Genomic DNA, 461373 nt, shown 5'->3' on the forward strand with positions numbered 1-461373 from the left:
ACGCTGGATACGAAGGCCGTCAACAATTACGCCGCTCAGGCTCATGACGCGACGGTGGTCGGCTTCCTGATGAACATCATTCCGGACACGATCGTCGGCGCCTTCGCCAAGGGGGACATCCTCCAGGTGCTGTTCTTCTCGGTCGTCTTCGGTATCGCACTCGGCGCTGTCGGCGAACGCGGCCGCCCTGTACAGGACTTCCTGCAGGCACTGACCACGCCGATCTTCCGCATGGTCGCCCTGTTGATGAAGTTCGCGCCCATCGGTGCTTTCGGCGCCATGGCTTTCACCATCGGCAAATACGGCATCGGCACGATCGCCAACCTGGCCTTCCTGATCGGCACCTTCTACGCTACATCGCTGCTGTTCGTGCTCGTCGTTCTCGGCGCCGTCGCGCGCTACAACGGCTTCTCGATCCTGGCGCTGATCCGCTACATCAAGGAAGAATTGCTGCTCGTTCTCGGCACCTCGTCGTCGGAAGCAGCACTTCCCGGCCTGATGAACAAGATGGAACGCGCAGGCTGCAAGCGCTCGGTCGTCGGTCTCGTTATCCCGACAGGCTATTCCTTCAACCTCGATGGCACCAACATCTACATGACCCTGGCGGCGCTGTTCATCGCGCAGGCGACCGATACTTCGCTCTCGCTCACTGACCAGATCTTGCTGCTGCTCGTGGCCATGCTGAGCTCCAAGGGGGCTGCCGGTATCACCGGTGCCGGCTTCATCACGCTGGCCGCTACCCTTGCCGTCGTGCCGTCGGTTCCGATCGCCGGCATGGCGCTCATCCTCGGCATCGATCGCTTCATGTCGGAATGCCGCGCCCTGACGAATTTCGTCGGCAATGCCGTTGCGACTATCGTCGTCGCCCGCTGGGAAAACGAACTCGACCAGACTAAGTTTGCCGCCGCCATGGCTGGGCGATTGACCAGTGACGTCGATCCGCCGGCGTTGCAGGCAGCGGAATAACGACGCTATCGGCATCTCTGGAAAATGCGAACGGCCTCCCTTCATGGGAGGCCGTTTTCAGTTTCTGGACCCTGAATTAAACCGGAACATCGGCCGCCAACAGACGTTTTCCATTGACACTGCAGGCCGTGCCAAACGGACGTGATGGTGCTGAAGAACATGGAGATTTTTCCGTTTTCTCTCCATGGCCAACGAAATGGCAGGCGAGCTTCCAATCCATCCGGTCTGCAGCCCGCACTTTCATCGATGGAGAACAGCATGGACGAGAGCTTCAAGCTTTGTCGGCCGGTTCCGATCGCAACAGTTGGCAATCGCGATGCCGGTCACATCACGAGCGTGGTGTCATCGCCGGTACGAGCAACGACCACGCCATCAACTTCACCTAAGTCTGAAGCCAAGCATCGATCGCTTGGACGGTTCCTGCTGCTGGCGGCTGCGCTAACAGTTGCAATGCCGGGACTCATGTCCGCGCAACAGCTCAAGATGCCGAACAGCGAACGCTGCCGGGCTCCCGACGCCAATAGCCAGACCCAAGGTGAAAACCAAACCGCATTGGCTGATCCTCAGGATAACGACGATAAACTTTCGGATTGCGGCGGTGTGCTGAAGCCGCCTGTGACTGGAGACAGCGCTATGGAAAAGCCTGCGCCGCGTGGCGGCAAGACGCCGGTTATTCCGCCTAGCGAGGTCCCGGGCCAGCAGGAACAGCAGACGCCGGAAGCCAAATAATCCGTTTTGGGAACTCTACGGCTTGGGTTCCGGTTGCTCGATGGTCTTCTGAGCGACAGTCGAATCCTGGTTCTTTCCGGTCACGAACGGCTTGATGACGAGGATGCTGAGGATCGAGGCGACCATCAATCCGATAATGATGATCAACAGTGCGCGCATGCTTGCCTACGCTTTCTATCGCGGCCTACGAACACAAAGATTGCTGTCGTGACCGCTGATGCCGCTTACCTGCCGCGAATGGGTCTCGACGCGTCGCTTGGCCTCGTCGTTTTCGACGGATCCTTCGATGAGAACGCGGCCATTGTTGACGGTGACGAAGACGCCGGAGATATCCAGCAGCGGGTCTTCGCTCAGTTTCCTATGGATTTCTGCACGGATCTCCGCATCCGGCCGCCACTGCGATTCGGACGCCTTGAACGGGTTTTTCTCAGGCTTTGTCGACGACGCATATGTCTTGGGCTGACGTCGCATGACGCTTTCCCTTCGTTGGGTTCATGAAATGCAACATGAAAAACGCCATAAGGTTCCATCTCGCAGCCCCGGGCCGCCTATCGACTCCTGAGGACCTCGTGCAGCAAAAAGCCAGCGAGGCCGCCGATTGCCAGCATGGTAACATTGCGCATCGTGCGGTGCTCTCGTGGCTGCGAGGCTCTGACCGCCTCCGCAATCCGGCCGGCGGCAGCATCCAGGGCTTGCTTGCGTTGCCTGTCACAATCCGGCGTATCTGCCGACCGAAAGTCGTCCGTGCCCGGCTCCGCGTAGGTGAAGTTCACTTCCAGCCCCTCCATATCAGGCGCAAGGGCATCGATGTCTCCGGAGCCGCCGGCAGCCTGATCGAGCGCCTGCTGGGTGCGGATATCGGCGTCAGCGGAGGGGGTGGCGTTGGTTTCCATCTCTCTCATTTTGGCCATGGCATCCTCCTTTTGTTCGAAGGGCAAACCATCGCCAGTCAAGAATGTTCCCCGTGAGCATTCTTGTGCATTTCATGGTCATGTAGTCGTCGTCGTCATCTCGAAAGAGACTACTTTGTAGCGCTCTTCGACATCAGCCAGCAGTTTTGGCGCGCCGCCGCTGATACCCCCATGCTTCCATCGCACCTGATAGGCGGCATGAGCCGCGCCGTCGGCCTCATTTATCGATTTGCCGACAAAGCAGAAGGAATATCCGAGTGGAGCGAAGGCCGTTTCGATCTTTGCAATATCGGCGCTGTCGGCAAGCTCGATCACCACGCGCGCCTTTTGCTTATGCGATATCAGCTCATCGAACCATTTAAAGAGTGTGAGCACGATGAAGGCCACCATAGCTCCGGCGGACCCGACCACAAGTTGCCCGCCGCCAATGCACAGGCCGATTGCCGTCATGATCCAAAGCGTTGCCGCTGTTGTCACGCCTGTTACCAGATCGCCGCGCTTGAGGATGGCACCACCGCCGATAAAGCCGACGCCCGTCAGCACGCCGAGCGGAAAACGCAGTATGTCCATGGAGACGAATGATTGGAATGTTTTGCCCGTCATGGGGAGCAGCAAATTGGCCTGAATCATGGTCAGGCATGCCGCCAATCCGACCAGGATCGTCGTCCGAAATCCGGCGGCGTGCCCACCTGCCTCGCGATTGAGGCCAATCAGCCCGCCGGCAGCGACGACCAATAGGACGCGCATCGCGATATCCATCCAAGTGGGATTCAAAGGCATGAGCTCGATCATCGTACTCGGCATCGCACCCTCCTGACGTTCGTGGCCGGCTTGAATGCCGGAACAAAGCTGAAAGGATTTCGTTCCGCCTTCAAGGAGATGAAAGGGCTCGCCGCGATTCCGGGCCTATGAAACCTCAGGAGAATGCATATGACCATGACTGCAAAAGAGATCGTCTCCGTTCTTGGACCAGTCGATGAGACTCTGATGGCCGATATCTCCGCGACCGGCGCAACTCTGGGCGAGCTTGCGGAGGCTTGGGCCTGGGTCAACAATGACGAGGCTCTGATCGGCGAGGGCAGGACTCTGCCGAGCGGCAAGGTAGCCACGCTTGTCGATCTGCTTTCTGCCGATGAGGACGACGAATTCGCGATGTAATTTCGATTATCCGCGCTGTGGACGGGAACAGATCGGCGCTTCGCCTGTTGTTGTAGCGGGCTCTCAGCGGAGGGCACCGCGACCAGTGGGGTGCCGGGCGCCGCCCGATCTAAGGTCGCCGGAGAGATTGTCCTGTGCCTAAAGGCCGGACGAAGCGTCCGCTCATGGAGGAACCAATGAAAGTTCGAGACGCCATGACGCACGACGTGCGCATTACCAATCCTGACGAAACGATCCTGCAGGCTGCACGGACGATGGCGGATCTCGACGCCGGTGTCCTGCCTGTCGGCGACCATGACCGCCTAGTCGGCATGATCACCGATCGCGATATCGCCATTCGCGGCATCGCCAATGGCAAGGGGCCGGACGCGAAGGTCCGCGATGTGATGACATCGGAAGTCAAATATTGCTTCGATGATCAGGAGATCGACGAGGTCTGCCGGAACATGGGCAACATCAAGGTCCGTCGCTTGCCGGTGCTGGATCACAGCAAACGGCTGGTCGGTATCCTCTCGCTCGGCGATATCGCCCTGTCGCAAAGCAACGGTAGTGCCGGCCAAGCGCTGAGCGGCATTTCCCGCCATGGTGGCGAGCATAGCCAGACGGCGTGAACGGCGGCTTGTGCGGGAGTGGAGACAGCCGGCCATGCACGGGCGTCTTCATATGGTGGAAAAACAGATCGCCGGGCGCGGCATTCGCGACCCGGCGCTGCTGAATGCCATGCGCCTGATTCCACGGGAAAACTTCGTCGAAAAGGGCTTCGAGATGTTTGCTTATAACGACTGTCCGCTGCCGATCGGCAAGGGGCAGACGATCTCTCAGCCCTACATGGTTGCGCTGATGATCGAGGCAGCCGAAGTCAAGTCCAGCGACACGGTTCTCGAAATCGGCGCGGGGCTTGGCTATGCGACCGCTATCCTCAGCCGCATGGCGGCTCATGTGTTTGCCGTGGAGCGCCATGCCTCGCTTGCGGCCGGAGCGACCGAACGACTACAGCGTCTTGGCTATGACAATATCGATTTGCGTTGCGGAGACGGTTCAAAGGGGTGGCCGAAGGCCGCCCCCTTCGACGCCATCCTTGTTTCAGCCGCCGCGCCGGAGGTGCCCCAGGCCCTGAAAGAACAATTGACCGTAGGCGGCCGGCTGGTCATCCCCGTAGGGCCGGAAGAGAGCAGGCAGACGCTTCTGAAAATTGTGCGGAAAGGCCCGGATAATTTTACCACCCAAAATCTCGGCGCCGTGATTTTCGTGCCGCTGATCAGCGAGCATGGCGGAACTGAAGACTATAATTGATCACATTGCTTTTGCCGCAAAGCACGCACCCCCATCTTGGCATTCGTTTATCTTGCAAACGCGTGCAAATGCCGCATGACCTTACGGCACCCATCAACAGCTTTCTTCATAAAACTGTCACGACATCGGCTCACAGGATGATGCACGCAATTGCAAAACCGAGCAAAGCCGCATGCCGGCTGGAGAGAAGCGTGTCGCAGAAAGTGTTCGTGAGCGCACAAGAAGTCGCGGACTGCGCGGGGGTGTCCCGCTCGGCCGTTTCGCGCACGTTCACGCCAGGGGCGAGCGTATCGCCGGAGACGCGTCGGAAAGTGCTCGAGGCCGCCGACGCACTCGGCTATCACGTCAATCATCTCGCCCGCGGGCTGATGCGCAACGAAAGCGGTATCGTCTGCCTGATCGTGTCCGACATGGCCACCCCACATCGCTCCGGCCTGATCAAGGCGCTGACGCAGGAACTGCAGCACAGCGGCAAGATTGCCATGCTCGTCAACACCGATCTGCTGGACGGCAGTGTCGACCTGGCGCTGCGCCAGGCGATCCGCTACCGCGCCGATGCCTCGATCATCATCTCTGGGATGCCCGATAAGTCGATCACGCAGCTCTGTCTGAAGAGTGGCCAGCGATTGGTGTTGATCAATCGCGATGACGAGCAGGACGGGCCCTTGCGGATCAATCTCGACGACGAAGAGGCTGCTGCCCGCGTCGTTACCGCCTTCCTTCGTGCCGGCTGCCGCAGGCTCGCCTTTGCCAATTCGGAGGCCGGCACACCAAGCCTCATGGCAAGGGAGCACGGCTTCGTCGCTGCGGCCAGGGCGCATGGTCTGGAGGTCGTCGTCGAGCGCTACGGGTGGACAAGCTATGAGAGCGGCAGGGTCCTTGCGCAGAGGCTCCTAACCCTTCACGAGCGCCCGGATGCCGTCTTCTGCGCGACCGATCTGCTTGCCTGCGGCTTCATAGATGCCGCCCGCCACCAGTTTCGCATTTCCGTTCCCGACCAGCTCTGCGTCGCCGGTTTCGACGATATCGAGCAGGCCTCCTGGGCATCCTACCAACTGACGACCTTTGCTCAGCCGCTTGCCACGATGGCGCGGGAGGCGGTCGCGTGGCTGGAGAGCAAGGAGGCGGCGAAGCCTGAAGGACGGGTACATGCCATCCGTCTTCATGCCGATCTCGTGTGGCGCAACTCGATCAGGGGTGGCTGACGACATGGCACCTTTGACCTCAGGGCAGACAAAATCCTCGAGAGGAACGGACAGATTTCTTTCCGATCTCGCCTCCCATGCGGATGAGCTGTTTAACGGCCCCGTATATGAGCAATGTGCTGCGATCTGTTACCGGAGAAATGAGGAGCTTGGTATATCGGAAGTGCTTCTCGTCACCAGCCGTGAAAGCGGGCGCTGGGTTATTCCGAAGGGCTGGCCGATAAAAGGGAAAAAGCCGCATGAGGTGGCCGCGATCGAGGCTTTCGAGGAAGCCGGCGTTCGCGGCAAGATCAAGAAGAAACCTTTCGGCTATTTCACCTATCTGAAGCAGCTCGCCGACGGCAACCGCGTTCCCTGCATTGTGCAACTGCATTTGCTCGAAGTCGAAAAAATCTACGAGGATTTTCCGGAAAGAGGCCAACGCCGCAACGCATGGGTCTCCTTCATCGAGGCTGCGAACCGCGTGCGCGAACCGGAACTCAAGGGCCTTCTTCTGGTGGCTGACCGAAAGCTTAGGCGGGCGAAAGCAAAGAGATAGCGTTCGCCACGTCCGTCCTCAGCCAATCTCCGTTCGCCCGCTCATCACCAGCCGCAGCGGAATGCGCGTCGCAGCTACCGCCGGCAATGCGCCGCCGACGGCGCCGATGATCAAGGACAGCCAAACGGCCTTCGTTACCAGGGCGGGAGACAGGACCAGTTGAAACCCGATCTGCGTATGATCGGCGCTCATCGTTGAGGCGGTCCAGCCGTTGAGGACGGCATAAGAAAAGCCGACGCCGATGAGGCATCCGAAGCAGGTCAGGATCATTGCCTCGATCCAAGTGCCGGCAAAGGCAGCCCGCCGGCTGAAGCCGATTGTGCGGACGGTGGCAATCTCGGTGCTGCGATCCGACACGGAGCTGAACATGGTCGTCATCGCACCGACCACCGCGCCCGCGGCCATGATCACCGCCAGCGGCCAGCCGAGAAGGAGGATCAGCTTCGACGTGCGTTCTGCGAGCGCTGCGAAATAATCCTGTTCCGACCGCAGAGTTAGCCCGATCTGCAGCGTATCTGCCGCCATGGATTGTAGTGCCGGCAAGGCTTCCTGCGCGGTGAGCTTGATCCTGACGCTCTCAACCAGATTGGGCCGGTTGAACAACGTCTGCACCACGCCGATATCCGCCAGCATTTCGGATTCGAAGACGGAGCCGCCGGCGTCGAAAATACCGACGACGGTCCATTTCGATGTGCCGAGCGTGAGCCGTTCGCCAAGCGCCAATCCCTTGTAGTCAAGGCTCAGCCGACGCCCGACGATGATCTCGCTGGCGCCGGGATTAAACATACGGCCATCAACGATCCTGACATTCGGGCGCAGGCTGAGCCCGAACGGACCGATGCCGCGCAAGGAGAGTGTTGAAAGCAACCCGCCGGTCTTCTGCGGCACATCCACCGGGACGACCATTTCCGGCGACATCACTGAAGCTCCTATGGCATCGGTCGCGATACCGGCAGCGCCGTCGAGATAATGAAGCTGGGACGGTTCGATCCGGCTGCCGAGCTCCGTCGCCGCCCCTTTTCCCAGAGCAATGACGATATCCTTGGAGCCAGCTTGCAGCAGGGAAGTCCGAAAGCCGTTCGACATCGCCAGGAAGCCGAGCAGAACCGCAACGACCATCGCAACGGAAAAGACCAGGGAAAGGGAAATCCATATCCGGCGGCGAAGCGATTTCAGATTGGATATGGTCAAGGCCATGGATTGATTGATGATTGTGCTCATCGTCTCATCTTTCTCTTAAAGCGGCGTTGGGCGGCACTCGAATGGCATTGAAGGCTGGCGCGACACCCGTTGCGAGCGCCAGCAGGACGGCGAGGCCGGTTGCTTCGAGAATGATCGCGGGGGTGAGCACGAGATCCGGCACGATCGTGCGCAGCGGCTCGCGCAGAAACATGACAGCCGTAAAGGCAAAACCGAGGCCGAAGCTCAGGCCTACCGCAAACAGGGCGAAGGTCTCAGCCAGAATATTGCCGAGGATGAAGCGCCGCGAAAAGCCGAGGACCTTCAGCACGCCGATCTCCCGTGTTCGTTCGCGGATGGCGAAGAACATGGTGTTGGCGACGATCATCAGGATGGTCACGAACGCCACGCCGATCACCAGACGCACGATGGTCGCGATATCGGCAAACTGTGCGATAAAGGCCCGCATGAACTCGGCTTCCGTCCTCGTCCGTGTCTCGTAAGCGGAGTTGGCAAAGAGGGTGTCGACGGCTTTGATGACGTCGTCGGCGCGGACACCGTTCTTCGGCACGATGCCGAAGCTGCTGACGGTGTCGCGGTCGGTACCGCGCTCGGAATTGACGTAGTCATACCGCGCCACCACGAAATGAGTGTCGGCGGATTGCTTACCATCCAATATGCCGACGATTTCGAAATCGAAGTCCGAACTGCCGTCCGGCTTGAAGAAGCTGGAGGTATTCAGCGTGATCTTCTGCCCGAGCACCCAACCCTCTTGTGTTGCGATGCTCCGTCCGGCGATCGCGCCGTTCCGGATTTGGGCGAAGCGGCTGAGAGCATCGGCGGGGATATCGTATTGATCGCCGATGAAGCCGGCGAAGGTGCCGGGCTCCGCCGCCGTCAGGCCCAGAAAACTCGCCGGTGTCCGGTAGGTCGCGCGGCTGCGCGCCATGTAGGTTGCCGCAGCGACATCGGGCAGGGCCAGGATCTTGTCGTAATAGCTGATCGGGAGAGGAAGCGTGTCGCCAACCTTGTTGGTCACGATCAGACGCTCCGAATCTACCTCACCACCTAGGAAGCCGTGTTCGAAACTCGTCAGGATGAGGTGGATGAAGAAGGCGATGGCGATGCTGGCGATCAGCAGGGCGCTGCGCATCGGTTTGCGTGCCATGGTCCGGCGAATGAGAGTGAAGCGGCTCATGATGATCACACAGCCTCGCGTTCGACAAAGTAGCCTTTGTCCAGGCGCAGAACACGTCTGGCGGAGCGCGCCGCCGCATCGTCATGGGTGACCATGACGATGGTCTTGCCGAGCTCCGAGTTGAGAATGCGCAGCATGGCGAGCACGTCTTCAGCGGACTCGCGATCGAGATCGCCGGTCGGCTCGTCGCAAAGCAGCAGTTTCGGATCGCTTGCCAGCGCCCTGGCGATCCCCACCCGCTGCTGTTGGCCGCCTGAAAGCTCCGACGGTAGATGCTTGCGCCTGTCGGTGAGGCCGACGAGGGAGAGGATCGTCTCGACCCGCTCGCGACGCTGGCGTCCGGTCAGACTCGTCAGCAGCAGCGGAAGCTCGATATTCTGCTCCGCCGTCAGCATCGGCATCAGATTATAGAACTGAAATACGAAGCCGATATTGGCGCCTCGCCACTTTGTCAGGGCGCTTTCGTTCATTCGGCTGATGCGCGCATGGCCGAAATTGATGTCGCCGGCATCGGGGCGATCGATACCGCCGATGAGGTTCAGAAGCGTGGATTTGCCTGAGCCGGAAGGGCCGACGATCGCCACGAAATCGCCTCCTCGGATCGTCATGGTCAAATCCGAAAAGATCGTCACGGTGTTCTTTCCGATACGGTAGTCCTTGCGCACATTGTTGATCGAAATGCTGCCGTCTTCCGGCGTCGATGCGCTCTCATCCATCTCAAAATCCTCTTTCGTCCAAGTTTGTTTGAAGGTCCGGAGCGTCCAAAGTGACCTTTGCGGCCATGTTGGGCAGCACCCGGGAGGGTGGCGTCAGGAATTCCAGCCGAGCGGTCACGGTGCCCTTCTGCAGCGAGGCCGCTGGTACGATGGTCCGCACCCGCATTTTGAATGGCCGGTCTGGAAAGGCGTCGAGAATGGCCACCGCCGTCTGGCCGGGCTGTATCCGTGCGGCATTGGACTGCGCGATGTCGGCATCGACGGTCAGGGAGTTCGGGTCGAGAAGGATTGCGATCCCGTCTCGCGGTCCGCCGCCATCCGTTCCCGAGGCAACCATATCGCCGAGGCCAACCAGCCGTGTGACGACCACCCCGTCGAAAGGCGCGACAATCTGATGGAGCGACAGGGTTCTTTCCTGCTTCTCCACCTGCAGTCGCGCGGTCTCGGCTGCCTGCCGCGCAGAGTCGAGATCGCTGGTCAATTGCACGACCGCCAGGCTATCGGCATCGAGGCTGCTGGTCGCGACGACACCGCGCTCGAGAAGGAGCTTAGTGCGTTCGAGGGTTTTGCGGGCCTGCTCCAGCGAAACCTCGACGCGGCGTGCCGCTGCGACGGCGGCAGCGGCCTGGGATTTGGCAATCCTCAGCTCAATCTCATCCGTCGTCTTATCCAGACGGGCAATGACCTGTCCCGCCAGAAAATGATCGCCGACATCCAGCGGCAGGTCGACCACTCTGCCGCCTATCTCCGGCCGCAGGGTGATCATCCGCCCGGCAACGACATAGCCGGACCCGACAATCGTTTGGGGCAGGGGTTTTGCAGTTTGCTCCTGGGCGGTGGGAGCTTTGCTTTGTGAGGACGTTTCGGTCCCTTTTGCCGGCTCGGTGACAATTCTCGTCGCGAAAGGTTTCCAAGGCGCATCGGATGGCACGGGGGTGAAATAGACGGCCGCGAATGTTGCGGCCGTGCCTGCCAGTATCATACCGAGCATCCCTAATCGGCCGGTGGGGCGTGAGGCGCGGGGAGGCGGCTCAACGCGCTCGATCGATAGCGACCGAAGCCGAGTTGCGATATTCGCGTCAGAATTCATGAGGGGGTCTCCAGACGTTTATGGCGTCACTCTCCGCCGCTAAAGCGTCTGGGGCGACCTCGATCATGATTCAGCACGTCTCAAATCGCGATCTGGATCGCCGGGAGCCGCGAGTCAGGCCATAGTGGCCGCAAATAGGGTTGCCCCGGGGAAGGGTCTCATGCTGTTCGTGCCGCTGCCGTTCGTCGTCGCCTTCATGCTTCTTCTGCTGTTTCTGACAGTGGTGCGGCGTGATGACGAGCTGGCGGCAAACCGCCCTTTCCTCGTCCTGCTTCTGGCTTGTGCCTTGCAGTCGGTTTTCGTTGGGCTGCGCTGGGGCTATGGCTTGCAGCAGGTCGGCCATCTGACGCTCGCCTTGGCAACGATCATGCCGCCCCTTGTTTATGCCGGTGTTCGCAGGTTGGGTGCGGACAGCCGCCGCCGCTGGCCCGCTCTTTTGATATTCTATGGCTTTCCTGCTGTTGTCATCGCCTTGCTGGTCGTCGTCTGGCCGGAGGCTATCGATATCGCCATGATCCTGATTTACGTGGCCTACGCCCTCGCACTGCTCTGGCTCGTCCGGTCCGGTCCCGACGTGCTGCGCCTTGCGCCCTTCGAAGCGGCGCAGCCGGCCCATCGCGCGCTCGTCTTTGCCGCTGGCGCATTGTGTTTCTCAGCAATCGTCGACGCACTGGTACTGTTCGATTTCGAATCGACCCGTGGCGCGCATGCCGGCATGATTATCAGCATCGCCAATCTTCTCGGCCTCTTCATGCTCGGCACTGCGGCAGCCGCGGCCAGCCGCAACTCCACGCCCACCGAAAGCTTGGAGGCCGCGCCTCCATATGACCTCGCCGAAGACAAGGATACGATCGCCAAAATCCATGAGCTGATGCAGGAGAAAAAGCTCTACCGCGACGCCAATCTCAATCTTGAGCGTCTGGCCCGTAAGGCAGGGATACCGTCGCGGCGCATTTCGGCCGCCATCAACCGGAGCATGGCCAAGAACGTCTCGCAATATGTCAACGATTATCGCATCGCCGAGGCATGCCGCCTGCTGGCCGAAACCGAGCGATCGGTAACCGAGATCATGCTGGAAGCCGGTTTCCTGACGAAATCGAATTTCAACCGCGAATTCCGCCGTGTCACCGACATGACGCCTGTCGGCTGGCGCGAGAAGTGCGCCTATTCCGCAGGTCCGGCTTAGCGCCCAAGCTGGTCTCATCGGTGCCTCCAAAGCTGTGTCCATCACCGCGGATAAGCAACTATCCATTGCGGAGGGCCGATCTCTGCTACTATGCGATCGGCCAACAAAACGCCGAAGAATTGTCAAAAAAGTATCAGTCTTGCGTCGATGGCGTAGTAGCGGCCATGGATATCCGCGCGTAAAGTCCCATTGTCGGAAAAGAAACAATGGCCTCTGGGAGGAGGTGCCGGCGGGGAATAAGCCCAGCCGAGTGCAGGCAGGAGGACGACATGAATCCAGATTTGGAAGTGGTCGCGATCGGCAGCGCCGAGTCCTTCAAGGCATGGGAACATGGCTATCCCTATCGCACGGTCCGCTGGCACTTCCATCCCGAATATGAAATCCACCATGTCGTCGCAACGACGGGGCAATATTTCGTGGGCGATTTCATCGGGGAATTCGAGCCGGGAAATCTCGTGCTCACAGGGCCGAACCTGCCGCACAACTGGGTGAGCGATGTACCTCCGGGCACATGCCTGCCACTGCGCTGCCGGGTCCTTCAGTTCTCCGAATCCTTTTTTGCTGACGCAAACAGGGTTTTTCCCGAGCTTTCCGGATGTATCGACATTCTGGAGATGAGCCGCCGTGGCGTGCTGTTTGCGCCGGAAACGGCAGCGGTTGTCGGGCCGATCCTCGGTGAATTGGTCGAAGCGAAGGGAATTCGTCGCATCGAACTTTTCATGAATGTGCTCAATGCATTGAGCAGCGCCCAGAATGCCAGCACTCTCGCCAGCACGCGTTATCATCCCGATCCTTCTGGATTCATGTCGGCCGGGGTCAACCATGCGTTGGCCTATATCAACACGCATCTGACGGAGCCGTTCAGCGAAGCTGATCTTGCCGAGTTGACCGGCCAGAGCCCGAGTTCGTTTTCCCGCAGCTTCCGCCGGCATACCGGCATGGCGCTCGTTCAATACGTCAATCGGCTGCGGATCAACTTCGCCTGCCACCTGCTGATGAGCAAAGCCGAAATGTCGATAACCGACATCTGCTTTGCCGCGGGTTTCAACAATATCTCGAACTTCAATCGTCGTTTTCTGGATCAGAAGGGCATGGCGCCCTCGCGCTTCAGAACATTGCTGGCGCAGAACGTAAGAGCGGTGGAGGCCGCGTAAAACAAGGAGGACCGGGAGGAGAGACCAGACAATCGGGGCAAGGAGGACCGGGTCATGCGAATGACCCGAAGGGGAACCTTTGCCCGGAAATCAGCTCATAAGCATCGCGCTCAAGACATGAGCCGAGGCTTCATCGACACAACTATCATTTGGAGCGGAGGAATTCCAATGACCCAATTCGCATTGAAACTTGCAGGCGTTGCAACACTCGCCATCGGTCTTCTGAGCGGCACGTCCGCATTTGCCCAGTCCGCGAAAGTGACGGACGCGACGGTCGCTTTCCTGATGCCCGATCAGAGCTCGACGCGCTACGAGGAGCATGACTATCCGGGTTTCCAGGCAGAGATGAAGAAGCTCTGCGCCGGCTGCAAGGTCATCTATCAGAATGCAAACGGCGACGCTTCGCGTCAACAGCAGCAGTTCAACTCCGCGATTTCTCAGGGCGCGAAGGCAATCGTGCTCGATCCGGTCGACTCGACGGCGGCAGCGTCTCTCGTCAAGATGGCGCAGAGCCAGGGCGTAAAGGTCATTGCCTATGACCGTCCGATCCCATCGGCGGTGGCCGACTATTATGTTTCCTTCAACAACGAGGAAATCGGCAAGATGATCGCCAAATCGCTGGTCGATCATCTGAAGGCGAAAAACGTGAAAGCTGGTGATGGCGGCCTTCTGGAAATCAACGGTTCGCCGACCGATGCGGCGGCAGGCCTGATCAAGAAGGGCATCCATGCCGGTCTTGCTGAAGGCGGCTATCCGGTGCTTGCCGAGTTCGACACCCCGGAATGGGCGCCGCCGAAGGCACAGCAATGGGCAAGCGGCCAGATCACCCGCTTCGGCAAGAAGATCCTGGGTGTTGTCGCAGCCAATGACGGCACCGGCGGCGCGGCTGTTGCCGCTTTCAAGGCCGCCGGCGTCGATCCCGTGCCGCCGGTTACCGGCAATGACGCGACGATCGCAGGCCTGCAGCTCATCATCGCCGGCGACCAGTACAACACGATCTCCAAGCCGAGCGAGATCGTTGCCGCGGCAGCGGCGAATGTCGCAATTCAGTTGCTGTCGGGCGAAACGCCGAAGGCCGATACGAAACTCTTCGACACGCCGACGCAACTCTTCGTGCCTGCACTCGTTACCGCGGAGAACCTGAAGTCAGAGATCATCGACAAGCAGGTCAACGACAAGCCGATCCAGACTGCGGAGCAGCTCTGCGGAGATCGCTATGCGGAAGGCTGCAAGAAGCTCGGTATCGCGAAGTGATCATATCCTCCCGCCAATTCCTCCGGCCGCTTACGGGCGGCCGGAGGACCGGGAACTCATCCTGTTCCGTTCATATAGAAAGGCTCGCGACATATGACTGACGCTTCCGACCAGACAGCCGCGGCAGGCGAGTTGGTGCTCAGCCTGCGAGGCATCTCCAAACATTTCGGCGCGGTGTCGGCGCTGACCGATATCGATCTGGATGTGCATGCGGGCGAAGTCGTCGCTCTCGTGGGCGACAACGGTGCCGGCAAGTCGACGCTCGTCAAGATTCTCGCCGGCGTCCACCAGCCGAGTGCCGGCACGATCACCTTTCGCGGTTCCAAGGTGACGCTGAGCGACCCCAGCACCGCCCTGCATCTGGGCATTGCCACCGTCTTCCAGGATCTGGCGCTCTGTGAAAATCTGGATGTCGTCGCCAATATCTTCCTCGGGCGGGAACTCAGTCCGCTGCGACTGGACGAGACCGCGATGGAGGTCCGTGCCTGGACGCTGCTGAACGAACTTTCGGCCCGCATCCCAAGTGTCCGTATTCCGATCGCATCGCTCTCCGGCGGGCAACGCCAGACGGTGGCGATCGCCCGTTCGCTGCTTCTGGAGCCGAAACTCATCCTGCTCGATGAGCCGACGGCAGCCCTCGGGGTCGCCCAGACGGCCGAGGTTCTGAACCTCATCGAGCGCGTCCGCGATCGAGGCCTGGGGGTGGTCATGATCAGCCACAACATGGAAGACGTTCGGGCCGTGGCGGATCGCATCGTCGTGTTGCGGCTCGGCCGGAACAACGGAATTTTCTACCCTGACGCATCGAACCAGGAACTGGTCAGCGCGATTACCGGCGCCACGGAAAATGCCGTTTCGCGCCGCGCCGGCCGCCGTCAGGCACAGCGGCAAATAGGGCAGGAGGGTCAGATATGACCAGCGACATCAAACAGGCGGGAACGCTCCTCGACCGCAGCGATATTCGTGTCAAACACGAAGCAGGTCTTAGTGGCACGATCCGCGCGTCGATCGACAAGGTGCGCTCGGGCGATCTCGGCTCGCTGCCGGTGGTCGTTGGTCTCATCATCATCTGGACTGTCTTCGGCACCCTCAATCCGACGTTCCTTTCGAGCAACAACCTTGCGAACCTCCTGTTCGATGCATCGACGGTCGGCGTCATCTCGCTCGGAATTGTCTGCGTTTTGATGGTGGGGGAGATCGATCTATCTGTCGGCTCGATCAGCGGCTTTGCTTCCGCCATGGTCGGCATGCTCTGGGTCAACGAGGGCTGGCCGGTAGCTATTGCCGTTATCGCCGCACTTCTCGTCGGTGGGTTAATCGGTTCGCTCTATGCCCTGCTTTTCAATCGCCTGGGAATGCCGAGCTTCGTTTCGACCTTGGCGGGCCTGCTAGCGGTGCTCGGCATGCAGCTCTACCTGCTTGGCGCCACGGGTTCGATCAACCTGCCCTATGGGTCGGCGATCGTGAACTTCGGCCAGCTCATGGTCATCCCGCGTCCGCTCGCTTATGTCTTCGCGTTGCTTCCCGGCATCGTGATGCTGGTTTCGGGTTATCGTGCGGCTCTGCGCCGCCGCGAGGCCAATCTCTCCTCTCGTTCCATCGGCGGCCTAGTGGTGCGTGCTGTCGCGATCACCGTCGCGCTCGAATTCGTCGCCTTCTACCTCAATCAGGACCGTGGCATCCCGTGGATGTTCGCGCTCTTCGTAGCGCTCGCCATCATCATGAATTATGCGCTGACGCGGACCCAATGGGGCCGATCAATGGCGGCTGTCGGCGGCAATCGTGAGGCGGCGCGGCGCGCGGGCATCAATGTCCGGTTCATCTATACGAGCGCCTTCGTTCTCTGCGCGATGTTTGCGGCGCTCGGCGGCGTGCTCGCGGCGGCGCGGCTGGCTTCGGCAAGCCAGCAGGCCGGTACGGGCGATGTCAACCTGAATGCGATCGCCGCTGCCGTCATCGGCGGAACGAGCCTCTTCGGCGGCCGCGGTAGCGCATATTCGGCGCTGCTCGGCATCATCGTCATCCAGTCGATCGCAAGCGGGCTGACGATGCTCGATCTGTCCTCGGCCCTTCGCTACATGATCACCGGTGCTGTCCTCGCCATTGCCGTCATCGTCGACTCGCTGGCGCGCCGGTCGAGAGTCTCCCACGGCCGGGCCTGATACAACGACCAAGGTAAGGATTGATATGAGACAGGAACTTTCTGGAAAGGTCGCGGCGATCACCGGGGCAGCCTCGGGGATCGGCCTTGAATGCGCTAAATCGCTATTGCAAGAGGGCGTCAGCGTTGCCCTCGTCGACAGGGCCGAGGAGTCCCTGAAGAACATATGTTCCGAGCTTGGTCCGGAGGCTTTTCCTCTGGTCATCGACCTCACCAATCCCGCCAGCGTCGCGACCATGATGCCGCAGATATTGGAGAGGTTCGGAAAGCTCGATATCTTTCATGCCAATGCCGGCTCCTATATCGGCGGCGAGGTGGTCGATGGGGATCCCGACGCCTGGGACCGGATGCTGAACCTGAACGTCAACGCGGCCTTCAGATCGGTCCAGGCAGTATTGCCGCACATGGTCGAAAGGAAAACCGGCGATATCATCATGACCAGTTCCATCGCCGGCCTGGTTCCCGTCGTCTGGGAGCCGATCTATACGGCCTCCAAGCATGCGGTGCAGGCCTTCGTTCATACAGTGCGAAGGCAAGTCGCCAAACATGGTATTCGTGTGGGTGCAGTTGCTCCCGGCCCGGTGGTGACGGCCCTGATCAGCGACTGGCCGAAAGCAAAGCTTGATGAAACGATCGCGGCGGGCGGACTGATGGAAGCGACGGAGGTGGCAGAGGCGGTGTTGTTCATGCTGTCCAGGCCGCGCAATGTCACGATCCGCGATCTCGTCATCCTTCCGAACAGCACGGACCTCTGAAGATGACGCAATATTTTGTCGGTGTCGACGTCGGTACAGGCAGCGCCCGGGCGGGTGTCTTCGCGGAGAACGGCAATCTCCTAGCTTCGGCAAAACGCCCGATCAAGATCTGGCATGAGGCCGGCGGCATTGTCGAGCAATCCAGCGAACAGATATGGCGAGCGGTTTGCGACAGCGTCAAGGAAGCCGTCGCCTCGGCCGGAATCCAGGCCACGGCCGTCGCCGGGCTGGGTTTCGACGCGACCTGCTCTCTCGTCGTCGTCAAGGCTGACGGCGTGCCGGTTGCCGTCGGGCCGTCTGGCGATCCGGATCGCAACATCATCGTCTGGATGGACCATCGCGCCGCCGGCGAAGCGGCCGAAATCAACAGCGGCAATCACGGGGTTCTTCGTTACGTTGGAGGCACTATCTCGCCGGAGATGGAAACCCCGAAGCTTCTCTGGCTGAAGCGCAATCTGCCGCAATCCTTTGCCGCTGCCGATCACTTCTTCGACCTCGCGGACTATCTGACCTGGCGTGCGACGGGCTCGCTCAGCCGATCGGTCTGCACCGTTACCTGTAAGTGGACCTATCTTGCCCATGAGAAGCGTTGGGATGCGGACTATTTCAAGGCTATCGGCCTGGCAGAGCTGGCAGCCGAAGGCTTTTCGAGACTCGGTACGGATATCGTCGAGCCTGGCGCGGCGCTGGCAAGCGGGCTGACAGAGATCGCAGCCTTGGATCTAGGATTGCCGATCGGAACCTCCGTCGGAGCGGCGCTGATCGATGCCCATGCGGGCGGCGTCGGCACGCTCGGAGGGGACGGCGCAGATGGCCAATCGAAAGTGCAAAACAGACTTGCCTATGTCTTCGGCACATCGGCCTGCTCGATGGCTTCGAGCGACAATCCCGTCTTTGTCGGGGGCGTATGGGGACCATATTACTCGGCAATGATACCGGGGCTCTGGCTGACCGAAGGCGGCCAGTCGGCAGCGGGAGCGGCGATCGACCATCTGGTTACGATGCATCCCGCATCTGCCGAGGCGCGCGCCAAGGCGGAAATGGAAAGCCTTTCGCTGGTTGCGTGGCTTGACCGTCAAGCGACCGAATTGTGCCCTGACCTGACGCGTGCCGTCGAGCTTGCAAAGTCTGTCCATGTGGTTCCGGAATTCCTCGGAAACCGGTCACCCCATGCCGATCCCGATGCCCGCGCGGTGATCGCGGGCGTTGGACTTGAGGTCGAAATCGCCGACCTGATTTCGCTCTATGTCGCCGGTCTCTGCGGTATCGGCTATGGCCTCAGGCAGCTTTTGGAGACGCTGTCAAAAGACGGCATCGACATTGGTACGATCGTTGCGAGCGGCGGCGCCGCGCAAAGCAATCTCGTGCGGCAGCTTCTGGCCGATACGACGAACACCCCGGTGGCGATCGCCAATACCGAGGAGCCGGTATTGCTTGGCGCGGCGATGCTGGGAGCCGTTTCCGCCGGACGCTATGTTTCGCTGCTGGAGGCGATGAAAGCAATGTCGAGCCTCTCGACAGTCTTCTCGCCTGCAGGCGGCACGATCGAGACGCTACACAGGAACCGTTATCGGGCTTTCGAGCTGTTGCAGTCGGCAGACCGGCAAATTCGTGGATTCGCCGCAGCGGGCGGATGAGCAGTGTCACTTGCATACTGCGGATATTCGCGGTGATTTTAATTACGCAAAAAGTTCGCTCAGCTCCGTCCGCGCGACATCGCGGAGCCTTTCTGCCTCGCTCATGTCGATCGAGCGGTACGGCCAGCGCAGGCGCGTGCCGACGGGTCCCCAGTTGCCGATGGCGCAGAGAAGCTTGTCGAGCGCTGCGTTCGAATAGCCTAATCGCTGGCGATAGGGGACGATGTGGGTTTCCATGAACTTGCAAATTCGGCGCTCCAAAGCGAGTGCGGCATGGATGTCGTCCTGCATGGATGCGGTCCACATCTGCGCGCCTCGGGGGCTTAGACAGGCGACATTGGAAAAGGATCCCGCCGCAATACCCTCCATAATACCGGTTGCAAGATGATGGCCGGGGACAAAGAGTGAGAGTTCCGAAAGGTGCTGGCGCGCGTCCGCGTACCATTGCTTGTCGCCATCAGCCACCTTGGCGCCGATGACGCCTGGTACCGCAGCGCAGATCCTGCCCAGTTCTTCCGGCGTCAGGACACGCTTGGCATGTGGTGGGTTATAGAGGATCAGCGGAATGCCGCTTCCGACATCGACAGCCCGGTTCAAAAAATCGATCGCTTCCCGATCCGTTACAGGCCACCAGTCGGGCAGGATAACTTGAATCGCCAGCGGTTTCAGGAGCGCCGAACGCCGAACCCGTTCCAGCATGATGCGAGCATCCGGTTGGCAAGCGCCGATGACGAAGTTCATGCCGGCCGCAGCGCATCGTTCGGCCAACATCGATTGAATGCGGTCGAATTCGTCTTCGGTCTGGCTGTGGAATTCCCCCGCCGTACCATTCGAATAGATGCCGTCGACACCGGCCGCGATCAGGATATCGATTTCCTCGCCGAGCTTTGCGAATTCGATGTCATCATCCACCCCGATCGGCAGAAGAAGGGTCGCCCAATTGCCGGCGATGGTATGCCGCCTTTTTGCCGTCATTGATTGCCCCTCAATTCAAATCGTCGCGAATGCAGGCCTTGAAATGACCCGGCGCGACCTCTCTCAGCTCCGGTATCGTCTTCCCGCAGGCGTCCAATGCGTGCGGACAGCGGGTGCGGAAGACACAGCCGGAGGGTGGATTGGCCGGGCTCGGTATATCACCTCTGAGGATCTGGCGGTCGCGGCGGAGATTGGGATTGGTCGAGGGAATCGCGGAGAGCAGCGCACGCGTATAGGGATGCTGTGGGTTGGCGTAGAGATCGGCACTCGGCGCGATTTCCATGATGCGGCCGAGATAGAGGACGATCACCCGATCGCAGACATATTCGACGACGGCCAGATCATGCGAAATGAAGAGCATGGTCAGGCCGAGGCGCGTCTGCAATTCGCGCAGCAGATTGATGATCTGCGCCTGAATAGAGACATCAAGTGCCGAGACCGGCTCGTCGGCCACGATGAATTCCGGCGACAGGGTCAAGGCGCGGGCGATGCCGATGCGCTGGCGCTGGCCGCCTGAAAATTCATGTGCATAGCGATTGATCGCATCGCCAGGCAGGTCGACCTGGGCGAGGGCGGAATGCGCCCGCTCGAGCCGTTCCTTGCCGGTTCCGATGCGCTGGATATTCAGCCCTTCCGTCAGGATTTCGCCGATCGTCATGCGCGGCGAGAGGCTGGCGAAGGGGTCCTGAAAAATATATTGCATGCGCGGCCGCGTGCGTCTTAGAGCGGAGGCGGAAAGCGTGGTCAGTTCCACGCCATCGAAGCGGACGCTGCCTGCCGAGGGTTCTACGAGGCGCAGCACCGAACGTCCGATCGTGGTTTTTCCGCTGCCGGATTCGCCAACAAGCCCGACGACCTCGCCTTTGGCGATATCGAAGGAGATATTCTGAAGAACATTCAGCTTCGTGCCTCGGGACGTATAGTGTTTCCCGAGATCGCGAACCGAGAGCAAAGGCTCGCTCATCTAGATCTCCTGCCATCTTATGCAGCGGCTGCGGTGCCCCGGACCGACCTCTTCGAGCGCCGGCACGGCGGCGCGGCAGGCATCGATCGCGTATTTGCAGCGCGGGGAAAATGCGCAGCCGGCCGGCATGTTCATCAGGCTGGGGACCACACCCGGAATGGCGGCGAGCTTCTCACCGGCCTGTTTCATCCGCGCCGCATCGCCAAGACGCGGCATGGAGGCGAGAAGGCCCATTGTATAGGGGTGGCGCGGATTGCCAAAGACCTTGCCGACCGGCCCCTCTTCGACGATCCGGCCCGCATACATGACCGCAACGCGATGGGCGATCTCCGCAACAACGCCGAGATTGTGCGTGATAAACAGCATGGCCATGCCGCGTTCGCGTTGCAGCCTCAGGAGCAGATCGAGAATTTGCGCCTGGATCGTCACATCGAGCGCCGTTGTCGGTTCATCGGCAATCAGCAATGTCGGATCACACGCCAGCGCCATGGCGATCGTCACCCTCTGCCGCATGCCGCCAGAGAGTTCATGCGGATATTGGCCGGCGCGTCGCTTCGCATCCGGAATACCGACGCTGTCGAGGAGTTGCACGGCCGCATTCATCGCGGCTTTCCGACCCGCGCCGCGATGAATGCGGATCGGTTCCGATATCTGGTCGCCGATCGTGAAGACGGGATTAAGGCTCGACATCGGCTCCTGAAACACCATGCCAATATCATCGCCCCTGATCCTGCGCATATCCTCATCGTCAAGAGAGACCAGATTGCGGACCGCGCCATTCTTGCGCTTCAGGTGGATAGTGCCCGCGGCGATCCTGCCGATGTTGCGCGTGAGCAAACGCATGACGGAAAGGCTGGTCACCGATTTGCCAGAGCCGGATTCGCCGACGAGCGCCAGGGTCTTACCGGCTGCAACGGTCAGATCGATATCGTTGACGGCCGTGATCTCGCTGCCGCGGATACGGAAGATCGTTCGCAGCCCCCTGATATCGAGAACGGGATCGGCGGCCGGCTCCATTACGCGCCTCAGTTCAGCAGACCGGTTGCGCGCAGGATTTCATCGATCCGTGCGGTTTCAGCCTCGTTCAGCGCTGCGCGTGGCCGCGGCATGATGGCGGTATCGATGATGCCGAGGCTGCGCATGGCGGCTTTGAAAGCGCCTATACCGGATGCACCGCCGCTAACGCGGCCCTGGGCGACCCAAACGATTTCGAAGAGACGGCAAAGGCGCTCCTGCTCTTTTCGAGCGGCGGCCCAATCGCCGCGCTGTGCGGCGTCCCACAGGCGCACATAGCCATGCGGGTCGACGTTGGCGATGCCCGGAACGACACCGTGAGCGCCCATCAGCAAGGCATTGTCGACGACGATCTCGGAGCCGGTCATCAGGAAGACATCCTCGTGGTCGGCGAGATCGAGCAGCGCATAGCGGAAATTGCCGTCGTCGCCGCTTGAATCCTTGAGGCCGATGATGGTGCCTTCCTTGGCGAGCGTCACGACAGTCTGCCGCTGCAGCTTCACATGAACACAGACGGGAATGTCGTAGGCGACCAGCGGGACGTCCACCGCATCCCTGATATAGCGGAAATGATCGAGGATCTCGGATTGGCTGGTGACCGTATAGAACGGTGCCGTGACCACCACCGCGTCGGCGCCCGCGGCCTTCGCTATTTTCGAATGGGCGATAACGCGATCCGTCGTCGGATCGATGGCGCCGACGATGAGCGGCACGCGGCCGTTCACCACCTTTGCCGAATGCTCGATGATCTCACGCCGCCTCTTTTCGTCGTGAAAGACGACTTCGCTTGTCGAGCCGAGCACGAAGACGCCGTGGCAGCCGGCATCGATCAGATGTTCAAGAACCCGCGTATAGGACGGATAGTCGACAGTGAAATCCGGATTGAGCGGCGTTACGACAGGGGGGACGACACCCTTGAATTTGGTCATGTTTGCTTTCTTTCGGTTGTCAGTTCAGTTCGGCACGGGGATCGAAGGCGTCTCTGAGGCCATCGCCGATGAAGTTGATTGCGAGCACAGCAAGGATCAGCGCTCCGCCAGGGAAGAGCCATTGCCAGGGATATTGTTCGAGCACGGCGGTCGACCGGGCGGCGTTCAGCATGTTGCCCCAGCTTGCCGCAGGCGGGGCAATGCCGAGACCGAGGAAGGACAGACCCGCCTCCAGCAGGATGGCATTGGCGATCTGCAGCGTTGCGTAGACGACGAGGATGTCGATCGCGTTCGGCAGGCCATGGCGAAAAAGCAGGTGTCCAATGCCGGCGCCCATACCGCGCGAGGCCATGACGAAATCGCGCTCGCGCAGTTCCAGAAGCCGCGAGCGGACCATGCGCGCAAGAAGCGGCCAGGAGAGCAGCGAGATGACCAGCACCGTCGGCCAGATGCCAGTGCCGGCGATCGAGGCGAGCACCAGCAGGAAGATGACAGGCGGCAGGGTCATCACCAGATCGACGAAGCGCATGGAGACGGCATCAGCCCACCGGCCGGCGAGTGCCGAGACGGCGCCGAAGAGGAAGCCGATGATCGCGGAAAGGGCGGTCGATGCGGCGGCAACGAGCAGCGAAATCCGCCCGCCTTCCAGAACACGCGCAAACACGTCGCGGCCGACTCCATCGGTTCCGAACCAGTGCGTTGCCGTCGGGCCGCTGTTCATGGCCAGCAGATCGATATCGTTCGGCTGAAACTTCCACCACAGCGGATAGGAGAGGATCAGCAGCAACATTGGAATAGCGACGCAAATGCCGGCGACGGCGGCGTGGTTCAATAGAAAGCGTTCGAATGCGCGAGCGAGCGGCCCGGGGCTGCGGCGGGACGTGGAGCGAGCAAACATCGTCAGCCCACCTTGATGCGCGGATCGACAACCGCGTAGGTGATATCGGTCAGAAGATTAACGACGATGACGCAGATGCCGATGACGAGCGTCGCGCCCATGATGACGGGGTAGTCTCGCGTCTCCACTGCATTGACGAGAAGCAGGCCCATGCCCGGCCAGTTAAAGACGCTCTCGATGAAGATGGCGCCGCCGATCGCAAGCCCGATGGTCGAGCCGATGAGGGTTACGATGGGAAGGAGGGCATTGCGCAGCGCATGCTTGGTGATGACCCAGAACTCCTTCACTCCCTTGGCGCGAGCCGTGCGCACGTAATCCTGATTGAGGACTTCGAGCAGCGAAGCGCGCATATAACGCGTGATCAATGCGGCCTGCGCGATGGACAGCAGCGCGGCGGGCAGGATCAGGTGATGAATAAGATCACCGATCGAAAATTCCTCGCCAGGCGTCAGCATGCCGCCGGAGGGCATCCAATGCAGGCGAACGGAGAAGACATAGAGGCCAATGAGGGCGCTGAGGAACGCAGGGCTGGAAATACCGGCAAGCGCGAACACCGAGAAGGACAGGTCGGCGAGCGAATTGCGGCGGACGGCGCTGAAAACGCCCACGGCAATGCCGGCAATAACGGCGATCACAAGCGCCGAACCCATGAGAAGCACCGTCGGTCCGATCCGTGACAGCACAAGACCGAGAACCGGCTGGTCGAGACGTTTGATCGAATAGCCGAGATTGCCCGTCAGCGCGTTCTGCAGCCATCCAAGGTATTGCAGCGGCAAGGGCTGGTCGAGCCCCAAACTCCTGCGCAGGTTCGCAAGGTCGGTCGGCGACATCGGGACATTCGGATCGATATAAGCATCGATCGGATCGCCGGGCGTCAGACGCAAGAGGAGGAAGATCAGCATGCTCAGGGCGATGAGCATGCCAGCCCCTATGGCCAGGCGTCGAAGGCTGTATCGAAGCATTGTAAATCCTGTCAGGATGGCCGAGGCCGCCCTCAAGGCTTTGGAAGGAAACGCCTTATTCGGCGATCGACCATTTCTGCGGATTGGCCTGATAAGGCCCGCCGCCAGGCGCCGGCGTCCAGACGAAATCCTTCACCTTGGACGAGACGATGCCATAGCGCTTTGCCACCCAGAGCGTTGCCCAGGGCAAGTTCGTATTCATGACCTTGCAGACGTCCTGATAGCGGCCGTCGCGTTTGGAACCGTCGGTCTCGGTCAGTGCGGCGTTGAGCGCGGCGCTCAGATCCGGCATGCGCGCTCGAACGACATTCGCTCCGGCTGGCGGAATCTGGCTTTCGTTCAGCCCGACATTGATGCTTCCGGCATCCGGTCCGTTCTGAAGTCCGGCGTAGACCATTTGGAACTGCGCGACATCCGGTTTCGCGTTGAGCACGATGCTGTTGTAAGTCGGCGCATCGACGGCGCGTGGGACGACATTGATGCCGACTTGGGCGAGCATCGCTTGGACAGCAGCCAGAACATTGGTCGCGAGCGGCGTTGTGTAATAGGTCAGCAGCGTGATCGGCTTGCTACCGTTGATCTGATCCCATCCCGCTTCCGTCAGCAACTGTTTGGCTTTTGCCGGGTCGTAGGCATAGTCGTCGACGCCTTTTGGTATCAGTTGCTCGGCAACATAGGCGCAATTGGCAGGCTTGGCCGCGCCGCCATAGAGGCTCTTGATGATGGCATCGCGATTGATCGCGTACATCACCGCCTTGCGGACGCGCGGATCCTTCCAGATGGGGGAATCGTGGTTGAAGCCGAGATAGTTGACGACGAAAGAATCGCCTTCGATGACCCTGAAATTCTTATCGTCCTTGAAAGTCGGCACGTCGTTGGAATCGACGTAAGTGAACTGGATTTCACCGGATCTCAGAGCCGCGATCGCCGCAGCCGGATTGGCGAAATAGCGGTTGATGATGCGTTCGAGCGCAGGCTTGCCGCCGCGGTATTCGGTGTTGGCGGCGAGCTCGACATATTGATCGGATACGTATTTCGTGAACTTGAAAGGTCCAGTGCCGATCGGCGTGGTGGACCACCATGTACTCTTGGCCAACTGATCGGCCGGTATCGCGGACAGGGCATGTTGCGGCAGCATCATGACCTTGGTCATGGTATCGAGAAAGCTGCCGGTCGGCGCGCTCAGCTTGACCACAACCGTGTGCTCGTCCGGCGTTTCGACGGATGAAATGCTTTGCAGCCGGGCGGCGAGTACCGAACCGGTCTTGGCGTTCATGGCGAGGCCGATGGTGAACTTGGCGTCCTTGGCCGTAAATGCCTGGCCGTCATGCCATTTGGCGTCCGTCAGCTTGAACGTGTAGGTCTTCTGATCCGGGCTCACCTCGTAGGAGCTAGCGAGTTCGCCGACGACTTTCTGCAGCTTCTCGTCATAGGCGACGAGCGGTTCGTAATAGATGCTGAGCCAGGTGAATCCCGCCGTTGCGGCAAGAGGATTGAAGTTGCCTTGGAAGCCGCCCGGGCCGACATCGAAGCCGCCGGAAAGGGTCGCGGCCCGCGCCTGGCCGACAAGGGCCGGAATTGCGGTCGTCGACAGCATGGCTGCAAGGGCGATGACGGATAGTCTATATGCTCTCCTCATGTGTTCCTCCCACATTTGAACTTGTCTTGTTGTTGGCAATCACCCGGGCAATGCCTTCGTAGTGCCGATCCAGGCGTCTGCGCGCCTCCTTCAGATCCTTTGCTTCCACTGCATCCACGATCGCGGCATGATCGCGCCAGGTCGCCATCGGATCGACGTTCTCCAGGTTCACGAAATCCGAAGCCTTGTAGAAAGCGAGCCAGAAGACATCGATCAGCCGCACGAGCGTTTCATTGTGCTGGCAGCGAAAGAGCAGCCGATGAAAGAGCTGATCGTCTTCGGCAAAGGTCTCTCCGCGCTCGGCATGGACGCGCATCCTGTTGACCGTGCTGCGCAGTTCGGCGATGTCTTCCTCGCCGATCATCTCGATGGTCTTGCTAATCAATCCCACTTCCAGCGTGCGGCGGATTTCGAGGACCTCCTCGATTTGCCGCAGCGCGCCACCGAGGCCATAGGCGAGATTGTCGAGCAACGGTTCAAAGGAAAAAGCCTTCACGAAGATGCCAACACCGCGCCGCGTCTCCAGCACACCGAGCGATTCCAGCGCCTTAATCCCCTCCCGCAGCGAATTCCGGCTGACGCCGAGCTGCGTCGCGAGCTCTCCTTCGGCCGGCAGAAGCGTGCCGGGCGCTAACCCGTTTTCATCGATATAGGCGCGCAAACTCTCCTGCACGGAAACATGCAGCAGGGGTGCGCGGGTCAGGGGCTTCATCGATTTCAAGGCCATCGTTGGTTCTTCCGCGCATATTCGTAATGGAGATGAAGCTTACATATCCACTTGTAGGATATCTGTCAAATGGCGGCCTACCGATTGATGCCGAGTGGCCAACTTGATCGCCCGCCACACTTGAAATGCCCCTCCGCTTCCGGCAAACAGCCGCAAGAACGAGGACGAGGAAATGAGGCACATCTATTTAGTCGGCATCGGAACGGGTAATCCCGAGCACCTGACAGTGCAGGCGATCAATGCGCTGAATAAGGTGGATGTCATTTTCATCCCCAGCAAAGGGGCGGCCAAGGCCGAGCTTGCCGATGTGCGGAAAGACATCTGCCAGCGCTATGTGACGAACGAGGCTGTCCGCTTCGTCGACTATGCCGTGCCGGTACGCCAGACGGCGGACCGCAGCTACGTGCAAAGCGTCGATGACTGGCACGCCCAGATTTCGTCGACCTACGAAGCGCTGTTCCAGGATCATATGGCGGAACACGCAAGCGCTGCCTTCCTGGTCTGGGGCGATCCCAGTCTCTACGACAGCACGATCCGCATCATCGAGCGGGTCAAGGCACGGGACCGTGTTGCCCTGGGCTATAGCGTCATACCCGGAATCACCAGCATCCAGGCTTTGACGGCAAGCCATCGCATTCCGCTCAATCTTGTCGGAAAGCCGGTGCAGATCACGACTGGGCGCCGACTGGCCGAGAGCTTTCCGGGTATGGTCGAGACAGCCGTCGTCATGCTCGACGGCGAGCTGGCTTTCAGCAAGATCGATGATCCCGATGCCTATATTTATTGGGGCGCCTACCTTGGCACCGAGGATGAAATCACCATTGCAGGCCGCCTTGCCGATGTGTCTGACCGTATCGTGGCGACCCGGTCGGAAGCGCGTGCGAAGCATGGGTGGATCATGGATATCTATCTGCTGCGAAAAGGCTCAGATTTCGACGATCAGGCATGAGGCACTGTGCCGCCGCCAAATTGTTTGCCCGCCGATGAGGATTATGTAAGGACATGCTCTTCGGGAAGGATGGTCCTATGGCGAAGGCCGACTTGATGGAAGAGCGCGATATTTCCTTGCGGAAGGATATCGATGCCATTGCCTGTGTTCCGGGCGCGTCGTCGATGGCCCGCGGCGCCTGCCCGTCGCTCAGTGCCCCGATGATGACTGGTGACGGACTGCTCGTGCGGCTGCGTCCGACGAAGCCGGGCCTGACGATCGGGCAATTCCGGACGCTTGCCCAGGCGGCGGAGAGACATGGCAACGGATTGATGGAAATCACGGCGCGCGGCAATCTTCAACTGCGCGGCATGACTACCGAAAGCATGAGCGGACTTGCCGCGGATATCGAACGAGCCGACATCGTCCCGGAAACCGGCGTCACGATTGAGATCCCGCCGTTCAGCGGACTGGACCCACTGGAGATCGCCGATGCCAGGGAGCTAGCCAGCCGGCTTCGTCAACAGATCGCCGCCCTCGATCCTAAGCCGATACTGGCACCCAAGCTGGCCATTATCATCGATGCCGGCGGGCGGCTGAGCCTCGATACGATCACCGCGGATATTCGGTTGAAGGCGGCGAGAACCGCCAATGGTTCGACGGCATGGGTTCTCGCAATCGGCGGTACGGCAAAAACGGCGAAGGTTCTTGCATCTTTGTCCACCGAACAATCCATATCGGCTGTCATCAAGCTACTGAAAACGCTGGCGTTTCTCGGACCGAGCGCACGCGGCCGCGATCTGGATGTAAACAGCCTGCGCATAGAGTATCAGTCGCCGGTAGCCAGCGTACTCGGCACAGCCGACCCGCATGTTTCACCAATCGGCATCCATTCTCTCGGCGGCGATCGTCTCGCGCTCGGCCTGCGCCCATCCTTCGGGCAGATCCATGCGAGAGACATTCTCCGCTTTCTCGCCATCGCCGAGGCCGCTGGAGCAAGCGAAATCCGCACTGCGCCGGAGCACGCCATGGTGGTGCTGGGGCTGGGGCTCGAGGCGGCAAAGGCCGTTCAGTCGGCCGCAGCCGATTGCGGTTTTCGGACGCGTGCCGATGATCCGTCAAATCACCTGGAAGTCTGCGCCGGAGCAGGGGCTTGCGCTTCCGCTTTCTACGCGACGAAATCCGCGGCGGCGGATCTTCTGGACCTAGCCCCCGAACTGCTCGACGGCTCGCTCTCGGTGCATCTGTCCGGCTGCCGCAAAGGCTGTGCCCATCCGGGCAATAGTGCAGTCACCATTGTCGGTGCGCCAATGGGCTATGGGGTTGTCGTAAATGGGTCCGCATCGAGCGAGCCTGTGGCCTACATCGGGAAAGAAGAGTTAAAATCCGCTCTGGCAGAGATGAACAGGCTGGTGCGGAATAACAAAGTTGCTGGCGAATCGGCGGAGGAGTGTCTTACACGGCTCGGCACCGACGCGATCATTACAGCGCTACGACAGGGGTAGGAATGCCGGACTATGATTATATCCGCGATGGGAACGCGATCTACGAGCGCTCCTTCGCGATCATCCGCAGCGAGGCCGATCTGTCGCGCTTTTCGGAAGCTGAGGCCGACGTTGCGGTACGCATGATCCATGCCTGCGGCCTCGTCGAAGCCTCGGAACACTTCGTCTTCTCTCCCGATTTCGTTGCGACTGCCCGCGCGGCGCTTGCCAACGGCGCGCCGATCTTCTGCGATGCCGAAATGGTCGCCCATGGTGTCACGCGCGCACGCCTGCCGGCGGCCAATGAGGTGATTTGCACACTGCATGATCCCCGCACGTCGGAACTGGCGAAGACGACCGGCAACACCCGCTCGGCAGCCGCGATGCATCTCTGGGGCGATCGTCTGGCAGGCGCTGTCGTCGCCATCGGCAATGCGCCGACGGCGTTGTTCCATCTCCTCGAAATGCTGCGCGACGGAGCGCCGAAGCCGGCCGCTATCATCGGCATGCCCGTCGGATTCGTTGGCGCTGCTGAATCCAAGGACGCGTTGGCGGAAAATTCCTATGGCGTTCCCTATGCCATCGTTCGTGGCCGTCTTGGCGGCAGCGCCATCACCGCCGCCGCGATCAACGCATTGGCGAGGTCTGGCCTATGAGCGCGCAGTCTACTGGCCGGCTGATCGGCGTTGGCACCGGGCCTGGCGATCCGGAATTGCTGACGGTCAAGGCAGTCAAAGCCCTGGAGAAAGCCGAGGTCGTCGCTTATTTCGCCAAGCAGGGTAAAAATGGCAATGGTCGCGGCGTCGTTGGGGATGTGCTCAGAACCGACGTGACGCTGCTGCCGCTCTACTATCCCGTGACGACGGAAATCGACAAGAACGAGGCGGAATACAAGAGACAGATCACCGATTTCTACGATGCCTCCGCCGAGATGGTCGCTGCCTACCTAAAGGATGGCAAGACGGTAGCCGTGCTCAGCGAAGGCGATCCGCTGTTCTACGGTTCCTATATGCATCTGCATGTGCGGCTTGCCGACCGCTATCCGACAGAAGTCATTCCTGGCGTAACGGCGATGTCCGGCTGCTGGTCGCTGGCTGGCATGCCGATGGTGCAGGGGGATGATGTTCTTTCCGTGCTCCCGGGCACTATGGCGGAAGCCGAACTTGCCCGCCGGCTCGCCGACACCCAGGCGGCGGTGATCATGAAGGTCGGCCGCAACTTGCCGAAAATCCGCCGTGCCCTTGAAGCTGCAGGACGCCTTGACGAGGCAATCTATGTCGAGCGCGGAACGATGGCGAATGGCGCGGTCACACCCCTCACGAAGAGGGGGGATGCGGAAGCTCCCTATTTCTCGCTGATCCTTATTCCCGGTTGGAAAGACAAGCCATGAGCGGCCGTCTCTATGTCATCGGCACCGGTCCCGGCAATCCGGCGCAGATGACGCCGGAAGCGCTGGCGGCTGTGGCCGACTCGGCGGAATTTTTCGGTTATGGCCCGTATCTCGATCGCCTGTCGCTACGACCTGATCAGCTTCGCCACGCCTCCGACAACCGCGAGGAGCTGGATCGCGCCAAGACGGCGCTGGAGCGTGCGGTCGCCGGCGCCAATGTCTGCGTCGTTTCGGGTGGCGATCCCGGCGTTTTTGCCATGGCGGCAGCAGTCTGCGAGGCGATCGACAATGGACCGAGCGAATGGCGGGATGTCGATCTCGTCGTCGTGCCGGGTATCACCGCCATGCTCGCCGTCGCGGCTCGCATTGGGGCGCCCTTGGGGCACGATTTCTGCGCCATCTCGCTATCAGACAATCTAAAGCCCTGGAATATAATAGAAAATAGACTGCGCCTGGTTGCGGAAGCAGGGCTTGTGATCGCCCTCTACAATCCCATCAGCAAAGCACGCCCCTGGCAGCTCGGCAAAGCCTTCGACATCTTGCGTGAGGTTCTGCCTGCCGACGTTCCTGTCATTTTCGGCCGCGCTGCGGGCCGGCCGGATGAACGCATGACAGTTGCAAGGTTGGCGGATGCGCAAGCGTCGAGCGCTGATATGGCGACCTGCGTCATCATCGGTTCGGCCGAGACTCGTGTCATTGCCCGAGAGACAAAACCCGATCTGGTTTATACGCCACGCTTCATCAAGGACGGGGCAAGATGATCGATATGGTGCAGCGCCGCCTCGACAGTCTCGACCGCCAGCATATCGGCAACGGGTGCGCGCTCGATCATGATCACTTCGATGCCGAGTTGCCGCGCCGCCTCGATCTTCGCGTAGGTCGCACTGCCGCCGCTGTTCTTCGTCACGATCACGTCGATACGATGGTGCCGCAACATGACCAGCTCGTCCGCCAGCCGGAACGGACCCTTGGAATGGATATAGGTGACGTTGGGCGCTGTCAGCGGCGGCTCGACCGGATCGACGCTGCGCACCCAATAATGATGGATGGGCGCGGCATTAGCGTAATGCGCCTCCTGTCGGCCGATCGCCAGGAAGACGTGACGAGGGGTCGGACCAAGCGCAGCAATTGCCTTCGAAACAGTTTGCACCGAGCGCCAACGATCGCCCTCGACGGGCAGCCAGGCCGGCCTGCGAAGTGCGAAGGCGGAGATGCCGCTCAGGGTAGCCGCTTCCGCGGCATTGGCGGAAATGCGGGCGGCGAAGGGATGGGTCGCGTCTATCAGCAGATCGATCGCCTCATCCACCAAATAGCGGGAAAGACCCTGAGCACCGCCGAACCCGCCGCTGCGCACGGGAACCGGCTGCGGAGCCGGATCGACGGTTCTGCCGGCCAGCGACAACACGACATCGAGATCAGCGCGCGCCGCCAGCGCCTCCGCCAATTGACGGGCTTCCGTCGTGCCGCCCAAGATCAGAATGCGGGTCTTGCCCATGTCTGAGATGCCTTCCACTCAACGCTGGCTCACTCTTATCGGCATCGGCGAGGACGGTCCAGCCGGGCTTGGCGACGATGCGAAACGTCTGATTGCTGCGGCGCCCGTCGTCTTCGGCGGCACGCGGCATATCGAACTGATGCAGGCGCTGATCAAGGGCGAAGCGCGGAGCTGGCTGAGCCCCTTCGAGAAATCCGTTGAAGCCGTGCTGGCGCGACGCGGAATGCCGACCGTCGTTCTTGCCTCCGGCGATCCCTTCTTCTATGGCGCCGGCGCCACGCTCTCGCGGCATGTTCCGGCATCTGAGATGACCGTCATTCCGGCACCCTCTTCCTTCAGCCTTGCCGCCTCGCGCCTCGGCTGGCCTTTGCAGGACGTGACCGTTCTTTCCCTGCATGGCCGGCCGCTCGACCTCATCCGCCCGCATCTCCATCCCGGCCGCAAGATCCTGGCCCTGACGTCGGATGGTGAAGGTCCCGCCGATCTGGCGCGTCTGTTGCAGGAAAGCGGATTTGGCCAATCGACGCTGACAGTTCTCGAAGCTCTGGGTGGACCCGATGAGCGGGTTTCGACGCGGCGGGCGGCGGATTTCACGCTTTCCGGCATCAATGATTTGAACCTTTGTGGTATCGAAGTTGCGGCAGTTGATGGCGCTCGCATCCTGCCGTTCAGCGCCGGACTGGATGACAGCCTGTTCGAACATGATGGCCAGATCACCAAACGGGAAATCCGGGCAATAACCTCGTCGGCGCTGGCGCCGCGCCACGGCGAGTTGTTGTGGGATATTGGCGCTGGCTCCGGTTCCATCGGCATTGAATGGATGCTGGCGCATCCTTCGATGCGCGCCGTCGCGGTCGAATCTTCCAGCGAACGCGCTGCTCGCATTCGCCGTAATGCGGCAAGCTTCGGCGTTCCGGGGCTTACCATCATCGAAGGACAGGCGCCGCAAGCGCTTGCCGGTCTGCCGGCACCGGATGCGATCTTCATCGGCGGGGGCGGCAGTGAAGCCGGCGTCATGGATGCGGCCATTGCCGGATTGAAAAGGGGAGGGCGGCTGGTCGCCAACGCGGTGACCACCGAGATGGAGGCTGTCCTGCTTGCCGAACACGCCCGTCGCGGCGGCTCGCTGATCCGTATCGATATCGCCCGCGCCGCACCCGTTGGCGCCATGACCGGCTGGCGGCCGGCCATGCCGGTGACGCAATGGTCCTGGGTCAAACCATAAAAATGAAAAACGAGGTAGCGGAATGACGGTGCATTTCATCGGAGCGGGGCCCGGAGCTGCGGACCTGATCACCGTGCGTGGGAGGGATCTGATCGGCAAGTGCCCGGTCTGTCTCTATGCAGGCTCGATCGTCTCGCCGGAACTCCTGCAATATTGCCCGCCCGGCGCCCGTATCATCGATACGGCGCCGATGTCGCTCGATGAGATCGAGGCCGAATATCTAAAGGCTGCCGCGTCCGGCGAGGATGTCGCCCGCCTGCATTCGGGTGACCTCTCCGTGTGGAGCGCCGTCGCCGAGCAGATCCGCCGTCTGGAAAGGCACGGCATCCCTTATACACTGACCCCCGGCGTTCCCGCTTTCGCAGCGGCGGCGTCTGCGCTCGGGCGCGAGCTGACCATACCTGCCGTCGCACAAAGCCTTGTCCTGACACGCGTTTCCGGCCGCGCTTCGCCGATGCCGAACAATGAAACACTGGAAAAATTCGGCGCCACGGGCGCGACGCTCGCCATCCATCTGGCAATCCACGCACTCGGGCAGGTGGTCGAGGAACTGACGCCGCTTTATGGCGCGGATTGCCCGGTTGCTATCGTTGTTAAAGCCTCCTGGCCGGACGAACGCGTCCTTCGCGGCACGCTAGGCACGATCGAGGCACAGGTGGCGGCAGAACCGATCGAACGTACGGCGCTGATTTTCGTCGGCCCATCGCTGGCCGCCAGCGATTTCCGCGAAAGCTCGCTCTATGAGCCCGCCTATCAGCGCCGCTTCCGAGGCAGGGAATAACGGCGGCTTCGGGAATTTGTATATCATTCCGTCAGAGTATGGCTTGCATAATCGTCGGCTGCACTTGCGCAATTGACCAACGAGACCCAGTGGTCTCGTTGGTCAAGCTGCCATCAAACGTGTGCGGCCAGATATGCCATGCTTTCCTTCAAAGCTTCGACGGGTTCCTTCAGCGCATGCACATCCGGCGCAAAGGGCTCGAAGGAGAAGGGGCCGGCATAGCCGGCGGACAATAGCGCCCGCATTTGTCCGACATTGTCGAGACGATCGCTGGCATCGACCAGAACGCGATGCGGATCGCGCATATCGGCAACCGAGACGGCGGAATCGCTGACGCCGGAAATATGAACCAATCCGGTGAGATTGGGGAAAGTTGCTGCTTCGCCAGCGAGATGATGATGGAAGGTGTCGTGAACAAGACGGAAGATCGATTGCGCGCCGAGCTTTTCGATCGCAGCGGCGGCTTCGGTCTTCGAGCGCAATGAGCAGATCTCGAAGCCAAGCGGTTCCACCAGGCCAATGATCCCGGCGGCATCCAGCATCGGCTTCAGCGCCGTCAACGCCGTTTCGAGGTTCTGCCTGCGCGCCTCGGGCTCCCTGCCGCTACCGTCATTGACGGGAACGAGCACCAGCGCTTTTGCGCCGCAATCCCGCGCATAGCCGATGAGTTCCGCCGCTTCCGTGGCGCGCGCCTCGTTCCACTCGTTGAAACGCTGCAGCGCGTTGATCGAGATGATCGTCAGTCCATGACGCGCCGCGAGTTCCTTGACCGCTGCTGCCGGCGTTCCGTCCAGGATAGCATTGCCGGCCAAATCATTGCGGATTTCGACGCTATCGATGCCGAGTGTTTTCGCCCCGGAAAAGAACGATTCCAGGCTGAGGGACGGCGCACACATATGATTGAGCGCGAAACGAATGGAACTCATGGCAGGCATTCCTCCTCTTGGTCGCCGGCCCAACAGGACGTCGATCAGCCGTGCGTATTCCGCAAATGACTATCGACAATCACGCGGCCGATCCACAGGCAAGCACCGGCTTCTTCCATCATCCATGATAGAAATATTCTGCCCGATGATGGGATTCCATCACATTCGCTAGATATTTTCCGAGACGAAAATATCGAAGGGCAGGAAGGACTGCCCCGGCATTGCCGCTTCGCCGCGTTCGATGGCGCCGATCATCAAATCGATGAGCTCCTTGCAGAGTGAAGGGAGAGGGGTGCCGATGACCATGGTGACGACATCGTCGGCGAGTGCCGCCTTCGATTCCGGTGTCAGCTCGTTGACGACGACGATCAGCTTGCCGGCAAGCCCCTCCTCGTGAATGGCGGAAATCGCGCCTTCCATGCCGCCGCCACAGACGTAAAAGCCGATGAGATCGGGATGTTTTTGCAGCAGGTTGAGCGTTGCCTCATGGGTGATTTCCGCCGTGTCCAGATTGATCAGCGTATCCAGCACCTCGAAATCCGGGGCGTTCTCGCGAAAATAGGAGCGAAAGCCAATCTCGCGCAGTTCATGGCCGTGAAAGCGATGGCTTCCGACGAAGCAGGCGACCTTGCCTGGATGGCGAGCAGATCGGGCAATCGTCCAGGCGGCGGTGCGCCCGACCTTGCGGTTATCGACGCCAACATAGGTTTCGCGAACGCCTGTCGCGAAATCGGAGAGCAGCGAAAAGACCGGGATGCCTTTTTCCTTCAGCTCCTCTATTGCCGTCGTCACTGCAGGATAATCCGGCGCAACCAGGGCGATCGCCTGGCTCCGCGCTGCCATGGATTTCAGCTTCTCGACAATTGCCGTCGGGGTCGATGCGGCGACGAAATCGATATGTGCATGGACGCGCGCGGTTGCGAGTGCCTGTGCCGCCGCGCCGATCTCCTTGGCAAACGACTGGTAGAAGGGCTGGGACGGTTTTTGCAGCAAGAACCCCAATCGATATTGGGGCAGATCCTCAAAGACACGCTGCCGCAGCAAACCCACGGCATGGTAGCCGATCGATTGCGCCGCCTCATAGACGCGCTTAGCCGTCTCCTCCCGGACGCGATGGCGTCCGTTCAGCACGCGGTCGATGGTTGCGACGCTGACGCCGGAAGCCTTAGCAAGATCAGCGATGGTTGGTCTGCGCATGGATGGTCCTGAGGTATTCCATCATGAATGAGATGGGCGGTTGATGGAATATGATAGATTCCATCATCGTTGCATTGAGGCAAGCAAAAACTCGACCTATCATCCCAGTCATCAGGTGCGGCGCTGGTTTGCGACGCGGGAGGCAGGAATGAGCGAGACAGGAAAGCGTGATTACAGCCTGCTTGGCCCAAGCGGCCGGCAGGCGGTCGAAGCCGGACTGGCGGCGGCGGAGTGGTATCATACCGAGATTGCCCGCAAGGAGATGAAGGCGCTGATGCAGCGCTCCGATGACGCCGCCATCCGCGACACGATCATCTGGCTCGGCAGCATGGCGATCCTCGCCGGCCTCGGCATCTTTTTCTGGGGCTCCTGGCTTTGTGTGCCCTTCTTCCTGGCTTACGGCGTGCTTTACGGCTCGGCCTCTGATAGCCGCTGGCACGAATGCGGCCATGGCACGGCGTTCAAGACCCGCTGGATGAATGATGCGGTCTATGAGATCGCCTGCTTCATGATCATGCGCAATCCGGTGACCTGGCGCTGGAGCCATACCCGCCATCACACCGACACCGTCATCGTCGGCCGCGATCCGGAGATCGCCGTCATGCGGCCGCCGGATCTCGTGCGCCTGGTCCTGAACTTCTTCGGCATCGTCGATGTCTTCTATGCGATGCTCGACATGGTCCGCAATGCCTTCGGCATCATCAGCGCCACGGAGAAAACCTTCATTCCCGAGATGGAGCAGCCGAAGGCGATCCGCATCGCCCGCATCTGGAGCCTCATCTATATCGCCACCATCGCCGCCGCTATTGCCATGGGCTCGCTCTTGCCGCTGGTGCTGATCGGCCTGCCGCGGCTCTACGGCGCCTGGCATCATGTGCTGACCGGCCTGTTGCAGCATGGTGGGCTTGCCGACAATGTCATCGACCACCGGCTGAACAGCCGGACGGTGCTGATGAACCCGGTAAGCCGCTTCATCTATTGGAACATGAACTATCATGTCGAACACCACATGTTCCCGATGGTGCCCTATCATGCGCTGCCGAAGCTGCATGCGATGATCAAACACGATCTGCCGCGGCCCAATCCGTCGATCTGGTCGGGGTACCGCGAGATGATCCCGGCCTTCCTGCGGCAGTTGCGCAACGAGGATTATTTCCTGAAGCGCGACCTGCCGCCGACGGCGAGGCCCTATCGCGAGGAATTCCACACCGGGCTGGCCGAAGCGGCACAATAACCGCAGGCAACAACCGCAGCCAGAACGGCATATACAACGGCACATACAGGGAGGCAGGAATGAGCGGCAACTGGATTAAGGTCTGCGCGGCGGATGCGATCGACGAGGAGGACGTCATGCGCTTCGACCATGGCGGCAAGACCTTCGCGATCTATCGCAGTCCGGAAGACGACTATTTTGCCACCGACGGCCTGTGCACGCACGAGCAGGTCCATCTTGCCGACGGGTTGGTGATGGACAACATCATCGAATGTCCCAAGCACAACGGCCGCTTCGACTACCGCACCGGCGAGGCCAAGGGCGCCCCCGTCTGCGTCAACCTCAAAACCTATCCCGTCAAGGTCGAAAACGGTGCCGTTTTTATTGCGCTATAAGGGGAAAGCCATGCTGCATTTCGTCATTATCGGGGCTGGAGAGTGCGGCGCCCGCGCCGCCTTTGCGCTCAGGGAAAAGGGCTTTAACGGTGACATCACACTGATCGGCGCCGAGCCGGTTGCGCCCTATGAACGTCCGCCACTGTCGAAGGAGGGACTTGTCCTCGCGCATGAGCCGAAATTCGTGGCCACCTTGGAACGCTATGCCGACCAGCGCATCGACCTTCGGCTCGCCACGCATGCGACCGACATCGATCCGATCGGCAAGGTGGTCACACTCTCGGACGGAGAGCAACTTAGCTACGACAAACTGCTGCTGGCGACCGGTGCATCTGCGCGCAGCTTTCCCGGCATTGTGGGAACCGGCGAGCGCATTCGCATGCTCCGCACCCATGCCGATGCCACGGGGCTGCGGCCGGCGCTTCTCCCCGGCCGCCATATCGCCATCATCGGCGGCGGTTTTATCGGTCTCGAGCTGGCGGCGACGGCGCGCAAGCTTGGCGCCGATGTCACCGTGATCGAAGGCCTGCCGCGCGTCCTGAAGCGGGGCGTGCCGGAAGCGGTTGCCGAGGTGATAACGCAACGTCATCGGGACGAAGGCGTCGATATCCGCTGCGGCGAGACCACTGCGGCAGTGGAGGAAGGTGCGACCGGTGCGATTGTTCGCTTGGGCGACGGCCAGGAACTCTCCGCCGATCTCGTGCTCATCGGCATCGGTGCTCAACCGAATGTCGCGCTCGCCGAGAAAGCGGGTCTTGCGGTCGACAACGGCATTGCCGTCAACGAGCGGCTGGAAACCTCTGCTGCGGATATCTACGCCGCAGGCGATTGCTGCTCCTTTCCGCTGGCACTTTATGGCGGGCGACGGGTTCGCCTGGAATCCTGGCGCAACGCACAGGAACAGGGAACTTTGGCTGCGGCCAATTTGCTGGGCGCGGGGGACAGCATCTCGGCCGTGCCGTGGTTCTGGTCCGATCAATATGATCTGACGCTGCAAATTGCCGGCCTTGCCGATGGCGCGACGACGATGCTGAGGCGTGACCTTGGCGAAGGAGCCTTCATCCTCTTCCATCTCGATGAGACCGGCCGGCTGCTGGCGGCCAGCGGCATCGGTCGCGGCAATGCCGTCGCCCGCGATATTCGTCTCGCCGAAATGCTGATTGCCGCCCGCGCTCATCCCGATCCGGAAGCGCTGACGGCGAGCCATGTCAAACTCAAATCACTTCTTGCCGCATGAAGAGCCCTTACCCCAGGAGTTTCCAATGAAGAAACATAATCGTGCAACGGTCGCCGACCTGCTGGCGCTCAAAGGACAGCGGCAGCTCACCATGTTGCGCGTCACCTCGCTGGAGGAAGCTGAAGCGGCGGAAAAGGCGGGGATTGATATGCTTTCCGTACCGCCGGCGCTGCTTGGCCCCGTATTCCGCGAGGCTGCTCCGAGCCCCTTTGCCGTTCCTGGCCTCGAATATGGCGATTACGTCTCGGCGGAAGAGTACATGCGGGAGGCGTTCAGGGCGCTGAAGGCCGGTGGCGACGCCGTTTATTGCGCCGCCGGGCTGCAAACGATTCGGCGGATGCGCGAAGAGGGCATTCCGGTCTGCGGCCATGTCGGCCTCATTCCGTCTAAGGCGACCTGGACGGGTGGCTTTCGCGCCGTCGGCAAGACCGCGGCAAGCGCTTTCGAGATCTGGCGCCAAACCAAGGCACTGGAAGAGGCGGGCGCCTTTGCGGCGGAGATTGAAGTCGTGCCTGGCGATGTCGCTTCCGCGATCAGCGCGAACACATCGATGCTGATGATTTCCATGGGTGCCGGAAGCGGATGCGATGCCCAATATCTCTTTGCCGACGATGTGCTGGGCAGTAATCGCGGTCATAGGCCGCGTCACGCCAAGGTGTATCGCGATTTTGCGGCCGAATATGACAGGCTGCAGAATGAACGCACCGCCGCTTTCAAGGAATTTGCCGAGGACGTTCGCTCGGGCGCCTATCCGGCAAAAGGGCATCTCGTCGCAATCGACGAAGGGGAGCTACAGGCGTTTCTCCGGCTGCTTTCCCAAGGCGGTCGATAACGCCACAGGTGGCGTTTCATGATTTTTTCCAATCGGACGACATAAGATGAAAAATTTCGTACTGACCGTATCCTGCAAATCGACGCGCGGGATCGTTGCGGCGATAGCGAATTATCTGGCCGACCAGGGCTGCAATATCGTCGACTCCAGCCAGTTCGACGATCTCGATACCGGCAAGTTCTTCATGCGGGTCTCCTTCATCTCCGAGGAAGGCGTCAAGCAGGAGGCATTGGTCGAAGGTTTCAAGCCGGTCGCCGAGAAATTCGAGATGGATGCCGAGATCTATGATGCCCAGAAGCGCATGAAGGTGCTCTTGATGGTGTCGCGCTTCGGCCATTGCCTCAACGACCTGCTCTATCGCTGGAAGATCGGCGCGCTGCCGATCGACATCGTCGGCGTCGTCTCCAACCATTTCGACTACCAGAAGGTGGTCGTCAACCACGACATCCCCTTCCACCACATCAAGGTGACGAAGGACAACAAGCCGCAGGCCGAAGCGCAACTGCTGGACCTCGTCGAGCAGACCGGCACCGAACTCATCGTGCTGGCCCGCTACATGCAGGTGCTGTCGGACGCCATGTGCAAGAAGATGTCGGGCAAGATCATCAACATCCACCATTCCTTCCTGCCGAGCTTCAAGGGCGCCAACCCGTACAAGCAGGCCTATGAGCGCGGCGTGAAGCTGATCGGGGCGACGGCACATTACGTCACCGGCGATCTCGACGAAGGTCCGATCATCGAGCAGGACACGGCCCGCATCACGCATGCGCAGTCGGCGGAAGACTATGTCTCGATCGGCCGCGATGTCGAAAGCCAGGTGCTGGCGCGGGCCATCCATGCCCACATCCACTACCGCACCTTCCTCAACGGCAACCGCACCATCGTCTTCCCGGCAAGCCCCGGAAGCTATGCTTCGGAGCGGATGGGGTAGGCGATGGCTGACATCATCGATGGCAAGCAGGTGGCTGCTTCGGTAATTGATGCGGTGAAGACGGCGACCGCAGCATTGGAAAAAGAGACGGGTGTGAAGACCGGCCTTGCCGTCGTCATCGTCGGCGATGATCCGGCCAGCCACACCTATGTCGGCGCCAAGGGCCGCATGGCCAAGGAATGCGGCTTTACCTCCATCCAGCACACGCTGCCGGCCGAGACGACGCAGGACGAGCTGGCAAAGCTTGTCCAGTCCCTCAACGGGGATGCCGCCATTCACGGCATCCTGGTGCAACTGCCGCTGCCGAAGCATCTGAATGCCGAAGCGATCATCCAGTCGATCCGGCCGGACAAGGATGTCGATGGCCTGCATGTGGTCAATGCCGGCAAGCTGGCGACCGGCGATCTTGCCACCGGGCTGATCTCCTGCACGCCGGCCGGCGCCATGCTGCTGGTGCGCCGCATCCATGGCGAGGACCTGTCGGGTCTGAATGCCGTCGTCATCGGCCGCTCGAACCTGTTCGGCAAGCCGATGGCGCAATTGCTGCTCAATGCCAATGCGACGGTGACGACGGCCCATTCCCGCACCAAGGACCTGCCGGCGGTTGCCCGCAGTGCCGATATTCTGGTGGCGGCGGCCGGCCGGCCGGAAATGGTGAAGGCGGATTGGGTGAAGCCGGGAGCGACGGTGATTGATGTCGGCATCAACCGCATCGCCGCACCGGAACGCGGCGAGGGCAAGAGCCGGCTGGTCGGCGATGTCGCCTTTGCCGAGGCGGCGGAAGTGGCCGCCGCCATCACCCCGGTTCCGGGCGGCGTCGGGCCGATGACCATCGCCATGCTGATGGCCAATACGGTGATCGCCGCCCATCGTGCCGCCGGCAAGCCGGCGCCGCGGTTCTGAGATCACACCACCTAAATCATATCAATCGGCCGGCGCCACGCCGGTCGAGGCACGCACGATCAGCTCGGTTTTCCAAAGCTCCTGCTCGGGAAATGTCTCGAGCTGCTTGATCTCGCCGATCAGCCGCTCGGCGATCGTTTTTCACAATGGTGCAGACAGAATGCGACAGACGCCGAATCACGCGTCTGGATCGTTCTGCGACGATTTGAAATTCATAAACGCCGACACCAAATGCCGTTGAATAAAATGTGCTACCCGCCGCGGCACCTGACGACCCAGGTGGCAGCGTGAAGCTGATAGTTGCATATTGGTCACAGCGCCCGAAGCTTGTAGTAAGGGGACCTTCATATAATTGACAAACATACCGTTGGTTTGTAAACAAAGCTCAGGACATGAATATGTCTTGCGGTCGAAGCATCGGCCGCATCGGTAGGGTATTTCAGGGCCGTGTCGCGGGGCTGATTGGGCGGAACAAGAGGGACTCAAGCCAGCATCAAGCAGGGCAATCGCAGATCTGTTCGATCGCGTTGATGCGAGGTCAATTCTGCATGGGGTTGGTAGTGAACCTCCATGCGTGCGGAATCTCTGAAATGCATATTGCAACCAGGAGTTTAAAATGAATTTGAAAAGCCTTCTGATCAGCTCTGCTGCTTCGCTCGCAGCAGTTTCCGGGGCCCATGCCGCGGACGCTATTGTCGCTGCCGAGCCGGAGCCTCTTCAGTACGTTCGCATTTGCGACGCTTATGGTGCTGGCTACTTCTTCATTCCGGGTACCGAGACTTGCTTGAAGATCGGCGGCCAAGTTCGTACCGAAGGTGAATGGTACGATGCCTACAGCCCGACGAACAAGACCGGAACGTTGTGGCACACCCGCGCCGAGCTGAGCCTCGACACCGCAACCGACACCGAATACGGCCCTCTGAAGACCAACACGGTTCTCCGTTGGGACTGGAGTGAAGGCAATTCGACAAGCACCAAGCTGCTGTTTGCCAATATCAGCCTCGGCGGATTCACTGTCGGTAAGGCAGACTCCCAGTACAACTCGTACATCGGTTACGCCGGCGACGTCATCAACGACGACGTGATCTACGACGGCCCGTATGAACTCAACCAGTTGACCTACAACTATGACGCCGGCAACGGCTTCACGGCTGTGATCTCGGTCGAAGATAGCTACTCCAGCGGCTCGGATGCATCCTATGGAGCGAGCTGGTGGGGTGACGACAAGGCGGATCACTACGCTCCTGACGTCGTTGCCGGTGCTGGGTTCAAGTCTGGCATCTGGGGTGTCAAGGTCGTCGGCGGTTACGATTCGATCGTCGAAGAAGGTGCCGTCAAGGCTCGCGTCGACGCCGATTTCGGCGCTTTCTCTGCCTTCTTGATGGGTGGTTGGAACACGGACGGCGACAAGCTGAACAAGTACGCCGGTACGAACCTGGATCGTTCCGCTTGCCCGGCAGGCCGTCCTGATCTTTGCGGCTGGGGTGACTGGGCTGTCTGGGGCGGCGTTGGCGTTCCGATCAACGACAAGCTGAAGTGGAACCTGCAGCTCGCTTACACCGACTCCAAGATCTTCGCCGCTACGACGAACATCAAGTGGAACCCGGTTAAGAACCTGCTGATCGAACCCGAAGTCTCCTACACCGATTGGGATTCGGTCAATCAGGACCAGTGGGCTGGTATCCTGCGCTTCCAGCGTAGCTTCTAATCTGAAATTATCCGGCCCCCCTTGCCGGGTAAGAGAAGCCTGCGGTTTCCAATCCTGCGGGCTTCTCACACTGATCGGTTGACCTCCGATCAAATACGGAAAGGGTTCGGCTTTCCCTGCCGAACCCTTTTCACTGGGCGCTCCGCTGTCGCCTACCTAATGCGTCGGAAACCATGTGGTCAGGATCATTTTGATAAGAGCTTGCCCACAGGGAACCAATTCAAAATCGCCTTTATCGAGAGCCCATTCGGCGACCAATCCTCCAATGACCGCAGTCAAAGCGGAAGCGGCGGTATCTGCTGACCATGGCGGAGGCAACGGCTTGTCGGCATCCATGGAGTGGAAAATTCTCGCAAAGTGCTCCTGCATATCATGCCGGAATGAGTCCGTGCTGTCCGCCGCGTCATCACAAAATGCCATGTCGAGATACATGATGACTTTCAGTAGCCCACGTTTGCGCGGCTCCTGCTGAATCTCTGCGAATGTCGCCGAAATCGTGTCTATGAGCAGCTCAAGCGGATTGGGCGGATGTCCTTCGGCAATTCGCTCCGCAAGTTCCTGGAAGGGCTGCTGCGCCTTGTCGCGGATCGAAAACAAGAGACCTTGCTTGTTCTTGAAATGCCAATGAACTGCGCCGCGGGTAACACCGGCCGCCGAGGCTATTTCGTCCAGCGTGACATTTTCATAGCCATTGTCGAGAAACAGCGCCTCCGCCGAGCGTAATATCTCACGTCTGGTTTCAGCCGCTTCCTCCTTTGTGCGTCTCATTCATTCCCCTCCAATTTCCGCGCCGCGCCCCTTCAGCTCTGTCACAATAGTCATAACGTCGATTATTGTGCTTACAACACCGTTACCTTGCGCGATGTTTTCCCCGGTTATTCTACGGCTGTTGCGGCGCGCGGTCACCGACGACCGCGAAGGCGGCTGTCGTTCGAGCAAAGCCGCTCCTTCTTGGGGCGGCAAGCCCGGCTACCTGGCGGATTTCTGCGTGCTGCCGGTATATGTCCGGCTAATGTCGGTAAAGCCGCTCGATGATTCAAAATCAAACATTCTTTGGGTTACCAGAGCGGCCGCGCCGCGGGCCCAAGAATTATCTTCCCAGTCCGGAAGCAGGGGAGGTGCTGTCCTGAAGGTCCTGGCGGCCAGGGCTTCCCGAAGTGGTCCAAGAAAATGTTCGCCAAGCGAGACGGCTTCGCCGCCGGCAACGATGACTTCCGGATCCGTGACGTTGACGAGATTGGCGAGCGCCGTTCCTATGCTCTTGCCGGAATGTTCGACAAGCGCGACTGCCGTCGGATCGCCGGCAGCCAAAGCGCTGCGCAGTTCAGGAAGGCCTCGATCCTGGCCATGTCCGGTTGCCTCGCGCCAACGTCGCAAGATCGACGCTTCGGAATGATATGCCATGAGACAGCCGCGTTTGCCGCATTCGCATATCCGGCCATTTTCTTCATAAAGCGTATGCCCGAACTTGCCGGCCGCACCATTTGCGCCGCGATAGAGCTTTCCTTCGATGACGAGCGCGCAGCTTATGCCGACGCCGACAGCGAGAACGGCCATATTGCGATGCTGTCTCCCCAAGCCAAAAAGTTGCTGGGCGATGGCATAGGCGTTGGTGTCGTCTTCCAGCCAGACCGGCACGTTGGCACGATTCGCCACGAGCGAGGCGAGGGGAATATTGTCCCAATTGAAGCGATGACTGCGGACGCATGCGGTCTGTTCATCATTGATAACGCCGGGCATGGAGATGCCGATCCCTGCAAGCTTGGCATGCGGTCGTCCGGCGAGCTTGACCATTTCGGGAACAGTGCTGGCCAGCAGGTCGGCAACGTAGTCCGGCTGGTGACCGGCAAGGGGGATCCGCATGGCCGCCACGGGATTGGTCGCAAGGTCTGTTGCGACGCATTCCACGGAATCCACCATCAACTTGAACCCGACCACGAGCCCGTGCTCATAATTGATCTGTACCGGGATCGGGCGCCTGCCGGTGAGGCCGGTTACGGCTTGGCCTTCGACAACGATGCCTTCCTCGCACAAGTCGCCGACAACGAACGTCACAGCCGCAGGGCTTAGCCCTGTGACTGTGGCGATATCGGCGCGGCTTCTCGGTCCCTCTCTCCGCAGGAGATTGAGGATCAGGCGTCGATTTAGCGCCCTTGCAGTGCTCTGGTCGCCTTTTAGCTTCAACTTCCGTTCCTTAATTTTGTAAATTAATTATTGCAAAGCTCCCGCAATCTATGCATAAGTTCACCCGCCGATCAACTCCGGAAGCGGTTTCCGCCCTGAGAATAGCGACAAATCGGCGCGTTGAATGCCTGGCTTGCATCCCGAGGAGGAGGGGCTCGCCAGGACGTGTTGATGGATCAACTGGGAGGAATTCAATGGTGCATTCAAAACAAATCTTTCCGTCCACCCGCCGCAATTTCCTGAAGGGCGCAGGCGCAATATCAGCGGCCGCTTTGGCGGGCGGCCTATCGGCACCCGCAATTGCCCAGGCGCAGAAGGTCACGGTGATCTCGGCGGAGAACAATGCGGAGGCGCTTGCAGCGCTGAAGAAAATCGCCGAGGCCTTCGGAAAGGAAGCCGGGGTCAGCGTCGTCATCAACAACATGGATCACGAGGCCCATAAGACGGCCATTCGCAACTACCTTGTTGCAGGGGCGCCCGACATTTGCACGTGGTTTTCGGGCAATCGCATGCGAGCTTTCGTAAAGCGCGGCCTGTTCGACGATATTTCCGATCTGTTCGAGAAGGAAAAATACAAGGATGTGCTCGGTGCGACGACGGGAACGATCACGGTCGATGGCAAGCAATATGGCCTGCCGACCGGCGGCACCCTTTGGGGGATGTTCTACCGTAAGGATGTCTTCGATCAGCATGGCCTGACTGTGCCGACGACGGCCGAGGAATTTGTGGCTTACGGCGACAAGTGCAAGGCCGCCGGTCTCACGCCGATCGCCATGGGAACCAAGGAGCTTTGGCCGGCTGCCGGCTGGTTCGATCAAATGAACCTGCGCATCAATGGCCTCGACAAGCATATGGCGCTGATGAACGGCGAGATGAGCTATCTCGATCCATCCCTGAAGCCGGTTTTCGATCAATGGGAAGGGATGATCAACAAGGAGTTCTTCACCGCCAATCATACATCGTTCGGCTGGCAGGAGGCCGCAGCGCTGCTTGCCCAGAAGAAGGCCGGCATGATGAATCTCGGCGCCTTTTTGAAGTCCGCCTTCACCGCCGAGGATCTGCCGCAACTGTCCTATGCCACTTTCCCGGTTCTGGACCCGAAGGTCGGTCACTTCGAAGAATTCTCGGTCAATTCGATCCATATTCCCGCAAACGCGAAGAACAAGCAGGGCGCTCGCGAATTCCTTGCCTATTTCTATAAACCGGAAAATCTCGCGGCCTATCTGGAGCCCGGCGGAAACGTACCACCGCGCAACGATCTTCCGCCCAGCAAGGACCCACTCGTCAACGTGGCGGTAGAGACCTTGAAGAAGCTGCAGGGAGCTTCTCAGTATTACGATCGCGACAGCGACCCCGATATGGCCCAGGCCGGCCTTGTCGGCTTCCAGGAGTTCATGGCGAAGCCCGATCGGCGCGACTCTATTCTTCAGCGCCTCGAAGGTACCCGCAAGCGCATCTACAAACTCTAGTTCTCCTCCCGGCGGCCGGGGAGCGGAAGCGCGCTTCCGCTCCCTCATAACTCCAATGAGGCTCTGGATATGTTGATGATTTGGCGCCGCCAGCGTTGGTGGCTCACCCCCACTTTGCTTATTGCCCCCGCGATCCTGCTCTTTTTCACGGTGATCCTGCTGTCGGCCGTGCGGAGCGTCTGGATCAGTTTTCATGAGTGGGACGGCTTCGGCCCGATGAACTGGATCGGTTTCGGGAACTACGTCGAACTCTACAATGATCCGCAATTTTACGTTTCGCTGAAGAACAATCTCATCTGGCTGATCATGTTCATGGCCGCGCCGCCGCTCGGGCTAGCCATAGCATTGCTGGTCAATCAGAAAATAAGGGGCATGCGCTTCCTGAAGTCACTGTTCTTCATCCCGCTGGTGCTGGCTTCAGTCACAGTCGGGGTCGTGTTCACATGGGTCTATACGCCGGAGTTCGGACTTCTTGCCCTGATCTTCAAGGCATTTGGCACGACCGCCCCAGCCGTTCTTTCAGACGAGCATTTCGTGACGTTTGCGATCGTCATCGCAGCACTTTGGCCGCAGGTCACGTTCTGCATGGTTCTCTATCTCGCGGGGCTGAACAATCTGAGCGAGGAGCTCATAGGTGCTGGCCGCGTGGACGGGGCGAGGGGATGGAACATGCTTTGGCACATCGTCCTGCCTCAACTGACGCAGGTGACCTTCATCGCCATCGCGGTGACGGTGGTCGGCGCGCTTCGATCCTTTGACATGATCTCCGTCATGACGGCCGGCGGCCCGTTCGGATCGTCTTCCGTGCTGGCCTATCAGATGTACGAGCAATCGATCTTCTCCTATCGCTTCGGCTATGGAGCGGCGATCGCATCCGTTCTCTTCGTGATCATGGCCGCATTCATCGCCTGGTACCTGTCACGCATCATTCGCACAGAAGAGAGAGGTGGCTGATGTATCCTCGCCCTATTCCGGAAACAGCCATCTGGCAGCGACGGTTTTATGTGCTGGCGGTGCTGCTTGTTCTCCTGCTTTGGCTCTGCCCTCTGTTTGCGATCATCCTGACGTCGTTCCGTTCGACGACCGATGTCATGAGTGGCAATCTGTGGGGGTGGCCGACCGAGCTTGGTCTGATCGACAATTATACCGCGGTCTTCACCCAGACCCCGATGGCCCAGTATTTCCTGAACAGCCTAACGATTACCATTCCTTCGGTAATCGGCGTCCTGGTTCTGAGCACGCTCGCGGGCTTTGTTCTCTCCCGCTACCGCTTTCCGGGCAATATGCTGATCTTTGCGCTCTTCGTCGGCGGCAATTTCCTGCCGCACCAGATCATGATGATCCCCGTGCGCGATCTTATGGTGCGGCTGAATCTGATCGATACGACGGCGGCGCTGATCATCTTCCACGTTGCCTTCCAGACAGGATTTGCGACGCTTTTCATGCGGAATTTCATCGCGGCCTTGCCCGATGAACTCTTTCAGGCTGCCCGCGCTGAAGGCGCGACACCTTTCCAGACGCTGATACATGTTGCCGTGCCGCTAGTCCGGCCGGCTCTCGCGGCGTTGGCCATTCTGATCTTTACGTTCATCTGGAACGACTACTTCTGGGCGGTGGTGCTGACGGTCAGCGACTCCGTGAAGCCCGTGACTGCCGGTCTGGCCAATCTGCGCGGGGAATGGGTTTCGGCATGGAACCTCATCTCGGCAGGCACGATCGTCGTCGCGGTGCCGCCTGTCGTCATGTTCTTCCTCATGCAGCGCCATTTCATCGCCGGTCTGACCATGGGGGCCGTCAAAGGATGAGCGAGACGGCATTTCCTTTCCCAGAACTCAAGAACCCAACAGCAGAGAGCCAGGAAACATGACCAGCCTCGAACTGCGACAGATCAACAAGAACTATGGTGCATACCATGCATTGCGCGGGATCGACCTTGCCGTCGAGCAGGGCGAGTTCATCGTCATGGTCGGACCTTCCGGTTGCGGCAAGTCGACCCTCCTCAAGACGATCGCCGGTCTGGAAGGGATTTCGTCCGGCCAGATCCTGATCAATGGCCGCGACGTCAGCAAGGAAGAGCCGGGGGATCGTGGCATCGCCATGGTTTTCCAGTCCTATGCCCTTTACCCGCATATGACCGTGGCGGAGAACATGGGCTTTGGCCTGCGCATGGCCAAGCGGCCGAAGCCAGAAATCGATGCCGCCGTCGCGCGCGCCGCGAAGATCCTGCGCATCACCGATCAGCTTGAGAAGCGGCCCAAGCAATTATCCGGCGGCCAGCGGCAGCGCGTTGCCATCGGCCGTGCCATTACCCGTTCTCCGGACGTGTTCCTCTTCGATGAACCACTCTCGAATCTCGACGCGGCGCTGAGGACGCAGATGCGCGTCGAATTGAGCAGTCTGCATACGGAACTCGGCGCGACCATGGTCTACGTAACCCACGATCAGGTGGAGGCCATGACCATGGCGAGCCGGATCGTGGTGTTGAACCAGGGTGTGATTGAACAGGTAGGCTCACCGCTGGAGCTCTACAGAAATCCCGAAAATCTCTTCGTGGCGGGTTTTCTTGGAGCCCCGAGAATGAACTTCCTTGCCGTGACCGTGGACGAAGTCTCCGGCCGACAGGTCCGGGTTTCGGCTCCCGGCATCGTCCCATTGACCGTCGAATTGTCCGATGGAGTGGCGCTGCAAAAGGGCGCCGATCTGACGCTGGGTGTCCGGCCGGAAAACATATCGATCGTCACGGACGTCGCGCATGGTGGCGCGATCGAAGGGCAGGTGCAACTGGTTGAGCACCTCGGTCGCGAGACCATCCTCTATGTCGATGCCGGCAGCCTGCGTACCATCGCCTCGGAAAGCGGCACCGGAAATATCACCGTCCAGCTTAGCTATGTCGCGCCGTTCACATCTGGCCAGGCTGTGGCTCTGAAGCTCGACGCCAGGGAGCTTTATCTCTTCTCATCGAACGGCGGACGCACGATCAGCGCTCGCAAAACCATCATCGACAAATGAATTCGGGAAATAAGACCGTGTCTGACAAGAACATTGCTGCGACGCCATCCGCTTGGAATACCGTTAAGACCGACCGCTTTCTCGTCGGTGCCCCCCATTACCCCGAGCATGTCGACGAAAGCTACTGGGAGCGCGATGCCGAGCGCATGGCGAAGGCGGGCTTCAATGTGGTGAGAATGGCGGAATTCGCCTGGCATATCCTCGAGCCCAGGCTTGGCACCTTTGATTTCGATCTGTTCGACCGCGCCATAACCATGCTCGGGCGATACGGGATCGATACCATCATGTGCACGCCGACGGCCACGCCGCCGCGCTGGCTGACCGTTGCCCATCCGGAGATCCTGCGCGTGGATGGCAAAGGCCGTCCGATGAGCCATGGATCGCGTCAGCATTGCGATACGGCAAGCCCTGTGTTCCGCGAACACAGCCGGCGCATCACCAAGGCGATGGCCGAACACTATCGGGACAATCGGTATGTTGTCGGCTGGCAGACCGACAATGAGCTAAACACGAGCATGCCGGAGAGCTATTCAAAGGCGACATTGAGCGAATTTCAAATCTTTCTCGCCGAGAAGTACGGCGATATCGGCAAGCTGAACGCTGCATGGGGCGGTGACTTCTGGGCAACTGCCTATGACAGTTTTGACCAGGTCGTGCTTCCGATCGAATTCGGCCCGACCTTCCCCAGTCCCGGCCATGTGCAGGATTACCACCGCTTCCTCGCATTTGCGACCGCACGGTTTCAGCACGATCAGGTCGAGATTCTGCGGGCCACGAACCCGTCGTGGTTCGTCTTCCACAATCTCGGAGGCTTGCGGGATATCGACTTCCGCGGTCAGTTCACCACGGATCTCGATTTCGTCGGCTACGACATCTATCCGATGCTCTACGATGAGTTTCAGCGCATCGGAAATCACGCAAAGGTTCAGGCACTGCACCTGGATATATGCCGCGGCTTTTCGGGGAACTACATCGTGCCGGAGCAACAGTCCGGCTTCGGCAGCCAGCCGGGCTTCTGCACGCTGACGCCAGAGCCGGGCGAGCTTCGGCGCATGGCCATGTCATCGGTCGCGCATGGTGCTGACGGGCTGATGTTCTTCCGCTGGCGTCCGGCCCATTTCGGCGCCGAGATCTACTGGATGGGCATCATCGACCACGACGACGTCGGCCGCCATCGCTATGACGAAGCCAAGCAGTTTGCGACCGAAATGACGGCGCTGAAGGACAAGATCCTTGGCACCTACGTGCGTATGGATGTGGGCATTGCCGGTTCGGATTTCGACAATCAGGAAGCCCATAAGACCTACTCGATCGGACTGCCAAGCCCGCAAGACGATGCGGTTCTGCTGCACCAGTATTGTTACGATCGCGGCATCGCTTGCGGCTTCATCCATCCTGAGGATGATCTGTCGAAGCTGAAGCTGTTCTATGTTCCACATTGGGTGATGTGGAAGGATGAATGGACCGAAAAACTCAAAGCGTTTGCGGAGCAGGGCGGCACAGTCGTTATCGGCGCACGCACCGGAACGCGGAATGAGGACAATCACGTCATCCGGCAGACGGCCCCGGGCACGTCTCTTTCCAACCTCACCGGCGTACGGGTCGAAGACTTCGGTCGTCTCGCTGCGCCGGGCGCCAACGGACTGTTCGACGTGATGGAGCGATCCGGGGGCCTGGTGGTGCCGCCAAACAAGCCCGCTGAATCCCATCGCAGGACGCGCCGTTTCAAGATCGGCAACCAGGAACTGCCCGCCGGACACTTCTACGAAAACCTCTTGGTCGACCCGGATGTCGAGGTCGTCTCCGCCTGGTCCAATCGCTATGCGGACGGTCTGCCCATGGCGACGTCGCGCAAGGTTGGCAAAGGTCAGGTCGTCTATGTCGGCACCTATCTCACGCCCGAGCTGACGGCTGCACTGGCCGAACGGCTGTTCCCGGCGGCAGGTGTGCAGCCGCTGGTGGACGATCTTCCTGATGGCGTCGAGGTCACCATGCGCATGAATGACGAGCGCAGGCTGCTGTTCATCCAGAACTACACCGATCAGCCCGCTAGCCTCACCGCCGTGGCGCCCGGCAAGAACCTTCTCGATAATGGAAAGGCTGTCGCCGGCGGGCTCGATCTGGATGGCTATGACTGCGCCATCATTGAATTGGAGCGCTGAGCCCATTTGCAGGACCCGGCCGGACCGCCGCCGATTTTTTGCCGACACACAGCAATCGGTTGGCGGTCGTGTCGAGGCAATCGGCGCGCGCTTCGTGCGCCGAGCGAGATCAGCGCGTCAGGTTCTCAATCGGAACTCGCAAATGAATTCGAAGCCCTTCCGGCCTCCATTCCCGTGTGATCGATCCGTTGAGCGAACCTTCGACGGTCACCCGCTCAAGTTGGGATCCGAAGCCTGAGCTCGGCCCAGGCGCTGTAACAGCCGGGCCGCCGGTTTCAGTCCAGATGAGGCTGAGCTCGCCGTCCGTCGCTAGGTCGATTCTGATTTGTCCCTCCGGGAGGGAAAGCGCCCCGTATTTGATCGCGTTGGTGGCGAATTCATGTAACAGCAATGCCAAGGATGTCAGCGCGGAGCCCCCAACCGGCGCATCCGATCCATGAATCTGTATCCTCTGCCGGTCATCCTCCCGATGAACGGCAAGAACCGCGTCAAAGAGGGAAAAGAGAGTCGTCGACGATCGAGCGGCTACATCTCCGGAAAGATCCGGCAATGTCAGATCATGAGCGCGAGCCAAGGAGACGATCCGTTTGCGCAGATTGTCGGCGAGATCCTGCGCACTCGTGGCCGAACGCTGGCTCATCGTGATCAATGCATTGGTGATTGCGAACAGATTCTTGATGCGATGGTTCATCTCCCGCAGCAGCAGCGTCTGGCGTTCGTGTTCACGTTTGCGCTCGGAAATGTCCCGCGCGATTTTCGACGCTCCGATGATCGAGCCGTCCTGATTGCGGATCGGCGACACGGTGAGGGAGACATCGACCAGGCTGCCACCCTTGCGTCGGCGCACCGTCTCATAGTGATCGACCCGTTCGCCTCGGCGGATTCGGCCGATGATCGTTGTTTCCTCGTGAAGTCGCTCATCCGGGATCAGAATGGTAATCGGCTGGCCGATCATTTCTGCCGCCGTAAATCCGAACAGGCGTTCGGCGCCCCGGTTCCAGCTTGTGATGATGCCGCCAAGGGTCTTGCTGATGATCGCGTCATCGGAATTTTCAACGATGGCGACCAGCCAGGCATCCGCCGAAGGTGCCTGCGGTCCAAATTGCTGGGTGAGATTCTCGCTCAAGCTTCTACTCGGAGTAGGTTCGTCTTCGTTCGCTGCCCCCTCGGAATCTGATGCTGACACGGAGACCAAAGAAACCGTTTCGTCAGCCGCCATCGCCTTTCCTTTCCCCATCATCATCTCCCGGACGGTAGAGGTCGCATGGGACCCACCCTATCCACACGCCAAGGTAGCCACAACCAATATTGTCGCCGCTCTATGGTCCAACGCCGCTGTTGCCGTGTCCTGATATCGAGGCTGCGTGTATTCGGCGCGTCACCTGCGATCGGCCGCTGATTATACCCCTTCGGCAATCGCAGTCACGTGATTGGCGGAGCGATGGGAAGAGCTTTGGGAACAACCGGTTTCCGCAGATGTTCGATACATGCTCCAACCGCATGCTCGGATCGCCAAATGTCCTGTTCAGGGACGCGGACCATGCCGGCTCTCGCCGCTTCGAACTATGATATCGATGGCGGGAGTGCATCGAGGACGCCCAGAATGACGACTGTCGGCAGAGGTGCATAGGATCTGAGTTTGGTCATGCCATCCGTTCCGACCAATACCATTTCGAATTCGTCGTTTTCCGGACCTTGCAGATCGCGGCGTATATCGTCGGCATTGAGTTCGTACGGTTCCTCGAAGAGCTGAAAGACTCCGCCGCCGGCGACCCTCAGCACGGTCACGTTACGATCGGTCAGGTTCTTTTCATGATGTAGAAGCTCCTCCTCCTGCCTGATCGGCCGGTCGTCGTTGGAGTCCTCGAAGATCACGAGGACATTGCACCTGTTCCGAAACGATGCGAGGCTGGGACAGGGATCATCTAATTTGCCACCCGCCCCGGCGAATTCTCTGAACAGAGACCTGAGCATCGGAAATTCTCCTTGTGGAAGTGCAGCCCAGTGTTGCTGGGTGAAAATCAAGCCATGAGGCGTCAGGAATATAAATCCATCAGCAGCTCGTCTTGTTCCCGCCAGTTCGTCTCTTGGATCGTGCCCGGCCTCGGTCACTTCATGCCTCACAAAAAATCTGTCCCTGAAGGTTGAGGCTGCCTCGCATGCGCGCAACGCGCCGCTCGGCGTCGGCTATGTCATATGCCCAAAAGCTGACGCTGAAGATCCTGCCGTCGAACTCATAGTCGGCGAGGAAGCAAAACATATGCAGCCCGAAGTCGTCGACGGTGCGAAACTCGGCCTCCGGATTGCTCTCCTCCCGCCAAGCCTTCGAAAACTTGATAACGGTCATCACCGAAACTCCTGTTCTATTCGGTCTATTCGACCAAACCCGTCAGGGGGGCGTTTGTTGCCTATAGAAGCGGCAGGCATAGGGCCCGCGACTTCGGTTGTATGGATCGCAATCAAAATGCCGAGGGGCGGGAACAATGGCGGGCTTGCCAGCTTAGACCGGGTAGTCACGACAAAGAGGAGGCTGAGATGAGCGCATCTCAAACGACGACGGAACACGACAAAATCCGTAATTGGGTGAAAGCCAGGAATGGCCGCCCAGCCCGGGTCAAAGGTGCGAAGAAGGGCGGAATTTTGCGGATTGATTTCGGCAGGCCTGAAGAGACGCTCGAAGAGATTTCCTGGGAGGAGTTTTTCCGGATCTTCGACGAGAACGAACTCGCCTTTCTCTACCAGGAGAAGACGGAAAGCGGCGACAAAAGCTGGTTCACGAAATTCATCAGCCGCCATTGATAGGCGAGGTGGAATGGATTTTGTCTGGGGAAGGGAGCCGGCACTTACACATAAGGCGCGTATTGGTCGCCGCAGCCTCGGCTGCGGCGGATAATAATGATTGGGAGGATTTGTTCGGCTTATTGCGACGCAACTCTCGCAAAAGCGGAATGTTCCCACGGCCGCGCGGAAATATGATTGATGCCATTAAGATTGGAACTTCGCGCAGAAACGCTCCTCCGGAATTGCAGGGGAACAATGAGAACGCGCAGGGGTTCGACTATGAAGCCGATATTCGACGCGGCCGCAGATCTTTGCCGCAATGAGCAGGTGAAGAAAGCCTGTCGAAAGAACGGCTATCCCCAACAGTAAAAGGAGAATGTCATGGCTTTGACATTGATCAGCAAAGCGTTTGTGCAGGATCAGCCGATCCCCCGGAAATATGCGCGAGCGGGCGAGAACCTTTTTCCGCCGCTTGCCTGGAGCGGCGCTCCAAATGGAACCAGGAGTTTCGCTCTGATCGTCGAAGATCCGGACGCTCCGAGCGGCACCTTTCACCACTGCGGCATCGCCAACATCCCGGCGCAATGGACCGATCTCACCGAAAGCGCCGATACGGCGCCGGATCGGGCGACGCGGTTCTACAGGAATGATTTCGGCAATGCTCGCTACGACGGCCCGCAACCGCCGCCCGGCGATCGTCCTCATCACTACATTTTTCGTCTTGTCGCCCTCGACGTCCCGAGGCTTTCGATTCCCGATGCTGCCGGCATAGGTGCGATGTGGGCTGAGGCGAAGAAGCATGTGCTCGCGGAAGCGAGCGTCACAGGCACGTACCAGACGCAATAGCCCAAAGGAGACGACAATGCATTTGGATAGCAAGATGCAGCAATGTGTCGAAAACTGCCTGCGCTGCTACAGCGTTTGTTTGTCCACGGCGATGAACCATTGCCTGGAAGCCGGTGGCGAGCATACCGAGCCGCAGCATTTCAGGTTGATGATGGCTTGTGCGGAGATATGCCGCACGTCGGCACATTTCATGCTGATCGCTTCAAGGCACCATCCGCATGTTTGCCGCGAATGCGCGGAGATCTGCGGCGAATGTGCTGCCGATTGTGAACGGATCGGCGATATGGCGGAGTGTGCTGACGCCTGCCGTAAGTGCGCCGAGACCTGCCGGCAGATGGCGGGCACGTAAGATCGCGGCTTCGCCGGAACACAGGTAAGGCAAAAATGAATGACGATAAGAAGACAGACCAGAAGCGAGCGGAACCTCTGACATTCGCGGCTCAGGATGTCCGGCAGGGCGAGATCATTCTGAAGCGCCGTTGGCAGCGTCTGGTTTTCATCGGTGGCCTGGTGGCCGTGGTTCTCGTCATCCTGCTGCGATTTGCCGGGTGAGGAGAAAGGTAATGGCGCGTGCAGGGAAGAAAGACTTCGCACGCGGAGCGCAGGGCAAAGGCGGTGCCTCAGGCGCGCGCTTGCCGTGCTTTCTAATGCGCCATGCGTTCATTTGAACGTGTAAAAGATCGCTTTAGTCTCTTGAATCTCAAGCGCCTTATCCGTTTTCAGATGATCCGAAGACGGGATGCTCTGCTGCCGGAGGACTATTAATCGAAGGAGGTCCACGATGCCTGCAAAATCGAAGTCTCAACAGAAGGCCGCCGGTGCGGCCCTCGCTGCCAAACGCGGCGAAAAGAAAAAGAGCGAATTGAAAGGCGCTTCCAAGAGCATGGTCGATTCCATGAGCGAGAAGGAACTTCACGACATGGCGTCCACCAAGCGGAAGGGAAAGCCGGAGCACGCCTCAAAGTCCTGAGCCGGATAACGCAGCTCAAGGGCGCGCTGCGGTGAAGCCTTATTGGTTCGCAAGAAAATAGACGACAAGCTGGTCACCGACGGATGTTTCCAAGAAGTGATGGCTGACGCCATGATGACCGTATATTGCTTACCGCCGACTTGGTGCCGCCCCCCTGCAGTCACTCCAGCTCTTCCAGCCAGCGCAGCACCGCCACCTCGTCTTCATCCAGCCATTTCAGAATGCTGGAATTCTTCCTCACTTTCGTCTCGGCGATTTTCGCCAGGCTGCCATTCTCGAAACCGTCGAACACGCCTGGATGTATGTAGGATCCGCGGCAGACGGCGCGCGTGTTCACAAGCTTCCCTGCCACTGCATCGATGATTTCGTTGATCTGCCTTGCCCGCACTGCGGCGCTGCTGCCGGGTTCGATGATCGCCAGTGCCGAAGCTGCCATCCGCGTGGCGCCCCAGATCCGGAATTGCCGTGAGCTGAAGTTGCCAGCCGCGGCCTCGCGAATATAGGCATTGACGTCTTGCGAGCGGATCGGGTGGAGAACACCGTTCTCATCGACATATTGGAACAGATGCTGGCCCGGCAGTTCCTGCAGCATGCGTATGGCGCGTATGATGCGGCGGTCGGTGTAGCTCAATCGCCATTCCTTGCCGGATTTGCCCTTGAAGCGAAACTGCAGGCGCGATCCAACCAGTTTGACATGCCTGCTGCGCAAGGTGGTCAGCCCATAGGAGCCATTTTCCATCGCATAGGCCTCGTTGCCGATGCGGATGAAAAGCTTGTCCATCAGCCAGACGACGGTGGCGAGCGCCTTCGCCAATCCGGGCTTCCTGCGGCGGAGATCGATATCGATCCGTTTGCGGATATCAGGCAATGCCCGAGCGAACTCCACCAGTTGCGCGAATTTTTCCCGATCGCGATCCGCAATCCAATTCGGATGATAACGATATTGTTTCCGCCCCCTGGCATCGCGGCCGACGGCTTGCAAATGCGATCTCGGATCGGGCGAAATAATGACGTCGGTATAGGCGGGAGGAATGACGAGTGCGGCAAAGCGCTGGAGTTCCGCCTCATCGTTGATCCGGTTTCCCCGCTGATCGTAATAGAGAAAGCCTTTTTTGCCCTTCCTGCGGGTAATCCCGCTATCCAACGCCGCGAGGTAAACGACTTCAGATTCGTCTCCCATTGTTGATGGGGCTTTCGAACCGGTTGCCTCGGGTGGGGTAGGGCCAGCAGCGATCGGCAATTGCCCTGATGCTAGCGCGGCTCCGGCGCATGCTGCGCCGGTATCGACGGCACTTGGTTCCTGTCCCAATTGCAGGCCGCTCTCAGTCATCGCCTTTTTGCTTCAGCGCATCGGAGACCTTCCGCTTGCGTGGATGATTGACGTTCTCGTCATTGGCGTCACGCGTTGCTTCCCCGCCATCCTTGGCAGGAAGGTAACCTGCGGGCTTGGAGCCTGCCGGGCCTTCCCATCTCGGGGACTGGTCGGTCGTTCCCGGCGCGCCGTCACGTGGTTGCTGATGTTTCATCGCTGGTCTCCTATGGAACTGGCGTTCCGGCATTTCGCCGGTCTCACCGCCGGGAGGTGAGCAGCGCTCTTCGATCCCGCCATGGTGAATGTAACCCACGGCCGGAACACATTGTTCCATCGACGATGAAGGAGAGCGTGCGGCGGTAACCCGCCCTATCTCGGATCGCGCCGCCTACGGCGCTCCATTGACCTCCACAATATTCAAATCAGGATCGCGAAGGTAGAGCTGCGGGAAATCAGCATGGCCGGTGCGAAAGATCAGCAGGCACTTTGGATCGCCTTGAGGCAGGTCCTCTCGAAAGCCGAGGGTTTTCAGCCGTTCGACAACACCCTCGAAGTCATCCGTACGAAAGGCGAAATGCCAATCATTGCGGTCGATCGCGGGATTCTTGCGAAACGTGCCTTCGGGATTGACGATGAGATGGATCTGCAGGCTGCCACAGGCAAGCCAAGCTCCATCCACCGGAAAATTCGGCCGCGGAATTTGAACAAGCTCGAACACCTTGCAATAGAAAGGCAGCGACTTTTCCAGATCGGTGGTGACGATCGATACATGATGCAAGGCAAGCAGAGACATCACTCTTCCTCCTCAACCAAGTCGCGATGACCATAACAGCGGGGGCACTTAAAGTGTAGCCGTCTTGCGAAATCGGAGCGGCCTAACGTCGGCCATGGGGCCAAGCATATCTGGTGAGTGGCCTCTCCGATGCTCGACTGAATCGGGATATTAAGACGACAGGCCCCAGGCGACTGTCCAAGGGCCGATTTGAGCGCTGGCAATATTGCCCGATGTAAAGAGCGTCTGTGCATCGGCAGGGATTGTGGCGGCAACGGCCTGGTCCGACAAATTGGCAATAAGACCGAGCTTTGCCTGGCCCAGTCGCCAGGTGACGCGCACCAGTGAGCCGCTTTTGTCGTGGACGGCCGAGTGACCTTGGGCGTGTGGGAGAAGTGGCACGATCTTTTCGCGCCGGAGCGTTATCAGCCGCTCGTAATAGGCGTTGAGTGCCTTGTCCTGCTCCGCCTCGTCCCAACGCAGCTTTGCGCTGCGAAAAGTGGCCTCTGAGGTCGGATCGGGCGCATCCTCTGCATCGAAGCCAGGTAGGCGTGATAGTTCCTCCTTTCGGCCGAGCCTCACCTTGCTATTCAGTTCCTCGTCGAAATCGCAAAAGAAGGGAAAAGGTGTGATGGCACCCCATTCCTCGCCCATGAACAGCATCGGGATTTGCGGTGAGAGCAGATAGACGGCCGCGATTGCTTTTATGGCTTCAATCGAATGGGAAGTGACCATACGGTCGCCCATGGCCCTGTTGCCGATCTGGTCGTGGTTCTGCATGAAGGAAATAAAGGCCGTTGGCGGCAGACCGGCGCTGGGCGATCCTCGGGATCGCCCTCGATACCCCATGTGTTCCCCTTGAAATACGAAGCCCTCGGCAAGCGCCCGGCCTATGTGCGATCGATAATCGACATAGTCGCGGTAGTAGCCGAAGGTCTCGCCGGTCGCTGCCACGTGGAGGGCATGGTGGATATCGTCGTTCCATTGGGCCGTGAAGTGAGACGGCTTGCCATGAGGATCGCGAGCCAAAAGACCTGAATTGTTGTCCTCATTCTCAAGGATGAGATGGATGTGGCGATCGGGGAGCGCCTGTCTGACGCTGTCGGCCAGCTCGTTCAGGACATGCGGATCGCTGTCGTCCTTGATTGCATGAACGGCATCGAGCCGCAGACCATCCATGCGAAACACGCTTAACCAGTAGATGGCGTTCTGGATGACAAAATCGCGTACGAAGCGGCTGCCCTCGCCATCATAGTTGAGACCATTGCCCCAGGGGCTTTTGTGCCGGTTGCTGAAGATCGGTGCGTAAGTGGACAGGTAATTTCCGTCCGGGCCGAAGTGGTTATAGACGACGTCCAGGAAAACGCAGATGCCACGCTCATGTGCTGCGTGGACAAGCATTTTCAGATCTTCGGGACGACCATAGCTGCTGTCCGGCGCATAGGGCAGGACGCCGTCATAGCCCCAGCCATATCGCCCCGAAAAATCACTGAGCGGCATGAGCTGGATCGCCGTGATGCCGAGCCGTTGCAGATGATCGAGCTTCTCGATGGCGGACAGGAAGGTGCCGGTTTCCGTAAACGCTCCGACATGCAGTTCGTAGATGACGATTTCCTCCCAAGGCCGGCCTTTCCAACGCTCCATGCGCCACTCGAACGTCTGATCGATTAGTTCGCTTGGGCCATGAACATCGTTTGGCTGGAAACGCGATGCCGGATCCGGCACTTCCAGACCGTCGGAGAGCACGAACTTGTAAAGATCTCCCGGGCGTGCCTGCGATACATCAGCGATATGCCATCCGTCCTGCTGCCGGCGCATCTCCCATTCCCCGTCCTGCTCGATCCTGACCTTCACACGGTCCTGCAGCGGTGCCCAGAGGCGGAACGTGACGGAATGCGCCTTGATATCAGGCCCGAATGTGAAGCTGTTTTGCATGTCCTCTCCGCCCGTGTCGTCGCTTTGAATTCTGCACGTCGTCCAACGCATCCTGTCGGCGAGTGTTCCTCAGCCGGAACAGATCTTGTTTGGCTCCGTTGATAAAAGCCATTCTTATGTAGGGGAAAGCTATGCGTGCTCCGACCTCCACCTACCGCCTGCAATGTCGCGGCGACGTCACTTTCGACCGGGCGTGCGAGCTTGTTCCTTATCTGCAAGACCTCGGCATCAGCCACCTCTACCTCTCGCCAATCTTCACGGCTACGAAAGGGTCGACGCATGGCTACGACATCACCGATCCAAACGGGATCGACCCGGCGATAGGCGGTCGCAAGGGGTTCGACATGCTGACGGCAAGTTTGCAAAGAGCCGGACTCGGCCTCATCGTCGATATCGTTCCGAACCATATGGCTGCCTCGCTCGAAAACGGCTGGTGGCGCGACGTGCTACGACATGGGCCGAAAAGCATTTATGCCGGCCATTTCGACATCGATTGGAGCGAGAAGTTGACATTGCCGTGGCTTGGTAAGCCTCTTGAAGAAGCCCTCGCGGCCGGCGAGCTTCAGCTCCGTTACGATCCCACCGTAGGTCCTTTGCAATTGGCTCATTTCGACAATTGCTTTCCGCTCTCCGAAGGCAGCGCCCAATTTATGATGGCGCAGACAGGCGGGGATACCGAGCGATTGCAGGCTTTCTCACGGGATGCCGCGAAAATGAAAGAGCTGATCCAAAAGCAGCACTGGCAATTGCTCTTTTGGAAAGATGCCGCACGGCACCTCAACTACCGCCGCTTCTTCGAGGTTGCGGGACTGGTCGGCATAAGGGTGGAAGACGAGCGAGTCTTTGAAGACACGCATCGGCTGACGATAGAACTGGTCCGGTCCGGTCAAGTACAGGGTTTGCGCATCGATCATATCGACGGGCTTGCGGATCCGAAAACCTATCTTGAACGCTTGCGGCGGGCGGTCGGTGCCGACACGTTCATCGTGGTTGAGAAAATCCTTGGCCGCGGCGAGAACCTGCCGACGGGCTGGCCCGTGTCGGGCACCACCGGATACGAATTCATCTCCGCCATGGCGGACCTCTTCGTTGCAGACGAGGGCTTACAAAAAATCGAGGCAGCATACGCGACCGTCGACAATGAGCATTCCGACTTTGCCACTGGTTTGCGCAACGCGAAGCTGCTGATGGTCGAGCGCAATTTCGCCGGCGAGATGGCGCGCCTGACCAGGTTGGGCAAGTCGATTTTTCCTAGAGTCAGCGGAGCGGAAGTGTTGTCGGCGCTTCGGGAGCTGTTGGTCGCCTTTCCGGTCTATCGTACTTATGGTTACCGGGGAGCTCTGTCTGCGGCGGATGATGCGGTCCTTTGTATGGCGATAGAAAAGGCGCGAGCCAGATTGCCAGCGGTGGACGCTTTGGACGCGATCGGCAGCCTGTTGCGCGGAGAAAACGCGGATGACCGGGTTGTGGAGTTTCGAGCCAGATTTCAGCAACTCAGCGGTCCGGTCATGGCAAAGGCCGTCGAAGATACGCTGTTTTATCGGTACAATCGCCTGATCGCGATGAATGAGGTCGGTGGCGAACCCGCAAAGCCGCCGCGTGGCGTTGCCGCCTTTCACCAAGCGATGGCGGATCGACTTCAGCGCCAGCCGTATGGGCTTTCCGCGACGTCGACGCATGACACGAAACGCGGAGAAGACGCGCGTGCGCGTCTCTACAGCCTTTCACTGCATCCTGACGTCTGGATCGACGGTGTCGCGCGGTGGCGCGCGTTGAATGCAACCTTTCGCACCGATCTTGCGGACGGGCCGGCGCCGGAGCCCAATATCGAATGGATGTTGTATCAGACACTGGCAGGAATCTGGCCTGACGATATCGGGCAAAGCGATACGGATGAGCTGAAAGACCGGTTTTCGGCCTTTGTGTTGAAGGCGATACGCGAGGCGAAGTTGCGAACGGATTGGATGGAGGAAAAGCCCGAATATGAAAAGGCAGTTTTGGATTACACCGCCGCTTTGCTTTCGCCTCAAAACCACGATTTCCTGAGCGACTTCAGAAAGACACTGCAACCATTTATTAAGCTTGGTTATTTGAACGGCCTGTCTCAGTTGCTGATCAAGCTCACCGCCCCTGGCATCCCCGATATCTACCAGGGGGCTGAGGGTCTCGATTTCAGTATGGTCGACCCGGATAACCGAAGGCCAATCGATTATCGTGCAGCCGGCGCGGTGCAAGTCCTATCTCCCTTCGAAAAGCCGTGGGCCACATCCCTGAAACGGCAGATCATCCGAAGCGTCTTGCGCCATCGCAACAATCATCCTCAACTCTTTCTCGAGGGTAGCTATCATCCCCTTGAGGTCAAGGGACAGCGGTCGGACAACCTCGTCGCTTTTGCCCGAGTTCATCACCAGGAGGCGGCAATCACGATCGTCCCGAGGCTGGTGGATGCTGCCGGTACCGGAGCTGATTTCTGGGAGAACACGGCGGTGTCGATACCGCCGCGACTTGGCGGGCAAATGCGTGACCTGCTGACTGGTCAGTTACTGGTTGCGGGCAATATTTCCGCGGCGCAATTGTTTGAGGAACTTCCCGTCTCCTTCCTTGTCACATCCAACTAACTATTTTGTCGGCCAATCCACAGCCGTCGGTGTGCCGGAACAAAACGTGTCGTTGCGGGGTTTGTGGGTGCATCAAAGAAGAGGCCTGCATGACACAAGACGGAAAGCGATATTCGATCGAGCCAGGCGATTTCACGCGTCTCGGAGCAAATTACGACGGGCAGGGCGTCAACTTCGGGCTCTTCAGCGCCTATGCGGAAAAGGTGGAACTCTGTCTCTTCGATGAGACCGGAACTCGGGAGATCGAGCGGATTGTTTTGCCGGAATTCACCAATGAGATCTGGCATGGCTATATTCCGGACCTGAAACCCGGCGGTCTATACGGTTACCGTGTTCATGGGCCGTTTGATCCGGATGGGGGTCATCGCTTCAACCCGAACAAGCTGCTGATCGACCCCTACGCCCGCGAATTGGTGGGCAATGTCGAATGGTCGCAAGCGCAATTCGGCTACATTCTGGACGACGAGCTGAAAGATCTGTCTTTCGACGAGACGGATAGTGCGCCCTTCATGCCGAAGTGCCGCGTCATCGATCTCAATGGCAGAGATAAAACTCCCTACCCAAAGCCGTCCGTTCCATGGTCGCAAACGATTTTCTATGAATCTCACGTCAAGGGATTGACGATGCTGCATCCGGCAATTCCAGGGGAACTGCGCGGCACGTTTGACGGGCTCGGCCAGAAAGCGATCGTCGACTATGTCAAAAGCCTTGGCGTCACCTCGATCGAGCTGCTTCCGATCCACTCATTTCCGGATGACGGTCATCTGCTCGACAATGGCGTCAGCAACTACTGGGGCTACAATACGCTCGCCTTCTTTGCACCGGCTTCGCGCTACTACGGTCCGAAAGGCTTCGCGGGCTTCCGTGAAATGGTGCGCGCCTTCCATGACGGCGGCATCGAGGTAATCCTGGACGTCGTCTACAATCATACGGCCGAAGGCAACGAGCTTGGCCCGACCCTCTCGTTCAAAGGCATCGACAATTTTTCATATTATCGCACTCTGCCCGACACGCCACGCTACTACATCAACGACACGGGCACCGGTAACACCATCAATACGTCTCACCCACGCGTACTGCAGATGGTGACGGACTCGCTTCGCTATTGGGCTGAGGAGATGGAGGTTGATGGCTTCCGCTTCGATCTCGGCACAATTCTCGGCCGGGAACCGCAAGGCTTCGACCAGCGCAGCGGCTTTTTTGATGCGGTTGGCCAAGATCCGGTGCTCTCCAAAATCAAGCTTGTAGGCGAGCCGTGGGATATCGGCCCCGGCGGGTATCATGTGGGCGGCTTTCCGCCGGGCTGGGCAGAATGGAACGACAAATATCGCGATACGATCCGCGACTACTGGAACGGCACCCCGGGCACGACGAGAGATTTCGCCGCGCGCATCCTCGGCTCGGGCGACGTCTATGATCTGCGCGGGCGCCGACCATGGGCGAGCGTCAACTTCTTTGCGGCCCACGACGGCTTTACCCTCAACGATCTCGTCTCTTACAACGACAAGCACAACGAGGCCAATGGCGAGGACAACGAGGACGGCCACAACGACAACCGCAGTTTCAACTACGGTGCCGAAGGGCCAACGGAAGACGAGGGCATCAACACGACGCGAGATCGTCAGAAGCGGAATTTCATGGCGACCTTGTTCCTGTCGCATGGGACGCCGATGTTGCTCGCCGGCGACGAGTTCGGCCGCAGCCAGATGGGCAACAATAACGGCTATTGCCAGGATAACGAGCTTAGCTGGCTACATTGGGAGGTACCCTATGAGAGTGCCGAAGCCCTGCGCACCTTCACCAAACGTCTGATAGTTTTACGACAGGATCATTCGATCTTCAGGCGGGAGAATTGGCGCGATGGCTTGATCGTCATCTGGCTCAATCCCGGCGGTGGCGAGCATGCCGAAGAACATTGGGAAGATGAGGCAAGCACGACCATCGGACTGCGTCTGTCACGCAAGCACCCCTTCGAGGAAGGGTGGGACGACGTGCTGCTCCTGTTCAATCCTCAGGATGAAAATGTCGACTTCAGCCTGCCCGATGACAAAAGCTGGGTTTTGGAACTCACCACATCGGATCCGATGGCGAGGGGCGTAGAAGCAATCGCCGAGCAAAGCCTGCAGCTCGAAGCCCGAAGCTTAGCGGTTCTGCGGCCGATCTGAATTGGCGCATTCGAGGCGGCGGCCATGCTTGCCATATTCCGGCATGCGCGAGCTTCCAGCGTTGCCGTCCACTATGGATGTCATACCACCCACGGATCGACCAGCTCAATCCCAAAGCCTTCGAAATCTCTTATGTTGCGCGTTGCAAGGGTAAGATCATGGGCAATCGCCGTGGCAGCGATCAGGCCGTCCATGGACGACAGGCCGCGGCCGTTCCGCTTTGCGAGGCCCATCAGATCGCCCCAGGCCACGGCAACCGGTTCGTTCACAGGGAGGACACGATGCTCGAAGCGTTGCGGCAGGTCCTGGGCAAGCCATTCAGTCAGCGCGTCGCGCTTCCGCCCGCTATCCATCAATGCAACCCCGCGCCGGATCTCCGCGATCGATACGACACTGATGAAGGAGCGATCCTCGTCGAGACCATCTAGCCATTTCAAAACATGCGCATCAGGGCGCGGTCTTGTCACCTCAGACAGGACATTGGTGTCTAGCAGCAGTCTCACAGCGAAAGATCACGCGGGTCGTCGCGCTGACGTTCGAGGTCCAGATCGGCGCCGCGCAGGGGTGACCCCATCAGAAATTCTGCAAGCGTGCCTTTGCGCGCAGTCTTCCGATGCCACTCTTCGGCAGAGACGACGACGACACTTGGCTTGCCGTTTCGCGTAATTGTCTGCGGCGCGGATTGCGCGCATTCGATGACCTCGGAAAGTTTCGCCTTTGCGCTGGCGACAGTCCAATTTTGCTCGCTTGGTGTTGGTCGCATTGCTCGTTTCTTTCTGACCATTGTGACTATAATGACTATATAAGACCAGGATCGTCGAGTGGCAAGCGGCCAGACATTTTGACCGCAACATCATCGAATGTTTCACTGCCGCTCAGGTGAAGGATTTCCCGATCGTATCGGCAACGTGAGCGCCGCGACTGCCCATGGGAAGGGCGGGGCCGATGGTTGTGTCAACCGCCGTCTGGTGCTCCAGTTCCGCGTTGACTTCCGCCCCGACCAGCAAGATCACCACGGACAGCCAGATCCAGATCAGAAAGCCGATCAGAGCGCCAAGCGTGCCATAGGTGGCATCGTAGTTGGCAAAGTTCTTGAGGTAGATAGAGAACAGCAGGGACATGGCGATCCAGCCGGCGGTCGCCAGTGCGGCTCCCCAGGTGAGCCATCGCACCTTCGCCGGTTCCCGGCTTGGACCGAACCGGTAGATTGCCGTCACTGCAATAATCATGAGAACCAACAGAATTGGCCAGCGCAGGATCAGCACGAGGTTCTCCTTCCACTGGTCGAGCCAAAGCAAAGACAGAGCCAGCAGCATGATGGCGACCGATCCAATGACCAATATGGCCGCCAATATTGCACATAGCGTAAAACAGAGCGCGATGAGATTGAGGCGGACTAGCCCGCGCTTTTCGGCTTCTTCATAAGCAACATTCATCGCATCGAAGAGCGCCAATGTTCCACTATGCGTGCTCCACAAGGCGACCCCCAAACCGAGAAACAACGCCACGCTCAGCGTCTCGCTCCGCCGCTCGACGAGATCCTTCAGCCGCTCGGCGATCATATCAAAGGAGCCGGGGGGAAGGAGAAGGGCAAGTGAACGGAGATGATCACTGATGCTCGCGGGATCGGCAACGAAGCCATAGAGCGAAACGAGTGCTGCAAGTGCGGGAAAGAGCGCAAGCAGAAGATAAAAGGTCACGCCTGCGGCAACGAGCGTAATGCGATCGTCGCTGACCTCGTGGATGACGCGCCAGAACACATCACGCAAGCCGCGGGCCGGTATTTGCTCCGGAACGGCTGCAAATCGCCCGAGCTCCTGATGGAGCGCGTGGTCTCCAGCCTTGGCAGGCCCGGCTTCGATATGTTCTCGCTTCACGAATGCACGAGCCACGAGCAAGGCGAGGATCGCAATACTAGTTGTTTGAAATAGGGAAGCCGTACTTTGTGGACGACCATGGCGGACACGCTTTCTCATCAGGTTACTCCATCAGACAGCCCATCGCTTTGCGGTAACGCTTAACCTGACGAAAAGATGCGCCGGACGCCGTGCGGAACGACGCGCGGTACCCGCGGGCCATCCGGATGCTATTTTTCAGCTTCGATAACGACGATCGATCTGTCAGCGGCGTCGATCAGTGAATTGGCAATTCCTCCGTAGGAAAGCCTTTTGCCCGCTTGCCTGCTGACGCCCAGCACTATCAGATTTGCGCGGCGGCGCCTGGCGTTTCGTAATATAGCCAGCTCCGGCGATGTCCCTCGTTCAACGGTTTTCTGAATGTCGAGGCCATAATTTGCCGCGATTTCGTCGACCCGTTTGAAGGCTTCTTCATGAAGATCGCTCATATCGCTGAGGCGGGGCCGCCGAAGGAGTTGCTGCGGATCGGTGACGTATACGACGGCGATTTCACAACCGGCAGCTTTTGCGATTGCCGAAGCGAATTCGACGGCGCGGGTGGAGCGCTCCGTCCCTGAGACTGGAACGAGGATGCGGAGTCTACTATCCTCTTCGGGTAGCCGCCCTCTGCTGAAGGTAATTGCCACAGTTCCCTGAAACGAGGACGTCATCTTTGTAAAACGCTCGTCCAGCCCCCCGGCGTCGGCGATGGCTGGTTCGGCCCCGATTATCATCAGGTCGTGTCCTTGCTCAGCGCTTTCGGAAAGTGCTTGCTCCAGATCGCCGCCTTTCTTTCTGCCGGTGACGTGGACGTCCGAGGGTGTGGCAGAATCGGCATCGGATTGCGCCACCGATTTCGTTGCGGTTGCCTTGACGCGATCTACAAATGTTGCGACGCCGTCTGCGTCCGACCGCTGCTCGCTCGTCTCACTCTTTGCCTCGTCGTCAATACGCAGCACAGTCACCGGCATCTGCCTGATCGCGGCCAGGAACCCTGAGATTCTAGAGGCCAGGTTGCCATTTTTAGACAGATCGACCGCCAGCAATATGCGTTCAAATTTGCCGAGGTAGCTCGCCTTTTCGAACTCCTCGCTCTCCAGCCGGTTCTGCTCCTCTGCCCGAACCGGCAACCGCGCAAGCGCCCATCGCAAAGTCGGCGGCATGAGCATTGTTGTGACGACGGCCATTGCTACAATGATGGAAAACAACCGCTGATCCAGGACGCCGACGGAAAGTCCGATGGAAGCAACGATCACCTCGGTAGAACCCCTCGCGTTCATGCCGCAGCCGAGCGCAATAGCTTCCGAATTCGAGAAACCGCCAAAACGGCCACCGAGAAATGCGCCACCGAACTTTCCTATGCTGGCGATGACGATCAAGCCGCTTGCCAGCCACAGGATTGCCGGATCCCGAAGGACCGTTAGATCTGTCTGAAGCCCGGTGAGACCAAAGAACACCGGCATAAACAGAGCCGTCGTCAGCGCTCGAAGCTGTGTGTCTATTTGACGTGTCAGGATGGGCGACTGTCCGACGAGGATGCCTGCCACAAACGCGCCCAAGACCGTATGAACGCCAATTAAATCGGTGATGATCGCCATGACGCCCATGATCGCGACAATGGCACTGAGGACGGGAAGGTCGCTTTTGAAGCGGTCGTTCGTCCAACGGATTATCTCGAAGACGACACGTCGTCCAATCGTAAAACTCACTCCCATGAACAGAAGCGTGCCGATCACGCTCTTTGCGAGCGTCGGCAGCTCAACTCCTCCTTTTTCCGCAAGGGAGAAGGTAACCGAGATGATGACCCAGCCAACCGTGTCGTCGATGATGGCGGAGGCAACGATCAACTGACCGATATTTCTCCTCATGAAGTCCATCTCGCGAACGACGGAGGCGACGATTTTCACCGACGAGATGGAAAGCGCCGTGCCCAGGAACAGCGAGGCCACAAGTCTTTTCTCGGGGTCGGGAAGCAAGCCCGCCGGAAGGAATTCGCCAAGCGCAAAACCCGCCGCGAAGGGGACGACGATGCCCGTGAACGAGACACCTAATGCCGCGCGCCGCATTCGTCGCGCCAAGCCGAGGTCGGTCTCCATTCCCGCCAACAGAAGTAGAAAAAGTATGCCTAGCTGCGCCACCGAGTTGATCATGCTTTTTTGCGCATCGTCGGCGGGAAACACTATGGTCTGAAAATCAGGCAGGATCGCGCCGAGAACGGACGGACCAAGCAATACCCCACCGATGATTTGGCCCATGATCGATGGTTGCCCGATGCGCACCATAAGTTCCCCGAGCAATCGCCCGACGATAACCAGGATAACAATTTGAATAAGGAAAAGTCCTTCGGAGGGCACGGCGGTATGGCCTCCATTCGCGGCGAAAGCCGATGTCGCAATGCCTGCATAAAGTAGCAGGCCGATCAAAATCGGACCTGAGTATCGCTTTCCGAGGTTCATTGATCTCATGAGGGCCTTGCTCACCGCCGAGAATCTGACGCGAACGAGTGTCGATAGTGAAGGGGCTAGCAGGCGGGGTATTTAGCTCGCTTGACGAAGCGCTCAGATGTCGTTTCGACTGGGAAACCTCTCAATGAATTCAACGTCTTGCGCCGATGTCCTGCTCATTTGTGGCTTGCTATATCTGATCGCCATGGGCTCTTTCTTGTTCAAGAGGCATGCTGGCGAGTTAACGCGGCCCTCAAGATGGAGTTCCTTCGATTGCGCCGCTCCAGACCGACGCCGCTTAAGAGGTCCTGACATCAAAGGGCCACCGAAGACTTTGGCGGCTTGCTCGCCGGCCTCTCCGTGACCTCAATTCGCCCATCATTGGATCCGGCTCCCTTGGCTTCGCAGTGGCCGAATACCTGCCTTTGCTACGCGGTTGCTGGATGAATTTGCCTGACGCATCGGACTTCACTCTCGGGAAGATGGCTTCCCGGCGGCTTGCACTTTCATAATTGTATTCTTACTAAACACTCATTGTGTACAACAAGTACACAATTATTGACACGAGCGGCTAGGCGTGCAATGATCCCCTCATCAGGAAAGAGAAGCGGAGTTTTCCCATGGCGAAGACCGTTAAGAGCAGCCTCTATGAGGACTTGAAGCGCCAGATCCTGACGATGGAGCTGGATCCCGATGCCGATCTTGATGAGGTGAGCCTCAGCGTGCGCTACGGCCTTTCGCGCACCCCGGTTCGCGACATCTTCCGGCGGCTTGCGGGGGAGGGCTATATCGATATTCGCGAGAACCGCGGGGCCCGGGTCATTCCGATGAACCACGCGACGCTCAGGAACTTCTTCCTGGTTGCGCCGATGATTTACGCGGCGATCGGCCGCCTCGCGGTACAGAACTTCAAGCCGGCCCAGCTTGCCGATCTGAAGGAGACGCAGGAGCGTTTTCGCCAGGCCAGCGTGGACATGGACGCGTTTACGATGGTTCTCGAGAACAATCGTTTCCACGAAATCTTCGGCGAGATGTCGGCCAACGTCTATCTGCAGCCGAGCCTCGGCCGGCTCCTGATCGACCATGCGCGCATCGGGCACACCTTCTTCCGTCCGAGAAATCAGGACATGCGGCGCCGCCTGCAGGTGGCGGTCGAGCACCATGACAGCTTCATCGAGGCCTTGAGCGCTCACGACGAAGACGCCGTCGTCGACCTGGTCTTCGAGCATTGGGAACTGTCCCGCGAGAACATGGAAATGTTCATCGCGCCACAAGGACTTAAGTCGGACGCCATGATCGGCGGTCCGAGCGTGCAATCATTGGAGAAACTGCCGTGAAGTTTGAAGGTATCTACACGCCTGCGATCACGCCGCTGAGCTCGGACGGGCAGATCGACCGGGCCGGGTTTGCTGCGGTCCTGGAATCCCTGATCGATGCCGGCGTGCATGGCATCATCGTCGGCGGATCGACGGGCGAATATTATGCCCAGAGCAGCCAGGAGCGTTTCGAGCTCGGCGCCTATGCCAAGGAGGTGATCGGCAACCGGTTGCCGCTGATCATCGGCACCGGCGCGACGCGGACCGAAGATTCGGTCGAATATGCCAAGGCGGCGAAGGACATCGGCGCCGATGCGATCCTGGTGTCGTCGCCTCCTTATGCCCTGCCGACCGAGCGCGAAAACGCCGTTCATGCGCTGACCGTCGACCGCGCCGCCAACCTGCCGATCATGCTCTACAACTATCCCGCCCGCATGGGTGTGATGATGGGCGAGGAGTATTTCTCCCGCGTCGGCAAATCCAAGAACGTGGTGGCGATCAAGGAAAGCTCCGGCGACATGGGCAACCTGCATCGGCTCGCCCGGAAGTTCCCTCATATCGCGCTGTCCTGCGGCTGGGATGACCAGGCGCTCGAATTCTTCGCCTGGGGCGCCAGGAGCTGGGTCTGCGCCGGCTCCAACTTCCTGCCGCGCGAACACGTGGCGCTCTACGAGGCCTGCGTGCTCGAAAAGAACTTCGACAAGGGCCGGGCGATCATGGCGGCGATGCTGCCGCTGATGGATTTCCTTGAGACCGGCAAGTTCGTGCAGTCGATCAAGCATGGCTGCGAGATCATCGGCCTGAAAGCCGGTCCGGTCCGCGCGCCGCTGCGCGGACTGAACTCCGAAGAGAAAAGAACCCTTGAGACCGTTGTGTCCACCTTGAAGCGCACGGTCGCCCAGATCACCTCGGGAGCCAATCATGCATGAACCCTTGACCGCAGCCGAATACAAGGCAATCGCCGCCGGCCTTCAGTTCCCGACCAATGCCTTCATCGATGGCAGCTTCCGTCCGGCCAATTCCGGCAAGACGTTCAAGACGACGAACCCGGCGACCGGCGAACTTCTGGCGGACGTTGCCGCCTGTGACGCAAGCGATGTCGATTACGCCGTCCTCAAGGCAAGAGAGGCGTTCGAGGATGGCCGCTGGCGGCAACTGTCGCCTGGCGAGCGCAAGGCGACGCTGATCAAGTTCGCCAAGCTGCTGGAAGACAACCGCCATGAACTGGCGGTGATGGAAAGCCTCGACAGCGGCAAGCCGGTTCGCGAATGCCAGACCGTCGACGTGCCCGATACCATCCACACCCTTCGCTGGCACGCCGAGGCAATCGACAAGCTCTATGACAACACCAATCCGGTCGGCCCGAATGCGCTGGCGATGGTGGTGCGCGAGCCGATCGGTGTCGTCGGCTGCGTCCTGCCCTGGAACTTCCCGCTTTTGATGCTCGCCTGGAAGATCGGCCCGGCATTGGCGGCCGGTTGCTCGGTCGTCGTCAAGCCGGCGCAGGAGACGACGCTGACGACGCTGCGGGTTGCCGAACTTGCGCATGAAGCCGGCATCCCGGCCGGTGTCTTCAATGTCGTCACCGGCAGCGGCCGGGAGGTCGGCGAGCCGCTCGGCCTGCACATGGATGTCGACATGGTGGCCTTCACCGGCTCGACGCCGACCGGCCGGCGCTTCCTGCATTATTCCGCCGATTCCAACCTGAAGAAGGTCGTGCTCGAATGCGGCGGCAAGAACCCGGCCGTGGTGCTGGAGGATGCAGAGGATCTCGATCTCGTCGCCGAGCAGGTGGTGAATGGCGCCTTCTGGAACATGGGCGAAAACTGCAGCGCCAGTTCCCGCCTCATCGTCCATGCCAAGATCAAGGACGAGCTCTTGAAGCGCATCGGTGCCTATATGCGCGAGTGGAAGACGGGCGATCCGCTCGATCCGGAAAACCGCGTCGGTGCTCTCGTCAGCAAGAACCACTATGAGAAGGTCACCTCCTTCCTCGACGACGTCAAAAGCGAGAAGCTGACGATCGCCCATGGCGGCGAAACACATGGCGGCATCTTCGTCGAGCCGACGGTGGTCGACGGCGTCACCTCCTCCAGCCGGCTGTTCAAGGAAGAAATCTTCGGGCCGATCCTGTCGGTGACGACCTTCAACACGCTGGCCGAGGCGGTCGCCCTTGCCAACGACACCAATTATGGCCTGACGGCATCGGTCTATACCGGCAGCCTGAAGCATGCGATCCGCCTGTCGCGCGACATCCGGGCCGGCCTCGTCACGGTCAACTGCTTCGGCGAAGGCGACGCGACGACCCCGTTCGGCGGCTACAAGGAATCCGGCTTCGGCGGCCGCGACAAGTCGATCTTCGCACACGACAACTATTGCGAACTCAAGACCATCTGGATCGACATCTCCGATCGCTCCGTCGACGAGACCATCCGATGACCCGGCATGTGATCAAGCGCCTACCGATTGATACCGGCGTTTCGGGATGGGAGGCGATTAGCGAACGCGCCTATCCCGTGACGGCGCTTGACCACGACATTACTGCGGACTGGCTGATCATCGGCGCAGGATTCGCCGGGCTATCCGCGGCCCGGCGCCTCTCGCAATCGCGGCCGCAGGACAAGATCGTCATTCTTGAGGCTCGTGAACTCGCAAAAGGACCGGCCGGACGAAATTCCGGCTTCATGATCGATGTGCCGCATAATCTCTCGTCCGGCGAGTACTCGGTTGCCGACGAGCAGTCCACCAAGGACGAGATCAGACAGAACCGCTTGGCAATCGCGTTCGCCGCGGATGTTGCGGCCGAGTATGGCCTGTCCAAGGAAACATTCGATCCATCGGGCAAGACGAACGCCGCTGCGTCGGACAGGGGGCTGGGGCTCAACGAGAATTACAGAAAGTCCCTCGAGAAGATCGGCGAAGGTTATCGCGTTCTCGATGCCGATCAGATGCGGGAAATGACCGGCTCGCACTATTATCGAGGAGGGCTCTATACCCCAGGGGCCGTGCTGATCCAGCCGGCGGAATATATCCGCGGCTTGGCGCGCGGACTGCGATCAAAAATCGATCTTTACGAGCATTCACCGGTGCTGGAGCTTTCGCGCGAAGGCAGGTTCTGGAAGGCCAAGTCAAACCGCGGATCCGTGTCTGCGCCGAAGGTCATTCTGGGTGTGAACGGCCACATCGAAAGCTTCGGCCACTTTCGCCGCCGCTTGATGCACATCTTTACCTACGCATCGATGACAACCGCCTTCTCACAGAACGAATATGGCGGTGTTACCGGAGCGGACCGCTGGGCGCTTCTGCCCGCAGATCCCATGGGCGCGACCGTACGCAAGATCACCACAAACGGCCTGTCCCGTATCGTCATAAGGACGAGGTTCACATACGATCCAAGCCTCCAGGTGTCGGATAGGCGTGTCGCCGGCATAGCTGCCGAGCAGCGCCGGTCATTCGATGCCCGTTTCCCCGGACTGAAAGGCTTGCCCCTGGAATATAGCTGGGCCGGTGCGCTGTGCCTCAGCCGGAACCATGTGCCAGCATTTGGTGAGGTCGAAGAAGGGCTCTTTTCTGCCTGCTGCGAAAATGGCCTCGGCACCGTCAAGAGCACACTCGCGGGGATGATGGCTGCCGATCTGGCGACAGGGGCGGGTAGCCCTGAACTCGAACAATACAGAAATCAACCGGAGCCGAGCAAGTTGCCGCCCGAGCCGATCGCGTGGCTCGGCGTGAACTCGGTCATCCGGCTGCAGGAGTTGCGTGCAGGCCGCGAGGGATGATCCCTCGCCGCGCAATAATGAGGATCGAGCCAAGCGCAGATCTTCAGAAGAATGGGAACGAGAACTAGGAGTAAAAACAATGAAGGCTTTGTGGAAGGCGCTTTGCGCCGCTGCGATGATCGGAATGAGCATGTTTCCTGCTCATGCTGAAGAAAAGACCATCACCATCGGCACCATGTCCTGGGAGGATCTGACCCCTATCACGGGCATCACCAAAAAGGTCCTCGAAGATTCGGGCTATACGGTCAAGGTTCTGCCCTTTTCGGAATGGGGTATCGCCTACGCTGCCTTGAGCAAGGGTGACATTCAGATCCTTGCATCTCAGACCGATTATGTTGCTCAGGACTATTGGGACAAGAACAAGAACCGTCTGGAGAAAATCTCGCCGGTTTCCCACGGCCTTTACCAAGCCATCGCCGTCCCCAACTACGTTCCGATCGACTCTACGGACCAGCTGAACGACAATGCCGACAAGTTCGGCGGCAAGATCGTCGGCATCGAGCCGGGCTCGGGCCTGATGCGTGACGCGGCCAATGCCGTCAAAGAATACGGTCTTAAGCTGCAACTCGTGGAAGGCAGCACGGCAGCTATGACCGCTGCTCTGAAATCGGCCATTGATCGCAAGGAATGGATTGCCGTTACGATCTGGGAACCGTCTTGGATGATGCAGAAGTATCCGGTCAAGTTCCTCAAGGATCCGAAGGGCGTGTTCCCGCCTCCGCAGAGCTACTACTGGATCGGCAAGAAGGGTTTTTCGGCTGACAATCCACATGCTCGCGAAGTCATCGCCAGCGTCTATGTTCCGCTTGCTGATATCACGGCGATGAACGGCGCCGTCAGCGATGGCAAGACCATGGATCAGGCCGTCCAGGATTGGATCGGGGCCCATGCCGACCTGATCAAGCGCTGGGAAAACATCAAGAAAAACTAATCGTATCCTGGCCGTCCGGCTCGCCGGGCGGCCATCCTGAAGCCCAACGAGAGAAGCCAGCACCAATTGGCTCAAAGGGGATCGCTATGAAAACAAATGTCGATACCAATGAAGTTCTGATTGACTGCCAATCCGTCTGGAAAGTCTTCGGAGACAAGTCCGCCGCCGCGATGAAGTCCATCGGAGAGCGCGGTCTCGGGAAAAAGCAGGTCCTGCAGGAGTTCAACTGTGTCGTCGGCGTGTCCGATGCGAGCATCGAGGTTCGGCGCGGCGAAATCTTCTGCATCATGGGCCTGTCGGGCAGCGGTAAGTCGACGCTGATCCGTCTCCTCAACAAGCTGATCACGCCCAGCGCCGGAAAGGTTCTGGTCAAGGGACGCGACCTAGCCGCCTTATCTCCCGTCGATCTGCGGCAGATGCGCGCCCGGCATATCGGAATGGTCTTTCAGAGCGTCGCACTCTTGCCGCACAAGACGGTCCTGGAGAATGCGGCCTTCGGCCTCGAGGTGCAGGGAATTCCAAAGTCCGAGCGAAACGAGACGGCACGCGCGGCCTTGGAGAAGGTCGGCCTTGCTGATTGGACGAACCGCTATCCTCAGGAACTTTCCGGCGGCATGCAGCAACGCGTCGGCCTTGCTCGCGCGCTAGCTGCCGATCCGGAAATCATTCTCATGGACGAGCCGTTCAGCGCGCTGGATCCTCTGATCCGGCGGCAGCTTCAGGACGAATTCCGGCAGCTTACCAAAGCTCTCGGGAAGTCCGCTGTCTTCATTACCCACGATCTCGACGAGGCCATCCGGATCGGCGACCGCATCGCAATCATGAAGGATGGCGTGATCATCCAGACCGGCACCGCCGAGGAGATCATCCTCAATCCCGCTGACGACTACGTCGCAGAATTCGTTGCCGGGATATCGCGCCTTCATCTGATCAAGGCGCATTCCGTCATGCGCAGCGTCGCCGAGTTCCAGCAGAGTCAGCCGAATTCCGACATTTCTTCGTTGGCACGCACGACACCGGACGCCGATATCGACGAGCTCATCACATTGACGATGCAGTCGAACCGCGACGCCATTGCTGTCGTGGACAATGGTCAGGTGATCGGCGTCGTCACACCGCGAAGCTTGTTGATGGGCGTCAAGGGAACGTCCACCAGCAATCTCGCCGCGGCGTGACACCTAACTGGAGTTCAGCGACATGGAAAGTTCAGGCTTTACCGATGTTTTTGACGAATGGACGGACTCCGCCCTCGGCTGGGTGAGCGACAATGGCGAGTCCCTTTTCGACAATGTTCGATGGGTTCTCGAAGGGCTCTACGGTGCAATCCTATGGCTTCTCGAGCTCCCACCATTCTATGTGGTTGCTCTTGTCGTCGCCCTTATCGGCTGGCGGCTGGTCAATATCTGGTTTGCCGTGCTCAGCGGCGTTGCGCTTGCCCTCTGCTTTTCCATGGGGCTTTGGCCGGAAACGATGAGCACTCTGGCTCTGGTGCTCACCGCGACCGTACTCGCGCTAGCGCTTGGAATTCCGATCGGCATCGCCGCCGGGTTCTTCACCGCGCTGGATCGCTTCATGGAGCCCGGCCTCGATTTGATCCAGACGCTTCCGCCATATATCTACCTGCTGCCGGCGATCGCGCTGCTCGGCTACGGGCCGGCGACGGCGCTGATCGCCACGATCGTAGTTGCGATGCCGCCGGCCATCAGACTGACGTCGCTGGGTATCCGGATGACGCCGAAGGAGTTCATCGAACTCGGCGAGGCGAGCGGCATCAGGCCGAGCCAGATGTTCTTCAAGATCCGCTTGCCGTTTGCTCTTCCGAGCATCATGGCCGGTATCAACCAGAGCCTTATGATGGCATTCGGGATGGTCGTCATCGCGGGTATCGTCGGCTCCGGCGGGCTGGGGGAGACGATCTACGGTGCGATCCGCACGCTCGATATCGCAACATCCATTAACGGTGCGATTGCCATCGTGGTTCTGACGATGGTGATTGACCGGATCACCCAGAGCGCCGCAAGCTTCGGTACGGGGAGGAAGCCATGAGCCCTTCGATCCTGCAGTTTTCACCAGGCGCCTTCCTTGCCCCGGCGGTCGACTGGCTGAACACCAACCTTCATCCGCTGTTCGCGGCGATCAGCACTATCATCGAGGCAGTCCTTTCAGGGATCGAGGCGGCTCTGCTCTTCGTGCCGTCCTATGCGCTGATCGCGATCGTTGTCGTTCTGGCATTTGTGGCCGTGGGGCTCCGCGCCGCGATCCTGTCGGGCCTTTGCCTTGGGTTTTGCCTTCTCGTCGGACTCTGGACGGCGTCCATGCAGACCGTTGCCTTGGTGACAGTCGCCGTCCTGATATCCGTTCTCATCGCGTTTCCGATCGGTGTTCTCTGCTCCCGCTATAAGGCCCTGCAAGCGACGGTGCGACCGATACTGGACGTGATGCAGACCGTTCCGCCGTGGGTCTACCTCATTCCGGCCGTGATGATCTTCAGCCTTGGGCGGGTGCCGGCAATCATAGCCACCATTGTCTATGGCATTCCGCCGATGCTCCGGTTGACCACGCTCGCATTCAACCAGGTGCCGAGGGAGTTCAAGGAGCTCGGCAGTGCCATCGGTGCGCATCCCCGTGCCATCCTTTGGAAGATTGAAATTCCTTTGGCAAAGCGGACCCTTCTGGTCGGCCTCAATCAGTGCATTCTTCTCTCTCTGGCGATGGTGGTCTTGGCCGGTCTGGTCGGCGCAGGTGGCCTCGGCGCGGAGGTCACGCGCGGTCTGACACGCATGGAGATGGGTCTGGGTCTCAGGGCTGGTTTGGCAATCGTGGCGGTCGCGCTGCTCCTCGACAGGCTGTCCCGCGGTCTGCTGGACCGTGACAAGCTTCCAGTGTCGAAATGACATCAAGGACACCCACGATGAGAAACAGCTTTTTCTGCATCGATGCGCACACCTGCGGAAATCCCGTGCGGCTGGTCGCAGGCGGCGGTCCGCTTCTGCCGCACGCACCGATGGGCGAGCGGCGAGAGATATTTCTTCGGGATCATGATTGGGTTCGCAAGGCGCTGATGTTCGAGCCGAGGGGGCACGACATCATGTCCGGCGCGATCATATATCCGGCCTACCGCGATGATTGCGACATAGCGGTCCTGTTCATCGAGGTCAGCGGTTGCCTGCCGATGTGCGGGGCAGGCACCATCGGGCTTGTTACCGCTGCGATCGAGGAAGGTCTGGTTCAGCCGCGCGAGCCCGGGAAGCTCTCGATAGAAACCCCCGCTGGAAGGGTGGATGTCACGTTCGAGACGAGCGGAGATCATGTCGATTCCGTCCGGCTCTTCAATGTGCCGAGTTATCTCCACGCAGCGGATGTTGAGGTGAATGTGCCTGGCATGGGACGTCTGCGTGTCGATATTGCCTATGGCGGCAACTACTACGCGGTGGTGGAGCCGCAAGAAAACTGGAGCGGTCTCGACGGCATGACTGCGGCCGATATCGTCGGTTGCAGTCAGAAGCTCAGGACCGCTCTCGCCGGCATATGTGATCCGATCCATCCGGATGATGCCCGCATTCGTGGCGTTCACCATGCGATATGGTGCGATCGTCCGGTCAACGATGCCTCCGATGGCCGTTGCGCGGTGTTTTATGGTGAAAAGGCCATCGATCGGTCGCCGGGCGGCACCGGCACATCAGCGCGGATGGCGCAATTGCATGCAAAGGGACGTCTGGCTGTCGGATCGACATACCGTCATGAAAGCTTGATCGGAACCATCTTCGAAGGCCGGCTCGAAGCCGAGGTTAGTATCGGAGCTTATAAAGGCATCCTTCCGAGCATCGGAGGCTGGGCACGCGTCATCGGCCACAACACGATTTTTGTCGATGAACGCGATCCACTCGCGCACGGCTTCCAGATCCGATAAAATAGGTCTTTGCGGTCTTTGGAAGCGGCAGGGAGATAAAGAGATGCTTGAGAAATATCGGCCGGAAGATGACGTCGTCACGTCCGCCAGCCGTCTCAAGGTGGGGTTCATCTTGGCGCGGTCGTTCACTTTGTCCGCCTTCGCGCTCTTCGTGGATACGTTGCGGCTTGCAAGCGACAAACAGGATCGTTCCGGAAGGGTTCTTGCGGACTGGCAGGTGATTGGAAGCACGAGGCACCTCATAGCCTCGAGCTGTGGCGTCCAGGTCGCTCCGACGTCGGATCTCGTTGATCCCTCGCGGTTCGACTACATCGCGGTCGTCGGCGGCCTTCTGACCGTCGAAAACCCCGTCGACCAGGAGACAATTGCATATCTCAAGCAGGCGGACGCCAAGAAGGTGCCACTGATCGGCGTGTGCACCGGGTCATTCATTCTTGCTGCGGCGGGCCTCATGAAACGGCACGAATCCTGTGTAAGCTGGCTGCATTACGAGAAGTTTCGAGAGCGCTTCCCCGAGCTCAAGGTCCGCTCCGACCGACTGTTCAATCTCGATCGCCAGCGAGGATCGTGCGCAGGCGGCAGCAGCGCCGCCGACTTGGCGGCATTGCTGGTCAGGAAATACATCAGCCGTGACGCGGAGCGAAATGCGCTGGAGGTCCTGCAGATCGAGAAGGCCCGAACCACCGCGGACATCCAGCCCCGTCGTCCGCTGTACGAAGACTATGACGATGCCCGCGTGAAGGCGGCAATGATCGCAATGGAACAGTTCGTCGATGGCAGCCTGCCGATTCCGAAGTTGGCTGCCAAGGTTGGACTGTCACGGCGGCAACTGGAGAGAATTTTCATCGAAAAGACGGGAATGTCTCCTGCCAAGGCATACAACCGGGTTCGCATGGAGCGGGCGAAGTCGATTCTTGCCCGGTCGAAGGCGCCTCTCATCGAGATCGCGCTGGATGTCGGATTTGAAAACACGTCGCAGTTCACGAGGACATTCAAGCGCACATTTGGGCAGACGCCGTCGCAACATCGCGCGGCGGTTTTGAGCGCCCGCTCCGTTTGATTGATACGATCACGGACTTAATGCGGTACCTATGAGGAGACTTCGCTGAACCACCGCGACGCGGCCTCAGCAGCCTGCTCAAGGTTAGGGGCAGCGTCAGCCGCCCAGGCGACGACGCCGTCCGGGCGCACGAGCACAGCGCTTAACCCCAGCCGATCCCTGACATCACTTGCGATATAAGTTATCCGCCCACGCCAGCGGCTTGCAAGCGCGCGCAGGGGAGAGCGCAGGTCAAAGTCCAGCAGGATGCCTTGCCCCTTCCTGAGAAGTTCTCCGAGCGTTGTCCCGTCGGTCAACTCGAAATCGGGTACGCTGCGGCCGATCAGCGGGTGGAGGCTTGCAAGGTCGTAGCGGAGTGAAACGCCCCACACCCGCTCGGCGAAGTATGTCGCGCCGTCGTGCGTGTCGATGAGGTCGCGGATGATGGCTTCGAGCGCGCGCGAACTCTGGGTCGGCCGCATGAGCGCGACCTGGGCGCGCGACCAGTCGAGGACCTGAGCTCCGACTGGATGCCGTTCACGCCAGTAGCTGTCAAGCAGATCGGTCGGGGCATCGCCGCGGATGATGGCAGCAAGTTTCCAGCCAAGGTTCATCGCGTCGCCAAGCCCGAGATTGAGCCCTTGGCCACCCAATGGCGAGTGGATGTGCGCGGCGTCGCCGGCGAGCAGCACTCGTCCTTTTCGATAGGTGGTCGCTTGATAGGCGCGGTCCGTCCAGGTCGTAGCGAGCCCGAGGGCCGTCACTGTGACCTCGGCGCCGGAGACACGGCGCAATACCGCCTGCACATGGTCAAGCGTGATCGGCTGGGTTCGATGGAAAGCGCCACCGTCGAAATCGACCATCGCGATCGTTCCTGGCGGCGCGTAGTTATACATGCCCGTTGGCGTGTAGGTACGGCCCGGTCGAAGCTTGTCCGGATCAGCCAACTCGACTTCGGCCGAATAGCCGGTGAACTCGGGATCCGTACCGACAAAGTCGAAGCCGCCAGCTTTGCGCACAGTGCTGCGGCCGCCATCACATCCAACAAGCCAGCGTCCGAGGATGGTCTCGCCGCCGGCGCGGACGGTCACGTCTTCGTCCACTTGATCGAACGTCTCGACGCCGAAGCCGCGCCGGATCTCGACACCCATCGCGCCGGCCCGAGCGGCGAGGACATTTTCGAGCGACTCCGTGTCCACCATCATGCTGGTCCCGGCAGGGCTCAGCAGACGATATGGCCACTGCGATGTGTCGATGTTGTCATAGTAGAACTGGATGCCGGCGAAATGGCCGGCCGGCCGGCGCGGCTGTTGCATCCAGTGGGCGGCTGATCGCGTTGCGCCCAAGATATCGTTCTCGCGCTGCGCCGCGACGACGGCGTCCAAAAGGCCGCGACGGTGGAAGCCTTCGATGATGGGGGCCGAAAGGCCGCGCATGCCGAACGGCAGGCGCTTCAAGGGGGAGCGTGGATCCTCGGCCTGCTCCAGCACCAGCACTGAAAGATCGAACAACCGCAACTCGCAGGCGAGGAACAAGCCGACAGGGCCGGCTCCGGCAATCACAACATCATAGGGGATCGGGTGGTGGCTGGGCATGAAGTACTCCTGTGTCGATGTTCGACCGGAGCGTTCCTCGATTTTGAGTACCACACGGACGAACGATTGGGCGCCCGGGCGGCGTCCGATGTTCGTCGTGGGGATCTCGTGCACGAAGCCAAAGACCAGAGCTTTCGTTACCGAAAGGACTTGGGCTTACCAGACCAAGTCTGCCTTTTCCGACGTCGGCTGTATAACGGATTGGCGACTGGGCTGCAACGGGAGCTTGGCTTCTCTTCATGAACAGGCGCGGCAAAGCCGAAAGGACAGTGCGGAAGAGCGCTCGTAATGGACGCGATCCGTCAAATCCTGAAGCGAAAATAGGCTTCCAGGTCAAAACGTGATAGTTTTACGACAGCCTTTGAACGGTGCCGACCTATATCCCGACCCATAACAACAACCGAGGATACACCGATGCATAAGCTGCTCATCTCCACCGCGATTGCCAGTATCGTTGGATTCAGTGCGGCGTCGGCCGCGGATGTTGTAACCCAGGCGCCGGAAGCGCCTGTCGTCGAAACTCCGGCAGGTTTCACTTGGGCGGGTGCATATGCCGGTATTCGCGGCGGCGGCAATTGGGTCAATGGAGATTTCAGCATTCCCGGCGCACGCGCGTCTGAAGATCTGAGCGGCGGCCTCGTCGGTGGCTTCATCGGCTACAATTGGCAATTTGAGAATAATGTTGTGCTCGGCCTCGAAGGCGACCTCAATTATAACTGGAACAAAGATACTATCGCACCCGGCATCGATGTTGGGACGGACATTGATGGTTCGGTCCGCGCCCGCCTCGGCTATGCTTTCGATCGCGCTCTGATCTATGCGACAGGCGGCTGGGAAGCGACGCGTGGGTTTGTCGACACGGGCAGCAAAGACACCAAAACCTTCAACGGCTGGACGGTTGGCGCCGGCGTTGATTATGCCTTCACCAATCGGGTCTTCGGACGCTTGGAATACCGCTACACCGACTTCGGCGATAAGGATATCAACGGCGTGAACGTCGATCTGAAGCAGAACGCCGTTGTCGTCGGTATCGGCGTGAAATTCTGGTGATTGCTTCAGCAGATAACGTCAGGCGCCTCGCAAGTCACCGCGGCCGCATCGGAAGACGATCCTCAGCCTTATGGCAGCGGGACGTCAGCACGGTCTCTAGGCTGACGAGGAAGCCATGCTGGCGCGAGCTCCGCTGGCTCATTGGATCTTCTGAAGCGCGCTCCCCTTATGCGCTGCAATATGGGCGGTCTTGTCGCTCTTGATTTCGTACTGCGGATCGTCGGCCGAAGCGCGATGCGTATGGCCTTTATAATCGAAATCGCGGGTGTGAATTTTGGTGATCGTGCCGCTGACATGGCCCGCTTCGGAGTTCCAGCTCACATGATCGCCAACTTTGAATGTTTTTCCCACGGCGCTTTGCTTCCGTACCGGACTCTCTTACGCCATTAACGCGAGCTCATGCTCTTTGTTCATTCAGCGCGAAAGCACTGGCGGCCGCTAAAGAGCGTGAACCGTGAACTGCAGATAGGCGGCAAGGCTGGCGGCCGAAAGTCCCACAATGATGACGGGATGGGCGAGGCCCTTGCTGATGGTCGCAAGGGCCAGGCCGAGCAGAACGATCATTCCCCCTAGCAGCAACCCTTTGTCGGCAACGGACAGTGCGAGGGCGGACAGGCAGACGGCCGCGGCGACCATCGTTACCGGCATCTGGTTTTGAAGAGGCTCGCTTCGGCTTGTGAAGGTGAGCAGGAACCTGTTCCAGCTCAGCCCGAGAGAAATGCTTAGAAGCAAGGAGGGGAGAACATGCCACATGAAATATCGTCTCTTCTGATGTCGATCATAGAGAAGCAATCCATGTGCCAAAGGTGAGAAACTGCGATTTCGCAAGGGCAAGTCGGGACGCCGACAAGGTTGGCTGCCTGTTTGGAAGTCGATTTGCCGTTCTCTTCGGCATTCAAGTTGGACATTGCGGCTAAGGCCTGAGAGCTCAGCGGTATCGCAACTCGGTTTGCGTGACGACCACATCCATGGGAATGTCGTGAGCAAGGGGATGAATGGTGGCGATCTTCTGGGACTCGAAGCCGACGCCGATGGTAAAGGGCTTGCGGTCGAAACTAGCCAGTGTTCTGTCGAAAAAGCCGCCGCCATAACCAAGCCGGAAGCATTCAGCATCGAAGCCGACGAGGGGCGCTATGACGATGTCCGGAACGGCTTGCGCACCTTCCTCAGGCACCGGGATATTCCAAACGCCACGTTCAAGCCGGTCACCCATTTTCCACGACCGGAATATCAATGGTTCGGCTTTGGCGACGACCACGGGCAGCAGGCAAATGGCGCCACGGGCAGTCAAGGCGGCCATCCATCCTCGGAGATCGGGTTCTCCGAGGAACGGCCAAAACAGGCTTATGTGTTTACCGGAGACCTTAGTGACAATCCGGTCAAGATGGCTCGCGATGGCGCGCGTATAGTCCTTGCGCTGCGCCACCGGTAAGGCCTTGCGCTCATCGATCAACTTCTGCCGTTCCGGCTTTCGCCAGGCAAAGACCTCTGAGTCCGTGGCAAAGGCGGGCGAAATACCACTATAGGCGGGATCGACTTCGTGCAGCATACACGCAGGCGACGCGTATTCATGGGTTTCCTCGTCCATCTCCGATCGATCTGATTTTGTCATCCGCTCTTTGAATCTCTCCCGCTTGACGGTTCGAGGCGAAAACCCGCTTGAGCAGCGGCAATGATTTTTATATAGGGAACGATATGGTAATTTAATTCCTGAATCGAGATCTTTTTGGACCTTTCATCGATCGAGATATTCCTCGCCGTCGCTTGCGACCGCAGCGTGACCAAGGCGGCCAAAGCCGTCGGCCGCGCGCCGTCGAATGTGACGACCCGAATTCAGCAGTTGGAGGATGATCTCGGCGTCCTGCTCTTCAGCCGCGACGGCAAAAAGATGACTTTGACGCGAGAAGGCGAGACATTTCTGGTCTATGCCAATCGCCTCGCCGCCTTGGCGCTGGAAGCGAGACAGGCCGTCAGGCCCCTGCAGCCTTCCGGCACGCTGCGTGTCGGAACGATGGAAAGCACGGCGGCAAGCCGGTTGCCGGCAGCGCTGACCCAATTCAACCGGATGTGGCCCGATGTGTCGCTTCATCTGACATTGGGTGCATCGCGCGATCTCACCCGGGACGTTCTTGGTGACGTATTGGACTGTGCGCTGATCGCCCGCCCGCCGAAAACGATGCTTGACGAAGATGCGGATTTTGATGCCGAGCTTGAGAGCCTTGAAGTAGAACCTGTCTTTGTCGAGGATCTATTGCTCGTATTGCCGTCCGGGCATCCGCCCATTCAATCCGCCGCCGACTTGCGGGTCGGATCGCTTGCTGCTCTCGAACCTGGATGCACCTATCGAAGGATTGCCGAAAGCTGGGCGCGAAAATCGAGTGGCTTGCAGACGAGAGAGCTTGGCTCCTACCACGCGATCCTGGCAAGCGTGGCAACCGGGAGCGCGGCAGGTGTCATGCCGAAATCGGTTCTCGATCTCATGCACTGGCCGACGAGTTCCCCAACTCATCAACTGGGAGCCATCGACACGATCCTCATCTATCGCAGGAATGATCGGCCAACCGCCTTCAAAGCGTTTCACGAAGTCCTCAGCGCGGCCAAGAGCCGGGATCCGCGGCTGGTAACAAACTAAACGGCGCCTCCACCCACTCACAAACAATCTTTCCTAAACTGGTTTCATCATGCAGCATCCAGACTCCCCCAAGGTGGGGCCGAGCCGTTTCCGCTTGTTTTCGCCAATCCTCGCTGGGGCAACCCTGCATGAACGATTGATGGCTTGCCTTGGGGCCTTGATCGGTATCGGCCTTACCGGCGTCATCAGCGGCTATCTCTTCGGGCAAGGACCCCATCTACCGCTCATCGTCGCACCGATGGGCGCATCGGCGGTGCTTCTTTTCGCGGTCCCGTCCAGTCCGCTTGCCCAGCCCTGGTCGATTATCGGCGGCAACACCATTTCCGCCATGATGGGCATCATTGCAGGCTATTTCATTCATGATCCGATTATCGCAATCGGGGTCGGCGTCTCACTTGCGATCGGCGCGATGTCTTTCACCCGATGCCTCCATCCACCCGGCGGCGCGGCAGCTCTGACCGCCGTTCTCGGCGGCCCGGTCGTTGCAAGTTGGGGTTTCTTCTTTCCGTTCATCCCCGTGGCCCTGAATTCCTGCATACTGGTCGGCCTCGGCCTGCTGTTTCACAGGTTTTCCAAGCGCAACTATCCGCATGTTGTCGCAATGCCGGCGGAGAACACCCATCAGACGCGTGACCTGCCGTCGGTCCTGCGTGTAGGCTTCCGCGAAGAAGACGTCGATGCCGCTCTGGCCGCGCTCGATGAGACCTTCGATATCGATCGGGCCGATCTTAGCCGCCTGCTGCGGCAAGTCGAATTGCAGGCAGCGGTGCGGTCGCACGGCAACATAAGCTGCGCCGACATCATGTCACGCGACGTCATCGCCATCAGCGAGGGCACCGAGCCGGATCATGCCCGGCATCTTCTGTTGAAGCACAACATCCGCACACTGCCGGTAAAGGATCGGGAAGGCCGCTTGATCGGTACGATTGGCCTGCGTGAATTGTCTGACAGCATCGATAGCATCGCGGGCGCGATATCGAAGCCGGCCGTGGCGGACGCAGCCGATCTTGCACTATCGCTGTTGCCTGTTCTGACCGACGGGCGCACGCATGCGGTGATTATCGTGGACACCGACCGCCGTGTCCTTGGCCTGATATCGCAGACGGATCTTCTGAGTGCCATGGCGCGGCTTTTGTCAAACAACAACGCGGCGGCGCTGGCCGACGCTTGAGGCACGTCATGGCTGCCAATGCCTCTGGGTATAGCCGTCACATTTATGTCCAAGCGATCAGCCAATAACGAAACGTGAGGGCAATATCATTGCTCAGCGCCGTCACTAACTGTGCGCTGCAGCAAAAAAGATATGAAATGCATTGCGCTGCGCAAGACGGGCGCTTGACCATTTCGATTTCGGCGCCATTTGAGCCCCAGCCTTCGATTTCGTGACCTTGCACGGCTGCTTCGGCGGGAACCAGATGGAGTTGTAACATCGCTAATGAATCGGATGAAAGCTTGAGGTCGCCGCCTTCCTGGGAAACGGGAAGCGCGATTCTCGAGTCGGACGAGATCGTCTTCGAACACTTGAGCGAGAACCGATCCGGCGCGGCGCTGAAAGGGGCGTTCTGGTCGGCGTTGGATACGCTGATACCGACGGCGCTGAACAGCCTCGTTTTCATTGTCACGTCGAGATATCTGCTGCCGCAGGACTTTGGTCTTGTGGCGCTTGCCTTCAGCATCGTGAGCTTTGCCGCCGGCCTTGGGCCGACCGCGTTCGGCGAAGCGTTGATCCAGCAGAAGACCATTCGCCAAAGCCACCTCGATACCGTGTTCTGGCTGTCGTTCGCGTCGGCGGCGATCCTTTACCTCGTGCTTTTCGCGGGATCCTCCTACATTGCCCATGCCCTGGGGCATGACGAAATCGTCGGCTTGCTGATGATTATCGGCTTGAAGATTTTCTTCGACATGATGATCATCGTTCCCAATGCCCTTATCGGCCGCACGATGTCCTTTCATCTCGCCGCCGTCCGCACGGCGATCGCCACGGTCGTATCGGGCCTCGTATGCCTGGCCTTGATTTTCGCCGGCTTCGGCCTCTGGGCACTGGCGATCGCGCAGATCGCCGCACCTGCCGCCGGATGCATAGCCGCCTTCTGGGGCGCGGGATGGCTGCCGGGTGTGCGGATCAAGTGGAGCAGTCTTCGCGAGCTCCTGCATTACGGCGTCTTTGCGTCCGGCAATCGCTTCCTCCAGTCCATGAGCCTCGATCAGCTCATCATAGGCACGCTCGTCAGTCCGGCCGCGCTCGGCATCTATAATTTCGCCCGGCGGCTTTTCGAAATGATCAACAATGTCGTTGCCGGCGGCCTGACCTCGGTCACGCACGTTCTCCTGTCGTCGCTGCAGCATGATCAGAATAAGGTCCGTGAGGCATTCCTCATGGCAACGTTTGGCTGCTCGCTGGTGTCATTTCCGGCCTTCATGGGTCTTGCCGCCGTGGCCGACGACGCCATTCCGTTGATCTTCGGGCAACACTGGGCGGCTGCGATCTGGCCGGTGCGGTTTTTCTGCGTCATCGGATTGATGAGCGGCATCGGCGTTGTCCAGGCATCCTTGATTACCAGCCAGGGCAAGTCGGACTGGTGGTTCTACTACCAGCTCGTGCGAAACATCGTCACGATCATCACCGTGCTGCTGCTTTACCCATATGGCGTGACCACCATCGTCTTCGCGCTGATGCTCGAAGTGCTGCTTCTTTGGCCGGTAACGCTCTGGATGGTTTCGCGCTTGATTGCACTCAGCGTCGGAGCTTATTTCGCCCAGTTCGTTAGGCCGATAGCTGCCTATGTCGGAATGCTTGCCGCCGTGCTCGGCGCTTCGGCATTGCTGCAGGACTGGAGCCCGGCCTCGCGCCTGGCGATCGAAATATCCGTCGGCGCGATCGTCTATACGAGCCTGATCTTCATCCTTTGCCGGGAGAGAGCTCTTTTCCTGGCAAAGACAATGCTCCGGCGGCGCTAACTTTCGTTCGGCTCAGCGGCCGAGCATCGAAATCGATTGTTTATTCCAATGTCCCTGTCGGATGCAGGGCCGATGCGATCGCAAAAGAGGGAATTATGTCACTCGTTACGTTCATCATTCCGGTTCGACACCAGGACAATGCCAAGGATTGGCCGGCGCTGAAAGAACGGTTGTCCCAAACCGTGGCGTCGATTGCCGGTCAATCGAACCCCGATTGGAGCGCCGTTATCGTCGCGAATGAGGGTGCGGACCTTCCCGATCTGCCGCCGCAATTTTCAGTCGAACGCGTTACGTTTCCCCCGAACCAGCTCCACGATTTGGATAGCGCGGATAGAGAAAGGGTCTACGACGCGTTCCGCCTGGACAAGGGCCGCCGCGTGCTGAGCGGTATGCTTTCAGCCCGGGATTCGCGGTTTTTCATGATCGTAGACGATGACGATTTCGTCAGCGCCAATATCGTCAGCTACGTTGCGCAGCACCCGGATACGAACGGCTGGAAGATCGACAAGGGCTACCTCTGGAACGAAGGCGGCCGGTTGATCATGCATTACGATGATTTCGCGAATTACTGCGGCACATCGTTGATCGTGCAATCGCGTCTCTACGACCTTCCGGCGACACTTGAGGTTGCCGATATCGACTATGTGAAGTCGATGCTGGGCAGTCATGTGCGTATCGCAAACATATTGGCCGAGCGCGGCACGCCCCTCGAGGCGCTGCCGTTTCGCGGCGCCATTTACCGGGTTGGGCATAGCGGTGCGCACAGCAAGTCCGCCAGTCTGCTGTCGACCTATTTTTTCAATACCCGCGCGCTTCGGCGCCCTCGCCAACTTCTTCGCAATCTCACGCGGGTTCGTCCGCTCGATCGCGGCCTGCGCAACGAATTTTTCGGTGCTGCCAGCGCCAACAACGTGAAATGGTGATCAGTTGTGAAAGCATCCGATAGTTCAGCGACGGGAGAAGACCTTAGGTCGATCCCTGTTCCACCGCAGGGACGCTCGCTTCAGGCGGGTCGGACAAGCCATCGATATGCATCGCTCGACGCGATGCGGGGGCTCGCGGCATTTGCGGTCGTTGTCTATCACCTTCAACGACCTTATGCGCCTTTGGCCTATGTCGCGGTCGACTTCTTTTTCGTTCTGAGCGGCTTCGTCATTGCAAGGGCATATAGCGAAAAGCTCGCCAGCGGTATGCCGCTGGCGGCCTTTATGAAAGCCCGCTACGCGCGCCTCTATCCGTTGTTCATACTCGGAACCTTCTATGGACTGGTGCAATTGCTGGCCCATTGGAATTGGTCGACCGACAGTGTCGGCGATTTGCTCGCAAGCTTGATTTCGACCGCATTCATGCTGCCGTCTCCGAGCTTTCTGACGAGATCCGCAACGGATTTGTGGCCGTTATACCCTTTGAACGGGCCTGCGTGGTCGCTGTTCTGGGAGCTGCTCGTCAATCTGGTATTTGCCCTGATGCTTTTCAGGATGAGAACGAAATATCTAGCTATTGTCGCGGCGGCATCACTTGGCTGTCTGCTCGCATCCGTCGCCTTGCACCGCTCCCTCGACCTTGGCTGGGAATGGCGATCGGTCGACGGTGGACTGGCTCGCGTGTTTTTCTCCTTCGTCGTCGGCATGATCATATTCAGGCTTCAGAAAGACAGGCGGCCCGTCACCACCTATTTTGCGCTCCTGCCGATCTCCTTGATTTTCGCTCTGCTGTTTCTGCCGACCTATTCGCTGAAATTCGCCCTGTTCTTCTGCATCGTCATCTCGCCGCTTATCGTCCTTGCCGGCACATATCTGGAAATTCCCGAGAGGATTCAGCCGATTGGCATATTTCTCGGCTATCTCTCCTATCCGATCTATATGTGTCACAGGGGCTTTACCGAAATATATGAGCACTTCGTCCACAGCGATCACATGTCGCCGTGGATCTACATCGGAGGCTTTTTGATGCTGATTTCGGTGATATCGCTTTTGTCGGCCCAGCTTGTCTCCATCGTGCCGAGATTTGCGTTTTCCGCAAAGGTGCGAACGCCGTAGACGCCAAAGCGTTTGATCGGAGGCGGGAACGATTCTCCCGCCGGTGGTCGTTCTCCATTTTGGTTTGATATATGAGCGTGTATATCTGCGGAAGGGGTGAAGCAATGTTCGTCGAGCGCGCGCAAAATGGGGATTTTATTGTCGATTCTTCGGAAATCGCCGCTCGGTTTGGTCTCTCGCTTGCAGAATTTCGCCGCTACATGCAGCGCGGCTCCGTCACCTCTTCCGTGGAGGTGGGCACGGAAGATCACGCGGGAACGAAACGCCTTTCCTTGCGACTAGGCAACCGCATGTGGCGCGCGATTCTCGATGACGAGAACAGGGTGAAGCACGAGGAAATGACATTTCTCGGCAGGCAGCATGCGACACCCAAATCCTGATACGACCCCTTCTACTGCGATGGTATCGAGGAATCCCTTTTCCCCGCGTGTATTGTGCGCAGCGCTGTAATCACCCGGTCAGCCATATCGGCGCAGCGGGCGCCATCGAAAGGAAAGAGGGCGGAAAATGCCCCGGAAAATTGCTTTTCTATCGAAAGCCGCATCATCTTGCGGGCACGGTGCAGCCGGGTCTTGGTGGTCTCCGGCTTGATGTTGAGGAGGAACGCCGTTTCCTCCGTGCTGAAGCCTTCCACGTCGCGCAGAATGAAGACGGTGCGGAACTCTGAGGGCAGGGCATCCACCGCATGTTCCAGCAGACGCCTCGTCTGATTTCGCGCCAATTCAGCCTCGGGATCGGCTGGCGCGAGCGAGGAGGGGAAGTGCAACAAACCGCCGCCTGACGCCTTGTTCTGCATGTCGATCTCCTCAAGCCCGGTAAAGTCGCGTCGTCGCTGCATGCGGGCAAGCGCTTCGTTGAGCGCAATCCTCGTCAGCCAGGTTGATAATGTTGAACTGCCGCGGAATGTCGCCAGATTGATGAACGCTTGCATATAGGTTGCCTGGACAACATCCTCCGCTTCAGCGTCGTTGCCGACGATGGCGCGCGCCGTTCGAAACAAGCGCTGGTTGTTGCGCTGGACAATGATCCGGATGGCATCCTCATCGCCAGCCTTGGCGCGAGCGATGAGTTCGGCTTCCGAATAGGTGGAAGGATCCGGCCGTTGTCGCTTGGCTGCGGCGGAGACGGCAGTCATCGTGGCTCCTCTCTCTCCCTACGGCTGCACATTCAGTTCCCCGATCATCATCGGATGAAAGCGGCAGTAAAATTTCACGTCGCCGGTGCGTTCGATGGTCATTTTCTTTTGCGACTTGGCCGGCAGGTCGATGTCGAAGCTGGCATCGCGCGCGGTGGCCGTGTGGCGGAATATATCATCGTTACGCCAGACGATCACGTCGCCGACATGCAACGTGGCCGGCGGCAGGCCGAATTTCATATTCGCAATGGCGATTTGATATTCGGCCGACTTCGTCTCCGTGCTGACCGTCATGAGCAGCAACCCCACGACAATCACCGATAGACGCTTTGTATTCATCGCGCCCATCGCCGGTTCATTTCATCGTCGCGGCAAGATGTTCCGCATGCGTTTGATGTTCCTTGAAGAGTGTAAGGCCGGTCTCCAACAGTGACTTGAGTTCGGCATTCTTTGCCGATGGGATCAGTTGCTTGGAAAGCGCGTCGTTGACCGCCTTGTGATAGGCCACTTCATTGTCGATATAGGCCTTGTCGAAGGCCTTGCCGTCCAACTTGCCGAGCTTGGCCAGTTCCTTGCTGGCTTGGGCACTCAGCGACTTGCTGACGTCATTGTCCTCAGGCGTGACCTTGAGTTTCTTGACCAGCGCCAGCGCCTGCTCGTTAACGGATTTGTGGTCGCGCTCCATAGTCTTGGCGAATTCGACCACCTCCGGATTCTTGCTTTTTTTCACCGCCTGCTCGGCAGCCGTGACGTCGATCTGTCCGGCGGTGTAGGCGATATGGGCGATTTGTGGATCGGAGATTTTCGCATCTGCGGCGATTGCTGCGGTGCTGGCGAAGCCGACCAGGAATGTCGCGGTCAGAATGTGCTTGAACATGATTTGTCTCCCGTTCGTTGTTAATCCGGAGCGGACATTGGACACAGTGCCGTCCTTCGTCCGTTGGTCTCGTGTCGGAACTAGCCATTGGATAGAGTTGAGAGAAAAAGGTTCCCAAAAAAATCGCGGACTTTTTGGGGTCAGGTGATTTTTGGGCGAAGGAGCGCTTTGGTTCTTCTTCGTGGAAGAATTTTCGGTCTGAATGATAGAATTCTATCATTCGAATATTTCCCAAGTAGGAGGCCTCAAAAGGAAAAATGTCTGATCCGCTGCTCATTGGGCGCAGCCGCTCTCCATCACGCTCTAGCAAGATCAGCGATGGTTGGTCTGCGCATGGATGGTCCTGAGGTATTCCATCATGAATGAGATGGGCGGTTGATGGAATATGATAGATTCCATCATCGTTGCATTGAGGCAAGCAAAAACTCGACCTATCATCCCAGTCATCAGGTGCGGCGCTGGTTTGCGACGCGGGAGGCAGGAATGAGCGAGACAGGAAAGCGTGATTACAGCCTGCTTGGCCCAAGCGGCCGGCAGGCGGTCGAAGCCGGACTGGCGGCGGCGGAGTGGTATCATACCGAGATTGCCCGCAAGGAGATGAAGGCGCTGATGCAGCGCTCCGATGACGCCGCCATCCGCGACACGATCATCTGGCTCGGCAGCATGGCGATCCTCGCCGGCCTCGGCATCTTTTTCTGGGGCTCCTGGCTTTGTGTGCCCTTCTTCCTGGCTTACGGCGTGCTTTACGGCTCGGCCTCTGATAGCCGCTGGCACGAATGCGGCCATGGCACGGCGTTCAAGACCCGCTGGATGAATGATGCGGTCTATGAGATCGCCTGCTTCATGATCATGCGCAATCCGGTGACCTGGCGCTGGAGCCATACCCGCCATCACACCGACACCGTCATCGTCGGCCGCGATCCGGAGATCGCCGTCATGCGGCCGCCGGATCTCGTGCGCCTGGTCCTGAACTTCTTCGGCATCGTCGATGTCTTCTATGCGATGCTCGACATGGTCCGCAATGCCTTCGGCATCATCAGCGCCACGGAGAAAACCTTCATTCCCGAGATGGAGCAGCCGAAGGCGATCCGCATCGCCCGCATCTGGAGCCTCATCTATATCGCCACCATCGCCGCCGCTATTGCCATGGGCTCGCTCCTGCCGCTGGTGCTGATCGGCCTGCCGAGGCTCTACGGCGCCTGGCATCATGTGCTGACCGGCCTGTTGCAGCATGGCGGGCTTGCCGACAATGTCATCGACCACCGGCTGAACAGCCGCACGGTGCTGATGAACCCGGTAAGCCGCTTCATCTATTGGAACATGAACTATCATGTCGAACACCACATGTTCCCGATGGTGCCCTATCATGCGCTGCCGAAGCTGCATGCGATGATCAAACACGATCTGCCGCGGCCCAATCCGTCGATCTGGTCGGGCTACCGCGAGATGATCCCGGCCTTCCTGCGGCAGTTGCGCAACGAGGATTATTTCCTGAAGCGCGACCTGCCGCCGACGGCGAGGCCCTATCGCGAGGAATTCCACAACGGGCTGGCCGAAGCGGCACAATAACCGACTGACAATGTGAAAACAGGGAGGCAGGAATGAGCGGCAACTGGATTAAGGTCTGCGCGGCGGATGCGATCGACGAGGAGGACGTCATGCGCTTCGACCATGGCGGCAAGACCTTCGCGATCTATCGCAGTCCGGAAGACGACTATTTTGCCACCGACGGCCTGTGCACGCACGAGCAGGTCCATCTTGCCGACGGGCTGGTGATGGACAACATCATCGAATGTCCCAAGCACAACGGCCGCTTCGACTACCGCACCGGCGAGGCCAAGGGCGCCCCCGTCTGCGTCAACCTCAAAACCTATCCCGTCAAGGTCGACACCGTTTTTATTGATATCTGAGGGGCAGGCGATATTCGACTTGGGCTATCCGCATTCACATGACCATCGGTCCTTGACGAATGGTATCGAGCTATAAATCTCTCCCCATCCAATTCTTATGGGGGACACGATGAAAATTCTCGGCATATCGGGCAGCCTTCGCAAGGGCTCATTCAACACGGCACTGCTGCACGCCGCTGTCGCGCTCGCGCCGCCGGGCGTTGAACTCATCGCCGGGACGATCCATGGCATTCCGCTTTATGACGCCGATGTCGAGGCCGAAGGTATTCCGGAAAAGGTGAGCGAGCTCAAGGAGCTGGCCGCAGCCTCCGACGGCCTGATCCTGTTCACGCCGGAATACAACAATTCGCTTCCCGGCGTTTTCAAGAACGCGATCGACTGGATGAGCAGGCCGCCCAGCGATATTCCCCGCGTCTTCCGGGCAAAACCCGTCGCCGTTCTCGGCGCCTCGCCCGGCAATTTCGGCACGATCCTTAGCCAGACTGCCTGGCTGCCCGTTCTGCGCACGCTCGGCGCCAATCCCTGGTTCGGCGGTCGGCTGATGGTGTCTCGCGCCGGCAGCGTGTTCGATGCGGAAGGTCAAATCGTCGACGAGAAAGTGAAGCAGAACCTCGCCGCCTTCGTCGAGGGTTTCGCCGCCTTTGTCGAAAGCACGCAAAAAAGCTGATCGACACATTTCGTGTAGTAAGGCAGATGCGGGAGCCTATGATCGAAGGATCGAATGGCCTATTGTGATCGGCAGCGTCGGTTTGGCCGGCGCTTCCGGGGCCGCATACCATCCTTCCTTCGAGCCGAAATGAAATCCAATACTGCCGGTTATGTCTTCACGCTGTTGGCGATCAGCATATTCGCCATACAGGACGGCATCTCAAAACATCTGGTGAGTGCCTATCCGCCGCTCTTCGTGGCGATGATCCGCTACTGGGCCTTCATGCTTTTTGCCGTGGCGTTGGCATCGCGCTCACCCGGCGGATTGCGTGTCGCCATCCGCACCAAACGGCCGCGCCTGCAGATCACCCGAGGGCTGCTGCTAGCCGCGCAGATCGTGGTCGCCATCTCGTCCTTCGTCATCGTCGGCCTTGCCCGTTCGCAGGCGATCTTCTCGTCCGGACCATTGATTGTCGCGTTATTGTCCGTGCCGATCCTTGGCGAAAGGGTCGGTTGGCGGCGCTGGCTGGCAATCTGCATCGGCTTCGTCGGCGTGCTGCTGATCCTGAAGCCGGAAAGCGGCTTTTTCGACATTCGTTTCCTGCTGCCGCTTGCCGGTGCCCTGTTGTTTTCGCTGTATGTCGTTCTCACCCGCTATGTCAGCCGGGACGATTCCGCGATGACGAGTTTTCTTTACACCGGCGTCGTCGGCGCCGTTGCCATGAGCTGCATCGGACCGTTCTTCTGGGCACCGGTTGTGCCGTATGACTGGGCTTTCCTGGGTGTGCTCTGCCTCACGGGCATGTCGAGCCACTATTTTCTCATTCGCGCCTATGACCTTCTCGACGCGGTGGTGATCCAGCCGCTCACTTATCTGCAGCTCGTCTTCTCGGCGATCATCGCCGTCTCGATCTTCGGCGAGACGCTCAATGTCTATACTGTGATAGGAGCCATCATCGTCGTGGCTGCGGGCATCTTCACGATTTGGCGCGAACACGTCCTGGCACGCGCCGGTGCCAGGACGTTGAAAGCGTAGGGGAGAGCGGTTCAGCGTTTTACGGAATCGCCTTCCCGCTCTATCACTTTGTTTTTACGCATTCCGGACCGAAAACCGGTTCGCACTTTTCCTGGATTGCTCTAGGCGTCGATTTCTGCCTTCGGTTGTTCCTCGGTGTAGTAGCTGGTGTATTTCTGCCGGTAGCGCTCCGTGCCGCCGAAGTCGCTGTAGCGCGACAGTTCCGACATATCCGTCTTGTTGAGGATGACGCCGAGAACACGCGAATTGATCTGCGGCTCCTGTTCCAGCAAATCCCTGACGAGATTGGTCGGCGTCGCACCCCACTCGGCAACAAAGAGGAAAGCGTCCACCTGCGGCGCGAACGCCTTGGCGTCGATGACCGGGCCTAGCGGCGCAAGGTCGACGACGATGTAGTCGAACATCTTCCGCGCGCTTTCCATCAGGTTCAGCATGCCCTGAGAAGACAGGAGCTCGCTGGTATGCAGCAGATGATCGCGTAGAACCACCGGCAGAATAGCAAGCTTGGTGCGTGGATCGACCCTGACGGCACTTGCCCAGGGAATTTCGCCGAGAGCCGCCTCGATGAGGCCGGTCTGCGGCGGTGATTTCAGCATCCGGCTCAAACCGGGATTGCGCAAGTCGGCATCGATCAGCAGCGTGCGTTTGCCGCTGCTCGCGAGCAGCGCGGCAAAATTGGCGGCCGTCGTCGACTTGCCTTCGCCGGGCAATGCCGAGACAACGCCGATCACGCGGTCAGCCCGTCCTTGCAGCATGACATCGCTGGCAAGCTTGGCGTTGCGCAGGGTTTCGGCGAATATCGAGCGCGGGGCCTCGACCGAGACACGCATGATCCGTTCGAAAGCGACACCGGTCTCGGCATCCTCGGCCGTTGCCGGCCCGACTTTGAGCCTGCGACCCTTCTTTTTCTTCTTGTCGAATGTCTGTTGGCCGAGCAGCGGCAAATAGCCCAGGAATTTAAGGCCGAGCGCTGCGCGCACATCGGCTTCGACCCGGAAGTACCGGTCGCGGAATTCCTGCAGCGCGGCAAAGGCACCGCCGGCCATCAAGCCGAGCACGATCGAAAGTGCCAGGACGAGCGTCTTTTTCGGGCTTGACGGCGCGGATGGCACACCGGCGGCGGAGATGACGCGGGCCTTGGCGATCGGGAAGGAGCGTTGCTGCGATGCCTCCTCATAACGGCTGAGATAGGATTCGTAGAGCGTCTTCAGCGCTGTCGCTTTCTGGTTCAGCGCATTCAATTGCACGAGGGATTTATTGGCCTCGGAGTTCTTGCCGACCACGCCTTCGATGCTGTTGCGCAGCGACACCGCACGCGATTGTGCTACGTCGAATTCATTCTTGTAGCTCGCCGTCAGTTGCTGCAGTTCCTGGTAAATCTGCCGCGTGATGTCTTCGCGCTCCGCCTTCAGCGCCACGGCCTGGGGATGACTGGCGCCGAAATTCTGCGTCACGTCCTGCTCGCGCTTCTGCACATTGAGATAACGCGTCTTCAGATCCTGCAATACGCTATTGTCGGTCTGACTGGACGAGATCGTCGCGTTTTTCACCGCATTGTCCGGTCCCTGATCGATGATCGATTTGTATTGATAATAGCGCGCCGAGGCGCTGGCAGTATCGGCCTGAGCGATGATCAATTGCTTGTTGAGATCGGAAATCTGCTGTTCCGACATCAGTTCGCCGCCGGTCGAGGTCAGACCGTTCTCGGCCTTATATTTTTCGACATCGAGCGAAGCCTGTTGCGAACGCTCGCGCAGGTCGTTCAGCCGCTCCTGCAGCCAGACGGATGCCCGCTCGGTTGCATCGAAATTGGCGTTGAGCTGATCCGTCAGATAGGCGTCGGCATAGGCCGCAGTGACCTTGGCGGCCAATTGCTGATCGGTCGAGCCGAAGGATACGGAGACGACGGAACTGCGGGTGACGCGCTCCACCTTGAGAGCGTCCTGCAATGTCGCGGCGATTTGCTGACGTTGCGCCTCGCGCGCCTCTTCGGCAGTTAGCGGCGGCTTCGCCGGTTTAAAGGCGCTGGCAATCAGCTTCACGCCGGATTTGATCAGCGCTACCGGCGACTGCGGCGGATTGAGGATCGCGTCATTGTTGACGAGGCCTGCCGCATCGACGACGCGCAAGGCCATCTCGTTGGATTTCAGGATTTCGACAGCGCTGGCGATCTCCATATCGGCCTGCTGGCTGCTGGCCTGCGGCGGCTGGTCCTCCGCATATTTGGTCATGGTTTCGTCGAGCAATATCTGTGTCGCTGACGTATAGGTCGAAGGTGCGGTCAGCAGATAAGCGACCGCCAGTGCGACGAAGATGACCACACCGGCGAGGATGGTGCGGATGCGACGGGTGATGACCGCCATCAGCCGGTCTAGGTCAATGAAACCATCCTGCTCCTCCTTTGGAAGAGCGCTGTGGAAGGTGAAATTCTTCTGATGCATGGCGACCACCTTGTCGGAGAAGCCTAAATGAATAGCGGCAATGGCCTGCGGCCATCGAGGCCGCAGGCGAAAGTGTGAAGCGGCTTAAGCTGCGGTCATCTGCGCTTCGTGCGAGAGAACCAAGCTTCGGATCGAGTCGTAAACGAGACCGCCGATGTCCGCGCGTGCCAGCGCGAAGGCGACGTTCGCCTCGATAAAGCCTTGCTTCGATCCGCAATCGAAAGTCCGTCCGCTATAAGCCTGGGCATGGAAGTCCTGTGTTTGAGACAGGCGCAGCATGCCGTCGGTTAGCTGGATCTCGTTGCCAGCGCCGCGTTCCTGCCGCGCCAGGATGTCGAAGATCTCAGGCTGGAGAATATAGCGCCCATTGAGGTAAAAGTTAGAAGGCGCCTCCGACGGATGCGGTTTCTCAACCATTTTGGTCACACCGAAGCCGTGGCGAACCGGCGCTCCACGGCCGATAATGCCGTATTTCGAGGTCTCTTCCGGCGCACATTCCTCGACCGCGACGATATTGCCGCCGACTTCGTCATAGAGTTCCATCAGCCCGGCCATGCAGCCGCGCAGGCCATGGCAGACCATATCGGGCAGCAGCAGCGCAAACGGCTCATTGCCGATCAGGTCCCGAGCGCACCATACGGCATGGCCGAGGCCGAGCGGCGCCTGCTGGCGGGTAAAGCTGACCGAGCCGGCCCGCGGCAGAAGACGCTCCAGTTCGGAAACCTGCTTTGTCTTGCCCGCTCTATGCAGCGAGGAGATCAGCTCCGGCGTATCGTCGAAATGATCCTCGATTGCCGATTTGTTGCGGCTGGTGACGAAGACGATGTGCTCTATGCCGGCCTCGATGGCCTCGTCGACGGCATATTGCACCACCGGACGATCGACAATTGTCAACATTTCCTTGGGCATCGCCTTGGTGGCCGGCAGGAAACGGGTTCCGTTGCCAGCAACTGGGATGATTGCTTTTCTCACACGATGCTTAGGGTCCATAGCTCTATCCTTTGTTAGAGTGAGGGCCTGCGCCCAAACTGGGGAGGGAGGGGGAGATCGGGGACGCCGACGCGACTTCGCCGCCGCCCTGCAGGACGGTTGTCTCGCCGTTGCCCCGAAGAAGGGCGGCAAGACGACGAAGACGGGCCGCGATCGGCATGCGCAAATGACGAACCGCGCCCGGATTGCAGCAGGCAATTTTCAGCGCGTTCGGTAAGGAACCGTCCTTGATGCTGTCGACAAGCATTAGGAAGGATAGTGTTTCTTTCAGGTTGCGCGTCCGTCGCCGTTGGGCGGCCAGAGCGGCGGCACCGAAAGGATGTGTAGAGAAAAACTTCTGGTCGGCGGCAATCATCGCCTCGACATCTTGCCGCTTCAGCACGCGCGAGATCGAACCTTCGCGAATGTAATAGAGATAACCGGCCGTCGGTTCGACAGCGCAGACGCCGCCTTTAGCCAATGCGGAGGCGAGAAAAATATAGTCCTCGCCGATCCTGAGGGCCTCGTCGAAGCGCAGGTGGTGCTTCTCGAGAAAGGCGCGCTCGAAGACGGGCTTCATGTAGCCGAAATTATGCTCGGAGCGGAAAATCATGTTCGACATGATGAATTTCTGCAGCGTCAGAACCGGCAGACGCGCGAGTACGGCTTCCGGAAACATCGTGCCCGCCGCCTCATCCGCTCCCCTGATAACATCGAGATTGTCGACGACGATCTGGGCCTCGGCCTTTTCGGCCCGTGCAATCAGCCGTGCCATGCGGTCCGGGCGTAGCGCATCGTCGGAATCAAGCACGGCAACCCAACGGCCGCGAGCGGCGTCAAGGCCGGCATTGCGTGCCGCGGCGGGACCGCCGTTACGGGGCATGGCAACGAGCCGAACGCGCGGATCGGGGTGGTTGCCGGCAATCGTCGGGGTATTGTCGCTGGAACAATCGTCGACGACGATCACCTCCATGCTGACGGCACCCTGCGCCAACGCGCTGTCAATGGCGCGCTCCAGGGTGTCCTCGGCGTTGTAGGCTGCGACGACGAAACTGACATCAGGGATGAAATCCGTCATTGCGGTGCTTTCTCCAAATTTCCGTATTGTTCGATTTCGCGGACACCGAACAGGCCGCTGACGACGCCTGCGTGCATGATACCGCGCAGGCCGTAGCGGTGGCGCTGCACGGGAAAAGCGGCGAGAAGCGCGGCGACGGCAAAGCAATAGCCGGATTTGGCGCCGGCCATCGCAATTGCCTTCCACCGGCCAAGGCCGGCCGACGTCTCCAGCAGCATCCGCCCATGCGTCTGCCCCATACGGAACCGCCGCTTCGTGAGCCAGGCAACCGTCGCCCGCCCGTTCGGCACGGGTTCGTAGACCATGGCGTCCTCTGCAAAGGCGATCTTTCCGCCCGCCCTGTGCATGTGGGCGAAATATTCCGTATCCTCGCCACCGCTGCGCCCCAGCGCGATGTTGAAGCGGCGGCCGGCAAGCGACGGCGCGTTGCGCCGCAGCAGGACATTGCAGGTATAGCCCGTGCGGATATCGCCGGAGACCCAGACCGGCAATGTCGAATGGAAATCGCCGCGCCGCATCCAGCCCGGCGCACCGTTCGGATAGACGGCGCTGACGGGGCCGAGCACCGCGTCGGCTCCGGTGGTATCCGCGGTCACCAGTAATTCAGCCAGCCAATCCTCTGATGCGGTCTCGTCGTCGTCGATGAAGGCCACGAAATCGCCGGTCGCATGCTCGAGGCAGGCGTTGCGGGCGATCGAAATGTTCGAAGCGGGGCAATGCACATAGGCAATCTCGAAAGGCACCGCCGAACGCATGGCTTCGACGCGGTCGCGCGCACTTGGCATCACGTCATTGTCGGCAACGATGATACGGACAGTAACGTCCACAGGAACGGTCAAGACCGCCAGCGACAACAGCGTCTGGTCCAGTTCGGCGCGGCGATAGGTGCAGACAGCGATATCGATCCTCACGGATCGGCGCTCCGGGTTCCGCGTCATGACACCACCTTGCGTGCACGGAAGCTGAAGACTTCCATCCAGAAACCCATCGACCAGGCAAAATGCATGACCATGGCCGAGACGGCGGCGAGAGGTCCGTACGGATTGCGCTCGCCGAGCGCGATCCAGAAGCCATAGGCTACGCATGCAAAAGCCCAAAGGCTGATGGGAACGACCGCAATCCAACTGAGGATCGCCAGAAACGCGCCGACGAAGATCGGCACCACGGCCAGCGGCAGCATCTGGCGGACGCTCGGCATGCTGCGATGCTTGAGGATATTGCGCGCACGGCCGCGGCCATAGCCGAGATACTGTCGGAAAAGCGTCGGAACGCTGGAGCGCGGATAATAGGTCATTGCCGTCTTGTCGGTGAGCCAGATGCGATAACCGGCCTTCCGTAGGCGATAGTCGAGCTCGGCATCCTCATTGTGGCTGAAGGCTTCGTCATAGCCGCCGACGGCGCGGAAGGCAGAGATGCGCATCAGCGCATGGTGACCGTGATCGGCCCAATGCCCCTTGGCGCCTTCGCGGTGCTTGGAGCCGCCATTGCCGAGCTTGGAATTCTGCGCCACCGCCGTCGCCTTCTGGAAAGCGCTAAAGCCCATGGTACGCATGGCGACGACAACCGAATCCGCCCCAGTCGCCTGCGCCTCCTGCGCGAGGATCTGGCAGTAGTCGCTGGGATAATCGCCATGGGCGTCGATGCGAATGAAATAGTCGTAGTCGCGGCCAAAGGTTTCGATGGCGAGATTGATCGCAGCACTTTGCAGCCGCTTCGGGTTGTCGAGCAGGAGAATGCGCGGATCGGTCGCGGCGATCTCCTTGACGATGTCGCGCGTTCTATCCGTGCTACCACCATCGGCAACCACGATCCGGGCATCAAGTTCGTCCAGAGCACTACCGAGCTTGGCAATCAGCGGCTCGATATGCTTCTCCTCATTGAGGCAGGGAATAACGATTAAGCAACGCATATCCATAGGAATTCCGGTCTTCATTGCAATCCACCTCTATTGCGATGCATTTGTGGGAGGGCTTTTAATTCGGCGGTTTGGCCACTGGCGCGGGTAAGGGAGGCCAGCCGCTGCACCAATCCTTGGCATTCGGCGCGGTCGGTCATCCATTGCCTGCGGTCCTGCGCGGCCAAGGCGTTGAAAGCGGCGAGGTAGCGCTCCTTATTTATGTCGCCCAGGAGGGCGACAAGGTGCGCAGCATCCGCCTTTTCGAGCGTCAGCCCAATTTTTCGGTTTGCCAGGAACCGTGCGGTTTCAGTGCCATTGAAGGCGATCGGCACGGCGCCATGCAGGCCGCCTTCATAGAGACGGTTCGGCAATAGCCAACTGGAATTCAGTCCTTCTTCGAAGAAGTCGATAGCCCAGGAGAATTGCACCTCGCCATAGATCGCCGCGAGATCCTCGGGATTTTTGTATGGGCCACCGAAGCGCATGAAGGGCGCATCGCGCACGAAGCCATCGAAATCACTGAACTCGGAATAGGCCGGCCGGCCACGCAAGACGATCTCGAAGCGGCCTTCCATCTGACGTGAAAATTCAGCAAGCATTTCCAGTGATTTGCGACACCGAAGCGCACCGAACCAGCCGATCTTCCAGGGCTCGTTGGCGGCTGGCAATCGCGGCGCAACGGTAATTTCAGCCCCGATACCCTCGATCGCCAGGACTTTGTTCTCGAGAAGGAGGATCGGCAGGTCGAGGCCCGAGCGAGAGCGGAAATAATGCTCGACAAAGGCCGGCGAACTGGTCAGCAGCAGCGCCGCATCCGCGCCGAAATGGCGCTCGATGCCACGAAGGGCGCCGCCAAAGACGTCCTTGCGCAGCAGCAGCCGGTGAATATCGAGGCACTCGTAGACAACGGGCATATCGCCGCCGAAGATCGACTTGGCGCGATTGGCCACGGCCAGCATTTCAAGATTGCGGCCGATGATCACGTCTGGCTTTTCAATCGAACGCAGCAATCCGCGCAGTTGCAGAGCAGACTTGGCAACGGCAGCGATACGCTGTGCGAACTGCGCATCACGCGTCCGCCCGAGTTCGATCGGTTCGACACCGTGCACGGCAGCCAACGCGTTGTCATCGCGCCGAAAGCCTGCCAGCGTTACTTTCGCCCCACCCGCCTGCAGCATCAGCACCCGCCTGCGGACGGCGGGATCGGCGAGATCGTGGACGAAATAGAGAATATGCAGCATGAAAACTTCCGCTCTCGTACCCGGCCGGATGCCAGGCGCCTCGTTTCGTTCGTGTTGCACCACGTTCATTGCTCCGGCTGCGAAATCCGCTTCGCAGCCGGAATGTTTCAGTTGATCTTGCAGGCGACCGATTCCGGGAACTGGCACTTATCGCCCGCTGCCGTGAAGGCAACGCGATCGATCTGCATGGTCGCCGGCCCACCGCCATAGGCGAACTTGCCCATCCAGCCGCTCAACGTGTCTGTGCCCCAAAGGCTGAAGAAGATCTTCTGCGCATGCGTTGGGATCTTCGACGGATCGGTTACCTCCTGGACGAGCTTGCCGTTCAGGTAGTAGCGGAGCCGATCCTTTTCCCAGACGAAGGCGTAATCGTTGAAGCCTTGATCGGCGCCGCCGGCGACCGGGACGAGTTTCTCATTGCCGCCTTTGGCGCCAATATATTGATTGACCTGAACCTGTCCGAGGTTCTTGCCGAGCACTTCGAAATCGATCTCGTCGTGCGGTTTCTTGTCGGTCGGACCTATATAGGTGAAGAAAGCCGAATTAAGGCCGGAGCCGGTCGCGGTGCGATAACGCGCCTCATAGGTGCCGTAGCCATAGGTCTTGGTCGTCTGGATCTCGCCGCAGGCATAGTCCCGTTGGCCGGTCTTGGCCTGCGTGAATTGAAGCTGCAGCATGCCGCCCTCGACACTGACCTCCTTCTTGGACCAGGTGCAGTTCTGGTGCGGGCCGTTGTTCCAGCCATCCGAAACGAACCACCGGCCGCTGTCGATCCGGTCGAAATTGTCGACGAAAGACTTGCCGTTCGGCTGATCCTCCTGCGCGGAAACTGCGCAAGGGATGAGACCGACGCTCAAGACTGCGAATGCAACAAGGTTAAGTCCCCGGGAATGGAAGATCGGTTTCGTCATGTGTCACCTTTACTCGGAGGTTGCCCGCCGGCCATCGGCCAGGGCTTCGACACGCGGCCGCATGCGGCTGCCGGTCAGTAGATTGTAGAAAGAGGGCAGGGCGTTGCGCGCCATGCCGTTGGTCAAAGGCAGCACCGTCAGGGTGATGGCGGCGGCCAGCAGGTAGAAGACGGGATAGAGATCCACGCCGGTTCGGTTCCACAGAATCCAGAGGCTCAACAGCAGCGGGTGATGGGCGCAGAAGATCCAGAAGCTCAAGCCGCCGGTTTCCGCCAATTGCTGACCAACCTTGCTCTTGATCAGGATTGCCGACAGCGCCCAGAAGCCTGGAATACCGGCGAGCACCATCATATCCCGGCTGAATTCCAGCCACACTGGCGGTTCCGGCGCGGTCAAATAAGCCACTGTCGCCCACAAAATCGCGAGTGCGAGAAAGGCTGCGCCGATGGGGGCCGCGTATCGGTCGATGATGGTTAGATCGATGCGATAAAGGCTGAGATAGATGCCGAAACTGAAGCTGAAGAGGATGGAGTTCCTGAGCACGATGCCAAGCGGTACCGGCAACGCCGCAAGCATCAGCAGAAATACCAGCGTCGGCAGCGGGTAGTGGCGGATCAGCATCGCCAGCAACGGCGAGAGCAGGATGCAAACGAAGAGATCGCGCAGAAAATAGAGGGGCAAATCAATCGGCGCGCCTTCGGTGGCAAACAGAAGTGTAGCGAGGGTGCGCGGGCTGGCATTCGTCAGATCCGGCAGATAGCCATCGCCGATACCGCTGGCCTGCAGGATCAGCACAAAAAGAAAAAAGGCGCTGTTCCATAGCAGAAATGGCAGGAGAACGGTCCTTGTCTTGCGGCGGACGGTCTTGCCGTAGTCCAGCGAGGCCGCGCCGTGGCGGAAAAGCAGATAGCCGGAAATGGCGCTCAAGCAGGGAACGCCCACGCGAAACAGGCTGTCGCGCAGGAAGACCCGAAGCCAATCAAAGAGGCCATAGGCGCCGTTGAATGGGCTGGAATCCGTATCAAACGGGATATGTACAAATACGATGCCCGAGATGAGCACGATGCGCATGAGATTGATCCGCGAAGACACGTTGGCAGTCACATTCACGATAGCTGTCACCCCTTTTTCGGACCGCTCCCCCCTTGCAGCCGTTTCAACCAGAGCAGACTAGAGCCCGCAGACGTAAGCTAGGGCGATCTGGCGAAAGGAAATATGGCACTGCAGCAAAAAACCGGGATATATGGCCTCGCAGACGTGTCCTGGCGCGATGAAAGAGATGAAGAAACATCTAATTCAATCGGATTAATACCTATGGAAGTGGTTGGTTTAAAACGATTTTAAGAGTGGTATAATGTTAACGCGATAGCGTGGAATTACACGCTGCGGCAGCACCAAATTTTTTTCCACCGGCCGAGGATTTTTTTTGCATTGCCGCAGATCGCACGATCAATCGTGATCAAAATAGGGCGATGATGCAAGCTTATTGAGAAAATGCGAATAAGATCACTCACTTATGGGTTGCGATTTCGTTTTCGACCTTCTGCTTGAGCCGACGAAGGTTACGATGTCGACGATGGCAAATGCTCTCGTTCTCGATAAAACGCACTCTCCGTCATTGTTCGGAACAGATCGGGCACTAACTGTTGAGGCCACGGCGACATCCTGTCTTTCGGGACCGGCTGAAAATTCAGCGATGGAGAGTGTCGAAAAGCGCATGGCGGTCCCTGTGAAAAGGGGCCACAAACTCTTTATTGAAAACCGTAAAGGCTTGAAAATGGCGTCGATCACGATTGTTATCCCCTTCTATCAGAGGCAGACAGGCATTTTGCAGCGTGCATTGACATCGATATCCAAGCAGGTGTTTCAGGATTTCGATATCCTCATTGTCGACGATGAATCGCCGCTTCCGGCAGAAAACGAGCTTCAGGCGCTTAGCGAAAAAGAGCGGGCGCGAATTACGGTTATCCGTCAGGCCAATGCGGGACCGGGTGGCGCACGCAATACCGGCCTCGACAACGTGCCGGCTTCAAGCCGTTTTGTCGCCTTCCTGGATTCCGACGACGAATGGGCGCCGCAACATCTCAGCAACGCCTTCGAGGCCCTGACGCGGTACGATGCTGATTGTTATTGGGACTCGATCCATGGCGGCGAGGAATTCTCCTACCATTTCAGCATGGCGGAACTGGCAAAATCAGTGAATGCCACCCGTCTCTCCCAAACGCCGTCGCTTATCGAAGTTCCTGATATCGCCAGCGTCATGCTGAAAGATTGGAGCTTTCTGCATCTCTCCTGCATGGTGATCGGCCGACCACTGTTCGAGAAAATCCGTTTCGAGGCCGCATTGCGGCTGGCGGCAGAGGATGTGTTGTTCTTCTGCGACTGCATCCTTGCGGCCAAACGCGTGTTGTTGTGTGAAGATACCGGCGCGCTGCGTGGCGAAGGCATGAATATCTTTCACAGCATTGATAATGATTCACCGCAATTCCTCCGGCAGCAATTCAACACCTGGACCGCGCTTAATACGCTGGAACAGCGGTTCTTGCGCCGGCCGCAGGATATAGCGGCCATTCGCGCCTATAAAAACCGCGCCCGCAAACAGGCGCTGTGGAGCCAGGCGCGGCAGTTGCGGCGCAAGCGTTTGCCGCAACTTGGGCTACTGGCGCAATGGGCGTGGAAAGACCCGGCAATATTGCAGAGTGCGGTGCAGCTTGCCGCGGGCAAGTTGGCGCCCTAGTTTTCGCACCTGCAGCAAAGCTGTCCATACCTGTTACTGAAGAGCCAACGTATGTTCAGCTATTATCTAAATCACCAAGGAGACCTGCATGAAGCCGTTCCACTGGGAATCCACCCATGGTAATTTCGGTGACGATCTCAATCTCTGGCTCTGGGATTTCCTGCTTCCCGGCCTGCGCGACGTTCATAAAGAAACACTGCTGGTCGGTGTCGGAACCGTACTCAACACCCTGATCCTGCCGCTCGACGGCCACAAGCTCGTGATTGGCAGCGGCTTCGGCTACGGCTCGCTTCCCGACATGAGCGACAGGACCAAGTGGGATATCCGCAGCGTTCGCGGCCCGCTGACGGCGGAAAAGGTAGGCCTTCCGCAGGACATGGGCGTCATCGATCCGGCCGTGATGGTGACCGAAATGCCGGAATTCAAAAACCTGCCGAAAAGTAATCGCCGCACCTTCGTCCCGCATTGGGAGTCGGCGGCAGCGGGCCTATGGCCGGAGATCTGCAAGACCGTCGGCCTCTCCTATCTCGACCCCCGCGGCGAGGCAAAGGCGGTGATCCGCGAGATCGCGACCTCCGAGCTGATTGTCGCCGAGTCCATGCATGGCGCGATCCTGGCCGATGCCTTCCGGGTACCGTGGATCGCCGTCAGTACGTCACGGGCGATCAATAGCTTCAAGTGGAACGACTGGGCTCGCTCGCTCGGCGTCACCTATGCGCCAAAACACATTCCGGTTTCCACCCGCGCGGAAGCGATTGCCAAGGGTGCCCGGTTCTGGGGCGTCGGTTTCGAACGGGACGAGCACGCCACAGAAGAGCTGGAGAAGCACCGGCATGGGGGAACGGTGGTCCTTGCCGATCCCGAACAGACCCGCCTCAGAGTGATGGCGAAGCAGGCACTTGCTGTGCCCTCGGCGCTCGCGCTTTGGCAGGCCAGCAAGGCGAAGCCGCAATTGAGCGCCGACTCCGCCCTTGCCAGCCGAAAGCAACGCCTCTTCGACGTTATCGAAGGCGTGCGCCGCGACTACTTCTGATAGCGAGAAGCATTATTCAGGAGCGGCCTGCAGCAGATAGCGCAGGCCGTTCGTTCCCGAATGCGCGATCGGCACCCCGCCGCCCTTCCGGAAACGTTCCGTTTTGTCGGCAAGAATGCCGCCGGCAATGGCCGGAATGGCGGTGGGCTTGCCCAATGCGTAAGAGGCGGCCGCTGCCAGGCCCGATTGTCCCTTGATATCGAGAAAGCGCCGCAGCTCATAGCGGCTGCGAACATGCTGCTCATGGCGGCGGATGGCGGCTGCGTCGGCCGGGGAAAGCCCGCCGGCTGACAGGATCGCCCGATCGGCTTGGTAAAGCCGATGCAGATCCTCGGTGCGATGCTGGCCGCTCAGGGAGTTGCTGCGCACCACTGCGCCATAGCCGCAGCTATGGATGACCTTGTAGCGTGCAGCCTTTGCAAGCGCCCGTACATAGAGATCGTAGTCCTCACCGAGACGCAGGGCTTCGTTGTAGCGCAGGCCATGAGCATCCAAAAACGATCGGCGCATCAACGGCTTCAGGAAGCCGATCTCGCCGCGCCGGACGCCGCGCTTGGAAATGTTGCCTTCGACAAAGGCGACAAGATCGAGAAAACGCGGCTTCGGATCGAAATGATCGAGCATTGTAATCGCATCGGGAACCGTATCGGCATTGACGAAAGCGATGTTGTCAGCGACGAAATCCCAATCGTCGCTTGCGAGCAACGGCTTGAACCGCCCTGGAAAAAAGAAATCATCGGCATCGAGGATGCTGATCAGGGGAGCGCGCGAAACCTCGATCGCATGGTTGCGTGCTGCCGCTGGGCCGCGATTTTTCTCGAATTCATGGATGATCAGACGCCCGCTGCCGTCGTCAGCGAGGCCGGCGGAGGCGGCGGTGCCATCTATCGAGCCATCGTCGATAACAACGACTTCTGCCACTTCGGGCTCGCGAAGTGCAGAAGCGACGGCAAGGCCAATGGTGTCGCTGGCATTCTTCGCGGCAATAATTACACAGACATTGTTTTCGGCACTGTCAGTCACATCAGCCTCCATTATTCCGCGGGAGACTTAGGACGACATCAGCCATAGGCAAGCACGTCACCGTCAAAAGATGCGCTGGCGGCGACCTCAGGGGTTGAAGCGTTCGGAGCGATTGAGATTTGAAGCGTGTAGGCCGGTGACCTTTTCGTCATCACGCAACGATGTGGCAGCCGTGTTTTGACGCAGCAATGCCTGTCGCGCAGTCCGCTCCTTCCATACGAGGAAGAGGATGCCAATAAAGTAACCGATCTGCAGTAGCACGGCGCAAATTACCGTTTCGACCAACGTGGTCGAAAAAGAATGCGTCAGGAAGTAGGTCGCGATGGCAAATACCGCCAGGGCGCCGAGCATGCTGATGAAAACGCGTGGCGCATACATGGCGTTACCTCGCGCACACAGTCATCAGGAAAAGAGCGATCAAGGCCTTGCCTCCCTTAATAAGACCCACAAGCCAAATATATTTAATGAATCTTTTAGATTCAACTAAATGACTGCGGTCCGTTTACGATTTTGAACGAATACGACTTTAGCGCATCACCTGTTAAAACTACTCCTCCATAATACGTGCAATTGCAGCCCATATGTTTTCTCTTTCTCCATATTTCTTATTAAAGTTGTCCAGTTTGTAAATATATACAATTTTAATGACCTTAGTGATCGGACGCGGCCGAGCCAGAATTTAATCAATTCAATCAACTTTTATTACAAAGTTCGGCCGTCGCGACCGGCAATATGTGCGCCGCAATATGGTGTTGCAACGCAATATTTTCGGTGAAAAATCAAGATTGCGCATGAACGCTCAAGAGTGAGCAAAGCCTATTCCAACAAGACCGGATGAACAAATCCGCGCTATAGCCGTTAACATTCTCTCCCATCGCCATCCGTAACGTAAGATGCGCATTTTTTAGCCGTCTATACAATACATTCTTTAGTATAAATATTATATAAGGAATGTCTAAACTTAAGAAATCTAATGCATCGGGGGTAAAACCCGACCCCGATTCCGCGTTGCCACAAAAATTTGGCTTAAAAAATCATAATCGCCACCTACACTCCTCACTGCATAGCCCTAACTAGGCGACCGAGACATTTCCGACCAATTCGCCAACATGAATGGAGTCATCTCTATGAAGTCTGCGACGAGATCGGCCACATCGGCTTTTTTCAGCGCTCCGGAACGTGACGTCTTTCCGCCAACAGGTGGATTCTTGAAGAGGACGTTCGACGTCACCACTGCATTAACGGCGCTGATTTTCATCAGCCCCATCTTCCTTATGCTTATGCTCCTGGTAAAGCTTTCGGATCGGGGTCCCGTTTTTTACGGACATCGCCGCATCGGACACAACGGCAAGACCTTCCGTTGCCTGAAGTTCCGTACCATGGTCGTCGATGGCGACAAGGTTCTGAAGGCCTATCTGCAGGCCAATCCCAGAGCAATGGAAGAATGGCGTGCAACACGCAAACTGCAGGACGACCCCCGCGTCACCCTTGTCGGCGCGGTGCTTCGCAAACTCAGCCTCGACGAGCTGCCGCAGCTTATCAATATCATTCGCGGTGAAATGAGCGTCGTCGGCCCGCGTCCTGTCGTCGAAGACGAACTGGAGCTCTACGAACACGCAGCGATCTACTACCTCCAATCCCGCCCGGGCCTGACAGGCCTCTGGCAGGTGAGCGGTCGTAACGACGTGTCCTATGCCAGCCGTGTTGCCTTCGACACCCACTACGTCAAGAACTGGTCTCTGAGCAGCGACGTGGTCATCATCGCCAAAACCATTCCCGCGGTCTGCCTATCGCGTGGCAGCTACTGATGGCGAACGCAGATACCGCAGGGAAGCGCCTGCGGTTTTCCCGCAAGTGCGGGCTGCATCCAATAACAGGAAAGATCCTGCATGATTGAAATTCAGTCTCCTGGTAAGTCCGTTGGCACGGCTACACCTTTTCGTTGCACAGCTCTTATGCTTCTCAGCCTCTGCATGCTGTCGGGTAATGCCAGTGCCGATAATCTTCCCGGATATCACCTGGGAGTCATGGACAAGCTGCACATTCGTGTTGCCGAATGGCAGACGGCGGAGGGCTCGGTCCGCGATTGGTCGATGATATCGGGTGATTACACCGTCGGCCCCTCCGGCTCGGTTTCCATCCCCTTCATCGGTGATATGCCGGCCAGCGGCAAGACGACGGACGAAATCGCCGAAGCGATCGGCGTCGGGCTGCAAAAACAATTCGGCCTGCGCGATCGCCCCTCGGCTTCCGTAGAGCTTTCGCAGTTCCGGCCCATCTATCTCACCGGCGAGGTTCAGAATCCGGGCCAATATCCTTTCGTGCCCAACCTCACTGTCCTTAAGGCGGTCAGTCTTGGCGGCGGCCTGCACCGCGCTGATGCCGGCCAGCGCTTTGCCCGGGACTACATCAATGCCAAGGGCGATGCCGTCGTCCTCATGGCCGAGCGTGGACGCCTGTTGATCCGCAAGGCGCGTCTGCTGGCAGAAGTCGCCGGCAAAGATCAGATCGATGTTCCGCCGGAGCTGCAGAAATTACCACAATCGGCCGACCTGCTCGCCAGCGAAGAAGCTCTCATGAAAACACGCGGCGAGCGCATGAAGACGCAGTTGCAGGCGCTGGCTGATTTGAAGGTGCTGCTGCAAAGCGAAGTCGAGGCGCTGGGGAAGAAGACCGATACGCTAAGCCGCCAGCTTGACCTGGCCAAGGCGGACCGCGACAAGGTCGAAAGTCTGGCCGAAAGAGGGTTGGAACTTGCCTCCCGCAGGATTTCGGCCGAACAGCGCGCCTCCGACGTGGAGACCAACCTGCTGGATACCGACACGGCATCGCTGAATGCCAAGCAGAGCATCAGCAAGGCCGACCAGGATGAAAATACGCTGCGCAACGACTGGCAAAATTCGCTCGCGCAGGATTTGCAGGACACCGATACCCAATTGGAAACACTGCAACTCAAGCTCTCCACCAGCCAGGCATTGATGCAGGAAGCGGTCGCGCAATCGGCCGATGCCAGCAATCTCGATGCCAACGGGCATAGCGTCAATATCGTCTATGCCATCGTGCGGGATGATAACGGGCAGCCGAAGGAAATTCCGGCTGATGAGAACACCCAGGTCCTGCCTGGCGACCTCATCAAGGTTAGCGCCGGTCTTGCCATGCGTTAAGGAGGGTCGATGCAGATCGCGAAATCGACCTTTATTCGTCCAGGGAGCAACGCCACCTACGGTATGGTGGCGGTTGCGCTCTCTTTCTTCGTCTTCGCTTATTCCTCCCGCTTCGGGCAGGCCTCCATTCTTGCCTATTATGGCCTTTGGTTTCCGCTGGTCCTGATCGGCTATCGCAGCACGCTCGGCAACTATCAAAAGCAGCTCTGGCTCTTCGCCTTCGGCGTGTTTACCTGCCTGTCGATCTTCTGGTCTGCCGTGCCATCCATTACGGCACGCGCTGCGATCCAGTACATGACGCACATCATCTGCGCATTGATCGCCATGCGCACGCTGGATATTCGCACTCTCACACGCGGCGGGATTGCCGGCGTGGGCCTCGTGCTGCTCTATTCGATCCTCTTCGGCTATTACGCCTATGACCCGCTCGACGGCACCTACAGCTTCGTCGGCGCCTTCGACTCGAAGAACCAGCTCGGCTTCTACGCCTCGCTCGGCATTTATTTCGCCTTCGCCGCCGTCTTCATCCTCGGCGAGCGCCGCATCTGGCTGCTGGGCGGTGGCATTGCCGGCCTGCTGTCCGCCTATTGCCTGCTCGCCTCGCAATCGGCGACCTCGGTTTTGACCACAGGCTTGGTCGTCGTGCTCAGTATCGGCATGCGGGGCATCCTGTTCCTGTCGCCTCGGCAGCGGAAGAGGCTCTTTGTCGTTTTGGCCGTAACCGGTTTGGCGGTCGCTGTAGCCGGTGTCAATTTCGGTGGCGTTGACCTCGTCCTCGGTGCCTTCGGCAAGGACTCGACGCTGACGGGTCGCACCTATTTGTGGCAACAGGGCATCGAAGCAATCTGGCAGCATCCCTTCTTCGGCGTCGGCTACCAAGCCTATTGGGTACAGGGCTTTTCAGAGCCGGAGCGCTTGTGGGACGAATTCTACATCGCCTCTCGCGCTGGCTTCCATTTCCACAACACCTTCATCGAAACGACCGTAGAGACCGGCCTGATCGGCGTCTGCCTGCTCATCGCGATCCTGCTCACCGCCGTCATCGGCCATATCAAGCGGTTCCTGAGCGACATCAGAAATGATGAATCCTATGTTCTGCTCGGCGTTGCGACGCTGCTTCTGATCCGCGCCTTCGTCGAGATCGACATTCTCAATCCATACCATGTCGGCTCATTCCTGTTTTACTTCACCGCGGGCAAGCTGACGATGAAGACGCGGGCGCCGAAGGCCGCCCCGCTCATTCCCGACGATCGGATGGAGTTTACGCCATCGATGAATTGGGAGCCGCGGATCAGCAGATGAAGACCCTCTACGGCATTCAATATCTGCGCGGCTTTGCCGCTCTCGCCGTGGTCCTGTTCCACGCCGCAGAGCGCACCGGCAGCCATTTCCGCATTGGAGCGGCTGGCGTCGACGTCTTTTTCGTCATCAGCGGTTTCATCATGTGGACGATGAGCGAGCGCCGGCCGGTGACGCCATTGCGTTTCCTGCTCGATCGCTTGCAGCGCATCGCCCCGTCTTACTGGATCGTCACCAGCATCATGATCGCGGGTGGGCTTGCCGGCCTGTTTCCGAATATGAAGCTGACGGCCGGGCATGTCTTAGGCTCGCTGTTCTTCATCCCCGTGCGCTCGCCGAGCAATGGAGAGATCTGGCCGGTTCTCGTGCAGGGATGGACGTTGAATTTCGAGATGTTCTTCTACGTCATCTTCGCCGCGACCTTGCTGTTGCCGCGCCGTCTGCAGCTTGCCAGCATGGCCGCCATCTTCCTCGCCATCTTCCTCGCCGGCAACATTTTCAATCCGCAATCCTCCCTGTTTATCACCTATACGCAGCCAATCATCCTGGAGTTCGTCGCCGGTGCAGTCCTTGGGCGGCTGTGGCTAGCGGGGAGAACACCCGGCGCCGGCCTTGGCCTTGCCTTGGCGATCGCCGCCTTGTCGGGTTTTGCCGCCATCGAGCTTATCGGCCTCGACTTCAATGAAGTGACCTGCGCACCGCTCGCCGTGGCGCTCGTGCTTGGCGTGGTATCGCTAGAGAGAAGCGGTAAGCTGCCAAATATTCCGCTGCTCACCTATCTCGGCAACAGCTCCTATTCGATCTATCTCTGGCACACGCTGGCGATCTCGGTGGTCATCAAAATGGTTGCGTCCACGCAGATGCCCTACGACGTCGCGACGTTCCTCGGCGTCATCTCGGGTACCTTACTCGGCATCTGCGCCTACGAAGCGGTCGAAAAGCCGCTCCGCAACCTGTTGAGGAACTTGAGCTGGCAAAGGTCACGCCCATCGCCGGCGTGACATCATCAAGCCTTGGTTGCGATCTGATGCCGGATGTCATTCGCTGGCGGTGCAGATCCTTAGATGTCGCGGGGCCGAAGAGGCTGCAGCCCATCCGTTGCTCGCCCGGGTGAGGCCAGTCATTGTTCCTTCGGAACGGTCGGTCATACGATGCCATGCAAATCGGCGAGCCATTTCGGCCCGCCGACATCATCATTCGATTTCGATGGTCCCTAGAGACGCCGCCGCCGCAACTGATCGAAATAGACGATCACGATAATCAGCACGCCGGTGATGATGCGCTGCCAGAAGGAATTCAGGTTCAGCAGGTTGGCGCCGTTGTTGATGGTGGCGAGGATGAAGGCGCCGATCAGTGGGCCGTAGACGGAGCCGACGGCGCCGAAAAGGCTGGTGCCGCCGATGACCGAAGAGGCGATTGCCTGCAATTCCCAGCCATCCGCCTGCGTCGCATTGCCGATGGCGATGCGCGAGGCGAGCAGGACACCGACGAAAGCGGCGCAGGTGCCTGACAGAATATAGGCGAGGTAGATCATCCAGGTGACGTTGACGCCGGAGAGACGCGCGGCTTCGCGGTTCGAACCGACGGCGAAGAGATAGCGGCCCCAGCGGCTGAGATGCAGGAAGATGAAAGCCGGTATCGCCACGAGGATCACCATCCAGAACAGGCTCGGAATCCCCAAGAAATCCGCGACGGCGAAATTGGTGAAATCGTCGTTGACGATATTGATCGTCGAGCCGTTGGTGATGAGCAGGCCGATGCCGCGCAGGGACGTCAATGTCGCCAGCGTGATGATGAACGGCGGCAGGCCCATGCGCACGATGCCGAAGGCGTGGAATGCGCCGATCAGCACGCCGAAAGCCAGCGTAATGAGAATGGCGGCGGAAACCGGAAATCCGGCCTGCAGCAGCCAGGCGATGATAACGGTGCAGAAGCCGACAATGGCGCCGACGGATAGGTCGATGCCCGCCGTGATGATGACGAAGGTCTGGCCGAGGGCCAGGATCGCCGTCATCGAGCCCTGACGCATCAGGTTGGTGATGTTGAGCGGCGTCCAGAATTTGTCTGTCCAAAAGCCCAGGACGACCCAAAGAGCAAGTAGAAGAAGGATCAGCGTCAAGCTGAAGAGGATATTCATCTTGCGCCGCGGTGCGACGGTGGGGCCTTCTGTAGTATTTGCGGCCATTGTTGTTCTCCCTCTTTCTATCCTTATCTTATGTGTCGTTCAGACGCCGATTGCCTCGCCGAGGACTTCCTCATGCGTGGCAGCGTGAAAATCATGGCTGGCGACGAGCTGGCCGCGGCGGAAGACGTGGAGCTGGTCGGCGAGCTCGTAGACTTCCGGTAGGTAGGACGAGATGACGATGATGCCCGCGCCACCCCGCAAGAGCTTGGCGAACAACCGGTAGATCTCCGCCTTGGTGCCGACATCGACGCCCACGGTCGGCTCATCGAAAATGAAGAGCTTGGCGCCGTGGCTGAGCCACTTGCCAATGACGACCTTCTGCTGGTTGCCGCCGGACATGGCCGAAACGAGAACCCGCCGGCTCGGCGTCTTGATGCTGAGATCGCGTATCTGCCGATCGGCATTGGCCGCTTCGCTGCTATTGTTGATGATTGGCCCCTGGCTCAGTCGCTTAAACACCGGCAGGTTGATGTTGAGTCCGATCGGCAGGTTGAGGCAAAGCCCCTGATCGCGGCGGCTTTCCGGCGCGAGCGCAATGCCGAGGTCCATGGCATCCCGCTCGCTGCGAATATCGACCTTCCGGCCCTGCCAGTAGATCTCGCCCGCAGACAGTGGCTGACGGCCGTAAAGCCCAAGCGCGAATTCGCTGCGGCCGGCGCCGATCAAGCCATAGAGCCCGACGATCTCGCCGGCCCGGACGCTCAGGGAGACATTTTCAAAGCCGGGGCCGGAGAGACCGCGGGTTTCCAGGATGGTCTCGCCGATCGGAATCTCTTCCTTATGATAGATCTGCTCGATCGAGCGGTTGATCATCAGCTTGATCAATTCGTCCTCGTTGGTCTCGCCGACCGCGCGCGTGCCGACATGGGTGCCGTCACGCAGGACCGAGACACGGTCTGCCAATTCGAAGACCTCTTCCATGCGGTGGCTGATATAGACAATGGTGACGCCCTCGGCCTGCAGGCGGCGGATCAGCTTGAAGAGCTGCGCGGATTCTTTTCGGGTGAGGTAAGCCGTCGGCTCGTCGAAGATCAGGAATTGGGTACCGCGCATTGCGGCGCGGGCGGTGGCTACGAGCTGCTGCTGGCCGATGGTGAGCGAGCTTAGCAGCGCGGCTGCCGGCAGGCCAAAGCCAAGATCGTCAAGCACGGTCTGCGCCAGCTTCTCCATCTGCTTCTTGCGCATCAGCCCCAAGCGATTGACCTCGTCGCCGAGAAAAAGATTGGCCGCGACGGTCAGATGGGGGCAGAGCACCACCTCCTGATGCACGGCATTGATGCCGCGGGCGATCGCCTCGTTCGGATTGGAAAGTCCGACCGGATGACCGCACCAGAATATTTCACCCGCCGTCCTGGTGATGACACCGGTCAGGAGTTTGATAAGTGTCGACTTGCCGGCGCCGTTTTCACCGACGATGGCGTGGATTTCGCCCGCCAGAAAGGTGATCGTCGCGGGCTTCAGCGCCTCGACATAGCCATAGCGCTTCTGCAGCCCCCTGAGTTCGAGGATGGGCGAACCCGCCGGAACGCGGTTTGCTTCCGTCCGGATATTGTCATCGTGTCGATGACTGATCTCTTCGAGGTTCGTCATGGCTCTCCTCCCTTAACCGATCACTCGCTCCGTTCGTCTCCGCAAACGAAGCTGGAATGAAAACAGGCCGCGCCCGGCCTCCCAGGCGCGGCCCTCAGCTCGTTACTTGACCTTCGGATTGATCAGGGCGTCGATCTTTGGATCGCTCATATTCGCCTTGGTCACGAGGTTTGCGCCGGTGTCGACATTAGCCTCGACCTTTTCCTTCTTGGAGGCGGCGAGCGCCGTCTTGATACCGTCATAACCCATGCGATAGGGGTCCTGGACGACGAGGCCGGCGAGAACGCCGGACTTCAGGAAGCCGACCGTCTTGTCGTCATTGTCGAAGCCGATGACCTTGATCTTGTCGCCGAGCTTGTTTTCGGCAATCGCTTGGCCGACGCCCTGCGCCATGATCAGGTTCGAGGCGAAGACGCCGACAAGCTTCGGATTGGCCGTGATCAGGTCGGTCATGATGTTGAGGCCGGTCGTGGCCTGACCGTCGGCATATTTATCGGCGACGACCTTCAGGCCAGGATACTTGCTCTTGATCTCGTCCAGAAAGCCCTGGCGGCGCTGATCGAGTGAGCCGACACCCGGCAAGCTGGTGATGATGGCGACTTCGCCTTCTTCCTTGCCGGTCATACCCTTGATCGCTGCGGCAAGACCGTCAGCGGCGATGCGTCCGCCGGCCGTATTGTCGGTGGTCAGGAAGGATACGAAGGCTTTGGAATCGGCCGCCGAGTCGATACCGACCACTGGCACGGACTTCGCGGCCTCATCCACCGGCTTGCCGAGTGCTTTGCGTTCGGTTGGCGCGATCACGACGGCGGCCGGTTTGCCGGCAACGGCGTTTTCGAGAATGCTGATCTGACCGTTGATGTCGGATTCCGACTGGGCGCCGAGTTCCGGCACCTTGACGCCAAGATCCTTGCCCGCCTGGCGAGCGCCGGCAAGAACGATCTGCCAGTAGAAGGATGTCGTATCCTTGACGATGATCGGGATGGTCACATCGGCCGCAAAGGATTGCACCGGCATGGCGACGGCAATGATCGCCGCGCCGGCAAGACCGGCAAAAGTGCGGCGGGACAGAAGGGATTTGGCGATGTTCATTGATTTCTCCTCTCAACGCGCTCTGCTCCTGCACACCGGCCGTTGAACGCTTGCGGCTCGGTATCGTGAGCCCTGACGGGCTCACGCATCGCGGAGATGTTTGTTGCGCAATCCTCATATTTTTCGGGACCACGCGGTACCATCCACGCCAAAACAGGCTTTCCTCCTCCTCGGAGCCGCCTCTCGCGGCGGCCCGATAGCTCCTTATTCTTTTTCAAACCCGGACAGCTTCGTCTCCCAAGGGTGGCGCGACCAGGGTCAATCCTTCGAATTCCGCATAGAGGCTGGCCGGAAGCTCAGGCTCCACGAGCTGCATATTGCGGATGAGACTTTCCGGTTTCGCTGTGCCGATCAGCACCGAAGCCACGGACGGATGGCGAAGCGGAAACTGGATTGCCGGTGCGGCAAGCGGCAGGCCATGGCGCTGGGCGATATCTTCCATCGCCTTGACCTGGGCCAAAACGTCCGTTGTCGCCGGAAGATAATCGAAATGCGCGCCGGGCACGGGGCCGGTCGCAAGAATGCCGGAATTGAAGACGCCGCCAACCACAAGCGACGTGCCTTTCCTCTCGCAGAGCGGCAGCAGCTCAGCCACCGCCGAACGGTCGAGTAGGGTATAGCGGCCAGCGAGCAGGATACAGTCGATGTCCGCCTCACGCATGACGTCGAGGCAGATCGGTACCTCATTGACGCCGAGGCCATAAGCCTTGATCGCGCCCGAGGACTTCAGCTCCTCCAATGCCTTCAGCCCAGAGCCCAGGAGCTGGCCGAGGTGATGTTCATTCAGCGCCTTGCCGTGGGTGTAGCCGCCAATATCGTGGACGTAGAGAATGTCGATGCGGTTGAGGCCGAGGCGGGCATAGCTGAAGTCGACCGACCGCATGATACCGTCATAGGAATAATCGTAATCCGCATCGAAGGGCAGGGGGTCGACATAGCCATAGTTCGGCACCTTGTCGCTCGCAACCGGCCGCATCAGCCGTCCGACCTTGGTCGAAAGGACATAGCTGTCTTCCGGCTGGTCGCGCAGGAAATCGCCGACGCGGCGTTCACCGAGACCGAAGCCGTACCAAGGCGCAACATCGAAATAGCGGATACCGCTATCCCACGCCGCCTGCAGGGTGTTCATGGCCTGGTCACGTGGGCAGGTGCGGTAAAGACCGCCGAGCGCTGCGGCCCCGAAACTGAATTCGGTGACCTCAAGGCTTGTCCTGCCGATTCTTCTCCTCTTCATCACCTCTCCCTTGTGATGGCATGCATTACCTATTTAAAGCGTCGCTCCGAGGTGCCAGGGAACGAACTCGTTGTCGCCATAGCCGAAGGTTTCGCTTTTCGTCTTCTTGCCCGACGCAATCTCGATGATCAGTTCGAAGATCTCGCGGCCTTTGCCCGATATCGTCGCCTCGCCAGTGGCTATGGTACCGCAATCGATATCCATGTCCTCTTCCATAGATCGGTAAAGCGCCGAATTGCTCGACAGCTTGAACGAAGGCGCTGGGCGAGAGCCAAAACAACTGCCGCGACCTGTCGTGAAGGCGATCATATTCGCTCCGCCTGCCACCTGGCCGGTTGCCGAAACTGGATCATAACCGGGCGTGTCCATAAAGACGAGCCCGTGGTCCGTTACCCGTTCGGCGTAGCTGTAGACGGCGGTTAGCGGCGAGCGCCCGCCTTTGGCGACAGCGCCGAGCGACTTTTCCAGAATTGTCGTAAGCCCGCCGCGCTTGTTGCCGGGTGAGGGGTTGTTGTCGAGCGAGGCGCCGTGCATGGCGACATATTTTTCCCACCAGTCGATTTTCGCATCGAGTTTGGCGGCGACCGCGTCGCTGACCGCGCGGCTGCGCAGTAAATGCTCCGCACCGTAGATTTCCGAGGTCTCCGACAGGATTGCCGTGCCGCCCGCAGCCGCCAGCAAATCGGCCGCGGCACCCAGCGCCGGATTGGCGGTGATGCCAGAGAAACCATCGGAGCCGCCGCATTGCAGGCCGACGATGATCTCGCTGATCGAGATGGGCTCGCGGCGAGCCTGACCGACTTCCTCAGCGATCTCCTTCAGGACACCCATGGCAAGCGCCACGGCGCGGCGCGAGCCGCCGGCATCCTGAATGTTGAAATGCCGCTTGCTGGCGCCAGCGCCGCTCTGGCCATAAAGCGTGAGCTGGTTGACCTCGCAGCCGAGGCCGATCATCAGCACGCCGCCGAAATTCACATGACGGGTGTAGCCGGCAAGCGTGCGATGCAGCGTCTGCATGCCGTCGCCGGTCGAACTCATGCCACAACCCTGGTCGTGGACGATCGGCACGAAACCATCGATGCCGTCATAATGGGGCAGGAGTGTCCGGTTTGCCTCTTCTGAAATGGCGCGGCAAACCGTTGTGGAACAGTTCACGCTGGCAATGATGCCGATATAGTTGCGCGTTGCCGCCCGGCCGTCGGCACGGCGAAAGCCCATGAACGTCCGAGCCTTGTCGGCCTCAGTTGCTGCTTCCGGCGCCGCATTGGCGGTCGCCGCAAGGCGATCATTTTCGAAGTGCAGGTTATGGCTATGGACATGATCGCCAGCCTTGACCTCGGCCGTCGTGCGGCCAATTGCCTGGCCGTATTTCACGACGGGCATGCCGATGGCGATGTCTTGAATGGCGAACTTATGGCCGGGATCGATCTTGTCGCGTGTCAAAATCCCATTGGCGACCGTAGCGCCAGCCGCAATCGCCGCCGTCGCCACCGCAACATTGTCGCCTTCCGACAGAAGGATCCAAGGTTGGCTGTTCAATGTCCTCTCCCTGAACAATCTTGTTTTTCGGCATTGGCTTGGGGACCATTGCCGATTGATTTTGTTTTTTATCTACAATAAACATTTTGGTGTCAACGAGGAAATCGCTCACCAACCTGGGAGGAGGTCGGGCGCGACAGGAGAGGACACAATCGCGGCGCATCCGGCGGCATTCCCGAATTTGACTGCCACTCGAGCATGGGTCTGACATCGTCGTCGACGTGGGGCCGCCGACTATAAAAGAGGGGGAAAATGGCGAGACAAAACACGCTCTTCAAGGATGCGTATAATCGCTATGTCGCCGGACTGAAGCTGGACGCCGCCTTGCCGACCGAGCCTGAAATCGCTGCCGAGCTTGGTATTAGCCGCAGCACGGCGCGCGCCATTCTGCTGCGTCTAAGTGACGCTGGCATCATCCGCTGGAACAAGCGGCAAAAAACCGTGCTGCGTCAGCCGACCGAAGCCGATTTCTTTCCGGAAGAAGAGACCAATTCGCTGCACGACATCATCGAACGCAGCTTCATGCTGCGCATCCTCTCCGACGAAGCGCAGCCCGGAATGCAGATCAACGAATTGGAACTGGCGCGCGAAATCGGCACGGGAACGTCTGTCGTGCGCGAATTCCTCATCCGCTTCAGCCGCTTCGGTCTGATCGAAAAGCGGCCGAACAGTCATTGGATCTTGAAGGGGTTTACCAGCGAATTCGCTCTGGAGCTTGCCGAGGTGCGCGAAATGTTCGAGCTGCATTCGGCTGCCGAGTTCGGGCGCCTGCCGGCAGGGCATCCGGCCTGGGCCGCTCTGGCGGCCATCAAGCAGGAACACTATGACTTGCAAGAGGATTTCGAGGCGCGTTATCGCGATTTCTCGCAGCTCGACGAGCGCTTTCACCTTCTCATCCATCGCGCCTCGAACAACCGCTTCATCGCCGATTTCTACGACGCGATCGCCATCGTTTTTCACTATCACTATCAGTGGAACAAGGCCTTCGCCCGAGAGCGCAATGCGCGCGCCATCACCGAACATCTCGATTATATCGAGGCGTTGCAATCCCGCGATCCGGAGCGGATCGACAGGGCTTGCCGTACCCATCTTGCCTCGGCGCGACAGACGCTGCTGCAATCCATTCCGCAGAATGCAAGCGAGGCTGCAGGTTCAAGCGTTCCGAATATTCGAGGTTAAAAAGTATTTCGCCAGCGCCGCGTTTAAACGGCACCGGCGAAGCTTGTTGGCACGAAGCTGATACTATCTCACGAATTCCCTGATCTTGTAGGCGACTTCCGTCCGGTTCGTCGCATTCAGTTTCTTCATGATATTGCGGATATGTACTTTGACCGTGCTTTCGCAAAGGTCCATTTCATAGGCGATGATCTTGTTGGCCTTGCCGCGCCGAAGAGCTTCGGCGACGACGACTTCACGCGGCGTAAACAGACTGTCGGCGCAGCGTGTTCCGCTGGTTACAGAGGCGATGACCTCCTTGGCAGCGAGAATGCTGCTGGCCGGCACGAACACGCCGCCTGCACGGGCGAGCGCTACGGCTTCGGCGGCGACATTGATTCCGACGCTGGTCGGGATGTAACCGCGAGCGCCGCATTCCAGCGCTTTGAGAAGTTGCGCAAGTTCGTCGCTCTCAGCCCCGACAATAACGGGGCTTGCCTTGAACCTCTCCGCAAGGGCGGAGATCTTATCGCAGACGTCTGCATCCGAAACCTTGCGTCCGCCGATCATGAAAAGAATTGCGGACGGTTCGCTCTGCATACGGCGCTTCTGCCATTCCTCGAATGATCCGACGGTGACGATATTCATGCTTTCGTCATATTCCGTCAGGCTCCGGGACAGGCATTCCCTGTCCAAAGCTCGGGCATCGATTAGGAGAAGATAGTCCTCGCATTCGTCGGTGCTTACCGCGCCTGCCGCGGTGAAAGCCCGCAATGAATCCGACGCGCGGACTGAAATAAGACGGGTTGCTGTTTCTGTCCCAAATTTCTCATTCGCTAAAGACTGCCTGTCCATGGCCGTTACTCCTTACTCCACACTTGGCCTCTATTCTTCAGAATCCATATGAGTAGGTATTATTTCAAAGTAACTGAATAGATATACCGAACCAAACCGATAAATTTCGTGTTGACTCATAGCATTCCTCCTGTCCTTGAAATGTAACTTACCTGATCACAAGAAGGATAATCGCTGATTCTATTTAGTCGGACATTAACATATGTTAATAAAGTCTAAAAATATTCGCCTCACGATTGTTATCGACTTGAAATAACGCGAGCGCGCTCGCGCCGGACTTTAAATCATATGCGGCGTGAAATAGGATTCGTCGAAATCGACGAGTTCCGCGAGCTTGTGGCGGTCGAGAAATTCGACGATGCCATTGCGGAACGACAAAAGTCCGCCCAACCTCATATCCCTGAGGACGCGGTTGATATGTACCGTCGACAGGCCGACGGCATCGCCGATATCGGCTTGCGTCAGCGGGCATTCGAAACCATCGAAGTTCGGCTTTAGCCGCGACGGACCAAGCCGGGTCGCCAGCTCGAGCAGCAGGTGGCCAGTGCGCTCCAGAGCGTCACGGCGGCCGATATTGGCGAGCCGCTCGGACATGCGCGCCTGCCGCCGCATCATCTCGGTGAGTACGATGCGATAGAGTCGCGAAGAAACGTCCAGGGTTGTATGGGAGGTGAAATCCGGGAATTCCATGACGGTGACTTTGGAGAGAGCCTGTACCGTCTCGCGCGCCAGTTCTACCGAAGGAGTGGAGATCATGTCACCACGGAGCGCAAACTCGATGACGATGCGCGTGCCGTTTGGCAGCATCTTGCTGGAAACCGCCCATCCGCTGACGAGAAAAAGAAGACGCGGCGTATCGTCGTCATAATCGTAGATGGTTTCACCGGGAGCATATGTGCGCGGAATGCCGCCCGTCAGTTCTGATTTCTGACGATATAGATCAGGACTCACGGCCTGTTGTAGACGCCCTATGGAAACCTGCGTTGTCATACGTGCCCCCGAACCAAATACCATATCGGGAAGGTTCTCAATAACCTGTCCCTTGAAGGTATATCACGTTACGTATGGCAAGTATATAGCACGCAACTTTCGGCGTGGCTCGTAGTCTATATTGCTTATGTGAATTCTCTTCGAAATCACACGGCGATTAATTTGCCTGTCATATGATTAAAGCATCTAACATCGCTCATTATACATGGTAATTACCCCGGAATTTCTTGGTATTAATTCGATGCCGCCGCGCGATGATCATTTCGTATTACGGACGACATCTCGGCGGCGATATTCTGATCCCTCTGGGTGAGATTCCGACGCATATCGGCAATTCCAGCTTCTGCCTCGGCCATAATCACCCGATGGTGGTGCGATTCGATTCCTTCCGAATCAGCCGCCCTTAACAATCGAGCAATATCAGATACCGACGTCCCGCTGCCGTTGAGGAAGTAGGACTGCCGGCCAACCGATCGGAAGAAGCCCTCGACCTTCTTGTCCCAGCCCAGCCCGACATGAGGAATCCCCAGGGAATAGGCGGCGATACAGGCATGCAGCCGATGGGCAAGGATGACATTGGCCGACCGCAGGATCCGAATCAGCTCTTCCGGCGCGCGTGGACGCGGGGCGAGCTGCAGCGCGCCGGATAGGGCGAGACGGTGCATCAGGACCTCGTCCATTATTCGTTGGGCGAAGATCTGGTCCTCGCTGGCGCCGTTGCAGAACAAGCACACGCGATATCCATCCTGAACCAACAGTCGAATGAGATCCCGATATTCGGCGATGTCCTGCAGCGGAATGGCAGAGGCCTTCTGGCTGGCATGCCGTTGCAGAATGACCGGCTCCGTCACGCACAGGCCGATGATTGGCCGGCGCTTCGGCGACGCTGGACTGCAATCATCACTGACGAGCGTCCGTGCGAGCAATCCTGGATCGTGAACGATCTTCGCTTCCGGTCCATTAGGAAAGTGCCGACGCCAACTGTCTTGGGCGAAGCTGTCGCGCACCGAGAGGTGGACGAGATTGGTCTGCTTCAGCCGACCAAAGAGGCGCGCTGCCGGTGCGGACCAATGGCCGCTGACACCGACTGCATAGATCGCCAATGGCCGATTGTGGCGCCGGACGCTATCAAGCACGGTGCCGACTTTCAGGGGAAAATTGAGATCGTCATCCTGAAAGAGATTGCCGCCGCCAATCACCACCGCATCCGCGGCAGCGATCTTGGCATCCCATCGGCCTCGCAATTTCCGAAGCGAGCGCCCGAGAACATAGCCTACGGCCCAACGCCGTGCGAAGGCGGGCAGCCGGTGCAGCACCTTCAGAGCCTGCTGACGCCGGCCGCTTCCTCCGCTCGTCCCGAAACCTTCCCGTCCAGCGAGATCGATCGTCTCCACCTCGATATGGACGGCTTCCTTGGTCAGCCCAGCCTCGACGCATTGCGCCAAAAGACCGTCTCCAAGATTTTCGCTGTATTTGACGTTGAATACGACAATCTTCACGGCAATCTCCCGACAACACCAATTTGCCGCATGCGCGCCGCCGGCGCGTCGTGCGCGCGAACCAGAGATGGGACCGTGAGGGCGGAGACGCTGCCTGCGAGAATGTAGAACATCAATCCGAGATCATAGACGGTGCCCGACGTGGCCGCGGAAACCAGCACGGTGATGAACCCGGCCTTCGCGGCCCGGGCAACGGCCGCGGCTTCCCGGGATGGCAGGTTCCTCGCCCGGGTATCGGCTTTCAGGATCAGCAGCACGAAGAGCGCAAAGATCAGCGCGCCGGGAATGCCGAGATTGGAAAGCAGCACGAGGCCGAAGCTCGATGCACGCGCGCTGCCCAATCCCGCGCCGAAGCCTTGGGTGTCGATGAATGTCTGATAGGCCATGGAATTCCACATGAAGCGCTCGCGACCGGACTGGCTGTCGGCTTTCGAGAACAGCATCTCGTCGAGGAAGTCGTGCAAGCCGTTGGCAAGATCGGGCATGGCGATCAGAACGAAGAGAATGACAAGCGGCATTGCAGCCATGATGGCGACGATCATCACAGGGCGTCCGGTGCCTGGTTCGTTGCGCGAAGCCAGGAAAGATTGCAGGCAAAGCACCGGCAGGACCAGGCCAAGGCCGACGAGGGCTGTTGCCGATGTCGAGAGGATCAGGGCCACCAGAAGCAGGCCGGCGATAATGCCGGTCGCGCGGGATCTGATGCCGCTTAGCCATAGACTGGCCGTCATCGCAAAAAGCACGAGCGTGAAATCTGCAAAGGCCGACGCTTCAGGAAATGTCCCCGAGATCCGCTTCAGTCCACCTTTCTCGGCGTTGGTCAGCAGCGCATAGTTGGCGGTTCGCACGAAACCGAGAAGGAATTCCGTGTGGCTGAAATACGTAATAATGTCAGCAAGGGCGAAACCGAGATTGACGCTGGCGACCACCAGCATTCCATTGATCAGATTGGTGGGAGTGCCGCCTTTGCGAATGAAGGCGAAAGTGGCCGCAAAGCAGACGAGGCCACCAATCGCATAGACGGATTGGGTGATATTGTTTGACGAAAACTTCAGCGGCACCAGCGAAATGAAGTTGCGCCCGCCTACCGCCCGCTCGACGGTCATCGTCTCCGTCATGCCCTGGAACAGCCGCGGGAAAAAGACGGCTGTTGCCAAGCCGAAGAGGGTCAGCACCAGAAGGCAGAAACCGGGACGCGGCGGCGCCAAGGCAGCAAAAAGCGGTCCTTCGCCATAGGCCAGGAACAAGCGCACGCCGAAGAACAGCAGGAAAAGGCTCGGCACCAGAACCGATGCGCCGCCAAGGCCCGGCACGCTGAAGGCGGCAGCCGCACCGAACACCGTAGACAGGATCATGACGGTAAACGACCATCGAACGGGCGCAGCCAGCATGGCCACGCCGACGACAAACGTTAGTAAACCCATGAAATTCATATGCCGTCCGCTCCGAAATATCGTCTATTTCATCAGGACAAAAACTATCACGGCGCCGGCTGGCTTGTATTTCCGCCGCGCTTAAGCCCTTTGGGGTACCGCATAAACCGAAATGGGTTCTGTACCGGATAGGCGCCGCCGCGTTAGCGTCAGAGTATGGATCACTTGTTCAAACATAGACGACCATGGTCGATCGGCCGCCGCGGATTTCTGCGTGCAGGCTTTGGCGCCACGCTTGCATTGCTCGGCAGCGATCTTGCCGCGCAAGCGGGCGACACGGGAGACGCGCTCGACATCAGCAATATGACGCTGACCTTCGAGGATAATTTCGACAGCCTCAGCGTCTCACCCTGGGGGCCGGGCACCCGCTGGATCGCGCACACACCCTGGAACGGCGATTTCGGCGGCGCGCGCTTTACCGACCCCAAGGGCGATTTCCCCTTCAAGACGGAAGACGGCATGTTGCGCATCACGGCGGCGCGCGACGGCAAGGGCGAGTGGCGCTCCGGTCTGCTCGCTTCGGTCGATGCGAAGGGCAATGGCTTTTCACAGGAATACGGCTATTTCGAAATGCGCGCTCGCTTGCCGGACGGCCCCGGCGTCTGGCCGGCCTTCTGGCTGATCGGCAAGGACCGCTCGAAATCCACGGCCGAAATCGATGTCATCGAATACTATGGCGACAAGCCGGGCGCCTATTCCTCCACCGTGCATGTCTGGCACCGCGGCGGCAAGCATGAGTCCGATTTTTCGCGCATCAATGTCTATGAAACGACAAGCCCGACGGACATGCATACCTACGGCGTAAAGATCGATACCGATTTCATACGCATGTATTTCGACGGCAAATTCGTTTGGAAGACCAAAGTCCTGCCGGAACATCGCCAGCCGATGTATATTCTTTTGAATCTGGGCATCGTCGACAGCGTCACCAAAATGGTCGCCCCGGATCCCTGCTTCATGTTTGTCGACTATGTCAGGGCCTATCAATTCAAATAGGCGCCTGGCCTTGGTGCATTCTCTCTGCAGAGTCGCCTCGTAGTCTGCACTCCTTGATATGCGCGGAAATAAAGAAACTTCCTTTTGAGGCGGGGTGCGTTCGCACGACCCGCCCAATCTTCTTCACCCGTAATGCTTTTGGCCAGCTCGCGGCCGCCTCGGCGGCCTCCTCCGACGAAATGTCTACGTCGGCTAAGGCTTAAGACTTTCGTTGAGGAGGGCAGTCATCCCAATGATCAACTGGTGATTTTCCGGCAGCGTGAAATTCTGCAGGCGACGATAAGGCACAGATATCGTGCCGTCGCAGGCAGCAAACGTAGCCCGGAGCACAGCGATGATCGATTTCGATTCTGAAGAGAAAGCCAATTCTCCCGTAATCATGCATTACGACCGAGACCGCAACCTTCATGACATGGTGCATGAACAGGCGCTGGCCGCGCCGCACGCCACCGCTGTCGTTTTCGGCGATTCGGCACTCAGCTACCGCGAACTTGACCGGCTCTCCGACTCATTGGCGGCCTATCTCGTAAAACTCGGCATCCGCAAGGCCGACATCGTCGGCCTGTTCCTGCCACGCAGCCTCAATGCCATCGTCTGCAAGCTCGCCATTCTCAAGGCCGGCGGCGCCTATCTCCCCCTCGATCCTGCTTTTCCGATCGAGCATCTCGATCACGTCATCGGCGAATGCGAGCCGAAGGTCGTCTTTGTCGATTCGGCCTATGGCGACAAGATCAGCATCGTTCCCAGCATGCGTGGCCGCGTCATCGAGGCGAGCGCCATCATTGCGGAAATGACCATCCGTCCGCCCCAGCCGCGGCCTTCCGTCAAGATCGGCGGCGATGATGTGGCCTATGTCATGTACACCTCCGGTTCGACCGGCCGCCCGAAAGGCACCGCGATCGCGCATCGCAGCATCTCGCGGGTCGTCCTGGATCAGACCTATGTCGAATTTCGGCCGGATGATGTTGTCCTGCACACGGCAACGATCGCCTTCGACGCGGCGACCCTGGAGATCTGGGGAGCATTGCTCAACGGCAGCGTGCTTGTCGGCATGCCGGACACTAGCTTCTCCGTCGCTCGGCTCTGCAACCTCATACGTGAAACCGGCGTCAGCATCATGTTCCTGACGACAGGGCTCTTCAACGTGTTTGCTGATCACGCCGACGGCGACTTGCCGCAGCTTCGCCATGTCCTGTTCGGCGGCGACGTCGGATCGGCGGTTCATGCGCGCCGTTTTCTCGACCGCTTTCCAGGCTGCAAGCTCACAAATGCCTATGGACCGACCGAAACGACGGTTTTCGCGACAGCATTCGAAGTGCCTCCGAATTTTTCCGGGCAGGAATTGCCGATCGGCAGAGCCATCGCGCATACAGGCATTGCCGTTCTCGACGAGGAATTGCGGGAGGTCCCGTACGGGACCGAGGGGCAGTTGGCGATATCGGGCGACGGGCTTGCGATCGGCTATTTCAAACGTCCGGAGATGACCGCGGAGAAGTTCGTGACGATCGGCACGAACAACGGACAAAAGCGGTACTATCTGACCGGCGATCTCGCCGTTCTGCATGCGGACGGCATGGTCGCCTTCAAGGGACGTCGCGACCGGCAGGTCAAGATCAATGGCAAACGTATCGAGCTCGATGAAATCGAGGCCACGCTAAGACGCGATCCGCGCCTTGCCGACGGCATCGTCCTTTGCCACGTCCAAAGCGCGACGCTGAAGCGCATCGTCGCCTACCTGTGCCCCCGTCAGGGGAGCGCAGGTCCCGATTTCGTGCCAAGCGTCATGGCAGCGCTACGCGCGGCACTTCCAGCCTACATGATCCCGAGCGCAGCCGTGGTCGTCGACGCATTTCCGCTGACGCCGGCCGGCAAGGTCGATCGCTCCAAGCTTCAGCCGCCGCCTATGGAGCAGATCGAGATTGCACCTGATGCCATCGCCAAGAGCCAGACGGAGACACTTCTGACAAGGCTTTGGCAGGACGCGCTGGGCACGGGAAAAATCGACCTCGACAGAAACTTCTTCGACCTCGGCGGAACCTCGCTGCAGCTCATGGAAATCCATGCAGGCCTTGAGGCCGAGCTCGAACGTTCCGTCGACGTCGTTGCCTTGTTCAAGCATCCGACGATCCGCGAATTGGCGCGCCACGTCGACGGCAAGGCTTCGGGTTCGGCACGGGCTATCGCCGCCGCCCAGCGCGCAGCTCTTCAGAGAAAGACCATGTCCCAATTCCGCAGGAGTTCTTCATGACGAGAGATTATGAAACCGGTCATGCCAATGGCGATGAGAGTGATTTCGATAGCAATCAGGATTGGGACAATCAGGATTCGGGCGGTATCGCAATTATCGGCATGTCCGGTCGCTTCCCGGGAGCGCCTTCGGTGGAGGCGCTTTGGCAGTTGATTTGCGAAGGGCGGAATGCCTTCTCGCAATTCTCGCCGGAAGAACTCGAAGATGCCTTTACCGACGAGGAGCGCGCGCAGCCGAATTTTGTTCCGGCCCGGCCGCATCTTCGCGATGTCGAGCTGTTCGATGCTGATTTCTTCGGCATGTATCCGCGCGAAGCGGCGCTGACTGACCCGCAGCACAGAGTCTTCCTGGAAATCTGCTGGGAAGCGCTCGAAGATGGCGGCTACGATCCGCAGCGTTACCCGGGAATGATCGGCGTCTTCGCCGGCTCCTCGATGCCGACCTATCTGATCAACAACGTTCTGGGCGATCGCGCCAAGGCGGAGGAATTTACCTCCAACTATCAGATCGGCTGCTTCCAACATCTTGTCGGCGCACTCAACGACACGCTTGCGACACGCATCGCCTATAAATTCAATCTGCGTGGTCCCGCCTTTACGCTGCAATCGGCCTGCTCGACCTCGCTGCTGGCCGTGTCGCAAGCCTGCCAGAACCTGTTGACCTATAGTTGCGACATGGCGCTTGCCGGCGGCGTCTCGATCACCATCCCGCAAAGGCGTGGCTATATTTATCAGGAAGGCGGCATGGCCTCGCCTGATGGCACCTGCCGTCCCTTCGATGCAAACGCTGCCGGGACAGTCTTCGCGAGCGGCGCCGGCGTCGTGCTTCTGAAGCGCCAGGAAGATGCGCTGCGGGATGGCGACCATATCTATGCGGTTATCCGAGGCTATGGCGTCAACAATGATGGCTCCGACAAGGTCGGTTTCGTCGCACCGAGCGTCGAAGGCCAGGCCGAAGCGATTTCGGCAGCCTTTGCCAATGCCGCCGTCTCACCAGCAACCATCGGCTATGTCGAATGCCACGGCACCGCGACGCCGCTCGGCGACCCCATCGAATTCAGCGGTCTCAAGGGTGCTTTTTCGGAGGATCCGCCCGCGCCGGCAAGCTGCGCGCTTGGATCGGTGAAAGGCAATATCGGCCATACGGACGCCGCCGCCGGCGTTACTGGCCTCATCAAGACCGCGCTTGCGTTGGGCAAGGCGAAGATACCGCCCATGCCCAACTACGAGAAACCGAATCCGCGCATCGATCTCGATCACAGCCCCTTCTATATTCCGACCGAGATGATCGATTGGCCGGAAACGGAAGGGCCACGCCGCGCCGGCGTCAGTGCGTTCGGTGTCGGCGGCACGAACATTCACGTTATCGTCGAGGAACCGCCGGTTCGTCACGATGAGCCTGTCGATGAGCAGGAAGGACCATATCTTCTGCCGCTTTCGGCATCCAATCCGGCCGCCCTGTCGGCCATGCGCACTAACCTCGCTGACCATCTCGCCAAGAATCCCGGGCTGCCTCTGGCGCAGGTGGCTCATACGCTGCAGGCCGGCCGGCGTGAGTTCAACTATCGCCTTGCCATTGCCGCCAGCACTACGGAGGAGGCGATCGATCGCCTGACGGCGGAGCGCTATCAGCCGCTCATTGCCTCGGATCAACCGCCCGTCGCCTTCATGTTTCCGGGGCAGGGCGCTCAATATGCCGGCATGGGCGCCGGTCTCTATAGCGCGGAGCCGGAATTCGCCCGCTGGATCGACCGCGGCGCCGAGCTGCTGAAGATGACACTCGGCGTCGATCTGCGCGACTATATCTGCCACACCGGCCCGGTGACGCAGGCTATGGCCGACGAGCAGCGTGAGACGCGCATCGCTCAGCCCTGCCTCTATCTCGTCGAATACGCGCTGGCGCGGCTGTGGTTGAGCCGTGGTGTCAAGCCCTATGCGATGATCGGCCATAGCGTCGGCGAATTCGTCGCCGCAACGCTCGCCAATGTCATCTCCTTCGAAGACGGCTTGCGGCTGGTCGCCAACCGGGGGCGGCTGATGCAGAACCAGCCGCAGGGTGCAATGGTGTCGGTTCGCGCCGATGCCGAAACCGTCGCCATGCATCTGCGGGGCAAGGTCGAGATCGCTGCGATCAATGCGCCGAAACTCTCCGTCATTTCGGGGCCGTTCGAAGATATCGATACAGTCTGCACCGTGCTCGAATCCGCCGGCATTGCCTTCAGCCGGCTGCATACTTCGCATGCCTTCCACTCGGCGATGATGGATGAAGCCGTTATTGCCCTGCGCGAAGAGACGGCAAAGACCACCTATGGCACTGCCACCATGCCGTATATTTCCTGCGTCACTGGCGACTGGCAGACCGGTGAACGCGGAACCTCGCCGGACTATTGGGCAACGCATTGCCGCGACGCAGTTCACTTCGCCGATGGGCTCATGACGCTCTGCCGCGGCCGCAAACCGGTACTGCTTGAAGTCGGCCCCGGCCGAACGCTATCGGTCTTTGCCGCGCAGACGATTGCACGTGACGGTGTTGCCGCCATCGTGCAGTCCTTGCCTGAGCATGACCGCGCCTTTGCCGCTTCCGAGACCCTGGCGGAAGCACATGGCAAACTCTGGATGGCCGGCTACCCGCTGGAATGGCCGGCTCTGCCCGCCAGCGCCCAGCAGCGCCTGGGCCTGCCGACCTATCCGTTCCAGCGCCAGCGTCACTGGATCGACGCTCCGCAATCCTCCCGCCGCGCGGCGAGCCAACCGGCTCTACCCGCTCAAGTTCCTGTGCCCGCTGCCTCTTTCGCAGCCGATGTCAACCTTGTCGATGAGAACAAAGCCATGAACGTCGTAACACCACTCTCCCTTTCCGATCGCGTCCTCACTCTTGAAACCTCCCTGTTGACCTTGCTCAGCGAAATGTCAGGGGAGACGCTGGGGGTTACCGAGCGGGCCGTGACTTTCCTCGAACTCGGTTTCGACTCACTGTTCGTGGGCCAGTTCGCGCAGCGTATCGAGAAGGAATACAAGGTTAAACTCTCCTTCCGTGAGCTGCTCAGCAACATTCCCTCGGTCGCCGATCTGGCACTCCATCTCGACCAGCAGATGCCGCCGGATGCCGTGAAACCAGTCGCGGCACCGGTAGTGGCGCCGGTTGTCGCTCCCGCTGCGCCGGTGGCTGCAGCATCCTCACCAATCGCTATTCCGACGGCACTTCCCGTCGCCCCGATGCCGATGGTGTCTGCTGCGTCGCCGGATTTGGCAGCCGTGCTCCAATCGCAGATCCAGCTCGCACAGTCGCTGTTTGCCCAGCAGTTGGCGATCCTCCAGGGCGGCACGGCGCTCGTCCCGGCCGCCGCTGCGGCGATCCCAGCAGTTGCACCGCCGGTTTCTGTGCCCGTCATCACTCCTGCTGCCGCGCCTGCCGCTCCAGCAGCCGTCAAGCCGGCGTCAGACACAGCGGAGACCGAATTCGGCACGGAGCGTATCAAGCTCTACCGTCCCGGCGCAAAGAGCCTTGCGCCGGAGATAACCAATGCGAAACGGGCCTTCATCGCCGATCTGACCGCCGCCTATGAAGCGAAGAACGCCAAGTCCAAGGCCTTCACCAAGGCCAATCGCCATTGGCTTGCCGACCCGCGCACGGCTTCGGGCTTCCGCGCCGACTGGAAGGAAATGGTCTTCCCGATCGTCTGCGACCATTCCAAGGGCGCACATATTTGGGATGTCGACGGCAACAAATACGTCGATCTAGTCAACGGCTTCGGGCAGACCGCCTTCGGTCACGCCCCGGATTTCGTCATCGATGCGATCAAGGCCCAGGCCGATATCGGCTTCGCCATTGGCCCGCAAACGCCGCTCGCCGGCGAGGTCGCCGGAATGATCGCCGAAGTGACTGGTCATGAGCGCGTCACCTTCTGCAACACCGGTTCGGAAGCCGTCATGGCCGCCATGCGTCTCGCCCGTGCCGTCACCGGCCGTGACCGCATCGTGGTCTTCGCCAATGACTACCACGGCCAGTTCGACGAAGTGCTGGTCAAGGGCCGCAATCGGGCCGACCGGCCGATCGCCTTGCCGATCGCTTCCGGCATCCCGATGGGCTCGGTATCCAACATGACCGTGCTGCGCTACGGCGCACCGGAAAGCCTCGATTTCATCCGCGCCAATGCTGAGGAAATTGCGGCCGTTATCATTGAACCTATCCAAAGCCGCCATCCGGAATTGCAGCCGATCGAATTTGTTCGTGAGCTGCGTGATGTCGCCACTAAGTCTGAATTCGCCCTGGTCTTCGATGAAGTCGTCACCGGCTTCCGCGTCGATCCCGGCGGCATGCAGGCGATCTGGGGCATCAAGGGCGATATGGCGACTTATGGCAAAGTTGTCGGCGGCGGCATGCCGATCGGAGTCTTGGTTGGAAGCGCACGTTTCATGGATGCTCTCGACGGCGGCCACTGGAATTACGGCGATGACTCCGTTCCCATGACCGCCCCGACTTTTTTTGCCGGCACATTCGTACGTCACCCGCTGGTGCTGGCCGCGGCACATGCCGTCCTGCATCACATCAAGGGTGAGGGTGCGGAGCTTTATGGACGCGTCGCCGAACGAACGCAGGCACTCGTCGCCGAAATGAAGGCGGAACTCGCAAGGCGCGGCATTGCCGATGTCGTTCACGGCTATAAGAGCTGGTTCGCCGCCGACTTCAGCAGCCAGGATTCGCTGGGGTCACTGTTCTACGCCCAGATGCGCCTGAACGGCGTCCACATCCAGGAAGGCTATCCATGCTTCCTGACCACGGCCCATAGCGAAGACGATTTCCAGACCATCGCCAAGGCCTTCCGCGACACTCTCGACGCGCTGCAGTCGGTGGGAATCCTCGCCCCTGCCGAAGATAGACCAGCCTCATCGGTTGAAACGAAAGTACCCGTGGTAGCGCGCGCTCCGCGGCCGCAATCCGCACCGTTGACGGAGGCGCAGACGGAAATCTGGCTGGCGGCACAGGCCGGCGACGAAGCCTCGTGCTCGTTCAACGAATCCTTTTCATTGAAGCTCGAAGGCGCTTTCGACGAGAAAGCGTTCCGCAAAGCCATCGATACCGTCGTTGATCGTCATGATGCCTTCCATATCCGTTTTGATCGCAGCGGCCAGTTCTTCCACTTCATTCCGGATTTCAAACTCGATCTGCCGCTGGTCGATGGTGCCAACGAAGCCCATCTGCGTCAGATCATCGAAGATGAGGCGCTGACACCCTTTGATCTCGTGAACGGTCCTCTGGTCCGGGCCAGCATCGTGAAGCTCGGTCACGACAAGCATGTCTTCGTCTTCACGGGCCACCACATCGTCTGCGATGGCTGGTCGATCAACGTGTTCGTCGATGAGTTGTCGACCGCCTATGCTGCCTACCAACAGGGCGACATGCCGCACTTCGAACCGGCTCTGTCCTTCGCCGCCTATTCGACCGACTTCGCACCGAAGCCGGAGAAATCAGGGGCTACGGAGCAATTCTGGCTCGACCAGTTCAAGACGGTTCCCGATCTGCCGGAAATGCCGCTTGATCGGCCGCGCCCGGAATATCGCAGCTTTGCCGGCGGAACCTGCACCGGCTTCATCGGCGAGGAAGTCTATAAGACCCTGAAGAAGGCGGGGGCAAAATCGGGTGCAACGCTGTTCTCCACCCTACTTGCCGCCCTGCAGGTGACGATCTCGCGGCTTTCCGGCCAGGAGGACATCGTCATCGCCATCCCTTCTGCGGGCCAGAGCCTGGTCGGTGACCAGATCCTCGTCGGCCACTGCGTCAACCTCCTGCCGCTGCGTCAGACCGTGACGTCAACAGAATCCTTCGTCACCCACCTGAAGGCAACGCAACAGTTAGTCTTCCAGGCGTTTGAGCATCAGGACTACACCTACGGCACGCTGGTGCGCAAACTCGGGATCAAGCGCGACTCGCGGCGCCTGCCGCTCACCGAAATCCAGTTCAACCTGGAGCGTATGGCCGGCGGCGGCGCCTTCGGCAACCTGAAGCCGACGATCGAGCCGAATGCGAAGGCCTTCTCCAACTTCGACATGTTCTTCAACATGATCGAGGCCGCGGATCACATTCGCATCGATGTCGACTACAATGCCGACGTCTTCGACCGCGCCACCATCGAGCGCTGGATAGGCCATTTCTCGACGCTGGCTGCGGCACTCGCGAAAGATATGGAGCGCAAGGTTTCCGAACTGTCGCTGCTGACGGCGGACGAGAAATCCTGGCTGATCGAAAGCCTCAATCATACGGCAGTGGACTACAATCATGATGAGTTTGCCTTCTCGCTCTTCGCCCGCAAGGCAGCAGAACATCCGCATGCCGTCGCCGCCGAACATGACGGCCATACGATCACCTACGGCGAACTCGAAACCCGCTCCAACCAGCTTGCCCTCTATCTGCAGATGGCGATCCCCGAACCCGGGCAGCGCATCGCGCTTCTCGTCGAGCGCTCGCTGGAAATGATCGTCGCTCTCTTGGCGGTCATGAAAGCCGGGCACACCTATGTGCCCATGGACCCGGCCCATCCCGAGCCGCGGTTGCGTCAGACTCTGGATATCGCCCGCGTCGGCGGCCTGATTTGCGACAGCGACGAGATGGCACGGCTTGCAGCCTCAGGCACGCCGATCATCCGTACCGACAAGGATGCCAAGGCGATCGGCTCGATGACAGGGGCCACCCTGAAGAGCCTGCCGACTGACACCACGGCGCCGGCCTATATCATCTTTACCTCCGGCTCGACCGGCATGCCGAAGGGCGTCGAAGTGTCCCACCGGGCGCTGACGAACTTCCTCCTTTCCATGGCAAAGGAGCCGGGATTCACCGCCAATGACACGCTGATTGCCGTAACGACGATCTCCTTCGATATCGCCGGGCTGGAAATCTACCTGCCGTTGATATCGGGCGGAAAGGTCGTCGTCGCCAACCGGATGCAGGTGCAGGATGGCTTCGCGCTGGTGCGGCTGATCAATGAGCATAATGCGACGGTGCTGCAGGCAACCCCGACGCTCTGGCAGATGCTGACGGAGGCGGGCCTCAAGGAGCGGCCGAATCTGAAGATGCTCTGCGGCGGCGAACCGTTGCCGAAGGAGCTGGCGAAATCGCTGCTGACGATCGGGGGCGAGCTCTGGAACATGTATGGCCCGACGGAGACGACGATCTGGTCTTCGCTGCAGCGGATCACCGATGCGGATCAGCCGATCACCATCGGCCACCCGATCGCCAACACCCAGCTCTATATTCTCGACCAGAACAACAGCATCGCGCCGATTGGCGTAACCGGCGAGCTGCATATCGGCGGCGATGGCTTGGCGAACGGTTATTTCGACCGGCTTGACCTGACCGAGAAAGCCTTCGTGCCGTTCTGCTTCGCCACCGGCAGGCCGAAGAGACTTTACAAAACCGGCGATGTCGGCCGGCGCCTGGCCGACGGGTCGCTGCAACTGCTCGGACGACGCGACCAGCAGATCAAGCTTCGCGGCTTCCGCATCGAACTCGGCGACATCGAAGCCGTCGTCTCCAAAGCCGAAGGCGTTCGCCAATGCGCCGTCGTTGCGGCGGAGAACCAGAAGGGCGACCGCTCTCTCGTCTGCTATGTCGTACCCACGATCAGCGGCATCGAGCTTTCGCCGGCCAATCTTGCCGCACATGCCAAGGCCAATCTTCCCGGCCATATGGTGCCGAGCTTCTGGGTGACTGAAAGCGAGCTGCCGCAGACTGCCAATGGCAAGCTCGACCGGAAGAGCCTGCAGTTGCGCGGCGTGCCGCAGCGCGAGGCTGCAGTCGTCAAGGTTCAACCCAAGACAGAGACGGAGCGGCGGATCCTGACGATCTGGGAGGAGGTGCTGAACCTCGGAGATATCAGCGTCGACGACAATCTCTACGCGCTGGGTGCCGACTCGCTGACTATCTTCCGCATCGCCGCCCGCATGCTCGACACCGGCCTGCCACTGGAGGCGAAGCATCTGCTGCGTCATCCCTCGGTAGCCGAGCTGGCGGCCTTTGCAGACAGCCAAGGGGAGATCAAGGCTGACCCGGCTCAGTTCCACGTTCCATCATTGAAAGACTTCCGTAACGGCGCACGCCGCGGATTGGAGAGGGCAATATGAGTAGTGTTGAAAACAGCCCCGTAGGCCAGGTTGCCGATCTGGAGATCATCGGCGAGTTTCCCTGCACGCAGACGCAATTGCGCTGCTGGATTCTCGACCAGTTGCTCCCCGGCAATCCAGCGCTCAATGTTGCGGTTCGCTGGGAAATTCGAGGCGCGTTCAAAGCCGCGACCATCGAGGCGGCCTTTCGCAAGGTGATCCAGCGTCATGAGATTCTGAGGACGCGATTCATCGAAAGGGAAGGCCGCCCCTTCCAGCAGGCGGTGGACCGGATCGATTTCAAGATGTCGGTGATCGATCTTCGCAGCATGGCGGCCGATCAGCGCCAGACAAGAATCCTGTCGATCGGCGAGGAGACGGCGCAGGCTCCTTTCGACCTTAGCAAGCCCGGGCTCTTTCGAGTCTCGCTGCTGATGGCCGAAAACGACCGCGGGGTTCTCCTCATCACCGCCCACCAGAGCTGCTTCGATGGTTGGTCGATCCGCGTGCTCGGACGGGAAGTGGGGGAAATCGCCGCCGCCATCGATGCCGGCCGGCAGCCTGTACTCCCTGATTTGCCGCTCCAATATGGCGACTATGCTCTCTGGCAGCAGGAATATCTGCAGAGCTACGGTTTCGAGACGGAGAAGACCTTCTGGCGTGAGAAGCTCACCGGCGCGCCTTACTTCGAAGTGACGCCGGACCATCCGCGCGGCCGTGTGAAGACCAATCACGGCAATATTCTCTCCGTCGCGCAGCCTCTCGCCTTCAGCGAGCGCATGGATGCTGCCGCACGCGCTCATCGCGTCTCGCAATACAGCTACGGCGCCGCCATCATCAGCGCCATGTTGCATCGGTTGACGAATGCTGGGACCGTGATGTTCGGCTCGCAGGTGGCAGGCCGCGAACATTCCGATCTTGAAGATCTGATCGGCGTCTTCATCAACAATCTCGTGCTGCGCTTCGATTTTTCTTCCGACATCTCGTTCGCGCAGCATATCCATTCGGTCAGCGAGACGGTGGAGGGGGCGCTGAACCATCAGCGCATGCCGTTCAACAAGCTGGTGGAGCTGATCAACCCGGTCCGCGATCCCTCGCGTAATCCGCTGATCTCCGTGAATTTCAACCTGCAGAAGGCGTTTCTGGAGGATCATCGCTATGGCGGCTTCGAGCTGATCAGCTCACCGTCGCAATCGCCCGGCGTCATCTACGATCTGAGCTTCATCATGATCGGCCGGCCGACGGGCTGGCGCATGTCGATCGAATATAATGCCGATCTCTTCGATGCGCGCACGATCGAAAGCCTGCTGCAGCTCTGGCAGAAGGCGTATGAGGTTGCCCTCGACCATCCCGAGGCAATGCTGTCGTCGCTGACCGTGCCCGAACGGCATGCAGTTGCTGCCGCCAAGGACACATCGGCAACCGAGCTTTCGGCGAGCCAGGCTTCGGCCGACACGCCGGTGGCGAAGAAGATGGCTGCGCTGGCAGCCCTCTGGCAGGACATTCTCCAAGTTCCGCAGGTACGGCCGAAGGACGATTTCTTCGCGCTCGGCGGTCATTCCCTGCTGGCGCTGCGGCTGCTGTCGGCCGTGCGGGACAAATTCAACGTCAAGCCGACGCTGGAACTTCTGTTCAAGGAGCCGACGCTCGAGGGCTTTGCCGCCGCGATCTTCGACACGCCGAAGGCGGAGGAACCCGCCGCCGCGATCGCCAATCCCTGGGAAATGATCACCTGCAAACGCGGCACAGGGCCGGCCTCGGTTTATACGCTCAACCATCCCTTCCTCTATTACCGCCTGGCAAACGAATTGCCGGATAGGGTGTCGGTTCACAACATCAACATGTTCAATACCGATCTCGGAAATCTGGCTGGTATGCGGCTCGAGGATATTGCCCGCTATGCGGTCGATGCCATGCAGATCGATGTCAGCGCCGGGCCTGTTGGCCTCGCCGGGCTCTGCGTCAACGGGACGCTGGCGATGGAGGTAACCCGGCAGTTGCGGGAGAAGGGGGCTGATGTCAGCTTTACCGCCATCATCGATACATGGGCGCCAGGCTACTTCCGCTCGCTGCCGAAAAGGGAGCAGAAACGATGGAACAGGGAGCGGCGCGTCAAACGCCTCGTCTACTTCACGAAGAAGGTATTGTCGGGCCGGATGCCGCTGATCGTGTTCCTCAAGGAGTTCAATTTCTCGCTCGCGCTTCTGAAAATGTTCGGCGTCAAAGCCGGGCAATATTCACCTGACGAAGAGGCCAATGCGGCGGTGACGGATTTGCTGGTGGCGGCTGCGCGCAGCTACAAGCCGGTGCAGAGCAAGGACCCTTCTGTGATACTCTTGCGCAGCCAGGCCAATCATCCCCGCGCTCGCAAGCTGCTGTTCGGCTGGGGCGACGCGGTGGCGGCAGAAACCACCGTTGTCGATATTAAAGGCTGGCATGAGGACTCGGTGGCCGAACTCGCATCGGTCATCTCCAAGAAGTTCGGCGGCGCTTAGGCGCCGCTTCGAAAAATATCCGGCGAAACCGCATAGGAAACGCGATCATGGATATGACCAGGCCTTTGAGGATCGGTGTTCTTGCCGGGCATAAGGACGGCTTTGAGAATTGGGAGCTGATGGTTTTTGACCGGGTTCTTGCCGATCCGCGCTTCGAGCTCGTCACGCTGCTGGTTCATCCACGGGCTTTCGGTAACCGGAAGACGTCGTCGCTGTTTGCCTTGGAAGCACGGCTGGAGGGTAAACTGCTCGCCCGGCAGCCTGCCTATATCCCGAAGCATTTCGATGCCGGCCGCCAGCGCGTCGACTATCTCGAAGCCATTGGCGGCCGCAACACGACCGATGGCAGCGTCGCTTCCGCATTACTCAAGCGTCTCGATCTCGATCTGGTCATACGCACCACGCCGGAGGGCTTGCCCGACGACGCGATCCGGGCACTGCCGTTTGGCGAATGGGCCTTCAATTTCTCCGATCAGCGATCGGAACATGCCGATTGGTACAGCTATGCCGATGTCATTGCCAGGGCACCGGTGACGGACCTGACGCTTTATGCCAAGCGCGGCGGTGAAACCCAGCTTGCTCAGATCGCTACCTCATCGTTCAACATCAAATTCAGCGCGGCGCGCAATGCCGCTTTCGTGCGGGAGCGTGGCGTGACGCTTTTGATGCGCGAACTTGGGCGTTTGGCCGATACGCGTCAGCTCGACACAACGGCATTGGCGCGCCCGCCAGTCACTTCAGCCCCATCATTCGGCGATCTCTTCCGCTATACCGGCGCATTGTCAGGTTATCTCTCAGGAAAAGCGCTTAAGGTATTGAAATCAAAACTACGCTTCGGTTCGTCAATCTGGACGCTCTATACCGGTCGTGGGCGGATTGATGATTTCGATCCTAGCCAGGCGATCGAAATCCCGCCGACCAAGGGCGACATCAAGGCCGATCCCTTCCTGTTTCAGCATGATGGTGAATGCTACCTGTTTTACGAAGCCTATGCGGATGGCGACCGCAAGGCGCATATCGCCGTTGGCCGCTTCAACGGCGACAAGATTGAGCGGCTCGGCGTGGCGCTCGATTGTCCGCACCATCTCTCCTATCCGTTCGTGTTCCGCGACGGCGACGACATCTTCATGATGCCGGAGGCGCATCAGTCGCACCGGCTCGAGATCTGGCGCTGCACCGAATTCCCGCTGAAATGGGAGCTTTATTCCACCGCCCTCGAAGGCCAATCGGCTGCCGACAGCATTCTGACGCGTCACGGCAACAAATGGTGGCTCTTCACCAATCTCTCGGATCATCACGCCTATGAAGATCACTGTAACGAGCTCTATGTCTTCGAGGTCGACGGTCCGGAGCTGAAGCGCGTCGTGCCGCATAAACGCAATCCCGTCGTCATCGGCAGCACCGTGGCCCGCAATGCCGGGCGCATCTTCGAGCGCGATGGCAAGATCTACAGGCCGTCGCAGCGAAATTCCCATGGCCTCTACGGCTACGGGCTGAACATCATGGAGATCGAAGAGCTCACGCTCGATCATTATAGCGAACGCTGCATCCGCACGATCACGCCGGACTTCAAGACCGGGCTTCTCGGCTGCCATCATTTCGATGCAGCGGGCGGGCGCTATATCATGGATGCGAGATTGAGCATTTAAAACCTGTCGCGCGGGTGATGATCATCAAAGAACTGTTCTTGCACGAAATGCTGGGCAAAGGCCGTCCAGCGAGGGGGAGGCAGAACTGATGGACAAGGACGCTGACAACAAGGCCGATCATGTCGGCCCACAAGGGTTTACGCGCAGGGCGGTGCTCACGACTGGCGGTTCGCTGGCGGCGGTGCAAATCGCTGGCAGGATGGGCGTGGGTGGATTGGCCGCAGCGCTTGCTTCCGGAACAGCCGCGTTGGCTCAGTCGACCAAGCCAAACATTGTTTTTATCCTCGCCGACGATTTGGGCTGGAAGGATGTCGGGTTTCACGGCTCTGACATAAAGACGCCAAATATCGACCAACTGGCGGAAAAAGGCGCCCGGCTTGAGCAATACTACGCCCAGCCCATGTGCACGCCGACCCGGGCGGCGTTCATGACGGGCCGCTACCCGTTCCGCTACGGCATGCAGACCGCCGTCATTCCCCAGGGCGGTACCTACGGCTTGGCGCTCGATGACTATCTCTTGCCGGAAATGTTGAAGGAAGCAGGCTATGCCACCGCCGCGAGCGGCAAATGGCACCTCGGTCACGCCAAAACGGCATTCTGGCCGCGCCAGCGCGGCTTCGATTCATTCTATGGCGCTCTGCTTGGCGAGATCGATCACTTCACGCATAAGTCGGCGAACGGCAATGCGGATTGGTACCGCAACAACGAAGCCATCGAAGAGGAAGGATTCGACAACGTCCTCTTCGCTACCGAAGCCGTGCGAGTGATCAACGAGCACGATCAGTCGAAGCCTTTGTTCCTGTATCTGGCCTTCACGTCGCCGCATACGCCCTTCCAGGCGCCGAAGGAATATATTGAACGCAACAGCCACATCGCCGACGAGAGCCGGCGAAACTATGCGGCGATGATCTCGGTGATGGACGATGGCATCGGCAGGGTCGTCGAAGCTCTCGAAACGCGCGGCATGGGCGAGAACACGCTCATTGTCTTTCACAGCGACAATGGCGGCGTGGTCAATGCTTTCTTTGCAGGGGAAAGCGACGTCAAGGGCAAGCTTCCGGCCGACAACGGTCCTTACCGGGAGGGCAAGGGGACGACCTATGAAGGAGGTACGCGCGTCGCTGGCCTGGTCAACTGGCCGGGAAAGATCAAGCCTGGTACCGCCGACGGAATGATGCATGTCGTTGACATGTACCCGACCTTGGCGGCTCTGGCCGGTGCCAAGCTCGGCAAGAACAAGCCGCTGGACGGGATGGACATGTGGCCGATGCTTGGCGAAGGAAAGCCATCGCCACGCACCGAGATCGTCTACAACATCGAACCAATGACGGCCGCCGTGCGCCAGGACGATTGGAAGCTTGTGTGGAAGGCGACATTGCCGCCGAAACTCGAACTCTTCGATCTTTCGAAGGATACGTCCGAGACCACAAACCTTGCCGATCAGAACCCCGAAATGGTCCAGAAACTGCAGGCGCGGATCATCGAGCTCGCCTCACAGATGGCTCCGCCGCTCATCATGCAGGACGCCGTGCGATTGCTTTTGCATTCGGACACGGTGCTGCCCGACGCGGCTGAAATGTTCAATGTCGGAGATTGATGGGCAATTCTTTCGTGGCGGCAAACGCGGTTTTGCGATAGCGACACGCGTAAAATCAAGAACCTAAAGCGCGCGGAGCGAATCCCAGAGATCGCGATGCGCTTTAGGCGTCTCATCCTCATCGCTGCGATAGCGCAGGCCGACCGGACGACCCTTTGTGAGAGCAACAACAGCGCCGGCGAACGTCGCCGGTGTTTCAAGCTCGAGAATCCGCCAGTTGAAAGGCGCGTCTGGATCGCCCTCTAGCCGCTCCAGTCTCGGTTCACTTGTCCAATCGAATGTTACGTCGAAACTGTCGAGCGCCAGCGAGAGCCCCTCGCCATGCGCCTTGACGAAGGCCTCCTTGCGCGTCCAGCAGCGATAGAAACCGTCGAGATAGGCCTCCGGCGGCAGTGCCCGCAGGGTCAGGCATTCCTTACGGGAAAAGAAACGACCAGCGATGTCTTCCTTGAGGAAGCGGATTTCCTCGACATCGATGCCGAGCTCGTAGCGATCAGAGATCGCTAGCGCCGCAAGATCGGCGCTGTGGCTCAGATTGAAGTGGAGGGGAGTGCCGCCAGGGAAAGCGACGTAAGGCTTGCCATAGTCGTTATACGTGAAGGACACTTTTTGCGGCGACAGGCCGAGATACTGCCCGAGGATGGATCGCAACCGTCCCCTTCCAACTATGAACCGTTGTCTGTCTCGTTCGCGCACGAAGCGCGCAGCTCTTGTGAGCTCTTCAGCGGACAAGAGCGCTGCGAACCCATCGAGCTGAGATGGCGTCGCATCGAGGCTCCAGGTCCAGACGTCGATAACGTCTGGACCGATGATTTCGAAACTAGGTTGTTGCATAGGAGAGCTTGCCGCTGGCGGTCGGGCCTTGGCGAACCATGCGCCGTGCCAAATATGCCATCAGCGCCGCCGGATAGTTCTCGCCCAGGCTGATGCGGCAAGTGCGCTTCAGGATATCCAGCGTCTGCGCGCACATGTCAGGCGTATATTCGATCTTTCGATCCGTCCAATTATAGGGGTTCATTGCAGGGTGGCCGCTGCGCTGTTGCAGCACCGGCTGCCAATTGGTGTAGACGTGGCGGCTGGAATCGTAGAGTCGATAGACGCCACGCCTGTTTTCCTCGGCAAACTGTCTGGCGTCGTCGGGCGTTTCGAAGATGACATGCAAGCCGGCGGCGTTGGCGACATCATTGTGCGGACCGATGCGCATCCTGTCACTCTTCGACAGGATCTCGGTCATCATGTCGTAGCGCTTGCGCATGCGCGCAATCATCGGATCGAGCCGCTTCAGTTGGACGCGCAGCATGGCACCCTGGATTTGGCTCGCCTTGAAATTCACGCCGAGCATCGGCGGTTCGTTGGCATTATCGAGATGGCCGCGAAACAGCGAGCCGATGTCGTGATACATGCGCGCCCGGGCAAAAAGCTGCGGATCGTTGGTAACGACAGCGCCGCCTTCGCCGATATTCATGTTCTTGAACTGGTTGAAGCTATAAGCGCCGAGGTCGCCGATCGTGCCCGTCCGCTTGTTCTTGTAGGTCAGCCCGACGGCCTGGCAGGCATCCTCGATGACAAGCAGATTATGCTCGCGGGCGATGTGCATGATGCTGTCCATGTCGCAGACCATGTTCGACATGTGCACGGGAATGATCGCCTTCGTCTGCGGGGTGATTTTGCGGACGATGTCGGCAGGGTCCATCGTCAATGTCTGGTCGATGTCGACCAGGACCGGCACGGCGCCGGCGGCCAGAGGCGCGGCGGCGGTGGCGATCCAGGTATAGGCGGGCACCAGCACTTCGTCGCCGGGGCCGATGCCGGCCGCGACCAACGCTGAAATCAGCGCCCCGGTACCGCTGCTCATCGTCAGCGCATGCTGTACGCCGAACTTGGCGCAGAAATCGGCCTCGAACCGCAATAGGGGACCGCCTGTGTCGTCGCCATAGCGCGCCAATTTTCCCGACGCAAATACCGGCGCAAGCGCCATCCATTCCCGCAATCCGACTTTAGCCATATCTTCGCTCCCGATGAAATCAGCGGCTCTCGTCTTTGAGCCTAGCGCCCGTTCGCTCTGTTTTCAGCATGGCTTTCCGGCCAGAAAGGCTTGGTGCAGAGCCAATCGACCTATCCAAAATCGGTAGCTCACATACGCATCTATGCCTGATTGGACGATTATCCGCGAAGCCGCGATTCCGATAGAAAAACAAGGAATTGTGGGAGAATGTTATCATGGCGATCCGAGACCTCAGATCAGCCCGGGACAATACGCTGCTACATGCCGATATCGCCATCGTCGGCGGTGGTCCCGCGGGCATCACCATCGCACAGGAATTTGCAAATACGCCAGTTCGCATCCTCGTCATCGATAGCGGCGGCCTCGATTACGAGCCCGAATTGCAGACACTGAACGCGGTCGAAAATATCGGCGAGCCTGTTGCGCGCGCCGGCATCGAGCCGGTTGGGCGCGGTTACAGCGGCGGCTTGGAGTGGTTGAACGAGATACCGGCCTTCGAGCTGCGCAACCGGCTTCTCGGCGGCAGCACTCATACGTGGGTCGGCAAATGTGCTGCTTTCGACGAGATCGATTTCGCAAGGCGGCCGTGGCTGTCGCTGTCCGGCTGGCCGATCGGGCGCGATGAGCTGCAGATAGCGCTGGATCGTGCCGGCGACCTCCTCAATCTCGGACCCAATCTTTACGACGAGCGCCTTTATGAACGGCTGCATTCCCGCCCGACCGATCTTGGCATGAACAGCGATCTTCTCCGTCCGTTCTTCTGGCAATTCAGCCATGAGCGGAATCGGCGCGGCGAACCGATGCGCTTCAACAGATGCGCGCGCAAGATCAATGCGACGAATATCGATTTTCTGACACATGCGACGGTGACGGAGGTCGTTCTCGACCACAATGGCCGCCGGGCCACGTCCTTGAATGTGACGAGCCTTGAAGGAAACAAGGCCATCGTCGACGCCAGGACGATTGTACTTTGCGGCGGCGGCATTGAGAATGCCCGATTGCTGCTGGCCTCAAACACGTTGATGAGGTCCGGCATTGGCAACAGCCGGGATGTCGTCGGCCGCTATCTTGCCGATCATCCCCGCACGTCGCTTGCCCGCGTCACCGGGCGCGATATCGATCGGATCGCCCGGCATTTCAATTTCTATGGTCTGTCGCATAAAGGGCGAACGCATTTTTATCTGCAGGGACTGTCTCTCAGTCCGGACATGCAGGTGCGGGAAGGTCTTACCAATTGCGCGGCCTATCCGGTCCAGATCCACGCTGACGACGACCCGTGGGTTGCGCTGAAGCGCGTGGCGCACGGCTCACACCGGACATTGGCGCATGATCTTTCGGCCATCGGACGATCGCCCGGAATGATCGCATCCGGCCTCTACAACAGGCTGATCCGCAAACGCGGCTTGCCGCACCGGTCGACCGAGCTGCGTTTCGACGTCATGGCGGAGCAAAAGCTTGACCCCGAAAGCCGGGTCACGCTTTCGCACACACGTGATCGCTTCGGCAGGCCTCTGCCTCGAGTGGATTGGAAGATAGGGCCTTGCGAAATCAAGAGCATAAAGCGACTGGCGCAAGTGATTTCAAAGGAATTCGGCCGCATCGGCTTGCCGCGGCCGCAACTCGCCGACTGGATCGCCATGGATGACGACGGCAGCGCGGCTTTCATGGATATGGCGCATCCATCCTGCACGACGCGCATGGGAACCGATCGCGCGACCAGCGTCGTCGATCCGAACGCGATGGTCCATGGTGTCGACGGATTGTTCGTCGCAGGCAGTTCGGTCTTTCCGACGGGCGGGCACGCCAATCCGACATTGATGCTGTTGACGCTGGCAGTCCGCCTCGCCGATCATCTTAAGGCGAGGCATGCAATCGAGAGGCCCTATGTCATTGCTGAAGGATTATCGTCGGTCATGGTGAAGACAGTCTGATGTCTCTATTGATCTTCAGGTTCAAGCTGTCTCACCTCGGTGGCATCTTGTCGAATTTCGGCAGTGCAGGATCGAGGTGATCCCAGGCATATCCGGCCGCGGTCCAGGATACCAATTGCGGCTCATAGCGGCTTGGCTCATCGAGGCTTGCTGGCGTGACGATGAACACATCCGGCATGTCGGGAAACGTCATATAGACGGACGAGCCGCATGTCGGGCAGAAGCCGCGCCGCTTCACGGTTCCGCCGTCACCAACGGTCTGCCAGTGCGACGCTTCTCCCTCGACCTTCACCTCAGCCGCAACAAAAGTCAGATGCGATTGATGGCCGGTGCCGCTGTCGCGCTGACATTGCCGGCACTGGCAGTCAACCATGACGGCTGGTTCGCCGGCGATTTCGTAGCGGATCGCGCCGCAGGCGCAGCCGCCGACATAGAGCTTGTTCATGTCGTTCTCCTATTGCTTCAATGCGATGTTTGCGAAGACGCCTCTTCGGCGACCACCATGTCGAGCCTCTTGACCACCTTTTTCCAGCCTTCGCTCATGTTGCGGTAGGCGGTATCGTTCTTCGGAAGCACGAAGCCGGAATGGACGAGGCGCAGGCGCGTGCCCGCCTCGGCCTTGGAGAGGGTGAAGGTGACCACCGTGTCCAGTTTTGAGCCGTAACCATCATTGGCCGCATGGCCGCCCCTCCAGGCATAGGACAGCCGCTCATTCGGCACGACCTCCAGCACCTCGCAGTGAATGGTGCCGTCCCATTCGCCTGCGGGCGTGGTTTGAAAGGTGAAGTGGCAGCCGGCCACAGGCTCGAAACCCTTCGGCGCCATCAGCCAGCGGCTGATCAGTTCGCCGCTGGTCAAGGCCTTCCAGATGATCGCCGGCGCATGCGGGAAAACTTCTTCGGCCACAATGGCCTGCGTGTCTTTACTCACGGCTTGGTTCATGGGTCGATTTCCTTCAGCAGGTTTCTCAGATCGGCAAAGCGTTCGCGCCAGAAGACGCCATAGTGGCTCATCCAGTCGACCAGCGGCTCCAGGCCATCTGGCTGGGCACGATAATAGACGTTGCGACCCTCGGGGCGCTCGCAGACAAGGCCAGCCTGTTTCAAGGACTTGAGATGTTGGGAGATGGCGCCCTGCGTGACACTGCTGCCGCGGGTCAATTCGACCACGGTGATCTCGTCGGAATTGACGATGCGCTCGAACACGGCCCGCCGGGTGGGATCGGCAAGGGCGCGCATGACGGCAGTTATGGTGTCGGTTTCGATCATGAGAAATCAAATAGCAAGGACTAATCGATTAGTCAATACTATTTGATTTGATCCATGCACGAAGGGGCGGCTCTCGCCACCCCCTTGACTGCGTTCCGGGAATATCTCTAGCCGAGGCGGAAATAGAAGCCGGCGCTTTCGCTCCGTCCCAATTCCGGATGGGTGTCGATGAGGTGAGACAGAGATGGGATCGCCCAGCGGTCGACCTGCGTGTAACCGAGCTGTGTCAAATCGCCGAGGAAGGTGGCTTCGTCGCGCATCTGATAAGGCACATAGGCGCCGCTTATTCGTTCCAGCGTCACGACCGTGCCTCTCTTGTGGAGGGCGACCTTGTTGAGGATCACATGCCGGGGCAACGCCGGCAGGCGCTGCAGCAGGCTGGAGAGCGGCACATCCAGATATTGCATCAAGCCGGAGCCCAGGAAAAGCGGTATGCCGGCGGCTTCCTCGATGCGGTCGACGAAGGTGAGGCCGGTCAGACCATCGCGCTCCGCCAAGCGCCGTCCGGCGCGGGTGAAGGAGGGAAGATCGTAGACGACCCAACGGAAGGAGTCGTCGAACTGCAACAACGGCCGGAAAGCCCTGTATTTCGTTCCCATATGGCCGCCGGCGTCGATTACACCGTCAACCTCCTGCATCAGGTTGCGCATCCAGAACATCACCGGATAGTCCCATGGCAAGACCTGGCACATTTTGGAAAAGCCGACATTGGTGATTTCCTCGTGGTCGTAACCGGCCATCGGCATGGTCTTGGCGGCGGCAAAGGCAGCTTCGTAGGAACTGTAAGCTCCGGTAAATCGCCGCGGAAATGGCGATAGATACCGCAGGCGCCCGCCGGCCGCACGCAGCGGCGACAAAGACCGGCCAAGACTGCGGACCGTTTCGCCAAGGATCGAGCGCTTGTTCTCTGACAAAGATGCCGTCGCCATTGTCATGTCCTCAACTGGCCTCGAACGGCCTTTCTCGTTTTGAAAATTGTCAGGCCTATCGTCGGCCGACCGCAAAGATCGGGATCGGGATCCCTATCAATTTCTGAAGGATCGCAAGGGTGAGAACGTAGGTCGCTCCGCCGGACACCACTTGGATCGCCAATGTTGCCAGGTGCCGCAGCGCAGACGCTTCGGCGAGATAACCGAGCGAATAGACCGTTGCCGCCATGGCTGCGATGGCAACGGCAACGTAGGCGCAGTCGCTAATCACCCGCCTCCATGCGAGGCCGCCATAGTTGCGCTGCAGATGCATCGATACCACAAAGGAAATCAGCGATGCCAGGCATTGGCTACCAGCCGCCGCCTCGACGCCGAAGGGCGCGAAGAGAACGATCAGGCCGACCGAGATAGCGCCGTTGAGCAACAGCGCGGCAGGCATATGCCTGATATTGCCGGACAGAGAAAGCAGCGGCTCGGTGACATAGCCGGGCGTCAGCAGCACCTGCTTGACCGAGAGGATCGTCACGAGGATCGCTGCCGGCGCCCATTTGTCGCCGAGCACCACGTCGATCAAGCTGGATGAAATCAGCGACAGCCCGAGATAGATCGGCGCCGAGATCGCCATCAGAAGGGTCATGAAGGTGGTCGCGGCGGGACCGACATCGCGGGATGTTTTGCCGTTGGCATCGATCTTGACGGTCGCCCGGCGGAACAACGTCCAGGCGAGCATGCGCGCCGGCTCGCCGATGAGTTCGGAGAAGGCGGCGATGATCCGTTCGGCAACGCGATAATAACCGGCTTCCGCGAGACCGAGAAAGCTGCCGATCGCCAGTGTGCCCGAATAGGAGCGCAGGAAGATGATCAGCCGGTTTGCCAGAATATGACGCGAGAACTCGAGGATTTCGCGCGCGAACGGAAAGGTGAGGCGTGGTTTGGGATACCAACGTGCGACGATGGCAGAGGCGAATACGCCGACGAGCAGTGTCGCAAGCCTTCCCGCCACGAGGGAGAAGACGTTCCAACCTATCCACAGGCCGAGCATAGTCACGCCCAGCCCGGTAAGCTCGGATGCGATACGGATTGCCGCCTGTTTGCGCAACTGCCCCCTCGCGACCAGCAGTCCGTCATAGACGACTGAAAGCGAGGAGGGCAGGAACCAGCAACTGAAGAGGCAGAGCAGCATGCCTTCCCAGGGCTGATGGAAGACAAACCAGACGACCGCGGCAATCGAGAGGCCGACGATCGTTATCAGGATTCCGGAGATGACCGAGATCGTGCCGACCTGGTCGAGCTCGTCCCGCGTGCACTCCGTTTTCATGATGAACTCGCCCCAGCCGCCCTCGGCAACAACGACGAGCAGGATCACGATGGCGGAGCTATAGGCGTAGAGGCCGAATTCGGCAGACTCCAGCACACGCGCTGCGACGAGGAAAACGACGAGCTGCACGACCTGGGAGACGATCTTCGAAACCAAGGTCGAAGCACCGTCGCCGATGACGGACGGCAAGCGCAGGCGAAGCCATCGCGGCAAACCGAATCGGCCGGAAGATGGAGGGGGAAGGGGCATCCCGTCCATCAGCGCACCGCCTGCGTCGGAGAAAAGAAAGGCAAAACCCCTCCGTTTTTCCACCGCTGACTCATCGCGGCCCCATAATATTGTGTGGGTTTCTTTAAGAAAAACCAGATTTTCTTAAGATAAATCATGTAACGTTCCCATTCGGAACACAATCTTGCGCCAAGGGGAACGCTCCAAAAACTAAGCAAACTGGCGTTGAACGGCCTAACGTTACGTAAGTTGCGACCTGGGCCTGAGAAGATGTTTTTGGTTGGTGTTCGCCCAACAGAGGGTTTTTCGTAAACTGTCATGAGACAACATGCAGAACAGGTTATGAAGGACGTCGATCCCGATCGCACGGCAGCCGGGCGCCGGCGCTTTCCGCGCCGGAAATTCGTGCTCCGTTGGCTGCTGATACTGTTTTGTCTCGCGGTCTGGGCTGCGGTCGCCATCTTCTTCATTTGGTGAGTCGTTCCTTTTCATTGCGGGCAAGCAGCACGACGCCGACGGTCTTCCAGAGAATGGCGACGTCCGTCCAGAATGAGCATGCATGGTAGTAGTCGACATCGAACTGTACCCGCTCCTCATAGGAGGTGTCGGCGCAGCGGTTGACCTGCCATAGGCCGGTGATGCCGGGCTGTAGTGCCAGGTAGCAGTACAATTGCGATCCGTAGCGCTCAAGTTCCGCGGCCACCACCGGGCGTGGCCCGACCAAGCTCATCTCGCCACGCAGCACGTTGAGAAGCTGCGGCAGTTCATCGGCGCTGCTCATGCGCAGATATTTGCCGAGCCAGTGGACGCGCGGATCGTTCATCAGCTTCTGCGTGGCCAGCCATTCCCTCTTCCGTTCCGGCTCCCGCTCCAGCAACTCAGCCAGGCGCTTGTCTGCATCCTTGCGCATGGAACGGAACTTCAGGCATTGGAACGGGCGGCCCTCTCGGCCGACGCGGGTATGGCGGTAGATGATGGGGCGGCCATCGACCAATAGCAGCGCGATGGCGATTACAAGAAGCGCCGGGGCGAGAAACAGCAGGCCTACGGCCGAAAGCAGTATATCGACGCTACGCTTGGCGCGGCTGCGCCTTGCTGTCTGTTTCAAATCACGAAGCGGTTGCTCATCATGAGCATAGCCATCAAAAGCCGACAGCATCTCTTGAACCTCTCGACATTGCCGAACCGTTTCACAAAGCTGCCAGTTGCCCTCAAGCTTGACAATTGACCCTGCGGGTATTGCCCTAGTCCCATTGACGTAAAGCCGGGAAAGCACGGCTAGGTCGGCAGGTAATTCGTCTACTCAACTAACCGATTGGTGATTGTCCAGCAGCTTCCGGATAGTCCTCGGCGAGGGCAGCGGAGGCGGCCGTGCGCTCGAGAATGCGGTCGTAGAGGGTGATCAGTGCGTCCCGCCAGGAGGCCGGTGTATGGGCAAGACCACTGGACCGGCGCATGCAGTTGACGCTCATCAGGCGGATCAACATGTTATCGCCTGCAAGGCGGCGCATCGCGCCGGCAAGCGTTTCTACCTTGCCGCTTTGAAAGGTCAGTCCACAGCCGAGCTCGGCAATTTCGTCGCCGAGAAGCGCCGCGTCTGGAAGGATGACCGGAATACCGCTGGTCACCGCTTCCAGCGCGGCGAGCCCGAAAGGCTCCGGAACGCGCGAGGAAACGACGAGTGCTCGGGCATTGCCGATGATGTCGCGCATCTCCTCCTTGGATTTCCAGCCGTGAATGACCACCTCCGGATAGTCGCGCTCCAGCAGCGCGCGGCCCGCGCCGTCGCCGATGATGTGGAGACTTATGCCGGCAAGCCGCGCCGCCATGGCGGCATCCTCGAATCCTTTTTCCGGTTCGAGCCGACCGACGAAAAAGAAATCGCGTTTCTTCCATGGCTGCATCGGCTGCTTCAGAAAGGGTTCGACCGGATTGCGGATGATCTCGATATTGTCTGTTTCGATACCGCTACGGTCGAAATAGTCGCGCATGCGCTGGTGCACGATGACGATATTGGCCGGCGTTTGATGAGTGGGGTAAAAGTGCTCCCGCAGCACATGCCGCGCCGATCGCCAGACCTTCTCGTGATAACCGCGCTTGTCGCACTGCGTCGTCAGGCATTGCATCGACATCGGCGTGAGGCGGCACACATCGTTTTTTCGATAGTTCGCAAAGCCGCCGTTCGGGCAGGATAGGAAATAGTCATGGGCGTGCAGCACGACCCGCTCGCGCACCGGCCACAGCGCCCGAAAGATCGACGGCGAAAGGATCTTCGACCAGCCATGTACATGGTAGATCGTAGCTGGCGTGTCCTTTCGGGTGATGAGATCCTGCAGCGCAGTATAGGCGCTCTTGCTGTATAGTCCGCTGGCGAGGGCGTTCATCCGGCCTTGCTGGGTCAGTGGCAGGCCATCGAGATTGATGGTGTCCAACGCCGGCGGATTGTCGCCGGCGGTGTCGCCGGCGAAATAGGTGACTGGAATTCCAGCGTGTTGCAATAGATCGGCAGAAAGGATCGCCAGATTCGATGCTCCGCCAACTTTGACGGAGCGATCGTTGATGATGACGACCCGATCGGGACGGGGTGGGCTCACGAGATTACTCCAGCGCTTCGACGTTTTGCGGCGCAAGCCTGCCCTTCAGCAGATCGAGACAGGCCATCGCATTGCCCTTCAGCCGTCCCTTGCGGTCGACCCACGGCTCGGGCCGCCAGGCTTTGACGAGGTTGGCGGCTAGGTTGCGGCCGATCTGGATGGACGCGTGACGGACGCTCATGGTTCGCTTGCGCATGAGATAGACGGGATTGGCGATTTGCGAATAACCGAGCCGGACGCCGGCCGAGCGGCCGACCTTCGTGCCGAGATGCACGCCTTCCAACTGCTTGGCGCTGACCACTTGGCCGTAGCGGGCGACGATCCGGCTGAAATCGACATCCTCGAGCCAGCCATAGAAGGGCAGGTTCTCGTCGAAGCGCAGATTGCCGGCTTTGATGATCGTGGTGCGGACCGCCATGTTGCAACCATAGGCGTTGTAGACCGGCTGGAACTGGGCCGTCGGATCCGACCGCCGCCGGCTCTTCGATTCCACCATTCGCAGCCCGTCGCGAACGGAGATGCCGGGGCCGGTGATCCCGTCTGCAAGCACCGTGCCGGTGCACATGACGATGTCCGGATGGAATTGGAACAGCCGTTCCGTCTCCTCGAGGTAGTTCGGCGTCATCAGGAAATCATCATCGACGAAGAGGACGACGTCCGAATCGGGAATGTTGTCGAGGATCCGGTTGCGCTGGCGGCAGAGTCCCCGTTCGGAAATCAGCACGCGCACCGGAAAATCGAGATCGCGCAGGCAGCTCGGATCGATGTCCTCCGGCGAGGCGAGGCAGACGACCACTTCGTCCGGCTTGCGCGTCTGGCGCGCCATATGCGGAAGGATCGAGGACAGGATGTCCCGCCGGCCGGCACTGGCGATGCCGACGACCAGCTTGAGCGGGCGGCCAGCCGGACGGCCTTCGAGCCGCTTGGCGGAAAAGCGAGTTTCGCGCGGCTGCGGCTTGCGCCACCAGTGATGGCGCTCGGCATGCCGGCGCTTTTCGCTGCTGCGGTTGGCGATGATGCCGAGGATATTGATCGGCGTCGTACCAAAGCTTGCAAGCGCGTCGGACAGCCGCTCCACCGTCATCTTGTTGGTATGGCCGACAACGACGACGATGCCTTCGAGATAGGAGCAGATGACGCGTGTATCGGCGGAGTCTTCGAAGGCCGACATGTCGACGATGACCACCTTGTAGCGCCGGCGCAGCAGATCGATTTCCGCCTTGAGCGCCGGCAGATGGCCATAGCGCTGGAATGCGGCAACGGATTTCTCCGTCTCGTCGACCGTGACGACGGGAATGCCGCTGCCATAGGGCTGCGACGACAGCCTGTCGATCTCCGGATCATGATCGATCGTTGCGATGGACAAGCCGTTTTCATGTGCGACTGAATAACGCCGCGGCACTTCGTTCATGCGCAGCAGATCCATGCCGAAATCCGCGCCCGATTCCATTGCCACGCCGCTGAGGCGGGCATTGAGGAAATCGGCGTCGACCAGCACCACGGATGTGCCCTCGTTCTGATAGAGCTGAGCGAGATTGGTCGCGATCGTCGTCTTGCCTTCGCCTGTGCCGACCGAAGTGATACCAATCACCATCGGCGCATTCGGCTGGAAGGCGGAGTCGACCGAATGTTTTACGCCACGCAAGGCTTCGGAAAATTGCGAGTAGGGTGTATCGAGCACGGATCTCAGCGGTGACATGGTTCGTCGCCACGTCGAGCCACCGCCTACGATATGGCCGGGCACGAAGGACGGGCCGGCATAGACAGGCACATGGCCGAGCGAGGTGATGCCGAGTTCGCGCCGCAGCTTTTCGCTGGAGCTGACGCGCCGGTCCATGCCGTCACGCAGCAGCGCCATCCCAAGTCCCAAGGCAAGGCCGAGCATGGCGGAGAAAGGAATGACGATCGAGGATTTCGGCCAGTTCTTCGTCAGCGGCACGGCGGCAGCCGTCACGATGCGGGCATTGCCGAGCGGGAAGGATTCCTTCTGCAGCGCGCCGATCAATTGCTGCAGGATGCTTTCATACATGCGGCGATAGGTCGTTGCGCGGCTCTCCATTTCGGAAAGTTCGACACGCGCCAGGTTCTTGTCGGTACCGGTTTCCGTCAGCGCGGCCAGCTCGTCGTTGAGCAGCTTCTCCCGGGTTTGGGCTACTTCCAGATTGGAGCGATAGACCGCTTGGATGCGGGAAAACTCCCTCTGCATCTCGCTTTTCAGCCGATTGATCTCGTCCTGCGCAGCCGCGATTGCCGGGTTGCCGGCATCATACCGGCTGGTCAGGTTGTTGAGCTTGGTCGTTGCAGTGCTCAGATCTTCCTGCAGTTTCTGTATGCGCGGATTGTTGATCGTCTCGTCGACATCGCCCTCGACCTTCTCGCCGGCCATAAGCCGGGTGAGCGTCGCAAGCTTGGCGGATTCTGCGGCCGTCTGTGCCCGGGCTGCCAGCGCCTGGCTACTGATTTCGGACAATTGCTGCTGATCGAGCGAGGAGGAGGCGCTGATTTCCATGATGCCGTTCTTGGCACGGAACTCTTCGACGCTCATTGCGGCCTCGCGGGCCTGCCGCCCGACCTCGATCAGCCGCGTCTCCAACCATTTCGCGCCGCTTTGTGCGGCGGAGGCGCGCTCGGTCAGCCCCGTGCGGATATAGGCGGCGGCGATCGCGTTCGCCGCCAGTGCCGCCTTACGCGGATCGGTGGAACTATAGCCGATTTCCAGAATGTAGGATTGGCCGACACGGTTGACCGAGACCCTGGAGAGAAACGAGGCCATAGTGCGGCGCATCAGATCGTCTTGGGTCGGGACAGGCTTTACTTCTTCGTCGTGGCTGTGGGTGAAATAGGCGCTGATGCTATGCAGTTTGTCACGCAGGGCTCCCTGCCACGACATGCCCCCGACGATCTCGGGGTCTTCACTGAGATTGAGCTTCTCGATCACCGCGCGGGCGATGGCCTCCGATTTGACGATCTCAACCTGGCTGGCGATTTCCGCAGCCTCGATGATGACCGTGCCGCTGAAGGCGTCCTGGGACGCAATGCGGCCTTGTTCCGGATCCATCACCAGGCGGGTTGTAGCCTGATAGATCGGCTGGGTGGTCATCACGTAGTATGAGCCGATGCCGAGCCCCATCGCGGTAAAGGTGATGAAGATCAGCACATGACGCTGCATGAACCGCCAAATATCGCGAAAGGAAATATATTCGCTTCCGTTTGATCGCTTGGCCTCGGATTGAGCTCCGGGTACGCTTTTACCAATCTCGTGAACTGCCATGATACTTCCGCCCGACCTTGCTTTTGATGGTGGTTATTGGGATTGCGTGGGATCGATCGAGGACAGCACCGTGCCGTCCAGGCTGCCGGAAACGTTGTAGCGAACATCCAGCACATCGCCCGGCTGCACCTCCGTCGTTTCTTGCACCTCGGTTGTGGTGCCTGCATCGCCGCCGCGCGTGATCCAATATTCGAGCGGCTGGAGATCGATCGCCTTCATGCTCTGGGAGCGAGACAGCGAAGCGCCGGCGATCTGCAGCAGTTGCAGCGTCGTGTTGCGCTTCAGCTTGGTGTCTTCGATTTCGGTTTCGGTCGCCTGCAATTGCTGTCCGACCTCGGTCTTGCGCTGCCCTTTGAGGTTCAGCGCATCGCGTTGGGTCTCGCTGAGCTTTTGCTTGGCCTGCATCGAGGCGACGACGAGATCGAGCTTGCCGCTCTGCATGTCAGCGACGACGCGTTCCAGGGAGGTCTTGCGCGAGGTGGTGAGGATCTTCGTGTCGACCAGCTTGGAAATGTCCTGCAATTCGTCCTGGGCGATCTTCACCTGCTCGTCCTGGGATGTCATTTTCTCGTCGAGAATGTCGATCTCGTTGCGCAGCAAGGTTTCGAGCTCGGCGGCAGCTTGAAGCTGTTGGCGCATCGCCTCGGCCCTGGCATTGAAGACATCGATTTCGCTGGTCATGATCTGCTTGATGGCCGAGCCTTCGGGCGCCGCCTTGATTTCCATCGGAAAATCGATGGTCGTCTGGTCATTCAGCTCAGCCATCAACCGGGCGCGCCGAGCGCCGAGCTGCTTCAATTGCAGCTCCATCCGGTTAATCTCGCCGGCATAGCTGATCTGCTGCGCATTGTTATATTCGCCGGTCGGACTGGTGCGGCGCTCGCGGCCGCCGGCCATAGCAACGGCCTGCTTGACTGTCAGCCCCGGCCGGAATTCCAGCTCGCTCGGCTTCTCGACTGAACCGGTGACGTAGATCATCGGATATTTCACCACTTCGACGGACGCCGTCGGAGCGGTGGCAAGCCCGGTGATCTGCTTCAGCCGATCGCCGATTTCTGCGGAGACACCTACAGTGGTCTTATCGAGGACCGTCATCTCGCCGATCATCGGGATGGAGATCGTTCCGGATTGCGAAACGACATATTCGCCGTTCAGCGCCGTCCATTCCTTATATTCGCCGGTCGCGGCGACCCATTCGACGATCGCTACCTTCATCCGCGTCTGAGGCTTGATGTGATAGACATCGTCCGATGCGGCACTCGCTTTGTCGATAAAGGCGGTTCCCGAAAGTGCCAGGGCGAGGAACAGGCCGAGGATGGTGCCCGGCGTCTTCCGGCGGGCTTGTGCGTGAAGAGCAGAAATTGTCAACATGAGGCGCGATCTCGTTTTCGTGTCGGTCGCGCCACCGCCAACCCTGCCGCAGCGCTATGGACTGAGATCATCCCTTGAACGCTTTTCGAGTAAATCCCCTGCCGTAGGGTTACGGCTAATCCCTTCTGAGGAAGGAATGGGTGGGGCTCAGCGTTCGGGTAACAGCGAATATAACATTGAGTTTAAACTGTTTTTGGCCGCCTAGACCTTTTGGTCATGACCTTCCACCATTTGGATGCGATGGAGGACCGATGTGGGTTCTGTCGCATTGCCCGCCGCCCGCACAATGATGTCTCGATCAACGGCGGAGGAAGAAGGATGCGGGTAGCCATCGTTCATTATTGGCTGGTGTCGATGCGGGGCGGCGAGAAAGTGGTCGAAGCGCTCTGCGACATGTATCCGGACGCCGATATCTTCACGCTCGTCTATGATGAGAGCCGCGTCTCCGAAAAGATCAGGAGACACAAGGTCACGACATCGTTCCTGCAGCGCATCCCCGGCGCCATCAAAGGCTATCAGTCACTGCTGCCACTGATGCCCTTCGCACTGGAGAGCTTCGATCTCAGCGGTTACGATCTGATCATCTCCAGCGAATCAGGCCCGGCAAAGGGCATTATCCCGCCGCCGCAAGCAACGCACGTCTGCTACTGCCACTCGCCGATGCGCTACCTCTGGGACCACTATCATTTCTATCGCTCCAATGCCGGCCTTGCCTCGCGGCTGATGTTGCCGGTGCTGGCGCCGCTGTTGCGGACCTGGGACGTCAACACCAGCTTGCGCGTCGATCGCTTCATCGCCAACTCCCACCATGTCAGCGCCCGCATCGGCAAATATTACCGTCGCCCAGCAACCGTGCTCTATCCGCCGGTCTCGGTGGACGATTTCATCCCGGCGGCGGCAACGGAGGACTTCTACCTCTGCGCCGGCCAGCTCATTCCCTACAAGCGGATCGACCTCGCTGTCCGGGCTTTTACCAAGATGAACCGCAATCTGGTCATCATCGGCGAGGGCAAGGAAATGGAGAAACTCAAACGTTTGGCCGGACCGACCATTACCTTCCTCGGCCGTGCGCCGTTCTCGGTGCTGAAGGAGAAGTTGGCTCGCTGCCGCGCACTGATTTTCCCGGGCGAAGAGGATTTCGGCATCGTTCCGGTCGAGGCCATGGCCAGCGGCCGTCCCGTCATCGCCTTTGGCAGCGGCGGCGCGCTGGAAACGGTCGTTCCAGGCCTCAGCGGTATATTGTTCGGGGAGCAATCCGTGGAAGCAGTGGTGGACGCGGTGCATGATTTCGAAGATCACGAGGATGCTTTCCGTCCGGACGTGCTGCGCGCGCATGCGGCTCAATTCAGCCTTCGCAATTTCACGACAGGCATGCAGGCGATAATCGATGAGGAATTGCTGGCACGTAAACCGGTTCTGCCACGCAACGACCGGAGCACCGCTGCCATCCAACGCCTGTTCGAGGGACAGTTCCCAGCGCCGGCAGCGGAAACGCCGCAACGCGTCGCCACGACCGACCCGGTGACGGTGCACGCGCCGACTTTTTGATTTATATTCGGCCACTGGAAGATGTCATTCGAAATGCATGACATTGTTCCTCAGCCGAGGGAGGCTGAAATGGCATCGGATGTAATGGTCCAGACTCAAATCGACGCTGAAATCAAAGAACGCGCAGCGGCCGTTCTCGAGACCATGGGATTAACGGTCTCGGATGCCATCCGCATCCTGCTGACCCGTACGGCGAATGAGGGCGCCCTGCCACTCGAACTCGTCAGCAACAGCGCTGTCCACGATGCATGGCTGCGCGCGAAAGTTCTGCAGGCGCTCGAGGATGCCAGACCCGATGTCGATGATGCCGATGAGGAAAGGCATTTTTCCCCAGGGCGAAGGCACGCTTGACGTGCCCGACTATTGAAGGCGGACGCCTCGACGAAGCAAATGCACTTTCCGGGATGCGCCAGCATTCGGAGCGGTGTATGGGATCAGCAAGTCCTGCCGATCTCTTGAGATATCCCGTTATGCGCCTCAGCAACATTGCCATGTATACCGGTCAGCCGCCGCTTGTTGCCGCGACGGACGCTCTCTGGGCCTATATCGGCGACCGGCTGCGAAAAGCGGGCGTGGCGGATGTCCCCGAGACATTGGAGAAGGGCATCACGCATGACGAGGCCTGGGTGCAGCCTGGGCTGCTGCTGGCGCAGACTTGCGGCTTTCCCTATGTCAAATACCTGCGAGGCAGGGTCCAGCTTGTGGCGACGCCGGTCTATGACCTGCCGGGTTGCGATGGCCCGTCGATGCGCAGCTTCATCATTGTTCGCAAGGACTCGGCAATAGAGGCGCTTGCCGATCTTCGCGGACTGACCGCCGCCATCAACGATCCCGGCAGCAATTCCGGCTCCAATCTCTTCCGTGCGGCCATCGCGCCGCTCGCTAAAGGCAGCAGCTTCTTCGGTCGCGTCATCGAAACCGGCGGGCATCTGCGCAGTATCGATGCCGTGACCGACGGCAGAGCTGATGTCGCAGCGATTGACTGCGTCACCTTCGGCAATGCCAACCGCTTTGATCCCCACCGTGTCGCCGGTGTCCGCATTCTGGCGGAAACGGTCAGCGGGCCGGGCTTGCCGTTCATCACCGGCATGGAAACTTCGGCGGAAGAACTGACGCTGCTGCGCCAAATTCTCTCCGGCATCGCAAGCGAGCCCACGCTTGCGGATGTCCGCGATACCTTGTCGTTGCGGCGCTTTGAGGTGCTTGGCGATGCCGATTATGAGGCGTTGGCCGAGCTGGAGCGGCAGGCGATCACGTTGGGCTATCCCGTCATCGCCTGAGCCTGCTTTTAGGTCGTCACTTCGCCGCCAGCGTGACCGTTCGCGTCGCAAAGCGCGAGGATGAAACTTCGACGATGATTGCCCCCGCTTCGCCCGTCGACTGGAGCCAGAAGCCGGTGGTACCGCCCTGGAAGGCTATCGTCTGCGGGCCGATGACCTCAGCAGGGCCGGTGACCTTTATCGTCGCGACATCGTTAAGGAAGGGCAGGCGGGAGCCTGCCTGGTCAAGAGCACGGACGATGATACGCGTCGTGTCGCGATCGCCGGCGCGAAGCGTCAGGCTGTCCGCCTTCACCTCGAGCGTCGTCGGAAGGGGATTGGCGACCATGTGCAGCGTTGCCACCGCCTTGCCACCAATAAACCCGGTAAAATGCGCGTCCTCCCATTCCATGCCCCAGACGCCCAATTCGTCCTTCGTGAAATGGCGATGGTCGAAGACGACGGGCGGGTGCGGTAGATGCGGGAAATTCTCCCGGTCCGGGCCGATACGCTTGACGAGCGAGCCGTAGCGCAGCTCGATTTCATCGCAATTGGTGAGCACGATTAGCGGCAGCACGCCGCCAATGTTGCGCTCACCGCGCGCCCATTGGGTCACGGGCTTCATAACGACCTCGTCGGAAGGCTCGCACTGGCTGATATAGGCGTAGGCCGCGAATTTCGGCTCGCGGAACATGTCCATGACGCCGTGATAGCAGATGCGGTCGCCGGAGCCGAAATCGCTATGGGTATTGTAGTCGAACATGCACCAGCCGATGGCGCCTGATATCGACGGGTCGCCATAGGCCGCATTCAGCACTTCCAGATGCCGGCGCACATGCTCGGCCTGCCGTTGTTCCTGATCGTAGATCTTCGTTGGGTACATGTGGCCGCCGAATTCGGTGATCAGATAGGGCACATTCTTAGAGAGGCCGGTATTCTCCTGCTGCGATCTGAGAGGCGTGCGCGGGCGGTTGGCGCCCGGCAGCTCCTCGTTGCCGAGAATGAAGTCGTTCATCGTATAGACGTCTTCGAGCAACTCGCTCTCGGTGATGTAGCGCACGCCGCCGGTCTGGCGCGTCGGATCGAGTTCGCGGGCAAGCCTGTTGGTCTCGACGTAAAAATCATGGGAATCCTGCGATTCGTTGATGCGCACGCCCCAGATGATGATCGAGGGATGGTTCCAGTCGCGTTCGATCATGCGGCGGACGTTTCGGATCGATTCCTGTTTCCACTCTTCGCCGCCAATATGCTGCCAACCGGGGATTTCCTCGAAGACCAGTAGGCCGATGCGGTCGCAATGATCGAGGAACCAGGTCGATTGCGGATAATGCGATGTGCGCACCACGTTGCACTTCAACGTGTGCTTCATGATCTCGGCGTCACGCTCCTGCGCGGAGCGGCCCATGGCATAGCCGGCATAGGGGAAGGCCTGGTGACGGTTGAGACCGCGCAGCTTCAGCTTGCGGCCATTCAGCAGAAAACCTTCGGCGGTGAACTCGGCAGTGCGGAAGCCGAAATTTACCGCGCACCGATCTGATCCATGGTTGGTTTTCAGCTCGGCATCAATCGTATAGAGCACGGGATTGTCGAGTTCCCACAGCGAGATGCCGGTCAGATTGTCGAAGGCGAAGGTAACGCTGCCGCCCGAGATCTCGGCGACTGCCGAGGCCAGCACCGTGCCATCCGCTGCGCAGAGGCGGGTTTCCATCGCGCCGTTGAAGGCGAGGCCCTGCGGATTGGCGATGTCGCAGCGAACGGTCGCGGATTTTGCAGCGGCAAGCACATTGCCGGTCTCGACCTTGATGTTGGCGATCGAGACGGGCGCTGCCACCTTCAGCCAGACATCGCGGTAGATACCGGCATAGGTGAGATAGTCAATACGGCCGCCGAAGGGCGGGATTTCCGGGTTCTCGCTGCCGTCGATCTTGACGGTGAGGAGATTGTCGCCCTCCCGCAGGCGGCCAGTCAGCCGCGCTTCGAAGGGTGTGTAGCCGTCCTTGTGAGCGATGATCTCCTCGCCATTGAGATAGACGACCGCATCGGCCATGGCGGCATCGAACACCAGCGACATTTCGCGCCCGGCGAAATCGGCGCTCCAGGGCAGGATCTTCTGGTAGGTGAAGGCGCGCTGATAGGATTTCTCGTCGAAATAGTTGAATGGCAGCTCAACCGCAGTGTGCGGCAAGGTGACGGGCTGTCCTGCCTGAAGATGGCCAACTTCGGCAAGCGAAAAACCTTCCTGAAAACTCCAGGATTCATTGAAAGCGACAACAGAGCGCATGTTCATTCCTATCGATGGAGCCCGTCGCAGCCTGGACGAACGCGTATTGCTTGGAAAAGGCGCGGTTGCGATGCGAAGCATGGTCGCAGCCGGGCGATATCTATACAGGCCTGTCGCGATGGTGCAACGAAATCGGATCCCGGATCGGCATTTCCCGGTGGTCACCCTCTTGCTCGCGGCGCAAAAACCATACAATATGCATACATTCCTTTGGAGATACCGATATGAGCGATGATCAGGCAGCGCCCTTCTGGGCACCCTCTATCAGCAGGGTGGCCGGGCCGGTCTATCTGGCGATCGCCGATGCCTTGCAGGCCGACATCCGCGCCGGCCGCTTGGCGATCGGTGCGCGCCTGCCACCGCAGCGCGCGCTAGCCGAGGCGCTCGGCATCGATTTCACCACCGTCACCCGCGCCTACGCCGAAGCGCGCAAACGGGGTTTGGTGGAAGGCCGGGTCGGGCAGGGGACCTATGTCAGCCAGGGCCGGGCAGCGCCGCCACGCCAAAAATCCATTCCCAGCGGGCTGGTCGATATGAGCATGAACCTGCCGCCGCGCTTCGATGACGAAGCCCTGACGGAGCGGATGTGGCAGGGGATCAGCGGGCTGGAATTCAGCGATGGGCTGGACCTGCTGCTGCGCTACCAACAGCCAGGCGGCGCCGTCCGGGACCGCGCGGCCGGAGCGGAATGGCTCTCAGGCCGGCTGCCCGGTATCGGGCCGGAACGTATTCTCGTGTGCCCCGGCGCTCAGGGCGCGATACTCGCCATCACCCGCACGCTGACGGCCCCTGGCGACACAGTCTGCGCTGAGGCGCTGACCTATCCGGGCTTCCTCTCCGTGGCGGCGCATTTGCGGCTTAATGTTGCTGCTATAGAAACCGACGATAAAGGTCTGATTCCAGAAGCTTTTGAGGAGTTCTGCCTCAGTAGGCGCCCAAAGGCGCTTTATTGCAATCCCACCATCAACAACCCGACGACGATCACGTTGCCGCTGTCGCGGCGCAAGGCCATTCTCGACATCGCCGCCCGTTACGATGTCGCTGTTATCGAGGACGATGCCTATGGCGCGCTGCCGATACAGCCGGTCGCGCCGCTGGCGGCGCTTGCGCCGGAGCGGGTCTATCACATCGCCGGCCTCGCCAAGTGTCTGTCGCCCGCGCTGCGCATCGCCTATCTCGCTGTGCCGGATCTGCGCGCGGCAACCAAGCTTGCCGGCATCATCCGCGCGACCGCCGCCATGGCTTCGCCGCTTTCCGCCGCGATCGCCAGCCGCTGGATCGAAGACGGTACGGCCGAGGCTGTGCTGGCGGCGATCCGCCAGGAGACGAAGGCACGGCAGGCGATTGCGGCGGAATTGCTGCCTGCCGCCAATCTGCTTGTCGATCCGGAAGGCTTCCATGCCTGGCTGCGGCTGCCGTCCGAATGGTCGCGCGGCGAATTCACGGCGCGACTGCGCTCTGCCGGCATTGGCGTCGTCGCGAGCGATGCCTTTGCCCTTGGTCCGGCGCCGGAAGCGGTCCGCCTTGGGCTCGGCGTTGCGGAAGATCGCGACCATCTTCGCCAGAGCCTCGGCATTGTCGCCGATCTGCTGGCAGAGACACCGGCCGCTTCGGCGATCGTCATCTGATCGGACAAATTGCCGCGCCCGCATGAGATACTTGAACAATATACATACAATAATTGACAATGTATGCATGTTGTGCCATACATCTTCCAACAGGACGGCAGGCGGCTTGAAGGTCGCCCACAGTGCCGTCCGGCTTCGGGACGATCCGCATGGGGCGCTTCGCCCGCGAGGCTCTCGGGCAATGCGCTCCAGAGCGAATGCCCGGTTCTTGGAAGGGACAAAACAATGTCATCCGAAGATTCATGGCCGCCGCTTCCCCCGCTCCAGACCGGTTTGCGCAACCGCTGCCCGCGCTGCGGGCAAGGTCATCTGTTCAAAGGTTTCCTGACGCTCCGGCCGTCCTGCGAGGTCTGCGGCCTCGACTATTCCTTTGCCGATCCGGCCGATGGTCCGGCCTTCTTCGTCATCTGCTTCGCTTGCATCCCAAGCGTCGCGCTTGCCGTCTGGCTCGAAGTCGCCTTCCAGGCTCCCTATTGGGTGCATGCCTTCACGACGCTGCCGTTCATGCTGCTCACCTGCATCCCGCCGCTGCGTCCGTTGAAGGGCTGGCTGGTGGCGAGCCAATATTTCTACAAGGCGGAAGAAGGAAAGCTGGTGCGGCTGGAAACGCCTGGTAACGACGACCTGCATCCGCATTCCGCATAGGCGGAGCTATCTTGTCCGCGCATTCTTGATGTCCTCTCCTGGGCTCCGCACTGCCGCGTACATGCCGGTGGTGCGGAATTCCGTAGGGTTGATGCCGTAGGTGCGCCGGAAAGCTTTCGAGAAATAATTGGCATCGTCGAAGCCAGACATGATCGCGACTTCCTTGACCGGAATGAACGCTGCCTTGGTCAGGAGCTTGGCGGCCCTCTGCATGCGTTGCTGCAGGACGAATTCCGCCGGCGGCAAACCCTCGCTGTCGGCAAAGACACGCGAGAAATGGGCGCGGCTGAGGCCGCTGACCCTGGCAAGGTCGCTGACCGGCAAGGGCTTGTCGAGATTGGCGTCGATATAGTCGATCACCGTCTGCATGGCGGATCGATCGGCGGCGATGGCATGCGAACCAAAGACATCGTCATAGAGCGCCATCGCGGCTTCATAGGCCACCGCCGAGGCAGAGGCTGGCGTCGTGGCGCCCCTTACGAGCCGGAGGCTGCAATCGGCAAGATGATCGATCGTCGACTGCTGCAGTTTCAGGAGCGGCCCGGCGGCGGTGAGGATCAGGCGATGAATACGCAGCGCCTCCTCGCCATTCATCGATATCCAGAAATATTCCCACCGCTCACCTTTTTCCAACCAGTAACGATGGTTGTGCGGCACAAGCACCAACAGCGTGTCACCGGGGCCGACACGGTAGTTGCGGTTTTCATAGCGCAGCCGGCCGCTGCCGCCGATCGTGTGCTGCAGCACCGTAAATGGCGTCTGGCCGCGCCTGCGTCCATCCCAATCGTAAAGCTCGTTGTCCCTTATTTCGTAGCCCGCGCTGGTCGGCATGGCGTGCAGCCGGTGGCGTCCACGCGGCAATGAGACGGTCCGCATGGTCTGGCCGTTGGCGATCAAATCTTGCAGCACAAAATTACCCTTGAAAGCATAATAGTTCTCTGGTCGGCCCGACGATTATAGGCATAATTCCTCTCAGAAAACAGCATGCACCTGCCGATGAGGACCGGCAGAAGGAGGAGAAGGTGCTGATTTTACTGTGTCGCGCTGTCTCTGCGATCATAGAATGAAAACACCAGCCTCTTCTCCGCTGCTGATTGTTCGACCGACTTTAAGGTGAGGATCATGAGTTTCAAAATCGCCATCATCGGCGCAGGCAGCGTCGGCTTCACGAAAAAACTGTTCACCGACATTCTCTGCGTGCCGGAGTTCCGGGATGTCGAATTCGCGCTGACCGATGTCAGCGAGCACAATCTTACGATGATCAAGGCGATCCTCGACAAGATCGTCGAGGCGAACAAGTTGCCGACGCGGGTGACGGCCACGACAGAACGGCGCAAGGCTCTCGATGGCGCGCGCTACGTCATCAGTTGCGTGCGCGTCGGTGGGCTGGAAGCCTATGCCGAAGATATCCGCATCCCCCTGAAATACGGTATCGACCAATGCGTCGGCGACACGATCTGCGCCGGCGGCATTCTCTACGGCCAGCGCAACATTCCCGTCATTCTCGACTTCTGCAAGGATATTCGCGAAGTCGCTGAAACAGGCGCGAAGTTCCTGAACTATGCCAACCCGATGGCGATGAACACCTGGGCGGCGATCGAATACGGCAAGGTCGATACGATTGGTCTCTGCCATGGCGTCCAGCACGGGGCCGAGCAGATCGCCGAAGTTCTCGGGGCCAAGGACAAGTCGGAACTCGACTATATCTGCTCGGGCATCAATCACCAGACTTGGTTCGTCGACCTGCGTCTCAACGGCCGCAAGATCGGCAAGGACGAGCTGATTGCCGCTTTCGAGGCGCATCCGGTCTATTCGCAGCAGGAGAAATTGCGCATCGATGTGCTGAAGCGCTTCGGCGTCTATTCCACCGAAAGCAACGGGCATCTTTCGGAATACCTGCCCTGGTATCGCAAGCGGCCGGACGAGATCAACAAGTGGATCGACATGTCCGACTGGATCCACGGCGAGACGGGCGGCTATCTCCGCCATTCGACGGAGACCCGCAACTGGTTCGAGACGGAGTTCCCGCAGATCCTCGAGAGCGCCTCGAAGCCGATCGACCCCGCCAAGCGCTCGAACGAGCATGCAAGCCATATTCTCGAAGCGCTGGAGACCAACCGCGTCTATCGCGGCCACTTCAACGTCAAGAATAATGGCGTCATCACCAATCTGCCTGCAGACGCCATCATCGAATCGCCCGGCTTCGTCGATCGCTTCGGCATCAACATGGTGGCAGGCATCACGCTGCCCGAAGCCTGCGCCGCGACCTGCATTTCCTCGATCAATGTTCAGCGTATGTCGGTTCATGCGGCCGTCAGCGGCGATCTCGACCTGCTGAAACTCGCGGTTCTGCACGATCCGCTGGTCGGCGCCGTATCGACACCGGAAGAGGTCTGGCAGATGGTGGACGAAATGATTGTGGCCGAAGCTCGCTGGTTGCCGCAATATGCGGATGCAGTCGAAGGCGCCAAGGACCGCCTGTCGCGCGGCAAGGTGAAAACCCGCGACTGGAAGGGTGCGGCCAGCCGCAACGTACGCTCGATCGAGGAGCTGAGAGCGGAAAAAGCAGCCGTGAAGCAGGCTGGCTAGCGAATGGACATTCGGGACAGGTTGGCTGCGGCGGGACTTTCAGGAGGAGGCCCGTCGCGCAAAGCCAACCGGTTCCCGTTCGATGGAGGAGTGCGGCGCACCCGCGGGGCGCTCGCGACAATGGGAGAGAGAAAACGATGAGACATTTTCGACCGATCAGCATTCTTGCGGCGTTGACGATTGCCACATCCGCGATCGCCATGAGCGCCTACGCGTCCGAACCGACGGTGCCGCCCGTACCGCCAGTTTTCCCGGCCGAAGGCAAGATCAAATATGTGGCACGCGATTCCATCCTGGAGTTCAAGACGCTGCCGGAATATCACGAGCCGGACTGGGTTACCGAGAAATTCGTCAAGACCGGCAAGTTGCCGCCGGTCAAGGATCGCCTGCCGAAGGAACCGCTCGTTTTCAAGACCGGCAACATGCCTGACGGCACCGGCGTCTATGGCGATACGCTGCGCCATGTCATCGGCGGCCGGCCGGAAGGCTGGAACTATGGCGCCGGCCAGACGCAAGGGTGGGGCGGCATCGATATCGGCCTCTCCGAGTGCCTGACGCGCACCGCGCCGCTGTTCCAGGTCGAGGCGAAGGACACCGAACCGCTGCCGAACCTTGCCAAGGGCTGGGAATGGTCGCCGGACGGCCACAAGCTCACCATGCACCTGATCGAAGGTGCGAAATGGTCCGACGGCGTGCCCTTCAATGCCGACGACATCATGTTCTATTGGGAAGACGAAGTCATCGATCCGAACGTCTCGCCGCTCGGTGGCGGCGCATCGCCGGAAGCTTTCGGCGAGGGCACGACCCTCAAGAAGATCGATGATTACACCATCGAGTGGACCTTCAAGGATGCCTTCCCGAAACAATATCTCTACACGATGGCCTATCCCAATTTCTGCCCAGGCCCATCGCACATCCTGAAGCCGCAGCATCCGAAATATTCGAAGAACACCTACGACCAGTTCAAGAATGCTTTCCCACCGGAATATATGAACATTCCGGTCATGGGCGCCTGGGTGCCGGTCGAGTATCGATCCGATGACATTATCGTCCTGCGCCGCAATCCCTATTACTGGAAGGTCGACGAGAAGGGTAATCAACTGCCTTACCTCAACGAGCTGCACTATAAGCTTTCGACTTGGGCGGACCGCGACGTGCAGGCGGTGGCCGGCTCCGGCGACCTCTCCAATCTGGAGCAGCCGGAAAACTTCGTCGCTTCGCTGAAGCGCGCTGCCCAGCCGGACGCTCCCGCGCGTCTCGCCTTCGGACCGCGCCTCATCGGCTATAACCTGCAGATGAACTTCTCCGCCAATGGCTGGGGCAACCCGGACCCACGCGGCCAGGCAATCCGCGAGCTGAACCGCAACGAGGATTTCCGCAAGGCCGTGACCATGGCGCTCGACCGCAAGGCGATCGGTGACTCCCTGGTCAAGGGGCCGTTCACGGCGATCTATCCGGGCGGCCTTTCTTCGGGCACCAGCTTCTATGATCGCAACTCGACCGTCTATTATCCCTTCGATCTGAAGGGTGCCAAGGAACTGCTTGCCAAGGCGGGCCTCAAGGACACGGATGGTGACGGCATCGTCAACTTCCCGGCCGGCACCGCCGGCGGTAAGGATGTCGAGATCACGCTCTTGGTCAACAATGACTACACCACGGACAAGAGCCTTGCCGAGGGCGTCGTGGCCCAGATGGAAAAGCTCGGGCTTCGCGTGATCATCAATGCACTCGACGGACCGAAGCGCGACGACGCCAACTATAGCGGCCGCTTCGACTGGATGGTCCGGCGTAACACCACGGAGCTGGCCTCCGTCGTGCAGAACACCGAACAGCTCGCCCCGGTCGGCCCGCGCACGAGCTGGAACCACCGCGCGCCCGAAAGTGGCCAGTTGGACCTGATGCCTTTCGAAAAGGAGATGGTCGATGTTGTCAATAAGTTCACGACCTCGCAGAATAGCGACGAGCGTGTGGCCCTGATGAAGCAGTACCAGAAAGTCTCGACCGAGCATCTCTACAATATCGGTCTGACGGAATATCCGGGCGCGCTCATCATCAACAAGCGCTTCTCGAACGTTCCTCCGGGCACGCCGATCTTCATGTTCAACTGGGCAGAAGACTCCATCATTCGCGAGCGCATGTGGGTCGCGGCCGACAAGCAAGGCAAATACGAGTTGTTCCCGCAGCAGCTTCCGGGTGCGCCGGGCAGCGCTGGCCCGATCAACTAACGGAGCAACGGTAGCCGGCCCCACGGGCCGGCTACCCGCTAACCAAGCAAAAATTCCGGCTGCATCGCGGTGCAGCCGGGCAAGGGTGAACCCAGCCGGTCCGTGCTATCCTCAGAGGATGCAGACCACCGGCGGCAAGAAGAGAAGCGAACCGTCCCATGTTGCGATTCCTGCTCGTGCGCATAGCCTCTGCCATACCTGTGCTCGTCATTCTGAGCGTGGTGACTTTTGCCATCATCCAGGCGCCGCCTGGGGACTATGCAGATTTCATCCGTTCGCAGTTGATGAACCAGGGCGGCGCGTCCTTCGCCCAGGCTGATGAGCAAGCGCAAATCTACCGTCGCGAACACGGCCTCGATAAGCCGCTGGTCGTGCAATACTTCAACTGGATCGGCGGCATCGTCACCAAGGGTGATTTCGGCTACAGCATGTTCTACAACAAGCCGGTCGCGGATGTCGTCGGCGAACGCTTGCCGCGCACCCTGGCGCTCGCGCTTGTTTGCCATCTCTTCGCTTCCGTTCTCGGCATCGGCTTCGGCATATGGGCCGCTACCAGGCAATATAGCTGGATCGACAGCCTGCTTTCCGGCATCTCATTTCTCGGCATGACGGTGCCGCGCTTCCTGATGGCGCTGATCATCGTTTATATCCTCGTCTTTCAGCTCAACGTCTCGGAAATCGGCAGCTTCTATTCGCCGCAATATGGCGGCGCGCCGTGGTCCTGGGCTAAGTTCGTCGATCTGGTCAAGCATGTCTGGCCGGTCGTGGCGATCGCCACTTTCGGGGGGCTCGCCTACAACATGCGTGTCATGCGCGGCAATCTGCTCGACACGCTGAATGCGCAATATGTCGAGACCGCGCGTGCGAAAGGACTCTCCGGCGGCGCCGTCGTCATGCGCCATGCGGTGCCGAACGCCTTGCATCCGCTCGTCATGTATCAGGGTGTCGTGCTGCCTTATATGCTGACCGGCGAGATCGAAACCGCCATTATTTTCGCGCTGCCGACCGTAGGGCCGGCGATCGTCGGCTCGATGGCGGTCGGCGATGTCTACGTCACCGCCACCTTCATGATGGTGCTGTCGGCGACGCTGATCATCGGCAACATCATTGCCGATATGCTGCTCGCCTTGCTCGATCCCCGCGTTCGCCAACAGGGAGGGATCCACTGATGCTCGCCTTCAGTACATCCGCGCCACCGCTCGATGACAACAAGATCAAATCGAAAAGCGGCAATGAGAGCTACATCGCGCTTGTCTGGCGACGCCTGAAGCGCTCCTGGACAGGCATGGGCGGCCTCATCCTCGTCATCCTCTTGCTGCTGATGTCGCTCTTTGCCGAATTCGTCGCCCCAGACGATCCCAAGGCTACCGACACCGGCTTTGCACCGCCGCAGGTGATCAGCTTCCACGACAAGGACGGTAATTTCTTCTTCCAGCCGCGCGTCTATGCGCTGGCCGAAACCGACGAGCTCGATCCGGTCACCTTTCAGCCGGTGGTCGGGCCAGACTACAACAACCCGCGTCTGCTCGGCTTTTTCGTCAAGGGCGCGCCCTATAACCTGTTTGGCCTGATCCCCGGCAATCGCCACCTCTTCGGCTCGGTCGACGGCCAGCCCGTGCATTTCCTCGGCACCGACAAGTTCGGCCGCGACGTGCTCTCCCGCGCCATCTACGGCTCGCGCATCTCGCTGATGATTGCACTGACAGTCGTCTTCATTGTCACGATCGTCGGCACCACCGTCGGCATGGTCTCAGGCTATTTCGGCGGTACGCTTGATACCTGGATCCAGCGCTTCGTCGAGCTGGTGCTCGCCTTTCCGCAATTGCCGCTTTATCTGGCGCTGACCTCGTTGATCCCCGTGACGGCGCCGACCAATGTCTTCCTCGCCTTCGTCATCATCGTCATGTCGGCGCTCGGCTGGGCGCAGATGTCGCGCGAGGTGCGCGGCAAGACCTTGGCCTTGGCGCGGATCGATTATGTGCGCGCCGCCATGGCGGTAGGGGCGACGGACTGGCGCATCATCCTGCAGCACATTTTCCCGAACGTGATGAGCCATGTCATTGTCACTGTGACGCTGGCAATTCCGAGCGTCGTGCTGCTCGAATCCTTCCTTGGCTTCCTTGGTTTCGCGGTCAAGCCGCCGCTGATTTCCTGGGGGCTGATGCTGCAGGATACGTCCACCTATTCGGTCATCGGCTCTTATCCCTGGATCCTCTCGCCCGTCGCCTTCGTGCTCGTCACCGTCTTTGCATTCAATGCGCTTGGCGACGGTCTGCGCGACGCCATCGATCCCTATTGAGAGGAGACGGACAATGGCTCTCGCACTCGTCAATCCCTTTGCCCCCGATATCAGGCTTGATGCGGCCAACAAGACCGTGCCGCCCGTCATCGACGCCCGCAATGTCGCCGTCAAATTCAAGGTGGAGGACGGCATCGTCTACGCCGTCAAGGATATCTCCTTCCAGCTCTACCGTGGCGAAACCATCGCTATCGTCGGTGAATCCGGCTCGGGAAAATCGGTGACCGCCCGCACGGTGATGGGGTTGCTTACCAAACGCGCCGTCGTCTCGGAAAAATCCACCGTCAGCTACGACGGCAAGAATGTGCTGAAATTTTCCGAACGCGCCCGTCGGCAATTGCGCGGCGATCGCATCTCGATGATCTTCCAGGAGCCGATGAGCTCGCTGAACCCGATCTACACAATCGGCAGCCAAATCGTCGAGGCAATCCGCGTCCATCGCAGGATCGGCCGCCGCGAGGCAGAGAAGCGGGCGCTGGCGCTGCTGCAGCAAGTCCAGATTCCCGATCCTGAGGCACGGCTGAAACAATACCCGCACCAGCTTTCCGGCGGCCAGCGCCAACGCGTTATGATCGCCATGGCGCTCGCCAATGATCCGGATGTGCTGATCGCCGACGAGCCGACCACCGCGCTCGACGTTACCGTGCAGGCTCAGATCCTGAATCTGATCCGCAACCTGCAAAAGCAACTCGGCATGGCGGTGATCCTGATCACCCACGACCTGACCGTGGTCAGGCAGTTCTCCGACTATGTCTACGTCATGCAGCACGGCGAGATGCGCGAGCACAATACGACGGAAGAACTTTTTGCCCATCCGCAACATTCCTATACGCAGCATCTGCTCGCCTCCGAACCGAGGGGACAGGCAAAGCCGTTGCCACCGGATTGCGACACCATCCTTGAAGGCAAATCCGTCAAGGTTGCCTTCATGCTGCGCCACGGCACCTTCCTCAAACCGGATATGCGTGAACTGGTCGCCGTCGACGGCCTCAGTCTGGAGCTCCGCCGGCACGAGACGCTGGGGCTCGTCGGCGAATCCGGCTCCGGCAAGACCACCTTCGGCCAAGCCCTGTTGCGGCTGATCGACGCCGATAGCGGTGAAATCTATTTCGACCGGCAGGCCATCCACGGCCGTTCGCGGGCCGAGATGCGGCCGTTGCGCTCACGCATGCAGATCGTTTTCCAGGACCCGTTCTCCTCGCTCAACCCGCGCATGCCGATCGGCCAGATCATTGCCGAGGGGCTGGTGGTCAACAATATCGGTACCAACAAGGCGGAGCGGCTGGAGCGGGTGAAGGAAGCACTGGTCAGCGCCGGCATGCCCTCGAATATCCTGTCGCGCTTTCCGCACGAATTCTCCGGTGGCCAACGCCAGCGCATCGCCATTGCGCGGGCTATCGCGCTCGAGCCGGAATTCATCCTGCTCGACGAGCCGACCTCGGCGCTCGATCTCTCCGTTCAGGCGCAGATCATCGATCTCTTGCGCAAGCTGCAGGACGAACGGGGTCTGAGTTATCTTTTCATCTCCCACGACCTCAAGGTCGTCCGCGCCCTTTGCCATCGCGTCATCGTCATGCAGCACGGCAAGATCATGGAAGAGGGGCCGGTCGACGACGTACTTTCCCATCCCAAGACCGCTTACACCGAACGCCTCGTGAAGGCGGCGTTCGAGGTAGCTTCATAAGCATTCAGGAGACTTTCACATGGCAGGCAATCCCAAGATCACCTTTATCGGCGCCGGTTCGACCGTGTTCATGAAGAATATCATCGGCGACGTTTTGCAACGCCCGGCGCTGACGGGCGCGAAAATCGCGCTGATGGATCTCAATCCGCAGCGGCTGGAAGAGAGCGCCATCGTTGCCCGCAAACTGGCTTCGACGCTTGGCGCATCGGCCGTTGTCGAGACCTTTACCGATCAGCGCAAGGCCCTGGACGGAGCAGATTTCGTCGTCGTCGCCTTTCAGATCGGTGGTTACGAGCCCTGCACCGTGACCGATTTCGAGGTGCCGAAGAAATATGGCCTGCGCCAGACGATCGCCGACACGCTCGGCGTCGGCGGCATCATGCGCGGACTTAGAACCGTGCCGCATCTCTGGAAGATCTGCGAGGACATGCTCGCCGTTTGCCCCGAGGCGGTCATGCTGCAATACGTCAACCCGATGGCGATCAACACCTGGGCAATCGCCGAGAAATTTCCGACGATCAAGCAGGTCGGCCTTTGCCATTCCGTGCAGGGCACGGCAATGGAATTGGCCAAGGATCTCGATATTCCCTATGACGAAATCCGCTACCGCTCGGCCGGCATCAACCATATGGCCTTCTACCTGAAATTTGAGCATCGCCAGGCGGATGGTTCCTATCGCGATCTCTATCCCGATCTCGTGCGCGCCTATCGCGAGGGGCGGGCGCCGAAGCCCGGTTGGAACCCGCGTTGCCCTAATAAGGTCCGCTATGAGATGCTGACCCGGCTCGGCTATTTCGTCACCGAAAGTTCGGAGCATTTCGCCGAGTACACGCCTTATTTCATCAAGGAAGGTCGCGAAGACCTGATCGAGAAATTCGGTATCCCGCTCGATGAGTATCCGAAGCGCTGCATCGAGCAGATCGCACGCTGGAAGAACCAGGCCGACGAATATCGCAGCGCGGACAAGATAGAAGTGAGCCAATCGAAGGAATATGCTTCCTCGATCATCAATTCGATCTGGACCGGCGAACCTTCGGTCATCTACGGCAACGTCCGCAATAATGGCTGCATCACTTCGCTGCCCTATAATTGCGCCGCCGAGGTTCCATGCCTGGTCGACGCCTCCGGCATCCAGCCGACCTTCGTCGGTGACCTGCCGCCGCAATTGACCGCGCTGATCCGCACCAACATCAACGTGCAGGAGCTGACGGTACAGGCCTTGATGACCGAGAATCGTGACCACATTTATCATGCGGCGATGATGGACCCGCACACGGCCGCCGAGCTGGATCTCGACCAGATCTGGTCGCTGGTCGACGAGCTTTTGGCCACCCATGGCACCTGGCTGCCCGAATGGGCGCGCAGCGACCGCAAGGTTCAGGCCGCTTGAAACCACTCTCCCGGTTTTGCGGCCGGAAAGGCCTCGCAGCATCGCTGCGGGGCCTTGCTTTTTTGTCGTCATGGAGAAGGTGAAAATCCAAAACCCTGCTATCCTTCGAGCCGATCCAAGGTGGCAAAGCCTCTCTGCCTGCGCTAAAAAAACGGGGTGAACCTGGGAGAGAGCAAACACATGGCAAGTTCTGACATTTTCAGCACGGGAATCTTTGTCGGCCGCATCTGGCGTCCTGATGTTAAAGGCCCGGCTGTTGTCGTCGTCCGTGACGGCGCGCTCTACGACATCACCTCGAAAGACACGCCGACCGTGCGTGACCTCCTCGAGAAGGACGATCCGGTCGGTTTTATCCGCGCACAAAAGGGCGAAGCCGTCGCCAAGCTCGATGATCTGCTTGCCACCAAAGCCGACCTGTCAGTCTTCCATCTGCTTGCCCCCGTTGACCTGCAGGCGATCAAGGCCTGCGGCGTCACCTTCGCCCGCTCGATGCTGGAGCGCGTGATCGAGGAGCGCGCCGCCGGCAATCCGGATCTTGCGGAGGCAATCCGCGGCAAGGTCACCGCCCTGATAGGCGACAGTCTTCGCAACCTGAAGGCCGGTTCACCGGAAGCTGCCAAGGTGAAGGCAGCTCTGATCGAGGAGGGCGTCTGGTCGCAATATCTTGAAGTCGGCATCGGCCCGGATGCCGAGGTCTTCTCCAAGTCGCAGGTCATGTCCTCTGTCGGCACGGGTGCCGATGTCGGCCTGCACCCGATCTCAAAGTGGAACAATCCCGAGCCGGAAATCGTGCTGGCTGTCGATAGCCAAGGCCGTGTCAAGGGCGCAACGCTCGGCAATGACGTCAATCTCCGCGATGTGGAGGGGCGCTCGGCGTTGCTGCTCGGCAAGGCGAAGGACAACAACGCCTCCTGTTCGATCGGCCCTTTCATCCGCCTGTTTGACGAGACCTATACACTCGACGACGTGCGCAATGCCGATCTCGACCTCAAGGTTGAAGGCGAGGACGGCTATGTGCTGCATGGGCGCTCATCAATGAAGGAAATCAGCCGCGATCCCCTCGATCTCGTCTCCCAGACCATCGGCCGCCATCACCAATACCCGGACGGCTTCGTCCTCTTCATGGGCACGCTCTTTGCACCCGTCGAAGATCGCGACACGCCCGGTCAGGGATTCACCCACAAGGTCGGCGATATCGTCACCATTTCGAACGACAAGCTCGGCGCATTGAAGAACCGGGTGCTGTTGTCGACGGAATGCACTCCCTGGACGTTTGGAACGTCGCATTTGATGCGCAATTTGGCTGGGCGTGGGCTGATTTGATGGAGACGTGAAGGGAGACTCGGCTGCCATAATACCCAGGCGAAAGGAGGTACGGTTTGAGCAATCAAAGGTGATTTGCTACGGCCATGCTTCAGAAACCCAAGTAGCCGCCGCTAGCCTATGGATTGTCGGGGCCAGCGCCTCCAACAAAGCACTCAAAGGCTGTATGGCTGCACAGGGCTTTGCTCCAAAGATCCAACATGTGGTCCAGATCGCCGCGATATCGACACAAGCCGGCGACACTCCGAAACCGTCTTGTCAAGCATAGCGCCGGAGAGAAGCATACCGCTTGTTCTGGGATAGGGCATGCCGTCGTCCCGAAGTATCTCTATGAGGCGATCCAATTCAATCTGTTTCTCACGCTCGGTCATCGCTCTATAGTTCCGATCGCAAAGGATGAAAGCCATGAACACCATGACCTGTCCTTACTGCATCAGAGAATTTGAGCGCGTCGAATACTAAGGACAACGTGACAATCAAGGCAATGAGCCATCCATTATCCGTATGAAGGTTGTAGGAAATATGGGACCGAAGATCCGAAACCTCACCCGCTAAGACATACGTTAGGGGAAAGCCTTCCTTATGTGGTCATGCGATGGAGGTAGCGGCACGCAGCATCATCTCGCCCATAGCTATGAGTAAAGGGAAAGGTGCCCATCAAAGCGGGTGCTTGCGGATGAAGTATGCACTCGCGCGAGACCTGAAAAGGTCGGCACAACGGCTCAATCTCAATGCGTCGACACTGACTGCTGCTGGTTCTGGCGGCTGCGGGCGGCGGTGAGTTCGGAGGTGGTGTGATTGAGGCGGTCGGCGAGGACGCGCATGATTTCGACGGCCATTTCGGGAAAATCGCTGAGCAGTTTCAGGAAATGCTCCTTGCTGATCTTCAGCGCCTCCAGCCGCGACGTCGCCTTGACGGTAGCGGTGCGGGAGACGTCGCAGAGAATGGCGATTTCACCGACGATGGAGTTGATGTCGACTTCGGCGACCTTGATCTCTCCAGCCGGGCTATCGACAAGAATATCAGCAGTTCCGGAAAGAACAACGTAGGCGGCATCGCCCTGGTCGCCCTGATGAAACAAAACTTGACCGGCATTGTAGCTGACGCGATCCGACGTGAATGCCAAAAGCTTCAACTTTGCGGGTGCGATGCGCGAAAAAATCGGCACCCGCTTTAGCATTTCAACTTCGTCTTTCAGAAGCATGAGCTTCAAACCCCCAGTGTCGGGCCCCAGATACCACCGTTGCAATAGGATATTACGATAACAGTTCTTTGAACATACCGTTTTTCTCTAAAAGATCGGTGGAGGTGCCGCTTTCAACCAGGCTGCCGCGATCGAAAACCAGAACGCGATCAAACAGCTCCGCAAAGCCCGGATTGGATAGGACCCAGACGACGGCGGGCGCATATTCGCTTCTGTCGAGCCCCGTCAGGACAGCGCGGGCGATCTGATCCTGAACGCGATGGTCGAGCGCCGGCAGCGGCCGGTTGCAGATGATGTAATCTGCCCGCTTCAGCAAGGCGCGGCCAAGATTGAGTTTCTGCCGCTGCACGTTGGTCAGCCGCTTGCCGCCGGAACCAACGTCGAAATCGAGGCCGATCGACAATACGCTATCCTGCATGCCCCAGCCGTTCGAAGACATCATACAGGATGGTGTGGATACGCTCGGGCGCATCGGCCTGCTGGTGGGCAATTCGGCCGAAAAGCACGTTGTCCATCAATGTCGCCGAGGCGGTGAAGCGCTCGGGGTCGTAGCGCTCGATCACGCGCGCGAGATCAGCCGGGATATGTTCATGGAACTTGGCGCGCGCCTTGACGATCTTGTCCATCAGCGTCTGCGTCAGGAGACCGAAGCGGTGACGGGGTTCGATGTAGGAGAAGCTGAGGCGGATGATGGCCACTCGCTCATCGGGCGTCGCGGCGCTGAAGCCCTTGCCGTTCAGCTTCTGCAGCAACGCTTCGTATGTCGGGATATCCTCCGCGGTCATGAAGGTGAGTTGCTGGAAGAAGGGGTGATCCGGCGGCAGATCGGTGAAGAGTTCGACGGCGTTCTCGGCGATCTCCAGGCCCATGTCGTAGAGGTCGGTCTCGAGGCCGGTATCCGTAAACAGCTTCTGGAAATAGGGATGAGCGGCGAGCTTGCGGTTGGTCATCAGCGGCCGCTTCAGCGTACCGAACAACAGGTTTTCGCCGACGGTTGCCTGCGGATTGTAGGTGTCAAATTCGAACGGCACGACAAGCCCGTCGAGATTTTCCTCCTGCAGTCTGACGCGTAGCGCCTGGCGCAGCTCGACGATACGAGAGGTAAGATCATCATGCGCGGTCGTATCGACATTCGAGCGTAGCGCCATGTCGAGAATATCCTGGGACATGGCGACAGCATCGAGAACAGGGCGGATGACCGAATAGATATCATCCGGACCGGTGGCGCCGGCAGCGCCATAATCGACCCAGTCGCTGCTGAGATCCAGCTCTGGATTGCCGGCGCGGCGTGCCTCTGCCATCTGCCATTTGAGCTTGGTGGCCGCCTCGTCGTCATAATCGGCCGCGGTCAGCGGCGCATGCTTCAGGCCATAGAGAAGATTGTTGCGCAACGTACCGTGGAAGAAGAAGGTGTCCGACGAGGCATAGGCGATACGCCGCCCCGTCAGCGATTCCGGCAGTTCCAGCAAGTCGCGGCCATCGATGGAGATGCGGCCGGTATCCGGCCAGACCAGTCGACCGAGCGCTTCGGCAAGGTATTCGCCACCGGCGCCGCTGTCGCCGACGATCGCGACCGTTTCGCCGGGATGGATCTCGACGGAGACGTGATCCAGCACGCGGGCACCGCTGTCGTCGATCACCGTGAGATTGGTTGCGACCAGCGGATGGGTGATGCGGCCGGCGGGCGCGGGCGAGATAACCTGGATCTTCGGTTCGATCAGGCCATCCACGCTGAACTGCTCGACGACCTGATTGTATTTGACCTGCACGTCCTGGCGCGATTGATCCCAGTCGATGAGTTCCTTCAGCGGCCCCGGCAGGTCCTTGTAGGCGTTGATGACAGCCACGAGCTGGCCGATATCGAGCCGGCCCTGCAGCGCAAAGAAGCCACCGATGGAATAGAACAGGAAGGGCGTGACCTGAGCGAGGAAGTTGTTGATGAATTTCACCAGGAACTTCCACTGATAGAGGTCGTAGCGGATCGAGAAGATCAGCCCGAGACGATAGGCGATGTCGGCGCGCTCCAGGTTGGTGGTATCGTTGGCATGGATGGTGCCTATGCCTTCGACGATTTCGCCGACACGGCCGGACAGTTCGCGCGCAGTGAGCTGCCGTTGACGTCCAAGTTCCAGCAGCCGCTTGCGCATGCGCGGGATGACGACCGCCTGCACTGCGACGATGCCCGCGGCGATCATGCCCAGCCAGAAATTCTGCATGATGATGAACACGAGCGCGGTGATCGCCTGGCCACCGAGAAGCGCCGGCTGCACGAAAGCGTCGCCAGTGAAGCCGCCCATCGGCTCCACCTCGTCCTTGATCATGGTGGCGATTTCGGCCGGCTTCACCCGCTTGAAATGCGCGGGCGGGAAACGCAGCACGCGGTCGATCAGCTCGAAGCGAATGCGGCGCAGCATGCGCTCGCCCAGCCGGCCCTTATAGGTGTTGATATAAAGCTTGAAGAGACCATTGAGGATAACAAGCGCCAGGAAGACCAGGCTGAGCGCGATCAGCATCCAAAAACGGGTGAGCTGCAGGCCCTGAAAGACTTCGAAGTGCCCGAGCACCGGCACGTCGAAAGAAATGTGCATGAAGGTCTGGGTTTGACCCGGACGTTCGAAACCCTTGCCCTGGATTGGCCCATTGACGATCTGCTTCGGCAAGTCGAAGGACAGAAAGTAAGGGATCATCGAAGCGGCGACGATCGTCAGGATCCAGATTTGCTCCAGCCGGGTATTCGACCAGATGTAACGCGCTAGACTTTTTTCCATCGCTTATTGCATGCTTCCAAATTCAACAGTCTTCGCCGCCGGTGTTGACGCCGATGTTGCAGAGGTGCGGGAGGAGTTCATCGTGAATGCGCGCCCCATCTTGAAAACGAAACGTCGCCCGGTCTTTCGTCCAGGCGCCCTTCCGATTCATTGATTTTTCAATTTATATCACAGGATCGCAGAAAACGAGGGGGCAAAACGATAGGTATTGTGACGGATTCATTGCTGCAACCGTTATCTCTGGCGAATGACCGCCGAGGTTCGCTCGGCGCCGGCAAGATCGATATCAGGGTTTGACGGTTTCGGCCTCGACAGCGCTGTCTCCACCGCATCGGCGAGCTGATCCGTCGTCAACCCCGCTTCCGGCAAGGCCAGTGCTAGCCCGAGCTTCTCCAGCCGCTCGGCGCGCACCGATTGCTCCGTCTCGCCGCCCGCCGTGAACGGAACCAGGATGGAGCGGCAGCCGGTGACGAGGAGATCGCCGACCGTGTTATAGCCCGCCTGCGAGATCGACAGTTCTGCCCCCCTCAGCAAGGACGGGAAATCCTTGCGGAAACGGACGAGGTCGACATTGCCGGGCGCATCCCCCGTCAATGCCGCGAAATCCTGCTCCGGCAGGTTCGGCCCCGTGACCAGCAGCCAGCGGCGATCGACGGCCACGCGGCTTGCCGCCTCCAACGAGGCGCGGATCAGGTCGTGCCCGACGGCACCGCCGCCGGCGGAAACCACGATGTCGAAGATCTCGGGCGGCTCGGGCGGCAGTGGCGGCGCTACCAGGCCGGTATAGGTGATCTTGTCGGATATCGCCGAGGTGAGCGGAAATGTCTCCTCCAGTCGAACGAAATTGGGATCGCCATGGACGAGAACGCCATCGAAATGATCCCGCAGCAGCGCCACCGTCTCTTCATCGCGCCCCGGCTTCTTCTGCTGCTGCAGGATATCGCGCACCGAGGTGTAGAGTTTCGGCTTCGGATTGGCTCTCGCGACGGCATCGAGCAGCGGCAGGAGTTCGAAGCGCATTTGACGGCGGCCGAAAGGAAATGCCTCGATGATGACGATATCAGGCGAAGCCGTCCGAAAAGCATCCAGCAATTGGTCGCGGCGCGCGGCCAGAAAGTCCTCGCCGACGGCATTTCCCAACTGATCGGCGAGTCCGGAGAAACCGGCGCTGCTGGCCACCACCGGCGGCAGGGTGACGGAGGTGACATCCGGACCAGGAAAGCCGTTCACCGGCACGCCGCCGGTAACGACCGTTACCTCGCAACCATCCTTCGCCATGGCGCTGGCGATACGGCTGGCGCGGGCGAGATGGCCGATGCCGAGCAAGTGCTGAACATAGAAAAAAACGCGGGGGGACGACGTGTGGAGGGGCGTCATGCGGATTTGCGCCATTGCTCTTCTTTTTGCCACTGATCCTCGAACAGTCGCGTCAATTGCCAGATGCTGGAATGATGGTCGAAATGCTCGCGCACCCGTTTTTCGGCGGCGTCGCCGAGCCGATGGCGCAGCGCCGGGTTGCGTATCGCCCGTTCCATTGCCGCCGCCAGCGCCTTCGGATCTTCCGGCGGCACGACGAAGCCATTTTCGCCATCGGTCACCAGCTCCGGCACGCCGGAAATATTGGTGGAGAGGCAGGCCAGGCGCTGGCTGGACGCCTCGACCAGCACGTTCGGCAGACCGTCGCGGTCGCCATCCGCCGCCACACGGCAGGCAAGGGCGAAGAGATCCGCCTGGCGGTATTGTGCCAGCACATCCTCCTGCGCCATCGCGCCTTTCCAGGTGATGCGGTCGGTAATGCCCAGCGTCTCGGCGAGCGCCTTCAGCTTCGCCAGCCCATCGCCGCCGCCAATATGGGTAAAGCGCCAATGGAGATCGGCGGGCAGCAGCGCCAATGCCCTCAGCAGCACATCGTAACCCTTCTTCTCCACCGCACGCCCGACGCTGAGCAGCAGAGCGGGTTCCAGTGCCTGCGAACCATCGCGATCGGAGTGGTGGCCTGTGAAGGGCGAGAAACGTGCGAGATCGAGGCCGTGATAGCTGAGGTGTACATTCTCGGGCATTGCGGTCAGATCACACATGTGTTCAAAGCCGCTGCGCGTGCAGGTCACCGTCCAGCGGGCGCGTTCGAGCTTTTCCGACAGCTCCCAGTCCGGCGAGGTCCAGATATCCTTGGCATGCGCCGAGCACGTCCAGGGAATACCCGTCATGATGCTGGCATAGGCGGTCACCGAGGCTGGCGTATGGATGAAATGCGCATGCAGCCACTCGCCATTGTCGGGCCATTCATGCGCCAGCACCAGCGCCTGGCCGAAACGTCGAACGCGGTTCGGCGTGATGTCGCGCTTGAGATCGGCCCAGAACTGCCTCAGCAATGGCTTGAAACCGGGCTTTCTGATCCCGGCCAGGAAGGCGCGCAGCACGCGCAGCGGCTCGTTGTGCAGATATTCCGGCAGGTAAACGACCCGCGCCTTGATCTCATCATGGACAGGATGGCGCTTCTTGTCCGTCGGCTTGCGCATCGAGATCAGCGTCAGGTCGAAGCCGGCTCGCTCCAGGCCAAGCAGCTCCTGTGCGATGAAGGTCTCGGACAAGCGGGGGTAGCCCTTGAGGACCACCAGGATTTTTTTCCGCATCGATCGGTTCCGATGCTCTATTCGGCGACGATCGACAGTGGCGGATAGTGGTCGCGGTCGTCAAACCATTCGCCGACGATGCGGGAAATATGGACCAGACCTTCCAGCCGCATGTTCCCGCCGCTCGCCGATGGTGGTGCGCGGGTTGGCAAGCGCTTTAGCGCCGCCGCAAGCTGTTTCGGATCGGCAGACTCCTCCGGCAGCAGCATGTCGACAAGGCCGAGCTCGCTTGCCCGCTGAGCGCGGATCAACTGTTCCTCGCGTGGGCGCGTACGCGGAATGATCAGCGCCGGCTTGTCGAAGGACAGTATCTCGCAATAGGTGTTGTAGCCGCCCATGGCGACGACGCCTTTGGCGCCGGCGATCAGCTCTTCCATCTTGTTGTCGAACTCGATCACCTGCAGACAGGCAATTTTACTCGCGCGCTCCAGCAACTGGTTACGCTCCTTGGCCGGCATGTAGGGACCAAGCACGATCAACGTCTTGTGTTGTAGCGTATTGTCATGCTCGAAAGCGCCGATGACATCGCTGACCAGATCGGCGCCGTCGCCACCGCCGCCGGTCGTGACCAGAATGTAATCCTCGTCAGGCACATGTTCCGACTTCGTGCCCAAGGTGGATACACTACGCTGCAGGAATCCGACGAACTCCATCTTCCGGCGCACGCCGGGCGGCACATCGAGGCCGACAAGCGGATCATGGAAATCCGGCGGGCCATAGACCCAGACGCGATCGTAAAACTGATCGATCTTCTGCAGGGCGTTGTTTTTCTTCCACTCCGCTTCCAACAGGTGCGGCGCGTCCATGACGTCGCGCATGCCGAGCACGAGCGTCGTGCCGCGCGCCTTCAGATATTGCAGGGTCTCCTCGACCTCGCCCTTCAGGCCCATCGGCTCCTTGTCGACGATGAAGATGTCGGGCTGAAAGGTCTCCGCGGTGTGGCGGATGATCGACTGGCGCATCTTCAGCGTTTCCTGAAGATCGATATGGCTTGCCATCGACGTATATTCACCGTCGCGCAGTTTGATGACGCTCGGCACCTTCACGAAATCGACTCGCGCTCGATAATCGAAAGCACCGGCGATCGTCGCGCCGGAAACGATCAGGACGTTCAGCCCGCGATAATCCTCGACAAGCGCGTGCGCGATGGTTCGACACCGCCTGAGGTGACCGAGACCGAACGTGTCATGACTATACATGAGGATTCGAGCATCTTCTAAGCGCCGCTTCATGGGCAAAACCTCAGGAATGAAAGTCATTTTCGCACGTTGTCAGCAAACGACGTCCGCGGCCGCTCTTCGAATTGCAACTCATTTCTGGCCACGCTTTCCGCTATTTGTAGGGATCGGCCGCGTCGCGCAAGCCGTCTCCTAAAAAGTTGAACGCCAAAATGACCAAAATTACCGGGACCATCGGGAAAAGGAGCCACGGGTAAAATGCGATGACGCTGACGTTCTTTGCCTCCGTCAGCAGAATGCCCCAACTTGTGATCGGGGGGCGAAGACCGAGCCCCAGGAAGCTCAGCGCGGTTTCGCCAAGGATCATGCTGGGGATCGAAATCGTCGCCGTCGCGATCAGATGCGACATGAAGCCTGGTATAAGATGACGCGCAATAATACGCGGCGAGCTTGCACCCATCAATTGTGCAGCAAGTACATAGTCCTCTTCGCGCAAAGACAAGAGCTTGGAACGAACTGCGCGTGCCAGTCCGGTCCAATCGAGAATACCGAGGATGATGGTGATGCCGAAATAGACGATGATGGGGCTCCAGGTCACCGGCATGATCGCCGCTAGCGCCATCCACAAGGGCAGGCTCGGCAACGACTGCAGCACTTCGATGACCCGTTGGACGAGAAGGTCGAAAACACCGCCATGATAGCCCGCGAGCCCGCCGATGACGATCCCGAGCACGAAGCTGATGGCGATGCCGATCAGTCCGATCGTCAGGGAGATGCGCGCGCCATAGATGATACGGGACAGTACGTCGCGACCCAGTCGGTCGGTGCCGAGCAGGAACATTTGGCCGCCGACGGCGGGGCAGACCAGATGGATGTTCGCGTCCACAAGACCCCAGAAACGATAGGCGTCGCCATGACAGAAGAAGCGGATCGGCTGCACGTCCTCAGTCTTGTCGGTATAGATCCGCCGCAACGTATCGAGATTGAGCGTCATCTTGCGGCCATAGACGAAGGGGCCGACGAATTCGCCGTTGTTGAAGAAATGCACCCTCTGCGGTGGCGAATGAATGTATTCGACATTGCGGGTATGCAGGCCGTAGGGCGCCAGGAATTCCGAAATCAGAATCATGGCGTAAAGCAGCAGCAGGAAGATGCCGGAGGCGAGAGCAAGCTTGTGCCGCTTGAACTTCCACCACATCAGCCGCTTCTGCGAGGCCTGGTAGTAACGCGCCTGACCGGCCGACATGGCCTCGAACTGCTCCGGATCGAAGGCGGCGGTTGAAACGTAATGCTCTAGCGGGGCGCCTGGGCGCGGCAGGGGTGCGTTCACTTTGTGCTCCTGCCTTGCAAGCGGATGCGGGGATCGAGGAAGCCGAGGGCGATATCGGAGATCAACACGCCGATAACGTTCAGGAAAGCGAGGAACATCAGGAACGAGCCGGCGAGATACATATCCTGGCTTTGCAACGCCTTGATCAGCATCGGCCCGGTCGTCTCCAGAGACAGCACGATGGCGGTGATTTCGGCGCCGGAAATGATCGACGGCAGGATCGAGCCAATATCGGCGACGAAGAAATTAAGCGCCATGCGCAGTGGATATTTCACCAGTGCCCGGAGCGGGTGCAACCCCTTCGCGCGGGCGGTGATGACATATTGCTTCTGCATTTCGTCGAGCAGGTTGGCGCGCAGGCGTCTGATCATGCCGGCGGTGCCAGCAGTGCCGACGATGATGACGGGAATCCACAGATGCGAGAGGATCGAGCGCGCCTTTTCCCAGCTCATCGGCTGCGATAGATATTTCTGATCCATCAGATGGCCGATGGTGACGCCGAACCAGATATTGGCGAAATACATCAGGATCAGCGCCAGCATGAAATTCGGAATTGCGATGCCGAGCAGGCCGAGGAAAGTCAGGCCGTAGTCACCCCAGCTATATTGATGGGTGGCGGAGTAGATGCCGATGGGGAAGGCGACCAGCCACGTCAACATGATCGTCGTCATCGAAACAAGGATCGTCAGCCACAACCTGTCGCCGACGACCTCCGAGACCGGCAGTTGATATTCGAAGGAATAGCCGAAATCGCCATGCAGCATGCCGGCGACCCAATAGACATATTGCAAGGCAATGGGCTTATCGAGCCCGTATTCGTGGCGAAGATCCTGGATCTCTTGCAGATTGGCACTCTCGCCCTGCGCGCGAAGTTCGGCGATCTGGCTTTCGAAGAAATCGCCTGGCGGCAACTGGATGATGGTGAAGACCAACATCGAGATGACGAGCAGCGTCGGAACCATCACCGCAAGGCGCCAAAGGATATATTTAAACACGCGGTTGATCCTCCTTCAGCCAGAAGGTGTCAGGCATATAGACGCCGAGATAGCAGGTCGGATCGAAACCGTAGAGCGCTTTTTCCGGCACATTCTGCAAACGTGACGCACGCACGACCGGCTGCAGCGTGCCATTGATCAGGCCGATGGAAAAGACCTGATCGGTATAGAGCTCCAGCATCTGATGCCAGATTCCGGCCCGCTCGAAGGATGAAGTCGACTCGCCCCATTTTCCCAGCAGCTCGACGAGCTTCTTGACCTCCGGCAGATCGGGTGCCGTGCCCTGAGTGCCGCGGGAGAGATAATACATGCCCCAGAGCGGCCATTGCATCTGGTCGTCCATGGTCGGCGCAAGCTGGCCGGGATTCATGTCGGCGGTCGCCACTCCATTGTCGAGGCCGTACCAGATCGACATCATGACGCGCCCGCCCATGGCGCGGCTGCGGAAGATGTCGCGCTGCGATGTGCGGGTGAAGAGCGCGATGCCGACTTTGCGCCAGTGGTCGATGACGAGCTCCAGCACATCGGTGTCGAGGGTGCTTTCGCCGGCGGTCTCAACGGTGATTTCTGCCCGTCGACCATCCGGCAGCAGGCGAATGCCGTCCGCATCGCGCTTATCGAGGCCGGCGGCATCGAGCAAGGTGTTGGCCTGGGCCGGATCATGGGCGATCCAGGCCTTGGCATATTCCGGCTTATAGAGCGGGCTTTCCGGCAGCACGGTGTCGGCGCTTTCGGTGCCGAGGCCATAGAAAACCGCCATATTGATCTCGTGGCGGTCGATAGCCAGCGACAAGGCGCGGCGCACCCGCACGTCGCACAACACCTGCCGCCAGACCGGATCGGCGCTATTGAGGTTTGGCATCAGCGCCACGCGCGACCCGCGCGTCGCCTTCCAAAGATTGACCTTGATCGGATAACGTTTCTCCGCGTCCCGCAGGAAGGTGTAGTCGTCGAAATCGATACCGGTCGCCTGCAAATCGCTTTCGCCGGTGCCGGCCTTGGCCGAAATGATCGCGGATGAGCTGACGTTTAGAACAAAGCGATCGACATACGGCAATTGCTTGCCGTTTTCATCGATGCGATGGAAATAGGGATTGCGCTCGAACACGAATTGCTCGGCCGGCGGTGCGGTCGTGTTGTGCCAGGGATCCAGCACCGGCAGCTCGGGATTTTCCTGACGATAGACGCGGGCCATCTTGATGTGCAGGTCAGCGACTTTCTTGACGCGATACTGCTTCATAAGCGCCGAAAGGCGGATATCGTCTTGATATTTCGGATGGAACTGCTTGAGATAATGGCTGGGGCCGACCAGCACCAAGGCTTGCGGCGCGGCAAGATTTGGCAGGAAATACGGATTGGGCTGGTCCCAGCTATAACGCACGGTCAGCTCATCGATGACTTCGAAGCGCGGCAGATCGCCATGCGGACGCAGCTCCAGCGCGCCACCGCCCGGCGTCAACTTCTTGTTCAGAATGACATCTTCCCACCAATAGCGGAAATCGTCTGATGTGAACGGATGGCCGTCCGACCACTTATGACCCTCACGCAGCTTGAAGGTGAAAATACAGTCGTTTTCAACCGTGTAGGATTCGAGGATATCCGGCTGCAGCGTCAGCGTCTGATCATAACCCACCAGACGGGCATAACCGTAGACATTCATAAGACGCAGATCGTTCTGGCCGCCGATGAGCATGCGTATCGAGCCGCCATAGCGGCCGGGCTCGCGACCGAGTGCGGCGAGATTGATGATACGGGGCATCTTCGGCAGGCGCTGCGCCAGCGGCGGCATCTGGCCGGCCCGCAGCCAGTCGTGCAGGAAGTCGGGTTCATTGTCGGCATCCGCCGCGACAGCCGGCAGCGGCAACACGGAAGATGCAAGAAAACCGAGAAAGGTTCGACGGGTTACCACGTGCGTAATTCCTGAACATCGGCGCCGCGGCGAGCGCGCACGAAATGACCGCCGCCAAGATCGGCGTAGGCGAGGTCACCGCCTTCGTCCTCTGCAAATTGCGGTCCCCAACTCTGCTTGGCGGCCGGACCTTCGGCATTCAAGGCGGAGAAATCAAGCGGCCGGTCGAGATCGGGGAAGGGGACTGCTGCGAGCAGAGAGCGGGTGTAGGGATGGACAGGATCGCGCAGGATGATCTCCCGCGGCGCGATTTCGACGATGCGGCCGCGGGCCATGACGGCGATGCGGTCCGCCATATAGTCGACGACGGCGAGATTGTGCGAGATGAATAGATAAGTGAGGCCAAGTTCCTTCTGCAAATCCTTGAGAAGATTGAGGATCTGCGCCTGAACTGAGACGTCGAGCGCCGAAACGGGCTCGTCGAGGATCAGGAGCTTCGGCCCGAGCGCCAGGGCGCGGGCGATGCCGATGCGCTGGCGCTGGCCGCCGGAAAAGCTGTGGGGGTAGCGGCTCAAATAATGCTGGTCGAGCCCGATCGCCTGCATAAGTCCCTTGACCTTCTCCTTGCGCTCACTGCTGTCGCCGTGCTCATGGATTTCAAGGGGTTCGCTCAGAATATTGCGGATGGTCATGCGCGGTGACAGGGATGAAACCGGATCCTGGAACACCATCTGGATCTTGGTCCGGAGCTCCATGAGATCGTCGCCCTTGACGGCCAGCACATCGATCTTGCCGTCGCCGTCGTCGAACGTCACCGAACCGTCATCCGCGCTGACGGCGCGCATCAAAATCTTGCTGATCGTCGTCTTCCCGCATCCGCTTTCGCCGACGAGGCCCAGACATTCGCCGCGGCGGATGTCGAAGCTGACATCGTCGACGGCGCGGAACTTCGTGCCCGCCCGCCGTCCGAACAGCCCCCTTCCTTTCGAGGTATAGGTCTTGGTGAGATTGCGCACCGAGAGCAGCATCTGCGCGGCGTCGCCGTTGGTCTTGGCCGATTTCTTCTTGCCCGAGAACGTGCCGATATTGACCGGCACGTCGCGAAGCGATTTCAGCCGCTCCCCGGGTTTCATGTCGAAATGCGGCACCGCCGACATCAACGCCTTCAGATATCGATGCTGTGGCTGGCGGAAGATCGTATCGACCGGTCCGACCTCCATGATCTCGCCATGATAGATGACCACGACCTCGTCAGCCATATTGGCGACGACGCCAAGATCATGGGTGATCAGCAGTATGGCCATGTTGAACTTTTGCTGCAGGTTGCGTAGCAGGCCGAGGATCTGCGCCTGGATCGTAACATCCAATGCCGTCGTTGGCTCGTCGGCGATGAGAAGCGCCGGATTGCAGATCAGCGCCATGGCGATCATCGCGCGCTGACGCATGCCGCCGGACAGTTCGAACGGGTACATGTCGAAGGTGCGGTGCGGGTTCTGAAAGCCGACGAGGCCCAGCATCTCCTCGGTCTTCTCGCGCTGCTCGGCCTTGCTGATGGCCGGATTATGGATGCGAAGCGCCTCGCTGATCTGATTGCCAACCGTATGCAGCGGCGAGAGCGAGGTCATCGGCTCTTGAAAAATATTGGCCATACGCGCGCCGCGAAGCTGGCGCATCTCCATGCTGTCGCGTGGCAACTGCAGAACGTCGGTTGTCACGCCATCGAGCGGATCAGTAAAAAGAATGCGGCCCGTCGCCTTCGCCGGGGTCGGCAGGATACCCATGATCGACTGGCTGATGATCGATTTGCCGGAACCGGACTCGCCCACCAGCGCCGTTACCTTACCGGGAAGCACCCGGAGATTGGCGCTTTTGACCACCCGCAACTTGTCGCCGTAGATCGAGAACGAGACGTCGAGGTTCTCGATACGCAATAAATCAGTCCCTGACGCCATACTATAGTAGTTCCCGCTTACACGACCTTATGGCCCCGTATGGCACACTAACGTAGCCCATAACGGGTGTCCAGTTAGTCAAAGGGCTGTGCATCAACCGTTAAAAAACTGTCGCTTTTCCAGTGATCTATAGGAGGATGCTCAACTATGAGCTCCTGAATGTCACTGGATGAACTTCTCGACTTGCTGGCGGTTCTCGAACTTCTTGGCATCCCGGTGCAGCAGGATGACCTGTTCCGCCTCCGACAAGCCGTCGGCGGCCACATCATGAAAGACTTCCGTCGTCCCATTTGCATCGGCTATGGCTTTCGGATGTACGACCGTGAAGCGTTGGCGGACGCCGCGCAATCTCTCTTCGCCGAGCGTTACCCATTCGCCGCCGGTGTAGCCCGCAAAGGCCTGGCTTGCGACCACCTCCGTCGAATACTTTTTGGTCAGCGATTGCAGCCGCTGCACTTCATTGACGGCGGCGCCGAAGGCGGAGAAGGTCAGGCGATCCTTCAGCCCGACATTGCCGAACATGACATTGCCGACATGCAGACCGATGCCGTAGCGCACTTCGCTGAGGCCCCGCGTCTTGCGATCCTTGTTGAGGGCGGCAACACGGCCCTGCGCATGGAAAACGGCTGACAGTGCCGCCTCGCAGGCGACCTTGGAGGGGTCCTTGTGCCGCCCGCAGGGATAGACGGCAAGGAAACCGTCGCCAAGGAAACTCAAGATCTCCCCGCCGTTACGGTTGAACGGCGCAGCGATGGCGTCGAAGAATTCGTTCAGCGTATCGATATAGGCTTGGCGCCCTTCTTTCTCGGCATAGAGGGTCGATTGCCGCATGTCGCCCATGACGAGGGCGGCGCGGATCGTCTCGCCGTCGCCGCGGCGGATTTGCCCATTCAGCACGCGCTTGCCGGCGTCGCCGCCGAGGTAGGTGGTGAGCATATTGTTGGCGAGCTTGCCAAGCACCGCCATCTTGGCGGCCATGGCAAGATGATTCTGCATGCGCATCAGCGCGCCGATCATCTCCTCACTGAAGCCGCTGATGCTGTCGGTTGACCATGAGCCCATCATGCCCTGGGCGGAACCGGCGCCGAAGGTCTGCACGAAGGCGATATAGTCGGTGATCTTTTCCTTGCGCAGGTCCTCGAAGACGGGAAACTCCAGCGGCCCGTCGACATCGACGCGACGGCGCAGGTGCAGGAGATTGTTGGAGAGCAGATAATAATAGGGGCTCTGCACGAAGCGCTCCGGCTTGTCGTTCACATGCCGATAGCCTTCGATCGTCAGGCCACCGGCGCGGCGCCAAGTGAAGCCGAGGGCATCATAGAGCGGATGCAGCATCGAGAAGGTCAGGTGCACGCGGGCGATCGGCAGGCCTGAAGCGGCGATGCGTTCGCAAAAGCCGCGAACGATGCTCTCCAGATTTTCGCCTGTCAGCGCCGACTGTGTCAGCCATTCGGCGACCTTGTCGAGAAAAATATCGGAAACACTCGAATGAACGGTCATCATCCCGTGGCCTATTCCTTGCAATCCCAAATGCTCCGACCCGGCAACGCGCCATCTACCAAATGATATGGGCGCGGCGTTAAGGTCGTGTCCAAGCATTTTGGCACAGGTCGAATGAGCGAACCATGCAACAGACGACGGCACATTTCCCAGAAGGTTTGAGTTTTGCCGGCGCCGTGAAAAATTTGCTGCGCCTTCTACGCGTCCTGGTGGACACATGGCACAACAAAAAAGGGCCGCCAGAACTGCCGGCTCTCGTTTTGTTCTTGTTTAGATAAGCCTCTCATGCCGCTGAAACAATGGCCAAAAACGATGCGATCCAAGAAAATTTTCCCATAGAGAAGAACCTCATGGTGTGCCGGGCGAGGCCAGCGGTGCATCCAACGCCGGGGAAACGGCGGCACACAACTTTTCCCGCAATGCCATAGCCGCCATCGCATAGCCGCCGCTGGCCCCGTCGATGAAATGCATGTGATCGCGCATCAGCGGCGTCGGCACGAAACATGTCATCAGTGCGCTTTGCTGCCGATGCAGGCCGTAGCGGCAGACGCCTGCGGCTTCGGCCTCGCGCAACCGAGCTTCAATCCGGGAAAGATGCGCGGCGTCCACGTCGATGGTCATCTTCAGGCCATCGTCGAATTTGCGAAAATCGGAATTTGCGGCAAGGTCACGCCGGTAGATCTTGGCATCGAAGGTTGCCGCGCGAATGCCGAACTTGTCGAGGATATAGATGACAACGATCTGGGCGGCGATCGAAAGTTTCCGCAGCCAGCGATTGGCGACCGACGCCGTTGCGCGGGCCTCGATATCGGCGCCTTCGAAGGCAAGTGCCGGTGTCGGCCCTTCGACCGGCACGGGATGGCCGCCGCGGTTCTGCTCCATGGAAATGGCGATGATATCGGCAACGAGGCGTTGGAATTCGGGGCCGTTGCCGGCAGCATCGGGAACGGCGATGATCGAGACGATCTCGCCATTATGCGCGTCGATCGGATTCCATCGGCAGGAGAGACCGGTCAGATCCGGCCGCGTCTCCTGTGGCGCCGCTTCGACCGCAAAGCGTCCCGCCTTCATCTGCTTTTCCGCCCAGCTCGCGCCGCCGCCGGAAAACATGGCATAGGAGACAAAGTCACTGGGGCTGAAGCGGGCGACCCGCACATCCAGCCCCTCGGCGCGAACGTCCGCCATCGGCACCAGCGCGGTACGCAGGCTGAGCTCCAACTCCTCCGTGACCCATGTCCGCACCGCGGCCAGTGCCTGCCGCACACGATCCTCACCGGAGGGAGGAATGGCCACCAGAGCGCCGTCGCCGCCAAAGACAAAGGGATAGTCGCCATTGTCCAGCGCGTTGAGCACGGCTGAAATCACGCTGGCGCCAGCCATGTTGACGGATTTGTAGTGGCCCGATGCGATCGCCTTGGTCGAGCTGACGATATCGGCCACTGCCAGGAGCCAGTCATCGGGAAGCGGCTGATAATTATTGCTGTCGGTGACGCCTTCGAAATCGGTGAAAACCGGCAACGTACGGAAGAAATCGTCGTTCGATAGATCGGCCATGACATCCCCCTTAAGCGCGCGACGCATATCCCTACAACAACTGCATCGAAAAACCAGCAGGCGGTCGACGCGGTATCATTCGCCATGCTACTCCGGCTGCGGGAGAGACACCACGACGCCAAGGACGTATACGAATGAGCCGCCTGGATAGTTTCATCCGCCGCCTGACCGCACAACGGGATATTCTCAATGCCGTTGTCGATGAGGTCAAAGCGCTGGACGGCCCCGTATTGGAGCTTGGGCTCGGCAACGGCCGCACCTTCGATCATCTGCGCGAGCTTTTTCCGGACCGCCGCGTCGTCGCCTTCGATCGGGCTGCCCATGCATACGGCTCGTCAATGCCGGAGGACGGCAATCTCGTGCTCGGCGAAATCAAGGATACCGCCAGAGATTTCATCGGTATCGGCGCGTCGCTCGCCCATGCCGATATCGGCACAGGTTACGAGGACAAGGACGCGGTGACACTGACTTGGCTGCCCGAAATCATGGCCGGTGTTCTCGCATCGCATGGTCTCGCTGTCAGCGGCCTGCCGCTCGATCATCCCGATCTCGAAGCACTGTCCTTGCCGTCAGGTGTGAAAGAGGGGCGCTATTTCATCTATCGCCGCAGATAGCCGTCAGCGCAGGAACAACACGTCGAACTGGTCGCCTTCGACCGGCAGGTCGGTAACCTTCATCGCCACGCTGCGGTCCTCGAAAAAGACGAGGCATTCGGCGTAATAGCCGGCGAGATCGGCGACGAAGGTGATCGCCTGATCCCGGCCGTAAAAGGTGGGCGTAAACTCCATATAGAGCGGCACTTTGCGGGCCATCAACGCCTGCATCGACCTGACGGCAACGGGCTCGTAGCCCTCGATATCCATCCAGATCAGCCCGATATCGGCGGCCTCGACGCCGGCATCGGCAAGAATATCGGCGACGGGACGGACGGGTACGGAGATCTTTTCGTCACTTGCGCTCTGGCGAAAGACGCTGCTTTTGCCGTGGTTCTTATGGCTCAGGTAGAAATCGAGCTGTCCTTCGCGATCGCCAGCGGCGCAATTGACCGCCGTGACCATATCCTGCATGCCGTTATCGGCGATATTGACGGACAGAAGCCGAAAATTACGCGGGTCCGGCTCGATGGTAACGATATGGCGATACGCGCCGCTTAGGGCGAAATAGCTGGTCTGCGTGCCGATATTGCCCCCGAGTTCGAGCAGCACCGTGCCCTTTCTCAGCAGACCGCTCTCGCGCAGAATCGTCAGCAACCGGTCGACATGGTCGCGCTCGAAATGGCCCTTGCGAAACACTTTACGGCCGATGTAGTCAGCGGGCGAGAAGGTTAGAACATGATCACCGCAATCGACCGTCATCGTCTTCACGCGCGGGCCGATGGCGCTGATCAGGATCTCACGGCCGAGACGTGTATCGAATAAGCGTGTGGCGATGCGATCCCTGATCTTGCGAAGGGTTCGTCTCCAGTACTTGGCGGTCAAAATCTTACGGTCGGACATGGTGGCCATCCCTACACGCCCGAACGGCCTATGCAAAGCGACCGCTCTCCTCCTTCGGAACGATATAGACGCGCAAAGGCTCGCCGCGGCCGCGAACGGCGATCTCCCGGCTTTCGATGCCGGCGATATCGATGCCGGAAAGGGTCGCCACCGGCTCGGAGAAGACCAGGGCGCGGCTGAATTCTTTGGCGACGCTTTCCAGGCGGCTCGCCACATTGACGGTGTCGCCGATCGCCGTCACGTTCTTGACGTTGCCATAGCCCATCGAACCGACCACGGCCAAGCCAGTATGAAGACCGACGACGACTTCGAGGGGGACCGATAGCTCGACTGCCAGCTCCTCGCCGAGTTTGCCGATCTCCCTGATGATCTCGGCGGCTGCTTTGAGCGCCTGCCGGTTGGCTTCCTGCGGCGTGGTGCGCAGGCCGAACAAGGCCATGGCGCCGTCGCCGATAAACTTGTCCATCCGGCCGCCATTACTCTCGATAATACGCCCGACGATCGCGAAATAGCGGTTGAGCAGGAAGACGATATCGAAGGGCAGGCGCGATTCGGTCAGCGTCGTGAAATGCCGCAGATCGCAGAAAAAGACGACGATCTCACGCTCGCGGCCAGGGCTTGCCGTTTGGCTGTAGACGGGAATGTTCGATTCCGCCATCGGCGTCAGAAGGGGCAGGACGCTGACGTTTCCTGTCGGACGTAACTGGCAGGCGAGGCGGACGTCCGGCGTGGCGCCGATGCGGTTCAGCGTCTTCTGTTCCAGCGCTTCGGGCGGCGGCAGATTATCCGCGCCCTCGATGATCTGGACGCGGCAGGTGGAACACTGGCCCTTGCCGCCGCAGACGGAATAATGCGGGATGCCGCCGAGGCGGCTTGCTTCGAGCACGGTGAAGCCGCGGGGCGCATACACGACTTCGCCGCCGGCATAGCGGACCGCGAACTGATGCTGCCGTTCGCGCAGCTTGCGATGAGTGCGGAAAGCGAAAAGGCTGATGATCGATGCGCTGAAGGCGCCGTAGAAACCCACGCGATAGGGCCATATGGCGCTGACCATCTGCCTGCCGGGTATGGACCCGCCTTCGCCATAGCTGCGCATGTCGCTGTAATAACCGCCCCGAAAACCGCGTTCGTCATTCTGCGCCGCCTCATGCGACACTGTTCGGCCCATGGCGGCGAAACCGAGCAAAGCGAGAACGGGCAGGACGATGGCGAAAGACAGCATGAGGGGTGCGATAGCCGTATACCAGGAGCGATATCGCAGCCAGAAATGGATACCGATACAGCCATGGATCCAGACGACCACCAGCACGACCGCCTGGCGCACGCCGTTTGCCGGCGATGTGATCCAGAGACTGTGGACGATAGCGCGGTAATTGTCCTGATAGCCGTAGATATCATGCAGGATGCGCGTACCGATGATGTGGTCGATCAAAAGAACCGGAACCAGCAAACCGGTGACGATCTGGAAGGCCTCACCGGCCGGCATGACCAGAGTGCGGCGCTTGTAAAGCATGCGCAGGACGAGCAGGATATGAACGATCAGCGCGCCGTAGAGAAGAACGGTGCCCACCGGATTGCGCCAGACGGCCATGAACCAGTGCTGCGCGTGATCGGCGACGCTCAGCGAAATCAATCCGAGCGAATGATTGGCCAGATGCATGATCACGAAGACGAAAATGATCAAACCGGAGCCGAGGCGGAACTTTCGCGCAAGACGATCGGAGATGATGGGTTTTCTCGCCTCGGTGGTCATCAAATCCAGATCATATTGCCCGTTCACAAAAGAACGGAAAGCGGTTATCGCCTAAATCATCTAGCTCCAATGCCGCATGCTGTCGAGGATGCGGCTTTTGAAGCGGGAGCCTTATTGTCAAGCAACCTGTCGGAATTCAGGCAATTTCCGGGCCAAACTATCACGTTTTTGTCAACTATTCGCTTGTGCCATGAAGATCGCCTTCTATGCTCCATTGAAATCGCCCAATCATCCGGTGCCGTCGGGTGATCGGCTGATGGCGCGCCTGATCATCGCGGCCCTGGAGATGGCAGGACATAAGGTCGAGATCGCCTCCGAGTTGCGCAGTTTCAGGCCGACGCCGCAGGACGCATCGTCTGCCGAGATCGCTCGGAAAGCGGCGGATGAGACGGCCAGATTGCTGGAGAAATGGCGGGCAGAGCCGCGGCCGGATTTATGGTTTACCTACCATCCCTACTACAAGACGCCCGACCTGATCGGCCCGCCGGTTACGGCGTCGCTCGGCATTCCCTACGTCACGGCCGAAGCATCCTATAGCAGGCGGCATGATGACGGCGGCTGGGGCGAAAACCAGCGCCTGATTGCCGAAGCAGTTCGGCAGGCTGCCGTCAATCTGTGTTTTACCGAGCGTGACCGGATCGGCCTTTTGGACGCCGTTCCCGAGGGGCGCTATGAGCGCTTCCTGCCGTTCATCGATACGGCGCACTTTGGGCCGCCGGCCAATGAAGCCGCTCCGCACCGGCTGATAACCGTCGCGATGATGCGGCGCGGCGATAAGTTCGACAGCTATGTGATGCTCGCACAGGCGCTGGAACTGATCCGGGATCGCGAGTGGACGCTGACGGTCATTGGCGACGGTCCGATGCGAGGGGAGGTGCGGACGCTGTTCTCCGCCTTCGATGCCGGCCGCATCATCTGGCTCGGAGAGCGTTCGACGCCCGAGATCGTCACCGAGTTGCGGGCAGGGGGCATCTATGTCTGGCCGGGCTGCGGCGAGGCCTACGGCCTTGCCTATCTCGAGGCACAGGCCGCCAGCCTGCCCGTCGTGGCGCAGGCAACCGCCGGCGTGCCGGAAGTGGTGATGGATGGTGTCACCGGGTTTCTGACACCCGATGCCGATTCGCGAGCCTATGCCGACGCGATTGCGCGTTTGCTGGACGACGACCGGAAGCGGCGGGCGATGGGCAAGGCGGCCCACCGCCTTGTTCATGACGAGCGGTCGTTGAGCGCCGCTTCGAAACGACTTGAAGCCATCCTGCGAAAGCATTTGGGAGATTCCTACTATGAGCAATAGAGCCGCATGGCAGCCCCTGCGCAATGAATTGCAGCGCTGGGCCGATGCCGGACGAAGGGCGAAACTATGGTTTCGCGACGACGACGCCGTCGAGCCAACCGAGGCGCTCGACCGTCTATTGGCGCTTTCGGATCGCCATTCCGTACCCGTCACTCTGGCGGTAATCCCCGCCCATACCAGCGAGCCGCTGGCGACGCGACTGGCAAGCCAGAAAGATTTGACGGTGACCGTGCATGGCTGGACGCATCACAATTATGCGCCGGACGAGGCGAAGAAGCAGGAACTCGGCCCGCATCGCCCGCACGCGATCATCCTCGATGAACTCCGCCAGGGCTTTGACAAGCTGAAGGTGCTCTACCCCCAGCAATTCGCGCCGATGCTGGTGCCGCCGTGGAACCGGATCGACAAGGCGCTGCTGCCCGGGTTGGCCGCTTTCGGATATCGTGCTGTTTCCGTCTACGGATTGGCAAAGCCGGATCAGCCAATCGCGTTGATCAATACCCATGTCGATATCATGGATTGGCACGGGACCCATGGCGGCTGGCCGCATGCCGAGCTGGTTGGCTATCTCGTGCGGGAACTGCAAAACCGCTTCGACGGCAATAGCGAGCCGATCGGCATCCTCACCCATCACCTCGTCCATGACGCCTTGGCGTGGGATTTCATTGCAACGCTGTTCGAAGAGACGGCTGCACACGCGGCCATCGACTGGCGCCACGTCGGCGACTTCATGGGTCAGCAGCAGCACGCATAATCTTACCCCAAAACCGTTTCTCAGTTTGGGACTGCTGCATTAAAGCTCGAGCAACTGACCGTCAAAGGCGGCAAAGGAGCCTGGGAAGCTCGCTCGCGCATCCCGCTGCATGTCGTCCAGTTCCTTGTCCGTGCGTGCCGGCGCATGGTGGAAGAGCGCGAGACGCTTTGCGCCCGCTTTTTTCGCCAGCTTGACGCCTTCCTTCCAGGTGGAATGTCCGAAGCCTATATGCTTTGCCATCTCGGGCTCGGTGTAGGTCGTGTCGTAGACGGCGAGGTCGGCATCCATCATCAGCGAAAGGACTGCTTCATCCATCTGGCCGGCCATATGCTCGGTATCGTAGACCAGGGCTATAATCCGGCCCGCCCATTCGACGCGGTAGCCGATGCAGCCGCCTGGATGATTGAGTTTGGCCGTATGGATGACGATGCCCGGATGCGGCTTCAGCGTGTCACCGGCCGCGAAATCGCGAAAGTTCATCGTTGCCCGGCAGATATCGGGCTCCACCGGAAACCAAGGCGGCCGCATGAACTGGCCGATCAATTGTCGCGTCGTCGTCTTGCCGGCGAGATGACCCGTCCAGAGATCGACGCTGACCTTCGGATCATAGATCGGGTTGAAGAAAGGCAGACCTATGATGTGATCGTAGTGCGAGTGCGTGAAGAAGACATCGACGTCGCGGACACCTTGCTTGGCAAGTGACAGTGCAGCCTCGCGTGCGCCGGTTCCGGCGTCGAAAATAATGTGCCTGCCGTCATGCCGCAATTCGATGCAGGATGTATTCCCGCCGTAACGCTCGAATTCCGGTCCCGATACGGGGACACTTCCTCGCACACCCCAGAATTTAAGCTCGAAACTATCGTTTTTCATAGAAGTTTTGACACCATTCCCCTTTCCGTCAACGTAAGCACACTTTTCCTATCGTGCGAAGCCAGCAATTTTCGCAAAAGTCAGACTCTCGTGAAAACTAAATCCCGCCGTTTCATCGACGCAAAATGCTTCGGCCAGTGTTCAGCAACGGATCGCACAGAGCTAATATAGGTATGATGCGACAAAAAAAGGATGAAGCCTCGAACAACAAGTGATGAGGTGTTGGCGAGACAGCAGAAAGTCACACCTGCAATGGATGTCGTTGGATTGTTGTCGGTATGCCTTCAGGTCCCAGTCGGCAAGCTCAGAGGGTTGCCGCCGACCTTGCTGCCTGTTCGTAATAGCCCGACAGAGCTCTCAAATGTGATGCCATGTCGGAAAGATCGTCCTGAGAGAGGCCGGAAACCTTGGTCGCTTCGACCAGCAGCCGTTCGCGGATTTCGGAATAGCGCGTCAGTGCCTCCAGGCCCTTATCAGTTACCTGGATCATCTTTTCCTTACCCGCCTTGCCCGTCTTGACGAGACCGGCGGCCTCCAGCTTCTTCACGGCGTAATTGGCGACATGGGTGTCTTCGATGTCGAGCACGAGGCACAGATCGGACAACGTCTTCGGCCGCCCGCGGTGCCGCACCGAATGAATGATCAGAATTTCAATCGGGGAAAGGCTGGGCACGCCGGCAGCCGCCATGCAGCGCACCATCCAGCGGTTAAACGCGTGCGAAAAGAGGATCAATCCATACTCCAGCTCGGAGAGGGCCGGAGAACTGCCAACCGCCAAATGAGCGGATGACACGATCAATTCGCGGGAAGATTTCCGTTCCTTCGACTTGCCCAAAGAGCTCTCACATATCCGGATTGAAGTGCGTCAGGCAGACTATGTGACAAAGGCATTTTGTCAACAAATTATCGATAAGATTCAATTGTTGGCAATCGTCTTTATGCCCCCGGTTTGCCGTAACCGCCGCCGGTCGGTGTGACGACGGTGAAAGCTTCGCCGACGTCCAGCACCGTATGGGCGGCGCCTATCAACTCCTCGATCACACCATCGTTGCGCCGGACATAATTGCGGCCGGTCTGGCCCGGTTCGCCACCCTTGACGCCGAACGGCGCGACGCGGCGATGGCCGGAGAGTATCGCAAATTCCAGCTTCTCGCGGGTGCGGATGGTCCGTTGCGTTCCGTTGCCGGCGTTCCACTTGCCGCGTCCGCCGGAGTTCGGGCGAATGTGGAAATCCTCCAGCACGACGGGAAAGCGGGTCTCGAGAATTTCCGGATCGGTCAGGCGTGAATTGGTCATGTGCGTATGCACCGCATCGGCACCGTTGAAGCCCGGACCGGCCGGCGCGCCGGAGCAGATCGTCTCGTAATATTGATAGGCATTATTGCCGAAGGTAAGATTGTTCATCGTCCCCTGTGCCGCGGCAAGCGTGCCGACGGCACCGAACAGGCAGTTGGTGACGGCCTGGCTGACCTCGACATTGCCGGCAACGACGGCAGCCGGATATTTCGGCGTCAGCATCGTCCCGTCGGGGATGATGATCCGGACCGGCCTCAGGCAGCCGGCATTCATCGGGATATCGGCTTCGACCAGCACGCGGAAAACATAGAGCACGGCAGCACGGGTCACCGGCTGCGGCGCATTGAAATTGTCAGCGCGTTGCTCCGAGGTGCCGGTGAAATCCACGGTCGCTTCACGCTTATTTCTGTCGATCGAAATCTTGACGACGATCTTGCAGCCCTGATCCATCTCATAACTGAACTCGCCATCCGGCAGGCGATCGAGAACGCGACGCACGCTTTCGGCCGCATTGTCCTGGACATGGCCCATATAGGCATCGACCACCTCTTCGCCGAAGTGGACGATCATCTTTTTCAGCTCGGCGACACCCTTCTCATTGGCGGCGACCTGCGCCTTCAGGTCGTTGATGTTCTGCGCCAGCGTGCGCACCGGATAGCGGGCTCCAGTCAAAAGCTTCGCCAGCTCGTTTTCGCAGAAGCGGCCGCGATCGAGGAGCTTGAAATTGTCGATATAGACCCCTTCCTCTTCGATATGGGTGGCAAGGGGCGACATGGACCCGGGTGAGATGCCGCCGATATCGGCGTGATGGCCGCGGCTGACGACCCAGAAACGAATCTCCTTACCGGTATCGTCGAAGACGGGCGTGCAGACAGTCAGGTCCGGCAGGTGGGTGCCGCCATTATAGGGCGCATTGATCAGGAAGACGTCGCCGGGATGAATGACCGGGTTTTCGCGGATGGCAGTCGCGACGGAGGCGTCCATGGAGCCGAGATGTACCGGCATGTGTGGTGCATTGGCAACGAGATTGCCCTCGGCATCGAAGACGGCACAGGAGAAGTCCAGCCGCTCCTTGATATTGACGGAGTAAGCGGTGTTCTGCAGCGTCACGCCCATCTGCTCGGCGATGGACATGAAGAGATTGTTGAAGATCTCCAGCATCACCGGATCAGCCTTCGTGCCGATCGCCGTGCGTTGCGGCAAGGCCTTGATGCGGGTCAGAATGATGTGATCCTTCGCAGTCAACATCGCCTGCCAACCATCCTCGATGACAATGGTTTGGTTCGGCTCGATGACGATGGCAGGCCCGGTCACTGTCTGCCCGGGCAGGATCGCCTCGCGCAGTACGACGGCCGCGTCATGGCTTTCGCCCTGGGAATGGAAGGATGTGCGGCGAGTGGCATCGGCTTCGCCTTGACCTGCCTCTGTCCGCTCGGCGTCGACTTCGGCGGCTGCACCTCCGATCGTCTCGACTTCGACCGCCTCGATCACCAGCGGCTTATCCTCGGCGACGAAACCGAAGCGGCGCTTGTGCAGCACTTCGAATTCGCTGCGCAGTCGCGCAGAATTGTCGATCTCGGGGAAGGTGACCTCGACGGCCAGCATCGTATCCGTACCGGCATAGCGAATATGAGCGCGCTCGACGGTGCGGATATCGCCTGTGGCGACGCCCTGCGCCTGTAGCTCCGGCACGCATTCGCCCAGCAATTCTTTGCCCAATGCGGCGATGGCGGCCGGCGCGGTATCGTCAAGCGGCACGCCAAGCGCCTTCTGTCGCGTAGCCCTGATATCGGCAAGGCCCATGCCATAGGCCGAGAGCAGGCCGGACATCGGATGCAGGAGAATGCTTTTCATGCCGAGCGCGTCAGCAACTAGGCAGGCATGTTGGCCGCCGGCGCCACCGAAGCAGTTGAGGGCATAGCGCGTCACGTCATAGCCGCGCTGCACCGAAATCTTCTTGATCGCCTCGACCATGTTGGCAACGGCGATGCGGATGAAACCATCAGCCACTTCTTCCGGGCTGCGGCCATCGCCGATCTCGGCGGCCAGTTCGGCGAACTTGCCGCGCACCGTTTCGACATCCAGGGGCTGGTCCTGGTTCGGCCCGAAGATCGCCGGGAAGAATTCCGGCAGCAGCTTACCGGTCATGACATTGGCATCGGTCACGGCCAAGGAGCCGCCATTGCGATAACAGGCGGGGCCGGGAAAAGCGCCGGCAGAATCCGGGCCGACGCGGAAACGGTCGCCATCAAAATGCAGGATCGAGCCGCCGCCGGCCGCCACCGTATGGATCAGCATCATCGGCGCGCGGACGCGGACACCGGCAACTTCCGTCTCGAAAGCGCGCTCATACTCGCCGTCGAAATGCGCTACATCCGTCGACGTGCCGCCCATATCGAAGCCGATGACATTGGCGAACCCGGCCTGCTCGCCGGTCTTGGCAAGACCGACCACACCGCCGGCCGGGCCTGAGAGGATGGCGTCCTTGCCCTGAAACATGTCGGCAGCGGTCAATCCGCCGGACGACATCATGAACATGACGCGCGCGCCCGTGCGAGCAATATCAAGCTCTTCCGAGACTTGGCTAATGTAACGACCGAGCACCGGCGAGAGATAGGCATCCACCACGGTCGTATCACCACGACCGACCAGCTTGATTAGCGGCGAGACCTCATGGCTGACCGAGACCTGCTCGAAGCCGAGACGCCTTGCGATCCTGGCAACGGCTGCCTCATGCGCCGGGAATTTATAGGCATGCATGAAGACGATGGCGATGGCGCGATAGCCTTTGGCGCGCAGATCGCGCAACGCCGCTTCCGCTGCCTGCTCGTTGAGGGCGAGCTCCACCGTGCCATCGGCAAGCACGCGCTCCTCGATCTCCACCACATCATCGTAGAGCGCTTCGGGCTTGATGATTTCGGTTGCGAAGATCTTCTTGCGCTCCTGATAGCCGATGCGCAGCGCGTCACGGAACCCCCGCGTCGTCACGAGCGCCAGACGCTCGCCCTTGCGCTCCAGAAGCGCATTGGTGGCAACCGTCGTGCCCATGCGCACCTCGCCGATCAAGCCGGCGGGGATCGGCTCGCCATTCGTCAGGCCGAGATGTAGACGGATGCCGTACACGGCGGCGTCGCGATAAGCCTCCGGATTTTCCGAAAGGACCTTCCGCGCGTGCAGTTCTCCCGCGGGATCGCGTCCGACGATATCGGTAAAAGTGCCACCGCGATCAATCCAGAAATCCCAATGACCCGCTACGCTGCCCGACAAGACCGCCTCCATCAAAACCGCCCGAATTTCGATTATAAAATATCGATAAATCGTCGATGTTTTATCGTCAACGATGAATCCGACTCAAGGCTGGTTTGTTCGCGGCAATGCCAGGGGGATTGTTTAGTGCAGGTCGCCGACACCAAGCAGGCGTTCAACGGCACTATGATCCTGGGAAAGAGCGTCAGGCGTTCCCTGCCAGGCTAGCCGTCCGCGCTCAAGGATGATCACCTGATCGGCAAAATCGAGTGCGCTCTGAATGCGCTGTTCGACCAGCAGGATGGTCATATCGCCAGTCTTGGCGAGATTGGCGAAGGCGGCCATCAGTTCTTCGCAGATCACGGGCGCCAAACCCTCCAGTGGTTCGTCGAGGAGGAGCACGGAGGGGCGGCCAAGGATAGTCCGTGCCGTCGCCAACATCTGCTGTTCTCCGCCGGAGAGCTGGTTGCCGAGATTTCTGCGGCGTTCCTTGAGGCGTGGGAACATGTCGTAGGCTTCCTGCAAGGCGGTCTTCGGGCGACCCTTCAAACCGACAGAGAGGTTTTCCTCGACCGTCAGCGTCGGGAAGATGTCGCGCGTCTGTGGCACATAGCCGAGACCGTGATGCGCTCGTTTGGCACTCGGAAGGCCAGTCACGTCGGCCGCCCCCATCCGGATGCGGCCGTCATAGCGGCGCGTCTGGCCGGCGAGTGTTGCAAGCAGTGTCGTCTTGCCCATGCCGTTGCGGCCTAGCACGGCAAGCCGCGCACCGGCGGGAACGGAAAAGGAAACACCTTCGAGCACCCGCGTCGGCCCATAGCCGGCGCACAGATTTTCCACTTCAAGCGGCGTGGCCGGCATTGGCGTAGCTCCCCAGATAGGCCTCGCGTACCCGCTTATCCCTGGTGACGTCGGCGGGCGAGCCGTCGAAAATGATGGTGCCGGCGGCCAGGACCACGACACGTTTGGCGAAGCGGAAGACCAGATCCATGTCGTGCTCGATCATCAGCACGGCGAGATCGCCGGGCAGATCGGCCAGCGCCTGCTCGATGCGGCCGGTATCGCTCTGCGGGACCCCGGCGGCGGGCTCGTCGAGTAGCAGTACTTTCGGCTTCAACGCCATGGCAACGGCGATCTCCAACAGCCGCTGCTGGCCATAGGCAATCTCCCTGACCTTGCGGTGCATGAGATCGCCGAGGCCCAAGGTGCCGAGCAGATCGCTGGTCTCCGCCATAACGTCGCGCATGGCCAGGAAATTGCCGAACATACGGCCGGAGCGGCCGGAGCGCTGCAAAATGGCAAGACCGACATGCTCGGCCGGCGTCATGTCCTGAAAAAGCCGCGTTACCTGGAACGAGCGCACCAGTCCGCGCCGGACGCGGCCGATGGCGTCGACCTTTGTCACTGTCTCGCCGCCAAGACGGACGGCACCAGAATCTGGCCGCAGATTGCCGGTGACCAGATTGACGAAAGTGGTCTTGCCGGCACCGTTCGGTCCGATCAGCGCCACACGATCGCCCGGCGCCATCGACAGGCTGACATCGTTGGTCACAGTCAGTCCACCGAAAGCCTTGTTCAGATGATCAACCTCGAAAATCGCGCTCATGAACGCGCCTCCCGGCTGCGTGCGAGATAGGCTGCGGCCGTGCCATAGATGCCCTTCGGTGCAAACAGCACGACGACGATCAGCAGCAGGCCGACTATGGTCAGCCAATGGAAGGGATTGGCGGCCGAGACATAATCTTCGAACAGCATGAAGATCAGCGTGCCGGCGAGCGCCCCGAACAGGGAACCGGTGCCGCCGAGCACAAGCATGACCAGCGCCTCGGCCGATTGTGTGAAGGAGAGGCTGTCGAGGCCGACAACCTGAGTGGAGATTGCGTTCAGCGCGCCACCGACGCCGGCGACAGCGCCCGAGATGACATACATCTTGATCAGCACCATCTTTGGCGAGGCGCCCATGGCGCGGATACGCAAGGGGTCTTCCTTGATACCGCGGCAGAGCATGCCGAAGGGTGAGCGTACGATAAAGCGCAGCAGGATCAATATGATCGATAAAAGTGCTACAGCATAGATATAAGCCGTATGCCCATAGAGATCGAATTCGAACAGACCGAACAGAGGATCGGCGGAGATGCCGGAAAGTCCATCGCTGCCACCAGTCCAATCCGAGGCCTTATTGGCGAATTCGTGGAAGAGATAGATCAGCGCGATTGACAGCACGAGTTGCGGCAAGCCCTGTGCTCTGAGGATGACGATGCCACAGATCAATCCGGCGACTGCACCGCCGACGATGCCGGCAAGCGTCATGACCAGGGGATCGTTGATGCCGTAATGCGCCGATGCGATACCTGCGGCATAGGCGCCGGCCCCGAACAGGGCCGCATGACCGAGCGTCGCCACGCCACAATAACCGGTCACCAGATCAAGCGACAAAACCAGCAGGGCGATGGCAATCAACCGCGTCAGAAGTGCGAGATTGTCGGGAAACAACAGATAACCGGCTGCTGCCAACACGAGGATGATCGCTATGGCGACGGCATCGCGACTAAGTGCCCGGCGTTTGCTGGCGGCAGCGATGGCCGCGCTATCCATGGTCAGTGCCATATCACTTCGCCCTTCCGGCTAGGCCGCGTGGGAAGACACAGACGATGGCGATCACGGCGAGATAGAAGAAGAATTCGCCATATTCCGGCATCAGATAGCGGCCGGTCGTATCGATGCAGCCAAGGACGAGGCAGGCCAGCAGCGCCCCGGAAATGGAGCCGGCCCCGCCGACCGAAACGACCACGAGGAAGGTCACCATATAACGCAGGGCATAATAGGGCTCGACCGGCAACAGCTCGGCACCGACAACGCCACCGAAAGCAGCAAGCCCGACGGCAATGGCGAAGCTGACGGCATAAACGATCTCCGTGCGCACGCCGAGCGCCGCCGCCATCGAAGCGTTGTCGACGGAGGCGCGGAGTTTTACGCCGAACGAGGTCTTTTCGATCGTGTACCACAATGCCAACGCGACGATCAGCCCGCAGACGATCGCGAAGAGACGATGCGTGCCGATGGTGCGGAAGCCGAGATTGACGGAACCCTGCAGCTCGTTCGGCAAGGGAATGGTCTTCAAAGTCGGACCGAAGACATAGTTGGCGATACCGATGATGCAGAAGGTGATGCCGATGGTCATCAGCACCTGCGTCAATTCCGGCGCCCCGTAGATGCGCCGATAAAGCAGCCGCTCGATCGGGATGGAGATGATCACCGTGCCCACCACGGCAAGCAGCACCGCAGCCGCATAGCCGATGCCAAGATCACGCGCGGCATAGGAGGCGATGTAGCCACCGATCATGGCGAAGGCGCCGTGCGCCAGATTGACGACGCGCATCAACCCCATGGTGATGGAGAGGCCAATGGAAATCACGAACAGCACCATGCCGTAGGCGAGGGCATCCACTGCTATGCTAAGCACGGTTTGCATGATGCTGGTCCGACTACCTTTTCTGGTCCTGCCTTGATCCTTCTCCACCGGAGCGGACGCAATCCGCCCACTCCTGCGCAACCGGGAGAATGAAATGAAGGCAGACCTTATTTCGCTGCGGCAAGGCCCGGATCGCCTTGCTTTTCGAAGGTCTGGATTTCCTTGTTGATGTATGTGCCATCAGCCGTCTTGGCGACCTCGCGCAGATAGATATTCTGCGTGATATGGCGGCTCTCCGGATCGATGATGACCGGGCCGCGAGGGCTGACCCAGGAGAGCCCCTTCACCGCATCGACGGCCTTCTGGGCATCCTGCTTGCCGCCGGTCGCCTCGATCATCTTGTAGATGACATACATGCCGTCGAAGGCGCCGACGGCCGGGAAGGTGAGTTCGGCCGGATTGCCGATCGCCTTGCCCGCGGCAGCGACAAAGGCCTTGTTTTCCGGAGAGTCGTGCGAGATCGAATAGTGGAACGTTGTCTGCATGCCGAGCGCTGCATCGCCGAGTGCCGGCAGGTCGGATTCCTGCGTCAGGTCGCCGGGCGAAAACAGTTTGATGCCGGCGCCTTTCAGGCCGTTTTCGTTGTAGGCCTTGACGAAACCGAGCGTGGTCGGACCCGAGGGCAGAAAGGCAAAAACGCCCTGTGCGCCTGAATCCTTGATGCGCTGCATGATCGGGCTGAAATCATTTGTCGACAGCGGCATGCGGACAGCCTCGACAACCTGGCCGCCTGCCTTCTCGAAGCCTGCCTTGAAGGCATTTTCGGCATCGATGCCCGGACCGTAATCGCTGACGACGGAGATGACCTTTTTGACGCCGCTGTCATGCGCGACCTTTGCGATCGGCGTCGAGGTCTGCCAGGTGGTGAAAGACGTACGCACCACCAGCGGGCTCTTGGTGACGATCGCCGATGTCGCGGCGTTGAAGATCACCATCGGCACATTGGCTTGCTTGAGAATCGGCGTCACGGCCATGGCGTCCGGCGTGAAATAGAAGCCGGCGAGATACTGCACATGCTCCTTGACGACCAGTTCCTGCGCCGAGGATTTCGATTGTGCCGGATCGGCTTGCGGGACATCGCGATAGATCATTTCGATCTCGTTGTCGCCGACCTTATTGCCGTGCATTGCCATATAGGCGTCGATACCGGCCTTGAAGTTCTTACCCTGCAGGGCGAACGGACCTGAAAAAGGACCGATGACGCCGATCTTGATCGTGTCTGCATAGGCCGCACTGCCCATGGCAATAGCCGCGATCGCGGCCAGAACGAACCGTCTCATATTTTCTCCTCCCGCAGCCAGCCTGCTCCCGGACCAGCTTGCCTTGATGAACCGCTTCAACTGCCAATCTGGCATGTGAAATGGTGATGTAAAATGAAATAAATGCTCGTATTCATAATTTATGAGTTATGTTTCTGGATGACGGAAAGCATAGGGCGAGAAGCGAAATTTTGAAATCGCTATTGTTGAATTCGGTAGGACCAGGTGCTACATAAATCCATGATCGCCCGAGTATTCAAAACGAGTTGGTTCGGCAAGGCCGCGCGCAAAGCCCATATTTCGGATACCGAGCTTCTAAAGGCGATCAAACAAGTTGCCGAAGGCAAGGTCGATGATCTCGGAGGCGGTGTTTTCAAAAAGCGGTTGAACGACAATATGCATCGCTCGATCATATTGGCAAACGCTGGACGTTTTGGGTCTACGAATATCTGTTCGCGAAACAGGATCGAGCAAACATCGAAAACGATGAATTGCTCAAATTTCGGAAGCTCGCCAAATCATATGCCAGCCTTTCCGAAGAGCAGCTTCAGCGTTTGGTGGAAATCGGACATTTTGTGGAGATCGGCAATGACAAAAACACGTAAATACAAAAGTGATGCCTTTGAGGCGATCCACACTTCCGCCGAAGCCCTCTACAAGGTTGGCGCGATTGACAAGGAAACATTGCGCTCCTTTGACGAGGATTGCCTTGCTGTTCCGCCAGCGCTCGAGCCGGCAGATATCAAAGCGCTACGCGAACAAAATCACGTCAGCCAACCGGTTTTCGCGCGCTATCTCAATACTAGCGAGTCGACCGTGCAGAAATGGGAAAGCGGCACCAAACGGCCGAGCGGTATGGCGCTGAAACTGCTGGCGATCGTGCAGAAACACGGCCTTGAGGTCCTGAGCTAAGCAGCCGCTCCCAATCGCCTCACGTTGCTGATCAGCTCCCGCGCCAATCGCAGCGACGCGGCCGTCGCCATCGCCATCGGCGGCAATAGCAGCCATTCGAGCGTCCAGGCGGCGCCCGAGCGTTCCTGCTCGTGCACGAGGGATTGATGGATGCCGGAAAGCTGAACGGCGTTGAAGCGGGCAAGCGATACGAGGACTTCGGCGGCGACCGGGTTCTGCTTGTGCGGCATGGCGGAAGAGCCGCCACCGCCGGCGAGCTCGATTTCGTCGCCGGCCTGTGCAAGGAGGGCGATATCCTGGCCGATCTTGCCGAGGCTGCCCGAAATCAGCGAGAACAGACCGGCGAGTTCAGCAACCCTTGCCCGCTGGCTCTGCCATTGCGGCTCGTCAGTGAGGTCAAGCTCCTGTGCCAGCGACGCTCGAACGTCCGCAGCTTTGGATCCGAGCTTGTCCAGCGTGCCGACCGCGCCGCCGAATTGGATTGGAAAGGTCTCCTGCGTCAGCCGATCGCGATATTTGTCCAGCGGATCGCGCCAGGCGCGCAGGCGGTCAGAGACAGTAATCGGAATAGCGGCCTGCATCCGGGTATGGCCCATCAGGCGGTTCGAACCATGCTGCTTGTCGAGTTTTTCAAGCGCCGCCGCAACGGCGAAGAGACGGCCGGCGAGCAGAAAGGCTACCGCCTTCAGACGGATCATCAAGCTGCTGTCGATGACATCCTGGCTGGTAGCGCCGAAATGCACATGCTGCCCGGCTTCGTCGCCGACTGCCTTGCGCAATTGCTTGATAAGATCCGGAACGACGACGCCATCCGTCGCCGTCGCGGATTTGAGGCTGAAAATATCGAGCTGGAAACTGGTAGAGATCTCGGCAATCCGCTGCGCCGCCTCCTGCGGGACGATACCGTGCCGCGCCTCGGCTTTCGCGAGCGCCGCCTCAAAGGTAAGCATTGCCCGGATATCGGCTTCCGCCGAAAAGTAAGCGGAGACCTCCTCATCGCCGAGGAGGCCGGAGAGGAACGGGTGATCGAAGGCGGAAATACTCATGGCCTATATATCGAGGAAAACTGTTTCCTTGTCGCCCTGCAAATGCACGTCGAACGTATAGACCGATCCTTCCTTGCGGGCGATCAGGGTGGCGACGCGGTCGCGATGTTCGATGCGGGCAAGCAGGGGATCCTCCGCATTGGCCTCGGCCTCATCCGGAAAATACATGCGCGTATGCAATCCGATATTGATGCCACGTGCGACGATCCAGAGGGTGATATGCGGCGCCATCCGGCGTCCGTCCTTATAAGGAACGCGACCGGGCTTCACGGTTTCGAAGCGGAAAACGCCGTCTTCGGCGCTGGTCGGGCAGCGGCCCCAACCGGTGAAGTTCGGATCGGCCGTGCCGCGCATTTCAGCAGGGCTGTTATAGAGACCGGCACTGTCTGCCTGCCAGATCTCGACGACGGCATCCTTCACCGGCACACCGGCACCGTCTAGAATCCGGCCCTTGAGCGTGATGCGCTCTCCAAGCGTCTTGTCGTTGACCATGGATATGCCGAGGTCGGTGTCGTAGATACCACCGATCTCGCAATAGTTCGGCGTGAGGCCGATATGGACATAGGGACCGGCCGTCTGCGACGGCGTCTCCTTGAGGTAGCCGATTTGCTGCACCATCAGTTTCCCTCCAGCCGGTTTTCGAACAGGGTCGAGCGGCGGCCACGCAGTACGATATCGAATTTATAGGCGCGCGCATCCATCGGAATGGTGTTGCCCCAGTCAAGCGGAGCGATCAGTTGCTCGATAGCCGCCTTGTCAGGGATCGTGCCCACGATCGGACATTTCCAGATCATCGGGTCACCCTCGAAATACATCTGCGTGATCAGCCGCTGCGCAAAGCCGTGACCGAAGATTGAGAAATGAATATGCGCCGGCCGCCAGTCATTAACGCCGTTCGGCCAGGGGTAGGCCCCCGGCCGTACCGTTCGGAAGGCATAATGGCCCTCCTCGTCGGTGATGGCGCGGCCGCAGCCGCCGAAATTCGGATCGATAGCGGCAAGGTAGGTCTCTTTCTTGTGGCGATAACGCCCACCGGCATTGGCCTGCCAGAATTCCACCAGAACGCCAGGAACCGGCCGGCCCCGCTCATCCAGCACGCGGCCATGCACGATAATGCGCTCCCCGATCGCGCTTTCGCCCGGCTTGGCGAAGTTATGGATCAGGTCGTTGTCCAGTTCGCCGAGGATAGAATGCCCAAATACCGGCCCGGTGATTTCGGAGATCGTTCCATCCAGTGAGAGGAGCGCCCGCTGCGGCGAGCGCAGAACCGAGGTCTTGTAGCCGGGTGTAAAGGCCGGTGGATGCCAGGCACGGTCGCGGGCGAAAAAAGCGCCGGTCTCCGGTTTGCTATTGGTTTTGTCGGACATGTCTGCCTCGTTTCAGGCCGCTTTCTCGGCGTCCATCTGTTCGAAAACCTGCTTGGCGATCTTGATCGCGTGATTGGCAGCCGGCACGCCGGCATAGATCGCCACATGCAACAATGCTTCGCAGACGTCGTCGCGCGTCGCGCCGGTGTTGCTCGTGGCGCGAACATGCATCGCTACCTCTTCATCCTGACCCAGCGCTGCCAAAAGTGCGATCGTCACGATCGAGCGCTCACGCTTGCTGAGCGTCGGGCGCGACCAAACGTGCCCCCAGGCGGCCTCCGTGATCAGGTCCTGGAATGGCCGGTCGAAATCCGTCGATCCCGACTGGGCGCGGTCGACATGGCTGTCGCCAAGAACGGCGCGCCGCGTCGCCATGCCCTGAAGGTAGCGCTCGGAGGGGTCATTCATGGGCCTTTTTCTCCATGCAAGGCAAAATCGATGAAAGCGCGGATGACCGCGGTCAGGGCTTCGGGTTGCTCGATACAAGGGATGTGCCCTGCGTCCTTGATGACTTCGTAACGCGCATTCGGAATGAGCTTGGCGGTCGACAGCACTAGTTCCGGCGGCGTCGAACCGTCTTGATCGCCGACGATGCAGATGGTCGGCACTGCAATCCTTTTCGCCGCTTCGGTGAAATCGGCATCACGAAGAGCGGCGCAAGTGGCGACATAACCTTCCACCGGCTGGCGGATCAGCATGTTGCGATAACCGCCGAAAGCAGTGTTCTCGGGACGTCGAAAAGCGGGCGTGAACCAGAGTTCGAGCACGCCGTCGGCAATCGACTCGATGCCCTCGGCCTCGACCCTGGCGATGCGGTTGTTCCAACTCTCGACCGTACCGATCTTATGTGCCGTATCGCAAAGGATCAGCGCCCGCACCAAATCCGGCCGCCGCTGATAGAGCGATTGCGCAATCAGACCGCCGACCGAGAGGCCGCAGATAACGGCATCTTTCACCGCGAGCAGATCGAGCAGCCCTGCGAGATCGGTGGCGTGATCCTCCATCGTGTAGGGCATCTGGCCAAGATCGGACAGGCCATGGCCGCGTTTGTCATAGAGAACGATGGCAAAATCGCCTGCGAGCCGAACGATCACATCACGCCAGATCCGGAAATCCGTGCCGAGCGAATTGGCAAAGACAAGCACTGGCTTATCGCCGGCAGCGCCGATGATCTGATAGTGGATCGTGACATCATTGATACGGGCGAACTGCACTGGAAATCTCCTCTAACAACGAGATTGGAGGTTTAATCTGGTTAGGTAAAATGATATTTCTTGGCTTTTCAATAACCTATGAGTTATGAAAACCATGATCGACTCCCGCGTCAAATTCCGCCATCTCCAGACCTTTGTCGAGGTCGCGCGCCAGAAAAGCGTGATCAAGGCGGCCGAACTCCTGCATGTCAGCCAGCCCGCGGTGACCAAGACTATCCGCGAGCTGGAGGAGGCGCTGGGCGTCGCGGTTTTCGAGCGTGACGGGCGCGGCATCAAGATTACCCGTTACGGCGAAGTCTTCCTGCGCCATGCCGGGGCGGCGCTGACTGCGCTCAGACAGGGATTCGACTCCATTTCGCAGGAGCGCTCCGGCGAAGCGCCGCCGATCCGGATCGGTGCCTTGCCTACGGTCTCCACGCGGATCATGCCGCGGGCGATGGAGTTATTCCTGAAGGAGGAAACCTGGAGCCGCATCAAGATCGTCACCGGCGAAAACGCGGTGCTGCTGGAGCAACTCCGTGTCGGCGATCTCGATCTCGTCGTCGGCCGCCTGGCCGGTCCCGACAAGATGGCCGGCTTTTCCTTTGAGCATCTTTATTCCGAGCAGGTCGTCTTCGTGGTGCGGGCAGGGCACCCGCTGCTGGCGGTGAAACAATCGCTGTTTTCCAATCTCGGCAAATACACGGTCTTGATGCCGACGCGCGGCTCGATCATACGTCCCTTCGTCGAGAGTTTCTTGATCGCCAACGGCGTTGCCAGCCTGCCGAACCAGATCGAGACGGTATCGGATTCCTTCGGCCGCGCCTTTGTGCGATCGAGCGACGCCATCTGGATCATCTCCACCGGCGTCGTCGCCAGCGATGTCGAGGACGGTCTGCTCAGCCTGCTGCCGATCGATACCAGCGAGACCAGAGGCCCCGTCGGCCTCACCATGCGCACCGACGCCATCCCCACCATGCCGCTATCGATCCTGATGCAGACGATACGGGAAGCGGCGGCCGAGGTGGCAAAGAAGAGCTAGGCCGTCTCAATAGGGCAGGCCGACATAATTCTCCGCCAGCACGGTCGAGGCGGCGCGGGAATGGGTGAGATAATCCAGTTCCGCCTCCTGTATTTTCTGGTCGAAATCGCTGGTGTCGGGAAAACGATGCATCACCGTCGTCATCCACCAGGAGAAGCGCACCGCCTTCCAGACGCGAGCGAGCGCATGGGCTGAATAAGCGTCCAGGCCGGTATTGGAGCGATCCTGATAATGTTCGGCAAGACCCGAGAAGAGATAATGCACATCGCTCGCCGCAAGGTTCAGGCCTTTGGCCCCGGTCGGTGGCACGATATGGGCCGCGTCGCCGACGAGGAACAGGCGACCGAAGCGCATAGGCTCGGCGACGAAGGAACGCAGCGGCGCGATCGATTTCTCAAATGAAGGCCCGGTGATCAGCGCCTCGGCATGATGCGTGGGCAGACGGTGGCGCAGTTCGTCCCAGAAACGGTCGTCGCTCCAGTTCTCGATTTTCTCATCCAGCGGACATTGTATGTAATAGCGGCTGCGCGTCATCGACCGCATGGAGCAGAGCGCAAATCCGCGCGGATGATTGGCATAGATCAGCTCGTGATTGACCGGCGGAACGTCGGCGAGCAGACCGAGCCAGCCGAAAGGATAGATTTTCTCGAAGCTGCGGATCGATTTCTCCGGAACCGATTTGCGACCCGCGCCATGAAAACCATCACAGCCAGCGATAAAATCGCAATCAATATGGTGGGTTACCCCATCTTTCTCGTAGGTGACATAAGGTGAGCTTCCGTCGAAATCATGCGGCTGAACATTGACGGCCTCGTAGATTGTTAAAGCGCCGCTCTGTTCGCGATGTGCCATCAAATCGCGGGTGAGTTCCGTCTGGCCGTAGACCGTGACGCGCTTGCCTCCGGTGAGATCATGGAGATCGATGCGATGATCGCGGCCGTCGAAGGCAAGTGAAAAGCCGTTATGCGGCAAGCCCTCAGCATGCAGACGCGCGCCGGATTTCGCCTTGTCCATCAGCCCTACCGTACCTTCTTCCAGGACGCCGGCGCGAACGCGTCCGAGGATATGGTCCTTGCCGACGCGATCGAGGATGACGTTGTCGATCCCGGCCTCCGTCAGCAACTGCCCCAAGAGCAGGCCGGACGGACCCGAACCGATAATGGCGACCTGAGTGCGCATGATGTCCTCCCACGCTTCGTCTTTTTTCCCAATTCTGCGCGGCGGCGAGGGCGCCAACAATGGACATTTCACCCAACTAATTGCACAAATCGAACATGATGGAGGGAGGTAGCTTTGTCGAAACCAGTGCCGACCTATGAACTCTACGGCGAAAATACGGGAAAAGGGCCGGATTTCTGGCTGCATTGCGAGACAATCCCATCGCGCAGCAGCCTCCATCATTGGGAAATCCGACCACATCGCCACGAAAGCTTCTTTCAGATCCTGTGCATAGATGCCGGCTCTGGCGATGCGATCTTTGACGGCGAGAGCCACGCCATCATACCGCCCGCGGTCATCACCATCCCGCCGCGCCTCAATCATGGTTTCCGTTTTTCCAGGGATATCGACGGCTTGGTCATCACCGTGTTGATCTCGCATCTGAAGGCCGCGCCGGGTGATCGCAGCCGGCTTGGCGAATGGCTGGCCGCGCCGCATCTGACGCGGCTCAATCTGAGTGATCCAGATGCGGCCTATGTCGCCGGAACCTTGAAGCGGCTCGGCGGCGAGTTCGCCAATCGCCGTGGCGGCCGCAACGACCTGCTCGAAGCCTATCTTACCTCGGCGCTGCTACTGACCGCTCGTCTTTCGCAGCAGGAAAGCGAAGGGCAGGGTGCGTCCGACGAAGGCGAACAACGGATGGAAAAACTAAACGGCCTCATCCAGCGGCATTTCCGCTCCCACGAACCCGCCGCCTTTTACGCCGAAGCGCTCGGTATCTCGCCGACACATCTGAACCGCATCGTACGCGCCAAAACCGGCCATGGCGCCCATGAGCTCATCGCCCGCAAGCTGGTGGACGAGGCCAAGCGCGAATTGGTCTTTACCTTGGGCAGCGTGCAGGAGATCAGCTATCGCCTGGGCTTTACCGATCCCACCTATTTCTCGCGCTTCTTTGTCAAGCAAACCGGCCAGACACCCCGCGCATGGCGCATTGAGGAACGACAGAGGCTCGGAATGTGAGCAAGGCAATCGAAAATCGGAGTCCAATCACCCGCCCTCGTGCTTCGAGGGACGTGAAGGCTAACGCAGAACCAGCCGCAGCATCTTCTGCGTTTCCCGCAGCAGCGGCAGATAGCGCTCCGCCATCTCGGCAGCGGCAACATAGGCCGCCGGCGCGCCGATATTGATTGCCGCAACCGTCTGGCCGCGATCGTTCTCCACGGGAACGGCAATGGAGCAGAGGCCGATTTCCAGCTCCTGGTCAATGACGGCATAGCCCTGAGCCCGTACTTGGCGAAACTCGGCCATCAACACTTCCGGATCTGTTTTCGTATTCGGCGTATTGGCCTTGATCTCCGTGCGGGCAAGCACGGCGCGCGCCTCATTTTCCGGCAAGGCGCCGAGCAAGACGCGGCCCATGGAGGCGCAATAGGCGGGCAGGCGGCTGCCGGGTGTGAGGTTGATCGACATCACCCGGCGTTGTGAGGCGCGGGCGATATAGACGATTTCTGTGCCGTCCAGCACCGAAGCGGAAGCGTTGTGACCGGCGCGCTCTGAAAGTTGATCGAGATAGGGCTGGATGATCGTCGGAAGCGGCGTCGCCGAAAGATAGGCATGGCCGAGCCGCAGGATTTTCGGCGTCAGCGCGAAGAATTTTCCGTCATAGTCGGCATAACCAAGTTCGGCGAGCGTCAGCAGCGAGCGGCGCACCGTTGCGCGATCGAGTCCGGTTAGCTTCGACGCCTCGGCGATCGATAGTCTCTGGCGCGTCTCGCCGAAGGCTTCGATTGTTTTCAATCCTTTGGCAAAGCCGCTTACGAAATCAGTTTCACGCATAGTCTTCCTCCAGGTAAAAGCATTTTGTGCGATATATGAACAAAAGTCAAATAACGCACAAAATATTTGACGTCGGTCACCTGGAGGCGCTTATTGACGCCCATACCACATGACTATTTTGGGAGGCCTCATGGCGAAGATCGTATCGCTTTCGGAAGCGGTGGCGGAAAATGTGCGGGATGGGGATACCGTCGCCATGGAAGGGTTTACCCATCTCATCCCCTATGCCGCCGGGCACGAGGTCATCCGGCAGGGGAAGAAGGATCTTTACCTGATCCGCATGACGCCGGACATCCTCTACGACCAGTTGATCGGCGTCGGTGCCGCGCGCGGCATGAAATTTTCCTGGGGCGGCAATCCCGGCGTCGGCTCGCTGCATCGCTTCCGCGACGCCGTCGAGAACCAGTGGCCGCGGCCGTTGGAGATCGAGGAACATTCGCATGCGGCCATGGCAAACGCCTATGAGGCGGGGGCGGCGAACCTGCCCTTCGCCATGCTGCGCGGCTATATCGGCGCCGACCTGCCGAAGGTCAATCCGAACATCAAAAGCGTGACTTGCCCGTTCACCGGCGAAGTGCTGGCCGCCGTTCCCGCGATCCGGCCGGATGTCACGATCATCCACGCGCTGCGTGCCGACCGGAAGGGCAATGTCTTGCTCGAAGGCATCGTCGGCGTGCAGAAGGAGGCGGTGCTTGCTGCCAGACGGTCGATCGTCACGGTCGAGGAGATCGTCGACGAACTGAACCCGCCATCGCCGAATTCCGTCGTGCTGCCGACCTGGGCGGTAACCTCGGTTGCGCATGTGCCGGGCGGCGCCTTCCCCTCCTATGCGCAGGGTTATTATGCGCGCTCGAACGCCTTCTACATTGCTTGGGACGAAATCGCCCGCGACCGTGACAGCTTCCAGGCCTGGATCAGGGAGAATGTCATGGAAGCCAGGCCGGAAGATTTCGCCAAATATGCAAAAAAGAACGCAGCGTGAGGAGGCGGAGATGACCGATTTTACCCCCACGGAAATGATGACCATCGCCGCGGCGCGTGCACTCACCAATGATGACGTCTGCTTCGTCGGCATCGGCGCGCCATCGGCCGCATGCAACGTTGCTCGACTGACACATGCGCCCGACATTACGCTTATCTATGAAAGCGGAACCGTCGGCACCAAGCCGGATGTGCTGCCGCTCTCGATCGGCGACGGCGAGCTTTGCGATACCGCGCTCTTCACGGTCTCGGTGCCGGAGATGTTCCGTTACTGGTTGCAAGGCGGGCGGGTTACGACGGGCTTTCTCGGCGGCGCGCAGATCGACCGGTTTGCCAATCTGAATACCACGGTCGTCGGCCCTTATGATCATCCGAAGGTTCGCCTGCCGGGCGGCGGCGGCGCGCCGGAAATCGCCAGCAATTGCGGCCAGATCTTCATCACCATGGCGCTTTCCAAGCGTGGCTTCGTCGAAAAGCTGCCCTTCATCACCTCGATGGGCCACGGTGAAGGCGGCAACCATCGCGAACGGCTTGGCATGAAGACGAAAGGCCCGACTCGCGTTATCACCGATCTCTGCATTCTCGAGCCGGATCCGGTGACCAAGGAGTTGACCGTCGTGTCGATCCACAAGGGTGTCACCCGTGAGCAGATATCGGAGAATTGCGGCTGGGCGATCAAGTTTGCCGACGAGGTGATCGAGACGCCGGCGCCCACCGAAACCGAACTCTGCGTTCTGCGCGATATCAACGCACGCACCAAGAAAGCACATGAGGCAGCCTGATGACCGAAGCCTTTATCTGTGACTATATCCGCACGCCGATCGGCCGTTTCGGTGGTTCGCTTTCCTCCGTCCGCGCCGACGATCTCGGTGCAGTGCCGCTGAAGGCGCTGATCGCGCGCAACGGTTCGGTCGATTGGGAAGCGGTCGACGACGTGATCTACGGCTGCGCCAACCAGGCCGGCGAGGATAACAGAAACGTTGCCCGTATGGTGGCGCTGCTCGCCGGCCTGCCGGTTTCCGTTTCGGGCACAACGATCAACCGCCTTTGCGGCTCCGGCATGGACGCCGTTATCACCGCAGCACGCGCCATTCGCTCCGGCGAGGCGGAACTGATGATCGCCGGCGGCGTCGAGAGCATGTCACGCGCGCCCTTCGTCATTCCGAAGGCCGATAGCGCCTTTTCCCGCAATGCCGAAATCTACGACACCACCATCGGCTGGCGCTTCATCAATCCCGTGATGAAAAAGCAGTATGGCGTTGATTCGATGCCGGAAACCGGTGAGAACGTTGCGGAGGATTATAAGGTCAGCCGCGAAGACCAGGACGCCTTCGCCGTCCGCTCGCAGGCCAAGGCTGCGGCCGCACAGGAAAATGGCCGGCTTGCCAAGGAGATCACGCCGGTAACGATCCCGCAGCGCAAGGGCGATGCGATCGTCGTCGGCAAGGACGAACATCCGCGCGCAACGACGATGGAAGCGCTGGCAAAGCTTGGCACGCCCTTCAAGAAGGAGGGCGGCACGGTGACCGCCGGTAATGCCTCCGGCGTCAACGACGGTGCGGCGGCGCTGATTATCGCTTCGGAAGCGGCGGCGAAGAAATACGGCCTGACGCCGATTGCCCGTATCCTCGGCGGGGCTGCCGCCGGCGTGCCGCCGCGCATCATGGGCATCGGCCCGGTGCCGGCATCCCGCAAGCTGATGGCCCGACTCGGCCTGAAACAGGAGCAATTCGACGTCATCGAACTCAACGAAGCCTTCGCCTCGCAAGGTCTTGCGGTACTGCGCGAGCTCGGCATTGCCGACGAGGACGCCCGCGTCAATCGCAACGGCGGCGCCATCTCGCTTGGCCATCCGCTCGGCATGTCCGGCGCTCGCATCACCGGCACGGCGGCGCTGGAATTGAAGGAGACCGGCGGACGCTATTCACTCTCGACCATGTGCATCGGTGTCGGCCAAGGCATCGCGATCGCGCTCGAGCGGGTCTGACGGCATCACAGGAATTTGACGGCGGGCGGCCGGGGGTTTCCCTGCCGCCCGCTTTTTGTTGGCGGCGCATGCATTGCCTGATCGCAATTCCGACTGATATTACCGATGCCAATTGTTTTAAGCTTTTACGTTTTTGACATTCAGGAGGAGCTGTCATGGCAGAACTTGCGCAACTACTCGCTTCCATCCGCATTCCTGATCTCGCCGGCAAGCGGGTGTTGATAACCGGTGCATCGACCGGTATCGGCGCAGCTCTTGCCCGTGCTTTTGCCCAGCAGGGGATGAAGGTCGGCATCCATTTTAACGCCAGCCGTGAACCAGCCGAAAAGCTGGCAGCGGAGATCACCGCCGGCGGCGGCCATGTGCATCTGGTCCAGGGCGACGTCTCGCAGGATGGCGAGACTGAGCGCGTCGTCAATGAGACAGCGAAGGCATTCGGCGGACTCGATGGCCTGGTGAACAATGCCGGCGGCATGCTCGGTCGTGTGCCGACCTCCGCAATGACCGATGAACATTACGAGCGCGTGATGAATCTCAACGCCCGCTCGGTCCTAGCCGCAACGCGCGCTGCCCATCCCTATCTCAAGAAACAGGGCGGTTTCATCATCAATACTACCTCGATTGCCGCCCGCAACGGCGGCGGCAACGGTGCGATCCTCTATGCCGCCTCCAAGGGCTTCGTTTCGACCATCACCCATGGCCATGCCAAGGAATTCGTCGCCGATAAGATCCGCGTCAATGCCGTGGCACCAGGCGTCATCGCCACGCCCTTCCATGAGCGCTACACCAACGATGAGCAGATGGAACTGCAGCGCAGGACCATCCCGATGGGCTTTGTCGGCACCTCGGAAGATTGCGTCGGCGCCTACCTCTTCCTCGCTTCACCGACCCTTTCCGGCTACATCACCGGGCAGGTCATCGAGGTCAACGGCGGCCAGTTGATGCCGTAAGGCGAGGGCCGGCAATCGACTTCCTGCGTCGGGGAATGGAACCTATGCCCGGCGCGATCGTTTTAGGCGGCGTCAATATCCATGATGGAGCGTACGCGATATGGCAAAGACGCCCACACGAGACCTTGTAAAGACCTCCGTGCAATTGACGCATCCGGAGCGGATCTATTGGCCGGACGACGGCGTCAGCAAACAGGATCTGGTCGATTATTACGCGCTTGCCTGGCCGCGCATGGCGCCTTTCGTCGTCGATCGGCCCTTGGCATTGCTGCGTTGCCCGGATGGCATAAAGGGTCCGCGTTTCTTTCAGAAGCATGCTTGGAAAGGCATCAATCGGCATATCGAAGAGATAGCCGACCCGGAGGAAAAGGACGGGGAAAAGCTGTTGCGGATCAAGGATTTCGACGGCCTTGTTGCACTGGTCCAATCCGCCTCCCTCGAAATCCACCCCTGGGGCGCGACAACGGCGCATTGGGAAAAGCCGGACATGATCATCATGGATCTCGATCCCGGCGAGGATGTTGCCTGGAGCGCGGTCATTGCGGCGGCTAAGGAAATCAAGGAACGGTTCCAGGCTTTGGGCCTTGCCTCCTTCGTCAAGACGTCCGGCGGCAAGGGATTGCATGTCGTCGCCCCTCTCGAGCCAAAGGCTGCGTGGCCGGATGTCAAAGCCGCTGCGGAAGCGATCGCGGAGGGCATGAGCGCCGACAATCCCGAAAAATACCTCTCCGTCGCAGCGAAGGCGAAACGGGCCGGCCACATTTTCATCGACTATCTGCGCAATGGCCGCGGCAATACGGCCGTAGCAGCCTATTCGACCCGCGCAAGACCGGGAGCGGCGATTTCGATGCCACTTGCCTGGGACGAATTGACGGATCGCACCGGCCCGTCGTCATTCACGGTAAAAAATGCAGCCTCACGGCTCGACGAACGCTCCGCCGACCCGTGGGCCGATTTCTTCGAGGCGGCCGAACCGCTGAGAAGCTAGAACGCGTTGCAAATGATTTGATCTAGCGCACCAGTGGACTGTCCCAGACGTCAAACAGCAGCGCCTTGAGTTCGGCGAAACGCTCCGGCCCGAGCTCGACGCGCCACTCGTCCTCAATGTCGCGCAATATGTCGACCATCTTCCCGAATGCAGCGTGTCCGCGTTCAGTAAAGCGGACGATACGCGCGTTGCCTTCGCCTGGAACATCGGAGCGGACAATATAGCCGAAGCCCTCGAGGCTGCGGAGTAGCTGGTTGATGGCTTGTTTGCTCATGCCGGCGCGTTCGGCGATCATACCCGGCCTTGCCCCGTCCGGTCCTGGAAATTGCAGAACCGCCATATGCGGCAGACGCAGTTCCTCAAAGCCGGTGGCGTTGAGCCCCTTAATCAACCGGCGCTGAATTGCCTGGGCGGGCACGCGTAGCAGGGCCCCTATCAGTATATCTTCGGTCTTCATCGGCAAGCTTTCGTGACTGTAGACATTGACGACCCGGTAAACTTCATTTACTTCTAGACGGTAAATTTAATTTACCGATGGGAGCTTTGCAATGCCACATGAAACCGCTAATCTCCGTGTCAATCCTTCCGACGAAACCATTGGTTCCAAAGGGTTCGCCGTTCGCTTCCTTGTGACTGCGGACAACTCGAACGACAGCATTGCGGCCTTCGAACTCATGGTCCCCGCCGCGCTGCGACTGCCGGCGCCGGCTCACAGCCACAATCACTACGAGGAGACGATCTACGGCCTCGAAGGGGTGCTGACCTGGACGGTGGATGAAAAGCAGATCGACGTCGGGCCGGGGCAGGTACTGTGCATTCCGCGCGGCGCCGTTCATCGGTTTGATAACAACGGCGGCCAGGACGTAAAGGCACTCTGTGTGGCCACACCGGCAGCGATCGGGCCGGAATATTTCCGCGAGGCCTTCGCGGTGCTCAACGCGGCCGCCGGAGGTCCGCCAGATCGGGCGAAAATGGCGGAAATCATGATCCGTCATGGTCTTACGCCAGCGGTGCCTCCGACATAGAAGCTAGTGGGGCGATACCGGATAGTCGAACCGCCTTTCAATAGGATCAGGGGGTGCCGGCATATCGCAACGCTTTACGACAAATCCTACGCGACGAACGGCACCAGCGCTGGCGTCTCGGCCTTGTAGTCCGTATAGGCTTGGCCGAATGTCTCGCTCATCCAGCGCTCCTCGATGCGGACACGGCGCAGGACGGCGTACAACATGGATGCGATCGCGAGCATCGCGCCGATATGGCCGCGGGTGATTGCAGAGCCGATGACGGCAAGCAGCAGGCCGGAATAGATCGGATGGCGAACGATGGCGTAGGGGCCGGTGCGGATGAGCGCATGATCTTCCTTGACGGTGATCACGCCACTCCAATTACGGCCGAGGTGATAGCGCGCCCAGACGGCGAAGGCGAGGCCGATGACGGTCAGAGCCGCGCCGATGCCGTAATAGATCAGATCTTGCGGGAGGAGCCGGAAGGACAGGAGGCCGAGCCAAGATGGCGGCGCCGCCAGCAAAAAAGCGCCGATCCAGATAGGTGCCGTGTTTGATAGCCGTGACAACGGATCTTCGCTCCGCGTCGTCTTCTTGACGCGGAACGATGCAACAAACCAAATTACTGCCCAAATGCCCCAGCAGACCGGCAGGAACCGAGCCAACAAAGCTGCTTCGCTCATGCCGCATTTTTATCCAATTCGGGATAGTGCCGGAAGATGCCGTCTTCATTAAAAGGAATGCGGCGCTCAGATTTGAGATAGCGGGCGATGTTCGGCCGTTCAGCGACGGCATCATGCAGAGCTGCTAGGTGCGGATATTGAGTGCTCAGTTGCGACGTCGCACGAGGAAAGGCGTAACGCAGTCCTTCGAACACCTGGAATAGAGACAGATCGACATAGGTCAGCCGATCGCCGAATATGTGCGCTGGCCCGTGCGGGTTTTGCCGCAGAACGCGTTCGAAATAGCCGAGGAATTTCGGCATGCGATTATCGATGAACTCGGCAGCGCGGGCCTTGGCCTCCTCCTTCTGCTCCTCATAATATTTTGAGGTGGCGATCGGATGGTGCGTATCGTGCACTTCGGCAACAAGATCGGTGATCGTCAGTTGCAATCCGTTTACGACATGGCGCGCGGCTGGATCCTCAGGTGTGAGCCCAAGTTTCGGACCGAGATACATCAGGATATTGGCGACATGGGAGATGATGAGATCGCCGTCTTTCAGGAAAGGAGGGGCAAGCGGTATATGCGCCTCGGATTTGCTCTTCATCACCGCCATCATCGCGTGAATGCCTTGGCCTTCGCTCGCAGGACCCCGGCAGATGTCGATATAGTCGGCGCCGGCCTCTTCGAGCGCCAAGCGCACAAACTCGCCACGGCCTTGGATGCCGTCCCAGTAGTAAAGCTCATAGGGCATTCAAGAATCCTTCCGTCCCGTTGCAGGTCTATTTCGGTTCGCGGCCAAAATCCTTGCGCAACTCATCCTTGGCGGCTTCGAGCGTCTGTTTCTGCCGCTTGCTGAGATGGCTGCCGGCGCGATTGATATAGAAATTTAGCATCGACATAGCGGAACGGAAGGGGCTGGACTTGCGGCGATCGCTCGCCTCTGCGGAATGCTTGAGAGAGTCGGCAATGGCCTTGGGATCGCGCGATTTGAAGACGCCGTCTTTCAAGTCCAAGGCGTCGCTGTTCTCGGTCACGTCATGTGACCATTTCTTCTTTTGGGATCGGGCCATAGCAGGGCTCCTTCCTCAAGAATTTGACGTTAGTGATGAGCGCGGTGCTCGTTGCGTTTGCGCGTTGCAGCGGCCTTCTTTGCCGATGCGGAACGTTCGCTCGCAGAGCGGCTCGCGGATGCCTTGCCGCCGATGCGTCCGCCCTTTTCAGAGGATGCGTGGCTTTCGCTATGGCCTCGGCCGGAGCCGGATTTTTTACCGCCGCCGCTTTCCTTGTTTACGGTCGCCCAGGCACGACGTTCGGCTTCTTCATCGGAAACGCCACGGCTCTCGTAGCTTTCCTCGATATGTTCAGCCTTGCGCTTCTGCTTGTCGGTATATGCGGATTTGTCTCCTCGGGGCATGATGTTTCTCCTTGTTGCCTGTGAGAAAACCAACCCAACGCCACGGAAAAAGTTCCGATTTCAGCAGGAATATGGGCGATCAGTTCGAAGCATCTGGGAGGGGAGGGTGCGCCGCGGTGCGCGTATCCTCAGTCGATGCGGGGAACATGATGCCGACAGAGCGGTCGATGATGAAGATCAGAACCAGCGCTGCGAAGAGATAAAGAGTGGCGAGAAGGAGGAGGGATAGCATGGGTTTACGTCGATCCAGCCGCCAAGCAGCAGCCTGCCCCGACAGCCAGAACAAAGACTTCAACGCGATTCATGTCGTTATTACCCTGGCGAAGTTCCCTTTTCGCTACGTACCATGGATATGTGACATCTATTCGCGCAGGACGCGTAATTTACCGAAATCCTTGCGAAAATTCGGCAACATGGCGCAACAAGCCAACGGCCCGAACTCAACCCGGGCCGATCATGTCGCCGATTGTCTCACCAACCGCAAAGTTTACGTCAGATCTTCGCGTCACCGGTCTTTTTTGACGCTCGTTTCGTCGCGGCCTTTGCGGTCGCTCCGGCAACGGCCGCAGCCATTACAGCAGCCGCTTGACCCTTTATCTTGGGTTTGGAGTCGGTCTTAGGTTTAGTGTCGACCTTCTCCTTCTTTCCGGCCTTTTTCTCAAGCGCGATGCGCTCGCTGCTCGCCTGTTCCCAATGAACCGTATCACGGCCGGAAGGATATCCTTCTTCCTCCCATATGGCGTAGGCGCGCTTCTTGATCCATTCGTCCCGGGATTCCAACATTGCCGTCCTCCGTTCGCATTATTGAACATGGTTGAAGAAAAAATGCCCGTCTTGAAATGCGGGCTTTCATGCCTTCCCGAGCAGCCGGCATGCCGGCTCTGAGGGACCACGGAGCAAAACTCTCCCTGTCTCAATGCCCAGGCTGCGCCAGGTGCTTCGCTCGTGTACTGTGATGGACGATAGCGAAGCGACCGAACCGCCAATATGGCGAGAGCATAATCGTCATTCAATTTAAAAACATCTAATACACAGTCTTTTCATAGAACGTTTTGTCGACGGGACCGGGAATAGACCTTGCGATCGATTGCAGCTTTCACGGGCAAAGTTATACTCCCCCCATGTTTGACCTGGTGATTGCCCATTGGGGCCAAATCCTCGCTGTCCTTTCCATCGCCATGGGGGCGGCAGCGGCCATTCATGCGGCGATGACGAAGGAAGAGGTTCGCGCGGCGATCGGCTGGGTCGGCGTCATCATCCTGTCGCCCATCGTGGGGGCTCTGCTCTATGCAGTGGCCGGTATCAACCGCATCCGCCGGGCTTCGCTAACCTCGCAGCGCAACGTCCTGTTCCAGAAGGATGCCTCGGGCGTACTCGCGAGCTTCGATGCGCAGGGCGAAGTCGTGCGCCGGATCTTTGGCGAGCGCTTCGGATCCATGAAGACGCTTGGCGACCGCGTGGCGCGCTATCCGATGAGTACGGGCAATACCATCGAAATGCTGGAGAGCGGCGATGTCGCCTACGCTGCGATGAAAGCCGCCATCGATGGCGCCGAACGCAGCATCCTGCTGGAGACCTATATTTTCGACCGCGATCCGATCGGCCTGCGCATCGCCGATTCGCTGATTGAGGCGGTCAAACGAGACGTCAGCGTGCGCGTGCTGATCGATGCGGTCGGCGCACGGTATTCGGTGCCGAGCATCATGGGCCATCTCAAAGAAGGCGGCGTGCAGGTGGACGTCTTCAACGGCAATGTGATCATCGGCCTCAGGTTGCCCTATGCCAATCTGCGCACCCACCGTAAGATCCTGGCCATTGACGGCCGCATTGCCTTTACCGGCGGCATGAATATCCGCAAGGGTTTCGCCAGGGAGTTCGCCGGGGATCACTGCGCCCGCGACATGCATTTTTGCGTCACCGGCCCCGCCGTCGCCGATCTGTTCAACACGGCCGCCGAGGACTGGCGTTTTGCCACCGGCGAGGCACTCAGCGGTGACCACTGGCGGATTGGGACGCCCGCGAACGAACCCGGCGCGCCGGTCTTCATGCGCGTCATTGCCTCCGGACCCGACCGCAGCGTCGAGACGAACCATAAAATGCTGATCGGTGCATTCTCGGTCGCCCGCACCTCCATCCGCATCATGTCGCCCTATTTCCTGCCGGATCGCGAGTTGATCAGCGCGCTGGTGACAGCGGCAAGACGTGGCGTCGAAGTGGATGTCATCGTGCCGGCGGCCAACAATCTTGTGCTTGTCGACCGTGCCATGACCGCGCAGTTCGATCAGATGCTGAAGGATTATTGCCGCATCTGGCGGGCTGATGGCCCTTTCAATCATTCGAAGCTGCTGACGGTCGATGGCACCTGGGCCTATGTCGGTTCTTCCAATCTTGACCCGCGCTCTCTACGGCTGAATTTCGAAGTCGATCTGGAGGTGATGGACCGCGGCTTTGCGGGCGCGCTCGATGCGCGTATCGGCGCGATCCTCGAAACGGCGATCCCGGTCGAGCTCGGCAAGCTGCGCGCTCGCCCCTTCATCGTCCGCCTGATAGAAAAGATCCTGTGGCTCGGTTCGCCCTATCTCTGAACAAAGTGGCGCGGTCCGTCTTTCTACAAACAAGCCTTTTCACATGACAAGGCCGGCAATCACTCCCTATACTCCTCCTGAAGACGCCGCTCGGCAGGCTTTGACAACGGAAATGGTCAACGGACAGATGCGGAAAAAGAACGAGAGTCTCCGTGCAAGCATTTTCGAAACGTTGAAGAACAGAAAGAAGTCGCGGACGATGCATGCCGGCGAACGAGCACGTCCCGCAGGCACATTGATCGCCTCCTACAATGTTCACAAATGCGTCGGCGCCGATCGCCGTTTCGATCCGGAGCGGATCAGCCGGGTCATCCATGAAATCGATGCCGATGTCATCGGCTTGCAGGAGGCCGATACGCGGTTTGGCGAACGCACGGGTCTGCTTGACCTGCGGCGGCTCGAGCTGGAAACCGGCCTAATTCCCGTGCCCGTGGCGGGTGTCAGCAAGGCGCATGGCTGGCATGGCAATGTCGTGCTGTTCAAGCAGGGTACGGTGCGCGATGTACATCAGATCAACCTGCCGGGGCTGGAGCCCCGCGGCGCGCTCCTTGCCGAAATCGAACTGGCCCGCGGCGGAGCGCTCAGGATCATCGCTGCCCATCTCGGGCTGCTGCATAGCTCCCGTGCCCAGCAAGCGCGTTTGATCGTCGACCTGATGAGAACCGACAATGACACGCCGACCATCCTCCTCGGCGATCTCAACGAATGGCGGCTCGGCGACCGCTCGTCGCTCAACACCTTCCAGGCCGCCTTCGGCCCGCTGCCACCGGCCGTGCCAAGCTTTCCCTCCACCCTGCCGCTTCTGGCGCTGGACCGCATCATGGCCAATCGCCGCGGGCTGATCTCGACAGTGGAGGTTCATGACTCGCCATTGGCGCGTGTCGCCTCTGATCATCTGCCGATCAAGGCAGTCGTCAGCCTGGAAACACTGAGGGCGGAAACAGAGGCGCGGGCCGAATCTGCTTGAAATCGGGCATGCGGCGCTAAGCCGAAAAGGTCGACTGCCGTTTCGATCCATCCCATGAAATCATCCGGGGCAAAGAAGCTAATGCGTTGCGCACTCTGCGCTTCCCATTCATGATGACCTCGATTTCAGATCAGACAATGCGGATTGTGATGCACATCTTTCTCGTTCGACACGGCGAATCCCTTGGCAACATCAGCGAGCAGGCTTACCGGCAGTTCGGTGATCACAACGTTCCGTTGACGCAGTGGGGCTATCGGCAGGTGCTGGAAGCCGGACGTGTGATCGCCTCCCATCTGAAAGCCCGACCAAGCGCTGAAGCGTCAAAACTGAGCATCTGGTATTCCCCTTATCTGAGGACGCTACAGAGCAAGGATGCTTTGCTCGAAGTCCTGCCGAGCGAGTGCGACACCGACTCTCGGGAGGATTACCTGTTGCGGGAACAGGATTTCGGCCTCTTCACCGAAATCTATGATCGTGCAGAACAGAAACGGAAGTTTCCCGAGGAATTCGAAAAATGGGCCAGGCTGCGTAACAACAACGGGAAATTCTATGCAAGGCCTCCCGACGGCGAGAGCAGGGCGGATGTGGCGCAGAGGGTCCGCCTATTCCTCCAGACGGTCATGCACGAGGCTAAGCATGGCAGAAACAATGTCATTATCGTTGGCCACGGCGTCACCAACAGGGCGTTCGAAATGAATTTTCTGCATCATTCCGTCGATTGGTTCGAACGCTCGGACAATCCAGGAAATGCGGATGTCACATTGATCGAGGGCACCGCCACGGAAGGTTACACGTCAATCCTGATCCACAAGGCGGTCGATCGGGCTAAGGGTGAGGAGGGCGAATTGCGGGATGCCTATGGTTCGGAGCTGGTCACCGCGAAGATTGGGTGATGTGGTATGGCCCAAAACAGGGGTCTTGGGCCACAAACAATATCGATAGCGTTCAGCCGTAACGGCCGAAATTCCTGCCGAATTTATCCGCTCAATCCTTCAGCCGGTATTGCTCCAGCGCGTCGCGGTTGATCTCGATGCCGAGACCGGGGCCATCGGGAATGGCGACGACGCCGTTCACATGATCCAGCGGCTTTGTCAGCACGGCCTGGCGGAATGGATTGTGGGTGCGGTCGAATTCCAGGATCGGCGGCCGGCCATTGCGGCGCGGCGGGTCCGGGGGCAGGGCGGCGATGAACTGCAGGCCGGCCGCGATGGCGACACCCGTTCCCCAGACATGCGGGACGAGGCGAACGCCGTTGATGGCGGCCATATCGGCAATCCTGCGCATTTCGCTGAAGCCGCCGGTGCCACAGATATCGGGCTGGATGATATCGACGGCACGGGTTTCCAGCGGCTCGCGCATGCCGAAGCGGCCATGCCAGGTCTCTCCGCCGGCGACAGGGATCGGCTGGCCGGCGCGCACGGCGCGATAGGCGCTGAGCTGTTCCGGAACGACCGGCTCTTCGAACCAATCGACGCCGTATTTCGCAGCCGCCTTGCCGACCGTGCAGGCTTCCAGCGCGTCATAGCCGTGATTGGCATCGATCATCAGCCGTATATTGGGACCGATTGCTTCGCGCACGGCGCGGATGACGGCGATATCCTCTTCGACATCAAACCCGATCTTGATCTTCACCGCATGGAACCCTTGGGCAACATAGGCGGCGGTTTCGGCGGCGATATCGGAGACCGGGTCGACGCCATCCTTTCGGAAGGAACCGGTGGCGTAGGCCTTCACATTCTCGCGGAAGCGGCCGCCGAGCAGCCGCGACACGGAGGTGCCGTGGTGCTTGCCTTTGATATCCCAGAGCGCGATGTCGATGCCGCTGAGCGCCGTCACCGTCAGGCCGCGTTGGCCCTGATCGCGTAGGAGATTGTAGAGTTCGAGCCAGATCACCTCAGTATCACGCGGATCGCGGCCGAGCAGGCGAGGGGTGTAGGCTTTCACCACCACGGCGTTGGGGCCGGCCGGGCCGAGGCATTCGCCCCAGCCGACGGTACCGTCATCGCAGACGATTTCGACGAGGCAATGCTGGCGGCGGTCGAAGCGCATGGAAGCGCTTTCGAAGGCGTGATCCAGCTTATGGTCGAGCAGATGGGTGTGAACAGCGGAGATTTTCATGGGCGGTACGGCCTGATCAGATCATCGAGCATGGCAACTTCCTGTTCGGTCAGGTCGGTCAGCGGCGGGCGAACCGAACCGGCATCAAAGCCGAGCAACCGGACGCCGGCTTTGATAGCCGACACGGCATAGCCCTTCTGGCGGTTGCGGATGTTCATGAAGGGATAGAAGAAATCGATCAGCAGCTTGTTGGTCGCCGCCGTGTCGCCTGCGCGCAGCGCCTTGTAGAAATCTTGCGCCAACGCCGGTACGAAGTTGAAAACGGCCGAGGAATAGGTCGTGACACCCGCACCGAGATAGGCGTCGGCGAAAAGCTCGGCCGTCGGCATGCCGCCGAGATAGGTCAGTCGCTCACCCATCGTCGCGGTGATCTTGCGCACCAGGCCGATATCGCCGGAGCCGTCCTTGAAACCGACGAGGTTCGGGCAGGCATCGCAGAGCCGAGCAAGCGTTTCAGCCGTCAGAATGGAATTGTCGCGATTATAGACCATGACGCCGATCGAAACGGCATCGCAGACTGCCTTGATATGCTGGAACATGCCGTCCTGCGGCGCCTCGATCAGGTAATGCGGGAGAAGCAGGATGCCGTCTGCCCCGACTTTCTCCGCCGATTGAGCGATCTGAACGGCGATGCGCGTGCCATAACCGCAACCCGCGACGATCGGCGTATCGCCCGCGGCCGCCTTTGCGGCGCTGACGATTGTCGGGATTTCATCCGGCGCCAGCGAGAAGAATTCGCCGGTGCCGCCGGCGGCGAAAAGCACGCTTGCCTTGAAGCCCGAAAGCCAGCCGACATGATCGCTATAGGCAGCGCGATTGAAGTTGCCATCCTTGCCAAACGGCGTCACGGGAAAAGACAAGAGCCCGGCGCCAAGCGCGGCCTTGAGAGCTTGCGGGTCCATGGACACGATGATCCTCCAAAATCCTTCTGAGTTGACGGGATCATAGATGACATATGACAACAGTCAATCTGTTATCATATGTCTACGTTCAAGTTCCCCTTCGGATCAGGCTTCGATACCGCTGCTGGCTGCCCTTCAAATGCAGTCGCATTGCCTCGCGTGCGCCGTGTTCATCGCGATCCGATATGGCTTCAGCAATGCGTCGGTGTTCTGCTTGGATCTGCGCCAGATAGTCGGCGGATGCGATTTCGTCCGGCTGATCCTGCAGGAAGGAGCGGGGAATCGCCCTCTTGCCGGTCAACTCCAGAAACTCACGGAAGCGCGGATTGTTGGTGGCGTCGGCAATGGCGAGATGAAACGCGAAATCGGCCTCCGATGTCGCGATGCCGCGCTCCATGGCATGATCGATATCTTCGAACCGCTCGATGATCGCCTCGTCCTGCGCCGGCGAGCGGCGGGCGGCGGCGAGGCCAGCCGCTTCGGTTTCCACCGCGGCGCGCAATTCCAGCATTTCGATGATGGAGGAGATCCGACCCGGATCGGTGTCCAGCAAGCCCGCGGCGGGGAAGGGCGGCCTTGCGTGAAGGACGAAGACGCCGATGCCGTGGCGCACCTCGACTAGTCCATCCGCACGCATTGAAGCGATCGCTTCGCGAATGACGGTGCGGCTGACCTTATATCGTTCGGTGAGGCCGCTTTCGCTCGGCAATTTTTCGCCAGGCTTCAAGACGCCGCCAAGTATCTCCTGGCGCAGTTGCCGGCCGACAATGTCCACCAAATTGCGCCGGCCCGTCGGCCGTTCGTTACGCTCCCTTGTCTTGATCGCTGCGCTTCTCGGCATTCCGACATCCCCAAGTTTCGAACAGGGAGATTACAGATATATGATGACGAGCGAAAGCCCATATTATAAGTTCTACTTCGATGACACCGATATGGGAGAAAACCATGCTGAAAACTCTGTTGATGACCGGCGCTGCCGGCGGCGTTGGCCAGGCACTGCGGCCGCTTCTTTCGCAGATCGCCGAAGCCGTCGTGCTCTCGGATATTGCGCCGATCGACGATCTGCGTCCGAACGAACGCTTCATTGCCTGCGATCTCGCCGACCGCGGCGGCGTCGAGGCACTGGTCAAGGGTGTCGACGGCATTATTCATCTTGGCGGGATCTCCCTGGAAAAGTCCTTCGACCTGATCCTGCAGGGCAACATCATCGGCCTCTACAATCTCTATGAAGCCGCCCGCGCCGCCGGCAAGCCGCGCATCATCTTTGCGAGCTCCAATCATACGATCGGCTACTATCGCCGCGACGAGCGTATCGACAACACGGTTCCGACCCGGCCGGATTCACTTTACGGGGTCTCGAAGGTCTACGGCGAAGCTCTGGCGAGCCTCTATTTCGATAAGTTCGGGCAGGAGACCTTGTCCGTACGCATCGGCTCCTGCTTCCCGGAGCCGCGCAATCCGCGCATGCTGGCGACGTGGCTCAGCGCCCGCGATTTGATGACGCTCTGCGACCGCGCCTTTGAGACACCTCGGCTCGGACACACGATCGTCTACGGCGCCTCCGATAATGACGAACAATGGTGGGACAATCGCAACGCTGCTTTCCTCGGCTGGAAGCCGAAAGACAGCTCCTCACCCTGGCGGGCGGAAGTTCTGGCGAACGCCGCGCCGGAAGACCCGAATGATCCGGCTGTGATCTATCAGGGCGGCGGCTTTGCCGCCGCCGGCCATCCGGAAGATTGAGAACTAAACGAGGTCAGCAATCGTCGGGGCGGCGATCCGCCCCGTAAAACCTCAGTCGCCGTTTCGGAACAATCTCCAACGCGTCGGCCTGAAAGCGATGCGGTTGCGGTCGAGCGCGCCGGCCTTGTCCGGCGGCAGCTCGATTTCGACGGGCTCCTGATTGGCCCCGATGTTCATTTCGATATGACGAGTACCAGCAACGCGGCGGCTGGAGGTCAACAGTCCGGCGATGCAACCGCCATCACCGTCGCGGAGCTCGATATCGTGCGGCCTAAAGTGAAGATAGGCTTCACCATCGGGCTCGTGCGGCGTGCTGAGTCCGAGTGGCCGATCGTCAAACCAGATTTCGCCGCTGGAAATACGCACCTTCACGCGGTTGGACTGGCCGATGAAGCCATAGACGAAGGGCGAGTTCGGCGTGTCGTAGATCTCATCCGGCGTGCCGACCTGCTCGATGGCGCCCTTGTTGAGCACGACGACACGGTCAGCCAGTTCCAGCGCCTCTTCCTGATCGTGGGTGACGAAAACGGTGGTGTGACCGGTACGATCATGGATTTCACGCAGCCACTTGCGCAAATCCTTGCGGACCTGCGCATCGAGCGCACCGAAGGGTTCGTCCAGAAGCAGCACGTTCGGCTCGACCGCCATGGCCCGGGCGAGCGCCACGCGCTGGCGCTGGCCGCCGGACAACTGCGCCGGGTAGCGCTTTTCGAGGCCGCTAAGCTGCACCAGTTCAAGCAGCTCGAGAGCACGGCGATGGATTTCAGCGCGGGGAGGGCGGCGCGAAGCGGTGCGCACCTTGAGGCCGAAGGATATGTTATCCAACACCGTCATATGGCGGAACAGCGCATAGTGCTGAAACACAAAGCCGATATTGCGCTGCTGCACCGTCTTCTTCGACGCATCTTCATCACCGAAGAAAATCCGACCTTCGGTCGGCGTCTCCAATCCGGCGATCAGACGCAAGAGCGTCGTCTTGCCTGAGCCGGAAGGGCCGAGGAGCGCGATAAGCTCGCTAGAGCGAATATCCAGGGAGACATTATGCAACGCCGGAAAGCGACCGAATTCCTTGCGCAGGTTTTGAACGCGAACTTCCATTAACAATTCCTTCAGTGACGTCGGCTGGCTGCGATCTCTTCGCTATAGCGCATTTCCAACAGCGTCTTCAGTACAAGTGTGACAAGGGCAAGCAAGGCGAGAAGCGTGGCAACCGCGAAAGCGCCCGAGAAATTATATTCATTATAGAGAATTTCGACCTGCAACGGCATGGTGTTGGTTTCGCCGCGAATATGGCCGGAGACAACCGACACGGCGCCGAACTCGCCCATAGCGCGGGCATTGCAAAGGAGAACGCCGTAAAGCAGGCCCCATTTGATGTTCGGCAAGGTTACGTGCCAGAAGGTTTGCCAGCCATTGGCGCCGAGCGACAACGCCGCTTCCTCGTCGGAATTTCCCTGTTCCTGCATCAACGGGATCAATTCACGGGCGACGAAGGGGAAGGTGACGAACATCGTCGCCAGCACAAGGCCCGGAACCGCGAACAGGATCTGGATGCCATGGCTTTGCAGCCAAGGCCCAAGCACGCTGTTCGAGCTGAACAACAGCACGAAGACCAGACCCGATATGACCGGCGAGACCGAGAACGGCAGGTCGATCAGCGTCGTCAGGAATGCCTTGCCCTTGAACTCGAACTTGGCGATTGCCCAGGCGGCCGCGACACCGCAAACGAGGTTCAGCGGCACGCTGATGCCGGCGACGATCAGCGTCAGCCGGATGGCGGCAAAGGTTTCCTCATCCACCAAGGCGCTGAAGAACTCTTCGACACCTTTGCGGAACGCTTCGACGAAAACGGCGGCAAGCGGCATCAGCACCATCAGTGCCAGGAAGGCAAGCGAGATGGCGACGAAAATCCAGCGCGCAAATCTGCTCTCGGTGATGACGGATTGACCTGTGTCGGCGAGGGAAACGGCATCATGCGCCATAGCCGTATCTCCTTCTGCTCCAGGATTGAATGAGATTGATGACCAGCAACATGATGAAAGAGATGATCAGCATCATGGTCGCGATCGCCGTCGCCGCAGCGTAATTATATTCCTCAAGACGGATGACGATGAGCAATGGCGCGATTTCGGAGACGTAGGGCTTGTTGCCGGCGATGAAGATCACCGAACCGTATTCGCCGGCCGCGCGCGCGAAAGCGAGAGCAAAACCGGTGAGGGCTGCCGGCGCGAGGCCGGGCAACAACACGCGGGTGATCGTCTGGAAACGATTTGCGCCAAGCGTCGCGGCAGCTTCTTCCACCTCACGGTCGATCTCCTCCATCACCGGCTGCGCCGTCCGCACGACGAAGGGCAGCCCGACGAAGATCAGCGCGATGATGATGCCGGCCGGCGTGAAAGCGATCTTGATGCCGAGCGGCTCCAGGAACTGGCCGATCCAGCCGTTCGGCGCATAGAGCGTCGTCAGCGCGATGCCGGCGACCGCCGTCGGCAAGGCGAAAGGCAGGTCGACCATGGCGTCAATAATGCGCTTGCCGGGAAAACGGTAGCGCACCAGCACCCAGGCGAGGATCAGGCCAAACACCGCATTGACGATGGCGGCGATGAACGCGCCGCCAAAGCTCATGCGGAGTGCGTAAAGCGTGCGGACATCGAGCGCGAGGGCCCAAAACTTGGACCAGCCAAGAGAGCTGCTCTTCCACAACAATCCCGAGAGCGGGATGAGAACGATCAGGATGAGCCAAGTCAAGGTAACGCCGAGCGCCAATCCGAAGCCCGGAATGACACTCGGCTGCCTAAACCGCCACCGTTTGCGGGTTATTATATGCATTAAGAATTACTGTCCCGGCTTGTATATCTGGTCGAAGACGCCACCATCGTCAAAGAACTTCGGCTGAGCTTGGGACCATCCGCCGAAATCGTCAATCGTTGCCAGCTTCAAACTTGGGAACCGCGCAATATCCTTGGGGTCGGCCGCTTCCGGCTTGATCGGCCGATAGTAGTGCTTGGCGGCGATCTTCTGACCCTCGTCGGAGTAGAGATAGTTCAGATAGGCTTCGGCAACCTTTCGGGTGCCCTTCGCGTCGACATTGCCGTCGACGACCGCGACCGGGGGATCGGCGCGGATTGAAACCGTCGGAGTCACGATCTCGAATTTATCGGGACCGAGCTCCTCGAGCGAAAGATAAGCCTCGTTTTCCCAAGCAAGCAGAACGTCGCCGAGGCCGCGCTGAACAAATGTCGTGGTGGCGCCGCGAGCACCGGTATCGAGCACCGGTACGTGCTTCAACAACTGCGTGACATATTCCTGCGCCTTGGCATCGTCACCGCCGTTTGCCTGTTTGGCCCAGGCCCAGGCTGCCAGGAAGTTCCAGCGAGCTCCGCCCGAAGTCTTCGGGTTCGGCGTAATCACCTGGACATCGTTCTTGACGAGGTCCGACCAGTCCTTGATGCCCTTCGGATTGCCCTTGCGGACGAGGAAGACGATGGTCGATGTGTAGGGAATGCTGTTGTTCGGGAACTTAGTCTTCCAGTCGGCGGGAATTTTCTTTGTCGCCTTGGCAATGGCGTCGATATCGCCTTCCAGTGCCAGCGTCACCACATCGGCATCAAGACCGTCGATGACCGAGCGGGCCTGCGCGCCGGAGCCGCCATGCGAAGCTTTGATTTTGATGCTTTCACCCGTGTCCTTCTTCCACTTCGCGGCAAAGGCTTCGTTGAAATCCTTGTATAATTCGCGCGTCGGATCATAGGAAACGTTGAGAAGCGTCGTATCCGCGGCCCAAGTCGGCGCTACCGCTGTGAGCGAAAAACTGCCGATCAGAACTGCGGCGGCGAGAAGCCGCGAAAGCTTTATCGTCTGCATGGTGACCTCCTTCGTTGTGCTTTAACTCTATCAACTTGGTCGTATAAAGTAACGAAGATTGTTCCCGCCGGACGCGATTACATAGAACGACATCCCATAGAATCAAGGAAAGTGAAATCGCATTCCCATCGTTTGGCCGTAGTACACCGATAGCGCGTCAGCAGATCGAGTCGGACATGAAAACGGAATAGAGTTCGTCGGCACTTTTTGCCTGGCGCATGGCGGCCAACACGCCGTCAGTTCTGAGCCGCCGGGCGATGGCGGCAAGCACGTTCAGATATTCGCTGCGACCATTTTCAGCGAAGAGCAGGACGAAGGCAAGATCCGTCGGAACGTCGTCGATCGCCTCGAAATCGAGGGGATGGCCGAAACGAACCATCAGCCCGCGCGGTCTCGTCATCCCCACGATTGCCGCATGCGGAACGGCGATGCCATTGCCGATGCCGGTCGTTCCGAGCTTTTCGCGAGCCTCCAGCGCCCGCAGCACCGAGCCTTCATCGAGACCGAGGCAATGAGCCGCTTTCGACGACAAGATCTGCAAGGCTCGCCACTTGGTCGGCGCGGAAAGGCCGACGAAGACGTGCTCAGGCAGGATGATGGTGGAAAGGTCCATTGTCACTCTCATGCTCGGACATTGATAGTTTTGGCATGGCCTCGCATAGCAGGCCCGTCGCAACAAGGCCGGCGATCGCACAAACCAGAGGATTACAGCTTCATTCCGGCTCACGCAGACGATAGCCGACGCCGGTCTCCGTGGTGATGTATTGGGGCTGATCCGGAATCTGTTCTACCTTCTGCCGGAGCTGACGGACATAGACGCGCAGATACTGCACATCCGCCGCCGGACCCCAGACCTGCTTCAACAGGAACTGATGCGTCAGCACCTTGCCGGCATGCTGCGCCAGCACGCGCAGGATGTCATATTCCTTCGGCGAGAGTTTCACTTCCTTGCCGTCGACCTTGACGATGCGCTTGACGAGATCGATCGACAGGCCGCCGGTCTGGAAAATCGCTTTTTCGCCCTGCTGCTGCAGACGGTGGCGAAGCGCGACGCGTATGCGCGCTCCGAGTTCGTTCATGCCGAAAGGCTTGGTGACATAGTCGTCGGCGCCGGTTTCCAGCGCCTTGACAATGCCCGCCTCGTCGGTGCGGCTCGAGAGAATGACGACGGGCATTTGCAATCCGTCCTCGCGCCATTCCTGCAAGAGGTCATGGCCCGGCTTGTCGGGTAGACCGAGGTCGAGCACGATCAGGTCGGGCTGATCCTCCTTTACGGAAAGCCGCGCCGCGGCAGCGTTCTGGGCTTCGTTGACGGCATAGCCTTGCGCGCTCAGGCCGACACGCAGCAATTTGCGGATCGGCGGCTCGTCATCGACAACGAGTATCTTGACGGCAGTCGTGTTCATTTCAGGTCATCCAGCTTGGGAACATCCGTGGGTTTCGGCAGGCGAATGGTGAAGACCGCGCCTTGGCGATCCGTGCGGTTGCCTGCCGTGATCGTGCCGCCCATGGCCTCTATGAAGCCGCGGCAGATAGAAAGGCCAAGACCTGTGCCGGCCCGCACCTGATCGCCCTTGCGCACGCGATAGAAGATATCGAAGACGCGTTCGAGATCGGCGGGCGGAATGCCCTGGCCCTCGTCCATGACGCGGAAAACGATATTATCGATATCGGCCCAGGCCTCCAGGCGAATGGCAGACTCCTCCGGCGCATATTTGGCGGCATTGTCGAGCAGATTGAACAGCACCTGCTCGAAGAGTACGGGATCGACCCGAACCATCGGCAGATCGACCGGAATCTGTACTTCCACGCGATGCCGGGCGAGGATTTTCTCCCCACGCCGAAGTGCGCTGCCAACAATATCGCCGGCATAATGCAAAGCGTAATTCGGCTCCATGGCGCCGGACTCGATCTTGGTCATGTCGAGCAGATTGGCGATGAAGCGGTTCAGTCGTTCGGATTCATCAACCACCGTCGTCAGAAGATCAACCCGGTCCTCATGTGGCAGGGATTCCAGATAGTCGCGCAAGGTGCCGGCAGCCCCGAGGATCGCAGCGAGCGGCGTCTTGAGATCGTGCGAGATCGAGGTCAGCAAGGCAGAGCGCAGCCGGTCGGCCTCGACGGCCAATTTGGCCCGGTCGACATCGGCGACCAGTTGCACGCGCTCGATGGCAAGCGCTGCCTGATCGGCCAGCGCATCGAGAAGGCGCTGCTGCTCCGGCGTCAATAGCGGACCGTCACGGCGGTCGCTGTCGAGGCCGATGACACCGACGGCCGTGCGGCCGGTACGCAGCGGCACATAAAGGCGTTTGGCGCCCGGCAGCGTATCGGCGCCACGCCCGGCGGCATGATTGTGTTCCCAGGCCCAGCGCGCGGCGGCGATATCGGCATCGTCAAGCGTATCGTCAGGCGGATAGCCGGCCTTTACGGCAATCGTGCCATCCTCCGGCAGCAGCAGCACCACGCGCACCTTCAGCATCGAAGCGAGCTGGAAGGCCGTCGCCCAGAGCACGTCATCGAGTGTACCGGTACCGGCAAGCTTCTTCGAAAAAAGATAAAGATCCTCAGTCGTGCGCGCCCGCTGGCGTGCCGCGGCGGCCTGCCGTTGCACGGTTGCGGTCAGATTGCTGGCGACGATGGCGACGCCGAGGAAGAAGAAGAAGGCGAGCACGCTTTCCGGATCGCTGATCGTCAGCGTGTAGCGCGGCGGCAGGAAGAAGAAGTTGAAGGCAAGCGCACCAAGAAGGCAGGAATAAAGGGCCGGCCGCAAGCCTTGCGTCACGGCAGAGGCCAATACGGCCATCAAGAAGACTAGGGCCAGATTGCGGACGTCAAGCACTTGGTCGAGGATGACGCAGAAGCCGAGGGCGACGGCGACATAGAGCGTCGCCAGGATGTAGCCGCGAAGCTGGAACGGGGTAGGCGAGGGCGCCGCTCTGACGCCACGGCTTGCCGCCGAGCCTTCCGCGTCGCTGCCGGAAATGACATGAACGCTGATGTCGCCGGCCTTGCGGATCAATTCGTAGGAGACGGAGCGCTTGGACCAATCCCGCCATGTTCCGATCTTAGGCGAGCCAATGACGATATGGGTAACATTGTTGCTGGCCGAATGACGAAGCAGTTCTTCGGCGACCTCGCGGCCGGGAATAGTAATGGCTTCGCCGCCGAGTTGTTCGGCAAGCCGCAACGTCGCCGCAATGGTGTCACGCTGCGCTTCCGTCAGGCTGATAGACCGATTGGTCTCGACATAAACGGCTGCCCAAGGCGCGCGCAGGCGCGAGGCCATGCGGGCCGCATAGCGCACCAGCGAAGTGGAGCGCGGATGATGGTCGATGGAGACCAAAACACGCTCGCCTGCGGCCCACGGGCCGGGGATCGCATGCGCCTGCATGTGGGTCAGAAGCTGGTCGTCGACCCGTTGCGCCGTGCGCCTCAATGCCAGCTCGCGCAGCGCCGTCAGATTGCCGGGAGTGAAATAATTGGTTAGCGCTCGCTCGGCTGTCTTCGACACATAGACCTTGCCGTCATGCAGGCGCTTGATCAGGTCATCGGGCGTCAGATCGATGATTTCCACATCGTCTGCCATGTCGATGATCGAATCCGGCACGGTTTCGCGCACACGCACGCGGGTGATCTGCGACACCACGTCGTTCAGGCTTTCGACATGCTGGATATTCAGCGTCGTATAGACGTCGATGCCGCGGTCCAGCAGCTCCTTGACGTCCAGATAACGCTTCGGGTGGCGGCTGCCCTGGGCATTGGTGTGGGCGAGTTCGTCGACGAGCACAAGGCCGGGACGGCGCTTCAGGATGGCATCGAGGTCCATCTCGTCGAGCGGGCGGCCCTTGTAATCGATATTGACCCGCGGAATGATCTCGAAGCCTTCGAGCAGGGCCTGCGTTTCCCGCCGACCATGGGTCTCGACCACGCCGACGACGACATCGACGCCGTCGGCAATCTTCGCCTTGCCGGAGATCAGCATTTCGTAGGTCTTGCCGACGCCGGGCGCAGCACCCAGAAAGATCTTCAGGCGGCCGCGCGTTTCCTGCCGAGCCTTCTCCAGAAGCGCGTCGGGTGAGGGCCTGCTCAGCGTATCGCGGCTATCGTCTGGCATTGATTATTGCTCTTTCATGACGGCGGAAGTTGAGGTGGCGCTCGCCACCTCAACCCCTTGGTCTCACTGAGTCATAGAAGCATCCAACGCCTGGTTCAATGCCAGGACGTTGATGACAGGTTCGCCGAGAACCCCGAGTTCGCGCGGCTCGATGGCGGCATCGACGATCGTGCGGACCTTGGCCTCATCCATGCCACGCGCCTTGGCGACACGCGGGATCTGGAAGTACGCGTCCTCCGGCGAGATATCCGGATCGAGACCGCTGCCCGACGTCGTAACCAGATCGATCGGGACCGGCACATTCGGATTCTCCGCCTGCAGTTTTGCGACATCGCCCTTGATGCGGTCGAGCATCTTCTGGCTGGTCGGGCCGAGGTTGGAGCCGCCGGAGGACGAAGCGTCATAGCCGTTGGTGCCGGCAGCCGAGGGGCGGCCGTGGAAATAGCGGTCGGAGGTGAAATTCTGGCCGATGAGCGTCGAGCCGATCACCTTGCCGTCCTTTTCCACCAGGCTACCATTTGCCTGGTAAGGGAAGAGCGCCTGGGCGGCACCAGTCATGGCGATCGGATAGAGAAGGCCGGTGACGGCGGTGGTGACGACGATCATGACGATGGCCGGTCTGATTTGTTTGAGCATGACAAGAACTCCTTAGGCGAGGCCCATGGCGGTAACCGCCATGTCGATGGCCTTGATGCCGATGAAAGGCACGATGATGCCGCCGACGCCATAGATCAGCAGGTTTCGGCTGAGCAGGGCGCCTGCACCGATCGGGCGATAACGAACGCCCTTCAGCGACAGGGGGATCAGGGCAATGATGATCAGCGCGTTGAAGATGATTGCCGACAGGATGGCGCTTTGCGGCGTTGCCAGCCCCATGACGTTCAGCATCTTCAGTTGCGGATAGAAGGCGATGAACATCGCGGGGATGATGGCGAAGTATTTGGCGATGTCGTTGGCGATCGAGAAGGTGGTCAGCGCACCGCGGGTCATCAGCAACTGCTTGCCGATCTCCACGATTTCGATGAGCTTCGTCGGGTCGCTGTCGAGGTCAACCATGTTGCCGGCCTCGCGGGCGGCGACCGTGCCGGTGTTCATGGCGACGCCGACGTCAGCCTGGGCAAGCGCCGGGGCGTCATTGGTGCCGTCGCCGCACATGGCGACGAGCTTGCCCTGCGCCTGCTCCTCGCGCATCAGCGCCAGCTTCATTTCCGGCGTTGCCTGAGCGAGGAAGTCGTCCACGCCGGCTTCGGCGGCGATGGCGGCGGCCGTCAGCGGATTGTCGCCGGTGATCATCACAGTGCGGATGCCCATGCGGCGCAGTTCGGCGAAGCGCTCGCGGATGCCGCCCTTGACGATATCCTTGAGCTGGATGACGCCGAGCAGGCGACCGTCGCGGGCGACTGCAAGCGGCGTGCCGCCGGCCTTGGAGATTTCGTCCGATATCGTCTGCAGATCGCGGATCGTCTCGCTGTTGGTGCGCGACATCACGGTCGCACCGGCGTCAGAGGCGAAAGCTGCGCTGCCGTTGACATAAGCAAGAACCGCGTCCACAGCGCCCTTGCGGATCGAGGAGCCCTCGATATCGACGCCGCTCATGCGGGTCTGGGCGGTGAAGGGCACGAAGGTAGCCTTCAGACTGGTCATATCGCGGCCGCGGATCGCGTATTTCTCCTTGGCAAGCACGACGATCGAGCGTCCTTCGGGCGTCTCATCGGCGAGCGAAGCGAGCTGCGCAGCGTCTGCCAGATCCTGCTCCGTCACGCCTTTGACCGGGCGGAAGGATGTGGCCTGACGGTTGCCGAGGGTAATCGTGCCGGTCTTGTCCAGAAGCAGCGTGTCGACGTCGCCGGCGGCTTCGACGGCGCGGCCGGACATGGCAAGCACATTAAAGCGCACCAGACGGTCCATGCCGGCGATGCCGATCGCCGATAGCAGCGCGCCGATCGTGGTCGGGATCAGCGTCACGAACAGGGCGACGAGAACGACGGTTGGGATCGAGCCGCCGGCATAGGCCGCAAAGCTCGGGATCGTCACCGTGGCCAGCACGAAGATCAGCGTCATGCCGGCAAGCAGGATGTTAAGGGCGATCTCGTTCGGCGTCTTCTGGCGTTCCGCGCCTTCGACGAGCGCGATCATGCGGTCGATGAAGGTCGAGCCGGCAGCCGCGGTGATGCGGACACGAATTTCGTCGGACAGCACCTGCGTACCACCGGTGACGGCCGAACGGTCGCCGCCGGATTCGCGGATGACGGGAGCCGATTCACCGGTGATCGCCGCTTCGTTGACCGAGGCGACGCCTTCAATGACTTCGCCATCGGAGGGGATGATATCTCCGGCTTCGACCAGGACGACATCGCCGACCTTGAGGCTGGTACCCGGCACCATCTTGTAATCGCTCCGACCATTGCCGGTCAGAAGCTTCGCCTGGGTCTCGGTGCGCGATTTGCGCAGCGACTCGGCCTGAGCCTTGCCGCGGCCTTCGGCGACGGCTTCGGCGAAGTTGGCAAACAGCACGGTAAACCAGAGCCAGATGTTGATCTGGAGGGAGAAGCCGAGATTGCCGCCGCCCGTCAAAAGATCGCGCAGGAAGAGGACGGTGGTCAGCGCCGAGACGACGGCAACCACGAACATGACGGGGTTTTTGGCTAGTGTCCGTGGGTTCAGCTTCTTGAAAGCGGCGCCCACGGCCGGAATGAGGATGCGAGAATCCAAAATACTCGCGGATTTTAACTGGCTCATAAGAGACTCCAGCGTGAAGAGGGACACGGCGGATCGGGATTGCCCGGTCAGCCCAGTAAAATTCCGAAGACCACAAGGCCGAGAAACAGCGTGACCATCGCAGCCAGGATGACGTCGGAAGCGCAGGCCATCCCGGCCGTGCCACGCCCCCTATCGAAGGGGCGTGGATCGATGAGCTTTCGAAGCCTGATGAACATGGGCTGCGACATCGCGGATCCTTAGAAGGTCTGTCCGGCAATCATCGACAGGTGCTCGACGATCGGGCCGAGCGCCAGCGCCGGGAAGAAGGTCAGCCCGCCGACGATCAGGATCGTGCCGACCAACAGTCCGACGAACAGCGGGCCATCTGTCGGGAAGGTACCGGCGGAGGCTGGAACCGTCTTCTTGGCAATCAACGAGCCGGCAATGGCGAGCGCCGGAACGATGACCAGGAAGCGACCGATCAGCATGACGATGCCGAGCGTGATGTTGTACCAGGGCGTATTGCCGGAAAGACCGCCGAAGGCCGAGCCGTTATTGGCGGCTGCCGAGCTATAGGCATAGAGGATTTCCGAAAAGCCGTGCGGACCGGGGTTGCCGATGGACGCAACGGCGGACGGCAGCACGGAAGCGATGGCGGTGAAGATCAGCATGCCGAAGGGCAGGCAAAGCACGGCAAGCATCGCCATCTTCACTTCCTTGGCCTCGATCTTCTTGCCGAGATATTCCGGCGTACGCCCAACCATCAGGCCAGCGACGAAGATGGCGATGATGACGAACATCAGGATGCCGTAGAAACCGGCACCGACGCCACCGACGATGACTTCGCCGAGCTGCAGGTTGATGAGCGGGATCATGCCGCCGATCGCCGTGAAGCTGCCATGCATGGCGTTTACCGCGCCACAGGATGCCGCCGTGGTGATGACCGCAAACAGCGAGGACAGCGTGATGCCGAAGCGGACTTCCTTGCCTTCCATATTACCGCCCTGGATGCCGAGCGCATGCACCAGCGGATTGCCGGCTGCTTCAGCCCAATAGGTGATGATGACGCCGGCGATGAACAGCACGCCCATCGCACCGAGGATTGCCCAACCCTGGCGCTGATTGCCGACCATGCGTCCGAAGACGTTGGTGAGCGCAGCACCGATCGCAAAGATCGCCAGCATCTGGATGAGGTTGGAGATCGCATCCGGGTTTTCGAAGGGGTGAGCGGAGTTGGCGTTGAAGAAGCCGCCGCCGTTGGTGCCAAGCATCTTGATCGCAAGCTGCGAAGCGACCGGGCCGACGGCGATCGTCTGCTGTGCGCCTTCGAGCGTCGTGGCGTTGACATAGGGGCCGAGCGTCTGCGGCACGCCGAGATAGACAAAGACCAGCGTCATGACGATGCAGGCGGGAAGCAGGATGTAGAGCGTCGCCCGGGTCAGATCGACCCAGAAATTGCCGATCGCCTTGCCGGAAGCGCGCGAGAAGGCGCGGATGAGCGCTATCGCGATGGCGATACCGGTTGCGGCGGAGACGAAGTTCTGGACGGTGAGGCCGGCCATCTGCACGAGATAGGACATCGTGCTTTCGCCGCCGTAGTTCTGCCAATTCGTATTGGTCACGAAGCTGGTGGCGGTGTTGAACGAAAGCTCAGGGCCGATCGAGGCCATGCCGGCAGGATTATAAGGCAGGCTCGCCTGGAACCGCTGCAGGAAATACAGCACAAAAAAGCCGGCGAGGCTGAATAGCAGCATGGAGATCGAATAGGTCGTCCAATGCTGCTCCTCACGCTCATCCGTTCCCGCGATGCGATAAAGTCCCCGTTCCAAAGGACCGAGAACGTAGGAGAGAATCGTGCGCTCGCCCGTGAAGACACGCGTCATGTAACCGCCGAGCGGTTTGACGAGCAGAAGGAGGATCCCGATATAAATCAGAATCTGAAGCCATCCATTGAAGGTCATGGTGGTAACTTTCCCTACCCGGCGCTATCGAATTAGAAGCGCTCAGGGCGAATGAGAGCGTAGATCAGGTAAGCGGTGAGAAACAGGGTCACGCCGCCGCCGAGAATGTAATCCAGGAGCATTGGTGTCTCTCCGACTAAAGGCTGTCGCAGGCTTTGGTGTAAGCGACGCACAGGATGAAGAATAAAACACCGATCCCGATAAGAAGAATGTCCATCATTGATCGTTGATCCTTGATTTGTTCTTGTTGAGCGCCGAAATAGACTGAAGGCACCTTCGAAGAAGGCGCCCTTCACATCCTCCCGGCGGGGAGATCATCTTGCGAATATCTCGGACATCAATATGCGGCCGAACAGCATTAAGGTTCGAGACGGCGGGTGAGGGAAAGATATAAAAATCTTATAAATGCCGGGCCTGGGTGGCGGAACGAAACCGTAATGGGACACAAGGTCTGGGCTACCGGCGAACCGCTCCGCAATCCCGGCTTTTCGGGCGTTTTCTTTAATAAAATCAATGAAATTGCGTGTTTTGACGGACGGAAGCGCGGGATTGGCCTAATAAAATGAAATGGGACCGGCACCGGCCTGCCAATATGGCAGGAGGCGGACGAGCACGCCATTTTCGATATAGGGGAGGGTGAAGCCGTCAGCGACTTCCGACGCTCTGGCGGCCGGCGCCGCAGCATTTATTGAACTTTTCACCTGAGCCGCAGGGACATGGATCGCCGCTGCGACGTTGCAATCGACCAATCAATGGCAGCAGAACAACGGAAGGCAACAACCTCGCCGCAACGGCAACCAGCTTGGCCGAGATGCCCGGCACGACGAGACGGCGGCCGGATTTGAATCCGCGCCAGGCGCGTTCAGCCACATAAGCCGAATCCAGCTTGGGTAGAATCTTGAATAGCGTCGCCCGGCCAGCGCCGGATCTTTCGAGGAATTCCGTGGACACCGGCCCCGGGGCGACACATGTGACGGTCACGCCAGTGCGGCGTAGTTCCTGATGAAGCGCCTCCGAAAAGGAACGCACGAAGCTTTTGCTGGCATAGTATAACGCCATATTCGGCCCCGGAAGGAACCCCGCTATGGAGCCGAGATTGATCACGCCGCCGCGCCGCCGTGCTGCCATTTCCGGCAAAAAGCGAAGGGTCAGATCGGTGAGGGCGCGTATGTTGAGATCAACGATCCCAAGCTGATCTTCGATAGGAAGGATGGTCGCCGCGCCACGCAAACCATATCCAGCGCTATTGATGAGAACATCACAGACCAAACCGTTTGCGGACAAGAAATCATGAAGACGCGTCGATGCATCGGACGCGACAATATCCAGCTCCAGTGCGTAAGCTTCGCCGCCGGCTTCCCGCACGTCAGCCGCAGCAGCCACTAGACCTTCCGATGACCGCGCAACAAGCACGACAGCAGCCCGCTCGCGAGCAACGATCTTGGCCATTGCCCTCCCGATGCCACGCGATGCACCGACGACCACGACTGCAAGGCGCCCCTCTTGCTGAAGGCTCATGTCGCAGTTCCAACGGCGGCCGTGCTGGGCACAGCTTCGCTTTGAGCAAGGGCTCTTACTTCACAGGCAACGTCGTCGTTCAATATCTTTTCGAACCGCTCCAGAGCTCGCGCCACATTGGCCCCGTCCATCACTCTATGGTCGTAGTGAATGCGCACGGTTACCGTTCCGTTCTTGCTGATCGGGCCGTAGTTCAGCAGCGTCGTCAATGGCGTAAGCGGATTGAGGGACTCTGCTCCGAGACCCGAATAGACCGACAGTTGAAACGTGCCAAAAAAGCGTGGCCGTTGTCTGCCGATATTCAACCCAAGCCACATCATCAGCCATCTAAGGGGCCCCGGCAGACGCGCAAATTTCAACATCCGCCGGAATTCCTTTATTTCAAGAACCGGACGTGACCGAGCGGCCGTGGTGAGCGCCTCGAGCTCGGTGATGGATCTCTTCTCGGGGCGCTTTATGAGGCTGAGCAATACGACCCTCTCACCCTCATGTTCGCGCTCATGGGCAATTGAGGCCACGCTTTCCGGGTATTCATAAAGCTGCGCTCTGGGCAACTTGACGTAAGCGCGCCGCAATTCCGGAATCTCGCTGGCAAGAAGCGCGTATCCCTTCAGGAAAAGCACGGTCCAGGACGGCCTCATTGGCTGTGTCTGCATCGCTCTGGCGGCCAGCAGCGGACCAAGATTCATCTGCCGCTGCACCGCAACCCGCGGCACGCCGATCGAGAATCTCATCAAATCTCCGACAAGACGTCGTGATGCTGATAGCTTGACGGTTCGCCCTCGCATGGTGCCACCTCTAATAGAGATAAGGGATAATTCGCTTCGTGCGATCCATATAGGCGCGATAGTCGGGGCCGAAATGTTGCAGCATCATACGCTCTTCTTTGTCTACCCGTAGGAAATAAAGGATTGCAAAGCCCAACAGGCCTGCCAACCCCACCACCCAGTTCGACAGCAAAAAGGCTTGTCCAAGCCCCATGAGCAGGAAAGAGGTGTACATTGGATGGCGGACGAGGGCGTATGGGCCGCTGCAAACCAGCTTGTGCTTTTCGCGGATCTCCAGCGTTATCGACCAGTTCTTGCCGAGCTCCTTATGGGTCCTGCGGAAAACCCACATTGCTGCGAAGGACAAAATCGTTCCAACGCCGACGGCCCATGCATGGGCAGGATAATCGGCCATCCGTGGAATGCCCGTCGCGACATAGATTCCGGGCACAACCGCAAGGCCCAGAAGAGCCGCGGCGAGCCCGATGGTCTCGATCTGTGAGCGTTGATCTTGGATAACCCGTAAACGCTTGGCGCGACGTGCGAATGGATAGCGAATAACGTACCAGGCGACGACCCCGAGCACCCAGATGATTTGGCCGGCCCCTGCTGCCGATGCGGTCAAATTGTTCACCAAAGCCTTTCTGCAATCCGCGATCGTCGACGCACCCCAGCGATACGACCACGCTCGCTCCCCAGTTTCATCGACAATTTAGCGGAAGAATCAAATAGTACCAGAGCAGCTCGCCGACTCGCTGAGATAACGCCTCAAGCCGTGTTTAGCTCTCGAAGCTGCGTAATGAACTGTTGCGGCCTGAGCCAGATACCGGGAGTCTTATATCCCATGTGTCGTGCGATGTTCCCCACCCAGGCATTGCAATTGTCGACCGTTGCTTGCCACAGATGGGAAGTGGCCTGCTGCTTGCGTATGAAAGCAACAACATCAGCGTATTCGGCATCGCTAAGCATGACTCGCCAGCTAGCCGACCTGTACTGTTCTTCCAGGTCACCATCGGTCGCTCCGGTCGTGGCCGGCACCGGTACAAAATGGCCCAAGACGTAAGGCCCAGGATCCGGCGAGGCCGGCGCAAGGCCCGCAACTTCGGGATCGATCATCTTCCCATTCTCGTCGGCGCGTCCAAAGACCACATAGGTATGGCCGTAGGTGAGTGCATAGCGCGAACGAAATTCGATAAAGTGGCCGGCTTTGTTTTGAGCGGAGGCTGTTGCCGGGCCATGGCGGTTGGAAGTGTACCGGGGTTGGGGACTTTTATCTTCCGTCTGGCACGATGCTGTCGCCAACGCCAACAGGATTGCAAGCGAAAGGCCACCCATTCCACGCATCATCGGTACGCTCCATTAGAAAGCCCTGACAAGCGCGGGGCTTGAAGTAAGCGATCAATTCTTCGCCATTGTGATTGTAAGCAGGATCATTTGGCGGGTTTTGGGAGGGGGGGTCTAATCCGGCCCCCCCTCTCATTTAAGGCTAACCTTACTTGTAGACTGCCGCTGCTGCGGGCGGCGGTGCCTTACCCTTTCCTTTGCCAATGTCTGCGCAAGCGCTGAGATTGGCAACGGCTAAAACAGAGATGATTGCGATTAGAATTCTGCTCATCAAAGAAGTCCTCTCTCCTCAGGATTGCATTACTTATGGTAGGCAACGAATCAAATAGTAGTCACAACTAACATATAGGCCTAGTGCAGAAAGAACACACTGCGACGGATTATCTGTGTTTTTTCTAACCTTCTTAAGTTGCCCGTGGTCAAACTGTTGGGGTCGATGAATGAACATTCGATCAGATGACCAGCACCCGCGTCCCTACAGGGGCGCGGCTATAGAGGTCGACAATATTTGAGTTTGTCAGACGGATGCATCCGTTAGACACCGCATGACCTATCGACCAGGGAGCGTTTGTACCATGCAGCCGGAACATGGTGTCATGTCCGTCCTGGTAGAGGTAGAGAGCCGCCGCGCCTAGTGGATTGAGCGGCCCGCCCGGCACGCCGTCCGCATACTGCATCAGACGAGGCTTACGTTGCATCATGTCATCGGTGGGCTTCCACGACGGCCACTCCGCCTTACGTCCGATGGTGGCTTCCCCTTTGAAGCTCAACCCCTCTTCACCAACAGCAACGCCGTAACGCGTTGCCCGGCCACCTTGCTCGATGAAGTAGAGATAGCGCTCCGACGTATTGACGACAATCGTTCCCGGCGGTTCGCCTCCATCGTAAGCTACCTCTTGTCGCCGAAGGCGAGAATCGTTATCCGGGTCCCTCCCAAAGACGTTGTATCCAAGCGGAGGTCCATCCTGCGACCCCGACACGCATCCAGAAATCATCAAAGTCAGACTACCGAGCACCAGCCCCCGGCGCGTGACGCGGCTTTCGTCCATTTCCACCTGCCCAACAATAGATCAGCCCTACGCTCGTCTTTAACATCGCCGCGTTTCAGAAGCTATCACCACATTAGCTGATTCTGATTGAGTGATTTGAGAAACATCGAAAACCGAAAGCTGCATCTGTTATGATTGTTGAGCGAGCGGCGTGGGGTCTTACACGGGCTCTACCATTCAGACGCTGGATACGGCTCCGCGCGGCTGCAAATGTGCAGTTGTGTATCGTCGAGGAAACCACTTGCATCAACCATCGGCCTCTGCTCGATTAGCACGAACTAAAAGGGGAGGGATATTATGAAGCTAGGCCTCGACGGAAAAGTCGCGGTTGTGACAGGGGCTGGCTCTGGGATCGGGGCCGCTATTTCCCTTCAACTTGCCGACGAGGGAGCCAAGATTGTCGTTGCCGATCTTGACGCCGATGGAGCGCGGCGCGTCGCCGGCGAGATTTGCGCGCAGGGAGGCCAGGCTTGCGCCTTTGCAGTCGACGTTTCCGATGCAGAAGCCGTCAAGCGGTTAGTCGATTTCAGCGTCCAAACCTATGGTGGCCTACATTTGGCGGTCAACAACGCGGGGTTCGATGGTGTGCGAAAGGCAACCGCGGACTACCCGCTCGACCAGTGGCGGAAGTTGATGAGCGTCAATCTGGATGGCGCCTTTTACTGCATGAAATATGAGATCGCCGCCATGCTGTCGGGCGGCGGCGGCGCTATCGTCAACATAGCTTCCATCCTCGGTTCGGTTGGATTGCCCTTTGCATCGGCGTATACGGCGGCCAAGCATGGTGTTGTAGGACTGACGAAGGCTGCCGCAATCGAATATGCGCGAATGGGCATCCGTATCAATGCCGTCGGTCCCGGTTGGATTCAAACGCCGCTTCTGTCGGAGCATTCGGAAGCAACAAGCACCCGACGTATGGAATTACTCCAGCCCATGGGCAGACGCGGAAACCCTGAGGAAGTGGCGGCTCTCGTATGTTTCCTTCTATCGGAACAGGCAAGCTTCATCACCGGGAGCTGCCATCTGGTGGACGGGGCTTATACTGCCCATTAAACTTAGCAAAACCGAACCAAAGATGGCGAGCTGCTTTGTGCGGCCAACAAACTGCACAGCCGCCGCCCTCGCAGTGAGGTTGCGCTCCCTAAATATTAAGGATTTTCAGCTATTTCCTTCGACAGCTTGTGAGACTCAGACCGGGGCGTGGAAACGCTACAAGGTTAGGAATAAGCATGGTGGACGGGCGCGCAGGCTTAAGCCAAAGGCGTCTGTGCCAGACTAACCTCAGGTTTCCAACGCTCGGCTTCTGCAGCCTTGCGCATCTTTGATCCTCTGATGCGGCTAGTCCGGTTTTTGGCCGGCACACGGGCGGAAGGACGGTGTGTACGGAGGGATGACAACATTGCGGGAAGACTATCGAAGCCAGCGGAATGGCTATCTCGACGCCCCATTGTTTTCTCCGGAACAGTGGCTCAGCTCCCTGACGCCAACCGCCGTTTGGCGACTACTGATCCTCAGCTTAATCTGTATGGCAAGCTTGGATTGGCTTTTCCGGACCAGCGGCATTCACAATGTCGGCCTGCTCTATATGCTGCCAATTTGTGTCGCGTGCTGGCGTTTCGGTTTCAAAACTGGGATGAGCATCGCGGTCGCGGAAATCATATTGTCGGTTGCGACCACACTAGGAATTTCCGGTCATCTCGACGCAAACGCGATGGTCGAACTGGTAATGCAACTTATCAAGTTCGGATGTGTCGCTGGTGTCGTGACGCGCTTCCGGCAAAGTTTCGACCGGGAACGCCTCCTCGCGCGGCGAGATTGGATGACAGGAATTTTGAACCGGCAGGAGTTCCAACGCCAGGCTGAAGCAATGCTGTCATCGGCAACGACGCGCAATCAGCCTTTGCTACTTGCCTATTTCGATCTTGATGGCTTCAAGGCCGTTAACGATCGGTTCGGACACCAAGCAGGGGACCGGCTCCTGCAATGCCTTGCAGAAGAGGGGAAGGCACTAATCGGCTTGGAGGACTGTTTCGGACGGATGGGCGGCGACGAGTTTGCCATGTTAATAAAGCTATCCAAGGAAGAGTGCGCACCAGAAGTGGCTGAGCGGTTGCATGTGGGGTTCATGGCGGCATTGGAGAGCACTGGCCATAGTGTCACATGCAGCATGGGCGCGGTAGTCGCCCTTCCTGGTGACAGCGCTTCGCTGCACGAGCTGATGCGCCAGGCTGACCAGCTCATGTATGCGGTGAAACGCGATACGAAAGCTGGCTTCAGCTTGGCGAGTTGTACTCCTCCGTCTGACTCTGAATCCTTGCTGTCTCCAAGACGTCAGACATGCTCGGCATCATAAGGCGACGGATGTTTTCACGTCGAGGGCGGCGGGATCACCCAAACACGGTAAGTGGATTGGGACTTCTCGCTGATATTTCTGAAAGATTATAGTTCCATAAGATGCCTTATGCACTTTTAGGTTTGCGCGGGGGTGGGTTTAGGCGTTTCGTCAGGTATCCCTCTCGTAGCGATTCAGCCAATCTCGTCGCGGTCTCACGATGCGACCGGAGCCGCATCGTTCCTTGTCGAAACTTTCCGGCGCCTTCGGATTGACGCCTCCTGACGCCTCCCAGCGGGCGCGTTCTTCAGCCGCTGCAAAGCGAGCAATCGACTCGCGATTCCCTGGATCGCCGTCTGCCAGCATTTCCGCCACCAATTTGACGATTTGCGGGACGGCAACGCTCGTTCCGCTCATGGCGATCACAGACCCGCTTCTCGATCCGGCCCCGAGAATGCCGTTGTGAACCCGTGAATCGTCACTGACGCACGCCGCGTCCGGTCCGACGCGATGAGAAGGCTCGTTGCGGGTTGGCGCGACCGGACCGCCGGCTGCATATTTTGGCGGGGTGAGATCCTTCTGCTGGACCCCGCCGACCACGATTGTTTCATCTCCGGTAGCGATGGCGTTGATGAGGCCGCCTCGCCTGATGATACAAGGATTGCCCTTGTCATCCACGTCCACCACGTCGCCGGTTATAGGATCGAACCGACGATAGCAGTCTGCCTCGAAATAGGATTGCCGACCACGGCGCGAATATCCGTAGATCACATCGTCCCATTGAATCCATGCTTCCAGCTCCTGTTCGGGGCGCAGGCCGGAGTTCGTGATGATGACCTTCCAAACTCCTGCCGGCGCTGTCGCGTCGCCCGCCGCGGGGTTGTCGAGGGGTCGCAAGCGCGCCGTGGGTTGCAGCGAGATGATAAAAACGCCCCGTTTCGTGGGAGACGAACGAAAGGCGTAATGGGCACACGCGACGACATCGTCGTTCGAGACTAGCTGGACTCCCGAGCCCACCTCTTCCTTGAGGGGCGCACTCCGTAGCCCAGACGGTGTTTCGACGGCTACGGTCACCCGGCTCGCACCCGGCTTTCCTGGATCGTACGGCAACCAGATTTCCATCTGCGTTGGCGTACTATCATCGGGCTGAACGCGCCATTTGAGAGACACCGGAGTGCGGGTCCCATTGAATTTAACCGCGGCGTGGCATCGCGAAAGATTTGCATTACCAGCGGGCAAGACAATGCGCAGCGGTGCGCCCCGCTTGGTAACAAAACTGTCGAGAGCTTGCTCGAGATCGAGAGTGCCGTCGTGCGGTCCTGCGAGCATGCCATAGCTGAAATTGATGACAACCGGCAGCGGCCGCCATGAGCCGTCAGCCAGGTGACCCTTTCCTGCGAGCCGATCTGCTCGATCGAGGATATATTTGATCGCGGCCGTCGCAAATGTCTTGAGGTTCGAACCGGAGGTATCGGCCGTCACCGAAACCGGAAGCTGAACGGCGATGATCGGGCGGTTCATTGGCGCGTCGACTGGATCGTAGCCGGCCGCCTGATCGAGTACATGGGTGCCGTGCGATAGTCGCCAGGCCGCGGCCTTGTGGTCGGGATCACGAAAGTCGATCAGACCTGCCTCACGATAGAGCCCCTCCTCGTCAATCAGCCCAGCTTGGTCGTAAGCCTTCAAGAGTTTGTCGATACCTCCGCGCGGCGGCTGATCGGGTTTACATATATCGAGCTTACATATCTCGCTTCCGAAATCGACGGTTGAACCGTCATCGTCAAAGATGCCGTCCTGACGCCAGACATATTGAACACGTGAGCTGCCGTCAGCGAGCCGAAACCGCTCATGGGCAAAAGCGATTCCATCATCGATGATACCAATAACAACTGTATCCTTCGGCCAATGGCCAGGGGAGAAGACCGGTGGAGGGACAGGTTTCGATGCTGGCGTGCGGCTCTTCCAGTGTTTGGGCAGCGATTTCGAATTGAGGGGTAGGCTCATGTCGATCTGTTTCGCGGTCGTGCGAATTTGGCCGAATGGCCCCTCCCCGCGTGCTAGGTTATCGAACACGGCTCTTCTCACAAACGCGATCATGTGTTGGCCCTTTGTCGCATCATGATAGAGAGACGGTACGAAGACTCCACTTTCCCACCCGCCTTGCTGAGCATCGACCCTATGAAAGGTCCTCATCATGTCCACCATGGATTCGTCGAGCGGACCGATCGTACAGGGGATCAAGACGTCATCGTGACCCCGTGAAAAATCACGAAAGCCAGGCCCGAGAACCCAATCGGCGTTAGGATCTATCCCTTCGATTCGGCAATAGCTGTGTTCAAGGTCGGTTTTTCGCCATTCCATGATGGCTTCTCCCTCACTGTTGGGTTGGAACCAGGGCGATCAGGACCACTCGGCTAGCGCCTTCTCCCACAGCCAGTCGAGGATAGAAGAGGCGGCTCCAAGTTTGTAGCGGCCCAGCTCCGCGGCGCATGGAGACCTCGTATCCGGAGCAGTTTGCCGCTGCTGCCGAACGTCGTACCATCCTGTCCAATCGAAATCGGCATCTCCCGGATAGGCTTCGCCGTTGAAGGACCAGGCATAGAAGTTGGCCGCCCCACTAAACCGACGGCAGAAATATTCGCCTAAGGTCAAACCCAGGAGCGCACCCGCCGCACTGTCGACTGGAAAGTGCACCCCGGCTACCTGCCGATTAACAGCAACCCGCGCCGCCTGCCGAAGCAGTTGGACAGCATAAATGTCCTGCTCGTAGACGGGATTGGACGAAGCCCGGAGAAGCCGCACCAGTACGATGGCCATCGCAAAGGACTCAGTCGAGTGGCCGCTGGGAAGACTGCCGTGTTCCGGCGTAAGGATCATTGGCTGTATCTGTGGCGAGTATTCGATTGGCCGTCGGCAGGCGAGCGCGTGCTTCATGCGAAATTCGACAAACTGAGCGAGCCGGAAGACGGCCCCTAACAGTTCAAGCGTCCAACGCGCACGGTCTGGGGCAATGTATGCGATGGAAGCCAGGAATGCGGCCGGTCCATCGCGTTGCGCCAGAATTTCGGTGACTCGATCCGCCCGCAAATCGGCATAGTTCGCAACAAGCTCAAGTTGGCCACGGAAAACTTGCTCAGTAGGCCGGACCATTCTGACGAGCGGACGATAGGTGACCTTTGGCACGGCGTCGTCCGGGTCAAACTCAACGTCCAAATGCCAGACATTCATGCTTCCTGGAGAAGCATCCGTACCCTGAGAGAAGCCAATGCGGGAATGAAGCTCGAAGTCGACGACCTGCTCTCGCCGTTCCTGAGCCCACCTGGCCATGTTGCCAGAATCTTCGAGATCAAGCTCCGGAGGCACCGCTTCAGGCCGGCGAAAATTGCCGACAATTCCGTCGCGATTGTTTATCAGCGCATCAGCGACCAGCGGCGCGTCCGTTCCGAAGAAGACGTCATCCTCCTCACCGTGTCCGCCATGTCCGCCGTGGCCGCCATGACCGCCGTGTCCACCATGCCCCCCTTGCGATGCCTGCGGTGATATGTTGCTCATTTGCCCATCCCCCTGTTAATGCATCCCTTATTGCGGCACTCCAGCTTTTAGCAGTACGTCGGCGATCAGCTTACCGATTGAGAAAGCTGCGCCTGGCGTGCGGTCCAGGTACCCGCCAACCGTGAATGCGGGCTCCAGCCTCAATAGCTCACGCGCGGATTCTCGCGCTTCCTCATGCATGCCGAGCTGCCACTGTGCCACGGTGAGAACCCGCCAAGTCGAGGTGTGCATTCGGTTCGCGCGCAGAGATCGATTGGCAAGTTCCAAGGCGCGAGCGTAGTTGCCTGCCGTCAGGTTTGCTGACGCGGCCAGCGAATCGTAGAAAAACCGATGCAGATCGAGAGGGGACAGCATAAGCGCCAGCTCCGTATCCCTCACCGCTTGCTCTCCCTCGTCACAAAAGGCGTGCATCATTCCTCTTAGCAAGAGGGCCAGCGCGTCACTCGGGTTGGTGTGAATGGCAAGGTTGTAACGTTCCCGTGCGATATCGAAATGCCTGAGGAGGTTCATATGCACGAAGCCATCAACCGCGAGGGCGAGCGAAAATTCTGGATCGGAATCAAGAGCGCGTTTTGTCAGATTGAGCGCTCGGTGGGCATCATCCATGACGTCGTCGGACCAGCCCTGCTGCACGCGCAGGACATGCCACTTCGCCAACCATGCTTGCGCGAGTGGCTGATACGATCCGCGCTCCAAGATCGCCTCCAGCATTGTGCGGGCGTCGCTGAAGTCCCTAAGCCTCAGGCGATGCATTAAGGTAATGGCGCCCATGAGCAGCGCATAGCTTTCAAGGGTCGGAAGCGGCTGCGAGCGCGTACGCAGCAGTTCGCGTGCCATGATCGCATTGCAGATTTCGGCAACTACGTGACTAACGATTTCCTGGTCGCCCTCGAGAATTCCTATGATCCGCTCCGTGAGGCGATTCTCCCAAACGATTTGCCCCGTCTTTGTTTCTACCAATTCCGCGTCGAGACATACGCTGTCGCCGGTCACGCTGCAGACCCCTGAGACGGCGTAGTTTGCGTGCAGATGCAGTCTCACCTCGTCGAGGTTCAGTCTGCGTCCTGCGAAAGCGGTCGTTGAGAGCCGTGAAATAACGTTGAGCTCCTGCATACGACACAGAGCGCGGATGATTTCGTCGGCCAAGACCTCGCCCAGGATCCCCTGTTCTGCAGCTTCGCCCCGGACGGCGAAAGGGATGACCGCGAGCGTTGGGCGCAGTTCTCCTAGCGACCAGTGCGACTGGACGATGGGATGGGGTCCCGGCGGTCCAATTCTGAAGGCGCGTACGGGGGCCTCGATGTTCTTCAGATAGCACTCGCCCAGATCCTCAACGTCGGCATCGAGGTGAGGCGTCAATTGTCCCCGCGCGCGCGCAGAGACGACGATTTCGCCCGGACCGGCGAGGCCCATGAGCCTGGCGGCGAGGTTCACGCCACGTCCGTAGAGATCTTGGTGCGATATGATCACATCGCCAACGTCGATGCCTGCGCGCAGCAGTATCTGACAATCGGGCGGCTGTTCGGCGTTGTCGCGCGCACTTGCGTTCTGGATCTCAAATGCTGCCGACGCTGCCGCCTGCATATTCTCGAATTCAAGAAGCATTCCATCACCGAGATGCTTGACGACGCGCCCCCCCGATCCGGGCAGAATGGAGTTCTCGATACAGTCCATCATGCGGAGCCAACGCAAGACGGTGCCTTCTTCGTCATGTTCAATGAGACGAACGGAATCTACGACATCAATGAATAAAACGGCTCGCGAAGCGTGCCCCAACTCGCTTGCGTTCATGTCGCTGCTCTTTTCAGATAGAGTATATGCAGCAATGCATATACGTGCTTTTCCGAGAATCCCGATAAGGATGAAGTTAAGAGCGTTGGACCCCGAGTACCCCAGAAATGGTACACAACATCACGTAGTATTGATATCACCCACAACGTACCGCCTTTGGGTTAGGTCACGCACTGCTGTGTTTTTTGATCCCGGAACGCAAGAATATCGCCCTCCCCCTTCCTATTTCTCAATGCGCCAAGATCCGTCCCAGTCGTGGGATGGTGGTTTTGCTTTCAGGTTTTCGATGCGAGCAAGCAGGCCGAGCGATGGTCCGTCATCCGGTATTATCTCCAGCGATGCCTTGAGCGCGCCAAGCGCGTCATCCCATCGACGTTCTCGGTATGCCGTGAGCGCTTCCCGATAGGAGTCCCGTAATGCCATCCGTTCCGGCGTCAGTTCGCCACTGCGTCCAAGCACCTCAAAAATGACCTCCGGACGAGTTTGGCCAGCGACGACGATCCGATCGATCTCCCGAAACTCGAGTGCGGTAGCCGCCGCAGCGATTGTTTTCTCGCTGACCAGATTGCGGGTGCCGTAAACCTTATTTGCGCCTTCCAGGCGGGAGGCGAGATTGACCGCGTCACCCATCACCGTGTAACTCATCATGATGTCAGAGCCGATGCTTCCGACCAATGCTTCACCCGTCGCGACGCCTATCCGCAAATCGCATTTCTCGATCGGCGTGCCGCGAACGCCGAGCAAGTCGGGGATTTCCCGCCGTAGCGTCTCAATACGGTCAATCATGTCCAGAGTGGCCAGACATGCCAGCCGCGCGTGATCTGTCTCGTCCACGAACGGAGGGCCCCAATAGGCCATGATGCCGTCGCCTATATATTTGTCGATGATCCCGCGGTTGGTCCGGATAGGCTCGGACATGAGGGAAAAATAGCGGTTCATAACCTTGACCAGACCTTGCGGCATCAAGCCTTCGCTCAGGCTCGTAAATCCCCTGAGATCGCAGAACAGCACCGTCATCAACCGACGCTGACCTTCGGCCGCGGTCAAGTTTGGGCGATCGATGAGACCTTCCACGACGCGGGGATCGATGTATTTGCCAAACGTTTCCCTGACGCGCTGGTTGTCGCGCAACTGAACGACCATTCGATTGAACGCAGCCGCCAGCTCTCCGATTTCGTCGCGCGTCGTTACAGCGATAGGTTGATCGAGATGGCCGGCCTCGACGGCACGCGTTCCCTCCAGCAGCCCCCGAACCGAGCGAATGATGCCACCGCTGACAAGGTTGGCGAAGATCAATCCGAGGACGGCGGCAAGCAGCGTGGCGATTGCAGAGATCAGGACTGCTTGAGACTGCTCTTTCCTGATCGTTGCGATGGCGCCATGGCTCACTTCCAGCATCTCCTGACGGAGGGTGTCGATCCTTTGATCGAGTTCGTCCCGGAGTGCGTCGACGCGCGGAAGGCGATCTCTCACGCCGGCAAAGTCCCGCGCATCGAGGAATGAAAGCAGTTCCCCTGTCTCCTTGCGCAGCAGACTGCGGCCATCACTCAACAGACTATCGATCCGGCTATCGACGCGCGCCAGTGCCGCGTTATCCGAGGGCGTATTCGTATCTGAGATGACCGCATTGATGAGGCTGCGCGTAGCCTGCGCCTCGCGGTCGACTTCAGCGCCCTTAGCGTCGTACATCTCCTTGCGAGCTTTATATCCGATCTCGTCAGGTGGATCCTGCATCTTTGCGATCACCATGCGACGCAGCGCCAGCGCTCTTTCAAGCGACAGAACATGGATCCGCATCAGATGCTCGTTGGCAGGATTATACCTTTCCGTCAGCTCATCGAGCAGATGGCCGAGCCGCCCAACCATCACCATCGACAGTACAGAAGTCGCCATCATCAGGACGATCAAGCCGGCAGCGATCGCGACGATCCGCCTTCGGATCGACTGCTTGATCATCGAGCCGGAAATTTTTCTCAGGTTCTGAACAAGGAGAGAATTTGAAATGTTTATTCCCCCGCACGCGCATTCAATCGCACCTGGATTGTCGTAGCACAAAGCCGCTTTTCGTTGAAGATTAACCAGGAGGAGTAGCTTCGCGCCGGGTTCGACAAACGAAGCGATTAAGCCAAGCGATGGAGATATTTTGCGAGGCGGTGAAGGCGATAGCGCTTTGTGCCATCTGGTGGTCGGTCTGACGGCAGTTGACGCGACAATTTGCCTGCGGCGCCATTCTGCTCTTTTCGCCTGAGCGAAAGCCGGCATAAGTTGAATGAACCCGACTTCAGACAAGGCTGACGCTCCATGGCAACACACCATTTTATCCCAATGGCCTATCACAACGTCATTGGTTCTCTTCCTCCAGCATTGCGCATCGCCGACGGAGACACTGTCGTTACGCAAACGCTCGATGCCGCCGGCTACGATAAGGAAGGCGTCCAGCGGGCGTCCGGCCCTAACCCGATGAATGGTCCGATTTTTGTCGAAGGTGCGGAACGGGGCGATTCATTGAAGGTCGAAATCCTCAGCATGGTGCCGACACGCGACACAGGCTTCACCCGAAGCGTCGTTGCCGGCAATGTCGTCGACCCGGAAGACGTACGGACGCTGCCGCCGGGCGAAAAGGTCATCTGGCAGATCGATCGTCAGGCATTGACGGCCCGGCTTGCGGAGCCGGTCACGGGTCTTGAGTCTTTCGTGTTGCCGCTATCGCCGATGATCGGCTGCTTCGGTGTCGCCCCCTCGCTCGGCCAGGCCATATCCACTGCCACCAGCGGCGAATTCGGTGGCAACATGGACTACCGGCTGCTCGGGCCCGGCACGACGATCTGGTTTCCCGTCTCTGCGCCGGGCGCCCTCTTCTTCCTTGGCGATTGTCACGCCGTACAAGGCGACGGCGAGATCGTCGGAACCGGCATCGAGACCACCTTCGAAGTGACGGTGCGGCTCAGCGTCGAAAAGAAAAAGATCGTCTGGCCGCGTGGCGAAACGGCAGACGACATTTTCACCGTCGGCAATGCCCGACCGCTCGACCAGGCGCTGCAGCATGCAACCAGCGAAATGCTTAGGTGGCTGACCTCCGACTACGGCCTCAACAAGACCGCCGCCAGTCATTTGCTTGGCCAAGTCGTGCGTTATGATGTCGGCAATGTTTTCGATCCGGCCTATACGATGGCCTGCCGCGTCTCCAAGGCTTGGCTGTCGCGGCGATAAGCTTTCGGGCGGTCAACTCGCGTCCAGCGATTGATCCCGCCTTTGGCGGGATACGTTCATCTCCTGCCGCTCCTGTGCCATGCTGCTGACAGCGGCGCGTAGGCTCGGATGACGGGACATGAAGAGATTGAAGTCGCGGCGTTCCAGAACCAGGAATTGGCAGAAATCGACCGCCACCACATCGGCGGTGCGGCGTGCGCCGGTTAACACCGCCATTTCGCCGAAGAAGGAACCGGCGCCGAGCGGAATCTCGTCGTCTTCGAGCTGCACCTCGACCGCGCCGGACGCAATGAAATACATGCTGTCGCCCCGGTCGCCGGTGCGGATGACGCGATCGCCCGGCGAGGCGGACCTTGGCCGGAAAAGCAGCAGAAGTTCTTCCTGGGCGCTTTCGTCGAGCTCGGCGAACATCGGAAACGTCTCGAGCAACTGCTCGATCTCCAGGTGATGCTGACGGTCCCTCTCCTCGCGCTCCTGGCTGATAATAGCCAGCTCGCGGCAGAGGCGATCGTGCTTTGCCGAACCATAGCCGGCCATGCGCACCGGCCACCGGGAAAAGGCCGATTTTTCCAGCTTCTCCACGGCAAGGAAAACCAGCGGGTTGATCGTGATCGACAGAATGGCACCGGCAAGGATCAGATCCTGCCCTTCGCGCGGCAGGAGGCCCAGCGAGACGCCGAGGCCGGCCAGGATGAAGGAGAATTCGCCAATCTGAGCAAGTCCTGCCGAGACGGCAAAACCCATGCTGGCGGGATAACGCAGCAGCAACACGACGCAGAAAGCAATCAACGACTTGCCGACAATGATAAGGGCGAGCACTCCGAGGACCATCAGCGGTTCGCGCACCACCACCGACGGATCGAAGAGCATGCCGACGGAAACGAAGAACAATACCGAAAAGGCATTCTGCAACGGCAGGGAATCGGCTGCTGCTCGATGGCTGAGATGGGACTCACTCATGATCAGGCCGGCGAAGAATGCGCCGAGCGCGAAGGAAACCCCGAATATCTCCGCCGCCCCGAAGGCGATGCCGAGCGCGATGGCAAGAACGGAAAGCGTGAAGAGCTCGCGCGAGCCCGTGCGCGCGACGGAGGTCAGCAGCCAGGGAACGATCTTTGGGCCGATGAAGATCGCGACGGCGGCAAAAGCCGCCACCTTGACGAGGGTAATGCCTATGGTCAGCCAGATCGGGCCGCTGCTTGCGTGCGTGCCCACACCGGCGTGGCCGCCAAGAACGCCGGCAAAGGCCGGCAACAGGACGAGCGCCAGCACCATCGCCAAATCCTCGACGATCAGCCAGCCGACGGCGACGCGGCCATTGGCGGAGCTGACCAGATTGCGCTCTTCCAACGCCTTCAGCAGCACAACGGTACTGGCAACGGCAAGGCTCAAACCGAAGACCAGGCCGGCTCCGAGGTCCCACCCCCACAGCGAGGTCAGGCCAATTCCCAAGAGGGTCGCGATGGCGATCTGGCCGATGGCGCCGGGAATCGCAACCCCGCGCACCGCAAGCAGATCAGCCGCCGAAAAGTGCAGGCCGACGCCGAACATCAAGAGGATGACGCCGATTTCGGCGAGCTGCGACGCCAGAGCGGTATCAGCAACAAAACCCGGCGTCGACGAGCCGATCATCACACCGGCCACGAGATAGCCGACCAGCGGTGGCAGATGCAGCCGGTCGGCGAGATAGCCGAAAATGGCCGCAAACACGAAACCGGCGGCAATCAGTGCTATCAATGCGACGTCGTGCGGCACGGCGGCCCTTCCCGTTTTGCGGCGTTTACCGCCTCGTTCCCTCTGTTCGATACTACGCTAGCACCGCTTTTGCGGGAACGTCTACCGGTTCGGGCATGATCGCGAAAGGGCAGATGGTGTTTTCAGACAGGATCATGCTGCGCAAAAGACAAACCCGCCGCGCCATTTATATGACGCGGCCGCCAACAGCAGGTGCTTACTGATCCAGGACGATCTGCAGCTTGACGTCGCTCGGCCGTGCTTCCACGGCCCGGTCGAAGGCTTCGATCGACTGTTCGAATTTGAAGGTTTCGGAGATCAGCGGCTTTAGATCGACACGGCCGGACGCGATCAGCGCGATGGAGCGCTCATATTGATGCGCGTAACGGAAGACGGTCTCGAGGCGGATTTCCTTCGTCGATGCCGTGGAGATATCGAGACCGACCGGGGCAACCGGCAGACCGACAGCAACGATGACCCCGCCCGGACGCGGCAGTTCCATCACCGTTTCCCAGGCCTTCGGCGAGCCGGAGCACTCGAACACGACATCGGCGCCCCAGCCGTCCGTCAGGCGCCTGACCTCTTCGACCAGGTTCTTCTCGCGGATATTGACCGGGATGACGCCCTGATATTGGGCGGCGATATCGAGCTTCGGCTGGGCAAGGTCGGCAACGATGGCGCGAGCGCAGCCGCCGGCAAGTGCGGCGATCGCAACCATGGTGCCGATCGGGCCGGCGCCGAGCACGACGGCGGTATCGCCGGGCGTGATCTTCGCCTTCGTGGCCGCCTGCATGCCCACCGCGAAAGGCTCGACCATCGCGCCTTCGGCGAAGCTGACATTGTCTGGCAGCTTGAAGGCATAATTGGCCGGATGCACGACGAAGGGCGTCAGCACGCCATGGATCGGCGGCGTCGCCCAGAAGGTGACAGCCGGATCGACGTTATACATACCGAGCCGGCTGGCTTTGGAATTGGGATCGGGGATACCGGGTTCCATGCAGACGCGGTCACCGACCTTCAGATGCGCGACGCCGGCGCCGACTTCGACGACCGTGCCGGCCGCCTCATGGCCGAGTACCATCGGCGCATTCACGACGAACGGACCGATGCGCCCGTGCGTATAATAATGCACATCCGATCCACAGACGCCGACCGTATGAATCTTGATCTTCACCTCACCCTGCCCGACCTCTTGCGGCAGGTCGATATCGCGTAACGCCAGCTCATGCTGACGCTCCAGTACCAGGGCACGCATCTTGCTCATCACGTCATTCCTCTGTTCGGAAACAATCTCCCATCCCCGCACAGCCGCAAGGACATCCTCAACCGTTATATAGCCATGACCACGGTCACAAAACGACCTTTCTGCGAAGCAAGAGGCAAATAGATACCGCTCCATACAGAGCGAACCCCTCGTCAATCCAATGCATTAGGCGGCACTTGTTAAAGGTCATTCTATTATTCGTATTGACTAGAGCTTGATTTTGTTGCCTTTTAGCGCGCACGGAACGGGGAGACATGTAAAATGGTATATGACTGGACCGGTCAGCGCACGCGCCGCTTAAAAATGTTGCGTGCCGCAAGCATAGCAGTGCTTCTTCTCCTTTTGATCGCCGTGCCCACTCTTCTCTTGCGCTATAACCTTATCAACTATCATTTTTGAGCCGCCGGGCGGCTGCGGCCCACCCTGCATACTCCTGCCGAAGGCGACCGTTCAGGCCGCCTTTTTCGCGTTCGGTTTCGGCTTGCGCGAGACATTGTCGCCGGCCTTGGCATCGAGCGGCAGGCAGTCCAGCACGGCCAGCAGCGCGATGATGCCGAGCATGATGAAAGCCAGGCGAAATTCGATCGCTGCGATCCCGCCTACCCCGAGCGGCGTGCTGACCGCCTGGCCAATACGGATGCCGATGGCACCCACGGCGATCCCCATACCCGTGGTCACCTGAAAAGCCGTGCTGAACAGCGTGTTCGCACCCGTCATCTGCAGCGGCGGGATATCGGCAAAGGCAATGGTGTTCAGCGCCGTGAAATGCATCGACCGGCACATGCCGCCGATGAACAGCACAGGGATGATGAACCAGAGCGGCGTATCAGCCGAAAACAGCGCGCAGGCAGCGATGAAGATCGCATTGAGGATGCCGTTGACCACTAGCACCGGCTTGAAGCCGAAGCGCCTGAGGATCGGCGTCGTGCCTGGCTTCATCGCCAGATTGCCGGCAAAGACCGCCAAGGTCAGCATGCCGGCGTGAAAGGCGCTAAGCCCGAAACCGACCTGGAACATGAGCGGCAGCAGGAAAGGCACGGCGCCGATGGCGATACGAAACAGCGAGCCGCCGGAGATGGTGATGGCGAATGTCGGCGATTTCAGTCCGGCAAGATCGATCAGGGGATGATTGGTTCGCAGAAAATGGAAGGTGGCGCCTGCGAGCAACGCGAAACCAACGCCGACATAACCCCATGCTTCCAGCCACACCAGATCGGGACGGCCGATCAGCTCAAGCCCGTACATCAGGCTCGCCAGGCCGAAACCGCTGACGACAAAGCCTGTCCAATCGAAGGGTGGTCGCGCGGAATTCTTGGTCTCCGGGATCAGCATGAGGGCAAAGATGAACGCCAAGATACCGAGCGGCAGATTGAGGAAGAAGATCCAGCGCCAGCTCGCATGATCGGTGATGAAACCGCCGAGCGGCGGCCCGAGAATGGGTGCCACGAGCGCCGGCCAGGTGATCGTCGCGATTGCCGAGATCAACTGATCCTTCGGCGTATTGTTGAGAACCAAGAGGCGGCCGACCGGCACCATCATTGCGCCGCCAATGCCTTGCAGGATGCGCATGGCGACAAAAGAGCCGACACCATTGGCAAAGCCGCAGAAAACGGAAGCCAAGGTGAAGATGACGACCGCGGTGGTGAAAACCAGGCGAGCGCCGAACCGATCGCTGATCCAGCCACTGATCGGAATGAAGACGCCGAGCGTCAGCAGATAGGCGCTCATGCCGATATTGAGATCGACAGGACGGGCATCGAAGGAAGCGGCCATCTGCGGCAAGGCGGTGGCAATGACGGTGCCATCCAGGTTTTCCATGAAAAACGCGCCAGCCACGAGCAGCGCAATCTTAAGCGGCCGTGAGCTGGAAGCTTGCGCCACCTCCCCCCGTTGGCGCGTGGACATATCAGTCATTCACAAAATGCTCCGAATCCGCTTTTCAACCTCGTCATTTAAGCGGTTCGGAATCGTTTTCGATAGCCTGAAATCGTCCTACCATTCGACAGAATGATCACGTTTCATTCAACGGCCTGATCAGAATTTGATCATGATCCGCGCCTCTTCAATTCGACCGCGCTACATTGAACGCCGCGCCCAGGAGCCGTCGATCCGGCGCTAGTAGGCATGCGCACGCAAGACATGGTAGAGTCACCCCGTCGAGATATGGCGCAATGAGAACGGCCGAATCGGCATCGAGCAACTATGGAACCGCTGCGAGCAAACCGAAAATATCAGCACGAAGCCCCAAAAGGGGCCGTCATAAGCTGAAGATTTTCTCGTATCGGCTCTTCAACAGGAATGAGAGTCCCGGATAATGAAATACGGCATTGGCGCAACGACTGCCTCTCGGGTGAGCCCGGAAACGAAACTGATCGTGTCGCAGTCGCCATTCGATGCCTATGTGCGCAAGTACGGCACGATCCCGCGGCGGGGCGTCTTCGGCTATTTCGTGCATGAACTCGGCCGCCGCATCGTCGGCGGCGACTATCCCGTCGGCTCGACGCTTCCGAACGAACCGGAACTCGTGGAGCAGTTCGGCATCAGCCGCACCGTGATCCGCGAAGCGATGAAATGCCTTGCCGGCAAGGGGCTGGTGGAGATCAAGACCCGTGTCGGCACGCGCGTCAAGGATCGCTCCAACTGGCATCATCTCGATACCGACGTCATGGTCTGGTACTACGAGACCGGCCCTTCGGTGGAGATCATGCGCTCGATCAAGGATCTCCGGCGGGTGCTGGAGCCGGAAGCCACCGCGCGAGCCGCTGCGCGCGGCACCGCCGACGATCTCGCCGCCATCGCCTCTGCCTATGACGACATGGTTTCCACCATTGGCGACGTCAACACCAATGCCGATGCCGACCTGCGCTTCCACACCGCGATCTTTGCCGCGACCCGCAACATGATCTACGCGCAGCTCATCGATTTGATCGCCGTTGCGATCTACGCCAACCGAGCGCTTTCGAGCCATGACGAAGTGGCGGAAGGCCAGAAACGTTCCCTGCCCTATCACAAAGACGTCCTGGACGCGATCATTGCCCGCGATCCCGATGCGGCGCTCAAGGCCTCACATCGCCTGCTCGACGCCTGGCGCATCGATCGCTACGATTTCTGAGGCGGCAAAGACGGCCGTTGATTGTTTCCACGGCGCCGGAAGATCATCACGCAAGAGATTGTAATAACGATATAAACCCGACGGAGTGCATCGCATTCCGCCGGGCTTTGCGCAATATTTCAAATATGATGAGCTCAGTGCGTCATTGCTTCCTGCGCATCCGTCTTCGGTACTTGCCGGCGGCCGGCATCATGCGCCACCGGGATGAGCCAGGTGGTCGCGAAGGTCAGGATCGCGACGACGACAACGCCCCAGAAGCTCCAATGCAGGGCCGCATCGAAGACGCCGCGGATTGCCGGATCACTGGCGAGATCAGAAAGGCCGGTCGGCTGGTTCAGGACGCCATGCAGCTTGGCGGCCAGATCGCCGCTGCCGAAGTGGACGATGCCGATATTGAGCACGGCGCCCAAGGCGGTCGCGCCGAGCGTATTGCCAAGGCTGCGTGAAAAGATGATCGACGCCGTGGCGCTACCGCGCATCGACCATTCCACACTCTCCTGCACGAGCACGATACTGGTGAGGCTGATGAGACCCATGCCGAAACCCATCAGGAAGGAGCCGATACCGGCCAGAACCGGGCTGCTCTCCGGCGTCAGGAACAGGAGGAAGGCCGCGCCGAAGGGGAACATAAAGCTGCCGACGCGCAGCGTCCTGCGAATGCCGAACGCGCGGAAGAAGCGGCTCGATAGCATCACCGCCAGCGGCCAGCCGACAATCAGCATCGTCAGCGTGAAGCCTGCCACCAGCGGCGAACGGCCGAGCACACCCTGTACGTAGATCGGCAGAATAGTCGTCAGCCCGATCAGCGCCATGCCGGCCAGAAGCGTCGCCGCATTGCTGGTCGCCACTAGCCGCCGGCCCCAGAGCTCGATCGAGATGATCGGCTCCGGCGTGCGCCGCTCTTGCAGGAGGAACAGCACGCCGGTGACGACGAAGACGAGCGCGAGCGTGCCTAGAATGCCGAATCCGGAGTCGGTCTCGGTGAGGATCACCAGCAATGAGATGATCGATATCGAAAACAGGATCGTGCCGAGATAGTCGATCTTCGCCTCGCGCGGCGTGATCTGCTCATGCAGGAAAAGGGTGAAGCCGATGATGGTCAGCACACCGACCGGCAGGTTGATCCAGAAAATCCAGGCCCACGAGAAATTATCGACGATGATGCCGCCGGCAAGCGGGCCGATGACGGCCGACACCGCCCAGACACTGGCGAGCACGCCCTGCACCTTGGCGCGCTCCTCCAGCTTATAGAGATCGCCGACCACGGTCATCGTCACCGGCTGGATGGCACCGGCACCAAGGCCCTGCAGCAGTCGGAAGGCAATCAGCGAAGCCATCGACCAGGCCAAGCCGGCGAGCGCCGAACCGACGAGGAAAATGAGGATACCGCCGATCAGGATCGGCTTGCGGCCAAAAATATCCGACAGCTTGCCATAGATCACCGTCGTCGTGGACTGTGCCAGGAGGAAGGCGGAGAAAACCCAGCTATAATAGGTAAAGCCACCGAGCTGACCGACGATGCGGGGCATGGCGGTGGCAACGATCGTCGCCTCGACCGCGACCATGAAAGTCGCGAGCATGATCGAGACAATGACCAGCGGACGTCTTGAACGATCGGCCGTACTGGACATGACATTCCTTTCTGACTGTTCCGCCCGGCAGCAAACGCACGCGAACCGTCAAAGACGGCCATGGGCGAACGATAAATTTTGGAATCGACGTCGAAGGATTAAACAACTGCAGGGGCGTCGGCCTGCTGAAACATTATAGTAAGCTTTGCATACTTATACCAGCATGTGTCAATCGTTTGACTAAGGGCATGCCTTGCTCGCCGATTGGCTCATCTTTGCGGCCGTGACGCCGCAATTCGCGTGTCACCATACGCCATCATGCAATGCCGTCGCCTCTTCGCAAAGCATCGGCCCGACAACCTCGACTTTACGCTGGCCCGCTTCGAAGACCACGCGACAGGGCAAATCAAGCGTCGGATTTTCGGGATGATTGCCGATAATCGCCTTCAACCGGCTTTCACTGAGACCATAGACGACACGACCGACGCCAGCCCAATAGGCGGCGCCGGCGCACATGGCACAGGGTTCCGCGGAGGTATACATCGTGCATTGCACGAGGAAACCCGGCGAATATTGCTGCGAAGCCCGTGTCATCAGTACGCGCTCGGCATGGCCAGTCATGTCCTGCGTCGGATTGAAAGCGTTTTCCTGCTCCATCAGCACCGTTCCGTCGGGGCCGACGAGAATGGCGCCGAAAGGATGATTGCCGTTAGCTCGCGCCCGCGACGCGACCTCGAAGGATCGGCGCAAAAAGACTTCGTCGTCGAGAGGTGCGGTCATAGATCCGGGCCTTGCGATGAAACGGGATATCAGCAGCTTGCGCGTTGCTAACCTGGCTGACAAGTCGCTATTTCGTGGCATGGCAGGAAACGCGCTGCCCTTAGGTGGCAGCAATCACGCTCTTCGGTTCCAGATAGGCCTCCAAGCCAAAGACGCCGTATTCGCGGCCGATGCCGGATTGCTTGAAGCCGCCGAAGGGTGCCATGGGCTCATTGTGAAATCCATTGATCATCACTCGCCCGGCCACGATGCGCGAGGCGACCGCGCGGGCGCGCCCTGGGTCGGACGAAATCACATAGGCCTGCAGCCCGTAGACGGTATCGTTGGCAATGGAGATCGCTTCCTCTTCGCTCCTGTAGGTGAGAACGCAGAGGGCCGGCCCGAAGATTTCCTCGCGGGCGATCGTCATGTCGTTGGTGACGTCGGTGAAAACGGTCGGCTTGACGAAATAGCCGCTTTCCAGATCGTCCGGCCGCCCCTCGCCGCCGACAAGGACCGTCGCACCGTCCTGAATTCCCAACTGGATGTAGCGCTGCACGCGCTCATATTGCTTTTGGCTCATCATCGGGCCGATTGCGGTTGCGGGATCACGGGGATCGCCGACCTTGATGTTCTCGACCGCAGCCTTGAGCATTGCATTGAATTCCGCTGCGCGCGATTCCGGCACAAGCACACGCGTGCCGGCAATACAGGCCTGGCCGCTATTGGCAAAACCGGCGGCAATGACATGCGGGATGGCCTCGGCAAAATCAGCGTCATCGAGAACCAGCGTCGGCGACTTGCCCCCAAGCTCCAGCGTCACCCGCTTCATGGTTTCAGCCCCTGCACGCAGGATCGCCTTGCCGACGGCGGTTGAGCCGGTGAAGGAAATCTTGGCGATGTCGGGATGGCTGCTCAATTCGGCGCCGACCACATCGCCGCGGCCGTTGACGATGTTGAACACGCCGGCCGGCAAGCCGGCATCGTGCAGGCACTCCGTCAGGATTTGCGTCTGCAAGGCGCTCATTTCACTCGGCTTGATGACGGCGGTGCAGCCGGCGGCAATCGCGGTCGCGAGCTTGTTGCAGATGAAGCCGTAATCGTTGTTCCAGGGCGTGATGAGGCCGACAACGCCGAGCGGCTCCATGACTACCTCTGCCGATCCGATCCGCCGCGTGAATTCATAGTGCTCGAGCGTTTTCGCGGCATTGAGAAAACAATCTGCCGCATAACGCGTTGCCCAGGCAGCGCGGGAAACCGGGGCGCCATATTCCTCGATCGTCGCCTCCGTCAGAGCTTCAGCCTTTGCGAGAACGGAATCGTGCAGCCGGGTCAGCAAGGCGATGCGCTCTTCCTTGCTTGTCTGTGAAAACGACGGAAAGGCCCGCTTGGCGGCAGCGATGGCGCGGCGCGCATCCTCGACGTCGCCGAGCCGGACCTTGCCGATGACTTCGCCCTTTGCCGGATTGAAGAGATCGAAAAGCTCCTCCCCGTGCGGCGCAACGAAACTGCCGTCGATGTAAATCTTGTCGATGATCCTCATGATGATCTCCTTCTCGGCGATGCGGTTTTTGTGGTCATTTCCGATATAAGCCGATAGGTTTGCATCAATAAGCGGGACAAAGCGCCATGAAATGGTGCGGAAATCGGGATAATGCATAAGTCCGGATTGATCGAACTCGAAGCCATCATCGCGGTCGCCCGGCGCGGCAGTTTCCGAGCCGCAGCGGTGGAGCTCGGCATGTCACCGACGGCGCTAAGCCATGCCGTCGCCGGATTGGAAACCCGGCTTGGTGTGCGCCTGTTCAACCGGACGACGCGCAGCGTTTCGCTTTCGGCCGCCGGCGAGCAGTTTGTCGCCACGGTCGCACCGGCGCTGTCGGACATCAACGGCGCCATGGAAGCGGTAAACAGCCATCGTGACACGCCGGCCGGCATCCTGCGCATCAACAGCTCGGTCGGCGCAGCACGCCAGATCCTGACGCCGATCGTTCTTGAATATCTCAAGCGCTATCCGGATATGCGGCTCGATCTGGTGACCGAGGGACGGATGATCGATATCGTCGTCGACGGTTTCGATGCCGGCATCCGTACCGTGGATACCGTTCCGAAGGACATGATCGCCGTGCCCTTCGGCCCACCACTGCGCTATGCCGTGGTCGGATCTCCCACCTATTTCGAAGCGCACCCAAAGCCCGGCAAGCCACAGGATCTGATGCAGCATCGCTGCGTCCGCGCACGGTTACCGAGCGGCGCGCTCTATCGCTGGGAATTCGAAAAACAAGGCGAAGTGCTGACCCTCGATGTTCCCGGTTCCCTCACTCTCGACGAGCCGACATTGATCCTGGAAGCGGCCCGCGAGGGTGCAGGCCTGGCATATCTTTCGGAATGGTCCACCGCTGCCGATATCGCTGCGGGACGATTGGTGCGCATACTGGAAGACTGGACGCCTGCTCTGCCCGGCCTCTGCCTCTATTATCCCAGCCGCCGGCTCCTGCCGGCCGGGCTGCGGGCGCTCGTCGATTTGATCCACGAGGTCGGCCGGCATCGCTGACTGCCGGAAGCTCGCGGGTCAAGCATGTCCCGCAAAATCCGAGCAATGGACTTAAGCCATTTTTGTGATTTATTGCGATTAATTTGTTCACTTGCTAAACTTATTTTCAAGCCAAAATAATCGGCAAATACCCAGGCGGAACATCGAATTGCTCACCTCTTCGCAGCGACAGCTCCTGCGTGTCATCAGCGAATCCGGCCCGCTCAGCCGGACGGTTCTTGCCGCATCGATGGGGCTCAGCAAGGCAGCGATGAGCGGGATTGCCCGCGATCTGATCACGCTTAGCGTCCTGCATGAAACCGAAACGGTCTATGGCCAGGGCCGGCCGTCGATATTGCTTGATCTGCATCCTCAAGGCGCGTTCTTCGTCGGCATTTCACTGCTTGAGGATCCGGCGCCGATGGTCCTCAGCGATCTCAACGGTAAGATTATTGCCCGCGAGAATATGCCCTTGTCGCGCGATCCGGAGGTCATAGCGAGGCTGATCGCCGATGCGCTTCCGAAACTGCTCGCCGGGCGGCCTGATGTGGCAGCCAAACTATCGGGGCTTGGCGTGGCGCTCTCCGGGTTTGTTGACGAGAAGCAAGCCAATTGCGTGCAATCTACCCTGCTTGGCTGGCAGGACGTGCCGCTTGCTAAGATCATCCGACAGAAGACCGGCATCGAGACCTTCATTGAAAACGACGCCAAGGCCATAGCCGTCAGCGAAAAGCTTTTCGGCACTGCCCGCGACATCCGGAATTTTAGCGTCGTCTCGTTGGGAGACGGCGTCGGATGTGCCCATTTCATCCGAGGCAAGCTCTATCGTGGCAATCACGGCGGCGCCGGTGAGATCGCCCATTGCACCATCGAGCCCAACGGCTCGCCCTGCCGCTGCGGCAAGCGCGGCTGCCTCGACACAATTGCTTCTATAAAGGCGATCAAGGAGATGTCGAAGACGGAGGGCCTTTCCTGCACCTCGCTGACCGAGCTGGAGGAAGAGGCATCGGCCGGCAATGCCGTCGCCATCCGCATCCTGCACCGGGCCGGCGGCGCCCTTGGCCTGGCGATTGCTCATCTCATACAGTTCAACGATCCCGGCATGATCCTGATCACCCATGTCGAAGGCAACTTCGACGGATTGTTCGGCACCCTCGTGCAGCAGGCGATCGAAGCCAATGTGTTGCCGCGCTATGCCGGGCAGACGCCGATCCGCACCCAACGCGTCAACGGCGACATCTGGGCGCGAGGTGCAGCCAGCATCGCCGCCCATAATTTCCTGATTGGTCCCAACCCGAATTGAGGTTTTCCATGCGTATTGCCGTCGGTGGCATTCATATCGAATGCAGCACGTACAATCCGGTTCTGAACGAAGAAAAGGATTTCCGCGTCGTGCGCGGCGAGGAACTGACGGCCGCACCTTATTTCGCATTTCTCAAAGACTATGACGCCGAGTTCCTGCCGACGATCCACGCTAGGGCCATCGCCGGCGGGCCTGTTGCGCGCCACGCCTATGAAGCCTTCAAGGCGGAATTCCTGGAGCGGCTGAAGCCGCTCTTGCCGCTCGACGGTCTCTACCTCGCCATGCATGGGGCAATGTATGTCGAGGGCATGGAGGATGCGGAGGGCGATTGGATCAGCGCTGCCCGCGAGCTCGTCGGCGACGACTGCATGCTTTCGGCGAGCTACGATCTGCATGGCAATGTCACCCAGCGTATCATCGATGCACTGGACATGTATTCCACCTATCGCACCGCGCCGCATATCGATGTCGAGGAAACCATGCGTCGTGCGGTGACGATGCTCGTTAAAAGCCTGAAGACCGGTGTGAAGCCCGTCCTGCTTTGGGCGCCGATCCCGGTCGTGCTGCCCGGAGAGCGCACCAGTACGGTCGATGAGCCCGCAAAGAGTCTCTACGACCTGCTGCCCGGTATCGATGCCATCGACGGTGTCTGGGATGCCTCGCTGATGGTCGGCTATGTCTGGGCCGACGAGCCCCGTGCTACTGCGGCCGCCATCATGACCGGCACGGACCGCTCCGTTCTCGAACGCGAAGCCAAACGGCTGGCGCAGGCCTATTGGGATGTCCGCAAGGATTTCGTCTTTGGTTGCGAGACCGGCTCGATCGAGGAATGTGTCGCAAAGGCAATCGGCAGCCCGACCGCGCCTGTTGTGCTTGCCGAATCCGGCGATAACCCGACCGGCGGCGGTGTCGGCGACCGCGCCGATGTCCTGGCGGAACTGATCTCCAAGGGCGCGACCGACGTCGTTTTCGCGGGGATCGCCGACAGAGCGGCAACCGAAGCCTGCTACGCCGCCGGCGTCGGCGCTAGACTCGATCTCACTGTCGGCGCATCGCTAGACACCAAGGGCAGCAAACCGGTGACCGCCGCGTTCACCGTCAAGTTTCTGCTGAATACCGACGAGGCCATCGACCGCCAGGCGGTCGTCTCGGCGGGCGGCATCGATCTGGTACTGTCGGCTAAACGCCGCCCGTATCACAACACTGCCGACTTCACACGTCTCGGGCTCGATCCGCATCGAGCCAAGATCATTGTCGTGAAGTCCGGCTATCTCTCGCCGGAACTGGCTCCGATCGCCAATCCAAACCTGATGGCGCTCTCACCCGGGGTCGTCGACCAGTTCGTCGAGCGGCTGCCGCGGCTGCGCAAGCAGAAGCCCACCTACCCCTTCGACAAGGATTTTACCTTCACGCCCGAGGTGGCGATTTCTGCCCGTTCAGCAAGCCGCCGCTGATTGCCGCGAAGGTACGGCACTACAAAATTATTATGCATCGTAATATGTTGCGAAAGAGCTTGACGCCGGGCGTGCGCTGACTTTGTATTGAACCAATTTAAAATTGGTACGACACATAAACATCATGACAGCGGGCAATCTTCCCGAAAATTCCACCTATGCCCTGGAAAAGCTCCGGGGCCTGTTGGAATCGGACAAACTGGAATCGGAAGGCAAGCTGCCGACAGAGCGGGCTCTTTCGGATATGTTCGGCGTCAGCCGCCGCGCCATCCGGCGGGCGCTGGAAGTGCTGGAGGCCGAAGGCCGCATCTGGCGGCGCCAGGGGTCGGGGACCTATGCCGGCCAGCGCCCGGATAATTGGAGCCAGCATGTCGGCTCGCTGGTCGCCGGCACCAATCTCATGGAAGTGATGGAAGTGCGCCTGCGCATCGAGCCGCAGCTCGCCCAGCTCGCCGCGATGCGCGCCAAACCCGACGATATCGAGCGCATGTACGAGCTGACGAAAAAGATCTTCGCCAGCGGCGATGCCGATAGCCGCGAACTTTGGGACGGCGCGCTGCATCGCCTGATCGCGCAAAGCGCCGGCAATCAATTCTTTCTGTCGATCTTCGATGTCATCAACCATGTCCGTCAGGATGAGGCATGGCAAACCATTCGCGAATTGGCCCGCAGCGCCAACAGAACGCGTCCGGTAACCTACACACAGCATATGGCAATCATCGATGCGATCGCTGCTCGCGATCCGATGAAAGCTGCCGAAGCCATGCGCGAGCATCTGCTGATGCTGCAGGAAAGCCTGATCCGCGTCACCTCGCTCGACGCGCAGCATCCGCAGAAGGAGTCGGCCGACGAGTTTGCCGAGGATTTGAAATGACCGCGCGAAGCATGAATCATCTGAAAGGATTGCTGCAATGACCGCATTTACGACACGTCCGGAAATTCTCGGCACCTTCGGTGTCGTCACCTCCACGCATTGGATCGCCTCGGCGGTCGGCATGAGCATCCTCGAAAAGGGCGGCAACGCGTTCGATGCGGCTGTTGCGACCGGCTTTGTCCTGCAGATCGTCGAGCCGCATCTCTGCGGTCCCGGTGGCGATATGCCGGCGGTGATCTATTCCAAGAAGAAGGACAAGGTCGAAGTCATCTGTGCCCAGGGGACGGCTCCCGCCGGCGCCACGCTCGAACATTATGGGAGCGAGGGCCTGTCTCTGATCCCCGGCGACGGCCTGCTTGCAACCGTTATCCCCGGCTCCTTCGGCGGCTGGATGCTGATGCTGCGCGACTATGGCAAGCTCACCGTCCGCGACGTCCTCGAGCCAGCCATCCACTATGCCGAAAATGGCCATCCCGTGCTGCCGCGCGTCTGCGAGACCATAGCCGGCCTTGCCGATTTCTATCGCAAGGAGTGGCCGACCTCCTATGAAACCTGGCTGCCAGGCGGCTTCGCTCCCGAACCCTGGTCGAACTTCAAGAACCCGGTGCTTGCCGAAACCTGGAAGCGCGTGGTCGCGGAGGCGGAAAGCAAAAGCGGCCGCGAGGCGCAAATCGAAGCGGCGCGCGACGCTTACTATCGCGGCTTTGTCGCCGAGGCGATCGACGCTTACCTCCGCAAGGCGGAAGTCATGGATGCGAGCGGCCAACGCCACAAGGGCGTACTGACGGCCGATGACATGGCCAACTGGTCGCCAACGATCGAAGAGCCGCTGACTTATGACTATCACGGCTGGACGATCGCCAAGATCGGCCCTTGGGGCCAGGGGCCAGCTTTCCTGCAGACGCTGTCGCTGCTGAAGGGTTTCGATATCGCAGCCATGGATCCGGCCGGCGCAGATTTCGTCCACACGATCACGGAAGCGATGAAGCTCGCCTTTGCCGACCGCGAGGTCTATTACGGCGATCCGAACTTCTCCAAGGTGCCGCTCGATATCCTGTTGTCGGATGCCTATGCCGAAGAGCGCCGCAAGCTGATCACCTCGCAAGCGTCCTATGACCTGCGTCCCGGCAGGCTACCCGGCTTCGAAAGCCAGTATGACCTCACCATGGACATGCTGGAAACACCGGAAGCCAAGGCTGGCGTGGTCTACGAGCCGACCATGTCTCATCTGAGGGAAAAACGCGGCGATACCGTGCATATCGACGTCATCGACCGCGAAGGCAATATGGTCTCGGTGACGCCCTCGGGCGGTTGGCTGCAATCTTCGCCGGTCATCCCCGGTCTCGGCTTCTGCCTCAATTCACGCGCGCAAATGTTTTGGCTGAAGCCCGGCCTGCCTTCGTCGCTCGCGCCCGGCAAGCGGCCGCGCACCACGCTGACGCCATCGCTCGGCCTCTACGAGGGTCGTCCGACGCTTGCCTTCGGCACGCCGGGCGGCGACCAGCAGGAACAATGGCAACTCTCCTTCTTCCTGCGCTACGCCCATCACGGCATGAACCTGCAGGAGGCAATCGATCAGCCGCTGTTCCACAGCGCGCATTTCCCGAGCTCCTTCTATCCCCGCACACGCGAGCCCGGCAGCATTACGGCGGAGGCCAATTTCAGCGCCGAGGTGCTCGATGCATTGCGCAAGAAGGGCCACAAGCTGACGGTCGCGCCGGAATGGACGGTCGGCCGGCTGACCGCCGCACGGCGCGATGCCAGCGGCCTGCTGCGTGCGGCCGCCACGCCGCGTTTAATGCAGGCCTATGCGGTCGGGAGGTAATCTGACGCGGCTGGATCTGGCCGCATAACGCAATCGTGCCGTTGACTTCAGCCGGTTCGCGCGCTGATATCGGCAGCCTGTTTTCAAAATGATTTGGAGTGATTGTGATGACTGATACCGTGCTCGATATCCCGGTGAAGCGGATCGATGGCAGCGAGACGACACTTGCCGATTATCGCGGCAAGGTCATCATGGTCGTCAACGTCGCCTCCAAATGCGGGCTGACGGTGCAATATGAAGGGCTGGAAAAGCTCTACGAGGACAAGCGCGATGACGGTCTCGTCATTGCCGGCTTTCCTGCCAATGATTTCAAGGGCCAGGAACCGGGCACGAATGACGAAATCTTGAGCTTCTGCACCCTTACCTATGACGTGCAGTTTCCGATGTTTTCCAAGATCGCAGTGACGGGCGAAGAGCGGCATCCGCTCTACAACAGCCTGATCGCCTCCGGCGTCGAAACGACCGGTGATGGGCCGATGCGGGAACGCCTGGCGAAACACGGCCTCGAAACCGGGCAGAATGGCGGGATCGTCTGGAACTTTGAGAAATTCGTGATCGGCCGGGATGGCAAGGTCGCTGCCCGCTTCGCACCTGATGTTACGGCAGACGATCCGCGCTTGCTCTCGGCTCTGGAAAAAGAGCTGGCCCGCGCCGGCTGAGGCACGACGTAGATTTCGAAAAATATATCATAATCCCAATAGGTTACGCTTTCTCTAGGGCAGCAGCGCAAAGATGCTTAGCCCGGTCGTATCATTGCCTCCCCTCCTAGCCGGGAGTATCTTCCGGCTTCCGAATATATCCGGACGGAACGCTGCAGCAGTTCTGATGGGAGGAGGATGTCATGCGCGAACCTGATATGCAAAAACTTGACGCCCTGGTCGGACGCCTAGTCGGCGACGTCGGCGCGGCGGTCTCGGGAGTGTTGGTGACACTCGGAGACCATTTAGGCCTGTTCAAAGCCATGGCGGATGGTACGCCGATGACGTCGACGGAACTGGCCGACAAGGTGGGCGTGAAGGAGCGCTATGTGCGCGAATGGCTGTCGGCCCAAGCCGCAGCCGATTATGTCAGCTACGACGACAAGACCGAACGCTTCTACCTGACTCCCGAACAGGCGATGGTGTTTGCTGAGGAAAACAGCCCCGCCTTCTTTACCGGCGCCTTCGATGTCGTTCAATCCATGTGGATGGACGAGCCGAAGATCGCCAATGCCTTCAAGACCGGCAGCGGTCTCGGATGGCATGAACACAGCGCCTGCCTGTTCCGCGGCACGGAGCGGTTTTTCCGGCCTGGCTACAACAGCCACCTCGTCTCGGAATGGATACCGGCACTGGAGGGCCTCGATGAAAAGCTTCAGGCCGGCGCTGCGGTGGCCGACGTTGGTTGCGGTCATGGCGCCTCGACCATCCTGATGGCGCAGGCCTATCCGAACTCGACCTTCTTCGGTTTCGACTACCATCTCCCCTCCATCGAGCGGGCGAGAGCCGCAGCGAAGGAGGCGGGCGTCGCCGGCCGCATCACCTTCGAGCAGGCGTCAGCCAAGGATTTCCCGGCCGCCGGCTATGATCTCGTGGCGATGTTCGATTGCCTGCACGACATGGGCGATCCCGTCGGCGCCGGCAAGCATGTCAAGGAAAGCCTTGCTGACGACGGCACCTGGATGATCGTCGAGCCCTTCGCGCATGATTGCCTGAAGGACAATCTCAATCCGGTCGGCCGCGTCTTCTACGGCGCCTCGACCATGATCTGCACGCCGGCTTCATTATCGCAGGAAGTCGGTCTGGGTTTGGGCGCGCAAGCCGGTGAGATGAAACTGCGCAAAGTCGCCATGGATGCGGGCTATTCGCATTTCCGCAAGGCGACTGAAACGCCGTTCAACATGGTCTTCGAAGTCAGGGCATGAAGACCGCGCCGCGCGCTGTGAACGCGCGGCGCAACTCGATCCTTTAAAGACGCTGACCATCTTCACCGAACAGGGACGCGAGCGCCGGCTGGAAATAGACCGGCTGCTCGCTCTCCAACGCAACCTCCTCATCGGCATCGATGCGCACCGACATGGTCTCCTTGCCGACCTGGCCCCAGACCAGATTGTCCGAGCCCATGGGCTCGACGATGCTGAAGGTTGCCGGCAGGCTGGACATGCGGCCATTGGCAGGGGCGAACTGCATCTGTTCCGGCCGCACGCCGAGAGTTGCCGACCGGCCATCGCCGGGCGTGCCAGAAAACTCATAGCCATTCAGGTCGATCTTGCGTCCATCAGTCAAGATGAAGGCGGGCGCACCCCCATTGCTCGCCACCTGCCCCGATAGGAAGTTCATGGATGGCGAGCCGACGAAACCGGCAACGAAGCGATTGACCGGCCGGCGGTAAATTTCCTTCGGCGCGGCGAACTGCTGGATGACGCCGCCGCTCATGACGGCTATGCGGTCGGCGAGCGTCAGTGCCTCGATCTGGTCGTGCGTGACATAGATCATTGTCGAGCCGAGGCCGGCATGCAGGCGCTTCAGCTCGACACGCAGCTCGGTGCGGAGCTTGGCGTCGAGGTTGGAAAGCGGTTCGTCGAACAGGAAGACATCGACGTCGCGTACCAGGGCGCGGCCGATGGCGACACGCTGGCGTTGGCCGCCCGAAAGTTCGCCCGGCCGTCGCTTGCGCAACGGATCGATCTGCAGGATCTGCACTGCGCGATTGACGCGCTCGGCGATCTCGTCCTTGCCCATGCCGGCGATGCGCAGCCCGAAGGACAGATTTCCCTCGACCGTCATCGTCGGATAGAGCGCGTAGGACTGGAACACCATGCCGATGCCGCGATCCTTCGGTTCCTCCCAGGTTACGTTTCTGTCGCCGATCCAGATCTGGCCGCCGCTGATGTCGGTAAGACCGGCGATGGCGTTGAGCAGGGTGGACTTGCCGCAGCCGGACGGTCCGAGAAGGACGATGAACTCGCCCGACTGGATTTCAATATTCAACGATTTCAGCACGCTGACGCTGCCGAAATCGATTGCTAGTTCGCGAATGGAAACATTGGCCATGGATTATCCCTTGACTGCGCCCGCGGTGATGCCGCGCACGAACCAGCGACCCGAACCGAAATAGACGATCAACGGAACCAGGGCCGTGAGGATGGTTGCCGCCATGTTGACGTTGTAGAGCTTCTCGCCCTGGGTGGAGTTGACGATGTTGTTGAGCTGAACCGTCATCGGGAAGTTTTCCCGCCCGGCAAAGACGACGCCGAAGAGGAAGTCGTTCCAGATGCCGGTAACCTGCAGGATGGCCGCCACTACCAGGATCGGGATCGACATGGGGATCATCAGCCGGAAGAAGATCTGCCACAGTCCCGCACCATCGACGCGGGCCGCCTTGAACAACTCCATCGGCAGGCTGGAATAATAGTTTCGGAACAGCAGCGTCAGCACCGGCAGGCCGAAGACGGTATGGGTGATGATGATGCACGGCAGCGTCGAATAGATGCCGACGCCGCGGTAGATGAGCACCAGCGGATAGATGAAGACCTGATAGGGAATGAAGGCGCCGAGCAGCAGGACGGCGAAGAGAACGTTGGCCCCCCTCACCCGCCAGAAGGACAACGCATAGCCGGTCAGAGACGAGATGAAGATGGACAGTATCATGCTCGGTATCAGGATCTTTACCGAATTCCAGAAGCCGACGCTGATGCCGCCGCATTCAAGGCCGGTGCAGGCCGTGCTCCACGCCTGCACCCAGGCTTCGCCTGTCCAGACCTGCGGAAAGGCGAAGATATTGCCTTGGCGAATTTCCGGCATGGATTTCAGCGAGGTGACGATCATTACATACAGCGGCAGCAGGAAGAACAGAGCCGCTATGACCAGAAAGGCGTAGAGGCCGATGCGCGCCGGAGACAAATGCTGCGGCTTACGCCCGGCCGGCCCCTCCATGGCGACTGCGACGGAAGATGGCACTGTCATCAGTTCCCCCTCGGTTTTTCACGGAAATATTCGTAGTAGAGCCATGGCGTGACCAGGATGACCACGGTGATGAACATGACGGTCGAAGCTCCGGTCGCGAGACCGATATTGCCGCGGCCGAAGAGGTAATCCATGATGAATTTTCCCGGCACCTCGGTCGAGATCCCCGGCCCGCCGCCGGTCGTTGCCAGCACCAGTTCGTAAACCCTGACCACGGCAATCGCCAGAAGCACGCTGGCAGTGATGATGGTCGGTCTCAGGATCGGGATGACGATGTGAAGATAGACGCGCCATGCCGGTATGCCGTCGATGCGCGTTGCCTTCCAGAGTTCGCGATCGACGCCGCGCAATCCCGCCAGCATGATCGCCATCACCAATCCGGACGATTGCCAGATGCCGGCAAGCACGATGACGTAGAGCGCGAGGTTGCTTTGGACGATCCAATCGAAGCGAATCCAGGTGAACCCGATCGCGTCGGCGACCTTTTGCAGGCCGAGCGTCGGGTTCATGATCCACTGCCACACGAGCCCGGTGACGATGAAGGACATTGCGAAGGGATAGAGGAAGATCGTCCGGAACGTATTTTCGAACCGGACCTTTTGATCCAGCGCTACGGCAAGGAGAAAGCCAAGGATCAGGCAGCCGGCGATGAAGAGGATGCCGAAGAGAACGACATTTTGCAGCGACAATATCCAACGCGCCGTCGTGAACAGTCGTTCGTATTGCTTAGTGCCGACAAAGATGTTGACGGGCAATACCTTGCTGTCGGTGAACGATATCCAGATGTTCCAGATAACCGTCACGACATAGGCGAGCAAGACGATGATAAAGGCTGGGAACAGGGCAACATAGGCGGAAAGATGCCTCTTCTTCCTAGTGGCAGTCGTCCCGGCACCGGTCCCCGCGATGGTTCCCGCAGCAGTTTCGGGGGTACTCATGACCTCAGCTCCTCCTCAGCATTCATGGAAACCGGCGGCAGGTAGGACCTGCCGCCGCATGGATGTCGGATGAGGCTTACTTCGCCTGTTCGATGACCTGTGCGAATTGGTCGGCGAACTGGTCGGCCGTCATGCTCGGCGTCGTCCAATACTGGGCGACAAGGTCCTGCTCGGTCTGAACGATGTCCTGAGCGGTGAGCACATCCGGCGCCAGAATCTGCCGGCTCGGATCCTTGAGCGCCATCAGGCCCTTCTGGGCGCAGGCATCGAGCTTGGACGTGTCAACGTCGAGGCGGACCGGCACGGAGCCTTTCTTGGAGTTGAAGGCGAGCTGGCCTTCCTTGGACATGATCACAGTCGCAAGCAGCGTCTGTGCATCCGTCGCCGTCTTGTCCTTCAGGACCGGGAAGACGAAGATGTCGCCGCCCATCATGAAGTTGGATTCGCCCGGTCCGAGGATACAGCCGAAATCCTTATCGGCGACCATGTTGGCATGGATGAACTCGCCCTTGGCCCAGTCGCCCATGAACTGGATGCCGGCTTTTCCATCGATCAGCATGCCGGTTGCTACGTTCCAATCACGGTTCGGGCTGCCCGGGTCCTGATAGTTGCGCAGCTTGGCGAAGACTTCCGCCACATGCTTGAACTTGTCGGACTTGACGGCGTTGGTGTCGAGATCCTTCCAGACCTTGGCATAGAGTTCCTTGCCGCCTTCGCCGAGAAGGATGGCATTGAACATCAACTGGAGTTGCCAGGGCTGACCGCCAACGGCGACCGGGATCAGGCCGGCGGCCTTGATCTTGTCGAGCGCAGCAAACATTTCGTCCCAGGTTTTCGGCTCTTCAGTCACGCCTGCCTTGGCGAAAACCGGCTTGGAGTAGAACAGCCAGTTCTGGCCATGGTCGTTGATCGGTGCGCCATAAACATGCCCCTGGAACTGGATGGCATTATAGAAGGCCGGCGTCAGCGCCGATTTCCAGTCCTGCTCCTTGGCGAGATCGTCGAGCGGACGCAGCAGGCCCTGCTGTGCCAGGTCGTTCATCTGCGTGCCGGTGTTGAACTGCATCGCTGTCGGCGGATTGCCGCCGATGATGCGGTTGATGCCGATCGGACGTGCGGTCGAGCCGGACCCAGCGATCGCGGTGTCCACCCATTGGCCACCGGCGGCGTTGAATGCATTGGCCAGTTCCCGCACGGCTGCGGCTTCGCCACCGGATGTCCACCAGTGCAGGACTTCGGCTCTCTTCCCCTCAGCCTGAGCGCCGGTGACGCCCACTGCGATCAGCGCCGTGGCGCCAACCAATGCCATTAACAATCCACGCATATGCTCCTCCTCCTCTTGTGGCGTTCTTCTGAACGCCTGTATTTCAGCCGCCGCCGTCACAAGACCATCGGGTGCCGAATGCTGTCGTCCTCCAGAACCGCGCCGCCGGGCCTCCATTCCCTGCGGCGAACGGGCAATGCTTCCTCGGCATCGCCCGTTCGTCAAGCATGCAGTCTCAGAGGACTGCCAATTCTCCTAATTCTCTATAACCCAGCCTATGCGAAACGTCCCTCACTAATTGTGCGCGGGATCGGATCCGGACGGCCGCAACTGCTATGAATTGCAACCACCTTGCGCGACTGTGCCGAACGCTCGAAAGCGGTCATCACTTCCAATGCGTGGAAGGCGAGTTCCGAGGATACGCGATGCTGGCGCCCTGCGCGAAGCGAATCTACCATTTCGGCCGCGCCCAAACCACGCAGCCCGAGATGGCCCGGCACGCCTTCCGTATAGGGATGGTCGATGTGAATCTCTTCCCAGGCTTCACCGCCCTCGCGGAATATCTCAACCTTGCCGCTAAAATTATTCGGGTCCGGTGTTACCATGCTTCCCTCGGAGCCGTAAATCTCGATCTGATTGTGCTTGTGTTTGATGACATCGAAACTCGTGGCAATGGTGATCGTCGCGCCGCTGTGGAACTCCATCACACCGGTCAGATGCGTCGGCACCAGCACCTTGATCGTTTCGCCGCGGCGCGGATCGGTCTTCACCTCGCGTTCGATGCGGGTGATCTTGGCGGTGCCGAAAACTTCACGTACCGGACCGAGCAATGCGATCAGGTTGGTGACGTAATAGGGACCGACATCGAGCATCGGTCCGCCGCCGCGGCCGTAGAAGAAGGCCGGGTTCGGATGCCAATGCTCATGGCCGGGCAGAAGCAGCATGGCGGTGGCCGACACCGCCTTGCCGATGCGGCCCTCATCATACAGCCGGCGCGTCAACTGATGGCCACCGCCGAGAAACGTGTCGGGCGCACAGCCGAGGCGCAGGTCGCCGGCGCGAGCGATCGACATCAGCTCCTCGGCTTCCGACATGCTGATGCCAAGCGGCTTTTCCGAATAGACATGCTTGCCGGCAAGAAGCGCCTTCTTGCTGATCATGTAATGCGAGACCGGCGTCGTCAGGTTGATGATCAGGCCGATTTCCGGGTCGGCAAGCATGGCATCGAGTGAGACTGCCTCTATGCCGAATTGGGCGGCAAGCTTTTGTGCTGGCCCTTCATAAAGATCGTAGACCGATTTGACGCGGATGAAATCGAACATGTGCAGGGTTGCGACATAGGTGGCGCTGATGTTTCCAGCGCCGACGATGCCGACTTTCATGGGTGCGGTGCTCATGAATATGGCCTCTAGGAAATGGTAATGTTGAGTTCAGCGGCGGCGTCGCGCAGATAGTTCATGCCACGCCGCATCTCCTGATCGAATTCGGGTGTCGCCTCGCGGAAATGCGTCCAGTGCGACGCCCCGGGCGCATCCTCCAGCTCCAGCGTGATCGGACCGGAATAGCCGATCGCCTGCAGAGCGGCGAAGATCGCTTTCCAGTCGATCTTGCCGCGCCCCGGGCGCCAGTGAGCATTGGTATGGCCCTCATTGTCGGAGAAATGCGTGTTGAAGATGCGGTCGCCGAGCGCCAGCACGACATAGTGCGGCATGTCCCCGGCCGGAAAGAGGTGGCTTGGGTCGAAGTTCAGACCAAGGTTCGAAGCACCCGTGCGCTCGATCAACCGCAGCATGCCCTGGCCGGAACTGACCCAGCGATAAGGATGCGGCTCGATGGCGACGCGCAGACCAGCTGATCCTGCGATTTCGCAGGCCTTGGCGAAGCCATCGACGACGGCGTTGTATTCCGCCGTCCAGTCCCATTGCGGCTCAACGGCGGCCGTCCATTCCTGCGAGATCGGCCGCTGCAGGATCGGCTTGACGTCGGATTGGAATGGATAGGGCGTCATGCTGGTCATGATCGGCGCACCGATCTCCGCCACGATATCGACGCCGCGCTTGTAGCCGTCGAGATCGACGGTGGAAAAGGCGGCGCCCGCCTGGCGGCTGAAGGGCAAATTGAAAAAGAAATTGGTGAGCGTCAGCCCCTCATCCGCAGCGATCTCCTTCAGACCGCGGATTGTCGCCGGCGTATAATAGTCCAGCATATCGACCGACCAGGCGGTGAGCTCGAAACCCCTGCAGCCGGTACGCGCGAGCCGCTTCAGCGACGCCTCGTAGGGCGGGTTCCAGTTGAACGTCCAGATTGGCGATCCGAAAAAAAGCGAGCCGGCGCCCATGACATCCTCCCATGGAATGCGGTTGCCTGCGAGATACGAGGCTCCCGTTCTCTAGCTGACATTCTCTGCCGAACGGAGCCTTTTACTCCCTCCAATCAGCAATTCGTAACGTTACGAATGAGGGATGGCTGTAATTCTGTCAAGCAATCCTTTTCAGCCCATTAGGCATGGATTCTCCGGCGTCACCTGAAATGATAACGTTACGAATGGCTTCGACGGATCACTTGATGTTTGGAAGCGGATCGAAATTATGCAGAGAGCGCCTGGCTGTCGTGATCCACGAATTCCGCATGCACCAGTTCGCGCAGATTGCCCGGATCGTCACCGTCGATCGCGCGGTATAAGAGGGAGGCAAGGCGCTCCCCGATGATATAGTTGGAATAATAGAAGGCACTGAGCGGCGGATTGAAGAAATCATGCAACCGAGTGCCGCCGTAGGTGATCAATCCGAAATCCTTGCCCGCATGCCGGCCCGCCTTGCGCAGCCCGGCGAGGAAGCCGAGAGCGGCCTCTTCACTGGCGACAAAGGCGCCGGTCGCCTCCGGATGCCAGGCGACGATATTTTTCGCCAGCTCCTGGCCGCTGTCCGGCGTCGTTGCGGCAAAGTGAATAAGGTCGTCGGGAACGATGAGGTTGCGCGCCGTAAAGGTCTTGCTCCAGCCTTTGACGAATTGCAGGCTGTAAGTGAACTGGCTGGACGGCGCGATCAGAAGCGGCCGGTGATGGCCGGCATCGAGCAGCAGCCGCGCTGCTTCCGCACCGATCACCTCATGATCGAGATCAACGCTCGGGTGGACACTCAAGAGTTCGGTGCGCCCGAAGGTGACGAAGGGCGTGCCGACCTCCAGCAGATATTTGACGCGGTCGTCCTGCGGTCTCGTATGGGTAATGATGATGCCGTCGACAGAGCCCTCTTCGACGAGATCGCGAACCGTCGCCAAGGGATCGTCTGCCTGCAACTGCGGTACGACGGTCGTCCGGTAGCCGCAGCCCTTCATATGGCGCGACACGCCTTCCACCAGCGAGGCGACGACGATGTTCATCTCGCCTTCGCGCTCGAAGGGCAGCACGATGCCGATGGCATGGGTCTTGCCGGTGCGGAGATTGAGGCCGCCGAGATTTGGACGATAGCCAAGTTCGCCGGCTACCCGCTTCACCAGCTCGATGGTTTCGCGATTGACCTCAGGGCCTTCCTTCAGCGCGCGGCTGACGGTGGTGATCGACAGGCCAAGTGTGGTCGCGACCGTGCGCAACGTCACACGCTGACCCGCATCACGCCGCAAGCCGCGCCCTATCCCCGATCCCTGCATGCTGGACAAATCCCTTCGCTTCACTTCGCCTGCCCGACAATGCCCGCTGTCAAATGCGCGTGCAAGCACGGCCCTTGGGTCGTCAGGATGTCGCGATCTCTATTGATGGCTTTCCCCAATAAGAAAATCGAGATCGCAGCCGTCCTCGGCCTGGAGGACGTGCTTGTTGTAGAGGCCGAGCCAGCCGCGGGTCTCGGCAGGAGGCGCCGGCGTCGGATCGCGCTTGGCAAGCTCCGCCTCGTCGACCAACAGATCCAAACGCCGCTCCCTGACGCTGATGCGTATCAGGTCACCGTTGCGGACCAGCGCCAGCGGCCCGCCTGCCGCGGATTCAGGCGAAACATGCAGTACGATCGTCCCGTAAGCCGTGCCGCTCATGCGTGCATCCGAGATGCGCAGCATGTCCTTCACGCCCTTGCGCGCCAGCTTGGCCGGTATCGGCAGATAGCCAGCCTCCGGCATGCCAACGGCCTTCGGTCCGGCATTCTTCAGCACGAGAATATCGTCTTCCGTGACCTCGAGATCGGGATCGTCGATCCGCTCCGAAAGGTCCTTGAGCCCTTCGAAAACGACGGCGCGGCCGGTCTTTTCAAAGAGCCTCTCGTCGGCCGCCGCGCGCTTGAGGATCGCCCCTTTTGGCGCCAGGTTTCCGAACAGCGCCACGAGACCGCCGTCAGCGCGGATCGGCGTTTCGGTCGGGCGGATGATCTTATCGTCCACCCAGACATCATCATCGGGGACTAGCTCAGCAAGCGTTTCTCCCGTGACCGTGCGTGCCGATAGGTCGAGGTGATCACCAAGACGCTTCAGCAATGCGCCGACGCCGCCGGCGTAGAAGAAATCCTCCATATAGGCATCGCCCGTCGGCTTGAGATCGACGAGCACAGGCGTTGCAACGGACATCGCATTCAGCGCCTGCAGATCGACCTTCAGGCCGAGACGTCCCGCGATCGCCGCCAGATGGATGATGGCATTGGTCGAACCACCGATCGCGAGCAAGGTCTTCAGCGCATTGTCGATGCTCGCCTGGGTGACGGTCTCGCGAATGGTCGTTCCCGACGAAACCAAGCCCATTGCGGCAACACCCGTCGTTTCCGCTGCTCGCAGGCGATCGGCATGGACAGCGGGAATCGCTGCCGTTCCGGGTAACATCAGGCCCATTACCTCCAGCATGATTGCCATGCTGCTGGCCGTTCCCATCACCGCACAGGTGCCCGCGGTCGTCGCCAGGGCGCCTTCCACCGCATCGATCTGCCTGTCGTTCAGCTCACCGGCGCGATAGCGGCCCCAGAACCGGCGGCAATCCGTGCAAGCGCCGAGCCGCTCGCCTTGATAACGCGAGGTCATCATCGGCCCGGTGGACAGCACGATTGCCGGCTTGCCGGCGGAGGCCGCGCCCATTACCAGCGCTGGCAAAGTCTTGTCGCAGCCACCGACGAGCACGACGGCATCCATCGGCTGGGCGCGGACCATTTCTTCCACATCCATCGCCATCAGATTGCGGAAGACCATGCTGGTCGGATTGAGGAAGACTTCACCGAGCGAGGTCACGGGGAAATCGAGCGGCAGGCCTCCGGATGCCAGCACCCCGCGTTTGACTGCCTCCACCAGCTCCGGCACGTTGCGGTGACAATTGTTGAAGCCACTTGCCGTCCAGGTGATGCCGATGACCGGCTTTTCCAGCATGGTGCGCGAGTATCCCATCGAAGAGGCGAAGGAGCGGCGCAGATAGGCGGCAAAACGAGGATCGCCGTAATTGGTGAGACCGTTGCGGATACCTTTTCCCGGCTTGCTCATATCTGCCCTCCCTTTAGAAAAACGCGCCTGGATCGACCGGCTGCTATCCGTCGGATCGGTTTTCCCCGAACCCATATCTCATTGCCATATTGGCTGAGCTACATGCAAAATGTCGAGCGCGGCGCTGTGCTAATGTTAGGATTGCGCTATCTAATTTCTTTCATCGGTCAGCAGGAAAGGCGCGTTCCCATGTCGCAGGCTGTGGTTTTCAAACTTCTTGGCAGACGGGTGCGGCTCGGCCTGATCGGCGGTGCGCAGGGTTCGCTTATCGGTCCGGTGCATCGCACTGCCGCACGCCTCGACGATTGCTTCGATCTTGCGGCCGGCGTCTTCTCCTCCGATCCGGAGCGGTCGCTAAACTCCGCCCATGCCTTTGGCATCAAGCGCGGCTATGCCGATGTATGGAGCATGATCGAAGCCGAAACCCTGCGGGCTGACGGCATCGACGCGGTCGCCATCATGACGCCGAACGACAGCCATTATGAATATGCGGCTGCTGCTCTCGACGCCGGTCTTGACGTCATCTGCGACAAGCCGCTGACCAACGATTACGACAGCGCGCTAGCGCTCGCCCGCAAGGCCCATGACCGCGGCCGTATCCTGTCGCTCACCCATAATTATTCCGGCTATCCCATGGTGCGCGAGGCGCGTGCCACCGTCACCGGCGGCGAGATCGGCGCTCTCCGTCTCGTCAATGTCCGCTATGTACAGGGCTCGCTCAGCCGGCCTATCGAGGCCGACCCGGACAAGATGGCGCCCCGCACCAAATGGCGGCTCGATACGGCCAAAGGCGGCAAGAGCCATGTGCTTGGGGATATCGGCGTGCATGCCCATCAACTGATGAGCTTTGTTTGCGGTCGCCGCATCGCCGCAGTGCTTGCCGATGTCGGCCCATCGTTACCCGGCCGCACGGCACACGATACGGCGCAAGTGATCCTCAGATTCGATGACGGTACGCGAGGCCAGATGCTGGTGAGCAAGGTGGCGACCGGCGCGCAGAATGTCGTCAGCATCGAGGCTTATGGCGAAGACGGCGGCATCTCGTGGAACCAGGCCGAAGCCAACGATCTGCGCGTCATGCGGCTGAACCGCGCCGACGAGCTACGCACGCGCGGCCTTCCGAGCCTGCATCCGCATGCCCAGCGAGGCACCCGCCTGCCCACCGGCCACCCAGAAGCCTTCTTCGAAGCCTTCGCCAATATCTACACCGATTTCGCCGAACTGGTTGCCGCCCGCTTTGCCGGCGCCGAGCCTGACCCGCTGGCGGAACTGACGCCCAATGCCTGGACCGGCGTTGACGGCCTCGCCTTCATCGACGCCTGCCTGCAGTCGACGGCGACGGGAACGTGGGCTGACGTGGTCTACGAGCACGATCGGTATTGATGTCCGGATAGTGACTTTTCCATCCGGGTCCGCGCCACAGATTTCGATCCGCATTCCCCTCGCAATCGCACGAGAATTACATTAGACCCATCCGCATAAGTTGTATATTGAGGGGAATATAGTGGACAAATATACGAAGACGATTCTGACTGTGATCGCCGCCGCGCTGGTATTGATCGCATTGCAAAATTTTATCACGCCGGCACAAGCCGTCGGCGGTGGCTGCGGCTTTAACATGTACAATCCCTGCTATGTAAAAATCGCCCCCTGAAGGATCGCGACGACTCCATTGCGGCAATAATGATCCCTGCCGTGAGTTTCATGATTGGCCTTTTGCGCGCCATGTTTCAGCAGCAAAAGAGCCTTGGTAAAAGCGGCCTAATCGAGCGCTTTCAAACGGTTACGGGGATCGCATGAAGAAGTTGACGGCTATTGCGATCCTGTGCGTTTGTCTTGTCGTAGGAACGCTCTATGCCATGGCAGGCGGCGATTATCCGCCGCTCAAAGACGGCGATCTGATTTTTCAGACATCGACCAGTAACCAATCAAGCGCGATTATATTCGCCACTGGTTCTGCCTTTTCACACATGGGCATCATCAAAAACGACAATGGGGCAATCACGGTCATCGAGGCCGGGGCAAAGGTCAAGGAAACACCGCTGAAAACCTGGGTCAATCGCGGTTTGTTGAGACAGGTGGCGATCTATCGCGATCCGCGACTCACCCCCGAAACCGCACGACAGCTCCTGTCCTACGCCCGCACGCTCTACGGCAAACCCTATGACCTGTTTTTCTCGTTCAACAACGATGCGATTTACTGCAGTGAACTGCCCTATCTCACCTACAAGGCTGCGGGCATCGAGATCGGCAAGGTGCAGAAAATATCTGAGCTACACATCGACAACATGCTTGTCAGAAACCTGGTGCAGTCGCGGTGGCAGCGCGATAGCGAATGCACTGAGCGCGGCTACGATTTCGATCAGTGCTATAAATACATCCTCAATCAGAGCCTCGTCACTCCAGTGAGCATCGCCAATGATCCAAATCTCAGGATGATTTATTCGAACTACCCGCTGTGATGGGGTGTCCACCCCATCACCAAAGATCCTCGATGCCGAATTGGCTCCAATCCCGATCAGGAAGCCGCAACCTTGCGGGCAGCGGTAATTGCAGCGCGAGCACCGGCGCGGAGCTGTGCGGTTTCGGCGCCGGCAATGACGAGATCCAGGCCGAGCTTCAGGAATTGCCCGGCGCGTTCGCCGTCCGTGCCGAAGGCGCAGATCAGCTTGCCATAGGCGCGGCAACGCGCCACTGCATGCGCCAATGTCTGATCGATCGCGGCGCTGTCGGGCGCCAGACGCGCGCCATTCGAGAGCGCGATGGAGAGATCGGACGGGCCGATGAAGATGCCGTCGATGCCGTCGACCGCGAGGATTTCATCGATGGCATCGAGCGCCGCGCGGGTCTCGACCATGGCGATGGTGACAGTCAGGCCGTTGGCGCCCTGCAGATACTCGTCAGCAGCGATGCCGAAATGATTGAGCGCGAGCGAAGGTCCCCAGCTCCGTTCGCCGAGGGGCGGATATTTCGTTGCTTTCACTAGAGCACGGGCGTCATCGGCGGAATTGATCATCGGCGCGATGATGGCGGAGGCACCGGCATCGAGCAGCCGCGACGCTGACGCGAAATCGCCGACCGGGATGCGCGCGATTGCCGGCTTGCCGGCCAGGCGCACCTGCGCAATGCCGTTCGCCGCGGAGGCCATGTCCCACATTCCATGCTGCATATCGAGGACGATGGCGTCGAAAGCTTCCTGCGAGAGATGATTGACCAGCAGCGGATCGGGCGTGCCGATCCAGGCTGAGATCATGCCGCCATTTTCCCGGCGCTTCAGGCGACCCGCGAAACCGTCGATATCAGTGGTCATAATGATTTTCCTCAATTACCAAGCCCGCTGAGGGCGAGATATTTCACTTCAAGATATTCTTCCATGCCCTCTTTCGAGCCTTCGCGGCCGAACGGGCGACAGGCATGGAAATAATATCTTCGTTGATGCCGACAATACCGGATTCCCGCGCCTCGGCTACCCGAAAGATGCGCGCGACGTTGCGCGGATAGGAAAACTCACCATTGGTCTGCGGCTATCTTACAACTGCGACCGCGGCAAGCTGGGGTAGCTTGTCGCGGTCCAATATTTCGCTGCCCAGCAATGGGCGACCGTATCAATGAGCCCCTGCCCCGCCGCCGGGCTGCGGTTTGCGGGCAAAAAGCGTGGCGATTGCGGCGGTCGCCAAGAGGATGCCGATGACGGCGAAGGTGTCGCTGAAGCCCATGATCAGTGCTTGCCGCTTGATGATGCTGCCGAGGGCGACCGTTGCTTTCTGCGCGGCAAGGGCATGATCCGAAACGCCGTGCGACAGGAAATAATTGGTCGTCTGCGTCAGCCGCTCCCTCACCTCATCGCGCGCCAGCGTCACAGACTGGCCGATGATGTTGGAATGGAACTGCTCGCGCTTGGTGAGCACGGTGCCGAGCGTTGCCGTTCCGACCGCGCCGCCGAGATTTCGCAGCATGTTGGTCAAGCCGGATGCGGCGGCGGCATCGGCAGGTGCGATACCGGCGGTGGTGATCGCCGTAATCGGTGTGATGACCATGGCCTGCCCGATAGCGCGCACGATATTCGGTATCCAGAACTGATCACCCGCGGTGTCGGCGGAAAGCGTCACGTTCATGAAGCAGCTTATGGCAAAGATGGCGATACCGAGGAAGCCGATATAGCGGACGTCGAAGCGCTTCATCATCACCGGAACCAGCGGAATGAGGATGAGTTGCGGCAAGCCGGTCCAGGCGAGCACGTTGCCGATCTGCTCGGCATTGTAACGCTGCACCTGGCCGAGATATTGCGGCAGGATATAGACCGAGCCGAAGAGCGCGAAGCCGACCAGCACGTTGACGAGAACGCCGATGCCGAAATTGCGTTGCTTCAAAAGCCGCAGCTTCACCAGCGGATTCTGAATGGTCAACTCTATCCAGATGAAGGCGCTGAGCGAAACGACAGCGATAGTGCTGAGCTTCAGAATGAAGGGCGAGGAGAACCAGTCATCCTTATTGCCCTCCTCGAGCACGGTCTGTAGCGCCGAAAGCCCGATTGCCATCGTCACGATGCCAGCCCAGTCGCCGTGCTTCAGAAGGCCAAGTTGCAGCGGCCCCTTCTCGAGTGTCAGAGCAAGGGCGATCGCCATGATGGCGCTCGGCAGGGCATTGATGAAGAAGATTGTCTGCCAGCCGTAATTCTCCGTCAGATAACCGCCGATGGTAGGGCCGATGGCAGGAGCAACCGTGACCGATAGCGCGAAGATCGCAAGGCCCGTCGGCTGCTGTGCCTTGGGTAGCTTGGTGAGGATCATCGTGAAGGCCATCGGGATCAGAACGCCGCCGGCAAAGCCCTGCAGCCCGCGCAGCACGATCATCGTCCCGAGATCATGCGCGAAGGCACAGGCGATCGAGAGCAGCGGGAAGAGGATCGAATTCACTAGGATATAGCGGCGAAACGAGAAGACGTTGCTGAAAAAAGCCGTCAGCGGGATGACGACGATTTCGCCGATCAGATAGGAGGTCGATATCCAGGCACCGTTATCGACGCCCGTGCCGATGCCGCCTTCGATATCGAGAAGCGAGGCATTGGTGATCTGGATGTTGAGGATCGCCATGAAGGCGCCGATCATGCCGGCGAGTACGGCGATCCATTCCCTGGTGCTGGCCTTCGCGCTTGGCTGCGGGATGGCGATGGCGGTGGTGGCTGCGATAGTGGACATGGCTCAATACTCCTCATCCTTCACCGTTCATGCGCCGTGGCTCTGGTCGGCCGTCTTGATGTCGATGCTCGGCTGCACCGACATGCCGGGGCGCAGATCGCCGGAGGCGGCGCTATCGCCATCGAGGACGATCTTGACCGGGATGCGCTGCACGACCTTGGTGAAATTACCCGTGGCATTGTCCGGCGGCAGCAGCGCGAATTCCTGGCCGCTCGCGGGCGCCAAGCTGTCGACATGACCGTGATAGACGCGGCCGGGGAACATATCGACTTCGATGTCGACCGGCTGGCCGGCATGCACGTCGGTCAACTGCGTCTCCTTATAATTCGCAACGATATAGGCGGCCGACGTCGGGACCACCGACATCAACTGCGTGCCGGCCTGCACATATTGGCCGACGCGGAGCGTGCGGTTGCCGATGACACCATCGAGCGGTGCGACGATCGTCGTATAGGACAGATTGAGCTCCGCCTGGCTCTGGACGGCCTGGTCGTGGGCAAGGGTCGCCCTGGCTTGCGCCAATTGCGCCTTCAACAGATCGACCTGCTTGATGGTCCCGGCAAGCGATGCCGTATCGCGGTCGATCGCGGCCCGGGCGGCGGCGATCTGCGAGGCGGCCTGTTGTGCGGTTTGCACCGGCGCATAGCCGTTGACCGATAGGCTTGCATAACGCTTGTCGTTCTGCTCCGCGAAGGTCTCGTTGGCCTTGTCGACATCGACGGTCGCCTGGGCGGCCGCGATCAATGATTGCTGCATGTCGAGAGAAGCCTGCTTGGCCTCGACGTCGGCTTGAGCGGCGGCAACATCGGCCTTGGCCTGATCAAGCGCCGTCTTGAAATCGCGGTCGTCGATACGGGCCAGTACCTGCCCCGCCTTGACCGTCTGATTGTCGTTGACGACGACGCCAGTAATATAGCCGGAAATCTTCGGCGCGATGGCGCTGTTATCGGCTTGCACATAGGCATCGTCGGTCGATACCTGGAAACGGCCGACCGTCCAGTAGTTATGACCGTAATAGGCGGCGGCTGCGATAACGGCGAGTGCCGTGGCGCCGAGCAGGAACGACTTGCCCCGCTTCTTCGCCGCCGGCTTTTCCTCGCTGGCAATACGCATCAGTTCGACCGTCACATCCGGTTTGCCGGCATCCATGGTCGATGCTTCGGCAACCGGTGCCTGCTTGCTCGCATTCAATACATGAACCTTGTTTTCCACTATCGTCTCTCCTGATGGCCGATCGTCTTGGAGGTACATGCCCGCAAAAATTCTCGGCCGCACATTTAGGAAACTTATTGTTTTCCAAAATATGCGCTGTAAAATGGAAGTCAACAGGAATTTGGAAAATTGTCATGGTCGAAATTCAAATAAATGAGAAGCGCTCCCGCGGCCGACCCCAGCTTCGCTGCGACGACGATACGAAGAGCCTGATCATCGAGGCAGCCGATACGCAATTTCGGGAAAACGGCTATGCGGCCGCGAGCATCAACGCGATCGCCCAATCCGCCGGCGTCTCGACCAAGACGCTCTATCGGCTGTTTCCGACCAAGGCAGACCTGTTTTCGAGCATCGTTTCCGACCGTATCGGCCGGTTTTTCCTGGCGCTGGACCAGTCGACGCTGGCGACGATGGATTTGCGGCAGGGCCTGGAGCGACTGCTGACGGCCTATGGCATGCTGACGATGTCGGACGATACGATCGACATTATGCGTCTCGTCATCGCCGAATCGGACCGCTTTCCGGAAATCGCCACATCCTTCTATGAGACGGCCATCGTTGGCTCGAATGCCATCATGGAGAAATGGTTGACGATGCAATGCGAACGTGGGCTCATCCGTCTGGAGGACCCCCATATGGCTTCCGGCATGCTGCGTGGCATGATGATTATGGAGCCACAGCGCGCCGCCATCCTGCGCCAACTCCCCCCTCCGAACATCGCGGAGATCACCCGGCGGGCACGCATTTGCGCCGAGGTGTTTCTCAAGGGTTGCCAGGTTTGATTGGCATCAACCTTCAATAACCACCGGCATCCTTATGCGCGGAATTGACATGATTCCAGGGCTGCAGCTGATGATGCATTGACGAAACTCTAAGCCACTCCTACAATATGACTACTGTAGTCATATTGGTGATCCCATGAAGGAAATTCAGCTCAAGGATGCGAAAGCAACGCTTTCTGCTGTGGTCGATGATGCTCTCAGCGGCAATCCAGCGGTCATTACTCGCCATGGCGAGCGCACCGCGGTCATCATCTCTTATGACGAATATCAAAAATTGAAGCAGGTTCCGTCCTTTGGTTGGTTACTCACCAATGCACCACTTGAAGACGACGACCTGCCAGTGCGCAAGCCGGGCCGGCTGCTACGCGATGATGATATCTAATGTATCTTCTGGATACGAATATCATCTCCGCGACATCGCCATTGCGCGCGCAAGATTTACTATCGCAGGCGGTTCGGGCATGGATTGCAGCCCATGCCCATCAGTTTTACCTCTCCACCGTGACTGTCGCCGAAATAGAAACAGGGATTGCGAAAGCCCGTCGGATGGGCGCGTCCAAGAAAGCTGAGCTGCTTGGCGAGTGGCTTGAACTCACTCTCCATCTTTACGGCGACCGCATCCTACCGCTCGATACAGAAACTGCCCGCATCGCGGGCCGACTATTCGACCAGGCGGTAGGACGGGGCGGAGATCCAGGTTTCGAAGATGCTGCGATTGCCGCAACAGCACTGCGACACGATTACACGGTTCTCACCCGAAACCTAAGGCATTTCCGGCTGATGGATGCGCGCTCGCTCGATCCGTTCGCGAATCCACCGGAAGTATAGGCTCTTTAGATAATTCCGCCCCCGCCTGCCGCCGAGGCTGGGCGTTCGCTTGCAACCTTCTTCCGATAGCCGCTTGCCCGGTAAGCCGCCACGGGATCGATGGCGCCGCCGGTGCGGCGGCGGGCTTCCGCAAGGATGGGCTCGACATCGGCGCGGTAAGCGCGCTTCAGGGTTTCGGAGGCCATCAGGGCGTCGTTGGAGTCTTGATAGTCCGCCAATGCCCGACGATCGACGATCAATGCCTGCGCATAGGCACGGCGGATTTCGTTGGCGCTGGAAATCAGGCTTTCGATCGGATCGGTGACATTGTGCGACTGGTCGATCATGTGGGCCGGATGGAATCCTTTTACCCCGCGATGCTCGGCGTCGACCAGTTCATTGAAAACCAGGAACAAGCGATAAGGCTCGATCGCGCCGGCGTCGAGATCGTCGTCGCCATATTTCGAATCGTTGAAGTGGAAGCCGCCGAGCTTGCCGAACTGGATGAGGCGCGCGACGATCATCTCGATATTGGTATTCGGCGCGTGGTGACCGAGGTCGACGAGGCAGTAAGCCTTTGGCCCAAGCGTCTGGGCGATCAGATAGTTTGTGCCCCAGTCCTGCACCACGGTCGAATAGAAGGCCGGCTCGTACATCTTATGCTCGGAAAACAGCCGCCAGTCATCCGGCAAGGCGTTATAGATCTCCGCCATTGCGGCGAGGTAACGCTCAAACGCCTTGGTGAAATTGCTCTGGCCGGGGAAGTTGGAACCGTCACCGATCCAGACCGTCAGCGCCTTCGAACCGATCGCCTTGCCGATCTCGATGCATTCCAGATTGTGCTCAACCGCCTGGGCGCGGGTCGCTGCGTCAACATGGCTGAGCGAGCCGTATTTGTAGGAATGTGGCTGGCCGGGAGCATCGGAGAAAGTATTGGAATTCATGGCATCGAAGCCGAGGCCGAGCGCATCGCCCTTGGCCTTCAATTCCTTTGCATCGGCTTTGTCCCAGGGAATGTGCAGCGAGACGGTCGGCGTCGCCCGCGTCAACTGATGGATGACGGCGCAATCATCGAGCTTGTCGAAAATGCCGCGTGGTTCGCCGGTACCGGGAAAGCGGGCAAAGCGTGTACCGCCGGTGCCGACACCCCAGGAGGGCACGGCAACGAAGAATTCCGAGACCTTTTTCGTTACGGCCTCGATATCGACGTCGCGACGCGCGAGCGTGGCGCCTAGCGCTTCATAATCAGATTTCAGCGCAGCAGCGCGCTTGTCGTTTTCCGCAGCGACCAGATCCGGCGCAATTCTGAACTCGGCCATTCTTTCCTCCCAGGTATGTTATTCGAAATGTTACGGTGCGTTCATCCTGCAAGCCATCATCCGCCCTCGCCCTTCGAGGGCCCTATGGGGCCACCTCAGGGTGAGGGCTGATCTCCCCGTCAGTTCGGCGCAATCGTTACCCCACCCTCATGGTAAGGTGCGCTGCCGCAAGAGCGAAGCGAGCGCGGCAGGGCCTCGAACCACGATGGTGGCGCCGAGGGCCGCCACCGCCTCGCCAACTATCGCGTAAAACTCTGTGCGTTGCCGGCATCAACATTGATGATGTTGCCGGTCGACTTGGCGGAGAGGTCAGAGGCGAGGAAATAGATAGCCTCTGCAATATCTTCCGGGAAAACGTTGAGCTTCAGCATAGAGCGCTTGCGGTAATGTTCTTCCAAGTCGTCCACCTCGATCTTCGAAGAGGCGGCACGCTGTTCGCGCCATTCGCCGTTCCAAATCTTGGAGCCGCGCAGGACGGCGTCGGGGTTGACCGTGTTGACGCGAATGCCCGCCTCCGCACCCTCGAGCGCCAGGCAGCGGGCCAGGTGGATTTCGGCGGCCTTGGCGGTGCAATAGGCGGCCGCATTCGGCGACGAGGCAAGGCCATTCTTGGAGGCGACGAAGACGACGTTGCCGCCGAGATTCTGACGCCGGAACAGCCGGAAAGCTTCACGCGAGACGAGGAAATAGCCGGTGGCGAGGATGTCGATATTGCGGTTCCACATCGAAAGCTCCGTGCTTTCGATCGGCGCAGAGGAAGCAATGCCGGCATTCGAAACGAGAATATCGATGCCGCCGAATTCGACGCAGGCTTCCGCGAAGGACGAAATCACTGCGTCCTCCTTGGTCACATCAAGCTTGACACTGCGTACAGAGTCCGCGCCGTATTTCTTGGCGAAATCCTCCTGCGTGCTCTCAAGTGCCGATTGATCGATGTCTGCCAGCACCACGCAGGCGCCCTCGCCCACCAGACGCGCCGCTGTGGCGCGGCCGATGCCGCCGGCGCCGCCTGTGACGAAAGCCACGCGACCGGCTAGGCTCTTCGGCTTCGGCATGCGCTGCAGCTTCGCTTCTTCCAGCAGCCAATATTCGATATCGAAGGCTTCCTGCTCGGGCAGGCCCTGATATTCGGATACGGTCGAGGCGCCGCGCATGACGTTGATGGCGTTGACGTAGAACTCGCCGGCAATGCGCGCCGTTGCCTTGTCGCGGGCAAAGGAGAGCAGACCGACGCCCGGCACCAGGAAGATTACTGGGTTCGGATCGCGCATGGCAGGCGAATTGTCATGCTTGCAGTCATTGTAATAGCGGGCGTAGTCGGCGCGGTAGTCCTCCAGCGCCTGATCGAGACCGGCGATGACGGCGTCTGCGTCGGGTTTCGCCGGATCGAAGTCGACGATAAGCGGGCGGATTTTGGTGCGCAGGAAATGGTCCGGGCAACTCGTGCCGAGCGCACCGAGCGGACGGAGATTGTTCGAATTGACGAATTCAAGCACGGCGTCCTGATCGTCGAAATGACCGAGCTTGCGCTCCGCCTTGCCGATGCGACCGCGGATTTCCGGCATGAGCTTGGCGGCAATCGCGCGGCGTTCGGTCTGCGGCAGGCTCTGGATGACTACGCCGCCGAAAATGGTCTTACCTTCAGTCTTCGCCGCAAACCATTGAATTGCTTTGTTGATGATCGCAAGCGTCAGTTCGTAGCAGCCCTTGGCGTCATTGGCCCAGGTGAAGAGGCCGTGGCTTTCGAGAACGACGCCCTTGGCATTCGGATGCGCCTTGACGAAGGCTTCGAGATCGAGGCCGAGCTGAAAACCGGGGCGCCGCCATGGCAGCCAGCCGATGTCTTCACCGAAGATTTCGCGGGTCAGCTCGCGGGAATTTTTGGAAGCCGCGATCGCGATGATCGCGTCGGGATGCATGTGGTCGACATGGGTAAAAGGCACGAAACCGTGCAACGGCGTGTCGATGGAAGCGGCGCGGGCATTGAGGTTGAAGGTGCAATGCGGCAAGAAGCCGACCATGCGGTCCTCGTCGGCAACGCCCTTGTAGATGCCCTTCAGGCTGTCGAGCTTGTCCTGATAAAGCGTGGCAAAACCGTCGAGCTTGATGGTCCCGACATCACCGCCGGAGCCCTTAACCCACAGCACCTTCACTTTTTCTCCGCTCAGCGGATCGGTTTCCATGACCTTGGCCGATGTGTTGCCGCCACCGTAATTGGTGATACGCTTGTCAGCACCGAGCAGATTCGACCGGTAGAGCAGCTTGCCCGGCTCATCGAGGCCGGCCGCATATGCATCATCCCAACGGTTTTCCAGAAGCTGAACACCAGCCGCCATGTCATCCTCCCATAAGATCATCTCTTGCGGACGGTCTAAAAGATGCTCAAACCGCCCTTGTTAATCACGATATCGCTCACGGATAGTCGCTTTGTCAATCGAAAACGATCATAATTGATAATGCTGCGATGCAATATGAAAGTTTTTGAGCGTTTGTGATTGACACTTTGTCACATTTGCGAAATAACCCGAGAAGGAGGAGCCGATGCACGAACGTGAACGCCATCGCATCATTTTGAGCGCCGTACAGGAAAAGCCCGTGGTGACGATTCAGGATATTTCCGAATTGACCGAGGCCTCCGAAGCGACGATCCGCCGTGATATTGCGGCCCTGCATGTGCAGGGAAAGATCCGGCGCGTGCGTGGCGGGGCGGAATCGATCCATCCTCCGCAGCTCGGCAATCTCGCCGGCCGCCCCTTCCGAGTTTCGGAAGGCGTCAATATCGATAAGAAACGCGCAATTGCGCGCAAGGCCGCTGAATTATGCAGTCAGGGCGACGCCATCATCATCAATGGCGGCACGACCACATTCCAGCTTGTCCACTACATCTCGGCTTATCGGCTGCAGGTGATGACCAATTCCTTCGCCATTGCCGAACATCTGGTGAAGCACTCGAAGAACACGGTAACGATTCCGGGCGGCGCGATCTATCGCGAGCAGAGCCTGATCCTGTCACCCTTTGACAATGATACGACCCGGAACTTCTATGCGCGGCGCATGTTTATCGGCGCGCAAGGCGTTGGTCCGCTCGGCGTCATGGAAGCCGACGCGCTGGTTATCCAGAGCGAGCAGAAGCTGATGCGCCAGGCCGACGAGCTGGTCGTGATGGTCGATTCCAGCAAGTTCCGTCAGCGCTCCAGCCTGATCCTGTGCCCACTTGAGCAGGTAACGACCATCATCACCGATGACGGCGTGTCGGCGGAGACTGTACGCATGATCGAGGATGCCGGCGTGTCGCTGATTATCGCGAGCGTCACGGCGCAGGCCGAGAGGGAGGATTCCCCGTCCGTCGCATGAGATGCGCGGCTGTGGCGGGGTGAGCATAGCCTATCAACTTTGGGAGGAAGAGACATGAATATTGCAAAGAAATTGGCGATCGGCGTAGCGCTGGCCGTCGCAATGATGGCCGGCACGGCAAGTGCGAAAGACATCAAGATCGGCCTCGTAGTGAAGTCGCTCGGCAACGGCTTCTTCGAAGCGGCCAATAAGGGCGCTCAGGAAGCCGCCAAGGAACTCGGCGGCGTGCAGGTCATCTACACCGGCCCGACGCAGCCGACCGCCGAAGCCCAGATCGAAGTGATCAACTCGCTGATCGCACAGGGCGTCGATGCCATAGCTATCTCCGCCAACGACAAGGATGCTGTGGTGCCTGCCTTGAAGAAGGCCACGCAGCGCGGCATCAAGGTTATCTCCTGGGATTCCGGCGTGGCTCCGGCCGGCCGCATCCTGCAGCTCAATCCGTCTTCAAACGAGCTGATCGGCAAGATGTGCCTGACGCTCGCCAAGGACCATCTTGACGGCGGCAAGGGCAATTTCGCCATCCTGTCGGCGACTTCGACCGCCACAAACCAGAACATCTGGATCGGCGAAATGAAGAAGCAGCTCAAGGATTTCCCGGGCCTCAACCTCGTTACGACCGTCTACGGTGACGACCTTTCGGACAAGAGCTACCGCGAAGCCCAGGGCCTCCTGACCTCGCATCCGGAAGTCAAGGTCATCGTCGCTCCGACGACCGTCGGCGTGCTCGCCGCTTCGCAGGCCGTCAAGGATGCCGGCAAGATCGGCCAGGTCTATGTGACCGGTCTCGGCCTGCCATCCGAAATGGCTGGCGCCATCAAGTCGGGCGCCACGAAGGAGTTCGCGATCTGGAACCCGATCGACCTCGGCTATTCCGCAACGCAAATCTCCTACCGTCTCGTCAAGGGTGAAACCGACGGCAAGCCGGGCAGCGAGATCAATGCCGGCCGCATGGGCAAGATCAACGTTGGAGACAACGGCGAAGCCGCCATGGCCGATCCCTTCGTCTACAACGCCTCGAATATCGATCAGTTCTCCAAGGTCTTCTGATCGACGGACCCATTCGCAGCTTTCCGGCGGCTTCAGCCGCCGGACTTGGTTAACTTATCCGGTACATTGCTGATGACCACAGTCCTTCAACGACCCGCCACGGGCATGCCAAGCTTGGGCAATACCGCCATTCTGGAGATGCGCGGCATTTCGCAGATCTTTCCGGGCGTGAAGGCGCTCGACGGCGTCAGCATCTCACTTTATCCCGGCAAGGTCACCGCCCTGATCGGCGAAAACGGCGCCGGCAAATCGACGCTGGTCAAGATTTTGACCGGTATCTATCGTCCGAACGAGGGCGAAATCCTCGTCGACGGCAAGCCGGTTGCGTTTCACAGCGCCCAGGCCGCGATCGACGCCGGCGTCACCGCCATACATCAGGAGACCGTGCTCTTCGACGAGCTGACGGTTGCCGAAAACATCTTTCTCGGCCATGCGCCGCGCACGAAATTCCGCACCATCGACTGGAAGACGATGAACAGCCGGTCAAGGCTGCTGCTGGAATCGCTGGAAAGCACCATCGATCCGTCGATCCGCCTGAAGGACCTGTCCATCGCGCAGCGCCATCTCGTGGCGATTGCCCGCGCCCTGTCTATCGAAGCACGCATAGTCATCATGGACGAGCCGACCGCGGCTCTTTCCCGCAAGGAGATCGATGACCTCTTCCGTATCGTCGAAGGTCTGAAGGCCAAGGGCAAGGCCATATTGTTCATCAGCCACAAGTTCGACGAACTCTATGAAATCGCCGATAATTTCGTGGTCTTTCGTGATGGCCGCGCCGTTGGTCATGGCCCGCTGAAGGAGACGCCGCAGGACGAGATCGTCCGCATGATGGTCGGTCGCGACGTCAAGGATGCCTTCCCGAAAGTGCCCGTTACCATTGGCGACGTGGTGTTCGAGGTCGAAAATTATTGCCACCGCACCGAGTTCCGCGACATCTCCTTCAAGCTCCGGCGTGGAGAAATCCTCGGCGTCTACGGCCTTATCGGCGCCGGCCGTTCCGAACTGTGTCAATCGCTGTTCGGGATCACCAGGCCGCTCTCCGGACGGCTGACGCTGAACGGTCAGGAAATCCATATTCATTCGCCGCATGACGCCATCCGCGCCGGCATCGTCTATGTGCCGGAGGAACGCGGCCGCCATGGCCTGGCGCTGCCGATGCCGATCTATCAAAACATGTCGCTGCCTTCGCTCGGGCGGACCTCGCGCAAAGGCTTCCTGAAAGCAGCCGACGAGTTTGCGCTCGCCCGCAAATATGCCGAGCGGCTGGACCTGCGCGCCGCTGCCCTTTCCGTGCCTGTCGGCACGCTCTCGGGCGGCAACCAGCAGAAGGTGGTGATCGGCAAATGGCTGGCGACGCAGCCGAAGATCATCATTCTGGATGAGCCGACCAAGGGCATCGATATCGGTTCGAAGGCGGCTGTGCACGGCTTCATCAGCGAGCTGGCGGCAGAAGGCCTCAGCATCATCATGATCTCCTCCGAACTGCCTGAAATCCTTGGCATGTCGGATCGCGTGCTGGTGATGAAGGAGGGACTTTCGGCCGGCCTATTCGACCGCGAAGGACTGACGCCGGAAACGCTGGTGCGCGCCGCCACGGGCAATGCATAGGGAGGGCCGGATGCTACGCATACTCAAAAAACGCGAAACGCTGCTCTTCCTCATCATTATCGTGATGATCGCCGGTTTCGCAACGCGTGCGGCCGGCTTTGCCGAGCCCGCCAATCTTGCCAACATCTTCAATGATACGTCGATCTTGATCATCCTGGCGCTGGCGCAGATGACGGTCATTCTGACGAAATCGATCGATCTTTCCGTCGCCGCCAATCTCGCTTTCACCGGCATGGCGATCGCCATGCTGAATGCTGCCTATCCCGATCTGCCGCTGATCGTGCTCGTGGTCACGGCTGTCGTTATGGGCGCAGTGCTCGGCGCCATCAACGGTTATCTCGTCTGGGCTCTGGAAATCCCACCGATCGTCGTCACCCTCGGCACGCTTACCATCTATCGTGGCATGGCTTTCGTGCTGTCCGGCGGCGCGTGGGTCAATGCGCATCAGTTCACGCCTATCTTCCTCAACGTGCCGCGCACGCTGGTCCTCGGCCTGCCCGTGCTCTCCTGGGTTGGCATCGCCATCGTGCTGACGATGTATCTCCTGCTGCGCTACACGCGCTTCGGCCGCTCCACCTATGCCAGTGGCGGCAATCCGGTTGCGGCGGTTTATGCCGGCATCGATGTCGGCTGGACGCGCTTCCTCGCCTTCGTGCTTTCGGGCGCGTTGGCCGGCCTCAGCAGCTACCTCTGGGTGTCGCGCTATGCGGTCGCCTATGTCGACATCGCCAACGGTTTCGAACTCGACAGCGTCGCAGCCTGCGTCATCGGCGGCATCTCGATCGCCGGCGGTGTCGGCTCGGTCGCCGGCGCCGTGCTCGGCGCGCTGTTTCTCGGCGTCATCAAGAATGCTCTGCCCGTCATCGGCATTTCGCCGTTCACGCAGATGGCCATCTCCGGCACCGTCATCATCCTGGCAGTCGTCTTCAACGCCCGGCGCGAGCGCAATCGGGGCCGCATCATCCTCAGGGATCAGGCAGCGAAGGAAACCTCGGGTAAGGAGGTCACCGCATGAGCACCGTATCCGAAACCGCGCCGGAAAAGCGCAGCATTCCCGATCGTCTGGGCACGCCCTTTAAGCGCATAATGGCGAGCTGGGAAGTCCTGCTTCTCGGCGTCGCGATTGCCATTTTCATTTTTAATTCATTGGCTTCGCCCTATTTCCTCGACCCTTACAATCTCTCGGATGCGACCTTCAATTTCACTGAAAAGGCAATGATCGCCTTTGCCATGGCGCTGCTCGTCATTGCCGGCGAAATCGATCTGTCCGTCGCCGCCATCATCGCGCTTGCGTCGACCGCCATGGGCGCTGCGGCACAAGTGGGCGTCGATACGGTTGGGCTGGTCGCGATCGGGCTGGGCGTGGGGCTCGTCTGCGGCCTTTTCAACGGCTTCCTCGTCTCTGTGCTGAAACTGCCGTCGATCGTCGTGACCATCGGCACGATGAGCCTGTTTCGTGGCATTTCCTATATCGTCCTTGGCGACCAGGCCTATGGCAATTATCCCGATTCCTTCGCCTATTTCGGCCAGGGTTATGTTTTCTGGGTCTTCTCCTTCGAATTCGTTCTCTTCATCGTGCTGGCGATCGCCTTCGCCATCCTGCTACATGCGACGAATTTCGGCCGTCAGGTCTATACGATCGGCAACAATGATTTTGCAGCTCGTTTCTCCGGCATTCCGGTCGAGCGGATCAAATTCATCCTGTTCCTCCTGACCGGCATCATGAGCGGCATCGCAGCCGTCTGCCTGACCTCGCGTCTCGGCTCCACTCGCCCGTCGATCGCGCTCGGCTGGGAGCTGGAAGTGGTGACCATGGTGGTGCTCGGCGGCGTATCGATCCTTGGCGGCTCCGGCACGATTGGCGGCGTCGTCATCGCCGCCTTCGTCATGGGCCTGGTGACATTCGGCCTCGGCCTTCTCAACGTGCCTGGTATCGTCATGTCGATCTTCATCGGCCTCCTCCTGATCATCACCATCGCGCTGCCGATCGTCGCACGGCGCATCAAAGCCATGAGCTCGAAATGACCGCTTCCCTCGAACGCCACGCCTTCAAGATGACGCTCAATCCCGGCATGGAGGCCGAATACCGGAAACGTCATGACGAGATCTGGCCGGAACTGGTGGAGCTGCTGCACCAGGCCGGCGTGAGCGACTATTCCATCCATCTCGACCCCGAAACGAACACGCTGTTCGGCGTTCTGACGCGGCCGAGGGATCACACGATGGCCAGCCTTCCCGACCATCCGGTCATGAAGAAATGGTGGGCGCACATGGCCGATATCATGGCGACCAATCCCGACAATTCGCCAGTGCAGAGCGATCTTGTGACGGTTTTCCATCTGCCATGACCGCTCCATCGACCTATCGCCGCATTGCCGTCCTCGATATCGGCAAGACCAATGCCAAGGTCGTGGTGCTCGACGCGCAGACCGGCGCTGAGATCGCCGGCGTTCGGACGTCCAATACCACGCTGAAGACCGACCCCTACCCGCATTATGACATCGAGGGCTTGTGGGATTTCGTTATTGGTGCGCTGAAGAACTTTGCTGCCACACCCGGCTTCGACGCCATATCGATTACCACCCACGGCGCCTCCGCCGTTCTACTTGCTGAAGACGGCAGCCTTGCTCTGCCGGTGCTCGATTACGAGCATCGCTATCCTGAAGCCGTGCAGGAAGCCTATGACCGCCTGCGCCCGCCCTTCAGCGAGACCTTTTCACCGAGGCTTTCCGGCGGGCTGAATGTCGGCGCGCAAATCCATTATCAGAAGAGCATATTTCCCAACGACTTCGCGCGCGTCAGCACGATCCTGACCTATCCGCAATATTGGGCCCTGCGGCTGACCGGCGTTGCCGCCAACGAGGTCACCTCGCTCGGCTGTCACACCGATCTCTGGAATCCGACCACCGGCGCTTATTCCTCGCTGGTCGACACGCTCGACATTCGTTCTCTCATGGCCCCGATCCGTTCCGCCTTCGATGCGCTCGGACCTCTATTGCCGGCGATCGCGGCAGAGATCGGCCTCAGTGCTCCGGTTCCGGTCTATTGCGGCATCCATGATTCCAACGCCTCGCTGCTGCCACATCTCGTGGAGAACGAAGCGCCCTTCGCCGTCGTGTCGACCGGAACATGGGTGATCAATTTCGCCGTCGGCGGGGATCTCGATCATCTCGATCCGGCGCGCGATGCGCTTGCCAATGTTGATGCATACGGCCGCGCCGTGCCTTCCTCGCGTTTCATGGGCGGGCGGGAGTTCGAGATCCTGGCAGGTGAAATCGGACCCGTATCACAGGAAACGACGGAGGAGATGCTCGCGACCGTTATCGAAAAAGGCATCATGCTGCTACCGAACGTGGTCGAGGGTGCCGGCCCCTTCCCTGGCAAAAAGATGCACTGGATCGGGCAAGCGCAAGCGAGCTCCGAGGAACGTCTAGGCGCCGCCAGCCTCTATCTAGCATTGATGACCGAAGCCTGCCTGGATCTGATCGGCGCCAAAGGCCCGATTTTCGTCGAGGGACCTTTCGCGCTTAATCGGACTTATCTTGCAGCCCTTTCTTCGCTGACGGGATCTAACGTCGTCGCCCTGCCCGGCTCGACCGGCACCAGCCAAGGTGCGGCGCTGCTGACCGGCATCAAACCTGCGGCCGCGCCGGAAAACCACCCCGTTCGGGCCGATCTGCCGGGTCTGCGAGCCTACAGGCAGGCCTGGCATCAGGCTTTGGCAGAATAAACGCCCTTCGAATCTTCGGCAGGGCATTCGAGGTGCAAAACGACCTCACGCCCCCCAAACTCCACTCTCGGTACCTCGATAGAAATTTCCGGGAAATCGTCAAAATTGTCTCCACGACGGTTATTTTCTTGCGGAATCGCGGTAATATTCCTACAGAAACTACCCTTATGAGCGCTTTTGAGGTCAAAAATGTCCGAAAGCGATCATCAGCTTCGATGTCACTTCTGTCTCCCTTTTCAAGGCGCCTTACGGCAGTTCGCGCGCGACGACAGGCCATTGCGGCGGGTTCAAAGGGCGCTGCCGCGCCCATCCAAGGAGAGAAAAAATGAGTCTGAAGACATTGACGGCTGCGACGTTCGTCGCCTCGCTGGCCTTCGCGCCGCTTGCGCATGCGGATATCGTGATCGGCCTCATCGCGCCACTAACCGGCCCTGTGGCCGCTTACGGCGACCAGGTCAAGAACGGCGCGCAGACCGCCGTTGACGAGATCAACAAGGCCGGCGGTATCCTCGGCCAGAAAGTCGTGCTGAAGCTGGGAGACGATGCCGGCGATCCGAAGCAGGGCGTCTCCGTTGCTAACGATTTCGTGGGTCAGAGTATTCGTTTCGTCGTCGGTCCGGTAACCTCGGGCGTTGCCATTCCGGTATCGGATGCACTCGCTGAAAACGGTATCCTGATGGTGACGCCGACCGCGACCGCGCCGGATCTCACCAAGCGCGGCCTCCCCAACATCCTGCGCACCTGCGGCCGTGACGACCAGCAGGCCGATGTCGCCGCGAAATATGTGCTGAAGAACTTCAAGGACAAGAAGATCGCCATCCTCAACGACAAGGCCGCCTATGGCAAAGGTCTGGCGGACGCCTTCAAGGCAACGCTCAACGCCGGTGGCGTAACCGAAGTGCTCAACGATTCCCTGACCCCTGGCGAAAAGGATTACAGCGCGCTGACGGCGAAGCTCAAGGCTGCCGGCGTCGATCTCGTCTATTTCGGCGGCTATCATCCGGAAGGCGGCCTTCTCGCCCGCCAATTGCACGACATCTCCGTTAAGGCGCAGCTCATCGGCGGCGACGGGCTGTCGAATACCGAATATTGGGCAATCGGCAATGAAGCCGCTGCAGGCACGATCTTCACCAATGCCTCCGACGCGCTGAAGAACCCGGATTCCCAGACCGCCGCCGCGGCGCTGAAGGAGCGCAACATCCCGGCGGAAGCCTTCACGCTGAACGCCTACGCTGCTGTGCAAGTCCTGAAGGCCGGCATTGAGAAGGCCGGCAGCGCCGACGACGCCCAAGCCGTCACCACCGCACTGAAGAGCGGCGAACCGATCCAGACCGCCATTGGCAAGGTCACCTATGGCGAAACCGGCGACCTCACCTCGCAGAGCTTCTCACTCTACAAGTGGGATGCGGGCAAGATCGTCCCAGTCGAATAAGCCGCTTTGGTTTAAGTCTTCAAACTTCGCCGGGCCATTTGTGGCCCGGCATTTTTATGCCTGACCGGGCTCAAGACCGTTCAACAAACAGTGCGGAAGCGCTCGATGCAGGTAGACAGGACCTCTTCACCCGGCCTTTTCCACCAATTCGCCTCCGAAAAGATTTCCACCTCCTGCGGACCGAAAAAGCCGGCCTTCTCAACAGCGGCGCGAATACGCTTCAGGTCGATGACGCCGTCGCCCATCATGCCGCGATCGAGCAGCAGATCCTTGGTCGGTACCAGCCAATCGCAGATATGATGCGCCAGGATCTGGCCCTTGGCGCCGGCACGAGCGATCTGCTTGTAAAGCTTCGGGTCCCACCAGACATGATAGACATCGACCGCGACGCCGACACCCTCGCCCAGCAGATCGCAGATATCGAGCGCCTGTTCGAGCGTATTTACGCAGGCACGGTCGGCGGCATACATCGGATGCAGCGGCTCGATCGCGAGCGGGATGCCGGCGCTGCGCGCATGCGGCAGGATCGCCGCGATGCCATCCGCCACCATTTCGCGAGCGTGAGCGATATCCTTCGAACCCTTCGGCAGACCGCCGACAACGAGCACGAGGCAATCGGCATTCAGCGCCGCCGCTTCGTCGATTGCCCGTCTGTTGTCATCGATCGCGGCCCTCAGGCCCTCAGCATCTGCGGCTGGGAACATGCCGCCACGGCATAATCCGGTGACCTTCAACCTATTATCGGCAACGATCCTCGCTGCTTCCGCCAAGCCGATCGCATGCACCTGATCGCGCCAGGGCGCAATCGCGACGATCTTTTGCTTCAGGCAGGCCTCGACCGCCTGACGCATATCATATTGTTGGCGCACGGTCGCAAGATTGATGGAAAGGCCGGATACAGCCATTCTGATGATCCTCCCAGATCCCGTTTCCCGATTAGAGCAGTTCAGCGCTTCACGGAATCGCCGAACTACTCTATCTCTTTGTTTTCACGCAATTCCGGACGGAAAACCGCCACGCACTTTTCCTGGAATTGCTTTAGGCGACGCCGACCGTCGCAAGGATCGTCTTCATCCGCTGCACGGCGAGATCGGGGTCTCTGAGAACGCGGGCCGTATCGGCCAAACGGAAGAGCTCCGACAAGTGCACAATCGAACGCGTGCTCTGTTGACCGCCGAGCATCTGGAAGTGATCCTGGAAGCCGTTGAGATAGGCGAGGAAGACCACACCGGTCTTGTAGAAGCGCGTCGGCGCCTTGAAAATATGGCGCGACAGAGGGACGGTCGGCGCCATCATCTCATGGAAAGCTTCGAGATCGTTCTCGGCCAGCTTCGCGAGAGCGGCGCTTGCCGCAGGCGCGATCGCGTCGAAGATGCCGAGTAGCGCATGCGAATAGCCCTGGTTGTCACCCGCGATCAATTCGGCATAGTTGAAATCGTCACCGGTATACATCTTGACCGCCGGATCAAGGCGGCGGCGCATGACGATCTCTTTTTCCGCCGACAGCAGCGAGATTTTGACGCCATCAACCTTGGCGGCGTTGTCGTTGATGATCGCGACCGCCGTCTCCATTGCCCGCATATCGTCGGACGAACCCCAATAGCCGGCCAGCGCCGGATCGAACATCGAGCCGAGCCAGTGAATGATCACCGGCTGTTGGACCTGCCCGAGGATGCGGTTGTAGACGCGGATATAGTCGTCCGGACCTTTGGCGGCGTCCGCAAGCGCGCGGCTTGCCATCAAAATGATGCGCCCGCCCTGCCCCTCGACGAAGGCGACTTGCTCCTCATAGGCACGGATTACGTCGTCAATAGTGACATCGGGACCGGGCGCCAGATGATCGGTGCCGGCGCCGTAGGCGATCAGTGAGTCCGAGCGATTGCGGGCGGCTGACTGCGCGTGCGTGATCAGCTCCTTGGCACCGGCCCAATCAAGACCCATGCCGCGCTGCGCCGTATCCATGGCTTCCGCGACGCCAAAGCCGAGATCCCAGAGATATTCACGGAAAGCGATCGTCCGCTCCCAATCAATGTTGCGGTCAAGCCATGGATCATTGTCGGCCAGGGGATCGACGACGACATGAGCCGCGGCATAGGCGACGCGATTGAAGCGATGGCCGCCTGCCGGGCGCTCCGGTGGGCTAAGCGGTGTGTTGGCGACGGTGAATTCGGCAAGCTTGCCGTCGGTGCCGGGCAAACGAAGGGTCTTCGTCATGGTCTTGTCTCCTAGCGAGCGGAAAGCGAGGGAACGTCGACCCAGCGGCGCTCTGCCCAGCTCTTTTGAGCGAGTTCGGCGAGTTGAACGCCCTTGGCGCCCTCACGCAAGGTGAATTTCCATGGCGTATTGTCGACGACATGGCACAGGAAATCCTCCCACTGCGCCTTGAAACCATTGTCGAAGGTCTGCGTGTCCGGCACCTCGTCCCAGGTCTCGAAGAAATTGATCGGCTGCGGCTGGTCCGGGTTCCAGACCGGCTTCGGCGTGTTAACGCGATGCTGCGTCCAGCAGCGCATCAGCCCGCAGACCGCCGACCCATGCGTTCCGTCCACCTGGAAGGTGACGAGATCGTCGCGGCGGACACGCACGGCCCAGGAGGAATTGATCTGCGCGACAACGCCGCCGTCGAGCTCGAACGTGGCATAGGCAGCATCGTCGGCATCGGCGACATAGGTCCTGCCGTTTTCATCGACGCGGCTAGGAATATGCGTCGCGCCGTAGCAGCTCACGGCTTTGACTTCACCGAAGAGATTGTCGAGCACATAGCGCCAGTGCGGCAGCATATCGAGGATCATGCCGCCGCCCTCGGCCTTGCGGTAATTCCAGGAGGGACGCTGCGCTTTCACGCCCCAATCGCCTTCGAAAACCCAGTAGCCGAACTCGCCGCGCACGGAGAGAATCTTGCCGAAGAAACCGCTGTCGCGCAGCATGGCGATCTTGCGAAGGCCCGGCAGATAAAGCTTGTCCTGCACGACGCCATTCTTGACGCCGCGACGCTCCGCCGAGCTTGCGACCGAAAGAGCTTCGTCCAGCGTCTCGGAAATCGGCTTCTCGCAATAGACATGCTTGCCGGCTGCGATGGCTTTCTCCAGCAGCGAGACGCGCATCTGCGTCGAGCCGGCGTCGAAGAAAATCGTGTTGTGGGGATCGGCGAGAGCGCCGTCGAGATCGGTGGTCGTCTTCGCGAGGCCGTGCTTGCGCGCGACTTCCGCGATCTTTTCGGCATTGCGACCGACGAGGATCGGGTCCGGCATCAACCTGTCGCCGTTGGCAAGCAGCACGCCGCCCTGCTCGCGGATCGCCAGGATCGACCGCACGAGATGCTGATTGTAGCCCATGCGGCCGGTGATGCCATGCATGATGATGCCGATCGGCTTCGTCACCATATCCCACTCCTCCCGTAAATAACTATATAGTTACATGAGTGACACGGCAAAGCGGCGCTGTCAACGGCCATCATCGACGGCCGCGGCGGCAATTGCGCGGATTCGGCGGGATTAAGAGGCGTTTTAAAAGCTTAAGGACGCAGGTAGGCGAAGATGACGTCGACGATATGCTCGCCCCAGGCATCGATCTCCGACTTGTCGGAAAGGTTCCGCCGGAAGATCGTCGACAGCGTCCAGCGGTTCGTTAGGAAGAAGGAACCGAGGGCCGCGATGCTCATGTAGATCTTGACGGGATCGCAGCCCGGACGGAAATCGCCGGCCGCAGCGCCGCGATCCAGCAGACCGGAAATCTCCGCGACCAAGGGAGAATGCAGCTCGAAAATCCGCGCCGACCTCTTCAGAAAGCGGGCCTTATGCAGGTTTTCCGTGTTGAGAATGCCAAGAAATTCCGGGTGATCGAGAAAATATTTCCATGTGAAAACAACAAGCTCCCGCATGCCCTCCGTAGGGCTGCGGTGCGACAGATCGAGCCTTGCCTCCGCCGAACGGATGGCAACGTAACTGCCTTCCAGCACAGCGACATAAAGGGCATCCTTGCCCCCGAAATAGTGATAGAGCATGCGCTTGTTGATCTTGGCGCGCTCGGCTATGGCATCGACACGGGCGCCGCCATAGCCGCGCTCGGCAAATTCCTTGGTCGCCGCAGCCAGGATCGCCTTGCTCGTGCGCTCCGCATCCCTGAGGCGCGGCCGCTCGGCGGGTGAGGTCGATACCGCCTGATCGGTGGACCCGACCACAGTTTCAGCCTCCGGGCTCTTCGATCGGCCCTTCGTGATTTTGGCTTCGGTCATCGCGGCTCCCGATTGCGTTTGGCAAGGCCACGCGGCCCCCTAGCCGCCGACAATTACTCGATCATGACACAAGTTGACAGCCCCAGGAAAATCGGAAGCGATAGTAACTATATGGTTATATAAAAATTGCACCGTTGGCAACCTGAGGGCAGCGCGCAAGCTCGAAGCATCGCGCTGGTCATCGATTATGCCTTCTTGGACGATGGCGAGCGGAACGTGCGATCCGACAGCTTTGCAAGGGCTCGCACCTATAACGGCAGCTCCTCGCCGGCTTGTTCCCGGACGATGTATTCGACGTACCAATCCGGCCAATTCTCGTCGCCCACGCCGTCGAAAGGTAGTCCTTCACGATGGCATGACCGAGAGTACAGATTGCCAAGCAATGACTTAGGCGAGACGCCTTGCTTTCAACGCCGGCTCGGCCCAAGAGAACAAAAACAATTCAACACCGGGCGGCTTCATGACAGGAAAGCAGATCGCGATCATCGGTGGCGGGCCGGCGGGGCTGATGGCGGCCGAAGTGCTGTCGATATCCGGTCATCGGATCACCGTTTACGATAGCATGCCGACCGTCGCCCGCAAATTCCTGCTGGCGGGGAAATCCGGCCTCAACATCACCCATTCGGAAGATTATATCCGCTTCGCCAATCGCTTCGGCCAAAGCTCCGACCGGTTACGTTCGGCCCTCGACGCTTTTACGCCTGATAATATCAGGAGCTGGGCGGCAGGACTTGGCACGGAGACATTCACCGGCTCTTCGGGCCGCGTCTTTCCAACGGTCATGAAGGCCTCGCCGCTGCTGCGCGCTTGGCTCGGCAGGCTGGAGACACAAGGCGTCAAGGTTTTGACAAGGCATCGCTGGTCCGGCTTTGCAGAAGGCGGCTTTGCCTTTGAGACGCCAGAGGGACGAACGATCGTTCAATGCGACGCAGCCCTGCTCGCGCTTGGTGGCGCGAGTTATCCCCGGCTCGGCTCGGACGCCGCCTGGATCGCCTGGCTTCGGAATAAAGGCATCGACATCGCCGACTTCCAGCCCGCCAATTGCGGCTTCGATGTCGCCTGGAGCGCCATTTTTGGCGAGCGCTTCGCCGGAGAGCCGCTGAAAGCCGTGACCGCAACATCGGCCGCCGGCACTTTTCCCGGCGAGTTCGTCATTTCCCGACACGGTATCGAAGGCAGCCTCGTCTACGCCCATGCCGCCAGCCTGCGTGACCGGCTCGCAAACGACGGTAAAGCCGCGCTCATGGTCGATCTTACGCCCGGCAGGACAGCGCAGCGACTATCCCGCGATCTGACGCGGCAGGACGCCAAAGCCAGCCTTTCCAATCGCCTTCGCAAAGGGGCGGGAATCGAAGGCGTCAAGACGGCACTGCTGCGAGAACTCGTTCCATCAGCCAATTTGGCAGATCCGGAACGACTGTCACACCTGATCAAGGCCCTGCCGATCCCGCTCCTGAGGCCGCGGCCTATCACCGAGGCCATCTCATCGGCCGGCGGCATCCGCTGGAGCGCTATCGACGACGGATATATGCTGAGGGCCCTCCCCGGCGTGTTCGTCGCCGGAGAAATGATCGATTGGGAAGCGCCGACCGGCGGCTATCTTCTCTCCGCCTGTTTCGCCACCGGACGCGCGGCAGCGAAAGGAATAGAGGCTTGGCTACAGCGATAACGGGATGCCGTCACCCGATCCGTCTCTTCTCCATCAGCCAAGCCACGGATTCCTGCACGGCCTGCAGCGAGGTATAGCGCGGCGCGTAGCCGAGAAGCCGCTCAGCCTTTGCGATCGAGCAATTCGGGCTGCGGGCGATATGCTCCCACGTCGCCTCGGTATCCTCCGGCGTCTGGCCTTCCGCCCATTTTTCGTAGGGAAGAAATTCCAGTTTCGGCTCGTGGCCGAACCAGCGCGACATCGCCTCGGCATAGCCCCGAAGCGTCAGTGCGCCGCTCGACACGGCATGGAAACTCTCGCCGGTCGAAGCGCGCCAATTGGCAATTGCGCCCATGAACATTTGAGCGACATCGTCGGCATGGACATGATGGACCGTTTCCAGACCGAAATTCGGCAGCACGAGCGTTTCACCCCGCGCTAAGGTCGAAAATGCCGCGAGGTTGAAATGGCCAGCCGGATTGAGCGGCGCCCAGCCGGGGCCGACAATATGGCCCGGATGGATCAGCGTCGCCGGGAAACTCTCGATCCGCGCCTTCGTTAGCAAATAGCTCTCAATCGCGGCCTTCTGCGTTCCGTATTCGCCGAACGGTCGCTTCGGCGTTTCCTCGAGCGTCGGCACGACGGTGGAAAAACCGTGCGTCCAGATCGTGCCCGTATGCAGAAAATGGCTGACATGACCCGAGAGAGCCTCGGTCAAATGCTTCGCACTGTCCAACGTGAAGCAGATCATATCGATGACGATATCGGGTTTCAGAGCGCGGATCGCCGGCCCGAAACTGCCGTCCTTTTCCATCGCGGCGCGATCCATCGTCAATTGCTCAACGGCATCCCACGCCCGGTTCGGCGAATAGGGTTTTGCCTGGCCCCGGCTCACCGCCACCACCTCATGCCCGGCCTCCACCAGCCGCGGCACGAGATAAGTGCCGACATGGCCGGTTGCTCCTATGACCACTGTACGCGTCATGATGTCCTCCCAAGGATATTTTCAAAATCGGATGATGCCGGAACCGGAATGAAGAGAATGATCGCCTAAAGAATAGGAGCATGCACCGTCTTGTCATCCCCAAACAGAGGAGGACACGGCTTTGTTACGATTAGACATTCCTGCGCAACTTTGATGGCGCGCGCTCGTCATCCTCATCTTCGGACTTGATATAGACCTGCAGCGTATAGCCGATATGCTCGGTCATTAGCGCTCGAGCGCGCTCGATATCGCGATCGAGGGCCGCTTCCATCAACTCCGTATGCCGCTCGATCGCCATTGCCTCCCGCAGGGCGGCGACCGCCTTTTCATAACCGCTCTGCAGACCAGCGGCGGCGCGCTGCGTCGGCGCCAGACCGAGAAAACGATGATGACGGCGGAGCTGGTCGGAAATCGTGCTTTGAAAGCGCAGGAGCCAGCTCGATGTCGCAGCGCTTAAGAGAGCGGCATGAAATGCTGTATGCTTTTCATCCCATTCATCCGCCATTTCCTCAGAAGCGGCGTCGGGTACGATCTTGCAGCGAGAGAGGCGGTAGTGGGCCGTGACCACAGCGGATTCCCAGGCCGGACCACCCTTCTCGATCGATTCCAGCAGCAACGGCAGCTCGACAACCATCCGCGCGCGCATCAGATCTTCCAGCTCCGTGCGGGAAACCGGCGCGACAGCAAAACCGCGATTGCTGATGGCCGTCACCAGCTTTTCGGCTTCCAGCCGGGACAAGGCTTCGCGCAGCGGAGTCCAGCCGACGCCATAGGTATCCCGCAAAGTGCTGAGCTTCAACGATGCGCCGGGCCGCAGCTTCGTGTTGAGAATATCCCGGCGCAGGAGCCAATAGGCCGCTTCCGTCTTCGTCAGAGGTTCCTTGTCCTGCATAGCGTCGATCCCGATACCTGAAGCCGCAAATTATATATAAATTTGGTTTTCAGTAAAATTATATATCAAAGGTGCTTATGGTGCATATCATATATCGTAAATTGACAGCAGCACCGCAACCGGTATGATCTCAACAACAAAGTTGAGAGAGCGAGGCTCTCTTATAAAATCCGGGAGGAAATCATGAGGAAGTCCACATCCAGATGGTTGTCGGGGCTGGTCGTCGCCGGCGCGGTCATGGCGAGCGTTGCGTCGGCAGCCGCCGAGCCGATCAAGATCGCGATCGCCAATTTCGGCGAACATCCGCAGCTCAACGCTTCGATCGCCGGCTTCAAAAAGGCGCTGGCCGAGAACGGCTTTGTCGAAGGCAAGGATGTCGTCTATACCGAGAGCAACACTAGCTTCGACGCTTCGCTGGTGCCGCAGATGATCGCCAAGTTGCAGTCGGATCATCCGAAGCTGATGTACACCATCACGACGCCTGTCTCGCAGATCGCCAAGAAGGCGCTCGCCGGCTCCGGTATCCCGATCGTATTCTCGGCCGTGACCGATCCGGTCGCCGCCAAGCTGGTTCCTTCCTGGGATGCCGGCGATGAGGGCATTACCGGCGCAAGCGACCTGCAGGACATCGCCGCCATCTTGACCTTCACCAAGAAGCTGCTTCCGAACGCCAAGCGCATCGGCGTGCCTTACAATCCGGGCGAGGCTAACGACGCTGCCCTGATCGAAAAGGTTAAGGCAGCCGCTCCGGCCGCAGGCTTCGAACTGGTCCCGGTGGGCGTCGACAATGTCAACGACATCCAGCAGCGCATCGCCTCGCTCGCCGGCAAGGCAGACGTGATTTACACGCCCGCCTCCAACCTCTTGCAGCCGGCAATCACCGCCGTTGCTGCAGCCGCCCGCCAGGCACAGATCCCGATCGTCAATTCCGACGACGCCGCTGTTCGCAGCGGTGTCGTGCCGGCAAGCTTCGCCGTCAACTACGAGCAGGTCGGTGAAAATGCCGGCAGGATCGCTGCAAAGATCCTCAAGGGTGGCGATCCCAAGACTATCGCGCCGTCCCGTCCTGCCTATGAGGACCATGCTCCGTTGATCAACAAGACCGTTTTGAAGGCCTTTGGCGCCGACGTTCCGACCTCGCTTGCCGATTGCAATTGCTTCACGAAGTAATAGGCGGCATCTTCGTAGGATCCATCTGATCCATGGCGGCGCTGAAAGCGCCGCCATTTCATAACCCTACAGTACAGGGGAGGCACGGATGCTGGACATCAAATCCGCGCGCAAGGTTTTCTACAGAGGCCAGCCCGACGAAAAGATCGCGCTCAACGGCCTGACGCTCTCCCTCAAGACCGGCGAATTCGGCGTCGTCATTGGCTCGAACGGCGCCGGCAAGAGCAGCATGCTGAATGCGATTTCCGGTGCCCTCAGCCTCGATTCCGGCCAGATTCTCATCAATGGCAACGACGTCACGAGCATGCCGGTCCACAAGCGTGCGGCGCGGCTCGCCCGCGTCTTCCAGGACCCGATGAAGGGCACCGCCGCCAGCATGACCGTCGGCGAGAACATGCTTCTGGCGGAGCTGCGCGGGAAGAGCCGGGGATTTCGGCCTGGCCTGAATGCCACACGTCTTGCCGCCTATAAGGAACGCCTCGCCGTTCTCGGTCTCGGCCTTGAGAACCGGCTGGATACCAAGGTGGAACTGCTTTCCGGCGGCCAGCGTCAGTCGCTGTCCCTCATCATGGCAGTGGGCGGTTCGCCCGACGTACTGCTGCTCGACGAACACACCGCCGCCCTCGATCCGCGCACGGCCGACATTGTCATGCAGGCAACGGTGCGAACCGTCGAAACGTTAAAGCTTACGACCCTGATGGTGACGCACAATATGCAGCACGCCGTCGACTTCGGCGACAGCGTTATCATGCTCGACGCCGGCAAAGTTCATCTCGAAATCATCGGTGAAGCGAAGAAGCGGATCACCGTTCCCGAATTGATCGGCCACTTCGCCGTCAAGTCCGACCGCATGCTGCTGGTGAGCTGATATCATGGATTTCATTCAGACAACGGTTTCGAGCTTCGTCTCGCTCATCCCGGTCACGCTGGCGCAGAGCTTCATCCTGAGCTTCGTCGTGCTGGGGATCATGATCCCCTTCCGCATGCTGAGCTTTCCGGATCTGACTAGCGAAGGCGCCTTTCCGCTCGGCGGCTGCGTCTGTGGCATTCTGCTCGCCGCCGGCGTCGCACCGCCGCTGGCGATCATTGCGGCTTTTGTCGTCGGCCTTGCTGCGGGTTGCTGCACGGCCTTCATCCATCTGCGCTTCCGCATCCACACGCTGCTCGCCGGCATCCTGATGTCGACCATGCTCTACAGCATCAATCTCGGCATCATGGGCAAGTCGAACCTCTCGGTCTTCGGCCAGCCGACCGTATTCGATTGGGTGCCCCTGACCCAACCAGGCTTTCCGGCAAGCAAGATCGTCATTGCCGGCCTCATCGCCTTGATCGTGCTCATCGCGCTGAACCTCTATTTCAAGACGGAGAAAGGCACCGCCATGCGCGCTGTCGGCTCCAATCCGGATATGGCCGAAGCGCAAGGCATCAATGTCTGGGCCGCGACGATCGGCGGCGTCGGCCTCGCCAGCGCCTTTTCTGCCTCCAGCGGCGCCTTGATGGTGCAATCGCAGGGCTTTGCCGACGTCAATATGGGCATCGGCATCCTGATCAACGGCTTGGCGGCCCTAATGATCGGCGAGGCCTTCACCGGCAAGCAGACGGTATTGCGGCAGCTATTGGCACCCTTCGTCGGCTCGATCATCTATTACCAGCTCGTCTCGCTCTGCCTCGCTGCCGGCATGCCGCCGCCGAACCTGAAGCTCGCTACCGGCCTGTTCGTCCTACTGATGCTGGCCCTGCCAAGCATCAAGCGCAGCCGCGGCGGCGCGCCCGCCCGGGAAACCATTCGCGAATAAAGTGAGACCCGACACTATGACTAGCCTTCCCGATCTCGCCGCTGTCGAGGCCATGGATGCGGCCGATTCGCTGCGGTCCTTCCGCGGCCGCTTCGCCTTGCCTGAGGGCGTCATCTATCTCGACGGCAATTCGCTCGGTGCCGCCTCGCATGATGTTTTCGCCGAATTGCAGCAGGCGGCAAAGGAGGAGTGGGGCAACGGCCTCATCCGTAGCTGGAACAGCGCCGGCTGGTTCCACCTGCCGCTTGAGCTCGGCGACCGCATCGGACGTCTGATCGGCGCGGCGCGGGGGCAGACCGTGGTTACGGACTCGACCTCGATCAACATCTATAAAGCCCTGCATGCCGCACTTGCCATGCGGCCAGGCCGCAGCGTTATCGTCGCGGAAGGCGACAGCTTTCCGACCGATCTCTATATGGCCGAAGGCGTTGCCTCGACGCGCCCAGGCGTTACCCTTCGCCTCGAAGGCCGGGATGCGGACAATATCGAGGACCTCATCGACGATCAGGTCGCGGTCGTGCTCATCAATCACGTCAACTACAAGAGCGCCGAGCTGCGCGATATGGCGGCGCTGACGCGCCGGATCCACGAGGCCGGTGCGCTGGTGATCTGGGATCTCTGCCACAGCGCAGGTGCATTGCCGGTCGATCTTGACGGCGCCAACGCCGATTTCGCTGTCGGCTGCACCTATAAATACCTGAACGGCGGCCCCGGCTCGCCGGCCTTTATCTATGCAGCCCATCGACACCACGACGCCATCACACAGCCGCTCAGCGGCTGGTGGGGACATGCGCGGCCTTTTGCTTTCGAGCGGAGTTTTGCCGGTGGCGAAGGCATCAAGCGTTTCCTCTGCGGCACCCAGCCAATTCTGTCGCTGCGAGCGCTGAAGGGCGTGCTCGGCGTCTGGGATGAGGTCGACATGGGCGCGCTTCGCAGGAAGAGCATTGCGCTGACGGACCTCTTCATACAGTTGGTCGAGGCGAAATGCGGCCAATATGGCGTTGTCCTGGAAACCACGCGCGATAGCGAAAGACGCGGCAGCCAGGTCTCCTTCACCCACAGCAACAGCTATGAAGTGATGCAGGCCCTGATTGAACGCGGCGTAATCGGCGATTTCCGCGCGCCCGCAACCCTGCGGTTCGGCTTCACGCCGCTTTATGTTGGCTACCGCGACGTCTGGCAGGCGGCGGAAGTGCTGGAGGATATTCTGAGCAGCGAATCGTGGAGGGACGCGCGTTTTGCCGTGCGGTCGACTGTGACCTGACGGGAATTGGCGCTCGCGAAGCGGGGGGACATGGTGATGAGCTATTTCAGGATTACCGACTGGGAAAGTGCCTACACCAGCGACGCCTATGTGGTCGGCGGCGACCGCTGGCCGGCCGCCTGGGTGGAGCCGGCGCAAACCTTCCGCGATAGCCTGGCCACGACTGGTCGCGCCAAACTCGATCTCGCCTATGGGTCTGGCGAGCGCAATCGCTTCGACCTCTTTCTGCCTGCCGGGACACCGAGGGGATTGGTGGTCTTTATCCATGGCGGCTATTGGCTGGAACTCGATAAGAGCTATTGGTCGCATCTCGCTGCTGGCCCCATCGCCAATGGCTACGCCGTCGCCATTCCCTCCTATACGCTTTGTCCCGGGATCCACCTTTCCGGCATCGCCAAGGAGGTTGCGGCCGCGATCGGCAAAGCCGCCGACATGGTCGACGGCCCTCTGATGCTGACAGGACATTCGGCCGGCGGCCAGCTCGCAACTCGCATCGTCACAACGACATCACCATTACCGGCATCCATCCAGGCCCGCATCCGCCATGTGGTCTCCATCTCCGGAGTGCATGACCTGCGACCGATCATGAAGAGGGCTATGAATGAATATCTGCGCATCGATGCCGCTGAAGCCGCGGCCGAAAGCCCGGCGCTGCTGGAGCCCGCAGACAATGTCCGCCTCACCTGTTGGGTCGGCGGCGCGGAGCGTGCCGAATTCATCCGCCAGAATGCCCTGCTTGCCAATATCTGGACCGGCCTCGGAGCGGCAACGGCCGCTGTCATCGAGCCGGATCGCAATCATTTCACGATATTGGATGGCCTGACTGATCCCATGCATCCCCTGACACGGACCCTGCTCTCTGAATAATAGACAAGGCTTCATCCTGAAAGCCGCGTCTGGTTCAACATTGCAACGACATTCGACGAATGGGACCGGGCTCGAACTCTTCGAACCCGGTCCTTTCTGCAAAGTTTATTTCTTGACGGGCGCGTTCATGGCCCAGACGATGCCGAAGGGATCGCGAAGCTGGCCCCAGCGGTCGCCCCAGAACATCACCTCGATTGGCATGAGGACCTCGGCGCCGGCATCGACGGCGCGTTTCCACCAGGCATCGATGTCGTAGACAAGCAGTTGCAGGGTAAAGGCCTGCGGCTTTTGCAGCGCGTGACCATGTTCGGGATAAGCGTCGCAGAGCATCAACGAACTGCCGTTGATATAGAGATGGATATGCATCGTCCGGCCCTGCTCGTCAGCCGGATACATGAAGACCTGTTCGGCGCCGAAGGCGCGCTTGTAGAATTCGGCGGCCTTCATGGCGCCATCCACCGTCAAATAGGCCACCAGGCCGCCAAGCACCGGCACCTTGGGCTGCTGCGATTGTTCTGTTGCATCGGTCATGATCGACTCCTCGGAACGGATTTTGCTAGTGCCCATTGGACGGGCTGTCCCAAGGACGAGCTTCGATCCGATTTTCCGACACGCGCGGTGAAGGTTTTTCGATATGATCATTTCGTGGCAAAGAACCTTGCATCCCATGAACGGCGAGAGACACATGACCCGATGGCAAACACTGTTTCTGTCCTTAGGGCTGTTTGCCGGGGTGGCTCCAACTTGCTTGGCGTCCAGCCTCGCCTATCGCGGCATAGAAGACGACAGGACAAGCGACCTAAAACACGGTCTTTTCGAGATAAGGGAAGAGGCGAGGCAATTCATCGCCAGGGAAAACATGGCTGACGGCACCCGTTGGGAGGCGCTTGACCCAAATCTGAAGATTCAGGTGCCGAGATGCGCTGTGCCGCTGACGGTGAAATGGGTTCCCAAAACATATGGCCTGTCCGCGCCGAATGTTGCGGTGACCTGCAGCAGGACGATCGACGGCAGTTGGGAAGGACATTGGAATGTCTTTGTTCCCGTCAGATTAAAGCGATGAAGGCTGCATCGGCTTGCCGAGCAGGAATCTCTAAAAGCTTTTCCAATAGCGTGAGTAGTCATCGATCTTGCCAATGGCGTGGATGACGCCGTGCAGCTCGGCCAGGCCCTTAAGTCGCCCGATCAGCGAATAGCCGGGATTGGTCGGCTTATCGACATCGTCGCCGATCAGGTGGCCGTGGTCGGGGCGCATCGGAATCATGTGGTCGGCTCGGCCATCGGTGCGGCGGCGAGCCTCCTCTGCCAGAAGTACGCGCAGGATCGCATACATGTCACTGCGCCCTTCCAGATGCGCGGCTTCGACAAAGGAACCATCCGGCTCGATCGCCACATCGCGCAAATGGGCAAAATTGATGCGCGACGCAAATTCGCGGGCGATGGCAAGCACGTCATTGTCGGCGCGCGAACCAAGGGAGCCGACGCAAAGTGTGAGGCCGTTGGCGGGATGATCGACGCAGCCAATGATGCGACGCAGATCTTCCGCCGTCGAAACCACTCGCGGCAAGCCAAAGAGCGAAATCGGAGGATCGTCGGGATGGATGGCGAGCCGTGCTCCAACTTCGGCGGCGACCGGCACAACCTCGTGCAGAAAATTGTCGAGGTTCGTCTGCAGATCCTCCGTCGTCAGCCCGTCAAAGGATTCGATGGCAGTACGGATCGCCTCACGCCCGTAGCTATCCTCCCCACCTGGAAGACCGGCGATGATATTGCTCTCCAGTCGACGAACCGCCTCTTCCGAGAGCCCCTTCAGCCGCTCCTCGGCACGCTGCAAAAGCTCCGGCGCATAGTTTGCTTGGGCACCTTTCCGGCGCAGAACGAAGACATCATAGGCAACGAATTCCACCATGTCGAAACGAAGGGCAAGCGCCCTCGTCGGCATCTCGAAGCGCAGGTTCGTGCGCGTCCAATCGACCACCGGCATGAAGTTGTAGCAGATCGTCTTGATGCCGGATCGGGCGAGATTGACCAGCGTGTCCTTCCAGACGTCGATCGCCTGGGCAGCGCCGGCACCGCCGAGCTTGATGGCGCTTGGGACCGGGATCGATTCGCAGACGCTCCAGCGCATGCCGGCTGCTTCCACCAGGGCCTTGCGAGCCCCGATCTCCTCCGGTGTCCAGGTGCGGGCATGGGAGATATCGTGCAGTGCCGTGACAATGCCCGTTGCGCCGGCTTGACGTGCGTGAATGAGTGGAACGAGATCCTTCGGCCCGAACCAGCGCCAACAGCTCTCCATGCGATGCCTCCCTTATTTGTTGGTCAACATATCGCTACATCGGCGAAAGTCCACTGCCACATGCGCTTGACATCCATTATTGACCAACAATATCCTTTTGATAGTTGGAGGATGCATGGCAATGGAAACCGCGGAGATCGAGGGGAAGGGATCGGCGGTGGACCAGGTGGTCGACGAGATCCGGCGGCTGATGCGCGAGCGCAATCTCGGGCTCGGCGACGCCCTGCCCTCGGAGATCGAGCTGGCGGCTATGTTCAACAGCAGCCGCAACACCGTGCGCGAAGCAATCCGCATCCTGAAGGCGTATGGCATCGTCGAAAGCAGGCAAAAGGTCGGCGCCGTCATCACCGACCGCCGCCAGCAGGCGTTGATGGAATTGTTCTCCTTCGCGATCGACATATCGGCCGAAAGCTTCCTGGACATTCAGGGTTTTCGCCGGCTGATCGAGGTCAATCTCTCCGATCTTCTGTTCCAGAATATCGACGACACCAGCATTGCGCGGCTGAAGGCAATCAACGACGCCATGAAGCTGGCGCCGGAACTGTCGGAGGCTGCGGAATTCGACTTCAAGTTCCATGCCGAACTCGTCAGCCTTGCCAACAATCGCACACTGTCACAGGTCTATGGCATTCTACAGCCACTGTTGCAGCGGCTGATGGAAGCCGGCAAGCGCTCCCGGGTCGCCGTCGAAAGTGCCTATAACGAACATTGCGACATCATCGTCGCGCTCCAACAGCGTGACCGAATCGCCTATGCCTATCATATGAACCGTCATCTTCACGCCGGGTTGCAGTTCATCCAGCCTCCCCAAGAACCGCGACAGATTTGACACAATCCATTTCCTGACGGACAGATAATCATGAAGAAACTGCCACTCGACACCGGCTGGACCCTTTCTCGCGTAGGCGCACCTTCGACCGCCCCGTCGCTCCCGGCGACGATTCCGGCTGCCGTGCCTGGCAATGTGCATCTTGATCTGCTGTCGGCCCGGCTCATCACCGACCCATATCTGGATGTCAACGAGATCTCCCAGGACTGGATCGGCCGCTCGGCCTGGCGTTACCGGATGGCTTTCGACTGGGATGACGAAGAGGCGGATCGGGTCGATCTGTCCTGCCTCGGGCTTGATACGGCGGCACGCGTGGAACTGAACGGCATATTGCTCGGGGAAACCTGCAATATGCATCGCAGCTATCGTTTCGACATTCGCGGGCAGCTCAAGGAGGGCCGGAACGAGTTGATCGTCGATTTCGATTCCGCCTATGCCCATGGCGAAGCGGTCCGCAGAGCGCTCGGTTCGGCCGCCGATATCCCGGCCAACTATCCCGGACCCGGTAACCTCATCCGCAAGATGGCCTGCAATTTCGGCTGGGACTGGGGTCCGAGCGTCGTCACAGCAGGCATATGGAAGCCAGTCGCCATTGAGAGCTGGTCGAAGGCGCGTCTCGCCATTGTCCGCCCGGAAATTACCTTGCAGGGCGGTGACGGTATGGCGCGCCTGCGTATCGAGGTCGAATGGGCGGACGAAGGCACGGACAGCGCGGCTCTGGTGATGTCGATCGGCGGCAAACGAACCGAAGTCCGAATTGCGCAGGGCGAGACGCATGCTCTGGCGGAATGCCGTGTCGACAATCCGGAAATCTGGTGGCCGCATGGGCTCGGCGGCCAGCCGCTCTACGACCTCGACCTCCAGCTTCTGGGCTCAGACGGAGCGATGCTGGATCGCTGGCAGCGCCGCGTTGCCTTTCGCTCCGTGCGCCTCGACACCGCGCCCGATGAGATCGGTTCTGCCTTTACCCTCGTCGTCAACGACGTGCCGGTCTTCGCCCGTGGCGCTAATTGGATTCCGGAGGATTGCTTCCTGCCGCGCGTGACGCGGGAACGCTATCGCGAGCGGATCGCCCAGGCACGCGATGCCAATATGAACATCCTCCGCGTCTGGGGCGGCGGCATTTACGAGACCGATATCTTCTATGAAGAGTGCGACGCCGCCGGCATCATGGTCTGGCAGGATTTCCTCTTCGCCTGCGCCGCCTATCCGGAGGAGGAGCCGGTCTATGGCGAGATCGAAGCGGAAGCGCGTGAGGCGATCACCCGGCTGATGCCACACCCCTCGCTGGTGCTCTGGAATGGCAACAACGAAAACATCTGGGGGTATTTCGACTGGGGCTGGCAGGATGTGCTCGCCAATCGCCCCTGGGGCGCCGGCTATTATCTTGACCTGTTACCGAAACTGGTCGCTGAGATCGATCCGACCCGACCCTACTGGCCCGGAAGCCCCTATTCCGGCTCGATGGATATTGCGCCGAATGCCGACGAGCATGGCTGCAAGCACATCTGGGGCGTCTGGAACGAGGTCGGATACGAGACCTACCGCAACTATATTCCGCGTTTCTGTTCCGAATTCGGCTGGCAGGCGCCCTCGACCTACGCCACACTTACCGAATCCGTGCGAGAGAAAAGTCGAGCGCCCGCCTCCCCCGGTGTCCTGCATCACCAGAAGGCAACCGGCGGCAATGACAAACTGATCAAGGGATTGGAAGGCTGGTTTCCCGCTCCGGAGAATTTCGACGACTGGCTTTTCGTCACGCAACTGAACCAGGCGCGCGCCATCAGCGTCGGGGTCGACCATATGCGTTCGCATCGCCCCATCTGCATGGGCACGATCGTCTGGCAGCTCAACGATTGCTGGCCGGTGACCTCCTGGGCAGCGGTCGATGGCGCAGGCCGGAAGAAGCCGCTCTGGTACGCCCTACGCAACAGCTATGCGCCGCATCTCCTGACGATCCAGCCGCGCGGCGACGGTCTTGCCGCCATCGCCGTTAACGATGCGACACTGTTCTGGCGCGTGCCCTTCACCATCGAGCGCTTCGATTTCAACGGCACGCTGCTCGCTCGCCACTCCGTCTGGCGTATCCTTTGCGACCGCTTCGAAAATGCCGAGATCTCCATCCCCAAGGATGTGGCGACGCCGGGCAACCCTGAGCGCGAATTCCTGCGCGCCCGCCTCGGCGATGCCGAAGCCTGGTGGTTCTTCGAGAAAGATATGAAGCTGCAATATCCGCAGCCTCGTTTCGACCTTGAGGCCGAGCCGATCGCCGACGGCGTCGCCGTCACGGTCACGGCGCAATCCTTCCTGCGCGATCTCTGCCTGTTTGCCGACCGCATCAGCCCGAATGCCGAGGTCGACGATATGCTGGTCAATCTGATGCCGGGCGAGAGCAAAACCTTCCGCATCAAGGGGCTGTCGAAAGATGCGTGGGAGGACGCCGATCTTTCCGCTATCGTGCGTACAGCCAATCAGGTTGCAGGCGCAGCGCACCCCCGGTGAGGCAGAACTCTGCCGGCCTACAGGCCGAAACGGCTCTGGCGAAACATTGCGATCGCAAACGGTAAATTGCCTTCTATGATCGTGCGACGGCTTGTGATCTAGTGCGTTCACCCGACCCATGAATCAGCGAGGCACCGGTTATGTCCTTGGAATCCAATCGTAGCTTTCAGACGCCACGGCGCGAAGAACTCGGTCTTTCCACGCTCGCCAATAGTGCCGGCCTGTCTGTATCTGCGCTGCCGAACGGCACGCTGTTTGCCATCGACTTTGCCGACCAGCAGGGCAGCGTTATGATCAACCAGGTGCTGGGATCGCCTGTTTACGGCGGTATCGGGCGCCTCTATCTGCGCATCGGCGGCTCGCGGCCTGAAGTCGCCGAAATTGTCGGCCCGAAGGCCGCGGTGCGCTTCGGCCATGATGAGGTGGGCTTTTGCTGGAGCGGCGAGACCTCCGGTGTCAAGCATACGGTCCGGCTGCAGCTCCATCCCGGCGATAGCGCCTGGTTCTGGCGGGTTTCGCTTGAAAATACGACCGGTGCGGCGCTTTCAGCCGATCTCGTGCTGATCCAGGATGTCGGCCTCGGCGATCGCGGTTTCCTGATGAACAGCGAGGCCTATGCGTCGCAGTATGTCGACCATCATATTGCCGAGCATTCCGCCTTTGGGCGGGTGGTGATGAACCGGCAAAATCTGAAGCAGGGCGGCGGGCGCAATCCTTGGCTGGCACAGGGCTGCCTCGATGGGGCGGCGGCCTATGCCACGGATGCGATCCAGTTGGCGGTGCCGGCCCCAGGCGGCGATGCACAGATGGTGCCGCGCTTTGGTGAAAGCCTGCCGAGCACGCGCCGGCAGCACGAAGTCGCGTGTCCGGCGATCCAATCGAAACCTCTCGCGCTCGCACCAAAGACGATCGCAACCGCAACCTTCTTCGGCTTGTTCGCCGCCGATCACCCCGCAGCCTCCAGCGATGCCGATCTTGCAAGGCTTGACGCCCTACCGCAGGCGCTGAACGAACTCGCGACGAGCGATATTGCCGGCGATGCCCCGGCTCGCAGCCTGGTGCAGGACGCGCCGCTATTCGTGACCGAGCCTTTGGACGAAGCGACGATCGAGCGGCTCTATCCCAAGCGGATGCTGGAAGAGCGCATTGACGGCCAGCTCTATTCCTTCTTCGTGCCGGATGGCTCGCTTAATCGCCACATCGTACTGCGTGAGAAAGAGCGCGTTGTTGCACGCCGTCATGGCGCCATCGTCCGCAGCGGCCAGAATATGCTGTTGGACGACCAGACGCTGGCCGCAACCTGTTGGATGCAGGGCATCTTTGCCGCGCAGTTGACGATCGGCAATACGTCCTTCCACAAGCTCTTCTCGGTCTCCCGCGATCCCTACAATCTGACGCGAGCGAGCGGGCTGCGCATGCTCGTGGACCTCGGCGAAGGCTGGCGCCTGCTTGGCGTTCCCGCGGCCTTCGACATGGGATTGAGCGATGTTCGTTGGATCTACCGCCTTGCCGGCCGCACCATCACGGTGACGGCAATCGCTTGTGGCGATGATCCGTCCATGCAGTGGACCGTAGCGGTCGACGGCGGAGCCTGCCGCTTCCTGGTCTTCGGCCATATCGTGCTCGGGGAACGTGACTACGAAGCCGTCGCAAACATCGAGATCGACACTGCTGCCAAGCAGATATCGTTCCGGCCCCAGCCGTCCTGGCTTTGGGATCGCTATCCGCATGCGGCCTACCATCTCGTCACCTCGACGCCGGGTGCCTTCGAGGCAATCGGCGGCGATGAGCTTCTCTACAGCGACGGCACGCCTCGCAACGGCCCTTTCATCGCGCTCAAGTCGCATCAGACCCAAGGCTTCAGCTTTGCAGTCACCGGATCGATGACCGACACGGCGGCGGGCGAACGTCTTGCCGCGCGCTACAAGGCCGGTGTCAGCAGCGAAGACATGCTTGCTCCCGCGCAACGCTTCTGGAGCCATGTGACGCGCGGCGCGCGCATCGAAGGAGAAGGGCGCGACGTCACGGCGCAGGCTGTGATGCTGCCTTGGCTGGCGCATGACGCGATCGTGCATCTGAGCGTGCCGCATGGCCTCGAACAATATACCGGCGCGGCCTGGGGAACGCGTGACGCCTGCCAGGGACCAGTGGAATTCCTGCTCGCTTATGAACATGATGCCGAAGTAAAGCAGATTCTGAGCACCGTCTTTTCCGAGCAGTATCGCGACCGGGGCGACTGGCCGCAATGGTTCATGTTGGAGCCCTATGCCAACATCCGCGCTGGCGAGAGCCATGGTGATATCGTCGTCTGGCCGCTGAAGGCGCTGTGCGACTATATCGAGACGACGGGCGATCTCGCCTTCCTAGCCGAAACCGTGCCGTGGCGGGCCGACGACACCATGCAACGGACCGAAGAGACGGCGACGATTTCCGCGCATGTCGATAAGCTGCTCGACACCGTACGCAGCCGCTTCGTACCCGGCACAAGCCTCATCCGCTATGGCGAAGGCGATTGGAACGACAGCCTGCAGCCGGCCGATCCGCATTTGCGCGATTGGATGGTCAGCAGTTGGACCGTCTCGTTGCTTTACGAGCAACTGGTGCGCTACGCTGCGATCCTGACGCTTGCCAGCCGGGACGACGAGGCGCAGACGCTTAAGGAAACCGCCGCCGCCATGCGCGACGATTTCAACCGCCTCCTGATGCGCGACGGTGTCGTCGCCGGCTACGGCGTCTTCGATCCGAGCCATGATGGCGTCGAACTGCTGCTGCATCCGCAGGATACGCGCACCGGCCTGCATTATTCGCTGATCGCGATGACGCAGCCGATGCTGGGCGGCCTCTTCACGCCGGAACAGCGGCATGCGCATATGAAGCTGATCAGTGACAATCTGCTTTTCCCGGATGGTGTGAGACTGATGGAAAAGCCGGCGACCTATGCCGGCGGACCGGAGACATTGTTCCGCCGCGCCGAATCCTCGTCTTTCTTCGGGCGCGAGATCGGGCTGATGTATGTGCATGCGCATCTGCGCTATTGCGAGGCGCTGGCGCTGGACAACGATGCTGACGGTGTCTGGAACGCGTTGGCACTCGCCAATCCGATCGCGGTCAGCGGCCGGCTCGACCATGCCTCGCTGCGCCAGCGCAACACCTATTTCAGCAGCAGCGACGCCGCATTCCACGATCGCTATCACGCCTCTGATGATTGGGATCGCGTCAAGGCGGGCGATATCGCTGTCGATGGCGGCTGGCGCATCTATTCGAGCGGTCCCGGGCTTTTTACGAAAAGCCTGATCAACAACGTCTTCGGCTTCAAACGGCAGTTCGGCGAACGCATCCACAAACCGCTATTGCCGGCGTCGGTTGCCGTTTCCAAGATCGAACTGGATTTTGAAGCGTAATCGCGAAGGGAGCCGCTTGTTGCGGCTCCCTTTGAATTTTGCGGCTGAGGGTATGAGGTCATATGCAGTGGCCTCACGGGCCTTCAATAGCAGTTATCGTGCACCACGCCCATGATTTCCCCTCCTCGAGACACGCTCACGAGGAGGTTGTCGTCGCCACGCGTCGCCTCAACCAGATAACGCACCCCGACATCCTTTACGTTCCTGACGCGATAACCGCGCCGTTCCAAGAGGCGTATGACGTCATCCGGTCCGAAATTGCCGCGACGCTCTCCCCATCTATTGGCTGCATCGTGATGTCGGTTCCAGGCGTGAAGAAAATCGGACTCCGTTTGGTCCCGGTCAGAGTCGTAGCCGTCCGACGACTGATCCTCGTGAATGACAACCTGAGCAATAGCGGGGCTGACGAGGCCCATCGTAATTGCGGCCGTCACACCCAAGGCGATGAAGGTAACCCTCATTGGCATTTCCTCTGTCGTTTCTTTCCAATAGGGGAGCGATGTAGGCTCCCGGCACCGGTCCCTTCAGCTTTGATATGCAGGCCTCTTGTGCCGAGGCGCTTGGAGTTGGCTGGGCAGCAGACGTGGCCTTTCGGCTCGTCCGTCGCACCCAACTCACCCATTATGCTCACGCGCATTTTGCGTTGTGTTCTTATTTGTTACGAAATTTAACGACCGCGATGACGTAGCAATCAGGCGGCGCAGGAGACAGGCTGCGCTACGGAAGCGGAGCGACGATCAAGTGCGCCGCTCCAGAGGGTAAGAACGAGGGCAGCGGTGACCAGGATCGCTCCGATCCAAGGGGTAGAGCCGAGGCCGAGCGCGGATTCCACCACCAGGCCGCCGATCCAGGCGCCGGCGGCAATGCCGAGGTTGAAGGCGGCAATGTTCAGCGCCGAAGCGACATCGACCGCGGCCGGGCGCACCTGGCGGGCAAGCTGAACGACATAGAGCTGCAGGCCCGGCACATTGGCAAACGACAGGAAGCCGAGAGCGGCCAGCGTCGGAATTGCCAGCCAAGGCGAAACGGCCGTGAAACTGAACAGCACGAGCACGATCGCCTGAGCGATGAAAAGGCCCGTCAGCGCCTTGACGGGATTGCCGTTTGCAAGACGCCCGCCGACAACATTGCCGACGGCAATGGCAACGCCATAAAGCACCAGAATCAGGCTGACAGCGGAGGCCGCAAAGCCGGTCACTTCCTGCAGGATCGAGGCCAGGAAGGTGAAGGCGACGAAGGTGCCGCCATAGCCCAGCGCTGTCATGGCGAAGACGATCAGCAGCCGGCCGCTTGCCAGCACGCGGACCTGCTCGCCGATCCCGGCCGGCGGCGCCTTCTTCAGGTTTGACGGCAACAGTAGCGCAATGCCCGCAAAGGCGATGACGCCAAGAGCCGCGACGGCAGCGAAGGTGGCGCGCCAGCCGAAGGTCTGGCCGATGAAGGTGCCGAGCGGCACGCCGGTAACGATCGCCACCGTCAGCCCCATGAACATCATGGCGATTGCCGAGGCACGCCGGTTTTCCGGCACCAGATCGGCCGCGATGGTCGATCCGACGGAGAAGAAGACGCCATGGGCGAAGGCAGAAAGCACGCGGGCGACAAGCAATGGCTCGTAGCCGGGGCTTAGGGCTGCCATGCTGTTGCCGGCGACGAAGAGCGCCATCACGCCGAGCAGCAGCGGCTTGCGCTCGATACGACCGGTGAGTGCCGTCAGGATCGGCGCGCCGAAGGTAACGCCAAGCGCATAGACGCTGACGATGAGACCGGCGAGCGGCAGGGTGATGTGAAGATCACCCGCAACCGTCGGCAGCAGACCGACGATAACGAATTCGGTGGTGCCGATCGCATAGGCCGCGATCGTCAAGGCAAAAAGAGCTAATGGCATGAGATGGCCCGATCGAAAGGCATCCGGAAATATCCGGCTGCACTGGTTCTTGTTCGATGAGAATATGGTCTCAGGACATTCGATCGATAATTGGCTATATCAACTCAACACTTGTGAATTCAATTCAAAGCTTGAGTGGAGTGATGGATAATCGCGCTGGTGAAATGGACGTCTTCGTGCAGGTGGCCGAGCTTCGCAGTTTCTCGGCAGCGGGGCGGAAATTGCGCTTGTCACCTTCTGCCGTCAGCAAGCTCGTTACACGCCTTGAGGACCGGCTTGGCACACGCCTTCTCGTGCGCACCACGCGTTCGCTGCAGTTGACGCCGGAGGGAGAGGTCTATCTCGAGCGCGCTCAACGCATCCTCGCCGAAATAGCGGAGACGGAGCGCATGGTGACAGCAGGAGGCGCTACGGTCCCGCGCGGACCTCTGCGCGTCAGCGCCTCCGTTGCCATTGGCGTGCGCTGCATCGTGCCACTCATTCCGGATTTCCTGGCACTCTACCCGGAAATAGAACTGGATATTTCGCTCAGCGACAGCATCATCGATATCGTCGGCGAACGGGCCGATGTCGCCATTCGTGTCGGGCCATTGCGCGACAGTTCGCTGAAAGCCCGCAAGCTGCTGGAAAGACGACGCGTCATCGTTGCTTCACCGGCTTATGTCGCAAGACACGGCATGCCGGCGACACCGAACGATCTCGATCACCACAATTGCCTGACCTTCAACTTCCGCCCGACCGCCGAAGGCTGGCCCTTTCGCGATCCGGCGACCGGATCAGAGTTCGTGAAGCCGGTCTACGGCAATCTGCAGGCCAATAATGGGCCGACGGTGCGCAGCCTCTGTCTCGCCGGTCTTGGCCTTGCCCGAGTCGGATATTTTCATGTGCAGCCCGATATCGAAACCGGCGCACTGGTGCCGGTACTGGAGGATTTCAATGCGGGAGATATCGAGCTGATCCATGCCGTCTATGCCGGCCATGATTATCTTGCCGCACGCATCCGCGCCTTTATCGACTTTTTGGCATCGCGAATCACGTAAAACAGCGATGACCATCAGATAAGCAGAGGGCAGGACTTGGAGACGACGCTTTATCTTCCGATCAAGAATTTCCTGGAAGCCGCCGGCTACGCGGTAAAGGGCGAAATCGGCAGTTGCGATCTTGTCGGCCTAAGTAGCGATGAACCGCCCGTCGTCGTCATCTGCGAATTGAAGCTAACCTTCAATTTGGAACTCGTGCTGCAGGCGGTTGATCGTGCGTCAGTAAGCGATGAAGTGTGGATTGCCGCCCGCGTCTCGGCGAAGGGCAAGGGACGAGAGAGCGACCGCCGTTTTCGCGATCTCTGCCGCCGCCTCGGTTTCGGCATGCTGGCCGTTGCCGACAACGGCACCGTCGACGTCATCGTCAGCCCGGTCGCCCCGATGCCGCGCAAGAATATCCGCCGGCGATCACGTCTTGTTGAGGAACATAAGCGGCGCAAGGGCGATCCCGCTCTTGGCGGCAGCACGCGCGCGCCGATCATGACCGCTTACCGTCAGCAGGCGCTTGCCTGTGCGATGGCGATCCAGAATGGACAGCAGCGTCCCAGAGATATTCGCGCCAGCGCCCCAGAAGCCGCCAAAATACTGCAGCACAATGTCTATGGTTGGTTCGAGCGCGTCGATCGCGGCATTTACGCCCTGACCGAACTCGGTTCGGAAGCATTGAAGCGCTGGCCGCAGGCGGATGGCGCTTAAACAATAAAGGTGAAGAAATTCGGGCATTGCAACATTAAATTCCAGTAATGTCTTACAAAATTGCAATATAAACATGATCAATATTTAATTTGTAAAATTCATCAGGCGGATCATATAAATCTCCAGCGCCAATTCTTCCTTCTACTGCAAATTCCGCAGTAAACGCGGATGATAGAGATTCCTTCGAAAGAATAGAAACGGCACTCCGTTCGACGCCTGGTCCCTGACATGGACCCAAGACGCCATATCGCCAACGATCTCGTAAGGGACATCTGCCATGTCAAATCTACTTCGCAAGCATCGCGCCGCTGCCATCGTCGGAGCGGCCATCATAGTCGGCGCAGGGGCCTTGCCCTTCGCCTTCAGCACCCCCGCTGCCGTTGCCGCGACCGCCGAACCTGGCGGCATCATCGCGCCTGGCGGCTCTTTCGCGCCGATCGTCGACGCCGACAAGCCGGCAGTCGTCACCGTTACCACTACGATGAAGGTCACCGATACCAGCGCGGATGCCGGCGACTCCCCGATGGACGAGCAATTCCGCCAGTTCTTCGAGAACCAGGGCATCCCCTTCCCGCAGCAGGAGGCGCCGCAGCATCGTCCGGCGCAGCGCGCCATGGCACTCGGTTCCGGCTTCATCATCAGCCCGGACGGGGTCATCGTCACCAACAACCACGTCATTCAGAATGCCACGGATATCAAGGTGACGCTCGATGACGGCACCGAACTGCCGGCCAAGCTCCTTGGCGCTGACGCAAAATCCGATCTGGCTGTCCTGAAGATCAAGGCGCCGAATCCGCTCGCCACCGTGGCCTGGGGCGACTCCGATAAGCTGAAGCTCGGCGACCAGATCCTGGCGATCGGCAATCCCTTCGGCATCGGCACGACCGTCACCGCTGGCATCGTTTCGGCCCGTGGCCGCGACCTGCACAGCGGCCCTTACGACGATTTCATCCAGATCGACGCTCCGATCAATCATGGCAACTCCGGCGGCCCGCTAGTCGACCGGGACGGCAATGTCGTCGGCATCAACACCGCCATCTATTCGCCGAATGGCGGCAGCGTCGGCGTCGGTTTCGCCATTCCCTCGGACGAGGCCAAGGCGATCGTCGCCAAGCTTGAAAAGAACGGCTCGATCGATCACGGTTACCTCGGCGTCGCCATTCAGCCCGTGACGGCCGATGTTGCCGATGCCGTCGGCCTTTCGCAGCCGCAGGGCGCTCTGGTCGCCAGCGTCAATGACGGAACGCCGGCTGCACGTGCCGGCATCAAGACCGGCGATATCGTTACGGCCGTCGGTAGCGAGACCGTCAAGTCGCCCAAGGATTTGTCGCGCCTGGTTGCCGATCTTTCTCCCGGCGACAAGCGCTCGCTCACGGTCTGGCGCGATGGCAAGAGCATGGATGTGAACGTCACCCTCGGCGGCAATGACGACAGCAAGCAGGCTGCCAATGACAGCGGTGACGGGAAAGTCCAACCGTCCAATCAGCCGAGCATCGGCGTCGGCCTCGCCAATCTGACACCGGATCTGCGCGAGCAGCTCAACCTTCCGCACGGTGTCGAAGGTGCCGTCGTCGCCAGCGTCAATCCCGATAAGTCGGCCGCCGTTGCCGGCATCCAGGCGGGCGACATCATCGTCTCGGTCAACGACCAGCCGGTCCACAGTGCCCACGATGCCCAAAACGCAGTTGCACAAGCCGGCAAAGCAGGCCGCAAGTCGGTTCTGCTGCTGATCGAACGCGGCGGCGACAAGACCTTCGTGGCAGTGCCGTTCTCGGCTGCCTAAGCATCTCTCCTGAAAGGTAAAAGCGCCTCGTCTCCATCACTGGAGGCGAGGTGTATCTATTTCCCGCGATTGCGTCCGCTATTCCCACCATAACGGTGCAGCAAGGTGCATAGCCTCGCGCCGGCGCTATCGTGAGCGAGGGGGAATTTTGAACGACAATACTATTGTCAACCAATAGTTTACGATGTCGCCACAGAAGGCTGACATGTCACACTCCCACAATCGGTCTTTCACTGATACATAACGATTTGCTCACACTGTAGCGTGGCGTGGATTGTGAGGGAAACATGCGCAAGGCGGCAGTCGGAGAAGAGGTTGTGGACGCGGTACCGGTGGATACCGAAGAGCCGATCACCCGCGGACGCGCGGCGGAGGAGCTTTCGCAGTCCCAGGAGCCCAGTCTCGCCGAGCGTTACGACTGGCTCGAGGCCATGATCAACCATGTGCCGGACTACATCTATGCAAAGGATCTGGAGGGCCGCTTCCTATTCGCCAACAGGGCCATCGTCTTGAACAATGGACTTGAGCGCGTGGAGGATATGGTCGGGCTGACGGATTACGATATCCATCCTTCGGCGGCAGCCGAGACCATAGCTGCCATCGAGCGACACGTCATGGAGACGGGTGAGCCCGATCTTGGTTTCGAGGAACGCCGTCTGAGAGGCAACGGCTGGCTGATGATGTCGCGCGTTCCGCTGAGGGACAAAACGGGAAAGGTGATCGGCGTCGTTGGGGCCTCGCGGGACATCACGGCCCGTAAACGTGGGGAAAGCCTGATGAAGGCCCAGGCGCAGCTTCTCAAGGCGGTCGCCAAGGGAGTACGCCTAGACCCGTTCCTCAGTGACGTCGCAAACCTGCTCGAAGAGGTCATCCCCGGTACTGCCGCCGCTGTACTCCTGCACAAGGAAGGCGCCCAGGAATTTTATATGGCGGCGGCGTCCCCGTCGGCACGCGCGGCTTCGATTTCGCCGGCAGATATCCTCGACAACCCGGCATCGTGGCGTCGCTTTGCGATCTCGTCGGGTGACGGCGGCCAGCACGGCGCGCTCGCTGTCCAAGTATCCTGCCATGAAGCGAGCCTGTGGGAGTTCCTGACGGGCGTCGCACAAACGATCGGTATCGCGATCGACCGTCACTACGATGCCGAGCGTATCACCTTCCTTGCTGAGCACGATGCCCTGACCGGATTGCCAAACCGTACGCTGCTCGACCGAAAGCTCGATGATATGCTGCGGCGTGCCAACGAAACGTCAAGGAAAGTTGCGGTCGTCTTCCTCGACATAGACAACTTCAAGCTCGTGAACGACAGCCTCGGTCACGCGGCCGGCGACAAGCTGCTCAAGATCGTGGCGAACCGGATCTCCGAGGAGATTGGTCAAGACAATCTGATATCGCGCATCGGCGGCGACGAATTCATTCTGGCGCTCGAGCAGACCGATGAAGATTTCGTCCCGTGGCTGACGCGCATTCGCGAGGCCGTGGCGCGGCCGCTTACCTTGGCCGGAATGGACCTGCAGCTCACATGCAGCATTGGCATGGCCAGCTTTGCCATACATGGCAGGACCGCCAAGGAACTGTTTGCCAACGCAGATATGGCGATGTATCGCGCCAAGGAGAATGGCCGAAACAGTATCCAGGTATTCGATCCGGTACTGGCCGAGAATGCACGGCAGAAACTCGGGCGATCGGAGGAGCTGAGACGCGCGGTCGAACGGGACGAGTTCGTCCTGCATTTCCAGCCGCAAAAGGACATGACCTCCGGCGAGATTATCGGCGTGGAGGCGCTCGTGCGCTGGAACCATCCGACCGACGGGCTCGTCTTCCCAGGAGACTTCATTCCCCTCGCCGAGGAGTCCGGCCTCATCGTTCCGATTGGAGAGGCTGTCCTGCGCAAGGCTTGCGGCCAAGCGAAAGAATGGCAGAAACAGGGGCTGCCGCCCGTGAAGATCGGCGTCAACATGTCTGCCCGGCAGTTCCAGGAACAGGGCATGACCCGTCAGGTGGCCGCAGCCCTCGCCGAGAGTGGCCTTGATCCGCAATGGCTCGAAATCGAGGTCACTGAAAGCCTTCTGATGCGCGACGTGCAGGGGGCGATCATGAAAATGCACGAACTCAACGCCCTGGGCGTCAGTCTCGCCATCGACGATTTCGGTACGGGCTATTCCAGCCTGAGCACGCTGAAACGCTTCCCGTTGTCGCGCCTCAAGATCGACCGGTCCTTTATCGCCGATATTCCCGATGATGCCGACGATATGGCGATCACATCCGCGATCATCTCGCTTGCACGATCGCTGGAACTGGACGTGATCGCGGAAGGCGTGGAGACTAAAGAGCAAGCGCGCTTCCTGTCGGAAGCCGGATGCCATGCCATCCAGGGATACTTGTTCAGCAAGCCTATTCCAGCGGAAGAGGTCACGCGCATAATGCGTGAGCCGGCCCTGAAGTCTTTGTCCAAATAATTTCCTCTAGAGACCGGCAGCTTTCAACAGAAAGAACGTTTCTGCGTCGCGTCATCATAGTTTTTGTCCAAACTCTGCCGCGGTGATGATAGAGAAGAAGCGGGGACGTATACGAACCGTCCTCCGGGAGGCGCTGTGTTCTGCCGGGATCATCGACGGCATAAGAGCTTCAGGACTTTGGACGGGGCTGAGCGGCAGCAGGAGTTGGAGTGACCGATCCATATGAGATTCTCGGCATCGGACGCGATGCGAGCGAAGAGCAGATCAAGACCGCCTATCGCAAGCGGGCGAAGTCGGCGCATCCGGATTCCGGCGGCGACACCGATGCTTTCGGACAGCTCCAGAAGGCCTACGAGCTGCTTCTGGACCCGGTGCGCCGAAAGGTGTTCGACGATACCGGCTATGACGTCGAACTCACCGACGCCGTTGATTTGCAGGCCCTAGTCGCCATCGAGAAGCTCATTACAGACATGGTTCTGGACGAGCGCGAACCCGGAACCTTCGATCCGGTCGCCCATATGCGCGCCAGTCTTTTGGAAGAAATCCGCAAGGCACACTTCAGCAAAAGCGAGCTGGAGCGTCATTCGGACCGCATCCGCCTTCATTTGGATCGTCTGGGAAAACGCCCCGGCAAGGATGTCGTCGGTCATATGCTGCGCGCCCGCATCAAGGCCATCGCGACCGCGATCAGCGAAACGGAGGCCAAGATCGACGCCACCGAACGCGCCTGCGACATGCTCGACGGCTATCTCTATGTCATGGACGCGCCGATGCTCGAGAGCGAGGAACCGACATCGGATGTCGAATGGGATGACACCCCCGGGGTCCGCTCCGCCGCCCAGTGATTCCCGTTAACCCGATGCCCTGCTGAATGCTGGAACTTTCGATCGGCAACCGGGTTTTCTCCCGCGTCAGGTCGAATTCCGACGGTGCCATACGACCAGTATCGGCTCATCGATCGCACAAGGGAGGACATCATGATCAACGAAGATGGATACACGCCTGCGGCAGAACTGGCGCAAAAAAACGGTGCCAGATTTCCCAACGAAAGCAGCGAATACCGGCAGGCGCGAGATGCTCTGCTGGCAGAAGAGATCGAACTTCGGCGGCAAATAGAGCGTGTCGCCGCGCAGCGGCGCGCGCTGCCGCCGGGCGGCATGGTGAAGAAGCGTTATCAGTTCATCAGCCCCGACGGTCCGGTCAATTTCGAGGATTTGTTCGATGATAAGGAAACCCTGCTGATCTACAGCTACATGTTCGGCCCGGAGCGGTCGCGGCCCTGCCCGATGTGCACGTCGTTTCTTTCGGCACTGGAGGGCGAAATACTCGATATCGAACAGCGAATGGCAATTGCCGTCGTCGCTCGGTCACCGATCGAGAGACTGCTTGATTTCAAGACAGAGCGCCGCTGGCAGAATTTGCCACTCTATTCCGACCCGACCGGCGAATATAGCCGCGATTACCGTGCGCTCGGAGCCAACGGCAACGACAACGCCGCCGTCAATGTCTTTACCCGCAGAGATGGAACGATCCGGCATTTCTGGGCTGAGGAGATGGGTCCGGTCACCGCCGACCCCGGTCAGGATCCACGCGGCGCGCCCGATCTTATGCCGCTCTGGACGATCCTCGACATGACACCCGAAGGCCGGGCAAGAGATTGGTATCCGAAGCTCACCTACGGACATGCTTGAGCGGATCTTGCGTCGGCGATGCCTATGCCTCGCCGGCAGTCACAATGCCGGCAACTGAAGTCTCGGTCACGGCTTTGGTGATCACCGCGGCAAGCTGGCTCTGATTAAACGGCTTCGGCAGGCGGAGCAGATCGTTGTTGCTGCCCGCCGGAAGCTCGGCGTATCCGGTAGCAAGGATGATCGGCAAACCCGGCCGCCGCTCGGCGATCGCCGCGGCGAGCTGTGAACCGGTCATCCTCGGCATGGCGTGATCGGTGATGACGATATGGATATCGTTGTGATCCTCGAGCAGCTTCAGCGCCTCCTCGGCTGAATGAGCCTGCAGCACGGTATGGCCGAGATCCTCCAGCATGATTGCCGTGTTCATCAGGACCAGCACGTCGTCGTCCACCGCCAGGATATTGAACAAGCCTCCGGCCGCGGGCGCTGCTTCAATCGCCGGCTCATCCTTCCTCGTCTCGGTCTCCGCTGTGACCGGAAGCCATAGCTCGGCCGTGGTTCCCTCGCCCCTGCGCGATTTCAGGATCAGCTTGCCCCCAGATTGCGCCATCAATCCCTGGATCATGGGCAGGCCAAGTCCTGTTCCCTTGCCAACGCCCTTGGTCGTGAAGAATGGTGTGGTTGCATTGGCAAGCGTCGCCTCGTCCATCCCCTCTCCCTCGTCCCTGACGGAGAGGCATACATAGGCCCCCGCTTTCGGTCCGTCCGCTTCGTCCCTGGCAATGCTGCGAAGTTCGGCGGCAATGACGAGCCGTCCGCCCTTTGGCATCGCGTCGCGCGCATTAACGACGAGATTCAAAAGAGCGTTCTCAAGTTGGTTCGGATCGGAGGTCACCCTTGGAAGGCTGAGGGGGAAATGCGTTTCGATCGTCATCGACGGATCTACCGTGCGCTGTAGCAGGCCGGTCATATTGCGAACCAGTTCGACCACGTCGAGCGGCTCGATCTTGAGCTCCTGACGCCGAGAGAAGGCGAGCATGCGTTGCGTCAGCGCCGCACCGCGCTGCGCACCTTGGATGGCGTTGTCGATCAACGGGGTGATATCGGGATTGTCAGCAGTCCGCTTGCGCACGATTTCAAGACTTCCGAGCACGGCCATCAGTAAATTGTTGAAATCGTGAGCCATTCCCCCGCTTAGCTGGCCGACCGCCTCCATCTTTTGTGCCTGGAACAACTCTTCACGCACCTGTTCCAGCTTGCGCTGAGCCTCTCTCTTTTCGGTAATATCGCGCGTGACCTTCGCAAACCCCAGAAGCGTTCCATCGTCGTCGCGAAGCGCATCGATGACGACGCTTGCCCAGAACCGGGATCCGTCCTTCCGGACTCTCCAACCTTCGTTTTCAAACCGGCCCTCTTTGGCGGCAATATCGAGCGCCTTCCACGGAAGCTGCGTCGCGCGGTCTTCCTCCGTATAGAACTGGGAAAAATGCTGGCCGAGGATTTCTTGCTGCGAGTAGCCCTTGATGTGCTGCGCACCGAGGTTCCAACTGGAGACGTAACCTCGGGGATCGAGCATATAGATGGCGTAATCCGCGACACCCTGAACGAGAATGCGAAACTGTTCTTCACTCCGCCTGAGTTCTGTTTCTGCTTTCTTTCGTCCAGAAAAATCACGCGTAATCTTTTCAAAACCCAACAAGTCGCTCTCCGCACTTCTGATTGCATCGATGACCGGGGCGCGCTTTCGCAGATGCCATTTCCGGTCTCCGAGCCGCCCGGTAAACTACGGAAACGCGGATTGGTTCCGCTGAGGCGCGGACTTCTAATCGAAAGTTACAAGCGGGCGAGGTGATAGAGGCGCAATCCGGTTCGCCGTTAAGCCAACCGGACCGTCACGAAAATATGATGCGTTGTTTTCTGTCAGCCTTTCCGAACGCGGTCCGTCAACTGCGAAAACGGCTCGGTCGGCCCCTTGGCGGGATCAGTGAACCAATGCGGTCCTTCCGCCGTCATATAGATATGATCTTCCAGCCGAATACCGAATTTGTCGGGAAAGACGATCATGGGTTCATTGGAGAAGCACATGCCAGCGGCAAGCGGTGTTGCATTGCCGCGCACGATATAGGGCTCCTCGTGGATTTGCAGACCGAGACCGTGGCCGGCGCGGTGGGGTAGTCCTGGGAGACGGTAATCCGGGCCAAGGGCATGTTTTGAAAGCACCATGCGCGCGGCATCGTCGAGGCTCGAACAGGGTGTGCCGGGCTTTGCCGCATCGAAGACCGCTTGCTGAGCTTCCCGTTCGATGGCCCAGGCCGCTTCGAATTCGCGATTGCGGCTTTCGAGCACATAGGTCCGGGTAAGATCGGAATGATAGCCGTCGATCTGACAGCCGGTATCGACAAGCACGACGTCGCCTGCCGCAAGGGTCTGGTCGCCCTCGGCGCCATGCGGCAGGGAGGTCGCCGCCCCGAAGGAAACGATGCAGAAGGTCGAGCCGCCGTCTGCCCCGGCCTGGCGATGCTGCCGGTCGATGAAGTCGACGACCTCTGAAGCCTTGATGCCTGGTTTCATCAGCGCATGCGCCTGCTTCTGGATATTGAGCGTCAGGTTCATGGCGTATTGAATGAGAGCGATCTCGGCTGGAGATTTGATGCGCCGCAGGCTCCGGATGATTTGACCGCCATCCTTCAATCTTTCGGCGCCAAAGGCCGCAGCGAGCCTGTGGTAAAAGAAAAGCGGCAGCTCATCGTCCAGTGCAAGCGAGCCGATTTGACCCAGCAGCCGTGACACGAGCCCGGCACTGTTTTCTTCCTCCTCCCACACCAAAATTTCGCCAGGCAGATGCGGCAGCGTTTCCACGCGGCTGCGCTCGAAACCCGGGACGATGTAATAGAGTGCGGCTGGTGTGACGAGCGCGCCAAGGAACCGTTCGCTCGGATGCCAGTCGAGACCGGTGAAATAGCGCAGGCTTTCCGTCGAGCCGAGCAGCATGCCGGCGATGCCCTCCACCTCCAGCGCCTCTCTCAGCCGTGCCAGTCGGAGCTTCCTCTCGTCATCGGTGATGCGGGGGACGGGATGGGACCATGTCATCTTGTTTTCCAGTTCCTGTTGCGCTCGGTTCCCGAGCGGCCGACACCGGCTATTGAATGGATACCAATGGACGAAACATCGGCAGAGAGATTACGAGATCTCAATCGCTAGGGGACGTTCGAGATCGCGGGCGATGTATTCCTGGATTTGGCGCACGATCTGCGCTGCGTGATCGATCGCCAGCCGGTCGGCGCGGTCGACATCGCCAGCCTCGATAGCGGCGATCATCTGCTCATGCTCGTCCACATATTGACGCGGCAGGCGATCGTCGAAAGTCGAGTAGTAAAGACGCAGGATGCGCCGGCCCTCGTCCAGCAGCCGTGCAAAAAATGTGGTGTAGTAGGAATTGCCGGCAAGTTCAGCGATGGCGACATGAAATTCGCGGTTCGCCTCGATCATGCCGAAGGCATCCCGGGCGGTCACTGCATCGGCGAATTCCTTCTGCCGGGCGCGTATGCGCTGCATGATATCGGCATCCTTCCGCCCCGCCGCCCCGCGTGTCGTCACGCGATACATCAGCGTCAGCGCCTCGAAATAGGTGGGCAGGCCGGCGAAGTCGATCGTCGCGACGATGGTGTTGCGGTTTGGAAGCGTCGTCACCAGCCCTTCCGTGGCAAGGCGAAGGAGCGCCTCGCGGATCGGTGTTCTCGACATCTTGAAGCGCTCGGAAAGCCGGACTTCGTCGAGCGGGCTGCCCGGATCGAGCGCCATCGACAGAATTTCCCTGCGCAGGGCGGCATAGACGCTCTGCGTGCCCGAGCCCCGCACCCGCACATTCTCCTGCTCGTTCGCCATCCGATATCCTTCTTCGAAACAAACGTCTTACTATTTTGTTTTGGCGGTTTTCAGCAACAGTGGGCAATCGACCCATATATCGCGTACAACCATCCTTGAGTCTTGTCGACAGTTTGTATATAACACAAGTACTTTCAATCGAGGAGCCAAAATGACGACAGGATGGAAGGGCGTATTCCCCGCCGTAACGACACAATTCAACGAGGATCTTTCCGTGGATCTCGCTGCCACGCAGCGCGTCCAGGACGCGCTCGTCAATGACGGCGTCAACGGCCTCATCGTCATGGGAACCTGCGGCGAGAACAATTCGCTGGATCCGGAGGAGAAGCGCACGATCCTGAAGGCGGCCGTCGAAGTGGTGAACGGCCGCGTTCCGGTCGTCACCGGCGTTTCCGAATTCGATACGCGCCGCGCCGTCGCCTATGCGCGCGATGCCGAGAGGCTGGGCGCCGACGGCCTAATGCTCCTGCCCGCCATGGTCTATGTCCCGAAGCCGGAGGAGCTGATCGCGCATTTCCGTACCGTGGCAGAAGCAACTTCACTGCCGATCATGCTCTACAACAACCCGCCGGCCTATCGCGTCAATATCGGCGCCGACGTATTGCAGGCCCTCGCCGAGGTGCCGAATATCAAGGCCGTCAAGGAAAGCGCGCCGGATCCGCGCCGCTTCACCGACCTGATCAATGCCTTCGGCGACCGCTTCGACATCTTCGCCGGCCTTGACGACGTTGCGCTGGAAGGCCTGATGCTGGGCGCCAAGGGTTGGGTTTCCGGCCTCACCAGCGCCTTCCCGCAGGAATCCGTAGAGCTTGTTGCCGCTGCCGAGCGCGGCGACTGGGAAGAGGCTCGCCGCATCTATCGCTGGTTCATGCCCCTGCTGCACCTCGACGCCGAGCATGATCTCGTTCAGTCGATCAAGCTCGCCGAGCAGATCATGGGCCGTGGCTCCGAGCGCGTCCGCATGCCGCGACTGCCGCTCTCCGGCGCTCGCCGCGCGGAAGTTACCGCCATGGTCGAAAAAGCCGCCGCTACGCGCCCCTCGAAGGCCCGTCAGGCAGCCTGATAGCGAATATACGAAGCCGGCGATCGCCAATATGCGGTTGCCGGCTTTTACAAAGATATCTTGGATCAAGCGCCGACGATGTCGGTCGACGGATCGAAACGGAATTCTAATCGGCATCTTCCGGCAATGCCTGGATATAGCGCACGACTCCGTAAAAAATCCCGAAGACAACAAGCACGAAGGCCGCATGACGGATGTCGTGCAATACCGTGTGGTGATGTCTCACCAGCAGGGAGATCGTATTGTACATAGCTATGGCGAGCGCAGTCATGGCCATTGCCAGTAAAAGCGCCATGTTCCGATGAATAAATTTGACCATCGCTCACCTCTTTTCCGCTTCGCCAGATAGAAGAGAAATTAAGGAGGAATTACGACGGATCCGGCGCTTGCGGAGAATGTGCCCAATCCGTCCGTGCGCGTTAAATTATTGATATTCAAGCGATAGTCAGATAGCGCGGTTTCCCGCAGGTGAATTACAAATTGTCCATGTCGGAAAAAGGCCACAATTTCCGAACTTTCCTGACACAATTGCCTGCGAGCCTACCACCGGATCGGTGATGCGGTGACAAGCGATGAGCCTTTCATTTCAGACCATGGCGGCACTGCGGTTCGGTTACGGCTTTCGCCCGAGCGAAACGCCACCTGCCGACAGGGACGCGTTGCTCGACCCGATGCGCGTGGCCGACAGCAACTGCCTTTTTCCGGTGGGCGGCATCGATGCGCGCCGGCAGGCGATCCGCAATGTGGCTGACCGTCTCCGCGACATCCGCAGCAGCGACATCGATGATGCCGCCAAGCGGGATGAGCAGAAGGCTGTCTTCAAAGAACTTCAGCAGAGCTACCAGCGCGATGCCGATGCGCGCATCGCGCAGGCGGTCTTCTCGCCGAACGGTTTCTACGAGCGGCTGGCCGCTTTCTGGACAAACCATTTCTCGGTGAGTGTCGACAAAACCCAACCGATGAAACTCATCGTTCCCCTGTTCGAGGCCGAGGCGATCCGGCCCCATATCGGCGGGACGTTTCCGGATCTGCTGCGCGGTGCTACCCAACATCCGGCAATGCTGATCTATCTCGACCAGGCTCAATCGCTCGGCCCGGATTCTCCCGTCGGCCTCAAACGCAACAAGGGGCTGAACGAGAACCTCGCCCGCGAATTGCTGGAGTTGCACACACTGGGCGCCGGCAGCGGCTATACGCAGGACGATGTGCGAGCGGCCGCAATGGTACTGACAGGCATCACGGTCGACCGGCAGGCGGTCGAGGTCGATTTCCGCAAGGCCGTTGCCGAACCCGGCAGCCATCGAGTGCTGGGTGTCAGTTATGGCCGAACTCAGCGATCGGAGCGGGATTATCTGCAGATGCTCGACGATCTGGCGCTGAACCCGAAAACGGCGGCGCATATCAGTCGCAAGCTCGCGGTCCACTTCATTTCCGATACGCCGCCGCAAGCGATGATCGATGCCATGACCCAGATGTGGCGAAAGACGGATGGTGACCTGATGGCAGTCTATGGCGCGATGCTCGATCATCCCGCCGCCTGGACGAATGAAGGCGCCAAGGCCCGACAACCTTTCGACTTTGTCGTGGCCGGTCTGCGGGCGCTCAATCTTCCGAGGAATGCGGCCGCGGGCGCAGTCGTCGATCCGCTCGCCGATGACGAGGGTGCCGGGCAGGCGATGGCCGACGACAATCCGCCCATGCAGGGCAATGGTTCCGTCTCGCCTGACAAGGCAGCCAACCCACCGGATCCGCAGGAAGTAAAACGCCGGCAGGCCGCGATCGATGCGACCTTCTATGTGCCGCGCGGTCTCGGCGTCTACGCGTTGCAGCGCATGGGGCAACCTGTGTGGCGGCCACCCAGTCCGGCCGGCTTTCCCGAGGGTTTCGACGCCTGGATCAATGCCGGGGAATTGTCCGAACGGATTTCCTGGGCGCGGCGTGCAATCGGTCGTTATGGCAAGCAGGATGATCCGAGGCAGTTTCTCAAGGAGACGCTGGCGGACGCGGCTCGCGACGACACGATCCGGGTTGTCACGCAAGCGCCGAACAAGATGACGGGCCTGACGCTCGCGCTTGCTTCGCCCGAATTCAATCGTCGTTAAAGCGAGGAACATCCCATGGCAGATAATACGGCCTTCTCGCTTTCTCGCCGCGGTTTCCTCGCTTCCGCCTGCTGCCTGGCGGCTGCGCCGATCTTTACGCCGGTAACCTTTGCGGCCATGCCGGGAGACAACCGCTTCGTGACCATCGTCCTGCGCGGTGCCATGGACGGGCTCGATCTGGTGCAGCCCTATGGTGAGGCATCCTTCGCCGGCTTGCGACCGGATATCGCCATCGCTCCCGATAACGGGCTTGTCGATCTCGATGGCTTCTTCGGCCTGCATCCGGCGGCGGCGGACCTACTGCCGCTATGGAAGGCCCGAGAACTTGCCTTCGTCCATGCCGTTTCGACGCCCTATCGCGACGCCCGTAGCCATTTCGACGGCCAGGACATGCTGGAATCGGGTGGCGGCCACGTCGCCGAGGAAAAGACCGGCTGGCTGAACCGCGCACTCGGAAGCATCGCGCGCTCGACCGCGCATAAGGCGATCGACATCAACACCTCGACCGAATTGATCCTGTCAGGCCCCAATACGGTCGACGTCTGGGCCTCGGATTCCGGTTTGGGCATGGGTGCGGATGAGATGCAGTTCCTGACGCGCCTTTATGCCAACGATCCCGCTTTCGCCAAGGCGATGGATGAGGCGATGCGCGCAGACCAATCGGCGAAAATGGGCGAGGCGCCGGGCGCCAAACATGGCGAACAGATAGCCGATGTCGCAGCGCTTGCCGCCAGGATGCTGCTGCGCGAATACCGCATCGCCAGCTTCTCCATCAACGGCTGGGACACTCATGTGCAGCAGGCAGCCCAATTCCGCAAGGCGGCTGGGGACCTGACGCAGGCGGTGTTGACATTGAAGCGCACGCTCGGCCCGGACGCATGGAAGACGACGGTGGTTCTGGCGATGACCGAATTCGGCCGCACGGTCCGCCAGAACGGCTCGGGCGGCACCGACCATGGCACCGGCGGTTGCTGCCTGCTGGCGGGCGGCGCCATCAATGGCGGCCGCGTACTCGGAAAATGGCCGGGAATTAAGGACGAGCACCTCTTCGAGAACCGCGACCTGATGCCCACCGCAGACGTGCGCGAGATCGCCGCCGCCATGCTTTACCGGCAGTTCGATGTCGGCGCCGACGACCTCAATTCGAAGATCTTTCCAGGCCTAAGCTTCGACAAGTCCTCACAGTTCCTGAAGGTGTAATTCCTCCGCTGACGGTTCGATTCCCATCTTCTCAGGCGCGACCTTCCCCGATCAGTGGAAGCGCTCTCAGCATGTCTCTGATGGCGATAGCGTCCCATGGCAGGTGTTCGGTAATTCCAAGCCCCACCACGTCCACCTCCCTGGCTACGTCGTTCAAAAGACGAACCACTTGGGCGATGGTCATTCTACCTCGTGGAACTCCCTCGAACGCGTCTGAAGGCGCATTCGGCATCGCGAAGTTGAGGGAACGGAACTGGACGGGATCGATGACATCGAGGTCAAAATGGATGGCAACATGCCGGGCGCCCGTCGAACGAAGCCATTCGATCACCGGTTGGCTGGTGTCGATCAATTGGGACGGCGTCGCCATGCTGAGCCCCAGCCTTTCAACGATCTCCCATTCCTCAGGCGACATATCGTAGAGCCCTGCATACATCACCTTCTCAGGCTTGATCGGCCGGGCCACCCTATTCGTGAAATCCGGATCGCCCTCTCCCATCAAATTGCCCAGAACCATCGCGTGCGCATGCACGAAATGCTTTGGCGTCATCACATCGGGATGAGCATCGACCCAAAGCACGGCCAAATCGCCCTCATACCGCTCATTGAGGTATGCGAACGGGGCGAGATCGACAAGGCAGTCGCCACCCAGAACGACAATCCTGTCGGGCATTTCCTTCATGAGGATCTGGTCTGTCGAATCCAGTTGCCGAAGCAATGCACTCCGCGCGACGATGCCGTCTTCGAGAGGAAGTTCGGAGCCATCGGGCTCCGGCACTTCGACCGTTGCGACCGGCCCTGCGGCCGCCGGGGCAAGCCACGCCAGCAACTGTGCCCCGAAATGATAGGCTTCCAAATTTCCCCCTTGCCATTGGGGGATATGCAAACGCAGAGTTTTCGTACTCATTTGTTGCTCCGAGCTCTGTTCGTGGAGCGCCGGCTGCTCTTCATTCGACCACCCAGGTCGGCGCAGCCGTCACGCCCGTATCATCTTCCAGCTTCTGACCTCGAAGGGCAGGATATCGGGACCCGCATCGCGTTGGGCCGGCTCCTCCATCAGATTGACGGCTTCGCTAATTGTCCAGCCGTTTGCCGGAATGACGGCAAGTCCGCCGCGTCGGCCGGCCGGTTCGTAGACGCGCAGCACAAGCCCGTCGCCATCTTCGGCCGGCTTGATGGCGGAAAGCGCGACCGGCGTGCCCGTCACGGCAATCGGGGCGAGCGTCGTCTCCGCGAGACCAGCGGCCGTCGCGACGATCAGCGGTTGATTGAGGTCGTCGGCCTCCTCCCGCACACCACCAGAATGCCATTCGCCGGTGTGCGGCAGCAATGCGTAGGTGAAGCGCTGCACGCCCTCGTCCGCCATCGGATCAGGATAGATGGGGCCGCGCACGAGACTGATGCCAAGCACGTTGCTGCGGGCACTATGGCCGTATTTCGCGTCATTGAGCAAAGCGACACCGAAATCCGGCTCGCTGAGATCGATGAAGCGATGGGCGACCGCCTCGAACATCGCAGCATCCCAGTTCGTGTTGGTATGCGTCGGGCGGCTGACGACGCCATAGGCGCATTCGAACGTAGCTGTGCGCGCCCGCGTCGCAACCGGGCTCAGCGAGCGCAGCAGGGTGCGGCGATCATGCCAGTCGATTTCAGTCTCGATATCCAGCCGCTTGGCGTTGGCCGTCAGCACGTAATGCTGCACGATGCTGGAGTCGCGATAGCGATGGACGACCTTGATCGCGGCTCGATATGGACTGTTTTCGACGAGTTCGATGCTTTCCGGCTTGTCGAGACGAACGCCCTTTTCCGAATAGTCTGCGTCGATGTCCCAAGCATCCCAATTGCGCGGCTTGTCGACCGGATAGACCCAAAGCTGATTGGCGGGTTCCGCCAGCGCCTCGCGGCCGGTCGCTTTGTGAACAAGGCTCTGCACGGCCCCATCCGCGCCGATGGTCACGGCGAGATGCTCATTCTCCAGCCGGTTCGCTTCGGCGTGCAAACCACCGGCTGGTTTCAATGCGGCGCGGTCGAATACATGGATGGAAAGCGGCGAGACTATGTCGCCGGTGGAAAGGACCGTGCCGTCGGCGAGGAGCGCGCGCAGCGGCCGGGCATCCAGCGACGGATTGACGACGACGAGAGCATCCGCAACACCGCCCTTCGGCAGGGCCGAAACAATGGCGTCCGCAGCGTCCTTTTGAGCCGTCCTGGCGTGATCGATGATGGTGGAAAGTTCACGCTCGGCATCCTGATAGACCTCGCGAATGCTCGACCCGGGCAGGATATCGTGGAACTCGTTCTTCAACGTGACACGCCAGTCAGCCTCCAGGCTCTGCGGCGCGGCGCCGCCGATCATATGCGCGATCGACGCCAGGGTTTCGGCGGTGATCAACGCCCGCTCCGCCCTGCGATGCAGCCGCTTGACACCGCTCTGGCTGGTCAGCGTCGCGCGATGCAGTTCGAGATAGATTTCCCCGGACCACGTCGGAACATGCTTTTCCTTCGCCGTGCGATGGGCACTCGTGAAGAAATCGGCCACCTTGCCCCAACGGGCCTTCGGGATGGCGGGGAAACTGCGCAACTGCACTTCGCGCTCGACCATCTCCGGCGTCACGCCGCCGCCGCCATCGCCATAGCCGACTGCAAGAAGCGAACTATCATGCAGGGTTTTCGCCCGGAAGTTCTTCCAGGTCGGCACGAAGCAATCCGGCTGGACAAAGCCGTTATAACCCTGCATCGGATTGTCGAAAGTATGCGCCAGCACCCGGCTGCCATCCAGACCTTCCCACCAGAAGAGATCGTAGGGAAACCGGTTGGTCTCGCTCCAATTGACCTTGATGGTGAAGAAACTCTCGATGCCGCCCTGGCGCAGCAACTGCGGCAAGGCACCGGAAAAACCGAAGCAATCCGGAAGCCAGCAGACCGTGTGACGCGCACCGAAAGTTTTTTCGAAATAGCGCTGGCCATAAAGAATCTGCCGCACCAGGCTTTCGCCCGTCGGCATGTTCGTGTCCGGCTCGACCCACATGCCGCCAATCACTTCCCAGGAGCCATCGGCCACTTTTTCCTTGATGCGCGCAAGCAATTGCGGGTCGTCAGCCTCCATCTGCGCATAATAATGCGCCGTCGACTGGTTGAAGCGGAAATCGGGCGAGCGATCCATCAAGGACAGCGCCGTGTGGAAGGTCCGGCGCATCTTGCGGCGCGTCTCGTCATAGGGCCACAGCCACGCAAGATCGATATGGGCATGGCCGGTCAGCAGCAATTGGCCGTTTTGCGGATAACGCTCCTGCAGCGTCTTCAGGCGGGCAAGCAGGCCGTCATAGGCTGCAACGACAGAGGCGCGCTCGGCCTCGGAGAGACCCTGCGGGCTTTCGACCAGCTCGGGCAATTCCCAAATCTTTTGTTGCCATTCGGCGTTCGCCGTGCGGGAAACATAGGAAGCCGTCGCGGAAGGCCAGTCGAGGCTGCGCAGCGCCGTCTCGGCGGCATCAAGCAGATGCGGCACGACGTCGTGATCATCAAGCGCCTCGATAGCCTCTACTATCTGCCGCAACAAAAGGTTCAGCCGGTGCACGGGAATGTCCAGCCAGGCGAGCCGCGCCCGGTTTAACTTCGGCTGGCGGTTCGGTTCGCCGAATGGGAAACGGGCAACGCTGTCCGTCGTGATCGAGAGACTGCGATCCTTCAGCGGGAATTCCTGGTGGTAGGGATCGAGCCCGAAGCTCTCGCCCCCGCCGCCTTCATAAGCGAGCGTAATCAGGCTCTCGCCGCCGAGATCGAGCTGGAGGCGGATTTCCTCCAGGGGCCAGTCGGCGGGCACCTTTGCTTGCGAGGCGAAATGCACCACGCCCTTGCGATGAGGCCAGGCCTGACCGATGGCGATATCCTCGCCCTCGAACGTCCAGTTGTGGATTGGCAGTACAGCGCGTTCGCGCCAATGGCTGAGCTCTGCGGTGCGTACCTTGAGGCGATCTAGGCGCTGGGCGATGGTGAGCTGCATGGCATGTCCTACTTGGTTGATGTCAGGCCGGGACCGCACGAGCGATCATGGCGTCGCGAATGAGGCATTGCAAAGCAGGAAGGATGCTGACGGCGGGATCAGGCTGATGTGATCGGCAAAAACAGATGGGAAGGGCCACCGGAGAAACATCCCTTGGCCGGAATTTTGATGCCTGTGCTCACTCGACGGTCTCCTCCTCCTGCGTGAAGCAGGCATAGATTACGGCGAAGAACAGGCCGATGACCAGTCTCAAAATGGAAGCAATTTTTCGGGCTTATCTCCTTGCCCGCGCAAGGCGGCGAGATGTTCGGCGGGGCAATAGACCCCGCCGCTATTGCTCAATGTCTCGGTATGCGCGGCAAAAAGATTGTGAACAGACCGAGCAACGGCAGATACGAGCAGATCGTATAGACGAAGGAAATCCCGTGCGTATCGGCAAAATCGCCGAGAAACGCCGCGCCAAGCCCCCCTGCCCCGAAGGCAAAGCCGAAGAAGATGCCGCCAATCAGCCCGACGCGGCCGGGGATCAATTCCTGCGCGAAGACCACGATAGCCGGGAAGGCCGAAGCAAACACCAGCCCGATCACAACCGTCAGGACGCAGGTCCAGAACAGGTTCGCATAGGGCATCATCAGCGCGAAGGGAATGACGCCCAGGATCGAGAACCAGATCACGAAGCGCGCACCGAGACGGTCTCCGACCGGACCGCCCATGATCGTGCCGACCGCGACTGAACCGAGAAAAAGGAACAGCATCAATTGCGCGTCGCGAACGTCGAGATGGAACTTGTCGATGACGTAGAAGGTGAAATAGCTCGATATGCTCGCCATATACACGTTCTTCGTTGCCGTCAGCAGGATGAGGATCGCAAGCGCCCAGACTGCCTTGTTGCGTGCTATCGGCAAGGCGCGGCTGGGAGCCGGACGCGCGGCATGCTCGCGGCGATGGCTGACATACCAGGTGCCGACCCAGCTCAGGACGATGAAGCCGATGACCGCCAGAACCGCGAGCCAGGCGACGCTCGATTGGCCGTGCTGGAGCACGAAGAAGGCGGCGATCAACGGGCCGATGGCGGAACCGGCATTGCCGCCGAGCTGGAAGAGCGACTGCGCCAGGCCATGGCGCCCGCCGGAAGCCAGCCGCGCGACGCGCGAGGCTTCCGGATGGAACACCGCGGACCCGAAACCGATGAGGCTCGCCGCGACCATCAGCATGGGGAAGCTGCCGGCATAACCGAGCAGCACCAGCCCTGAAAACGTGCTGACCATACCGACCGGCAGGGAATAAGGCATGGGCCATTTATCTGTGACAATGCCGACGACCGGCTGCAGCAGCGACGCCGTAATCTGAAACGTCATCGTCAGCAGACCGATCTGAACGAAATCGAGGGCGTAATTCTCCCGGAACATCGGGTAGAGCGACGTCAGCAGCGATTGCATGATGTCGTTCAAAAGATGGCAGACACTGACCGCCACGACGATTGAAATTGTCGTCTTCTCAAATCGGGCCTGCGCGCCCGAAAATGCCGCAACCATTGAGGATTCCTTCCTGCGCCGGCCGATTCTTTCAGCCATGCCGTTTGATCAGCTTTTACACGGCTTGCAGGTGACCTTCTTTCGTGTTTTGGTCCAGTTCTTTCGCGATCGGGCCAAAATGGAAAAGCTCTCTCAAAAGCTGCTGGCGACACTCGACCGAGATCACGAGCAAAATATGCTCTGGATGGAGGGATCGAATGCCGGCGTGCTCGTCCACAGCTCGGAGCCGCCGCAAGGTTACACTGTTCCCTGGCATCATCATCGCCGCACACAATTGCTCTGCGTTTTCGCCGGTGTCGTGCTGATCCTGACGACCCGCGGCCGATGGATGGTGCCGCCCGGCCATGCCTTGCTCATTCCCGTTGGGCTGGAGCACTCCGTCGAGATGCTGAGCGATGTCAGCCTGAAATCGGTCTATGTGATGCCGCGTGACCCGACCCCGCCGGACGAGGCGCCCCGCGTCGTCGAAGTGACGGATCTCGCGCGCAGTCTGCTGCTCGAAGCCATCCGGCTGCGGGAAGCGCCGGTCGGAAATCGCAAGGCTGAACTTGTCCTTTCCCTCCTAATCGAGGAGATTTCGACGCTGGAAGAACGCCCGCTCGGCCTCCCCTTCCCATCCGACCGACGGCTGGCGGCCCTCTGCCGTGAGTATCTGGCAAACCCGACCCCGAATGCCAGATTGGACGATTGGGCCGAGAAGCTGGCAATGAGCCGCCGCACCTTCACCAGGCAATTTCGCAAGGAAACCGGCATCAGTTTCATCACCTGGCGTCAGCAGGCGAGCGTCTTCGCGTGCCTGCCGCAACTTGCGGAGGGGCAGCCGGTGACCAACGTCGCGCTGGAAGCCGGCTACGAAAGCGTTGCCGCCTTCACCACCATGTTCCGACGCATGCTCGGAACCTCGCCGCGCACCTACATGGTGAACCGCTGGTCTTTCGACCGGCCGTAGAAGTCGCGCAGATATCCCACCTTTACAGCCAAAGACATTCGTGGGCAGGCGTGATCAAAAAAATTTGAGAAAAGCTTTTCTCATCTTGACTCTTCGGATGAGAAAAGCTTTTCTCACCGCAAATAAGTTCGGGAGAGGACATCTGGAAAACCAGCGGATTAGAAACGGTCGGGTAACGATTCACGATGTTGCCGCTGCCGCAGGGGTCAGCATTTCGACGGCGTCGAAAGCCTTGAACAATACCGGGCGGATGGCCGACGACACGCGGGAACGGGTCAAGCGCGTCGCGACTGAGATCGGGTTCCGGCCGAACGCCTTGGCCAAGGGTCTGCTTAGCAATCGGAGTTTCACCATCGGTCTTTTGACGAACGATACCTACGGCCGTTTCACTCTCCCTGTCATGGCCGGAATTACCGAGGCGCTCGTCGATCACGGCGTCTCGGTATTTCTCTGCACGATCGAAGACGATCCTGCACTCGGAAAGGTTCATGTGGACGCCATGTTGGACAAGAGCGTCGACGGCATCATCGCTTCGGGAAAGAGGATCGACCGCCGGCTACCGGTGGATCTGTCCAACCTGCCCGTGCCCGTCGTCTACGCCTTCACGGAAGGGACACCCGATAGTGTTACCTTCTGCGCCGACGATTTCCAGGGCGCCGCTCTTGCCGTCGAATGGCTGATGGGTCTCGGCCGCCGCCGGATCGCCCATATCACCGGCCCCGAGAGCTTCGTTTCGGTACGCGAGCGCACAAGGGCCTATCGAAGCCTCGTCGGCGACACGTTGCCGGTGATGTACGGCACATGGTCGGAGGCCTGGGGCCACGCGGCCGTTGCGCAAATCTGGGATACGCCCGGACCGAAACCGGACGGCATTTTCTGCGGCAACGACCAGATCGCCCGCGCTGTAGTCGACGCCCTGCGCGAGCGCGACGTGCGCGTGCCGGAGGACGTCTCAGTGGTTGGCTTCGACAATTGGGAGATCGTCGCCGCCCAAACACGGCCGCCGCTGACGACGGTTGACATGAATCTCAAGGCACTCGGCCGGGAGGCCGGGCTTACGGTTCTGGCGCTGGCGGAGGGCCGCGCCATCGAACCAGGGATCAGGACATTGCCGTGCGAATTGGTCGTGCGGCAGTCGTGTGGGGGACACCCCGTTCATTAGTTGAGGAAGAGGGGCTGATGGAAATGCCCCATGGGAGGAGAAACATGATGAAGCGACTTCTGGCCGCGACCGGCCTCATATCCTTATGCCTGATGTCCGGCGCGTCAGCCGCCGAAAACATTACGATGTGGGTGCGCTCCGGCATCGGCGATTCCTTCAAGAAGGTCGTCGAGGCTTATAATGCCAGCCACGACGACAAGGTCACCATGACCGAGGTGCCCTTCTCCGAACTGGTGCAGAAATACGCAACCGCGATCGCCGGCGGGCAGGCACCCGACGCCCTGTCGATGGACCTGATCTACACGCCAGCCTTCGCCGCCGCCGGCCAGTTGGAAGACTTGACCGACTGGGCCAAGAGCCTGCCCTATTTCAACTCGCTCTCTCCGTCTCATGTGAAGCTCGGCACCTATCAGGACCATATCTACGGCCTGCCGCTCTCGGTCGAGACTTCCATTTTCGCCTGGAACAAGGACCTCTACAAGAAAGCCGGTCTCGATCCGGACAAGGCGCCGACGACCTGGGATGAGATTACGAGCAATGCCGAAAAGATCCGTGCGCTCGGCGGCGATACCTACGGCTTCTATTTCTCCGGTGGCGGCTGCGGCGGCTGCATGATCTTCACCTTCACGCCGCTCGTCTGGGGTGCAGGCGCCGACATTCTCTCGGAAGACGGCAAGAAGGCGACGCTCGACACGCCGCAGATGCGCAAGGCTGTCGATATCTACCGCAACATGGTCAAGAAGGATCTGGTGCCGGCGGGTGCCGCGAGTGACACCGGCGCCAACTTCCTAAGCATCAGCAACGGCAAGATCGGCCAGCAGAGCATCGGCGCCTTCTCGATCGGCACACTGATCACGCAATACCCCGATATTCATTTCGGTGTGACGCTGATCCCCGGTGTCGATGGCAAGCCGTCCTCCTTTGCCGGCGGCGACAACTTCGTCATCACCAAAGGTACGAAGAAGCTCGATGCGGTGAAGAAGTTCCTCGAATACACCTATTCGATGGACGGTCAGAAGATCATGGCGAAATATGGCAGCCTGCCGACGCGCGGCGATATCGCCGACCAGGTGCTTCAAGGCCTCGATCCGCGCATGCAGGTGGGCCTGAAAGCGATCTCCATCGCCAAGACGCCCTATACGCTGCAGTTCAATGACCTGATCAACAGCGCCAACGGCCCTTGGGCCGGCTTCACCAACGCCGCAATCTTTGGAGACAACGTCGATACGGCCTTCTCCAATGCACAATCGGAAATGCAGTCGATCATCGACAACGCCCAGTAGTAATAAACCATCACGGACCGGGAGGCTTGGCCTCCCGGTTTTCCCCACCAAAACATCAGGAGCATCCCATGGCTGGTCCCGGAGCTATTACAGCACTGCGGCAGCGCAAGCGGCGTCGACGTGCCGGTTGGCACGGATTTCTCTACATCGCGCCCGCCATGGCGCTGGTCCTGGTCTTCTTTGTCCTGCCCGTGATCTTTACCGGCTGGATGAGCCTGCACAACTGGCCCCTGCTCGGTAGTCCGCGCTGGATCGGCTTCGGCAATTATACAAGGATGGTGTCGGACATCCGCTTCATGGCGGCATTGCGCTTCACCGCCTATTATACCGTCATCGTCACCATCGCCATTTTCGCCGTCGCCTTCCCACTGGCGTTCTACGTCGAAAAGCAGCGGCGACTCGTTGGTTTTTACCGCACCATCATCTTCCTGCCCGTCGTCGTCGGGCTGGCGACGGCTTCGCTGCTTTGGGTCTGGCTCGCCAATGTCGATAGCGGCTTTTTCGTGCCCGCGGCTCAGGCACTCGGACTGATCGACCGAAGGCCGAACCTGCTTGCGGACTTCGACACCGCCTTTGCCACGATCATCGTGATGGTGGTCTGGAAGATCGCCGGCTTCACCATGATCATCCTGCTTACCGGCCTGCAGGCGATCCCCTCCGAGCTGACGGAGGCCGCCCGCATCGATGGCGCCAGGCGCTGGCAGCGCTTCCGATTCCTGACCCTGCCGCTGATGCGCCGGACGATCGCGCTTGCCTTGATCATCTCGATCACCGGCTCCGTGCTTGCCTTCGACCAGTTCTACATCATGACCAGCGGCGGACCGCAGAACCAGATGATCTCAGTCGTCTACTACATCTTCAACCAGTCCTTCGTGTCCTTCAATCTCGGCTATGGCGCGGCGCTGTCGATCGCCCTTCTCGTCATTCTCGTGTTGATCAGCATCGTCCAGCTCTGGCTGCTGCGCGTCGGGGAGGATCGCCCATGAGCATCGCGAACATGAGCACCACAAAGATGAGAACCGCAAAAGAGCGTCGTGCCCGGCGGAAAATGTGGAGTGCCGTCAGCTACCACGGCGTCGGCGTCATCATCGTCATCTTCTTCTTCGCGCCCTTCGCAATCGCGCTGTTATCATCGTTCCGGCACGGTACGGAGGCGAGCCTTCCGCCCCTGCCGCCGTGGCCGACATCGGGGTTCAGCTTTGATGCCTACCGTGCCCTCGACGGTTTCGGTGCCGGTGTCGTGCAGCATACGCTGAACTCGCTCTTCGTTTCGGTGGCGACGGTCATCCTGACGGTCATGGTCAGCCTGCTCGCCGGCTACGGCTTTTCGCGCTATCAGTTTCCGTTCAAGGGCGCCTTCTTCATTCTGATCATCGCTACGCTGATGATCCCGTTCCAGTCGATCCTGACGCCGCTCTTCATCATCCTGGCAAGGCTCGGCCTCAACAATTCGCTGCTCGGGCTGACGCTCGTCTATGTCACCCTCCAGCTACCCTTCTCGGTCTTCATGATGCGCAACGCCTTCGACGCGGTGCCCAAGGAGATCGAGGAAGCCGCTCGCATCGACGGCGCACGCGATCTGAAACTCCTTTTTCGCGTCCTCTTCCCGCTGGTGCTGCCGGGTGTAGCGACCGTTGCGATCTTTGCCTTCCTCAATGCCTGGAATGAGTTCCTGGCAGCGCTGGTACTGCTTTCCAGCAATGAGAAATTCACGCTGCCGGTGCTGATGATCGCGGTCCGGACCGGGCGGCTCGGCGCCGTCAACTGGGGCGCGGTTCAGGCCGGCATTGCCGTCATGACCATACCCTGCGTCATCGTCTTCCTGCTTCTGCAACGCTATTACATGCGCGGTCTGATGGCCGGCGCGGTGAAATGAACCTCAAACGAAACGGATGAAAGCCATGTCAGACAAGCAAAATCGCCAATTCCGCCCCCTGCCCGTTCCGAATGTCGAACTTCACGGCCTTTTCGGTGCCCGGCAGGACGCGATCTGCAACTCCACGGCCGCCACCCTTCTTGACCGCTGCGTCGAGGCCGGCATGGTCAGGGCAATCGACGTCGACAAGCCGAGCCCTGGCATTATCCTGCCGCTGCAGACCTGGTCGGGCTCGACACAGATGTTCTGGGATAGCGATCTCGGCAAATCGATCGAGACCATCGCCTATTCGCTCTATCGCCGCCCCAATCCAGAGCTCGAAGCCCGCGCCGATGCGATCATCGATATGTATGAAAAGCTGCAGCAGGAGGACGGTTACCTGAACGCCTGGTTCCAGCGCGTGCAGCCGGGCCGTCGCTGGACCAACCTGCGCGACCATCACGAGCTCTACTGCGCCGGACATTTGATCGAAGCCGCCGTTGCCTATTATCAGGCGACGGGAAAACGCAAGCTGCTCGACGTCATGAGCCGTTTTGCCGATTACATGATCACAGTCTTCGGCCATGGCGAGGGGCAATTGCGCGGCTATTGCGGCCATGAGGAGGTCGAGCTGGCGCTAGTGAAGCTTGGCCGCGTCACCGGCGAGAAGAAATATCTCGACCTTGCCAAGTATTTCATCGACGAGCGTGGCCAGGAACCGCATTTCTTCACCGAGGAGGCGCTGCGCGACGGCCGCGATCCGGCAAAATTCGTGCAGAAGACCTATGAATACAACCAGGCTCATCAGCCAGTGCGCAAGCAGACAAAGGTCGTCGGCCATGCGGTGCGCGCCATGTATCTCTATTCAGGCATGGCGGATATCGCCACGGAATATAATGATGACAGCCTGACCTCGGCGCTGGAGACGCTGTGGGACGATCTGACCACCAAGCAGATGTACGTCACCGGCGGCATCGGGCCGGCCGCCTCCAACGAAGGCTTTACCGACTATTACGACCTGCCGAACGAAAGCGCCTATGCCGAAACCTGCGCCTCGGTCGGTCTGGTCTTCTGGGCGAACCGCATGCTGGGGCGCGGGCCGAACCGGCGTTATGCCGACATCATGGAACAGGCGCTCTATAATGGCGCCATGGCCGGGCTGTCGCTCGACGGAAAGACATTTTTCTACGAAAATCCGCTGGAAAGCGCCGGCAAGCATCATCGCTGGACCTGGCATAACTGCCCCTGCTGCCCGCCGAACATTGCCCGCCTGCTGGCTTCCGTCGGTTCCTACATGTATGCGGCGGCCGATAACGAAATCGCCGTCCATCTCTATGGCGAGAGCAAGGCCCGCGTTCCGCTTGCAAGCGGCGTGACGGTCGAATTGGCTCAGGAAACGAATTATCCTTGGAACGGCGCGATCCGTTTTGGCGTCAATCCGGACCGCAGCGCCCGCTTCGCGCTATCGCTCCGCATCCCCGGATGGGCTAATGGTGCTACGCTCGCCATCAACGGCGCGCCCATCGATCTTTCCACAATTACCGTCGACGGTTATGCTCGCATCGAGCGGGAGTGGCAGGCTGGCGACAAGGTCGACCTCAACATTCCGTTGATCCCGCGTACCCTGTTCGCCAATCCCAGGGTGCGCCAGGACGCCGGCCGTGCAGCGCTAATGCGTGGGCCGCTGGTCTATTGCGTCGAGACGACCGATAATGGCCGCGATCTCAACGGCATCTCGCTTACCGGCGATCCCGCGTTGGCGCAGACGGCGGAAATTGCCGCACTGGAGGGCGCAGTCGCGCTCGATATTCCGGTGAAGCGCGATGAGTCGGATTGGGGAACGGACCTCTATCGAACGGCGCCGCCGAAGAGCCGCTCCGCCACCGCCCGTTTCGTTCCCTATCATTTGTGGGATAATCGCGAGCCGGGTGAGATGCTGGTCTGGGTCCGCGCCGGCCAGACGCAACACGGAGCCTGACATGGGCAAGAACAGCATGAGTTTGACCGGCGTCCGCAAGAGTTACGGCGGGCTGGAGGTCATTCACGGTATCGATCTCGAAGTGCAGGAAGGTGCATTCGTCGTCTTCGTCGGCCCGTCCGGCTGCGGTAAGTCGACCTTGCTTAGGATGATCGCCGGACTGGAGGAAGTGACCGACGGCGAGATCGCCATCAAGGGCCGGGATGTCACCGATCTCGACCCGTCCGAGCGCGGCATCGCCATGGTCTTTCAATCCTATGCGCTCTATCCGCATATGAGCGTGCGTGAAAATCTCGGTTTCGGGCTGAAAATGGCCCGAACCGATGCTGAAGAGATCGAAGCGCGCGTCAGGGCCGCTTCGGCGATCCTCAAGATCGACCATTTGCTGGACCGTCGTCCCGGCCAGCTTTCCGGTGGCCAGCGGCAGCGCGTCGCCATCGGCCGGGCGATCGTGCGGAAGCCGGATGTCTTCCTGTTCGACGAGCCGCTCTCCAATCTCGACGCGGAACTGCGCGTCTCCATGCGCATCGAAATCGCCCGGCTGCACCGCGAGCTCGGCAACACGATGATCTATGTGACGCACGACCAGACTGAAGCAATGACGCTCGCCGACAAGATCGTCGTCCTCAGGGACGGCAAGATCGAGCAGGTCGGCAGCCCGCGCGAGGTCTATGAAGATCCGGCCAATATTTTCGTCGCCGGCTTCATCGGTTCGCCGCGCATGAACATGATCGAAGCCGAATGGGTCGCTGATGGTTCCGCCAAAGTACCAGGCGGCTCCATCAGGGCGGACGTAGGACAGGCGAACCTTGCGGCCGGCGACAAGCTGATGCTGGGCATGCGCCCGGAACATCTGGTCGTCGTATCCGACAATAATGATGCGATCCGCGTGACCGTCGATTTCGACGAATATCTCGGCGGCACGCGCTATCTCTATTGCCAAACGGAGGACGGCCAAAACCTGATCGCCGAATATCGCGAAGGCCCCGATGTTCAGCGCGGCGATACGCTTTACCTGCGCTGCCCGCCGGAAAGACGCCGCTATTTCGACGGACAGGGGAACCGGCTCCGTTGAAGGATCATCTCAAAGCGACGCTGCCTAATCATTTGACGAACAACTAAAATTATGACGATGTTTGCCGGTAGCGCGGGAGCATCTGTTTCGGCGAATGAATTTGGAGGCGGCAGGATGGCCAGACTGACCGAAGACGCCAGGGGCGTCTATGTGATCGCCGTTACACCCTTCACCGACGAAGGCGCGCTCGATTTCGCCAGCATCGACAGCATGGTGGATTTCTACGAAAGCGTCGGGGTGACCGGGCTGACTGTGCTCGGTCAGCTCGGCGAGGCGCCGAAACTGACGGCGGAGGAATCGCGCGCCGTCGTCGAACGCGTGCTGAAGCGCCTCGATGGCCGCCTGCCCGTTGTCGTCGGCGTCTCCGCGCCGGGGCTTGCGCCGATGCAGGAACTGGCCGAGGCGGTAATGGATCAGGGCGCGGCGGGCGTGATGGTCGCGCCGCCCTGGACGATCAAGACAGACGACCAGGCCTTTGCCTTCTATCAATCGGTCGGCGAAGCATTAGGCGATACACCCTTCGTGCTGCAGGATTATCCGCTGACGACCAATGTCACCATCGCGCCCAAGGTCATCGACCGGATCATCAAGGGCGTGCCGAACTGCGTCATGCTCAAGCATGAGGATTGGCCGGGTCTGTCGAAGATTACCGCGCTGCGTGCCTCCAGCGACAGTGGTGAAACGCGGCGTATCTCTATCCTCTGCGGCAATGGCGGGCTCTTCCTGCCTGAGGAAATGGGCCGCGGCGCCGATGGCGCCATGACCGGCTTCTGCTATCCGGAAATGATGGTTGGCGTCGTAGAGGCTTATCGAGCCGGAAATATCGATCGGGCGCATGAAATCTTCGACGCCTATCTGCCGCTGGCACGCTACGAGCAGCAACAGGGCATTGGCCTCGCCGCCCGCAAATATGTCCTCGCCAAACGCGGTGTCATCAAATCCGCCACCCTGCGCAAGCCCGGCGCCAAGCTTTCGCCGCTCGACGTGAAGGACGTCGAACGCCTGCTTGCCCGGCAGGCGCGCCGTCTTCAGGAGATCGGCGCATGAGGCTGGGGCTGGCGAGCAAGGAGGCACTGGTGCTGGGGTCAAGCAAGAGATTAGGCGCGCGGATCAGGGTCGACGAGGGCACGATCCGATCAATTTAAGACAGTGAATATTGGCCAAGGGGGGAGCTTTGGTGGCGAAGACCTATGATTTCATCATTGCCGGCGGCGGTTCGGCAGCTTGCGTCGCCGCCATGCGGCTGGTGCGTGATTTCGGCTTTTCCGTGCTCGTCATCGAACGCGGGCCGCGCAGGACCGCGAAGCTGATGGCCTTTCCCGCGGGCTATATGAAATATCTTGCCCGCGACGATTTCCTTGAAATGCATCACACGGTTCCGCAGCCGCAGCTTGGTGGCCGCGGGCCGATCGTTCCGGTCGCCAAGGCACTTGGCGGCGGCAGCGCCGTCAATGCCATGGTCTACATGCGCGGGCAGAAAGAGGATTATGACGGCTGGGCCGCCCATCTCGGCCATGGGATAGAATGGTCCTATGCCAACATGCTGCCGCACTTCAAAGGGATCGAAGCCAATACGCGCTTCAACAACAGATATCACGGCATATCCGGCAATCTGCGCGTGTCCGAGCCGGGACACATCTCGGACACGACGGAGGATTTTCTGCTGGCCGCGCAAGGGCTCGGTCATCCCTATAATCCCGACTTCAACGGCGTCCGGCAAAACGGTGTCGGCATCATGCAGCACACCTACGGCCAATGGAACGGCAAGATGGAGCGCTCCGATGCCAAGAAGGCCTTCCTCGATCCGCTAGCAGGCGACAAGAGGCTGGAGATCATCACGGATGCCCGCGTCGACCGCATCGTCATCGAAAACGGCCGCGCGACCGGTGTGACCTACACGCGCAATGGAGAAAGCCAGACGATCCATGCAGCGCGGGAAATCCTTGTCGCGGCGGGCACCTACAACAGCGCCAAACTGATGATGCTGTCCGGTATCGGCCCGGCCGATCATCTGCGCGAGCATGATATCGCCGTTACGCTCGATCTTCCCGGCGTCGGCGCCAATCTGCAGGATCATCACGAAGTCCCGGTCATCGCCACGACCAAAGCCAAATCCGGCTATTTCGGCGAGGACAAGGGTTGGCCGATGCTTCGCAACGGGCTGCAATACCTGCTCTTCAACTCGGGTCCAGTCACCACGACGGGCATAGAATCCTGTCTCTTCTACGATCCGGATGGCAGCGAGCGGCCATCGATCCAGCTCTATTGCGCCCCGATCGTCTATCTCGACCGTGACGTCTCCTCCGCCAAGCCCACCTATGGCGTCACCTTCACCTCCTGCCTCCTGCGCCCGAAGGCACGCGGCAGTGTCAAACTACGCTCGAGCAACCCCGCGGATCAGCCATTGGTCGACTGCAACTTCTTCGGTGATCCGGACGACCTGCGCCTGACGCTCGCCTCGCTGAAGGTCGCCCGGCAACTGCTGGAGACGGAACCGTTCAAATCGAAGATCGCGGACGAAATCCTGCCCGGCCGAGCACTGCAGGACGAAGAGGCCCTGACCAAATTCGCCGGCCAGACCGTCAAGACGAATTACCACCCTTCCGGCAGCCTGCGCATGGGACCGGACAATGATCCGATGTCGGTGGTCGACGGAAAGCTGCGCGTGCGCGGCATTGAAGGCCTGCGGGTTATCGATTGCTCGATCATTCCCTTCATCCCGTCGGGAAATACCAATGCGCCGGCAATGGCGATCGGCTCCAAGGCAGCGGAGATGATCGGAAAGAGTTACTGAAGTTCGCCAGTTCGGATGCTTCAAGTTCAGACCGCTTCAGAAACAATAGGTTACACCGCTTTGTTGATGCGCACCGGAACCGACTTATAAGACGGCGTGCCGCTTTCCTTGTCCTGATAGTCGATCGGGATCAGGCAGTTTGCCTCCGGATAATAGGCGGCGACCGAACCCGGCGCGATGTCGTAGGAGATCGCTGTCAGTTTCAGCAGCCGCTTGTCGCCCGAAGGCAGCGCTGTTTCGATCTCGACGAGATCGCCATGCTCCAGCCCCTTCGCCGCCAGATCGCGGTCATTCATGAACAATACATCACGGCGGCCGAAAACGCCGCGATAGCGATCGTCTAGACCATAGATCGTCGTGTTGTATTGGTCGTGGCTGCGTATCGTCGCGAGTTTGAGCAGGCCGGCGTCTGCCACTGCGACATCCTCGTTGAGCCCCTGGAACAGCAGGAATTCCGCCTTGGCGGAAGGCGTCTTCCAAATGCGCTCGGTTGGACCAAGAGGCAGGCGGAAACCGCCCGGTACACGGATGCGCTCATTGTAGCGCGCGAAATCGGGAAAGACGATTTCGATCTTGTCACGAATGCGATCATAGTCGGCTACCAGGTCCATCCAGGCGACCTTGCTATTGGGCAATGTTGCCTGCGCCATACCGGCAACGATCGCCGGTTCGGAACGCAGATGGTCCGAGGCCGGCTTCAGCTTGCCGCGCGAGGCATGCACCATCGACATCGAGTCTTCGATCGTCACCGATTGCGGCCCGGAGGACTGGATATCCTGCTCGGTGCGCCCAAGCACCGGCAGAATGATGGACTCCCTGCCGATCAGCAGTTGCGAGCGGTTGAGCTTGGTATTCATGTGAACGGCGAGATCGAGCTTGCGCATGCCCGCGGCGCAGAGTTCCGGGTCCGGCAGCGCGATCGAAAAATTGCCGCCAAGGCAGAGCAGCACCTTCGACCGCCCCTCCGCCATCGCCTGCATTGCGGCGACTGCATCGTGACCATGGTGTTCGGGCGATTTGAAGCCAAACGCGCGCTCGATACCGGCAAACATCGCAGGATTGGGCCTCTCGCTGATCCCGACCGTGCGATTGCCCTGCACGTTGGAATGGCCGCGCAACGGGCAGATGCCGGCGCCGGGCTTGCCGAAATTGCCGCGCAGCAGCAACAGATTGGCAATCTGCTGCACATTCGCTGTACCCTTGGCATGCTGGGTAATGCCCATGCCGTAGGTGACGATCGTGGCATTCGATTTAGCATAGGCGGCTGCGACGCGTTCCAGCTCTGCCCGCGCAAGGCCGGAAGCCCTTTCGATATCGGCCCATGCCGTCTGCTTGAGATCAGCGGCGAAGGCATCGAAACCGTTAGCGTGTTCGGCGATGAAGGCACGGTCGACAACGTCTTCCGACGCCTCGGCCAACTCCAGTATTGCCTTCATGATGCCTTTCAGCGCCGCCGCATCGCCGCCGATCTTCACCTGATAGTAGGAAGAGGCAATCCGCGTCGAACCGAAAGTGCTCATCTCGATCGGGTTCTGCGGATCGGCAAAGCGCTCGAGCGCCCGTTCCTTCAGCGGATTGAAGACGATGATCGGCACGCCGCGCCGCGAGCATTCATGCAGCGTGCCCATCATGCGCGGATGGTTGGTGCCGGGATTGTGGCCCATGGAGATGATCAGCTCGCAACGGTCGAAGTCCTCCAGCGATATCGTGCCCTTGCCGATGCCGATCGATTGCGGCAGGCCTACGCTGGTCGCCTCGTGGCACATGTTGGAGCAATCGGGGAAATTGTTGGTGCCGTATTCGCGTGCAAAAATCTGGAACAGAAACGCGGCCTCGTTGGAGGCACGGCCGGACGTGTAAAACTCCGCCATATTTGGATCGGGCAAGCTGCGCATGATCTCGCCGATGCGGGCAAACGCCGCGTCCCATTCGATCGGCCGATAGGTATCGGTTACCCTGTCATAGACCATCGGGTGCGTGAGCCGCCCTTCATTTTCCAGCTCGTAATCGCTCCATTCGAGCAGTTCAGTCACGGTATGCTTGGCGAAGAACTCGGGCGTCACGCGCTTGTTCGTGGCTTCCCAGGTGACGGCCTTTGCGCCGTTTTCGCAGAACTGAAACGTCGATGTGTGTTCCTTGTCGGGCCAGGCGCAGCCGGGGCAATCGAAACCATCAGGCTTGTTGGTGCGCAGAAGAAGCAGCGGCGCTTCCGTGACATCCATCTGCTCGCGCACGGCCTTGGCGGTCGCCCTCAAGGCACCCCAGCCGCCCGCGGGATTGCTGTAGGTACGAATTCCCGGAACTTCGCGCTTCTTCGCCATAGCACGCTCCTTTGGTTGCCCGCCCGAGACCCGCGAACGAGACTAGCCGATTGACGAGTATTTGCACATTGAGAAGCAGCGAGCGATAAACCCATTGTGCATTTCGCTGCATTCCGAACCCGGCGAAACCCTCAATTCTTGAAGACGAAACAAGCGCCGCCCTTTTGGCGGACTTGAGTGCAAACGGCATCTGCCTCATCACGCGTCTGCCGGCCGATACGGGCAGCGTATCGGATGCGGAAGCCGAAATCGGCATTGCGCTGGCGCACGATAAGCGGCTTTTCTTCATTCAATGGTGATGGAAGCTTGCTGACGTCTTCGGAGAAAAGTCGCCGGACGGTATCGAGTTGAAGGTGCTCCGCAAGCTGGGCGCCCCAGGGCGCCCAGGGTCGCTCCTGCTCCAAAGCGACCTGCTTCAGCCGGCGGCTGCCGGCAAGCGCCATGCAGGCCTGCGCGAAAGGCTTGCCTTTGTCGAGTTCCGGCGCGACGGTATCGGGCGGGTCATCCTTCCATTGCTCGACTGTGTGTGCCGTGATGGCAATCACATAGCTGCGTGTCTCATAGGGAAGATTGCCGGAATTGAGGAAATTTGCGAGGCCGTTTTCGCCGGCATTATAGGCGGCGGCGGCCAAGCCGAGATTGCCGAAACGGTTGCGCAATTCGTCCAGATAGGCCGCCGCCTTGCCCAGCGCCTCAAGCAGGTCGTAGCTATCCTGAACGCCGCGCAATCGTGCCGTTCCCGGCATGAACTGCGCAATGCCTCGCGCGCCCTTCGGGCTGACCGCATCGGGGCGAAATGTGCTTTCGCGCCAGATGAGCCTGGCAAGATAGTCCGATGGCAGATGATTGGCGTGGGCGAAATAGTCGATCGCGTCGCAGAGGTCGCGATTGTAGCTCTCCTTGTGGATGCAAAGTGTTTTGCCGGTATCCGTTACCAAAGGTCCGGAAATGCAGGCCGGTGACGCAACGCTCCATTCAGGCTGGGCCTTCGCGGGGCAAGCGGCCGAGACGACGAAGCCGGACGCAATAACAAAACCTATGATCCTTACGACAAAGCCGGACCGATACTGGTTGCCTGCCATCCCTGCGAAACCCGTTTGAAATCGTCAAATCGCTAGATTGCCTTCTTGATAGCATCGATGCGCGACGACGAAAACTAGGAAGCTGCGGGGGGCTTCCGGATAGCCTCCGTTCGACGGTCGGCTATGGCCTGAAAGCTTCGAAGATCAATGCCCGCAGCCATCGATGGACAGGGTCTGCGTCCATGCGCGGATGCCACGTCTGCGCGATGACGAAGCCGGGGGTGGCCACTGGCAGCTCAAACATCTCGATCTGGCTCGCAACGCCCGGCTGGCAATACGAACGCGGCACCAATCCGATAAGATCGGATGCTGCCGCGACGGCGATAACTGCCGGATAGCTCGGCACCACGAGGTTGACCTTTCGCGAAAGGCCGAGTTCGGTGAGAGCTTCGTCAACGGGACCCGTGAAATGCCCTCGCCTGGAGGAGATGACATGTTCGCACGCCGCGTATCGCTCGGGGGTTATATGCTCTGCCCTTAAAAGAGGATGTCCAGCCCGCGCCACGCCGACAAAGGAGTCCTCAAACAGTGTTTGCCCGCGCAACTCCGCGCCATCACCCGAGATGACTCCGATGTCCAGGTCAATCGTTGCATCCCGCAGGGGCTGAATTTCTTTGTTTGGCTTGGGCGCGAAACGCAGCCGCACACCGGGCGCGGCATTCGTGACGGCGATACTGAGGCGCGCGGCATGTAAGAGCACGAATGCCTCGTTGGCACGGATCGTGAAATCGCGTTGCAGCTCGCGAATTTCGACCGCTGGCTGCGGGCTAAGCACGGCCTGGACAGCAGCGGTCAGCGAACGCACCTGGTCTGCTATCGCCTCGGCATGGGGTGTCGCGGCCATCGCACGGCCGGCCGGAACCAGAATGGGATCGCTCAACGCTATCCGAAGCCTCGACAACGTCCGGCTCATGGCGGACGTACTTAATCCAAGCTTTCGCGCGGCAGCCGATACGCTCCGCTCACGAAGCAAAGCGTCCAGGGCTACCAGCAGGTTCAAGTCGACATCGGGCATAGGCTGGTTTTAACGAGGCGAGGCGTTCGACGCAACGCTCAGTTTCCTGTGTTGCGTCTAGCGCAAGTCGCCCGCCGCGGATATCCATGGCGCAAACAAACGAACAAAGTGAGCTTCTATGTCCGTAGCATCAATCGGTACCACTGCCCATGACGGCCTGCCCTATCCGCGACGATACATGGCCGTTGCCGTGCTTCTTATGACGCTCGTCCTTGTCGTGTTGGACGGAGCCATCGCCAATGTCGCGCTACCATCCATCGCGGCCTCGCTTGGTGCCGATGCCAGCGACACCGTCTGGGTCGTATCCAGCTACCAGCTCGCTGTGCTTGTCGCCCTCCTGCCCTGCGGCGCGCTGGGCGAAATTTACGGGCCGCGACGAGTCTTCCTGATGGGTGTCGCTCTGTTCACGCTAGCTTCGGCAGCCTGTGCCTTCGCCGAAAATCTGCCGGTTCTGGTCGCGGCGCGATTTGCTCAGGGATTGGGTGCCGGCGCGATCATGGCCCTGGCGATGATGAACCTGCGCTTTGCGGTGCCGCAACAACTATTGGGGACGATCATCGGCATCAACGCGATGGTCATTGCCATTTCGTCGGCCGCAGGGCCAGGTGTCGCCGGGGCAATCCTCTCTGTGGCCAGTTGGCCTTGGCTGTTTGCCGTCAACATACCGCTTGGCGCAACCGTCCTCCTGTGTGGCAGGCTTCTAGGCCATTTACCAGGCATGAAGCGACAATTGAATGTTGCGGCGCTGCTGGCCAACACGCTGATGTTCGTTTTGTTCTTTTGCGGCGCAGACCGGATAGCCAGCGCACCGATCAGCGGCTCCGTCCTGATTGGCGGCTCTGTTCTCTCCCTCATCGCGCTGCTGCGGTTTGAGCGCAAAAACACTGCGCCGATAGTCCCGACGGATCTCTTGGCCGATCCTGCCTTTCGGGTTGCCGTCATCGCGTCAATCGCGTGTTTCACCGGCCAAATGCTGAGCTACGTCGCGCTGCCGTTCTACCTGCAGCACACTTTGCACATGCCGCCGGCGCTGGCGGGGCTCTACATGATGCCTTGGCCCGCCGCGACCATCATCATCGCTCCCATTTCCGGGCGGCTGGCCGGTCGCATCAAGACGGCGTGGCTCTGCGCCACTGGCGGCGCGCTCCTTGCCGCAGGCCTTTTCATTGCGGGTCTAAGTCCCGCCGATCCCCGGGGAATTGCATTTCTGGTGGGTACGGTGATCGGCGGCGTCGGGTTCGGCCTTTTCCAGACCCCAAACAACCGCATTCTCCTTCTTACCGCACCGAAGGCGCGCAGCGGTGCTGCGGGAGCCATGCAGGGCACGGCACGTCTGCTCGGGCAAACTTTTGGCGCCATTTGCATGTCGATCATTTTCGAAACCATGCCGCAGACAAGCGCACCCAGCTTCGCACTTGTCTTGGCCGGCATCTGCGCGGCGGTCTCTAGCTGCGTCAGCTTCAGCCGCGCGCGCTATGAAACAGTCGGATAGAGATCTTACGCCCGGAATGTTTTCCCAAGCTCAGTGTCGGACAAATCGTAATAGTGACGAAAATTGTAAACCAGCGGAGACCATTTATGCGGATCGATATGATCGCTATCTCCTTTCAAGAACTCTTCGCAGGCATGCACGCGCACGATCTCGACAACCACAACGAGGCCTCCTCCAAGTTCAGCCAGTCTTGTTCCGCCCATTTCATGACGTGACAAGACACGGGCTTCCATTTGAACCGGGCATTCTGCAGCCCGGACCGGGCGAACCAGCTCACTGTCGCGCCTGGAAAATCCCGCTGCTGCAAATTTGTCTTTCTCCGTCCTGAATTGTTTGGACTTCAGTTCGGGCACAGGGTCTTTGCTCGTCAGCGGCGCAAGCTTCTCGACCATCTGCCACATTGAGGGAGAAGGAAGGCTTACGACGCATTCCGGGTGCCGCGCGAGATTCTCCGCGAGCTTGGCATCATTCAACAGGCCAAGTGCCATCGTCCAGCCAAGTGCCCAAAATGACGAGATCGGTGACAAATTCGTCGAACCATCCTCGTTCAAGCTGCTGATCAGTGCAATAGGTGTTCCAAAATACAAGATTTTTGGTTCAACGGTTCTCACTTCGTCCTCCTGAAACAGGATACGTCCGCATCACCATAAGTGATTTTCGCTCAGCAATGGTTCGATTACGATCGAAGTGTAATCTCCGCCGAAGCCGACCTATTCTGCAAGCCGGCCACCGCACATCGGCGTTGGGACGCCCGTCGTGCCTGGAAAGCTGATCGGCAGGCCTCGCAAGACGCGCACGGCCAAGAATGCAAAGCATTCGGCTTCGACGGCATCCCCACGCCAGCCGAGCGTTTCCGCCGAGATGGGCTCGACGCCAGCGCGGGTCCTGAGCATCGACATGATCGTCGGATTGCGGCGGCCGCCGCCGCTGACCACCAGCTTCTTCGGGCGGCGGGGCAGCAGGTCCAGCGCCTTGCCGACAGCGGATGCGGTGAAGGCCGAAAGCGTTGCCGCGCCGTCCTCGGGGCCAAGTCCGTCAGCCATGGAGGCTCCGAAGTCGAAGCGATCCAGCGATTTCGGATAGGGGGCGCTGAGATAAGGGTGTTGCAACAGCTTCGCGAGCCTTGCCTCATCCACCGTACCCGCTCGGCCGAGCGCGCCGTCCCTGTCCATCTCGCCAAGGCCATGGGATTTGACAAAATCATTGAGCGGCGCGTTAGCCGGCCCGGTGTCGAAGGCGACGAAATTGCCCTCCCCGTCCGACCAAGTGATGTTGGCGACACCGCCGAGATTGAGGATGGCGGTATCGTCTCCGGCGCCTGCACGCCGCAACAGGGCGGTATGATAGACGGCCGCCAGAGGCGCACCCTGCCCGCCAGCGCGTACATCGGCGGAACGGAAGTCATAGGCAACCTTGGTGCCAAGGATGGAGCGCATCAATTCGCCGTCGCCGAGCTGGCGTGTATCGCCGCGACGCTCCTTTTGCGGCGCGCGATGCAGGACGGTCTGGCCGTGGAAACCAACCACACTGATATCGGCCATCGTCAGCCCGTGGCTTTCAACAAGGTCCTTGACCGCGTCCGATTGCGCACGCGTCAAGGCCTCCTCGGCTTGCCTGAAGATTTCCGGCTCCGGCCCGTTGAAATTCCAGACCCGGGCCTGCGCCAATGTCTCCTCCAGCAATGTCCTGATCCACTCCGGATAGGGCGCCAGCACATAGGGACCGAACTCTTCGATCCGCTCGCCATCCGTCTTGAGCAGGGCGACATCGATATTGCCGTCGAGAACGGTTCCGGTCATCAGCCCCACGGCCCAGATTGGTTCCATGATCAAGCTCCTAAGCTTTGTTGACGAGATCGCCGACGGTCTGGCGAAGCGCCACGATCCCGCTGTCGAAATGGCGTGTCGGGTGAATACGGTTGGTGAGCAGGGTCCAGGCCCTTCCCTTGTCGAAATCGATCCAGAGGCCGGTGCCGGTAAAGCCGGTATGGCCGGTTGTGCCCGGCGAGCACAAGCTGCCACCCGACCAGCCGTCATAAGGCCGCTCCCATCCATGCGTGCGGGTCGCCGATAACGGCGAGCGCATCAACGCGATGGAGCGCTCGGAGGCGCCGGAGCCTGTAAGCAAGCCCACAGCAAAATTGAGGATCGAGTCGACCGTTCCGAACAGGCCGGCATGCCCAGCGCCCTGCAAAGCGGAGCAATTGTCATCGTGGACTTCGCCCGAAAGGACGCGGTGGCGCCAGGTGCAATCCTCCGTCGCGGCAGCCTGATCGGGTGTAGCGGAAAACGCAAAGCCCGGGCCGGCATCCATGTCGCGGATCGTCTGACCCGTCAGGCGCTCCAGGGCGAAGCCGAGCAAGATGAAATTGATATCGGAATAAACGGGCGGCCCGGCCCGCCACTCGCGCTGGAGAATGAAGGTGCGCAGCAGCTCGGGATCGCGGCCGTAGGTATAAAGCGGCTCGACGGCCGGAAAGGGCGTCTGATGGCCGAGGCACTGGCGAAAGGTCACCTTCCGCTCCCAGGCAGCCGCATCATATTGGCGCAGATCCGGCAGCAACGAAATCAGCGGCGCGTCGAGATCGATCGTGCCGGCTTCCGCCAAGGCCAGGATGCGCGGCGTGGTGAAGATCACCTTGGTCAGCGAGGCCAGATCGAACCAAGTATCGGCAAGCATTGGCCGCGTGATCGGAACCTTCTGCGCCGAGCCAACAGCGCGGACCATCCGATTGCCGTCGCGATCTATAATTCCGAGCACACCGCCGGGAATGCGCCCGGCCGCAACGGCGGCTTCAATGGGCTCGAATGCCCGATCGAAGCGCTGCGCGAATTCCGTCTTCCCCGTCGCCGTCATGCTTCCCCGCGTTTTCCTCTCAGGCTTCCGCCTGGGCTATATGATCCGGAGCGAATTGTCGCCATTCGGGTGCTGCCGGCTCGAACCCGAGCGGGCGCACCAGAGAGGGGACCTGACGCGTATCCAGCGCAAAATTCTCCCGCCGGCGGTCAACGGCCGGAACGGCCGAGATCAATCGCTTGGTATAGGAATGCTTCGGCTGCGAGAGTACAGACACGGCATCGCCGATCTCGACGATCTGGCCGGCATAGATCACCGCGATCCGGTGCGCAATCCGCTCGACCACTGCCATGTCATGCGAGATGAAAAGATAGGCAAGGCGGTACTCGCGTTGCAATTCGATCAGGAGATCCAGGACTTGGGCCTGAACGGAAACATCCAACGCCGAGACGGCTTCGTCCAGCACCAGAACCGAAGGGTTCAGCATCAGCGCGCGTGCAATGCACAGTCTCTGGCGCTGCCCGCCTGAAAATTCATGCGGATAGCGTTCGAGACTGTTTTCGGGCAGGCCGACGCGCTTCAGCAACATGGCCATCCTGTTGCGTGTTTCCCCCGACGCCCGTCCGCCGGCGGCAATGACGGGTTCCGCCAGGATGCTATCGACGCGAAGTCGCGGGTTGAGCGAGGCATAGGGGTTTTGGAACACCATCTGCACGGCGCTCGTCCGGTCCGCCGTCTTTCCGGCATTTGCGGTAAATGTTCCCCGCGTCGACTTCACCAATCCGAGAATTGCCCGCGCCGTGGTGGATTTACCCGAGCCGCTTTCGCCGACGATCGCCAGCGTTTCGCCGGGTAGAAGATCGAAACCGACGCCTTCGACCGCATGCACCGCCCCAGTCGGACGGTAAAAGAAGCCGCCTGATACCGGGAAGCGAACTGTCAGCCCATCAACCTTTAGCGCCGGCGCAGTCTCTACTGTCTCATCGCGGCTAAAATCCGAACGGGTCGCGCGGCCGGCCGAAAAATGCGGCACGGAATGAAGGAGATGCTGGGTGTAGGGATGGCTGGGTTTGTCGAGGATCTCATTCAGCTCGCCCTGCTCGACCGCCTCGCCAGCCTGCATCACCATGACCTTGTCGGCGATACCGGCGACGAGACCGATATCGTGGGTGATGAAGATCATCGACATGCCGGTCTCCCGCTTCAGCTCGGCCAGAAGCGCCATGATCTGCGCCTGCACCGTCACGTCGAGTGCCGTTGTCGGCTCGTCGGCGATCAGCAGGCGCGGATTGCAGGCAAGCGCGGTCGCGATCATCACACGCTGCAGCATGCCGCCGGAAAGCTGGTTCGGGCAATATTTCAGCCGCCGCGCGGCGTCGGGGATGCGGACGCGATCCAGCGCATCCTTTGCAGCGGCGGTCGCCTGACGACCGGTCAGCCCGCGATGCAGGCGGAAAGACTCTTCGATCTGCGTGCCGATGGTCAGCACCGGATTGAGCGAGGTCATCGGCTCCTGGAAGATCATGCCGATCTCGGCGCCGCGGATTTTGGTGAGTTCCGCTTCCGTCGCCATCGTCAGATCGAGAATGCTGTTGTCGGCCCGCCTCAGCTTGATCGAGCCGCCGATGATGCGACCGCCGCCAAAATCGACGAGGCGATTGATCGAGAGTGCGGTCACCGATTTGCCCGAGCCACTCTCTCCGACGATCGCCAGCGTCTCACCGGCTTCGAGATCGAAGCGGATGCCACGGACGATCTTGTTGGCCTCCGGATTGCGGCCAAAGCCTACTTGCAGGTTTGACACAGAAAGCAGAGGGCTCACAGGCTGGACCTCCGCATTTTCGGATCGAGAACATCACGCAATGCATCGCCGAGCAAATTGAAGCCGAGGATGCTGATCATGATGGTAAGGCCGGGGAAGATCAGCAGCCAGGGTGCGGTTTCCATCAGGTTGCGGCTGTCGCTGAGCATCAAGCCGAGCGAAGAGGCCGGCGGCTGAGTGCCGAGGCCGAGGAAACTTAAGCCGGCTTCGGTCAAGAGGGACCATGCCAGCGCCAGGGTGATCTGGACCGTCAACGGTGCGACGAGGTTCAGGAGCAGATGCCGTGTCAGGATATAGGGCTTGCTGCTGCCAAAGGTGCGGGCGGCATCGACGAAATCGCGCGATTTCAGCGAGAGGGCCGGCCCGCGCACGACACGGGTAAAGATCGGCGTATAGACGATGGCGATCGCCGCGACGCTGGTCCAGGTGCCGGGGCCGACTATGGCGATGATCAATAGCGCGAGAAGGATGGCGGGGAATGCCAGCAATACATCCATCGTGCGCATGATCACCCCGTCCCAGCGCTTGCCGAACCAGGCGGCGGTCAGGCCGAGCACGGTGCCGATCAGACTTGCAAGCGCAACGGAGAGAAAGGCGACGATGAAGGACTCGCCGATGCCGTTCATTAGCCGACTAGCAACATCGCGCCCTAGCAAGTCCGTCCCCATCCAAAAGGCGCCACTTGGAGCGTGCAATCGGTTGAGCGGGCTCCGCGTCACCGGATCATAGGGGGTCAGTCCCAGCATGCCGAGAGTGGCAAGGATGAGATAAACGACGACAATGGCGCCGCCAATGCAGCCGCTCGTGTGCCCGAAAATGGCTTTGACGGTGCGCATCAGCCTTCTCCCAAGCGAACGCGCGGATCGAGTGCGACATAGGCGAGGTCGACAAGCAGGTTGACGATCATGAAGTTGAAGGCAATGAACAGGACACAGCCTTGAACGAGTGCGTAATCGCGTTGCTGGATCGCATCGAGCACCAGCCGCCCGAGACCGGGCAGCGCGTAGATCTGCTCGACCAGCACGGCGCCGCCAAGGAGATAGCCAAATTCCACGCCGCTCAGCGTCACCACCGGAATGAGTGCGTTGGGCAGCGCATGACGCCAGATGACGCCCCGGGCTGGCACGCCGCGGCTGCGCGCAGTGCGGACATAGTCGTCACTCAGCACATCGAGCATGGCCGAGCGCACGACACGCGTGACCGAAGCGGCGAAGGCAAAACCGAGTGTCAATGCCGGCAGGATCATCTGGCCGAGATTGCCAAGCGGATCCTGCAAGAACGGCGTGAACGCGCCCATTACCGGCAGGACACCGAAGCCTGCCGAAAGGGCATAGATAATGAGAAGTCCGAGAACGAAATTCGGGGTGGACTGCCCGACCATGGCAACGACGCGTACCGCGAGATCGGACAGTCTTTCATTTCTTGTCGCGGCGAAGACGCCTGCCGGCAGGCCAATCAGCAGCGCGATCACCATGGAGAGCAGCGCAAGCTCAAGTGTCAGCGGAAATCGCTCGAGGATGATGTCCAGCACCGGTTTGCCGTAGGTGACGGAAATGCCGAGATTGCCCTGCAGCACACCGAACAGCCAATGCCAGTACTGCACGAACCATGATTGGTCGATGCCGAAATAGGCCGCCAGCGCCTGCCTCTGTTCGGGTGTCAACAGGCCGGCATTGGTTCCGAGCATAGCCGTGATCGCATCGCCCGGCACCAGCCGGATGGCGATGAACACGAGGACGGACACTCCCAACATGATCAGCGGGAATGTCATCAGCCGGCGCGTCAGGTAACCCATGGGACTTCCTCTAGAACCAGATACCTATCCTTACTGGATGGATACCTTGCTGAGGCCGAAGAGAGAGCCCGTCGGTGTCGGCACGAAGCCCTGAACGTTCTTCTGCTCGGCCGTGTAGCCATAGGCGGTGTAGAGCCAGATCCACGGCGAGACTTCGGCAATGTGCTTTTCGAAGTCGCCGAAAATGACCTTTCGCTTAGTGGGATCGGTTTCGACACGACCTTTCTGCATCAGGCTGTCCAAGGTATCGTCGATATAGTTCGCGACCTTCTGCAGGTTGCCGGTCTTGGTCCAGTAACGGTTGTACATCGAATACGGATCGGCGCTGCCGCCATTCAGCGCAACAGCCATATCGAAATTGCCCTTCAGCCAGGCATCGACATAGACGTTGAGTTCCATGACCTTGATATCGAGCTTGATGCCGATTTCGGCGAGCTGCGACTGGATGACCTGGGCTTCGGCGGTGGCGGTCGGCGGCTCGCCGGTGGCGGCGATCACGGTTGCGGAGAAGCCGTTGGCAAAGCCCGCGCCGGCCATCAGCTTCTTCGCCTTTTCGACATCGCGCTTGTAGCAGAAGAGCTGGCTCGGATCGGTCGCATAAAGTGGCATGGTCAACGGGCCCGTCACCTTGCCTTCGCCGAGCGCTGCCGTATCCAGCACATCCTGCCGGTCGATCGCGCAGGAGATTGCCTGGCGCACGCCCAACTGATCCATCGGCTTGTGCGAGGGATTGAGCTGCAGGACGTTGTAAGAAAGCACAGGCGTGCGGGTCAGTTGCAGCTTCGGCTCCTTCGGAACCAGCGTCGCTACCAGCGGATCGTTCAGAAGCGCGAAATCGATCTGACCGGTGCGAAGCGATGCCAGGATCGCCGTTTCATCCGGAAGGACGCTGATGTCGATGCCATCGACACCGACTGTGCCGCCGGCCCAGGCCTTGTTGGCGCTCAGGACCTCCTTGGAATTCGGAACCCAATTGTCGAGCTTGAAGGGACCGGAACCGATCGCCTTCGTGCCGATGGAGCCGGCGGTGATTTCGCTTGCCGGAACGACGGACGCGTTGAGGCTGGTCATCGACGTCAGGATAGGAACATCGGGCTGCGACAGGTGGAAGATGACGGTCGTCGCATCCGGCGTGTCGATGCTGGCAATCGACAGGAAATTGGCGCGTGCGGCGGCACCCGTCGCCTGGTCGAGAATGCGCTGGAACGACGCTTTCACGTCAGCCGACGTGACCGCGGCGCCATTCTGGAACTTCGCATTCGGATTGAGCTTGAAGGTCAGCTCCTTGCCATCGGAAGAAAACTGCCAGCTCTCGGCAATGGCAGGAACGATCTGAAGATTGCTGTCGAGCCGGACGAGCGGCTCATAGATCAGCTCCAGCAGGCGGATCGAGGAAAAGGCGGTCTGCTTGTGCGGGTCGAGGCCGGTCGCATCCTGCGCCCATGCCATCCGCAGCGTTGCCGCCTGCGCTTCGGTTGAAACCGCCGCCACGCCGAGAGCTGCCGCCACTGCGACGCACGAAATCAGCTTCCTCGCAAAATGCCTTTTCATTCTTTTCTCCCTCCGAGCGTCTTAACGCTTCCCCAGCCGATTTTGGCTACTTCGTAAAAGCTATTGCCATTGCAACTTCAGTTCACGCGGTCTTCGCATTGATCGCTCTTCGCAGAAATCCACCAGCGTTTTGCAATGCCACGCGAGCTTCTTCAATGCCCATTCCGGTAATTTCCATGAGTATGGCGAGTTTGACATCATTGCCGGTTTGGTCGAGCACGCGGCGTGCTTCTTCCTGCGTGCAGCCGGTCGCCTGCATGACGATCCTGGAGGCGCGGGCGACCAGTTTCTTGTTGCTCGCATTCACGTCGACCATCAGGTTCTGATAGCTCTTGCCGATCCGGATCATGCTCGCCGTCGTCAGCATGTTGAGAATGAGTTTCTGTGCCGTTCCCGACTTCAGCCGGGTCGATCCCGTCAGGATTTCCGGACCGACGACGGGAGAAATCGCAAGATCGGCAATGCCGGCGATGACGGAATTGGGGTTGCAGGACAGGGCAATGGTGGCCGCGCCGACGCTCTTTGCATAGTTCAGCCCGCCGATGACGTAGGGCGTACGGCCGCTGACGGCGATGCCGACGACAACATCCGCGGCCGTCACGTTGATATCCTGCAAAGCTTGGCGACCCTCTTCCGGATCGTCCTCCGCGCCTTCGATCGAGCGTTGCAGCGCGTCGGGGCCACCAGCGATCAGCCCGATCACCATGCTCGGCGGCACGCTGAACGTCGGCGGACATTCGGATGCATCGAGAACGCCCAGGCGGCCGCTGGTGCCCGCGCCCATGTAAATTAGTCGGCCGCCTTTCTGAAAGGCCGCGACGATTTGGTTCACCGCAGCAGCAATCGCGGGAATCACCTTCTCGACCGCAGCGGGGACTGTTTGGTCCTCATAATTGATTTCACGCAGGATATCGAAGGTCGACAACAGATCGATATGCATCGTGTTCGGATTGCGACCCTCGGAAACCAACTGCTCCAGTTCGGATATCAACCTTTGCTCTGTCATGTGCCTGCTCTCGGAAGAATGCTCTTCGATATCAATAGATCAGGGATGGCAAGCTCGATCGACAAGGATCGGGCTAGCCGCAGCAGCCTTGGATTTTCAACACAACGGAAAGCTGGTCATCAGCACAAGCAGCCGGCCTTTATGGCTTCGTTCGCCGCCGTTTCCCTGTTTACCTTCGTTAACATTATGTCCATTTATTCCGCCAGTCAATCACGATAGGAATAAAATATTCCATATTTAATGCGTAAAACCGACGACGCGCGGAGCCGTCATTTCAGCGGCCGCAGACCGACTTTCTGGCAAGAATGATGGCGCCCGAAACGGCATCGCCGTCGATGGGTTTGAGGCGGCGGCGGACATCCGGCGCCAGCCACGGCTCAAGCGGGCTGGAAAGGCCGCCGAGCAAGGAGACGCGCGGAGCACCCTTGTCGAAGAGGGTGCGAATCAGCGTGTCGATATGCTCGGCCGCATTTTGGACGATACGCCGCCCGGCGGCATCGCCCTGATCCGCATGGCGCATGACCATCGGCGCCAGAGCGGCGTAGTCCGTGGCGGAGGCGCGGTCCATCCAGGCGACCGCTTCCATGGGATCATTCTGAAATCGCTGCATGATCTCGGCCAACAGTGCCGTCTTCTCGTGGCGGCCATCATTGGCGCGTAGCGCAAGCTGCACAGCTTTTAACCCGAGATCCGCGCCGCTGCCTTCGTCTGAGATCGGAAAGCCGTATCCTCCGACACGCAAGTGGCGACCCTCGACAAAACCCAGGCCGATCGATCCCGTCCCGGCAATGACGATCGCACCGTCGCGGCCCGAATGGGCTCCGAGGCAGGCGCCCTCGCCGTCGCTGACGAAATCGATGCTGGCAAAGGGATGCTTTATGGCTCGTAGCGCCTCTAGCGCGCCCTTGCGCCCGATCCCGGCAAGGCCGAAGCCCGCGTGAATATGCACGATATCAGATGGGCTGAGGCCCGCCTCTTCGATCGCGGCTCCGAAGGCCCTCGCAATGGAGGCCCAGGCTTCGTCAATGCCGAGCCGCGTGGTCGCGGGGCCGGATAGTCCCTGGCCCAATACGGCCCCGGCCGCATCCTCGATCCTTGCGCGACAGCCGGTGCCCCCGCCGTCGATGCCGAGAAAGTAGCGCGCATCGTCTGTTTCGCCGCTCATGACGTCAATCGTTCGATATCAGCGCCGCAAAGGCGGAGTTTGCGATCCAACTGCTCGTAACCGCGATCGAGATGATAGACGCGGTTGACGATGGTTTCACCCTTCGACACCAGCGCCGCCAACACCAGAGAAACGGATGCGCGCAGATCGGTCGCCATGACCTGCGCCCCTCGAAGAGGTGCGCCGCCGCGGACCAGCGCCGTGGTGCCCTGCAGCGTGATGTTGGCGCCGAGACGCATCAATTCCGGCACATGCATGAAGCGGTTTTCGAACACCGTTTCACGGATCAGCGAGGCGCCTTCGGCGCAGCAGGCGAGCGCCATGAACTGCGCCTGCAGGTCTGTCGGAAAGCCAGGATAGGGTTCCGTAGTGATATCGGCGCCCTTGAGCGGGCCATCCCTCGAAACCACCAGGCCGCGATCGCTTGGCCAGACGCTGACGCCCATGGCTTCCAGCACCTGCACGACGGAAGCGAGATTCTCCAGCCGGGCGTGAATCAGTTCAAGCTGGCCGCCGGTGATGGCGGCCGCGACGGCATAGGTGCCGGCCTCGATCCGGTCGGATATGCCATGATGCCGGGCAGGTTGCCAATTCGTGCTGCCCTCTATCAGGATGCGATGCGTACCTGCGCCCTCGATCCGGGCACCCATGGCTGTAAGGCAGGCGGCGAGATCGGCCACTTCCGGCTCGCGCGCCGCGTTCAAGATTTCCGTCTCGCCCTTGGCAGCACATGCCGCCATCATCGCAGTCTCGGTCGCGCCGACGGATGGTGAGCTCAAAACGATACGTGCGCCCTTCAACCCGCCAGGGGCCGATGCGACGATCAGACCGTTCTCGATCGCGATATCAGCACCAAGCGTTGCCAGGGCCTTGATATGCATGTCGACCGGCCGTGCGCCGATGGCGCAGCCACCGGGCAGAGAGACGCGGGCGTGTCCGAAGCGGGCCAGCAGCGGCGCAAGCACCAACACCGTCGCCCGCATGCGCCTCACCGTGTCGTAGGAGGTCTCCTTCGAGACGATGGCGCTGGGATTGATGGTAGTTCCGTGTGCCGTACGGGTCACAACCGCTCCATGGAGGGCAACGACGCCGAGCATGTTCTCGACATCGGTCACGGCGGGTAGGTTCGTCAGTTCCAGCGGATGCGGACTGAGTAGCGCCGCCGCGATCTGCGGCAAGGCGGCGTTCTTGGCGCCGGAAATCGTCACAGCGCCCTGCAACCTGTTTCCGCCTGATATCCGCAACCTATCCATGAGATGAAACCCGTCGAAGAGAGGGGCGAAGGAGCATGCGCCATCCCGTCTGTTTCCGGTTCAAGATTATTCATCCATTCCGCCATGTCAATGCAGAGTGGAATTTTTTATTCCTGGCATTTGTGCTAACGTCAGTGGCTGACGAGCGAAAGCATGGTTGCCCACTCTCGGTCGGATGATATCTTGTGGCACGACTATGTCGGCGTGTGAAACGGCCTCCACGGCCTGAAGGGGCGGATGTCTATCTTAAAGAAAATCAGCGCGAAGCTCGAAGGCATGGCGCCGGCCGATCGCCAGATCGGGCAATTCATCGTCGAAAATCCCGATCAGATGCTGCGGCTCTCCTCCGCCGCCCTTGCCGCCGAGACCGGCCGCAGCCAGTCGAGCGTCGTCAAGTTCAGCCAGAAACTCGGCTATGCCGGTTATCAGGAACTGAAACTCGCCGTCAGCGAGGCCAAGGCGCAGGAATGGCAGGCCCCGGCGGGCATGATCCACGGGACCATCGAAGTCGATGATGGTTATCTGACGATCCTGCAAAAATTGCTCGGCAGCAAGCTGCAGGCCATGCAGCAGACGATCGCCGTCAACAATGAACTCGATATCGGCAAGGCGCTGAAAGCGCTCTACGAAGCCCGCCGCATTCATCTCGCCGGTGTCGGCGCGTCTTCGCTGGTCGCTCGAGACTTTTCCTATAAGCTTATGAAACTCGGCCGAAATGTCCTGCACGACAGCGACAGCCATGTACAGATGGCCAATGCTTCCACACTCGGCCCCGACGACCTGCTATTCGCCCTCTCCTATTCAGGCACCAGCATCGAGACTCTCAGGATCGCCGAACTCGCCAGCCAGCGAAATGCGGTCGTCATCGCCGTGACCGGCCTTCAGGACAATCCACTGGCCCACGTCGCCGATATCCGCCTCTATACCGTCGGCGACGAAGACCGCGTCCGCTCCTCGGCGATTACGGCGCGCGACGCGCAACTGATGCTCACCGACCTGCTGTTCATCCTGCTCGTGCAGAGGCAGCCAGACGCGAACGATTACGTTCACAACAGCGAAGCGGCCGTCTCGGTGCTGAAGGCGAAGCAACTGTCCTAGCAGGGGGCGCTCACCCGTCGGACGCCTATCAAGCACATTCGGCAAGCCAGTGTCTGATATCGTCTATTGAACGCATCAGGATCGAGGGATTATCATGGGCCGGAATAAAACCCCAGCTCTGCCAGAATGTCTCCGCCTCCGTGTCTATAGCACGAACCACCACAGCCCGCCCTGCAACGATATCCGCGCCGGCGACGCAGCGCGCCAGCGCGTCCTTCACCAGAGCCGAGCCGATGCCACGTCCGGCGTAGCGGCGGTCAACGGCGAGCTGACCGATCAATAAGCAGGGGATGGGATCAGGCGGACGGCCCGTGCGAATCTTGCGTGGGGTGGCATTGGGCTCAATGACGGAGGGAGCAAGGCCGTAATAACCAACGACGACATCGTCATCAGCCACGACGAGGACTCGGGTGAATCCGCGTGTCTGATTGGATCGCGCAAAATTTGCCAACCAATCATCCAGCGCAGGTTTCCCGCAGGTAAAACCATCCAACCGGTGATGATCGGATAAAAGGGCGATGCCGGAAAGCGCCATGGTCCTATTGTTCCCACGGCGCCTTGCGCTGCAACCGCTCCCTCACCTTTGCCGGCGGAACTGCCGGTGTTGCGCCGATGACCTGCAGGAAATCATCGAAAGCTCCTGGCGAAAGACGAATGACCGTCTCGTTCAAGATCGCGGTTTGCGCCTCATGAACTGCGGCGCGGCGCATGAACTCCGTACGTGACAGACCGAGCAGTTCCGCGCCGCGGTCAATGATGGCCAGATCGTCATTGCGCAACCGCATCGATACGGGTGTCTCTTTTTTCTGCGCAGGCGTTGCCATCACATGATCCTCAGTTTCAGAAGAAAAATAGGCCAATGTAATGCAAAGTGCAATACAAGAGAGGTGATCGCATCAAGCGGTTCGCTTCAAAACCACAGCGATCGCTTCGGCTGCACCAAATCCGGTTTCGAGGGCGCCGTGTGCCGTTGAAAAGCGTGTCGGCGAGCAGGCTTCGCCGGCAAAGAAGAGCCTGTCGTCAACAGTTTCGCCTAGCACGACACGTTCACCGGAAGCGCCCGGTTCGGCATAGGAATAGGATCCGCCAATATGTGGCTCGCCATGCCAGGCCGACATTGCCGCAGCATCAATCCGACGGCCGAAGGCGCTTCCGAAATGCCGGATCAACTCTTCTCTGGCGAATGCGAGCGCCGCCTGCTCCCCAGAGGCTTCCAGATCCCGCGCCAGTGAACCGCCATAATAGGCCTCGATCAAGGCGGTGCCGAAGGGGCGTATCTGGTAGGAACCCGTTCGGACCTGATCCAGGGAACCCGTCAGTCTGGTATCGATCGGCAGATCGTCTGGTGAGAGCACGCTCAGGAACAGCTTGTTGGCAAGCCCCAGCGGCAATCGACTGGCCGCTTCCCGCTTTCTCGGCAGTGGCGGATCGAATTTGATCTGATCCTTCGCAATCACATTTGTCGCAACCGTGACCAAGACCATGCGTGCACGCAGCGTGCCGCGATCCGTCTGCAAAAGGATGTATTCGGCGCCGCGATGATCGATGGTTTGGACCACAGTCGACAGCATCGTGGGTACCGGCTGCGCGTAGGCCGAAATCAGCGTCCCATACCCCTCACGCACGCGCCAGTCCGGGCCAGGCCCCGGATCATAATGGACATAATCGTGAATGGAGGCCGCCGCGAGCTCGACGCCATTTAGAAACGTGCCGATTGCTTCAACACAGCCATTCCAGCGATTTCCGGGTTCCAGCAGTTCGTCGAGCGATCCGTCTTCGCCGGAATCCCCCCGTTGTTCCGCGCGCGCGAAAAAGGCGCCGATGGCGGATCTCGCTTCCGCCCCTCCGATCGTCCGCCCGCCTTCACTCCAGGGGGCGGGCGTCGTTTCCACCGTCAGCCCGAGCTGGCGGGCAATCTCGGTCCATCCATTCGTCCTTGCGCCGTGGAGCCATCCGCAGCCGAGATCGACCGGCTCATCCCCGAGCGATGACAATCGAAAGGTCCAGGCGCGACCTCCGACCCGGTCCTTCGCCTCGAGAATCAGCACCGAAACGTCGGGGCGGAGGGATTGCAGCCGCCGCGCCGCTGCGACGCCGGCCGCACCGCCGCCAATAATGGCGACATCGATTGTTTGGCCCCCGGACCAAGGATTGCTCAAATGCCTTTACCCTTCCGCTATGCCGGACTGCATTGCACCAATGCAGTCCATGGTACTTCCAAACAGCGTCTAACCCCCAGTCGATTTCTATCTTCAGGGCTATACCAAAGCCGATTTACTTACGGCTTGATGCCGTTGAGATGGCTCTCGAGGAAGTGCAGATTGTCCTGGCCCCAGTAAAGCTCGCCGTCATAGAGGAATGATGGAAAGCCGAAGACGCCATTCTTGATCGCAAACTCACGGTCCGCCGTCCACTTGCCCTGTACGTCCGCATCCTGTTCCCGCTTTGCGAGCGCATCGCCGTCGAAACCTGCGGCGGTGGCGATCGCCTTGCGTACCGCGGGATTGCCGATATCTTCGCCACGACCCCAGAAGGCTTCCTGTAGGGCTTTCGTGAGTTCGAGCCAGGGCTTGCCGTCGAGATAGGCGGCGATGACCATGAAGGCGGCAGGCGCCGGGTCAGCGAGCGGCGGGCGATTTTCCAGAAGCAGTTTCTTGCCGCGAAGGCCGGCCCAACGCTTGAGATCCCGCTGCCAATATTGCCGGCGAGGCTCCGGCCGATTGCGCGAGAAAATGCCGCCGTTCTCCTCGAGGACGATGGTGAGATAAGGCCGGATTTCCGCGCCCGTCTTTTCGGCGAGATCGAGAAACGGCTCCAGGCCGATATAGGACCAGGGCGAGCCGATGGAAAAAACGTAATCTATGATCTTGGTCACTGTTTGCCGCATCCCATGCATGATGATGAAAACTCGCGGAGTTTGATCAGCAAGGCGGCGGGTGCGCAAGCGCCAAGCGAATGCCACGGGGGAATTTCCATAGCGATATCGTTACCTGACTACCGCCGATTCCGTCGCTGCTTGCTATGCCAATATCGAGCTCAGCGTTATGCAACCGCTTTCCAATCGAGCCCGATATCGAGCGTCGGCGCGCTATGCGTCACCCAGCCCACCGAGATCAGATCGACGCCCGAAGCCGCAATTGTCGCGGCAGTTGAGGGCGTGACACGGCCCGAGGCCTCGGTGATTGCGCGCCCGGCAACGATGCCTACCGCTTCGCGCAATTGATCGGGCGTCATATTGTCGAGCAGCACGGCGTCGACGCCTTCTGCCATGGCTTCACGAAGCTGGTCGAGCGTGTCCACTTCAACCTCGATCTTGGCCATGTGACCGACCCCGGCTTTTGCCCGGCGGATAGCCTCTGTGACGCCGCCTGCAACCGCGACATGATTGTCCTTGATCAGCACGGCATCATGGAGCGCAAAACGATGGTTCCTACCGCCGCCGGCCCGGACTGCATATTTCTCCAGCGCCCGCAGTCCCGGCGTCGTCTTGCGGGTGCAGACGATCGAGGCTTTCGTGCCGCTGATCGCCTCGACGATACCGGCTGTTACGGTCGCGATACCCGAGAGATGGCCGAGGAAATTCAGTGCGGTCCGCTCCGCCGTCAGCAGGCCGCGAGACGGGCCTTCGATCGTTGCGATCATATCGCCGGCAGCCACCTTTGCGCCGTCGTGCAGATGACGGGTCATGACGATCCGCGGATCAACGAGCTGGAAGGCGAGTTCCGAGGCATCCAGCCCGGCGACCACGCCCGGCTGGCGCGCCACCATGGCAACGGTGGAACGGTGATCCTCCGGGATGACGGCGGCAGACGTGATATCGCCGGCAAGGCCGAGATCTTCCAGCAGAGCATTGCGCACCAGCGGCTCGATGATGAGGCGCGGCAGGGGAACGAGAGTCATGTCAGGCGCTCCTGGCGAAAGTATAGGGAATGACGGAACGGGCGATATCCAATGCATCCGGCAGTCGCATTGTCCGCCGCTGAGTATGCTTCAGTTTCAACGGAAAATCCGTGCGGGCATGGGCGCCGCGCGATTCCGTTCTGAGACTTGCAAAGACGGCGATCAGCAGCGCCACCACGGCAGGATCGGCGGCCGCACCTTCGCTTTCGGCCAGCGGCAACAGCGCAGCGATCGCTCCGTGAATGGCGCCGGCGTTGCGAAGCACGCCGAGATGACGCGAGGCGATCGGCCGGACAAGCGAAGGATCCGGAACTATCGGACGTGCGTGGACCGACGGCATATTCGCAGAGGTCGCAGCAGTGCTTCCCATGTCCCGTGCGGCACGCATGCCCATGACGGCGGCCTCCAGCAACGAGTTGCTAGCGAGCCGGTTGGCGCCGTGAAGGCCGGTTGACGCCGCCTCCCCTGCCACCCAGAGGCCGGAGACGGAACTGCGGCCGTTTACATCCGTGGCGACCCCGCCCATGTGATAATGGACGGCGGGACGGACCGGGATGAGCTGGCTCGCCGGATCAATGCCTGCCTCCCGGCAGAGCGCATCGATCACGGGGAAGCGAGCGGTAAAGCGATTGCCGAGCGCTTCACGCGCATCGAGAAAGACGCGGCCACCGCGGGCGATTTCCGCGCTGATCGCCCGCGCGACGATATCGCGTGAGGCCAGTTCCGCGCCGGGAACCTCCGCCATGAAACGCTCGCCTCTCTCATTGACGAGCAAGGCGCCTTCGCCGCGCACAGCCTCGCTAACCAGCGCCAACGGCCGCCGACGCGAATTGAGGGCTGTTGGGTGGAATTGCACGAACTCCATATCCGCAAGAAATGCTCCCGCTCTCGCGGCCAGTGCGATTCCCTGGCCGAAATTGCCGACGGGATTGGTCGTCGCATCGAAGAGACCGCCAATGCCACCGGTCGCGAGGAGAATACGGGACGTCGGCAGAGCGGCCATTCCCTTTGGTGTCGCGCATAGGAGGCCGCTGATCCGCTCGCCATCCAGGAGGAGCAGCCGCCGCGCCTCATATCCCTCAAGCACCGTAATGGACGGCGTGTTGGCGACGGCATGCACCAGCGCCCGAACAATCGCCGCGCCGGAGCCATCACCTTCGGCGTGAACAATGCGGCGACGCGAATGGGCGGCTTCGAGGCCGAGCGACAAGGCTCCCGCACCATTTCGGTCAAAGCGGACGCCTGCCCGCTCCAGAGCGGCGATTGCCGCGGGCGCTTCGGCAATGATGCTTGCGGCCACTACGGGATCGCAGAGCCCATCGCCAGCGGCAAGCGTATCGGCGACATGCAACTCTGCACTGTCATCCGCTCCCATGCTCGCGGCAATACCACCCTGCGCCCAGGCGCTCGACGTCTCGGCGCCGAGTGCTGCGCGTGTGATGATGACGGTCGGCTGCGGCGCCAGCGTCAATGCCGCCATCAGGCCGGCGAGACCGCTGCCGACGATGACGACGCGGTCTGCAAGCTCGTGAAGAACCTCGGTCATATCGCCAGCATCCTTTCCACCGCGCGGCGTGCTGCGACCGCAATTGCGGGGTCGACAGTCACTTCATGCTGGTTTTCCTCGAGTGCCCTGCGGATATTGCCGAGTGTGATGCGCTTCATGTGCGGGCAGAGATTGCAGGGCCGGACAAACTCGACATCCGGATGATGGACGGCAACATTGTCGCTCATCGAGCATTCGGTCAGCAGCACGACGCGCGCCGGGCGCTTCTTGCCGACATAATCGGACATGACGGCGGTAGAGCCGGCGAAATCCGCTTCCCTGACAACGTCAGGCGGACATTCCGGATGGGCGAGCACCGTCACGCCGGGATAATTTTCGCGAAGCTGGCGCACATCGTCGGCGGTGAAAAGTTCATGCACCTCGCAATGCCCATGCCAGACGATAATCTCGACATTGGTCTCGCGGGCGACGTTCTGCGCCAGATATTCATCGGGGATCATCAGCACCTTGGGAACGCCGAGCGATTCCACCACTTGTTTGGCATTGCCCGACGTGCAGCAGATATCGGATGCCGCCTTCACCGCAGCGGACGTGTTGACATAGGTGACGATGGGAACCCCAGGATGGGCTTGGCGCAAAAGTGCGATGTCATCCGGCGTGATCGATTCCGCCAGCGAGCAACCGGCCGCCATATCGGGGATCAGCACGGTCTTTTCCGGATTGAGCAGTTTGGCGGTCTCGGCCATGAAATGCACACCGGCGAGCACGATGATGTCGGCGTCTACGTCGATCGCCTTGCGAGCGAGCGCCAGGCTGTCGCCGACGATATCGGCGACACCGTGGAAGATTTCCGGCGTCTGGTAGTTGTGCGCGAGGATGACGGCGTTGCGGCGGCGTTTCAACTCGAGGATCGCCTCGACATCATCCTGAAACATCATCCATTCGGCCTTGGGAATGACGCGGCTGACACGATCGTAGAGGGAGGATACGGATACGGGTTGGTTCATGACCGGCTCTCCTAATTATACTCATTTTGAGTATATTATGCGCAAATAGATATTCTCGTTATGAGCATATGTCAATTGCGGGAGAGCGGTAATTTCGTTCCGGCGAGTTCGCGTTCTTCGAGGATGGCGCGGCGGAAACGGAAGAGCTTGGCGGGCCGCCCCCCTGTCTCGCTTTCGGTTGCGCCCGTTTCCTCCACCAACTCCTGCTGCTCGATCAGCCGGCGGAAGTTTTGCTTGTGCAGCATCAGGCCCGCCAGAGCCTCAACGGTACGCTGCAGTTGAAGGAGCGTAAAACTCTCCGGCATCAGTTCGAAAACGACGGGGCGATATTTGATCTTCGCGCGCAGCCGCGCCATGCCGGTCGCGAGAATCCGCCGGTGATCGGCAAACATCGGCCGGCCGGCATTGCCATGCTGAGCGCAGCCCGCCTCCAAGACAAGCCGAGCCTCATAAAGAAGCTCATAGCGTTGCAGAACAAGGTCTTCATTCCAGGTGGCATCGTTCAAACCAAAAGCGAAATCGGCGCGACGCCGACGTTGATCGCGCTTCGCCGAATCGTCTGAGACCCAGCCATTTAGCCGCTCGACAATATCATCCATGACGGCTGGCCGGCCGTTGCGATGGTCTTCCCAAGGGAAATATTCGTACCAACCATGCCATCCCGGCCGGCCACCGCCAGGCGCCGCCTGCTCCCTCACGAGGCCGAGATAGCTGATCGAAATCGTCCGGCCGCCCAGGATCTCGTTGTTCCTGTCTCGGTCGGCAAATGTGTAAAGCTGCTCGAGATAGCCGACCGGATGCGCCGTCTGCTCCCGCACCCATTCGCGAAGACCGCTCTGCAACGTCCGGTGCCCAAGCTCGAACGGTCCCGACGGCAAAGCATCGCCGGAGCGCACCGTCATAACCCGGGGATCGTTGCCGGTGACGGCTGTGAGAACCGCGATCAATTCGGCGTGAGCAAGTCCGATGGTCAAGGAGATTCCCTATCTTGTTCGAGCTCTGCTTTTCTCGCACGAAGCGTTACCGAAGCCAATGCAGCCGTTCGGCCACTCAACAATTCCCGACAATATAAACGCGTGCAAACTCCTACACGCGAGCACTTGCAGCCAGCCAAACATATTGTAAGCGTCCTATTGATATATTGATACATTAGTGCTTTAGTCTTGCGCGTGTGGGGCCGGCCCTGCCGGATTTGGGAGGATATTATGAGCAATATCGGACTGGAGGAGCAGGCAAACTCCGCCATGATGCGAAGGGTGGCGATTGCTTCCTGCATCGGCACCACCGTCGAGTGGTATGATTTTTTCATTTATGCCACCGCTTCGGCGCTGGTTTTCAATAAGCTGTTTTTTCCGAGTTTCGATCCGCTCGTCGGCTCGCTGGTTGCGCTCGGTACCTATGCCGCCGGATTCTTCGTGCGGCCGATCGGCGGGTTACTGTTCGGCTATCTCGGCGACCGATACGGCCGCAAGAGCGCGCTAGTCACCACGCTTTTGATCGTCGGCATCGCCACCTTCGTCATCGGCCTCATGCCGACTTATGAAAGCATCGGCATTGCCGCTCCGCTGATCCTGCTGTTCATCCGCATGCTGCACGGTTTCGGCATCGGCGGCGAACAGGGTAATGCGATCCTCATCATGTGCGAGCATGCGCCCGCCAAAAGGCGCGGCTATTTCGGCTCATGGGTACAGACGGGTGCGCCCGCCGGCTTCATCCTGCCGCTCGGCATCTTCGCAGCGTTAACGGCCACGCTGTCGGAAGAGGCTTTCATGAGCTGGGGCTGGCGTATTCCCTTTCTGCTCAGCCTCGTGCTGGTGGCTGTCGGCATGTATATCCGCTTGCAATTGACGGAATCGCCGCTGTTCCTGGAAATGCGCAGGCGCCGCGCCGAGGACCCGCATCCACTTGTCGAGATCGTCAGAAAATATCCGCGCTATCTGGCGCTTGGCTGCGGCACCAAGTTTGCCGAAAGCGTTGCCTTCACCAGCTTTGCGGTGCTGATCACCGCCTATGCGACGAGCCGCGGCGTGTCGCGGCCGGTAATGACGACGGCATCGCTTATCGCCATCGTGCTGGAGCTGGTCTGCATGCCGTTTTGGGGCGCGCTTTCCGATCGCATCGGCCGCAAGCCGGTCTATATCCTTGGCGCGTCGACCGTGCTGCTGGCGAGCTTTCCGACCTTCGCGCTGGTCTATTATCGCGTCGACAGCTACATCTGGGTCGGCTTGACGTCGGCGCTGGCCATCGGCCATAGCGCCATGTACGGGCCGCAGGCCGCCTATTTTGCCGAATTCTTTCCGACCCGGGTCCGCGCCAGCGGCGTCTCCTTCATCCAGCAGATCGGCGCGCTGATCGGCTCCGTCGGGACGCTAGCCGCCGGCTGGCTTCTGGCGCTTTTGAATGGTGCGCCCTGGGCGCTCGCAGGCTTCGTCGCTCTCGGCTGTGCGATCACCATCGCCTGCACGGCGGCGCTGCCGGAAACGGCGCCGCGCCTCGGGCGATGGAAGGATCTGGTCGACAGCTTGACGTCTGGCGATAATATGGAAACCCGCCGACAGCGCGCATAAGCAAGAGACAAAATGATATCAGCCTTCGAAGTATTCTCCGACCGCTGGAGTTTTCTCGGCGAAAGCCCGGTCCTGTCGGATGACGGCAACTGTCTCTGGTGGGTCGATACCGAGGGCTGCCGGCTGCTGCGGACCGACGTAGCGTCCGGCAGAACCGAGGTCTGGGATGCGCCGGAGGCTGTCGGCTGCATCGCCCTGCGGCCGGATGGAACGCTGCTGGCAGGCCTCGCCAGCGGCATTTTTCTCTTCGATCCGGCAAAGGGCGGTTTCGACCTCGCCTGCTCGCCGGAAAGCCGTAGGGATGTTCGCTTCAACGATGGCGCCCTCGATCCGGCGGGCCGCTTCTGGGCGGGCACGATGCAATTCACCCTGACCGAACCTGCGGGCGCCATTTTCTGCGTCGAAGCCGATCTTAGTCATCGCCGCGTCTTCGATGGCATATGGACGCCCAATGGGCTTGCCTTCGATCCGGTCCGTAGCCGCATGTATTTCTCGGATTCTCATCCGACAGTGCAAACGATCTGGGTCTGCGATTATGATGTCGCCACGGGAACGCCGAGCAATCGCCGCGTCTTTGCGACGACGCATGATTTCGCCGGTCGGCCCGACGGGGCGTTTATCGATGAGGACGGCATCTATTGGATTGCCGGCGTCGAGGGATCGCAGCTCCTCCGCTTCGCACCATCGGGCGAAGCGCTGGAACCGATCGCCTTTCCCGTGACGCATCCAACCAAGATCATCATGGACAGAGCCAATCCGCGCTCCGTTTTTGTCACGACCAGACGGACCGTTCCCGAGGAGGATACGCACGCCTCGGGGCATGTGCTGCGCGCAATTTTGCGATGATCGTTATAGGACAAGCGCTTATCGGCTGACGTAATCCGGATATTTCTCGCAAATGAGATCGATGATCGACAGCGTGCCGGAAAGATGCTTGCGAAGCGCTGCCACTGCCTGTTCCACATCCCCCGACTGGATGGCATCGACAATGGCATGATGATCGGCAATGACCTGCTGCTGTTTGCCCGGCATCGGCAGGTTCAGCATGCGAAGCCGGTCGAGATGAACGCTCTGGCGCCGCACGGTTGCCCACAGTCCCAGGATGTCGACCCTTTCGAAGAGGACACGGTGGAAATCCTTGTCGAGGGCATCGAAGAGATCGTAGGTCTCGGGTGACGCCACATGCTCTTGCCGCACCAAAACATGCCGCAACGCCGCCGCCGTTTCCTCCGGCGATTCGGCTGTCAGCCGCCGGACGGCTTCCAGCTCGATCGACAATCTCAGGAAGTGCGCTTCGACGGCGTTGCCGATATCGATTCTCGCGACAACGGTGGCGTATTGCGGGTAAACCTCGACCAGCCCCTCCTCCTCCAGCCTGATCAAAGCATCGCGAACCGGCGTCTGGCTGACGTTGAATTCGCTCTGAAGCGAGATGCGCGACAGGACGGTGGTCGGCGGCAAACTCATTGAAAGAATACGCGATCGCAGGATTTCCAGGATCTGCGGCGCCACTTGGCGGGAGCGATCCAAGGCGAATTCTTTCGGGTTTACTTTCACTGGCTACCTTCCTGATCGAGAACGTAAGTTCATAAAGCACAATTTAGGGCTTGATGCACTGATACATTAGTGCTTTAGTCAATTTATGTAAACGCGATTTCACGGGTTTGCGTCATTTGGGAGGACATAATGAGAGGATTTCTTCGCGGCATGACCGCGGTTGCCGTAATGCTGGCCGGCACGTTTTCCGCTAGCGCTGCCGAAAAGACCGATATTTCGATCACACGCCAGCCAGGCATTCTTTATCTCGTCAGCCACGTCATGGAGACGCAGAAGTTGATCGAGAAACGCGCCGAAGCTGACGGCCTGCCGGGCGTCAAGGTCGAATGGCGTACTTTTAGCGGCGGCGGCGCGCAAACGGACGCGCTTCTTGCCGGCAGCGTCGACATCGTCAATACCGGCACCGGCAATCTGCTGCTGCTCTGGGATCGCACGAGAGGCAAGGTCAAGGGCATCGTCACCAACTCCGCGCAGCCGGTCATCATGGTCTCGCGCGATCCGCGCATCAAATCGCTGAAGGACATCCAGCCGGGCGATAAGATCGCCGTGCCGACGGTCGGCGTCTCGACGCAGGCGATCCTGCTGCAGATGGCCGCCGCTCAGATGTATGGCGACGATCAGGTACACAAGTTCGATGCCAATACGGTGCAGCTTGGCCATCCCGACGCCATGGCGGCGCTTGCAAACCAGAACCATGAAGTGAAAAGCCATTTCTCGGCCCCTCCCTTCCAATATCTGGAACTGAAGCAGCCGGGCGTTCATCAAGTCGTCGATTCCCGCGACATCATCGGTGGCGAGCTGACGCAAGGCACCTTCTTCACGACGACGCAATTCGCTGATGCCAACCCCACGATCATCAAGGCCATACGCGAAGCGACGGCCGACGCCATCGGTGTGATCAAAAAGGACCCGAAGACAGCAGTCGAGGCCTACAAGACGGTCAGCGGCGACAAGACCAGTGTCGACGACCTCCTGACGATCCTGAACCAGCCGCACATGATGGAATTCCGCATGGATCCGCAGGGAACCATGAAATTTGCGGCGCATCTCCACAAGATCGGGACCTTGAAGACGATGCCCAAGGCCTGGACCGACTACTATCTGCCGGAAGCGGCGGATCTGAATGGCAATTGAAGCCTGATGGCGGCGCCAATGCCGCCCTCAGCTATTTCTCATGGAGGAGCCTTATGCTTCAGGCAAAAATTGCAGCCGATGCCGTGCCGGCTGAAATGGCCAAGGCCAAACCACTCTTGAACGTCGACAAGGTGACGCTTCGCTACAAGACGCCGAACCTTTTGATCACCGCCACCGAAGAGGTCAGCTTTTCGGTAGCGCAATCCGATCGTTTCGTACTCCTCGGACCATCCGGTTGCGGAAAATCGACCTTGCTGAAGGCGATCGGCGGCTATCTGACGCCGGCGGCAGGCCGCATCGAAATCAAGGGGCAACCCGTCAAGAAGCCCGGCGCGGACCGGATGATGGTCTTTCAGGAGTTCGACCAGCTCCTGCCCTGGAAGACCGTCCTGGAAAACGTCATGTTTCCGCTGACGACCGCCCGGCGCCTGCCTCGTGCGCAAGCCGAAGCCATCGCCCGCGACTATATCGATAAGGTCAAGCTCACCCGGGCTGTCGATACCTATCCGCATATGCTTTCGGGCGGCATGAAACAGCGTGTGGCGATCGCTCGCGGCATGGCTATGCAACCCGATATCCTGCTGATGGACGAACCCTTTGCCGCACTCGACGCGCTGACCCGCCGGCAGATGCAGGACGAGCTTCTACAGCTTTGGGAGGATACGCGTTTCACCGTCATCTTCGTCACGCATTCGATCGCCGAGGCAATCAAGATCTCGAACCGCATCCTGCTGCTTTCCCCGCATCCCGGCCGCGTCAAGGCCGAGGTTCGCAATGTCGAATCCGTCCGTCACGACACCGCCGCAGCCGCGGAACTGGAACACGAAATCCATCACATGCTGTTTGCCGAAGCCGGACATAGGGAATAGGCCATGAACGCACCGCAGATCATCCTCGCGCCTGAGAGGACCGAACCCGCAGGCCACATCGCCTCTGTCGAGCAGAAACTCGGCGCCATCGAACTTCTTTGGCAGTCGAGCCTCTTCCGCAAATCGTTGCTGATAGTCGTCCTGGCCATCATCTGGGAGAGCTATGCGCGGCATCTCGACAATCCGCTGCTTTTCCCGACACTCAGCGACACGCTGACGGCGCTCTACGATCGTTTTGCAGACGGCGTTCTGCCCGAGCGCATCTGGACGACGCTGAAGGTGCTGGTGACCGGCTACGTGACGGGGACGGTCCTCGCCGCTATTTTGACCGTTGTCGCAATCAACACCCGTATCGGCACCGATTTTCTCGAAACAATGACGGCGATGTTCAACCCGCTGCCGGCGATCTCGCTGCTGCCGCTCGCCCTCATTTGGTTCGGTCTCGGCCCCGCGAGCCTGGTCTTTGTGCTCGTGCATTCCGTGCTCTGGGCGGTTGCACTCAACACCCATGCCGGCTTTCTCGGCGTTTCGCGCACGCTGCGCATGGTGGGGGCCAACTACGGGCTGACCGGACTTTCCTATGTCTTCCGCATTCTGATCCCTGCCGCCTTCCCATCAATCCTCACGGGGTTGAAGATCGGCTGGGCCTTCTCCTGGCGCACCTTGATCGCCGCCGAACTCGTCTTCGGCGTTTCCTCCGGTCAAGGCGGGCTTGGATGGTTCATTTTCGAAAACCGCAACCTCCTCGATATACCCTCGGTCTTTGCCGGCCTGCTGACGGTCATCGTCATCGGCCTTATCGTCGAGAACCTGGTCTTCCAGACGATCGAGCGCCGAACCTTACAGAAATGGGGCATGAAGGAATGACGCCCGCGCAAATTCGAGTCCTCGGCCAATAGTTGAATATAAGGTCTCAACATAATGAATATCAAAAGGAAATCTGTGGGCTTGCGCAGCGCCAGATGGTTCGCGCCCGACGACCTCAGAAGTTCCGGACATCGTTCGCGCACCATGCAGATGGGCTATGCGCCGGAAGAATGGGCGGGCAAGCCCGTCATCGCCATCCTCAACACCTGGTCCGACGCCAACCCTTGCCACGCGCATTTCAAGCACCGGGTCGAAGATGTCAAACGCGGCATCTTTCAGGCCGGTGGCTTTCCTCTCGAACTGCCGGCGCTGTCACTGTCCGAAAGCTATGTCAAACCGACGACTATGCTCTATCGCAATATGCTGGCGATGGAGGCGGAAGAACTACTGCGCTCGCATCCGGTCGACGGTGCCGTGCTGATGGGCGGCTGTGACAAGACCACGCCCGGCCTCGTCATGGGCGCGCTCAGCATGGGCCTGCCGATGATCTACCTACCCGCCGGCCCGATGCTCCGCGGCAATTATCGCGGCGAATATCTGGGTTCCGGTTCCGACGCCTGGAAGTTCTGGGACGAGCGCCGCGCCGGCGCCATTTCGGAGAAGGAATGGGTCGACGTCGAAGCTGGCATCGCCCGGTCCTACGGCCACTGCATGACGATGGGCACGGCGAGCACGATGACGGCGATTGCCGAGGCGTTGGGCCTGACCTTGCCCGGAGCGAGCTCCATCCCGGCAGCCGATTCCAACCATATCCGCATGTCTTCGGCCGTCGGCCGCCGCATTGTCGAGATGGTCTGGGAAGACCTTGTCCCCTCGAAGATCGTCACGGCCGCCGCCGTCAGCAACGCAGTTGCAGTGGCTATGGCGACGGGCTGTTCCACGAATGCGGTCGTGCATCTGATCGCCATGGCGCGCCGCGCCGGCGTCGACCTTACGCTGGACGATCTCGACAAGGCTAGCCGGACGACGCCGGTGCTCGCCAATATCCGGCCGACCGGCAAGGCCTACCTGATGGAAGACTTCTACTATGCCGGCGGCCTGCGTGCGCTGATGGCAAAGCTGTCCACCAAGCTCGATCTCTCCGCGCTGACCGTTTCCGGCATCACCCTCGGCGAGGCCCTGGAGGGCGCCAAGTGCTACAATGACGATGTCATCCGCTCGCTCGACAATCCCGTCTATCACGAGGGCTCCCTGGCAGTCGTGAAGGGCAATCTCGCGCCGACCGGAGCCGTCATCAAGCCGGCCGCCTGCGATCCGCGCTTCCACAAGCACCAGGGACCGGCCTTGGTGTTCGACAGCTATCCGGAGATGAAAGCGGCGGTAGACGACGAAAATCTCGCCATCACGCCCGACCATGTCATGGTGCTGCGCGGCGCCGGCCCGCAGGGCGGACCCGGCATGCCGGAATGGGGCATGCTCCCGATCCCAAAGGCACTGCTGAAGCAAGGCCATCGCGACATGCTGCGTCTATCCGATGCCCGCATGAGCGGCACGAGCTACGGCGCCTGCATCCTGCATGTCTCCCCGGAATCGTATGTCGGCGGCCCGCTGGCGCTGCTGAAGAACGGCGACATTATCAGCCTCGATCTTGAAGCACGGCGGATCGACATGCTCGTGGATGACCACGAATTGCAGCGGCGGCGCGAAGCCTGGGTCAAACCCGCGGAAAAATTCGGCCGCGGCTATGGTTGGATGTTCGCCCGCCACGTAGCGCAGGCCGATACGGGCTGCGACTTTGATTTCCTGGAAACCGGTTTCGGCCCGACGCCGGGCGAACCCGATATTTATTGACCGCAAAGGACGATATCATGAGCAATTACGTGTTGAGCAGCGAGACCCGCAGCAAGCTTATGGGCGTTGCCACGCCGACGATCGCCACGGCGCTTTTCAAGCGCGGCCTTCGCAACCAATTCATCCAGGATGTTCGCCCGCTGTCACCGAAGAAAGCGAACATGGTCGGCCAGGCCTTTACGCTGCGCTACATCCCCGCGCGCGAAGATCTGAACACGATCGAGGTCTTCCGCAACCCTGAACATCCGCAGCGCGCGGCAGTGGAAGCGTGCCCGCCCGGCGCCGTCCTCGTCATGGATAGCCGCAAGGATGCACGCGCTGCCTCGGCCGGCTCGATCCTGATATCGCGGCTGCAAGTGCGCGGCGTCGCCGGCGTCGTGACTGATGGCGGTTTTCGCGACAGTCCGGAAATCGCCAATCTCGACATTCCCGCCTATCATCACCGCCCGTCCGCGCCGACAAACCTGACGCTGCACCAGGCGATCGAAATAAATGGACCGATCGGCTGCGGCGATGTCGCGGTTTTCCCCGGCGATGTTCTTGTCGGCGACAATGAGGGCGTCATCGTCATCCCGGCCCACCTCGCCGACGAAATCGCCGATGAGACTGTCGAAATGACCGCTTACGAGGATTTCGTCACCGAGGAAGTCCTTAACGGCGCGACCATCATCGGACTTTACCCGGCAACCAGCGACGCGCCGAAGGTCAAGTTCGCCGAGTGGCGGAAGCAGAAAGGACGCTGATCGGCGTCTTCAGCGCTATGTCGAACCGAAATCCCGTCACCGATTACGGGGACGGGATTATTTTTGAGAATAAATAATTATATCAATATATTATCGATATTATCTAATTTGATCTATGAGGACCCCTTCTTTTGGTGTCGTCTGAAAATTCGTTGCCCTTGGCTGCGCACGGGTGTTGGCGGCCTCGCCTCTTGGCATTGCCAATTATGCGCATAACGGTCTAGCTACAGGCAGCCGATCTTTGCCGCGAGAATTTGATAGTTGAGGAGTTACAAGCCCATGTCCGTCACACGCGAAACCCTGGCCCTGTCCCATGCCGGCGCAATGCAGGCTCTTGCGGCAGCGATCGCCCATGCCGAGAAGATCGGCATTCCGCAGTGTGTCTTTATTGTCGACGCGAGCGGCGAAACCATCGCGAGCATCCGGATGGATGGCGCAAAATATCTAAGCATGCATACGGCTCGCGCCAAGGCCCGCACCGCCGCCTCGATCAATGCGCCGACCGGCGCCATCTCCTTCGAATTCGGCACCGCTGCCGGCATTGCCTCGCAAGGCGGCGTCACGCATCTGCCGGGCGGCCTGCCCATCCGTTTCCGCGGCCGGCTTGCTGGCGCGATCGGCGTAGGGTCGGGCACAGGCGATCAGGATTTCGAGGTCGCCCGCGCCGCACTTGCTGCCATTGGAGCCGATGCCGTTTAAGGCTAGTTTCCCTCAGTCCGGCCATTTGCGAACGGTGCATGTCTCTATTCTCCCGTTCAATCTCAGACGGCCGCGGCCGCATGGAAGCGGGACAAGAAAGCCTTCAGCCGTTCATTCTCCGCCACAAGCGCCGGAAGATCCTTCGGCGCTCCCTGAGCGGACACTTTTCCATCAGCCATGAAGACGATGCGGTCGCTGGCGTCCCTGGCAAAGGCGATCTCATGGGTGACCATCAGCATCGTCATGCCCTCCTCCGCCAATTGCCTGACAACATCGAGAACCTCGTTCACCAGTTCCGGATCGAGCGCCGAGGTGATTTCATCAAGCAGCAGAATCTTCGGGTCCATGGCCACGGCGCGGGCGATGCCGACGCGCTGCTGCTGACCACCCGACAATTCCGACGGCAGATTGTTGATGCGGTGTCCGAGTCCCACGCGGCTGAGCCAATGCTCGGCTATCTCCCGCGCCTCCTTCTTCGGCTTGCCCCGGACCTTCTGAAGGCCGAGCATCACATTTTCCGCGGCAGTCAGATGCGGAAAGAGATTAAAGCTTTGGAAGACCATGCCCGTTTCGGCCCGCATGCGTGCGAGGTCCTTCTCGCCGCGGCGCTGCTGATTGGTGCCGTCCCGATAGCCAACTTCGGCCCCATCGATCTGGATCGACCCGCTGTCGTAGCTTTCGAGAAAGTTCACGCAGCGCAGGAGCGTGGTCTTGCCGCTGCCCGAAGGGCCGATGACCGAGACCACCTCGCCTTTAGCGACATCCATATCGATGGAATGCAGAACCTGGACGGGTCCGAACGCCTTGGCGACATTACGTATTCTAAGGAGCGGCGTGGCAGCTTGTATATTGTTCATGACGGTCAATCCCTGATGTAGGAGTAGCGGCGCTCCATTCTCCGGCTCAGGCTGGAGAGACTGTAGTTGATCGCGAAGTAGATGAAGGCTCCGAGAAGGTAGAGCGGCATGGCCTCATAGGTCCGGCCGATCACTTCGTTGATCGACTGCATGAGGTCAACGATGCCGAGCAGCGAAATCAGAGCACTTCCTTTGACCGCATCGGTCACGCCATTGATCCAGGGCGGCAGAAAGCGGCGTGTCGCCTGCGGGAAGATGACGTAGCGCAGGCGCTGCACAAAAGTCAGGCCGATGGCCATGCCGGCTTCCATCTGTCCCTTGGGAATGGAGAGAACTGCGCCGCGCACGTATTCGACGACCTGGGCCGATTTGAACAGCGTCAAGGCAACCACACCGGCCCAAAAGGCGACTATATGCAGGCCGAGTGCCGGAAATCCATAATAGACGATAAAGATGAGAACGAGGATTGGAATGCCTCTGATACAATCGCTGAAGAAGCGCACCAGCAGCTTGATCGGCCAGGGGCCGTAGATCAGCCCGACCCCAAAGACGATGCCGATGCAAAGCGAAAGCGCGACAACGATCGCGGAGACCCAAAGCGTGATCAGCAGCCCTTTCAGAAGGAACGGCAGAGCATAGACGATCGCAGCCATACTAGCGCTCCACCCTGAAATGACCTTCCAGCCGTCGCAGGCCGAACAAGATGAGGTAGCCGGTGACGAGATACATCAGGGTCGCGATGATGTAGACTTCGACGATGCGGAAGGTGTTGAAATTGATCCATTGCGCTCCGTAGGTGAGCTCCGGAACGGCAATGACCGAGGCGACCGACGTATCCTTGAACAAGGAGATGAAGGTATTGGATAGCGCAGGCAAGGTAATGCGCGTCATCGTCGGCAGGCGGACATAGAGGAGCCGCTGCAACGGCGTCAGCCCGATCGCCTTGCCCGCATCGATCTGGCCGCGCGGCACGGCTTCGAGACCGGATCGGAACACCTCAACGAGATAGGCACCAGCATAGACCGACAAGGTGATGACGAAGGAGGTCGTCGCGCTATAGGCGATGTTCACAGCGGTCGGAAGTCCATAAAAGACGAGATAGACGAGCAGGATCAACGGCACATTGCGGATGAACTCGACGTAAGCGGCAATGAAACGGCGCACAATTTTGCCGGCCGATACATACCAGATGGCGAGGACGAGCCCTATCAAGGCACCGATGGCGATAGAAATGACCGCCAACTCGAGGCTAAGCAGCAGCCCGCCCCACAGCTTGTCGATGTGCCGCCAGATAAGATTGAAATTCAGGTGATAGCCCATGCCGGCCATTATCTCCCGCTAAGCGATCGATGTCTGCGGCGGAGCCAGCGCCAGCCGAAGCCGCGCTGGCTCCGTCCAGATCAGATGGTCGGGAAACCCGGTTTGCGCACCGGCGCATCCAGGCCGAAATACTCCTTGAAAGCAGCATCATAGAGCGCCGATTCATGGCCGAACATGGCGGTGTTGAACGTCGTATTGACGAAATACAGCCAGTCGAGATCGCCCTGACGGACGCCGGCGCCGTAAAGCATGCTGTTCCACTGCTTGCCCGCATCGAAATAACGATCGGGATTGCGCGAGGAAAGCCAGCGCACGGTCGACAGATCGACCGCGGCCGCATCGACACGCTTGGCTTCCAAAGCCTGTAGAACGTTCGCCTGGGTGTCGATCTGCATGACCTGCGCATCCGGCAGAACGAGGTGAATGGTCTTTTCCGCGTCGACGTTCTGGAGAATGGAAACGCGCGTGCTACTGCCCCCGGCCAGGAGCTTGTCAAAGGTTTTGTTGTCGGCGTCCGGACGGGTCAGCAGAGCCACGCCTTCGACGTAGTAGGGCCGGGAGAAATTGATGAGCTGCGCACGCTGCGCCGACATCGTCATGAACTGGATGGTAATGTCGACCTTGCCGGTAACGATGTTTGGAATGCGCTGCTGCGCATCCTGCTTGACGAATTCGACCTTGGTTTCATCGTCGAACAGGCCCTTGGCGAGAATGCGGCCCATGGTGATGTCCATGCCGACCAGCTCTCCGGCATCGTTCTCAAAATGCCAGGGAGCGTTGGTGCTGCCGGTGCCGACAATCAGGTGGCCTCGATCCAGCACCGTGCGCAGCAGGCTGTCGCTGGCTGCCTGCGCCGCCGCCTCTTCGCTGCTGGCCATAAGGCCAACGGCAGTACCGACCGCCAGGCCACCCAGGCCCAGCTTCAAAAAATCACGACGCTGCGAAATATCGTTCATGTAAGCCTCCGCGTTTGAGATAAAGTTCCCGTAGTCGAGCTTGTTTTTCAAGCTTCCGTCTTATATATAAGACACGTTTCTTATATTTAGGACGATATACCGATTTTGGCGCTGGCGCAATGCCAGAGCGGCAGCAATGGAGCATTTCTGGCATGGTTTCGAACGACGAAGGTGCGCGAAAGACCCGGGAGGCCCACGGACCTCGTGAGCGCGGTATCGATAGAGTCTTGAAATTGCTCGCTTATCTGAACAAGGCCGGACAACCGGTACGGCTCGCCGATCTGCCCAAGGCGATCGACGCGCCGCGATCGACCATCTACGATCTCGTTGGTATCCTCTCTGATGCGGGTATTCTGGAGACGAACGGCAGCGACAATAGGGTCTATTTCGGCAAGCTGCTTTATCTCTATGGCACGCGTTACCTGCAGGAAAACGACATCATTATTCGCGGCAGGGAAGCAGTCGAGCGGCTCTCGAAACAGACCGGCGAGACGAGCGAGCTCTGTGTGCGCCACAGGAACAAGCAGGCGATCGTCCATGCCGCCCCAGGTTCGCGCCCGCTCCGCATCAGCTCGGAGATCGGATCGCAGGTACCGATCCCCTGGACGGCATCGGGAAGGCTTTTGCTATCGCATCTGCCGAAAGAAGAAATCGGCAGATTGCTGGAGGAAGGCGACCTGACCCTTCCCGACGGACGCTCGGTCGACCTTGAGGATTTCGCCCGCGAATGCAGCGAGGCCAAAAAAAAGAAGCTGATCGTCACCACGGGCTTGATCAACAGCTTCACCCAATGCATGGCCGCCCCCATCTGGAACTCGAACGGCATCGTCGAAGCGACCATCTGCTTCGTCCTGCCGATCGATGTTTCGGAGGACCACAAAACGGCCCTGGGCGCAGAGCTCGTTCGCACCGCGGAAGCCCTTTCGATCGGCAACAACTATCTGACCGCGGCTCAATAGATCCCAACGGGGCCTATTGTTCCCGCACCAATTTCAGCACGAGCTGCTGCAGATTGCCGCCGTCGCTGAGTTCGGTTTTGTCGAAATCCCGGGCTCGCTGACGCTGTCTGTCGGAAATCTCGGACAGGCGCTTCGTCAGATCACTCCTGATCTTCTGGCACTCAGGATCGTCGGCGGCACTGAGGCCGACGCTCACGGTCTCAATCTCCTTCACCATGTCCTTGATCATCTCGCCATGCACGAGCTCATGTCTGTGCACGCCGGCGATAAACATCTCCCAGCTTCTCTTGGTCGAGACCGGCAACTGCTCCGCAGGCTTGGGCAACGTGTAGGTGATTGTCAGCTTCGGTTGTGCGGAAACTAGGACGCAGGAATCGCCCTGCGGTTCGTATTTCCTCGTCCAGGTCAGCTTGAAACCCGTGTGTGCGATAGCGCGCGCTCCACCGCCAACCTCAGGCCCTTTCTCGCCGATCGATTCATAAAGATCCGCGCCAGACTTGCCAGCAATGGCATAGGTCTTCACCTTCTCGACGGCCTGCCACTGGGCGTGCGCAACCATCGGCAATGATGCAAAACACACTGTCAGCACACAAAATCGAACGCCTGCCTTCATGCAAATCCCCATGAACAATGCCCAATGCCGGCGAAACTACCGGGTGCAAATGCCGCTTTCAATCGGACGATGAGAATCCGAACAAGCTCGTCCCGCTCAGACGACCGGCGATGACTGCAGGAGTTCTTCGGCCTCCTGCCGGCTCATATGGAAAATCGCCTTGCCGATCTCGAAGCCAAATCCGTTGCGGGCGAATGCGGACAGTTCTTTCGCCTTTCGCTTCTCATCGGGCTCATCTCTCCGAAATGGCCCGAAGCCGCGTTTGCGGGCAAAGATGATGGCCGCGAACAAGTCGTTCGTGGCGTCCAACGCCGTCATCACCGTGTTGCTGTCTATGCCTTTCGAAGCGAGCTTGTAGCCAATGGCCTTCCTTGATTTGCCGGAGCGCATCGCGGACCGCGTGCTGATCTCGGCAAAGGCGACGTCATTAAGGGCGTTCTGGTCATAAGCGAACTGGACCGCGAAATCAGCGACGGCCTTGATCTGCGCATCGCTGATGTCTTCAAACTTCTGTTTCGCTTTTCTCGCAATCGCATCGAACAACTGCTTCTCGGTCATCATCTTGCGTTCAAGGCGATAGATCGTCGAATTGCGTGCCCAGGCCAGCATTCGGGGCGTAGGAGTTTGATCCATGGGCAGAGGATGTTCAGAATCAGAAAAACGGAGTTTCGAGGTGAAGGTGTCTACGTCATGCACCCTGTTTTCGCAACGAAATCCCCTTGCGCACCTGAACGCTATTCCGCGAAGAAATCTGCATTTTCCGCGGCGATCCGTTCGATGGCGGCAAAAGCGGTGCGCAAATGGGCTTGCATCACCTTGGTCGCCCCATCCGGATCGCCCGTGACAACGCGATGGACCAAATCCTCGTGTTGACGAAAGATCATCTCCAGCCAATCGATCCGCTCGAGCGATAGATAGCGAAGACGGTCGAGGGACACTTTTGCCGACGCGATCATGCCCCAGACATGGGGATGCCCGGCGATTTCCATCAACGCGCGGTGCATCGCCTCATCAGACAGGAAAAAGCCGATGTGATCGCCCTTGCCAATCAATCGCCGCTGGTCCTCCAGAAACCGGTGCAGCCGCGCTTCCTTGTCCGCCACGGGTGACGTGGCGGCTTCGGCGACGGCGCTGCATTCCAGCATTTCGCGCACGAACTGCGCGTCCCGAACCGCGCTGATTTCGATGGGTGCAACATAGGTGCCGACCTGCGGCACGACGACCAGAAAGCCCGCATCCGCCAGCCTTTGAAACACCTGCCGAACCGGCGTTCGGCTCAAGCCGACCTCGTCGGCGATCCGTGTTTCCGAAATAGCCGCGCCCGGCCGAAGTTCGCCGGTCAGTATCCGCATATAAAGGACGTCATAAAGGTCCTTGATGCTCATCCGTGGGCGGATTGGTGATACGGCCATCGGTTCAATGCGCCTCTGCTGTGATGGTGCTCAGGAAGCGCCGGGCTCGGTCACTGCTCGGATTTGCGATCAGCGCGCGAGGTTCCCGGTCTTCCACGATCTTGCCTTCGTCCATGAAAATCATCCGTGTGCCGACATCGGCGGCGAAACGGATTTCGTGCGTGACGACTAGCATTGTGCGGCCCTCGCGAGCAAGGTCGCGCATGACGCCGAGAACCTCGCCGACGGTTTCCGGGTCGAGCGCCGAGGTCGGCTCGTCGAACAGCAAAATGTGCGGCTCGGCGCAAAGGGCACGGGCGATCGCCACCCGCTGCTGCTCGCCTCCCGACATCTGCGCCGGATAGGCATTCATCCGGTGGGACAGGCGCACCCGTTCGAACAGAGCTTTTGCACGCGCTTCGACCGTCTTCCGATCCTGTTTATGCACGACCACGGAGGCGAGCACGACATTTTGCAGGGCGGTCAGATGCGGATAAAGGTTGAAGTGCTGAAAAATCATGCCGATCCGGCGGCGGACACTGGTGATCGCGCCGCGCTCATGCGCAAGCACAGGCCGGCCCTCGAAGCGGATCTCGCCGCCCTGGATGTCTTCCAATCCATTAACACAACGCAGCAGCGTCGATTTGCCGGTGCCGGAAGGGCCGATGAAGCAGACGATCTCACCCGGCTGTACCTGCATGGAAATACCATCGAGAATGGTGCGCTTGCCAAAGCGCTTCACCACATTGTCGAATTCGAGGACTGCCTGCGTCATTGTCCGCCTCCCGCGAGCATGAGCTTCGTTCCGACGTTGTAGCGCCGCTCAAGCGCGCCTCCCGCCAGCGAGATTCCATAGTTGATGAGGAAATAAAGGACGCCGAGCATCAGCAGCGGCGCGAAACTGCCGCCCGTGCTTTCGCGGACCAGAAGACCGGTCTTGGTCAATTCGACATAGCCGATGATCGAGGCGAGCGAGGATTCCTTCAGCGTTGTCACATAGACACCGACCGAAGGCGGCAGGACGACCCTCAATGCCTGCGGGCCGACCACATGCCGCATGGTCTGAGCAAAGGTCATTCCGGAGGATTGTGCAGCTTCCCACTGGCCGCGTCCCACGCTCTCGATGCCGGCGCGCATGACCTCGGACATCGTGGCCGTGGCGTGCAGCGCCAGCGCGAGGGTCGCCGCCGTAAAGGTCGAAATATCAACCCCGAACATGACCGGCAGGCCGAAATAGGCGAAGAACAGCACGATCAGGATCGGAATGGACCGAAAGAATTCGACAAAAAGCAGAGCCACCACTCTTAGCGGCCACCAGCGGGACGTCCGCGCCAGCGCCACGAAGCCACCCGCGACGGCACCGATCATCAGAGCCAGCCATGACAACCAGATCGTGAGTGCGGCGGCCTTCAGAAAAAGCGGCAAAAAGGAAAACAGGTCGTGGTTCATCGGCGCGTACCATTATCCCTGAAAAGCATGCGGCCGATCGCAAGGCGCATGAGGTTCACCGCCTGGCAAAGAACCAGATAGACGCCCGCCGCCACCAGGAAGGTTTCAAAGAACCGGAAGGAGGTGGAGCCGACCGTCTGCATCCACGAGGCCACATCCTCCACGGCGACCGCGGAAGCGAGTGAGGAGGCAAGGATGACTGCGATCACCTGATTGCCGAGCGGGGCGTAGATGACCCGAAAGACCTGCGGCAGAATGATATGGCGATAGGTCTGGACGGGGTTGAAACCCTGCGCTCGCGCCGCTTCGAATTGGCCATGTGCGATGGCGACAAGCCCTGCGCGGATGATCTCGGCCATGTAACCGGCGCTGTTGAGCGTCAATCCTATCAAGGCGGCAGTAAAGGAGGAGAACCGCAACCCCATGGCCGGAAGCGCAAAATAGACGATATAGAGAATGACGAGAAGCGGCGTGTTCCGCATGATCTCGATATAGGCGATCGCCAAGACGCGCGAGAGCCGGCTCTGGCTGCGCCGCATGATTGCCAATCCGCAGCCGATGATCACGCTGAGGACGATCGCGAGAATCGACAGGTTCAGCGTGGTCTGTGCGGCATCCCACAGCAGCGGCAGATATTCGCGAATGCTGCGAAACTGGAGCGTGTAGTGCATGGTCCCCTCCGCCAAGTCCTCTCCGCGGGATGGTGGAGCGGCTCAACGCCGCTCCCTTGGATCAATATTGTGCCTGCAGCGCCGGCTGGTCGAAGCCGAACCACGTCTTGAAAAGCGCCTTGTTGTCGCCGGACGCGTTGAACTGGTCGACGAACAGGTTGACGACCCGCAGCCAATCGGCATCGCCCGCCGGCACACCGATCGCTATCTCAGCGCGCGCGAGCGAACCGTCGACCTGGCGAAGCTTGCCCGCATTGTCGCTGATGGCCTTGCGGTTGTAGAAATCGTCTTCCGCCATTGCGTCGACCTGTCCGGACAGCAGAGCGCTGAGTTCGTCGGCTTGGGTGTTGAAACGGACGAGCTGGGCGTTGGGCATATGGGCCGGCACGGCGCGCTCCGCCGTACCGCCGCGGGAAATAGCAACGCGAATCTTGGCGGCATTGGCCTCATCGATCGTCTTATAGGGCGCGCTTGCCGGCACAAGCAGCCGCATATTCGTCACCACATAGGGGTTCGAAAAAGCAACCGACGTCGAGCGCTCGACATTGCGGGTGAAGTCGGCGATCGTCACGTCGACCTTGCCGGTCTGCAGCGACGTTACGCGGCTTGGAATATCGGTAACGACGAATTCCGGATCGACCTTCAATGCCGCCGCCAGCTTTTTCGCGATTTCGATGTCGTAGCCGACAGGCACGCCGTCAGCGCCGACGGTTGCATAAGGCGGCAGGCTGCCGAGCACGGCGACGCGAAGCTTGCCGTTGGAAAGAATCGACTGAAGAACACTGCCGGATTCCGCGAAGGCCGGAACCGAAACGGTTGCGGCGATCGCCAGACCACTAAGAAGACCCAAAAATGCGCGTCTCAAGAACATGGATATACCCTCCCAGGTCATTAGGTTGAATGCTTCCGCTAAGCGGCGGTGATTAGGCATCGAAGGCGAGCTGCACTTTGAGTGTCTGCTCGGGATGCTGTTCGATGAGATCAAAGGCTGCGGCCGCGTCGGCAGCGGCAAAGGTCTGCGTGATCATCGCATCCGGCTTGAGCGCGCCGCTTTCCAACCAGCCGACCACCTCTGGAATGAAACGGCGATTGAGACGAGAACCGACGAGGCTCAGCTCCTTGCGGACGATTTCCTGCTGGCTGACATTGCAAGGCGCGGAGGAAAATCCGAGCAATCCGATCCTGCCGGCAGGCGCGGCGACACGGCATGCTTCCTCAAGCAGGTAAGGAATTCCGGCACCATCGATAACGACGGATGGGCCGAGCCCGTCCAGCTCGCCGGCAACCATGTCTGGAACGGACTTTTCCAAAGAATTGAACACGAGGTCGGCGCCAAATTCACGAGCACGCTCAAGCCGCCTGTCGTCGATATCGGCAACGATGCAGCGCGCGCCCTTCATTTTGGCGACCTGCAGCACAGTCAGGCCGACGGTGCCAGCGCCATAAATCAACACCGCATCTTCGGGCCCGCAGCCCGTTCGCGACAGCACATTCGCGGCAACCGCCAGCGGCTCGGCAAGAGCGGCTATGTCGAAACCAAGGGACGATGAAACCTTTACCGCATTGTCTTCCGGGACGACGGCCACCGACCGGAAGCCGCCATCGCGGTGAACGCCGATCACCTGCAGATTGGCGCAGACATTCGATCGGCCGATGCGGCAGGGATGGCACTTTCCGCAGGAAATAACGGGATCGGCGACCACATGATCCCCGACCGCAAGGCGTGAAACGCCGGCACCAATCGCTTCCACCGTGCCGGCAAACTCATGCCCAATGATGCGGGGATAGACGACGAACGGGTTCGAGCCGTGCAGGATGTGTATGTCCGAACCGCAGATACCGGCGCGGCTGACCCGGATCGAAACTTCGCCCGGCGCCAATTCTCCGGAAGAATTTTCGTCCTCCAACGCCAGCCGATGAGGCGCGCGTACCGCTATCGCAACCATGTATCCTCCCTGCTCCCACCTCAAGCCACACACTTAAAGAAGTGGCTGATGCGAAGCTTGCATACTTGTATCCAAGAATGCTGGGAGGCGCAAGGTTGTTTTTTAGGCTGTCACCGACAAAGCGCCTCTCGTCTCAAAGAAAGGATTCCAGAAGCGAATTCACCAGGTCACGCCAGGCCCTGTTTGCCTGTAGTTCCCCCGGGAAAAGCCCCGGCACAGCAAAGAAGGAGGCTGTTTCGTCGTCCGGATGCCCCGTGTCCGCCGCGGCCTTCAACAGTTCGCTGGCGCGCGGATCGTCCAGAGTATCGGCCCGCTTGAGAAAGGCTATCCAGACAGCCGTAGCAAAGGCGAACTCCGCTCCGTCGCTCCCCGAAGAAAGGGCGTCGACGGCGGGCTGGAAAAGCCGCTGCGGCAGTTTCTGCGAGCCGTCCATGGCGATCTGCAGCGTGCGATGCGCGATGGCCGGGTTGGCGAAACGCTCCACCAACTGATCCATATAGTGGGCAAGATCGATACCGGGCACGGGATCGAGCGTGCGCACCGCCGCCTGCATGTGCCGCCGAACCAGCGCGACATTCTCCTGCACACTCATGACGTCGCGGACGAACTCGAGCTTCTGCAATTGCCCGAGATAGGCGATCAGGGAGTGCGAACCGTTGAGCAGCCGCAGCTTCATTTTCTCGTAGGGCTCGACATCTTTGACAAAGAGCGCGCCGCCCGCCTCCCAGACGGGGCGATCCGAAACGAAATCATCCTCGATCACCCATTGCGAGAAGGTTTCCGCCTCGATCGACAGCATGTCCTCCACTCCCAGGAGACTTTCGGCGCGGGCGCGGGTTTCCGCCGTTGCGGCCGGAACGATGCGATCCACCATGCTGCAAGGAAAGGACACTTTTTCCGTGATCCAGGCAGCAAGGTTGGGATCGCGCATTTGCGCCATCTCAGTCACAAGACGGCGGACGATGCGGCCATTGCTCGGCAGGTTGTCGCAGCAAAGCACGGTGAACGGCGGCAGCCCCTTATCCCACCGCCGGGCAAGTCCTTCGGTCAAGTAACCGATCACGCCCGAAGGGCGGGCCGGCGATTTCAAATCATTGGCAATTGCGGGATGGGCATGATCAATTCCGCCGCCGACGGGATCGATGCCATAGGCCTTTTCGCTGACGGTCAGTGTGACGACATGGACGGCCGGATCGGCGAGTCTCGCAAGGACAGCCTCTCCATCTTCGCTGGCCGCAAGCGCCTCGACGATCGAGCCGACAACCCGGACGCTATCGCCGGAGCGGTCACGCGCAACAACGCTGTAAAGGCAGTCCTGCGCCTGCATATCATGGGCGATCTCGGTCGACCGCAGGCTGACGCCGACAATGCCCCAGTTTCCAAATGCGTGAGCCAGCGCCGCATCCGTATAAACCGCCTGATGCGCACGGTGGAAAGCGCCGAGACCGATATGGACGATCCCAGGCTTCAGAACCTGCCGGTCATAAGCGGGAGACTGAATTGAATCATGTGGTTGCGTGCGGGCAGTCAATCGTTCCATCAGCGGGCCAATCCATATTGAGGGTGTGACAAGGCGCGCTCGATGCCCCGCAATTCTGCAAGGCCTTTCAACCGGCCGATGGCAGGATAGCCCGGCTGCGCCCCGCGCGCCAAGTCATCCAGAATTTCCTGGCCGTGATCGGGCCGCATGAAAATCGTATGATCCGCGCGCCCCTCGGCTTTGCGCCGCCGCTCTTCCGAAAGGATCGCGGCGATTACCGCGACCATATCGGCATTTCCTTCAAGATGTTCGTCCTCGAAGAAGGAACCCGGCTGCGCCGTCGTTTCGCGGCGGACATTGCGCAGATGAACGAAATGGATGCGCGAGGCCAGCCGCGAGATCATCGCCGGCAGGTCGTTGTCTCCGCGCGCACCGAGCGAGCCGGTGCAGAAGGTAACGCCGTTGGCCGGGGTGTCCACGGCCTTCAGGATGCGCGCATAGTCCTCTTCGGTCGACAGAATGCGCGGCAGGCCGAGAAGCGGCCATGGCGGGTCGTCTCCATGGGCACAGAGCCGCATGCCCAACTCCTCGGCGACCGGCACAACCTCGGACAGGAAGTCGACCAGATTGCCGCGAAGGCGGTCAGCATCAATGGCGCTGTAGCGCGCGAGTTCGGCGCGTAATTCCGACAGGGTATAGGCCTCTGCCTGCCCGGGAAGTCCGGCCCCGACGCTGCGCGAAAGCACCGAGCGCTCTTCTTCCGGCATCTCGACAAAGCGCCGGGCGGCAGCCTCCACCATTTCAGCGGAATAATCGCTCACCGCATCCGGCCGCTGCAGGATATGCAGATCGAACGCGATGAAATCGACAAGATCGAAACGCATGGCTTTTGCGCCGCTGGGCGTCGTCCAGCGCAGGTCGGTACGGGTCCAGTCGAGAACCGGCATGAAATTGTAGCAGACCGTTGAAATTCCTGCTTCGGCCAGACGTCGGAGAGTCTCCGCCCACGCCTTCACATGGCCTTTCCAATCGCCGGACATGGTCTTGATGCTTTCGGAAACCGGGATGCTCTCGACTAGCTCCCACTCTAATCCGCCCTGCCGGATCTCATCCTGCCGCTTGCGGATTTCCTCCAGCGGCCAGGCCATACCCGTCGGAATATGATGGAGGGAGCTGACGATGCCATCCGCGCCAGCCTGAACGGCGTCTCTGACGCTGACCTTGTCGATCGGTCCAAACCATCTCCACGTATGTCTCATCCTGACTTTTCCTTTGAAAACCTACGCCACCAAACCAGGCAATAATCGCTCTCGATTCAAATACACTACCATGGTAACATGTCAATGAAGCTGGTCAGTGCGCGCCGTCACGCCTCTGTGCTAAAAGCGTTCCACCCCGTACAGGAGAACATCATTGGCTCTGACCGATAGAAAACCGTCATCCCTGCTTGCAATCGATCCGAAACTGCCGATGGCGCCGCAGATCTATGGCAATATTCGCCAGTCGATCCTCAATCTCCGCCTCGCGCCCAAGCAGGCCTTGAGCGAAAAGGAGCTTGCCCTCATGCTCGGCGTCAGCCGCACGCCCGTTCGTGAAGCGCTGATCAAGCTCGCCGAGGATGGGCTGGTCGATATCTTTCCCCAGCGTGGCACATTCGTTGCGCCGATCCGTGTTTCGGAAGTTCTGGAGGCACAGTTCATTCGCGAGGCGCTTGAGGTAGCCGTTGTCGCGCGCGTGACCGAAATGTCCGATCCCGCCGTCGTCGCTCGCCTGCATGAAAGCCTGGCGCGACAGAAGCGCGCGGTCGACAACAGCGACCTGGATGGATTCTTGGCGGAGGATGAAAATTTCCATTTCATCCTGTCCGTATCCGTCAATCTGACACGGGCCTGGAAGGTCATCCAGAACGTCAAAGGCCAGCTTGACCGCGTTCGTGTCCTAAGCCTGCCCGAGCCGGGGCACCTGGCGGAGCTCTACGAACAGCATCTGGCAATCGTGACCGCGATCGAAGCTGGCAATGCTTCGGCTGCCAAAAAACACATGGCCAAACATCTGCAGCAGGTCTTCCGCACCATCGACTCTCTGTTGGCGCGAAGACCTGAGATTTTTGATTGATCCGTCCTGCCAAGAGCGGTGCGGCTTATTTTGCAGACCCACTTGGTCGCAGCGGTATGATTGGCTATTGTTCCGTGGCGGCCCTTGCGCTGAAGCGCAAAGCGTCGAATGTCATTCGATGGCCGGAGGCCGTCCCAAGCACAACATCGCTATAGATCACGGGGCTCTCGCTCTGCTGGCCGCTTTGCGGATCGGATGCAGGTGCTCCCACCAGAGGAGGCAGGAATGGATTATCGCAAGCTCGGTCCCAGCGGGGCTGTCGTTACTGCATATTGCCTTGGCACCATGACCTTCGGTGCGGAGGCCGACGAAGCGGAATCTCACATATTGCTGGACGATTATTTCGCCTGGGGCGGCAATTTCATCGACACCGCCGATGTCTACAGTGCCGGCAAATCGGAGGAGATCATCGGACGCTGGCTGAAAGCGCGGCCGACCGAAGCGCGGCAGGCAATCATCGCCACCAAGGGACGCTTTCCGATGGGCAACGGGCCGAACGATATCGGTCTGTCACGCCGGCATCTCAACCAAGCTCTGAATGACTCGCTTCGGCGCCTCGATGTTGAACATATCGACCTCTATCAGATGCATGCCTGGGACGCACTGACGCCGATCGAAGAGACGCTAGGCTTCCTCGATGACGCCGTCTCTGCCGGCAAGATCGGCTATTACGGTTTCTCCAACTATGTCGGTTGGCACATCGCCAAGGCCGTCGAAATTGCCAAGGCGCGCGGCTATACGCGGCCGGTTACGCTTCAGCCGCAATACAACCTGCTTGCTCGCGATATCGAGCTTGAAATCGTCGCGGCCTGCCAGGATGCCGGCATGGGCCTGCTCCCCTGGTCGCCACTCGGCGGCGGCTGGCTGACCGGCAAGTACAAGCGTGACCATATGCCGACCGGCGCAACTCGCCTCGGTGAAAACCCCAACCGCGGCAGCGAATCCTACGCGGCACGTAATGCGCAGGAACGGACCTGGGCGATTATCGCCGCCGTCGAAGAGATCGCCAAGGCACGCGGCGTCAGCATGGCACAGGTAGCGCTCGCCTGGACGGCAGCACGGCCCGCCGTGACCTCCGTCATCCTCGGCGCCCGCACGCCCGCACAGCTTGCCGACAATCTCGGTGCGGCGGAACTGACTCTATCGGAGGCGGAGATGGGCAGGCTCAACGAGGTCAGCGCACCGCAGCCGTCTGACTACCCCTACGGCAAGGGCGGCGCCAATCAGCGTCATCGCAAGATCGAAGGCGGCCGATAATATATGGTGTGACGTCGGAAGAGCATTGCTTCTCCGCCAGCCGTGGCCGAAGTGAAGTGCCTGGGTCATTGCCTAAAAGCGCCCGCCTCCCGGCGAGCGCTCTCTTTTTCTGAGGATCGTTACGCCTTGAAGAAGGCAAGCAGGTCGGCGTTGATGACGTCAGCATGGGTGGTCGCCATGCCGTGCGGAAGGCCCTTGTAGACCTTCAACGTCGCATTCTTGAGTAGCTTGGACGACAGAAGTGCCGAATCCGCGATCGGGACGATCTGGTCGTCGTCGCCGTGCATCACCAGCACCGGCACATCGATCTTCTTCAGGTCTTCCGTGAAGTCGGTTTCCGAGAAGGCCTTGATGCAATCGTAGTGAGCCTTGGCGCCACCCATCATGCCCTGACGCCACCAGTTGTCGATGATGCCTTCAGAGACAGTCGCACCCGGACGATTGAAGCCATAGAACGGGCCGGCCGGAATATCGTGAAAGAACTGGGCGCGGTTGGCGGCAAGTGCGGCGCGGAAACCATCAAACACCTCGATCGGCAAACCACCCGGATTTTTCTCGGACTTGACCATGATCGGCGGGACCGCGCCAATCAGCACCGCCTTGGAGACCCGGCCGTTGCCACCGTGTTGGGCGACATAGCGGGCAACCTCACCACCGCCAGTCGAATGACCGATGTGGATGGCGCCCTTCAGGTCGAGGTGAGCTGCGAGCTCTGCGACATCGGCGGCGTAGGTATCCATTTCATTGCCAGTCGCCGTTTGGCTCGAGCGGCCATGACCGCGACGGTCGTGGGCGATGACACGGAAGCCCTGGTGCAGGAAAAACAGCATCTGCGCGTCCCAATCATCGGCGCTCAGCGGCCAGCCATGATGAAAGACGATCGGCTGACCTGTGCCCCAGTCCTTGTAGAAGATCTGCGTTCCATCCTTGGTCGTAATCGTGCTGCTGCTCATGATGTCCTTACCTTTCGAAGATTGTTTTACGGGAGAGGCTTGTGCAGTTTGCGCGAAGGGCATGACAGCCGCTGTAGCGGCCAGGCCAAGACCGGCCGTCATAACGCCTCGGCGGGTAGCTTGATTGATCGACTGGCTCATTTCAATCTCCATTTAATTTATATCGCACTATTTATTATCGCGATATCTATATGCTTAAAGCCATTTCGAATCCTTGTCCATAAAAAAATTATCGCGATATCATTTTTCGTGATATAGAAAGGATGAGCGCAATTGGAAGATGTCCATGTCAGAACCCACGCCCGTCCCCTTGGACAATCAGCTTTGCTTTTCGCTGTATTCGGCAAGCATAGCTATCAATCGAACGTACAAGCCGATGCTGGATTCGATGGGCATCACCTATCCGCAATATCTGGTCTTATGCACCTTGGGTGAAAATGATGGGCTGACGGTCGGCGCGATCGCCGACCGTCTCGCACTAGAGTCGAGCACCATCACCCCCCCGGTGCAGCGCCTGGAACAGGCGGGCTTTGTCGAACGCCGACGCAGCAAGATCGACGAACGCCAGGTCCATGTTTGGCTGACGGGAGCCGGCGGCGACCTCTTCGCCCGGAGTCGCTGCCTGGGCGAAACCTTGATGGCGCGCTCGGGCATGACGCCTGAGCAGTTGGACGCATTGAACCAGCAAATCCGGGAACTACAGAAGATGCTCGGCGGAGAGCAATAGCCGGCATCAGAGTACCCCACAACGCTCCATCGAGCCCGACATTCCGGAACATTTGGCCAGCGCCCCAGTTGAAATCGCGGAGAACAAGCGGAAGAGTGAGCGGCAGAGCCCAGATGACACGAAGAAAGGTAATTTGCTTCGATGATCAGTGGAGTGCTTCTTGATCTAGTCGGCGTCATTTATGATGGCGAAGACCTCATAACGGGCGCAACATCTGCGGTCGCCCGCCTGCACGAGGCCGGCCTTCCCGTGCGTTTCGTGAGCAACACGACACGCTCAAGCAAGCAGGCCATTCTGGACCGACTTTCCCGGTTCGGACTTTCAATCAAAAGCGATGAGTTGTTCACTCCCGCGCAAGCGGCCCGCGAGTGGCTTGGTCGACATGAGCAATCGCCCCACCTCCTAGTCCATCCCGATCTTGTGCCGGATTTTCATGACCTGACGGGTAGCAAAGGCAAGGCTGTTGTTGTTGGCGATGCAGGCGAGATTTTCGATTACCGGACGCTGAATAAGGCATTTCGGGAATTGATTGAGGGCGCGGACTTCCTGGCGCTCGCACCGAACAGGGCGTTCAAAGATGCGGACGGAAAACTTAGTCTCGATGCGGGCGCGTTTGTGACGGCGCTTGAGTTCGCAAGTCAGAGGCGTGCCGTCATCTTGGGGAAACCCTCACCCGAATTCTTCCTGTCCGCGCTCAACAGCATGCATTGCCCGAAAACGGAAGCGGTAATGGTGGGCGACGATGCCGAAAACGATGTCGCGGGAGCCTTGCGAGCTGGAGTCTCCTGCGCGTTGCTGGTCCGTACGGGCAAATACCGTCGTGAGGACGAGAATCGTTTCAAGCCTTCTCCAACCGCAACGGTGGATGATATTTCCGCAGCGGTCGATTGGATCATCGCCAAGCGCGGCATTTAACCAGGGTCATATACGTGCCGTGAACGTGAGCTGCTTCTACATCGCCGGTACAAATTTCCAAAACACGCCCTCAGAGCGTTCCGGATAATATTTGAATTCGCACTCGAAGCGCCGGCCATAGGCTTCGGCATTGTCGAGGGCCGCCTTGCTCACCGGGTTCATGCCGGTCCCCGGGGCAAACCAATCTTCAAGCAAGTCTTCGGGCACATAGGCACCGATCCGGAGCGGCAGCTTCGTCAGCACGTCATTCATCTCTTCGGGAGGCATTGTCTTCTCCAACCTGTAACGTTGATGATATCGGACATCGCCAACCGGAGAGATTTGCTCCGTTCGTTGGGCGTTTAACGGTGATACCTGTACCCGCTGCTCAGAACTCCGCCCTCAGGCGGAGCCATCTGCCTCAAATCCTGGTGGAGCGCATTGGCCGCGAAGGTCCGGAAGCCAGTTGCGGCATCGCCTTGCGAGGCGAAATGACCGCCGGCATATCTGCCTCCAGGCACGCTGCGAGAAACGCCTCACGTGCGACGATCGAGGGGATCACGCCATTCAACGCTCCGTGGCATGACTTGATTGCGCGATCATACCGCTTTCCGTGTCGGAGTGGCCATTCATTTTCGAGGAAATCCAAAGCATCGTATGCGCCGGAGAAACTCCGCTCCAAACCGCATTGCAACCGGATGCTGACGGACCGTATCCAGGGAACGTTGTTGTTCAACATTTTCTTCCTCCAGTCGAATGCCGTCCCAATCGCTCTGAGCTATGAATATTGCCCAGTCCCCTTCATCTTCAAGGGAGCGCCGACGGCATTTGGAGATGCGGCGGCCCTAACCCAAGCGCGCCCGGCAGAGTCCAGCACGATCGAAACCGCCGCTTGTAAAGACTCGGCGCCTGTGGGTAAGCTGAGAGCGTTCACACATGCCGTCACGCCAATAGCTCTCAACATATGCTCGTAAGACAGGGTTCTCATCGTAACGAAAAGATCGATCGCGGCCTTGCGGCTTCGCTTGCCGCCATCGCCGGCGCCTTGAACGCATCGGCTTTCTATGCCGTCGGCTTCTTCTCCGCCAATATGACGGGCAACGTCTCCACGCTTTCCGATGATCTGGCGATTGGCCAGTGGCTCTCCGCCCTGTTCTATGGCGGGATCGTGGTGGCGTTCATACTTGGCGCGGCAGTCTCGACGCTGATCATCAACGAAGGCCGCCGTCGTAACGTCTATGCCATTTACGCCTATAGCATCCTGACCGAAGCGGGACTGCTTGCCCTCCTCGGCTGCGCGGATCTCTGGCTGCTGGCCATCTGGCGTGTGCCGGTTCTCGTTCTCGGCCTTGCGTTCCTGATGGGCGTGCAAAATGCCGTCGTCACCCGCATCTCCGATGCCCGCGTGCGCACCACACATGTCTCAGGCATGGCCACCGATCTCGGAATCGAACTCGGGATCGCCTTCGACATTCTATGCGGACGCGAGCCCAAGACCGAGGCGCGGCACAATCTGACCAAGCTCCGGCTGCATCTCTACACCATTGCCGCTTTCCTGATCGGCGGCATTCTGGGCGTCGTCATATATCGCGCCGTCGGCGGCTACCTTCTCATTCTGGCCGCAGCGTTGTTGACGATGATTGCGCTGGATGCAATTCGGCGGGCGAAATCGACCCTCTCTGCTCCTGGCACCTTTCCATCTGACATAAATCGGTGAGCCCGCGAGGCACCCGGAAAGCTAAATTCGGCTTTCCGCACACGCCGCTATCGTGAAAATCATTCAAGAACAGCGAAATACAAGAATTTTCTGTTGTTAAACAAGAACATTAAATAGGGAGCGAATTGCCGATCCCTCGACGGAATGGGAACGCGGCTCAGATCGAGCCGACGTTCCCGGATGCGGGCCGCTTAGGCCGAGGGCTGCTTCGTCTTGCGAAGATAGGGCAGAACCGTATCGAACGAGCCAAAGCGTGTGATAGCGTCCTCGTTGGAAACGGCGGCCGTGATGATGACATCTTCGCCCTGCTGCCAGTTCGCCGGCGTGGCGACCTGATGCTTCGCCGTCAATTGAATGGAATCGATAGCACGCAGGATTTCGTTGAAGTTGCGGCCGGTCGTCATCGGATAGGTGAGGATCAGCTTGATCTTCTTGTCGGGGCCGATGACGAAGACTGAGCGCACGGTGGCGTTGTCGGCGGGCGTGCGGCCCTCCGAGCTTTCACCCGCGCCGGCAGGCAGCATGTCATAGAGCTTGGCGACGTTGAGGTCCTTATCGCCGATCAGCGGATAGTCGACATCGAAGCCGGTCGCCGTCTTGATGTCGCCCTTCCACTTGCTGTGGCTCTCGACCGGATCGACGGAAATGCCGATGATCTTGACGCCGCGCTTGGCAAAATCCTGCTCAAGGCCCGCCATTGCTCCGAGCTCGGTCGTGCAGACCGGCGTGAAGTTCTTGGGATGCGAGAACAGCACTGCCCAGCCATTGCCAATCCAGTCGTGGAATTGGATCGGCCCGCGGGTGGTCTCGGCGGTAAAGTCGGGTGCGATATCATTGATACGCAGGCTCATGGTGGATCCTCCAAATAGGGGCTCGTCGTCTCTTGCAAATTTTTGGCGGCGAACGTTGGGTTAAAATCTAATCGCAGGATGCCGCCTAATGCATCCGAAGAAAAGTCCTCCTTTTAGGCGGTCGCGGCAGTCACGGACATAGACCTTCGGGGTCTCCAGTGTTTAGCCCGCGCCTTCAGCATCTCCAACAAGCCGTATCCGCTCGGCCAGCGCCCGAAGCCGCTCGCGACATTGATATGGCCCGCAAGGCCGATATTCCGGATATCGGAATTCCAGAGGTGCCCGAACATCGTAAGGCGGTCAAGCGTCATGTATATGTCGTTCAGACTGCCGATCGTCATGCTGGGAAAAGGCAAGGCCTCGGTGGGCATGGCTCCGAAAGAAATATGTCCCGCATGCAGCGCCTCGGTTGCCGGAAGATCGCAAGGCGCAACGAGCAGCGCGCCTTTGACGTGTCGCGCCGCCGTCCGGCCCGCCAGCCGCGCTGCCAGGAGGCAGCCGAGGCTGTGGGCAACGATGTAGGCTTCTCCTGCCTCTTCAAGCGCTGCCTCAAGCCTCGCCATCCAATCGCAAAAGTTCGGGTGATCCCAATCGTCCTGATCCACCAGGCGCCCGTCCGGCTGATCCTGCAGCCAGTAACGCTGCCAATGCCCTTCCCCCGATCCGAACAGACCCGGCAAGATCAGCACTCTGCTCATCGCATGTCCATGATTATGCTTTGAGGCATCAGAATACGCCCGCCACAAACGCGAACAGAAACAGGAAGGACGAAATAACGGAGAAAACTTCGATACCATGAACAAGATGGGATCGAATGTCGCTCGGAAACCGGTTCGCAACCGGTCGTCGCAGATCGAAGGCTAATGCCATAGCGGGTTTCCTCTCAATACCAGGGCGCCGGCGTGGAGCACCAATAATAGAGCTCGTAATCGCGCGCCGATGGATCGTGGCTTTCACCCGACGTGATCGTTCTTTCGACAGATGTCCTCAGAGCGCCAGGCTTGCCCGACTGGTGAGGTGCAAGACGGCGGAAAACTATCTTCAAGCGGCTGATGAAATCGAATTTCATGCGATCCTCCATCTCGTTGATCTCGTCACGCAGAACCAAGCCGTCTGCCCTATCGGTCATCCAAGACCGCTTACCAATATTCTCTATAAGAATAGTAGATAAAAGGAACGAGCATCTTTCCTTGCTACGAAAGGAGGAAATCTGTTCTCGAATTGCGCCACCTCGAGTAGCCGTCCGATGCAGGGCTTCGACGTCCCACCGCGCGGTTGATTGGACCAACCATCGGTACCCCGATTGAACCGAACGCGCTAATACCTATTAGCGACTATTTGGATGCCCCGGCATGTGGCAAGTATTCTGCGGAATTCGGGGCGGTGCTGAGTCGAAGAATTTCGTGCAGCCACAAAGCGGAAAGATGAGTGCTTTGCGGCGGACTGAATGAAGAGAACTCGCCGCTATCCGCCAGAGGGCAGCGAGTTCTTTTCATGTTCCATGCCCCTCATGCCATACATCGAGCGACAGCCGGAAGACCTTGATCCTCCAAGTAGAAATAAGCTTGCCAGCGCGCCCATGAAGGAGCGGCGTTTCGTGCATCGCCGTCCTCGATACCGCTCAGGGCTAAGCTTCGCCTCGACAGAAACCGTAACGTCTCGGTTGAAAACGGGGGCAACGAACTATTTCAGACCCAATCAAAATCGACACTATCTTGGAAGGATGCTTTTCCGATGGAAAATCAGCCGGTCAATCTTATTCTCGCCGCCCGCGCCGCCTTCAGCCAAGCAGCGGCACTGATTGTACAATATAGCTTCTCCATCCTAGGCGCCGTCATTCTTCTCGTCGCCGGCTGGATTCTGTCCGGCGTTTTAAGCCGGTGGTCCTATGAAGGTCTGTCGAGAATACATGGGATCGATGAGACACTTGCGCGCTTTTTCGAAAACCTGCTGCACTACAGCATTCTCATTTTTGTCTTTGTCGCAGTACTGGCGCAATTCGGCATCCAGACCGCATCGATCGTTGCTGCTCTGGGCGCTGCAGGCTTGGCGATCGGCTTGGCGCTGCAAGGCACGCTTCAAAACATTGCAGCCGGCATCATGCTTCTGGTGCTGAGGCCGCTGCGCGTCGGTGAGTATATCGAGACTGCCAACGTCGAAGGACGCATTCTCGAAATAGGCTTGTTCGCCACCGAGATGAAGACGGCCGACGGCCTCTACCTGATGGCTCCAAATTCCACGCTCTGGAATACACCGATCAAAAATCATAGCCGCGAGGTCAGCCGGCGCCAGCAACTATCGGTGGCTGTCGGCAACGATGTCGATATCGACATCGTGACGCAGGCGATCCTCGAACTCGTCAGATCGGACGAACGAGTGCAAAAGGATCCGCCGTCCAGCGTTTATTCGGACGATCTTACCGCCGATAAGACGGTCCTGATGATCGAATACTGGGCGAAAACGAGGGAATGGTCGGAGACGCGCCACGCCATGATCGAGCGGCTGAGACGAGGCCTTGCCGCCAAAGGCATCTTGCTCAAGTAGATCGCGGAGCGCGTTTGCCGCCAGTCGACGACCTGCCGTCGCAGAAATTTGCGGTGAACGAGCAAAAGGCAAGCGTGGGCACGGAACATACTCTCCTTACGTCGATTTGATAGGCAAAAGGAGATGACCGATGGCAGACAACGCACCCATCAATTCACCAGCAGCCGATCAATCAAAAGCGGCGGAACCGGCAACAAGAGACCTTGAAAAGGAAATCAGAGAGCGGGCTTACGCCATCTGGGAGAACGAAGGCAGACCGGAAGGTCGAGCCGTCGAGCACTGGGAACGTGCAGAAAGACAGATCAGCGGCGAGTTCCATCTCGATAAGATCGAGATCGAGGGCGACGACGTGCCGAAACTTGATGCATTACGGGAAGCCGCCCGCAAACATACCGACGCATTTCTGGTAAAAAGCGATCTGGAAGAAGCGGATAAACGGACGGCTGCGCCGGGGACGCAAGAGCAGCCTTAGGACGACGGCACCGCAACATTCACCTATAGCTCGACCGCAGCTTCGTGACTGGCCGATGGAGTTCTATATCGACGCACGGCCTCGTGCGAACGCCCCGTTTGCGGTAGACAGGAATGGCATAATCTGCCGCAAACTCTTTCGGCCCGGCGGCTGCAGCTCTCCGGTTCTCCTCAGGCATGTCTCGGAGATCAGGCATTCTTCAGGATGATTTGCCGACTGCCTCTGCATATTCGGCAAATGTCCTGGATTTCCCCAAATCAGCGTCCTCGTTGGCAAGCAGCAGAAGGCGAATGGGAAAGAGCATGGCCTTTCGATTGGCTTCTGAAAGGCCGCGGGCCTCGCCATTGACGCCCTGCTGTGCTCGTTCCAACGCCTGCTGCATCTCGCTGCGAGAAACGATGCCGCTGTCGACGAGAAGGGCATTGATTGAAGCGACTGCGGTGAGGAGACCTTCGAGTTGGAGGTTGGCAGTGTTCACAGTTTGACTCCTTCGCCGATGAATTCCACTGGAGCGGTCGCCCCATTGAACGCGATAGCTATGTCGGTGAATTGCATGATGTCCTCCGATGAGAGATGGCTGTAAACGGCAGACTGTTCATCAAGTTCCGGCCGTCAGCGGTGCCTTCGGTGACAGCCATTTATTGCTTATCACTAATCTTGCCACGATGATGACGGAATTGCGTGGTGTTCCCTTCTCCTCCGGCAAATGGGACGACTTACGCAATGGAATGGATCAATCGTTACATCGATCAGCCACTGCTCGATGGCGCAGCCAACTGGCTTCGAGCCTGGCATATTTATTCCGGTCAACCTCCAGAGCGGCTCGAGCCGACTTGGCACCTTGCCGTACTCCTGTTTCTTTTCATTGCCGCTGAACACTTTCTACACGGCTCGGGATTCCTCGTCAGCGCTGCAGCCCTCATCATGCTGGCACTTCCTTCCGTTTGGAAGCTCTATTTGTCGATGAGAAAAGCCGACACATATGGCCGGCGGGAATATGCGCGCCTTAGGACACATGCCTTCGCAAGACGGGAAACAGAATGGTCAGTGAGAATGACTGTGTTGTTCATGTCCGCCAGCCTTCCGTTTTTCGCCGGCTCCGGCGATTCCGTGGGCGCGTATTTTTTGTTCGGCGCAAGTATTTGGTTCGTTCTGACGGCGCCTGTCAAATTCTACCTTCAGGCGGCGGAACCGCCGGAGCCCAATGAGGGCGACAGATCATTCCAGCATGCCGTCGGATTTGGATAGCCAACAAATAGTTGCTCCCGCCCCGGTCGCCGCCGGCGTCCATCTGTGGTTTGAACGATCGATGCGATAGCCATGCTCGAAAGGTTAGATTGGCGCGGGCATGACCTTTCGGAACTAATACCGAAGCGCTCCGTTATCTCCTACATCAATCGAAAGGAGACCACGATGCTTTACTATGCTCTCGTGTTTTTGGTTGTGGCAGTGATTGCCGGTGTTCTCGGATTCGGGGGCATTGCAGGCGCCTCTGCTTCGATCGCACAGTTTCTATTCTTCATCTTCCTGGTTTTGTTTATCGTCTCGCTGGTCATGCGGGTCGTGCGGCGACCATAGAACCAAGAAAGAAGCGGTCAAACAATGGCTCGGCTGGGGAACTACGCCTTTTGTACAACGTCTAGGTCTTTAGCCGGGCTTTCAGAAAATACCCTGGAACTTTCCCAGATTATCGTGGTTTGAACGCGGGTGGCAGGGGGGCGCCACTGGGTATCGCATGAACCAAGCGGCGATGCCCTGGCCCGTCGCGTGCTTGCCCAGCTTCGCGGCGGGCCTAAATATCTGCGGGCTTCCGATGATCGTTCTGTACGTCACTTGACCCTACTGGGATGGGGTTGCGGCCCATCCTGGCCGATCTCTCGTAAGTCTATTTAGCCTGTCATTTTCGCTCCTCGTCGCAGGCCTTTTTCCCGAACAAAGACAGCCAAGCAGCGTTATCTCCCCATGAGCAACCGAGATAGCGAGGAGAAAATCATGGACTGGAATAGAGTCGAAGGAAACTGGAAGCAGGTTAAAGGCAAGGTAAAGGAGCAGTGGGGTAAGCTCACGGACGACGACCTCGATCAAATCGACGGCCGCCTGGATCAGCTCGAAGGCAAAATCCAGGAACGCTATGGTTTGGAAAGAGATCGCGCGCGGCGCGACATTGATAGCTGGTATAACAGGCAGACCTGGCACTAACAGGTCGTATTAGCCAATTGCCCCGCGCCGCGGGGCATTTTTTTGATTCCCGGCACCGAGTCGGATGCCACCCTTCAAAGCCGCAACGACGCTCTGGACGAAGATCAGGTCGACGAAGGCGCCGACCCGACCCAATGGAAATCATTGAATGTCCCCGCCCAGGTTTCGTCATTCAAGGATGAGGTAGGACGAGCAGGTTCTCTCTGCCGTTCCTCATCGCGATCCGTGCTTTTTCGCGAACGAGTCCTCCGAGATCGATATCGGGGTCACGTTCCGGGTCCAGACCATCCCAGTCCAATGCCACCTGCAGCAGTGCCATGTTCGTCAGGTGGACAAGGTTGCGAAGCTGTAGCGCTTCGGCCGCCTCCTTCGCCGTGGAAATCAGCCTGAACATTCTGACAAATTCACGCACTCTCAGACTATCGTCTTCGGGCATGAGCACCTCCTAATTCGAAACACGAAGGTCACGTTTCTTACGCCGCGATCTCCAACAGTCGGGTCGTAACGGATCGGATCGGCTTCGGGCGAACATAAAGGGGAGCCGAGACTTTGAGCATACGCCGCATGTTTGCGAGCACACGCTGCGAGACCTCGAACGCACCGCAGCAAACAGGATATTTTCCATATCCGTCGCAGCGGCCGAGTTCCTCAACTTCGGCACCTGCCCGCTTGTACACGCGCTTGAGATAGGGTTCATAGTTGGAAATCATAGTGTGGATGCCATGATCGAGCGCGCATTCGCAAAGCGCGAGCAACAACAGGCTGAATGCCCGGCCTGCATCGATGTCGGGAAACTCGCTCGCAATGGCAGCTTCATCGATGCACATGCGCGTTCCTTCCCAAATCCCCGGGGCAACGAGGTCCGTTGCGGCCGGAAACGTGTCTCTGAAGACGTCGTAAAGAAGCGTCGGCCCTGTCGTCGGCATGAGCCGTATCCCGCCGTAGAACCGCATGCGGCGCTCATCGCACCAAACAAGATAGGCGGGGCCGAGCGCATCATAGCTGTCGCGCTCGTAAGGTCCGATGACGTTTACGTCCCAGCCGAGCGTATCTGCGAAGATTGTCTTACGAAGGCGGAACATCTGATCGAGGATGTTCGCATATTTATGATATTCATGAGCCTGAATAACTATGAACATTTTCGCCTCCAACAGTTGCTGTCGTAAGGCGAGAATGGGCCGGAAAACCGCTATCGGAAATCCCGCAAATGGAGCCCCTCATTTGAGGGGATTGGTCAGGGGCGTGATGATGCGAAGCTGGACGGCTTTGGTGGTGGCAGCCGAGAGGGTGGCGCAGCCCAGCTTGAACCGCGCCGTCTTCAGATAATCGCGTGTCGTATGTTCGGAAATGTCGAGGATCAGCGCGATGTCCTTATAGTCCTTGCCAAGCGCTGTCCAATGCAGGCACTCGATTTCCCTTGGGCTCAAGGATGGCACCGGATCATGTTCGCCATAAAGTTCCAAGACGGCTTTGCCGTGGATGAGATGTGCAAGTTCCGTCCATTCCTCTCGGCAACTGACGACCAATTCCTGCCACTTATCGGCCGGCAAGCCTGAATTGATGGAAAGCAGCGACCGGCGTCTGGCCTTGTCGGCAACCGGAATGGAATAACCGTTGCCGCCGAGACCATGTTTCTGCGCGTCGACCAATAGTGCATAGGCCTCCGGTGTCGGCTCCACCTCGCTCCAGTCGAACGGAAGTTGACGGAGAAAGCCTTCCCTAACGACGGGATCGATCTTGACGTAGCCGCTGAGAAGATATCGGGAAACCCAGGCGTCCGGATAGGTGGTACGCACAAATGGCGCGTCGATCGTATCCATGATGGTCTGCGCAAGATGGTAAGTCACGTAGTCGACGTGATATGCCGCCTGCAGAGACCGAATGGCGCTGTCGACATTCGGCGCCGCTTTGATCTCATTGAAGGCGTGCTCGAATCTTGGGCTGTCGGAAGTTCCCCGCATGATGCACCACCTCGCTTCAATACCATCTTACCGCGAGATTGCTTCCACAAACAAGGGGATCCCCACATATGAGGGGAATGACGTTAGGAAAGGCGGTCGTATATCCTCACGTTAGGAGAGCGAGATGGGCCAATCGGACGAAGCCGAGGAGGCGGTGAACCAAGCCGCCACTGGATTAAAAACGAGCTGGCACGATATGGCCGGCTCGGAAGCGTTGATACGGGCGCTGATTGCCGAACGCAGCCAACGAACAAGCGAAGCGTTGTTTTGGATTAGGGTCTATCGTGCTCTGTCCCCCGAGACGATCGATCCAATCCCTTCTTTTTTTCGATGAAAATCGCGTTCCGGTCAGAATTGCGAGCGGCACACCTGCCTCTCATGCCATTCACAGGTCCTCGGCCTGCCTGTAACAGCCACCGGATGGCGAGCCGATAATCCCATCACATGAAAATTGAAGCGATCCTCTCAACCTGTGATGCATAGGTTGAATGCCTCGTCTCGAAAAAACACCTGAAAAGACATAATAATCAAATCACCGACAAGATTGCTTGAAGCATAAAGAGATGCCCCGCTTAACAAAGCGACGGCGGAATTTCCCGCGATTTCCTGCGACTTTAAGCAAAACGTCACAAGCCATGTGATCTTGTTAGTTTATGCTGTTATGAATTTTGATGGAATGCTATGAGGCCTTCCACGAAGTTTTCGGGAGGTTCCAGCTATCTTCGATCTCGCATCCGGCTACGACCTGTAGCCAATCTCCGGTGCAATCGAAATGACATCCCGATAAGTATCAAAATGATCGCAGTCGCTCACAATGGCAAAGGGAGAGAGCTTGAATGGCACGCATCACGTTGAGGCAGTTGCTCGATGACGCAGCAGAACATGGCTATGGCGTACCCGCTTTCAATATCAACAATATGGAGCAGGCGCTCGCCATCATGGAGGCTGCCGACGCTGTCAATGCGCCCGTCATCATGCAGGCATCACGCGGCGCCAGAGCCTATGCCAACGACATCATGCTGAAGCACATGATGGACGCGGTCGTCGAGATCTACCCGCATATTCCGGTCTGTGTGCATCTTGACCATGGCAACGATCCCTCGAGCTGTATGACGGCGATTCAGGCCGGCTTCACCTCGGTCATGATGGACGGTTCGCTGAAGGCAGACGCCAAGACGCCGGCCGATTGGGATTACAATGTCGGCGTGACGAAGACGGTCACCGACATGGCGCATCTCGGTGGCATTTCTGTCGAGGGTGAGCTTGGCGTGCTGGGCTCGCTGGAAACCGGCATGGGCGAGGCCGAAGATGGTCATGGTGCCGAAGGCAAGCTGTCGCATGATCAGCTTCTCACCAATCCTGACGAGGCGGTCAAGTTCGTTCGCGAGACCAAGGTCGATGCGCTTGCCATCGCCATGGGTACTTCGCACGGCGCCTATAAGTTCACGCGAAAGCCCGATGGTTCGGTGCTGGCAATGAACGTGATCGAGGAAATCCATCGCAAGCTGCCCAATACGCACCTCGTCATGCACGGCTCTTCCTCGGTTCCGGCCGAACTGCAGGAGATCATCAACAAGTATGGCGGCCAGATGAAGCCAACCTGGGGCGTGCCGGTCGAAGAGATTCAGCGCGGCATTAAAAACGGTGTGCGCAAGATCAACATCGACACCGATGGCCGCATGGCGATGACCGGCCAGATTCGCCGCGTATTGCAGGAAGACCCGAGCGAATTCGATCCGCGCAAATATATGAAGCCCGCCATGGCGGCGCTGACGAAGCTTTGCAAGGAGCGGTTCGAGCAGTTCGGAACGGCCGGTCACGCCGTTCGCATTCAACCGCTTTCTGTCGCCGAAATGGCCAAACGCTACAAGTCCGGCTCGCTCGACCCGGTCTTTTCGTAAAAGCTGATGTCGGGCGATAGACCGACTCCGGCACAAACGTAAAATGTCGATCCACAAAGCCTGCCGGGGATGGCAGGCTTTGTGGACACTCTCTTCCAGATATGCGAACGGCCGCTCCTCAGGCCGAAGCGCCGACGCCATTGCTGCCGGCTCCGAGACCGACGATCCACTCCGTCAGAAGCCGCACCGCCTCCCCGCGCTGCGGCGCCGTGGGAGAAACGAGGAAGAAGGCTTCCTTGGGATAATAGGCAGTCTCGCCAAACACCACGAGCCTCCCCTCGCGAACGAGATCTCCCGCATTCGACTCCCATCCGAGCAGGACGCCCTGCCCCGACAAGACGGCCTGGGTTGCCTGAACATAGTTGGTGAAGTAGCGGCCCAGCGCCCGATTTTCGGGCAATCCATTGAGACTGAGATAATCCTTCCAAGTGAGCCAGCTATTGTCGTCGCTTCTGACATGCAGCAAGGTCGCGGTCGACAGGCCGCCTTCGGCTTCGATCCGTTTAGCAACGAGCGGACTGCAGACGGGAACGACCCTTTCGTCAAAGAGCTTAACGCTTCGACCGTCCGTCCATCTGCCCGTGCCGTAGCGAATGACAAGGTCCACGCCGGGCTGGAACTCCGGCGCGCCGGCGGTCGTCAGCACGTTCACGGCGATGTTCTGGTGCTCACTGTAGAAATCCGCCAGCCGCGGCATGAGCCAATAGGTCGCGGTGCCAACGCTGCAGGCGACGGTGACAGATTGTTCGGCAGCATTCTGAAGCGAGCGTAACTGCACGAAGGCCTCCGCAATGCGCCCAAGCCCCTCCGAAACGCCAGCCTGTAGAATCCTGCCCGCTTCCGTGAGTGTTGCCGGGCGCTTGCTCCGGTCAAGCAGGCGTGTGCCGACGTAGTCTTCCAGGGTCTTGAGCGCTTGGCTCACGGCCGGTTGCGTAACATTCAGGTCCGACGCAGCCTTCTGGACGCTGCCTGTCCGTAGTACGGTCTCGAAGACCGTCAGCAATCGAAGGGGTGGAAGACGAGCGCCCAATATAATCCCTACATTATACTAGATGTATTTTTTCCAGTATTCAGATTAGCGCCTACCCTCTCTATTGTCCACAAACAAGGGCCTTTTGAGATGAAGGCCAGCGGTAAAACATAAGCTAGCAAGAGGGTAGGATGGGCACGAGTCTTTTGAACGAACCACCGGTAAAACTGGGCGAGCTGGGTCTTCATCTCTGCCTGTCGGATGGAGCGGCGAGCTATTTCAACTATTATTGGCTGCGGGATAATTGCCCGACATCGTTCGACAGCCAGACGCGCGAGCGCGTGTTCGATATCTTCCATCTCGATGGTGCACCTGCACCGGAGCAGGCGGCGGTGGTCGAAAATGCCTTAGAAATCGTCTGGACGGGAGACGGGCACAAGAGCCGTTATCCGCTGAGCCTGCTGGCGCAGTATAGCAACGGCAAGCGCCGGCATGATCCTGCAGACCTTCCGCGACGCCCATGGTATTCGGATCACTATCCCGCCATTGCCAGATTCTCACAGCCGGAGCTTCTGGCCGACAAATCCATCGTCGCCAATTGGCTGGAGGCGCTGATCGTCGAAGGTGTCGCGATCGTGACGGACATGCCCGACTGCAACGAGGGGCTGACGGAGCTGGTGCGCCTGATGGGACATGTACGCCCGACATTCTTCGGCGATTATTTTGACGTGCGCACGCATATCAAACCGACAAACCTTGCCTATACGGCAAAGGCTCTGGAACTGCATACCGACACTCCCGCGGAAGAAATGGCGCCGGGCATGCAATTCCTGCATTGCCGGGCCAATAGCGTCGAGGGCGGCAGGAATCTCTTTCTCGATGGCGTCGCCGTCGCGAACGATCTGAAAAAGGAGTTTCCCGAGGACTTCAAGCTCCTGACGGAAACGGAAATTCCCTATTACTGCGAGCACGACGCCTATGACGTGCGCTCCCGTCAGAGGGTCATCGAACTGGACGAGCACGGCGAGGTGTCCGGCGTCACCATCAGCCAACACATGGCCGATATATTCGACCTGCCGCAGACTTTTCTGGATCGGTATTATCCGGCCTTCTGCCGTTTCGGCCGCATGTTGCAATCCGACAAGTACCTCATGCGCTTCACGCTGAAGGCGACGGAATGCATCGTCTTCGACAATCACCGCATCGTGCACGGGCGGGCGGCCTATTCGGCAAACAGCGGCGAACGCTATCTTCGCGGTTGCTACGCCGATCGCGGCGAGATGCGCAGCACTTATCGCGCGCTGACATCCGAAGGACGGTTCAAATGAACGGACAGGCTTCCCATGCCGATGTTACCGGCGATGATCTCGCACAGTTGCGGATCGATCTGGCGGCCGCCTTTCGTCTCTGCGTCGAATTCGGCTGGAGCGAATCCGTCGGTAATCACTTCAGCGCAGCCGTGTCTGCGGATGGCAAACGGTTCCTGATGAACCCGAAGTGGAAACACTTCGGATCAATCCGGGCAAGCGATCTCTTGTTGCTTGATGCGGATGATCGGACGGTTATGAGCCGCCCAAATGCACCAGATCCGTCTGCATGGACTGTTCATGGCACAATCCATCGCGAATGCCCTGCGGTCCGCGTGCTGCTCCACTGCCATCCGCCCTATGCGACGGCACTTTCCACCCTCAAGGACCCGTCGATGAAGCCGATCGACAACAATACGGCGCGCTTCTTCGGCAGGCTCGGCATCGATCTCGGTTTCGGAGGGATCGCTGATGATGCCGAGGAAGGCGAAAGGCTGGCTCGCTCTCTCGGCAGCAACAAGACCCTGCTGATGGGGAATCATGGCATTACCTGTACCGGCGATACCGTAGCGGAGGCATTCGAGGATCTCTATTTCTTTGAAAAGGCTGCGAAGACGCTGATGTTGGCCTATTCCAGCGGCCAGGCATTGAACATCCTCTCCGACGAGATCGCCCGCAAGACCGCCGAGGGCTGGCATGCCTACAAGGGCATGGCGTTCGCACATTTCGATTATCTCAAATCGACGCTCGACCGCAGCGACGCGTCCTACAAAGAATAAGGTGGGCGGAAACAGAGGCTGGGCTGGTTCATATCCGCGCTTCCGCGGGCTGCTGGCCAGACGTATCCGTCAGCCGGCCGTCGTGGAATTTCGCCAGCGCATTCACCACGTCTTCGATCTCGGCTTCTAGCCCTTGTTCGGTCCACCCAAGCGCTTCGGCGGCAATTGCGGCGATGTCGCGCAAGCCTTGCATGGTCAGCGCGCCCTCGATCGCAAGCGTCGTGCGCCGGAACACCACGTCCGAAAGATGGACGACGAGCTCTTGCTGCACGATCCAATCGATTTCGAGAGCACTGTAATGTGAAGCCCCGGAGAGGCGCACGGTATCAGTATGCACCGATGGATATTCGAGGATCGCCGTCGCGGTAGTGCCGTAGCGGCTCAAGAGTTGGTCGATCCGCCCCGGCGTCGCACCCGTTCGTTTCGCCACGGCGCGCACCCATTCTGCGCGCGCCGTCGAATTCGCAGGGAAATCGCGGCCGCCCCCGATCGCGATATGCTTTGTGGATTGGCTCCGCGCTCGATTCAGGCGCTGGAGCGCAAGATCCGCAACTTCCTCGGCAAAGCCTCGAAAGGTTGTCCACTTGCCGCCCACGAGCGAAACGATCGCAAAGGGACGATCCGCCTTCGGCTCGATCACCGGAGCGGAATGGTCGCGGCTGATTAGCCCCGGCGACGATGCATCCGAAGCCGGCAAGGGACGAATGCCGCTGTAGCTATAGACCACCTGCTCCCGCCCGAAGCGAAGACCCGGCAGCAAGGTCCGGACGCTCTCGAGGAAATAGTCGATCTCCGGCTCATCGCACCGGACGTTGTCGGGATCGTCACAGGGAATATCCGTGGAGCCGACCAAAGCGAGGCCAAGATAGCCATAGACGAGGCAAATACGGCCATCATCCGCCTCGAAATAGATCATATGGCCATTGAGGCCGCGCACGAGCTCGGGGTGATCGAGCAGGATATGCGAACCTTTCGTGCCGCCGATCAGGCGCGATGGCGCGCCGAGCGCTTCGTTGACGCGGTCGATCCAGGGGCCGGCGGCGTTGACGACAAGCTTCGGGGAAACGGAAAACGTCGTGCCGTCGGCTCGCTCGAAGCTGAGCCTCCCACCCGCCGACGACGTCAGCATGGTGACGTTTGCCGCCAGCGCGTTCTTATTGGCCTCAAGCCCATCCATGACCAGCTCGTAAACGAGCCGCTCCGGCCGGCTGATCTTGGCATCATAATAGATGCCGCCCGCTACGATATCAGGGGTGACATACGGCATTTCCTTGAGCGCGCGCTTCTTCAATATGAACCGGTGACGCGGCATGACGCGGTTGCGTGATCCGAAGAAGTCATAAAGCGCAAGCCCGATCTTGATAAGAACAGCGCCGCGGCTGCGGGGTGCCGTCGTCGAGCCCGTCAGCGTGCGCAAAGCCGCCCATATGCCCCGCGTCCATGAGAAAATTGGGATGAAGGTTGGCAGTGGTTCGACGCAATGTGGCGCGTTCTGAAGCAAGAGATTGCGTTCCAGCGTCGATTGGGCAACCAGGCCGAACTCACCCGTCTCCAAATATTTCAAGCCGCCGTGGATGAGGCGCGACGGCGCCGCGCTCGTTCCAGACCCGAAATCGGCCTTATCGACGATGAGACAATTGACGCCCTGGGCGGCAAGATCGCGAAAGAGTCCCGCGCCGTTGACGCCGGCACCGAGAATGACGACGTCTATGTCCTTGTCCGGCAACGTCGCAAAGCGTTGTTTCAGATCGGCGGCGATATCGGTCATACCATTATTTCCTACGGAAGTACCGTCAGTGCGAGCTATCCGCGCGCGGCGGCCTATTGTCCTAATCTTGCGATTCAGCGGAGGCGAGGCGGCCGATCTTCGGCCAGATCGGGGTCATTGCCTCGGCGATCTCACGGAACAGCCCGTATCTCTCGCGATAATGGAGACTGCGTGATACATCCGGATGGAAGGTTGTAGCGATCTTGCGGACATCGCGGGGGTCGCTCTGCGGATCGGCATAGAGACCGACGCCCGCACCTGCACAGAGAGCCGCGCCCCAAGCCGCTGCCTCATCCGTCTCCGTCACAGTCACCGGCATCTCGAGTACGTCGGCAAACATCTGGACGACCCTTGGATTGCGGGAAATGCCGCCAGCAAGCCTTGCCTCCCCAAAGGCGAAGCCATCACTCAAAGCATCGACATGGATCTTGTGGTTGAAGGCAATTCCCTCGAGAACCGCCCGCAGCATGTCACCGCGATCATGCCAGCCGCCCAGACCGAAGAAGCCGGCGCTTGCGGAAGCGCCGTAGGGCGAGCCAAACAGATAGGGATGGAAAAGCGCTGTCGAAGAACGTGCAAACGCCGCCTCTATCTCGGGCGCCAGCAGTGCATGGATCGATCCGCCAGACGCTTCGCTGCTTACGCGTTCGCTGGCGCAAAGGCGATCGAGGAACCAGTCGTAATTCGCCGTCGAAGCCGGCGAGATCGACATGTTGTTCCACTGGCCGGGCGCAATGGCATTGCGGCAGAACCATCGCCTGTCGACGCGCGGTTCGGAGGACAGGGTTTCGTTGATCGAGTACGTGCCGGCAATCACGGCAACCACGCCGGATGCGTAACCGCCCGCACCGAGCGCCGATGCGGTAACATCGTGCAGCCCGGCCACGACTGGTGTTCCCTCGGCAAGCCCCGTTCGCGCCGCGGCGGTCCGCGTCACATGACCAACGATCTCGTCGGAACGCGAGGCCGGCGGCAGGGCATCCGCCAGCGCTTCCAGTCCGAAGAGCTTGAGCGCATCCTGCGAATAATCCTGGCTGGCAACAGCGGTGAAGGAGGTGCTTGCTTCCGTCCTGTCCGTGCCGATCGCCCCGGTCAGGCAGAAGCGAAGCCAGTCCTTGCAGCTCATGATATGGCCGATTTCGGCAAAACGGGCCGGTTCCTTCTCCTTGATCCAGGCAAGCAGCGCCGACGGCGCCGAGACATGCGGCAATTGCCCGGTAAGCCTTATGGCTTCGTCTGCGACCGGGCTTTCGAGCCAGCGATCGACAACAGCCCCTGCCCGGCTGTCGAGCGACAGGATCGCGCGCGCCAGCGGCCTGCCGGAGCGATCGAGCATGTAGATGCCGTCGCCGTGGGCGGTTGCCGCGACCGCCTGGATATCGGAGGCAGGACGCTTGCTGAGGCTGATCGCCTCGGCGATCGCATCCGCCGTCGCCGACCAGAGCTCATCCATATCGCGCTCGATGTGGCGGGCCCTGGGTATGAACTGCGTGACGCGCCGCCGTGCCACGGCAATCGGCGTGCCGTCGATATCGAAGATAACGGCCTTTGTGACCGTCAGACCGCTATCAATTCCGAGCAGACTCGGCATTCTCATGACTCCGGATAGTGGAAAGGCCGCAGGCATGATCCGGTCCGCGAACAGACTGGCCGCTTTTGGCCCCGTCTATCCTCACCACTATCATGACCGACCCCCATCGCCCTTGGCGATGACGACGTTGATATCTTTGGACCGCATGCGGTCGATGTGGATGGCGGGCGTCTTGTCATCGACGACCACGGCATCAAACTCGCCGAGCGCCGCGAAGCTGTGCAACGCGCGTCGCTCGAATTTCGTGTGATCGGCAAGCAGGATGCGCTTGACGGCGCAGTCGAACATCGCCCGTTTCGTGTCGACTATCTCAGGCGACTGATGGAAGACGATGTCGTCGGTGATCGCCGACATCGAAATGAAGGCGATATCGGCCCGCAGCCTGGTGATCTCGTTGATCGTCATGCGGCCCATGAAGGCGTTGCACCAGCTATAGTACTGGCCGCCAAGGGCCAGAAGCGTCACGTCATGCATCCCCTTGAGCGTGTTCATCAGGGTCAGCGAGTTGGTGATCGCCGTCAGCGGCACCTTGGCAGAAAGATGGGTTGCCATCTGCAGCACGGTCGTGGAGTCATCGAAGAAAATCGCCTGGCCAGGCTCAACGAACTGCATTGCCGCCGCCGCAATCGATTTCTTTTCGGCCGCCTGCCGGTTTGAACGGTAGACGTCGCTCGATTCAATAAGGCTGGTGGCGGCGGCCGTGACGATTCCGCGCGTCTTGCGGAAAAGACCGCGGCTGACGAGTTCGTCGACATCGCGATGAGCGGTCATCAGACTGATGCCGAATCTCTCCGTCAGATCCTCGATACGCATGGAGCCTTCCGTCATCACCGCCTCGGCAATCATCTGCCGGCGAGCGAGCTGGCGGGTGTGCCGGCTGTCGCTTGGCAATTCGTCCAAGAGGGATGTTCCTATGCCTGTCTTCTGTGTCACTTTGACCCCTGCCGCTGAATCTCGTCGATGTCGGTTTCGTACAGCGAATGCAGTGCGAAGGCAAAAAGAGGAGATGGAACAACCCTTTGCATTGCGCATGTCCTGGCCGCCTTCCGCGAACTGCCGGCAGCCGAATGGGGGGCGCCGCGAGCGGCGCCCCCTGTTGTCATCACTGCGACAGCACGAACGGAGCGGTGTACTTGTCGACATTGTCCTTGGTGATCAGAATGCAATCGAAGAGCTGCTTCTCGCTCTTGGCGCCGGTGTTGCCCGTCTTGATGACGTTGTCGGCCTGCTTGACGGCTTCCGCGGAGAAGGTCGCGACCGGCTGCAGCACGGTGTACTGCAGTTCGCCAGCCTTGATCGCGGCAACCGCATCCGGCGAACCGTCGAAACCGCCGACCTTGATCTTGGCGAGCTTGCCGGCTTCCTTCAGCGCGGCAATCGCGCCGAGCGCCATTTCGTCGTTACCGGAAATGACGCCGACGATGTCGGGATTGGCCTGCAGCATGGACTGCATCTTGTCATGGCCCTGGGTGCGGTCCCAATTGGCGACTTCCTGCGCAACCTTCTTCAGGTCCGGATACTGCGTCAGCACCGTTTCGTAACCATTGGAACGGGTTGCGGCATTGTTGTCGGAGGGGGCGCCGAGCAGCTCGGCATACTTGCCCTTGTCGCCGACGCTTTCGACCCATTGCTGCGCGCCAAGTGCTGCGCCCTGCGCATTGTTGGAAACGAGCTGAGCCTTGGCGAGACCTTCCTGGTTGATTTCAGCGTTGACCAGGACAACGGGAATGCCAGCAGCCACAGCCTTCTTCACCGCGCCGACCGAGCCGTCGGCATTGGCCGGATCGAGGATGATGGCGACAGACTTGTTCGTGATTGCCGTGTCGATCAGATTGCTTTCAGTATTGGTATCGCCTTTGTGGGCGCTGACGGTCGCCGTATAGCCCAGCTTCTCGGCCGTTGCCTTGGCGATATTGCCTTCCGTCAGCCAGTATGGGTTGGCCGGATCGTTGACGATGATCGTCATCTGACCGGCGGCCCATGCCGCTCCGGTCAAAAGCGGCGCCACCGCGACAGCCGTCATAACAATGCGCAATCCCTTTTTAAACATTGGTCTCTCTCCCATTTGATGAGCTCAGATAATGCCGGCGAACCGGCGGTGCTTTCCGCAATCGGCGGGCTGTTCGAAGCAGGTCTGCCGTCGTGGACAAGTTCTGTCGCGATCGTCAGCCCGACTTGGTCCGACGTCCGTATTGGATGCTGTTCATGAGGACCGCGAGCACGATGACTGCGCCGGTAAATACGGTCTGCCAGTAGGCGGACACGCCGATGATCACGAGGCCATCGGACAGGAAGCCGATAACGAAGGCGCCGAGCATCGTGCCGCGGACGGTGCCGCGGCCGCCGGTCAGCGCCGCGCCGCCGATCACGACAGCCGCGATTGCGGTCAGTTCATAGGTCGTGCCCGCTGTCGGACCGGCCGAAGTGAGCTGCGATGACAGGACCAGGCCGGCGATCGCGGCGCAGACGCCGGAAAGAACGTAGACGATGATCTTCACCCGCTTGACCGGCACGCCCGAAAGGTCGGCGGCGCGTTCATTGCCGCCGGAGGCATAGAGCCAGCGGCCGAAGGCGGTGCGGCTCAACACCAGACCGCAGATGATGGCGAGCGCCGCCAATACGATGACGCCGATTGGAATGCCTACCAGGCGGTTGAAGCCGAGCCAGTCAAAACCGGTATTGCCGAGTTCCGGACGGCCGCCGAGATTGTTGTAGGTCAGGCCGTTGGTCATCAGCAGCGCGACCCCGCGCGCTACGTAGAGAACGCCGAGCGACGCCACGAAGGCTGGTACGCGCAAATAAGCGATCAGCACGCCGTTCACAGCGCCCACGACCGCGCCGAGCGCGCAGGTGATCACGACGACGGCCCAGACCGGCGGATACAGGATGACGCCGAAACTCGACAGCGTCACACCTTGCATCAGGAAGCCGGCGATGCAGCCCGCAAGGCCAAGCGTCGAGCCGACGGAGAGGTCGATGCCGCCGTTCAGGATCACCAGAAGCATGCCGATCGCCAGAATGCCGAAGATCGCGACATGCGAGGCCATGATCAGGAAGTTGTTGAGCGTGAAATAATAGGGCGACAGAAAGGAAAAGACTGCGACGATGACGATCAGCGCGAAAAACGCGCGACCTTCGAGTATCAACCGGATAATATTGGTGTTCCGCCTCTGCCCGTTCGCAACCGCTTTCTTTTCAGTGACATTCGTGACTGACATAATCAGTGCTCCATAATTGCCGGCTAGGGCGCGACCACTGCTTCGCCCGAGGCGGCCATGATTTTTTCTTTGGTGACGTCGGGACCGAATTCGGCGGATATCCTGCCGCGATGCATGACGATGATGCGGTGGGCGATGCTGAGGCATTCGCCGACCTCCGAGGTCGAATAGATCACCGCCAGGCCCTGCTTGGCGCGTTCGGCCAAAAGCTTGAAGACTTCCGCCTTCGCGCCGACATCGATGCCGCGGCTCGGTTCGTCGAGCAGCATGACCTTGGGTTCGGTCGCTAGCATCTTACCGATTACAACCTTCTGCTGGTTGCCGCCCGAAAGGGAGCCGATCGCCGCCTCGCCGCCGTCCGTCTTGATATGAACCCTGCGGATCGAGTTGTTCACCAGCTCCCGCTCGCGTCCGCCGGAGGTAAGCAATCCCTTGGTGAAGGCAGCGATGCTGGCCAGCGAAAGATTGGAGCCGACCGTCATCGTTTGGACGAGGCCGTCGCGCTGGCGGTCTTCAGGCACCAGCACCAAGCCGCTGGCGATACGTCCGGCGATGTTGAGATTGCCGATATCACGACCTTCAAGCTGGACCCTGCCGCCGCTCGAGCGAAGACGTCCCGCGACGCATTCGAGCAGTTCGGTGCGCCCTGCCCCCATCAAACCGTATATGCAGACGATCTCACCGGCACGGACTTGCAGCGAAAGACGATCCACCGCGTTATAGGCAGCGCCCGAGGGGCCAGGAACCGTCAAATTCTCAAGTGCAAGCGCAACCTCGCCGATCTCATGGCCGATCGGCGGACTTCCGAGGTCGAAGTTTTCGCCGACCATATTGCGGACGATCCATTCGAGATCGATGTCCTTGCGCTCGGCATAGGCCGTCATGTTGCCGTCGCGGAGCACGACGGCATGGTGGGTGATCTGAAGCGCCTCTTCGAGATGATGCGAGATATAGACGATGGAGACGCCCCGGCTCGTCAGGTCGCGAATGACCTTGAAGAGAACCTCCACCTCGCTGGCGCTAAGCGCTGAGGTCGGCTCATCCATGATGAGGATACGCGAATTGACCGACAGAGCGCGCGCGATCTCGACGATCTGCTGCTGGCCGAGGCGCAGATCCTCGACGGGGGTCAGCGGATCGATCTCCTCTTCAAGCTCCGCCATCAGGGCGCGCGTCTGGCGTTCTTCCTCGGCAAAGTCCACGCTGCCGCTCCTGATAATCTCGCGGCCCATGAAAATATTGTCGCGGACATTGAGGTTGGGAGCGAGGCTCAATTCCTGGTGAATGATCGAGATGCCGCATTCGCGGGCATGGGTAGAGGAAGAAAACGAGACCGGCTGACCGTCGAGGACAATCTCGCCGGAACTCGGCTGGACAACGCCGGAGAGGATCTTCATCAGCGTCGATTTCCCCGCGCCGTTCTCCCCGAAGAGAGTGGTCACCTGGCCGCGATGAATGTCGAAATTGACGCCCTTCAGGGCATGGACACTGCCATAGGATTTCGCGATGTGGCGGGCGGCAAGAACGACCTCGCCGCGTGCGCCCTCATTTTGCAGCGCTGCACTCATTTGACTTCGACCTTGACCGGAGTGATCAGCCAGTTTTTCGGATTGATGAGCTTGAAGACGCCGACGACGGATGCGGTCTTGCCCGAGAGATTGTCCACGTCGAGACCCGCAAGAACGTTCTTCTTCATCTCGTTGTTTATCGCCGAACCGGCATCCTGATACTCGATCTGATTGGTGAACTGGCCGAACTCGATGGTGCCCGTGGCATCGCGCAGGTCCGTGCCGTTGACGGCCGGACCCGTCTGGACGCGGACAACGACATCGTCCGGCAATCCATCCACCTTGATCTCGTTGTAATTGGCTTTTCGGGCGCCGAAGACGCCGGTCAGCGAAACCGGCATGACCGGGCCGGTGCTCGTGGCAACACCGTATTTGTCGCCTGCCACCTTCTTGTCAGCCGCGATCGCATTGGCCAGATCGACGGCACCGACGGCGCGCTGCTCGACATTCGCCACCACCTTCGGGAACTCCTGGGCGCCGTAAGCCTCTGGCGAGAACGCCTGTTCGCGCACGTCATGTTTGGAGCCGATCCTTACGACGGTCGTATCGAAGCCGATCGCCGCGATGACGATCACCGCCGCCGCCACGCTCGCCCACAATGTAATTTTCGGCTTGGAGGCCGCGTTTTGAATTTGTGCACTCATATTCGAAAGACCTTCGGCGCTATCGGCCGGATTGCTCTGTTGACAAGGAAGGGAACCGCGAGCGGCGGCCGGCAATCATCGAAGCCGCTGTCGGCCTGCGCGAACGGAACGGCGCGTGCCTCGTTCACAGACGCGATCGCCTTGGCACGAAACCGGACCGTATCCTGAAACGAAATAGCTCATCGAAATTCCTCCTCGGTTGCCGGCGCTTGTCTCCCCCAATCACCTGACCTCATCATACAGCTATGACGTTAGCTACGATAGATATATGTTATTAACGCCATCAACCATGTTATAAATTTTCCGATGTGTCAACAGCCTCTCTTGATCCTACTGGCTTCCTGGCGCATTCGCCGTCGATGAGATAGGGCCGGCAACGATAGTCATCGCGCTTGCCGCCATCGCCAGCCTTTCGGCATTCACCAATGCTCGGCTTAGTGTCCATAAATCAACAGAGGCCAAAAATACCGTTGAAAACCAATAGTTTTTAGCGTCAATTTGCTGACTGCTCAATTGACCGCATCCTGGCTGCGGCCACTTCAAGGCCAAGCCATGCAATGCCCGCCAACCAAGCGCCGCTTGGCTCGCGGGATATCCGAAACAATTGACACCATCCATTTTATATGAAAAAAATTACATTGCTAGAAAAATATTACGGACGTTATGATATCTCTATGTTATAATCTGATCGAGCATTTCGGCAGCGAATGCAGTCGTTGAGATGGCGCCGCAGGCGCGGTTCAATGAAAGCGATTGGGGAGGAGCGAAGAATGGATGCGACACAAGGATTGACCGCCGTGGATGCAGGTCTTGGCGCGCCGGAGCTATTGCGCAATGCCTAGCAACGAAACGCTCATCATTGGCATCGATGCGGGAACCTCCGTCATCAAAGCCGTGGCCTTCGAGCTTTCGGGCCGGCAGATCGCGTCGGCCTCGGCGCGCAATCAGTACACGATGGGAGATGACGGCTCCGCTACGCAGCCGCTCGGCCGTACGTGGACGGACTGCGTCAGCGCCGTGCGCGGGCTCGCTGACATGGTCAACGACCTTGCCGCGCGTACCGCCATCATTGCCGTGACCGGCCAGGGAGACGGCACCTGGCTCGTCGGCTGCAGTAACGAGCCCGTCGGCGATGCCTGGCTATGGCTCGACGCACGGGCGGCCCCGACCGTCAATCGCTTAAGCAGCCATCCGGACAATCGCGCGCGTTTCGAGGCGACCGGCACCGGGCTCAACACCTGTCAGCAGGGCTCGCAGCTCGCGCATATGGACCGCTATATGCCGGAGCTTCTCGATCGCGCCGAGACGGCGCTGCATTGCAAGGATTGGCTCTACCTCAATCTCACCGGCATTCGCGCGACCGATCCGTCCGAGGCAAGCTTCACCTTCGGCAATTTCCGCACGCGTCGCTACGATTCCGTCGTCATCGACGCGCTCGGCCTCAACCACAGAACATCCCTTCTGCCCGAGATCATCGAGGGGACCGAGATAACGCATCCTCTATTGGCCGATGCGGCGAGCGCGACCGGGCTGCTGGCCGGCACGCCCGTCTGCCTTGGCTATGTCGATATGGTCGTGACGGCGCTCGGCGCCGGAGTGCGTACCGCCGGCCACAATGCCGCTTGCTCGACGATTGGCTCGACGGGTGTGCATATGCGTGCCAAGGCGGTCTCCGATGTCCAGCTCAATGCCGAGGGCACCGGCTATGTCATCACCCTGCCGATCCCCGGCATCGTCACCCAGGTTCAGACCAATATGGGTGCGACGATCAATATCGACTGGATTTTGCAGATTGCCGCCGATCTGATGTCCGAAGCGGGCAAGCCTGTAGCCGCCTCGGATCTCATCTCCCGGATCGACGCCTGGTTCGCTCAAAGCCGTCCCGGTTCCATTCTCTACCACCCTTATGTTTCCGAGGCGGGAGAACGCGGCCCCTTCGTCAATGCCCATGCGCGGGCCGGCTTTACCGGGCTCTCCATTCGCCACGGCTTTCCGGACTTGGTTCGCGCCGTGGTCGAAGGGCTCGGCATGGCGACGCGCGATTGTTACGCGGCGATGGGCGATATGCCGCTGGAGCTGCGGATGACAGGCGGAGCGGCACGAAGCCGCGCACTGCGGCAATCGCTCGCGGCCGCCGTCAACGCGCCGGTCAGAATCTCCGAACGGCAGGAAGCGGGAGCCGCAGGTGTTGCCATGATGGCCGCGGTCGCAATCGGCGCCTATGCGACCATGGACGACTGTATTGCCGAATGGGTGACGCCGCTGCTTGGCGAATCCGAAGCGCCCGACGCGGACGAGGCTCGCCGTTACGACCGACTATTTGGGGCCTATCTGGACGTGCGGCAAGCGATCGCACCCGCGTGGGACAAGCTCGCTTCGCAGCCATAGGGGCATACACATCCCGCGCGCGGTCGAGACAGATGATTTTGATGCGAAAGGCATCCTAAGGAGCGTGAAATGACTGAATCCGAAATCCTCGATCTCTTCGTGATCGGCGGCGGCATCAACGGCGCCGGCATCGCGCGGGACGCAGCCGGTCGGGGTCTCTCCGTCATGCTCTGCGAGAAAGATGATCTGGCGGAAGGCACGTCATCGCGATCGGGGAAGCTCGTCCACGGGGGTTTGCGTTATCTTGAATATTATGAGTTTCGCCTGGTGCGCGAAGCCTTGATCGAGCGCGAGGTGCTGCTGAATTCCGCAAGCCACATTATCTGGCCGATGCGTTTCGTGCTGCCGCATAGCCCGACGGACCGGCCCGCCTGGCTCGTCCGCCTCGGCCTCTTCCTCTACGATCATCTGGGCGGCCGCAAGCGCTTGCCCGGCACCCGCTCCCTCGATCTCAGCCGCGATCCGGAAGGCACGCCGATCGTCGATAAATATACCAAGGGCTTCGAATATTCCGACTGCTGGGTCGACGATGCACGGCTCGTGCTGCTGAACGCCCTCGATGCCGCCGAAAAGGGCGCTCAGATATTGACGCGCACGGCCTGCGTCAGCGCACGGCGCGACAATGGCAGTTGGATCGTTCAGATGCGCGACCAGCGCTCCGGCGACCTGCGCACAGTGCGGGCGCGCGTCCTCGTGAACGCCGCAGGCCCATGGGTCAATGACATCATCGGCCGCGTCGCCGGCTCTAACAGCCATCGCAAGGTCCGGCTCGTCAAAGGCAGCCATATCATCGTTCCGAAATTCTGGAGCGGGCAGCATGCCTATCTGGTTCAGAACCATGACCGGCGCGTGATCTTCATCAACCCGTATGAAGGCGACATGGCCCTCATCGGCACAACGGACATTCCCTACGAAGGCCAGCCGGAGGAGGTGAAGGCCGACGAGCAGGAGATGGACTATCTGATCGCCGCCGTGAACCGCTATTTCAAGGAGAAGCTGCGCCGCTCCGATGTGATCTCAAGCTTCTCCGGCGTTCGGCCGTTGTTCGACGACGGTCAGGGCAATCCTTCCGCGGTGACGCGCGACTACGTTTTCGATCTCGACGATACCGGCGGCGCGCCGATGCTCAACGTTTTCGGCGGCAAGATCACGACGTTCCGCAAACTGTCCGAACACGCGCTGCAAAGGCTCGCCAAATTCTTCCCCAAGATGGGCGGCGATTGGACCCGTGCGGCGACATTGCCGGGCGGTGACATTCCGAACGCGGACTACACCAGCTTCGCAGACACGTTGCGCGAGGCCTATCCCTGGATGCCGCGCGTGCTCGTGAACCACTACGGCCACCTCTATGGGGCGCGGACCAAAACCATCATCGGCGACGCCACGTCACTTGCCGGCCTCGGGCGCCATTTCGGCGGCAATCTCTACGAGGCGGAGGTGCGTTACCTCGTTGCTTACGAATGGGCACAGACCGTGGACGATGTTCTCCTGCGGCGCACCAAAGAAGGCCTGCATATGACCGCGAAGGAGAAGGCGGATTTCTCGACTTGGTTCAAGAGCGAACTGGCTCTGGCCGCCTGAGACATCCGAGGAGCCGATCCCATGGCATTGTCACTTTCACTCAACACCAATCCGCTTGTGAACCGCTTCGCCGAGCCGGATGATCTCATCGAGACGGTTGCGCGCGACCTCAGGATCCGCGACCTGCAATTGACGCATGAGTTCATCAATCCGAGCTGGCAAGCATCGGCAATCCGACGGCTGACCCGCAGGATGCGAGCCGCGTTGGAGCGCACCGGCGTTCGCGTAACCTCGGGCATGACCGGCCCCTATGGGCGCCTCAATCATTTCGGCCATCCCGACGCCGATGTCCGGCGCTACTACGTTGACTGGTTCAAGACCTTCGCCGATATCATCGCCGATCTCGGCGGCCAGTCTGTCGGCACGCAATTCGCCATCTTCACCTACAAGGATTTCGACGATCCGGCGCAGCGGGAGAGCCTCACCCAGATCGCCATCGATTGCTGGGCTGAGGTTGCCGAGCATGCCCGTTCGGCCGGTCTTTCCTATGTGTTCTGGGAGCCGATGAGTATCGGCCGCGAATTCGGCCAGACGATCAGCGAATGCATTGCGCTTCAGGATCGCCTGACGGCCGCCGATCTCGCGGTGCCGATGTGGATGATGGCCGATATCGATCATGGCGATGTCACATCGGCAAATCCCGACGATTATGATCCCTATGCCTGGGCGCGCGCTGTTCCCCCGGTTTCTCCGATCATCCACATCAAGCAAAGCCTGATGGACAAGGGCGGGCATCGGCCCTTCACGGCGGAATTCAATGCCAGGGGCCGTATCCAGCCCGCGCTGTTGCTGCAGGCCTTCGCCGAGGGGGGTGCCGAGGACAACGAGATTTGTCTAGAGCTGTCGTTCAAGGAGCGCGAACCCAATGATCGCCAGGTCATATCGCAGATCGCTGAAAGCATCGCCTTCTGGGCGCCTCATATCGACACTGGCGCAGGCAGCCTGCGCCTCTAGTTGCAAGAACCCGGCAAGGCTTTAGGACATCAACGTTGCGGCATTACATTTGATTCTTGGTCGAGCACCGATGCCGCAACAGCAACGAAGCCTGCCGCTGGCCACCATCGAAAGGCACCGATGGCGAAAGCGCGATTTTGGGTGAAAGAATGGAAGGGGACAATCGATGGCCGATGCGGATGAGTCGCTCGCCGTGCGCGCCGCCTGGCTGCACTATGCCGGCGGACTGACACAGTCGGAGGTCGCCAAACGCCTTGGCGTTCCGTCGGTCAAGGCGCACCGCCTGATCGCACGGGCGGTCGCCGACGGCGTCGTCAAGGTGACGATCGACGGCGATATCGTCGAATGCGTGGAGCTTGAGACCCGGCTGGCTGAACGCTTCGGCCTGCAATATTGCGAGGTGGCGCCGGATCTCGGCGAGGAGGGCTTCGAGTTTCGCGCCCTCGGCCAGGCCGGTGCCGGCTTCCTGAAGCGGGAGATCGAGCGCGGCGACAACAAGGTTATAGGCCTCGGCCACGGTCGAACATTGTCATCGGCCGTGCACCATATGCCGCGGTTGAATGCCAAGGGACTGCGGTTCGTCTCGATGCTCGGTGGCCTGTCGAGAAACTATGTGGCCAATCCGTATGATGTGATGCACCGCATTGCCGAAAAGACCGGCGCGCATGCCTATATGATGCCCGTGCCTTTTTTCGCCAATACAGGCGAGGACCGCGAAGTGATGCTTGCGCAGCGCGGCGTCAAGGAAGTGTTCGATCTCGCCAACAATGCCGACCTGAAACTGGTTGGTCTCGGCACCGTCGATACCGACGCGCAGCTTGTCCTATCCGGCATGGTTGAGCCGCGTGAGATCGCGGAGATCGCGGCCGCAGGCGGCGTCGGCGAAATACTCGGGCATTTCTTCGACGCTGACGGACGCATCCTCGAGACGACGCTGACGGCGCGAACCCTGTCGGCTTCCTTGCCGCGGTCGAAGAAGGAAAGACTGGTCGCCTTGGCCGGCGGCGTTGCGAAGGCCGAGGCCATCCGCGCAGTCCTGAAAAGCCGATGCCTCTACGGCCTGATTACCGACGAACGAACCGCCCAGGCGCTTCTGGGACCTTCCCCGCCACATGAATCATAACAAAATAACAAAATTAATGTGGAACCATGTGATAAACATGTTATATTCCCAGGCATCCGATCCGGAGAGAACCGGAGCACCAAGATGAAACGCGAAGAACGCCAACAATCGATCGTCAATCTGCTCGTCGAGCACAAAAGCGTCGACCTCGACGACTTGGCCGACCGCTTTGCCGTGTCCAAGATGACCATCCATCGAGATCTCGACGATCTCGAACAGTCCGGCGTCCTGCGGAAGATCCGCGGCGGCGCGACGATCGACGCGGGCATGCAGTTCGAAAGCGACTTCCGCATCCGCGAACGCCAGGGACATGAGGCCAAGGTCAGCATGGCGCGTCGCGCGCTGGAGCTTGTCGAGCCGGGCATGACGGTGATGGTCAACGACGGCTCCATGGCCGCCGTACTCGGCGAGATGCTGTTGCAGAAGCGGCCGCTGACGCTGATCACCAACAATGCCGCGATCATCGAGAGGCTGAAGAACGAAAGCGGCATCACGTTGATTGCGCTGGGTGGCATATATTCGCCGAAATTCAACGCGTTTCTGGGCGTGGTGACGGAGGAAGCGCTGTTTCGCCTCAGGGCGGATATCGCCTTCATCTCGACGCCAGCCGTTTCCGGCACCCTTGCCTATCATATGGATGACAATGTCGTACGCGCGAAGCGGGCGATGATCGCGTCCGCGACCAAGACATGCCTGCTGGTCAACCACCAGCGCATCGGACACACCGCCCTGCATGTCATGGCCGACCTTGCCGATTTCGACACCATCATCACCGACGACACCCCCGAGCCTGCCGCCCTGAAGCAGCTCGAACGCGCCAACATCACGCTGACCATTGCCTTGAACTCGGAGACGACATGAGCGCCGCACCTCGATTCTGGATTGGAACCAGTTGGAAGATGAACAAAGCGCTGGCGGAAGCCAACAGCTATGCCGAGGCGCTGCGCGCTGCCGATGCCGGCCGGGACGCGGCCATTCAGCGCTTCATCATCCCGCCGTTTACGGCGGTGCGGGAGGTCAAGGCCCTTCTTGCCGGCACCTCCGTCAAGGTGGGTGCGCAGAATATGCACTGGGCCGATGAGGGTGCTTGGACCGGCGAGATCTCTCCCCTCATGCTCAGGGATTGCAATCTCGATATTGTCGAGCTTGGCCACTCCGAACGCCGCGAACATTTCGGCGAGACTAATGAGACCGTCGGCCTGAAGACCGAAGCCGCCGTCCGCCACGGTCTGATCCCGCTCATCTGCATCGGCGAGACACTGGCCGACCGGGAAAGCGGTCGGGCCACGGATATTTTGAAAACTCAGGTTCTCGGCGCTTTTTCGAAGCTGTCCGAGGCGCAGAAGGGCGCACAAATCCTTCTGGCTTACGAACCTGTCTGGGCAATCGGCGAAAGGGGAATTCCCGCCTCGCCAGACTATGCCGATGCACGCCATGCCGAGATCGTATCGATCGCGCAAGATGTGCTCGGCCGCCGCGTCCCCTGCCTTTACGGGGGATCGGTCAATCCGGGGAACTGTGAAGACCTCATATCGTGCCCGAATATCGATGGGCTTTTCATCGGTCGTTCGGCCTGGAGCGCTGAAGGCTATCTCGGCATCCTCGCCCAATGCACCGCCAAACTCCAAGGAGATAGACGTTGAAGATTGCAATTGCAGGAGACAGTGCGGGCGAAGGCCTCGCAAAAATTCTCGCCGACCACCTGAAGGACCGCTACGACGTGCAGGAAGTGTCGCGCACGGACGCCGGTCCGGATCCGTTCTACGCGAACCTTGCCGATCGCGTCGCCTCGGGCGTCATCGGCGGCACCTATGACAAGGCGATCCTCGTCTGCGGCACCGGCATCGGCGTCAGCATCTCGGCCAATAAGGTCCCCGGCATCCGCGCGGCACTGACGCACGACACCTATTCGGCCGAACGTGCCGCACTTTCGAACAACGCGCAGATCATCACGATGGGCTCCCGTGTCATTGGGCCGGAACTTGCCAAGGCCATCGCCGACACCTTCCTTGCGCACACATTCGACGAAGAGGGCCGCTCGGCCGGAAACGTCAAGGCAATCAACGAAGTCGACGCGAAATATAACGCCCGCTGATCTGGGCTATGCAGACATCGCCGTGTGACCTAGCTCTCAAAGCGACACACGGCGATAATGTGGCATTATCAGCGCCCGTCATAGCACCAATTTGCCGTTGGGGATGACAACGTCTGGTTCGTCAGTTATAAGATCCCTGCGACTCATGAGGGAGATCAGTTAGATGAGACATTTCGGCACCAATCAGCGCTGAACAGCGCCGCCGAATGCGGGCTGCTGTTCAGTCCATCCTTGTCTAACAATATGATCTCTCGTGCCCTTGGAGGGCATTCATGTTTCGTCGCTTTTTTTCCTATTATGCGCGCTACAAGACCCTGTTTTTTCTCGATTTCGGCTGCGCGGTTGTCGCTGGTCTTCTCGAACTGGGCTTTCCGCTGGCGGTCAAGCTCTTTGTCGATGAGTTGCTGCCGAGCCGTAACTGGGGTCTGATCGCCGCGACTGCCGCGCTGCTGCTGATCGTCTATGCGCTGAACACCGGCCTGATGGCCGTGGTCAACTATTGGGGTCATGCGCTTGGCATTTCGATTGAATCGGACATGCGCCGCCAGGCCTTCGACCATATCCAGAAGCTCTCGTTCCGCTATTTCGACAACAACAGGACCGGGCATCTGATCACCCACGTGACCAAGGATCTCGAAGAGGTGGGCGAAATCGCCCATCACGGACCCGAGGATGTCTTCATCGCCATCATGACCTTCATCGGCGCTTTCCTGCTGATGTTCTCGGTGCACTGGAAGCTGGCGCTGCTGACGACGATCATCGTGCCTTTCATGACCTGGCTGGTCAGCCGCTACGGCGCCAAGATGACACTGAACTGGCGCAGCCTGTTCACCAAGGTGGGTGACTTCAACATTCGCGTGCAGGAGAGCGTTGGCGGCATCCGGGTCGTCAAGGCTTTCGCCAACGAGGATTACGAAAGCCGGCTTTTTGCCCGCAACAACGAGGACTACAAGGCCACAAAGCTCAATGCCTATGCCTATATGACGGCGAGCATCGCGCTCAGCTATTTCAGCACGCGCCTCGTGCAGCTCGTGGTCATGGTGGCCGGAACTTGGTTCGTGGTGTCTGGCGAACTAACCTATGGTGGTTTCGTCAGCTTCCTGCTCCTGATCAACGTCTTCTTTCACCCGATCGACAAGATCACCTCGGTGCTCGAAATGTATCCGAAGGGCATCGCCGGCTTCAAACGTTTCCTGTCGCTGATCGATACACAGCCCGACCTTGCCGACCGGCCGAACGCGTTTGCGGTCGATCATCTCAAGGGCGATATCGTCTATAAGGATGTCAGCTTCGGCTATTCGAATCAGGGTACGATCTTCGATGCTCTGAATCTGACAATATCGGCCGGAGAGACGGTCGCTTTCGTCGGCGCTTCGGGAACAGGCAAGACAACGATCTGCTCGCTGCTGCCGCGCTTCTACGACGTGACCGGCGGCAGCATCACCATTGACGGCATCGACATCCGCGATATGACGCAGGCCTCGCTGCGCAGCCAGATCGGCATCGTGCAGCAGGACGTGTTCCTGTTCGGATCGACCATTCGCGAGAACATCGCCTATGGAAAGCTCGGCGCGACCGATCAGGACATCATGGAGGCGCTGCGCCGCGCATCGCTCGATGAATTCGTTCGTTCGCTGCCCGACGGCCTGGACACGCCGACCGGCGAACGCGGCGTGAAACTGTCGGGTGGGCAGAAGCAGCGTCTTGCCATCGCGCGCATCTTCCTCAAGAACCCGCCGATTCTCATCCTCGATGAGGCAACGTCTGCACTCGACACGGCAACCGAATTTGCCATCCAGCAGGCATTGGCGGATCTTTCGAAGGGGCGCACGACCCTGGTGGTAGCGCACCGGCTGACGACCATCCGCAACGCCGATCGCATCATTGTCATGGGGCCAGACGGCATTGTCGAGCAGGGAGCGCATGCCGAGCTGCTGGCGCGCGGCGGTAGCTATGCCAGGCTTCACAACGCTCAGTTCGATACGCTTCCATGATGTCGACGAGCACGTAAAGGTTGAGCCCGGGAGACCATCCTTCCGGGCTTAAATTTCTTCCGACAAAACGCGCAGCCTTTGTGACGGAGGTGGTCAAATCGCATGTGGACGGGTTCCAGAAAGAGCCCGTCTAGCCTACCATCAAGGTTGCTGGCACTCGGCAATTCTGCCCGAGCCAGAAACGGCCTGCGCGCCGGAAGAGAAGACAATGGATGATCTGTTCCCCGCGACCTCCATGCCCGACCGAGATTGGTGGGCGGCACTTTGGCCGCGACCGGCGGAGGTCCTGGCTGATCTCGGCATTCAGCCCGGCATGACCGTGCTCGACCTGTGTTGCGGCGATGGTTATTTCACCGCGCCGCTTGCCGGTCTCGTCGATGGCCGTGTCTATGCCCTCGATCTGGATGCGGAAATGATCGAGCAGGCAAGAATCGAGGTCGAGCGCCTCGGCGGGACTGTGCGCCAATGGATCAACGCCGATGCGCGCGAAATCGCGTCGCTTCTGCCCGAACCGGTCGATTACGTGCTGATGGCCAACACCTTTCATGGCGTGCCGGACAAGCCGGATCTGGCGCGGGCAGTCTGGCATGTCCTGCGGCCCGGAGGCTTGTTCGCGATCGTCAACTGGCATGTGATACCCAGAGAACAAACGGTCGTGCTGGATCAGCCACGTGGACCGAAGACGGACATGCGCATGTCGCCCGACGCGGTGCGAAGGATCGTCGAACCTGCCGGATTTGTCACTGCCCGCGTCGAGGAACTGCCGCCCTATCACTACGGCATCATCCTGGAGCGTGTATAGCGGCGGAGGCCGTCCGAGAATGCCCGCGAACTCCTAATGCTTCATCATCAAGGGAAGCGTGGAATGCGATAGGAGGTGGCGCGTAATGCGGCCGAGAAGCAGCTCCATAAAATATCCGCGCTTGAACGCACCGATAAGCAGGCATGTCGCGCCCGTGGATCTGGCAAACTCGATGATGGTTTCTCCGACCGGCCGGCCGCCGGCACTGACCGCGACGACGTCGCCCTTAAGGCCGAGCTGATCAAGCAATTCGCTGGCCGTGCGCTGATAGTTTCCGTCCACTTTATCGTCGATGCATAGAACGGTGACGCGATCAGCCACAGCCAGCCAGCGTCTTGCCGCAACGACGGTGCGTAGCGCATGTTTGTGCGGCTTCCAGCCGATCACCACATGGCCCAGCAGATTGCCGGAGTAAACCCCTGCAGGCGGCACCAGCACCAGCTTATGCTTCTTGAATAGAAGATCATAAAATGTGTCTTGCGCATCCATGTTGCCGTGACAGGGAGCGACGACAAGCGCCGTCTCATGGCATTCGGTCATCACGCAGCGCTCGATATCGCCCCGGCAATCATCCAGGAAAAGGCTCGCACGGTCCGGCCGCTCCCGCTTCCAATCCTCAAAAGCATCGGCAATCCGCTCGAATCTTTGGTGCGGAGAGTTCTCGTCCATGTCCCGCAGGATCTGCAGGTCGAGTTCCTCAGGTGCGGCAATCATCCTTTCGGGATCGGCACCGATATGAGCTGCAGCCATGCTGCCATGTATCTCTCGCGCGGCCTCCTCGGCTAGATCCAGGCAGTTTCGGACGGTGGCAAGATCGGGCAGCAAAGCGAGAACATCGGCATGGACAGTCAATTCATGCACGGTGCCGGCCAACAGGAGACTTGTCTTTCCGGGTGGCGGTTTGGTGTCGCTTTCATGTGCGGGCGGGCCCATCATATCGGACCTCCTTCCGCGATGCTCCGTACCTCTCGTGGCACGGTTGGGTAGATTCTACCCTGAGATCGAACGGCCCGCAACGCGGCAGGCATTCTCCCTTGATCCGAAGCTCAGGCCCGCGATCGCCAATGTAAACAAGCTTAGCCGCACTAATGGCGCGGATGCATGCACTGCCCGTGGTCGGCCAGAACTTCGATCACCCGGCACTGGTCGATACGGCCGTGGCCGCAACCTTCGACCATCGTCTCCAGCTCGGCTTTCAGGGCCGTCAGGCTGCGTATCTTTTGTTCGACTTCGATCAGGCGGGCCTTGGCGATGGCGTCGGCGGAGGCGCAGGATTGATTTGGATCGTCCTGGAGCGCCAGAAGCGTCCTGATCGCATCGACCTCGAAGCCCAATTCGCGGGCATGGCGAATGAAAGCCAGCCGGTGAAGGTGCGATTGCTCATAGGAACGCTGGTTGCCCTCGCTCCGGTCCGGTTCCGCCAGAAGTCCGATGCTTTCGTAGTAGCGGATCGTCGGCACCTTCACGCCGCTTTGCCGGGCCGCTTCGCCAATCGTGATCTTTTTCATGATTTTCCTCTTGCACCTCTAGCCACTAGAGGATGTAGGAGAGATGCCACGGTTTGACAAGGAAACGGATCATGGCAGCGACAGGGGAAGCACGGTATAGGGTGAGCGGCATGGACTGCGCCTCATGCGCGGCCAAGATCGACACGGCTGTGAGACGCATGCCGGGCGTAGAGGATGTCTCCGTTTCCGTCACTGCGGGAACGATGACCGTTCGTCACGACGAGACCAGCAATCTCACCGCGATCGAAAAGAAAGTGACGGGCCTCGGCTATTCCCTCGCGCCGCTGGCTGGCAAGGCTGAGCGCGCGCTCTCCGAACATCGACATGACCATCATGACCATGATCATGATCATCATCACAATCACGATAGCCATGATCATTCATCGCACGACCACGCCGATCATGATCATCACGACCATGCCGCAAAAGAAATCGAGGGGCTGCATGGTCACGACCATACGCCCACGGATGGCCCCTGGTGGGCGAGCAGAAAGGGGCGCCTGACGATCGTATCCGGCGTGGCGCTGGTCGCCGCCTATGCCATCGGCCATCTCGCGCCCTCGATCGCGTCCTATGCCTTCGTCGTCGCCATGCTGGTTGGTCTCGTGCCGATCGCGCGCCGCGCCGTCATGGCCGCGCTGGCGGGTACGCCCTTTTCCATCGAGATGCTGATGACGATTGCGGCCATCGGCGCGGTGATCATCAATGCCGGTGAAGAGGCGGCGACCGTGGTCTTCCTCTTCCTCGTCGGCGAATTGCTGGAAGGTGTCGCCGCCGGAAAGGCGCGCGCAAGCATCCAATCATTGACGACCCTGGTCCCGAAAACCGCCTTGATCGAAGACAACGGCGAGACCCGCGAAGTGCAGGCCGAAAGCCTTAAGGTGGGTGCGGTCATTCTCGTGCGTCCGGGCGACCGCATCGCAGCCGACGGCACGATCGTCGAAGGCGAAAGCGCCATCGACGAAGCGCCGGTCACCGGAGAAAGCACGCCGGTACGCAAGGGCGTGGAGGCCAAGGTTTTCGCTGGCACCATCAACACGGATGCCGTGCTGCGTGTCAGAGTGACCGCGGCCGCGGCCGACAACACGATTGCCCGCGTGGTGAAGCTGGTCGAAGAGGCGCAGGAATCCAAGGCACCGACCGAACGCTTCATCGACCGCTTCTCGCGCTATTACACGCCCGGCGTGGTCGCCGTCGCGGCACTGGTCGCGGTGACGCCCCCGCTGGTGGCCGGCGCAAGCTGGCTAGAATGGATATACAAAGGCCTCGCTATCCTGCTGATCGGCTGCCCCTGCGCGCTGGTGATCTCGACGCCCGCCGCGATCGCGGCCGCCTTGTCGGCAGGCGCCCGCAGCGGCCTGCTGTTGAAAGGCGGCGCTGTTCTCGAAACAATGGGCAAGGTGACAAAGGTTGCCTTCGATAAGACGGGCACCCTGACCGAGGGCAAGCCCAAGGTGACGGACGTCCTGGGCTTCGGTCTCACCGAGGCACAGGTTCTCTCACGGGCGGCAGCTCTCGAAAACGGTTCGAGCCATCCGCTTGCTCTCGCAATTCTGGAGCGGGCGAAATCCGATGGTGCTCCGGTCCCGCCTGCGGCCGAAGCCAAGGCCTTGCCCGGCAAAGGCGTCAGCGGCCGTGTCGGAGGCGAGACCCTGTCGCTTCTCTCTCCGCAGGCGGCTCGGGAGAGTGAGCCATTGTCGGCCGAACAGGACGCCCGGATCGAAACCATGAACGACGAAGGCAAAAGCGTCTCCGTTCTCTTGGTCGACGGCAAGATCGCCGGCCTGATTGCCATGCGCGACGAACCCCGCGCCGATGCGCGCGCCGGAATCGAGGCGCTGCGGACAGCCGGCGTCGGTTCCGTCATGCTGACCGGCGACAATGCCCGCACGGCCGGTGCAATCGCGAAGGGTCTCGGGATCGAACCTCGCGCGCAGCTCCTGCCGGAAGACAAGCAGCGCATCGTGCGCGAACTGCAGGCGCAAAAACAGATCGTCGCCAAGGTCGGCGACGGCATCAACGATGCACCCGCCTTGGCGGCCGCCGACGTCGGCATCGCCATGGGCGGCGGCACCGATGTGGCGCTGGAAACGGCGGATGCCGCCGCTCTCCACGGCCGCGTCACCGATGTCGCCAACATGGTCGCGCTGTCGCGGACGACGATGAGCAACATCCGCCAGAACATCAGCATGGCGCTTGGCCTGAAAGCGGTGTTCCTGGTGACCACGATTGCCGGCATCACCGGTCTCTGGCCGGCGATCCTCGCCGATACCGGCGCGACGGTACTTGTCACTGCCAATGCGATGAGACTGTTGCGGTGGAAAGGCGTGTTCAGCGGTCGTTTGATGAGCGCGCGCTGATCCCAAATTTGCCCTGCAATGCGGCCCGGTATGCGGATTTCAAGGAATCCACAGCCGGGCCTTTGTTTTTTAACCAGTTCGGTAGTGGCCTTGCCGTTACCGCGTGTCGGGCTTGATCCCCTAGAGGGTGAGACCGCAATCCCCATGTGAAAAATAGATTGATATATAAAAAATAGATTGACCTGATAGCAGATGTCAGACCAATTTAAGGTCATGACGAAAGCAATGCTAACCCCTCTCCCGTCAATCGACCGGACGCAGCAAGTTATCGACGCGCTGTCCGACTTTATCGAGTCTTCGAAGCTCCAGGCCGGTGACCGGTTGCCGACGGAGCGCGAGCTGATGGCGGCCCTTTCGGTTGGGCGCTCGACGATCCGGGAAGTCGTCACGCATTTTCAAGCCCTGGGTGTCGTGGAAACCCGCAAGGGCAGCGGCACGTATCTGCTGAAACCCGTTTCCAAAGCAACCATCCATATGCCCTTGTCGCTCGATACCGCGCATCTGCGCGATGCGCTGCTGCAGACCCTGGAGGTTCGCCGCGGTATCGAATGCGAGGCCGGAATGGTCGCCGCCAAGAGACGCACGACCAAGGATATTGCGATCATCGAGGAGAAGCTCGATGAAATGGAGCGCGTCCATATCGCAAAGGGCACGTCCGGGCCGGAGGATCTGGCGT

416 protein-coding genes and 4 pseudogenes (2 of these 420 only partly in view) are annotated in these 461373 nt (G+C 59.8%); 195 read left to right on the forward strand and 225 right to left on the reverse strand.

Annotated features, from left to right (window positions below; all coding sequences use genetic code 11):
- Both N2601_RS22310 and N2601_RS22315 read left to right on the forward strand, forming a co-directional pair.
- Nucleotides 1-966, forward strand: partial view of a dicarboxylate/amino acid:cation symporter gene (locus tag N2601_RS22310; protein WP_104826506.1) — the 3' portion only. Its footprint begins 360 nt before the window's first position; only the last 966 of its 1326 coding nucleotides appear in the window; its start codon lies off the left edge, out of view; its stop codon occupies nucleotides 964-966.
- Between the two features lie 144 nt (nucleotides 967-1110).
- Nucleotides 1111-1695, forward strand: a complete 585-nt coding sequence (locus N2601_RS22315; RefSeq protein WP_260304942.1) for a hypothetical protein — start codon at nucleotides 1111-1113, stop codon at nucleotides 1693-1695.
- A 15-nt stretch (nucleotides 1696-1710) separates the two neighbouring features.
- Here N2601_RS22315 and N2601_RS22320 read toward each other — a convergent pair whose 3' ends face one another.
- The 4 genes from N2601_RS22320 to N2601_RS22335 all read right to left on the reverse strand — a co-directional run bounded on the left by N2601_RS22320 (nucleotide 1711) and on the right by N2601_RS22335 (nucleotide 3410).
- On the reverse strand, nucleotides 1711-1854 hold the full coding sequence (locus tag N2601_RS22320) for a hypothetical protein (protein ID WP_199773645.1): 144 nt from the start codon (nucleotides 1852-1854) through the stop codon (nucleotides 1711-1713).
- A gap of 15 nt (nucleotides 1855-1869) precedes the next feature.
- Entirely contained in the window at nucleotides 1870-2166 is a 297-nt protein-coding gene (locus tag N2601_RS22325; protein WP_260304943.1) for a BON domain-containing protein, read from the reverse strand.
- A 77-nt stretch (nucleotides 2167-2243) separates the two neighbouring features.
- Complete coding sequence (locus N2601_RS22330; protein WP_158704566.1) at nucleotides 2244-2606, reverse strand: hypothetical protein; 363 nt, start codon at nucleotides 2604-2606, stop codon at nucleotides 2244-2246.
- A 78-nt stretch (nucleotides 2607-2684) separates the two neighbouring features.
- Complete coding sequence (locus N2601_RS22335) at nucleotides 2685-3410, reverse strand: MgtC/SapB family protein (protein ID WP_104826511.1); 726 nt, start codon at nucleotides 3408-3410, stop codon at nucleotides 2685-2687.
- A 126-nt stretch (nucleotides 3411-3536) separates the two neighbouring features.
- Between N2601_RS22335 and N2601_RS22340 the strand changes: the two genes are divergently transcribed.
- The 5 genes from N2601_RS22340 (at nucleotide 3537) to N2601_RS22360 (ending at nucleotide 6800) form a co-directional block, all read left to right on the forward strand.
- Nucleotides 3537-3764: a hypothetical protein gene (locus N2601_RS22340; protein ID WP_104826512.1), complete on the forward strand. Its 228-nt coding sequence runs from the start codon at nucleotides 3537-3539 to the stop codon at nucleotides 3762-3764.
- Between the two features lie 176 nt (nucleotides 3765-3940).
- The gene (locus tag N2601_RS22345) at nucleotides 3941-4375 is read left to right on the forward strand and encodes a CBS domain-containing protein (protein WP_104826513.1); all 435 of its coding nucleotides are present in this window, start codon (nucleotides 3941-3943) and stop codon (nucleotides 4373-4375) included.
- Nucleotides 4376-4409: 34 nt separating this feature from the next.
- Nucleotides 4410-5057, forward strand: coding sequence for a protein-L-isoaspartate(D-aspartate) O-methyltransferase (locus N2601_RS22350; RefSeq protein WP_104826514.1), 648 nt, complete (start codon nucleotides 4410-4412; stop codon nucleotides 5055-5057).
- A gap of 191 nt (nucleotides 5058-5248) precedes the next feature.
- Complete coding sequence (locus N2601_RS22355; RefSeq protein WP_260304944.1) at nucleotides 5249-6262, forward strand: LacI family DNA-binding transcriptional regulator; 1014 nt, start codon at nucleotides 5249-5251, stop codon at nucleotides 6260-6262.
- A 163-nt stretch (nucleotides 6263-6425) separates the two neighbouring features.
- On the forward strand, nucleotides 6426-6800 hold the full coding sequence (locus N2601_RS22360) for an NUDIX hydrolase (protein WP_245464172.1): 375 nt from the start codon (nucleotides 6426-6428) through the stop codon (nucleotides 6798-6800).
- A gap of 18 nt (nucleotides 6801-6818) precedes the next feature.
- Here the strand turns inward: N2601_RS22360 and N2601_RS22365 are convergent, their stop codons facing one another.
- From N2601_RS22365 to N2601_RS22380, 4 genes are read right to left on the reverse strand one after another with little or no spacing between them, the layout of a single operon-like run.
- The gene (locus N2601_RS22365) at nucleotides 6819-8021 is read right to left on the reverse strand and encodes an ABC transporter permease (RefSeq protein WP_260304945.1); all 1203 of its coding nucleotides are present in this window, start codon (nucleotides 8019-8021) and stop codon (nucleotides 6819-6821) included.
- Between the two features lie 4 nt (nucleotides 8022-8025).
- A complete protein-coding gene (locus N2601_RS22370; RefSeq protein ID WP_260304946.1) occupies nucleotides 8026-9177 on the reverse strand; it encodes an ABC transporter permease in 1152 nt (383 codons plus the stop codon).
- Between the two features lie 5 nt (nucleotides 9178-9182).
- Nucleotides 9183-9893 (reverse strand): ABC transporter ATP-binding protein, encoded by a 711-nt coding sequence (locus tag N2601_RS22375; RefSeq protein ID WP_260304947.1) that lies wholly within the window; start codon nucleotides 9891-9893, stop codon nucleotides 9183-9185.
- Nucleotide 9894: 1 nt separating this feature from the next.
- Complete coding sequence (locus tag N2601_RS22380; RefSeq protein WP_260304948.1) at nucleotides 9895-10875, reverse strand: efflux RND transporter periplasmic adaptor subunit; 981 nt, start codon at nucleotides 10873-10875, stop codon at nucleotides 9895-9897.
- 268 nt (nucleotides 10876-11143) lie between these two features.
- Between N2601_RS22380 and N2601_RS22385 the strand changes: the two genes are divergently transcribed.
- From N2601_RS22385 to N2601_RS22415, 7 genes are all read left to right on the forward strand, one after another.
- On the forward strand, nucleotides 11144-12169 hold the full coding sequence (locus N2601_RS22385; RefSeq protein WP_260304949.1) for a helix-turn-helix domain-containing protein: 1026 nt from the start codon (nucleotides 11144-11146) through the stop codon (nucleotides 12167-12169).
- Between the two features lie 269 nt (nucleotides 12170-12438).
- Nucleotides 12439-13323, forward strand: a complete 885-nt coding sequence (locus N2601_RS22390; protein ID WP_260304950.1) for an AraC family transcriptional regulator — start codon at nucleotides 12439-12441, stop codon at nucleotides 13321-13323.
- A 168-nt stretch (nucleotides 13324-13491) separates the two neighbouring features.
- A complete protein-coding gene (locus N2601_RS22395) occupies nucleotides 13492-14577 on the forward strand; it encodes an ABC transporter substrate-binding protein (protein ID WP_260304951.1) in 1086 nt (361 codons plus the stop codon).
- Between the two features lie 93 nt (nucleotides 14578-14670).
- On the forward strand, nucleotides 14671-15492 hold the full coding sequence (locus N2601_RS22400) for an ATP-binding cassette domain-containing protein (protein WP_104826522.1): 822 nt from the start codon (nucleotides 14671-14673) through the stop codon (nucleotides 15490-15492).
- Entirely contained in the window at nucleotides 15489-16739 is a 1251-nt protein-coding gene (locus N2601_RS22405) for a sugar ABC transporter permease (RefSeq protein WP_260304952.1), read from the forward strand. The genes N2601_RS22400 and N2601_RS22405 overlap by 4 nt, the downstream gene beginning before the upstream one ends.
- A gap of 25 nt (nucleotides 16740-16764) precedes the next feature.
- Entirely contained in the window at nucleotides 16765-17493 is a 729-nt protein-coding gene (locus N2601_RS22410; RefSeq protein WP_104826524.1) for an SDR family oxidoreductase, read from the forward strand.
- A gap of 2 nt (nucleotides 17494-17495) precedes the next feature.
- Nucleotides 17496-19130: an FGGY-family carbohydrate kinase gene (locus N2601_RS22415; RefSeq protein ID WP_260304953.1), complete on the forward strand. Its 1635-nt coding sequence runs from the start codon at nucleotides 17496-17498 to the stop codon at nucleotides 19128-19130.
- Between the two features lie 42 nt (nucleotides 19131-19172).
- Here N2601_RS22415 and N2601_RS22420 read toward each other — a convergent pair whose 3' ends face one another.
- The 8 genes from N2601_RS22420 to N2601_RS22455 are packed head-to-tail and all read right to left on the reverse strand — an operon-like array spanning nucleotide 19173 to nucleotide 27238.
- Nucleotides 19173-20105 (reverse strand): dihydrodipicolinate synthase family protein, encoded by a 933-nt coding sequence (locus N2601_RS22420; protein ID WP_260304954.1) that lies wholly within the window; start codon nucleotides 20103-20105, stop codon nucleotides 19173-19175.
- 10 nt (nucleotides 20106-20115) lie between these two features.
- Nucleotides 20116-21069, reverse strand: a complete 954-nt coding sequence (locus N2601_RS22425) for an ABC transporter ATP-binding protein (protein WP_260304955.1) — start codon at nucleotides 21067-21069, stop codon at nucleotides 20116-20118.
- Nucleotides 21070-22086 carry an ABC transporter ATP-binding protein gene (locus N2601_RS22430; protein WP_260304956.1) on the reverse strand — a complete coding sequence of 339 codons (1017 nt, stop codon included), beginning with the start codon at nucleotides 22084-22086 and terminating at the stop codon, nucleotides 21070-21072.
- Nucleotides 22087-22094: 8 nt separating this feature from the next.
- Nucleotides 22095-23012 carry a dihydrodipicolinate synthase family protein gene (locus N2601_RS22435; RefSeq protein WP_260304957.1) on the reverse strand — a complete coding sequence of 306 codons (918 nt, stop codon included), beginning with the start codon at nucleotides 23010-23012 and terminating at the stop codon, nucleotides 22095-22097.
- A gap of 19 nt (nucleotides 23013-23031) precedes the next feature.
- Nucleotides 23032-23910, reverse strand: a complete 879-nt coding sequence (locus N2601_RS22440) for an ABC transporter permease (protein ID WP_260304959.1) — start codon at nucleotides 23908-23910, stop codon at nucleotides 23032-23034.
- 2 nt (nucleotides 23911-23912) lie between these two features.
- Entirely contained in the window at nucleotides 23913-24872 is a 960-nt protein-coding gene (locus tag N2601_RS22445; protein ID WP_260304960.1) for an ABC transporter permease, read from the reverse strand.
- 55 nt (nucleotides 24873-24927) lie between these two features.
- Nucleotides 24928-26511 (reverse strand): ABC transporter substrate-binding protein, encoded by a 1584-nt coding sequence (locus N2601_RS22450; RefSeq protein WP_260304961.1) that lies wholly within the window; start codon nucleotides 26509-26511, stop codon nucleotides 24928-24930.
- Entirely contained in the window at nucleotides 26495-27238 is a 744-nt protein-coding gene (locus N2601_RS22455; RefSeq protein ID WP_260304962.1) for a FadR/GntR family transcriptional regulator, read from the reverse strand. Before N2601_RS22455 ends, N2601_RS22450 begins: the two co-directional genes overlap by 17 nt.
- A 172-nt stretch (nucleotides 27239-27410) precedes the next feature.
- On the opposite strand from N2601_RS22455, the gene cobF reads away from it, so the two are divergent.
- The 5 genes from cobF to N2601_RS22480 all read left to right on the forward strand — a co-directional run bounded on the left by cobF (nucleotide 27411) and on the right by N2601_RS22480 (nucleotide 31801).
- Nucleotides 27411-28187, forward strand: coding sequence for a precorrin-6A synthase (deacetylating) (cobF, locus tag N2601_RS22460; protein ID WP_260304963.1), 777 nt, complete (start codon nucleotides 27411-27413; stop codon nucleotides 28185-28187).
- 77 nt (nucleotides 28188-28264) lie between these two features.
- Entirely contained in the window at nucleotides 28265-29671 is a 1407-nt protein-coding gene (gene cobG / locus N2601_RS22465; RefSeq protein ID WP_260304964.1) for a precorrin-3B synthase, read from the forward strand.
- A 2-nt stretch (nucleotides 29672-29673) separates the two neighbouring features.
- The gene (locus tag N2601_RS22470) at nucleotides 29674-30306 is read left to right on the forward strand and encodes a precorrin-8X methylmutase (RefSeq protein WP_260304965.1); all 633 of its coding nucleotides are present in this window, start codon (nucleotides 29674-29676) and stop codon (nucleotides 30304-30306) included.
- Nucleotides 30303-31040 carry a precorrin-2 C(20)-methyltransferase gene (locus tag N2601_RS22475; RefSeq protein ID WP_260304966.1) on the forward strand — a complete coding sequence of 246 codons (738 nt, stop codon included), beginning with the start codon at nucleotides 30303-30305 and terminating at the stop codon, nucleotides 31038-31040. Before N2601_RS22470 ends, N2601_RS22475 begins: the two co-directional genes overlap by 4 nt.
- Nucleotides 31037-31801 carry a precorrin-3B C(17)-methyltransferase gene (locus N2601_RS22480; protein ID WP_260304967.1) on the forward strand — a complete coding sequence of 255 codons (765 nt, stop codon included), beginning with the start codon at nucleotides 31037-31039 and terminating at the stop codon, nucleotides 31799-31801. Before N2601_RS22475 ends, N2601_RS22480 begins: the two co-directional genes overlap by 4 nt.
- Here N2601_RS22480 and N2601_RS22485 read toward each other — a convergent pair.
- Nucleotides 31765-32535 (reverse strand): cobalt-precorrin-6A reductase, encoded by a 771-nt coding sequence (locus tag N2601_RS22485; RefSeq protein ID WP_260304968.1) that lies wholly within the window; start codon nucleotides 32533-32535, stop codon nucleotides 31765-31767. The genes N2601_RS22480 and N2601_RS22485 overlap by 37 nt on opposite strands.
- On the opposite strand from N2601_RS22485, the gene cbiE reads away from it, so the two are divergent.
- Together cbiE and cobM are read left to right on the forward strand one after the other, a co-directional pair.
- Nucleotides 32534-33760 (forward strand): precorrin-6y C5,15-methyltransferase (decarboxylating) subunit CbiE, encoded by a 1227-nt coding sequence (gene cbiE / locus N2601_RS22490; RefSeq protein WP_260304969.1) that lies wholly within the window; start codon nucleotides 32534-32536, stop codon nucleotides 33758-33760. The two genes, N2601_RS22485 and cbiE, sit on opposite strands and share 2 nt — an antisense overlap.
- A gap of 22 nt (nucleotides 33761-33782) precedes the next feature.
- Nucleotides 33783-34541 (forward strand): precorrin-4 C(11)-methyltransferase, encoded by a 759-nt coding sequence (gene cobM, locus N2601_RS22495; RefSeq protein WP_260304970.1) that lies wholly within the window; start codon nucleotides 33783-33785, stop codon nucleotides 34539-34541.
- A 113-nt stretch (nucleotides 34542-34654) separates the two neighbouring features.
- Here cobM and N2601_RS22500 read toward each other — a convergent pair whose 3' ends face one another.
- Together N2601_RS22500 and N2601_RS22505 are read right to left on the reverse strand one after the other, a co-directional pair.
- The gene (locus N2601_RS22500) at nucleotides 34655-35467 is read right to left on the reverse strand and encodes a TIM barrel protein (protein WP_260304971.1); all 813 of its coding nucleotides are present in this window, start codon (nucleotides 35465-35467) and stop codon (nucleotides 34655-34657) included.
- A gap of 168 nt (nucleotides 35468-35635) precedes the next feature.
- Nucleotides 35636-36664: a LacI family DNA-binding transcriptional regulator gene (locus tag N2601_RS22505; protein WP_260304972.1), complete on the reverse strand. Its 1029-nt coding sequence runs from the start codon at nucleotides 36662-36664 to the stop codon at nucleotides 35636-35638.
- Nucleotides 36665-36812: 148 nt separating this feature from the next.
- Between N2601_RS22505 and N2601_RS22510 the strand changes: the two genes are divergently transcribed.
- Genes N2601_RS22510 through folD form a run of 6 tightly spaced genes read left to right on the forward strand, consistent with a single transcriptional unit; the run spans nucleotide 36813 to nucleotide 42175 of the window.
- On the forward strand, nucleotides 36813-37898 hold the full coding sequence (locus N2601_RS22510) for a fatty acid desaturase family protein (RefSeq protein WP_260304973.1): 1086 nt from the start codon (nucleotides 36813-36815) through the stop codon (nucleotides 37896-37898).
- A gap of 59 nt (nucleotides 37899-37957) precedes the next feature.
- Complete coding sequence (locus N2601_RS22515; RefSeq protein ID WP_260304974.1) at nucleotides 37958-38272, forward strand: MocE family 2Fe-2S type ferredoxin; 315 nt, start codon at nucleotides 37958-37960, stop codon at nucleotides 38270-38272.
- A gap of 10 nt (nucleotides 38273-38282) precedes the next feature.
- Complete coding sequence (locus N2601_RS22520) at nucleotides 38283-39509, forward strand: NAD(P)/FAD-dependent oxidoreductase (protein ID WP_260304975.1); 1227 nt, start codon at nucleotides 38283-38285, stop codon at nucleotides 39507-39509.
- Between the two features lie 25 nt (nucleotides 39510-39534).
- On the forward strand, nucleotides 39535-40341 hold the full coding sequence (locus N2601_RS22525) for a 3-methyl-2-oxobutanoate hydroxymethyltransferase (protein ID WP_260304976.1): 807 nt from the start codon (nucleotides 39535-39537) through the stop codon (nucleotides 40339-40341).
- A 46-nt stretch (nucleotides 40342-40387) separates the two neighbouring features.
- Nucleotides 40388-41272, forward strand: a complete 885-nt coding sequence (gene purU, locus N2601_RS22530; protein ID WP_104826551.1) for a formyltetrahydrofolate deformylase — start codon at nucleotides 40388-40390, stop codon at nucleotides 41270-41272.
- A 3-nt stretch (nucleotides 41273-41275) separates the two neighbouring features.
- The gene (folD, locus tag N2601_RS22535; protein WP_260304977.1) at nucleotides 41276-42175 is read left to right on the forward strand and encodes a bifunctional methylenetetrahydrofolate dehydrogenase/methenyltetrahydrofolate cyclohydrolase FolD; all 900 of its coding nucleotides are present in this window, start codon (nucleotides 41276-41278) and stop codon (nucleotides 42173-42175) included.
- Nucleotides 42176-42196: 21 nt separating this feature from the next.
- Here folD and N2601_RS22540 read toward each other — a convergent pair.
- Nucleotides 42197-42310 (reverse strand): annotated as a pseudogene (locus tag N2601_RS22540) (transcriptional regulator); the annotation flags it as partial.
- 481 nt (nucleotides 42311-42791) lie between these two features.
- On the opposite strand from N2601_RS22540, the gene N2601_RS22545 reads away from it, so the two are divergent.
- Nucleotides 42792-43883, forward strand: a complete 1092-nt coding sequence (locus N2601_RS22545; RefSeq protein WP_104826553.1) for a porin — start codon at nucleotides 42792-42794, stop codon at nucleotides 43881-43883.
- 156 nt (nucleotides 43884-44039) lie between these two features.
- Here N2601_RS22545 and N2601_RS22550 read toward each other — a convergent pair whose 3' ends face one another.
- Nucleotides 44040-44651 (reverse strand): TetR family transcriptional regulator, encoded by a 612-nt coding sequence (locus N2601_RS22550; RefSeq protein WP_260304978.1) that lies wholly within the window; start codon nucleotides 44649-44651, stop codon nucleotides 44040-44042.
- A 201-nt stretch (nucleotides 44652-44852) separates the two neighbouring features.
- Complete coding sequence (locus N2601_RS22555) at nucleotides 44853-46067, reverse strand: ROK family protein (protein ID WP_260304979.1); 1215 nt, start codon at nucleotides 46065-46067, stop codon at nucleotides 44853-44855.
- A gap of 194 nt (nucleotides 46068-46261) precedes the next feature.
- Here N2601_RS22555 and N2601_RS22560 point away from each other — a divergent pair, with 194 nt between their 5' ends.
- The 5 genes from N2601_RS22560 (at nucleotide 46262) to N2601_RS22580 (ending at nucleotide 52707) form a co-directional block, all read left to right on the forward strand.
- Nucleotides 46262-47536: an ABC transporter substrate-binding protein gene (locus tag N2601_RS22560; protein WP_260304980.1), complete on the forward strand. Its 1275-nt coding sequence runs from the start codon at nucleotides 46262-46264 to the stop codon at nucleotides 47534-47536.
- A gap of 69 nt (nucleotides 47537-47605) precedes the next feature.
- The gene (locus N2601_RS22565) at nucleotides 47606-48490 is read left to right on the forward strand and encodes a carbohydrate ABC transporter permease (RefSeq protein ID WP_260304981.1); all 885 of its coding nucleotides are present in this window, start codon (nucleotides 47606-47608) and stop codon (nucleotides 48488-48490) included.
- Nucleotides 48490-49341: a carbohydrate ABC transporter permease gene (locus tag N2601_RS22570; RefSeq protein WP_260304982.1), complete on the forward strand. Its 852-nt coding sequence runs from the start codon at nucleotides 48490-48492 to the stop codon at nucleotides 49339-49341. The genes N2601_RS22565 and N2601_RS22570 overlap by 1 nt, the downstream gene beginning before the upstream one ends.
- A 58-nt stretch (nucleotides 49342-49399) precedes the next feature.
- The gene (locus N2601_RS22575) at nucleotides 49400-50545 is read left to right on the forward strand and encodes an ABC transporter ATP-binding protein (RefSeq protein ID WP_260304983.1); all 1146 of its coding nucleotides are present in this window, start codon (nucleotides 49400-49402) and stop codon (nucleotides 50543-50545) included.
- Nucleotides 50546-50562: 17 nt separating this feature from the next.
- Nucleotides 50563-52707 carry a beta-galactosidase gene (locus tag N2601_RS22580; protein ID WP_260304984.1) on the forward strand — a complete coding sequence of 715 codons (2145 nt, stop codon included), beginning with the start codon at nucleotides 50563-50565 and terminating at the stop codon, nucleotides 52705-52707.
- A gap of 109 nt (nucleotides 52708-52816) precedes the next feature.
- On the opposite strand, the gene N2601_RS22585 is transcribed toward N2601_RS22580, so the two are convergent.
- The 3 genes from N2601_RS22585 to N2601_RS22595 all read right to left on the reverse strand — a co-directional run bounded on the left by N2601_RS22585 (nucleotide 52817) and on the right by N2601_RS22595 (nucleotide 55054).
- Nucleotides 52817-53833, reverse strand: coding sequence for a PAS domain S-box protein (locus N2601_RS22585; protein ID WP_260304985.1), 1017 nt, complete (start codon nucleotides 53831-53833; stop codon nucleotides 52817-52819).
- A gap of 437 nt (nucleotides 53834-54270) precedes the next feature.
- A complete protein-coding gene (locus N2601_RS22590) occupies nucleotides 54271-54819 on the reverse strand; it encodes a DUF4174 domain-containing protein (RefSeq protein WP_260304986.1) in 549 nt (182 codons plus the stop codon).
- A 1-nt stretch (nucleotide 54820) separates the two neighbouring features.
- Entirely contained in the window at nucleotides 54821-55054 is a 234-nt protein-coding gene (locus tag N2601_RS22595) for a hypothetical protein (protein WP_260304987.1), read from the reverse strand.
- 188 nt (nucleotides 55055-55242) lie between these two features.
- Between N2601_RS22595 and N2601_RS22600 the strand changes: the two genes are divergently transcribed.
- The 5 genes from N2601_RS22600 to N2601_RS22620 all read left to right on the forward strand — a co-directional run bounded on the left by N2601_RS22600 (nucleotide 55243) and on the right by N2601_RS22620 (nucleotide 57304).
- Nucleotides 55243-55506, forward strand: coding sequence for a hypothetical protein (locus tag N2601_RS22600; RefSeq protein WP_260304988.1), 264 nt, complete (start codon nucleotides 55243-55245; stop codon nucleotides 55504-55506).
- A 363-nt stretch (nucleotides 55507-55869) separates the two neighbouring features.
- On the forward strand, nucleotides 55870-56334 hold the full coding sequence (locus N2601_RS22605) for a YbhB/YbcL family Raf kinase inhibitor-like protein (RefSeq protein WP_260304989.1): 465 nt from the start codon (nucleotides 55870-55872) through the stop codon (nucleotides 56332-56334).
- A gap of 16 nt (nucleotides 56335-56350) precedes the next feature.
- Nucleotides 56351-56683, forward strand: coding sequence for a four-helix bundle copper-binding protein (locus tag N2601_RS22610; RefSeq protein ID WP_260304990.1), 333 nt, complete (start codon nucleotides 56351-56353; stop codon nucleotides 56681-56683).
- 35 nt (nucleotides 56684-56718) lie between these two features.
- Nucleotides 56719-56886, forward strand: coding sequence for a hypothetical protein (locus tag N2601_RS22615; protein WP_260304991.1), 168 nt, complete (start codon nucleotides 56719-56721; stop codon nucleotides 56884-56886).
- Nucleotides 56887-57115: 229 nt separating this feature from the next.
- Entirely contained in the window at nucleotides 57116-57304 is a 189-nt protein-coding gene (locus tag N2601_RS22620) for a DUF3008 family protein (RefSeq protein ID WP_260304992.1), read from the forward strand.
- A 160-nt stretch (nucleotides 57305-57464) separates the two neighbouring features.
- Here N2601_RS22620 and N2601_RS22625 read toward each other — a convergent pair whose 3' ends face one another.
- The 4 genes from N2601_RS22625 to treZ all read right to left on the reverse strand — a co-directional run bounded on the left by N2601_RS22625 (nucleotide 57465) and on the right by treZ (nucleotide 61323).
- The gene (locus tag N2601_RS22625; protein ID WP_260304993.1) at nucleotides 57465-58484 is read right to left on the reverse strand and encodes a DNA topoisomerase IB; all 1020 of its coding nucleotides are present in this window, start codon (nucleotides 58482-58484) and stop codon (nucleotides 57465-57467) included.
- A gap of 142 nt (nucleotides 58485-58626) precedes the next feature.
- Nucleotides 58627-58830 (reverse strand): hypothetical protein, encoded by a 204-nt coding sequence (locus N2601_RS22630; protein ID WP_260304994.1) that lies wholly within the window; start codon nucleotides 58828-58830, stop codon nucleotides 58627-58629.
- A gap of 174 nt (nucleotides 58831-59004) precedes the next feature.
- Nucleotides 59005-59409, reverse strand: coding sequence for a VOC family protein (locus N2601_RS22635; protein ID WP_260304995.1), 405 nt, complete (start codon nucleotides 59407-59409; stop codon nucleotides 59005-59007).
- A gap of 150 nt (nucleotides 59410-59559) precedes the next feature.
- A complete protein-coding gene (treZ, locus tag N2601_RS22640) occupies nucleotides 59560-61323 on the reverse strand; it encodes a malto-oligosyltrehalose trehalohydrolase (protein WP_260304996.1) in 1764 nt (587 codons plus the stop codon).
- A 131-nt stretch (nucleotides 61324-61454) separates the two neighbouring features.
- On the opposite strand from treZ, the gene treY reads away from it, so the two are divergent.
- Complete coding sequence (gene treY, locus N2601_RS22645) at nucleotides 61455-63941, forward strand: malto-oligosyltrehalose synthase (protein ID WP_260304997.1); 2487 nt, start codon at nucleotides 61455-61457, stop codon at nucleotides 63939-63941.
- Nucleotides 63942-64030: 89 nt separating this feature from the next.
- Nucleotides 64031-66106 carry a glycogen debranching protein GlgX gene (glgX, locus tag N2601_RS22650; RefSeq protein ID WP_260304998.1) on the forward strand — a complete coding sequence of 692 codons (2076 nt, stop codon included), beginning with the start codon at nucleotides 64031-64033 and terminating at the stop codon, nucleotides 66104-66106.
- Between the two features lie 80 nt (nucleotides 66107-66186).
- Here the strand turns inward: glgX and N2601_RS22655 are convergent, their stop codons facing one another.
- From N2601_RS22655 to N2601_RS22670, 4 genes are all read right to left on the reverse strand, one after another.
- The gene (locus N2601_RS22655; RefSeq protein ID WP_104826581.1) at nucleotides 66187-66609 is read right to left on the reverse strand and encodes a type II toxin-antitoxin system VapC family toxin; all 423 of its coding nucleotides are present in this window, start codon (nucleotides 66607-66609) and stop codon (nucleotides 66187-66189) included.
- A complete protein-coding gene (locus N2601_RS22660) occupies nucleotides 66606-66869 on the reverse strand; it encodes a type II toxin-antitoxin system prevent-host-death family antitoxin (protein WP_104826582.1) in 264 nt (87 codons plus the stop codon). Before N2601_RS22660 ends, N2601_RS22655 begins: the two co-directional genes overlap by 4 nt.
- A gap of 112 nt (nucleotides 66870-66981) precedes the next feature.
- Nucleotides 66982-68082, reverse strand: a complete 1101-nt coding sequence (locus N2601_RS22665; protein ID WP_445945030.1) for a YihY/virulence factor BrkB family protein — start codon at nucleotides 68080-68082, stop codon at nucleotides 66982-66984.
- Nucleotides 68083-68192: 110 nt separating this feature from the next.
- A complete protein-coding gene (locus tag N2601_RS22670) occupies nucleotides 68193-70466 on the reverse strand; it encodes a cation:proton antiporter domain-containing protein (RefSeq protein ID WP_260305000.1) in 2274 nt (757 codons plus the stop codon).
- 599 nt (nucleotides 70467-71065) lie between these two features.
- Between N2601_RS22670 and N2601_RS22675 the strand changes: the two genes are divergently transcribed.
- From N2601_RS22675 to N2601_RS22720, 10 genes are all read left to right on the forward strand, one after another.
- On the forward strand, nucleotides 71066-71782 hold the full coding sequence (locus N2601_RS22675; protein WP_104826585.1) for a GntR family transcriptional regulator: 717 nt from the start codon (nucleotides 71066-71068) through the stop codon (nucleotides 71780-71782).
- Nucleotides 71779-72690: a dihydrodipicolinate synthase family protein gene (locus N2601_RS22680; protein WP_260304529.1), complete on the forward strand. Its 912-nt coding sequence runs from the start codon at nucleotides 71779-71781 to the stop codon at nucleotides 72688-72690. Before N2601_RS22675 ends, N2601_RS22680 begins: the two co-directional genes overlap by 4 nt.
- A complete protein-coding gene (locus N2601_RS22685; protein WP_260304528.1) occupies nucleotides 72683-74200 on the forward strand; it encodes an aldehyde dehydrogenase in 1518 nt (505 codons plus the stop codon). The genes N2601_RS22680 and N2601_RS22685 overlap by 8 nt, the downstream gene beginning before the upstream one ends.
- On the forward strand, nucleotides 74197-75540 hold the full coding sequence (locus tag N2601_RS22690) for an NAD(P)/FAD-dependent oxidoreductase (RefSeq protein WP_260305001.1): 1344 nt from the start codon (nucleotides 74197-74199) through the stop codon (nucleotides 75538-75540). The genes N2601_RS22685 and N2601_RS22690 overlap by 4 nt, the downstream gene beginning before the upstream one ends.
- Nucleotides 75541-75619: 79 nt before the next feature.
- Nucleotides 75620-76471 (forward strand): glycine betaine ABC transporter substrate-binding protein, encoded by an 852-nt coding sequence (locus N2601_RS22695; protein WP_104826589.1) that lies wholly within the window; start codon nucleotides 75620-75622, stop codon nucleotides 76469-76471.
- Between the two features lie 86 nt (nucleotides 76472-76557).
- Nucleotides 76558-77646 carry a quaternary amine ABC transporter ATP-binding protein gene (locus N2601_RS22700; protein WP_260305002.1) on the forward strand — a complete coding sequence of 363 codons (1089 nt, stop codon included), beginning with the start codon at nucleotides 76558-76560 and terminating at the stop codon, nucleotides 77644-77646.
- A gap of 22 nt (nucleotides 77647-77668) precedes the next feature.
- Nucleotides 77669-78517 carry an ABC transporter permease gene (locus tag N2601_RS22705; protein ID WP_260305003.1) on the forward strand — a complete coding sequence of 283 codons (849 nt, stop codon included), beginning with the start codon at nucleotides 77669-77671 and terminating at the stop codon, nucleotides 78515-78517.
- Nucleotides 78514-79365 carry an ABC transporter permease gene (locus N2601_RS22710; RefSeq protein ID WP_260305004.1) on the forward strand — a complete coding sequence of 284 codons (852 nt, stop codon included), beginning with the start codon at nucleotides 78514-78516 and terminating at the stop codon, nucleotides 79363-79365. The genes N2601_RS22705 and N2601_RS22710 overlap by 4 nt, the downstream gene beginning before the upstream one ends.
- Nucleotides 79366-79382: 17 nt before the next feature.
- Entirely contained in the window at nucleotides 79383-80381 is a 999-nt protein-coding gene (locus N2601_RS22715; RefSeq protein WP_260305005.1) for a 4-hydroxyproline epimerase, read from the forward strand.
- Between the two features lie 43 nt (nucleotides 80382-80424).
- Nucleotides 80425-81441 carry a GlxA family transcriptional regulator gene (locus N2601_RS22720; RefSeq protein WP_260305006.1) on the forward strand — a complete coding sequence of 339 codons (1017 nt, stop codon included), beginning with the start codon at nucleotides 80425-80427 and terminating at the stop codon, nucleotides 81439-81441.
- A gap of 29 nt (nucleotides 81442-81470) precedes the next feature.
- Here the strand turns inward: N2601_RS22720 and N2601_RS22725 are convergent, their stop codons facing one another.
- Nucleotides 81471-83015, reverse strand: a complete 1545-nt coding sequence (locus N2601_RS22725; RefSeq protein WP_260305007.1) for an FAD-dependent monooxygenase — start codon at nucleotides 83013-83015, stop codon at nucleotides 81471-81473.
- Between the two features lie 414 nt (nucleotides 83016-83429).
- Here N2601_RS22725 and N2601_RS22730 point away from each other — a divergent pair, with 414 nt between their 5' ends.
- A complete protein-coding gene (locus N2601_RS22730) occupies nucleotides 83430-84065 on the forward strand; it encodes an outer membrane protein (RefSeq protein WP_260305008.1) in 636 nt (211 codons plus the stop codon).
- Between the two features lie 138 nt (nucleotides 84066-84203).
- On the opposite strand, the gene N2601_RS22735 is transcribed toward N2601_RS22730, so the two are convergent.
- The 3 genes from N2601_RS22735 to N2601_RS22745 all read right to left on the reverse strand — a co-directional run bounded on the left by N2601_RS22735 (nucleotide 84204) and on the right by N2601_RS22745 (nucleotide 85677).
- Nucleotides 84204-84416, reverse strand: coding sequence for a DUF2945 domain-containing protein (locus N2601_RS22735; protein WP_260305009.1), 213 nt, complete (start codon nucleotides 84414-84416; stop codon nucleotides 84204-84206).
- An 87-nt stretch (nucleotides 84417-84503) separates the two neighbouring features.
- On the reverse strand, nucleotides 84504-84818 hold the full coding sequence (locus N2601_RS22740; protein WP_260305010.1) for a hypothetical protein: 315 nt from the start codon (nucleotides 84816-84818) through the stop codon (nucleotides 84504-84506).
- A 175-nt stretch (nucleotides 84819-84993) separates the two neighbouring features.
- Entirely contained in the window at nucleotides 84994-85677 is a 684-nt protein-coding gene (locus N2601_RS22745; RefSeq protein WP_260305011.1) for a 5-formyltetrahydrofolate cyclo-ligase, read from the reverse strand.
- A gap of 114 nt (nucleotides 85678-85791) precedes the next feature.
- On the opposite strand from N2601_RS22745, the gene N2601_RS22750 reads away from it, so the two are divergent.
- The 6 genes from N2601_RS22750 to N2601_RS22775 all read left to right on the forward strand — a co-directional run bounded on the left by N2601_RS22750 (nucleotide 85792) and on the right by N2601_RS22775 (nucleotide 92074).
- Nucleotides 85792-86697, forward strand: coding sequence for a LysR substrate-binding domain-containing protein (locus tag N2601_RS22750; RefSeq protein WP_260305012.1), 906 nt, complete (start codon nucleotides 85792-85794; stop codon nucleotides 86695-86697).
- A 49-nt stretch (nucleotides 86698-86746) separates the two neighbouring features.
- On the forward strand, nucleotides 86747-87868 hold the full coding sequence (locus N2601_RS22755; protein WP_260305013.1) for an HPP family protein: 1122 nt from the start codon (nucleotides 86747-86749) through the stop codon (nucleotides 87866-87868).
- Between the two features lie 281 nt (nucleotides 87869-88149).
- Nucleotides 88150-89655, forward strand: a complete 1506-nt coding sequence (locus N2601_RS22760) for a lipopolysaccharide biosynthesis protein (protein ID WP_260305014.1) — start codon at nucleotides 88150-88152, stop codon at nucleotides 89653-89655.
- Between the two features lie 95 nt (nucleotides 89656-89750).
- Nucleotides 89751-90578, forward strand: coding sequence for a galactosyl transferase (locus tag N2601_RS22765; RefSeq protein ID WP_260305015.1), 828 nt, complete (start codon nucleotides 89751-89753; stop codon nucleotides 90576-90578).
- Nucleotides 90579-90584: 6 nt separating this feature from the next.
- Nucleotides 90585-91694, forward strand: coding sequence for an acyltransferase family protein (locus tag N2601_RS22770; RefSeq protein ID WP_260305016.1), 1110 nt, complete (start codon nucleotides 90585-90587; stop codon nucleotides 91692-91694).
- Between the two features lie 104 nt (nucleotides 91695-91798).
- The gene (locus N2601_RS22775) at nucleotides 91799-92074 is read left to right on the forward strand and encodes a DUF6522 family protein (RefSeq protein WP_104826608.1); all 276 of its coding nucleotides are present in this window, start codon (nucleotides 91799-91801) and stop codon (nucleotides 92072-92074) included.
- 11 nt (nucleotides 92075-92085) lie between these two features.
- On the opposite strand, the gene N2601_RS22780 is transcribed toward N2601_RS22775, so the two are convergent.
- The 3 genes from N2601_RS22780 to N2601_RS22790 all read right to left on the reverse strand — a co-directional run bounded on the left by N2601_RS22780 (nucleotide 92086) and on the right by N2601_RS22790 (nucleotide 93706).
- Complete coding sequence (locus N2601_RS22780) at nucleotides 92086-92829, reverse strand: RNA polymerase sigma factor (protein ID WP_260305017.1); 744 nt, start codon at nucleotides 92827-92829, stop codon at nucleotides 92086-92088.
- 18 nt (nucleotides 92830-92847) lie between these two features.
- On the reverse strand, nucleotides 92848-93123 hold the full coding sequence (locus N2601_RS22785) for an amicyanin (RefSeq protein WP_445945035.1): 276 nt from the start codon (nucleotides 93121-93123) through the stop codon (nucleotides 92848-92850).
- A gap of 61 nt (nucleotides 93124-93184) precedes the next feature.
- Nucleotides 93185-93706: a DUF4142 domain-containing protein gene (locus tag N2601_RS22790; protein ID WP_260305019.1), complete on the reverse strand. Its 522-nt coding sequence runs from the start codon at nucleotides 93704-93706 to the stop codon at nucleotides 93185-93187.
- Nucleotides 93707-94189: 483 nt separating this feature from the next.
- Here N2601_RS22790 and N2601_RS22795 point away from each other — a divergent pair, with 483 nt between their 5' ends.
- The 4 genes from N2601_RS22795 to N2601_RS22810 all read left to right on the forward strand — a co-directional run bounded on the left by N2601_RS22795 (nucleotide 94190) and on the right by N2601_RS22810 (nucleotide 97300).
- A complete protein-coding gene (locus N2601_RS22795; protein WP_260305020.1) occupies nucleotides 94190-95275 on the forward strand; it encodes a fatty acid desaturase family protein in 1086 nt (361 codons plus the stop codon).
- Between the two features lie 32 nt (nucleotides 95276-95307).
- On the forward strand, nucleotides 95308-95616 hold the full coding sequence (locus N2601_RS22800; protein ID WP_260305021.1) for a MocE family 2Fe-2S type ferredoxin: 309 nt from the start codon (nucleotides 95308-95310) through the stop codon (nucleotides 95614-95616).
- 109 nt (nucleotides 95617-95725) lie between these two features.
- A complete protein-coding gene (locus N2601_RS22805) occupies nucleotides 95726-96283 on the forward strand; it encodes an NADPH-dependent FMN reductase (protein WP_260305022.1) in 558 nt (185 codons plus the stop codon).
- Between the two features lie 129 nt (nucleotides 96284-96412).
- On the forward strand, nucleotides 96413-97300 hold the full coding sequence (locus tag N2601_RS22810) for a DMT family transporter (protein ID WP_260305023.1): 888 nt from the start codon (nucleotides 96413-96415) through the stop codon (nucleotides 97298-97300).
- A gap of 101 nt (nucleotides 97301-97401) precedes the next feature.
- On the opposite strand, the gene N2601_RS22815 is transcribed toward N2601_RS22810, so the two are convergent.
- From N2601_RS22815 to N2601_RS22850, 8 genes are all read right to left on the reverse strand, one after another.
- Entirely contained in the window at nucleotides 97402-99741 is a 2340-nt protein-coding gene (locus tag N2601_RS22815) for a polysaccharide biosynthesis tyrosine autokinase (RefSeq protein WP_260305024.1), read from the reverse strand.
- An 84-nt stretch (nucleotides 99742-99825) separates the two neighbouring features.
- Nucleotides 99826-100731, reverse strand: coding sequence for a UTP--glucose-1-phosphate uridylyltransferase (locus N2601_RS22820; protein WP_260305025.1), 906 nt, complete (start codon nucleotides 100729-100731; stop codon nucleotides 99826-99828).
- A 4-nt stretch (nucleotides 100732-100735) separates the two neighbouring features.
- Nucleotides 100736-101788: a glycosyltransferase family 2 protein gene (locus N2601_RS22825; protein ID WP_260305026.1), complete on the reverse strand. Its 1053-nt coding sequence runs from the start codon at nucleotides 101786-101788 to the stop codon at nucleotides 100736-100738.
- Complete coding sequence (locus N2601_RS22830) at nucleotides 101785-102726, reverse strand: glycosyltransferase (RefSeq protein WP_260305027.1); 942 nt, start codon at nucleotides 102724-102726, stop codon at nucleotides 101785-101787. The genes N2601_RS22825 and N2601_RS22830 overlap by 4 nt, the downstream gene beginning before the upstream one ends.
- Complete coding sequence (locus tag N2601_RS22835) at nucleotides 102723-103721, reverse strand: glycosyltransferase family 2 protein (protein ID WP_260305028.1); 999 nt, start codon at nucleotides 103719-103721, stop codon at nucleotides 102723-102725. Before N2601_RS22835 ends, N2601_RS22830 begins: the two co-directional genes overlap by 4 nt.
- Entirely contained in the window at nucleotides 103718-104926 is a 1209-nt protein-coding gene (locus tag N2601_RS22840; protein WP_260305029.1) for a glycosyl transferase family 1, read from the reverse strand. The genes N2601_RS22835 and N2601_RS22840 overlap by 4 nt, the downstream gene beginning before the upstream one ends.
- A gap of 107 nt (nucleotides 104927-105033) precedes the next feature.
- A complete protein-coding gene (locus N2601_RS22845; protein WP_260305030.1) occupies nucleotides 105034-105837 on the reverse strand; it encodes an endo-1,3-1,4-beta-glycanase ExoK in 804 nt (267 codons plus the stop codon).
- 9 nt (nucleotides 105838-105846) lie between these two features.
- The gene (locus N2601_RS22850; RefSeq protein ID WP_260305031.1) at nucleotides 105847-106959 is read right to left on the reverse strand and encodes an acyltransferase family protein; all 1113 of its coding nucleotides are present in this window, start codon (nucleotides 106957-106959) and stop codon (nucleotides 105847-105849) included.
- A 655-nt stretch (nucleotides 106960-107614) separates the two neighbouring features.
- Between N2601_RS22850 and N2601_RS22855 the strand changes: the two genes are divergently transcribed.
- Both N2601_RS22855 and N2601_RS22860 read left to right on the forward strand, forming a co-directional pair.
- Nucleotides 107615-108574 (forward strand): glycosyltransferase family 2 protein, encoded by a 960-nt coding sequence (locus N2601_RS22855; protein ID WP_260305229.1) that lies wholly within the window; start codon nucleotides 107615-107617, stop codon nucleotides 108572-108574.
- Between the two features lie 88 nt (nucleotides 108575-108662).
- Nucleotides 108663-109607: a polysaccharide pyruvyl transferase family protein gene (locus tag N2601_RS22860; protein ID WP_260305032.1), complete on the forward strand. Its 945-nt coding sequence runs from the start codon at nucleotides 108663-108665 to the stop codon at nucleotides 109605-109607.
- Between the two features lie 12 nt (nucleotides 109608-109619).
- Here N2601_RS22860 and N2601_RS22865 read toward each other — a convergent pair whose 3' ends face one another.
- Together N2601_RS22865 and N2601_RS22870 are read right to left on the reverse strand one after the other, a co-directional pair.
- Entirely contained in the window at nucleotides 109620-110630 is a 1011-nt protein-coding gene (locus N2601_RS22865; RefSeq protein ID WP_260305033.1) for a glycosyltransferase family 2 protein, read from the reverse strand.
- Nucleotides 110631-110717: 87 nt separating this feature from the next.
- Nucleotides 110718-111008 carry an exopolysaccharide production repressor protein gene (locus N2601_RS22870; protein ID WP_260305034.1) on the reverse strand — a complete coding sequence of 97 codons (291 nt, stop codon included), beginning with the start codon at nucleotides 111006-111008 and terminating at the stop codon, nucleotides 110718-110720.
- Between the two features lie 749 nt (nucleotides 111009-111757).
- Here N2601_RS22870 and N2601_RS22875 point away from each other — a divergent pair.
- The 4 genes from N2601_RS22875 (at nucleotide 111758) to N2601_RS22890 (ending at nucleotide 116094) form a co-directional block, all read left to right on the forward strand.
- Nucleotides 111758-112438 (forward strand): sugar transferase, encoded by a 681-nt coding sequence (locus tag N2601_RS22875; RefSeq protein WP_260305035.1) that lies wholly within the window; start codon nucleotides 111758-111760, stop codon nucleotides 112436-112438.
- Between the two features lie 81 nt (nucleotides 112439-112519).
- The gene (locus N2601_RS22880; RefSeq protein WP_445945031.1) at nucleotides 112520-113794 is read left to right on the forward strand and encodes a polysaccharide biosynthesis/export family protein; all 1275 of its coding nucleotides are present in this window, start codon (nucleotides 112520-112522) and stop codon (nucleotides 113792-113794) included.
- Nucleotides 113795-113803: 9 nt separating this feature from the next.
- Nucleotides 113804-115096, forward strand: coding sequence for an O-antigen ligase family protein (locus N2601_RS22885; protein ID WP_260305036.1), 1293 nt, complete (start codon nucleotides 113804-113806; stop codon nucleotides 115094-115096).
- Complete coding sequence (locus tag N2601_RS22890) at nucleotides 115093-116094, forward strand: acyltransferase family protein (protein WP_260305037.1); 1002 nt, start codon at nucleotides 115093-115095, stop codon at nucleotides 116092-116094. Before N2601_RS22885 ends, N2601_RS22890 begins: the two co-directional genes overlap by 4 nt.
- A gap of 212 nt (nucleotides 116095-116306) precedes the next feature.
- Here N2601_RS22890 and N2601_RS22895 read toward each other — a convergent pair whose 3' ends face one another.
- From N2601_RS22895 to N2601_RS22915, 5 genes are all read right to left on the reverse strand, one after another.
- Complete coding sequence (locus N2601_RS22895) at nucleotides 116307-117278, reverse strand: ABC transporter permease (protein WP_104826629.1); 972 nt, start codon at nucleotides 117276-117278, stop codon at nucleotides 116307-116309.
- A 39-nt stretch (nucleotides 117279-117317) separates the two neighbouring features.
- Complete coding sequence (locus N2601_RS22900) at nucleotides 117318-118868, reverse strand: sugar ABC transporter ATP-binding protein (protein ID WP_260305038.1); 1551 nt, start codon at nucleotides 118866-118868, stop codon at nucleotides 117318-117320.
- 102 nt (nucleotides 118869-118970) lie between these two features.
- The gene (locus N2601_RS22905; protein ID WP_104826631.1) at nucleotides 118971-119960 is read right to left on the reverse strand and encodes an ABC transporter substrate-binding protein; all 990 of its coding nucleotides are present in this window, start codon (nucleotides 119958-119960) and stop codon (nucleotides 118971-118973) included.
- A 214-nt stretch (nucleotides 119961-120174) separates the two neighbouring features.
- Complete coding sequence (locus tag N2601_RS22910; RefSeq protein ID WP_260305039.1) at nucleotides 120175-121194, reverse strand: aldo/keto reductase; 1020 nt, start codon at nucleotides 121192-121194, stop codon at nucleotides 120175-120177.
- A gap of 33 nt (nucleotides 121195-121227) precedes the next feature.
- Entirely contained in the window at nucleotides 121228-122733 is a 1506-nt protein-coding gene (locus tag N2601_RS22915; protein ID WP_260305040.1) for a UxaA family hydrolase, read from the reverse strand.
- Nucleotides 122734-122985: 252 nt separating this feature from the next.
- Between N2601_RS22915 and N2601_RS22920 the strand changes: the two genes are divergently transcribed.
- Nucleotides 122986-123912, forward strand: a complete 927-nt coding sequence (locus tag N2601_RS22920; protein ID WP_260305041.1) for a GntR family transcriptional regulator — start codon at nucleotides 122986-122988, stop codon at nucleotides 123910-123912.
- Between the two features lie 63 nt (nucleotides 123913-123975).
- Here N2601_RS22920 and N2601_RS22925 read toward each other — a convergent pair whose 3' ends face one another.
- The 4 genes from N2601_RS22925 to N2601_RS22940 form a co-directional block, all read right to left on the reverse strand.
- Nucleotides 123976-124743: a response regulator transcription factor gene (locus N2601_RS22925; protein WP_104826635.1), complete on the reverse strand. Its 768-nt coding sequence runs from the start codon at nucleotides 124741-124743 to the stop codon at nucleotides 123976-123978.
- Nucleotides 124744-125022: 279 nt separating this feature from the next.
- Nucleotides 125023-125694, reverse strand: coding sequence for a Crp/Fnr family transcriptional regulator (locus N2601_RS22930; protein WP_260305042.1), 672 nt, complete (start codon nucleotides 125692-125694; stop codon nucleotides 125023-125025).
- 272 nt (nucleotides 125695-125966) lie between these two features.
- Nucleotides 125967-127232, reverse strand: a complete 1266-nt coding sequence (locus N2601_RS22935) for a polysaccharide pyruvyl transferase family protein (RefSeq protein ID WP_260305043.1) — start codon at nucleotides 127230-127232, stop codon at nucleotides 125967-125969.
- Entirely contained in the window at nucleotides 127229-128665 is a 1437-nt protein-coding gene (locus N2601_RS22940; RefSeq protein WP_260305044.1) for an O-antigen ligase family protein, read from the reverse strand. The genes N2601_RS22935 and N2601_RS22940 overlap by 4 nt, the downstream gene beginning before the upstream one ends.
- Nucleotides 128666-128830: 165 nt before the next feature.
- Here N2601_RS22940 and N2601_RS22945 point away from each other — a divergent pair, with 165 nt between their 5' ends.
- From N2601_RS22945 to N2601_RS22970, 6 genes are all read left to right on the forward strand, one after another.
- Nucleotides 128831-129661, forward strand: coding sequence for a glycoside hydrolase family 16 protein (locus tag N2601_RS22945; RefSeq protein ID WP_260305045.1), 831 nt, complete (start codon nucleotides 128831-128833; stop codon nucleotides 129659-129661).
- Nucleotides 129662-129995: 334 nt separating this feature from the next.
- Nucleotides 129996-131909: a non-ribosomal peptide synthetase gene (locus tag N2601_RS22950; protein ID WP_260305046.1), complete on the forward strand. Its 1914-nt coding sequence runs from the start codon at nucleotides 129996-129998 to the stop codon at nucleotides 131907-131909.
- A complete protein-coding gene (locus N2601_RS22955) occupies nucleotides 131906-140026 on the forward strand; it encodes a non-ribosomal peptide synthetase/type I polyketide synthase (protein ID WP_260305047.1) in 8121 nt (2706 codons plus the stop codon). Before N2601_RS22950 ends, N2601_RS22955 begins: the two co-directional genes overlap by 4 nt.
- Nucleotides 140023-142500: a condensation domain-containing protein gene (locus tag N2601_RS22960; protein WP_260305048.1), complete on the forward strand. Its 2478-nt coding sequence runs from the start codon at nucleotides 140023-140025 to the stop codon at nucleotides 142498-142500. The genes N2601_RS22955 and N2601_RS22960 overlap by 4 nt, the downstream gene beginning before the upstream one ends.
- A 47-nt stretch (nucleotides 142501-142547) precedes the next feature.
- Complete coding sequence (locus tag N2601_RS22965) at nucleotides 142548-144149, forward strand: glucosamine inositolphosphorylceramide transferase family protein (protein WP_260305049.1); 1602 nt, start codon at nucleotides 142548-142550, stop codon at nucleotides 144147-144149.
- Between the two features lie 88 nt (nucleotides 144150-144237).
- Entirely contained in the window at nucleotides 144238-145746 is a 1509-nt protein-coding gene (locus tag N2601_RS22970; protein WP_260305050.1) for an arylsulfatase B, read from the forward strand.
- Nucleotides 145747-145809: 63 nt separating this feature from the next.
- Here N2601_RS22970 and N2601_RS22975 read toward each other — a convergent pair whose 3' ends face one another.
- Together N2601_RS22975 and N2601_RS22980 are read right to left on the reverse strand one after the other, a co-directional pair.
- Complete coding sequence (locus N2601_RS22975) at nucleotides 145810-146580, reverse strand: 4'-phosphopantetheinyl transferase family protein (RefSeq protein WP_260305051.1); 771 nt, start codon at nucleotides 146578-146580, stop codon at nucleotides 145810-145812.
- Nucleotides 146567-147751, reverse strand: a complete 1185-nt coding sequence (locus tag N2601_RS22980; protein ID WP_104826644.1) for a DegT/DnrJ/EryC1/StrS family aminotransferase — start codon at nucleotides 147749-147751, stop codon at nucleotides 146567-146569. Before N2601_RS22980 ends, N2601_RS22975 begins: the two co-directional genes overlap by 14 nt.
- A gap of 215 nt (nucleotides 147752-147966) precedes the next feature.
- Between N2601_RS22980 and N2601_RS22985 the strand changes: the two genes are divergently transcribed.
- The gene (locus N2601_RS22985; RefSeq protein WP_104826645.1) at nucleotides 147967-149682 is read left to right on the forward strand and encodes a GMC oxidoreductase; all 1716 of its coding nucleotides are present in this window, start codon (nucleotides 147967-147969) and stop codon (nucleotides 149680-149682) included.
- Nucleotides 149683-149713: 31 nt separating this feature from the next.
- Here N2601_RS22985 and N2601_RS22990 read toward each other — a convergent pair whose 3' ends face one another.
- The 5 genes from N2601_RS22990 to N2601_RS23010 form a co-directional block, all read right to left on the reverse strand.
- A complete protein-coding gene (locus N2601_RS22990; protein WP_104826646.1) occupies nucleotides 149714-150127 on the reverse strand; it encodes a GFA family protein in 414 nt (137 codons plus the stop codon).
- Nucleotides 150128-150144: 17 nt separating this feature from the next.
- The gene (locus N2601_RS22995; protein ID WP_104826647.1) at nucleotides 150145-150624 is read right to left on the reverse strand and encodes an SRPBCC family protein; all 480 of its coding nucleotides are present in this window, start codon (nucleotides 150622-150624) and stop codon (nucleotides 150145-150147) included.
- Nucleotides 150621-150950 (reverse strand): ArsR/SmtB family transcription factor, encoded by a 330-nt coding sequence (locus N2601_RS23000; protein WP_104826648.1) that lies wholly within the window; start codon nucleotides 150948-150950, stop codon nucleotides 150621-150623. The genes N2601_RS22995 and N2601_RS23000 overlap by 4 nt, the downstream gene beginning before the upstream one ends.
- A 107-nt stretch (nucleotides 150951-151057) precedes the next feature.
- Nucleotides 151058-151879 carry a methyltransferase, TIGR04325 family gene (locus N2601_RS23005; protein ID WP_104826649.1) on the reverse strand — a complete coding sequence of 274 codons (822 nt, stop codon included), beginning with the start codon at nucleotides 151877-151879 and terminating at the stop codon, nucleotides 151058-151060.
- 55 nt (nucleotides 151880-151934) lie between these two features.
- Nucleotides 151935-153455, reverse strand: coding sequence for an oligosaccharide flippase family protein (locus N2601_RS23010; RefSeq protein WP_104827871.1), 1521 nt, complete (start codon nucleotides 153453-153455; stop codon nucleotides 151935-151937).
- Nucleotides 153456-153767: 312 nt separating this feature from the next.
- Between N2601_RS23010 and N2601_RS23015 the strand changes: the two genes are divergently transcribed.
- Entirely contained in the window at nucleotides 153768-153902 is a 135-nt protein-coding gene (locus N2601_RS23015; RefSeq protein ID WP_260305052.1) for a hypothetical protein, read from the forward strand.
- Here N2601_RS23015 and N2601_RS23020 read toward each other — a convergent pair.
- The 4 genes from N2601_RS23020 to N2601_RS23035 form a co-directional block, all read right to left on the reverse strand.
- Nucleotides 153892-154584: a sugar transferase gene (locus N2601_RS23020; RefSeq protein ID WP_104826650.1), complete on the reverse strand. Its 693-nt coding sequence runs from the start codon at nucleotides 154582-154584 to the stop codon at nucleotides 153892-153894. The genes N2601_RS23015 and N2601_RS23020 overlap by 11 nt on opposite strands.
- A 148-nt stretch (nucleotides 154585-154732) precedes the next feature.
- Nucleotides 154733-156019 carry a glycosyltransferase family 4 protein gene (locus tag N2601_RS23025; protein ID WP_260305053.1) on the reverse strand — a complete coding sequence of 429 codons (1287 nt, stop codon included), beginning with the start codon at nucleotides 156017-156019 and terminating at the stop codon, nucleotides 154733-154735.
- Between the two features lie 4 nt (nucleotides 156020-156023).
- Nucleotides 156024-159290, reverse strand: coding sequence for a nucleotide-binding protein (locus tag N2601_RS23030; RefSeq protein ID WP_245464181.1), 3267 nt, complete (start codon nucleotides 159288-159290; stop codon nucleotides 156024-156026).
- A 33-nt stretch (nucleotides 159291-159323) separates the two neighbouring features.
- Nucleotides 159324-160661 carry a polysaccharide biosynthesis/export family protein gene (locus tag N2601_RS23035; protein WP_104826652.1) on the reverse strand — a complete coding sequence of 446 codons (1338 nt, stop codon included), beginning with the start codon at nucleotides 160659-160661 and terminating at the stop codon, nucleotides 159324-159326.
- Nucleotides 160662-160979: 318 nt separating this feature from the next.
- Here N2601_RS23035 and N2601_RS23040 point away from each other — a divergent pair, with 318 nt between their 5' ends.
- From N2601_RS23040 to N2601_RS23050, 3 genes are all read left to right on the forward strand, one after another.
- The gene (locus N2601_RS23040) at nucleotides 160980-162209 is read left to right on the forward strand and encodes a glycosyltransferase (RefSeq protein ID WP_104826653.1); all 1230 of its coding nucleotides are present in this window, start codon (nucleotides 160980-160982) and stop codon (nucleotides 162207-162209) included.
- A gap of 69 nt (nucleotides 162210-162278) precedes the next feature.
- Nucleotides 162279-162560 carry a type II toxin-antitoxin system RelB/DinJ family antitoxin gene (locus tag N2601_RS23045; protein ID WP_104826654.1) on the forward strand — a complete coding sequence of 94 codons (282 nt, stop codon included), beginning with the start codon at nucleotides 162279-162281 and terminating at the stop codon, nucleotides 162558-162560.
- A gap of 77 nt (nucleotides 162561-162637) precedes the next feature.
- Nucleotides 162638-163489, forward strand: a complete 852-nt coding sequence (locus N2601_RS23050; protein WP_311319464.1) for a phosphate/phosphite/phosphonate ABC transporter substrate-binding protein — start codon at nucleotides 162638-162640, stop codon at nucleotides 163487-163489.
- Between the two features lie 16 nt (nucleotides 163490-163505).
- Here the strand turns inward: N2601_RS23050 and N2601_RS23055 are convergent, their stop codons facing one another.
- Entirely contained in the window at nucleotides 163506-165749 is a 2244-nt protein-coding gene (locus tag N2601_RS23055; RefSeq protein ID WP_104826656.1) for a glycoside hydrolase family 2 protein, read from the reverse strand.
- A gap of 224 nt (nucleotides 165750-165973) precedes the next feature.
- Here N2601_RS23055 and N2601_RS23060 point away from each other — a divergent pair, with 224 nt between their 5' ends.
- Together N2601_RS23060 and N2601_RS23065 are read left to right on the forward strand one after the other, a co-directional pair.
- The gene (locus N2601_RS23060) at nucleotides 165974-167377 is read left to right on the forward strand and encodes an aminotransferase-like domain-containing protein (protein WP_104826657.1); all 1404 of its coding nucleotides are present in this window, start codon (nucleotides 165974-165976) and stop codon (nucleotides 167375-167377) included.
- A 225-nt stretch (nucleotides 167378-167602) separates the two neighbouring features.
- A complete protein-coding gene (locus tag N2601_RS23065; protein WP_104826658.1) occupies nucleotides 167603-168022 on the forward strand; it encodes a DUF983 domain-containing protein in 420 nt (139 codons plus the stop codon).
- Between the two features lie 6 nt (nucleotides 168023-168028).
- On the opposite strand, the gene N2601_RS23070 is transcribed toward N2601_RS23065, so the two are convergent.
- Nucleotides 168029-168931: an AraC family transcriptional regulator gene (locus tag N2601_RS23070; RefSeq protein ID WP_104826659.1), complete on the reverse strand. Its 903-nt coding sequence runs from the start codon at nucleotides 168929-168931 to the stop codon at nucleotides 168029-168031.
- A gap of 213 nt (nucleotides 168932-169144) precedes the next feature.
- On the opposite strand from N2601_RS23070, the gene N2601_RS23075 reads away from it, so the two are divergent.
- The 7 genes from N2601_RS23075 (at nucleotide 169145) to N2601_RS23105 (ending at nucleotide 179532) form a co-directional block, all read left to right on the forward strand.
- Nucleotides 169145-170611 (forward strand): alpha-glucosidase/alpha-galactosidase, encoded by a 1467-nt coding sequence (locus N2601_RS23075; protein ID WP_104826660.1) that lies wholly within the window; start codon nucleotides 169145-169147, stop codon nucleotides 170609-170611.
- 137 nt (nucleotides 170612-170748) lie between these two features.
- A complete protein-coding gene (locus N2601_RS23080) occupies nucleotides 170749-172836 on the forward strand; it encodes an ABC transporter substrate-binding protein (protein ID WP_104826661.1) in 2088 nt (695 codons plus the stop codon).
- 158 nt (nucleotides 172837-172994) lie between these two features.
- Nucleotides 172995-174005 (forward strand): ABC transporter permease, encoded by a 1011-nt coding sequence (locus N2601_RS23085; RefSeq protein WP_104826662.1) that lies wholly within the window; start codon nucleotides 172995-172997, stop codon nucleotides 174003-174005.
- Nucleotides 174005-175135 carry an ABC transporter permease gene (locus N2601_RS23090; RefSeq protein WP_104826663.1) on the forward strand — a complete coding sequence of 377 codons (1131 nt, stop codon included), beginning with the start codon at nucleotides 174005-174007 and terminating at the stop codon, nucleotides 175133-175135. Before N2601_RS23085 ends, N2601_RS23090 begins: the two co-directional genes overlap by 1 nt.
- Nucleotides 175136-175148: 13 nt before the next feature.
- Nucleotides 175149-176819, forward strand: coding sequence for an ABC transporter ATP-binding protein (locus N2601_RS23095; protein ID WP_104826664.1), 1671 nt, complete (start codon nucleotides 175149-175151; stop codon nucleotides 176817-176819).
- A gap of 19 nt (nucleotides 176820-176838) precedes the next feature.
- A complete protein-coding gene (locus N2601_RS23100) occupies nucleotides 176839-178209 on the forward strand; it encodes an alpha-glucosidase/alpha-galactosidase (protein ID WP_104826665.1) in 1371 nt (456 codons plus the stop codon).
- 180 nt (nucleotides 178210-178389) lie between these two features.
- Complete coding sequence (locus N2601_RS23105; protein WP_104826666.1) at nucleotides 178390-179532, forward strand: fumarylacetoacetate hydrolase family protein; 1143 nt, start codon at nucleotides 178390-178392, stop codon at nucleotides 179530-179532.
- A 728-nt stretch (nucleotides 179533-180260) separates the two neighbouring features.
- Here N2601_RS23105 and N2601_RS23110 read toward each other — a convergent pair.
- The 11 genes and pseudogenes from N2601_RS23110 to N2601_RS23160 form a co-directional block, all read right to left on the reverse strand.
- On the reverse strand, nucleotides 180261-180737 hold the full coding sequence (locus N2601_RS23110) for a cyclic nucleotide-binding domain-containing protein (RefSeq protein WP_104826668.1): 477 nt from the start codon (nucleotides 180735-180737) through the stop codon (nucleotides 180261-180263).
- A gap of 52 nt (nucleotides 180738-180789) precedes the next feature.
- Nucleotides 180790-183505 (reverse strand): annotated as a pseudogene (locus tag N2601_RS23115) (ABC transporter transmembrane domain-containing protein).
- Nucleotides 183506-183739: 234 nt separating this feature from the next.
- A complete protein-coding gene (locus tag N2601_RS23120) occupies nucleotides 183740-184897 on the reverse strand; it encodes a glycosyltransferase family protein (protein WP_245464182.1) in 1158 nt (385 codons plus the stop codon).
- Nucleotides 184879-186138: a glycosyltransferase gene (locus N2601_RS23125; protein WP_104826670.1), complete on the reverse strand. Its 1260-nt coding sequence runs from the start codon at nucleotides 186136-186138 to the stop codon at nucleotides 184879-184881. The genes N2601_RS23120 and N2601_RS23125 overlap by 19 nt, the downstream gene beginning before the upstream one ends.
- A gap of 17 nt (nucleotides 186139-186155) precedes the next feature.
- A complete protein-coding gene (locus tag N2601_RS23130) occupies nucleotides 186156-187370 on the reverse strand; it encodes a glycosyltransferase family protein (RefSeq protein WP_104826671.1) in 1215 nt (404 codons plus the stop codon).
- A gap of 100 nt (nucleotides 187371-187470) precedes the next feature.
- Nucleotides 187471-188646: an ABC transporter permease gene (locus N2601_RS23135; RefSeq protein WP_104826672.1), complete on the reverse strand. Its 1176-nt coding sequence runs from the start codon at nucleotides 188644-188646 to the stop codon at nucleotides 187471-187473.
- On the reverse strand, nucleotides 188643-189641 hold the full coding sequence (locus tag N2601_RS23140) for an ABC transporter permease (RefSeq protein ID WP_104826673.1): 999 nt from the start codon (nucleotides 189639-189641) through the stop codon (nucleotides 188643-188645). Before N2601_RS23140 ends, N2601_RS23135 begins: the two co-directional genes overlap by 4 nt.
- Complete coding sequence (locus N2601_RS23145; RefSeq protein ID WP_104826674.1) at nucleotides 189634-191550, reverse strand: ABC transporter substrate-binding protein; 1917 nt, start codon at nucleotides 191548-191550, stop codon at nucleotides 189634-189636. The genes N2601_RS23140 and N2601_RS23145 overlap by 8 nt, the downstream gene beginning before the upstream one ends.
- On the reverse strand, nucleotides 191544-193442 hold the full coding sequence (locus N2601_RS23150; RefSeq protein WP_104826675.1) for an ABC transporter ATP-binding protein: 1899 nt from the start codon (nucleotides 193440-193442) through the stop codon (nucleotides 191544-191546). The genes N2601_RS23145 and N2601_RS23150 overlap by 7 nt, the downstream gene beginning before the upstream one ends.
- A gap of 162 nt (nucleotides 193443-193604) precedes the next feature.
- A complete protein-coding gene (locus N2601_RS23155) occupies nucleotides 193605-194945 on the reverse strand; it encodes an adenylate/guanylate cyclase domain-containing protein (protein ID WP_199773648.1) in 1341 nt (446 codons plus the stop codon).
- 345 nt (nucleotides 194946-195290) lie between these two features.
- The gene (locus N2601_RS23160) at nucleotides 195291-196496 is read right to left on the reverse strand and encodes a DUF3095 domain-containing protein (protein ID WP_104826676.1); all 1206 of its coding nucleotides are present in this window, start codon (nucleotides 196494-196496) and stop codon (nucleotides 195291-195293) included.
- A gap of 134 nt (nucleotides 196497-196630) precedes the next feature.
- On the opposite strand from N2601_RS23160, the gene N2601_RS23165 reads away from it, so the two are divergent.
- Entirely contained in the window at nucleotides 196631-197110 is a 480-nt protein-coding gene (locus N2601_RS23165; protein ID WP_104826677.1) for a class I SAM-dependent methyltransferase, read from the forward strand.
- 3 nt (nucleotides 197111-197113) lie between these two features.
- Here the strand turns inward: N2601_RS23165 and N2601_RS23170 are convergent, their stop codons facing one another.
- Together N2601_RS23170 and N2601_RS23175 are read right to left on the reverse strand one after the other, a co-directional pair.
- Complete coding sequence (locus N2601_RS23170; RefSeq protein WP_104826678.1) at nucleotides 197114-197992, reverse strand: FkbM family methyltransferase; 879 nt, start codon at nucleotides 197990-197992, stop codon at nucleotides 197114-197116.
- A 28-nt stretch (nucleotides 197993-198020) separates the two neighbouring features.
- A complete protein-coding gene (locus N2601_RS23175) occupies nucleotides 198021-199745 on the reverse strand; it encodes an adenylate/guanylate cyclase domain-containing protein (protein ID WP_104827875.1) in 1725 nt (574 codons plus the stop codon).
- 190 nt (nucleotides 199746-199935) lie between these two features.
- Here N2601_RS23175 and N2601_RS23180 point away from each other — a divergent pair, with 190 nt between their 5' ends.
- Nucleotides 199936-201039, forward strand: coding sequence for a glycosyltransferase family 4 protein (locus N2601_RS23180; protein ID WP_260305054.1), 1104 nt, complete (start codon nucleotides 199936-199938; stop codon nucleotides 201037-201039).
- Nucleotides 201029-201793 carry a polysaccharide deacetylase family protein gene (locus tag N2601_RS23185; RefSeq protein ID WP_260305055.1) on the forward strand — a complete coding sequence of 255 codons (765 nt, stop codon included), beginning with the start codon at nucleotides 201029-201031 and terminating at the stop codon, nucleotides 201791-201793. The genes N2601_RS23180 and N2601_RS23185 overlap by 11 nt, the downstream gene beginning before the upstream one ends.
- A 39-nt stretch (nucleotides 201794-201832) precedes the next feature.
- Here N2601_RS23185 and N2601_RS23190 read toward each other — a convergent pair whose 3' ends face one another.
- The 8 genes from N2601_RS23190 to N2601_RS23225 all read right to left on the reverse strand — a co-directional run bounded on the left by N2601_RS23190 (nucleotide 201833) and on the right by N2601_RS23225 (nucleotide 211957).
- Nucleotides 201833-202663 (reverse strand): MBL fold metallo-hydrolase, encoded by an 831-nt coding sequence (locus N2601_RS23190; protein ID WP_260305056.1) that lies wholly within the window; start codon nucleotides 202661-202663, stop codon nucleotides 201833-201835.
- A 304-nt stretch (nucleotides 202664-202967) separates the two neighbouring features.
- Entirely contained in the window at nucleotides 202968-203519 is a 552-nt protein-coding gene (locus tag N2601_RS23195) for a winged helix DNA-binding protein (protein WP_445945036.1), read from the reverse strand.
- Nucleotides 203520-203599: 80 nt separating this feature from the next.
- Nucleotides 203600-207238 (reverse strand): hydantoinase B/oxoprolinase family protein, encoded by a 3639-nt coding sequence (locus N2601_RS23200; protein ID WP_260305057.1) that lies wholly within the window; start codon nucleotides 207236-207238, stop codon nucleotides 203600-203602.
- Nucleotides 207239-207349: 111 nt separating this feature from the next.
- Complete coding sequence (locus N2601_RS23205) at nucleotides 207350-208066, reverse strand: ABC transporter ATP-binding protein (protein WP_104826684.1); 717 nt, start codon at nucleotides 208064-208066, stop codon at nucleotides 207350-207352.
- Nucleotides 208047-208811, reverse strand: coding sequence for an ABC transporter ATP-binding protein (locus tag N2601_RS23210; protein ID WP_104826685.1), 765 nt, complete (start codon nucleotides 208809-208811; stop codon nucleotides 208047-208049). The genes N2601_RS23205 and N2601_RS23210 overlap by 20 nt, the downstream gene beginning before the upstream one ends.
- Nucleotides 208808-209812 carry a branched-chain amino acid ABC transporter permease gene (locus tag N2601_RS23215; RefSeq protein ID WP_104826686.1) on the reverse strand — a complete coding sequence of 335 codons (1005 nt, stop codon included), beginning with the start codon at nucleotides 209810-209812 and terminating at the stop codon, nucleotides 208808-208810. Before N2601_RS23215 ends, N2601_RS23210 begins: the two co-directional genes overlap by 4 nt.
- A gap of 1 nt (nucleotide 209813) precedes the next feature.
- Entirely contained in the window at nucleotides 209814-210677 is an 864-nt protein-coding gene (locus N2601_RS23220) for a branched-chain amino acid ABC transporter permease (protein ID WP_104826687.1), read from the reverse strand.
- Nucleotides 210678-210784: 107 nt separating this feature from the next.
- On the reverse strand, nucleotides 210785-211957 hold the full coding sequence (locus tag N2601_RS23225) for an ABC transporter substrate-binding protein (RefSeq protein ID WP_104826688.1): 1173 nt from the start codon (nucleotides 211955-211957) through the stop codon (nucleotides 210785-210787).
- Between the two features lie 219 nt (nucleotides 211958-212176).
- Here N2601_RS23225 and N2601_RS34250 point away from each other — a divergent pair.
- Nucleotides 212177-212302: pseudogene (locus tag N2601_RS34250) on the forward strand (type II toxin-antitoxin system RelE/ParE family toxin); the annotation flags it as partial.
- A gap of 222 nt (nucleotides 212303-212524) precedes the next feature.
- Nucleotides 212525-212848 carry a helix-turn-helix domain-containing protein gene (locus N2601_RS23235; RefSeq protein WP_104826689.1) on the forward strand — a complete coding sequence of 108 codons (324 nt, stop codon included), beginning with the start codon at nucleotides 212525-212527 and terminating at the stop codon, nucleotides 212846-212848.
- Here the strand turns inward: N2601_RS23235 and N2601_RS23240 are convergent.
- The 5 genes from N2601_RS23240 to pcaD are packed head-to-tail and all read right to left on the reverse strand — an operon-like array spanning nucleotide 212845 to nucleotide 216475.
- The gene (locus N2601_RS23240; RefSeq protein WP_104826690.1) at nucleotides 212845-213894 is read right to left on the reverse strand and encodes a 3-carboxy-cis,cis-muconate cycloisomerase; all 1050 of its coding nucleotides are present in this window, start codon (nucleotides 213892-213894) and stop codon (nucleotides 212845-212847) included. The two genes, N2601_RS23235 and N2601_RS23240, sit on opposite strands and share 4 nt — an antisense overlap.
- 3 nt (nucleotides 213895-213897) lie before the next feature.
- The gene (gene pcaG / locus N2601_RS23245) at nucleotides 213898-214509 is read right to left on the reverse strand and encodes a protocatechuate 3,4-dioxygenase subunit alpha (protein ID WP_199773659.1); all 612 of its coding nucleotides are present in this window, start codon (nucleotides 214507-214509) and stop codon (nucleotides 213898-213900) included.
- Nucleotides 214510-214511: 2 nt separating this feature from the next.
- Nucleotides 214512-215261 (reverse strand): protocatechuate 3,4-dioxygenase subunit beta, encoded by a 750-nt coding sequence (gene pcaH / locus N2601_RS23250; protein WP_104826692.1) that lies wholly within the window; start codon nucleotides 215259-215261, stop codon nucleotides 214512-214514.
- A 12-nt stretch (nucleotides 215262-215273) separates the two neighbouring features.
- The gene (gene pcaC, locus N2601_RS23255; protein WP_104826693.1) at nucleotides 215274-215669 is read right to left on the reverse strand and encodes a 4-carboxymuconolactone decarboxylase; all 396 of its coding nucleotides are present in this window, start codon (nucleotides 215667-215669) and stop codon (nucleotides 215274-215276) included.
- On the reverse strand, nucleotides 215666-216475 hold the full coding sequence (pcaD, locus tag N2601_RS23260; protein ID WP_104826694.1) for a 3-oxoadipate enol-lactonase: 810 nt from the start codon (nucleotides 216473-216475) through the stop codon (nucleotides 215666-215668). Before pcaD ends, pcaC begins: the two co-directional genes overlap by 4 nt.
- Before the next feature lie 94 nt (nucleotides 216476-216569).
- Between pcaD and pcaQ the strand changes: the two genes are divergently transcribed.
- On the forward strand, nucleotides 216570-217496 hold the full coding sequence (gene pcaQ, locus N2601_RS23265; RefSeq protein ID WP_104827876.1) for a pca operon transcription factor PcaQ: 927 nt from the start codon (nucleotides 216570-216572) through the stop codon (nucleotides 217494-217496).
- 6 nt (nucleotides 217497-217502) lie between these two features.
- Here the strand turns inward: pcaQ and pobA are convergent, their stop codons facing one another.
- Nucleotides 217503-218675 (reverse strand): 4-hydroxybenzoate 3-monooxygenase, encoded by a 1173-nt coding sequence (pobA, locus tag N2601_RS23270; RefSeq protein WP_104826695.1) that lies wholly within the window; start codon nucleotides 218673-218675, stop codon nucleotides 217503-217505.
- 114 nt (nucleotides 218676-218789) lie between these two features.
- Between pobA and N2601_RS23275 the strand changes: the two genes are divergently transcribed.
- Entirely contained in the window at nucleotides 218790-219677 is an 888-nt protein-coding gene (locus N2601_RS23275; RefSeq protein WP_104826696.1) for a helix-turn-helix domain-containing protein, read from the forward strand.
- A gap of 60 nt (nucleotides 219678-219737) precedes the next feature.
- On the opposite strand, the gene N2601_RS23280 is transcribed toward N2601_RS23275, so the two are convergent.
- The gene (locus N2601_RS23280) at nucleotides 219738-220493 is read right to left on the reverse strand and encodes an IclR family transcriptional regulator domain-containing protein (RefSeq protein ID WP_104826697.1); all 756 of its coding nucleotides are present in this window, start codon (nucleotides 220491-220493) and stop codon (nucleotides 219738-219740) included.
- Between the two features lie 130 nt (nucleotides 220494-220623).
- Between N2601_RS23280 and N2601_RS23285 the strand changes: the two genes are divergently transcribed.
- The 5 genes from N2601_RS23285 to ligD all read left to right on the forward strand — a co-directional run bounded on the left by N2601_RS23285 (nucleotide 220624) and on the right by ligD (nucleotide 225399).
- A complete protein-coding gene (locus N2601_RS23285) occupies nucleotides 220624-221475 on the forward strand; it encodes a CoA transferase subunit A (RefSeq protein WP_104826698.1) in 852 nt (283 codons plus the stop codon).
- Nucleotides 221476-221485: 10 nt separating this feature from the next.
- Complete coding sequence (locus N2601_RS23290) at nucleotides 221486-222256, forward strand: CoA-transferase subunit beta (protein WP_104826699.1); 771 nt, start codon at nucleotides 221486-221488, stop codon at nucleotides 222254-222256.
- Nucleotides 222256-223461 (forward strand): 3-oxoadipyl-CoA thiolase, encoded by a 1206-nt coding sequence (gene pcaF, locus N2601_RS23295; protein ID WP_104826700.1) that lies wholly within the window; start codon nucleotides 222256-222258, stop codon nucleotides 223459-223461. The genes N2601_RS23290 and pcaF overlap by 1 nt, the downstream gene beginning before the upstream one ends.
- Nucleotides 223462-223616: 155 nt before the next feature.
- Nucleotides 223617-224411, forward strand: coding sequence for an SDR family NAD(P)-dependent oxidoreductase (locus tag N2601_RS23300; RefSeq protein ID WP_104826701.1), 795 nt, complete (start codon nucleotides 223617-223619; stop codon nucleotides 224409-224411).
- A gap of 100 nt (nucleotides 224412-224511) precedes the next feature.
- The gene (gene ligD / locus N2601_RS23305; protein ID WP_104826702.1) at nucleotides 224512-225399 is read left to right on the forward strand and encodes a non-homologous end-joining DNA ligase; all 888 of its coding nucleotides are present in this window, start codon (nucleotides 224512-224514) and stop codon (nucleotides 225397-225399) included.
- 22 nt (nucleotides 225400-225421) lie between these two features.
- On the opposite strand, the gene N2601_RS23310 is transcribed toward ligD, so the two are convergent.
- The gene (locus N2601_RS23310) at nucleotides 225422-225856 is read right to left on the reverse strand and encodes a MarR family winged helix-turn-helix transcriptional regulator (protein WP_104826703.1); all 435 of its coding nucleotides are present in this window, start codon (nucleotides 225854-225856) and stop codon (nucleotides 225422-225424) included.
- Nucleotides 225857-225947: 91 nt separating this feature from the next.
- On the opposite strand from N2601_RS23310, the gene N2601_RS23315 reads away from it, so the two are divergent.
- Nucleotides 225948-226424, forward strand: coding sequence for a cupin domain-containing protein (locus N2601_RS23315; protein ID WP_104826704.1), 477 nt, complete (start codon nucleotides 225948-225950; stop codon nucleotides 226422-226424).
- An 86-nt stretch (nucleotides 226425-226510) separates the two neighbouring features.
- Here N2601_RS23315 and N2601_RS23320 read toward each other — a convergent pair whose 3' ends face one another.
- The 6 genes from N2601_RS23320 to N2601_RS23345 form a co-directional block, all read right to left on the reverse strand.
- Nucleotides 226511-227089: a methyltransferase family protein gene (locus N2601_RS23320; protein WP_104826705.1), complete on the reverse strand. Its 579-nt coding sequence runs from the start codon at nucleotides 227087-227089 to the stop codon at nucleotides 226511-226513.
- Nucleotides 227086-227823, reverse strand: a complete 738-nt coding sequence (locus N2601_RS23325) for a glutathione S-transferase (RefSeq protein WP_104826706.1) — start codon at nucleotides 227821-227823, stop codon at nucleotides 227086-227088. The genes N2601_RS23320 and N2601_RS23325 overlap by 4 nt, the downstream gene beginning before the upstream one ends.
- A gap of 28 nt (nucleotides 227824-227851) precedes the next feature.
- Nucleotides 227852-228142, reverse strand: a complete 291-nt coding sequence (locus N2601_RS23330; RefSeq protein WP_104826707.1) for a DUF3175 domain-containing protein — start codon at nucleotides 228140-228142, stop codon at nucleotides 227852-227854.
- A gap of 29 nt (nucleotides 228143-228171) precedes the next feature.
- Complete coding sequence (locus N2601_RS23335; protein WP_104826708.1) at nucleotides 228172-228486, reverse strand: plasmid stabilization protein; 315 nt, start codon at nucleotides 228484-228486, stop codon at nucleotides 228172-228174.
- A gap of 79 nt (nucleotides 228487-228565) precedes the next feature.
- On the reverse strand, nucleotides 228566-228718 hold the full coding sequence (locus tag N2601_RS23340; RefSeq protein ID WP_199773649.1) for a hypothetical protein: 153 nt from the start codon (nucleotides 228716-228718) through the stop codon (nucleotides 228566-228568).
- Nucleotides 228719-228978: 260 nt separating this feature from the next.
- Nucleotides 228979-229269: a DUF2934 domain-containing protein gene (locus tag N2601_RS23345; RefSeq protein ID WP_104826710.1), complete on the reverse strand. Its 291-nt coding sequence runs from the start codon at nucleotides 229267-229269 to the stop codon at nucleotides 228979-228981.
- 338 nt (nucleotides 229270-229607) lie between these two features.
- Between N2601_RS23345 and N2601_RS23350 the strand changes: the two genes are divergently transcribed.
- The 3 genes from N2601_RS23350 (at nucleotide 229608) to N2601_RS23360 (ending at nucleotide 232931) form a co-directional block, all read left to right on the forward strand.
- On the forward strand, nucleotides 229608-231071 hold the full coding sequence (locus N2601_RS23350) for a phospholipase D-like domain-containing protein (RefSeq protein ID WP_104826711.1): 1464 nt from the start codon (nucleotides 229608-229610) through the stop codon (nucleotides 231069-231071).
- A 127-nt stretch (nucleotides 231072-231198) separates the two neighbouring features.
- Complete coding sequence (locus N2601_RS23355; RefSeq protein WP_104826712.1) at nucleotides 231199-232038, forward strand: endonuclease/exonuclease/phosphatase family protein; 840 nt, start codon at nucleotides 231199-231201, stop codon at nucleotides 232036-232038.
- Nucleotides 232039-232187: 149 nt separating this feature from the next.
- The gene (locus N2601_RS23360; RefSeq protein ID WP_104827877.1) at nucleotides 232188-232931 is read left to right on the forward strand and encodes a histidine phosphatase family protein; all 744 of its coding nucleotides are present in this window, start codon (nucleotides 232188-232190) and stop codon (nucleotides 232929-232931) included.
- A 91-nt stretch (nucleotides 232932-233022) separates the two neighbouring features.
- Here the strand turns inward: N2601_RS23360 and N2601_RS23365 are convergent, their stop codons facing one another.
- The 3 genes from N2601_RS23365 to N2601_RS23375 form a co-directional block, all read right to left on the reverse strand.
- A complete protein-coding gene (locus N2601_RS23365) occupies nucleotides 233023-234156 on the reverse strand; it encodes a mandelate racemase/muconate lactonizing enzyme family protein (RefSeq protein WP_104826713.1) in 1134 nt (377 codons plus the stop codon).
- Nucleotides 234153-235058, reverse strand: a complete 906-nt coding sequence (kdgD, locus tag N2601_RS23370; protein WP_260305058.1) for a 5-dehydro-4-deoxyglucarate dehydratase — start codon at nucleotides 235056-235058, stop codon at nucleotides 234153-234155. Before kdgD ends, N2601_RS23365 begins: the two co-directional genes overlap by 4 nt.
- An 88-nt stretch (nucleotides 235059-235146) precedes the next feature.
- Nucleotides 235147-235899 carry a FadR/GntR family transcriptional regulator gene (locus N2601_RS23375; protein WP_104826715.1) on the reverse strand — a complete coding sequence of 251 codons (753 nt, stop codon included), beginning with the start codon at nucleotides 235897-235899 and terminating at the stop codon, nucleotides 235147-235149.
- Between the two features lie 104 nt (nucleotides 235900-236003).
- Here N2601_RS23375 and N2601_RS23380 point away from each other — a divergent pair, with 104 nt between their 5' ends.
- The gene (locus N2601_RS23380; RefSeq protein WP_104826716.1) at nucleotides 236004-236801 is read left to right on the forward strand and encodes an NAD-dependent epimerase/dehydratase family protein; all 798 of its coding nucleotides are present in this window, start codon (nucleotides 236004-236006) and stop codon (nucleotides 236799-236801) included.
- Between the two features lie 51 nt (nucleotides 236802-236852).
- Here the strand turns inward: N2601_RS23380 and N2601_RS23385 are convergent, their stop codons facing one another.
- From N2601_RS23385 to N2601_RS23470, 18 genes are all read right to left on the reverse strand, one after another.
- Nucleotides 236853-237899: a sulfate/molybdate ABC transporter ATP-binding protein gene (locus N2601_RS23385; RefSeq protein WP_104826717.1), complete on the reverse strand. Its 1047-nt coding sequence runs from the start codon at nucleotides 237897-237899 to the stop codon at nucleotides 236853-236855.
- An 11-nt stretch (nucleotides 237900-237910) separates the two neighbouring features.
- Nucleotides 237911-238783 carry a sulfate ABC transporter permease subunit CysW gene (cysW, locus tag N2601_RS23390; RefSeq protein ID WP_104826718.1) on the reverse strand — a complete coding sequence of 291 codons (873 nt, stop codon included), beginning with the start codon at nucleotides 238781-238783 and terminating at the stop codon, nucleotides 237911-237913.
- Nucleotides 238773-239630, reverse strand: a complete 858-nt coding sequence (gene cysT, locus N2601_RS23395) for a sulfate ABC transporter permease subunit CysT (RefSeq protein ID WP_104826719.1) — start codon at nucleotides 239628-239630, stop codon at nucleotides 238773-238775. The genes cysW and cysT overlap by 11 nt, the downstream gene beginning before the upstream one ends.
- 6 nt (nucleotides 239631-239636) lie before the next feature.
- The gene (locus N2601_RS23400) at nucleotides 239637-240665 is read right to left on the reverse strand and encodes a sulfate ABC transporter substrate-binding protein (RefSeq protein ID WP_104826720.1); all 1029 of its coding nucleotides are present in this window, start codon (nucleotides 240663-240665) and stop codon (nucleotides 239637-239639) included.
- Nucleotides 240666-240822: 157 nt separating this feature from the next.
- A complete protein-coding gene (locus N2601_RS23405) occupies nucleotides 240823-241278 on the reverse strand; it encodes a PTS sugar transporter subunit IIA (RefSeq protein WP_104826721.1) in 456 nt (151 codons plus the stop codon).
- Between the two features lie 100 nt (nucleotides 241279-241378).
- On the reverse strand, nucleotides 241379-242071 hold the full coding sequence (locus N2601_RS23410; protein WP_104826722.1) for a response regulator transcription factor: 693 nt from the start codon (nucleotides 242069-242071) through the stop codon (nucleotides 241379-241381).
- On the reverse strand, nucleotides 242068-244779 hold the full coding sequence (locus N2601_RS23415; RefSeq protein WP_104826723.1) for a sensor histidine kinase: 2712 nt from the start codon (nucleotides 244777-244779) through the stop codon (nucleotides 242068-242070). Before N2601_RS23415 ends, N2601_RS23410 begins: the two co-directional genes overlap by 4 nt.
- A 63-nt stretch (nucleotides 244780-244842) precedes the next feature.
- Nucleotides 244843-245415, reverse strand: a complete 573-nt coding sequence (gene kdpC, locus N2601_RS23420; RefSeq protein ID WP_104826724.1) for a potassium-transporting ATPase subunit KdpC — start codon at nucleotides 245413-245415, stop codon at nucleotides 244843-244845.
- Nucleotides 245416-245427: 12 nt separating this feature from the next.
- Nucleotides 245428-247518: a potassium-transporting ATPase subunit KdpB gene (kdpB, locus tag N2601_RS23425; RefSeq protein ID WP_104826725.1), complete on the reverse strand. Its 2091-nt coding sequence runs from the start codon at nucleotides 247516-247518 to the stop codon at nucleotides 245428-245430.
- Nucleotides 247519-247565: 47 nt separating this feature from the next.
- Complete coding sequence (locus tag N2601_RS23430; RefSeq protein ID WP_158704570.1) at nucleotides 247566-247727, reverse strand: hypothetical protein; 162 nt, start codon at nucleotides 247725-247727, stop codon at nucleotides 247566-247568.
- Nucleotides 247728-247736: 9 nt separating this feature from the next.
- On the reverse strand, nucleotides 247737-249440 hold the full coding sequence (kdpA, locus tag N2601_RS23435; RefSeq protein WP_104826726.1) for a potassium-transporting ATPase subunit KdpA: 1704 nt from the start codon (nucleotides 249438-249440) through the stop codon (nucleotides 247737-247739).
- A gap of 32 nt (nucleotides 249441-249472) precedes the next feature.
- A complete protein-coding gene (kdpF, locus tag N2601_RS23440) occupies nucleotides 249473-249562 on the reverse strand; it encodes a K(+)-transporting ATPase subunit F (protein ID WP_034509905.1) in 90 nt (29 codons plus the stop codon).
- A gap of 523 nt (nucleotides 249563-250085) precedes the next feature.
- Nucleotides 250086-250958, reverse strand: a complete 873-nt coding sequence (locus tag N2601_RS23445; protein ID WP_104826727.1) for an SDR family NAD(P)-dependent oxidoreductase — start codon at nucleotides 250956-250958, stop codon at nucleotides 250086-250088.
- Entirely contained in the window at nucleotides 250955-251746 is a 792-nt protein-coding gene (locus tag N2601_RS23450) for a hypothetical protein (RefSeq protein ID WP_104826728.1), read from the reverse strand. Before N2601_RS23450 ends, N2601_RS23445 begins: the two co-directional genes overlap by 4 nt.
- A 10-nt stretch (nucleotides 251747-251756) precedes the next feature.
- Nucleotides 251757-252350, reverse strand: coding sequence for a protein-S-isoprenylcysteine O-methyltransferase (locus N2601_RS23455; protein ID WP_104827878.1), 594 nt, complete (start codon nucleotides 252348-252350; stop codon nucleotides 251757-251759).
- 143 nt (nucleotides 252351-252493) lie between these two features.
- Nucleotides 252494-253072, reverse strand: coding sequence for a hypothetical protein (locus N2601_RS23460; RefSeq protein WP_104826729.1), 579 nt, complete (start codon nucleotides 253070-253072; stop codon nucleotides 252494-252496).
- Nucleotides 253073-253217: 145 nt separating this feature from the next.
- Nucleotides 253218-253340 (reverse strand): ABC transporter, encoded by a 123-nt coding sequence (locus N2601_RS23465; RefSeq protein ID WP_104826730.1) that lies wholly within the window; start codon nucleotides 253338-253340, stop codon nucleotides 253218-253220.
- Between the two features lie 181 nt (nucleotides 253341-253521).
- Nucleotides 253522-254118 (reverse strand): L,D-transpeptidase, encoded by a 597-nt coding sequence (locus tag N2601_RS23470; protein WP_104826731.1) that lies wholly within the window; start codon nucleotides 254116-254118, stop codon nucleotides 253522-253524.
- A gap of 297 nt (nucleotides 254119-254415) precedes the next feature.
- On the opposite strand from N2601_RS23470, the gene N2601_RS23475 reads away from it, so the two are divergent.
- The gene (locus N2601_RS23475; RefSeq protein ID WP_104826732.1) at nucleotides 254416-255171 is read left to right on the forward strand and encodes an SDR family NAD(P)-dependent oxidoreductase; all 756 of its coding nucleotides are present in this window, start codon (nucleotides 254416-254418) and stop codon (nucleotides 255169-255171) included.
- Between the two features lie 337 nt (nucleotides 255172-255508).
- The gene (locus tag N2601_RS23480) at nucleotides 255509-256471 is read left to right on the forward strand and encodes a GGDEF domain-containing protein (RefSeq protein ID WP_104826733.1); all 963 of its coding nucleotides are present in this window, start codon (nucleotides 255509-255511) and stop codon (nucleotides 256469-256471) included.
- A 150-nt stretch (nucleotides 256472-256621) separates the two neighbouring features.
- Here the strand turns inward: N2601_RS23480 and N2601_RS23485 are convergent, their stop codons facing one another.
- Together N2601_RS23485 and N2601_RS23490 are read right to left on the reverse strand one after the other, a co-directional pair.
- Nucleotides 256622-258523, reverse strand: coding sequence for a hypothetical protein (locus N2601_RS23485; RefSeq protein ID WP_260305060.1), 1902 nt, complete (start codon nucleotides 258521-258523; stop codon nucleotides 256622-256624).
- 327 nt (nucleotides 258524-258850) lie between these two features.
- Nucleotides 258851-259678: a phosphatase PAP2 family protein gene (locus N2601_RS23490; RefSeq protein ID WP_260305061.1), complete on the reverse strand. Its 828-nt coding sequence runs from the start codon at nucleotides 259676-259678 to the stop codon at nucleotides 258851-258853.
- Between the two features lie 45 nt (nucleotides 259679-259723).
- Between N2601_RS23490 and N2601_RS23495 the strand changes: the two genes are divergently transcribed.
- Nucleotides 259724-259990: a hypothetical protein gene (locus N2601_RS23495; protein ID WP_260305062.1), complete on the forward strand. Its 267-nt coding sequence runs from the start codon at nucleotides 259724-259726 to the stop codon at nucleotides 259988-259990.
- A 39-nt stretch (nucleotides 259991-260029) separates the two neighbouring features.
- Here the strand turns inward: N2601_RS23495 and N2601_RS23500 are convergent, their stop codons facing one another.
- Together N2601_RS23500 and N2601_RS23505 are read right to left on the reverse strand one after the other, a co-directional pair.
- The gene (locus N2601_RS23500; protein WP_260305063.1) at nucleotides 260030-261793 is read right to left on the reverse strand and encodes an adenylate/guanylate cyclase domain-containing protein; all 1764 of its coding nucleotides are present in this window, start codon (nucleotides 261791-261793) and stop codon (nucleotides 260030-260032) included.
- Between the two features lie 222 nt (nucleotides 261794-262015).
- On the reverse strand, nucleotides 262016-263749 hold the full coding sequence (locus N2601_RS23505; RefSeq protein WP_260305231.1) for an adenylate/guanylate cyclase domain-containing protein: 1734 nt from the start codon (nucleotides 263747-263749) through the stop codon (nucleotides 262016-262018).
- A gap of 345 nt (nucleotides 263750-264094) precedes the next feature.
- Here N2601_RS23505 and N2601_RS23510 point away from each other — a divergent pair, with 345 nt between their 5' ends.
- Entirely contained in the window at nucleotides 264095-265003 is a 909-nt protein-coding gene (locus tag N2601_RS23510; protein WP_260305064.1) for an acetamidase/formamidase family protein, read from the forward strand.
- A gap of 12 nt (nucleotides 265004-265015) precedes the next feature.
- Here the strand turns inward: N2601_RS23510 and N2601_RS23515 are convergent, their stop codons facing one another.
- From N2601_RS23515 to N2601_RS23525, 3 genes are all read right to left on the reverse strand, one after another.
- Nucleotides 265016-266758 (reverse strand): cation:proton antiporter domain-containing protein, encoded by a 1743-nt coding sequence (locus tag N2601_RS23515; RefSeq protein ID WP_260305065.1) that lies wholly within the window; start codon nucleotides 266756-266758, stop codon nucleotides 265016-265018.
- A gap of 196 nt (nucleotides 266759-266954) precedes the next feature.
- Nucleotides 266955-268001 (reverse strand): NAD(P)-dependent alcohol dehydrogenase, encoded by a 1047-nt coding sequence (locus tag N2601_RS23520; RefSeq protein WP_260305066.1) that lies wholly within the window; start codon nucleotides 267999-268001, stop codon nucleotides 266955-266957.
- A gap of 450 nt (nucleotides 268002-268451) precedes the next feature.
- Complete coding sequence (locus N2601_RS23525; RefSeq protein WP_260305232.1) at nucleotides 268452-269906, reverse strand: MFS transporter; 1455 nt, start codon at nucleotides 269904-269906, stop codon at nucleotides 268452-268454.
- 409 nt (nucleotides 269907-270315) lie between these two features.
- On the opposite strand from N2601_RS23525, the gene N2601_RS23530 reads away from it, so the two are divergent.
- On the forward strand, nucleotides 270316-271113 hold the full coding sequence (locus N2601_RS23530; protein WP_260305067.1) for a FadR/GntR family transcriptional regulator: 798 nt from the start codon (nucleotides 270316-270318) through the stop codon (nucleotides 271111-271113).
- A gap of 134 nt (nucleotides 271114-271247) precedes the next feature.
- Here the strand turns inward: N2601_RS23530 and N2601_RS23535 are convergent, their stop codons facing one another.
- The 3 genes from N2601_RS23535 to N2601_RS23545 all read right to left on the reverse strand — a co-directional run bounded on the left by N2601_RS23535 (nucleotide 271248) and on the right by N2601_RS23545 (nucleotide 274986).
- Nucleotides 271248-272744: an MDR family MFS transporter gene (locus tag N2601_RS23535; RefSeq protein ID WP_260305068.1), complete on the reverse strand. Its 1497-nt coding sequence runs from the start codon at nucleotides 272742-272744 to the stop codon at nucleotides 271248-271250.
- Nucleotides 272745-272987: 243 nt separating this feature from the next.
- Nucleotides 272988-273464 (reverse strand): nucleoside deaminase, encoded by a 477-nt coding sequence (locus tag N2601_RS23540; RefSeq protein ID WP_104826744.1) that lies wholly within the window; start codon nucleotides 273462-273464, stop codon nucleotides 272988-272990.
- A 100-nt stretch (nucleotides 273465-273564) separates the two neighbouring features.
- Entirely contained in the window at nucleotides 273565-274986 is a 1422-nt protein-coding gene (locus N2601_RS23545; protein ID WP_260305069.1) for an aldehyde dehydrogenase family protein, read from the reverse strand.
- Nucleotides 274987-275097: 111 nt separating this feature from the next.
- Between N2601_RS23545 and N2601_RS23550 the strand changes: the two genes are divergently transcribed.
- The 7 genes from N2601_RS23550 to N2601_RS23580 all read left to right on the forward strand — a co-directional run bounded on the left by N2601_RS23550 (nucleotide 275098) and on the right by N2601_RS23580 (nucleotide 283335).
- Entirely contained in the window at nucleotides 275098-275997 is a 900-nt protein-coding gene (locus N2601_RS23550) for a LysR family transcriptional regulator (RefSeq protein ID WP_260305070.1), read from the forward strand.
- 148 nt (nucleotides 275998-276145) lie between these two features.
- Complete coding sequence (locus tag N2601_RS23555; RefSeq protein ID WP_260305071.1) at nucleotides 276146-277279, forward strand: ROK family transcriptional regulator; 1134 nt, start codon at nucleotides 276146-276148, stop codon at nucleotides 277277-277279.
- 8 nt (nucleotides 277280-277287) lie between these two features.
- On the forward strand, nucleotides 277288-278733 hold the full coding sequence (locus tag N2601_RS23560) for a M81 family metallopeptidase (protein ID WP_260305072.1): 1446 nt from the start codon (nucleotides 277288-277290) through the stop codon (nucleotides 278731-278733).
- Nucleotides 278734-278857: 124 nt separating this feature from the next.
- Nucleotides 278858-279607, forward strand: a complete 750-nt coding sequence (locus tag N2601_RS23565; protein ID WP_260305074.1) for a FadR/GntR family transcriptional regulator — start codon at nucleotides 278858-278860, stop codon at nucleotides 279605-279607.
- Nucleotides 279608-279644: 37 nt separating this feature from the next.
- On the forward strand, nucleotides 279645-281432 hold the full coding sequence (locus tag N2601_RS23570) for a gamma-glutamyltransferase family protein (RefSeq protein ID WP_260305075.1): 1788 nt from the start codon (nucleotides 279645-279647) through the stop codon (nucleotides 281430-281432).
- A gap of 107 nt (nucleotides 281433-281539) precedes the next feature.
- On the forward strand, nucleotides 281540-282091 hold the full coding sequence (locus N2601_RS23575; RefSeq protein WP_260305076.1) for a glutathione peroxidase: 552 nt from the start codon (nucleotides 281540-281542) through the stop codon (nucleotides 282089-282091).
- A gap of 182 nt (nucleotides 282092-282273) precedes the next feature.
- On the forward strand, nucleotides 282274-283335 hold the full coding sequence (locus tag N2601_RS23580; RefSeq protein WP_104826751.1) for a class I SAM-dependent methyltransferase: 1062 nt from the start codon (nucleotides 282274-282276) through the stop codon (nucleotides 283333-283335).
- A 43-nt stretch (nucleotides 283336-283378) separates the two neighbouring features.
- Here N2601_RS23580 and N2601_RS23585 read toward each other — a convergent pair whose 3' ends face one another.
- The 8 genes from N2601_RS23585 to N2601_RS23620 all read right to left on the reverse strand — a co-directional run bounded on the left by N2601_RS23585 (nucleotide 283379) and on the right by N2601_RS23620 (nucleotide 293023).
- Nucleotides 283379-284464, reverse strand: coding sequence for an ABC transporter ATP-binding protein (locus N2601_RS23585; protein ID WP_260305077.1), 1086 nt, complete (start codon nucleotides 284462-284464; stop codon nucleotides 283379-283381).
- A gap of 3 nt (nucleotides 284465-284467) precedes the next feature.
- Nucleotides 284468-285346: a carbohydrate ABC transporter permease gene (locus tag N2601_RS23590; RefSeq protein WP_260305233.1), complete on the reverse strand. Its 879-nt coding sequence runs from the start codon at nucleotides 285344-285346 to the stop codon at nucleotides 284468-284470.
- A 29-nt stretch (nucleotides 285347-285375) separates the two neighbouring features.
- The gene (locus N2601_RS23595; RefSeq protein WP_260305078.1) at nucleotides 285376-286314 is read right to left on the reverse strand and encodes a carbohydrate ABC transporter permease; all 939 of its coding nucleotides are present in this window, start codon (nucleotides 286312-286314) and stop codon (nucleotides 285376-285378) included.
- A gap of 76 nt (nucleotides 286315-286390) precedes the next feature.
- Nucleotides 286391-287638: an ABC transporter substrate-binding protein gene (locus N2601_RS23600; protein WP_260305079.1), complete on the reverse strand. Its 1248-nt coding sequence runs from the start codon at nucleotides 287636-287638 to the stop codon at nucleotides 286391-286393.
- A 215-nt stretch (nucleotides 287639-287853) separates the two neighbouring features.
- Complete coding sequence (locus N2601_RS23605; protein ID WP_260305080.1) at nucleotides 287854-288975, reverse strand: Gfo/Idh/MocA family protein; 1122 nt, start codon at nucleotides 288973-288975, stop codon at nucleotides 287854-287856.
- 11 nt (nucleotides 288976-288986) lie between these two features.
- The gene (locus N2601_RS23610) at nucleotides 288987-289916 is read right to left on the reverse strand and encodes a sugar phosphate isomerase/epimerase family protein (protein WP_260305081.1); all 930 of its coding nucleotides are present in this window, start codon (nucleotides 289914-289916) and stop codon (nucleotides 288987-288989) included.
- Nucleotides 289917-290164: 248 nt separating this feature from the next.
- Nucleotides 290165-291199, reverse strand: a complete 1035-nt coding sequence (locus N2601_RS23615; protein ID WP_260305082.1) for a substrate-binding domain-containing protein — start codon at nucleotides 291197-291199, stop codon at nucleotides 290165-290167.
- Between the two features lie 126 nt (nucleotides 291200-291325).
- A complete protein-coding gene (locus N2601_RS23620) occupies nucleotides 291326-293023 on the reverse strand; it encodes a dihydroxy-acid dehydratase (protein WP_260305083.1) in 1698 nt (565 codons plus the stop codon).
- Nucleotides 293024-293212: 189 nt separating this feature from the next.
- Between N2601_RS23620 and N2601_RS23625 the strand changes: the two genes are divergently transcribed.
- From N2601_RS23625 to N2601_RS23635, 3 genes are all read left to right on the forward strand, one after another.
- Complete coding sequence (locus tag N2601_RS23625) at nucleotides 293213-294406, forward strand: Gfo/Idh/MocA family protein (protein WP_260305084.1); 1194 nt, start codon at nucleotides 293213-293215, stop codon at nucleotides 294404-294406.
- A gap of 121 nt (nucleotides 294407-294527) precedes the next feature.
- Nucleotides 294528-294677 (forward strand): hypothetical protein, encoded by a 150-nt coding sequence (locus N2601_RS23630; RefSeq protein ID WP_260305085.1) that lies wholly within the window; start codon nucleotides 294528-294530, stop codon nucleotides 294675-294677.
- Between the two features lie 142 nt (nucleotides 294678-294819).
- Nucleotides 294820-295485 (forward strand): YiiX/YebB-like N1pC/P60 family cysteine hydrolase, encoded by a 666-nt coding sequence (locus N2601_RS23635; RefSeq protein WP_260305086.1) that lies wholly within the window; start codon nucleotides 294820-294822, stop codon nucleotides 295483-295485.
- Nucleotides 295486-295541: 56 nt separating this feature from the next.
- Here the strand turns inward: N2601_RS23635 and N2601_RS23640 are convergent, their stop codons facing one another.
- From N2601_RS23640 to N2601_RS23655, 3 genes are all read right to left on the reverse strand, one after another.
- Nucleotides 295542-296333, reverse strand: coding sequence for an HpcH/HpaI aldolase family protein (locus N2601_RS23640; protein ID WP_104826761.1), 792 nt, complete (start codon nucleotides 296331-296333; stop codon nucleotides 295542-295544).
- A 295-nt stretch (nucleotides 296334-296628) separates the two neighbouring features.
- Nucleotides 296629-298221, reverse strand: coding sequence for a DHA2 family efflux MFS transporter permease subunit (locus N2601_RS23650; RefSeq protein WP_260305087.1), 1593 nt, complete (start codon nucleotides 298219-298221; stop codon nucleotides 296629-296631).
- Between the two features lie 27 nt (nucleotides 298222-298248).
- Complete coding sequence (locus N2601_RS23655; protein WP_445945037.1) at nucleotides 298249-299436, reverse strand: HlyD family secretion protein; 1188 nt, start codon at nucleotides 299434-299436, stop codon at nucleotides 298249-298251.
- Between the two features lie 131 nt (nucleotides 299437-299567).
- On the opposite strand from N2601_RS23655, the gene N2601_RS23660 reads away from it, so the two are divergent.
- The 3 genes from N2601_RS23660 (at nucleotide 299568) to N2601_RS23670 (ending at nucleotide 301043) form a co-directional block, all read left to right on the forward strand.
- Nucleotides 299568-300215, forward strand: a complete 648-nt coding sequence (locus N2601_RS23660; protein WP_260305088.1) for a TetR/AcrR family transcriptional regulator — start codon at nucleotides 299568-299570, stop codon at nucleotides 300213-300215.
- Between the two features lie 136 nt (nucleotides 300216-300351).
- The gene (locus tag N2601_RS23665; protein ID WP_104826765.1) at nucleotides 300352-300597 is read left to right on the forward strand and encodes a type II toxin-antitoxin system Phd/YefM family antitoxin; all 246 of its coding nucleotides are present in this window, start codon (nucleotides 300352-300354) and stop codon (nucleotides 300595-300597) included.
- The gene (locus N2601_RS23670; protein WP_104826766.1) at nucleotides 300597-301043 is read left to right on the forward strand and encodes a type II toxin-antitoxin system VapC family toxin; all 447 of its coding nucleotides are present in this window, start codon (nucleotides 300597-300599) and stop codon (nucleotides 301041-301043) included. The genes N2601_RS23665 and N2601_RS23670 overlap by 1 nt, the downstream gene beginning before the upstream one ends.
- A gap of 5 nt (nucleotides 301044-301048) precedes the next feature.
- Here the strand turns inward: N2601_RS23670 and rhaI are convergent, their stop codons facing one another.
- The gene (gene rhaI, locus N2601_RS23675) at nucleotides 301049-302341 is read right to left on the reverse strand and encodes an L-rhamnose catabolism isomerase (protein ID WP_260305089.1); all 1293 of its coding nucleotides are present in this window, start codon (nucleotides 302339-302341) and stop codon (nucleotides 301049-301051) included.
- Nucleotides 302342-302580: 239 nt separating this feature from the next.
- Entirely contained in the window at nucleotides 302581-304677 is a 2097-nt protein-coding gene (locus N2601_RS23680) for a bifunctional rhamnulose-1-phosphate aldolase/short-chain dehydrogenase (RefSeq protein WP_260305090.1), read from the reverse strand.
- Between the two features lie 205 nt (nucleotides 304678-304882).
- Between N2601_RS23680 and N2601_RS23685 the strand changes: the two genes are divergently transcribed.
- The 8 genes from N2601_RS23685 (at nucleotide 304883) to N2601_RS23720 (ending at nucleotide 313515) form a co-directional block, all read left to right on the forward strand.
- Nucleotides 304883-305695, forward strand: coding sequence for a DeoR/GlpR family DNA-binding transcription regulator (locus N2601_RS23685; protein ID WP_104826769.1), 813 nt, complete (start codon nucleotides 304883-304885; stop codon nucleotides 305693-305695).
- A 54-nt stretch (nucleotides 305696-305749) separates the two neighbouring features.
- A complete protein-coding gene (rhaS, locus tag N2601_RS23690) occupies nucleotides 305750-306745 on the forward strand; it encodes a rhamnose ABC transporter substrate-binding protein (protein WP_260305091.1) in 996 nt (331 codons plus the stop codon).
- A 72-nt stretch (nucleotides 306746-306817) separates the two neighbouring features.
- The gene (locus tag N2601_RS23695) at nucleotides 306818-308353 is read left to right on the forward strand and encodes a sugar ABC transporter ATP-binding protein (RefSeq protein ID WP_260305092.1); all 1536 of its coding nucleotides are present in this window, start codon (nucleotides 306818-306820) and stop codon (nucleotides 308351-308353) included.
- Nucleotides 308354-308363: 10 nt separating this feature from the next.
- Nucleotides 308364-309368 carry an ABC transporter permease gene (locus tag N2601_RS23700; protein WP_260305093.1) on the forward strand — a complete coding sequence of 335 codons (1005 nt, stop codon included), beginning with the start codon at nucleotides 308364-308366 and terminating at the stop codon, nucleotides 309366-309368.
- Entirely contained in the window at nucleotides 309365-310378 is a 1014-nt protein-coding gene (locus N2601_RS23705; protein ID WP_260305094.1) for an ABC transporter permease, read from the forward strand. Before N2601_RS23700 ends, N2601_RS23705 begins: the two co-directional genes overlap by 4 nt.
- Nucleotides 310375-310701, forward strand: a complete 327-nt coding sequence (rhaM, locus tag N2601_RS23710; RefSeq protein WP_260305095.1) for an L-rhamnose mutarotase — start codon at nucleotides 310375-310377, stop codon at nucleotides 310699-310701. The genes N2601_RS23705 and rhaM overlap by 4 nt, the downstream gene beginning before the upstream one ends.
- Nucleotides 310698-312083: an FGGY-family carbohydrate kinase gene (locus N2601_RS23715; protein ID WP_260305096.1), complete on the forward strand. Its 1386-nt coding sequence runs from the start codon at nucleotides 310698-310700 to the stop codon at nucleotides 312081-312083. The genes rhaM and N2601_RS23715 overlap by 4 nt, the downstream gene beginning before the upstream one ends.
- 325 nt (nucleotides 312084-312408) lie before the next feature.
- A complete protein-coding gene (locus N2601_RS23720) occupies nucleotides 312409-313515 on the forward strand; it encodes a branched-chain amino acid ABC transporter substrate-binding protein (RefSeq protein ID WP_260305097.1) in 1107 nt (368 codons plus the stop codon).
- Between the two features lie 80 nt (nucleotides 313516-313595).
- Here the strand turns inward: N2601_RS23720 and N2601_RS23725 are convergent, their stop codons facing one another.
- From N2601_RS23725 to N2601_RS23740, 4 genes are all read right to left on the reverse strand, one after another.
- Nucleotides 313596-314420, reverse strand: a complete 825-nt coding sequence (locus tag N2601_RS23725) for a sugar phosphate isomerase/epimerase family protein (protein WP_260305098.1) — start codon at nucleotides 314418-314420, stop codon at nucleotides 313596-313598.
- A gap of 133 nt (nucleotides 314421-314553) precedes the next feature.
- The gene (locus tag N2601_RS23730) at nucleotides 314554-315729 is read right to left on the reverse strand and encodes a dihydrodipicolinate synthase family protein (protein WP_260305099.1); all 1176 of its coding nucleotides are present in this window, start codon (nucleotides 315727-315729) and stop codon (nucleotides 314554-314556) included.
- Nucleotides 315730-315740: 11 nt separating this feature from the next.
- Nucleotides 315741-316898, reverse strand: a complete 1158-nt coding sequence (locus N2601_RS23735; RefSeq protein WP_260305100.1) for a Gfo/Idh/MocA family protein — start codon at nucleotides 316896-316898, stop codon at nucleotides 315741-315743.
- Between the two features lie 131 nt (nucleotides 316899-317029).
- Complete coding sequence (locus tag N2601_RS23740; protein ID WP_260305101.1) at nucleotides 317030-317749, reverse strand: TetR/AcrR family transcriptional regulator; 720 nt, start codon at nucleotides 317747-317749, stop codon at nucleotides 317030-317032.
- 460 nt (nucleotides 317750-318209) lie between these two features.
- Between N2601_RS23740 and N2601_RS23745 the strand changes: the two genes are divergently transcribed.
- Entirely contained in the window at nucleotides 318210-319418 is a 1209-nt protein-coding gene (locus tag N2601_RS23745; RefSeq protein ID WP_260305102.1) for a TIGR03862 family flavoprotein, read from the forward strand.
- Nucleotides 319419-319428: 10 nt separating this feature from the next.
- Here the strand turns inward: N2601_RS23745 and N2601_RS23750 are convergent, their stop codons facing one another.
- Both N2601_RS23750 and N2601_RS23755 read right to left on the reverse strand, forming a co-directional pair.
- Nucleotides 319429-320382, reverse strand: a complete 954-nt coding sequence (locus N2601_RS23750; RefSeq protein ID WP_260305103.1) for an NAD-dependent epimerase/dehydratase family protein — start codon at nucleotides 320380-320382, stop codon at nucleotides 319429-319431.
- Between the two features lie 130 nt (nucleotides 320383-320512).
- Nucleotides 320513-321274 carry a GntR family transcriptional regulator gene (locus tag N2601_RS23755; protein ID WP_260305104.1) on the reverse strand — a complete coding sequence of 254 codons (762 nt, stop codon included), beginning with the start codon at nucleotides 321272-321274 and terminating at the stop codon, nucleotides 320513-320515.
- A gap of 183 nt (nucleotides 321275-321457) precedes the next feature.
- Between N2601_RS23755 and N2601_RS23760 the strand changes: the two genes are divergently transcribed.
- The 5 genes from N2601_RS23760 (at nucleotide 321458) to N2601_RS23780 (ending at nucleotide 326371) form a co-directional block, all read left to right on the forward strand.
- Entirely contained in the window at nucleotides 321458-322444 is a 987-nt protein-coding gene (locus N2601_RS23760) for an ABC transporter substrate-binding protein (RefSeq protein ID WP_260305105.1), read from the forward strand.
- Nucleotides 322445-322532: 88 nt separating this feature from the next.
- Entirely contained in the window at nucleotides 322533-323312 is a 780-nt protein-coding gene (locus tag N2601_RS23765) for an ABC transporter ATP-binding protein (RefSeq protein WP_260305106.1), read from the forward strand.
- Between the two features lie 4 nt (nucleotides 323313-323316).
- Complete coding sequence (locus tag N2601_RS23770; protein WP_260305107.1) at nucleotides 323317-324240, forward strand: ABC transporter permease; 924 nt, start codon at nucleotides 323317-323319, stop codon at nucleotides 324238-324240.
- Between the two features lie 16 nt (nucleotides 324241-324256).
- Entirely contained in the window at nucleotides 324257-325504 is a 1248-nt protein-coding gene (gene kynU, locus N2601_RS23775; RefSeq protein WP_260305108.1) for a kynureninase, read from the forward strand.
- Between the two features lie 36 nt (nucleotides 325505-325540).
- Nucleotides 325541-326371 (forward strand): alpha/beta hydrolase, encoded by an 831-nt coding sequence (locus N2601_RS23780; protein ID WP_260305110.1) that lies wholly within the window; start codon nucleotides 325541-325543, stop codon nucleotides 326369-326371.
- 105 nt (nucleotides 326372-326476) lie between these two features.
- On the opposite strand, the gene N2601_RS23785 is transcribed toward N2601_RS23780, so the two are convergent.
- Entirely contained in the window at nucleotides 326477-326902 is a 426-nt protein-coding gene (locus tag N2601_RS23785; protein WP_104826788.1) for a VOC family protein, read from the reverse strand.
- A gap of 103 nt (nucleotides 326903-327005) precedes the next feature.
- Here N2601_RS23785 and N2601_RS23790 point away from each other — a divergent pair, with 103 nt between their 5' ends.
- Nucleotides 327006-327434 (forward strand): hypothetical protein, encoded by a 429-nt coding sequence (locus N2601_RS23790; RefSeq protein WP_260305111.1) that lies wholly within the window; start codon nucleotides 327006-327008, stop codon nucleotides 327432-327434.
- Between the two features lie 30 nt (nucleotides 327435-327464).
- On the opposite strand, the gene uxuA (N2601_RS23795) is transcribed toward N2601_RS23790, so the two are convergent.
- Nucleotides 327465-328667, reverse strand: coding sequence for a mannonate dehydratase (gene uxuA / locus N2601_RS23795; protein ID WP_260305112.1), 1203 nt, complete (start codon nucleotides 328665-328667; stop codon nucleotides 327465-327467).
- 115 nt (nucleotides 328668-328782) lie between these two features.
- Here uxuA (N2601_RS23795) and N2601_RS23800 point away from each other — a divergent pair, with 115 nt between their 5' ends.
- The 3 genes from N2601_RS23800 to N2601_RS23810 all read left to right on the forward strand — a co-directional run bounded on the left by N2601_RS23800 (nucleotide 328783) and on the right by N2601_RS23810 (nucleotide 335399).
- Nucleotides 328783-329496 carry a FadR/GntR family transcriptional regulator gene (locus tag N2601_RS23800; RefSeq protein ID WP_260305113.1) on the forward strand — a complete coding sequence of 238 codons (714 nt, stop codon included), beginning with the start codon at nucleotides 328783-328785 and terminating at the stop codon, nucleotides 329494-329496.
- Between the two features lie 30 nt (nucleotides 329497-329526).
- Nucleotides 329527-331998, forward strand: a complete 2472-nt coding sequence (locus N2601_RS23805) for a glycoside hydrolase family 2 protein (RefSeq protein ID WP_260305114.1) — start codon at nucleotides 329527-329529, stop codon at nucleotides 331996-331998.
- A 140-nt stretch (nucleotides 331999-332138) separates the two neighbouring features.
- Entirely contained in the window at nucleotides 332139-335399 is a 3261-nt protein-coding gene (locus N2601_RS23810; protein ID WP_260305115.1) for a GH36-type glycosyl hydrolase domain-containing protein, read from the forward strand.
- 83 nt (nucleotides 335400-335482) lie between these two features.
- On the opposite strand, the gene N2601_RS23815 is transcribed toward N2601_RS23810, so the two are convergent.
- Together N2601_RS23815 and N2601_RS23820 are read right to left on the reverse strand one after the other, a co-directional pair.
- Nucleotides 335483-335860 carry a hypothetical protein gene (locus N2601_RS23815; RefSeq protein WP_260305116.1) on the reverse strand — a complete coding sequence of 126 codons (378 nt, stop codon included), beginning with the start codon at nucleotides 335858-335860 and terminating at the stop codon, nucleotides 335483-335485.
- A 230-nt stretch (nucleotides 335861-336090) separates the two neighbouring features.
- Nucleotides 336091-337284: an MFS transporter gene (locus N2601_RS23820; protein WP_260305117.1), complete on the reverse strand. Its 1194-nt coding sequence runs from the start codon at nucleotides 337282-337284 to the stop codon at nucleotides 336091-336093.
- A gap of 143 nt (nucleotides 337285-337427) precedes the next feature.
- Here N2601_RS23820 and N2601_RS23825 point away from each other — a divergent pair, with 143 nt between their 5' ends.
- The 6 genes from N2601_RS23825 (at nucleotide 337428) to N2601_RS23850 (ending at nucleotide 344953) form a co-directional block, all read left to right on the forward strand.
- On the forward strand, nucleotides 337428-338324 hold the full coding sequence (locus N2601_RS23825; protein ID WP_260305118.1) for a LysR family transcriptional regulator: 897 nt from the start codon (nucleotides 337428-337430) through the stop codon (nucleotides 338322-338324).
- A 36-nt stretch (nucleotides 338325-338360) separates the two neighbouring features.
- A complete protein-coding gene (locus tag N2601_RS23830) occupies nucleotides 338361-339020 on the forward strand; it encodes a DUF2161 domain-containing phosphodiesterase (protein WP_260305119.1) in 660 nt (219 codons plus the stop codon).
- A 277-nt stretch (nucleotides 339021-339297) separates the two neighbouring features.
- Nucleotides 339298-340803: a DegQ family serine endoprotease gene (locus N2601_RS23835; protein ID WP_260305120.1), complete on the forward strand. Its 1506-nt coding sequence runs from the start codon at nucleotides 339298-339300 to the stop codon at nucleotides 340801-340803.
- Nucleotides 340804-341090: 287 nt separating this feature from the next.
- On the forward strand, nucleotides 341091-343262 hold the full coding sequence (locus tag N2601_RS23840) for a putative bifunctional diguanylate cyclase/phosphodiesterase (protein WP_260305121.1): 2172 nt from the start codon (nucleotides 341091-341093) through the stop codon (nucleotides 343260-343262).
- A gap of 209 nt (nucleotides 343263-343471) precedes the next feature.
- Nucleotides 343472-344107, forward strand: coding sequence for a J domain-containing protein (locus N2601_RS23845; protein WP_260305122.1), 636 nt, complete (start codon nucleotides 343472-343474; stop codon nucleotides 344105-344107).
- Nucleotides 344108-344239: 132 nt separating this feature from the next.
- Nucleotides 344240-344953 carry a DUF899 family protein gene (locus N2601_RS23850; RefSeq protein ID WP_104826799.1) on the forward strand — a complete coding sequence of 238 codons (714 nt, stop codon included), beginning with the start codon at nucleotides 344240-344242 and terminating at the stop codon, nucleotides 344951-344953.
- Between the two features lie 22 nt (nucleotides 344954-344975).
- Here the strand turns inward: N2601_RS23850 and N2601_RS23855 are convergent.
- From N2601_RS23855 to N2601_RS23865, 3 genes and pseudogenes are all read right to left on the reverse strand, one after another.
- Nucleotides 344976-346670, reverse strand: a pseudogene (locus N2601_RS23855) (PAS domain S-box protein); the annotation flags it as partial.
- 143 nt (nucleotides 346671-346813) lie between these two features.
- Nucleotides 346814-347983 (reverse strand): M24 family metallopeptidase, encoded by a 1170-nt coding sequence (locus N2601_RS23860; protein WP_260305123.1) that lies wholly within the window; start codon nucleotides 347981-347983, stop codon nucleotides 346814-346816.
- 90 nt (nucleotides 347984-348073) lie between these two features.
- The gene (locus tag N2601_RS23865; protein ID WP_260305124.1) at nucleotides 348074-348778 is read right to left on the reverse strand and encodes a GntR family transcriptional regulator; all 705 of its coding nucleotides are present in this window, start codon (nucleotides 348776-348778) and stop codon (nucleotides 348074-348076) included.
- 151 nt (nucleotides 348779-348929) lie between these two features.
- On the opposite strand from N2601_RS23865, the gene N2601_RS23870 reads away from it, so the two are divergent.
- Nucleotides 348930-349841, forward strand: a complete 912-nt coding sequence (locus N2601_RS23870; protein WP_260305125.1) for a dihydrodipicolinate synthase family protein — start codon at nucleotides 348930-348932, stop codon at nucleotides 349839-349841.
- Nucleotides 349842-349947: 106 nt separating this feature from the next.
- On the opposite strand, the gene N2601_RS23875 is transcribed toward N2601_RS23870, so the two are convergent.
- Nucleotides 349948-350160 carry a hypothetical protein gene (locus N2601_RS23875; RefSeq protein WP_104826804.1) on the reverse strand — a complete coding sequence of 71 codons (213 nt, stop codon included), beginning with the start codon at nucleotides 350158-350160 and terminating at the stop codon, nucleotides 349948-349950.
- Nucleotides 350161-350413: 253 nt separating this feature from the next.
- On the opposite strand from N2601_RS23875, the gene N2601_RS23880 reads away from it, so the two are divergent.
- Nucleotides 350414-351943, forward strand: coding sequence for a DUF1800 domain-containing protein (locus N2601_RS23880; protein WP_260305126.1), 1530 nt, complete (start codon nucleotides 350414-350416; stop codon nucleotides 351941-351943).
- 15 nt (nucleotides 351944-351958) lie between these two features.
- On the forward strand, nucleotides 351959-353143 hold the full coding sequence (locus N2601_RS23885) for a DUF1501 domain-containing protein (RefSeq protein WP_260305127.1): 1185 nt from the start codon (nucleotides 351959-351961) through the stop codon (nucleotides 353141-353143).
- 31 nt (nucleotides 353144-353174) lie between these two features.
- Here the strand turns inward: N2601_RS23885 and N2601_RS23890 are convergent, their stop codons facing one another.
- The 3 genes from N2601_RS23890 to N2601_RS23900 all read right to left on the reverse strand — a co-directional run bounded on the left by N2601_RS23890 (nucleotide 353175) and on the right by N2601_RS23900 (nucleotide 358681).
- Nucleotides 353175-354050 carry an arginase family protein gene (locus N2601_RS23890; RefSeq protein WP_260305128.1) on the reverse strand — a complete coding sequence of 292 codons (876 nt, stop codon included), beginning with the start codon at nucleotides 354048-354050 and terminating at the stop codon, nucleotides 353175-353177.
- Nucleotides 354051-354119: 69 nt separating this feature from the next.
- Complete coding sequence (locus N2601_RS23895; protein ID WP_260305129.1) at nucleotides 354120-357146, reverse strand: alpha-mannosidase; 3027 nt, start codon at nucleotides 357144-357146, stop codon at nucleotides 354120-354122.
- Nucleotides 357147-357484: 338 nt separating this feature from the next.
- Nucleotides 357485-358681, reverse strand: a complete 1197-nt coding sequence (locus N2601_RS23900) for an MFS transporter (RefSeq protein WP_104826809.1) — start codon at nucleotides 358679-358681, stop codon at nucleotides 357485-357487.
- A gap of 118 nt (nucleotides 358682-358799) precedes the next feature.
- Between N2601_RS23900 and N2601_RS23905 the strand changes: the two genes are divergently transcribed.
- The 9 genes from N2601_RS23905 to N2601_RS23945 all read left to right on the forward strand — a co-directional run bounded on the left by N2601_RS23905 (nucleotide 358800) and on the right by N2601_RS23945 (nucleotide 369777).
- Nucleotides 358800-359630: an AraC family transcriptional regulator gene (locus N2601_RS23905; RefSeq protein WP_104827884.1), complete on the forward strand. Its 831-nt coding sequence runs from the start codon at nucleotides 358800-358802 to the stop codon at nucleotides 359628-359630.
- A 97-nt stretch (nucleotides 359631-359727) separates the two neighbouring features.
- Nucleotides 359728-360792 carry a LacI family DNA-binding transcriptional regulator gene (locus N2601_RS23910; protein ID WP_260305130.1) on the forward strand — a complete coding sequence of 355 codons (1065 nt, stop codon included), beginning with the start codon at nucleotides 359728-359730 and terminating at the stop codon, nucleotides 360790-360792.
- A 44-nt stretch (nucleotides 360793-360836) separates the two neighbouring features.
- Nucleotides 360837-362075: an ABC transporter substrate-binding protein gene (locus N2601_RS23915; protein ID WP_260305131.1), complete on the forward strand. Its 1239-nt coding sequence runs from the start codon at nucleotides 360837-360839 to the stop codon at nucleotides 362073-362075.
- A 68-nt stretch (nucleotides 362076-362143) separates the two neighbouring features.
- Nucleotides 362144-363061: a carbohydrate ABC transporter permease gene (locus N2601_RS23920; protein ID WP_260305132.1), complete on the forward strand. Its 918-nt coding sequence runs from the start codon at nucleotides 362144-362146 to the stop codon at nucleotides 363059-363061.
- Nucleotides 363062-363087: 26 nt separating this feature from the next.
- Nucleotides 363088-363951 carry a carbohydrate ABC transporter permease gene (locus N2601_RS23925; protein ID WP_260305236.1) on the forward strand — a complete coding sequence of 288 codons (864 nt, stop codon included), beginning with the start codon at nucleotides 363088-363090 and terminating at the stop codon, nucleotides 363949-363951.
- 25 nt (nucleotides 363952-363976) lie between these two features.
- Nucleotides 363977-365908, forward strand: a complete 1932-nt coding sequence (locus tag N2601_RS23930) for a glycoside hydrolase family 127 protein (protein WP_260305133.1) — start codon at nucleotides 363977-363979, stop codon at nucleotides 365906-365908.
- Between the two features lies 1 nt (nucleotide 365909).
- A complete protein-coding gene (locus tag N2601_RS23935) occupies nucleotides 365910-366983 on the forward strand; it encodes an ABC transporter ATP-binding protein (RefSeq protein WP_260305134.1) in 1074 nt (357 codons plus the stop codon).
- Nucleotides 366984-367097: 114 nt separating this feature from the next.
- Complete coding sequence (locus N2601_RS23940; protein WP_260305135.1) at nucleotides 367098-368030, forward strand: dihydrodipicolinate synthase family protein; 933 nt, start codon at nucleotides 367098-367100, stop codon at nucleotides 368028-368030.
- A 130-nt stretch (nucleotides 368031-368160) separates the two neighbouring features.
- Nucleotides 368161-369777, forward strand: coding sequence for a GMC family oxidoreductase (locus N2601_RS23945; protein WP_285168587.1), 1617 nt, complete (start codon nucleotides 368161-368163; stop codon nucleotides 369775-369777).
- A 50-nt stretch (nucleotides 369778-369827) separates the two neighbouring features.
- On the opposite strand, the gene N2601_RS23950 is transcribed toward N2601_RS23945, so the two are convergent.
- The 3 genes from N2601_RS23950 to N2601_RS23960 all read right to left on the reverse strand — a co-directional run bounded on the left by N2601_RS23950 (nucleotide 369828) and on the right by N2601_RS23960 (nucleotide 374195).
- Entirely contained in the window at nucleotides 369828-372098 is a 2271-nt protein-coding gene (locus tag N2601_RS23950; RefSeq protein WP_260305136.1) for an FdhF/YdeP family oxidoreductase, read from the reverse strand.
- 131 nt (nucleotides 372099-372229) lie between these two features.
- On the reverse strand, nucleotides 372230-373180 hold the full coding sequence (locus N2601_RS23955; RefSeq protein WP_260305137.1) for a lytic transglycosylase domain-containing protein: 951 nt from the start codon (nucleotides 373178-373180) through the stop codon (nucleotides 372230-372232).
- Between the two features lie 121 nt (nucleotides 373181-373301).
- Nucleotides 373302-374195 (reverse strand): LysR family transcriptional regulator, encoded by an 894-nt coding sequence (locus tag N2601_RS23960; RefSeq protein WP_260305138.1) that lies wholly within the window; start codon nucleotides 374193-374195, stop codon nucleotides 373302-373304.
- 190 nt (nucleotides 374196-374385) lie between these two features.
- Here N2601_RS23960 and N2601_RS23965 point away from each other — a divergent pair, with 190 nt between their 5' ends.
- Complete coding sequence (locus N2601_RS23965; RefSeq protein ID WP_260305238.1) at nucleotides 374386-375687, forward strand: MFS transporter; 1302 nt, start codon at nucleotides 374386-374388, stop codon at nucleotides 375685-375687.
- Between the two features lie 5 nt (nucleotides 375688-375692).
- Here the strand turns inward: N2601_RS23965 and N2601_RS23970 are convergent, their stop codons facing one another.
- From N2601_RS23970 to murA, 10 genes are all read right to left on the reverse strand, one after another.
- The gene (locus N2601_RS23970) at nucleotides 375693-376298 is read right to left on the reverse strand and encodes a flavin reductase family protein (protein WP_260305139.1); all 606 of its coding nucleotides are present in this window, start codon (nucleotides 376296-376298) and stop codon (nucleotides 375693-375695) included.
- 99 nt (nucleotides 376299-376397) lie between these two features.
- Entirely contained in the window at nucleotides 376398-377513 is a 1116-nt protein-coding gene (locus tag N2601_RS23975; protein ID WP_260305140.1) for an anhydro-N-acetylmuramic acid kinase, read from the reverse strand.
- Between the two features lie 10 nt (nucleotides 377514-377523).
- Nucleotides 377524-378543, reverse strand: coding sequence for a serine hydrolase domain-containing protein (locus N2601_RS23980; RefSeq protein ID WP_260305141.1), 1020 nt, complete (start codon nucleotides 378541-378543; stop codon nucleotides 377524-377526).
- 19 nt (nucleotides 378544-378562) lie between these two features.
- Nucleotides 378563-380305 (reverse strand): ABC transporter ATP-binding protein, encoded by a 1743-nt coding sequence (locus N2601_RS23985; protein ID WP_260305142.1) that lies wholly within the window; start codon nucleotides 380303-380305, stop codon nucleotides 378563-378565.
- Complete coding sequence (locus N2601_RS23990; protein ID WP_260305143.1) at nucleotides 380302-381141, reverse strand: ABC transporter permease; 840 nt, start codon at nucleotides 381139-381141, stop codon at nucleotides 380302-380304. Before N2601_RS23990 ends, N2601_RS23985 begins: the two co-directional genes overlap by 4 nt.
- Nucleotides 381141-382100 carry an ABC transporter permease gene (locus N2601_RS23995; RefSeq protein WP_260305144.1) on the reverse strand — a complete coding sequence of 320 codons (960 nt, stop codon included), beginning with the start codon at nucleotides 382098-382100 and terminating at the stop codon, nucleotides 381141-381143. Before N2601_RS23995 ends, N2601_RS23990 begins: the two co-directional genes overlap by 1 nt.
- Before the next feature lie 30 nt (nucleotides 382101-382130).
- Complete coding sequence (locus N2601_RS24000) at nucleotides 382131-383651, reverse strand: ABC transporter substrate-binding protein (RefSeq protein ID WP_260305145.1); 1521 nt, start codon at nucleotides 383649-383651, stop codon at nucleotides 382131-382133.
- An 82-nt stretch (nucleotides 383652-383733) separates the two neighbouring features.
- A complete protein-coding gene (murQ, locus tag N2601_RS24005) occupies nucleotides 383734-384657 on the reverse strand; it encodes an N-acetylmuramic acid 6-phosphate etherase (RefSeq protein WP_260305146.1) in 924 nt (307 codons plus the stop codon).
- A gap of 274 nt (nucleotides 384658-384931) precedes the next feature.
- The gene (locus N2601_RS24010) at nucleotides 384932-385822 is read right to left on the reverse strand and encodes an N-acetylglucosamine kinase (RefSeq protein WP_260305147.1); all 891 of its coding nucleotides are present in this window, start codon (nucleotides 385820-385822) and stop codon (nucleotides 384932-384934) included.
- On the reverse strand, nucleotides 385819-387075 hold the full coding sequence (gene murA / locus N2601_RS24015; RefSeq protein ID WP_260305148.1) for a UDP-N-acetylglucosamine 1-carboxyvinyltransferase: 1257 nt from the start codon (nucleotides 387073-387075) through the stop codon (nucleotides 385819-385821). Before murA ends, N2601_RS24010 begins: the two co-directional genes overlap by 4 nt.
- 237 nt (nucleotides 387076-387312) lie before the next feature.
- On the opposite strand from murA, the gene N2601_RS24020 reads away from it, so the two are divergent.
- Nucleotides 387313-388173 (forward strand): MurR/RpiR family transcriptional regulator, encoded by an 861-nt coding sequence (locus N2601_RS24020; protein WP_028750248.1) that lies wholly within the window; start codon nucleotides 387313-387315, stop codon nucleotides 388171-388173.
- A gap of 28 nt (nucleotides 388174-388201) precedes the next feature.
- Here N2601_RS24020 and N2601_RS24025 read toward each other — a convergent pair whose 3' ends face one another.
- The 8 genes from N2601_RS24025 to N2601_RS24060 form a co-directional block, all read right to left on the reverse strand.
- On the reverse strand, nucleotides 388202-388708 hold the full coding sequence (locus N2601_RS24025; RefSeq protein WP_260305149.1) for a GNAT family N-acetyltransferase: 507 nt from the start codon (nucleotides 388706-388708) through the stop codon (nucleotides 388202-388204).
- A 4-nt stretch (nucleotides 388709-388712) separates the two neighbouring features.
- Complete coding sequence (locus N2601_RS24030; RefSeq protein ID WP_260305150.1) at nucleotides 388713-388997, reverse strand: type II toxin-antitoxin system TacA family antitoxin; 285 nt, start codon at nucleotides 388995-388997, stop codon at nucleotides 388713-388715.
- A 72-nt stretch (nucleotides 388998-389069) separates the two neighbouring features.
- Entirely contained in the window at nucleotides 389070-390332 is a 1263-nt protein-coding gene (locus N2601_RS24035; protein WP_260305151.1) for a flavin monoamine oxidase family protein, read from the reverse strand.
- A 119-nt stretch (nucleotides 390333-390451) separates the two neighbouring features.
- Entirely contained in the window at nucleotides 390452-391048 is a 597-nt protein-coding gene (locus N2601_RS24040; protein ID WP_260305152.1) for a 2-hydroxychromene-2-carboxylate isomerase, read from the reverse strand.
- A 167-nt stretch (nucleotides 391049-391215) separates the two neighbouring features.
- Entirely contained in the window at nucleotides 391216-392073 is an 858-nt protein-coding gene (gene nadC / locus N2601_RS24045; protein WP_260305153.1) for a carboxylating nicotinate-nucleotide diphosphorylase, read from the reverse strand.
- Between the two features lies 1 nt (nucleotide 392074).
- Entirely contained in the window at nucleotides 392075-393619 is a 1545-nt protein-coding gene (locus tag N2601_RS24050; protein WP_260305154.1) for an L-aspartate oxidase, read from the reverse strand.
- Nucleotides 393616-394587 (reverse strand): quinolinate synthase NadA, encoded by a 972-nt coding sequence (nadA, locus tag N2601_RS24055; protein WP_260305155.1) that lies wholly within the window; start codon nucleotides 394585-394587, stop codon nucleotides 393616-393618. The genes N2601_RS24050 and nadA overlap by 4 nt, the downstream gene beginning before the upstream one ends.
- A 71-nt stretch (nucleotides 394588-394658) precedes the next feature.
- On the reverse strand, nucleotides 394659-395561 hold the full coding sequence (locus N2601_RS24060; protein ID WP_260305156.1) for an NUDIX hydrolase: 903 nt from the start codon (nucleotides 395559-395561) through the stop codon (nucleotides 394659-394661).
- A gap of 231 nt (nucleotides 395562-395792) precedes the next feature.
- Here N2601_RS24060 and N2601_RS24065 point away from each other — a divergent pair, with 231 nt between their 5' ends.
- Both N2601_RS24065 and N2601_RS24070 read left to right on the forward strand, forming a co-directional pair.
- Nucleotides 395793-397154 carry an MFS transporter gene (locus N2601_RS24065; RefSeq protein ID WP_260305157.1) on the forward strand — a complete coding sequence of 454 codons (1362 nt, stop codon included), beginning with the start codon at nucleotides 395793-395795 and terminating at the stop codon, nucleotides 397152-397154.
- A gap of 12 nt (nucleotides 397155-397166) precedes the next feature.
- Nucleotides 397167-398000 carry an SMP-30/gluconolactonase/LRE family protein gene (locus N2601_RS24070; protein ID WP_260305158.1) on the forward strand — a complete coding sequence of 278 codons (834 nt, stop codon included), beginning with the start codon at nucleotides 397167-397169 and terminating at the stop codon, nucleotides 397998-398000.
- 18 nt (nucleotides 398001-398018) lie between these two features.
- Here the strand turns inward: N2601_RS24070 and N2601_RS24075 are convergent, their stop codons facing one another.
- Complete coding sequence (locus tag N2601_RS24075; protein WP_104826833.1) at nucleotides 398019-398711, reverse strand: GntR family transcriptional regulator; 693 nt, start codon at nucleotides 398709-398711, stop codon at nucleotides 398019-398021.
- 129 nt (nucleotides 398712-398840) lie between these two features.
- Here N2601_RS24075 and N2601_RS24080 point away from each other — a divergent pair, with 129 nt between their 5' ends.
- From N2601_RS24080 to N2601_RS24105, 6 genes are all read left to right on the forward strand, one after another.
- The gene (locus N2601_RS24080; protein ID WP_260305159.1) at nucleotides 398841-399845 is read left to right on the forward strand and encodes an ABC transporter substrate-binding protein; all 1005 of its coding nucleotides are present in this window, start codon (nucleotides 398841-398843) and stop codon (nucleotides 399843-399845) included.
- Nucleotides 399846-399898: 53 nt separating this feature from the next.
- Nucleotides 399899-400714 (forward strand): ABC transporter ATP-binding protein, encoded by an 816-nt coding sequence (locus N2601_RS24085; RefSeq protein ID WP_104826835.1) that lies wholly within the window; start codon nucleotides 399899-399901, stop codon nucleotides 400712-400714.
- 3 nt (nucleotides 400715-400717) lie between these two features.
- Nucleotides 400718-401581 (forward strand): ABC transporter permease, encoded by an 864-nt coding sequence (locus N2601_RS24090; protein WP_104826836.1) that lies wholly within the window; start codon nucleotides 400718-400720, stop codon nucleotides 401579-401581.
- Between the two features lie 54 nt (nucleotides 401582-401635).
- On the forward strand, nucleotides 401636-403372 hold the full coding sequence (gene araD / locus N2601_RS24095; RefSeq protein ID WP_260305160.1) for an L-arabinonate dehydratase: 1737 nt from the start codon (nucleotides 401636-401638) through the stop codon (nucleotides 403370-403372).
- Nucleotides 403373-403389: 17 nt separating this feature from the next.
- Nucleotides 403390-404115, forward strand: a complete 726-nt coding sequence (locus tag N2601_RS24100) for a ribonuclease activity regulator RraA (RefSeq protein WP_104827892.1) — start codon at nucleotides 403390-403392, stop codon at nucleotides 404113-404115.
- A 279-nt stretch (nucleotides 404116-404394) separates the two neighbouring features.
- Nucleotides 404395-404814: a GlcG/HbpS family heme-binding protein gene (locus N2601_RS24105; protein ID WP_260305161.1), complete on the forward strand. Its 420-nt coding sequence runs from the start codon at nucleotides 404395-404397 to the stop codon at nucleotides 404812-404814.
- Nucleotides 404815-404876: 62 nt separating this feature from the next.
- Here N2601_RS24105 and N2601_RS24110 read toward each other — a convergent pair whose 3' ends face one another.
- The 4 genes from N2601_RS24110 to N2601_RS24125 all read right to left on the reverse strand — a co-directional run bounded on the left by N2601_RS24110 (nucleotide 404877) and on the right by N2601_RS24125 (nucleotide 407947).
- On the reverse strand, nucleotides 404877-405671 hold the full coding sequence (locus N2601_RS24110) for an amino acid ABC transporter ATP-binding protein (protein ID WP_104827893.1): 795 nt from the start codon (nucleotides 405669-405671) through the stop codon (nucleotides 404877-404879).
- 5 nt (nucleotides 405672-405676) lie between these two features.
- Complete coding sequence (locus N2601_RS24115; protein ID WP_104826839.1) at nucleotides 405677-406324, reverse strand: amino acid ABC transporter permease; 648 nt, start codon at nucleotides 406322-406324, stop codon at nucleotides 405677-405679.
- Nucleotide 406325: 1 nt separating this feature from the next.
- Nucleotides 406326-406991 (reverse strand): amino acid ABC transporter permease, encoded by a 666-nt coding sequence (locus N2601_RS24120; RefSeq protein WP_104827894.1) that lies wholly within the window; start codon nucleotides 406989-406991, stop codon nucleotides 406326-406328.
- 80 nt (nucleotides 406992-407071) lie between these two features.
- Nucleotides 407072-407947, reverse strand: a complete 876-nt coding sequence (locus N2601_RS24125) for a transporter substrate-binding domain-containing protein (protein ID WP_104826840.1) — start codon at nucleotides 407945-407947, stop codon at nucleotides 407072-407074.
- Nucleotides 407948-408099: 152 nt separating this feature from the next.
- Between N2601_RS24125 and N2601_RS24130 the strand changes: the two genes are divergently transcribed.
- A complete protein-coding gene (locus N2601_RS24130) occupies nucleotides 408100-408906 on the forward strand; it encodes an IclR family transcriptional regulator (protein WP_260305162.1) in 807 nt (268 codons plus the stop codon).
- A gap of 13 nt (nucleotides 408907-408919) precedes the next feature.
- Here N2601_RS24130 and N2601_RS24135 read toward each other — a convergent pair whose 3' ends face one another.
- From N2601_RS24135 to uxuA (N2601_RS24180), 10 genes are all read right to left on the reverse strand, one after another.
- Complete coding sequence (locus N2601_RS24135; protein WP_260305163.1) at nucleotides 408920-409519, reverse strand: DUF922 domain-containing Zn-dependent protease; 600 nt, start codon at nucleotides 409517-409519, stop codon at nucleotides 408920-408922.
- A gap of 96 nt (nucleotides 409520-409615) precedes the next feature.
- Entirely contained in the window at nucleotides 409616-410152 is a 537-nt protein-coding gene (gene recX, locus N2601_RS24140) for a recombination regulator RecX (RefSeq protein WP_260305164.1), read from the reverse strand.
- Nucleotides 410153-410253: 101 nt separating this feature from the next.
- The gene (locus N2601_RS24145) at nucleotides 410254-410931 is read right to left on the reverse strand and encodes a GntR family transcriptional regulator (protein ID WP_260305165.1); all 678 of its coding nucleotides are present in this window, start codon (nucleotides 410929-410931) and stop codon (nucleotides 410254-410256) included.
- A 4-nt stretch (nucleotides 410932-410935) separates the two neighbouring features.
- On the reverse strand, nucleotides 410936-411685 hold the full coding sequence (locus N2601_RS24150) for an amino acid ABC transporter ATP-binding protein (RefSeq protein ID WP_104826845.1): 750 nt from the start codon (nucleotides 411683-411685) through the stop codon (nucleotides 410936-410938).
- On the reverse strand, nucleotides 411682-412359 hold the full coding sequence (locus N2601_RS24155) for an amino acid ABC transporter permease (RefSeq protein ID WP_260305166.1): 678 nt from the start codon (nucleotides 412357-412359) through the stop codon (nucleotides 411682-411684). The genes N2601_RS24150 and N2601_RS24155 overlap by 4 nt, the downstream gene beginning before the upstream one ends.
- Complete coding sequence (locus N2601_RS24160) at nucleotides 412356-413030, reverse strand: amino acid ABC transporter permease (RefSeq protein ID WP_260305167.1); 675 nt, start codon at nucleotides 413028-413030, stop codon at nucleotides 412356-412358. The genes N2601_RS24155 and N2601_RS24160 overlap by 4 nt, the downstream gene beginning before the upstream one ends.
- 61 nt (nucleotides 413031-413091) lie before the next feature.
- Entirely contained in the window at nucleotides 413092-413901 is an 810-nt protein-coding gene (locus N2601_RS24165; RefSeq protein ID WP_104826848.1) for a transporter substrate-binding domain-containing protein, read from the reverse strand.
- Between the two features lie 52 nt (nucleotides 413902-413953).
- Complete coding sequence (locus N2601_RS24170; RefSeq protein WP_260305168.1) at nucleotides 413954-414976, reverse strand: Zn-dependent oxidoreductase; 1023 nt, start codon at nucleotides 414974-414976, stop codon at nucleotides 413954-413956.
- Between the two features lie 133 nt (nucleotides 414977-415109).
- Nucleotides 415110-416516: a mannitol dehydrogenase family protein gene (locus N2601_RS24175; protein WP_260305169.1), complete on the reverse strand. Its 1407-nt coding sequence runs from the start codon at nucleotides 416514-416516 to the stop codon at nucleotides 415110-415112.
- Nucleotides 416516-417715 carry a mannonate dehydratase gene (gene uxuA, locus N2601_RS24180; RefSeq protein ID WP_260305170.1) on the reverse strand — a complete coding sequence of 400 codons (1200 nt, stop codon included), beginning with the start codon at nucleotides 417713-417715 and terminating at the stop codon, nucleotides 416516-416518. Before uxuA (N2601_RS24180) ends, N2601_RS24175 begins: the two co-directional genes overlap by 1 nt.
- A 154-nt stretch (nucleotides 417716-417869) precedes the next feature.
- On the opposite strand from uxuA (N2601_RS24180), the gene N2601_RS24185 reads away from it, so the two are divergent.
- Both N2601_RS24185 and N2601_RS24190 read left to right on the forward strand, forming a co-directional pair.
- A complete protein-coding gene (locus N2601_RS24185) occupies nucleotides 417870-418571 on the forward strand; it encodes a GntR family transcriptional regulator (RefSeq protein WP_104826852.1) in 702 nt (233 codons plus the stop codon).
- Between the two features lie 225 nt (nucleotides 418572-418796).
- Nucleotides 418797-419828, forward strand: a complete 1032-nt coding sequence (locus tag N2601_RS24190; protein ID WP_260305171.1) for an aldo/keto reductase — start codon at nucleotides 418797-418799, stop codon at nucleotides 419826-419828.
- Between the two features lie 119 nt (nucleotides 419829-419947).
- Here the strand turns inward: N2601_RS24190 and N2601_RS24195 are convergent, their stop codons facing one another.
- A complete protein-coding gene (locus tag N2601_RS24195; protein ID WP_260305172.1) occupies nucleotides 419948-420922 on the reverse strand; it encodes an alpha/beta fold hydrolase in 975 nt (324 codons plus the stop codon).
- 145 nt (nucleotides 420923-421067) lie between these two features.
- Here N2601_RS24195 and N2601_RS24200 point away from each other — a divergent pair, with 145 nt between their 5' ends.
- Both N2601_RS24200 and N2601_RS24205 read left to right on the forward strand, forming a co-directional pair.
- Nucleotides 421068-421508: a MarR family winged helix-turn-helix transcriptional regulator gene (locus N2601_RS24200; RefSeq protein ID WP_445945032.1), complete on the forward strand. Its 441-nt coding sequence runs from the start codon at nucleotides 421068-421070 to the stop codon at nucleotides 421506-421508.
- Between the two features lie 141 nt (nucleotides 421509-421649).
- Nucleotides 421650-422423 carry a TIGR01458 family HAD-type hydrolase gene (locus tag N2601_RS24205; protein ID WP_260305173.1) on the forward strand — a complete coding sequence of 258 codons (774 nt, stop codon included), beginning with the start codon at nucleotides 421650-421652 and terminating at the stop codon, nucleotides 422421-422423.
- A gap of 36 nt (nucleotides 422424-422459) precedes the next feature.
- On the opposite strand, the gene N2601_RS24210 is transcribed toward N2601_RS24205, so the two are convergent.
- A complete protein-coding gene (locus tag N2601_RS24210; RefSeq protein WP_104826856.1) occupies nucleotides 422460-422690 on the reverse strand; it encodes a hypothetical protein in 231 nt (76 codons plus the stop codon).
- 133 nt (nucleotides 422691-422823) lie between these two features.
- A complete protein-coding gene (locus N2601_RS24215; protein WP_104826857.1) occupies nucleotides 422824-423141 on the reverse strand; it encodes a DUF982 domain-containing protein in 318 nt (105 codons plus the stop codon).
- 225 nt (nucleotides 423142-423366) lie between these two features.
- Between N2601_RS24215 and N2601_RS24220 the strand changes: the two genes are divergently transcribed.
- Nucleotides 423367-424119 (forward strand): YoaK family protein, encoded by a 753-nt coding sequence (locus tag N2601_RS24220; RefSeq protein ID WP_104826858.1) that lies wholly within the window; start codon nucleotides 423367-423369, stop codon nucleotides 424117-424119.
- A 191-nt stretch (nucleotides 424120-424310) separates the two neighbouring features.
- Here N2601_RS24220 and N2601_RS24225 read toward each other — a convergent pair whose 3' ends face one another.
- From N2601_RS24225 to N2601_RS24235, 3 genes are all read right to left on the reverse strand, one after another.
- On the reverse strand, nucleotides 424311-424970 hold the full coding sequence (locus tag N2601_RS24225) for a peroxiredoxin (protein ID WP_104826859.1): 660 nt from the start codon (nucleotides 424968-424970) through the stop codon (nucleotides 424311-424313).
- A 113-nt stretch (nucleotides 424971-425083) separates the two neighbouring features.
- Nucleotides 425084-425668 (reverse strand): RBBP9/YdeN family alpha/beta hydrolase, encoded by a 585-nt coding sequence (locus tag N2601_RS24230; protein ID WP_260305174.1) that lies wholly within the window; start codon nucleotides 425666-425668, stop codon nucleotides 425084-425086.
- Nucleotides 425669-425853: 185 nt separating this feature from the next.
- The gene (locus N2601_RS24235) at nucleotides 425854-426099 is read right to left on the reverse strand and encodes a hypothetical protein (RefSeq protein WP_245464188.1); all 246 of its coding nucleotides are present in this window, start codon (nucleotides 426097-426099) and stop codon (nucleotides 425854-425856) included.
- Between the two features lie 605 nt (nucleotides 426100-426704).
- On the opposite strand from N2601_RS24235, the gene N2601_RS24240 reads away from it, so the two are divergent.
- Together N2601_RS24240 and N2601_RS24245 are read left to right on the forward strand one after the other, a co-directional pair.
- A complete protein-coding gene (locus N2601_RS24240; protein ID WP_260305175.1) occupies nucleotides 426705-427514 on the forward strand; it encodes a mechanosensitive ion channel family protein in 810 nt (269 codons plus the stop codon).
- Between the two features lie 130 nt (nucleotides 427515-427644).
- Entirely contained in the window at nucleotides 427645-427986 is a 342-nt protein-coding gene (locus N2601_RS24245) for a DUF2934 domain-containing protein (protein WP_260305176.1), read from the forward strand.
- A 199-nt stretch (nucleotides 427987-428185) separates the two neighbouring features.
- On the opposite strand, the gene N2601_RS24250 is transcribed toward N2601_RS24245, so the two are convergent.
- The gene (locus tag N2601_RS24250; protein ID WP_260305177.1) at nucleotides 428186-428464 is read right to left on the reverse strand and encodes a hypothetical protein; all 279 of its coding nucleotides are present in this window, start codon (nucleotides 428462-428464) and stop codon (nucleotides 428186-428188) included.
- A gap of 245 nt (nucleotides 428465-428709) precedes the next feature.
- On the opposite strand from N2601_RS24250, the gene N2601_RS24255 reads away from it, so the two are divergent.
- From N2601_RS24255 to N2601_RS24265, 3 genes are all read left to right on the forward strand, one after another.
- A complete protein-coding gene (locus N2601_RS24255) occupies nucleotides 428710-429234 on the forward strand; it encodes a hypothetical protein (protein ID WP_260305178.1) in 525 nt (174 codons plus the stop codon).
- Nucleotides 429235-429399: 165 nt separating this feature from the next.
- Complete coding sequence (locus tag N2601_RS24260) at nucleotides 429400-429564, forward strand: DUF1328 domain-containing protein (RefSeq protein ID WP_028750291.1); 165 nt, start codon at nucleotides 429400-429402, stop codon at nucleotides 429562-429564.
- A gap of 414 nt (nucleotides 429565-429978) precedes the next feature.
- Entirely contained in the window at nucleotides 429979-430185 is a 207-nt protein-coding gene (locus N2601_RS24265; RefSeq protein ID WP_104826865.1) for a CsbD family protein, read from the forward strand.
- Nucleotides 430186-430357: 172 nt separating this feature from the next.
- On the opposite strand, the gene N2601_RS24270 is transcribed toward N2601_RS24265, so the two are convergent.
- The 3 genes from N2601_RS24270 to N2601_RS24280 all read right to left on the reverse strand — a co-directional run bounded on the left by N2601_RS24270 (nucleotide 430358) and on the right by N2601_RS24280 (nucleotide 432146).
- A complete protein-coding gene (locus N2601_RS24270) occupies nucleotides 430358-430621 on the reverse strand; it encodes a hypothetical protein (protein ID WP_104826866.1) in 264 nt (87 codons plus the stop codon).
- A gap of 37 nt (nucleotides 430622-430658) precedes the next feature.
- On the reverse strand, nucleotides 430659-431324 hold the full coding sequence (locus N2601_RS24275; RefSeq protein ID WP_104826867.1) for an acyl-homoserine-lactone synthase: 666 nt from the start codon (nucleotides 431322-431324) through the stop codon (nucleotides 430659-430661).
- Between the two features lie 78 nt (nucleotides 431325-431402).
- Complete coding sequence (locus tag N2601_RS24280) at nucleotides 431403-432146, reverse strand: LuxR family transcriptional regulator (RefSeq protein ID WP_260305179.1); 744 nt, start codon at nucleotides 432144-432146, stop codon at nucleotides 431403-431405.
- Nucleotides 432147-432270: 124 nt separating this feature from the next.
- On the opposite strand from N2601_RS24280, the gene N2601_RS24285 reads away from it, so the two are divergent.
- Together N2601_RS24285 and fba are read left to right on the forward strand one after the other, a co-directional pair.
- Entirely contained in the window at nucleotides 432271-432480 is a 210-nt protein-coding gene (locus N2601_RS24285) for a hypothetical protein (protein WP_260305180.1), read from the forward strand.
- A gap of 502 nt (nucleotides 432481-432982) precedes the next feature.
- The gene (fba, locus tag N2601_RS24290; RefSeq protein ID WP_104826870.1) at nucleotides 432983-434047 is read left to right on the forward strand and encodes a class II fructose-bisphosphate aldolase; all 1065 of its coding nucleotides are present in this window, start codon (nucleotides 432983-432985) and stop codon (nucleotides 434045-434047) included.
- Between the two features lie 118 nt (nucleotides 434048-434165).
- Here the strand turns inward: fba and N2601_RS24295 are convergent, their stop codons facing one another.
- On the reverse strand, nucleotides 434166-435077 hold the full coding sequence (locus tag N2601_RS24295) for a LysR family transcriptional regulator (RefSeq protein ID WP_260305181.1): 912 nt from the start codon (nucleotides 435075-435077) through the stop codon (nucleotides 434166-434168).
- Nucleotides 435078-435208: 131 nt separating this feature from the next.
- Here N2601_RS24295 and N2601_RS24300 point away from each other — a divergent pair, with 131 nt between their 5' ends.
- Both N2601_RS24300 and N2601_RS24305 read left to right on the forward strand, forming a co-directional pair.
- Entirely contained in the window at nucleotides 435209-436345 is a 1137-nt protein-coding gene (locus tag N2601_RS24300) for a TauD/TfdA family dioxygenase (protein ID WP_260305182.1), read from the forward strand.
- Nucleotides 436342-437103 (forward strand): class II aldolase/adducin family protein, encoded by a 762-nt coding sequence (locus N2601_RS24305; protein WP_260305183.1) that lies wholly within the window; start codon nucleotides 436342-436344, stop codon nucleotides 437101-437103. Before N2601_RS24300 ends, N2601_RS24305 begins: the two co-directional genes overlap by 4 nt.
- Nucleotides 437104-437131: 28 nt before the next feature.
- On the opposite strand, the gene N2601_RS24310 is transcribed toward N2601_RS24305, so the two are convergent.
- The 8 genes from N2601_RS24310 to N2601_RS24345 form a co-directional block, all read right to left on the reverse strand.
- Nucleotides 437132-438871 (reverse strand): glycerol-3-phosphate dehydrogenase/oxidase, encoded by a 1740-nt coding sequence (locus tag N2601_RS24310; protein ID WP_260305184.1) that lies wholly within the window; start codon nucleotides 438869-438871, stop codon nucleotides 437132-437134.
- Between the two features lie 61 nt (nucleotides 438872-438932).
- A complete protein-coding gene (locus tag N2601_RS24315) occupies nucleotides 438933-440462 on the reverse strand; it encodes an FGGY-family carbohydrate kinase (RefSeq protein ID WP_260305185.1) in 1530 nt (509 codons plus the stop codon).
- A gap of 90 nt (nucleotides 440463-440552) precedes the next feature.
- A complete protein-coding gene (locus N2601_RS24320; protein WP_260305186.1) occupies nucleotides 440553-441395 on the reverse strand; it encodes a DeoR/GlpR family DNA-binding transcription regulator in 843 nt (280 codons plus the stop codon).
- Between the two features lie 169 nt (nucleotides 441396-441564).
- Complete coding sequence (locus N2601_RS24325; RefSeq protein ID WP_260305187.1) at nucleotides 441565-442512, reverse strand: D-ribose ABC transporter substrate-binding protein; 948 nt, start codon at nucleotides 442510-442512, stop codon at nucleotides 441565-441567.
- Between the two features lie 115 nt (nucleotides 442513-442627).
- Nucleotides 442628-443680, reverse strand: coding sequence for an ABC transporter permease (locus N2601_RS24330; RefSeq protein ID WP_260305188.1), 1053 nt, complete (start codon nucleotides 443678-443680; stop codon nucleotides 442628-442630).
- Nucleotides 443681-443703: 23 nt separating this feature from the next.
- The gene (locus N2601_RS24335; RefSeq protein ID WP_260305189.1) at nucleotides 443704-445248 is read right to left on the reverse strand and encodes a sugar ABC transporter ATP-binding protein; all 1545 of its coding nucleotides are present in this window, start codon (nucleotides 445246-445248) and stop codon (nucleotides 443704-443706) included.
- Nucleotides 445245-445892 carry a DUF2291 domain-containing protein gene (locus N2601_RS24340; protein WP_260305190.1) on the reverse strand — a complete coding sequence of 216 codons (648 nt, stop codon included), beginning with the start codon at nucleotides 445890-445892 and terminating at the stop codon, nucleotides 445245-445247. Before N2601_RS24340 ends, N2601_RS24335 begins: the two co-directional genes overlap by 4 nt.
- Nucleotides 445893-446222: 330 nt before the next feature.
- Nucleotides 446223-446405 carry a hypothetical protein gene (locus N2601_RS24345; RefSeq protein ID WP_260305191.1) on the reverse strand — a complete coding sequence of 61 codons (183 nt, stop codon included), beginning with the start codon at nucleotides 446403-446405 and terminating at the stop codon, nucleotides 446223-446225.
- Between the two features lie 321 nt (nucleotides 446406-446726).
- On the opposite strand from N2601_RS24345, the gene N2601_RS24350 reads away from it, so the two are divergent.
- The 9 genes from N2601_RS24350 (at nucleotide 446727) to N2601_RS24390 (ending at nucleotide 456829) form a co-directional block, all read left to right on the forward strand.
- Nucleotides 446727-448280 (forward strand): FGGY-family carbohydrate kinase, encoded by a 1554-nt coding sequence (locus N2601_RS24350; RefSeq protein WP_260305192.1) that lies wholly within the window; start codon nucleotides 446727-446729, stop codon nucleotides 448278-448280.
- 69 nt (nucleotides 448281-448349) lie between these two features.
- The gene (locus tag N2601_RS24355; RefSeq protein WP_260305193.1) at nucleotides 448350-449861 is read left to right on the forward strand and encodes a glycerol-3-phosphate dehydrogenase; all 1512 of its coding nucleotides are present in this window, start codon (nucleotides 448350-448352) and stop codon (nucleotides 449859-449861) included.
- A gap of 21 nt (nucleotides 449862-449882) precedes the next feature.
- Nucleotides 449883-450815: a sugar phosphate isomerase/epimerase family protein gene (locus N2601_RS24360; protein ID WP_260305194.1), complete on the forward strand. Its 933-nt coding sequence runs from the start codon at nucleotides 449883-449885 to the stop codon at nucleotides 450813-450815.
- Nucleotides 450816-450981: 166 nt separating this feature from the next.
- The gene (locus N2601_RS24365) at nucleotides 450982-451938 is read left to right on the forward strand and encodes a sugar-binding transcriptional regulator (RefSeq protein ID WP_260305195.1); all 957 of its coding nucleotides are present in this window, start codon (nucleotides 450982-450984) and stop codon (nucleotides 451936-451938) included.
- Between the two features lie 84 nt (nucleotides 451939-452022).
- Nucleotides 452023-452799 (forward strand): DeoR/GlpR family DNA-binding transcription regulator, encoded by a 777-nt coding sequence (locus tag N2601_RS24370; protein ID WP_260305196.1) that lies wholly within the window; start codon nucleotides 452023-452025, stop codon nucleotides 452797-452799.
- Nucleotides 452796-453581, forward strand: a complete 786-nt coding sequence (locus tag N2601_RS24375; RefSeq protein WP_260305197.1) for a triose-phosphate isomerase — start codon at nucleotides 452796-452798, stop codon at nucleotides 453579-453581. The genes N2601_RS24370 and N2601_RS24375 overlap by 4 nt, the downstream gene beginning before the upstream one ends.
- Entirely contained in the window at nucleotides 453578-454033 is a 456-nt protein-coding gene (gene derI / locus N2601_RS24380) for a D-erythrulose-4-phosphate isomerase (RefSeq protein ID WP_104826885.1), read from the forward strand. The genes N2601_RS24375 and derI overlap by 4 nt, the downstream gene beginning before the upstream one ends.
- Nucleotides 454034-454305: 272 nt before the next feature.
- Complete coding sequence (locus N2601_RS24385; RefSeq protein WP_104826886.1) at nucleotides 454306-456027, forward strand: ABC transporter ATP-binding protein; 1722 nt, start codon at nucleotides 454306-454308, stop codon at nucleotides 456025-456027.
- 208 nt (nucleotides 456028-456235) lie between these two features.
- Entirely contained in the window at nucleotides 456236-456829 is a 594-nt protein-coding gene (locus N2601_RS24390) for a class I SAM-dependent methyltransferase (RefSeq protein ID WP_104826887.1), read from the forward strand.
- 33 nt (nucleotides 456830-456862) lie between these two features.
- On the opposite strand, the gene N2601_RS24395 is transcribed toward N2601_RS24390, so the two are convergent.
- Together N2601_RS24395 and N2601_RS24400 are read right to left on the reverse strand one after the other, a co-directional pair.
- Nucleotides 456863-457765 (reverse strand): universal stress protein, encoded by a 903-nt coding sequence (locus N2601_RS24395; RefSeq protein WP_260305199.1) that lies wholly within the window; start codon nucleotides 457763-457765, stop codon nucleotides 456863-456865.
- A 149-nt stretch (nucleotides 457766-457914) separates the two neighbouring features.
- A complete protein-coding gene (locus tag N2601_RS24400) occupies nucleotides 457915-458337 on the reverse strand; it encodes a MerR family transcriptional regulator (RefSeq protein WP_028750304.1) in 423 nt (140 codons plus the stop codon).
- Nucleotides 458338-458408: 71 nt separating this feature from the next.
- Between N2601_RS24400 and N2601_RS24405 the strand changes: the two genes are divergently transcribed.
- Nucleotides 458409-460697, forward strand: coding sequence for a heavy metal translocating P-type ATPase (locus N2601_RS24405; protein WP_260305200.1), 2289 nt, complete (start codon nucleotides 458409-458411; stop codon nucleotides 460695-460697).
- Between the two features lie 225 nt (nucleotides 460698-460922).
- Nucleotides 460923-461373, forward strand: partial view of a FadR/GntR family transcriptional regulator gene (locus N2601_RS24410; RefSeq protein WP_104827900.1) — the 5' portion only. 245 nt of this gene lie beyond the right edge of the window; the window shows 451 of its 696 coding nt (coding positions 1-451); it begins with the start codon at nucleotides 460923-460925; the stop codon falls past the right edge of the window.

This window comes from Rhizobium sp. CB3060, assembly GCF_025200735.1.
Taxonomy (GTDB): Bacteria; Pseudomonadota; Alphaproteobacteria; order Rhizobiales; family Rhizobiaceae; genus Rhizobium.

Coding starts and splice junctions, on each gene's coding strand:
- N2601_RS23745 (WP_260305102.1), top strand. CDS start 318,210: ATGACAGGAAAGCAGATCGCGATCATCGGTGGCGGGCCGGCGGGGCTG.
- N2601_RS22920 (WP_260305041.1), top strand. CDS start 122,986: ATGGCGAGACAAAACACGCTCTTCAAGGATGCGTATAATCGCTATGTC.
- N2601_RS23525 (WP_260305232.1), bottom strand. CDS start 269,906: ATGTCCACGCGCCAACGGGGGGAGGTGGCGCAAGCTTCCAGCTCACGG.
- N2601_RS24115 (WP_104826839.1), bottom strand. CDS start 406,324: ATGGCTGCGATCGTCTATGCTCTGCCGTTCCTTCTGAAAGGGCTGCTG.
- N2601_RS22435 (WP_260304957.1), bottom strand. CDS start 23,012: ATGACCAAATTCAAGGGTGTCGTCCCCCCTGTCGTAACGCCGCTCAAT.
- N2601_RS23560 (WP_260305072.1), top strand. CDS start 277,288: ATGCGTATTGCCGTCGGTGGCATTCATATCGAATGCAGCACGTACAAT.
- N2601_RS22545 (WP_104826553.1), top strand. CDS start 42,792: ATGAATTTGAAAAGCCTTCTGATCAGCTCTGCTGCTTCGCTCGCAGCA.
- N2601_RS23805 (WP_260305114.1), top strand. CDS start 329,527: ATGAAGAAACTGCCACTCGACACCGGCTGGACCCTTTCTCGCGTAGGC.
- N2601_RS24100 (WP_104827892.1), top strand. CDS start 403,390: ATGAGCAATTACGTGTTGAGCAGCGAGACCCGCAGCAAGCTTATGGGC.
- N2601_RS23330 (WP_104826707.1), bottom strand. CDS start 228,142: ATGGCCCGATCCCAAAAGAAGAAATGGTCACATGACGTGACCGAGAAC.
- kdpC (WP_104826724.1), bottom strand. CDS start 245,415: ATGCTCAAACAAATCAGACCGGCCATCGTCATGATCGTCGTCACCACC.
- N2601_RS24375 (WP_260305197.1), top strand. CDS start 452,796: ATGAGCGCCGCACCTCGATTCTGGATTGGAACCAGTTGGAAGATGAAC.
- N2601_RS24065 (WP_260305157.1), top strand. CDS start 395,793: ATGAGCAATATCGGACTGGAGGAGCAGGCAAACTCCGCCATGATGCGA.
- N2601_RS22605 (WP_260304989.1), top strand. CDS start 55,870: ATGGCTTTGACATTGATCAGCAAAGCGTTTGTGCAGGATCAGCCGATC.
- N2601_RS22765 (WP_260305015.1), top strand. CDS start 89,751: ATGTCACTCGTTACGTTCATCATTCCGGTTCGACACCAGGACAATGCC.
- N2601_RS23740 (WP_260305101.1), bottom strand. CDS start 317,749: ATGACCGAAGCCAAAATCACGAAGGGCCGATCGAAGAGCCCGGAGGCT.
- recX (WP_260305164.1), bottom strand. CDS start 410,152: ATGGATCAAACTCCTACGCCCCGAATGCTGGCCTGGGCACGCAATTCG.
- N2601_RS22975 (WP_260305051.1), bottom strand. CDS start 146,580: ATGCAACAACCTAGTTTCGAAATCATCGGTCCAGACGTTATCGACGTC.
- N2601_RS22615 (WP_260304991.1), top strand. CDS start 56,719: ATGAATGACGATAAGAAGACAGACCAGAAGCGAGCGGAACCTCTGACA.
- glgX (WP_260304998.1), top strand. CDS start 64,031: ATGACACAAGACGGAAAGCGATATTCGATCGAGCCAGGCGATTTCACG.
- N2601_RS22315 (WP_260304942.1), top strand. CDS start 1,111: ATGGTGCTGAAGAACATGGAGATTTTTCCGTTTTCTCTCCATGGCCAA.
- N2601_RS23820 (WP_260305117.1), bottom strand. CDS start 337,284: ATGCCATTAGCTCTTTTTGCCTTGACGATCGCGGCCTATGCGATCGGC.
- treY (WP_260304997.1), top strand. CDS start 61,455: ATGCGTGCTCCGACCTCCACCTACCGCCTGCAATGTCGCGGCGACGTC.
- N2601_RS23100 (WP_104826665.1), top strand. CDS start 176,839: ATGGCAGGCAATCCCAAGATCACCTTTATCGGCGCCGGTTCGACCGTG.
- N2601_RS23975 (WP_260305140.1), bottom strand. CDS start 377,513: ATGGAACCAATCTGGGCCGTGGGGCTGATGACCGGAACCGTTCTCGAC.
- N2601_RS23345 (WP_104826710.1), bottom strand. CDS start 229,269: ATGTTGGAATCCCGGGACGAATGGATCAAGAAGCGCGCCTACGCCATA.
- N2601_RS23815 (WP_260305116.1), bottom strand. CDS start 335,860: ATGAGGGTTACCTTCATCGCCTTGGGTGTGACGGCCGCAATTACGATG.
- N2601_RS22575 (WP_260304983.1), top strand. CDS start 49,400: ATGACCAGCCTCGAACTGCGACAGATCAACAAGAACTATGGTGCATAC.
- N2601_RS22740 (WP_260305010.1), bottom strand. CDS start 84,818: ATGTGGCATGTTCTCCCCTCCTTGCTTCTAAGCATTTCTCTCGGGCTG.
- N2601_RS23450 (WP_104826728.1), bottom strand. CDS start 251,746: ATGCGAGGGCGAACCGTCAAGCTATCAGCATCACGACGTCTTGTCGGA.
- N2601_RS23010 (WP_104827871.1), bottom strand. CDS start 153,455: ATGGACGGGATGCCCCTTCCCCCTCCATCTTCCGGCCGATTCGGTTTG.
- N2601_RS22790 (WP_260305019.1), bottom strand. CDS start 93,706: ATGTTCAAGCACATTCTGACCGCGACATTCCTGGTCGGCTTCGCCAGC.
- N2601_RS22635 (WP_260304995.1), bottom strand. CDS start 59,409: ATGTCTCTGCTTGCCTTGCATCATGTATCGATCGTCACCACCGATCTG.
- cysT (WP_104826719.1), bottom strand. CDS start 239,630: ATGCATATAATAACCCGCAAACGGTGGCGGTTTAGGCAGCCGAGTGTC.
- N2601_RS22475 (WP_260304966.1), top strand. CDS start 30,303: ATGAGCGCGCAGTCTACTGGCCGGCTGATCGGCGTTGGCACCGGGCCT.
- N2601_RS22430 (WP_260304956.1), bottom strand. CDS start 22,086: ATGGAGCCGGCCGCCGATCCCGTTCTCGATATCAGGGGGCTGCGAACG.
- N2601_RS23020 (WP_104826650.1), bottom strand. CDS start 154,584: ATGCTGTCGGCTTTTGATGGCTATGCTCATGATGAGCAACCGCTTCGT.
- N2601_RS22995 (WP_104826647.1), bottom strand. CDS start 150,624: ATGAACCAAGCCGTGAGTAAAGACACGCAGGCCATTGTGGCCGAAGAA.
- N2601_RS23405 (WP_104826721.1), bottom strand. CDS start 241,278: ATGGACCTTTCCACCATCATCCTGCCTGAGCACGTCTTCGTCGGCCTT.
- N2601_RS23385 (WP_104826717.1), bottom strand. CDS start 237,899: ATGGAAGTTCGCGTTCAAAACCTGCGCAAGGAATTCGGTCGCTTTCCG.
- N2601_RS23635 (WP_260305086.1), top strand. CDS start 294,820: ATGAAGAAGTTGACGGCTATTGCGATCCTGTGCGTTTGTCTTGTCGTA.
- N2601_RS22675 (WP_104826585.1), top strand. CDS start 71,066: ATGGCGAAGACCGTTAAGAGCAGCCTCTATGAGGACTTGAAGCGCCAG.
- N2601_RS22595 (WP_260304987.1), bottom strand. CDS start 55,054: ATGACCGTTATCAAGTTTTCGAAGGCTTGGCGGGAGGAGAGCAATCCG.
- kdpA (WP_104826726.1), bottom strand. CDS start 249,440: ATGACCTTCAATGGATGGCTTCAGATTCTGATTTATATCGGGATCCTC.
- N2601_RS23285 (WP_104826698.1), top strand. CDS start 220,624: ATGGCGAAGATCGTATCGCTTTCGGAAGCGGTGGCGGAAAATGTGCGG.
- N2601_RS22570 (WP_260304982.1), top strand. CDS start 48,490: ATGTATCCTCGCCCTATTCCGGAAACAGCCATCTGGCAGCGACGGTTT.
- N2601_RS24025 (WP_260305149.1), bottom strand. CDS start 388,708: ATGGCGCTTTCCGGCATCGCCCTTTTATCCGATCATCACCGGTTGGAT.
- pobA (WP_104826695.1), bottom strand. CDS start 218,675: ATGCGCACTCAGGTCGCCATTATCGGTTCGGGTCCGTCCGGCCTGCTC.
- N2601_RS23565 (WP_260305074.1), top strand. CDS start 278,858: ATGACAGCGGGCAATCTTCCCGAAAATTCCACCTATGCCCTGGAAAAG.
- N2601_RS24330 (WP_260305188.1), bottom strand. CDS start 443,680: ATGTCAGTCACGAATGTCACTGAAAAGAAAGCGGTTGCGAACGGGCAG.
- N2601_RS24170 (WP_260305168.1), bottom strand. CDS start 414,976: ATGGTTGCGATAGCGGTACGCGCGCCTCATCGGCTGGCGTTGGAGGAC.
- N2601_RS23900 (WP_104826809.1), bottom strand. CDS start 358,681: ATGGTTGCGGCATTTTCGGGCGCGCAGGCCCGATTTGAGAAGACGACA.
- N2601_RS23225 (WP_104826688.1), bottom strand. CDS start 211,957: ATGAGACGGTTCGTTCTGGCCGCGATCGCGGCTATTGCCATGGGCAGT.
- N2601_RS22725 (WP_260305007.1), bottom strand. CDS start 83,015: ATGCCCAGCCACCACCCGATCCCCTATGATGTTGTGATTGCCGGAGCC.
- N2601_RS23125 (WP_104826670.1), bottom strand. CDS start 186,138: ATGCGGAAAAAAATCCTGGTGGTCCTCAAGGGCTACCCCCGCTTGTCC.
- N2601_RS22825 (WP_260305026.1), bottom strand. CDS start 101,788: ATGACGGATTTCATCCCTGATGTCAGTTTCGTCGTCGCAGCCTACAAC.
- N2601_RS22795 (WP_260305020.1), top strand. CDS start 94,190: ATGAGCGAGACAGGAAAGCGTGATTACAGCCTGCTTGGCCCAAGCGGC.
- N2601_RS22425 (WP_260304955.1), bottom strand. CDS start 21,069: ATGAGCGAGCCTTTGCTCTCGGTTCGCGATCTCGGGAAACACTATACG.
- N2601_RS24235 (WP_245464188.1), bottom strand. CDS start 426,099: ATGACCGATAGGGCAGACGGCTTGGTTCTGCGTGACGAGATCAACGAG.
- N2601_RS24070 (WP_260305158.1), top strand. CDS start 397,167: ATGATATCAGCCTTCGAAGTATTCTCCGACCGCTGGAGTTTTCTCGGC.
- N2601_RS22950 (WP_260305046.1), top strand. CDS start 129,996: ATGATCGATTTCGATTCTGAAGAGAAAGCCAATTCTCCCGTAATCATG.
- N2601_RS23955 (WP_260305137.1), bottom strand. CDS start 373,180: ATGGCAGGCAACCAGTATCGGTCCGGCTTTGTCGTAAGGATCATAGGT.
- N2601_RS23885 (WP_260305127.1), top strand. CDS start 351,959: ATGGCAGATAATACGGCCTTCTCGCTTTCTCGCCGCGGTTTCCTCGCT.
- N2601_RS22670 (WP_260305000.1), bottom strand. CDS start 70,466: ATGAGATCAATGAACCTCGGAAAGCGATACTCAGGTCCGATTTTGATC.
- N2601_RS22380 (WP_260304948.1), bottom strand. CDS start 10,875: ATGATACTGGCAGGCACGGCCGCAACATTCGCGGCCGTCTATTTCACC.
- N2601_RS23325 (WP_104826706.1), bottom strand. CDS start 227,823: ATGCCCTATGAGCTTTACTACTGGGACGGCATCCAAGGCCGTGGCGAG.
- N2601_RS22505 (WP_260304972.1), bottom strand. CDS start 36,664: ATGCGCAGACCAACCATCGCTGATCTTGCTAAGGCTTCCGGCGTCAGC.
- N2601_RS22520 (WP_260304975.1), top strand. CDS start 38,283: ATGCTGCATTTCGTCATTATCGGGGCTGGAGAGTGCGGCGCCCGCGCC.
- N2601_RS23750 (WP_260305103.1), bottom strand. CDS start 320,382: ATGACGCGTACAGTGGTCATAGGAGCAACCGGCCATGTCGGCACTTAT.
- N2601_RS22620 (WP_260304992.1), top strand. CDS start 57,116: ATGCCTGCAAAATCGAAGTCTCAACAGAAGGCCGCCGGTGCGGCCCTC.
- N2601_RS22980 (WP_104826644.1), bottom strand. CDS start 147,751: ATGGCTAAAGTCGGATTGCGGGAATGGATGGCGCTTGCGCCGGTATTT.
- N2601_RS23865 (WP_260305124.1), bottom strand. CDS start 348,778: ATGGCGAACGAGCAGGAGAATGTGCGGGTGCGGGGCTCGGGCACGCAG.
- N2601_RS22330 (WP_158704566.1), bottom strand. CDS start 2,606: ATGGCCAAAATGAGAGAGATGGAAACCAACGCCACCCCCTCCGCTGAC.
- N2601_RS22390 (WP_260304950.1), top strand. CDS start 12,439: ATGAATCCAGATTTGGAAGTGGTCGCGATCGGCAGCGCCGAGTCCTTC.
- nadA (WP_260305155.1), bottom strand. CDS start 394,587: ATGAACCAACCCGTATCCGTATCCTCCCTCTACGATCGTGTCAGCCGC.
- N2601_RS22855 (WP_260305229.1), top strand. CDS start 107,615: ATGGCGTCGATCACGATTGTTATCCCCTTCTATCAGAGGCAGACAGGC.
- N2601_RS24165 (WP_104826848.1), bottom strand. CDS start 413,901: ATGTTCTTGAGACGCGCATTTTTGGGTCTTCTTAGTGGTCTGGCGATC.
- N2601_RS23600 (WP_260305079.1), bottom strand. CDS start 287,638: ATGCGTGGATTGTTAATGGCATTGGTTGGCGCCACGGCGCTGATCGCA.
- N2601_RS23770 (WP_260305107.1), top strand. CDS start 323,317: ATGGATTTCATTCAGACAACGGTTTCGAGCTTCGTCTCGCTCATCCCG.
- N2601_RS22625 (WP_260304993.1), bottom strand. CDS start 58,484: ATGGGAGACGAATCTGAAGTCGTTTACCTCGCGGCGTTGGATAGCGGG.
- N2601_RS23310 (WP_104826703.1), bottom strand. CDS start 225,856: ATGAAGACCGAAGATATACTGATAGGGGCCCTGCTACGCGTGCCCGCC.
- cysW (WP_104826718.1), bottom strand. CDS start 238,783: ATGGCGCATGATGCCGTTTCCCTCGCCGACACAGGTCAATCCGTCATC.
- N2601_RS23800 (WP_260305113.1), top strand. CDS start 328,783: ATGGCAATGGAAACCGCGGAGATCGAGGGGAAGGGATCGGCGGTGGAC.
- N2601_RS23430 (WP_158704570.1), bottom strand. CDS start 247,727: ATGTCGCAGCCCATGTTCATCAGGCTTCGAAAGCTCATCGATCCACGC.
- N2601_RS23190 (WP_260305056.1), bottom strand. CDS start 202,663: ATGAAAAACGATAGTTTCGAGCTTAAATTCTGGGGTGTGCGAGGAAGT.
- N2601_RS24215 (WP_104826857.1), bottom strand. CDS start 423,141: ATGTTGAACAACAACGTTCCCTGGATACGGTCCGTCAGCATCCGGTTG.
- N2601_RS23210 (WP_104826685.1), bottom strand. CDS start 208,811: ATGAGCGCGATTTTCGAGGTTGATCATCTGAACAAGGCTTTCGGTGGA.
- N2601_RS23355 (WP_104826712.1), top strand. CDS start 231,199: ATGCGGAAAAAGAACGAGAGTCTCCGTGCAAGCATTTTCGAAACGTTG.
- N2601_RS22445 (WP_260304960.1), bottom strand. CDS start 24,872: ATGCTTCGATACAGCCTTCGACGCCTGGCCATAGGGGCTGGCATGCTC.
- N2601_RS24225 (WP_104826859.1), bottom strand. CDS start 424,970: ATGAGCCTGCGTATCAATGATATCGCACCCGACTTTACCGCCGAGACC.
- N2601_RS24110 (WP_104827893.1), bottom strand. CDS start 405,671: ATGAACAATATACAAGCTGCCACGCCGCTCCTTAGAATACGTAATGTC.
- murA (WP_260305148.1), bottom strand. CDS start 387,075: ATGGATAGGTTGCGGATATCAGGCGGAAACAGGTTGCAGGGCGCTGTG.
- N2601_RS24220 (WP_104826858.1), top strand. CDS start 423,367: ATGCTCGTAAGACAGGGTTCTCATCGTAACGAAAAGATCGATCGCGGC.
- N2601_RS23095 (WP_104826664.1), top strand. CDS start 175,149: ATGGCTCTCGCACTCGTCAATCCCTTTGCCCCCGATATCAGGCTTGAT.
- N2601_RS24135 (WP_260305163.1), bottom strand. CDS start 409,519: ATGAAGGCAGGCGTTCGATTTTGTGTGCTGACAGTGTGTTTTGCATCA.
- N2601_RS22705 (WP_260305003.1), top strand. CDS start 77,669: ATGGAAAGTTCAGGCTTTACCGATGTTTTTGACGAATGGACGGACTCC.
- N2601_RS23015 (WP_260305052.1), top strand. CDS start 153,768: ATGAAGGACGTCGATCCCGATCGCACGGCAGCCGGGCGCCGGCGCTTT.
- N2601_RS23590 (WP_260305233.1), bottom strand. CDS start 285,346: ATGGAGGGGCCGGCCGGGCGTAAGCCGCAGCATTTGTCTCCGGCGCGC.
- N2601_RS24175 (WP_260305169.1), bottom strand. CDS start 416,516: ATGGAACGATTGACTGCCCGCACGCAACCACATGATTCAATTCAGTCT.
- N2601_RS23620 (WP_260305083.1), bottom strand. CDS start 293,023: ATGAGCAAGCCGGGAAAAGGTATCCGCAACGGTCTCACCAATTACGGC.
- N2601_RS24125 (WP_104826840.1), bottom strand. CDS start 407,947: ATGAACGATATTTCGCAGCGTCGTGATTTTTTGAAGCTGGGCCTGGGT.
- N2601_RS22960 (WP_260305048.1), top strand. CDS start 140,023: ATGAGTAGTGTTGAAAACAGCCCCGTAGGCCAGGTTGCCGATCTGGAG.
- N2601_RS23165 (WP_104826677.1), top strand. CDS start 196,631: ATGAGCCGCCTGGATAGTTTCATCCGCCGCCTGACCGCACAACGGGAT.
- N2601_RS22895 (WP_104826629.1), bottom strand. CDS start 117,278: ATGGCCGCAAATACTACAGAAGGCCCCACCGTCGCACCGCGGCGCAAG.
- N2601_RS23760 (WP_260305105.1), top strand. CDS start 321,458: ATGAGGAAGTCCACATCCAGATGGTTGTCGGGGCTGGTCGTCGCCGGC.
- N2601_RS23365 (WP_104826713.1), bottom strand. CDS start 234,156: ATGAAAATCTCCGCTGTTCACACCCATCTGCTCGACCATAAGCTGGAT.
- N2601_RS23950 (WP_260305136.1), bottom strand. CDS start 372,098: ATGGCGAAGAAGCGCGAAGTTCCGGGAATTCGTACCTACAGCAATCCC.
- N2601_RS22510 (WP_260304973.1), top strand. CDS start 36,813: ATGAGCGAGACAGGAAAGCGTGATTACAGCCTGCTTGGCCCAAGCGGC.
- N2601_RS22630 (WP_260304994.1), bottom strand. CDS start 58,830: ATGAAACATCAGCAACCACGTGACGGCGCGCCGGGAACGACCGACCAG.
- N2601_RS23080 (WP_104826661.1), top strand. CDS start 170,749: ATGAGACATTTTCGACCGATCAGCATTCTTGCGGCGTTGACGATTGCC.
- N2601_RS23235 (WP_104826689.1), top strand. CDS start 212,525: ATGACAAAAACACGTAAATACAAAAGTGATGCCTTTGAGGCGATCCAC.
- N2601_RS24305 (WP_260305183.1), top strand. CDS start 436,342: ATGAACGGACAGGCTTCCCATGCCGATGTTACCGGCGATGATCTCGCA.
- N2601_RS23755 (WP_260305104.1), bottom strand. CDS start 321,274: ATGCAGGACAAGGAACCTCTGACGAAGACGGAAGCGGCCTATTGGCTC.
- N2601_RS23575 (WP_260305076.1), top strand. CDS start 281,540: ATGACTGATACCGTGCTCGATATCCCGGTGAAGCGGATCGATGGCAGC.
- N2601_RS23445 (WP_104826727.1), bottom strand. CDS start 250,958: ATGAGCCTTCAGCAAGAGGGGCGCCTTGCAGTCGTGGTCGTCGGTGCA.
- N2601_RS23585 (WP_260305077.1), bottom strand. CDS start 284,464: ATGGCCAATGTTTCCATTCGCGAACTAGCAATCGATTTCGGCAGCGTC.
- N2601_RS22335 (WP_104826511.1), bottom strand. CDS start 3,410: ATGCCGAGTACGATGATCGAGCTCATGCCTTTGAATCCCACTTGGATG.
- N2601_RS24205 (WP_260305173.1), top strand. CDS start 421,650: ATGATCAGTGGAGTGCTTCTTGATCTAGTCGGCGTCATTTATGATGGC.
- N2601_RS23105 (WP_104826666.1), top strand. CDS start 178,390: ATGGCAAGTTCTGACATTTTCAGCACGGGAATCTTTGTCGGCCGCATC.
- N2601_RS23640 (WP_104826761.1), bottom strand. CDS start 296,333: ATGACCACTGATATCGACGGTTTCGCGGGTCGCCTGAAGCGCCGGGAA.
- N2601_RS23625 (WP_260305084.1), top strand. CDS start 293,213: ATGTCGCAGGCTGTGGTTTTCAAACTTCTTGGCAGACGGGTGCGGCTC.
- N2601_RS22660 (WP_104826582.1), bottom strand. CDS start 66,869: ATGCGACCAACACCAAGCGAGCAAAATTGGACTGTCGCCAGCGCAAAG.
- N2601_RS22910 (WP_260305039.1), bottom strand. CDS start 121,194: ATGAAGAGGAGAAGAATCGGCAGGACAAGCCTTGAGGTCACCGAATTC.
- N2601_RS22715 (WP_260305005.1), top strand. CDS start 79,383: ATGAGAAACAGCTTTTTCTGCATCGATGCGCACACCTGCGGAAATCCC.
- kdpB (WP_104826725.1), bottom strand. CDS start 247,518: ATGAGCCAGTTAAAATCCGCGAGTATTTTGGATTCTCGCATCCTCATT.
- N2601_RS22810 (WP_260305023.1), top strand. CDS start 96,413: ATGAAATCCAATACTGCCGGTTATGTCTTCACGCTGTTGGCGATCAGC.
- araD (WP_260305160.1), top strand. CDS start 401,636: ATGAATATCAAAAGGAAATCTGTGGGCTTGCGCAGCGCCAGATGGTTC.
- N2601_RS24335 (WP_260305189.1), bottom strand. CDS start 445,248: ATGAGTGCAGCGCTGCAAAATGAGGGCGCACGCGGCGAGGTCGTTCTT.
- uxuA (WP_260305170.1), bottom strand. CDS start 417,715: ATGAGACATACGTGGAGATGGTTTGGACCGATCGACAAGGTCAGCGTC.
- N2601_RS23380 (WP_104826716.1), top strand. CDS start 236,004: ATGCTGAAAACTCTGTTGATGACCGGCGCTGCCGGCGGCGTTGGCCAG.
- N2601_RS22515 (WP_260304974.1), top strand. CDS start 37,958: ATGAGCGGCAACTGGATTAAGGTCTGCGCGGCGGATGCGATCGACGAG.
- N2601_RS22320 (WP_199773645.1), bottom strand. CDS start 1,854: ATGCGCGCACTGTTGATCATCATTATCGGATTGATGGTCGCCTCGATC.
- N2601_RS23505 (WP_260305231.1), bottom strand. CDS start 263,749: ATGATCAAGCAGTCGATCCGAAGGCGGATCGTCGCGATCGCTGCCGGC.
- N2601_RS24385 (WP_104826886.1), top strand. CDS start 454,306: ATGTTTCGTCGCTTTTTTTCCTATTATGCGCGCTACAAGACCCTGTTT.
- N2601_RS22600 (WP_260304988.1), top strand. CDS start 55,243: ATGAGCGCATCTCAAACGACGACGGAACACGACAAAATCCGTAATTGG.
- N2601_RS24285 (WP_260305180.1), top strand. CDS start 432,271: ATGGGCCAATCGGACGAAGCCGAGGAGGCGGTGAACCAAGCCGCCACT.
- N2601_RS23150 (WP_104826675.1), bottom strand. CDS start 193,442: ATGGCGTCAGGGACTGATTTATTGCGTATCGAGAACCTCGACGTCTCG.
- N2601_RS23200 (WP_260305057.1), bottom strand. CDS start 207,238: ATGGAGGCGGTCTTGTCGGGCAGCGTAGCGGGTCATTGGGATTTCTGG.
- N2601_RS24210 (WP_104826856.1), bottom strand. CDS start 422,690: ATGCCTCCCGAAGAGATGAATGACGTGCTGACGAAGCTGCCGCTCCGG.
- N2601_RS23465 (WP_104826730.1), bottom strand. CDS start 253,340: ATGAGCAGAATTCTAATCGCAATCATCTCTGTTTTAGCCGTTGCCAAT.
- N2601_RS23315 (WP_104826704.1), top strand. CDS start 225,948: ATGCCACATGAAACCGCTAATCTCCGTGTCAATCCTTCCGACGAAACC.
- N2601_RS23065 (WP_104826658.1), top strand. CDS start 167,603: ATGTCATCCGAAGATTCATGGCCGCCGCTTCCCCCGCTCCAGACCGGT.
- N2601_RS22695 (WP_104826589.1), top strand. CDS start 75,620: ATGAAGGCTTTGTGGAAGGCGCTTTGCGCCGCTGCGATGATCGGAATG.
- N2601_RS22485 (WP_260304968.1), bottom strand. CDS start 32,535: ATGGGCAAGACCCGCATTCTGATCTTGGGCGGCACGACGGAAGCCCGT.
- N2601_RS23670 (WP_104826766.1), top strand. CDS start 300,597: ATGTATCTTCTGGATACGAATATCATCTCCGCGACATCGCCATTGCGC.
- N2601_RS23320 (WP_104826705.1), bottom strand. CDS start 227,089: ATGAGCGAAGCAGCTTTGTTGGCTCGGTTCCTGCCGGTCTGCTGGGGC.
- uxuA (WP_260305112.1), bottom strand. CDS start 328,667: ATGGAGAGCTGTTGGCGCTGGTTCGGGCCGAAGGATCTCGTTCCACTC.
- N2601_RS24120 (WP_104827894.1), bottom strand. CDS start 406,991: ATGGGCTATCACCTGAATTTCAATCTTATCTGGCGGCACATCGACAAG.
- N2601_RS23120 (WP_245464182.1), bottom strand. CDS start 184,897: ATGGCGCAAATCCGCATGACGCCCCTCCACACGTCGTCCCCCCGCGTT.
- N2601_RS23705 (WP_260305094.1), top strand. CDS start 309,365: ATGAGCACCGTATCCGAAACCGCGCCGGAAAAGCGCAGCATTCCCGAT.
- rhaS (WP_260305091.1), top strand. CDS start 305,750: ATGAATATTGCAAAGAAATTGGCGATCGGCGTAGCGCTGGCCGTCGCA.
- treZ (WP_260304996.1), bottom strand. CDS start 61,323: ATGCAAAACAGCTTCACATTCGGGCCTGATATCAAGGCGCATTCCGTC.
- N2601_RS22900 (WP_260305038.1), bottom strand. CDS start 118,868: ATGACGAACCTCGAAGAGATCAGTCATCGACACGATGACAATATCCGG.
- N2601_RS24325 (WP_260305187.1), bottom strand. CDS start 442,512: ATGTTTAAAAAGGGATTGCGCATTGTTATGACGGCTGTCGCGGTGGCG.
- N2601_RS22965 (WP_260305049.1), top strand. CDS start 142,548: ATGGATATGACCAGGCCTTTGAGGATCGGTGTTCTTGCCGGGCATAAG.
- ligD (WP_104826702.1), top strand. CDS start 224,512: ATGGCAAAGACGCCCACACGAGACCTTGTAAAGACCTCCGTGCAATTG.
- N2601_RS23910 (WP_260305130.1), top strand. CDS start 359,728: ATGAGAAAAGCTTTTCTCACCGCAAATAAGTTCGGGAGAGGACATCTG.
- N2601_RS23725 (WP_260305098.1), bottom strand. CDS start 314,420: ATGGCTGTATCCGGCCTTTCCATCAATCTTGCGACCGTGCGCCAACAA.
- N2601_RS23915 (WP_260305131.1), top strand. CDS start 360,837: ATGATGAAGCGACTTCTGGCCGCGACCGGCCTCATATCCTTATGCCTG.
- N2601_RS23470 (WP_104826731.1), bottom strand. CDS start 254,118: ATGGACGAAAGCCGCGTCACGCGCCGGGGGCTGGTGCTCGGTAGTCTG.
- N2601_RS23335 (WP_104826708.1), bottom strand. CDS start 228,486: ATGCCCCGAGGAGACAAATCCGCATATACCGACAAGCAGAAGCGCAAG.
- N2601_RS22375 (WP_260304947.1), bottom strand. CDS start 9,893: ATGGATGAGAGCGCATCGACGCCGGAAGACGGCAGCATTTCGATCAAC.
- rhaM (WP_260305095.1), top strand. CDS start 310,375: ATGACCGCTTCCCTCGAACGCCACGCCTTCAAGATGACGCTCAATCCC.
- N2601_RS23410 (WP_104826722.1), bottom strand. CDS start 242,071: ATGAACACGACTGCCGTCAAGATACTCGTTGTCGATGACGAGCCGCCG.
- N2601_RS23500 (WP_260305063.1), bottom strand. CDS start 261,793: ATGAACGCAAGCGAGTTGGGGCACGCTTCGCGAGCCGTTTTATTCATT.
- N2601_RS23920 (WP_260305132.1), top strand. CDS start 362,144: ATGGCTGGTCCCGGAGCTATTACAGCACTGCGGCAGCGCAAGCGGCGT.
- N2601_RS22925 (WP_104826635.1), bottom strand. CDS start 124,743: ATGGACAGGCAGTCTTTAGCGAATGAGAAATTTGGGACAGAAACAGCA.
- N2601_RS22800 (WP_260305021.1), top strand. CDS start 95,308: ATGAGCGGCAACTGGATTAAGGTCTGCGCGGCGGATGCGATCGACGAG.
- N2601_RS23715 (WP_260305096.1), top strand. CDS start 310,698: ATGACCGCTCCATCGACCTATCGCCGCATTGCCGTCCTCGATATCGGC.
- N2601_RS23735 (WP_260305100.1), bottom strand. CDS start 316,898: ATGGTGACGAAGCCGATCGGCATCATCATGCATGGCATCACCGGCCGC.
- N2601_RS22410 (WP_104826524.1), top strand. CDS start 16,765: ATGAGACAGGAACTTTCTGGAAAGGTCGCGGCGATCACCGGGGCAGCC.
- N2601_RS23570 (WP_260305075.1), top strand. CDS start 279,645: ATGACCGCATTTACGACACGTCCGGAAATTCTCGGCACCTTCGGTGTC.
- N2601_RS22885 (WP_260305036.1), top strand. CDS start 113,804: ATGCAGATCGCGAAATCGACCTTTATTCGTCCAGGGAGCAACGCCACC.
- N2601_RS23375 (WP_104826715.1), bottom strand. CDS start 235,899: ATGCCGAGAAGCGCAGCGATCAAGACAAGGGAGCGTAACGAACGGCCG.
- kdpF (WP_034509905.1), bottom strand. CDS start 249,562: ATGCTCCTGGATTACATTCTCGGCGGCGGCGTGACCCTGTTTCTCACC.
- N2601_RS23605 (WP_260305080.1), bottom strand. CDS start 288,975: ATGAGCACCGCACCCATGAAAGTCGGCATCGTCGGCGCTGGAAACATC.
- N2601_RS22480 (WP_260304967.1), top strand. CDS start 31,037: ATGAGCGGCCGTCTCTATGTCATCGGCACCGGTCCCGGCAATCCGGCG.
- N2601_RS23160 (WP_104826676.1), bottom strand. CDS start 196,496: ATGGCCGATCTATCGAACGACGATTTCTTCCGTACGTTGCCGGTTTTC.
- N2601_RS23495 (WP_260305062.1), top strand. CDS start 259,724: ATGAAGCTCGAAGTCGACGACCTGCTCTCGCCGTTCCTGAGCCCACCT.
- N2601_RS23290 (WP_104826699.1), top strand. CDS start 221,486: ATGACCGATTTTACCCCCACGGAAATGATGACCATCGCCGCGGCGCGT.
- N2601_RS23170 (WP_104826678.1), bottom strand. CDS start 197,992: ATGTCCGACCGTAAGATTTTGACCGCCAAGTACTGGAGACGAACCCTT.
- N2601_RS22720 (WP_260305006.1), top strand. CDS start 80,425: ATGCTTGAGAAATATCGGCCGGAAGATGACGTCGTCACGTCCGCCAGC.
- N2601_RS23720 (WP_260305097.1), top strand. CDS start 312,409: ATGAGTCTGAAGACATTGACGGCTGCGACGTTCGTCGCCTCGCTGGCC.
- N2601_RS23005 (WP_104826649.1), bottom strand. CDS start 151,879: ATGGCGACGGCATCTTTGTCAGAGAACAAGCGCTCGATCCTTGGCGAA.
- N2601_RS23780 (WP_260305110.1), top strand. CDS start 325,541: ATGAGCTATTTCAGGATTACCGACTGGGAAAGTGCCTACACCAGCGAC.
- N2601_RS24355 (WP_260305193.1), top strand. CDS start 448,350: ATGACTGAATCCGAAATCCTCGATCTCTTCGTGATCGGCGGCGGCATC.
- N2601_RS24360 (WP_260305194.1), top strand. CDS start 449,883: ATGGCATTGTCACTTTCACTCAACACCAATCCGCTTGTGAACCGCTTC.
- N2601_RS23660 (WP_260305088.1), top strand. CDS start 299,568: ATGGTCGAAATTCAAATAAATGAGAAGCGCTCCCGCGGCCGACCCCAG.
- folD (WP_260304977.1), top strand. CDS start 41,276: ATGGCTGACATCATCGATGGCAAGCAGGTGGCTGCTTCGGTAATTGAT.
- N2601_RS24160 (WP_260305167.1), bottom strand. CDS start 413,030: ATGCACTACACGCTCCAGTTTCGCAGCATTCGCGAATATCTGCCGCTG.
- N2601_RS23360 (WP_104827877.1), top strand. CDS start 232,188: ATGCACATCTTTCTCGTTCGACACGGCGAATCCCTTGGCAACATCAGC.
- N2601_RS23475 (WP_104826732.1), top strand. CDS start 254,416: ATGAAGCTAGGCCTCGACGGAAAAGTCGCGGTTGTGACAGGGGCTGGC.
- N2601_RS23350 (WP_104826711.1), top strand. CDS start 229,608: ATGTTTGACCTGGTGATTGCCCATTGGGGCCAAATCCTCGCTGTCCTT.
- cbiE (WP_260304969.1), top strand. CDS start 32,534: ATGTCTGAGATGCCTTCCACTCAACGCTGGCTCACTCTTATCGGCATC.
- N2601_RS22870 (WP_260305034.1), bottom strand. CDS start 111,008: ATGTATGCGCCACGCGTTTTCATCAGCATGCTCGGCGCCCTGGCGGTA.
- N2601_RS24370 (WP_260305196.1), top strand. CDS start 452,023: ATGAAACGCGAAGAACGCCAACAATCGATCGTCAATCTGCTCGTCGAG.
- N2601_RS24405 (WP_260305200.1), top strand. CDS start 458,409: ATGGCAGCGACAGGGGAAGCACGGTATAGGGTGAGCGGCATGGACTGC.
- N2601_RS23280 (WP_104826697.1), bottom strand. CDS start 220,493: ATGCGTGAAACTGATTTCGTAAGCGGCTTTGCCAAAGGATTGAAAACA.
- N2601_RS22785 (WP_445945035.1), bottom strand. CDS start 93,123: ATGACGGTCAGCACGGAGACGAAGTCGGCCGAATATCAAATCGCCATT.
- N2601_RS24190 (WP_260305171.1), top strand. CDS start 418,797: ATGGATTATCGCAAGCTCGGTCCCAGCGGGGCTGTCGTTACTGCATAT.
- N2601_RS22500 (WP_260304971.1), bottom strand. CDS start 35,467: ATGAGTTCCATTCGTTTCGCGCTCAATCATATGTGTGCGCCGTCCCTC.
- cobF (WP_260304963.1), top strand. CDS start 27,411: ATGAGGCACATCTATTTAGTCGGCATCGGAACGGGTAATCCCGAGCAC.
- N2601_RS23130 (WP_104826671.1), bottom strand. CDS start 187,370: ATGAAGCGGCGCTTAGAAGATGCTCGAATCCTCATGTATAGTCATGAC.
- N2601_RS24310 (WP_260305184.1), bottom strand. CDS start 438,871: ATGACCGATATCGCCGCCGATCTGAAACAACGCTTTGCGACGTTGCCG.
- N2601_RS23870 (WP_260305125.1), top strand. CDS start 348,930: ATGACGACAGGATGGAAGGGCGTATTCCCCGCCGTAACGACACAATTC.
- N2601_RS22400 (WP_104826522.1), top strand. CDS start 14,671: ATGACTGACGCTTCCGACCAGACAGCCGCGGCAGGCGAGTTGGTGCTC.
- N2601_RS23700 (WP_260305093.1), top strand. CDS start 308,364: ATGCTACGCATACTCAAAAAACGCGAAACGCTGCTCTTCCTCATCATT.
- N2601_RS22755 (WP_260305013.1), top strand. CDS start 86,747: ATGCAGCATCCAGACTCCCCCAAGGTGGGGCCGAGCCGTTTCCGCTTG.
- N2601_RS22345 (WP_104826513.1), top strand. CDS start 3,941: ATGAAAGTTCGAGACGCCATGACGCACGACGTGCGCATTACCAATCCT.
- N2601_RS23155 (WP_199773648.1), bottom strand. CDS start 194,945: ATGATGACCGTTCATTCGAGTGTTTCCGATATTTTTCTCGACAAGGTC.
- N2601_RS23995 (WP_260305144.1), bottom strand. CDS start 382,100: ATGGGTTACCTGACGCGCCGGCTGATGACATTCCCGCTGATCATGTTG.
- N2601_RS23925 (WP_260305236.1), top strand. CDS start 363,088: ATGAGAACCGCAAAAGAGCGTCGTGCCCGGCGGAAAATGTGGAGTGCC.
- N2601_RS22940 (WP_260305044.1), bottom strand. CDS start 128,665: ATGAATTTCATGGGTTTACTAACGTTTGTCGTCGGCGTGGCCATGCTG.
- N2601_RS23530 (WP_260305067.1), top strand. CDS start 270,316: ATGAAATACGGCATTGGCGCAACGACTGCCTCTCGGGTGAGCCCGGAA.
- N2601_RS23110 (WP_104826668.1), bottom strand. CDS start 180,737: ATGCTTCTGAAAGACGAAGTTGAAATGCTAAAGCGGGTGCCGATTTTT.
- N2601_RS22420 (WP_260304954.1), bottom strand. CDS start 20,105: ATGACGGCAAAAAGGCGGCATACCATCGCCGGCAATTGGGCGACCCTT.
- N2601_RS23045 (WP_104826654.1), top strand. CDS start 162,279: ATGGCATCGGATGTAATGGTCCAGACTCAAATCGACGCTGAAATCAAA.
- N2601_RS23400 (WP_104826720.1), bottom strand. CDS start 240,665: ATGCAGACGATAAAGCTTTCGCGGCTTCTCGCCGCCGCAGTTCTGATC.
- N2601_RS23060 (WP_104826657.1), top strand. CDS start 165,974: ATGAGCGATGATCAGGCAGCGCCCTTCTGGGCACCCTCTATCAGCAGG.
- N2601_RS23185 (WP_260305055.1), top strand. CDS start 201,029: ATGAGCAATAGAGCCGCATGGCAGCCCCTGCGCAATGAATTGCAGCGC.
- N2601_RS23180 (WP_260305054.1), top strand. CDS start 199,936: ATGAAGATCGCCTTCTATGCTCCATTGAAATCGCCCAATCATCCGGTG.
- N2601_RS23035 (WP_104826652.1), bottom strand. CDS start 160,661: ATGTTGACAATTTCTGCTCTTCACGCACAAGCCCGCCGGAAGACGCCG.
- N2601_RS22710 (WP_260305004.1), top strand. CDS start 78,514: ATGAGCCCTTCGATCCTGCAGTTTTCACCAGGCGCCTTCCTTGCCCCG.
- N2601_RS24130 (WP_260305162.1), top strand. CDS start 408,100: ATGGTTTCGAACGACGAAGGTGCGCGAAAGACCCGGGAGGCCCACGGA.
- rhaI (WP_260305089.1), bottom strand. CDS start 302,341: ATGGCCGAGTTCAGAATTGCGCCGGATCTGGTCGCTGCGGAAAACGAC.
- N2601_RS22830 (WP_260305027.1), bottom strand. CDS start 102,726: ATGACGCGGAACCCGGAGCGCCGATCCGTGAGGATCGATATCGCTGTC.
- N2601_RS23890 (WP_260305128.1), bottom strand. CDS start 354,050: ATGAGTACGAAAACTCTGCGTTTGCATATCCCCCAATGGCAAGGGGGA.
- N2601_RS23030 (WP_245464181.1), bottom strand. CDS start 159,290: ATGGCAGTTCACGAGATTGGTAAAAGCGTACCCGGAGCTCAATCCGAG.
- N2601_RS24300 (WP_260305182.1), top strand. CDS start 435,209: ATGGGCACGAGTCTTTTGAACGAACCACCGGTAAAACTGGGCGAGCTG.
- N2601_RS23790 (WP_260305111.1), top strand. CDS start 327,006: ATGATCATTTCGTGGCAAAGAACCTTGCATCCCATGAACGGCGAGAGA.
- N2601_RS22455 (WP_260304962.1), bottom strand. CDS start 27,238: ATGGCCTTGAAATCGATGAAGCCCCTGACCCGCGCACCCCTGCTGCAT.
- N2601_RS23300 (WP_104826701.1), top strand. CDS start 223,617: ATGGCAGAACTTGCGCAACTACTCGCTTCCATCCGCATTCCTGATCTC.
- N2601_RS22325 (WP_260304943.1), bottom strand. CDS start 2,166: ATGCGACGTCAGCCCAAGACATATGCGTCGTCGACAAAGCCTGAGAAA.
- N2601_RS22840 (WP_260305029.1), bottom strand. CDS start 104,926: ATGCTGCATATTCTCTATTTCGTCCACGATCTCGCCGATCCCGCCGTC.
- N2601_RS22385 (WP_260304949.1), top strand. CDS start 11,144: ATGCTGTTCGTGCCGCTGCCGTTCGTCGTCGCCTTCATGCTTCTTCTG.
- N2601_RS23050 (WP_311319464.1), top strand. CDS start 162,638: ATGGGATCAGCAAGTCCTGCCGATCTCTTGAGATATCCCGTTATGCGC.
- N2601_RS22970 (WP_260305050.1), top strand. CDS start 144,238: ATGGACAAGGACGCTGACAACAAGGCCGATCATGTCGGCCCACAAGGG.
- N2601_RS22450 (WP_260304961.1), bottom strand. CDS start 26,511: ATGAGGAGAGCATATAGACTATCCGTCATCGCCCTTGCAGCCATGCTG.
- N2601_RS22350 (WP_104826514.1), top strand. CDS start 4,410: ATGCACGGGCGTCTTCATATGGTGGAAAAACAGATCGCCGGGCGCGGC.
- N2601_RS23930 (WP_260305133.1), top strand. CDS start 363,977: ATGTCAGACAAGCAAAATCGCCAATTCCGCCCCCTGCCCGTTCCGAAT.
- N2601_RS23650 (WP_260305087.1), bottom strand. CDS start 298,221: ATGTCCACTATCGCAGCCACCACCGCCATCGCCATCCCGCAGCCAAGC.
- N2601_RS23860 (WP_260305123.1), bottom strand. CDS start 347,983: ATGACATGGTCCCATCCCGTCCCCCGCATCACCGATGACGAGAGGAAG.
- N2601_RS23175 (WP_104827875.1), bottom strand. CDS start 199,745: ATGACCACCGAGGCGAGAAAACCCATCATCTCCGATCGTCTTGCGCGA.
- N2601_RS23905 (WP_104827884.1), top strand. CDS start 358,800: ATGGAAAAGCTCTCTCAAAAGCTGCTGGCGACACTCGACCGAGATCAC.
- N2601_RS24050 (WP_260305154.1), bottom strand. CDS start 393,619: ATGACCGAGGTTCTTCACGAGCTTGCAGACCGCGTCGTCATCGTCGGC.
- N2601_RS22880 (WP_445945031.1), top strand. CDS start 112,520: ATGATTGAAATTCAGTCTCCTGGTAAGTCCGTTGGCACGGCTACACCT.
- N2601_RS24195 (WP_260305172.1), bottom strand. CDS start 420,922: ATGAGCCAGTCGATCAATCAAGCTACCCGCCGAGGCGTTATGACGGCC.
- kdgD (WP_260305058.1), bottom strand. CDS start 235,058: ATGGACCCGCAAGCTCTCAAGGCCGCGCTTGGCGCCGGGCTCTTGTCT.
- N2601_RS23220 (WP_104826687.1), bottom strand. CDS start 210,677: ATGCAAACCGTGCTTAGCATAGCAGTGGATGCCCTCGCCTACGGCATG.
- N2601_RS22470 (WP_260304965.1), top strand. CDS start 29,674: ATGCCGGACTATGATTATATCCGCGATGGGAACGCGATCTACGAGCGC.
- N2601_RS22835 (WP_260305028.1), bottom strand. CDS start 103,721: ATGAAGACCGGAATTCCTATGGATATGCGTTGCTTAATCGTTATTCCC.
- N2601_RS24230 (WP_260305174.1), bottom strand. CDS start 425,668: ATGAGCAGAGTGCTGATCTTGCCGGGTCTGTTCGGATCGGGGGAAGGG.
- N2601_RS22890 (WP_260305037.1), top strand. CDS start 115,093: ATGAAGACCCTCTACGGCATTCAATATCTGCGCGGCTTTGCCGCTCTC.
- N2601_RS24000 (WP_260305145.1), bottom strand. CDS start 383,651: ATGAAAAGGCATTTTGCGAGGAAGCTGATTTCGTGCGTCGCAGTGGCG.
- N2601_RS23990 (WP_260305143.1), bottom strand. CDS start 381,141: ATGCGCACCGTCAAAGCCATTTTCGGGCACACGAGCGGCTGCATTGGC.
- N2601_RS24245 (WP_260305176.1), top strand. CDS start 427,645: ATGGCAGACAACGCACCCATCAATTCACCAGCAGCCGATCAATCAAAA.
- N2601_RS24240 (WP_260305175.1), top strand. CDS start 426,705: ATGGAAAATCAGCCGGTCAATCTTATTCTCGCCGCCCGCGCCGCCTTC.
- N2601_RS23595 (WP_260305078.1), bottom strand. CDS start 286,314: ATGAGTACCCCCGAAACTGCTGCGGGAACCATCGCGGGGACCGGTGCC.
- N2601_RS22340 (WP_104826512.1), top strand. CDS start 3,537: ATGACCATGACTGCAAAAGAGATCGTCTCCGTTCTTGGACCAGTCGAT.
- N2601_RS23480 (WP_104826733.1), top strand. CDS start 255,509: ATGACAACATTGCGGGAAGACTATCGAAGCCAGCGGAATGGCTATCTC.
- N2601_RS22415 (WP_260304953.1), top strand. CDS start 17,496: ATGACGCAATATTTTGTCGGTGTCGACGTCGGTACAGGCAGCGCCCGG.
- N2601_RS24260 (WP_028750291.1), top strand. CDS start 429,400: ATGCTTTACTATGCTCTCGTGTTTTTGGTTGTGGCAGTGATTGCCGGT.
- N2601_RS24315 (WP_260305185.1), bottom strand. CDS start 440,462: ATGCCGAGTCTGCTCGGAATTGATAGCGGTCTGACGGTCACAAAGGCC.
- N2601_RS24090 (WP_104826836.1), top strand. CDS start 400,718: ATGAACGCACCGCAGATCATCCTCGCGCCTGAGAGGACCGAACCCGCA.
- murQ (WP_260305146.1), bottom strand. CDS start 384,657: ATGACAGAGCAAAGGTTGATATCCGAACTGGAGCAGTTGGTTTCCGAG.
- N2601_RS22525 (WP_260304976.1), top strand. CDS start 39,535: ATGAAGAAACATAATCGTGCAACGGTCGCCGACCTGCTGGCGCTCAAA.
- N2601_RS23880 (WP_260305126.1), top strand. CDS start 350,414: ATGAGCCTTTCATTTCAGACCATGGCGGCACTGCGGTTCGGTTACGGC.
- N2601_RS22845 (WP_260305030.1), bottom strand. CDS start 105,837: ATGACGAAACCGATCTTCCATTCCCGGGGACTTAACCTTGTTGCATTC.
- N2601_RS23040 (WP_104826653.1), top strand. CDS start 160,980: ATGCGGGTAGCCATCGTTCATTATTGGCTGGTGTCGATGCGGGGCGGC.
- N2601_RS24030 (WP_260305150.1), bottom strand. CDS start 388,997: ATGGCAACGCCTGCGCAGAAAAAAGAGACACCCGTATCGATGCGGTTG.
- N2601_RS23215 (WP_104826686.1), bottom strand. CDS start 209,812: ATGGCACTGACCATGGATAGCGCGGCCATCGCTGCCGCCAGCAAACGC.
- N2601_RS24255 (WP_260305178.1), top strand. CDS start 428,710: ATGGAATGGATCAATCGTTACATCGATCAGCCACTGCTCGATGGCGCA.
- N2601_RS22610 (WP_260304990.1), top strand. CDS start 56,351: ATGCATTTGGATAGCAAGATGCAGCAATGTGTCGAAAACTGCCTGCGC.
- N2601_RS23240 (WP_104826690.1), bottom strand. CDS start 213,894: ATGAGTATTTCCGCCTTCGATCACCCGTTCCTCTCCGGCCTCCTCGGC.
- N2601_RS22730 (WP_260305008.1), top strand. CDS start 83,430: ATGCATAAGCTGCTCATCTCCACCGCGATTGCCAGTATCGTTGGATTC.
- pcaH (WP_104826692.1), bottom strand. CDS start 215,261: ATGTCCGACAAAACCAATAGCAAACCGGAGACCGGCGCTTTTTTCGCC.
- N2601_RS23765 (WP_260305106.1), top strand. CDS start 322,533: ATGCTGGACATCAAATCCGCGCGCAAGGTTTTCTACAGAGGCCAGCCC.
- N2601_RS22860 (WP_260305032.1), top strand. CDS start 108,663: ATGAAGCCGTTCCACTGGGAATCCACCCATGGTAATTTCGGTGACGAT.
- N2601_RS24200 (WP_445945032.1), top strand. CDS start 421,068: ATGTCAGAACCCACGCCCGTCCCCTTGGACAATCAGCTTTGCTTTTCG.
- N2601_RS23610 (WP_260305081.1), bottom strand. CDS start 289,916: ATGGGCGCCGGCTCGCTTTTTTTCGGATCGCCAATCTGGACGTTCAAC.
- N2601_RS23840 (WP_260305121.1), top strand. CDS start 341,091: ATGCGCAAGGCGGCAGTCGGAGAAGAGGTTGTGGACGCGGTACCGGTG.
- N2601_RS24390 (WP_104826887.1), top strand. CDS start 456,236: ATGGATGATCTGTTCCCCGCGACCTCCATGCCCGACCGAGATTGGTGG.
- purU (WP_104826551.1), top strand. CDS start 40,388: ATGAAAAATTTCGTACTGACCGTATCCTGCAAATCGACGCGCGGGATC.
- N2601_RS23895 (WP_260305129.1), bottom strand. CDS start 357,146: ATGCAGCTCACCATCGCCCAGCGCCTAGATCGCCTCAAGGTACGCACC.
- N2601_RS23075 (WP_104826660.1), top strand. CDS start 169,145: ATGAGTTTCAAAATCGCCATCATCGGCGCAGGCAGCGTCGGCTTCACG.
- N2601_RS23850 (WP_104826799.1), top strand. CDS start 344,240: ATGATCAACGAAGATGGATACACGCCTGCGGCAGAACTGGCGCAAAAA.
- N2601_RS24145 (WP_260305165.1), bottom strand. CDS start 410,931: ATGGCCGTATCACCAATCCGCCCACGGATGAGCATCAAGGACCTTTAT.
- fba (WP_104826870.1), top strand. CDS start 432,983: ATGGCACGCATCACGTTGAGGCAGTTGCTCGATGACGCAGCAGAACAT.
- N2601_RS24340 (WP_260305190.1), bottom strand. CDS start 445,892: ATGAGTGCACAAATTCAAAACGCGGCCTCCAAGCCGAAAATTACATTG.
- pcaC (WP_104826693.1), bottom strand. CDS start 215,669: ATGAATGACCCCTCCGAGCGCTACCTTCAGGGCATGGCGACGCGGCGC.
- N2601_RS23785 (WP_104826788.1), bottom strand. CDS start 326,902: ATGACCGATGCAACAGAACAATCGCAGCAGCCCAAGGTGCCGGTGCTT.
- N2601_RS22440 (WP_260304959.1), bottom strand. CDS start 23,910: ATGTTTGCTCGCTCCACGTCCCGCCGCAGCCCCGGGCCGCTCGCTCGC.
- N2601_RS23550 (WP_260305070.1), top strand. CDS start 275,098: ATGCATAAGTCCGGATTGATCGAACTCGAAGCCATCATCGCGGTCGCC.
- N2601_RS23935 (WP_260305134.1), top strand. CDS start 365,910: ATGGGCAAGAACAGCATGAGTTTGACCGGCGTCCGCAAGAGTTACGGC.
- N2601_RS23460 (WP_104826729.1), bottom strand. CDS start 253,072: ATGATGCGTGGAATGGGTGGCCTTTCGCTTGCAATCCTGTTGGCGTTG.
- N2601_RS23810 (WP_260305115.1), top strand. CDS start 332,139: ATGTCCTTGGAATCCAATCGTAGCTTTCAGACGCCACGGCGCGAAGAA.
- N2601_RS22560 (WP_260304980.1), top strand. CDS start 46,262: ATGGTGCATTCAAAACAAATCTTTCCGTCCACCCGCCGCAATTTCCTG.
- N2601_RS22820 (WP_260305025.1), bottom strand. CDS start 100,731: ATGGACCCTAAGCATCGTGTGAGAAAAGCAATCATCCCAGTTGCTGGC.
- N2601_RS22745 (WP_260305011.1), bottom strand. CDS start 85,677: ATGACAAAATCAGATCGATCGGAGATGGACGAGGAAACCCATGAATAC.
- N2601_RS24400 (WP_028750304.1), bottom strand. CDS start 458,337: ATGAAAAAGATCACGATTGGCGAAGCGGCCCGGCAAAGCGGCGTGAAG.
- N2601_RS22875 (WP_260305035.1), top strand. CDS start 111,758: ATGAAGTCTGCGACGAGATCGGCCACATCGGCTTTTTTCAGCGCTCCG.
- pcaQ (WP_104827876.1), top strand. CDS start 216,570: ATGATCGACTCCCGCGTCAAATTCCGCCATCTCCAGACCTTTGTCGAG.
- cobG (WP_260304964.1), top strand. CDS start 28,265: ATGGCGAAGGCCGACTTGATGGAAGAGCGCGATATTTCCTTGCGGAAG.
- N2601_RS23545 (WP_260305069.1), bottom strand. CDS start 274,986: ATGAGGATCATCGACAAGATTTACATCGACGGCAGTTTCGTTGCGCCG.
- N2601_RS22985 (WP_104826645.1), top strand. CDS start 147,967: ATGGCGATCCGAGACCTCAGATCAGCCCGGGACAATACGCTGCTACAT.
- N2601_RS23980 (WP_260305141.1), bottom strand. CDS start 378,543: ATGACGGCGACGGGGAAGACGGAATTCGCGCAGCGCTTCGATCGGGCA.
- N2601_RS22685 (WP_260304528.1), top strand. CDS start 72,683: ATGCATGAACCCTTGACCGCAGCCGAATACAAGGCAATCGCCGCCGGC.
- N2601_RS23730 (WP_260305099.1), bottom strand. CDS start 315,729: ATGACGAAGACCCTTCGTTTGCCCGGCACCGACGGCAAGCTTGCCGAA.
- N2601_RS22815 (WP_260305024.1), bottom strand. CDS start 99,741: ATGCATCAGAAGAATTTCACCTTCCACAGCGCTCTTCCAAAGGAGGAG.
- N2601_RS22565 (WP_260304981.1), top strand. CDS start 47,606: ATGTTGATGATTTGGCGCCGCCAGCGTTGGTGGCTCACCCCCACTTTG.
- N2601_RS24395 (WP_260305199.1), bottom strand. CDS start 457,765: ATGATGGGCCCGCCCGCACATGAAAGCGACACCAAACCGCCACCCGGA.
- N2601_RS22405 (WP_260304952.1), top strand. CDS start 15,489: ATGACCAGCGACATCAAACAGGCGGGAACGCTCCTCGACCGCAGCGAT.
- N2601_RS24155 (WP_260305166.1), bottom strand. CDS start 412,359: ATGAACCACGACCTGTTTTCCTTTTTGCCGCTTTTTCTGAAGGCCGCC.
- N2601_RS23085 (WP_104826662.1), top strand. CDS start 172,995: ATGTTGCGATTCCTGCTCGTGCGCATAGCCTCTGCCATACCTGTGCTC.
- N2601_RS23415 (WP_104826723.1), bottom strand. CDS start 244,779: ATGCCAGACGATAGCCGCGATACGCTGAGCAGGCCCTCACCCGACGCG.
- kynU (WP_260305108.1), top strand. CDS start 324,257: ATGACTAGCCTTCCCGATCTCGCCGCTGTCGAGGCCATGGATGCGGCC.
- cobM (WP_260304970.1), top strand. CDS start 33,783: ATGACGGTGCATTTCATCGGAGCGGGGCCCGGAGCTGCGGACCTGATC.
- N2601_RS22775 (WP_104826608.1), top strand. CDS start 91,799: ATGTTCGTCGAGCGCGCGCAAAATGGGGATTTTATTGTCGATTCTTCG.
- N2601_RS23685 (WP_104826769.1), top strand. CDS start 304,883: ATGCACGAACGTGAACGCCATCGCATCATTTTGAGCGCCGTACAGGAA.
- N2601_RS22395 (WP_260304951.1), top strand. CDS start 13,492: ATGACCCAATTCGCATTGAAACTTGCAGGCGTTGCAACACTCGCCATC.
- N2601_RS23695 (WP_260305092.1), top strand. CDS start 306,818: ATGACCACAGTCCTTCAACGACCCGCCACGGGCATGCCAAGCTTGGGC.
- nadC (WP_260305153.1), bottom strand. CDS start 392,073: ATGACTCTCGTTCCCCTGCCGCGCCTCATCATCGAGCCGCTGGTGCGC.
- N2601_RS24105 (WP_260305161.1), top strand. CDS start 404,395: ATGTCCGTCACACGCGAAACCCTGGCCCTGTCCCATGCCGGCGCAATG.
- N2601_RS24265 (WP_104826865.1), top strand. CDS start 429,979: ATGGACTGGAATAGAGTCGAAGGAAACTGGAAGCAGGTTAAAGGCAAG.
- N2601_RS24275 (WP_104826867.1), bottom strand. CDS start 431,324: ATGTTCATAGTTATTCAGGCTCATGAATATCATAAATATGCGAACATC.
- N2601_RS24010 (WP_260305147.1), bottom strand. CDS start 385,822: ATGAGCGGCGAAACAGACGATGCGCGCTACTTTCTCGGCATCGACGGC.
- N2601_RS22805 (WP_260305022.1), top strand. CDS start 95,726: ATGAAAATTCTCGGCATATCGGGCAGCCTTCGCAAGGGCTCATTCAAC.
- N2601_RS22690 (WP_260305001.1), top strand. CDS start 74,197: ATGACCCGGCATGTGATCAAGCGCCTACCGATTGATACCGGCGTTTCG.
- N2601_RS22550 (WP_260304978.1), bottom strand. CDS start 44,651: ATGAGACGCACAAAGGAGGAAGCGGCTGAAACCAGACGTGAGATATTA.
- N2601_RS23520 (WP_260305066.1), bottom strand. CDS start 268,001: ATGAGCAAGATGCGTGCCCTGGTACTGGAGCGTCAGCATGAGCTGGCG.
- N2601_RS23875 (WP_104826804.1), bottom strand. CDS start 350,160: ATGGTCAAATTTATTCATCGGAACATGGCGCTTTTACTGGCAATGGCC.
- N2601_RS24280 (WP_260305179.1), bottom strand. CDS start 432,146: ATGCGGGGAACTTCCGACAGCCCAAGATTCGAGCACGCCTTCAATGAG.
- N2601_RS22700 (WP_260305002.1), top strand. CDS start 76,558: ATGAAAACAAATGTCGATACCAATGAAGTTCTGATTGACTGCCAATCC.
- N2601_RS23535 (WP_260305068.1), bottom strand. CDS start 272,744: ATGTCCAGTACGGCCGATCGTTCAAGACGTCCGCTGGTCATTGTCTCG.
- N2601_RS23205 (WP_104826684.1), bottom strand. CDS start 208,066: ATGCCGGCCACGCCGCTTGAAGTGGAAAATCTGTGCGCCGGCTATGGG.
- N2601_RS24270 (WP_104826866.1), bottom strand. CDS start 430,621: ATGCCCGAAGACGATAGTCTGAGAGTGCGTGAATTTGTCAGAATGTTC.
- N2601_RS23825 (WP_260305118.1), top strand. CDS start 337,428: ATGGATAATCGCGCTGGTGAAATGGACGTCTTCGTGCAGGTGGCCGAG.
- N2601_RS23580 (WP_104826751.1), top strand. CDS start 282,274: ATGCGCGAACCTGATATGCAAAAACTTGACGCCCTGGTCGGACGCCTA.
- N2601_RS23510 (WP_260305064.1), top strand. CDS start 264,095: ATGGCAACACACCATTTTATCCCAATGGCCTATCACAACGTCATTGGT.
- N2601_RS23490 (WP_260305061.1), bottom strand. CDS start 259,678: ATGAATGTCTGGCATTTGGACGTTGAGTTTGACCCGGACGACGCCGTG.
- N2601_RS22955 (WP_260305047.1), top strand. CDS start 131,906: ATGACGAGAGATTATGAAACCGGTCATGCCAATGGCGATGAGAGTGAT.
- N2601_RS22990 (WP_104826646.1), bottom strand. CDS start 150,127: ATGAACAAGCTCTATGTCGGCGGCTGCGCCTGCGGCGCGATCCGCTAC.
- N2601_RS23665 (WP_104826765.1), top strand. CDS start 300,352: ATGAAGGAAATTCAGCTCAAGGATGCGAAAGCAACGCTTTCTGCTGTG.
- N2601_RS23540 (WP_104826744.1), bottom strand. CDS start 273,464: ATGACCGCACCTCTCGACGACGAAGTCTTTTTGCGCCGATCCTTCGAG.
- N2601_RS23680 (WP_260305090.1), bottom strand. CDS start 304,677: ATGGCGGCTGGTGTTCAGCTTCTGGAAAACCGTTGGGATGATGCATAT.
- N2601_RS22905 (WP_104826631.1), bottom strand. CDS start 119,960: ATGAACATCGCCAAATCCCTTCTGTCCCGCCGCACTTTTGCCGGTCTT.
- N2601_RS23055 (WP_104826656.1), bottom strand. CDS start 165,749: ATGCGCTCTGTTGTCGCTTTCAATGAATCCTGGAGTTTTCAGGAAGGT.
- N2601_RS22780 (WP_260305017.1), bottom strand. CDS start 92,829: ATGACTGCCGTCTCCGCCGCAGCCAAGCGACAACGGCCGGATCCTTCC.
- N2601_RS23000 (WP_104826648.1), bottom strand. CDS start 150,950: ATGATCGAAACCGACACCATAACTGCCGTCATGCGCGCCCTTGCCGAT.
- N2601_RS23090 (WP_104826663.1), top strand. CDS start 174,005: ATGCTCGCCTTCAGTACATCCGCGCCACCGCTCGATGACAACAAGATC.
- N2601_RS22665 (WP_445945030.1), bottom strand. CDS start 68,082: ATGAGAAAGCGTGTCCGCCATGGTCGTCCACAAAGTACGGCTTCCCTA.
- N2601_RS22370 (WP_260304946.1), bottom strand. CDS start 9,177: ATGAGCCGCTTCACTCTCATTCGCCGGACCATGGCACGCAAACCGATG.
- N2601_RS24350 (WP_260305192.1), top strand. CDS start 446,727: ATGCCTAGCAACGAAACGCTCATCATTGGCATCGATGCGGGAACCTCC.
- N2601_RS24365 (WP_260305195.1), top strand. CDS start 450,982: ATGGCCGATGCGGATGAGTCGCTCGCCGTGCGCGCCGCCTGGCTGCAC.
- N2601_RS24085 (WP_104826835.1), top strand. CDS start 399,899: ATGCTTCAGGCAAAAATTGCAGCCGATGCCGTGCCGGCTGAAATGGCC.
- N2601_RS23960 (WP_260305138.1), bottom strand. CDS start 374,195: ATGCCCGATGTCGACTTGAACCTGCTGGTAGCCCTGGACGCTTTGCTT.
- N2601_RS23340 (WP_199773649.1), bottom strand. CDS start 228,718: ATGCTATCCCTCCTCCTTCTCGCCACTCTTTATCTCTTCGCAGCGCTG.
- N2601_RS22365 (WP_260304945.1), bottom strand. CDS start 8,021: ATGAGCACAATCATCAATCAATCCATGGCCTTGACCATATCCAATCTG.
- N2601_RS24150 (WP_104826845.1), bottom strand. CDS start 411,685: ATGACGCAGGCAGTCCTCGAATTCGACAATGTGGTGAAGCGCTTTGGC.
- pcaF (WP_104826700.1), top strand. CDS start 222,256: ATGACCGAAGCCTTTATCTGTGACTATATCCGCACGCCGATCGGCCGT.
- N2601_RS23940 (WP_260305135.1), top strand. CDS start 367,098: ATGGCCAGACTGACCGAAGACGCCAGGGGCGTCTATGTGATCGCCGTT.
- N2601_RS23835 (WP_260305120.1), top strand. CDS start 339,298: ATGTCAAATCTACTTCGCAAGCATCGCGCCGCTGCCATCGTCGGAGCG.
- N2601_RS24080 (WP_260305159.1), top strand. CDS start 398,841: ATGAGAGGATTTCTTCGCGGCATGACCGCGGTTGCCGTAATGCTGGCC.
- N2601_RS24020 (WP_028750248.1), top strand. CDS start 387,313: ATGTCTATCTTAAAGAAAATCAGCGCGAAGCTCGAAGGCATGGCGCCG.